Below are 461,373 nucleotides of genomic sequence, written 5' to 3'. Positions count from 1 at the left end.
GGTATACACATGAGTCAAAAAAACACACCAATCCCATTAAACTTTTCACTACGATTGGTATTTGATTTATTACATTCATATGTACATTTTAAAATGGTTTACATGTTATTTAAAAAAATTATCCGTTAGGATATTCTTCTCTATATCTGTTCAATAATTCATCAAACATGAACAGGCTATTGAATTTACTTTCATTATTCTTGGTGTCTTTCAGTTCAATAACCAGTTTGTAATTTTCCCTCTCAATAACGAGGTCAAAAACTGTTGAAGAATCTCCTGATACATATCTATAACTCCTATGAACAGCAAATTGAAGTGAGTGAAATAAATTCCCAACTTCTTCTTCCAGATGATTGAACTTATTCCCAACCATCCTTGATATCATCCTTTTTTTGTGTCCGTTATCATCCACCCAGTATGATCGAATAAATTTATATTCTTTCGTATCTCCACTAACTCTCTGATGTTTTTGTTCGACATATCTTGGTTCTGGATTTAACAAACAAGATCTTCTTTCTATCTTAATCATCAGGTCATTTATGTCATTATATATTTCCAACGGACTTTTTAGTTCCTCAACTTGGCCTGTATATTTTTTCAGTAACTCCACCTTATCTTTCCAGTACAGAATGAAATGTGAGTACCACATTTTATCGTAATAATTGTAATCTGGTTTATATCGCTTCAAATATTCTTTTTCAATTTGAAGTGTTTCCGGACCATATTGATCAATTAATTGAAGAGGAAGAATCCGCATACCAAAATCAGGTTTGTTTATTCCAACATGATCCTTTTCGATGAATTTAATTATCGGATCGTTGTACCTGATTTTATTTCTTAAATTCGTTATCAATGAATTTAGTGTTTGTTTTATTTCTTCGACTTCTTGATACATAATTCGAAATTTTTATTCAAATATACGTGAAATATTTTTAAATACCAAATAGTAATGGTATATATTTTACCGTATATATGTGTATAGTAAAAATTATTATTCTAAAAGGTCTGTAAACACAGGACTTTTGAGAGTTTGTTTTTTTAAAATTATTTTTTGATTCGGTATTAACTGCTACCATTTTAGCTCTGTTGTAGAGGTTCTAGCCTTGACTTTCCCCAAAAATTTTCGTACTATTTATAAATGAAGACCAATAATAGTGGTATTGGCGATAAAATAAAGAGATTAGTAAAGTCTCCTCGGAGTAACTGCCACTATCAGCGAAACTTGGGGAACTTTTTTTACAATGTTTAGTTATTTCAAAAATGGTATCACAGATACAGAATGTAAAAAGACAATCGACATAACCGAGCTGGTTAAGTTGATTGAGGATAATCCTCAAAAAAAGACAATAACGCGAATTCGAGCTCTGAGAGAAAAAGGTGATGACTATAAAGAAGTGAAGGAATCACTTTCATACATTACTCCTAATTGTATTCTTTCAAGAAGAAAACTTGAAGATGAATCATTCCAAGAGAATTTCAAATCATTTTCCGGCTACATTTACATCGACCTAGACGTGCCGATATCCAAAACCAGAGAGTATAAAGATTATTTCATAAAGAAATTTGGTCATATGGTTGCGCTGGTGTGTTTCTCCAGCAGCATGGGTGGTATTTCTGTGCTATTCAAAATTGAAAATGAAATTACCAGAGAAAATCATCAGCTATATTGGTATTATCTCAAAGAATATGTTTTAAAAGGAGAACCGGTTGATGATAAAAGCAAGGGGATCGGTAGGGCGATGTTTATTTCACAGGACTCTGATGTATTTTTTAATCCAACCAATTCCATTTATCTTGAGATTGATGAAAAGTGCGTAGAACAATATAAGTCATGGTGTAATACTAATACTAGTAATATTATATTGGATTACGCACATTCAATAATTGATATAAAAGAAGTACTTAAAAGCATAAAAACCAGCACTAGTATTAAAGTAAAAAATCCAGTACTAGATCTATATCCTGTTGATTTTGCTAGTTCATATTTTCCTAATAAAATAAAAGATGGAACAAAGCATAAATTATATCCGGTAATGATTCATATTCTGGTATATTTAAATCCCGTTTTACCTGTGGAATTTATCTACTCTTACCTTTATTTTATAAATCAACACTTTGCATGTCCCGGCATGGAATCCAAAGAATTTGACCGGCTTTTTAATTTCACCTACAATATTACTCAGAGAGAAGATTATTATTTTAGGTTAATCAGAACAAAGTACCTTCATTTCAACCCTGATAGTAACTTAACCGGTGATGAAAAAAGGAACATTGCCAATAAACTTAATGGAAAAAGAAAAGTGAATTCTTCAATTGAAAAAATTATTGAAGCAAAGAAACAACTTAAATCAGAAGGGAAGAAGATAACAAAAGCTGCGGTGGCAAGAATGACCGGCTTGAGTCGCAAGACAGTAATAGAACATTTTGAAAAAGATGAATTAACCGATATCCAAAAGGAAGTTCATGATATAAATGAAAGATTTGATTCTGATTCCTTTTCTGAGATTTATATGTCTCCCAGAATTGCTGGGATTGCACCAGATGGACGATCACAAAGCAAGTTGAATAGTACCCTTAAAAAACAATCCGATTCACCAGAAGGATTTAATATTGATTTGGATAAAATCAGGGAGAGACACTATCGAAAAACTGGTTAAGCAGATTTTATAAAGTTATTAGGTTTATATTTTAAAATTTATAAATCTAAAAACATTATACTTTATCGAAATTAGGATTAGAATTTCTGCTAAAATATAAAGTTTCAAGCTTTATAGTGGTGGTGTCTGTGAGAGTTGAAGTTTGGTGTTAATTTCCACCTTACTTTTACTTAGTCACATCAATATCATTTTATCATCTAATATAGAATTATTCGAGATAGAATTGATATGAGCCGCAATCAAATTGACTATCTCTAATTACTTTTTTAGTGCTCGATTAGACTCAAATATTATTGTATGAATATTATGGTCTTTGAAATTCTCACCGTTTGCTAATAAATAAAATCATTATTACATTTAAGCCACCTATAATAAAAGCCAAAAACCGAGTCTCAGTCTGTATTGATTCACTGAAAATAAGAGACTTAGTAGCTGCAATCAAGAATATAGGGGAAAAATGGACGAATATTGAATTATAAAGATTTCAATTAGATGTGGATTTAGATTCGAGGACAATTTAAAAATAGGCAACGTTGTACTAAAAGTGTAAATTAATGATATACCCTGCACATTTTCCATTAAATAACAATAATAAAGCAGAGCAAGCTACTTTTTTAGCATTAAACAAACTAAACAAGGATGATTACGATGTTTTTTTTAGTAGAAGCTTTTCTGCTCTGGAAAAAGGGGAGCGAGTAGAATATGAAGCTGACTTTATCATTGCAGATATAAGGAAACAGCGAATCAGGGGTATTCTAATTATTGAAGTAAAAGGTGGACAAATAAGTTATGATGGAATTACTTCCAGATGGGAACAAAATGGACGTGAATTGTTCCCTAGTCCAACTGATCAGGTAACATCAATATTGCATAGTTTAATTAAAAGATTTGATTTTTTAGTTAATGATGTGCCAATGGGCTGGGCGGTTTGGTTTCCGGATATGTTTAATCCGGGGAATGAATTCTTACCAACAGAATTACATGAAAGGCAGTATTTTGACTCTGTTGCTTTGACATATCCTGAAAAATTTATTCAATCAGCCTTTGAGTACATCTATGAACAGTGGTCTTTTAAAAAAGGGAATAAAATAGAAGTTTATAATCGTTTTAAGGAACCATTAATTAGAAATCTTGGATTTGCACTCCCATTGCACAAGAAGATTGAGGCCGCAGAAATAAAATTTATTGAATTGACCAAGAAGCAACTTGAATTGTTGCGTTTAATCAGTATTAATCCTAACATTTTAATAAGGGGGCCGGCAGGTTCAGGGAAAACAATAATGGCTACTACTATTGCTCGAGAACAAGCAGACCAAGGGAAAAAGGTATTGCTTTTAACATTTAATAGAGTATTAGCCAATAATATTAGATATGGATTGGGCAACGTTGAAAATCCACAGGTTGCCAATTATCATTCATTGGCAAGAGGTTATATTGATAGGATTGATGAGAATTGGTGGAATGGAGCTGATAAAGATCAAGAGTTTTGGGAGCTTGGAGTTCCAATAAAAATGATGGAAGCACTTAAAGGCTTTATCCCAGAATATGATACAATTATCATAGATGAAGCACAAGACTTGAAGACGGAATGGTTTGAAACCCTTGAACTCTTAATTAAGCCTAAAGGGAGTTTTTACATTTTTAAAGATAGTGATCAAGATATTTTCGGAGCCAACTCTGAGGTAAAGCTTAATCGGAATCTTTTTCAGTTTGATCTTACGGAAAATTGCAGAAATACAGTTCAAATAATTGATTTTCTAAAGCGGTATTCAAAACGCGATATTAAGTACCAAGAAGATGCTGTGCATGGTGAGCCTGTGAAGATTATTGAATACAGCAATGATACTGACCAAATGAACAAGATAAAAGCAGAGTGGCTTCATTTGGTTGAAGAAGAAAATATATCGCCTAACAAAATACTTCTGATGATGAATGCCGACAAGCGAAAGTCATGCTTGGCAAATACTAAAAAGTTTGATCGGTATAAAATTGAATCTCTTTCGGGGAGAACAGGTCAATTGAATAGAAACTGTGTCAATTATTCTTCTATCAATATTTTTAAGGGATTAGAGGTTGAGATAGTCTTCATTATTGATACTGATAAAGTGTTGAATCCCGATATGAAAATACTTTATGCTCAGGCTAGCAGAGCGAAATATCTATTGACAGTTTTTAAGAAGCTTAAGAAGAATGGATAAAGAAATATTTTACATTAATCAGATTTTAGTTGAAGCAGAAAAAGCTCTTACAACAGGAGAAATATCAAAGGAAATCTTTTCTAAATACGATTATAAAATATCAAAGAAAGTAGTCCAGAATTACTTGTGGAGCTATTTTAGAAATTTGATTAAATATAACCCGAGTGATTACACCTATACTATGAAAGACGATCGGTTTATGATCAATGATGTTGTAATAATTAGTGAAATGGGTATGCCTCGTGCAATAAATTCCTCATTTGAAGGGAGTAAAATTAAGGTGACTTTCGATAAGAATGTTCCAATAGAAGATTATATAAAAGCTATTTCATTAGTCAATTATAAAATAAAATCTCAAAAACAAAAAGTGGATTTGCTAAAGCAAGTTAATAGAATAATTGAACAAATCAATGATTGATATGATAAGTATTCACGAATTAGTTGAACACATCCCCGATGGTAAAAAAATTGAATATTTGGGTAAATCTTATGTTAGTGCGATAACCCTATATCATGATAATTATACGGATGAATTTATTGATATTAACGAACTCGTTGCAGATAACTTTAGCCAACTTATCCTAAAAGATAAAATAATAAAAGATTTACTTCTTTTTGAAAATGAAAAACTTGCAGTCATTTGTAAGCGTCCGGTAGAAAGATTGACGGAATTGTCAACTTTAATGATCAGGAAAAAAATAATATCTTATTATGGTTTTGAATATGAAATAGATGATATAGTAAAACAAGATCCAACAACAAAATCTATATGCCAAGCAACACTACATGATTTTCAGGAAAGAATTAGAAGGAAAGTTATTAATCTAATCTTTAATGGACAAAAAAGATTTTTAATACATATGCCTACTGGTTCTGGTAAGACAAGAACGGCAGCGGAGATTATAATCGACTTTGTGCGTTTGTCTTCGAGTAAAGCTTTGCTTAATGATAATATTAAAGTATTGTGGATTGCTCAATCGAGTGAACTTTGTATTCAGGCTTATGAGACAATTAATTGGTTATTTAACCAAAAAGGAACTAAGGATATTGAATTTGGTCATTTTTATGAAAATCATGAATTATCTGCTGATCTGCCAGATAAACCTGCCATAATTTTTTGCTCAATTCAAAAATTATTAATCCATTACAAAGAGCCTATTTGGAGTAAAATTAGAAACAATAATTATTTAGTCGTTGTTGATGAGGCACATCGATCGGTTGCCGAAAGATGGATCAAAGCATTAGACTATTTTGTTTCAAATTCCAGTGTTTATCTCTTAGGTTTAACTGCAACTCCCGGTCTCGGAGACGGGAGTGATAGTTCAAACTACAATTTATCTACTTACTATCAAAGCAATAAGATTTCATTAACGGACTCAAACTACACTGAATTGTCAAAACCAATACATTATCTCGTAGAAAGAGAATTTCTTGCTGATATTGAACGGATCGATATTGACTCATTTACTAAAGTATCAGATGAAATTGAGAAATCCTCCCGTGGTGAGTTCAAATTTACTAAAAAGACCTTAAAGGAGTTAAGTGTTAGCGCTTCTAGAAATTCTTCTATTTTAAACATTATCAGAACTAATTTTGAACAGGGAAAGAAAATATTAGTGTTTACATGTGGTTTAGAGCATAATAGGATTTTAAAAAGTTTATTAGAATTTCATAACATTAATTCAGAGACAGTTGATCAGTCCACTAAGAATAGACAGTCCATAATAAGTCGTTTTAAAAGTGGCGATTTGATGATTTTACTTAATTATGGAGTTTTAACTACAGGTTTTGATGCTCCAAAAACTGATGTATGTATAATTGCAAGACCGATAGAATCAATTGTAATGTATTCACAAATGGTAGGAAGAATTTTAAGAGGTCCTAATAATAAAGGCAATAAGAATAACATTTTATATACGATTAAGGATAATCTTGATCATGGAGATTATGATAGCATGTTTAATAGCTTTAATGAATTTTATAAATGACAAATATGACGAAAAGACCTTTAATGGGAACTGATAATATTCTCGAGTTACAAGAGAATGGATACAAAAGTACCGTATCCGCAATTTCAGAAATAATTGACAATAGTATTCAAGCGAATGCGAGTAATGTAGATGTAATTATTATTAAAAATACGACTCGTGACTATAATGAAATTGATGAAATTCTTATTGTTGACAACGGAGAAGGAATGAATGAAGAGGTATTCAACAAAGCATTACAAATGAGTAGTGGAACAAGATCCAAAGCAAAAAATGGATTAGGAAAGTACGGACAAGGATTGCCAAATTCTTCAATTTCTCAAACAAAGAGAGTTGAAGTATATACTACTCAAAAAAATAAAACTCTATATAACTATATTGATTTACAGGAAATACACCAAACCGGTGAAGCTTTTTTACCTGAAATCGAAAATGTCAATTCAATAGAAATTCCTATTATTCAAGCAAAGAAAGTTTCAATTCCCAAAAAAGGAACGATTGTAAGGTGGGTTAAACCAAATCGAGTTAAACCCAAGACTGCTAAAACATTATCTGAACATGTTGAAAAAGTAGCAGGACGAACTTTCAGATATTATTTACAAGGCTTTACAGATGGAGATGGATTTTATTACAAAACTAAAATCAATATTTTCGTATTTGATTATAATGGGAATAACTATGAACCCAATAAATTTCTTTCAAAAAAATCCATTAAGCCATTTGACCCCATGTTTTTAATGGAAGGTACTCAAACTGAAGAATTATTTCCTGAAAGTGTACATCCAACAAGTCAACGTTTTGAAGAAGAGTGTAAGGAGATTTTTAAAATTCGATATAATGGAGATACCATTGAAACAGAGGTTGAATTAAAGTTTTCATTTTGTAAAAAGGAAGAAAGGAATAGATATGGAAATCCTCCCGGCCAAAAACCTTTTGGAAAACTTTATTTAAAAAGGAATTTATTAGGAACTTCAGGTTATAATAATATTTCCGTAATAAGAGCAGGACGAGAAATTGATTCCGGGAATTTTGGTTTTATCGGAGATGTTTCTGATCCGACTCACAGATGGTGGTCTGCTGAGATAATCGTAAGTCCTGTTCTTGATTCTATAATCGGGGTTGATAACAAAAAACAACAAGCATCTCATATCAGATTTCTGGATAAAGATGAGGAGTATGATGAAGATACAAATGAAATAATAAGATGGATTTCAAAATACTTAGATGAGAATATTTCTACCATAAAGAAAGAGATTGACAAACAAAATGTAGGTAGGGATAGCACTCCTGAAACTAAAGGCCCGGGATTGCCACCGGGAAGTGAAACAGAACATGGCACTGATCCAGATCCAGATGGAGAAAGTACTGATGATGAAAAAGTCGAGATTAAAAAAGAATTTAGTAAATGGATTAAAGAGAGATATCCTCTGCTTGAAGATAAGGCTATTTCTAAGATTGTGGATTACTCTCTAAGTATTAGGGATTATCATATATTTATTAAATCAGATTTAGGAGATACACAATTATACAGTTATAACGTTTTTGGTAAAAAAGTACTTATTGAAATTAATTATACACATAGCTTTTACAAAAGATTTGTTCATCAATTTGAAGAGGATCCTACTCAAGAAAAGTCCTTAAGATCAATTAGACTTCTAATCGGTTCGCTTGTCAATGCAGAAATTGAGAATAAAACAAAAGATAAAGCTTTATTGAAAGATCGAAGAAAAATTAGAAACAGAATGGCAGAATCATTGGACGATTATATTGAAGATTTGTATGAGGGGAGATAAGACTATTTAATTGTAATATATGTTATTTTCAAGCGGCAACGGACTATTCAATTCGACAATAGAATATATATCAAAACATGACTCAATAATTATATATTCCCCATATATTAAATCGGATGTTTTAAAGCAACTTCCATTAAAAAATAGATCGGTTCAGATAGTTGTACGTTGGAACATAAAAGATATAGTTCAAGGTAGTTCAGATTTGGAACTGTTTAGATACTGTCGCCAAAACAGAATTACTCTTTATCGAAACACAAGGATTCATTTAAAAGCATTTTGGAACAATGAAGAATCTATTCTGTTTGGTTCTGCGAATGTTTCGGGGCGCGGTATTGCTGAAGAAGGTATCTTTAATTACGAGTTGAATGGCATTTATAACAACATGTCCTTCGAGGATAGGTTATATTTACAAAATATCATTTCGGAAAGTGAGATTGTAGATCAAAACTTGTTTGATAAAATTAGAAAACTAGTAGAGGATTCACCCAAACCAACCTCAGATTATCTTCAATTAAGCACGAATAAAAAGGAAGTTGATTATTTCTTATTATCTCAACTCCCAATGAGTGAGACTCCAAAACTTTTGTATCAGATCTATTCAAATCCCGTAGCCTTTTCGGCAGAGGATCAAAGATATGCACTCAGTGATTTGGCATTGTATAAAGTCCCCTTGGGAATGAATAAGAAAAAGTTCTTCAAATATATGAAGGAGACTTTTAATCAACACCCATTTATTGTTAGCCTGAAGGGGCATATTAAGTCTACACCTACTCAATCGCTTCATTATGGAGGAGTGGTCAGTTGGATCCAAAATAATACTACGACTGTACCTACGCCTCGTAGTTGGGAACTTAAACGAGATCTGATAGTAAATATTTTGTATGAATGGATCTGTTATTTCGACAACGAATTTTCGTGGAGAAGACCAAATTATTCACAAGTTATTTCTTATAAAAAAATAAAATAATGACACTACTCGAATTCCTTGAAAAACTAGGACCTACTTTAGTTGGTATTGTAGCACTTATTTTTTCGTTCTTAATAAATAGGAGATTAATCAAAGAAAATCGAGAGTTAAAAAAGGCTGAATACAATTACAATATGAGAGCTGCCGATAGACAGCTGATAGTGAGCCGGTTGAATGATCTGTATGCGCCATTACAACTTCTTCGAAGAATTAGTGATGAACTTCATCAAATATTTAAAAATGGGAAAAGCTTCAAGACTTTATCTGAATTAATTGATGGAACAGAATTTAACGGAAATGACGCAGTTTTACTTAATGAAATCATTTGTATTGGAGATCAATGTGTTGAAATTATAAAGAAGAATTCAGGTTTAATTGATGATGAAAATCTTAGAGACAAGTATTTACCTCAATTATTGACCCATTACTTTCTTATGAAAAACGCGTTTGAAGGTAAAATTAGAAATGAAATTGATAGGTTCAGTGATTTTACTTTCCCTAGCGATATAGATAAAATTTTAGATAGAAGGGTAAATGAATTAAACGAAGAAATGAAGAATCTAACCAGCGTAAATTGAAAATCGTTCTAAAAATTTAATTCCTTCCTCAAGATTGTTAAAAACGGCAGAACTGGAGTTCCGAACTATCTCAAAACGAATCTTAAAATCTGGATCAGTCTCGGATTTTTCATCAATTAAGATGATAGTTTTATTTAAAGCCTTTGCATAGCCTACCTCTAAAGTTAGACCGTATCCAGATGGGTTATCTTTTTCTAAATACGCAAATACAATATCCGACTTCTTAATGTGATGTAAGTCCCACAATGTATAAAGTTCGCTCACATTAAGTTCATGATCTTTCGGATTATAAAATAGAAATTTGTTCTGCAGCCGACTTGTAATTATCTCATGCCAATTTGATTGCATTCCACCAGCCAAGTATACTTTTTCTTTTGTATCCATTTTGTTTATCAAATAAAACAATTAGCACATAATTCTTCTCCATCATCTAATATATCAATAAGCTTATTCGATTTAGGGTGACCAAGCTTATTGCGTATCTTCTGCAAATGGTCACGCTTAATCTGGTTCATACGTTCCGGTTGAATGATATCATCCAGACTTTCACCATCCATCCATGTATATTTTTCAATGATTTCTCCTTTTTCATTTCGCACTTCCTTTTCGTAAGAACGTGCTAATTCAAATAAATCACGGTGTCTTTCATATAACCAGATCCATTCAATTTTTCGTTGATAGAAACAGAAATAGCACCCTGAACGAGACCTATGAAATGTACCTTTTTCGCCATCTACTTCAAACTCAACTTCGTTGTAATATGCCGGAAGATTCACTCCCCCAACCTTAAATAAATCAAATACGCCATTTATATCAATAGAATCTTCATTATTCAATAAGGTAAACTCATCAATTTGGGCTATTGGGTAATCTGTGCCTTTTAGAAACTCAAAAACTACATGATTGAAGGTTGCAATTCCAAGATCAAGCAAATCCCCCAGTTTTTGTGAAAATAGGTACTTCGGAGATTGACTTCGTCTAATAATTTCTTTATATCTGTCATGTTTATCTTCATCTCCAATTTTCAAATAGATTTTTTCGAGTTTTTCAATTGAAGAGTTATGTAATACTTTATGAAGAATTTCCATGCTCCACATATGTTTACGGAATGGAAATACGGTCTGAATATTCGATTTAGTGGAGACATAGCCTTCACGATCCTCATCTCCACGGATAGCAACATAGCTTATTGCTAAGTCATTACCTAACCATTCCTCAAAAGGGTCAAGCTTCAGTTTTTTAGTACACCACCGTGCCATAGAGGATGGTAAATAACCATTGTAGATATCTAAATAATGATCGAAAGGATCTTTATGACTATTGCTAGCATGTAGCCTCAAAACAGGTTTGCCTAAAAAACTTTCCAATTGTTCAATTAGTTCATACACTTCTTCCAATTCTTTCCCTGTATCGGAAAAGTAATACTCCATATCAATCTCAGGGTAGTTGATTTTCATATAAATAGCAAGAGCAGTGCTGTCCTTACCTCCTGAGATTCCCATTACATGTCTTACCCGTTTACTCATCCTCAATCTCTTTTTGTAATAACTTTAACAGTAAAGCAATGTTTGCTTGGCGGTCATCAGGATAAAGCATTTCTTGGATATTTTTAGCTTTATCTTCAATTTTTGTAATCTTTCTTTTCGGCAACCTAATTAATTGCTTTTGTACCCCTTTAACAAAAGATGTTAATTCAAGTTTTAAAACTTCTTCTTTTTCTTCATTTATGTCTGATTTGCTAATGTCTGATAAATTATCTAAATCACTTATGTGTTGGACAAAAAGGCTATTAAATGCTAATTCGTCTTGATCTGTAAATTTATCTGGCATCTTGTTAACAACAGCGGTTGCAATAGAATTAAGCCATGATTGTCTGTCATCAAGTGGAGTATTAATTCTTTGGAGAAGCACTTTGAGTCTTGTGTTTAATCGTTCGGTTTTAACCTTAGAAAAGCGTTCTTGAAGAGCAGTTTTATTGTCTGGGAATGTAATATTTTCATCCCCTAAAACAGTATTTATTCTTAGTTCTATTCGGTTTAATAAGTTAGCAAAGGCACTACTTAATTCACTTGTTGCAGTATGAAGAATTACAGTGAATTCTTCTATTCTTTTATTATTTAATAAATCGTCTGTTCCATATCCTAAAGCCCGTGGGATGTCCTCAAAGAATACTTTTTCGGGTTTTTCCGCATTTGTTAATGCTTCTTTTAAACGAAGTGCTTTGTCGCTGAGATGCTTTGTGTTTTGAGTATATGGCACTAACCGTTTATAAAAAGACAAGAATGGTTTTATTGTTTCAATAAATGTATCCCTCGTAGGTGCATCTTCCTGTACTTGATTTAAGAAATATCGGTATTTATTAAAAATATCAAGCTTTGTGCCATTGAGTTTAAAATAACTTATTAGGTATTTACGAGGTTGCTTCATTGCAACCTCAATCGTATCACTAGTTATTTGAGGAACAAATTCATCTTCCTCATACAAAGCAAAATGTTGTTGTTTTATTATAAGAAATAAGGGAACCCAAAAATCAATAAATCCTTGCTTTAACTTGAATGGTCTATTTCGTAGAAGTTTTATAAACTCATCTAACCGTTTGGGTGCCGTGGTACAACTTTCAAGGTATTCTTGTGAAAAGTTCCAAAGGTCAGAAAATGATTTGTCGACAGGTTCCTTGAAAATGAATTCCTGATCATTCTGTTTATGAATTCCTGTGTTATGAAGTAGCGATAAATAGATAGTTTTTTCAGGTGGAAACTTATCTTCTTCAAATCCTAATAATGGTTCATTTTCATGAGTTAACGCATGAGCTAGTAGTTTATTCTTAGCTGCCGATATAGTGCTTGTAGTTTTCTCTCTGTTCATTAACTCGTTTCGAAGTGTAGGAGTTTTAGAATATACTTCTAAACAGATTTCTGATATTTTTTGATTGAGCTCTTTTTCATTTTTCAAGAAAACTTGTTCTCCATTATAAAACCAATGAACCTTTGCATTTTCACCATAAAAAGAATCAACAAATAAGTGGTTTAATCTTTCTCTCGCGAATAGCAACTGATTATCAAGCTCATGAGTTGCAACGTCATCACCTTCACACTTAATTAAAACATGTAGAATTTTTTGAAGTTCTAATAATTGTTTTTTTAGCTGTTCCGTTTCTTGATAGAAACCAAATAAAACTGCTTCCTTATTCTCAGACGATAGCTTTTTTAGTTTAGATTCATCGCCAATTTGATTAAATACAATATTTATAAAACCATCAATTGCTCCTTCCGGTTGTTTGGTCGTTAGATCTTCGCTGAGTACGTAAACAAAATATCGAGGCGTGCCCTTTTCATAATATGCTTTTTTAGCCTGTAGAATCGGAAAATTAAAATGATTGTTTAATTGTTGAACTATCCCAATATCCGAAGAGACTGCCGTCTCGGCAAGCTCAAGTTCTAGGTTGATATCAAAATCGGTACCTTTAAATAAAATATAGCGTTGGTTGTATTTACGATATCGTATTATTTGTTTGCTTTCTAATAGATCAATAATTTCTTCTGCCTGATTAATCCCTAAAGCAATTTTTGCATAAGTGAGTAAAAAAGGTTTATTAATTTTTTGTCCAGCCCTTCCAAATATTGTTAGAAGTCCAATCACCTTAATAAGTTTAACGGCATCAGTTAATCCTTTATCCAACTCTGATTCCGCTCTTTCAATAGCTTCTTTTATTGAACGCCATTGTACAGCATGTGGATTATAATTGGAACTCAATAAACTATGGAAGTTATAAACTAGGTAGTCATAAACATTTGTAATACTGTAATATTGTTCACCATCTCGGAAATCGTTTAAGGCTAAAAAATCATTTGATTCTAAAAAAGAGAATAAAGATCTTTCATTTTGTCCATATACCTGAAATGCAAGAGTCACAACTGAAGCGGATAGAATATCAAACGGAAAAAGTTTTTCTGCAAATTCAAGGGAGAAATAATCTTTTAATGGAAATGCATTAGCCGTAGCAATCGCATTGAAAAGTTGCTTTTCTTTAGCAGGTGAGAAGTTGCTTTTAATATCTTTCTGAACTATCCTCTCAGATGCCAAGAATAAAAGTTGTTCAACAGGTTCATTGAAAGTTACCTCAACTAGTCTCCCTTTAACTTTGTCCCACTCCTTTTTTTGAGCTTTGGATAATGATAGAGCATAGTCTTCGAATGCTTGATGTAGAGTTGTTATAAAGAAAATATTACTCTCAGGCGAATTAACGAATTCTGCGATTTGTTGAATAAAGTATAATTCGTCTTCTGGATTCTCTTTGGCTGCATATTCTAAAAATTTTCCGAATTCATCAATAACCAACAGCAACCCTTCATTTTTCTTTATTCTGTTTTTAAGTTGTTTAAATATATCCTCGTTCGGATTAATTTCAAATGACTCACAAAAGCTTCTTTTGAATGAATTATACTCTCCCACAATAAAATGAGGTTGATAGCTCTTTATTTCCCCATTTAATGAATTGTTAAAATAGTTAGCTTTTTTATTTATTACTTTTTCAAATGCTAAGACAAAAGCAGACTTGCCAGAACCGTATGCACCAATTATATTAAAGGATTTTGTTCCCTGTTGGTAGGCATTGACTATTTTTTGGAAAGCTGTTTCTCCATTTCGTGTAGGGATATATGACAATTCATTGTCTATATCTCTTAAAATATTTATGGATGGTGAAAAATATTTAGTTTGCATAGTAATCCTTTAGTAGTTGCCACTTGTCAAGATTTTCTGGTAATATCAAATTTATATTACCTTGTGATTCATTTAATTGAGTCCCATCAACGTTTTGTTCAATCTCCTTTAATTGTTCATACAAACCATCCTTGTTTAAAAGAAAAACCATTCCGGGACTGTTTTCCTCAACTTCTAATCGTCTAAATGAAATTGATTTGGATTTTTCATGTTGATCTAAAATGGAAAATAAAGTAATAATATAAGGTAAGCTTTTTCGACTTTTAGCGGTTAAATGAAACCATTCAACTTTCTTTTTCCCTTTTTCTCCATCGGTGCTTTCAATAGTTGAATGAAGCAACGAAAGTTCAAGCATTAATCCAGAAACTTCATCTTCATAATCCTTTTTTATTTCACGGAAATTGGGAGTATTGTATAATCTGCAGAAGACGCTAATATCTTTGTCAATAGTGGATTCATTGAACCTATTGTCATTTGCTTCAGCATATAAACGTTTAATAAAAGCTTTTAGTTGACTTTTTTTAAAACTTGCTCTTTCTTTTCGAAAATGATTAAATACACTTTGGTATATTGTAGAAAAATCCGTTTTAACTAAATAATAGTGTAACAACCAAATAGAAGCGATATCTTCCAAATATGGATCAACTCCATTTTTACCAAAAAGAAAGTTTGCAATTTGGGTTGGTGTTCCATTTTTTTCATCTACTAATCCAAGTGCCTTCATCCAAAAATTTATGGAAGTTACCATGTTCCTACCAACCCCCAGTTCTACTACAGCTTCATCAGCATTAAAATTTCCACCATTAATAATAAAATCATATCCTTTTTTCGGCCAAAAGTTTCTTACAACAAAAGTTTCGTGACCGGAGAATTTAAGCTTATTCATAAAAGCAAAAATATACAAAGATTGAGGAAATACCGGATAGAAAAGTATCTATTTTTGAAAAATTATAAACGATGAATTTGAATGCTTGTTCAAATCATGGATTCACAATAATCTCTTAGACTTTTTAATACAATTGATTTGTGAGTATTCTGTAAAAACAACTGAAATTAAAAAAATATCAAAGTGTTTATTGTGCTGCGAACTAAATGAAAATCACTAAATTGTGCCTTATGCCAAAGAAAATAGCCAATGAATGAACTAATTAATAACCTCAGAAAATTTAATCGAAAGGAAAGGTTCTTTTTGGTAGGAACTGCATTAGGTAATGAAAAGTTTGAAATGGCAGACAGTTTTAAATCAGCTTTGCAAAAAACCTTGACAAGCATGAATCAAGAAATACCATCAACTGCTTTTGTTGCGATGGATTATCATTTGGATTGGATTTATGCCTCTCTGTATCTTTCTACCAATCCTATCAAAACAGTTAACGTACGAGATCCGAAATTAATAACTGCAAATCAAGAAGATGTCGATCTATTAGTCGCATTTCCTGATAACTATGATTCTGCTAAAACCCATTTGATTTTATGTGAATGTAAAGCAGAATCAAGCTGGACGAATAAGCAAGTTTTATCTAAGGCTGAAAGATTAAGAAACATTTTTGGTGAACATGGTGATGTATTTTCAGAAATTGCAATTCCACATTTTGTTTTAATATCTCCTAAAAAACCTAACAGGCTAAACTTAACAAAAGTTCCTCATTTAATGAAACCAGATGGAGATATCCCATGGATGAACTTAGAAATTCCAAAAGACCTTCAAAAAGTCACAAGATGTGACAGAAAAGGTAAAAACAGTAAAGATGGAACGTATTGGAAAGTTGATAAAACCTCAATAAGATGAATCAAATAAAAAGACAACCTATTTCTAAGTCATCATTCATTCGGGGGCTTCAGTGTTATAAATCCTTGTACCTAAAAAAACATCATCCTGAATTAGAAGACCAAATTTCAGAGTCGCAACAAGCAATATTCGATAAGGGAACCAATGTAGGTATTTTAGCACAACAACTTTTTCCCGGGGGTGTCGATTTAGGAGAATTTATACCTTCAGATTTTGGGAGAGTACTTTCAGAAACTTCAAAACTAATTGGCGATGGGCAGGATGTAATTTATGAAGCCGGATTTAGTGTGAATGGGACAATATGTTTTGTTGATATTCTGGTAAAGGAAGAAGGGAAGTGGTATGCGTATGAAGTAAAAGGTTCAACATCCATAAGTGATGTTTATATTTGGGATACTGCATTCCAATATCATGTTTTGACTTCAGTAGGATTAGAATTGGAAGATATTTTTGTAATCCATTTAAATAATCAGTATGTAAGAAAGGATGAGCTTGATGTTCACGAATTATTCACGATACAAAGTGTTCTGAATGAGGTGCAGTTAATACAGGGTGATGTCATAAAAAACATCAACCTTCTGAAACAAATGCTGGGTAATGATATTGCACCCGATATTGATATAGGAAAGCAATGCAAGGATCCATATTCTTGTTCATTTATAGGTCATTGTTGGAGTGGGATACCAGAGTACAGCGTTTTCGATATCTCTCGATTGTCGGCAGATAAGAAGTTTAATCTTTATCGGCAAGGGATACTTGAAGTTAAAGATGTTCCGAGCGATTACCCGCTAAGTGATAACCAGCAATTACAAGTTTATGCGGAGAAAAGTGGTGAGAGAACCATTGATTCAAAGCGAATTCAAAAGTTTATTAAAGAATTTACGTTCCCACTTTATTTTCTTGACTTTGAAACCTTTCAACCTGCAATACCACTCTTTAATGAATCACGCCCTTACCAACAGATTCCGTTTCAGTATTCACTGCATATTCTAAAGGAAAACAATGGAGACTTGATTCATAAAGAATTTTTAGCAGAAACAAATGGTGATCCACGTATTACATTTATTGAGCAACTTATTACAGATATTGAAGATACAGGTGATGTTGTGGTGTACAATAAGAGTTTTGAAATAACTCGCTTGAAAGAAATTGCAAGGGATTTTCCCCACTATAAAGATTCTATTGATAGAATTAATAGTCGTATTGTGGATTTAATGGAGCCATTTTCTAAGAAATGGTATTATACTCCTGATATGAAAGGATCTTATTCAATTAAATTGGTACTTCCTGCGCTTGTTCTGGGATTTAGTTATGAGAATCTTGAGATAAATAAAGGAGACATGGCCAGTCTTGCATTCGAATACTTATATACCGAAACTAATGAATCGGTAATCGCAAAAACTCGGACAGACTTACTTGAATACTGTAAACTGGATACTTTAGCCATGGTTGAGATTTTGAAGGTATTGCAGAAAGTATAAAGTTTTAAAGTTTATAGAAGAAAGGTGGAAATTACCACCGATCTAGTTTTCTTCTTGACTCAAAACATATATCAATAAAGGTTTTTATACATCTCTTTTGTCGTAATATCCACATCTAGATTTTTCGAATTTGTTAAAACAAGCCAGTCCAAAAATCCTTGCTGGTCCTGTCGGAATGTGAAAATATTTATCGGCAAAAATCAATAGTGAAATGAGTTTTGGATTGTCTTATTCGTGAAATCGATTCATTTTTTACGACAAAAAAGTTAGTGAACAGGAAAAGCACCAATATGGTGCCAATCCAAAACTGGTTAAGTCCAGTTATTCTCGCTCGTTTTCAGGTTTTTGTTATACCGGTGATCCTCAAAAGAACTGCAACAAAATTCATCCGGTGGCAAACATGATTTTTTTGACTTTTGCGATAGTTTTTGTAGAGCAGCCAACTAATTTTGCAACTTCATTGTATGACATTCCTCTTTCAAGGTATTTGATTATGTCTTGACTGCGTTTCTTTTTTAAAAAGGTTGAGTTACTTTCATTCGAATTGTAAGGCCTTCCAAGTTTTCCGCCACTTTGGACATAGACCATTCTACCAACTGAGGTTCTTTCTTTTATATTCTCAAGCTCCATCGAGTATAGACTGGACAGCGTTGCTGTAATTATTTCCCAAATCTTATTCTTTTTATTATTTGGTCTGGATTGAAGCCCCAGATTCCTTACTACCACATTTATCTTATAGGAGTCAAGCCATGCTAAGGTTGATATTACGTTACCTGTGTTCCGGCCTAATCTCGACAGTTCTTCCACATAAATTTCAGATACTTTCTTTTCTTCAACTAATTTGATAAGAACTTTTGCTTTTTCTCTTTCCGCAAATGGAACTGTTCCAGACACACGGTCAAGTAAGACTAAATCATATTTTGTTGAATCTGCTGAGAAACGATTTCCTGACTGATGCAAAGTTGACAAACGGTTATACTTTATTTTCATTTTTACTTTCCTTTAATTCTTACATTAAAAATAAAGCAAAAACCTCTGAATGCCCTTTATTTTAGCACAGTTTAAGGATTTTTAGCGCTTTCCTTTTTATCAAGATTAAAAAGAAAGTAGTTGGTGTTGGGGATATGAATTTCACTTGTATGTATTTTTCTTCAATATTAATTTTAATTCATAAAGAGATAAAACATTGTTCTTCTTCAAATGAATAACGCGATGACAATTAGAACAAATGCAAATTAAATCTGTTTTGGGATTAATTATAAGTTCTTCATCCATTTCAAATAAAGGTTTGATATGATGTACTTCAATGAATTCTCTTGCATACTCTCCGTAAACTTCTTCAAAATTAAATCCACACGCCATGCAATTTGTTCCATGAAACTTAATTGCTTCTTGTCGATTTTTCTTATTTCTTTCATATAAAGTTACGTACCGTGCTATTTTCTTTCCTTCTTTCTTATCAATAACCTCAATTTCATTTTCAAAACTAAGATTCACTTCATTAGTCTTGTTTTCATTAATAAATGAAATCGTGTAATTATTTGCTTTAATTTTCTCAAACCTTAAAGTTGGATATTCAGCCCGTTTTTTGTTATCGTATTTATTAAAAATATCCTTTAAGTCGCTGTGCCAAAAGATCCTTGTTCGTCCAGAGATGTCTGTTTCTTTAGCAATATAGGCATCATAGGTTACTTTGTTAAAGGTTAATTTTATCTCCACTTTAGCACCATTAGCTAAGTTTTCAACATTAAAGAACCATCTAACTTCAGTTGGAATGCCTGAGCTATTATATTCGAAGAATGATTTGTCGCAATTCTTTACTGCTATTCTTTTGTCATAAATAATCCAAGAGTAAAAAGTTCCAGTTTTATTTTTCATTATGTGTGGTTTTTTATTTAATAAGGATCATGGGTAACAAAAATTATAACCTAGATTGCTCAGTCTGATTGATCTAATTATCCACTTAGTCTGCTTTTCCAAATTAAACTTCTTTTGAAGTTAGAATTAGAAATCAAGTTTTCATTATAGATTTCTTCCGGATTGTTTAAAATTAATTTTGCCTGTAATCTTTTACTTGGGAGAGGTTCATGAACCATTATTCCCATTTGACCTCTGTGAATTAATTTGGGATAATCTTCTTTCTCAATTTTGTAACAGTAAATGACCCCATATTTATAAGAGTTAATTAGATTTGACAATTCAGAATAAATTTGTAAATATTTCTTTAGCTCGTAATTCAGATACTCCAAGTTAACATCGTATTTTTCACCGGTGAAGGGATAATCCCTTTCCATTTGTTTTCTATGTTTCTCACGAACTGCTTTGTCTTCAATGTAAGTAAATAGATCCCTTATACTGTGATATAGAGAACGGTTTAATTCACCTCCTGCGAAATCTTTAGTAGCATATAAACAGGATCTTTGATAAGTTTCCCCAAGAAATAAATATTTTCCTTTTCTATTTTGATCAGCAACAGAGAATGTGCTTAATACTGCATATCCTCCACCATGATCTCCAAACCATTTAATTCCTTTATACAGAGATAGAACATTAGAGATAAGCTCAATAGGTATCTCTTTGTTTCCTTTCGTATCTCCGGTATCTAATTTACTTTCATAGATATTACTGGTACCATGAAAAAGGTAGTTGTGGTCAATTAATATAGATGCTGGTAATTTACTTCTGAATATTTCCATATAAAATAAGCATTTAGAGATACTACTATTTAAAAGATTGGCTTTGCTATATTGAGTTCTGTGTCGTTTGTCATTTTAAATATAGCATCGTAAAGAGGAACAGCTTGGGGTATTAAATCTTCTACTGGATATAGAGGGAAAAGATCGTTTCTATTATCTAATCCAATCGGGAAGCTTGTTCTGTTTATCCATTCTTGTTCTTCAAGTTCTGGAATAACATCCAATTCCATCTTTTGGTCAAAACTAATTCTTGATTTTTGGATAATCTCTCGTTCAATAGCTTCTCCGTTTATTCTTATAACAGCTTTTTTAAAAAAATCAATACCCTTAGCTGGTATGTGTATAAGCAAAAATTGAATTTTATCAACTTTCTGATAAATGTCTAACACTTTAAAATAACTATTTGCATTGATTGTATGTAATTTCCACCTTTCTGTATCAGGATTAAATTGATATAATGGAGCAGCTTTATTTGTTGCAAAAATAAACCTACAATTTTTGGCTAATCTCCCTGCAAAACTTGAAACATCTACAAATGTTCGAGAACGTATAATTTGCCCAACTTGATATTTGGTAATTATTTCATTAGTCAATAGACTATCCCTGTAATACATTGTTAATCCGGGAAGTGTCCAATTAATTATTTCTTCAAATATTTCTTTTGAAAATCTAAAATCTTCCATGTTATTATTGCTTACTGGGAAAATATGCAGCTTAAAATTAGAACAAAATATTCTAAGGATAAAGTTGTAAGAATTAAAACTGATTTGCGCATTTTACTTGCTAAAAGTATCAATATCCACAAATGACTTTGAAATATTAAGATATAGACGTTCAAGATTAAACCGAGCAATTGGATTCTTCGTTGCTAATAAACCATACTCAATGGTTAGATGGTCAAATAAAATTTCAAGTGTTTCATCTGTATACTGACCAACGGTTGAAGCGAATCTTTCATTTGATTCTTTGATAAACTCCCAATTGACATCACCGAAATCAAAATAATGTGCTTCTTCGAGTGCTGAAATAAACATTCCTGTTCCCAGCCCACATAAATGATTATATAACATGAACTCTCTGGCATGACACCACATATAAATGTTATCCTCTTTTTCTGAGAGCAAATCCGAAAATGAGTCATCAATAACAAAAGATCTATCATCAAATTGTCCGACAGATAATAATCCCATCGGAGTTCCATGACCTAACATGATGACGCGGTGGTTACGCTTGATAAGTTCTCTTAAATCGGATTTTGAGACACCACCATTGATAACCGTTTTATTTTTAATTGGTGCATAAATTGGTTTGAGAAAATCGGTGGTGGTGTCAGCTGGATGAATTATTAATGTTTCATAGTGAGGCTAATGTAAGCGATCCTTTTTGATCGCACGCTAGATCGGATCAGCAATATTTCATCACAACTTAATTAGCAAAAATAACATTAGGAACTCTCTGGATACTCAACAATGAGAAGGATTAGGTGAAGTCAGGAGACTCTGAAGAAGGATCAAAAATTGAAATGTTAATCGGCAATTGAAATGCGTTGGAAAAATACCAATCATATTGGTATTAATCCTTGACTGATAAGAACAGTCACCCTCGTCCGTTTTCAGTTTTTTGTTCGACCAGTAATTCTCAAAAGGACTGCTTCAAAATTCATCTGGTGTATAGCTAATATAGTGATTTAATGCAGTGCTGCCAAGGATTAAACAAAATTAATCAACAGATTATGAGTGGATTAAAAGGTTTTTGCCAGTTAATATTAAACTGCGGAAGAAGGATGATGTGATCTGGTCTTCAGGATTCTCCTTGAGGATCTTTATTTCAAATGTTGATTGGCAATTCAGTTAAGAGTGTAGTTTGTTATTTCAGTGATGTCTTGTCGAGAGTAATCAAAATTTATGGAATGAAATATAAATCTATCAACATTATATAAGACAATAGAAATCAAAGAATATAAATTTAATAGGTTTATAAAATGAGTCGATTGGTTACCCCCCTTCACGGGTTTCCCAATTTCCGTCTTTCTGTATCCCCTATTGTAGAAAGGGTATTTTAAAGGTCGAAAGGGGCTAGAATCTCAAAAATCAAATCTGGATCCAGTTCGATGAAAATCTAAGATTTCTGAAATAAACTAATTAGTCAGAAATTTTTGGGAAATTTTTCTCCCAAAAGTTGTAAGTTTGAAAAGACACCACTTATAATTCATTTTCAATGACATCACTTGATGAATTGCAAGGACACATAGACCAGTTCATGAACGAACGGAATAACCGACCAGTACCTGAATTTGAAGGTTATTCTCCCTTTGAGATGCAGCACATCCTTTACGATACATTTGGGGAGAAAAGTCCTATTAAGCTTAGGAAAATGACCGGTGATAACTATAAACTGATTCCAATTCTCAACCAGATAAAATATCTAGGAGAAATAATATCCAGAACAGGTGAAGTCAAACTAACTAAATTGGGATTCCTTCCGACAAAGGTGGTGACAGAACTATACAATCAGGGTTTCATAAAAGAATACCAATTTGAATCAGGTATTTCAAAACTTTATAAAGAAATGGACTCCACCGGTGTTCATGTGGCTCGTGTTTTAATGGAAATTTCAGGATTGGCGAAAAAACGAAATAACAAAATCAGTTTAACAAAGCAAGGGGAGAAGATTCTCCGTGATGACTACCAATTGTGCCAATTAATATTGAAAACATATGGGGAGAAATTTAACTGGGCTCACTTGGATTATTATGGTGAAAATAATATCGGTCAACTTGGTTTCGGTTTTTCATTGATTCTGTTTCATAAGTATGGACACCTGAAACGAACCGACAAATTTTATAATGAAAAATACTTTAATGCTTTTCCAATGTTGCTGGAAAGTATTTCATATCCAACTTATACGACCAAAGAAAATTATGCAGGACATTGTTATACATTAAGGACTTTCGACCGTTTTTTGAATTTCTTTGGTGGTGTCGTTATTGAACAGGAAAGGGGAATGGATGCTGAAAAGTTTATTGTAAAAGGTGATGTCTTTGATAGGATGTTTGAGATTTTGCCACATTCATCGAACCAAGTTTAAAATCATTATCTGAAACAACTTTTAGTTTAACCGCTCTTTATTTATAGGAATTAAATATTTCTATCAATTTTTGTCTATCAGCGTCATTAAGTATATCATCTTTTGCTTGAATAAAAGGATCATACCAGTCGATTTTTTTCTTAGCCCAATCAATCCATTCTTGAAATTCAGCATTTCCGTTTAAGGTAGTTCTACCATTTTGGATCACTAACGTCAAATAGTCCCTCATAAATTTAGTTTGCTGCCAATGAACTGCTTGTTTAAAAAGGTTAGCAAAAGAGGTCAATTCTGTTTGTTTGCGAATAAATGGTTCATTTGCTTTTTGTTCCTCGGCTTCAATAATTTTTCTTTTTCGTTCATACTCCAATTTCCATGCCTTTACTTCGGAACTCTTTATCTCAAGATAGATCAATATGTCAAGAAGTTTATTTTCAATCAATTCAGAAGTATCTTTCCACTCCTTTTGAGGATTAGTATCAACAATGAAAGCCAATTTTCCTGAAGGATGAAACTCGTTTTTAATAAAGTTCTCCTTTGGCTTAACAATTTTCATCTTCTCTTTTAGACTAAATTCAAAATCAATACCATTAATTGCACATTTAATTTTACCATATTGCAAGTGAACATTATGATTCCGAGCTATCAATAACTTGATAAACGCATCCATAAATCGCAAAGAACGAGCAACATTTGAAGGTGCTACTCTTATGTATAATTCTCCGGGTTTGGTTTCCAAAACACCATCAAAATGAGGACTTTTTCGCTTTTCAATTAACAAAGTCTCCTTTGCCTGTAATACTAATGGGTCAGGATTTGACAATCTTTCGGGGACTTTCATAATTAATTTTGGGTCATTTAAGATTTCCTTTTTTATTAATGATCTTTGAGACGGTTCAGGTTCCACATAACTACCATCTTTATTCCTAAGAATCAATTTAATAGTGTTATTTCCTTCGAATTTGGCAGGAAGCTTAGTGACTTGGACTTTATATCCAGATTTGATTTTTTGCCAATGACCAGCAGTCGGTAATGGAATATTCATCCTTTTACAAATTTTCCTTAATCCATTATCAGATATCTTGAATTTTTTTGAGAGTCGAATTAAAGGTTCAGACCAAACTAAATCATATAATTCTTTTCGGGTAAATGTAATCTCTTTCATTTCTACTATTTGTTTTAATGGTTTTAAGCTATGGATAATTAATTGCTTAACAAATCACCGAATGATTATATGATTAAAAAAGAAGTTATTTATTGAATCAAAAAACTTGATATCTTGCACCAAACTTTTCCAAATTAGGTTGGAGACTTACACTTAACTGCCGGATTTCTAATTTTGGGGTATTCCAAAAAGAGTTAAGGATCAATGAAAATCAATAATTAGCTAATGACTTATTAAGAACATTTTTGATTCTATCAACAAAAGTCTTAGGAGATAAAACTTTGCAATCTTTTCCAAAAGATAAGACTAGCTGTTCAAGTTCATGATTAGGAATTACATCAATAGAAATTTCTAATCCAGATTCATCATTTCTAATTTTTCGCTGAGAGCCATGAAGCGGTTTCGTTAGAACATAAGGAGCTGTTTCCGGTGAAAACCACAATTTGATAATTTCGGACGTTTTGTCTTCTGGTACTGTCACACCAATAACATCTTCAAAATATTCTTCAAAATCGACAGAGGTATTTTCTATATATTTTTGAGATATCTCAGATATTGATTCTATTCGATCAAGTGCAAGGTTGTAAATTTTCTTTAATTCTGAATTTAGGCCATAAATAAACCACCTGTTATTATATTGTTTCAAATAATAAGGGTGAAATTGAAACAGAATAGAATCAGTAAATTTAAAAGGTTTGTAGGAAATGGATAAAACCTTCTTGTACAGAATTGCATTAAACAACAAACCAAGATTTTCTATACCCTTAATATAAACATTTGATTCAAAGCTCATTATTTTTTCTGCACCTGCTTCAAATTTTAAGACTGATTCCAACTTAGGTATTAATTCGTTTATCCAAGAAAATTGTGGCAGACCTTTAATCCTTGAAAGAACTAGAATAGCTGATTTTAAATGTTCTCCTTCTAATTGATTTAATGGTTGATTCTTTATTGAGAAATTTAAATCTGAATAGCGATAATAAATCCTTTTTCCAAATCTATGTCTTTCAAGTGGTATACTTCCACCTTGTTCGCTTTCTAAGAACCGTATATCATCAAATAATTGTCGTTTTTTTATTCCTTCAGCATCAGGGTCAACTTCTCTGATAGCACGATTGCATTCTTCTAATAAATCTTCGATGAAATAATTTCTACCGGGATTCCTGAAGCATCTATCTAATGTTTGATATCTTATGTATGGATTTTTCGTAATTGACATTTTGATGTGCAGTTAGAATGCATTGAACAAATTTAGGTTTGCAGAACCAAAATTCAAAACAATTTTGTTTGCAATGCACTAAGAATGCATTCAAAAATTTTAGATTTGTAATAGTTCTTTGAATTACCTGCCAAAAAGATATTGAAACAGCATGCTGGTTTATATTTAATAAACAATGATCGGCATGGTTTCCCGATTTATCGGGATGAAAGTTAGTGAGGAATTTGTCTGGAACTATTAGCAAATATCCTTTAACATATTTATAGCTTTATAGCTGTTAATCCAAAACCCCCACTAAACATAGTATTGTATTACTATAAACCGTAATTGGTAAATTATCCATACGTAAAGAGTATCGGCAGGTTTTTCAAAGAACTTATGCTAGACTGAGCACTATGAAAATCGAACCCGAAGATATCAAACGAGTAAAACAAGAATTTGCTTCAATTAGAACGAAGCAAGATTTATTGGAACTTATAAATCTTGCAAAAGACGTTTACTACGGGGAAAAAACAATCCCTATTGATATTAAGAGCATCAATTACTATTCGAATCCAGAAATTTGTAAAAAAAGATATACGTCTTTTAGTGTCAGAAAAAAGAATGGTGGGGAGCGATTAATAAATTCGCCAGTTAAAGGATTAAAATCAATTTTGAAAATCATGAATTTCATATTTCAATGTATTCATGAGCCTCATAAAGCTGCAACAGGATTCGTTAGAAATAAGTCCATTGTGGATAATGCTAAAATTCATATAAACAAAAGGTTTGTATATAATATTGATATAAAGGATTTCTTCCATTCTTTTGACAGGAATAGAGTAAAGCTTGCTTTTATGAATAAGCCTTTTAATTTGAGAGGTGAATTAGAACCATTAGCGTTTATAATATCAAGCATGTGTACCCATCCATTTTTAGTAAATGGTGAAATGAAAACTGTCTTACCTCAGGGAAGCCCAACTTCACCTACAATAACGAATATAATATGTCAAAACTTGGATAGAAGATTAAATGGATTGTCAAAAAGGTTCAATATGAATTATAGTCGTTATGCTGATGACATTACATTTTCTTCTAATGTTAATAATTTCAATGATGAGGATTTTCAGAAAGAGTTAAATAGAATAATTGAGGAAGACCAAAATTTAATTTTAAACAAAAATAAAACGCGGTTGCAAGGACATTTCTATCGTCAAGAGGTTACAGGTCTTGTGGTAAACGAGAAGGTTAATTTAAGGCGAAGATATATCAAACAAATCCGCATGTGGATCTATTATTGGGAGAAATATGGTTTTGAAAAAGCGGAAGAAATCTTTAAAAGAGATTATTTGGCAGACAAAGGATACGTTAAAAAAGGCATTCCAAATTTTATCAATGTTCTAGATGGTAAATTAGAATATTGTAAAATGGTAAAAGGAATGAATGATAGCACATATCAAAAATTAAAAAAACGTTTCGATAAATTACAATCCCAATCTAATGAAGTCAAGAGTATTCTTGATTTGTGGGATAAGGAAGGTATTGAAAAAGCAATTGAGACATATGGTAATTTAATAACACAATAAATGATTCTTGAGATTATTTTAAAAAAAACCTTTAAAGACAAATTCGGTAATGACATAAATAATTATAAGGTTTTCATTCAACGTAATGAAAATATCGAGGGGGTATGGATTAGTGAGACTGATTTCAAAAAATATTCCGATTTATTAAGAGTAGTAGGATTTGAAAAAATCTCGGATCTTTTGAGGTTGAGAGAGAATTTTGACGTGGCAAAGAAATTCTCAAAGAAATTCAAACAGGAGCTGGCGAATAAATCTGCTGAAATAATATCACTTTTTGAGCCTTTTGATCACTTTTACAAAATAGAACATAGACAAAACGAAAGGGGTTCTTTTAATGTTTTATTACCTAATATATCAGATGAGGAATACAAAGAACATCTAGATTTAAAAGCTTTATGTGAGAACTTTTCTGCTCTCATAGATGACTTACCCACAGAAACTAAGACAAAAAAAATCATTGACATATCATCAGATGAAGAACTTGTTGTGGAGCAGACTGAGAAGAAAGTTGACTTCCAAAGCAATAGCATTAAATCAGAAAATTCCGATCAAAGATCAAGTACAATTATTAATAATTTAAAATATGGGGTTGATAATAAAATAACATTTATCAAAAACCTACTTGATTATAGTTTTAAAAAGAAAATTGATGTTAAAACGGGACAGAAGCTGATAAGTTTAATAGGTCAAGAAATTGAAAAATCAAGTATTAGTAACAAGGAGATCTTGGAGCGACTAGAGATAATTGAGAATAAAATTGAGTTACCATCTGAAGTAAGTTCTATCGTTAAGCCTGAATTACAGGGAAACGCAACAACAGATAAGAATAAAATAGAATTTACGAAGAAAGATGTGGAGAAAAGAATAATTGAAAACAAAAAAAAGCACTCTCCTCAAAAAGTGGTTAATTGGTTAAAATTATTTACGAAAGACAACTGTCATATTAAATTCAGCACACACCTTTGGGATGAAGATAAATATTTGAAATATGAAGATTTCATTCAAGGTTTGGACTCAGACATTAAGGATTATAAATTAACAGATTTGCAGCATTATAGTTCTAATTTATATTGGGGGAAAGTTTATCCTTTTCTAATTCAAAAAGAGTTAACGAAATTAGAAAAGGATGGTAACAAAGTATTTGGTTGGGGGCAATATAAAATAAAAATTGGCTGGCAATATCCAGATATTATTAAACAATGGAGTAAAGAGAATTTTGATTTAAAAAACAATGGAATAAAACCAATGTCGATGGAATTGTCAAATGATTTAATTCCGAAAGTTCGAATCAAAGGTAAGACCATTAAATATTTTGAAGATGTAGTAAATGTATTCAAGGATGAAATAGAATTTAGGGATAACAAATTATTCATTGAAGTAAAATTATTAATAGAAACTGAACTCAATAACTTTAATGTTGATGATACGGGATTACAAAGCTTGAAAGGAAGGAGTTTTTACACAAATACTGAATATATCCTTACTGCGTTAAGGCGAATTTTTAAGATGATCAAGTCGAGAGCCGAGAAACATGATGTCATTATTAATTCATTAATAGTTAAAAAAGATAATCTGAATTATCTAAGCATCGAAATTCTGCATAAAGATTCATTTTCATTAAAAGAGTTAGATCATACAAAAATTTGCCTAAAAGAAGAATCTGGAGATTTGGCGATTTTGAGAACTGTATTAACAAGTTTGTGTGATTTTTCCATCGAATCAAAATTTCGGGATAGTCAGAATAACATAGTCTCAGCAAAAATTGATTACCTATATGAAGGAGTTGAAGCCAATGGTTGGGTACCAGAAGTAAATGCTTTAGATTCAGAATCACGAGGCTTTAAGTTTATATTACAATTCCCCTTATGAAAAATATATTACTAATTGAGGATAGAATAGGTCGTCAGAAGCATTTCCTGAGTACAGAAGAAATTGCTGAATTAAAAGAATTGGTAAGTAGCGACAATCTACCAATCCGGAGAATAATTGAAAAATTAAATTGTTCTGAGATTTCACAAGAATTGGAGTCCGCAAATTTAATTTCAATTCATAAATCTGCATTAAATTCTGAAGGGCTAAGACAATTATTAGATTATTGTAAAAGTCATCAAAAAGATCTTATTCTATTTACAGGTGGGATAAGTCAGATAAGTTATAGTAATGAAGGATTCCAGTTGTTGATATTAAATTCAAAAGACTTCTATTCCAATCTACTTCTTCCATTTTTGAGAGATTATAAAAAAGTTGCATCTACCAATCTATTGAAACTAGTATACGGGGATAGTTGGAAACTTTCATTTATGCTTCAATATAGAAATTATAAAAAGCTGTATGAAAATGAAGGTGACTTATATAAAAAGGAAGAACTTTTGATAAATCTACAAACAATTAAAAAGATAATTCCTGAGTCTATTGATAATTTGGACGAGAAAATTAATTCGATAATTTCCTCATTATGAATGCACTACTGATACATAACGATAACTTGCCTACTAAGTTAATTGATTCATTTGAGCACCAGTTTCTATTTAATATTCCTTTAACTACAATGTTAGACCCTGAATATTCTTTTGACAATGAGGCTCATAAGTTATTGTCGAAAGCTTTAAGTAATAAGAATTTCAATGTAATTTTTGTTCCTTATACTTTATCAAAGGATAACTATTTGGAGTTTTCTGGACTTAGAGTATCGTTACATATTCGTCTAACACCTGAATTAAATCATTCTGAATGCCCAATTGTTTTTATCGGACAAGAAACTAAAGAACAGATTGCTAAGCTTTCTGATTTTGGAAATATTTTGTTCACATCAGGTATTTTCACTACACAGAAGTTGGATGTTGAAACTATTCAAAAGCAATATAGCTGGATAACGGATAATTGGAAGTCAGGTTTAGATAGTAATAAAATAAGTCCTTCAGAATATCAGAAATTTCTTGAACGAATAAAAATCGAACCACCTGCGAATTATTTTTCTCATCATAGCATTACAAATGAATGGGGAATTCTCCGTTGGGCTGAAATGGCAAACATTGATGCTAACCTGTACGATGAAATAATAAGGAAAATTAAAGTAAAACACTTTTTATATTTCAAATATTTGGAAGTTATAAATGGTGCTAGACAAAGATTTAAAAAGAAAACGAAAAAAGATCTGAAAATTGAAAATTCACAGACATCTAAAATTTACTACATTGATGACGAAGCGAATAAAGGTTGGGCGGATATATTTGATAAAGTGATATTCAAAGACTATCATGATAGTTTTCAATTTTATGATGAATTTGAAAAAGGAGAAAGTCAAGAACAATTATTACAAAAGGTTTACCGAGAAATAGAAAAAAAGATTCAAGAAGGATTTAATTTATTTATCATTGATCTACGGTTATGCGATGATGATTTTGAGATTTCTGACAATGAAAAGTTCTCAGGGATTCAAATTATCAAAAAGATTAAGAAACAAAATCCGGGGATACAAATCCTAGTTTTTACTGCATCCCAGAGGCTTAAAAATTCAAAGTTGTGTTCAGATTTAGGCGTTACTGGGTATATTGAAAAGGAGAATCCTCTTGACGGTTTATCGAGGGAAGGGAGCTATTTGAAATTTGCTGAATTTGAAAGGAAATTTAAATTGGCAAGTTCAAGAGTATTCTTATCGTCTTTATTTGACAAAAAGGAAAAGTTAAAGAATAATAATTGGCTTATCTCGAAAAAAAATATAGACACTAAAGAGCAAGACTTTAGAGATTCAGTTTTTTCTGATGGTGGTCTGTTAGATGAAATTTTTGATTTATTATTTTTAGATTATAAAACGTTATCTAAAACCGCTTTACTTCTAAGTTATCAAATACTTGAAAACTATGCGAATTTATTTGGGATTTTTGAAGCTACTTGGAAAATATATAATAAACAAAATGATAATGTTCTAAACTATAATCATAGTGAGCCATTAACGAAATTTGAGTCTCGGAAAGGTCGTTATTCAGAAATGATGGCAGCAGATGAAAATGATATATTTGTCGGTATTGACTTTTATGAATCAAGGAGAGCCAGAAAAAAGAGTGACAAAACCTTTGATTACAATGTCAAATATGCTTCCCAAATAGTTCGAATAGTTTTAGTCCTCTACTACGTTGATCAGATTGATACGAAGATCTTAGACCAAATTTGTAAATACCGTTTTATTCGAAACCGAAAAATTGCTCATGCTAACATGGTAACTGAGAACATAGAAATAACAAAAAAGGATATCATCTTTTTCATAGATGATCTTTTTTCAAAGATATTTCTGGAACATAAATAATTAACCCTGATTTTTTAAATTATAGAATATAAACAACTGTTAGACTTTTTATCTGTTCCTAATCGCAAATTACTATTTAAAACTTATGGCATCAATATATCCGGATTTAGCAACGATTAAAAAACTTCATCAAAAACCGACAGAAGGGGAACTTGTTTTATTGACATTTTTGGATAGACATTTAAGTTCTGAGTTTGAGATCTTCTTCCAACCTTTCATCAATGGTGACAGGCCAGACATAGTAATTTTAAAAAGAAACGCTGGTATTGCTATTATAGAAGTTAAAGATTGGGATCTTGATAATTACTATATTGATGAAAATACTGATTGGTATTTGAAAAAAAATGATGCAAGGATTAAGTCTCCTTTATCCCAAGTTAAAAGCTACAAAGACAATCTACTTGATTTACATGTAAATAATCTTTTAGAGAAGAAAATCAATAATAGATATTATAATGCGATTATCAGTACCGTTGTATATTTTCATAATGAATATGAGCATAAATTAGATAATCTTCTTATTAAGAATTTTGAATCGGAACGATATACTAATTATAGAACTTTTGTAAAGTATATTCACAGATGGGGAAAAGATTCGTTAACGAATAAGAAGTTAATGGATTTTCTAAGTGTAACAAGGTTAAATAGACCATCGAGGTTATTCGATGATGAATTATACCACGAGATCAGAAGATACTTGCAACCGCCCTTTCATATGAAAGAAGAAGGAAAGTCGATAGTTTACACGAAACAACAAGAGGAATTAGTAAGAAGTGAGCAGAAACCGAGAAGAAAGATTAAGGGATTAGCGGGGAGTGGAAAAACGTTTGTACTTGCTAAGCGTGCAGTAAATGCATACCTTAGAACCAATTCAACGGTATTGATTTTAACTTATAATTTATCTCTTAAAAATTATATTCACGATAGAATTAATGAGGTGAGAGAGGATTTCCCATGGGATGACTTTTATATAACAAACTATCATCAATTTTTTAAGGCTGAAGCCAATAATTATGGTTTGGAAATTAGGTCTTTGCAGCCATTCAATGACACCACTTTTTTTGAACCAGTAAAGGATATTATAAAGAAATATTCGGTGATTTTAATAGATGAAATCCAAGATTATTCGACAAACTGGCTTGAAATAATAACTAAGTTTTTTTTAGAGGAAGGTGGTGAATTCGTTGTATTTGGAGATGAAAAGCAGAATATATACAATAGACCGCTGGATGAAAATAATGAGCCCGTAATAAAAACGATACCCGGGAATTGGAATAAATCATTAAATACTTCTAAACGCTTTGCTAATGAAATTGGTCGGCTGGCTATCCAGTTTCAAAATGAGTTACTATCCAGAAAATATTCAATTGATGAATTACAGATTTTAGAGAATCCAACATTTGAATTTGATCAAAAGATTTTGCAGTATTTTAATTTTGGTTTTGAAATTACAAGTAATGATTTATTTCTTAAATATTCTCAGTTAGTCAAAGGATTCAACATACATCCATCAGATGTATGTATCCTCTCTGCTACTGTTGATTATTTAAGAGAAATCGACTATCTCATTAGAACAAAATTACTGGAAAAGACCACAACAACTTTTGAAACAAAAGAATTATGGGAGAAATTAAAAAAGGAAATAACCGGTGAAGAAACATTTAAGAAAAGAATTGAAAATGTAAGGAGAAATAAAAAGAATCATTTTTGGATGAAAACGGGCACTACAAAGCTTTCTTCTATTCATAGTTTTAAAGGATGGGAATCCCATACAATTTTTGTTTTAATTGAACCAGAAATATTAGAAAATCAGTTTGAAACAGTAGAGTTAATATATACAGCTATTACAAGGGCTCAATTGAATTTATTTATATTCAACATGGGAAATAACTTTTATGATAGCTTCTTTAGAGCTAGGATGACAAAGGGAGTTTAACCATTACTAGTATAAAATAATCACGAGAAAATGACTCAGAAGAAAGTTGAAATAATACACCAAGAACACAATGAAGATTGTTTTGAGATTCTTAAAAGCACAATAGTCGAAGATAAGGTGTTGAAAAGATATCGAATTGACAAGGATACATTGCTTCATGAATTACCGGAGAAAATTGTAAATGAGTTTCTTGATTTTTTAGGTTCTGATGAGCAACATCGTAATTTAATGCTTCATATGATAAAGAGTGGAACATTGGTGATTAATTGTTGGGAAGATGAAGAAAACGAATATGGATTAAATGCTGGGTCAAAAAATATTAGTAGAAAACCCTATGAGAATAAAAGACAAGAACCATTTGATCCTTTCGATAGTCCGACAGATGATAGCTTACCATTTTAAAAATCAGAAAGGTTTATTACAATCTAAGCCTCGAACAGCCTATTTTCATTATCTCCCCAATAGTTCGTTAAATATGGTGTTGAACAAGAATTATTGAAAATCTTTTTTAAAGATTTAACAAGCATTTCATGAGTTGAAGGAATATCTTGGTTAGTATCTGTTTTTGTCCAAAGAAAATAACCAAGAATCCTAGTTTGTTGTTTCGCTCCTCTTTTGGTAAACAGATCGAATCCAATACCTGATTCGAGTATTAAATAATTGGTCAACAAAGTTCTATCGTGAAATTCACCATTCAATTTGTGAATTGTGATTTTGAAATTTATGGATGGCCTAAGCTTTGATAAATTCTTTTTGATTTTTTCAAGACGTTCGGTATTATTATGTTCGGATTTAGTAAAGATGGATATATGAAAAGGGATTTTAAGATTTACAGGGATTATCTTATCCAGAATATCAATTAAATTATTTTCAATATCATCAATGTTCTTTAATAAGTAATTGTCAACCAGAATCAAAGTATTGCAAGGATGTTTGAAGATAGAGAGAAAATCCCAATTTGAATGAGATTTGGTCCCTTTGTCAATTGTTTCAATATGTGTAGAAGATAGTAGGAGATTTTCATATAAAGATTCAATACTAAAAACTTTTACACCATAATTCTTTTCAATTTCATTACACAAACCTGAAGGTACAGTAGAAAGAAATATTGAAGAAAGGAAATTAGCGTTTGTTGCAATTGCATCCTCAAATTTTTCAAGATTAGGAAAGTCGCTGGAATTAAAATCAATATCACATTCTCCATTAGCTGATTTTTTCCATAGCCTGAGCATCCATGGTTGAGTTTTACATAGGTCATGAAAATTAGAAACTGATGTATCTATTTGAAGATTAGATTTACTGATGAAATTATTTATAGTAATCCATTTTGTTAATTGATGAATTTTATCCTCAGAAAGATCGTTTGTGTCGGGAATTGATTTAAGAAATTTTGTATAAAAATCTAACTCGCAATAGACCTTTGGCTTATCCATAACTAATTCAATGATTTAATGATTAATAAATCCATTGCAAGATTATCAGCTTCGTCAAAAAAACCGGTTCCAAATTGTTCACTTAGTCGGCCATCATCTTTTATTTGAATATTTTGTACTTGAGGTTTACCGTTAGGACGCTTAGTTTTGTCATAATTAAAAATGTAATTAAGAGAAATATTTTCTGGAGATAGTTCTTTCTTTGCAACTAGTGTTTGTAGCTTCCTTACAAAGTATTCACTATGCGTTTCAAGAATAAACTCTATGTTATAATCTTTGTTCGCATCTGCAATCATTTCTGCGAATAATGACTGATATCTTGGGTGAAGATTTGTTTCAGGTTCTTCTATTGCAATTGTTGATTTTTTATAACGAGATAACGGTTTAATTATTAATGGATGATTAATCTCTTTCATAATTGAGTCAATAATATTTAACTCAATTTGCATAATGACTGGAAGTAATTGCGTAATGCCGTACCCTTCATCAGCTAGTAAAGTTTTTCTATCTCCATTAATAATGTACACTTCGACTTCTGTTCCATCTTCGGTAACTTTAAAACTAATATCTTCTCCAATATCAAACTTATTCAACCATTTTCTTAAAAAGGTCCCTTCCTTGTATGAGTTATTGTTCTTAGTATCCAATTTACGATCACTTCTTGACCTTTCATCAATTATTGTCATATAGCGTCTTATTAATTCTGAAAAAAAGGACATTTTCCCCTTCAATGAATATTTCCTGTGCATGTCAGCTCTAATGGCTTCAATAAAAGTTAAGTTCGAAAGGAAAGAAGGTAATTCGATTAATGTTTCTTGTAGTACTGCAACATAAAAACTCCTTGCAGCGTTCAATTCTTTTGTAGTTACATATTCAATATATTCTTGTGTTGCTGGGTCGGTGAAGAAAACATCTCCTTTTATTCTGTCTTGACAAAATTGTTCGTCAAGATAGGTATTAAAAATGACCAAAAAGAGGTAAAAAGTTTCGAAATCAGCCGGGGGGACTAACATAATCTTTTTGTATTCTCGATATCCCATGCTTGGCTCCACAGTTAGGTTCACAGAATTCCAAGGTGGATTGTCCATGGTCATATAACATTGATGAACTAAACTTAAAAAGGTTGTATTTTGGTTATTTATTGCTTGGAGAATTCTTAATATTTTACTGTCACATTTTCCTTCCATAAGTAAATATTCATTCTCTTTACTTTGATAGTACTCTCTAAAATCTAATTTTCCGCTATTTTTAAAATCATTAGCAATAAGTATTAATCCTTCCCTCAATCTCTCAAAACCGTCTTGTCCTTTTTCATCTGTGATTTTCTTTTTTAATTCTTCAGTTTTTTCCATGAACCATACATCTATGTCATCTTCTTTTGCTTCATCAATTATATCAAGAAGTGTAAGCGGAAAAAGTAATCCTTCTTTCGTATTTATATCTTTAATGGAGTCAATAAATGTGCTGGCACCATCTCTATTCATAATATTATTCTTTGAATTAATGATGCTTTCAAATAATTCAAAAGTTTGATAATCCAAGCCATTTTTATAGGATGAAAAATCAGTAAAACCTCTCTTGCTGTCCCAATTTTGATATATACCAGCGTCTTTTACAAACCTGTTATAAGAATCATTTCTATCAATGAAATCAAAGAAGTCTTTTTTCATTTCTATTCCATTCACCTTCAAAGTGTAATTATTTTTTATATCTAGATGGAATAATTCAACATCTTCTTTGAATATCTTGATATAGTCCAAATCCACTTTTTGTAATAGATCTTCCTTTTTGAAATTAAAAGAAAATTCAACATTAATTTTAGAAGCTAGTAGATTTGAGTACTTGGAATATGAAAAAACAATATTATCACGATTTGAGTATCTGGACAATGTATCTTTGAAAGAGCCTAACTTGTGTTTCCCTTCAATAAAATTTAACGAAAAGTCTTCAATTCGATATTCCTGATTGTTTTGGTATTTAAATTTGAGATCTGAAAATGTGTCGTTTAATAAAATCAATGACTTTATTAGGGAACTTTTTCCCGAGCTATTACAGCCAGTTAGAACTGTAATTGGGGCAATCTCAAATTCAGCTCCCACATTATCAAAAACTCTAAAATTTTTTAAGGAGAAAGTGTTATTCATGTATGTGGAATATTAGTGAAACATAAAAATAAAACAATTCGTGTAATGTTCGTAAAGCTTCGTTGATGATTTATATTTTGGTTTGATTGAGTTGTAATCTTTCAATTAATAATTTGTGAACCAATTCCTTTTCCTCTAACGAATTTCTTGTTTCTCTGGCGTTCTTAAACCTGTGTTTTAACATAATCTTTCGTTTTAACAACAAATTTATTCCAATTACCTGATTTGATTCATTCAAGATTATTTGAAATCCAAATTCATCAAGTCTTTTTATATTGGTTGCGATTTTCATTATTCAATTTAATGTTATTATTCCTACTGACTCAGCCCATTCAAGGATAGCTTTTCGACTATTTGCGAAATAACATTCGTCTAAGATTTTATCGACATAATTTTTGGTATATTCTTTATCGATCTCAACATTGTTTTTATTACACGTTTCTAATAGAGTTTGGGTTAGGAATTGACGAACTAAATCCATCGTTTTGGCTCTAGTATATCTGATATTACGACCAACCTCAATCTCCTTTAAAAGCTCTTTGGTCTTTTTGTGGTATATCAGAATTCCACAAAGTAAGGTACATGCTGTTCCCTCTGCAATTTGTTCAACAATAACGATATCATGAATTTCCCGCATTCCAACCATATAATTAAATCCAGAACTAGCAGTATATGATTGATAAATATTCATCCCTGTGGATTCGCTATATCCAATAGGTTTAGATATTCTTTCTATCCCAGATTTATTATCCTCTTTCATATTTCATGAGTTTAAATATTTTCTAGATTGCTGAAGTAACATTTGTCTTTGGTCGGTTGAGAAAGCGGTATTAACCAATTTGTCAATTTGCTCACTAATTTCTGATTCATTAAGTAAAATCCCATCCTTTTGTGCAGCAGAAATCAATAGATCATTTAGCATTGTTCTAACCTCTAATTTTATGAAGTATTGGCTATAAAACTGGCAATGATAACTTTTTTCACATAGTAATTCTTTTGTCTTTAAATTGAAGATTCGAATCCCATTTATAAACGTACGTGCATATCCCTGACCAACATCTTCTTTAACCAATAGTCCTTCGATTAATCTGATCTCATTCAAATATGTATTACCAGCCAACGATGTGTATCCATTTCCAATGAAAGCATTAGTGCTTTCAGAATAATTGAAGTTATTTGTTTTTTCAAGTCCTATTTTTCTAAATAATGCAATTCCCATATTATCCATTTTCGTTTTATTGAGATTCTGATGCAAACATAAAATCCATCTATGCAGTCTATCTGCATTGATGAATTTTAATCAAAAGAGGGAAGCTAAATAGTTCGATTATATTGGATCGGTTAATCTGTAAAAGATAAGACCTAACAAACTAAATCCATTAAAATTTGAGAGTCGTGGATATTTAAACTAAAGGTTAAAGCAAGATCCCAGATTGGAATGTCAACCAGCAATCATAACCGATTTTTTTGTTTAAATATAAACAAGTCGTGTTCCCCTATGTATATAGAGCTACCACTTTCTTGAAGATGACCCCCTTCGCTATTTATATAAAGTCTGAAGGAAAGTTATGGAATTATTTCGCCTTTCACAGTTGTGTGAAAATCAAGTGTTTGTATGTAAATAAGAGAAAGCCAAATATCAATATATACCTTGAACGTAAATAAATTGTATCGGGGAAAGAGGTTTGTTCTTTAATTGAATTAATAATAATTTTAAAATCTATTTCACAATTATTGATTATGGGACAAGAATTTCTACCTAAGTGGCTTGAATCAATGAAGAACAGAACATTAAAACAAATTGAAAGTGCAGATTCTTGGTCATTAGTATTTTTCGATGAAAATAATTCATCAGTTATTTCAATTTCTAAAAACGATCTTGATTCATTAAAGAAAGGATTAATGGAAATTAATAATTTTGAAGCATTACAAGAACCTTATCTCATTGATGGGTTAAAATTCTTTAAAGTTGAATTTAAGTTTCCCTTCTAACTATCAATAAAACTGCTACTAATTATTCAATGCCTATTAATCTCAAAGTATTTTTGTGATTAAACTCTTTACAAGTTACTGTCTTCTATAGCAATATCTATAAACTACCGTATCTTATTTCCATTTCGCCATTGAATCTGTTGATTTCTAATTCTAAATACTCCTGATAATCCGAATAGTTAAAGAAATATGAATCTTCAGAATTACTTTCCCATGAATATGAAATGTTGTCATTTCTTTCATTATCGGTGATTTCAATAGAACTTTGTATTTGTTTGTAGAATTCTTGAACATTTAAGGTATCAAGCTGAACCTTATATTCCATTGAGAAATCTCCATTAAAAGCCGGACCGAAGGTTTTATGTCTTTTTTCAATTATGGTAAATTTCGGAAAATTCAATCCTGTTTTAGTTTCAATCTCAGACTTGGTACCTCTTTTTATATATGTATAATAGTACACATACCCTGATATTGACGTCAATGAAATGATTAATAAGGTCATTGGAGCGATAATAGTTAAAATGATGCGTGGAGCCAATCTCGGCATTTTCCACTTAATTGATAAAAAGAGGAAAAGTGGTGACAATAGTATCCACATTAGTATAAGCACGAAAACCTGTGTGTTTTTTTTAACAGTCATCAATCGATGATTTAGTCGTTGTATTCTTGAAAATTAGTTCGTTTAAAATTAAAATATTATCATTTAATAAAGGGTAGAATATCCAAAAATAGTTGGTATATCACACCAATCTTTCACATATTAGGTTGCAACTTCCGACTGTTAGGGGAGCAGACAGGATTTAGAGGTCAATTTTTGACCTCTTTTTTTTGTTATAATCTTTCAGAATTATTGATATGAAAGGGATAGGAAATTATTTCAATTTATTAAATGAAGGTTGCAACTAAGCGATTCAAATATATCGGATTAATTATGCAATTGACTTAAATGTTAGTAAATGAATGAGTTATAAAGGTTGCAAGTCTTGTCAGGGTAAAATGATTTTACTTGGTAGATATCTTAGACAAAGAATGGTGGTAATTCAAAATCCTATTCATCAACACCTTGAAAAATAAATGAAGCCCAAAAATATGGATTTCTGCTAGTTTCGTTAATAAATATTAATTGCATATCCCTGAAAGCTTCATAGAAACAGTTTTTATCATCATTCAAGTTATTGTAAAAACTAACCATCATTTGTTGCGTTTCTTCGTCGCTAACTTCCCACAAACTCATAACTAATCGATTGGCCCCAGCAAGCTTGAATGCCCTTCTTAAACCAAACACTCCTTCGCCGTTATCAATATCACCGAGAGCGGTCTCACATGCAGATAATACTACAATTTTAGTGTGGCTTAAATCCATCAGTGCAATATCCATAGCTGTTAACAGGCCATTTCCCATTTCCTTGGGGACCTCTTTGAAGCTAAGCCAGGCATTAAATCCCGCAAGCACAAGCCCAGAACGAAGCATTGGATTTTGAATTGTCGAAAGCTGCTGTTGGTGATAACTCTCAGAATCTACGAGTGCAACTTCTATGTTTTTCAATTCTGTCTCTTTCGGCATAAAAAACCCATGTGTGGCAAAATGCAAGTACTCTGGAGATGATAATTCAAGTACTCTTTTTCTGTTGGCATCCTGATGAGTAATTGGGCTGACCTTTAATATCTTACCTACGTCTTCAGCTTCTTGTTGCGTCCATTTAAGGTCTTTTGCATGCTTTAATCCCCCAATCCTTTCCGGTTTACGTCCTTTTGTTGCAGTATCAAGTTTTTCCCCAAGGTCAAAATCAGGGTTGGCAATAATCGCACTTTCCTTGTAGCCCCCTTCATCCTGGTGACTTTCCATCGGAACGAGATCTCGTCCAGAGTTTAAATAAAGTATTTTATACCTTTCAACAACAAATTTACCACCATCTAGTAGTAATGCTTCAAACGGGAGTCGGTGGAGTTCACCATCAGGTACAAGATATAACCTATTGCAGTTATCAATACTATTAATAATTGGCTTCAGCAGAATTGATGATAATCGGTTAAGAGACTTTGTTAAATCCTTATCTAAAGCTGCATACAAATCATTTTTCGATTGAATAATTGATAAAATATCCTTTATTAAATTATCAATAGTATCAGCACTTCCAAGACTGAAACATTTAATATTATCAATATTACCGCTAAACTGTAAAAAAGCAAGATACTCTGAAGCACCATATTTGTTATCTTCGAAATTGAAACGTTTGAACTTCAAGAATTCAATCAGTACATCATTGCTTTCGAGTTTTGACGATATATGCCCTCTTAGATCTTCATTGAAAATGTTATTGTATAGATCATCAGAAGAAGTTTTCTTCGAAATGATTTCTTCTAATTCAATTTTGCGTTTATTATACTCATTTAGCGCCTGCTGGTAGTCAGCCACTGGCAAGGATTCAAATCCCTCGAGTTGCAGGTGTATCAATTTTCTTTTTAATTCAGTTAGTTCTTTGAACGAACTGTCAAGTTCGGATGGTGTGTCAAGTTTTTGGAATTTATTTTGGCCAACTAATATATCTCCGACAAGTGCTTTTCGTTGTAAAATCAAATTCATCCCAAAAATGACCGCATCAGGATCATTTATAAGATACTGTGTAATTACGGAAAATATCTTATCGATATCAATAAATACTCTATCCAAGAACTTGAGCTTTTGCTGATCCCCTCCCAAAAAAAATGATTCCTTGATTAGTTTATCATCAATCTCCTTTGTCTGTTTATAAAACTTTAAGGCTTCCTTATAACTACCCTTTCTAACATTGAAACTTGCTATTTGATACCTGTCGTTTCTCAGAATTGGATGCTCATCACCCAGAATATTCTTAGTTTTTATAAAAACATCTTTAATGATTGCTTCTGCCTTCTCAATTTCACCCTTTTCATCATACAACCAACCTAAATTAAACATCGTATTTAAGTAAAGTGGATGGGATTGAGAAAATAGCTTTTCATAGATCTCAAGCGTCTTATTTATACATCTCTCTGCTTCAGCGAAATCACCTTTCTCTATTAAACAATGACCAAGTTCTGCCAAATTTCCAGCCGCCTCAGTACTGAACTCACCATAACTATTCTGATTTATCTTTAAAGAATTGCGGATTAGTTTTTCTTGTTCATCAAATTCCCCACGTATACCCATTAGGAAAGCAATATTCATGTCTACTTCGGTAATAGCTGGATGATCCTCACCCCAATATTCAATTCTGATATCCCTAGCCTCATTGAAATATTCTTCTGCCTTTTCATAATTATTGACTCTCATGTAGTATACTCCCTGGTTTTGAAGGAATTTAGCAAGCTGTTCACCTTTTAATTTGGCTCTTATTGATTTCTCCAGGTCTGCATCGTAAAAGTTTTCTGCACTTTCCACATTTCCTTCCTTAAGTTCTAGGAAATTCTTATAATATTGGAAGTGGACATATTCATCACTTTCTTGACCAAAACATTTGATAATTCGCTCTTCAATTTGATTATTGTACTCTCGAACACTCGGAATATCTTCTTGTATCAATTTTAATAAAGACAACTTTTTCAGGACTTCAATGGAAAATCTGTCATCGCCTTTTATGATATTTAATAATTCCAAGAAGTGATTTTCAGCTGCTCTAAATTTTGAGTTTGCAAAATAACTTTTAGCTAATTCAAACAAGCATTGGACATAATAAAACCCTGGGATATTGTCATATTTTGACCAAATTCCCAAAGCTCTTTTAAAGGATTGTTCTGCCAATCTATGATCATTTTGTAATGTATATATTCCTCCCAGATTATACTGACTAAGTGCATAATCAGCACTTTCACCTCCATAGGACCTCTTGGTCATGCGATCAACTTTCTTAGCCAAATGAACGACTTCGCCCAATTTATTATTCAGAGCATATTTTATTTGTTTGATAAAGAGATTGAATAATTTAGTTTTATTTAGTAACTGGTTAATAATAAGTAAAGTAGGTATGGACCAAATAAGATAATAGACCCACACAAATGATTTATTGGCCGTGAATATAATTACAAATAGAAGTATAAAAGTAATTAGATTCAATATAGTCCTAACAAGAAAATATTTAGCAAAAAACTTCGGTTGAAAAAGTAATTGTGTATTCTTAGTTTGTGTCACTTGATTGAATAGTTCGATTGCCAGAGGGTCCTTCAGAGAGATATAGTAACTCATAGGTTTTCTATCCCCCATTAACATAGCATCTTCGTTTTCCTTACTTAGAGATAGTATATTATGAATTACCCTGAGACATCTTTTATTGATAAAATGCAATATCGTTTCAAACAAGGCCAAAACCGAAAATGAAATTGCAACAGGAACAATATAAGACTTAAATTCTCCTTGGAAGAGACCAATTATCGGTACTAAGAGGAGTAATATCCAATAAATTACAACTGTTTTCTTCCTGGGATCAGATTGATTCATTTATATATTTCATTTGTTTCACGTTAATCCGCTGGTGTAATAAAGGGTACAAGAAAAGTATACGCCGGTAATAATAAAGCCCCATAAAGTTCTCTATACCAGTCAAATGTTTCTTTAAATGGACCGCCAAGAGCAAAAATCCAAACAATAAAAGCGCCCAAAGAAATTGAAATCTGCACCAATGATTTTACATTGTCTTTTTTAACAAGGACAAGTATGATAGCGAGAAAGCAAAAGAAAAATATTATCCAGTTGATGACGCCGATCGAATCAGGCTGTGTTTGTGCTGACCTAATAATTGTATCGAACGTAAGGTATAGAGCAATGATTTCCGCCGGAATATATTTCATTAACCGGTCAGAATAAGTGTCTTCTTTTTCCGTCGGTTTTGAACCTATTTCAGCAATGAGAGTATCCATTTTTGCCTCTGCTGCAATTTCTTCTTCGCTTTTTTTAATGCCGCCTCTTTTTGTGGTTATTTGTTCTGCTTCCGTTAGCAACGACGAGATTAATTCCTTCTTTTTCTTATCATATTCTTGGTTAATCTTATCAACTTGTCCCTTAGTAACAATTTTTCTAGCCATGATTAATATTTTTGGTTCATAAAAGTTTATTCCTGAATAAGTTCCAACTTCAATCTCTTTTTCACAATTAGTATGGTTTCAGTAACATATATGCAGTCACATCAGATTTAAGAGTCCATTATACAAGTTAGAAACTTTTAACGAATTAAACAACAGCTTGTTAGGGGGTGTAGGGTGTTTTGAGGCTTATTAATTCGATATAAACTTTACTTGCGAGAAGAGTGAAAATAGACGCACAATCAACTAGTAAAGGTACCTAATCATGCATTAAGATGGGTTCAATAAAAATAATGTTGTTGCCACAAATTATTCCAACAGTAAACTCAAACGACAGTTCAGTAATTGAAAAAAATTACAAAGAATCAGGATCTTAGCAAAAGTGATTTAACAGAATAAACCCAAAAGACGCTATAATATTTTAGGATTTAAAAACTTTACGGAATTAATGTCAGATTAATTTTGAAGCAATTTCAACCAAAACATTAACTCCACTACTGATCTTTTTTATCGCATCAGCCTTTTGTGTATTTGATTTTGTTGCACTTTTTACCTCTTTCAGCACTTCTGCTAGATTTTTTTCACTGATACCTGTTTCATTTACTAGTGTGATAATTTCATGATCGTTTAACCGGGTTAAACTTGAAATTCGATTGACAAAACTTTCAAAAGTTTCATTATCGGTATCTTTAGCGATTTTTTCCCAATCTATTGGCATAGCTTAATTATTTAAAATTGAGTTAATTGTACTGTCTAATTCGTTAATGTTATTACTTATCTCTCCTCCTTTTACAATAAATTTATCTATTTCATTCTCCAGTTGGTTTAAGTCAATTTTATTATTTGTAAGGTTTTTGATATCCTCAAATGCAGCAATCCGTTGCTGATTTACATTCACCCCCGACTCAATAAGACTTTTTAATTTAGATGAGGCATTTTCAAATTCTTTATAATCATTATTAAGTTTCGTGATTATCTTTATTCGTTGAGTTTCGAGTGCACTTTGCATCATGTTTCTTCGTTCTGTGATAACTGGAATAATACTTTGGACCATTACCATAAATTCTTCTTCGTAGTCAATTTCTTCGGGGACGTTGTCTTGAAAATTTTCCAAGTACTCGGGAATATATTTGAGTGTAATGAAATCATCTATTCGCTCTCTTTTCTCTTCAAACATTTTATTAATTAACAGCAGGTTTAATTCATGCATTCTGCTACTTTCTTCAATAAGAGTCTCTGTTAATGTAATTGTTTGGACAGGTAATCTTACGCAAGAAAAAAAAGTCAGGATAATAAACAAGAAAAATAGTTTGAATGGTTTCATGGAATAAGCATTATTATACGATGTTATCTATTAACTAATTTAAGGAGCTTTTTAACTAGAGGCAAGTATTTTAGAAAAAGATTTAACGAACTGATTCAAAGTTGCGTATTTAATTTTTGATATTGCTCTTCCTATTTAGAATTTCACTCTTCAAAACAAACTTCACATTTAAAGTGGATAAGCTTACAAGCTATCAGTCACTAATGATCCGAATAAATAAAAAAAGAAAGTTATAAAACTCATTGGCTCAATTAACCTATTATTGGTTAAAATTAGTTTAAGTTAGGTGGTAATTCACACCAACCTTTCACAACTTAGGTTGCAACTTCCGACTATCAGGGGAGCAGCAGTACAAAGAGGTCATTTTCGACCTCTTTTTTTTATCTAAATTTTTGAAAACCTTGCTGGTATTGAGAAGTACCTCCATCGGTTTTTTGAATTCATAGGTTGCAACTTTTGAAAATATTAGAGAATATTTAGTTCTCCTAATAATGATGACTGAATTTAATCGATTAGTTTTTAGTGTTTTATGATAGGTTCAAGTCTGATTAGGTTATTTGAAGGTTAATGCGAATTGAAATTATAGAAGTGAATGAATATAATTTGCAGAGTCTACCAGCCCAAGTTTCCTAAACCTATCTAAAATCTGAAATTCATCTAAATCAGGATTAGTTCGATTGAACACCAAATCTTTGAAAGCCTGAATTGCACGCTCTTGATTTAAATCGATTATGTCAGTAATAAAATCGTCAACACCTTTTACTTTTAGACCAAAAGTCGCCAGGTATTCTTTAGGAAAGTCTTTTAGGTTGTTTGTTACAATGACATTTGCATTTGTTTTTATTGCAGCAGCAAGAACATGTCTGTCTTTTGGGTCAGGTAGTTCAAGTCCATCAATTAATGGTTCATAGTTTTCTACCAATGCATCTGGAAATGCCAATTGTGCTTTGTTTATTCTCTTGTTTGCTTCTTCTTCAGGAACTCCTTTTCGAATCATTACATCTTTCCATTCATCAAAGATGTGATTACTCCATTTTGGGGTATAAAGTTCATAATAAGCAAACCAAAATAGTAAATCACGGATGTCAATTGGATAAATTACATTCGTATCCAATACACAAGTAAATCGAACGCTATGTATCATATAATCCTGATTCTTCGTCAGACTTCATTATATCAATCAGTAATTGCTTCTGTCTGGCTTTCATTTCCTTTTTATATTTGATGATATCCTCATATCTAATTCTTCTGTGTTTACCTACCTTAGTAAATTGAATTTCACCTTTTTCTAATAATTTAATCAAATGAGGTCTGGAGCATCCTAAAAGTTCTGCTGCAGCTTGGGTTGTCATCTCAGTTGCAATTGGTACAATGGAAACAGGTCTGCCCTTGCTTGTTTCTTCAAGAATTTTTGCTAAAAGTTTTAAAGCATTTAATGGTATCCTTATTTTCTCAGAAGTTTCTTCAATTTCAATCTCTGGATTTTCTGTATCTAATTCTTTCAACATTGAAACCAAAGCATCATAAGATTCCATAGCAGTTTTCTGCTCTTGTTTTGATGGTCTTTTTATATCTTCAATGAATTCCATAGCTATTAATTTTAAATTGATTGCACAAATATAAACGAAACAAACGAAAAAATGTTTCGAATATTTCGTTTATTTTAATTCTTAATTTGTGATTGAGAATTATTCTACGGTCTGAAATCCATTCTCATCATTTTAGAGATATAGCTAATGTAAGCTATTCCTTTTAATTAAACAGATTTGGGTTCTCAACAATTGACAATATAAATTGGTTAAGTCAGGTGGTAATTCACACCAAACTTTTACAAATTAGGTTGCAACTTCCAACTGTTAGGGGAGCTGAAATAAAAAGAGGTCAAAAATGACCTCTTTTTTTATTCAATTTTTGAGATGAAACTCATGTATCCGGGGTGAGTTCCTTGAAAATTTTTTATCTACTGATGGTCATTAACTTCAATCCAATAGCCGTCAGGATCCTGAAAATAGATTTGTCGGACTCCGTCAATTCTTGTTTGAAATTTCATGTTTTTCCCTGAGAACTCTCCGTATTCAATACCTTTTTCACGTAAGAATTCCAGGTAACCATCAAAATCATTTACGGTAAAAGCGAAGTGGATAAACTTATGTAGTTTTATTTCGGTATTGTATTCAGTGACGTGGAGTTCCATCTTATTGCCAAGATCAAAAAAAACTGCGGGCAGGGGGGGTATTCTCTCCCCAGGGTGTTGGTACTTCCCTGAGATGCAGAATGTTTTTATAAAATTCTTCACTTTTCTCAACATCCTGAACAACAATACTTATGTGGTCCATCTCCATGCTAAAGGATTGAGCGATAGAAAAGACCGGGCTAAGAAATAATGCTATGATGAACACCAGATTTTTCATACTTCTTAATTGAATGAGTTAATAACTCTGATCCCTTATTGTCATTAGCCTCCCATTTCAGCCATCTTTTTGCCAACATGATCCATCACTTCTTTAAATTCGTGCGCCGGATTAAAATCAACGAGTTTAATATCATCCTGCACAATGGCCGTATGTCCTGCAGGTAAATAATAAACGTCACCGGTACTGATTACCTCTTCATTTCCATCGTCGTAAATCACTTTCATAGCTCCTTCCAGAACATATCCCCAGTGCGGACAGTGACAGCTATCGTGATTTAGTCCCTCTAACAAAGGTGTAAAATCGGTTCCTTTCGGCATTACATTAAAACCAGCTGTCATCCCGCCAAGACCTTCCAGTGTGCACATTTTGGTATTTGGGCCTTCCATTACCACGTTCATTTTTTCTTTATTAAGTTTCATAATGTATTTGTTTTTAATTGATGAATTGTTTGTTGTGATTTTGAAATTAGCGATTGAATTATATCAATCGCTATTATACTACTACCGCGTTCCGGGGAACATTACTTATCCTTCTTTTATTGGTGAATGGTGCTCGTGAACCAATTTCCATTGACCATTGGTTTTTACAAATAATAAAGTAATTAGATTATTGATTGTAATTTCTCCATATTCCTTATGCTTCAGGACAAAATCTGAGACAAAGGTTAAATTTGCTACATTCCCATAATATACCGCAACTTTCAAAGTTCCCTCTTTAGCCGCAAATTGTATAACTCCATCTTCTTCTAAATCTTCCCCAAACAACTGACGTTCATTGTGTTCATTGCCCGCACTGTCAAAAGTTTCTCCTCCATTGAATTCAACAAACTTGGGACCGTAGGCATGAAATGAGATAAGTTGGTCCATATATTCACTATCATATCCTTTCCCTGCTCCGTCTGTTATACTTTGAGCAATGGCACTAAAAGTTTCTAACACCTCTTGCTGCGCTTGCTGATATTCATTGCTAATTACGGCTGAATTGGAGGATGAAGATGCACTCTTGGTTAATAGTGCTTCCTGAGAAGTCATTCCTGATTCCTGTACATTGTCATCATCTTCTGAACACCCGGAAAAAAGAATAGAAGATGCAAGAACTGCTGCTAATAATACATGTTTTGTTTTCATAATTATAATCTTTAATGTTTAACATTTGTATTCGAATTGCGATTTGATTGAATACCTTACCATTGCAAGATTACGACAATGGCTTTAGCACAACATGTACTATATTTTCAAAGCTTTGGAGTATGTCTTAAAAGTTAAAAAAGCTTGTAGTATTTTTGCATGACAAGCATGGGGGAGTGCTGTATTTGTCAGGTTGTCAGTTATTTGGACATTGCGCTCGGGGCAAATCCAAATTCCTCTTTAAATGCACGGCTAAACCAGGCCGGATCGTTAAAACCAACTTCGTACGCTATTTCGGAGATGGTATCATCAGTAGTTTGAATCAGCTCTTTTCCTTTTTGTAAACGAATGGACCGAATAAATACTGCCGTAGATTTCCCGGAAATTGCTTTTAACTTTCTATAAATTTGCGATTCGCTTAAACTCAATTCATGGGCAAGTTGCGCAGCTCCGAACGAATGATTACTGATGTTCGCGTGAACAATCTTAATCACTTTCTGAAGGAATTTTGTTTCCGGATTTTCCACCCGTTTATTTAAGATGTTGCCAAAACCCGTGTTTTCAAATTTGTGTCGCAATTTTTTTCGCGATAAAATCAATTGATCAAGACGGGTAAATAGCTCAACCGCAATAAATGGTTTTGCCAGGTAGGCGTCGGCACCATGCGATAGTCCGGCAAGGCGGTCTTTAATAGCAGCTTTGGCAGTAAGCAGAATAATAGGAATATGATCGGTTAGTTCATCCGATTTTAAGGTTGCACATACCTCGAAGCCATCTTTCCCAGGCATCATTACATCGCTGATAATAATATCCGGGATTTTACTGGTTGCCATCTCAATTCCCTCAATCCCGTTTTTAGCATGAATGGTTTCGTATTTCCCGATCAGACTTTTTTGTAAATAATAAGCAACATCTTCGTTGTCTTCAATAATAAGCACAAGGGGTAAATTCGTATCTGTTTTTGTTTGCTCTACAATTGCCGGTTCATAAGAAGAACTGATAATTTTATCTGCTAATTCTACCTTGTTTTCTTTTACTTTCTCAGCTTTATTGCTGACAGGAATTTCAATAATAAACGTACACCCCTTTTCTACGTCACTTTCAACACGAATGCTCCCACCCATCAACTCCACAAATTCTTTACTCAGCGCCAATCCAATACCGGTTCCCTGTTCGTCTCGAGCCGATGAATTACCGACCTGATAAAAGCGATTAAAAATATGGTCAATCTCTTCTTTTGGAATTCCAGGTCCATTGTCTTTAATTTTCAGACAGAAGAATTCGTTTTTACCTTTTGTAATTTGGTTAAGGTGAACAATTATTTTCCCTTCGGGTGGAGTAAATTTAATGGCATTCGACAGCAGGTTGGAAATGACAGCAGATAATTTCTTTGAATCGAAATCCATTATTAATTCGTCAACCTCGGAATAAACGGTTAGGTTAATCTGCTTCTTCTGTGCCAGCGAATGAAAACTCTCGCTCATGTATTTTACAAAGGGAACCACATCGGTTTGCACCAATGCCAATTTCATATTTCCGCTTTCTATTTTTGCCAAATCCAGCATTTCGTTTACCAGTTGCAACAGTCCTTTACTATTCCGTTTAATCATTTGCAATGATTTTTCGGTATCGGCAAACTGTTTGTTTTCCAGATCTGTTTTTATGGAATCTGTCATTCCGTTAATAACTGTAAGCGGAGTTCGAAACTCGTGTGTTATATTGGTATATAAAGTATTTTTTACCTGGTTAATTTCCTTTAATCGCTTACTCTCGGCAAAGGCTAATCTTCTCGAAAGTTGAAAACGGTAGAATCGATCGGCAAAAGCGATGGCAAGGACCAGATAAATAATGTATGCCAGCCAGGTTCTCCACCAGGCAGGCTTAATCGTGAATTGCACAGACTCTGTTTTATCGCTCCACACCCCATCGCTGTTGGCAGCTTTTACCTGGAAATTATAAGTGCCGGGCGATAAATTGGCGAACCGAACCATTCGTTCATTCCCGGCATTTATCCATTTGTCATCTATGGGATCGAGCTTGTATTGATAGCTGTTTTTCCCCGGATTGCTGTAATGTAGTGCTGTATATTTAAATGCAATGTCGTTCTGCTTATGCGTTAAGATTAATTCATCCGAATTTTTATTGTTGGTTAAATAATTCTCTTCCGAAATCAATAATTCACAAATATTTACCTGCGGAGGATAAGGATTTCCTGTAACCTGATCTGGATAAAACGAAACTAATCCATTATTGGCACTCAAATAAATTTGATGATCACTGGCCTTTAAAATTCCTCTGTTGTAACGGATTAATGGTAGTCCAATAGAAGATATTTTACCGGTTTCAGCATTAAATTTAGCAGGTCCCATGCGAGTTCCAATCCAATAATTGCTTTCACCATCTTCCACAATATCTACAACATCATTGCTTGGCAGTCCATCCTTTTTGGTGTATTGAACAATAGTACGATCGACAGGATTTAAATGTATCAGACCTTTTTCCCAGGTACTAATCAGTAACCAACCTTTTTTATCAATTAACAGGTTATACATTTTGAAGCCTTTAAGATAGGAGCTAAACTTTTCTTCCTCCCGGTTATATAAATATAGCGTTCCCTCTCTGGCAAAGTCCGATGCCCAGATTTCTCCATTTGAATCAATTCGAACTATATTTTGGAAAATATCCCTTGAAGAATTGTCTGTTTCACCCACTTTAACAGGAGTAAATTCTGTCTTATCCCGGTTCGACCGAAATATACCTCCCGGACCGGTGCCTAACCACAAATAGCCTTCCCTGTCTTCAACAATACTATAAGGTGTGTAACTAAAATCATCCACTCCATCATCGTTTCGGGTTAATTTAAAATGAGTAAATTTTCCTGTTGCCAAATTCATCCGGTCTACGCCACCATCTCCTGCCTGCTCTCCGTATGGACCACCATTGCCAAGACCTAACCAAAGTGTTTGTTTATTTTCCTGATAGGCTGAACGCACCCAGTTGTGTCCTAAACTTCTATTGTTTAACTTATCATGCAGATAGTTTTTGATTTCGCCGGTTTTTATATCCATTCTACTAAGTCCGGATTCTTGAGTCGAAACCCATAAAATTCCCGGATTTATAGATGATTCGTAGGCAACTTCCACATTCGTAAAACTGGTATTCAAATTATACTTGCGTTCAAAAAGATCGGTTTTGAAAAGACCACCACCCATAAATGCTCCAATCCATAGATTACCCTGCCGATCTTCATATATGGACGATAAAAGTTGAGGATTAACCAGGTTAAAGGTGTAGTTTTTAACTGTTCTGGTGGCAGCATCAAAATAATTGATTCCCTTTCCAGTACTACCGATCCAATAAGCTCCATTTTGGTCCTGATGTAGGAGTTGTACGTAAGGAGCACCACCAAATACCTTTTCTTCGGTATAGGGCGCATGCAACTGATCAGGTTTGTCAGGATCAAAGCTCATTCTGCGGATCGATTCATTTTTGGTATCGTAGATATGAAATCCGCATTTGTAGCTGCCAATTAATAACTGACCGTTCTGATCTTCATAAAGTGCACATATCCGGTTATCTAACAAACTATTTGGATTTGAGGGATTGTGTGAAAATCGTTTTACCTTCCCTGTGCGAATATTGTATCGAACTAATCCTGAGGCTTGGCCTGAAACAGTAGAGTTTGTGCCGATCCACAGATTATTATTTCGATCAACTAATAAATGCTCAATCCTGTTATTGATAACATTTATTGAATCAGAAGGGTTATTTAGAAATCCTGTAAAGCTGTCACTTTCTTTTTCATATCTATATAATCCACCGTTATATGTACCAATCCAAATGTTTTTGTTGTTATCTTCTGTAATCGACCGAATCTCAGTCAGATTAATATTATCAATTTTAGAAGGATATTGATATACACAATCACAATCCGGATTGTATTTTTTTAGGCCGGTATGGGTGCCAATCCATAAATCGCCCCAATGGTCAATATATAAACATTCAATGTAATCATTCCCGACTGAAGAAGAATCTTTCCTTCGAAGGTCATATTTTTTGCTTTCCAAACCATTGTACCTTATCAGTCCCAAATTTGTATTCATCCACATATACCCCTGGTGATCCTGTATAATTTCATATATATCAAAAACTTCTTCTCCATCAATTTCAATGATTACTTTTTCGAAATTATTTTGATTGGATTGGGCATTTGAGGAAAGAAAGATTAAGATGAAAAAGATTGAAAACAGAATTTTACCAATTGATTCTGGGGAATAGAATGACCCGCATGATTTACATTCGTTAATGATAGCGACAATGTATGAGTCAGATTGTGTCAATGTAGCATCTATAACAGTCAGATTATGAAATAGTTTGTTTTAATGTACTATCTTTGATTTAGTTGTGTGAAATATGTCTGTGATTAAGTTGCAAAACCTTTAGTTGGTACGTGTTATTCCCCTCTTTATTCCCTTTGATTGGCTTATCAAAGTCAAATAATTGATTCACTTTGGAAGTAATTCACACCAAACTTTCAAAAATTAGGTAGCAACTTCCGACTGTCAGGGGAGCACAAGAATAAAAGTATTAGCGTTATATGAGTTTTCATATAACGCTTTTCTTTTTTCATATCGCCACAAAATCAAAATTACGTATTAATTAGATTCGTATATTTGTTATCGAAATGACAAATAAGGAATACATATTATCTGCTTTAAAATCTAAAAAAGCTGACCTTTCGGCAAAAGGAATCAGCCAGCTTGGTTTGTTTGGTTCATATGTTCGAGATGAACAAACCGAACAAAGCGATATTGATATTCTTATTGATTTCGACCCTGATAAAGAAACCTTTGACAATTATATGGCAGTTTATGAGTTGTTAGAAAAACTTTTTAAAAACATTAGGGTTGAGGTTGTTACAAAAAATGGTTTAAGCCCGTACATCGGTCCTAAAATTCTAAATGAGGTTCAATATGTCTAAAGAACCATTGGAGTATCTCAAACATATCAGAGATGAAATAACTTTTATTTTGACTGTCATTCCTGAGAATTTATCAAAAGATGATTTTTTATCCGATGAAACTTTAAAACGTGCGGTTGTTAGAAGCCTTGAAATAATTGGTGAAGCAACTAAAAAGATTCCGGCAGATTTTAAATATAAATGGGATTCCATACAATGGAAAAATATGGCAGGGATGCGCGATCGATTGATTCATGATTACATGGGAATTAACTATTCCATTGTCTGGGATGTGGTGAAGAATAAGATACCTGAATTACATCCACAAATTCTCGAAATTATTAATAAAAACTAAAAATTAGGTTGCAACTTCCAACTGTAAGGGGAGCCACACAGGACAAGAGGTCATTTTCGACCTCTTTTTTTTGTATAAACTACCCCCAAATCCTTGCAGCATAATTAATTCTCATTGTCTTTTGTTGCAATATATTTGATATCAATACTTTTATGTTTCATCTACATGTAATGTAATTTAGATGTAATTATATCAACTGGTTTCATGGATTGTATGAAAAACCAGAATATAAGTAGTTTCTGAAATCTCTTATTATTAAGGAAGACAAGTTTGCTTGAATTAAAATTGCGTTTGTGCGTACTTCTATTCACACAAAAGCGATTTTCCCCTATTTATTTGTTTCATTTTTTGAAAAGGTTATGGATATCGTTATGTTGAGAATAAACTGTCTGTTGATGTGAATACTATGTTAGGGATTGGTTCTGAATACAATTCTTATACAAGTGCTGGTTTTGATGCAAAAGGTAAACCAAAGTTTATTATGGATGTAACTTTATTCTTCTCCACGCTTAATCCAATGCAATATTGTTCTTTTTTATTTCTATTGCGACATTAAGATTATGATTTACTTTTTCTGCGAGCTTTGGCTTTGAGGTGATTTCCATGTTTTTTAATAGTACAATTGCTTCGTTGTAATGTCCCGATTTGATAAGAGCATTTGTTTCCTTAAAATCCTTTCCGTCATAAAGTTTCTGCATTACATTTCTTTCGATAGAAGGATAAAACATACCAATGTATTCTTTAGCGGCTTCTTCTGCCATCTTTTCTATAATTTTTGTTGTCTTTGCAAGATTGGGATTAATGGAAATTAATCCGCTCAATGTGAGTCTTGAAGTGTAATAACTAGATTTTTCAATACTCGTTTGGTCCTTTATTGTGCCATCCAAACCATAAAGTGTAAGGTAGTAATTACAAATAAGATAAAACTCTTTTGTTTTCGACACCGCTCCATCATCATCTTCTTCTCTTATTACTTCCGAATCGAACTGAAATTTCAAATTATCAAGACTTAACAGGAAATCCGCATCGAAAGTCTCACAAAAAGAAATAATTTCATCCTTTGTTATTGATCTGCCATGCAAAGCTCCTGTATCATTAAAAACAAGTGTAGTATCGTATGTAAAAACCGCCATGGTATCGTCGGGTTGAGTAAAACTCATCAGGGTTTTGGCAAAATTGTCGATGCCCGTTTTATAGACTTCTTCGTGTTTTTCTTTAATTTCGGAGTTATTTTTATACTTAAAATTATTTCTGAAAACAACATTTGCCGGCTGCTTTTCAAGTATCAATTTTGGAGCAACTTTTCTATCCATAAAAACTACACTTGTACAACTACTTAGTAATAAGATTAGATTTAACAGGCAGATAATATTTCTCATACAAATCAAATTTTAAATTTCTATGCTTTCTTTCGCTTACCGCTTACACTTAATTCAGGAATAAACCTATTCCATCAATTTAATTATTTTTTCATGCCATAGACTTTTAATTCTCTGATCATTCTTGAAATAATTGTACGTTATCGCAATAAGTCAGGTTGCAACTTCCAACTGTCAGGGGAGCCACACAGGACAAGAGGTCATACGCGACCTCTTTTTTTGTGCCCGAATTTTTGAAAACCTTGCTGACATTGAGAAGTACCTGTATCGGTAAGGTGAATTCGTAGGTTGCAACTTTATATTCAAATTCACTATTTTTCTTACAATTTTATTTCTTTTTGTTTCTAATTGACTGTTGTATAAAGATTTGAATTAGTTGCATGTCCTGTTGGGGTGTTTATCCATGAATTTTGAAATTGAATAATGATTCTGTTACGGGCGATTTAATTATGACAGTTGCAAAAAGTATATTTGTAATATGTCGGTTGAAAGGCAATACATAGAACTTTTTAAAACTCACTTTCGAGGCAGAAATGATTTATATGCGGTTAGGTGGGAGAAAGATGGCAAAAGTGGTTATATGCCTGCTTACAAAGTTGATTGGTCAAACTACCAAAAACATAAAGCTCAAGGTGGCACATTTAAAGATTTTAAGGATAAAGAATATTTACCATTTGACGATTTAGCTATTGAAAATCATTTATCGGGAAAAGAAACGTGTGGTATTTATCCTCTATTGGAAGATAATACTTCGTTTTTTATTGCGGTGGATTTTGATAAAGCAAATTGGAAAGAAATCATTCTTCGACTTCACAAAACTTGTTCAGATCTCAATTTACCAAGTTATATTGAAAAATCACGTTCAGGAAATGGTGGACATCTCTGGATATTTTTTGAAGAGGCATTTCCAGCTGAACAAAGTAGGAAAATAATGTTTGAAATGCTTAGAAATGCGGGAATAATTTCACACTTTGAAAAAGAACCTAGTTTTGACCGGTTATTTCCGAATCAGGATTTTCATTCTGGTAAAGGAATTGGGAATCTCATTGCTCTGCCAATAAATGGAACGAGCATTAAACATGAGAATTCATGTTTTTTAGATCCAAATTCATTTGAACCATACAAAAATCAATGGGACTTTCTTTCAAGGGTTAAAAAGGCTACAAAAGTAAGATTGAAGGACCTTTATAAAGAATTATTTAATATGGCACCAGCCGATATTCTGGGGTCTTTTAATATTGACAGTATTCCTGAATTGGAGATAATAATTCAAAATCAGATTTATCTCAAAAGGGTTCAACTGAATCGGAAACTCATTCACTTTTTAAGAGAACAACTGAATTTCTATAACTCGGACTATTTGGCAAAAAAGAATCTGGGGAAAAGTACTTTCAATACTGAAAAATTCTTCAATCTGATTGAAGAATCAGAAATAGAAGTTATGATTCCTCGTGGTTTTACTGCATCGTTGATACATTTTTGTAAAACCGAAAATATTCCATTTAAAATTATCGATAAAAGGATTAAAAAGGAGTCTATCGAATTTAAATCCGATATCAGTTTGCAACCTTACCAAAAGATGGTTTTGGATAAAGTCAGGGATAAGGACTTTGGAGTTATTGTGTCTCCTCCCGGTACGGGAAAAACAGTTGTCGGATTAGAAATTATAGCTAATAAAAAGCAGCCTGCATTAATATTAGTCCATCGTAAACAGTTGTTTGATCAATGGATAGAACGAATTCAAAGTTTCTTGAAAATTCCCAAGAAAGAGATTGGTCAAATTGGTAATCAAAAAAATAAAATTGGGAAACAGATAACGGTAGCTATGATACAATCTCTGGCTCGAAGAGAAGATTATGAGGATATTTCAAACGAGTTCGGTACAATCATTATAGATGAATGTCATCACATTCCAGCTAAATCATTTCGGGAAGCAATAGTAAAATTTAATGCTTATTACTTGTATGGTCTTACTGCAACGCCTCAGAGGAAAAATAACGACCAGAAATTAATCTTTGTCTTTATCGGAAATATTATACACCGGCTAGATCAGCATGAATATCTTAAACAAAAAAACATTCAAACGGAAATTAATATAACTGAGACCGGACTTTATGCGCCTTTTGATTATAAAATAGATAATTATGAAACAATTTCGAATATATTAATTCACGATACTAACAGAAACTCCTTAATTCTAGGCGATATTGAGACAAATGCTGAACGTTTTAAATCAATACTAATCTTGTCAGAGAGGAAAGCTCATGTTGAGTTATTGCATCTGTATTTAAAAGATAAATTTGAAACAATAACTATTCATGGAGATGATCCTGCTGGTTCAAGAAAAAGTAAAATAGAACAAATAAAGCAAGGTCATTATAAGATTGTCATTTCAACAGGACAATATTTTGGCGAAGGAATAGACATCAACAATTTGGAGTGTTTGTTCATCGCATATCCGTTTGCATTTAAGGGAAAGCTGATTCAATACATTGGAAGAATTCAACGCTCGGAAAAACCACCTGTAATTTTTGATTACAGAGATTCGAAAATTGATTATTTTGAAAAAATGTTTAAATAACGTAACAGGTATTACAAAAAACTAATGAAATAAAATGTCCGAAAATCAAAATATCGAATGGAAAGAATCATGGCGGGATGAATACCTGAAGTGGATTTCTGGATTTGCCAATGCAAAGGGCGGTAAAATTTTTATTGGTAAAAACGACAAAGGTGAAATAACCGGTGTTGAAAATTACAAACGATTGATGGATGACATTCCTAATAAAATTCAAACACTGCTTGGAATCATCTGTGATGTTAATTTACATGATGAGGATGGAAAACGTCATATTGAAATTGATGTAAAGCCTTACGATGTTCCTATTTCTTATCAAGGTAAATATCATTACAGGAGTGGAAGTACAAAGCAGGAACTGAGAGGAAATGCATTGAATGAATTTCTTTTAAAGAAAGCCGGAAAAACATGGGATGATGTGATTGAACCTAGAGCAAGCCTTTCAGACATTGACCCAAATGCAATTGAAGTTTTTAAAAAGGGAGCAACCAAAAGTAAAAGGTTACCGTTTATTGAAAACGAAAATGACATTGAACCAATTCTGACGAACTTACTTTTATTTGAGAATGAAAATCTTAAACGTGCAGCTATTCTTCTATTTGGAAAAACTCCTGAAAGATTCTTTATTAATGCTTATGTGAAGATTGGGCGATTTGGTGAATCTGATTCTGACCTTAAATATCAGGAGATAGTTGAAAGTAATGCCTTTTCAACTGGCAGACAAAACACTTGAAGTTTTAGATAGAAAGTTTTTTGTTTCACCAATTTCGTATGAAGGTCTTCAAAGAATTGAAGGTTGGGAATATCCCTATGAAGCAATTCGAGAAACGATACTAAATGCAATTGTTCATCGTGACTATATGGGAGCTCCAATTCAAATTAGTGTCTACGATGATAAGTTAATTGTTTGGAATGAAGGACGGTTGCCAGATGATATGACAGTTGAAGATTTGAAAAAGAAACATTCATCAAGACCACATAACCCGATTTTAGCCAGTGCCTTCTTTAAAGGTGGATTGATAGAAGCATGGGGACGTGGTACTTTGAAAATTGTTGATGAATGCAAAAAGGCTGGTCTACCGGAACCTGATATTGAAGTAAATTCAGGTGGAATTAGTGTTACCATCTTTAAGAATATTTATTCTGAAAGACATTTGAAAGATAGGGGATTAAGTGAAAGACAAATTAAGGTTGTTTTATTTGTAAAGGGTAAAGGTTCAATTACAAATAGTGATTATCGCAAAATGTTTGAGGTTTCTGAAAAAACGGCTTTCAGGGACTTCGAAAAACTCGTTGAACTGAAAATATTGAAAAAAGAAGGAGAAAAGAAAGGAACCTTTTACACTCTGAATGTCTGATAAATGTCCGATATATGAACTCAATGTCCGATATATGTCTGAAAAATAAGTGTGAGTTATTTAATATTATTGACTTAAAAAGGTAGTAATTCACCCCAATATTTTACAAATTAGGTTGCAACTTCCGACTGTCAGGGGAGCACCCAAAAAAAGGTCGTCAATATTGACGACCTTTTTTCGTTTTCCGGGGTTACTTTGAGGAGATTCGTTTTAGTGACATTTAACATCAAGCTCAAGAAGTGTGGGCCAGGCAAGTGGATCTGTCCATTCCAGAATCATGGTTACATAGTATTTGCTCCCCTTATTGCCTTTAAATAATAGTTTACCTCTCCAAATACCTTTGGTTAGATCTCCACTATTAATCTCATGGGTTTCAAATAATTCCCCTGTAATTGCACTTACATATGTGTTGTGTCCTTGATTCTTTGACCATTTTATCCCCAGTATATTATCCATTTTCATATCAAAGTGCTCGACAATATGGTACTCATATTCGAATGCTTCTGAAGGAATAAGGTGGTCTATTGTTCCGTCACATTCTACGAAAATTTCTCCTAAAAGATCAGTAGGTATGATTTCACGCGACACTTCAGTTTGCGAATAGGAATGAAAAGCACATACCATTAAAAACAATACAATAAGATTTTTCATAATTCACGATTTAAGTTTGACAATTATTATAGAAACAATTTCGTGAATTATCGAATATGGGAATAATATAAAATGTTGCCATTTCTTTAATACATGTTGCCTAAAATAGTAAAATAGAGTTTTTGAGAAAATCACTATTGGTCATATTAAATTATTATTGGGGAGTTGTTTCTATTTCTTTGAAGAAGTTTTCTTACTTTTTTATGATCTTTTTGAAATTTGATTTCAATAGCTTCAACAGTATTTATAAATTTCTCATTCGAGTATAGTTTTTTAAAATGTGGCGCGTGCTTTATTTGGACAAGCCAGTATTTTAAATGACAATCTTGTTTGGCATAAACCTTTAAATGGTTTATTGCCATATCGTTGTCACCTCTTAAGGCATAGCATTCAGAAATGGTGATATAGCCAAATTTATTCTGGTGGAATGGATTTTTTGAAATATCCATATCCATTTTCAGCATTTCAATTATTTTATTGTATTCCCATTTAGCTTTTTCGGTATCACCAAATTTTTGGTAAAGATAGGCACTGATGACGTCAGGAAATTTCTGTTTAAAATATTGAAGTGATAACTCGTTGTATTTAGGAAACATTTGGTAGGCTTCATTTAATTTACCAAGAAATAGTTTACAAGTTCGAAGATTTTCATAAAAAGTGAATGAATTAAGATAGTTTTTGCAGAGTGAACTATATAGTTCCTCCGCTTCTCGAAAGTTACCATTACAATATTGGATATAAGCCATTGTCTTTGTTAGGTAAAGGGAGTCCAGACTAGTTTCCGCAATGATTTTTGCATATTCTGTTGCCTCCTCCGGAAATCCTGTCTGTATCAGGCAGTGCATTACCTTTGTTAATGTCGAAGGCTTAATCGTGTGATCAGTTGGTTTTTTGTCAAAATATGCAAAGTAGTTTTTGAGAGCTTTGTAATAACTGAACTGGAAATAATATAATTCGGCAAGTTGGAAATAATAAGTGTGGTTTTTTGTCTTGTTCTTCCATAACTGGTTGAATTGTGTTATTGCTGTTTCGTAATGCCCATAAAACTGATGATAGCGTATTTTTTGATAAAGTACTTCATCAATGTCTCTGATGTGATATTGTACTGCTTTATTCAGCATCAACATTCCACTGTCAAGGTAATTTTCATAATCAAAATATGACAAGGCTTTAAATGCTGCCGTGCCCGACAATTCATTTATGTAAATACTTCCTAATTTTGCATATGCGTCGGCAAAGGTTGTATCACTGCTCACAGCTAACTCGAAGAATCTTTTTGCTTCAAGATAATGTTCGGGATTATCTGTTGTTTGCCAATTAGCCATATGTTTTAATCCTAATTGGTAATAATAGTAGGCTAATCTATTTTCTGTGGGTTGTTTTATTATCTCTTTTTTCTCCCTACCTGACAAAGCAATATCAAGTTCCTCAATCAGATTGAGTGCTGCTTCTTGCTGAACCTGAAATAATGCCTTGTTTTCGTTTTTTATATTTATTGTCTTTGACCAAATGTCAGCGTCTTTTTTACTGTTTATCAGGTGGATTCTCAAGACTGTTGCATCTTTATTTGATTGACCAGATATTGTTACAAAAAAATCCGTATTTAATTCTTTACCAATTTCTGCAATTGATTTATCCGAATTTCTAAAAGCATTAGTGGATATCAATGGAACAATTCTTATTTCATCAACGGCAATCAATTTATTTTGAATCTCTTCTCTAAATCCTTCAAGGATAATGCATTCGTTTCCATCCTGACTGATATCATTAGGAGGCAAAACAGCAATAGATAGCTGTCTAGTAGTTGCTGATGAAATAATAATATAGCCAATAAATAATATAGCTATTATTATTGCTGGAACTAAAAACGTTGATTTTAAAAATGGCTTCTTGTCCGTATCTGTTATGTCTGCTTCTTCTTTCTTCAATAAGTTCTTCTGTACTTCTCCCGGCGAAACTCCAAAACGTTTTTTATAGCAGGTATTAAAATAAGAAGGACTGTTAAATCCAACATCATAAGCAACTTCTGAAACATTCTTTGACTGATCTTGAAGTAGTTCTTTTGCAATATTCAACCTAACTTCTATGATAAACTGGCTAACTGATTTTCCAGTATATTTCTTGATCTTTTTGTATAATAAGGTTCTGTTAAGTCCTGATATGTTGGCAAGCTCGGTTACGCCAAATTTTTCATCTTTAATATGGTCAACGATGATCTCATGGATAGTTCTTAAAAACTGATTGTTATCGTATTTCGAGCTCATCAATTTAAAATTTGATTTGGGATACTTATAAAGTTACAAAACAATTTTGTTATGAACTTTGAAGCTAATCTCAAATCAATAATTAATTTAAAACTTTCGACTGCCAGGGGAGCTTAAAAAAGGAGATCAATTTTGATCTCCTTTTTAATGCCTGAATTTTGTGAAAACCTTGTTATTCTGAAAAGTACCTTGAATAATTTACTCCCATTTAAGTTTCTATTTGGTCGCTTGCTGAATCAAAAAAAAGTACGAAAAACTATTCTCCAGCAAACGATACTTATCTAAAGGTTTCAGGCCCCAGCTGTTATTTCCGCCGACTCCCCGTTGTTTGTAATCTACCTGGATGGAATAAAACGGTTTTTTCTCCAACTGATAGTTGTGGGTAGCTGCTTCCAGTTCTTCCATGGTATAAGGCCAGGCAGAAATATCCACTTTAGGCAAGCCTGTTATTTTTATCCCTTCTCCTTTTTCGTTGCAGAAGGTCACCCAGCGAACATCGGTTTTGTTGCCATTTTCCTGTGGATAGATATAGGGAAATATCTGGTCATCCACATTGCCAGAATAAATACCAAAAGCTGCACCTGTTTTACGGTCCTGGTAGCTTTCCTGTGGCCCCCGGCCATACCATTCCATCTGCCGGAATTCATTCGGTATTTGAAATTGCATACCAAACCGGGGTAGTTCAGGAACTTTCATTCCAATGTTCATGCGGCTTTCGACCTTGATTGCTCCTGAATTATAAACGGTGTAAGTTGTATAATACGGAATTGCAAATACAGGTAATTTTGCACTTACATTAATCTGAACGCTGTCTCCTTCATATTCTTTAGTTTCAACTTTTTCAACAAACCTGTCATGTGAAGCAGTTCTCCATGCTCCGGAAGTGATTTGGAAATTATGTCCCATATCATTATCCGTCGGGACCCGCCAAAAATTCGGAACCAAAGGAGAATTCAGCATTTCCTTTTCATTGTACTTCAACTCTGAAAGTTCGCCTTTATCGCTTGAGAAGGAGGCTTGAAAATTAGTTCCTTTTATCGTAATTGTATTTCCATCATCGGAAAGCGTCATTTCTTCATTTTCAGAAATTATCTGGAGATTTGTTGGTCGGGGAGTTTGAAGACTGAACTGATCCCAGGCAACAACATAACCGCTTTCAGCCCACGATTTTTTTTCTTTCAGAGAAAATTCAACTTGTAAAAAATATTCCTTTATTGGATCAAAATCCGGTTTAAAAGGAATTGATACTTGCATTGTTTTTCCGGGGGCAATATCTAAATTGTCTAACTTGCCGGTTTCAATCACATTCCCGTCTTCCATGATTTCCCAAGCTGCATCAAATTCAGAAGCATTCAGGAAATTGTATTTGTTGTGAATTTCTAGTTGACCTTGTTGAGGATCGATCAGTTTTACAGAAATGTTCTGATATACTTTTTTAACCTGTGATAAAGATGGATTGGGTACACGGTCGGGTGAAACCAATCCGTTGATACAAAAATTATCGTCGTTTGGTTTGTCTCCAAAGTCTCCACCATAAGCAAAGAACTCAATCCCATTCTCGGTTTTATGCCTTAATCCCTGGTCTACCCAGTCCCAGATAAAACCACCGATAAGTGCAGGATATTTCTCTATGGCATCCCAGTATTCCTGTAAGTTCCCCATCGAATTTCCCATAGCGTGTGCATATTCGTTCATCAGGAATGGCCGGTTAGGCTTTTCCTGTGCCCTTTTAATTATCCAGTCGGGTGTGGGATAAGTCTGGCTGTCCATGTCAGCTGCCTCATTCATTTGCCGGTAATGGATGGGACGAGTCGGGTCCAGTTCTCGGATCCTGTCAGCCATTTTATAGAAATTATCGCCATGACCGGCTTCGTTGCCAAGCGACCATATAATGATAGAAGGATGGTTTTTGTCGCGTTCAACCATTCGTTCGGCCCGTGTAACCACTGCGGCTGTCCAGTTCGGATCACTGCCGGGGAGTATGTCTTTGCCATATGAAATCCCATGTGATTCTACATTCGCTTCATCAATCAAGTACAAGCCATATTCGTCGCAAAGCTGATACCAGACCGGCTGATTGGGATAATGTGAACAACGTACTGCATTGATATTATTTTGCTTCATCAATACGATGTCCTTTATCATGCTTTCGCGGGTAATTGCACGCCCCCGGTCGGGATCGTGTTCGTGTCTGTTAACTCCTTTTAAAAGAATGGATTTGCCATTGACAAAGAACTCTCCGCCGCGAATTTCTACTTCCCTGAATCCGAAGTTGGTTCCAATCCGGTGAATAATCGCTCCGGCTTCATCATGTAATTCCAAAACCAATGTATATAAGTTTGGTGTTTCGGCCGACCACAGTTTTGGAGCCTTCACTTTTTTCTCCAAATCAATTGTGACGTCCTCACCTTTTTTTACCTCAACAGAAGCATTCAAAATAATCTTTGCCTCCGATATCGACCCCCCTTTTTCGAAGACATATGCGTTCAATTCATATTTGGAAACTTCATTCGCTGAACTGTTTTTTATATCCGTCGCTATTTTCAATACAGCATTTCGATATTGGTCATCCAGATGGGCGGTAATGTAAAAATCACTGATGTAACTATTGGGTACAGCATACAAGTAAACATCCCTGAAGATGCCGCTGAAACGCCACATATCCTGATCTTCCAAATAACTTCCATCGCTCCAGCGATAAACCTCTACTGCCAATATATTTTCACCCGATTTTAAATATGAACCAATATTGAATTCTGCAGGAGTCATACTGCCCTGGCTGTATCCCACCTTTTGTCCGTTAATCCATAAATAAAAAGCACTTTTTATGCCTTCAAAATGAAGAAGAATTTCTTTTCCTTCCCAGGTTTCAGGAATAGTAAATGTGCGTCTGTAAGAGCCAACTGGATTATTGTCGTGCTGAATGTGCGGCGGATCAACTTTGAAGGGATAAACAATATTGGTATAAATTGGAATACCGTAGCCGTGTAACTGCCAGTTTGCCGGAACAGGAATTTCTTTCCAAGCCGATACATCATAATCCGGTTTATAAAAATCAACCGGACGATCGTCTGGTTTTGGAGCCCAGTTAAACTTCCAGTTGCCGTTCAGCATTTTCACAAACGGGCTTGACTCTTTATCAAAATTCAAAACTGCATCCCCTAATTCAAGCGGCACCATGGTAGTGTGTGCCTTTTCTTTATTTATTTCAAATACTGTTGAGTTTTCCCAATCGTTTTGTGCATTTGCAAAGGCAGCAAATGCCAAAAATCCCAGTGCACAAAAAATACTTTTAAAGGTTTTCATTATAAATTATAGGTTTCTTGGTTTAATTATCCGAATTTATTCTTTTCCTTCTTTAATTACAACAATTTAATTGTTGCAAATTGCAAAAGCGAATTCTGGGTTACGTGAATATTCAATAGTAACAAGATTTCATTTGAAAAGAAGTTAAAGTAGTAAAATGATCAAATGATCGTTTTTTTTAAAATGTGTATCTTAGTACCTAATAAACTTTAACCTCAACCGCAAGTTTATTTGAACTTGTGTCTAATTTTTATTACCGATTTTGGTAAAATAACCTTTAAATTAAAATTATTATGAAAAATTTTAGTATTAAGCTATTAATGCTTGCAGTAATTGTCTTTTTTACTAGTGTAAGTTTGAATGCAAATGCACAGAAAAAAGGTGAACCGATAAGAGCTCTGAAAGGCGATGTACTACAATTGAGAGATGGTAGTTGTTGCGATCTGACTCCTGAAGAAGCCGCTGATTTTCATTACGCGATGGATGTATTGCGTTTGGCCAAGCAATCTACTACTGATTTGCTTGAAAAAGTTATCATTAGGAATCAAATGGATTATTTAAAAGCACACCCCACAGAAGCATTGAAGTGGCTTGATGAATGGGGTTATATTGATAGTTAATAATGATGCGGCCACGAAGTGTGTAAGTCAAATAAGAGGGTTTAGCTATGCAGCTGGGCCTTTTTTTCGTCCATCCATCCGCAATCCCAAGGGAAAAGACAGAGGAATATTTTCCTTATCTTTAAAAGCATCAAACTAACCTTATACCACCTGTAATGACTGTTCTTCAAAAAAATCAAGTTGTACTATTCTTCGTGCTGGTATTTGTTATTTCCTGGACATTGATTTACGCCATATTCGGATCAGAAGGTATTCCTGCAACTAAAGAACAGCAGGAGCTTATTGGAATGACTATTTTAATGGGACCTAGTGTAGCAGGTTTGTTGCTGATATTACTTTATGACAACATGCAGGGATTAAAACTATTTGCATCAGGCTTAATCCGGATTAAAGTAAATGTAAAGTGGTATTTGGTGGCTCTTCTGACAGCTCCCGTTACCACATTTGCCGGATTATTTATCAATTCTCTTTTTTTTGAAAATGCACAAGCTAATTTTATTGTTACCGACGATTTAATTGGCTTAATTTCTCTTGGACTAATTGGCGGTTTGTTTGTTGGATTTTTTGAAGAAGTGGGCTGGACTGGTTTTGCGATACCAAAATTATTAAGGAATCACGGTATTCTCTATACCGGGTTACTCGTTGGAATAGTGTGGGGAGCCTGGCACTTTATATTGTTTTGGGAAGGTAATAGTTTTAAAGAATTAATCCCTTTTCTCTTGCTAGTAGCTCGTCTTTTCAGTTGGTTACCTGCCTACAGGATTTTAATGGTCTGGCTTTACAAAAATACAAATAGCCTTTTCCTTGTAATCGTAATGCATATGGTTTTGGTAGCCAGTCTGGCCATAATTGATCCAGTACTTGAGGGAAAGGAGTTGCTGGCCTTCATTGTGATTCGGGCACTAATTCTTTGGGTTCTCGTTGGAATAGTCAACCTAATAACACGAAAGGTGGTAGTCCCGAGGTTTGATCAAATTTAAAGCTGTAGGTCGGTCAATTAATATTCCCAGGAAGAAATAGTATTCATTTTCTGTTTGATAGAAGCATTCTTTATAATTTTGAAGGAGAGAATTTTAAGTGATTATGGGAATGCCGAATCAGAAGCTATCCGATTCTTTATTGAACACTCCACCATCCAGGAGTAAAAATGTATTTACGGATACATGGCATTTTCTTATTCATTCACCTACCAAAAAAACACTAGTAAAAACCGATTCGGAAGAAAAGCGCCAGGAATATAATAAACGTGTTTTGCAAAGAATAGGGGTGGATATCGATAAAAATAATATTCTTAATATTCATCAGATAGGCGTGAATGCGCCCGTAAGTTATGTTTTCAACGAACTCTTAAACTGGAATGGTGATTCAACCTGCTGGCCAAATCACGTGGCACAGGTGGAGCGTATTGATAATCAACTTGAACAAATTAGAATCCTGCCTTTTGGTTGGTCAAAATATCCTTTTCGTTTTATGAAAAGTATTTTTGGTTTGCATATTATTCCTTTGTTTTATCTTAAATCGATCCGTTTCAAGAAAGTTCCCGATCCTTTTGATTTTGATAATGCTCGTTATCTTTTATATCGCTGCAGTGGCGGATATCCGATTGGAATATTTGCAATGTATGTGCGTTCTTCCATTGAGGAAATGGGGGAGATTGCATCTTCGCAACTGGTTTTTGCAGTCAGTTTCAATTTTTATGGAAATGAAAAACAGAGAGGCAGGTTGGTCAATAAAGTATGGGAAGCATTACACAATAGAGTTACTTCAAATGTGTTAAACCGTATAAGACAGCTTAGTGAGTGGCGTATTGAAAAAATGAAAAGGCAGTTTGAGAAATTGTAATTCAAAATCACTATGGTTAAATCCAATTAATTGTAATTACTATAAAATTCATTAAGTCTGTAAACATTATATTTAATTTAAATAAAAGATGTCAACTCAAGCCAAAATTTTACAAATTAGGTTGCAACTTCTCCCGAGAGCTCGGGATCAGGGGAGCAAAAAAAAGAGTTCAAAGCTGGCACTTTTTTTTCTGCTATATTGAAACAAAATCCTAACTAACTGCGAAGAGTTCCAACGAATAGTATTAAAATAACCACCTTATTTTTCTGCGTTTGCATACTTAATAAAAGGAATGATGTCTTCATTCTTTATCGAACTTGTGCCGTCGTACTCGATAGTAACAATTGGAATTCCAGTTACTTTTTCCATTTTTGATGTCATGGCTTCAGTTACAAGAGACGGGCAGCAGTAGGATGGATTGGTTTGGACGAATACCGCAATATCCGGATAGTACTCTATTAAATGGATTATTTTAAGTGCGTTCTCAAATGATTCACCATTGTAAGAGTTGTTAAGGTTGAATGCTTTTAGTTTTGCTTTGTATGATTTAAGCGGTTTTGAAATCGGTTCGTGTAATATCTCATTAAAAAGTTTTAGGTATTTTTCTTCCAATTGTGTGGCTATTGTAAGTAGGAAATATCGTAATGAAGATTTCATGTAAAAACCTTCTTTTATCAAACGGTCATTCGAGGCATGAGCTATTATTTTTAAATACTCACTGTATGGAGTTGTGATGGCTTCTCCTCCATTTTTTTCAATGGTCAGAATAAGATTCTGATTAAACACATCGTTGTCGCGTGCATACAAGTCGCCGAAAATGGCCACTTTCGGACGCTGTTCTTTTTTTATTTCAACGGCTTTACTCCATTTAATAACTTGTTTCAGTGCCTCCAATTTCGAGGTCCCTTCCAGAAAAGTTTTATACAGAAGTTTCATCGATTTTCTCACCAGGTCATCAGTTTGGCCTTTTTGTATTTCGTATGGCCTTAATTTGCATTCAATTTTACGGATAAAACCCCCGAACAGAAAAGCCAGGTAGGCATTAATACTTGTATTTATTGAAAAATCGGCAAAGATAATTCGACCGCGGTACATTCGTATTTTTTGTATTTCATCCTTCCGCTCTTTTAGGACTTTCGACATATAATTGATAAACATTCCCAGGTTGCAGGAAACTGGAGATTCAATCATCCACAAAACTGTATTTGTAGGATCGAGTTTATATTTATCGATATAATCGATTGCATTTTGGATGATAATATTTAGCGGTAAACACTGACCAGTATTCGAGTTCAGGCTTTTTTTAATCGACTCTTCTGTGTCAAAAAGCGTATGGGCTTCAATTCCTGTTCGACGTAAATGGGCTTCAATCAGTTTTGAGGCATATTCGCCCAAAGATGGCATAAGTAAATTTTTTCCTTTTAATTCAGATGCATTGCTTATTGAATTGTAGGTCGAATTTAAGTTTATGTTGCCAGTCAATTTTTTCGTTGATTGAAAATGATTTTGAAAAGAACGGATCGCTGCTTCAATACGTGTTTCGTAACCTACATTCGAATCGTATTCATCCAGTTGTAAGACCAAATAAGGTTTCCCATAAAAATCCATTATTTGTTTGAAATATTCAATAATAAACGAATCGGGTGAACATTTAAAAGAAGAAATAAATACAGGGAACAAATCTTTGGTTTGAGCAACATAGTCGGCAGCAGTTAGAATTGCGGCTGCAAATTTCCATTTTGTAGAACTTAAAATTTCTTCGAGACTTTCGATACTGTTTTCATCTACATTCAGCATATTCTGGAAAAAGGTTTTTACTCCTTTTTTTGCAAAAATCTCAGGAATATTATTATTCATAACAGGCGAAAGTACCGTGTATGGCCTTCCCAGTAAAACCACTTTCAGTTTGTTGTCTGTTGCAGCAATAGGATGAAATTTATTTTTCCATTCTTTTAACCGATCCTGTTTTTCCTTTTTTGCTTTGCTAAAGGCGTTTGAAATATCAAGCAGGTTAAATCCATCTAATCCTGCATTTTTAAGCGACTGGTATAACTCATTTTTCAATAACAATTCGTTTTGAAGAGAGAAAAGCAGGGGATTGATCAATTTATTCTGTTTTGCAATTTCATCAATCGACGCAACAATAGGCGGTGCATATTGACTGTAGTAACAATATTGACGCCGCCGCGTTTTCGATTTTTGTCGTTCTTCAAGATAGGTTGGCAGAAAAATGTAATCGGCTTTATCGAGAAGGTATTTTACATGCCCTTGAATGGCAGTCATTGGGGCACAGAACTCAGCGCCGGAAATACGTTTTCCGGTTTTTACTGCATCCTTAAAATCGGAACTGGTTATAGTTTTAAAATGTAATAAATCGAAAAAACGCTGCCACATCAACAAGTCTTCAAAAAGATATAAGCCGGCCGGAATTCCGATGGTAATCTGCGACTTTTCTTTAGTGGATACCTTAAATTTGAAATTTTTGTTGTACTCTTTACAAAGGTTAAAATTGGATGTATTGTTATCGACGAATTTCTGGGAGTTATAATCTCTTCCACACAAAAAACCGTAAACTTCTTTCTCCCCTTCTACATCAGCAATTTTATATTTGCAGTGGTTGGTGCAGATGTTGCAGATTTCGGTTCGAACCGTTATATCGTTTTTGTAAAGAGTGATTCCTTTAAATTTTGTTTTATAGATCTTTTTATCGAACAGTTCAAGCGCAACTCCTAAAGCACCAGTTAAATGGCAATATTTCGACACCAAAATCGGTTTGTTTAATTTTTGCTCAAATGCGGCTACCAGTGCCTGGTTTTTAGCCGTTGCACCCTGAAAGAAAATCTTATTTCCGATATTTTTTACAACAGCAACTTTTGAAAGATAATTTTCGCGAACTGAATGCAAAACCGATGCTAATATTTCGTTGGTACTGTAATTTTCGTTGAGGTAATGATTTAGGTCGCGCTCCATAAAAACGGTACAACGGTCGCTTGCCATTGGCGAAGCTGTATGCATTGCTTTTCCTGAATATTCGCTTAAACTCACACCCAGTTTTTTCGCCTGCTCTTCAATAAAACTTCCGGTGCCGGCAGCACAAACATTATTCATTACCGAAAAAGTAACACTTCCCTTACTCAAAGTTGTAAATTTTGCATCCTGCCCCCCAATTTCAATAATAGTATCAACATCAGGATCCAGCTCAACAGCAGCCCTGGCATGTGCTGTAATTTCATCAGGAATAATATCGGCACCGATAATTTTACCGACAAACTTTCGGCCCGAACCGGTTGTTCCCGATCCTAAAATATTTAATTGAATGTTTTTTAGCTGAATTATGTTCTGAATTGCTTCGAAAATAATACGAACAGCAATTACCGGCTGCCCGGAAGTTCGGGTGTAAAAACCGGCCAGGACATTTTTGTTTTTATCTGTCAGAATGGCTTTGGTGCTTGTTGAACCGATATCAATACCCAAAAGAACATCATATACCTGATCTTTTAATTCAGTATAAATGTCAACTTCAACTTTCGGAGCATGTTTTACAATTTTCGGTTCATAGTTGTATGCTTCGAATGAGGTGAAATCAGGATAAGCGGATAACTCAAGTTTTAGCGGTTTGTGGAAATAGGTTTTTCCCTTTTTATCTTCTAGAAGAATATCGCCGGGCGCGTTAAAATTAAAACCAAGTGGTTTCTTTTTATCATCGATAAGATTTATTGCTGCTCCAATTGCACCATAAAGATGAGAATGTTGTCCAATTACCGGTTTAATTCCAATAAGCTTCTCAATATGGCCGGCAACAGCTTTATTCAATGATACTCCGCCGGCAAAAATCATTGGCTGGTTTATGCTTCCGGGGCTAAATAATGTGTCCACAATATTTTTTGCCAACCCGTAACACAACCCGTCACATATTTCAGGAAGAGAGTATCCTTCCTGCTGTGTATGAATAAGATCTGTTTTTGCAAAAACAGAGCATCTCGATGCAATTTTTGGAAAGTCCCCTTTATTAGAGTTGGCCAGGTCGCAAAAATTGGAAATACTATCGAGGTTTAAGCGTCGCGATTGCTGATCTAAAAAACTACCGGTCCCGGCCGCACACGATGAGTTCCCTTTAAATTTTCTGTATTGTTGCTTGTCATCAAACGTAACAAGGCCAAATTTTTCACCGCCCACTATTAAAATGGAACCAACGTTTTTGTGTAATGATTTTGCTGCTGTAATGTAGGTTATGCGATTGTCATAAACCGAAGTACTTCGAATATATGTTGGGGTTGACGATGTAGTTGCTATTCCATAAATATTTTCCAGGTTAATTCCCGAAAGCAATTCGATTAATTTATTGGCAATTTTACCGTCATGATAATCGTAGGCTGTATCAATTATTTTCTTTTTATGATTAAGAATAATGACAGATATAGCAACTGAACCCACATCAATCCCTAAATATTTTTTTTTAACGTCCATCGTTCATTTTTTTAAATATGGATCGTTTTTTATGCTTAGAACAAATTTACTGATATGTAATAACTAAAAGAAAATAACTGGATGCATTAATTATTAAAGATTTGATGCAATTTACACTAAACTTTCAAAAGTTAGGTTGCTTATTCTCCCGAGCACTCGAGATCAAGGGAGAAAAAAGTCATTCGTATATGTTCGCCTGATTTTAGACCAAATATTTAAGGAATCGCTCTTTTAGGGACATTAATCACTTTTATTAGCAAACGTAAAAGTACATTAGGAGGGCAGTGGACTACCAACAGGGATATCACAACGATGACCCGGCTGGCCATGTGGTGGATTTAACTTAACATTTGTACTTGCGGTAGCCGATAAAGGATCTCCAACCGGTATATCACAGCGATGCCCGGGTTGACCATGTGGTGGATTTTTGACAAGGGCTTTGTCAGACGCATAGTTTGTTGGTTGTGAGGTGTTTATTTTTTTAAGATTCTCGATAGTTGGACCAACGCGACCCGTTGACGGTAAAGTTGCATTGTTTCTTGTTGAAGTAACAGGTGTTTCCGAAGACTTTTTTGTGGTCTGATCGGTTGTATTAGGTTTCGAAGAATCTAATGGCGCACCTACCGCAATATCACATCTGTGACCAGGTTCACCGTGTGGCGGATTTAATTTAACCTGTGATTCTGTTGCTTCACTCAGTTCAGATTCCCTGATATCGGGGCTTTGAATAATTGTCTCAGTGGCCATATTTTCTTCACTGGCTGTTTTATTTATTTCCAAAAGAAGATCCGAAGTTGACTCAATAGCTGATGTTTCGCTTTGAGAGTCACTTTTGTTTGTGGGCGCGCATGCTGCTAAAGAATACAGAACAAGTATTAAAATAAAGAATCGGGAAGAAATTATTTTGAAAGGATTGTAATGTTGTTTCATGATAAAGCATTTATTTTTTTGTGGTCGTTTAAAGAACTTCTTTTGTAAAAGCATTATGATTGAAACACTTATTTTTTGTAATAAGTTCAATAAAACGATTGATTTCGGAGCTCAATTTTTCATTGAACTCATATTGTTTTGAAATGAATCAGCTTTGAGATTTGATAAAACTTGACCGGTGAGGATTGATTGCTACATAACTGTTTAAACTAACCCACTGGCAGTTGTTCCGCCAAGAATTGCATTTAATGCTGTTGCAAAACTCCTAAAGAAATATTGACTATTAATAATTTACCGCTAAATTTAAAAGCAATATTTCGATACATAAAAATCAGAACTAAAAACCTAACCAACTAATGATGAACATAAAAGACAAGATTTATAAAACTATTGGCTTTCCACCTTATTTTAATATTCCTCAAAAAACCATTAAACAAAGTGTCGAACTGTAGAATCCTGCAATACAATTATTTAACCGAATAAATTCTCATTTAAAAAATAGGAGAATAAACTTATGAAAAGAAAGAACTTAATATCGATTGTAATGATTTTGTCTCTGTTATTTCCTGCTTTGCTTATGGCACAGTCGGGAGATGAGGCAGCTTTGATTCCTCCCAGACCGGAAGGACCGTGCGATATATACACGGAAAATGATTGTCCTTGCGTAGCGGCACACAGTACAACGCGTGCATTGTATGCCTCATACAACGGTCCATTATACCAGATCATGCGCCAGTCGGATGGAAAAACCCTCGACATTGGAGTGGTGCAAGCCAGTGAAGGAGATCCGGGCGGTTATGCTGATGCAGCGGCTCAGGATGAATTTTGCAAAGATACCTATGCCTGGATAACCATACTTTACGACCAGTCGGGGAACGGGAATCACCTGATCCAGGCACCTCGTGGAGGTACAGGAAGACCTACTGCAATGGGTGGTTTTAACAGTCTGCCAATGGCAGATATGGCTCCGGTTACTGTAATGGGCCATAAGGTTTATGGTATTTTTATCGAACCTGGCATGGGACTTCGTCAGAATGACCCGAAAGGAACTGCCGTGGATGATCAGGCAGAAGGTCAGTACTGGGTAATCAACGGCCATCATTACAACAACGGTTGCTGTTACGATTACGGTAATGCCGAGATCGACAGCCGCGATGATGGTGACGGGACTATGGAAACAACCTATTATGGTAATGCTACTGCATGGTATCACGGGCAACCACCCGGTCCATGGATTATGACCGACCAGGAGAACAACCTTGTGGGTGGTGTTAATGAATCACCAAACGATAAATACTTACCCGACCTGCCCAGTATCTCCTGGCGTTTTGTGACGGCAACTGCCGACGGCGAACCTCACCACTGGCGATCAATGGGAGGTGATGCTCAGGGGGGCGACCTTGAGGTTATGTTTGATGGCCCGCGCATTATCAACGACAGAAGCAGCTATGATCCGATGCGTAAACAGGGAGCTATACTTTTAGGAAACGGAGGCGATAACAGCAATGCTTCGCAAGGAACTTTCTACGAAGCAGCAATGACAGCTCCCGGAACATTCCCTACAGATGAAACGAACCAAAAAATTCAGGATAATATTGTAGCCGCCGGTTATGATGTATCTCCGGTAAGTATTGCGCCTGCATCGGCTACCGACACTCCACCCGGACTGCAAACCTTCTCACCGGGTTCTACGCAAAACACCACGGTTACTTTTACCAACACCACAGGAGCTTCTGTAGCACAGGTGCAATTGAGTATTGCTGTTCCAAAAGGTTGGAAATCGGTGGTTCTGAATTCCGGTGAATCGATACAGGAATTCACTGAACCAATTGCCCCGGGGGAACAAGTGAGCACCACGTTCTCAGTGACTTCAGGAACAAACTCTTTTAATGGAGATATTGTGGGCATTGCATCGTGGACTTCTACCGAAAATGGTAAAATCCAAACTGAAACAATGGTAGAGAAAGTACGAAATGTAAGTCCGATAAAAATAAATGAATTCCGCATTAGTGATGGTTCAAATACCACCAATTCATTCATCGAACTTTATAATAACAGCGACAATACTGTCGATATTTCGGACTGGAGCCTGACCCAACATGCAACTCAGCTTCCTGTTTTTTCAAGCATTAAAGTTCCTGCAAAAACAACACTTGGCCCTCGAAGCTTTTACCTTTTGGGACTTTCGAACTCTGGACTAGCAGTTCCTGCCCTTAAGGGAGAATCAATCCTTTATGTGAGGAATGCAAAAGGCATGAATGCAGGTGATGAAATTACAATAGGTAGCGGAACTTCTGCCGAGACGCATAAAATTGCGGAAGTTACAGTGCCAACGGAGCCGGAAGATAATTCGCCTTTTGCCAGATTCAGAAGGGGAACTCCCGGTTTAACAACCATTTGGCAACCTCTTCCCGAGGGGCCGGTGATTACTTTCCCTGCCGGATCGAACAGTATTTCTGTTGCCAGTGTTGATGGATTTGAGGTGGGACAGAAAATGGCCATTGGTTATGGCGCCACCTATCCTGTGGCAACACAATCGATCGAGAAATACGAGGTAGTTACCATTACCGAAGTTGGCAAACCCGGAACGCAAGCATGGTTATCGATGGATGCAAAAGCCGGCGATACGAACATAAAAGTGTCATCAGTGGAAAACATTTCAGTTGGCGACAAAATCAGACTGGATATCGAGAGCGAAGGCCATGGTATTGAATGGGTAACAGTGAAAAGTGTGGGTACAAAATCATCGCGCAGTACCTTTATGGGGCCGTTGACCGATGAAGATGATCCGGGAACAGGACTTGATCTGGAAGAACCACTGAAGTTCGATCACTCGTCGAATCTACCCTTTAGTGTTTGGGGAACCGGAATCAGCTTCGAACCGGCATGCCAGTTCGACCATTCAAGCAATGAGCCAGTTCTTGCTCTTGGTAATGTAATTACTTTGGACAAATCATTGTCTAAGAATCACGAGATAGATGAGGTTGTTTACGATGCCAATGTGAAAACTGAGGGTTATCAGGATGCACAAGCTCCCGACCAATGGTTTGGAGGGCCTGCACTTTCATCGAATGCCGGGAATATTGTATTGCGCGATGCAGACGACAATGTGGTTGATGGCCTTAATTATGGTGCGATTGTCGATCCGTGGCTGGCTGAAGGGTACCAGGGACGATCGGGAACAAATGAGTTTGGGTGTTTTGCAGCCACACCGGCCGCAAGAAGCCGCTTTTGGTGGAGAATGGATCCCAATTCATCACCTAATATTAGCACGGGTCGTTTTCCGGATGGAACCGATCACGATAGCAATAGCAGCGATTTTGTGATGCAAAAAACAATGTCGCTGGCAACCGCTTCCGAAGCCGGATCAAACAACATTAAAATTTCAAGCGCTGATGATTTTAATATTGGACAAAAGGTTGTTGTGGGCTCCGGTGCAAACAGCGAGACTGCTGTTATAGCTTTAATAGGTTCAACCGGTGGAACAACCGTTAGTAAGGCCATTGAAAAAGGTGTTGATGTTATTCCGGTGGAAGATGTGAGTGGTTTTTCTGAAGGCCAGACGATAAACATAAAAGATGGTGAAAATGAAGAAATTGCGGTAATTGCTTCAATTACAGTTGCCCGCCGTCGGTTTGGGCGCCGAAATAACGACGATCCCGGAAATTCTATTACTGTAACTAAACCGTTGGCAAAATCCTACAACGAAGGAACAATAGTTGCAGGAAGTGGAATCACTTTTGCAGAGCCATTGGCGAAAGCACATGAAAATGGTACAACGGTAGCCAGCAACGTTCCAACACCTGGTCAGCCAAATCAGTTTTAAAATAATTTATTGAATGAATAGCAGGAGGTTTCTTATTTTAGAGACCTCCTTTTTTATGCTCATTTATTCTATTCTGAAATACGGGACTGGTGAAACAGTAATATAGATTGGTTTAAGAGAAAGATCCTATTGCCACATCGGATCATCCGGAATTTGCCCCGATCTAATCTCTTCCTTCCATTTTTCCAACATATCAATTTTTCGTTGATTTGCTGCCATCTTTCTGGTATCGCTAGGTTTAGTGGTTTCTGGATTTGCCCAAATATTGGCAACATTGTCCAAAAAAATTAAGATAATGTCTTTCTCCCCGTATTCAAGAAGTTCTTTGGCAAGAATAAATGATGGCCCGAAAAAGCTCAAATCAGAACCTTCGAGATCCTCAACAGATTTAAGTAAATATTCTTTTGCCCTGGGTATATCTTTTTCTCTCAAGGCTACACAACCCAGCAAAGTTTTAGCCTGATTTTCTGTAATGCCATAATTGAATAATTCAGAATCGGTATTGTTAGCGAGCATATCTTGTGCACTTTGTTTAGCCAAATCAAGATTTCCAGCACTTAAAGCAGCAAAGGCAATTTTCTCTTTCAGTGTAAGCAGGTATATTTTATGTACTTTATTTATACTGTCATTATCATTAGGTAAACTAACATTTTCAAACGTTTCCAGCGATTCCGAGAGATATTTGAGCGCATTTTCAAATAACAATCTCTTTTCATCTTCGTTCTCTAGTTGTCTCGCATTATATCGTTCAGATGCAAAGTGCATATTAATCATATCAATCCAGATAAAACTCTCTGGTCTCTTCTTTTGGGCCTTAATGAAAAATGAGATGTCGTTATCGCGTAAAAATGTAAAACGAAATGTTGGATCTTCACTTTCCAGTTTTTTCTCTAATTCAGCGAATTCATCATCACTTAAATTAATCGTTGTATCAATCGGAATTGATTCACTTCCGAATGTCTGTGTTTTCAGAGATAAAAAGAACAAAAGAAAAACAACGGAGATTATCATTCTCATAATTGTTGATTTTTGGTGTACTAATCAAGTTACGAAAAGTTCTTCGTCATATAACAGAAAAATGTTTCAATTCAGGATACAAGGTTTTGCGTTAAGGAGCAGGAGAGGAGCAACGAAAAAGAGGTCGTCAAAACTGACAACCTCTTTTTTTTGCAACCTTGGAAAAGCTGCAAACAATGATATACAAATTTTAATCACTAATTTATTTTTTGTCAAAAACCTGCGTTTCCTCCAAATCTCCATACGATGAGGAAGCTTTGGACTGGATGACCATGGCGCCGTCTTTCATCGAAAATATTTCGGTAACGGTCATGGTTTCTCCTTGCATCGGTATTTTTGACGTAACGGTCAGCGATTTTTTCTCTCCGTCCCAAACGGCTTTCGATTTTTTCTCGGTGTCCATAAATCCTTTATTCACACATTCTTTCCCGTCGAGGGTATACTTGTCGGTTGAAGTAAATTCGTTTCCCTGGAATTCCGAGTGTTTTTCAACACTTATGTCGTTGCCCTTCTGTGCAACAACAATAGTTTTCGGAGCCATACTAAATTGTTCTCCCAATTTACTTTTTGAATTGTTCAATTTCCAGGTTCCCGAGAAATCGGTTTGTGCGAAAAGTGAAATGCTGCAACATAATGCAACGGCTAAAAAGAATAATTTCTTCATGATGATAGTTTTTACGGTTAAGTTTATTGCTTTTTGACATTCGAATTATGCATTGGTTTAATGCAGTTTCTGAATATATTCTTATAATTTAATTACATCGAATGTCAGAATTCATAAATATATATAGAACTGTATAGTGTACATAATCAGAGATACAAAACTCTGTGGACAACTTTGAGAAGACGGTTTGCAAATTTTCCTGATTTCGAAATTACTTATCTATCACTTACAGAAGATTTGGATAGTTTTGTCTGGAGGCCGCATGCTAAAGCGGCTATGAAACAATTGGTATAGTTACATATACAGAAAAGAAATCGTTACACAAGGATATCCCTGTGGTACGATGTGACAAATGAACTACAGATTTAAGCCGTTTTAAGTTTGTGTTCTGATTTAGTATTGAGGTAGCTTAGTGCCTCACCAAACGACTTCAGGTCTCTAATTGTTTCAACAATTTTGATCTTTGGATTTGGCTTGTCGATGGTTTCAGCAAACACCGGTAACATTTTTTTTGCACGATCCCTCGAAAAGATCTTGTCATTCTCGTAATCGTACGAAAACTCGGTGTGTCGTGCAAAAATGAATTCCAATCCCGAACGATCGAAGGCCACGTTGTAGAATCTCGAAAAAATCAGGTAGATGTTTCCATCAGGCATCCCATAAAAATGTGCGGGAGACGCAGATGGTAAGTAGGTTGTGCACGTTTTGTGCAACAGCTTGGCTCGTGGTTTCATACAGCTACATTTTAAGTGTTACAACAGTTTGTATCCCTTACTTTTATCAACCTGAACCTAAAAATTGTTAGAATAAGCGTCCTATTACTATAATATTCCGAAAATCGGTAAAAGGTAACCTATAGTTATATAGATTGGAACAATATTTATGAATAGTCAGAAATTATAAATCTTTAATTCCGTGAGTTTATGCAGTTCTGAGAAGAAGTAGCTTACAAAAGAAATGCAGGAAGAAGTTCATCAGTGACCCGGATCGTGAAAAAATAGTGTTAACTTGTAAGTAAGATTTTGGTATTGGTGCAGAAAACTTCTCAAATGTGGAAAGCTGCGGAAACATGATTAATTCAACATTTAAATTCATTTATCATGAGTAAACTAGTCGATCCGGTTATTGTAGTACCTGGAATAACAGCAAGCAGTTTGAAGGATGAATACGATATTGACCACGATAAAGTGTGGGGAGTAATACGCAAAAATTATGAACGGGTAGTGTTGCACCCTGATAACTTTAAGTACGAAGCCACTGAACCGGCCAGAATAAGACCTTCCGAAATTTTTGAAATAGCTTACAAGGAATTAATCGAGGAGCTGAGGTATAATTTAAAAGAGAAGGAAGAGGAGGTGGTTCCGGTTTATCCTTTTGCTTACGACTGGAGAATGCCTTTGGAAATCATTGAAGAAGAGTTTGATAAGTTTATTGAGGAGGTAGTAGAAAGAACCAAGTTAATGCGGCATTACGCTGAAAACGGATATGCCAACGATCCGAAGGTTAATCTCGTTGGTCATTCGATGGGGGGACTTGTAATTACCGGCTACCTCATTCGAAAATCGGCGAAAACAAAAGACAAACAAGTGCCGGTAAATAAAGTGATTACATTGGCCACTCCGTTTCAGGGCTCTTTTGAGTCTGTTATGAAAATTACTACTGGAAATGCAGAACTGGGAGCGAAACAGGGAAATTCAAGGGAGCGGGAAACCGCGCGATTAACTCCGGCATTATATTACCTGCTTCCGATGTTTCAGAAAGGCATTAACGTTGAAGACGGGATACCCGATTCGCTGTTCAACCCTGCTTCATGGCAAACTTCAATCATTGATTCAATAAGCGAATTCATCCGACTAAAAGGCCTTCCAACTCCCAATCATAAAAATAAAGCGCAGAAGATTTTTAAGAGTTTACTCAAGAACGCCGAAAGTCACGGGAAAGCCATTACTAAGTTTAATCTTACCGATGTTGGACTTGACGAAAAAAAATGGATGGCAGTTGTAGGAGTAAACTCAAAAACGAGGGTTAAACTAAATATTGTGACCAGAAATGGGGAAGTAGATTTCGATATTCGTTCAGATGACAGGGACAACCAGTGGGAGAATGCCAATCCTGAGAAACGGAGATTAACCGGCGACGGAACTGTTCCCTACGAAGGTGCCATTCCACCGTTCCTTAAAGAAGAAAATCTGATCTGTGTAACTACCGACGATTACGGTTATTGGGAATTCAGCGATAAAGCATTTTCAAAAATTGCCGGTTTTCATGGCATATTGCCAAATATGAATTTGATCCATCGATTAATTGTCCGGTTTCTGAAAGAACAGGATGATACACGTGGAAATACCTGGGGAAAAAGAGCGCCCGGTGTTCAAGACTGGAATCCGCCGCTGGATTTAAAGGAAGGGTAGATTTGGCTGAAATGTTTTGACAACGTTACACTTAGAATAAGCCAGTAGCATGTGCGTGCTAAAAAATCCCAAAAATAACCAAAGCGTAAATCACAAAGCGCATATAACGAAACAGCGACCACAACAGATAACTTTTAAAATCGTATTTAATCAGGCCCGAAGCAAGGCTTACAATGGAGTGGGGTACGGGCGACACGGCACCCACAAAAACAAAAATTCCTCCCCATTTGCGGAGATTAATGATGTGTTTTTGTATTTTGTTTTCAATCTGGTTTTTTATTGAGGGGATCATAAACAGTCGGGTACCCATAAAGTAAGCAAGTATTCCCCCTATGTACGATAAAGTAGCCAGTACAAACAGGCTCACCCAGGGAGTTTCCAGTTTCGATGCCCAGGCAATAAATATCTCCGGAGGTACCAGACCTAAAAATGTTTCGGACAAAAGAAATGAAGAATAAATTATTTTGGGCGTGTAGTTTACAACCAGGTTATTGAGCAGCAAATTAAAATCCAGGAAGAAGATTTCCAGGCTAATTAAAATCAACACAAAAACACCGGTTCCCGCACCTCCTTTATAAGCCGTATTTTTCAGAAACGAATAAAACCGGGTCATACGGTAGTATCGGTTCAATATTGATAATCGTCTGGGTGATAGACTGTAAAGCAAATTTTTTATCATTGTTTATTTATACCTGGCTTTTTTCGCATTAAAATGAGTTTATATAACAAGGTTGGGATTTAAAATGTTGTTGTTCACCCAAAAAATATTTAGAAGTTTGAATGAGCACTGGAAATGAAAATGCCGGGAATTTATTCCCGGCATTTCACGATACACTGAATCAATCAGTGTTGTGATCGAGCCAATAGCTCATTATAGTAACCCGAATTGATGATTCTACTTTATATTTTTTTTATTCTGAGTTCTCACAATTTTATCCCTTATCTACCACTAACTTTTTATTCAGAGTCAAGTTGCGCATCTAAAGTAGTGGTTTCCTTTGCTTTTATTTCAACATCCTCAATTGTTGTGGCAGCGTATCCGTCTTTTGCAAATTCAACTTCATAAACTCCCGCATCGATTCCTAAAATGACATATTTCCCGTTCTCTTTTGTAAATGAAGAGGTATAAACCGTATCGGCAGCAATTATCGAAACCTGTGCTCCTTCAATTGCGTTGTCATTTGCATCGGTAACGGTTCCTTTTAATTTTCCTGCTGCATTAGCGATCGTAGCCTTTACAACCGGATTAAAATTAAATCCCTTTATTCCTGCCGGTGTATTGGGATTACCCTGAACGACGAAAGATTTACTTACGTCGAAATCGAGCAACAACTCAGCATTCAATGCACTGTCCACTTCAATCGACGGATTGATTTTTACTTTGAGGCCGGATTGAGCCCCGCTCGGAATTTTAAGATCGAAAAGCGTCGAGTCCTTTAGTTTTACATACGCGTCAACCACTTGTAGCCTGATCTCCTTATAAAAACCCGATTCAATGGCTGTATCTGCCAGAATAGCGGTAACTCCATTAGTCAGGTCCAGCAGATTGAACGATTGTTCTTCTTCTGAAAATACAATAAAAGGAGGGCCTTGTTCGTCATCCATTTTATGAATTTCAATCTTATTGATCGTCACACTCGCTTCGGCAACCAGATCGGTAGGAAACGGAGCATCAGTCAGGCGAATAAGCAAATTACCAGATTTCGTGGGCGCAATTTCTTCGATCACATATTCTTCCTGGCAAGCAGTAAAAGCTGCAATCGCAATTGCAACAACACTGATCATTAAAATTTTAAACGATGGCTTTCTCATACCTTTATCAACTAAAAATTGTTTTCAATAACTGTGCTTTCGCAAATAAAACAGATGGATTTCTAAATCTCCTACCTGAATTGTTTGATTTTTTTTATAATCTTGCGTAAGAAGGAAGCATAAATCAGTGTAATTGATTGACAATGAGCCGAGAGAAGAGTGTTGAAAATGTTTGTAATGAAAAGGTCTTCAAAGATTTGTTCATGACGTACTCGAAAGATTTGCATGACTTCCTGTATTATAAGTTCGGCGAAAATAATGCACCGCAAGACATTGTTCAGGTAGCTTTTGAAAAGCTTTGGCAGAATTGTGACAAGGTTACGCCCGAAAAAGCAAAATCATATTTGTTTACGGTTGCTAATAATGAAATGCTCAATTCAATTTCGCGAAAGAAGACCGTACTCAGTTATCGCCAGCAGAACACGAAAGATTATACCAATGAATCCCCGGAGTTTTTATTGGAGGAGAAGGAATACAACGATCGTTTACAGAAAGCAATTGAAGAATTAAGCGAAGATCAGCGAGTAACATTTTTGCTTAACCGGATTGAAGGGAAAAAACACCAGGAAATAGCCGATATGTTAGGAATATCGCGCAAAGCAGTAGAAAAACGTATTTATACGGCTCTAAAGGTTTTAAAGGAAAAAGTGGAGCTTAAAAAGATTTAAGCATAATTGAGGTAGGAACTTAATGTATGAATCTGTTTATTAATTGAAGGCATGGATCGAAATGACAAAATAAGGAAGTGGCTGAAAGGCGAACTTACGGATTCCGAACGAAAGGATTTTGAAAGTTCTGATGAGTTTGCCGAGATGCGCCGGCTGATGGATGCCGTGAATAAGTTTGCAGCACCGCCTTATAATGCAGAAAAAGAATACCGGAAGTTCGAAGGAAAACACCTGAAAACAAATCGTGAAATTTCGCTTTATCAGCGAATAAGTCCGGTATTAAAGGTAGCTGCAGTTCTGGTTTTTGTTGTATTACTGGGGTACTTTGTTTTCGATAGGGGTAGCAATACAGGTAACGGCAACGGTTGGATTGCGGACCAAACTGAAATTTTTCTACCCGATTCATCTTTTGTTTTGTTGAATGCCGATTCACGCATCCGTTACAACAAATCGGGTTGGGAAAATGATCGAAAAGTAGAATTGCAGGGTGATGCATTTTTTACGGTAAAAAAGGGATCGCAGTTCAAAGTTAAAACCGGGCAGGGCACCGTTACTGTTTTAGGCACTGAATTCGAAGTAGAAGACCGGAAGAAATATTACGAAGTTATTTGTTACAGTGGTTCCGTTCAGGTGGTTACCGGGCAGCATTCAGTTGTTTTGGAGCCACAGTCGGCATTTCGAATAATCGACAATAAAGAAGATAATTACACTATTTCAAGCCAATCGGAACCGGAATGGTTAAGCGGCGAGAGCAGTTTTAAGAGTGTTCCTTTGCAATATGTTTTAAAGGAATTGGAAAGACAATACCAGGTATCGGTTAAGGCTGAAGGTGTTGATTTAAATCAGCTCTTTACAGGCAGTTTTTCGCACGAAAATCTTAATATTGCTTTGGAGTCGATAACATTTCCTGTTAATTTGGACTACCAGATTAATGGGAATAAAATAGTATTATCTTTTGAGGGCAAATAATTTCCTTCTTATCATTTACCTCCTTGTTTTTGTTAGTATTAAGTCTGTTGCTCAGCCTGTAAAACAAGAACCTCTTGAGCTTGTTCTACAACGCCTTGAGCTGCAATTCGATGTTGTATTTACCTTTGCCGATGAAAATTTAGAAGGGATCGAAGTGCAACTTTCTAACAATGATCAAAGCCTGGATTCGATTCTCGGAGAGTTGGAGAAACAAACCAACCTTGTCTTTAATCGTCTTGATTCACGTTATATCGCTATTCGACGAAAACCTCAGGTATTCCGGATATTCGGTGTAGTTCGTGATAACGATACAAAGGAACCTCTTGAAGGGGCCTACATTTATACCAACAGCCATTACACTCTAAGCGATAAAAACGGCTATTTTTCAATACAGGTGAATTTCACCACCGATTCTGTCGTTATTGCCCGACATACTGGATACAAACATTTTTACCTCGATAAAGAACAGTGGTTTGCAGATACGGTTGCAATTAATTTGGTGATGGATTTTCAGCAGATTGGCGAAGTTGTGATCAATTATATTGCCAAAGGATTGGTTAAATTGCCCGATGGATCGATTCAGATGAATGTGAGAAATCTTGAGGTTTTACCGGGGCTTGCCGAGCCCGATGTACTGCATACTGTTCAGGTGCTTCCTGGAATTCAGAGCATCAATGAAACAGTAGCCGATATCAACACGCGTGGCGGAACAAACGACCAAAGTCTGGTTTTGTGGGATGGCATTAAAATGTATCAAACCGGGCATTTTTTTGGTTTGATTTCGGCTTTCAATTCGCACTTGATTCAACAAACCAGAATTATAAAAAACGGGGCCAACGCCTGTTATGATGAGGGCATTTCGGGAATAATTGATATGAAACAGCAGGATTACCTGCTAAACCGATTTGAAACCACGGTAGGAGTAAACATGATTAGCGGCGACTTTATTGTAAAAGCCCCGGTAACCCAAAAAATTTCATTGATTCTGGGTGCCCGACATTCAATAAATAACCTGGTTTTAACGCCAACTTATAAGAGCTATTACGAACGAGCTTTTGAAGATACTGAGGTGGTTTTGAATCAGCAAAAATCTGATAAGCCGGTAGATCGCTTTCAGGATTTTTCATTTTATGATTTGAGTGGAAAACTGCTGTATGACTTTACGAAGAAAGACAAATTACGGCTTAGCTTTTTACACATTAACAACAACATCGAATACGAAGAATCTGCCTCTGTTGATGAGTTATTGCAAATCAGAAAAAGTTACCTGAAGCAGTCAAGTTTATTGTCGAATCTGAGGTATTCCCACTCGTGGAATGCGAATAATACTACCGAATTTGCCGCCTACATTTCTCATTACCTGCTGGATGGCCGTAATATTGCTGATCTTGAAAACGAGCAACATCTTCAGGAAAACGAAGTAACCGATTGGGGACTTAAGTTGGAATCGAAGCATGAAATTGCTCAGCGAATGTTGCTTTCCGGTGGTTATGGATTTAAGGAGGTCGGTATCAGGAACCTGGATAATATTCGTAATCCGGGATATTTCAGAGACGCAAAGGACGTACTTCGGATACACTCGGTGTATGCTGAGACTGAAAGCAAAAAACGTTTGGGGAATTTATACCTGCGTGCAGGATTGCGTGCCAGCTACTTTACCAAATTTGAGAAGTTTTCTTTTGAACCGGGTCTGGTTTTGAATTATAAATGGGGAGCGAATTTTTCGATGGAACTTTCAGCACAAAGTAAAAACCAGCACACAACCCAGCAGATCGATTATCAGACCGATTTTCTGGGTGTTGAAAAACGAAGGTGGGTACTTTCCAACGAGAGTAGTGTTCCTTTATTAAAGAGTAAACAACTTTCATTTGGAGTGCAGTACAATCGCAATAATTTTCTGGTGTCGCTTGAAGGGTATACAAAAAATGTAACGGGAATTATTACCTCAAGCCAAGGTTTTCAAAATCAGTATCAATCGGTTCATGCCATTGGCGATTATAATACGCAAGGCTTAGAACTTTTGGTGAACAAGCGATTTGCGCGTACCAACTTCTGGACCAACTATACACTGGCCAAAAACGATTATGAATTTCCGGATTTCAGTCCGTCGGTTTTTCCAAATAATTTTGATATCAGGCATTTGTTAGCTCTGGGAGGAAGCTATGTGATCCGGCAATTCGAAGTATCGGGTGGCTTTAATTTTCGCACAGGAAAACCGTATACCCAACCAGCTCAGGATAACCTGGATGATTACCGTGAAATTGTTTATGAAAGTCCCAATGAATCTCGGATTGATGACTATATCAGGTTTGACGTTTCAGCCAAATACAGGTTCACCTTTAAAAAGATGAAAGGAGAATTCGCATTTTCGGTGTGGAATGTTTTTGATCGCGATAATATCATCAACATTTATTACAGGAGTAATGACGATAACGAAATCGAGCAAATTACACAGCATGCACTTGGCATAACTCCAAATTTCAATCTTAGGCTAAGCTTTTAAATTAGACCAAACTTAGTTCATTCTATAATTTTTTCATAGAATAGGACTTACCTCGCTAGTTTCTGGTTTGAGAATTGAAGGATAGAATTTCGTATCGGGTGGCAGATTAATCGCTTTCTGCTTCTTTTTTGTCTTCATGTTTTTTATCACCACGTATTAAGTGCAATACGAGTGATGTACCCCATTCAAATACCCAGTCTTTAACCGCATCAGTGACATTATCAACAATTTTCACCGATGAACCCAGTAATTTTTTTTCGGTTAGCAAGCGCTGGTATTCCATATTCTCCTGAATTAGCTCCAGTTCTCGCATGCTTTTAATCGATCTGATTTTATGTTTTTTTGAGTTCATTTTCTTCATACAATATCTCTGATATGTTTTTTAGGAAAATCCTGTTGAGTATGTTTTTTCTGAAAATGATTATCAGTAACGCGATAAAAAGAAAAAGTCCAATAACAATAAGAGCTCCGTCTAAATAATTATTGAATGTTTCTCCGTACCACAGTGTGAATGCCGTTCCGGCAAAAATCAGTATTACAGTCGCCATCAGGATTACGATGAGTATGCTAAAAAGGAAACTCATCGCCTGGGTGGTTTTTTTTAGAAGCAGGAGCTTATACAGATCCAGGCGGGCATTGATGTAATCCTTCGCTGAGTCGTTAAGTCCTGCTATGCTTTCTGAAATTCTATCTTTCATTCTTAAAGGTTATGATGAACTTCTTTTAGTTGCTATCGGCTGTTTTTGAGGTTTTTGCTTTGGCGTTCACCTTTTCTTTAATTTCTTCTTCAGCTTTATCCGCCTTGTGACGCATCTCGTCAACTACCTCGTTGACTTTGTCTTTCATCTCATCCACTTTTTCACCAATCACGTCAGCCATCTCTTTAGAGGTGCTTTTTATTTTTTTGGTGAGTTTTTTGCGGGTTTTCGTTCCTTTTTCAGGGGCTACCAAAATTCCGGTTAGTGCTCCTGCTGCTGCTCCTGCTACAAATCCAAATACTGCGTTTCTTGTTGCTTTATTCATGACATTTCTTTTTAAGGTTAATAATAAAATATAGTGTGTTAATTATTTCTATATTTGCCAATTCATTTGAAAATACTGTTCCAAAAATCGATAAAATACACCTCTTTGTGTTAATGTCTTGTTAACTAGGTGATTGTGAGAAAACTCAAAACTGAGGTGTGAAAAAAACTGTTGACTTTTTTCTACACTTAGGTGTGAATGTTGTAGAATTCATCTTCATGTTAAAATTTCTATTAAACCATAAAATTAAGATGGTAAGTGTATTTCAATGTTGCACTACTGCCAATATATACGGCATTTTACGAAGCAGGTTATCCTTAACGACGGAGTATTTTTTATAAATTCGGGGAGTTTTTTGTTAACGAGCTAAAACACATTTTAAAACAAGTAACAATGAAAACATTTGGATTTATATTAATTTTTTTGGGAATTGCTGGAGCGGTTTATTTTGGCATTCAAGCGTTTAATAATTCTGAAACTTTTAGTGCGCTTGGAGTTGATGTTGCAGTAAGTAAAGCCGATTGGACGCCTGTTATCGTGAGTGCCGCGCTTGGTGTTCTGGGATTAATCGTGGTGCTGATTAAAGCAAAGAAACGCTAAAGACTTCACCTACTTTTATGGGACTGCAGTTCGTCATTTTGTGAAAAACCAGATTTTAAGCACTTACTCAGTGGTCTATACTAAACTTTAAACAATGAAATTCAGCTTACAGGCATTATTAGCTGTTCTTGCACTTAGCATTTTAGCACACCCCGTTTTATCTCAACAAGTGGTTTTATCTCAATCGAATGCTTCGGGCATTTACAAGGCGGGTGAATCCATTAAAGTCAGTGTACAAGTGCGCGGAGCAGAAGCCGACTCGATTCAAATTAAGATGAATAGGAATTACTCGAATTCAGCAAGTTGGCAGACTATTCCTACCCCTGTTGGGAAAAAGGTTTTGTTTGAAGGCAGCTTTTCAAAACCGGCTTCCGGGGTTTTTCATGTTCGGATTGGCGATGAAATAAGTACAAGCGGTTTTATTGTAGAACCTGATCAAATTAAGCCGGTGACTCAACGACCTAAAGATTTTGATGCTTACTGGAAAGCACAAAAGAAAGCATTGCGCGACCTTCCCATGGAAATTGAATCGGAGTGGATAGATCATATAGAAGCGGGTTTTGTTTGTTCTGATGTTGAGCTCAATTGCATCGGCCCGAAGCCGGCTCGCGGTTATTTTGCCAAACCTGCCAATGCCGATCCCGCAACTTTACCCATCGTACTGTATGTTCATGCTGCAGGTGTAAATGGCGATTGGTGTTTGTCGAAAGCATCAACGGCCATTCAATATGCAAAAAAAGGTAAGGGTGCGCTTGCATTCGATTTAAATGCACACGGGATGCTGAACGGACAGGCACAGGAATATTACGATGATCTTCAGGAAGGGGAACTCAAAAACTACTGGGAAATTGGTGCCGAGAATCTTGAAAAGAATTACTTCAGAGGTATGTATTTGCGCTTGCAACGCACGCTCGATTTCCTTTGCGCCCAGCCCGAGTGGGATGGAAAAAGGATCATTATTATTGGTGAAAGTCAGGGTGGAGGACAAGCGCTTGCAGCCGCCGGGATGGATGATCGGGTGACCGCTGTAGTGGCTACTGTTCCGGCCATGTGCGATTTTGGCCGGACATTAATCGGAGAAACAGGAGGCTGGCCAAATCCGTACAGTTTTGAAAAGGATCGCGAAAAAATGCTTGACACCTATCCTTACTTCGACGTGGCACATTTATTAAAAGGGTGTAAAGCTACTTTAGTTACCGAAATTGGTTTGATCGATTATACCTGTCCGGCATTTGGGATTTATGCGGCTATTAATCAGGCTAAAGGCAAAAAGCTCACCCTCGTTACTCCATATCGGAGCCATCATCTCGATCAAAAAGAATTTCAGAAACAGTGGGAAGAGAAGATCTACAAACCTAAAATGGAGTTTATAAATGCTTTTTTACGCTGATTAAATTAATGCGGGACAAAGTTACATTAGCCAAAATAAGTTAAAGAAGAGCAGTATCAGGCTTAATACTATAACCAGAAGATTTATGCGGTTCCAAAAATTCCCACTTACTTTTCTTGAACTATAACCTAATATTACTGCCAGAATACAGAAGAAAATAGAGCTTACAGAGATTCTGCTGCTCTGTTGAAGAAACTCCGGAAACCATTGGAAAAAGATCGTTCTCTTTTCTTCCATGCTATCTCCCCGAGATGCTGCTATTCCCCAGGACACGAAAGCATAACCTGGAAACAAAAAGCACAGGAATCCAATTAAAGTGAACAATCTGTATCGGTGTTCTTTCTTAATTTTCATAGCTACAGGTTGCAATGATCAGTTAGACATGTTGCCATTTTAACTGTAAAATTACTATATTTAATTGGCTTAGAACCTGATTACTAACCTTATTCTGAACTTATGTCTGAAAATTTTAAAAATAAAGTCAGGCTGATCATCCAACACAGAATACAGGAAGAAAGTTTTGGTGTATCAGAACTGGCAGCTGAACTGGGATTAAGCAGATCACAGGCATTACGCAAAGTGAAGGCGGCAACCGGTAAATCGATTAACCGCTTAATTCGCGAAATCAGGTTGGCAGAAGCAAAAAAGCTACTTGGCAACCATGAACTCACCGCATCAGAAATAGCTTATCGTGTGGGATTTAGCAGTCCGTCCTATTTCAACAAATGTTTTCTTGACCAATATGGTGTAACTCCGGGTGAGTATAAAAAGGATTCGGACGATGGAACAGACGAAGAAGTTCAGACGAAACGTGGCTTTAGCAGGCAGAAATCGTTGTTTGTTGTATTTTTCTTTTTAATAATCCTGATCGCGTCAATTTATTCCACCATTTGGAAAAAGGATAAGGCACCCGCTGAACTGACCTCCATCGCTGTACTTCCATTACTTGATTTTTCAGAGTCAAAAGATAAAGACTATCTGACTGACGGTATTACCGAGGCCATCACTTTGGAACTGGCACGTAACGAATCGATCCGGGTAATCTCGCGCGGTTCGGCCATGAAATACAAGAACGAAAAGAAACTCTATTCTGAAATTGCAGAAGAACTTGGAGTCGACCTTTTACTCGAAGGATCAGTTTTGTCCGGAGATGACACGCTACGTGTGGTGGTTCAACTGATCAAGCCTTATCCTGAAGAAAGACACATCTGGCAAAACAGTTATGACCGCGATCACACTGATATTTTGGGATTAATCCGGAATGTATCCAATGAAATTGCCGGTGAAATTTCGGATGTTGTTGAACCGGATTCAAAACAAAAAACATATTCGGTAGATCCAAAAGCTTACGATCTTTACCTTCGGGGACGACATTTATGGAATACACAAAATATCAATAAAAACGCTTTGATGAACGCCGTTGAAAATCTGAACGAATCCCTGAAAATTGATCCTGATTTTGCACCGGCTTATATAACACTTGCGGAAACTTACCTTGCAATTAACACGCTAATTGGCGACAATGTGGAGAAAATGAATTATCGCGAAAATGCCCGCCTGGCCATCAATAAAGCATTGGAACTCGATCAGTCGCTAGCCGCAGCTTATGTTACAAAAGGCAACCTGGCAGGAAAACTCGACTGGGATTGGGAAACCATGAAAGAAATGGCAGACAAGGCGCTACAGCTTGAACCAAGTAATTCCGGTGCACACCTAACTTTGTCGAATTACTTCGTGATAACCGGCGATTATAAAAAGGCCATCAAAGAAGCTCTAATAGCAGAAAAACTCGATCCAATAAACCCCCAAGTGGGATGTTTGGTAGCCGAACGTTATTACATTGCGAGGGACTACGATAACGCCATAAAAAAATACAAAGAGGTCATTGATCTGTATCCGAATTATGGTTGGGCATATAATAATATTGGTTTTGTATACATACAGATAGGAGAAACAGAAAAAGGTGTTGAAGCCTGGCAACAATTACAAATTATAAGGGGGCATCAGGAGCTATACAATTGTTACGATGAGCACCCCTATCAATATTGTTTTGAATTTTACCTTGAAAATGCTAAAAATAACGAACCTCGCTTTTGCAGCAATCCGGTTCTTATCTCATCCGTTGAAATGTTGGTGGACGATGAGCAGGGAGCACTAGAGTATCTTGATATTGCCAGGCAGTATAAAAACGAGGATCTCCCGGTAATGATAACTTATCCCGATTTTTATGCACTTCACCACAAAGACGGATTTAAAAAAATAGCCCAAGAGGTGGGTGTTAAGCTTCCCCTTTGACAGGTCTTTTCTGTTGTATTACCCCAATGCTTCAAATTTTAAAGAAGTGCTTCAAATTTTAAAGTTTATGCGGCGTGACTACTAAGTTGCAAGCACCTACTTCCGCGAACTTTGTATTATAAACTTTAAAATCAATTTATCATGAAAACTTTAAGAGTATTTTTAACTGTATTTTTTTTCCTTGGGATAATTGGTGTGCAAGCTCAGGCACAAGAAAAATCGAACCGTGTGGAACAAGGTTGGTTTGAATCAGGATACTGGTCACCAATATTTTGTGACGGAGAAATGGTCGATCTTCTCGAAGGTGGGACTTTGAGAATACATTATGTGATGCGTTATGAACCCTTTGTAATTTATAAAGAAATCGACCAGCTTAAAGGAACGGTCACCAGCAGCGTTACCGGAGAAGTTTTCAAAGTACGTGAAACCGACAAGCATCTGGGTACACCCGATTTCTATATGTTAACGTGGCGCTTCAATCTGATCGGAAATCAAGGCACCCATTATAATGGATACATAACAGTGAATATGCGTACCGGTGAAATTGTAGATTTCGATACGGTGTGTCACTAAATCCTATAAAACTGATTAATCATGAAAAGAATATTCGTATTTACAATTGTTTTGGCAATGATTCTGGCTTTTGGTGCCTGCACCGAAACGTTAATCGAAAATCCTGAATTGAAATCTGGAAATAAAGGAAATGAAAAGCTGACCGGGATAGATGAGTGGGGGTTTAACTGGAATGCGCATCAATTCAATGGTTACTTAATTAATATGATGCTGGGCGATCACTATTTTGAAGGATGGCCTCATTATCAGCAACATGTTTACCATGGCGAAGGCATTGAATTTTGGAACATGTTACAAACGAGCTATGGTTATTTTAATTTACTGATGCCGATTGAACTGTTGGATACCCGTTTAAATGCGCATTGGAACGATGGTCTGATCAGCAAAGAGGGAGTATATCCTACAGGCTGGGTAAATTCCGATGCCTGGATTAGTTTTAAATATTCAGGAAAAAATGGAAATAAACGGTGGTCGCATTTTCGAAAATTAGTGGCTGCCCAAACCGGTGATCACCTCGATAAACAAGACACCAATGGCGACGGTGTTGTCGATATGTATGACGAGTTGGGAACCTGGTACAACGCCGATGGAGAAGAGATTGGTTTCGAGTCGGCATACTGGCCTGAATTAATCGTTGTTCAGGTAGTAAATACCGGCAATGTTCCCCCGTTTTTCTATGCTGAATACGTTAGCCCATGGGGACCTGGTTATGGTCATTATAAAGCAAAATAACCAAATCTGTTCAGTTTGCGTATTCATATGCATACTTAACTAAAAATCATTTACTATGAAATTATTGATTATTTCTGTTTTTATATTTTTCTTATTTGGTACAGTGTATTCACAGGAAAAATTTGAGGTTCCGCAATTGACTGAAGAACAAAAGACCGAAGTTCTTTACAGCCATATGATCGCGTATGGAGTTACAGGTGTCAGTTTTGCAAAATCGCATGGAGTGAGTGCTGAGGATTATGGCAGGTTCATCGGCAAAAAATTCATCGCATTCTGGAATCCTGAAGATGGTTTCGCCATGCTGGTTAATCGTATGATGTTTATCCTGGCCGGATTACACCCGGATAACGAGATGCAAATTGTTGAACAGGACGACTCCGGCATCACCTTCAAACTAAAAAATGTAGATATGTCTTTTAAGAATGGTCCTATGTTTGATGTTAGCTATCAGGATTTTCTGGATTTTTCGTACGGAATTATTTCAGTGGTTGCAAAGCATATGAATTCCACTTTTGCTCACGAAATGACAGAAGATGGCTGGTATGTAGTGCACTTAAAAAAATAATTCGCCCGAATTCGAATGCTTAAATGTTAATCTAAAATTCAACTGTTTAAAAAGGGAGACTAATGCTATCTCCCTTTTTCATTGGTTTTCAAATTGTGCATAAAATTTTATTCTGTTAAACTACATTCTCGGATTTTGATAATACGCGATTTATAGTAATTTCGTGGAAAACAATAATCTATACCTTTTTACCATGAAATTATCTAGTATCCTTTTAAGTTGTTTAGTATTGCTGGTATTGAGCTCATGTTCAAATGGCGATAAAAGCGCTGAAAAGCTTTCGGTTCCTTATGTACAATATGAATTGGGTAATGGCCTGGATGTTATTCTGCATCAGGACAAATCTGACCCTATTGTAGCCGTGGCCATTCAGTACCATGTCGGTTCTAACCGCGAGGTGCCCGGCCGCACCGGTTTTGCTCACCTGTTCGAACACATGATGTTTCAACAATCGGAAAACGTTGGTCAGGACGAATTTTTCCGTAAAATACAAGGTGCAGGTGGCACGCTTAATGGCGGAACCAGTAACGATGGAACCGTATATTACGAAGTAGTTCCGAAAAATGCTTTGGAAATGGTGTTGTGGCTCGAGTCCGACAGGATGGGTTACCTCACTAATACGGTTACCAAGTCGGCATTTGCCAATCAACAGAACGTGGTTCAGAACGAAAAACGCCAGTCGTACGACAATCGGCCTTACGGGCACAACAGCTGGGTAATAGCTAAAAATCTATACCCTGAAGGTCATCCTTACAACTGGACCGTTATTGGAGAAATGGAAGACCTTTTTAATGCTACCGTAGATGATGTTATTGAGTTTCACGATAAGTTTTATGTCCCCAATAATTCAACACTGGTAATTGCCGGTGATTTTGAATTGGAAGATGTTAAGCCATTGGTAGAAAAATACTTTGGGGAAATTCCTGCCGGAGAAGCGGTTGCTGATTCGGAACCAATCGAAGTTACTTTAACCGAAACCAAGAAACTCTATCACGAGGATAATTTTGCACGCACACCACAACTGACCATGGTTTGGCCGGTTCCGGAACAATACAGTAAAGAGTCGTATGCACTCGATTTTCTGGGGCAGGTGCTTGGAAGTGGAAAAACAGCGCCATTTTATCGTGTAATTGTTAAAGATAAAAAGCTGGCCCCAAGAGCAAGTGTTCGAAACCGTTCACTGGAACTTGGAGGACAGTTTACGATCTCCATTGGTGCCAATGCCGGTACAAGTCTTTCTGAAGTGGAAGATGCAGTTTTTGAAGCCTTTAAATTATTCGAAGAAGAAGGAATTACCGAGAAAGACCTGGAAAAACACAAGGCAGGAATTGAAACCAGTTTCTACAACGGAATCAGTTCAGTTTTAGGTAAATCGTTCCAGTTGGCACGATACAACGAGTACGCCGGATCGCCTGATTTTATTGAGCAGGATATTGCCAACATTCAGGCTGTTACCATCGACGACATTATGCAGGTTTATGAAAAGTACATCAAAGATAAACCTTATGTGGCCACCAGTTTTGTTCCTAAAGGCCAGGTTGATCTTATTGCTGAAAACTCAGTGAAAGCAAGTGTAGTAGAAGAAAGTATTACCGAGGCCACAGAGGTTGATCAATCTGCTGTTGTTGACGAAGAAGTGATTGAAAAAACAGCGACTTCTTTTGATCGCTCGGTAGAACCGGCAAAGGGACCTGACCCCGATCTCTCCATACCTGAAATTTGGACAGCTGAAGCAGCAAACGGCATGAGCGTTTTAGGCATTGAATACACAGAAGTACCTTTAATTCAGTATTCAATTGTAATGGACGGCGGTCATATTATGGAGTCGAAAGAAAAGGCGGGAGTTGCAAGTTTTCTGGCAAGTATGCTAACTGAAGGAACCGCCGGTAAAACGCCCGAGGAACTGGAAGAAGCGATTGATATGCTCGGGGCACGTATTTCAGTACGATCAGGATCCGAAAATATGATGGTAAGCGTGAATTGTCTTTCTCGGAACTTTAAAAATACCATGGATCTGGTACAGGAAATTTTACTGGAGCCACGTTGGGATGAAGAACAATTTAACCTGATAAAAGCACGGATGATCAACTCGATCAAAAGAAATCAGGCTAGTCCCGGATACCTGGCCAGCGTAGCCTTTAATAAACTTGTTTATGGCGACGATTGCATCCTGGCAGTACCCAGCGGTGGAACCATCGAATCCATCGAATCCATTACCATGGATGACCTGAAAGATTTTTATGAAAAGAGCTTTTCGCCTTCGGTTGCCAACATGCATGTTGTCGGCCAAATTAAAAAAGACCGGGTAATGTCGGCAGTTCAGTCTTTGGCAGAAAACTGGGAGGCAAAGGATGTTGAAATACCTGAAATTGCGATGCCTGAAGCTCCTGCAAAATCAAAAATTTACTTTGTTGATGTACCTGGCGCCAAACAATCGGTAATTAATATTGGCGGAGTAGGTCTGCCTGAATCGGATGAAGATTATTATCCGGCCTATGTGATGAATTATAAACTGGGTGGATCGTTTAACGGAATTGTTAACCTGATCTTGCGTGAGGAAAAAGGTTATACCTACGGAGCAAGAACGGTTTTTTCTGGTGGAAAGCAATATGGTACGTTTACCGCAAGTTCAAGCGTTCGTTCAAGTGCAACCGAAGAATCGGTTCAGATTTTTAAAGACGAAATGGAAAAATACGTACGGGGAATCGATGATGAAGGCCTGGCGTTTACAAAAGATGCATTAATTAAATCGAATGCCCGCGGTTTCGAAACCTTGTATGCTTTACACGGTATGCTCACCGATATCAGCGCTTATGAATTGCCTTTCGACTATGTTGAAAAAGAAGAAGACTTTGTAAAAGCTTTAACCGCAGAAAAACATAAGGAATTGGCTCAGAAATACATTAAACCCGACCACATGTACTACGTTGTAGTTGGCGATGCTGAAACACAATTATCAGCCTTAAAGAATGTTGGGCTCGGAGATCCGATTCTGCTAAAACTTTAAGCTAAAAAAACGATCCGGAATTCCGGATCGTTTTTTTGCACGTGATTTTAATTTTTACAATCCACTAAAATCAACACCTTCAAACACTATGGACGGGGTTCTCCACGACGAATTTTCCTTTACATCGTTTCCGATCTCACCAATGTTCGACCAAAGTGTAAGCATATTCCCCGTAATGTTCATTTCCGAAACAGGCTGAACAATTTTCCCGTTCTCGATCAGAAAACCATCAATTCCGTAGGAGAAATCACCGGTTGATCCGTTACTGTTTCCTCCATTAAAACCGGTAACAAGAATGCCTTTTTTTACTGAAGCAACCAAACCATCCAGGTTATTGCTCCCAGTTTCGAAAACGAGGTTGGTAGTGCTTCCGCTTGTGGGCTCTACTTCCAGTTTTTTACCGTAATAGGTATCGATGTAGTAATTTTTCAGAATGCCTTTATCAAATACCAAACGTTTTTTAGTAGCGAGTCCTTCGCCGTCAAAAAGGCGCGAACCCCGTCCACCAACAATAAACGGATCGTCGGTCAGTGTAAGTTTTTCCGAAACTACCTTTTTGCCCATTTTATCCATCAGGAATGAATTCTTTTGCTGTATCTGCGAACCATTCAATGCATTGATCAGTGGACCGAAAATGCGACCAACCTGGCGGTTTTCAACGATCATTGACATGGTACCCGACTTTATCTTTTGCTGACCGATTTTTTTCAGTGCCTTTTCCAGGGCAATTTTTCCAGTTCCTGATTTCTTGAGATCAGAATAATTGATGGAGCTTTCATTCCAGTTGGCTTCGGGGCGTGCATTGCCTCCTTTTACCGAAACATCGGTGTTAATCCCAAAAACTGAATTGGCGGTATCGCCTTTAAACCCGTTGCTGGTCACCATTACACGCTCGTGCATGCTGTCGTAATAACTCGAAGAAACTGAAATAATGCGATCGTCTTTTCCCAGGGCTTCCTTTTCAGCTTCCATTGCAAGGTCAATTTTTTGTTGTGGTTGAACCGCTTCGAAATTTTTATCCAGTAAATTCAGTTCAGGCCCACCGCCTTTGTAGTACAATTCCGGGTCGGGTAAAGTTCTAAACTCATCTTCGGCCAGGAAGCGTGTTGCTTCAATGGCTTCCTCAATAAAATGTGCCAGGTCTTCCTCTTTTAATCTGCTGGTTGAGTGTGTGGAATATTTTCCATCCACAAAAAGCCGTATTGAAAGGTTGCTTTGAATGGCCTGCTCCAGTTTATCGATTTTTTGTTCGCGCACTTCAACACTGCTGCTTTTGCTGTTGGCAATGCTGACGCTTACTTGTTGTGCACCATTCTCAAGTGCATGATTCATGGCCCAATCGGCCAGTGTATATTTTTCTTCTTTTGTCATTTTAGTACCACTTTAAGCATTTATTCCTCCAACAGTGAGTTTTTTTACCAGAACAGTTGGCAGGCCCAGCGTTACCGGAACCGATTGTCCGTCTTTTCCGCAGGTCCATGTACCGCTGTCGTTTTTGTAATCGTTGGCTGCCATGGTAATGTCAGCGAGTGCCTCCGGACCGTTACCAACAATGTTAATGTCTTTGATCGGTCGGGTGAGCTTGCCATTTTCAATAATGTAGCCCGATTTTACGAAAAAGGTAAAATCGCCGGCTCCAATTTTTACCTGGCCGTTGCTGAAATTATCCACATAGACGCCGTAATCTACCTGTGCCAAAATATCGTCAACCGAATGTGGCCCGTTTTCCATATAGGTGGAGCGCATGCGAGGAATCGGTATGTTACGGAATGATTCGCGACGTCCGTTTCCGGTCGGATCCACGCCGTAATAATCGGCGCTAATGCGGTCGTGAATGTAGCTGTTCAGCATACCATCTTTAACAAGATAAGTTTTCTGAACGTCGTTACCTTCATCATCGATGTTGATGGCACCGCGGTCGTTTGGCAGGGTTCCGTCGTCAATGATATTGATGAAATTCTCGGCTACTTTTTTACCCAGTTTGTCGCTGAAAATTGAGGTTCCTTTGCGGTTAAAGTCGGCTTCAAAAGTATGGCCAATTGCTTCGTGAAGCAGAATTCCTGAACCTCCGGCACCAAGTACTACCGGCATTTCTCCGGCTTTTGGTTTTCCTGCTTCAAAAAGAATATTGGTCTTTTGGATAGCTTCGTTGGCAATTTCATCAACAATGTCATCTGTCATCACTTCAAATCCTTTTCTGAAAGAACGTGCCGAATAGGCATTTTCTATCTGGTTGCCTTTCTGCATAACACAAACGGCACCAATTCGCATCATCGGACGGTAATCGTAGGTTAGTCTTCCTTCCGAATTGTAGAAAAGTAAGGTGGAAGTTGAATCCGAGTGAAAAGCGTTTACCTTGATTACTTTATCATCGAGGCTGAACACTTTATCGTTGATCTTTTGGACAAATGGAATTTTGTCTTTAATGCTCACATCGGTCCATTTTTGCGCGATCCTGTAATAATCTGCCGGTGCCTTTTCGCTTACTGATAGTGGCCCTGTTTCCGTTGGCTCATCCGCAATGTTAGCCGCCATTTTTGCTGCATTCAGCATTTCGTCGAGGCTAATATTTTCCGAATAGGCAAATCCGGTTTGGTCACCTTTTAATACACGAATTCCAACACCAAAGTCTACATTAGAATATGCACGGTTTACTTTACCATCTTCCAACGCCAGGCTGTTGGTAATTTTGTGTTCGAAGTATAAGTCGGCATAATTACCGCCTTTGCTCATAGCTGCTGAAATTACTTTTTGTAGCATCTCGGCCGAAACCTCAAAATGATCTAAGTAGCTTTTCACGTTTGCTGAAATTTGTACGTTGTGGCAAGATTGCATAAATGGTGGAAGAATCATACTTCCGGCTGCAAACATACCACTTGTTTTGATAAAATCTCTTCTGTCAAACTTCATTTTGGTTTTTTTATAAACGTTCCTTAATTGAATACGTATGATGAGTCTTAGAGCGAATGAAATTATTACACCTGATTTTTACACCGTACACATTTTGTTGTTGGCACCTGGTCTAGAATGTTTTTTTGAAAACAACCGGATAATTTTATGTGCTCCTTTTTTTTAAGGGTGTATGCTGGGAAAATGTATAAAACGATTTGAGTAATATTGAAAATTCTGAGGTGATGTTGTAAAGAAAGGGCAGTTTTGAGGTAGAGGTATTATTTTTGATTAGGGTGTCTGACAAAAATCTACTTTTAATGTAAATTTTTTATTAATTTATTACAATTTGTTATAAAAACCTATCGGTCGGTTTCATTTAAGCATATTTTTGTTGTGAACAGTTATAGATAATCCATTATTTTAAAATAATTTATTACATCATGAAATCAAAATTGGAATACATTTGGCTGGATGGTACGGAACCAACACAGCAGTTGAGAGGAAAAACTCGGGTAAAAGAAAACTTCAGCGGTAAACTAGAAGATTGCCCGATTTGGAACTTTGATGGTTCATCTACTAACCAGTCGGCCGGAGGTAAATCTGACCTCTTATTGAAACCTGTTTTTATTTGTCCTGATCCGGATAGGAAAAACTCGTATGTAGTTTTAACTGAGGTATTGAACCCGGATGGTAGTCCGCATGAAACCAGTGGTCGTGCTCACATTGAAGCTGAGGATGAAGATTTCTGGTTCGGTTTTGAGCAGGAGTATTTCCTTTACGATCCGCAAACACGTCTTCCATTAGGTTTCCCTGCAGGAGGTTTTCCTGAGCCACAGGGACCTTACTATTGTGGAATTGGTGGTTCTAAAGCTTTCGGTCGCCAGATCGTTGAAGAGCACTTTGATATTTGTCTCGAAGCAGGTTTGAACGTTGAAGGTATCAACGCTGAGGTAGCTGCCGGACAGTGGGAATTCCAGATTTTTGCAAAAGGTGCACACAATGCAGGTGATCAAATCTGGATGGCTCGTTACTTCCTGGAACGTACGGCTGAAAAATATGGTGTTGATGTTGAATGGCATCCAAAACCACTTGGAAAAGACCTTGACTGGAATGGTTCGGGTATGCACGCTAACTTCTCTAATGGTTTGATGAGAACTTGCGGTGACGAAAAAGTATTTACTGCTATTTGTGAAGAGTTTGGAAAACACATTCCTGAGCATATTGCAGTTTATGGTGCCGGTAACGACCAGCGATTGACCGGAAAGCACGAAACACAATCAATCGATCAGTTCAGCTACGGAGCTTATGACCGTGGAGCATCAATTCGTATTCCTACTAATACGATTGAGGATGGATGGAAAGGTCGTTTGGAAGACCGTCGTCCGGCTTCAAACGGTGATCCTTACAAAATTGCTGCACGAATCATCAAAACTGTTAAGGGTGCGAGTGTTTAAGCCCGCTTTCACAAGATTCTAAATAATTGCAAATTATAGAAAAGGCTGTTTCCTTTTGGGAAGCAGCTTTTTTTGTGACATCAATCGGGGTATTCGGAATTATTTGATTACCGCCGATTCACAAATATAAGTTGGAATGATCCCGGAACTGCCGATTTTAATTTTTGCCATCTCGGGAAGTGTATTACCCGATAGAACGAGCGCTGTGTCGAGCCCGAATTTGTTGCCCCCGATAATGTCGGTATAAAGTGTGTCGCCAACCATCAGAATTTCGCTGCGTTTAAGGCTCGGTACATCCACCATGGCGCGTTCGTAGGCGAGTAAAAACATTTGGGCATCGGGTTTTCCAAAGCGTATAAATTTTTTACCCAGAATTTGTTCTACCATGTCGGCCAAACCACCAATAGCCACCGAAATATCGTTTTTATTTACCGGATAATTAATGTCGGTGTTGGCAACAATTACCGTCATGTTTTTATGGCGAAGCAGGTTGATGGTTTTATCGATGTCCTTGTTCCAATCGAAACCTTCATCGTCGAGAAAAGCAAAAGATTTGATGTGATCCAGTTTTTCAAGGTCTACTTCGCTGATCGGAACGGTGTGTTGTCCGGCGGTTTCGAGGTAGTGTGCCGAGTCTTTTGTACCAAGATAAGCCACTGCTTTTCCGTTGGCCAGTTTTGTTTTGAAAAATTCCATCGCCAGCATCCCCGATGATAAGATCTTATCGGTGGTAATGCATTCGAGCCCTCTGTTTTGGTACCAGTTCGATAATTCATCGGGGCTGCGTGACGAATCGTTTGTTAATACGTAATAGGGGATCCCTTTTGAGTCCAGATATTCGAATGTGTTTCCAACTCCTTCAATCAAGCCTGAATGATTTTTCAATACACCAAAGGCATCGAAAAAAACAGCTCTGTACTTTTTTACTACACTTTTAAAACTCACTGTACGCATAATACCGGATTATAATTTTAATGTTTTCAAAATCTTCTCAACCCGGTAATTGGCATCCATTGCCGGGAAATAAGTTTCGTAAGCTTCCTGAATTAACTTGTTCGAATATGTTTTCCTGAAAAAATAGGGACCATCTTTTACCACATAATTTAAAATGAAAAAGCGGTAAACCTCTTTTATGAGCCTTACTTCAGGTTCGGTAAGCGGGAAGGTCCGGTGATATTCTTTCAGAAAGATCATAAAACGTTCTTCCATGAGGGTGTCGACAAGGTAACTAAAAACAGTTCGGTCGCCAACATCGGATACCACGCGGCTGAAAAAGTAAAAATCCATTACCCGCGACGACATTCTGAACCAGTCGTAGTCCCAACGCGAATAGAATTTAGCATCTCCGGAAACCGAGAAGTTGCCAATGTTCCAATCCACAAAAACCGGAATGGTTTCTATTTCGGTCATGTAGTCAACACGATCGGTATTTCTCAGAAAATAGTCGGCATGGCGCAAGATGGTGTCTTTGTGCACATCGCACATTTTTATTTCATTTTTGTATATCGATTGTTTAAGGCGCTGAATATCGATAATCACATTTTTCGATGATTGCGGCAGCTGGTTCGCAACATTGGTACAGGCTCTGTGAAATCGGGCCAGTTCGCGTCCCAGTTTTTTTATTTGTTTTGTTTCAAGACGGCGTGGTAATTTGTTTCGAATAAGAATGGGATTGTAGAAAACTACCCATGCACTACTGCCATCGAGCTCATGATATCGATAAATAAATAATTCGTTGCGTTTCACGAGCGACTGTGCTAAAAACATCTGATAAGGATACTCGAGGTTGTTGGCCAGGTTATTGATAATAATATGGTCTTCTCTGAAATCCTCAAAATTGCCGTATTCCGAGATCTTGGCATAAACGTGTTCGCGATTGTAAAACGAAAGTTTATAAACGTGGTTTGTAGAAACCTGGGCGCTTACGTCGAAAACACCTTTTATCTCGTGTCGGTCGCCATCGAATTCGCGCCAGGCCAGTTTTATAATTTGTGCATAATCTGATTTTTGCATTTTCCGGGCTCTTTTAAACTCAAAATTAACCTAAATAATTTCAAAATACCTTTTTAATTCCCAGTATTCATCATTAGGGTCAACCTGCCGGCATTCCCATTCCCGCGTTCTGGTAAAATGGTTTACAAATGCTTCACCAAAAAGTTCATTGGCGATCTCCGAGCCTGCCATTTTCCTGATCGCTTTCTCCAGCGAATCCGGCAAGCGATTGCCGGAATTTGAAAGGTAGGCATTGCCGGTAATGGCTTTCGTATCCAGCGGGAGCTTGTTTTTTATTCCGTATAATCCGGCTGCCAGCGATGCTGCCATAGCCAGGTAGGCATTTGTATCGGCGCCCGGTACACGCATTTCAATTCGTGTAGAACTTTGGCTCCCCGGAATAGCACGAATTGAAGCCGTTCGGTTGTCAATTCCCCAGGTCAGCGTTCGTGGTGCCCAATCGCCTCCGCTCAGCCGTTTGTATGAGTTAGGATTGGGTGCAAACATCGGTAATATTTCGGGAAGGCATTTTAATTGTCCGGCAATGTAGTGTTCCATTAAATTGCTCATTCCTGACGACGTATTCGCATCGTAAAAAAGATTCTTCTCGAGGTGATTATCCCACAAACTTTGATGGATATGACCGCCGCTTCCCGGAAGATCCTTGTTCCATTTGGCCATAAATGTGGCCACAAAATTGTGTCGGTAAGCAATTTCCTTGACTGCAGTTTTGAACAGGATGGCTTTGTCGGCAGCATTTAAAATCTCGTCGTAAATTACCGTGGCTTCCACCACACCGGGTCCCGTTTCGGTGTGCATGCCTTCAAGCGGTATTTTAAACTTCGAAAGCAGTTCAAAAAGATCATTGAAATATTCCTGATTCAGAGAAGTACGTAAAACTGAATAGCCAAACATCCCGGGAGTTATGGGCTTCAGGTTTTCGAACCCGCTTTCATTAATCTCGCTTGGTGTGCCCTGAAAATTAAACCATTCGAACTCTTGCGAAAACAAGGGTGTAAATCCAAGTTTCTTGCTTTCGGCATCAATTCGTTTTAATAAACTTCGGGAGCAGGTGGCTGCTGCATATTTCTCATCGTTGCTAAAATCGCCAATAAAGAAAGGAGTATCGTTTTCCCAGGGAATTTCGCGATATGAGTTAATGTCGATAGTTGCATGTGCATCAGGGTAACCGGTGTGCCAACCTGTAACTTCTGCATTATCGTAGCATTTATCGTTACAATCCCAACCAAAAATTACATCGCAGAATCCAAGTCCCTGTTCAATAGATTTTTCAAATTTGTCTTTGTGGATGTATTTTCCGCGCAGAATTCCGTCGATGTCGGAAAAAGCGATTTTTACTTTTTGGCTGGCGATATTTTTAATTCTGTATAGAATTTCTGCTTTATTCATTTATACTTTGAGTTTTACAAAAAACGATGGTTAGTTCTTACGTCGGTCGCTTTTGTGGCCTTCTTTTAGCCTGGTTCAATCATTGCTACGAAGACAGAAAAATACGGCATGTTTCACTAATAATCAAACGAAGTGTGCATAAAAACATTTCGGGAGCTTTAGGTACGAGGGGTGTTATGAAGGAAAACGTAAGTTCTTATACGTTTGTCCTGGTTGTTAAGGAGGTGGATATGAGAAATTAGTGTGATTATTTGATCATGTATGCCAAAAAAATGGCATACCAGCCGGATTAATGTTATTTTTATAGTTACAAAACAGACTTAATTTTTCACAAAGATGGCACAATTCAGATTTAAGGCACTTGAAGAAGTGCTGAACCGTAAACCTGACGAGATCGTCAGAGAGAATAACCTTGTATCCGATTACTTTGGAATGTTGGTTTTCGATACTCCAAAGATGAAAAAATACCTTTCGCGCGAAGCTTTTAAAGCAGTAACCGATGCGATTGAAAACGGAAAAGCTGTTGATCGGAAAATGGCTGACCAGGTAGCACAGGGAATGAAAGCCTGGGCGATTGAAAACGGGGCAACCCATTATACGCACTGGTTTCATCCGCTGACTGATTCTACCGCCGAAAAACACGATGCCTTTATCGAGCATGGTGCTGATGGGGGAGTGATTGAATCTTTCTCCGGCAGTCTGCTGTCGCAGCAGGAACCGGATGCTTCTTCTTTTCCTAGTGGTGGTATCCGACAAACTTTTGAGGCGCGCGGTTATACGGCCTGGGATCCAACTTCACCGGCATTCATCAACGAAACTACTTTAACCATACCCACCATTTTTATTTCGTATACAGGCGAAGCACTCGACCACAAAGTTCCACTTTTGAGGGCTTTGCAGGCAGTTAATAAAGCGGCCACTGAAGTTTGCCAGTATTTTGATAAAAATGTGACTTCAGTGCAGGCCAACCTGGGTTGGGAACAGGAATATTTCCTGATTGATGAGGCCTTGTTCATGGCGCGCCCCGACCTGGTTCTGACCGGCCGTACTTTAATGGGGCACAGTTCGTCGAAAGACCAGCAACTGGCTGACCATTATTTTTCTTCGATTCCAACACGTGCCAACCGCTTTATGCAAGATCTGGAAAACGAAGCTTACAAACTGGGAATCCCGGTAAAAACGCGGCATAATGAGGTGGCGCCAAATCAGTTCGAATTTGCTCCCATTTACGAAGAAGCAAATCTCGCCAACGATCATAACCAGCTGATGATGGACATTATGCAAAAAATTGCCAGGAAGCATAAGTTCCGGGTACTTTTTCATGAAAAGCCATTTGCAGGAGTAAACGGATCGGGCAAACACAACAACTGGTCGTTAATGACCAACACCGGAGTGAATGTTTATAAGCCTGGTAAAAATCCAAAATCAAATTTGCAATTTCTCACCTTTGTAATCAATACTTTGCAGGCGGTTTACGATGGTCAGGACTTATTGCGATCGAGTGTTTTAACTGAGTCGAATTCGCACCGTCTGGGGGCCAATGAAGCACCGCCTTCAATACTTTCGGTATTTTTAGGTTCCGAAGTATCCAAAATGCTCGACTTAATGGAAGATGCTGTGGTGGACCGAAAAATGACTCCGGACGAAAAGACAGCTTTAAAACTAAATATTGGCCGTATTCCTGAGATCATTTTAGACAGTACCGACAGAAACAGGACCTCGCCCTTCGCTTTTACGGGTAACCGTTTCGAATTCAGGGCCATCGGTTCGTCGGCAAATAATGCTTCGGCGTTAATTGTTTTGAACACCTTGGTGGCCAATCAGTTGGTGAAGTTCAAGACTGCTGTGGATAAACTGATCGAAAAAGATGTTAAAAAGGATGAAGCGATTTTTCAGGTATTGAAAGATCTTATTATTTCCTCGAAACCGATTCGTTTTAATGGCGACGGTTACAGCGCGGAATGGATAGAAGAAGCTGCAAAAAGAGGATTAACAAACGTTACGAATGTACCTGAATCGCTGGAAGCGTACCTCCGTCCTGCAAGCAAAAAGCTGTTTGAAAAAATGCAGGTGCTTAACGAATCAGAAATTATTGGTCGCGTGGAAGTAGAATACGAGAAATTTGTGATGAAGGTACAGATCGAATCTCGCGTACTGGCCGATCTGGCGATTAATCATATCGTACCCACGGCAGTGCAGTATCAAACCATTTTGCTGGAAAATGTAAAAAGCCAAAAAGAGATATTCTCGCCTCAGGAATTTGAAGAGCTTGCCAGTGGCCGGCTCGAACTGATCAGGGAAATCGGGGTACACATTTCGTCCATAAAAACCATGCGCAAAGAAATGACTGAAGCGCGTTCGAAAGCCAATAAAATAGAAGATGTTTACGATCGGGCAAGAGCCTACAATCAAAGCGTTCGTCCTTTCCTCGACGAGTTGCGCAAACACATCGATCGACTGGAATTAATCGTGGACAACGAAAAATGGCCACTTCCGAAATACCGTGAATTGCTGTTTGTAAGATAGAACAACAATAAATATAATTTTTGAAAAGGCTTCTCATTCCGTTGAGAAGCCTTTTTTATGGTCAGCAATCTTTTAATTAACCTGGTAGTTATTGGATCTGCATTGCTGCTGGCCTTGTTTCCTCAGGCATAACAAATACAATTTTTATTAACAATAATTGTTTTTTTAGGCTGCTCAATATTTCGTAAATTATAGGGAATAGTGAACTATAATCTAAAATAATAGTTGCATAAGATATATTTATAATGTTTATTTTATTTTTGGTTAAGTACTAAAACAGATAATTATGGAAAATAAGAATCATTCAGACGAACATGCTCACACTTCTAACGGCGAAGGCAAATGTCCGGTACACGGTCATGGAGCCAGTGGCGGTACATCCAATAAAGATTGGTGGCCAAATCAATTGAACTTAGGTGTTTTGCGGCAAAATTCGTCCTTATCCGACCCGATGGGCGAGAACTTTAACTATGCTGAAGAATTTAAAAGTCTCGATTTAGCCGCGGTTAAAAAAGACCTTGAAGCGGTAATGACAGACTCTAAGGATTGGTGGCCGGCCGATTTTGGTCATTACGGTCCGTTTTTTATACGGATGGCCTGGCACAGTGCCGGAACTTATCGAACAGGCGATGGTCGTGGTGGAGGCGGAACCGGACAGCAACGCTTCGCTCCGCTCAACAGTTGGCCCGATAATGTGAGTTTGGACAAGGCTCGACGTTTGATCTGGCCGGTCAAACAAAAATATGGAAGAAAAATATCGTGGGCCGACCTGATGATTCTTGCCGGAAATGTAGCTCTGGAATCTATGGGATTTAAAACCTTTGGTTTTGCCGGAGGACGTGCAGATGTTTGGGAGCCTGAGCACGATGTGTATTGGGGAAAAGAAACGACCTGGTTGGAAGATGAACGTTACTCGGGTGATCGCGACCTGGAAAATCCATTAGCCGCCGTGCAAATGGGATTGATCTATGTAAATCCTGAAGGGCCTAACGGAGAGCCTGATCCGGTAAAAGCTGCCATTGATATTCGTGAAACTTTTGCCCGCATGGCTATGAATGATGAAGAAACGGTGGCCTTGATTGCAGGTGGACACACATTTGGAAAAACACATGGAGCCGGTCCCGCCGATCACGTTGGTGCGGAACCTGAAGCTGCAGGTTTAGAAGAACAGGGACTGGGATGGAAAAGTACATTTGGAACCGGAAAAGGTGCCGATACAATTACGAGTGGTATTGAAGTGACGTGGACCAAAACACCGACAAAATGGAGCAATAACTTTTTCGAAAATCTTTTTGATTACGAATGGGAATTGACCAAAAGTCCCGCGGGAGCTTATCAATGGAAACCAAGAGGTCAGGCTGGAGCAGGAAGTGTACCTCATGCTCACGATCCTGAAAAACGTATTGCACCGGCTATGTTGACAACCGACCTGTCATTACGTTTCGATCCGGAATACGAAAAAATTTCGCGTCGATTTTATGAAAATCCGGATGAGTTTGCCGAGGTATTTGCGCGTGCCTGGTTTAAATTAACACACCGCGATATGGGACCTAAAGCGCGTTATTTGGGACCGGAAGTACCGGAAGAAGATTTGATCTGGCAGGATCCGATTCCTGCTGTTACGCATGAAGTTATTAACGATCAGGATATCGAAGAACTTAAAAGTAAGTTACTGAATTCAGGATTGTCAGTTTCCGATTTGGTTTCAACGGCCTGGGCATCGGCTTCTACCTTCCGCGGATCTGACATGCGGGGAGGAGCAAACGGTGCACGCATTCGTTTTGCCCCGCAAAAAGACTGGGAAGTTAATAATCCGGAAAAGCTGGCGAAAGTGCTTGAAACTATTGAGGGCATTCAGAAGGCATTTAATGAAGCTCAGTCAGGCAAACAAGTATCGAAGGCCGATCTGATTGTATTAGGCGGTTGTGCAGGTGTTGAACAGGCTGCAAAAGATGCAGGATATGACGCGAAAGTACCATTTACTCCGGGACGTGCCGATGCCTTATTGGAACAAACTGATGTTGATGCATTCAAAGTACTGGAGCCTTCAGCAGATGGATTCCGAAATTACCTAAAAGCAAAATACTCGATAAAATCTGAAGAGTTACTGATTGACAAAGCTCAGTTGCTTACTTTAACTCCACCCGAAATGACCGTTCTTATAGGCGGAATGCGGGTTTTAGGAACGAATTGGGATGGATCGAAACACGGAGTGTTTACGGATAAGCCGGGAACTTTAAGTAACGATTTTTTCCTGAATTTGCTGGATATGGGAACAGAGTGGAAGGCTACTTCAAAGGATGAGGAAATATTTGAAGGTCGTGACCGAAATACCGGTGATTTGAAATGGACCGGAACTCGAGTAGATCTTATTTTTGGTTCGCAATCTGAACTTCGCGCTTTATCAGAGGTTTATGGTTGTTCCGATTCAGGTGAAAAATTTGTGAAAGATTTTGTTGCTGCCTGGGATAAAGTGATGAACCTCGATCGTTATGATCTGGCTTAAGAAACAAAACAGGGATTACGATATAAAAAGAAACCGGTTCAATCTTGAACCGGTTTCTTTTTGGCATCAAACCAAGGTTTCTTTTGAAACCTTCAGTTCGGTATAAGCAGATGAATTTTACCTGCCTTATTTAGCGATGATCAGTTTCTTGGTAACTGATTGTTCTTCTGTGATTACCGCAACGAAATATAAGCCAGGAGAGAAAGGTGATAAATCTATCTCAAAGGATTTCTCTACCTGGTTCGTTGTTATTCTTAATTCCTTTCCGCTTGTATTGAAGATTTTAACTTCGGCTTCCCCGTTCATTTCTTCGGGCAATTGTATTGTACAAGTTGATTTTGCCGGGTTTGGAAACAGAAGAATTCTATCATCCGATTCCAGGTCAATAATACCTGTAGGTGAAGTTACTGTAATATAATCAGCTTTTGTCTTTATCACATCTCCATTTGTACCTTGCACGGTCAACGTAACAGTAAATGTTCCGGTGGTATCGTAGGCATGAACAGGATTTTTTTCTGTACTTGTGGTTCCATCACCAAAGTCCCAATGATAGCCTCGTACAACATTAGATGACCGGTCGCTAAATTCGACGTTTGAACCTTTATCGATACTTGTGGCATCGGCAATGAAATTGGCGGTTGTAGTGGGAAGCGGTGGGTTGTATATGTTATTATCCCATTGGTACCATTTCGCTTTCCAGCTTCCACGTTTTTCTATACCATCAACCAATTTCAGGCGATAATCGAAATGTGCTGTTCTTGTTTGTTCGCCTTCGTAGATGTAATCCGTATTACAGATTACAGCAATAACTACATCGTTGGCAGGTTGTTTATCCAGTGCCAGCTTGCATTCACCTCCAAGCACCGGTTCACCATAGACGATAGATCCGTCGGTGGCCCGGTAACACAACTGGCAACTCATATTTTTACCGATCGGCTGGAAATCAACAGTAACAGTATCTCCATTTGCAATTAGAGGAATCTGATTAGCTCCTGACCATCCCGGAGTTGTGCGGTATTCAGGTGTAAGTACACGGTTCTCATCTTCAGAAGTTATCACATACGGAGTTGCATACCAAGTCGGAGGATTTTTCCATGAAGGTTGCCATTCTGCTCGTATTCCTACGCCAAAGTTTGCGTCAATTAATTTACGACTTGCTTCCGACCACTTGCCAATATCCAGCATAGCCTGTTTGGCCCTGTACTCCATAATTACCCGACGCATCTGGTAATCACCCAATGTATCAGCAATGCCTTCCAAAACGCGGTTCTCGCAATAACGCCAAATCCATGCAACACTGTGGTCGCCGAAAATCTGGCTGAAAATAACGGGGAACATATTACCATACTGGTTTCCTCCCAACAGATTTTTCCAGGTACAAATTTGCTGATTTCCTTCAAACATATTAACGCCCTCGGCTGACGGGCCACCAAAGGTTTCGTCCTGAAGCCAGCCACTGTAACATTCGATAGGCATAAACGGGGCAATGAGGGCTCCCACATTCAGAAATCCCATAGATGAATAATCGCCTGATTTTCTTGACTCCATTTCCTGTTGCAACCAGGTATTTCCTCCTTCGTGAAACCATGCTGAGTTTCTTGCACCGGGTAAATCGGCCAGTAAGGCATGAATTCCTTCATGGATCATAGCTCCTGTCTGGTAATCATCTTTATATTTAGGATCGAAACTCCTGACGGGGAAATACGAAGCCAGCACCATTGGCCAGTTCTCGCCCTGGTAATTAATGCTTCCCTGCCAACCTCCTAAAGTTGTGGTATCAGTATCGGGGCCGTCTACGCACATGCCTGAGCCAAACAAATAGATGGCACTTCGGTATCCGTTTTTTGCTCTTTTGTCCGGTGGCCATCCCATGGTATCCCGGAAATAGGCGAAATCCTTGTTGAATCGCTCCAACATATTATCGATGGCTACATCCGTTACATCTTGGCGTCTGTTTGGCCCCCATACAAAGGTCCACCATTCTGAAGATTTACGTCCTGCAACGTTTGCGCAATCATCCAAATCTTTAGTGGGCATTTCCAGTGCAGGATACTCATCTCTGAAATCGTAATAAATAGTAGGTTCATAAGATGGCCAGGAATATGCCGAACCGTCGTTTGATAAACTTACTGTTATAGTAATGGCCGACTCAGAAATTTTACCACAATCATTGATTAACTTTATGTTGTAGGTTCCCGATTGATTGGCTTGCATATCGGTAAAGCTGACTTCATTTCCTGTTGTTGACAATTCATTGGGTCCACTCCAGAAATATTCTCCTGCTTCCTGTTCATCGGCAGAAAGAACCAGGTTATCACCTACCAGAATACTAATCGAATTACCTTTTAAGGCTTCGGCATCATTTACCTTTATATAAGTATCAAACACTGTTGCTTCGCAATCATCTCCACCGGTTTGGCCCATAACTTTCCACTCCAGTATTCCGGTAGCAGCCGGGCTCTTCATAGTGACTTTAATTTTCTGTGTCCACACATCACCCATTTCCAATTTGTTATACATGTCGAGATTGGTTCCAATGTCACCGGCATTAACCCACTCCAAACCGTTCCAGTATTCAATATAGGCTTCAGTGGGTTGTGCAATTCCTACATCACCCGGATTGTCATCCCACCAGTAAATTGATGTTGAAGATACTTGAACAGCATTTTCCCATTCATACTGCACCCAGTTGTAAATACCGTAGTCTCCATCACCATTCCAGTTTCCGTATGCTGTAGTTGTTTTTGTTGAACTTGTTGGATCAACTCCATCCTTTACCGCCTCCAATGATTCCCAGGGCGAAACAAATGAGGTGGTTACTGTTGCTTCCAACGCCAGATTGGTCGTTGTTTGCGCCGCCAGGTTATTCACCCAGGCGATGCAGGAAGCAATCATGATTAAAAAAGTAATTTTTGTAAATTTCATAATGGACTATTTAATTTTGTTATTCTGATAATTTTCTTTCATAAATATAAGCTATCTCAATATCATTTTTTCTGTTGCAATAATTTTAGAATCCACTTTTAGGACTGACAGGAATATGCCACTCGAAAGGTTGGCACGGTCGAGTACGACCGTATTTTCGGTAGATTTTACATGTTCATTGATAAGTTCCCTTACCACCTTACCCGTGATATCGTACAATGAAATATTTACAAGACCAGGTTTATCAATAGTATAAGAAACAATAGCTTCCGTCGAAACTGGATTGGGATAAATATGCATCGCTTTTTTAGAGTCGATCACTTGATCATCGATGCTGTTAATCAATCCCGGATCGTACAGGAATAATTCACTTACTTCCTTACTGTTTAGTACCCTGTTGTATATTCTGAATTCATCGATAATTCCGTTAAACGCATAGTTACCTCCTCGTTCGGCACAGCCTATCGTAAAAGTTGCATTACGGCCATTGCCGTATGCCATCGGGCCCTGACTTTCGATCTCACCATCATAATAGAAAGTAGCAAACTCTCCATCGAATGTAAGTACCACATGAGTCCAATCGTTTGTTGCCGGAGGTTGTGTGGTATTCATTGTTTTTTTTCCTTCAGCAGTGTTTACTTCAAACTGAAAGATTCCATTATTATCAATGGTGGCAATATCCCACATAAAAGGTACACCTGTCCAGCCATTTCGTTTTCCACACAGACCGTGCCATCCGCCACTTCCTGTACCACCCCACCGAATCCAGGCTGAAATTGACATGGCTTGTCCGCCTTGAGTAGGATCGAAAGTGCCAATGGTAACATGATTACTTGATGTAGAAGAAAAGTTAAGTGCTTTACCAAATTTCCCATCTACCCAGCCTGGGTTATTCTGAAGATCTCCGTCAGGAGCTACGTTGTCACCTTCAGCAATGTTCTCGGTGGTTGCACCTTCACCTTCATCGAAAGGAAAATAGCCAACCAGACCGGAATCGAGTGCCACACTATTGTCGACAACGAGCGTATCGATGGCATAAGCCATGGTATCTATTTCAGAGCTGTCGAGAATAGTTTTAATGACAAATCCTCCGTAAGGGTACAATTTTACATCAAAGGGTTCCGAGAAATCAACTCCCCTTTTAATAATGCGGTATGTTTTTATTGAATCCGTATAAATAATTCCTTTAGTCGTATCGTTTAAAAACGCTAAATCCAGATTAATTGTTTTTTCTTTCGGCTCACCATTGATTCCGGCAATGTACCACCTGTCGCCCGCTTTGCGTGCCATAACAACCAGTTTACCGGGATCGCCTTCAATAAATTTTACATCGTCCCAGGTGTCGGGAATGTTTCGCATGTATTCCTGCAGAAAATCCCTTTGTTGTGCCATACCATTAACCGATTCGGCAAAGTGTTGAATTCCTGATGTGAAAATTACGGAAAGCGCTGCTTCAAATCCTTTTGTGGTTTTACGAGAGATATTGGAAATGCCGGAAAAATTAACCGGTGTAAAATCCATCGGATCAAAAAGGTTGCGTGTAAATGGTATAGTGGTACAGTGCGCAGGTTGTGCATCGGCATCGGCCTGGTTAAAGGTGATGTATTCCTCGCCTTTAATCGACTCCATGGTCATCAGGTTAGGATAAGTTCGTGCCCAGCCTCGTGGAAAAGTACACCCGTGGAAGTTTACTGCTATTTCGTAATCAGCGGCATCTTTCAAAATATCGGTATAGTACTTCATGGACGACTGACCGTCTCCCGGGAAAAAGTCAACTTTAATTCCTGCAATTCCCATTTCCTGCAGTTTTGCAAATTCAGCTACGCGTGATTCGTGTGTGAGCATTTTATTTCGCGGAGTATAGAACGTAACGGTGTTCCAGTTACCTGCGGAATTGTACCACAAAATAAGTTTAACATTTTTAGTGGCTGCATAATTGGCCAGTTCCTCAATTCTGCTGTATCCAATATTTACATCCCAGTTTACATCCACCAAACAATACTGCCAGTTCATCGAAGCTGCAAAATCAATGTATTGTTTCTGCACATTGTAATTGATCGATCCATCGCCAAGCATAATCCAGCTCCATGATGCTTTGCCGGGCTCCAGCCACGATGAAACATCGTATTTCTCAGGGGTAGCCAGATCGGTCCCCAATGTTGATTCAACCAGAGTCCCCAGATTGTCGGACAATGCAATAATTCGCCAGGGCGTGTACCAGGATGAATTCGATTCGGGATAAACAGCTCCACCGTTTGCTCCCTCGGTTGACTGAGGAAATTGTATGCTGTATTCTCCTCCCGGCGAGTAACGGCTTAATCTCGATCCGCAATAATTGCCATCAACAGCGGTTTCAGTAAGGCTCACCCATATATTTCCTGATTTAAAGAGCGCAGGCATTACCCAACCTGCAGTAAACGGAGCTGCTGTTCCAACGTTAATATCCCGCCAGTACTGTTCTTCGTACGATGGCTGTGTTTGGTTCCAGCCCGATTTTGAATCCATAGCCGGCTGAATAAATGCTTTGGCCGTTGACAGGAAGTTAAAGGACGAAGTCTCTTTGGATATTTCAATCTTACTTTCTGATTCGTTGGGGAAATAATACCTGAAGGCAACACCATCGTTGGAGACCTGGAAAATGATATCCATTTTTGTATTGTTGGCTCCCGACAAATGAAACACTTTTTTGTTTCCCTGATACACACATTCATGACGTTTTCCATGTAACAAGGTATACTGGTCGTTAACTGCTGTGACGTCTGAAACTGAATCGAGAACCAGTTCTTTCGACAAATCAACATCTTTTCTAACGACTCCCAGTTTTGAAGGCTCAAGAACCAAAGTTCCTGAGTGAGAAACCGAATAAGTTATATGTTTATCTGTCGAAATGGTAACATCAACAGAAACAGCACCATCCGGACTGCTAATATTGTATTCATCTTGCGCATAAATCGTTGTTAATGTCACCAAGATGATCATAAGTGTTAATAATGTCTTTCTATTCATAGTTCTATTCATTTAGTCTTATCCAAATTAGTATACCTGTATTTCATTCTTGATTTTCTATTTAATCTCTGACTCACTATTTTTTTTATACTGCCTTCGTAATTAATTGTTCGATTTCGCAATTTAAGAACGTTTAAGACCGATCTCAGTTTTCATCCGATTATAAATACTTCGATATCAAAATCTTTTGCCTTTGTTTGCCAATCGATACGATATAAATTCCAGATGGCAGTTTTACTTTATATGACGTTGAATTGACATGCTCATTCACAAATTGCCGGCCTAATATATCATAAACCATGATATTTGCGTCAGATTTAATATTTTTTACGACCAATGCATTTCGATCAGTATAGATAATCGCCGATTGTTCCTCATTCAGCTTATCCTTTTCAATATCCGTTTTGTTGGTTACCGTAACATAAAACTTAAAAACAACCCGGCGCGATACATTATTGCTTGTGTATGTTAATGCCTGACTTAATATGTATTCATCGCCTTCATCACTCAAACCAGGAAACAACCCGATATTGAACGATAAATTGGACATATTCAATTCGGAGAACACTACAGAATTATCATTCCAGTTGGTTACGTATCCGTCAGCATTAAACCAGTGTCCGGGATTGTTTGCTGTGGAATTTGTATTCAATGTTCCTGCCGGGCTTACCGCTGCATATCTTATGGAAGTGCCAAAATTATTCTTAATCTCGACTGTGCTTATTCCAAATGCATCATTAAGTAGCTGAGCTTCGATTGACACGGTGGTAAAAGGATATTCCGAATTATCAGAGCCATATTTCGGTGCTACATTTACGTAATAAGTCAAAGTATCTGTTGCCGGACTTGCCTCTGCGATGTCACTGTATCGTGCCATCCATACCTCCATTTCCCCGGGTCCTCTGTTCGCCCATGCATAATATGGAATTGCTTTCAGTTGTTTTTCCTGCAAAATAATGGAATTTGTTTCACCATCAGCAATAGCTATGTTTCCATCAATATTAAGGCTAACCATTCCGTTTAACCAATCCGGTTCGCTATGGGCTGAGATTGAATCGTCGTCTTCAATAACACTGTTCAATACATGACCATTATTATCGGGCCATTCAAGTGTATACACGATCGGACCGCGCTCCAGGGATACTTTACCCTCATCTTCCGCAACCTTTTCATTGGCCAAAGTTCGATGAATGTCCATCGGAAATTCAATATTAATCACATCATCCGAAGTCCAGCTTTTGGTTAAAACAATATAACCGTCGGTATTAATTGTATATTCCACCGGTTCACCATTTAATGTTAAGATGATATCGTTTTCTTTTGCATCAAGATAAGAGTACAAATCGCCCGGTACAGGTTTGTTTTTTACCCAGCCGGGCACCCGGAGTAAAAGGCTGAATTCTTTTGTTGTTTCAGGATGGACATGAAGTCCGACTTTCCCTTCCCACGGATAATTTGTGATTTGAGAAATATGCACAACATCATTATTTAATTCTATTTCCGATTCGCCCTGAACATAGAGGTTCACATAAATGCTGTCACCTTTTTGAGCGTAAATATAGCCCGGCATTGAAGGAATAAACCGGCACAAATTACTCGGACAACAGGCGCAGCCAAACCATTTTTTTCGCGTATTGGCTCCCTGGTTAAAGAGGTATTCTCCGTCTGATTCCAAAGGATTGGGATAAAAGAAAAGATCGCCTGAAAGGCTGATTCCCGATATGACTCCGTTGTATAAAGTTCGTTCAATTACATCGTAATATTTCGATTCTCCGTGTAAAAGAAACATGCGATGATTCCAGTAAACATTACCGATAGCTGCACAGGTTTCACAGTACGCCTCTTTGTTCGGTAATACATAATTATGATCGAAAGCCTCGCCATCGTGTTTTGCTCCAATTCCACCGGTAATGTAGTACTTCTTCTCCACAACATTTTCCCAGATCGTGTCAATCGCATTCAGGTAGGAAGTATTCTTGGTTAAAGCAGCTACATCAGCCATTCCTGAATACATATAAACGGCCCGAACAGCATGACCCACAGCTTCGGTCTGTTTAATTACCGGTAAATTGCTCTGGCTGTATTCATTTCTCATAACTCCTTTGGTGCCGCGAATATCCAGGAAATATTTGGCCAACTCAAGGTATTCTTCTTTACCTGTAACCCGGTACATTTTCACCAAACCCATTTCAACGATTTGATGACCGGGCTCGTAAGTTAAACCGCCAACCAAAAAATCTTTAACCAAAAGGTCGGCACTTTTGATGGCAATATCGAGCAACGATCGTTTTCCTGTAGCATTGTAATGTGCGACAGCTGCTTCGTACAAATGTCCGCAGTTATATAATTCGTGGCTTAAATCAGGATCTTTTTCCCAACGTTCGGCTCCAACCCAGCTGTGCATATTACCCGGTTCGCCGGCAGTACGTGCTGTGTATAAATAGCCATCTTCTTCCTGTGCCTGTTCAATGTAATAGATCAGTGTATCCATTTGCTCTTCCAGTTCCGCATTGGGCAAGCTTTGGATAGAATACGACATACCCTCCAAAATTTTATAAATATCGGTATCGTCGAAGGTATATTCGGTTGAGAAATAGCCCGGAATTAATCCCCCGGCTTTCTTAAAATTATCCACACGCCCGGTAATGTAGCACTGATACAATGCAATTGGAATAGTTGTTTGCTGGTTTTGGATAATACGTGGCGACCAGAAATTATCACTCAGTTTCACATCTGTAAAAGATACAGGTTCAATCGGGTAATCGTGATAATCATGGTTGCCCGCAGTATCAATACTTACTGAATCGCTCGCATCGTAAACCTGCCAGTTATCCAAATATACACGGGTTGCTGTTTCATTATTCCCGTTATTAACCCAGGTACCTCCTGAAACAGAATTTGAAACTTTAAACTTATATTCAAAGTAATGCCATTCTTCTTTCGTATCAGGAATTAAAAAGTAAATATAGTCTCTTGTTTGTTGAACAGTAGCTTCATCAGAACTTGAAAACACACCGCCATTTCCATAAATTCCGGTTTCAAAGGTGCCGTTGGTTTTTATCCATCCGGAAATATTATACTCAGTGGCATCGAAATACATGTTTGGCGATTCAATGCCCGATGAGCCTTCGAGTTTTAAGCACGTTGCACCGCATTTAATATCTTCTCCGTCTGAAAGTGTTACAATAACCGGAGGAGTGCTCCATGTTGAGAATCGCTCCATGGAAAGAAATTGCGGATCAAATATCAGGTTCAGAATTTTTTCCTGAAAACAAGCATTGTCTTTCGAAGTATTTACAATTATATTTTTATTTGTTTCACCTGCAGCAAAAACCAGGGTATCAAAATCGCTGATACCATCTTCAGGATTAAAGGTCAAAGTCAGGTTGTATCCATTATCCGTGAGGGCTTCGGACTGAGTAATGTGGGTTGCTGATATTGCCACGCCATTTAATTCGTTTTTAAAAGCAAGGTCAATTCCTTCTTCCGGAATGTTTATTCCTTTAATATTCACGGTTGCTGTTGACTTTCCCCGAACATCAGACAATACAAGTTTTGAAGTATTGATCAGCACTGCAGGTTCTGCAAACTCGGAATAAACCTCCCATTCTGTTACGCCCACCGCAGCATACGACGTTCCATTGGTCGAGGCATTCAGGAATAAACGTATTTTTTTTGTATTAACAGGTTCAAATTCAACCTCATTTGGAGTAGCAATATGAGAAGGATAAGACTGACCATCTGTAAGTGTTACATCCTGCCATTCTGATGAACTGCCAGCCTGGTACTGAACTTTCCATGAAGAAGGTAGTGCAACTCCATCGCCCGCCGTTGAGCTGGCATTATCGCACCAGAAGTACACTGAAACTCTGTTTATCAGAACCGAATCGGACCATTCATAACTTAACCATTGCGATTCGGGACGATCACCACTCCATGTTCCCCAGGTTTCTGAATTGCCCAATTGAGGTGTTCCGCCACCCACCAAACCATAGCCGATAGTTTGATTATTAACAGCATTTAGATTATTCCATGGTGCTGTGTATGAGGCGGTAACAGATGATGCGTTAGGTGCAATATTTAGAAGTGTTTGTGCATTAGCCGATAATCCTGCTATGCAGATAACGGTTAAAAAGTTCATTAAAAATACAATAGATCTCATGCTAGTTATTTATTATACAACCATATGCCGTATGAAAATGCATTTGAATATTTGTCGGGCTTGGTTTGGCCTTCACGATACCATTGTCCGATATTGGCAAATGGCACCAAATTGACTTTAACTTTAGTGTCTCCTAAAGAAGCACTGGCGAGATATACCGGACCAAGCATATCCACTCCGGGTTTATCCACTTTCACCGGAACAATTCCTGTATCAATTTTAATCTCCTTATTGAGGTCAACATTATCCTTTTTCAGCTTTTCGTTCCAAACCATGTCCAGTGCATAAACAATCGGTCCGCGCACAAATGCATATGGAACGTGGTCGGTTGGAGTTTCTTTATACATATGCTCTCCACCCGGCAGATAATACATACTGTACTCGCTGTGGTGTGCGCGTTTCAGCCATTTCTCTTCCATTGGGAATTCAACTGCAATCACATCTCCTTTGTTCCAGGATGCCGGCAATTCAAGATAAGTTCCCGGTTGAACATCAGCTATTTCTTCACCATTAACTTTTATCTTTGGATTAGTACACCACGCAGGAATTCGCAGATTCAATGTTTTATCAACGGCTTTACCTGAAGTTACTTCAATTTCAAATTTTTCAGATTCGGGGTATTTCCCTTTAATATCAAGCGAAAGGTCATCTCCCAAATACTGAGAAGAAATGTATTGATTGATGAAGAAATCGCGGTCGTTTTCAGCATATAAAAATGTAGGCAGAAGCGATATGATACGATGTCCGCTTGCCGTGCAGCAATCGGGGCCATGGAAACAACCTTCAGGTTTAACTCCGTTTGGAGCGGTATGATACCGGCAAACGCCGCTTTCGCTTTCCTGGGCAGCAAAAACATGATTAATCATCAAACGCTCAATGGCATCGGCATACTTTACATCGCCTGTAATTTCCAGAAGCATTTGTGTCAGTTGCATCCACGACATGGTGGCACAGGTTTCAACAATGTTGCCTGAAATTGGCTTAACATAGTCGTGTTCGTAGTGTTCGGCCACGCTTACACCACCGGTAATGTACATTTGTCGTTCGTTAATATCGTCCCAGGCACCTTTTACTTTGCGCAATAAGGTGGCATCGCCGGTAATGCGGTAAAGCCTTAAAAAGCCCATAAAATTCATATGGAAAGTGTGAGAGTGTACATAGGGTTGTAGTTCGCCTACTCCCAAAGTTCCGTCGGCTACAGAATCTAATTTTGAGAAAGAATTCCAGCCGCTCCACTTATCGATATTACTGACCACCCACTGGCTCCAGTCGAGGTACTTTTCTTTTCCGGTTAATTCATATAGTCTGGCCACAGGATCGGCTAAAAGCGCGCCTTCCCACGAATAGTGTACGCTGTGGCCTGCAAAATTGGAAACTCCGGCTAACTTTTTATGTACGTTCTCGGGATATCTCAGGTCCGATGGCCAAAACTCCTGCTTCCCTTCGCCAAAATTATTTAAGAAATAATCGGCAAGCTTTTCAACGGCAACAAGTGCTTTTTCATCTCCGGTTTCTTCATAAACGGTAATAAAAGCATGAAAAACAAAATAGAGCTCATATGGATCCATTCCGCGAATCGGTCGTTCTGCCGACCTGAAGCTTTTTGCCGTTGCTCCCACATAGCCGCTCTCTTCTTGCGATTTGATTATTCTGTCCAGTACTTCCTGAACCTTTGCCAACAATTCTTTATCATCACTTTGGATTGCCGACAAATAAGCAGATTCAACCCATTTCCCGTGTTGTTCTGCCTGGGTCCAGTCCCAGTCTGTGTGCTCTCTTTTAACAATAAAATCAACATATTTATCAATCGGAAAATTTTTCAAATAAGTATCTCGATTCAGTTCCATTCGATCGCCAAAAAATCCGGAGATATTCTTAATGGATGAAATCCGCACCGGTTTCTCATTCAAATCAATCACAACATTGTCTTTTCCTTTTTCGGCAGAACATCCCGACAGAATCAGAACAACCAGAGAAAATACAAATATGATATTTAGGTATTTCATTTTTTAATGATTTAGAATTTATGCCATTGCTTTCTTTATTATACTTTTCTTTTAATTCCGGTTATGTGAAAGTTTCCGTTTTGGAAGAAATTTATTGCTGAAAAATTATCGGATAATCTTTGTTTTCAGATCCAAATATTTATTACAGAAACTTTATTCATCGAGTCCCGGATAGAACACGATTTTAGTCGTTCAGTTCCTGAATTAAATGTGGATTTGAGGCAGCCACACTTTCAGGATATATAAGAAAGATGCTGATCTGATCCGGCTGCATTTTATAGAAAGCTTTCATTTTCATAAGTATTTAAGTTAGTATACGCTTTTACTGAACATCAGGCAATTAATACGGCTTTGTAATTTTGCACAGAATTCAGTATGCGCAATTAAATCGGAAAAAGCAACAAGTCCTGTCACACATGTGCAAAAAAATAGCACATATGTCAATCGTGTTGATAGTCAGTTGTATGCAGCTTATGTTGGGTGGTGTTTGTGAGCTGAAGTTATAAAAAAAATTAAAATCTTGGGTAAAAATATGAGTCGAATTACCCTTGCAAGGTGCTGCTTTGGAAATATTTCAGTTTTCAGATGACGATCATTTTTGCATGATGGCTCTCAAAATTTTCCTGTTGAATTGAATTTGCACGGCTGTCGGGTGATCAGTATATCTCGAATGATATAAACTTTCAAATATTTTCACCTAACATGAAATAATGTATGTTCCCTACAACAAAGAAATACAATCTACGTTTTTTTATACATTTGGATCGATAATTGGAAAATGTGTCGATTATTGTTGTATAGCACATTTTAAAGTTGTTGATAATTAAATTAGTTTACGTTTACTTCCGGAAATAAAACTGGGCATGAAGCAAATAAGATTAGTAATTCTTTCTGTTTTGATCTTAATCTTAAGTGCATGTGGGGCGGCAAAGTATGGCCGTGAAGCCACACTTTCGAAAGACATTGGTGAATATTATAAAGCGATTGAACAATACAAGAAAGCACGCAAAAAAGAGAAGAGTAGGACCAAGCGTATCGATTATGCTTTTAAACTTGCTGAATGTTACCGTGCTATTGGAATGTACGAATATGCGGCGCAGAACTACAAATTTGCCATACGGTTGGGTTACCCCGATAATGAAGCGTTGTTGCGTTATGCCGACATGCTGAGAATAACTCAGGATTACGAAGAAGCTACCGAAACTTACCGCACTTACCTCGATTCGGTGCCCGGAGATCAGCGTGCTCTCGACGGAATTGAAGCGATGCGTAAAACCCAGGAGTGGGTGGCGAATCCTACGCGTCACATTATTAATCCGATACAGCAGATCAATTCACGTGAAAGCGATTATGCACCTGTTTTTGTGGGTGGGCGCGACAACGAGATCATATTTACTTCGACACGGAAAGCCGCAACCGGACGAAAAGAAAGTATGATTACCGGACAGAAATATGCCGACCTTTTTCGCGCGACTTTTAGTGTGCAGCGTCAGAAATGGCAGCAGCCGAAATTGCTCGACGAAAACCTGATCATCAATACCGGAGAAGAAGAGGGGGCAGCCACTTTATCATCAACCGGAGAACAGATGATTTTTACCCGCTGCCGCTACGATAAATCGCAAGCCATGGGAACCGAACTTTATTCTACCTCTCAGTCTCGCGGTTCGTGGTCCGATCCGATAAAGTTGGAAGTGACCGGCGACAGTATTGTTGCTGCGCACCCTGCAATGAGTGCCGACGAAACGGCGCTGTACTTTGTTTCCGATATGGCAGGCGGACAGGGCGGTAAAGACATATGGATGGTAGAAGCCGACGGAGGATCGTACGGCAAACCGGTGAATCTTGGTTCTGCCGTTAATACTGAAGGTGACGAAATGTTTCCTTTTATCCGCGATAACGGTGAACTTTATTTTGCTTCCAACGGCCACATGGGGATGGGGGGATTCGATCTATTTGTGGCTACAAAAAACGAAGATAATGTTTGGGTGGTCAAAAACATGGGATCGCCAATGAACTCACCTTCTGACGATTTCGGAATTGGTTTTGTTACCGGCGAGAATAAAGGAATGTTTTCATCCAATCGTAAAGGATCGAAGGGTGGGAGCGACGATATCTATGAGTTTATGGTGCCGCCTAAAGTGTACCAAATTGAAGTTGATGTGTTCAACAAAGAAACCAATGCCAAGCTCGACGGTGCAACAATGCGCGTAATTGCTACCGACGGAACCAACCTGAAAGTGCGAGCACGCAACGGTAATTTTAAGATGAACCTGAATCCCGAAACCGAATACGTGTTTGCAGCTTTTAAAGACGGATTTTTGCGCGATAAAGCTGCAGTAAGTACCATTGGTTTGGAAGAAAGCAGGGACTACCGTTTCAAAATGTACCTCACACCAACCGATGCCCCTATAAAAGTAGAAAATATCAGTTACGAATTTGGCAGCTGGGAGCTAATGGAAAGTTCAAAGGCTTCGCTTGATTCCTTGGTTCAGATACTAATTTTCAATCCAACCATTACCATAGAATTGATGGCACATACCGACCATGTGGGTAGCGACCAGTTCAACTTTGATTTGTCGCAGAAACGGGCACAGAGTGTTGTTGATTACCTGATTGAAAAAGGAATTAACCCGGCACGATTGGTGGCTAAAGGTTATGGCGAAACCTGGCCGAAAACCGTAACGCGCGAATTGGCTAAACAGTACGATTTCCTTAAACGCGGTGACGAACTGACAGAAGCTTTTATCAACGAACTGACGGAACAGCAACAGGAAATTGCACGCTCAATCAATCGTCGTACTGAATTCAGGGTATTATCAACCGATTTTATCGAGAAATTTGATGCCGAGCCGGAACGTTAATTTCCTTCCGTTTCTTCGACTTCCTTAGGAGGCGTTTTTACTTTCCGGGTAGAAGAATAATCGGTCAGGTGATCTTTGTTTCTGGCTTTAACAAATACTTTTCCGATTACGTCGGAAGGGGAAAACCGAACAAGACTTAATGAGGTTGCCTCGCTTCGTAAAAGGCTGTTGTGTTCGGTGACAATGGATGTTACCGGATCTTGCTGATCGGAAGAGATCTTCGAGAATTCCGGAACCTTGTATTCGTTGATGAATTCCATATTTTTATTTGCCCGGTCTAGATCGCTGATCTGTTCCGGACTGATACGTATTTCGGGTACATTTACATGCTCGGATATGAGCGTAATGAGCGGATTCACCAAAATGGAATGCACGCTGGCCACACGCCGCGTATAAGCAATGTGTGAGAGGACCAGGGAATCGGAAGGAACCACCCAAATTGTGAAAACACCATTATCTCGACTAATGTCTCTGTCGTGGTTCCGCAAGTTAACAACATAAACATCAGGAATGGCTATTCCATTCTCATCGACCACCCGGCCTTCAATTAAAAAAGCGTCGTGCTGAGCCTGTGATGCAAGTCCAGAAAATAGAAATGCGAACGTCAAAAAAACAGTTGCTATCTTAAATTTTATTTTCATAATTAATTGTTTTTGGGCCATTTTATATGGGTGCTACACTTTCCTTAACGAAAAACTCCCTGATCAGGTTTTATACATACTCCACTTTAACTTTTTTAAAAAATTTATGCACCAGTAATTTAACAATTCGTTTTATCACAAACTTGCGAAGTTCCAGTTCCAGTGGCTGGTCGGGATCCTGATGTGCCCAGTTGATGCGTGTTCCAACAATAATGTCGATGCTGTCGTGTTGCAAAAGCAACTTTACCACTTCTTCAGGCGGCGAGTCGGCAAGCCGTGTGTCGCTATCGTAATTTTCCAGTATTTCTTCCACTTTACCAAGTGTTAGAATTCCTTCGGTAACCATCTCGAAACCACCCATAGTTGCACTTGGCGGCAGCTTATCGAGATGTTTATTTCCGTGCTGAATTTCAACATCAAGGTTCAGTTCGCGGGCAATGATTTCAGCAGTAGTTCCGCCACAAATGATCTTTTTCCCTTCAAAATCTTTTATGCGTCCCACAAAATCGTAATCCTTTATCTTGTAAAAAGGGGGGCCGGTAATGAGCATGAATTTTCGTGGTTCGCGGAAATAAATGACTCCGGAAGTTACATCGTCTTTTACCGAAAAGTTGTCATTCATCATTGCCTGGTTGATGATTTTACGCGATAGTTTTGTGGCCGAAATATCGGGCTGGCGTTTTATCTGGTTCAACACAAAGGTTTCAATCTGTTCCACTCCCCAGCCCATGGGAAAACGTTTGTCCCCCAGCCCCGACTGCGGTATTCCGTCCGACATAAACAGGATCCGGTCTTCCTTTCGTGCAATAAATTCTTTACACATCATAACTTTTCCCCGGTTACCTTCACCTTTAATTGTTAGCCGGTATTCTATGGGCTGTATGGAAACACCGTTTCTCATGATCAGTACGCATGGATTGTCGTAGTTAACGATGCGTACATGACCATCGTCTTCCAGTTCAATAATCGTAAAAGTGGCGTAGCTTTCCTTATCTGCACTTCTGGGAAGAGCTTCGATAATAAATTTAGCCGCAATTTCGGGTTTTGTATGCAACTGCGTGTATTTCAATGCCATAGTCGATGTAAGGGTAGCCAGAACACTGGCTTTTATTCCATGACCAATTCCATCGCTTAACACCAGGATCGTTCTGCCTTCTTCTCTGAAAATGCTGGATTGAAACACATCGCCGCAGGCCGTTTCTCCTTTCGGCCGTTGTTGCTGAACATCAATTTCAACGTGAAAGTCAGGAATTGTCTTCGTCTCCATAGCGGTAGGTTTCAATAATTGAGTTGAGCAACTCCTCGGTTTCGGCGGCATTTTCGCCCAGCAGGAAAGCTACTTTTTGAACGGTTTCAATATTTTGTTTGTTGATGCGGCGGGCACGGTTGATGATTTCGTCCTGAACCAGCATGGGAGCCGACATATCGCGAAAAACAGCCCCAACCACCCTGTTTTTATAAAGGGTTACCACCGATACGTGCAGGAGTTTGTTGGCAAACCGCAGGTCGCGCTCGGTTTTTTCTTCACCCGAATTCAACACACCCTGCATCATTTTAAAAACGGCGTCGGGCACCAGGCCGCTCACATCGGCACCTTTTAACCCGGGAATGGTTTCGTACAATTCTACGGTCTCTTCTCCCATCAGACGCGCAAAACTTTCGTTCGAGTCCACCACCTTAAAATTACGGTCCATCATTACAATTCCGGCGGCAATTTTATGAATCATCTGCGAAGAAACTTCCATCGATTCCTGAGCTTTTTCAAGACGTTGTTCAGTCTTTTTTAAATCGGTAATGTCGTTTATCGATCCTACAATTCCAACTATTTTACCCTCGTTGTCGCGAATTACCGCTTTGTTCAGTATTACATGGTGCGATGTTCCGTCGCCATGCCGAACCTGGGTGTTGTAAACCTGTACATCAGGATTATTGATCAATTCTGCATCCTGATGGGCATATTTCTCAGCCATTTCTTTGGTATGCACCTCAAAAACCGATTTGCCAATAATCTGCTGTTTCGTTTTGCCGGTAAACCTTTCGTGCGCTGCATTGCACATTTGGTAAACACTGTTCACATCGCGGTAAAAAATCGGCACCGGAAGGGTATCAATGATCTTTTGGTGGATTTCCGGATCATCGATATTACCGGTGAGAAATGAGTCTTGATCGTATATCATTATAAGTAATTATTAGGTTGTGAATTTAAAAATACGGATTTTATCAGGCATAAAAAATAACTCTTGTTTTTAATGATTTTAAATTCTGCTTCCGCTGATTTAAAATAGTGGTTATCAACTTGGCTAGCACTATATTTGTACCCTGAACGATTTTATAAACCAGAAATTGAAAGGTGAAACTAGCTGATATAATCCGAATTACGGAGGCAAAGCTTATTGTCGGAAATGAAGTGCATAAACACGATCTGAAACGAGCCTTTAGTTCCGACCTGATGAGCGATGTGCTGACCCTGGAAACTGATAACATTTTATTAATAACGGGATTAACCAATCCGCAGTTGATCCGGACTGCAGAAATGGCCGATATTGAAGTTGTTTTATTGGCCCGTAACAAAAAAGCAAGTCCCGAAATGATTGAACTGGCCCGCGAAGTTGGCCTTGTTCTTCTCGAAACGCCGTACTCCATTTACAGGGCGAGTGGCGTGTTGTTCACTAACGGTTTGGAAGCAGTGTATTAACATGAGGTTGGAATTTGACATAGCGAGTGGTGATTTCTCACAGGCGGGACAAGCTTCAAGCCAAATAAAACGGGTGCTGAAGCAATTGCAAGTCAATCCGAAAGTAATTAAACGTATTGTGGTTGCCGTGTACGAAGCTGAAGTAAATGTAGTGGCGCATTCACACGGTGGGCAAATTGTTGCTGAAATTAGTGACAATCACATCGAAATTACCGTAAAAGATACCGGCCCCGGAATCAAAGACATTGAACAGGCGATGCAGGCAGGGTTTTCAACAGCATCGAAAAAGGTAAGGGACATGGGATTTGGCGCCGGAATGGGCCTGCCGAACATTAAGAAAAATGCCGACGACTTACACATCGAGAGCGAATTGGGTAAAGGAACCTGCCTGAAATTTAAGAACGATTTAAACGGATGACAGTACAAACGACATATCATGCCATAAAAGTAAATCCCGATAAATGCATTGGTTGCACTCATTGTATGAAAACCTGCCCAACCGAGGCCATTCGGATAAAGAACGGGCTGGCCAATATAAATGCCGATCGCTGTGTGGATTGTGGCAACTGTTTGCGGTCCTGCCCGGTTAATGCATTTTATGTGGAGCACGACAGTTTAAGCCAGATTGAAGCGTATAAATACCGCGTTGCACTTTTCCCGTCGGTCATGATCGGTCAATTCAACGAAAAATACAGCGAGGATCAGATTTATCAGGCAATCCAGAAACTGGGTTTTACGCACATTTTCGAGGTGGAGCAACCCATAAGTTTGCTGGTCGACGAAATAAAGGAACGGGTAAAGAAAACGGAAAGCAAACCGCTGATCTCTTCTTTTTGTCCGGCAATTGTTCGTCTGATTCGTTCGAAATATCCTTCGCTGGTCGATAACATTATTCACCTGAAGGTTCCGCACGATCTGGCTGCAGCTTTTGCTATCGAAACACTGAAAAAGCAGGGCATTGGCAGGGAAGAGATAGGATTGTTTTACATTTCTCCCTGTTCGGCAAAAATGGCGGCTGTAAAACGTCCGCTCGGAGAGAAAGAATCAGTGGTGGATGGGCTCATCAACATGAAAGATTTCTATAACCGCACCATGCAGGTGATCTCAAAAGATAAGGTGAATGATTTCAGTGGACTGAGGAAATACCTGCGCCGTGACGGGATCATCTGGAGTTTGCCCCGGGGCGAGGCACGTCATTTGAAGCAGAAATCAATGGCGGTGGATGGCATTCATAATGTTGTAAAGATACTGGAACGCATGGAGAATGAAGATGTCCCCGATTTGGATTTCCTGGAATTGAAGTCGTGCCACCAGGGATGTGCCGGCGGAATATTGCTCACCGGCAACCGATTTCTTACTGTTGAACGTTTGCAGAAGCGTTCGAAACGATATCCGGAAGCAGGAGAAGAAGACCTGGCTTGTGTGAATTGCGAGGAAATAAAACGGTCGCTCGAAGGTGATCCGATATCACCGAATTATGTTTTTGCACTCGATACTGACCGAACAAAAGCATTGGATAAACTTCGAAAGATGGACCGAATACTTTGCCAGTTACCGGGCATTGATTGTGGAGCCTGCGGAGCACCAAATTGCCATGCGCTGGCCGAAGATATGGTACAGGGAAAGGCAAAGATGACCGATTGCGTATTTCTGCAAAACCGCTATTTGAACGAAAACAAAATCGATATAAAAAAGGCGACGCGAAACCTGGAAAGCACCTGGGGTGAAAATCGTTTCGACGCCGACTGTAATAAAAAAGGAGGTAGAAATGAAGGTTTCTGATCTTGTAAATCAATTGAACTTAACTGTTTATTGTGGCGAAGCCGGACTCACAAATGAAATCAGCGGTGGTTATGTTTCCGACCTGTTGAGCGATGTGATGGGAAATGCATCCGAAGGACAAGTTTGGGTCACTTTGCAATCGCACCAAAATGTAATGGCTATTGCTTCCTTAAAAGAACTGGCTGCTGTAATTCTTGTAAAAGGTTTCGAGCCCGAAGAAGACTCAGTGAAGTACAGTAATGAGGAAGGAATCCCTGTTCTGGGAACGTCGCTGAGTACCTTCGAAATAAGCGGGAAGTTGTATGATCTGTTAAAATAAACGCATGCCAACATTCAGGGCCGATTTACATATTCACACTGTGCTGTCGCCCTGTGCCGATCTGGAAATGTCGCCGCGAAATATTGTGGCAAAAGCCAAAGAGGCAGGGCTGCAGATGATTGGAATTACCGACCATAATTCAACAAAAAATGCGGTCGTCATAAAAGATCTGGCTCAAACTGACGGTATATATGTGTTAACAGGGGCAGAGATAACCACAAAGGAAGAGGTGCACTGCCTGACGTTCTTTGAAGAGCCTGAACAACTGGAGGCTTTTCAGGAGTATTTGGATGACAACATTACAAAAATCCCGAATACTGACGGGCACTTTGGGTACCAGCCGGTGGTTGATGCCGATGAAAACGTGCTGGAAATGGTGCCTTACTATTTAACCACGGCACTTAAAGAAGGAATCAACGAAATTCAGCAAAAAGTTTACGCGCTTAATGGAATATTCATCCCTGCCCATGTTACCCGCCCGATGGGTGGAATTTTTACCCAGCTTGGATTTATTCCTCCCGGTTTGAAATTTGATGCGCTTGGAATAACTTCCAAAACAGCGGCGAAGGATGTTTGTGAAAAATATGGATTAGGAAAGGAGATTACATTTGTTTACAATTCCGATGCTCATTTTGCGGAACAGATTGGAAGGAATTATTCAGTATTTCATATTCAGGAACTCAGTTTTGAAGAAGTTCGCATGGCACTGAATCGTCAAAATGAAAGGTGGGTGGAAGAACGATGAGAACACTCTCGGAACACATATTGGATATTGTGCAGAATTCGGTGCGCGCCAGGGCGAAAATGATTGAAATCATAGTTGAAGAAAGCAAAAGTAATGACCTTTGTAGTCTGACTATTAACGATAACGGTTGCGGCATGGATGAAGAAACTTTAATGCAGGCAACCAACCCGTTCTTTACTTCCAGAACCACCCGAAAAGTGGGATTGGGACTTCCTCTTCTGAACCAAAATGCTGAGGCTTCAGGCGGAAAATTTCTGTTGGAATCGGTGCCCGACAAAGGTACTTTCTTGAAAGCCGAATTTCAACTTTCAAACATCGACCGGCCACCTATGGGCGATATCTGGGATACGCTGTATCTGTTGTTCCTGAGCTACCGCGATCGGCAACTCATTTATCGTCACAAAACGGAGAAAGGCGAATTCAGTATCAGCACCTCGGAATTGAAAGAGGCACTTGGCGATGCATCGTGGCAGGAAAAGGAAATTAGGATGGGAATTATTGAACTGATAAAAGTAAACCTCGAAGAGATCGGGGCTACTGCATAATGCAATTATATAACTCAAAAAATCGATATGACTAAAATTAAATCACTGGCTGATCTTCGGAAAATGAAAGATGAGGTCCAGTCGAAAATCAAGCTTCGCGAGAACAGCGACAATTCCGGCCAGCTTGTTCAGATTAAAGTAGGTATGGCCACCTGTGGAATTGCTTCGGGTGCCAAGGACACCATGAAATACTTTATTGAAGAACTGGAACAGGAAGCCATCGATGCGGTGGTAACTCAAACCGGTTGCATGGGGTTTTGTTACGCCGAACCAACCGTTGAAGTAATCCTGCCCAACAAAGAACCTGTGGTTTTTGGCCATGTTGGCAAAGAAAAGGTTCACGAAATTATCGACGCTTACATCAAGCGCGGCGAACTGGTGGACGGCATTATCCCTGTAAATTTTAAAACCATTGACGATTAAACTGAAAACCTTAAACTATGACCGATTACAAAATGCATCTGCTAATTTGCGGCGGTACCGGCTGCAAAGCTTCCCAGGCGGATGAGATAAAAACAGAACTGATCCGGCTGATTGAAGAGTTCGATCTCCAGGATGAGGTCCAGGTGGTGTCGACCGGGTGTTTTGGCTTCTGCGAAAAAGGCCCGATCATTAAAGTACTTCCCGACAATACCTTCTATGTTCAGGTTACGCCGCACGATGCGGTTGAAATTATTGAAGAGCACGTTGTAAAGGGTAGGCCCGTTGAACATTTATTGTATACCGATCCAAAAACTGCCAAGCACATTCCCGATGCCAAAGGAATGGATTTCTACAAAAAACAGATTCGAATTGCTTTAAAGAACTGTGGTTTTATTAATCCTGAAAACATTGATGAATACATTGCCCGCGACGGCTATCAGGCACTGGGGAAATGCTTGTCTGAACACACACCCGATGAAGTAATAAAAGAGATAAAAGACTCCGGGCTTCGTGGCCGGGGAGGAGGTGGTTTTCCTACAGGCTTAAAGTGGGAGATTACAAAAAATGTGGAGAACGACCAGAAATATGTGGTTTGTAATGCTGATGAGGGCGATCCGGGGGCTTTTATGGATCGCTCGATCCTTGAAGGCGATCCGCACGCCGTGCTTGAAGCCATGGCGATTTGCGGGTATTGTATCGGTGCCGATACCGGATTGATCTATATCAGGGCTGAATATCCGCTGGCCATTCAACGACTGAAGGTGGCTATTAAGCAAGCCGAAGAATATGGTTTGATCGGCGAAGGTATTTTGGGAACAGGATTTAATTTCAAAATTGAATTGCGTTATGGTGCCGGAGCATTTGTTTGCGGCGAGGAAACAGCGCTTATCCACTCGATGGAAGGATTGCGCGGTGAACCTACTTTTAAACCGCCATTTCCTTCGGTTTCGGGATACATGGGGAAACCGACCAACGTAAACAATGTAGAAACTTTTGCCAATGTTCCGGTGATCATCAACAAAGGAGCGAAGTGGTTCTGTAGTATCGGCAGCGAAAAGTCGAAAGGAACAAAAGTGTTTGCCCTGGCCGGTAAGATCAACAATGTAGGATTGATTGAAGTACCAATGGGAACGACCTTAAGAGAAGTGATTTTTGACATTGGCGGTGGCATTAAAAACGGTAAGAAATTTAAGGCGGTTCAAACCGGTGGTCCTTCAGGGGGCTGCCTCACCAACGAACACCTCGATATTCCGATCGATTACGATAATTTGCTTTCTGCCGGTTCAATGATGGGATCGGGCGGAATGATCGTAATGGACGAAGACGATTGCATGGTTTCCATTGCTAAATTCTACCTCGATTTTACCTTGGAAGAATCGTGCGGAAAATGTACACCGTGCCGGGTAGGTAACAAAAGGCTGTACGAAATTCTGGATAAAATTACCCGTGGTAAAGGCGAGGAGGATGACATCGAGAAATTAAAGGAATTGAGTGTTGTTATAAAAGACACCGCGCTTTGCGGATTGGGTCAGACATCTCCCAATCCGGTTCTCTCTACAATCAGTAATTTCGAGAATGAATACCTGGCACATGTTCAGGATGAGAAATGTCCGGCGGGGCAGTGTAAATCACTGGTGCGCTACGATATTATTGAGGATGCCTGTACAGGATGTACACTCTGTTTCAGAAATTGCCCGGTTGGAGCCATCTCGGGCGAACGTCGTCAGCCTCATTACATCGATCACAGTCTGTGTATAAAATGCGGTGTTTGTCTCGAAAAATGCAAGTTCAACGCCATTACAATTAGCTAACCCGGAAACTCTGAATTATTATGAATACAATAAATCTAACAATAGATAACAAGCCACTGGTGGTGAAAAAAGGCACCACAATTTTGGAAGCGGCCTCGGATGTTGGAATCGATATTCCTACCCTGTGCCACATGAAGCTGGATGACCTGAACATCGAAAACAAACCCGGAGGTTGCCGCATTTGCGTGGTGGAAGTGAACGGGCGCCGAAACCTGGCTCCTGCCTGTTGCACCGAAGTTAACGAAGGAATGGAAATCAACACGCACTCGATGCGTGTGATCAATGCCCGCCGTACGGTGATGGAATTGATTCTTTCCGATCATCCTTTCGACTGTTTGATCTGTGCCAAATCGGGCAACTGTGATTTGCAGGATATGGCACATAACCTCGGTATTCGCGAAATTCGTTATAAAGGCGAACAATCGACATATCGCGAAGATACCTCGCCGGCTATTATCCGTGAGGTGGATAAATGTATCATGTGTCGTCGTTGCGAGACGATGTGTAACGAAGTACAAACTGTTGGTGTGCTTTCGGCCATAAACCGTGGTTTCGAGTCGGTGGTTTCTCCTGCATTCGAAATGAATCTCGACCACTCTGTTTGTACTTATTGCGGACAGTGTGTTGCAGTTTGTCCGACCGGAGCACTGACTGAAGTTGACGAAACCGGTAAAGTGGTTCGTGCCTTATCGGATCCAACAAAAACTGTGATCGTTCAAACTGCACCTGCAGTGCGTGCTGCTTTGGGCGAAGAGTTTGGCATGGAAGCCGGTACGCTGGTTACCGGAAAACTGGTGGCTGCCTTGCGTCGACTCGGATTCGATCATGTTTTTGATACCGACTTCGCTGCCGACCTTACCATTATGGAAGAAGGTACAGAGTTGCTTAATCGACTCGGAAAACATTTGAACGGCGACAAGGATGTAAAACTTCCAATACTTACTTCCTGCTGCCCGGCCTGGGTGAAATTTTTCGAACACCAGTTCCCGGAAATGAAGGATATTCCATCAACAGCGCGTTCGCCCCAGCAGATGTTTGGTGCCATTGCCAAAACCTTTTTTGCTGATCAGCTGGAAGTAAAACGCGAAGATCTGGTGGTGGTTTCGATTATGCCGTGCGTGGCTAAAAAATACGAGTGTGGTCGCGAAGAATTCAGTGTGAATGACAATCCGGATGTGGATTATGCCATAACAACACGCGAGTTAGCAGCTTTGATCAAGCTTTCGAATATCGATTTTAAATCCTTACCCAACGAAGAGTTTGATAATCCTCTTGGAGAGTCAACCGGAGCGGGCGTTATTTTTGGAACAACTGGTGGTGTAATCGAGGCAGCTGTTCGCACAGCCTACGAAGTACACACCAAAAAGGAATTGCCACGTCTCGATTTTGAGGAGTTACGAGGTATGGAAGGCATCCGCGAAGCTACCATTGATTTTGATGGCTTGCCGATAAAAATTGGTATTGCCCATGGCCTTGGAAATGCCCGGAAACTGCTGGAAGATATTCAGGCCGGCAAGAGTGAGTTCCACGCCATTGAAATTATGAGTTGCCCGGGTGGATGCATCGGTGGAGGTGGTCAACCTTATCATCACGGAAATGTAAACGTTCTAAAGCAAAGGCAAAAAGCTTTGTATACGGAGGATAAGAACAAAACTATTCGTAAGTCACACGAAAATCCTCATATTATTGAGTTGTATGAAAAGTTTCTGGGAGAACCGATGAGCGAAAAAGCACATCTTTTACTGCATACAGAGTATTTCGACAGGACTTAGGAGTCATTGGCCATTCGTCAAAAGTCATTAGGATTTAAAAGATGGTTATCATGAGCTTAGAAGATTTAGTTGTTTATCAGCTGGCAATGGAAATAGGAGAGGAAGTATTTTCTATTGTCGATAAATGGGAAAGCTTTCATAAATGGACAACAGGAAAACAGTTAGTGGAAGCTGCTGACTCTATGGCTTCAAATATCTCAGAAGGATACGGGAGATACTTTTATAAAGAAAATAAGCAGTTTCAGTATTATTCCCGAGGATCTCAAAGTGAGACACGAACCTGGTTACAAAAAGCCAGAAATCGAAATTTGATCGATGATGAGGTACATCTTCATTTAGTATCAAAATTGGATGAACTTGGTAAGAGACACAATAATTATATAAAATCTATTGGCTCTTCCTCCCAATGACTAATGACAGTTGACCAGTGACTGTTAATAAAAGAATTGAAGGTTTTTAATTTAGATTAAACAAGTTAAACAAACAATCATGCCAAAAATAAAACTTGCAGAAAATACAGTTGGACTCATTAAATCAATTTGTGTTGAATTTGAGAATAAAGAAAGTGAGCTGATAAATGTGTTGCATCGTGTACAACAGAAACTCGGCTATTTGCCGGCCGAAGTGCAGGAAGTCATTGCCCATGAACTGAACATGTCGGTAGCAAAAGTGTACGGTGTTGTAACCTTCTACAGCTTCTTTACCATGATACCGCAAGGTGAATTTCCCATTTCGATTTGTATGGGAACAGCCTGTTATGTGCGTGGTGCCGAGCAGGTGCTCAACGAGTTTAAGCGCCAGTTAAAGGTTGAAGTTGGTGAATCTACTGACGATGGAAAATTCTCGATCAACTGCCTTCGTTGCGTGGGTGCCTGCGGACTGGCTCCTGTAGTAACGGTAGGCGAAAAAACCTTTGGTCGGGTGGCTCCTTCCGATGTAAAGAAAATTATTGCTGAATACCGCGAAGGTTGTGCCGATGATGCAAAGTCGGCCTGATTGAAAACATAAAAGTCATGCTCTCACTAGCAGTGAGGGTATGACTAAATTGTTTTATCCCGAAATACTTTTGATAAACTCGATGCTGCGTCGGTTAAAAATCTCCGGCTGATCGATGTTGCAAACATGACCACTGTTATCGATGACTTCGAGGCGCGAGTTGAAGTGCTTTTGTACCAGGTTCGAAACCATGGGTAAAAACATATGATCGCGGTCGCCCATCAGGTAAAGCACGGGTGCCGAAGCTTCTTTTTTAAGGAATTCCTGTAGGTTATCTTTGATCTCGGTCGACATTTTTAACCATTTCCTGAATTCTTTATCACCCAGGCGAATAGCTTCTTTGATAAATAACTTCCTCGATTCAATGTCTTTTTTGTACGGAATCAGTATCCAGGCATTGATCTTGTAAAGCCACATATACGGCACAATCGAATTTAGCAATTTGGCCACATTCAACAGCGCTTTTATACGCGAATTAAACTGAATGACTGCACCACCCAGAATAATGGATTCGGCACGACCGGGCGCTAATTTATCGATGGCACGGATAACGATACATCCTAATGAAATACCAACCATGTGCGCTTTTTCGATCTGCAGGTGATCCATGGTGTTGATCACATCCAAAGCGATTTCGTCGAATTTATACTGCTCTTCCCTGGTGTATTCTTTTTTCGATTTTCCGTGGCCACGCAGATCCACCAGCAGAACATTAAAATGTTTTTTGAATTCACGCAGCTGTCTGAACCATACAATATTACTTCCACCGGCACCGTGTATAAACACGACCCAGGTATTCGAAGTTTTATGTCGGAATGTTTTGTGGTACAGCATGGCGCAAAAGTAGGTTTATTTTGAAAAATACCAAATACTCCAATCTTCCATAAATTGGTTGTTGCTAATGAATTGTCTATAAATACAGATTTCTAACGCTGAATACAAAATGATTAAATATCGGAATATGCAGTTGGGTGACACAACCATTTATCAATATGCGAAACCGTATTGGCATATTCGGATTTATCCGTTAGTGTTTTCCAGTCAGGGTGATTACGGAAAGCTTCCCAGTGTTCATCGTTTGATTTTTTGTCTGGAAAAGAGGTCATGTACATCAGGTTAGGCATATCAGAACCCGATATTACCTCGCCGTAAAAAACGGCATTGAACTGTAGTTTTTTAAATAAGGCACATTCGCCGCCTTCATTGAACATGTGCACTTTCCTGCGCCAAAGTTTCTCGGTTGGGCCCTGGTAACTTCTAAGTTCAAAAATCTGATCGCTTTTTGGAGTTTTATAAGCTGGAACAAAAAAATCCGGATGCTTTTCAAAAGCCCTTAAAAGAACTGATTCAATGCGAACGAACGGCGGATTATCATGTTTGGCATCCAAATAAGCCTCACCGTTTTTTAGGTATTCCTTGTCTTCGAAGATCTTGTCATCAACCGATTCAATCTGGCCAAGATTTTTTAGTGGAATGAAAACAAAGATTTTTGTTCCGGCAGCAGGATCCTCTTCAATGGGCTTAAAAACGCCAACAGTTTTAATTCCGGCCCGGTGGAGAGCCGGTAAATAGGCATCTCTTAAATAATCATCAACGACACTTTCTTGGGCTTTGCTTGCCAGAGTATAAATTTTTATTTGGTAGTAATCGCGTGCTATCGAGCTAACAGAACTAAAGAGAATAGTCAGAACGATAATTCCGAAGAGCGTTTTCTTTGATTTCATAGGATTAGTTACAGTGGTTTATTTTTCCTGAAAGTAACTAATTTTTTACCAATTTGAATTCCGGAATAAATAATTCTTTATGTGTTTCAGCAAGTAGCTTTTTTAGCGGGATATTTGGCGGGATATTCGAAGTGTCGATTTGTGCAATTTTATCGGATGTAGGCAGAACACCGGGAAACCAGTGGCTTTTTTGCTCAAATATCTTATAGCGGTATTTCGCGTATTCTTTCATGTCGTAACATTTCCACAATTTGCGCAAACGCAGTACCTGCGGAATGTTTATTCCTGAGGCATCGTGTTGGAGGTCGTAACCATCATAAGTGGCGTAAGGATCATCGTTGACGTAACTGTCCAATAATAATTTTGTGTTCTGTTCTGCTTTGCTCCAGGGAGTTGAAAAAGGAACAATACCCTTCATTTCCTCGAAATGTTGGGCTTGATGCATACCAAACGAAAGTGTTTGGACAGCTGGGTTTTGCAAACAAAACCGGGCATTCCACTGGATAGGAGTTAGTGGGGCAGTAGCATTTCTTACTTTCGCGGGAGCTTTAAAAAGCTGGCCTCCCTTATCGTTGGGCGAAATAATAAAAACACCCATATCGGTTACCTGGGCCATGTTTACAGCAGCCAGGTTGCGCTGGTCGAAATAGTAGTAATGCAGGTTAACAAATTCGAAAAGTCCCGATTCAATGGCCCGGATGATTACTTCAAGCGGTGCGTGTGTGCTAAAGCCTACATGTCGGATCACGCCTTCCTCTTTTAGTTTCAGCAGTTCTTCAACAGCTCCGCCGGATTTGCAACTCTGGGTTAAGAGTTCCTGGTTATTGATTCCATGCCAGCCATAAAAGTCAAGATAATCGGTCTGCAGGTCGTTTAACTGTTTTTCTACCAATTCCCGGGTTTCTTCAGCTGTCATCGGATTTCCCTTGGTCATCAGGTAGTAGGAATCGCGTGGAATCTTCAGTTCGTCATTCAATACTTTACCATAAACAGTTTCGCTTTTTTTGTAGCCCCAGGCTGTTTCAATGTGGTTGATGCCGGCATCGAAAGCCAATTGCACAGAAGTGCGACACTCTTCCATCGTCTCTTTCGGAATTTCATTTCGGGGATCGTCCCAGCCTTTTTTAAAACGCATTCCACCCAGTGTAATCACACTCAGGTGTTCTTCGGTTTTACCAAAGCGGCGGTATTGCATTCCCGGATTGTTGTTTAATATTTTGAGCATTCTATCTCTAATGAGGCTGTAAAATTCATCAAATTGTTACAAAGCAAACAACAAGCAAGTGGGGCAGAAGTTGAATTGATATTCATTTAATGTATTATTGTGAAGAGAAGAAATAAAATGGCATAAAAAAACTAAGGGTTGAATTGTCCCTTAGTTCTTTGTTTATGGAAGTTCATTTTAATAATCAGTGAAATCCCACTTACCCCGATACGGACGAGATAACATTAAACTGGCAGAAGGATCGCCGATAAACTTTTCATCATCCGGATCCCACTGCAATGAGCGTTGCAGCGTGTAGGCAATATTGGTAATGTTACAAACCGAACTGGTACGATGTCCTGTCTCAACATCCGAAATAGGCCGGGTACGATTTCTCATGGCATCTAGGAAATCCTGGTAATGGTTGTCGCTAAAATAAAGTTTTCGATCTTCCGGTTTAATTTCAATTTGAGCCAGCTTTTCATTGGGGTAGGTTTTTATGAAGCCGCGTGTCACTTCTATTCGTCCTTCGGTTCCGATAAATTCCACACCATTGCCAATGGGCAGGTCAACATGATTCATCACCACGCCGTTGTCGTAAATCATTTTAAGTCCATGCGTGTTTCCCGGTTTGGGTGGAATAAAAACAGTTGGTCCGCTGTTGTCCATTTGCAAAGCCCACTGACCAATGTCGAACATATGCGCTCCCCAATCGGTGATCATTCCACCTCCAAAATCACGGTAAAGCCGCCAGTTGGGGTAAATATCTTCTTCCACCGGTGGCGAAAGCACGGGATTAAACTCCCTGTAAGGCGACGGTCCAACCCATAGATTCCAGTCGAGATATGCCGGTGCCTCCATCGAGGGCAGATCGCAGGCAACAACAGGGCCACCAACGCAGGCATTTATCGTTTTTACTTCACCAATATAACCACCTGCCACCAGTTCGCAGGCCTGGCGAAAATTAAAACTTGAGCGCTGCATATTCCCGGTTTGAAACACCCTATCGTACTTGCGTGTAGCATTTATCATGGCCCTGCCTTCAGCCACGGTGTACGCCATTGGTTTTTCGCAATACACATCCTTGCCGGCTTTGCAGGCATCGATGGCCACCTGGGCATGCCAGTGGTCCGGTGTGGCAACTACTATTGCATCTATATCGTTGCGATCAAGAATTTCGCGGTAATGGTTTGTAGTGAAAATGTCAACATTGCTTCCGCGTTTTTTATTGGCATCTTTTGCGATTCCAACAAATTTATCCAGTTTCCGACTGTCTACATCGCTGGCGGCAATGGTCACAGTTTCTTCGGTTTGGTCTTTAAAAAAATTCTGAAGGATACAACCTTGTTTCCCCGTTCCGATAAAAGCGAGATTAATTCTGTCGTTGGCGGCAATCCCTCCATTTTTGCCTAATACGGTAGCAGGAATAATGGAAAACGCAGCAGCAGAGGCAGCAGTGCTTTTAATAAAATTTCTTCTTTTCATCAGGTTTTATGGTTTTAGTTAGAATACGTCCTTGAAAATACAAAAAATCCCTAAGACTAATTTTAATCTTAGGGATTTAAACCTGAAAACTGATCTTAGGTCAGCTTCAAGGTACTATTCTTTGTTTTTAAGATATTTTTCGAGCCACTGATCCTGCTCCCACAACATATGCAGAATGGATTCTTTTGCGGCATATCCGTGACTTTCTTTTGGCAACATTACAAGACGAACCGGGGCACCCAGTCCTTTCAGCGCATTAAAATAACGCTCGCTTTGCAGCGGATAGGTACCCGAGTTATTATCGGCTTCACCATGAATCAGCAGCAGAGGAGTCTTCATTTTGTCGGCATGCATGAATGGCGACATGGTATAGTATACTTCAGGCGCTTCCCAGTAAGAACGCTCTTCGCTTTGGAATCCAAAAGGTGTTAAAGTACGGTTGTAAGCTCCGCTTCGTGCAATTCCGGCTGCAAAAAGATCGGAGTGCGAAAGCAGGTTGGCCGTCATAAAAGCACCGTAAGAGTGTCCGCCAACGGCAACCCGGTCACTGTCTATATAGCCCAGTTCATCTACCGCATCGATGGCTGCCTTCGCGTTAGCAACCAATTGTTCACGGAAACTATCGTTGGGTTCTTCGTCGCCTTCTCCTACAATGGGAAATGCTGCACCGTCGAGGATGGCATAACCGCGTGTTACCCAGTAAACCATCGATCCGTAATATGGGCGGGTGAATGAATGCGGCGAACTGGTTACCTGTCCGGCAGTTGATGCATCTTTGTATTCGCGTGGGTACGCCCACAAGATCATTGGAAGTTTTTCCTTTTTCTCCATGTCGTAACCGGCCGGCAAATAAAGCGTTCCGGATAATTCCAGTCCGTCATCGCGTTTATAGGTGATCAATTCTTTATGAACATTCTGGATACTTTCAAATGGATTTTTGAAATTGGTGATCTGCTGTGGAGCGATGCGTTTTTTGATGTTTCGGATGTAATAGTTAGGATACTGCGTACTGGTTTCCACGCGGGTAAGCAGAATTCCTTTTTTTGCATCGATCACCCTTGAAATTCTCTCCAGTGTTTCTTTGCCATCAGCACGCCACAAGCTAGTAGTTTCTTTTGTTTTCAGATCGAACTCGTTAAAAAACGGGCGAATTCCTTCGGGTGAATACCCGGTGCCGTCAAGGTACAATTTGTTTTTGTCGATCAGCAAGGTGTATTTACCAAGGTCGTTGCGTTCGGTTACAAACGAACCCGGATCGGCGTAGCGGTCCTGGTAGTTTAAATCGTACAATATCTCCGGTTCTGCTTCAGCATCGGACGGATTAAAAAGATACGTTTTTGAGTTACGGGTATTCCACCAGCGGTCGCGGGCAATTGCAATTTCGTCATTCCCCCAGGTAATTCCGACATAGCGTTGTTGCGTTTTCAATATCGATTTCGGTTCGCCGTCAAACGGAGCGTCCCACGAGAAAATCTCATCACGGAATTCCACTTCGTTTGCAGGATCACCTTCGTCGAGCGCTTTGGCATAATATAATGTTGCCGGTTTGTCGGCACGCCACCTCATACTCCTGATCTCTTTGGTGGTTGCCATAAAACCTTTTGGCTGAACTTCTTCCAGCGGAACATCGCGAACTACTTTTACCAGGTTCCCGTCTTTGTCGTAAATAGTTGTTTTCTGAGGAAATCGGTTAAGTGTTACCAGGTAAGAAAAAGGCCGGTGCAAAGTTTCCACCATCACATATTCTCCGTTAGGCGAAAACTCAAGTCCTGCATACATGGCAGTTTCTTTCCAAAGTTGTTTATTACCATCAAGATCAACGGTGTAAATTATAGCACGAAGTAACTGCTCGAAATTAAATTCGTCGGCTTGATCTTTTAGCAGGTCCTGGTATGTGCGGTTTTGTGCTTTGCTGCCATCGCTGACTGAAATCCTTGGACCTGTAGGCACTGCTGTTGTTTTGTCGATCAGCGGTTTTCTGTCGTCGGGAAGGAAACGTACAAGTAACTGATCTCCGGTTTCGTACCATTCAAAAGGACTTCCGATGTTGGCATTCAAGCTTGCATCCGTCAGTTTTTTACAACTAGCTGAGGCAATATCAAGCACCCAAAGTTCAACACCGGTTTCAATGGTGTTGGTAAAGGCCATTTTACTTTGGTCGGGCGACCATGAAAAGTTGGTCATTCTTGGATTTTCGGGTAAACCGTTTACCTGAGTTTCTTCCGGATTGCCAACTTTCATCAGCGTGATGTTGTAATAGTACCCATTCCGGCTGCCGATGTTAGTTACCGGGTTAATGCGAAGTCCGGCAAGACGCAATTCAGTTTCCGATAGTTCAGCAATGCTCTTGTACTGATCGCGATACAATAAAACGATATTCTCGTTTTTGTAATCAAAAACCGTTGAAGGAGCCAATGGGGCATCCACAAGTTCCAGTATTTCTTTCGGAGGTTTTTGGTAGGTCAGATCAACCTGGGCCATAACAACGCCGGTCATTATGACCAGTAAGAAGGTAAGTGCAGTTAATTTTTTCATGATTTTAATAAATGAAATGTAGAATTATAGAATTACTAAATTATAAAAAATGGTAATAAGTAGGGTAACGAATTATCCGTGCTTTTGTTGAACTGATTTTTATAGTGCGATTGGCTGTTGCGCAATCGGAAAGTGGAGTGATTTCAATATAGGTGGCCCGATGTGAAACGTATTTTCCCAATATGGGAAGGGTTGAAAATTTGGCAAGATCTCTAAGTTGTTGAAAATGAGTTTGTATTTGTTTTTGGTCTGAATGTTGCTTTAATGCCACCAGAAGTTCATTAGTATTTTGGTAGGGCGATTTCTACAACTTGATTGGTTTTATATTTGGGTTTGTAATGTCAATCATCTAAAAAAGCGTCATTTTAGTTCTACCAAATATTAAGATAAAAAAAACCGTTCAGTTCTGAACGGTTTTTTTATTGGGTTCTACTTCAAAAAGCGTCAAAAAATATTGGTTGTTTACCAAATTCAATTTTATTAAAATGTTGAGTTTTGCGTCCACTCATATATATATTCCGTCTGAAGAAAAAAAGTAACCTCAGAAAAGTGTGTTTTCAACACATAACCCGTATTTTAAAATGATTCAAGATAAGTAGCGAAAGCTTAATAGCCTTTAACATTCAAATATTCAGGATGATCCAGCTCCAGGTCGCTGTTTGGTGTTTGTTTCAGTAAAATGTTTTTTCCTAACACATCATCCGACAATTCATTTCCTTCGATCTTTACATTTTTGCAGTATTCGAAACTAAAGGTATACTCCCGGTTGTGATAAGGTTTGAAATTATAACTGCGTGTGAGCTGGTTGTTCTGAAAGCTGATGCCGTCAACCGATCGTGCAAAAAGCACCGGATAGTCAAACGGATGAAATTGATTATTGATAATGCGAATATTTTTGTGAAAGGCCGGAGTACTTTCATCCAGTTGTGGTATGATGGGATAAACGGATATAATGGCCTCGCAAAACTGGTAAGGACTGGTATTACATAAGTCCGAGAAGGTATTGTTTTGGATCAGCACGTCATTTACGGCTCCCGACTCGAACCAGCCGTTGGCATCGCCTGAAATAAGGATAGCGCTTCCACTTGATTCAAAAACATTGTTTTCGATGACAACCTTTCCGGGAGTTGAAACCAGCAGCCCTCTTGCCCGGCAATTTCTAAAATGGTTGTATGTTACGGTAAGGTCGGGCGACCAGGTGAGATTTTCCAGTGCATCGCCGACTTCCAGTTCCGTTGGAATCGGTGTAGAAAAGGTCAGTATAAAGTTTTTGGTATCGATGGTCTCGAACTCCAGAACTTCTCCGGTTCCGAGTGAGTTCATTTTCTCATTTTCAATAAAACTGACTTTATCGCCTTTGTGTCCCCAGGTCATGCCAACACTTTGGTGATGCATAAAGCTGCATTGCACTTGGGTAGGTGACACAATTTTCTGTACCTGAACGCTGGTTCCGTGAACGTTCACCGGATCGTCCATTAAGCCTGCAAATTCGCAGTTTTCAATGGTCACCTGACCTTTGCAATTCGATACCTGAATCCCGTCATCGCCGCCTCCGAAATAGTGGTTCTTTCGGAGGTTGGGAATCGCCCTGTAAGCCTTAAACGTCAGATTCTCGCTGAATTGTGCCAGAATACCGAGGCCGGTCGCATGATACAGGTTGAGGTTTTTAACGGTTACATTTTTCGATTCGGTGATAAAAATCCCGGCATGGGCGCGTGTAGCATGACGGAAAACGAGGAAGTTGCCCTGTTTGGGAAGTCGTTTAAAATCATTGTACAAACGTACGATCCCGGGCATAGTAGTTGCCGCGGTGTAGTTTCCCCAGCCTTCGCCCAAGCATCCGTTGTCGCCGGTTTGCGGAACAATGTAGCGACCTTCGCCATCAAATTCCATGGTACTTCGCCAGATGTTTCGCTTGTGGCGGTTCACATCGAACCAAAGTTTATCGTCTTCAATCCGGTAAGGCGTGTCGCGAAAATCGATGGCCACATCGATATAATGTTTGGTCGTTTTTAAAACTTCTCCCTGCGCGATCAGTGGATATTCCCAGTCGATGCTCAGATCTTTCAACACGATGTTGGTGCAGTTATCAAAGGTAAATGGCTGCATTTGTTCGTGGAAGATCAGTGTGCTGCCGCGTCCGTCGATCGTCAGGTTATGCACATCTTCGAAAAGAAAGGCACATACCTTCGGATTTACATCGGTGGTGTTCGATTCGTAATATACTTTTGTTTTGGCGCCATCAGGATAAAAGTGATACATACCGGGTCTGAAAACAAGGACTTTCGGGCCCTCATTTTTAAGTAAGTCGTCATCCAGTGCTTTATTGATGTACTTGATGCAGTTTTTGTCCTTTGTTCGCTCTAGCCCGTATTCCTTCAAAAAAATGTAAGTGGTATCGTTTGCTGCCGGATTCTCAGCGGCCACGTTTACAGATATGAAAAAGCTTAATACGATCAAAACAATGAGGCTGAACTTCATGGCGATATCTTTCCCGAAAGATAACTATTTTGTAGTTTTTCCTTCGTACAATCCCCTGAAAACCTCATCCACAGGTTCCCAAAGTTCAATCTTGTTGTTCTCGGGATCGAGGATGTGGACAAACTTGCCGTATTCGTAGGTTTCAATTTCATCGCAAATGGTAACACCGGCTTGCCGCAATTCGTCAACCAGCTTTTCGATGTTTTCCACCCGGTAATTGATCATGAATTCCTTTTCGGACGGTTCAAAATAATCGGTGTCTTTTTTGAAAGGGCTCCAAACCGAATAAGCCGTATTTTCAGGCTTATCCAATTCGCGAAACTCGAAAACCGAGCCATATTCATTGGTGACCAGCCCAAGATTTTTCCGGTACCAGTCTTTCATTTTCTCCGGATCATCTGTTTTGAAAAAGATGCCACCGATTCCAGTCACTTTTTTCATGATCACATTTTTAGTTTGGAGTAAATTTTACCACTGTATTTTTCACGGGGTCCAGTGAATGCAAATAAGCATAAATCGCCTTCAGGTCGTATTCATCCATGCGGGCGTACATAGTCCATGGCATCATGGTATTGAATCCATCACCGACATCGTTGGGAATATACAGTGAATCGGCATAGATTTTAAAACGGTTTACAAACATTTCTTCGGTCCAGTTTCCAATTCCCGTTTCGGGGTCGGGTGTGATATTCGACGTACGCACGATCCCAACAGGCATGGGAAATTCGCGTCCGCCGGCATAGGCTTTTTCCATCACATACTGCCCCTTTTCCATTGGCGTGTGGCAATCGATACAGGCGGCACTCGTAGTTACATATTCACCGTAAGCCACCAGATCCGATTTATCAGGTATTTCGCGCGCTTCGCCTTTTTTCGGAATCGTATTCATAATCAAACTAAAAGGGAACTTAGCCTCAGGTGCGGGCACTGTGTTTTCAACCGGATCGAGTGTGCGTAAATACGCTATCACAGAATAAATGTCCTCTTTCGAGCTTTTGCCATAAAGATGCGAAGGCATAGCCGGGAACAAGGCTCTTCCATCTTTTGATACACCGGCAGTAATGGCACGGTATAGCTCACCGTCGGTCCAGTCGCTTAAATGAAAAGGAGTTAGGTTGGGCGCATAAAAGTTTCCGGGAGCACCCAGCTCTTCCACAAATTCTTCTCCTCCTCCGGCAAACGGCGTACCTGTTATGGGCGCTGAATATTTTGAGAAATCACGCAAACTGTGGCAGTCCACACAGCCCATGACATCGTTGGCCAAATAGGCTCCACGCTCCAGACGCTCTGGCGTTGCCGCTATCGAAATGTCGGGAGCAGCGCCAACATTAGGGAGTGCATATTTTAAATACAATACAAAAGAAATGGCCACAAGAACAAGGATAACAGGAATAATAATTAACAGTCGTTTCATAAAAATGGTGTTTTAGTTAGGGGAATTTACGAAAAAAAGATAAAACTATCCTAATTTCGAAAATGTTAAACAGGAATTATTTTGGTCAACGATAGAATGGGGCAGAGTGATTGTTATAATGCCAGGTTGACAACCGTGATCCCGGCGCCGCCAAAATCAACGTGTTCGTCTTTGTAGCTTCGAACCATGGGTTCCGAACGAAGGTAATCGCGGATGCTTTGTTTCAGGATGCCGTGCCCTTTGCCGTGCAAAATACGCAGTTGGCCAACCTCGAACATAATGGCTTCGTCAATGAATTCGGTGATTTTGCCTATGGCCTCCTCCACACGCTGACCACGAATATCGATTTCAGGTTTAAAAGTGAGGCGACGTTCTGAGAAACCTTCGGTGATTCGGCTGGCACGATGGCCCTGCGATTTGTCCAGCCTTTTGGCCTCGTTTTTACTAATACGCTCGATATTCTTTCGCGGGATGGTGGTCATCAATTGTCCAAAAGCCACCACCGCATTTTTTTCGTTTACCTCAACGAGATCTCCAATGGTATCCTGGCCTTTTAAGCGCACTTTATCTCCCGGACGCAGTTCGATCCGCTCTTCCAGTTTTTCTTTTGAGATTGGTTTTTTAGATTCTTCTGGCCGTCGTTTGTTGCGGTTTTGTTCGCGCTGGCGTAGTTTATCCATTTTACCGGCGATCTTTTTATCATAGGAAGTGGATCTTTTTCCTACCTCATTTTTCAGCTGCTCGAGGTTTTCGCGTGCTTCGCGCGTTTTTTCTTTATCGGCCTGCGCCTGCTTAATTTCCCGAATGGTATTCTCGATTCGTTTGTTTACATCTTTCAACAAAGTATCGGCTTCCTCTTTTGCTTTCTTAAGGATCTCTTTGCGTTGCTTCTGAATTTCTTCCAGTTCACTCTGGTAGTCCTCAGCCGTATTATCCAGGATCTTTTCCACCTTTCGGATCTTCATGCGCTTGGTTTCCCAGTAACGTTTATCGCGGTTGATCTGTCGCAGGTTGCGGTCGAAATCAATGTGATCTTTTCCGATCTTTTCGGTGGCTTGTTCCAGGATATCTTCCGGCAGACCGATTTTCCGCGCGATCTCAAAAGCAAAGGAACTTCCCGGTTTTCCGATCTCCAGTTTGAAGAGCGGATTCATGTGCTGGGCATCATACAACATGGCGCCGTTAACAATGCCTTCGGCCGACGATGCAAAATGCTTCAGGTTGGTATAATGAGTGGTAATCACACCAAAAGCGTGCAACTTATTCAGTTTATCGAGGATGGCTTCCGCGATCGATCCTCCGAGCATGGGTTCGGTACCTGTTCCAAATTCATCGATCAGTACCAGTGTTTTTTCATCCGCATTCCGAACAAAATGTTTCATGTTCATCAGATGCGAACTGTAGGTACTCAGGTCGTTGTCCATCGATTGTTCATCGCCGATATCGATAAACAGCTGTTCGAAAATGCCTGTTTTACTGCCTTCGCTGATGGGGATTAGCAGACCGCACTGCAGCATGTACTGCAACAGACCTGTAGTTTTCAGACACACGGATTTTCCTCCGGCGTTTGGACCCGAGATCAGCAAAATGTGTTCTTCATCCGACAGTTTGATATTCAGCGGAACGATCTTCCGTTTTTCTTTCCGAAGTGTTTGCAACAGCAGCGGATGAATAGCATGATACCATTCAATCAATGGATCGGGATGAAGCTCCGGTTTTATGGCATCGAACTCCACTGCAAGCAGGGCTTTGGCACGCAAAAAATCGATCTCGCCCAGAAAGTCGTAAGAGTAAAACAATTCGTCAAGGTAAGGACGAATATCGTTTGAAAAATTGGTCAGTATTTTGATTACTTCGCGGCGTTCGGCATATTCCAGTTCGCGGATCTCGTTATTCAGTTCCACAATCTCGTTGGGCTCGATGTACGAGGTTTTTCCGGTAGCCGATTCGTCGTAAACAATCCCTTTCAGCTTTCGTTTGTGCGAGGCAGGAACGGGAATTACAGCGCGTCCGTCGCGGATAGACACCGAAGCATCTTCCTCCACCCAGCCTTCTTTTTGGGCCTGTTTCAGGATGCTGTGCAGGCGTTTCGACATGCTCGATTGCATATTAAAAATGCTGCGTCGTACCTGTGCCAACTCGGGCGATGCATTATCGCGTATCTTCCCAAATTTATTGATGATCGTATCGATGCGGTCATAAATGTAGGGGAACACCTGCACTTTGGCGGTTTTTTCTTTAAGCAGCGGAAAGATTTCTTCTTCCTGTTTGCCGAAAAACATGACGATGGCGCGCACAGCCTCGAGCGAACGCTTCAGGTCGAACAGTTCAGCAGGCTCGAGGAAACGGCCTTCAATTTTTATTTTCTGGAGCGCCTCGCGAAGGTCGTAAAAATGCCCCGACGGGAAATTATCGAACTCACGGATGATACGACAAAATTCTTCAGTGAATCCCAGTTGCAGCGAAATCGCTTCAAAGGAACCTTGAAAATGCATGTCATCTACCCATTCTTTTCCCATTGTGCTAATGCATTTGTTGCTTAGCATTTCCCGGATGCGGTCGAAACCGATCTTTACTTCAAAATTATTTGGATAGACGTTTTGCATTGAGCTGCAAAAGTAATGTTCAAAGTTCAGAGTTCAAAGTGTAAAGTGATTTGCTATGAGCTTTGAACTTCTGACTTCGATCTTCCGGACTCTTTAACATAGTTTAATTTTTTTTGAGGGCTGTTAATGGCTTTATTCCTGAACTTTGGAGAAACAAAGCCAGGCAAATGAAACCAATTTTACTAGCGACCTTTATACTATCCAGTCTTTGTTCAATTGCACAAGAAGAACGTATGACTATCCAGGGGAAAATCGTGGACTCAAATGGGGATCCCGTTTCGGATCTGTATATTATAAATCTGGTGAGCAACGAAAAGGATATTACGCTTGAAAACGGTATTTTTACTATTAGGATTTTTCCCACCGATTCACTGGTTTTATCGCACATTTCGTATTTCAGAAAAATTGTTACTGCCCATTCTTTACTGGTAAACCCGGTGGTTATGCTAGAATCGGAGCATGTAAATATTAAGGAGGTAACTATTTCGCCGGTACAAAAAACGGATGCCGATAAAGCCCGGGAAAATATTGAGGAAATTGACTGGGATATGCGGCCCCAGCTTGGTGATGGTTTTACGGAGTCGGAAAGAGTCAATGAAACGATGAAAGAACACAATAAAGTAATGCGGGCGGAAGCTACGTCGGTAACCTTTCTTAAATTTTCGATTGGAGATTTGCTGGGCAAGTGGAAAAAAAAGCGAAAGAAAAGAAAAGACCGACGCTAATTTAGTGATTAAAAATCTTTCTTTTATTGATAGAGTAGAACGAGAACGGTTCTCTTGGGGTAAGCTACAAGCTGCGAGCCTTCGTTCGTAAATCTCAGCTTATTCGGAATGGAAATTGAAACGTTATCAAAAAGATGGGTCGAACTGCCATACATCACGCAGGTTGCCAAAATGCTCGCAGGTTCGTCCTCCAATAATGTATCCATAGTTGCCGATTGCAAAACTGCCGGCCGAACTTCTATGCATACCTTCAAATGTAATTGATGTCCAGGCATTGCTCTGCGGATCAAATGAAAGCCAGGTGGAAGTTCCGCCGCAATAGGAGAACATGCCGGTGCCCATGTATAATTTACCCATTAGTTCGAAGCCTGTTGTTTCACGGTTTGGAGCAGGCACCGTGCCCGCCTTGTTCCATGAATTCTCTTCAAAATCATACTCCCACATATCGCGGCCGTTTAGCCAGTAATCACCCAAAATAAAAGCTCTGTCGGCTACTGTATAGGCTTCAATATCGTCGTGGCTGCTAATATCGGCAATGTTGGCTTTTTGTGTCCAGCTGTCGCCCGCAGGATCATACTCCCAGAAATCGGTTTTTGCCTGGTAATTGCCGTATGCACCTCCCCCCAGGTATCCTTTCCCGGCACGTGAGAATCCGAATGCACCATAGCGTGCCCCACCCGGGAAATCGGCTTTTTGGGTCCACAAATTGTTAGTAATATCATATTCCCATACTTCACTCAGGTTGTCCTCATCGGTAAACTTGTTTTCGGTATAACCACAGCAAACGTATAATTTATCGTCCACGACAAACCAGCCGGTTTGTCCTCGTTTCATTGCCGGAAGCGGTTCGAGTTCCTGCCAGCTGTCGGTTTCCGGATCGTATTCCCACAAATCGGAGTAATGATTTCGGAAGGTTTCATACGATCCCAGCCCAATGTATCCTTTTTCCTTGTATGAGAAAGATACCGGCTTGAGGCGCATGTCACCTGGGAAGTCTTTTAGCTGTTGCCATCGCGATTTGTAATTGATAAAGAGCGAATCAGAAGAACCTGTTTGCTGATCGAGCGTCTGCACAACTACCGGTAAGGTTTTTATTGCTGACACATATTCGTTCGGGATGATCTGATTATTGATCCGGCATGTGATTTCTCCGGGCGAACACGCAATGATCGGTACTTCTTTTCCTCCAATGAATACAATGTTTTTATCGGCATCGGGATGAAAATTTTGCCCGTAAATGGTAAAATTTTCATTATAAGTAGTTAGTTCCTTCGGTGAAATCTCGCTTATCTGCGGAGGCTTTATTTGTAATTTATTGCTGAAGGATTTGGTCGCCCCTTCCAGTTCAACTTTTATCTCCAGCTGCGAGCTGTTGATCTCTTTTGGGACCACGGCTTTGAGCGTAGTTGGTGTGATTTCGGAAATAAAAACTTTGTGGGAATTAAAATATACCTTTCCTAAATCGGGATCGGTTGGGAAATCTGTACCGATAAATGTAATAGTGTCGTTAATTGCTGCAATAGACGGAGAATATTCAAGGATTACCGGATTTATATATGTAAACAAATCCTTGGCTACTGTTCGTTTGCCATAAACCAAAACAGAAACATTCACCGGAGTAGTGCTGGCTACATCCGGAATAGTTACACGAATTAACGTGTCGTTGCAGCTAAGAACTTTTGCGTTTCCATTGTTTCTGAAGATCACGTGAATCTGATCGGAAAAGAAGCTGAAGTTCTTACCGTATATTTTCAGTTCATTTCCCCATTTGGCCCGCAAAGGGCTGATTGAATCTATTTCAGGAGCCGGAGAAGTGAATTCGTTAGCAAAACTGATTCGATCGCTGTAAACCAAAAAATCGGCTGTTCGTGCCCAGGCGTGCACATAGTAAGTTTTACCGGGAATAAAATCAACCGTTCCGGTAGCGCCAAAAGTCACATTCCCATTGGTATCATCATGACTAATTATTTTTGCATTAAGGCCATCAGCCGAACTAACGGTTGACCACATAAATCCCTTTTCGATGATTGGCATGTTACCCTGTGTACGAATTTCGGCATTAAAATACACACCGTCATCATTCTGTACAATCCTGTCAGAAATACCCAAACGAGGGAAATCCCGGTCGACATAATCCTCCTTTTGACACTTGGTGAACAATGTAGAAAGCGCTATGATGAAAGCTATAGCTAATATGGTATTTTGTCTGGTGTGTTTCATTTTTCGTTTCCAGTTAAATAAATCCCCAGGTTTATTCCCACTTTATTTAAAGAAATATTGTGATAGGTATTTTTTGCTTTTGATTGGGAATAACTGGCATAAACAAAAAACGGGATCTTATTTTTACTTAGATTGAAATCGCAGCCCATACGCACATACCAACCAAAAGAGGATGTTGTAAAGGGTGAATTATTTGATTCCTGAGTATCTACTTTGTCACTTTTTTCGGTTTCGACGATTAACTGCGTGTCGGTTGCAAGATTAATATCGAGCAATGTACCGGTTGCTATTGTTGGCCGTAATTTGCCTTTTGGATAGGTATACCTTAATCCAAACGAAGGTTCGAAAATGGTCTGAGATAAAAAGCTTTCAGAATAAGTTGGCCAAATGCCTGCAATGAATTCATTTGTGCCATGGTAATTTACCTTAGTAAATGCAAGCCCGAAATCGAGGGATAATTTTTCGTTTAGTGCGGGAAAATTAAGGTTAAGCATTATTCCTCCCTCTATTGCCGCAGATCCGGGGTATTCCGTTACAGGATAATCACCGGGAGAGAGGTTTAGCTTCCAAACGCTAAAACCGGTAACTGGACTGAGTTTTGCCCGTAACGGCGGAAGCGGCTTTTCGTAAACTATACATTCCTGGTCGGTGCAAACATATTTGTGGTAGTCTTTTGTAATTTTTAATAGCGATTTATGGCTGAGCCTGGCTTTGTCAATTTCGGGCTGAATTTCCATACAGTCAGCCATCGAGGTTTTTAATAATCCAATATAGCGATTCGTGTTCCGAATAATCTTTCCTCTTCCCGGTACCACTTCTTCTATTTCCTCTTGCTGTAATTTTAGCATTCGCATGTCTTTATCTTCCACAAAATACATATAGGTAAATGGAGTGGCGTAAAAATACAGGTTTGTGATTCCATCAAGTATAAATTCAAGAAACACCTGTTCTGTACCTTCTTCTGTCTCAATTGATTTTGAAACATAATATTTACTGTCAATAAATCTGTAAGCTTTAATTTCTTTGGGCTCAAACCTGGTTACTTCTGCTTGCTCGTTGGTTTTAAAAGAACAAAAATTACAGTTCCGCACATATCCTCTGTAATCTACAAGTCCGTATACCGTGTCATTCTCCCAGCTAATATAATATCCCGGACGAAAATCGGTTTGTCCCTTTGCCGAGATCGCAATAAAACACAAAACAATGAAAATAAACCGGTGAAATTTTAGACTGCAGGAACCAGAAATAATTCTGAGCAGGGGAGATTCATTAGCAAACATATTCATAAAAGTCCATAGATTTGGGCGATGAATATATGCAAATTTTCACAACCATCAATTTGAAATATGTTTAGAATGAATCCATTTAAAAGTTATAATTAGTCTAAACTAAGTGAGCTTAAGTTTATTATTTGTTGATCATGTAGTTACGGGATATTTTTTGTAACGACCAAGGTCCAAAGATTCTCCATCACGGTTTCCCAACGTGTTAAAATAGCTGTGATGAAGTGCAGTTTATTTAAAACAAAGAACCGTTCATTCCGATTATTAATAGAATGAACGGTTCTCAGTTTGCCGAAAATTGCAACTGTATACTGAAATTTAATTATCCTTTCGGTACTTTTTCGTTGGGATAGCGTTGGGCATATTCTTTCCAGAAAGATTTAACTTCCCGTTTCATTTCTTTTGAAAGCGCCAGTATTCCGAACAGGTTGGGGATGGTCATCAACGCGATGGTGATCCCTGAAAGTGTCCAAATGATGGTGGTGTCAGTGAAAGATGCTAGAAAAAATCCGATCACATAAATGATGTGATAATATATTACTTTTCCCGATCCGAAAAGGTAAGTAATTGCTCTGTCGCCATAGTACGACCAACTGATGGCAGTTGAGAATGCAAACATTAGCAGCCCGATAGAAACAATGTATTTTCCGTAGTCACCAAACCAACTGCGGGTAAAGGCGATGGTGGTCAGTGGTGCACTGTGCATCAGCGATTTCCCGGTGAGTTTCAGTCCGTCGGTATTTACCAGTTTACCGTTGTTGAACTCAATTTCACCTGAATAAGGTTGACTGTCAATAAACACTTTTACGTCCTCGGCAACGGAGCGTGCATGAAGAATGGTGGGCTGATCGTCAATAACACCGTTTTCCACCTGCAGACTTCCTGTGAACAGAGGAAGGTCTTCTTTCCCCACCAGGTAGTCGTGCAAATGTGCTACATCGCTTTCGCTGGATTCGGAATATGTCCCGTCGAGAACAACGAGGTCGGCTTCCTGGAACTGGTTTTCGTGTTTTTCGGTCCACACACCCGACGATAACAAAACTAGACCTGTTAAGGTACAGATGATGATGGTATCGATAAAAGGTTCGAGCAGTGCTACCAGACCTTCGGAAACAGGTTCATGTGCACGTGCTGCCGCGTGGGCGATCGGTGCCGATCCCTGGCCGGCTTCATTCGAGAACAAGCCGCGGTTCACTCCACGGTTAAATGCAAAGGCAATACTTCCACCCAGGAAACCACCCATTGCAGCTGTTCCCGTAAATACATCGCCAACAATGGCTGTTATGGATGGAATTATGTTTTCGGCATTATAAAGAATAACGGCAATGGCACCAATAAAGTAAACGATGGCCATTATGGGCACCAGCCTCGAGGTTACTTTTGCAATACGTTTGATTCCGCCAATAATCACAAAACCCAGTAAGAGTGCGAGGATTCCCCCGGTAAGCATGTGGCTGATCCCAAAAGTCTCGAAAAGTGAGTTGGAAATGCTGTTGATCTGTGGTAAATTTCCTGTTCCAAATGAAGACAATACCGTGGCAACTGCAAAAATTACTGCCAACCACTTCAGGTTTAGCCTGTTTTTCATATAATACATCGGTCCACCGGCTATGGAACCGTCTTCGGCTACTTCCCTGTATTTGTGCGACAGCGTTACCTCCACAAATTTGGTGGTCATACCCACAGCAGCGGTGATCAGCATCCAGAACAAGGCAGCGGGGCCGCCCAGGTGAATTGCCAGTGCCACACCGGCAATATTACCTGTACCTACGGTGCCCGAAAGTGCTGTGGTTAGTGCCTGGAAGTGAGAGGTGTCACCCTGGTCGTCTTCTTTATCAAATTTACCGCGAACAATTCGAAACGAATGTTTCAGGTAACGGAATTGCGGAAATTTCAGGTAAATGGTGAAAAAGACACCTGTACCCAGCAAGAGGAAAACAAACCATTGAGAACCGCCAATGTAGCCATCGATTAGCGAGAGAATTTCGTTTAGTTTATGCATGAATTATGTTTTTCTTTCGGATGAAGCGCTAAAATAGTAAACCTGTCCAAAATGTTAAAAAAAGCGCGCTTAAAATTCCAATTTATTATGAACAGATTCAAAATCCGGTTAAAAAGATTTTTGAAATTTGAGCTAAAAGTTGAATTGACGGTGTAAATGTAAAGGAGAATGAATTGTTTATGGAACTTATGTTTTCTTCCCTGAAAAATGAGCATTAAAAATAAATTATGTTGTAACTTAGCTTTACAATTAAAAAACAATTAAGCATGCTACCCAAGTTTTTATTAGCCGACAACTCACTAGAAACACCTGACACTATTTTTGTGGTGCACACCGAAACTCCACGTTTTATTGTTGAAGCCGATATCGAAGATTTCTGGAGCAACCAGGAGATACACTGGATTGATGGTGAACCGGGCGACGAAGATCTGATCTCGGACCTGATTGAGGCAGCCGAAGAATTCCTGGAGAAAGAGTTTGAGAACGAAGAGCTGCTTTCGGAAGACGACGAGGATTAAGCCGTGGCTTCAAAAAAGTTATACCGATCGCGTAACAGGGTGTTGGGTGGTGTCCTTGCAGGTATTGCGGTGCATCTTGATGTGGATGTGGTACTGGTTCGCCTGATCTATATATTGCTGTCGTTGTTTTCTGCCGGATTTCCCGGACTAATCGTGTACATTATTCTTTGGGCTGTAATTCCCGACGAACCCAACGAAAATATTCCGTATGAGTAATGCTTTAGGATTCCGATCTGTTTTGGTAGAGAAAGTTCCTTATTGCGCCACTCCTTTCATCGAAAGCTGAATACGTTTTCGTGGAATATCCACTTCCTTCACTCGCACTTTAACATGCTGATGCAGTTTTACGATCTCATTTGGATCGGAAATAAAGCGATCAGCCAGTTCGGAAATATGTACCAACCCCGATTCTTTAATGCCCACATCGACAAATGCCCCGAATTTGGTAATGTTGTTGACAATACCTGGCAGTTCCATCCCCTCCTGCAAATCGTTGATGGAGAAAATACCATCGGCAAACTCAAAGACTTTAATCGGTTTTCGCGGATCGCGGCCGGGTTTTAACAACTCGCTTTTGATGTCGTTTAAAGTTGGCATCCCCACTTCACTGCTTACATAATTTTGCCAGTTAATTTTGGCCACCAATTCTTCATTTCTGATAAGGTCTTGTAATTCGCATTTCAAATCTTTTGCAATCTGTTTAACGATCTTGTATGATTCCGGGTGAACTCCGGAGTTATCGAGCGGATTTTCTGCATCTGGAATGCGGAGAAATCCTGCCGCTTGCTCAAAAGCTTTTGGCCCCATTCGCGGTACTTTTTTCAACTCGTCGCGTGAAGCAAACATGCCGTTCTCTTTTCGGAAATTGGTAATGTTCTCGGCCAGTTGAGGTCCCAGACCGGAAATGTATGTCAACAGATGCTTGCTCGCCGTATTCAGGTTTACACCTACTGAGTTTACGCTCAATTCGACCACAGCATCAAGGCTGTCTTTTAGTTTTTTCTGATCCACATCGTGCTGGTATTGCCCAACTCCTATACTTTTAGGGTCGATTTTAACCAATTCGGCAAGAGGGTCCATCAGGCGGCGGCCGATGGAAACGGCACCACGAACAGTGACATCGTATTGCGGAAATTCCTGGCGGGCAACTGATGAGGCTGAATATACCGAGGCTCCGTCTTCGCTGACCACATAAACGCGTACCTCGCGGTTATAGCGTAGTTTTTTTATAAAGGCTTCGGTTTCACGGCTGGCAGTTCCGTTGCCAATGGCAATGGCATCAATTTTATAAATCTCGACCATGGATGTGACCTTTTTGGCGGCCATCTTTCTTTCTTCCTGTGGTTTGTGCGGGTATATGGTTTCATTGTGCAGGAGGTTGCCCTGTTCGTCGAGGCAAACAACTTTGCAGCCGGTACGGTAGCCAGGATCGATGGCCAGTGTTCTTTTTTGACCAAGCGGCGGTGCCAGTAACAACTGTTTCAGGTTTTCGGCAAATACTTTTATGGCTTCTTCATCGGCTTTTTCTTTCGATAGCTTGGCAAATTCAGTTTCAATCGATGGTTCGATCAGTCGTTTGTAGCTGTCTTTAACAGCCAGAGCTACCTGTTCCGAACTTTCGTTGTTACCTTTTACAAAAAAGCGCTCGAGGTTCTCGAGCACCCGGTCGTCGTCAGGTGAAATGCTAACTCGTAAAAATCCTTCGTTCTCGCCACGCCGCATAGCGAGCAGTCGGTGCGATGGACATCTTTTCAAGGACTCTTTCCAATCAAAATAATCGCGGAATTTGGCGGCATCCTCTTCTTTGCCTTTGATCACCTTCGAACTCACTTCGGCCCCCAGTTCAAAGCCACGGCGTACAATGTTTCTTGCCCGTTCGTTTTCACTTGTCCATTCGGCAATAATATCGCGGGCTCCGGCCAGTGCATCTTCAACGGAGTTTACCTCATCGTTTAAAAATTGATTGGCACGAAATTCCGGATCGCGTTCCAACTGTTTCATAACTATTTTAGCCAGCGGCTCAAGGCCTTTTTCACGGGCCATCGTCGCTTTTGTCCTTCGCTTAGGTTTGTAAGGCAGATATATGTCTTCCAACTCCACCGGATCGTAACAATTTTCGATGCGTGACTGAAGTTCCGGAGTAAGTTTTTCCTGCTCGCCGATGGTTTTCAGAATGGTTTCTTTTCTCTTCTCCAGTTCTTTGAATTTTTCATTCTGCTCTTTAATGTCGAGCACTTGCACTTCGTCGAGACTTCCGGTTCGTTCTTTCCTGTAACGTGAAATAAACGGAACAGTAGCTCCTTCTTCAAGTAATGCGATGGTGTTATTGACCTGATTGTATTTCAAGCCCAGGTTGTGGGCAACTATTTCGATGATTGTTGGTTGCATGTTTTTATTTGTTGAATTGCAAAGGTAGTTGATTATTTCGGTTTGATTGTGCATAAAAAAAGGCCCGGTAAAAGGCCTTCTGAAATATTTTTATCCGATGATTCAGAACAGAAAAAGTTGGATCCATCCCTGGATGATCTCGCCGGTTTCAGGGTCGAGTTCGGAACCATACATACTGTGTGGAATGGAATACACCAGGAGCATAACCACGGCAGCAACTACCGTGTATATTGGGCGTCTCTTGTTTCTGTTCATGGCAAATGCAAGCAGCCAAAAAAGAAATGCGATCAGTGTTTTGTTGTCGGTAAGGTCCCATGCAAAAGGGATTCCGGCCCAGGCTTCGCCAAAAGCATAGAGCTGAACGATGGGGCCCAAAATCATACCGCCGATAAAAAAGGCGATAATGGTTAAAGTAGTGTAAAATTTAAAGCGGTTGTGGTTGAATACAGCCATTATTCCCGCCAGGTTTCCCAGTAACATGGCAAAGAACATAAAGAAAATGTGTGGTGTGAGCACAGCAGGCGGAACAGCTCCTTTGTATCTGACTATGATAGGTTCATCTTTGAAGTAGGCTTTTATCCCGTTGTTATCTTTAACCTCAAAATAATACTGAATTTTACCTGCAGCAGGCAGGTCCGGAATATCGGCAAACCATCCTTCTTCTTCCGTAATTCCAAAAATTTTGTTCATGATAAACGAATCAACCGGTTTTTTTGCATACGCAAAATCAACTTCGGTATACTCATCATGACTTAAATACTGTCGGTAATAAAGTTTTGCTTCAATGGAGTTGTCATCGATGGCCAGCTTGAACGGATCTTCGCTTCCAATTTCGACGCTTCTTATCAATCTTAATTCATGGATGTTTCCGTTTACTTCAATGTCGAACTTCTTAGGATAAGTTGGTCCGGTTGTTCGCTGATAGATGGCGGCAGCAAGCGTAATAACAATGGCAAGTAGCCAGTAAAATACAGTTTTCATAAATAAGATTTAGAATAGCTGTGATTATTTTAATTTCAAATACAGTACACAAAAATATGATTTCAATCTTTTCAGCAAGAATAAATTATGGAAATAAACGAATTATTTTTAAATCGCTGCAAGTGAGCAGCAAAATGAATTATGTTGAAAAATCAACGGTACTTTGTGGAGAAAGATTGGTGTGAGATTCAGACGGATGTTGTGAAATGAAGTTCAGATTTATACTTTTACGAAAATTTGAGCAATATATTTCCTAAATGAGAAAGCTTCGACATTTTTAGAGAAGTCAGAATTCGAAAAATATGGCACTGAATTACATCTTTATTTTCTTTTTCCTGATTGCTTTTATCATTGGTTTGGCGCGCCTGATTTTTTTAGGTGATGCCGAGGTTTTCCCTGAAATGGTGCAAGCCACTTTTGACATGGCGAAAACCGGTTTTGAAATTTCTTTGGGATTAACCGGTGTTTTAACGCTTTGGATGGGAATTATGAAAGTGGGGGAGAAAGGCGGGATCGTTCATGTGTTTTCGAAGTTACTCGGTCCTTTTTTTAGCAAACTTTTCCCGGAATTGGGGAAGGAGCATCCCGCTCATGGATCGATTATTATGAACATTGCCGCGAACATGCTCAATCTCGATAATGCTGCAACACCAATGGGATTGCAGGCGATGAAAGAAATGCAAGCCACTAATCCCAATAAGAAAGTGGCTTCCAATGCACAGATCATGTTCCTGGTATTAAATACCTCGGGGTTAACGCTGTTACCCATCAGTATTATGGTTTACCGGGCACAGCTTGGAGCGGTGAATCCTTCCGATATTTTTATTCCCATTTTGCTGGCTACCTATTTTTCCACCATTGCCGGGCTCATCTCGGTGGCCATTTATCAGAAAATAAACCTGCTGGATAAAGTGGTGCTGGCATATTTGGGTGGATTAACCGCCATTATCATCGGAATTATCTGGTATTTCTCTACACTTGAAAAGGAGGCAATAACGCAGGTTTCGAACATTGCCAGCAATTTCATCCTTTTTACGGTAATTGTGGTTTTTATTCTTATGGCCGTTTTCAAAAGAGTGAACGTTTACGAGGCTTTTATCGAAGGAGCTAAAGACGGTTTTAAAGTGGCTGTAAAGATCATACCGTACCTTGTTGCCATCCTTGTTGCCATTGGCGTATTTCGGGCATCGGGTGCCATGGACTGGTTTGTAGCCAGTGTTACGTGGGCGTTTGAAAAAATGGGAATTAACACAGACTTTACGGCAGCACTCCCCACGGCCTTGATGAAACCGCTTAGTGGAAGTGGAGCGCGTGGAATGATGGTAGATGCAATGAATACTTATGGCGCCGATTCCTTTGTTGGACGCGTAGCCAGTACGGTTCAGGGAGCAACAGATACCACCTTCTACATTTTGGCTGTTTATTTTGGTGCAGTTGGAATTAAAAATACCCGTTACGCCGTGGTGTGCGGTTTAATTGCCGACTTTGCCGGTATCATCGCGGCAATTTTTATGGCTTACCTCTTCTTTTATTAAGAACGAAATTTTTAATCTGTGGAATCATAAACGATCACCTTATTCCAAAGGTGCTGATTATCTTCAACAAATTTAAGGTGGATCGGATCAACCTGGTAAGCATCCTGGTCGGCCTGACTGTCGAACATTACCATGTAAGAAACGGAATACGAATGATCCACAACATCACGATTTTCAGTTCCTGCAGGCAATCCGATGTGACTCAGTTTGATGGTTTTAATTTCCAGCAATTTGTTTAGTGCGTCGAGCAGTTGCTTTTTATGTGCTTCGTTGTCCGGTTCTTTTAGCCAGAAAAATACGTGGTGAATCAAGGCGTCAGTGAGTTTTATTTCGCCCGCACTGGCATTTTTTGAAAATGGGAACAAGCCTGCAAGGGCCAATCCTGCCGCAGTTTTCTTTAGAAACGATCTTCTGTTTTTCATAACGTAATATTTATAAGTTGGTTTATTTCTGACAGATGTAACTGAAAGTGGCGTGGAAAATCGAGTACCATTTCTTCGAGTGTTACCGACACATTTTTGTCTGCTATCCACTGCTTCTTTAACTTTTGGGGATCGATTACACTGATCACATGTAAAAAATGCAGATGTGTGAATTTCCATAACTGCACCAATTCCTGCCAGTCTTCATCTTGGTAATTCTGAATAGCGATCCAGCGATCATTATTTCCGTATGTCGCATAATTCGGAAATTCAAGCGGCGACTTCCTGTATTGCAAATGAACCGCCCGGTGTGTGTTGTTTGACGCTGAATCCACCATGTGACCGACGATCTGACGAATGGAACGATTCTGACTGTTCCTTCTGGTTGAGATAAGCTCATCATCCAGACTGATCAGCTTTTGTGCCCAATCGTAAATAGCCGGTTTTAATTCGTTGATGACTTCTGCGAACATCATTTTAAAAACGGTTGATTGTTTGTCGGATACGAACCAGTTTTTCCAGTAATTCTTCCAGCAGATCGAGATTTAACATGTTGGCGCCATCCGATTTTGCCACCGACGGATCGGGGTGTGTTTCAATAAAAATCCCATCGGCACCAACTGCAATTCCTGCCCGCGCAACGGTTTCAATCAGCGCCGGTTTTCCGCCTGTAACTCCGCTGGTTTGATTAGGTTGCTGCAGGGAGTGAGTGATGTCCAGAACAACCGGCACATTCATGGCTTTCATTTCGGGAATCCCACGATAATCCACAACCAGATCCTGGTAGCCAAAGGTAGTTCCCCGTTCCGTTAAAACGATGTTGTTGTTGCCGCTATCGATTACTTTTTGTACGGCAAACTGCATGGCTCCGGCCGAAAGAAATTGTCCTTTTTTAATGTTCACCACTTTCCCGGTTTCAGCTGCTGCAACGAGGATGTCGGTTTGCCGGCACAGAAATGCGGGGATTTGGAGTACATCGACATATTCCGCGGCCATAGCAGCTTCTTGTGCCGAATGAATATCGGTGACTGTTGGAACATCAAAAGTCTCGGAAACCTTTTTAAGGATTTTCAATGCCTTTTCATCGCCAATGCCCGAAAAAGAATCGATTCTCGAACGGTTTGCTTTTCGGTATGATCCTTTAAAAATGTAGGGTATTTTTAATTTTTCGGTAATGCTGACTACTTTTTCTGCAATTTCAAGCGCCATCTGTTCTCCTTCGATGGCACAAGGTCCGGCCATCAGAAAGAAGTTTTCTGAGTCAGTATTTTTAAGTTGTTTAATGTTCGGAATCATGAATCGAATTTTAAGCTTTAAAAGTAGCAAGAAAATCAAAATAGCAGGCGATAACGGAATTTTAACAAAACATATCAGGATAAATTTGAGAATTGGTGTGGTTAACTTGCCTGATCTACTTTGCCGATGGATCGGTATAGTCCTTGTATGAGTGAATACATCAGAGCGGTCGACCAACCAATAAGCATAATTCCGTTAATGGCTTCAAATCCTGAAAGCATTCTCCATTCAGAACTGATGGTCATATCGCCATATCCGAGGGTGGTAAAAGTTACAATCGAATAGTAAAAGGTATCGCCAAAAGTGTTAAAATCCACACTGGTCTTTGGCAACAGATCGATGCTAAATGCCCAGACAAACGCGTGAATGATGTGTAAAAAAGTGAGGTATAAAAAGGAAAGAATAAGAATCCGGAACATTCTCAAATGTGTAACGTTGTTTTGCCATTTGTTGAGAACAGACTTGGTTTTGTCTAACCAGTACATACTGGCAGCTGCCTGAAGCACAACATTGAATGCTACAATAAGAAAGCCGATGATTAAGATCTTGAACATTTGCTGTCTGGTTTAATAGAATAACGAATATCGATTTGATCTCTTAAAGCTAAGCATTTTCAGTAAATACCAACAAAAGGCATGAAAGAATTCGTATAGGGATTTTTGATAACTCAGGGGGGTATAAAAACACAAATGGGAACCATTCTTTGACAAATAGTTCCCATCCACTTCCAAACAACCGAAGTTGTTTTTCGTGCCAGGCTACGGTTATTACGACCGGCCTCTGATCGCTTTTGCAAGCTTTCATTGGCCCCCTGCTTTCCGGTCGGGCTTTTTACAGTCTAACTTTCCGGCAGTTCATTTGGTAATCGCGTCTTACCTTCCTGAACGAAGCGCCTCTCAGCGTACTTTTCAATTTCCTTGCGGTCCTTGTCAGTTTTCACCCACATTTCAGGTTGCCCCGATTTGTGGTGCAGTGCTGTTGCGAAGGCCGAAACCTTTTTAACATTCTGCATGGAGACTTCACCTTGAAAGAACTTCTGGATTTTCTTTCAGATGATTAATTGAACTTTCGATCTTCCAGATGATCTTGGTTCAAACTTCGGCTTTTCCATCGTACCTTCCCGAAGGTTGGCTGAGAAATGGTTCCGGTTTCAACTAAGTAACTTTTCCCGTTTCATCGATTTCGAAGCAGCCCTTTATGGCTCACCTGATGAATCAAATGTAATATGAAATTCCGAAATGTCAAGTGATTTTCAGGTGTTTATATTCACCACGAATCAACCGGAGTTATTAACAATTGTTAATAAGAGTTGCAGGTCTTTTAAATAAGTCATTGTATCCAAATCCATTGAAATTTGACAGGTTCGTTATTATCAGGTTCAATTCTCAGTTCAATATCATACAGTCCCGGCTCCAGGAAATTGATCGCCCCGATTCGCCCGGCTGCAAAACGCTCAATGTGCCAGTTTTCGTTGGGCTCGCCAACCGTTAAACCCGTTCCCGTGATTCGATTGCTCAGTTCTGTTTTATAAGTCAGAATTGTGAATTTTCCGGAATCAGATTTTCCCTGGAAACTGCATGATACATCCACAGTTTTAGTTCCGGGTTCATCGATATATACCTTCCATTTAAATGATTGTGCAGTCTCAACAGTCACATGTTCCGGAATAGTCCCGTATTTTGAAGCCGGAGTTGTTTCTGTTTTATTCAGCCGATTTATCTGATTCCCGGGCTGAAGCGAGTAGCCTCCATCGGTAGTTTTGGCAACGATATCGTTAATGGATGTCGGGCGTTGTTTATATTCCAATACGATCACCGAAACATACGGATCGGGTTGATCGTTTGGCAGGTCGATTGATGTAAAAGGACTTACATTCTTAAACGAAAGCGATGATTTCTCCTTGTCGGCAAGCAGGTAGACCTTTTCGGGAATGCCGTTAACACCTGTGAGATAAAGTTTTTTATTGAGCGGCCAGTTGTAAACATGCAGGTACAATTTAAATCGGTCTCCATCCTGCTTACATGTGATCTTACCCCAGTCGTGTTGATCTGCATCCAGATCAAATGCCTCACTGCCATAAACTGATTCGCCATTTACTTTTAACCAGTCTCCCATTTCGAGCAGACGCTGCGAGATTTCGAAAGGCACATCACCATTGGATCTCGGTCCGATGTTGAGCATAAAATTCCCATTGAGACTGACATTTCCGATCAGTGATTTTAGCAGGGTAGAGGTCGATTTCCATTGGGTGTCGGACGAATGAAATCCCCAGGAATGTGCAACGGTTGCCGGCGATTGCCACGGAAAATCTTCCTTTTGACTCCCCAGTTGATTATCGCCTAAAGTCTTAAAATCGATATCGGGATCTTCTTCGATTGAAAGTCCAAGGCGGGAGTTCACCAAGCAGTTGGGTTGCAATTCGCGAATCATACTTTTTAGTTGAAGGAGTTGTCTCTTGGTAACAACTGCTTTCGAATGATTGATCCACATATCAAACCACATCAGCGAAATGTCGCCATAATTGGTTAGCAGTTCGCGGACCTGTAGTATTACTTTTTCCTGCCAGTACCGGTCGTATTCTGCGGGTGCGATGCCATAGATTTCACGTTCATGACTCCAACCGTAAGGATGTTCCCAGTCTACCCAGTGCGAATAATACAAACCAAGTTTTAATTCGTGTTTTTTGCAGGCCGCAGCCATTTCTTTAATAATATCTCGATCGGTATAATTTCCGAGATCGTAATCGCTGACTTTGCTGTTCCAAAGTGCAAAACCGTCGTGGTGTTTGGCTGTGATGGTTACGTATTTCATACCGGCTTTTTTGGCCAGAACCACCCACTCTTCAGGATCGATGTCGTCCCAATCAAAACGATCGAGCAAACTCACGTACTCATCCCGGTTGATTTGGTTACGGTAATAGATCCACTCTGCATAATCGTTGTTGTGCCTCAACTTTTCGCCTTTCCAGAAGCCTTCAGCAGCGCTGTATAAACCCCAGTGAATAAACATACCAAAACGTGCATCGGTGAACCACCGGGCCCGCTCGTTCGTATTTCTTTGAGCAAAAATGTGTAAGGAGAGAAGCAGCAATAAAAAAGCAAGCAGCGTTTTCTTCATTACAAAAAATTAGGAAAGTCGGTTTTTGAAATCCTCATAAGCGAATTCTCGCACGATTTTTAATTGATCATCTTTAGTCCATATGGCAATAGCCGGATGGTTGACCCCGTTGAACATGGTGGTTTTTACCATGGTGTAATGGATCATATCGAGGAAAACGATCTGTTCGCCAATTTGCAATTCACGGCCAAAATCGTATGCAGCCATAAAATCTCCGGCCAGGCAACTTCCTCCACCTAATCGATAGAGGTGCTTACTTTCGTTTGTTGGTTCGCTTGCGCCAATGATTTTGGGACGATAGGGCATTTCCAGCGTATCGGGCATATGAGCCGTAAACGAAACATCCAGAATCGCAGTTTTTACACCACGGTGTTCAACAATGTCCTGAATGGTGGATACCAAAACACCGGTTTCCCATGCAATAGCACTTCCAGGTTCTAGTATGACTTTTACATCGTATTTTTCCCTGAATTTTTTGAGCAGTTGGATGAGGTGACCATGATCGTATCCTTTGCGGGTCATAAGATGGCCGCCACCCATGTTCACCCATTTCACCTGACTCAGGTAATTACCAAAGTTGGCTTCAAATTTCTCAATTACTTTTTCCAAACTGTAAGAGTCGGATTCGCATAAAACGTGAAAATGAATTCCGTCAATTCCTTGAGGGAGTGTGCCCGGCATTTCATCAATTCCAACTCCCAGTCGCGAGCCTGCAGCACTTGGGTTGTACAGATCAGTCTCCACATCCGAGAATTCAGGGTTTACACGAATACCGCACGAAATAGGGTGGTCTGCCGTTTGTGTTCGCTGGTAGTATTTACTGAACTGATTGAAGGAATTAAAAACAATGTGACTACTGTAATCCATCAATTCATCAAATTCATTTTCGCGGTAAACCGGCGAATAGGTGTGTGCCCGTGTTTGCATTTCTTCGAAACACAAACGTGCTTCATAAAGCGAGCTGGCTGTTGCACCTTTCAGGTATTCGCGAACCAATGGAAACGCACTCCACATGGCAAAACCTTTAAAAGCCAGAATGATCTCAATCCCAGCATCGCGCTGAACACGATCGATCAGTTCCAGGTTTTTTCGTAGCAGCTTTTCATCCAAAACAAAAGCCGGAGACGGAATTTCTTTATAATTCATTTTGCAAAGGGCTAAGCGCAAAGAGCAGAGGACAAAAATGCAATGCTCTTTGCCCTCTTCGCCTGGCTTGTTAAACTTCTAAGTTGCCATTAATTTCTTCCTGCCATGGCAGGCCAAATTCTCCGATGCGTTCCATAAACGGATCAGGATCGAATTCTTCAACGTTGAAAACGCCTTGGCCTTTCCATTCTCCGGTAAGCACCATCATGGCACCCAGCATGGCCGGAACACCGGTTGTATATGAAACGCCCTGTGTGCCGGTTTCTTCGTAAGCCTGCTGGTGTTTGCAGTTGTTCCAAACATAGTATGTTTTTTCTTGACCGTCTTTAACACCTTTTATACGACAGCCGATTGAAGTTTCGCCCGTATAGTTTTCGCCAAGATCGCCGGGATTGGGTAATACAGCTTTCAGGAATTCGAGGGGGATAATGTCTACTCCCTTATATTTTACCGGATCGATGCGCGACATACCAATATTTTGGATCACGCGTAAATGTGTCAAATATTCATCGCCAAAGGTCATCCAGAAACGAGCTTGTTTTATTGACGGGAAATTTTTCACCAGCGACTCCAGTTCCTCGTGGTATAAAACGTAGGAGTTTCGTGCACCGATATTGGGGTAATTCAACGTCTTTTTAATTTCGAAAGGTTGGGTTTCAACCCATTTTCCATCTTTCCAGTAACGTCCGTTTTGCGTGATTTCGCGGATATTAATTTCAGGATTGAAATTGGTTGCAAACGCTTTCCCATGATCGCCGCCATTACAATCAACAATATCGAGGTACTGAATTTCATCGAAATGATGTTTGGCTGCATGTGCGGTGTAAATGCTGGTCACACCGGGATCGAAACCGCACCCGAGAACGGCCATAATTCCTTTCTCCTTAAAACGATCATGATAAGCCCACTGCCAGCTGTATTCAAATTTGGCTTCGTCTTTGGGTTCGTAGTTCGCAGTATCGAGGTAGTTCACTCCGGTTTCCAGGCAGGCATCCATAATGGGCAGGTCCTGGTAAGGGAGCGCAACATTGATCACCAATTCGGGTTGAAAGGATTTGATCAGAGCTACCGTTTCCGCCACATTGTCGGCATCGAGCTGAGCGGTTTTTATGCGGCCTTTACCAACTTCTGTTGCGATAACATCGCATTTCGATTTTGTACGACTTGCCAGCATAATTTCAGAAAAGACGTCCGGATTGTCAGCGCATTTGCTGGCAACAACGCGGCCAACTCCTCCGGCTCCGATTATTAATACTTTACTCATTTGTTTTGTAATTTAATTGTTGTTCAAACTTATGAATCTTTCAGCGATTCTGTGTAATTAATTGTGTGATCTCTTCAATAAAAATAGAAAAATATCGTATTTTTTAACTCCTGTTTTTTGAAAATTGGAAAACATTAAGGTTCTAAAATTCCGAAATCAACTTTAATTTTTGACGATGAGTCTGTAAGTTGCTTTACCCTAGTATTTCGATGAATAATTTGTATCTTTTGTTTTTTATAAAATGCAGAAAACATTTTGAGAAAATTTGATTTTATTTGCGATGAAATTATCGTGATAACACCACATTCTAATTCTACATGAAGAACAGTTATTTTGATTTGATCGAGCAAAGCTATTATTTCCCGCAGGAAGGATTTGATTTGCGGGATAATTACCTCACTTTTCACGGAATATCTCTAATGTACCTCATTAAGAAGTACGGAACTCCTTTCCGTTTTATATACCTTCCCAAGATTGGAGATCAGATTAAAAAATCGCGAAACCTTTTCAACAAAGCCATTAAAAAAAACAATTACCAGGGTAAATACTACTACTGTTACTGTACCAAGTGCAACCACTTTTCGCACGTGATCAACGAAGCTCTTAAACAAAATGTGAACCTGGAAACCTCGTCGTCGTACGATATCGATCTGATCCTGCATTTGTACAAGGATAAAAAACTGGATAAAAATCGCATCATTGTTCATAACGGATATAAAACGGAAGAATACCTCAGTAAGATTATTTCGATGCAGCGACTGGGATTCAAGAATAACATTATTGTACTGGATAGTGTGAATGAACTCGATCGTCTGGAGAAACTGGCTAACGGCGATAAACTGAAACTTGGTATCCGCATGGCGATCAACGAAGAGTCGCAATCGGCATATTATACTTCCAGGTTGGGCATCCGGAACACTCAAATACTCGATTTCTTTGAAAAGAAAATTAAAGGAAAGGAAAACCTCGAGTTGAAAATGCTGCATTTTTTTGTGGATTCGGGGATTAAAGACAGCCTTTATTACTGGGGGGAGTTTCAGAAGGCAATGAAACTGTACATCGATCTGAAAAAGCAATGCACCACACTCGATTCATTTAACCTTGGCGGTGGATTCCCGATCCGAAACCACCTGGGTTTTGAGTACGATTACGAGTACATGATCAAAGAAATTGTGTCGAACATTAAAACGGCCTGCGAGAACGAAAACCTTCGGGAGCCCGATATTTTTACGGAGTTTGGAAAGTATACAGTGGGCGAGAGCGGTGCCATAATTTTTGAGGTACTTGAGCAGAAACAACAAAACGATACTGAAAGCTGGTACATCATAAATAACAGTTTGATGAACACGATTCCGGATTCATGGTCGATCTTTGAGAAATTTATTCTATTGCCTATCAATAAATGGAATAACGAGTACAAACGTGTAAACATTGGTGGAATCAGTTGCGATCATTCGGATTATTACAATTCGGAGGACTTTAACCAGGAAGTTTTGTTGCCCAATTACACTGACAACGATAAAGAACCGCTTTACCTTGGATTCTTTCATACCGGGGCATATCAGGATGCGATCAGCGGATACGGTGGTATTAAACACTGCCTGATCCCGTCGCCCAAACACGTGATCATCGACCGCGATGAAAAAGGTAATTTTATCGACTATGTGTACCGCAATGAACAGTCGGCCGACGAAATGTTCAAGATTCTGGGTTACAACAAAGACGAGGAATAAGGTTCTGGACTAAAAAATTGGATTTAATTTCCGTTGATTTCTTTCAACTTTTTGATGCCAATCGTGTTTTTCTTACGCAACTGACTTTTAAAAAAGATAACATGTCAATTTCAGAAATCATAAAAAACAGGCGAGCTACGCCACCACGGATGTTGATGAAAAGTCCGGTATCAAAAGAAGTGATCAAGCAACTTTTAGAGAATGCCAACTGGGCACCCAACCATAAAAAAACTGAACCCTGGCGATTTAAAGTCTTCACTGGTGAAGCTAAAGCGGAACTAGCCCAAAAATGTGGTGAATTGCTTCGCGAACAGCAGGCTGCCGGTTACGAGGTAGCCAAAGAAAAAATTATAAAGTTTGAAAACACCCTACAGAATGTGCCGGTGGCTATTGCCATTATTTTGCAGCTCGATCCTGCCAAACGACTGCCCGAATGGGAAGAAGTGGCAGCCGTATCGATGGCAGTGCAGAATATGTGGCTGACGGCTACTGAAATGGGACTGGGTGCATTTTGGGCTACTCCCGGTTTTATGGAACTGTTTACCGACCTACTCGAAATCAAAGAGGGACAAAGGGCACTCGGATTCTTCTATGTGGGCGAAGTAATGATGGATTATCCTTCGCCGGGCAGAGGCGACGTGGCTCAAAAAGTGGAATGGAAATAAAAAACAATATACTATCTAAAGCAATTCTGCTGATTTTTGCGTTGACATTGGTTACGGAAATTCAGGCGCAGGATACAACGGCAATCGACAAAGATAATTTTCCGAATCCGGTGTTTGTTCAGCCCGATCCGCCCAAGCCTGTAAAAGGCTGGGAAATGATCAACCAGGTCGGTAATAAAGTGCTGGAAGGTAAATATCCCGGAAAGATCCTGAAGTTTCAGTTTGAAGGCGATGCCGTGGGAATTGCTGTACTTAGTGGACCTGAATCAGGTATTATTGAATACAGCGTCGACAATTATCCCTGGCAGAAGAAAGATCTTTATGTCAATACCAGAAAGGTTAGCGATCAGGGCTACTTTTTTACGCTCGAAACGGGATTAAAGGCACAAAAGCATACCTTGCAAATTCGTTTAAGCAATGAGAAAAATGATAAAAGTGCCGGTAAAAAATGTGCACTTACTCACTTTTATTTTAATAACCCCGAGTAGCCTGGTGTAATGAAAAAGCGGGCAGTTGCATTTTCACCAAAATGTTACTGCCCGCCTTTTATCGTTATTCGATCAGGAGCTAATCAATATAAAGTACAAATTCATCGTGGTAGCTTTTCCCGTCGGCTTCCACTTTTAGCTCAATCTTATTTTCACCTTTTTCAAGTTTGATTTCCGGACTAACAAATTTTACCGAGTTGATTCCGGCACTCATTTTTCCCTGGCTTTTTCCGTTGATAAAAAGCTCGGGAATACCACGGTTACTGTATGCACCAAAACTTAAGGTGTCGGTTTCAGGGTGATTATTCCGGCGGCCGGTCAGATAAACCACTGCTTCTTCCGACCAGTTGGCTTTGTACCAGAAAAACACGTCCTTTTTTGTTTGGCGGTCGTAGGTTACCAAACCTTTGTGATTGCGGCCTTTTATTCCTCCGCGGTCCCATTCAGGAGTAGAAAAATCAAACATATTCCACACGTATGATCCCCAGATAAACGGGTATTTCTCGATTGCCGAGTAAGTAACCTCGTGGTAGTGGGTCATATAACTTTCAGGAAAGAAAGCATCGTTTGGCCCGGGAGCCGGGAAAATATCGGTTCTTTGCTGAGCAATGTTTCCTCCGGCACCATATTCCGAAATCGAAAAGCGAACATCGGGTTTTTCGCTGTGGTATTTTTTGATCCAGTTTTCCAATCCTTCCGGTTTTCCTCCGTACCAGCCGGTGTACTGGTTAAAACCCTGCAGATTGGCCAGTTCGTGGATCGGGTAATCATACAACCACCAGATGTTGCTTACCGAAACAGTATACCTCGACGGATCGAGTGTTTTTGCCAGGCTGTGCAAGCGTTTGGTAAGGTTGGCCGGTGGTGTTACCCACAGGTTTTTTACCACCTCGTTGTGCAGTCCCCAAACAAAAATCGACGGGTGATTATAGCGTTGCTTGATCAGTTCGGTGAGCTGCTGTATCGCATTGTCGTCGGCTCCTTCGTTATAGCCGTTAACAAACGGGATTTCAGCCCAAATCAGAATCCCCATCGAATCGGCCAGCGAATACATGTAATCGGCTTGCTCGTAATGTGCCAAACGAATTGAAGTTGCCCCGATCTCGTAAATCATTTCCATATCCTGTTTGTGGTGCTTAGGCAATAAAGCATTTCCCAGATCTTCCCATTCCTGGTGGCGGCAAACTCCGTAAAGGCGATAAGGTTCGCCGTTCAGGATGAAACCTTTCTCAGGATCGATGGAGTAGAAACGAAGACCGACTGCTTGTTTCAGTTTATCAACTGTTGTTCCGTTTTGTACGATTTCTGTTTCGAGCGTATACAGGTAAGGATCTTTTCTGCCATTCCACAAATGTGGATTTTTAACTTCAAGCAAGGATGAAACCGGCTCGAATCCACCGGGGTAGATCAATTGCTCGGTTGAACCTTCAGCCACAACTTTACCATCTTTCGATACCAGCTGGTTCTTAACCGTAACAAGCATCGCTGTTGAAGTTTCGTTTTTTATATTACTAACAATACGCAAGGCAGCTTTCTTTTTTGATACTTGATCCTGGTTTACAAAAATACCCGACGAGGCATTGTCGGTGAGGGCAAAATGCAGGTCTTCGGTAGTGATCAGTTTTACTTCGCGGTAAATTCCTCCGAACACACCAAACAAATAATTGTCTTTGGGATAGGATTTTGTAAGTTCGTTGTTCACCCGCACAAGTAAAGTGTTGATTCCTTCGTCGGATAAAAAGCGGGTAATATTAAAAACAAAGGCAGAATAACTTCCCAGGTGTTCGCCCACATATTCGTTGTTAATGTACACTTTCGCATCCTGTCCTACACCTTCGAATTTCAGGAAATATTGTTTGTTTTCCAGCTTTTGAACGTTCAGTTCACGTTTGTACCAGCCGGTACCGTATTTAATGTTTTCGCCCGACTGGATGTCTTTGCTGTTCCAGGTATGTGGAACGCTGACATCGAGCCACGAATCATCGGTAAGGTTGATATAATCGAGCTCTTTATCGGCCAGAACAAATTTCCATTCGTTTGTCAGCAGCTGTTGTTCTCGTTGTTGGCTGTTTCCGGCCAGCGAACCCAGAATTAAGGCAAAAAGCAGTACTAAACTTTTTGATTTAAAAAGTCTTCTTCTCATTGTTGTTTTACTTGTTATTACTAATAGAATTTATTTGTTGCATTTATTGTAGAGATTCCAGCACATCAACCAGATGTTTCCAGAATTTATCGGTGGTTGCAATATCAAGACGCTCATCGGGTGAATGTGCTCCTTTGATCGTTGGACCGAAGGAAACCATATCGAGATGAGGATATTTTTCGAGGAAAAGGCCGCACTCCAACCCGGCGTGTATCGAACGCACGATCGGCTCATTCCCAAACAGTTTTTTATAGGACTCGACGGTGGTTTTCACCACATCCGAATCCGGATTTGGTGCCCAGCCGGGATAACCGTCGGAGTGAGTTACATGAGCACCTGCCAAACTGAAAACAGCTTTCACACTTTCGGCGGCATAATATTTCCGGCTTTCCAGTTCACTGCGCTGGCTGGTGGTTACCAGAATTTTCTGATCGCCGATAAACTTTACAGAAGCCAGGTTGGTTGATGTTTCCACCATGCCTTCCATTCGGGTACTCATCTCTAAAACGCCATGCGGACATCCATAAATGGCGTCGAGTAATTTATCCTGAGTTTCCTTGTCCATTATTGTTTGTGGTAACTCAGTCTCCTTGCAAGCTATCTGCAGTTTAGGTTCCGAAAACTCGAATTCATGTTTAATCTCTGCAGCCAGTTTATTAAAGGCTTTCAATACCTCGTCTTTCTGATTTTTCGAAATGGTAAAAACGCCAAACGCTTCCCGAGCAATGGCATTTCGCAGGTTGCCGCCATTAAATTCAGATAATCGCAGGGCAAATTGTTTGCTGAAATTCCATAGAAAGCGGTTTAGAATTTTATTGGCATTTCCGCGGTTTTTATGAATGTCGTCGCCGGAGTGTCCGCCAAGTAACCCCGAGACTGAAATTTTCAATGCAATGGCATCATTCGGAACGGTTTCTTGCTGGTAGTTAAAATGGGCCAAAGTATCCACTCCTCCGGCGCAGCCAATAAAAATCTCTCCTTCATCTTCCGAGTCGAGGTTCAGTAAAATGTCACCACTTAAAAATCCTTTTTCAAGCGCAAAAGCACCCGTTAGCCCGGTTTCTTCATCCACAGTGATCAAACATTCGATAGGGCCGTGTTTTATTTCTTTGGAAGTTAATACAGCCATCTGGGCTGCAATTCCAATTCCGCAATCGGCACCCAGAGTTGTGCCATTTGCTTTTACCCAACCATCCGCGATAAGCGGTTCGATTGGATCCGTATCAAAGTCAAAAATCTTATCCGAATTCTTTTCGCAAACCATGTCCATGTGCGTTTGCAGGATCACAGTCGGTGCCTTTTCCATCCCGGAAGTTGCCGGTTTCAGAATTAATACATTTCCGGCTTTATCGGTTTTACTTTGCAGTCCGTTCTTGTTGGCAAAATCAAGCAAAAACGCTCTGATCTGTTCTTCCTTTTTCGACGGTCGCGGGACCTGGCAAATGTCTTCGAAATAATCAAAAAGTGGCTGAGGTTGAAGTGTGGATAATGTTCTTGCTTTCATGCTATTAGAATTGTTTGCTTTCAAAGGTATATTATGTAACTCGCACTTATTTAAATATTAAATTGGATATAAAATTTACATGCTCGTTTCATGCACGCGAAGTTGTTAAAAAGCTTTTAGGTTTGAAACGATTATTGTCAGCTTTAGTACGCATGTTTACCTACTATCCATCCTTTTTTGCTGAGGAATTTTTCGCCCGACTCTATGGCCCCGTATTCCATTTCGGTGCCCATCGAGTCGTTCCATCGATTCAGGTAACCAAACAAGCCTACAACACCGGTAATCTCCACAATTTCTCCTTCATCCCAAAACTGGCGTAGGTTTTCGGCAATGGTATCATCCACTGAATTCGGAATAATGGACGCCGCAAAAGCAAAATCAAGCGCGGCACGTTCTGCTTTAGAAAATGCAGGATGTGTTTTATATTCCCAAATATTATCCAGTTTTTCCTGTTCGGCACCGTAGCGTTCTGCAGCTCTAATAGCATGCGCCTGGCAATAACGGCAGCCTGCTGCATTGCTGCTGATGTAAGCAATCATTCTTTTTAAGGCACTGCTTACCCGTCCGTGATTGGCCATCACCGCTTTATTCATTTCAATAAAAGCATAGGCAATGTGCGGCCGGTGATGCATGGTTTTTACGCTGTTGGGACAAAAGCCCAGCGTTTCTTCGTAAAATTCGATGAGTCTTTGCAATTCAGGATCTGAATCTCCTGATTTTGGTAAAACCAGTGGTTGTATCATTTGTAGTTTATTTGAAGTATGGGTATGATCAGTCTTTTTGTTCCGTATTAATATTTCCTCGTTGACTCAATAGAATTGCGATAGGTTGTGTTCCCGGGAATTCAGACATAATGAGGATCAGAATAACGGTGATTGGAACACTGAGCAGCATCCCCGATATTCCCCAAATTGCTCCCCAGGCAGCAAGCGTGAGGAAAACGACGAGCGGACTGATGTTTAAAGAATTTCCCATTAAGCGCGGTTCTACTGCATTTCCAATGATCATTTGAATGACTCCAACAATAGCCAATACTAATATTCCGGGAGTAAGATCGCCAAACTGAAGGACGGCAAAAAGGGTCGGAAACAGGGTAGCAATCAGCGAGCCGATAGTGGGAATAAAGTTCAGCACAAAGATCAGGAATGCCCAAAAAATGGGAGCGTCGATACCAATAAAATACAAGGCAAAATAACTCAGGAATCCTGTCATTAGACTAGTAAGTGTTTTTAAAGCCACATAATTTCCGATGCTGTGGTCGATCTTATTCACCAGATCGGTGACATGTTTGTATCTTTTTTGATCGGGATACATGGCACGCAGTTTTTTTGGAAAAATCGGTTCTTCGAGCAATAAAAAAACCAGGTATAACAAAACGGTAAAAGCATTACCAAACAGCCCTGTCAGAGTCGAAAAGATGGAACTCAGAATACTGCCAAAATTAATGTCTTCACTATAATCGCCTAGCAGGTTCTTTAAATCAATATCAAAACGTTCGTTGATCGAATTGGTGACTTGTTTCACATTGGCTTCGTATTTAGGCAAGGCTTTGGAAAGTTCGGATATATTGTTCGAGATCATGCTTACCGCCAGCACCAGAAATCCAATAAGCAATAAGGTTGAAAAAACAGTGAGTAACCATTGCGGAGCACGGCCAACGAATTTTACTTTTGCCAGAATCTTTTTCATTACCCGGATCAGAAACCAAAATAAAATGGCCAGAATAAAGGGCAGAATGATTGATTGTGCATAAATACATACCACAACGGTGGTTACCACAATCAGGAAAACATAGATTTTTTTGTTTGTCTCCATTTCATAAGCGTTTAGACTGCAAAATACAAATGATTTTTGGGTGAAACCAATACTACTTCAAATGGGAGCGTTTTTAATGTACTGATAAATTTCATCCCACTCTTCCTGAAAACTGTTAGAGGGCATCGTTTTCTCTGCTCGATGGTACCAGTAAGAAGCATTCGCCCGATCGGGTTCTTTACGATGCAAATAGGCATGAATCCAGGCTGCCAGCTTATGATCAATATCCTGCACCATCATGTGGGCTGCATCCCAGTTCCCTTGTTTATCTGTGTATAATGCCTGTAGCAATATATCTTGTAGATTTTGAATCATACTATCCCAATTTATCAGAAACGGGTAGTCCCCACTCTTCTTTCATCGCAATTCCCAGGGTTTCGAGTTCGTTTAAAATGGGTTCATAAATGTTTTTGGTAATGGGAATATGAACACCGGTCTCGCTTATTTTCCCTTCAAGAATCATTTTAACGGCGATGGCAGCAGGTAAAGCTACTGTCCGGGCAATAGAAGTATTTTCAGCCGTGGCAAAATCGAGCAGACGCGATTTGATGACCTGTTCAGCGCCATCGGCATTTTCAACAAGAAAAGAGTGCAGCATAATTACCATATCGCGGGCACTTTCGGGCAACATCATTTTACGGAGCATCAGGTCGGTGGTCAGATCGAAAGTTGAACCTTCCGGCAAGCGTACGAGGTAATCACTGAAAAGGCCTAACCATTCCATGGCAATTATCGCCGGACTATCGATAGCAAGCGCCAAACGTTCTGCAGCCTTTTCTTTGATGTTGGCCGGGTAAACACCCAGTTGCCGTGCCATTATTTTTTTGTAGGTTTTACCCTCAAAGCTTGTCGGCTCGTAACTTAACATGTCAAGTCGCTTAAGGGCATCCATTATCTCGCACCAGTTTTTATAGCGGAATGTTCCGCGGTACATGGTCTCAATTTCTTTCAACTTGTACAGGTCGATGTATTTCAGTGAGTCGCGGTTGGGATAGACTTCCATTTCGCCAACCTCAGGGAAATCGATTTGTGAGGGATTTTTGAAAAGATCTTCTGTTGGAATTTTTACAACCTCTCCGTTCTTCAGATAAGTGGCACTGTTGTTCCCGGCCATAATAACCCCGCGGGGCGACCACGAGAATTTATATTTGAAGGGATTATCGGCCTCTTCGGGAGCTGCCAGAGCGCCGCACAACGAATAAAATTCTTTTACCTTACCACCCTGCTCCTGAACTTTATCAATAATTCGCATGGCTGTCATGTGGTCAAAACCCGGATCAACACCAATTTCGTTCAGAATGAGTATACCGGCTTTTTGCGCGTCTTTATTCAGTGCCTTCATTTCGTCGGAAACATACGACGTAGTGACCATATTTTTCCCATGTTTGATACACAGTTTGGCCACTTCAACATGATAGGTATAAGGCAATAAACTCACTACAAGATCGTGTTCCGTTATCATTTGCTCCAATGTATCCAGGTTGTCTATGGTCCAGGAGACCGCTTTGCCATTCGGATTATTTTGTATCAGTTTTTCAGCTTTCTCGAGGGTGCGGCTGGCAATTGTAAGTTCAGTATGGTGGCTTAACAGATATTCTGCAATGGGTTTGGCTACCATCCCGGCGCCAAGTAAAAGTACCTTTTTCATCTTATTAAAGTTGTTTGTTTTTTAAGGTATAAGATGGAACTCGCATGATATAATAATTGGCCTAAGTGTGAATATTTCTGATGCTCGTTTCATTTTATAAAACCTTAATGACTTCCTTGTTAAAATTGAGCTAAAATCATGGAAGTTAGTTAATTCTGTTTTCTTTTAATTGTAGTGTAAAGGTGGTGATTTTTTATCAGCTTGCCGTTCAGATGTTGTAAAAAATATATTATTTAAACTATCTGTCCCAAAGTTTCCTTAACTTGACTGCATGATTCAATCCTACCAGTGTCCGGTTTTCTTTTACATCGGGATGCCCGAATGTCTCGATGATGATTCGGTTTCTCATTAGCGCTGCGTCCGCAGTGCTGTACCTATAACCATTCTGCCCGCATCAGAATTGTGAATTCAGGTGCTCATTTTATTTAAAATCTATTAATATCAGCTTTGCCTGAATAGCTTCTGACGGGAGTCGGTTCGGATTTTTTATGTGTAATACAACGCTTTATTGGCGTTGTTCGTAAAACAATAAAAAACTGGTCATGAATCCTTATAAATCCATCAAAAGCATTGAACCTTCTGATCTGCTTCGTATGTTCGAACGCTATCAGTTGAGTTCTGAAAGTATAAAAACCATTGAAGACGAAAATTTACTTCCTCCCGGGCTGATTAAACGTTTGCACAATGCTTATCCGCAGCATTCAGGATTTTTTCTTGAAGGTGAAGCTTTGTTTCGCGACAAATCCCATTATTCGGGAATTAAAGGCTTTCGCGAGATTATTCAAAGATTGAGTGAAAATAGTATTGAAATTGGTCACTTAACAGATCGTGAATTTTTTATTGACGTTTACCGGTTTCTGGCCACCAAATACGTGCTGAATACCATCGACTGGAACAACTTTGAAAACGACTCGAACTACCAGCTGGTATTTCCGCAGCCCGGGATGATGCCCCGGGATGAAGTGCAAAAGTATGCGGTTGCTAAAACCGATAAGGAACGAAGAAAAGTGGTGGATGCATACATGCAGAAAACCAATCCGCATGATGGCAAACAGAAGTTGAATAAACCCTGGTACATCAACAACGAAGGGCAATTGGAAATTCTTGAAGGCAGTCAACACAAATATCCGCCCATTAAACTGATACTGGATAAGACCACCCAAACCTGTTTCTCGTTTTGTACTTACTGTTTCCGGCATGCGCAGGTTCGTGGCGACGAGGATATGTTTGTGCAATGCGAAGTTTCGCAGGTGCACGAATACCTGAAGCGCCACAAAGAAATCAGCGATATACTAATTACCGGCGGCGATGGTGGTTATATCACTTTCCAACGACTGGAGGAATATATATTACCGTTGATTGAAGATCCGGAGCTGTTGCACATTCGTACTGTTCGGATCGGATCACGAGCCATTAATTTTCAGCCTGAACTTTTACTGAGCGACCAGTTTAAACCGATTCTCGGATTACTTCAGAAATTGATCGATCATGGCATTCAGGCGGTTTGGGTGGCCCATATTTCAACTGCTCACGAAATCCTGAATCCGGGTTCTGTAGCGGCTATTAGAAGACTGAAAAAGTACGGAGTTACAGTTAAAAGCCAAAGTCCGATCATGAACCACATCAGCTTGTTTTATGATGAAAACGGGAAGGTGGATATTGATCGATCGGCTCAAAACTGGATCGATCTTGGAAACGTTCTTGGTATGCTGGGTATTGGTTTCCATTCGATGTATTGCGCACGTCCAACGGGCGAGCATCATTATTTTACAGCTCCTTTAGCTGATATCTCAAAGATCTTCACCAAAGTATACCGTAGTCTTTCTTCAGTGAATCGTCCATCGCGTTACATCACCATGACTTCTTCGGCAGGGAAAACATCCTTGTTGGGCACTGCTGAAATAAATGGAGCAAAAGTGTTTGTGCTGAAATTTAACGAAGCCCGAAATATGGAATGGATGGACACCACCTTCTTTGCGAAATACGATGAAAAGGAAAATACCATCGAGAAACTGATCCCGTTCAACAGCGATAAATATTTCTACGAAGACGAGCTGGAAGAAATAGAAACGCAGCTTTCGAAAGCTTTGGAAAAGGAAATGAAACTGGCCGAAAGCCATGATCAATAAAATTGTCAAAACAGCGGCAGATGCGGTGGCCGATATTTTTGACGGCGCCACGGTTTTAATCAGCGGTTTTGGCGAAGCCGGCAGCCCGGTGGAACTGATTCATGCTCTGGTTGACCGGGGGACTAAAAACCTTACGGTAGTAAGTAATAATGCCGGTAGTGGTCATGTAGGACTGGCAGCACTTATCGAAAACCGACAGGTTGATAAGATTATCTGTTCATTCCCGCGTACGATGATTTCGGTGGTTTTTCCGGAACTTTACAGGAAAGGTGAAATAGAACTCGAACTGGTTCCCCAGGGAACGCTGGCGGAACGAATTCGCGCTGGCGGATCAGGTATTCCGGCTTTTTTCACACCAACAACGGTCGGTACGCCTTTAGCCGAAGGGAAAGAAATCAGAACCTTCAAAGGCCGAAAGTTCTTACTGGAGGAAGCGATCACAGCCGATTTTGCTTTGGTGAAATGCCATGCTGCTGACCGATACGGAAATCTAATTTACAACAAAACTGCACGAAACTTTGGACCGATCATGTGCATGGCGGCCAAAACCACCATTGTACAAACCCGGAAGATTGTGGAGCCGGGAGAGCTTGATCCGGAATCGATCATTACTCCTGGAATTTTTGTGCATCGGGTGGTTGAAATTGCCAGCCCTATGGACGAATCGAAACTGGTAGCCGAGGAAAGGAGGTATCCATGGAAATGACAGCAAAAAAAGTGGGTTGGAGTGTCAATGAAATGGCTCAGCATGTTGCCCGTGATATTCCCGATGGCGCTTACGTGAACCTGGGAATTGGCATGCCCGAACTGGTGGCTGGTTTTATTCCCGAAGGCCGCGAAGTTATTTATCATACCGAGAATGGTTTGTTGGGAATGGGCGAAGTAGCGACTCCCGGAACCGAAGATCCTGAATTGGTAAATGCCGGTAAAAAATATATTACTGCTATTCCCGGAGCAGCGTTTTTTCATCATGCCGATAGTTTTGCCATGATCCGTGGCGGACATATCGATGTGTGTGTGCTCGGTGCGTACCAGGTTTCCGAAGCCGGTGATCTTGCCAACTGGTCTACAGGCAATAAGGATGATATCCCGGCTGTTGGTGGCGCTATGGATCTGGTGGCCGGAGTGCAAACCATTTATGTAATTACCAGGCACTGCACAAAATCGGGTGCCCCGAAAATTGTAAAAGAATGCACTTATCCGCTGACGGGGAAAAACGTGGTCAGTAGGATTTATACTGATCTGGCGATTATCGAGATTCGTGAGAAAAAATTGCATGTGCTGGAAATGGCTCCAGGAGTGAGTTTTGGAGCTTTGCAAGCCCAAACAGCAGCGACTTTACACCTGAAAGATTTGGCAAATGACAAAAAAGAGTAACAGCGAAAAATTATACAAAAAGGCGGAAAAAGTGCTGGCCGGAGGAGTGAGCCGGAACACCGTTTTTCGTCAGCCTTATCCGAATTATGCCAATACAGCCTCAGGCTGTTACATTACAGACATCGAAGGTGCCCGAAGGATTGATTTTGCCAACAACATGGCAGCGCTCATTCATGGCCATTCTTTTCCGCCTGTGATTGATGCAGTTATCGAGCAACTAAAAAAAGGTACAGCTTACACACTGGCTTCCGAAATTGAGTTGGAATTTGCCAGGCACCTTATTAAGCGTGTCGACAGTTTTGAGCGTATTCGTTTTGTAAATTCAGGCACCGAGGCGGTGATGGCCATGATCAAAGCGTCGCGGGCATTTACCGGCCGGCCAAAAATAGCAAAAGCTGAAGGTTCATATCACGGTACGTATGATTTTGCTGAAGTGAGCCAAACGGCCAATCCATCCAATTGGGGGAGGATCGATCGTCCGGCCAGTGTTCCGTTGGCGCATGGAACGCCTCCGAACGTTCGGAAAGATGTGATTATTTATCCTTACAATGACATTGAACGAACACTAAATATTCTCGATCGCTATGCCGATACGATCGCCTGTGTTATCATCGATCCGGTTCCGCATCGGGTTGGATTAATGCCCGGGACCGACGAATTTATCGAGGCCATTTACTCCTGGACAAGAAAAAATGACGCCTTAATGGTTTTTGATGAGGTAATAACTTTCAGGGTGAATTATGGCGGAGCACAGGCGAATTACGGTGTTCAGCCCGATCTTACTTCACTTGGAAAAATAATTGGTGGAGGATTTCCCGTGGGTGCAGTGGCAGGGCGAGCTGATGTTATGAAAGTTTTCGATCCGCACGAAAAAAACTTGTTGCTGCCTCATTCGGGCACTTTTTCAGCCAATCCCATCACCATGACTGCCGGTTTCAAAGCCATGGAATATTTTGACAGAAAAGCGGTGAAGGATTTAAACGCACTTACAAATAAAGCTATCGCCCAAATCCGCGAAGCAATAAAACTCGCGGATGTTCCGATTTCCATTACCGGTTCAGGTTCGATGTTCCGAATGCATTTACGGTCGACCCCGCCAAAAAGCTATCGAGAAGTGTGGCAAAATCCGGAGGAGAGTGCATTAATAAAAGAGCTTTTGGATTATATGTACAGCAGCGAAAATATTCTCATGATCAACACTTTTTCGTGTATGCTTTCAACCGTGATGACTCAAACTGAGATCAATATACTGACTGAAGGTTTACACCGTGCCTTTAAAGCCTTCAAACCAAAAATTGAACAAGTAAGTGAACAATAAAAAGAACAAGATATGAAGGATGTATTTATTTGCGATGCCATCAGAACACCCGTTGGAAAATACGGCGGAGCACTTTCAACTGTTCGCCCCGATGACCTGGCCGCCATTCCCATGCGTGAACTGTTAAAAAGAAATGCAGACATAGATGCTTCAGCTGTCGACGATGTAATTTTTGGCTGCGCTAACCAGGCAGGCGAAGATAACCGAAACGTGGCCCGGATGGGACTACTTTTGGCCGGATACCCGTATTCTGTGCCTGGCGTAACAGTGAATCGCTTATGCGGATCAGGAATGGAAGCAGTGGCCATGGCCGCTCGTACCATTCGCATCGGAGAAGCTGAGCTGATCATTGCCGGTGGAGTGGAGAGCATGTCGCGATCGCCTTTTGTGATGCCAAAACATACGGTACCTTTTTCGCGGCAGGCAGAAATTTACGATACAACCATTGGCTGGCGTTTTGTAAATGCTGAATTGAAAAAGCGATTCGGTACTGAACCGCTGATCGGGACTGCTGAAAATTTGGCGATTGAATATGGAATCAGTCGCGAGGCACAGGACGAGTTTGCGCATCACAGTCAGTTAAAAACGGCCGAAGCACAGAAAAACGGAGCCTTGGCAAGAGAGATTGTTCCGGTTGTTATTCCACAAAAAAAAGGTGACCCAAAAACAGTCGATACTGATGAACATCCGAGACTTACTTCTCTGGAAAAATTGGCCAGTCTTAAACCTGTTTATCTCGAGAACGGGACGGTCACGGCCGGTAATGCCTCCGGAATAAATGATGGTGCAGCCGGAATTGTTGTGGCATCAGAAGAAGCCGTAAAACGTTTTAACCTGGTTCCCCGGGTAAGAATACTCGGTGCCCAGAGCGCAGGAGTTCCGCCACGAATAATGGGGATTGGTCCTGTTCCGGCCACTAATAAACTTTTAAAGTTGCTGGATATGAAGCTGGATCAAATGGATATTATCGAACTCAATGAAGCTTTTGCCTCGCAGTCGTTGGCGGTACTTCACGATCTGAAACTGGATCCCACCGATGCGCGACTTAATCCACTGGGCGGAGCTATTGCATTGGGACATCCGCTGGGCATGTCGGGAGCACGGTTGATAACAACTGCGTATCATCAGATGTGTAACTCCAGCTCGAAATACGCGCTTTGCACCATGTGCATTGGAGTGGGGCAGGGAATTTCAATGATTCTTGAAAAAATATAAAATCAAATAAATCATAATAAGTTAAAAATGAAGGAAATAAATTTCAAATCTGTTTTAAAAGATTTACATCTTGAGGAAGTTAATCCTGGTGTTTGTACCGGTACGGAATGGAAAAAAACATCAGGTAAATTTATTGAATCTTACTCTCCTTCCGATGGCAAATTGATTGCCCGTGTGCAGCAATGCGGAGTTGAGGATTATCATGCAGTAATTAATACCGCGAAAAATGCATTTAAAAGCTGGCGAATGGTTCCTGCACCAAAGCGGGGAGAGATTGTCAGGCAAATTGGTCTTGAGCTGCGTAAGTACAAAGAGCCGCTTGGAAAATTGGTTTCCTACGAAATGGGGAAGATTTACCAGGAAAGTTTGGGCGAAGTTCAGGAAATGATCGATATCTGCGATTTTGCTGTCGGACAATCGCGTCAGTTGTATGGTTTTACCATGCATTCAGAGCGCGCCAAACACCGCATGTACGATCAATATCACCCACTTGGAATTGTTGGGGTGGTTTCGGCCTTTAATTTTCCGGTAGCGGTTTGGGCATGGAATGCCATGATCGCACTGGTAGCCGGTGATGTGGTCGTTTGGAAACCTTCTTCGAAAGTGTATCTGTGCGCTGTTGCTGTTCACAAAATAGTAGGTAAAGTACTCAAAGAAAATAAGGTTCCCGAAGGGGTGCTGAATCTTGTAGCTGCCGATTCGAAAATGTTGGGTGATACGATGTTTTCAGATAAAAACATTCCACTGGTATCGTTTACCGGGTCGACAAACATTGGGAAAAAGGTGGGTCGATTGGTTGGCGAACGACTCGGACGGTCGATACTCGAACTGGGCGGCAACAATGCCATAATCGTTACTCCGAATGCCGATATGGAAATGACCCTTCGCGCTGCAGTTTTTGGTGCTGTAGGAACCTGCGGACAGCGCTGCACTTCGACGCGACGAATCATTTTGCATGAATCGGTTTACGACGAGTTCAAACAAAAATTGGTAGCTATTTACCGGAAACTACCGATTGGTCATGCGCTAGACGAAAATACCTTGCTTGGGCCGCTGGTGGATAAACGTGCAGTGCAGGATTTTCAGAATGCAATTGAACGTGTAAAACAGCAAGGTGGAAAAATTATTACCGGTGGAGACGTTCTTGAAGGTGCAGGTTTCGAAGCGGGAACTTTTGTAAAACCCTGTATTGCTGAAGTGGAAAATAACTACGAAATCGTGCAGGAAGAAACTTTTGCGCCATTGCTTTATCTGATCAAATACAATACGCTCGAGGAAGCAATCCAAATTCATAACGATGTTCCGCAGGGATTGTCATCAGCCTTGTTTTCGACCAATATGCTGGAAACCGAAACTTTCCTGTCGCACGAAGGATCGGATTGCGGAATTGCCAATATCAACATTGGTACGTCGGGGGCAGAAATCGGCGGTGCATTTGGTGGCGAAAAAGATACGGGCGGTGGGCGCGAATCGGGTTCCGATGCATGGAAAGCCTACATGCGTCGGCAAACAAATACTATCAACTTTAGTACCGACCTTCCTTTAGCTCAGGGAATAGAGTTTACCCTGTGAAATAAATCGAAGATTTAATGCTGTGCATTATTTCACAGGGTAAATGTTTAGAGTTCAAAGCCCGCATGAATAAATCCATTTAAACAGTTCAAACTTTAGGATTTTGAGTTTATAGTAGAAGAACCGAAACGAGTTGATTAGTGCATGAAAAATCCTGAAAGGGTTTGATTATAATAGCCCCGGGCAACGCCCGGGGTAAAAAGCCACAAAATACCATTATGAAAAACATTTTAATATTCGGAGCCGGTCGTTCCAGCAGATACTTGATCGATTATCTGACCGAAAATGCCCGCAAGAACAAGTGGAAATTGCGGGTGGCAGATTTACAACTGAATGGACAAAGCTCTTCGGTGGAGGTGGAGTATTCAGTTTTGAATGTAAGGGATGAATTTGCCCGCGATGATGAAGTAAGGCATGCCGACCTGGTCATTTCAATACTGCCGGCCCGATTCCATAAGTTGGTGGCGCAGTCGTGCGTGAAATATTCAAAGAACCTGCTTACTGCGTCCTATGAAACAGCCGAACTAAAAGCATACGAACCCGAAGTTTCCGAAAAAGGACTTTTCTTTTTAAATGAGTGCGGTCTCGATCCCGGTCTCGATCATATGTCGGCCATGAAAATAATCGACCAGATTAAAGCCGATGGTAATGAATTGCTGAGTTTTGAATCGTTTACAGGTGGATTAGTTGCACCTGAATCGGATGATAATCCGTGGAATTATAAATTCAGCTGGAATCCACGAAACGTGGTGCTGGCAGGGCAGGGCGGACCGGCACGGTTTATTCAGAATGGAAAGATCAAGTATATCCCTTACAATCGACTGTTTCGCCGCACCGAGTTGATCGATCTGGGTAAGTTCGGTCGCTTCGAAGGATATGCCAATCGCGATTCGCTGAATTACATCGAAAAGTACAGTTTACAGGGTATTCCTACTATTTTTAGGGGAACTCTGCGTCGGCCCGGATTTGGAAAAGCCTGGAATGTTTTTGTGCAGCTTGGGGCTACCGACGATTCTTATTTTTTGGAAGGAATTGAGAACATGACTTATCGCGAATTCATCAATTCGTATCTGCCCTATCATCCTACTGATTCAGTTGAGTTAAAATTGTTTCACTATCTGAATATACCGCAGGACTCCGAAATTGTTCATAAACTAAAATGGCTGGGGATTTTTGAAGATCAAGCAATCAGTTTAAAAAAGGCTACTCCGGCACAGGTTCTCGAACATTTACTAAAACAGAAATGGCAATTGCAAGCCGCTGATAAGGATATGATTGTAATGTGGCACAAACTGGAGTATCGTAATCCGACTACCGAAAAACGCTATCGTAAAACATCTTCGTTGGTGGTTAGCGGACAAAATCGGGAAATGACAGCGATGGCTAAAACCGTTGGTCTGCCGTTGGCCGTTGCTGCAAAACTTATGCTTACCGATCAGCTCAGTTTAAAAGGGATGTACATTCCTACCTCGAAAGAAATTTATGAACCAGTTCTGGAAGAGCTCGAGAATTACGGGATTAGATTTTATGAAACCGAGGAGGTGGAGAAAGAATCGACAGTGTGTTATTGATTAAGTTTCAGCACGCTCAGTACGGCACAATGATCTGAAGCAATTGTATCGCAAATTACCTGCGTTTCAATGACTTCCCATCGGTTTGCAGGACGATAAAGAATATAATCGATTTTCTTTTCCGGCTTTTCCGATGAATAGGTCGGAGCCGGATTGGCTTCGGCACTGTCGGTCCAGAATTCTTTCAAAATTCGAATAGCTTGACTCTCCGGAGTGGCATTTAAATCGCCGGCTAAAATGCTCGGATAGCTGCTATCTGCAAATACTGCATTAATTTTTTTCACCTGATCAATTCTGTCAGTACTTGCTTTTTGATGCTCCAGATGAGTACCAATAAAACGAATAGTGTCACCTGATTTCAGCTGAACCAAAACGGATAAAGCCGCACGCGGTTCGTTCCCCGGAGAATGGGGGAGTGCAACATTTTCACTTTTCAGAATCGGCATTTTTGTGAGAATTCCTTCTCCGTATGAACCGCCATCATAAGGCATTGCAATTCCAAAAAGCGGTGCCATTTTTGTACGCCAACCCAGTTCTGTCACCAGATCATAATTTTTTGCCCGCCGGGTTTTAAAATCGACTTCCTGCATTGCAACAAGATCAGGATTTGTTGCTTCGATAACCGATGCAATCTTATCCAAATCGAAACTGCCGTTTGTGGTGGCACCATGCAAAATATTAAAGGTCAAAACCCGGAGTGTATCGTTTTGTTGTCCATATTCCTGCAAATACGATGACAAACTGAATAAAACAAAAAAGCAAATAAAAATGCTTGATGAAAGTGCCTTCAAAACGTCTGTTGTTTTAGTGAGCACCAAATGTAGTGAATTAAGCTTCAAATTCCTTTTTTCGATTAACTTTGGTACAAATCAAAATAAACCAACTAAAATGAGAATCGCGGTTAAACTTTCTATCCTTTCGCTTTTTATATTTCTTTTCTCCTGTAAACCGGATAACGGCAACTGGACGCATTTTAGAGGTTCCAACATGGATGGCCATGCTGAAGTTGAGAAGGCTCCTTTAACATGGAGCGAAACCGAAAATGTGGTATGGAAAGTACCTGTTAAAGGATTGGGGTGGTCGTCGCCGGTGGCTTTTAATGACCAGGTGTGGTTAACTTCTGCAGAAGAAGACGGCACTAAATTTTACACCTTTTGTTTTGACCTGGAAACAGGCAGGTTGCTCGACGAAAAGACCGTTTTTGTTAGCGAAGAACCGCAGCGCATTCACAGTACCAATTCATATGCAACACCAACTCCGTGTATCGAAAACGGACGGGTTTATGTACACTTTGGAACTTTCGGAACAGCTTGTATCGATACCAAGTCTTTTGATGTGCTCTGGAAGCGTAAGGATTTGAAATGTGATCATATGCAGGGACCGGCTTCATCGCCGATTCTTTACCAGAATATGCTTATTGTGCACCTCGAAGGCACCAAAGATCCGTATGTTATTGCATTGAATAAAAGCACCGGCGAAACCATATGGAAGAGCGTTCGGCCCGCTGAAATTTACGATCCTCTGGAGCCGGTCTACCGGAAATCGTATCAAACGCCAATTGTCGTAAATGTAGATGGTAAAGATTTGCTGATCAGTAATTCGGCGTATATGTGTTTTGCTCACGATGTAAACACCGGCGAAGTAATCTGGACTTTTACCTATGGTTTTGATTCTACGGTGAGTCAGCCACTTTACTGGAATGGATTGGTGTTTGTGAATTCGGGCTGGATATTTGAGGATAACAAACCTTATTTTACGCGACAGTTCGCTATTGATCCGACGGGCAGAGGGGATGTTACCGAAACGCACCAGGTGTGGATGTATGAAGATGAGGTTCCGCAAATTCCAACTCCTGTAATTGTAGACGGCCGAATGTACATGGTCCACGACCGTGGAATGGTGACTTGTCTTGATGCCATGAGTGGAGAACCTGTTTGGAAAGAAAAGCTGAAAGGTAATTTTAATGCGTCGCCCATTTATGCAGCAGGAAATATTTATTTTTTTAATGTGAAAGGCGAATGTACCATTATTAAACCGGGCGATACTTTTCAGAAAGTGGCGGAGAATAGTATTGATGGAATAGTAAAAGCCATACCTGCTTTTGTGGGCGATAAAATGCTTGTTCGGTCGGATAAATATTTATATTTGATAGATTAATATCCAAACATGAAAATAAACTTACTAACCGTTCTCATTTTTCTTATTTTTCTTTCGTGCTCTGTGAGTGATAGCACATTACAAATCGATCAGGAAATATCGCCCACTTATAGCATAGAATTACTTAAGAAGATAAACCAAAAAATAGCACGAAAATATCTTGAATATACTGAAGAAAAGAAGATTTCCATACCTGTTGGGTATTATGGCTGGAAAGATATTCGAAGTACCTGGAAGAATGTTCCTGAGATTGGGCAATACAGAACGGAATTTGAAAAGGCCGACAAAGAATTCTTAGACTTCTTGTGTTTACGGGATGAACGTATGAAAGATGCCATCGAAAAATGGAAAAACGGCACTTTGGAAAAGGGAGAATGGAGTAAAACAAAATCAATTGTTTATCCTAGTGTTCGCTCTAAATACCCCGAGGATTATAAGAGATATATGTCAACTCGCGAAGAAAAACTTAGAATATGTAATTATAAAACCATTGAATTCTTACTCGATCAGTCATTAGAAGAGGATTGGTTGTTTCCAATAGATTGGATTCCACAAAATCAAATGAGTTCTGTTTTATCTGATGACTTTATTCAATCTCTAAATGACGAGTTAGAAGGTTTTAGTGTGGAGATGATTGAAAGTATGCCTGATTAATTTTATTCTAATCCAAAATATTGGATTGAACAGCCTTAAAAAAATCTCATAAGAATTTCTTGACATTAACATCACGGATTCACGTTCTGATGTTTAAAATCCTTACACCTGTTGAAAATATCAACATGCAATTAACTTGTTGAATTACAGGTAGTAATATGAGTGTATCTAAAAACTGTAAACAAATTCAACAATACGTCCTGTTGAAATTTAAAACATAAAAACTCATAATAGTCAATAAATCAGTATTTTATGAGCTAAAAATCGCTTTGGTATCATAGTTGAAACAAGGAAAAACGAAAGTTTCCAATAAGCTAAAAACTGATGGGAAAATACCACAGAATAAAAACGTTAAAATCAATTCAACTATGAAAACCAGGATTATATTTATTATGGTGCTGCTCTTACTCGGATTCGGAGGATGGAGCAACAAAAATGCCGTTCCGCCGGCAAAGGAAAAAGAGACTGTAAAAGTATGCGTGACTCCAGCAATGGGAGATCTTGCTGAATCTTGGATCAGCAGCTACAATCAAACTAATCCGGATCAGAAACTGGAACTTAAAAGGATTAGTCCGGCTGATGTGAAAACAGAAATTACCGGAGATCATGCTGTCGGTTTTGTTATGCAGCGACCCGATGCTGAAATGGCATCCAAATCGATGTGGCACCTCACACTCGGGCGCGAAGTGGTTGTAGCTGTTACCAACTCAGCTAATCCATTTATTGAAATGCTGAAGACCGATGGCATTTCATCGGAAGAGCTGGCACGAATCATCAAGAAGAATGGCAATACCTGGAACGATGTATTAGCCAATGGGAGTAAGAATACTGCACGAATTGTTGTTCAGGATGGTCCTGAACTTGGAATGGCGGTTTCAAAATTTCTCAAAGTCGATCCTGCTATTGTTGACGCTCATGTAACAACGAATGAAAAGTTTTTTAAAACGATTCGGAAAGATGCTTATGCGATTGGATTTTGCCGGCTGGCAACAATTACCGATTCTGAAAATCACGAATTCATTGCCAATATTCAACCTCTGTCATTCGATCGCAACCGCAATGAACACATCGATTATGTGGAAAGTGTACATGGAAAATTAGACCAGTTGGTACGGACAGTCTGGATTGGAAAATATCCGAGGGAGTTGGTTTATAACCTGTATGCGATTGCTCCGGAAGCACCAACAAATGGAGCTGTACTAAGTTTTTTGAGTTGGGTTGTAACTTCGGGGCAAACCGCTGTGGTTGAGAATGGATATACCGATCTGGCCTATTACGAAAAACAATCACACCTCGAAAAGCTTAATCCTCCGGTGTTGCTGGCGGCAGAAACAAGCACTAAAAAATCGAATCTGGCAACCATTCTACTGATTGCTGTTGTTTTGCTGGTTGTTACAGCAGTATTGTTATGGGCATGGAACAGTAAACGGAAAACGAAACAACTTCTGTACGACGATAACGAGATGCATAAGGTTTTGAGGCCCGAAACCATTGACATTCCGAATGGACTATATTTCGACAAGTCGCATACCTGGGCTTTTATGGAAAAAGATGGCACGGTGAAGATAGGTGTCGATGATTTCTTGCAACACGTTACCGGAAATTATACCGGATTGGTTACCAAAAATCCATACGAGGAAGTTCGAAGGAATGAGGTGGTGGCCACTCTTGTTCACGAAGGGAAGAAAATCAATATTTATGCCCCGGTTTCAGGAAAGATCATTCAAACAAACGAAGACCTGACCGATTATCCGTCGCTGGTGAACAACTCGCCCTATTCGTGGGGATGGATTTACCAGATACAGCCGACCAACTGGATGCGCGAGATTCGTTTCTTGCAAATGGCCGATAAATATCGCGGATGGATCAAAAAAGAATTTGTCCGGCTAAAAGATTTTATCACCGGTGTTTGTCAGCAAAAAGAACTGGTTGGCCAACTGGTACTCCAGGAAGGCGGCGAACTTCCCGATAATGTATTGCACGATTTTGATCCGTCGGTTTGGGAAGAATTCCAGATCCGCTTCATCGACAATTCCGATATCAACTAACTTTTTAAACCAATAAACAACTCGTCATGGGTATAGATAGAAGAAATTTCTTCCGTGCCGTTGGCCTTACCGGCGTAACGCTAATGGGCGGTAAAAAACTGTTCGCAAAACCTTCGAAAAAGGATCCGGTGGAATTTAAGGCTATTTTATACGATTCAACCCGATGTGTGGGATGTCAGTCGTGTGAGTATGCTTGTGCCGAAGAGCACGATTTGCCAATGCCTGAAGATTTTCCTGAAGTGGGCATTTTGCGCAAGACCAATGAAAATCGCCGAACAGTAGTAAATGCTTACGAAACATCGGTAGGTGAAGTGTATGCAAAAAGGCAGTGCATGCACTGCAATCAGCCTGCTTGTGCATCGGCCTGTCTCACGCAGGCCATGCATAAAACCGAAAAAGGTCCGGTGATCTGGCGGGGCGATAAATGCATGGGATGCCGGTACTGCATGGTTTCCTGTCCGTTTGATGTGCCAAAATTTGAATACCACAGTGCCAATCCAAAGATCAACAAATGTACCATGTGTTTCGAACGTCAGGAAGAAGGGAAGTTGCCTGCCTGTGTAGAGAACTGTCCGGCGGAAGCATTGGTTTTTGGTACGCGTAGGGAACTGTTGGCTGAAGCACGGCGCCGGATCGCTCAGAATCCGGATCAGTATTATGATCATATTTATGGTGAAAACGAAGCCGGCGGAACTGCATTTTTGTACCTGTCGCCGGTACCTTTCGATGAACTGGGATTTAATACGAAGGTTCAGAACGGATCGTATCCTGAACTCACCAAGGGATTTTTGTACAGTGTGCCATCCGTTTTTGTGCTTTGGCCAATGATACTACTTGGCATTCAGGATGCCACTAAAAAACTTAACCGCAAAAAATCTGATGACCATGAATAATACCGTTAGCATACCAATTAAGAAAGAGCGAAAAAGCCGAATGAAATTTTTGTTGGGCGAATTAAAACCCAAGGGTAAAATGTTTACCTGGTTCAATGTCATTTCCATTCCTATTATGCTCCTTGGTTTGGGGCTTATTGTTATCCGGTTCTGGAAAGGGATCGGTTCCGTTACTAACCTGACGCAGGAAGTGCCCTGGGGATTGTGGATCGGTTTTGATGTTGTTACCGGAGTTGCCTTTGCCGGCGGTGCTTATGTAGTAACGTTCATGGTTTATATTCTGAACATGCGCGACTACCATTCCATTGTTCGTGTTACGGTGCTCAACGGATTTTTAGCCTATGTTTTTTATGCCGGTGCACTGTTGCTCGATCTTGGTCGCCCCTGGAATGTCATCAATCCCATCATCGGAAACGGATTTGGAACCAGTTCGGTACTGTTCCTGGTAGCCTGGCATTTTTTGTTGTACATGGTGGCCGAACTCATCGAATTCTCACCTGCCATTGCCGAGTGGCTGGGCGCTAAACGAGCTGTTAAAATTCTTTCGGGGATGACACTGGCAGCGGTGATCTTTGGCATTACCTTGTCAACACTTCATCAGTCGGGACTGGGTGCGCTTTACCTCATGGCCAAAGAAAAAATTCATCCTTTGTGGTATTCCGAATTTATCCCGATACTGTTCTTCGTGTCCAGTATTTTTGCCGGATTGTCCATGGTTATCTTCGAAGGATCGATCACCAATAAAGTATTTAGCGATCAGATTTCGGACGAGCACCACAAAGATCATCGCAAGATCATTCGTGGCCTCTCGAAAATTTGTGCAGGCGCCATGTTCGCCTACTTCTTTTTGCAAATACTCGTTTTTGTACATAGCAAAAACTGGGAATACCTGAACACAAAAATGGGGTACTGGTACCTTACCGAAATGCTCGGTTTTGTTCTGCTTCCCATGTTGCTCTTTTACTATAGTTACCGCAGAAACAACACACTGCTCATTAAAATTGCAGCCGTGATCACCATGCTTGGGATCATCATCAACCGGCTCAACGTTACTGTTATCGGTTTCCGCTGGGATGCAGCTGTTCATTATGTGCCATCATGGATGGAAATTGTAGTTACAATGGCTGTCATTTTTACCGAGATTTGGATATTCCGCTGGGTGATCAATCGTTTGCCGGTTTTGCGCGAGTCGCCGCTGTGGGCCCGAAAGGCAGAATAAGACTGTTTTATTCAATTTAAAAACTTAAAAAATGGAAGCATATACGTATTCAAACATATTCGATACCAAGGGAATCGAATACATTGTCATCATATTTTTCCTCTTGTTGCTTATTCCGTTCTGGATTATTGTGAATCGGAAAAGCGAAACCGTTCAACAGATGAAGCAAGCAATAAAAACACTTACGGCCACTGTTTTGAATATTCCGAGAGGATTGTTTTACAGCCCAAATCATGCCTGGCTTTACCTCGAGAAAAACGGACAGGTAAGAATCGGTATCGATGATTTCCTTGTAAAAGTATTGGGAGAGATTGAGGTGAAACTTTTAAAAAATGAGGGTGAAAAAATCAAAAAAGGAGATGTGATTGCAGTGGTTGAGCAGAACGGTAAACAGTTGAAATTGCATTCGCCGGTTTCCGGACAGATTGCAGGAATTAATGCCGATATTTTAGAAGATGCAGCCACTTTATTGGCCGATCCGTATGGGAAAGGCTGGATGTTTACTGTTGAACCGGATAACTGGAAGGCAGAAACTGTGGGATTTTTAATGGGGAATGAGGTGAAACCCTGGGTGGACCGTGAACTGCGACGTCTTAAAGATTTTCTGAACGTTTCATTCTCGCGACACACCGATCCGTCGATGGCGGTGGTTTTCCAGGAAGGTGGAGAACTACAGATGAATCCGCTAACAGAACTTGACGCTGAGGTGTGGGATGATTTTCAAAATGAATTCATGGAATAAATCGGGTGAATATGACCAATGTTCATTATGACCTGCGTTCTTTTTTTGTATATTTCAAGCTTTAACTACTAAAGATCGACCGACCTGAAATGAGAACCACCGGTTCAAATAATGAGGATAGAATACCTTTGAATAAGCGGGAATCAGTCCGACGCTTTTTTGCCCGTTATTTTAGTTTTCGTTCTTCAATTTATGCCCGCGTGGTGTACATCATTGCAATTTTGTCGGTCTTTCTTTTTATTGCATATAGCGTCATATTCAGGTCGGTTTACGAAGGTTACCTGAATACCGTTATCCGCCAGCGCGGCGATAATGTGGGATCGGTGATCGAAGGCTCCCTGTACTATTCAATGCTGAAAAACGATAAGAGTTCTTTGCAAAGTACGCTCGATATCATCAACGCCATGCCCGGTATCGATGAAGTGAACATGTACGACAACAGGGATAGTGTGGTGTACTCGTCGTTTGTTCCGGATTCGGCACTACACAGTAATCCGAACTGTGTGTGTTGCCACGATAATTTCGCCGAGATGTTTCCGGCGCAGCAAAAGACTTACCGGATCATCGATTACAAAAGTGCCTGCATCATGAATCAGAGCGACAAGGGGCATCGTCAGTTGCTGGTACGCACACCTATTCTTAACGAGCAGTCGTGCTATTTAAGTTCGTGCCATGCGCACAGTCCCAACGAGGAAGTGCTTGGATCGCTCATCATAAAAGTACCGTTGCAGGAGCTCGATGTAGCAGTAAGTAAATCATCTACCGAGTTTTTCATTCTTTCGATACTGATTACCGTCGTTATCTTTTTCCTGCTGATATTTTTTACAAGGAATAAAATTCGGAAACCACTCAGCGAGATCATAACTGCAAGCGAGGCCGTATCGAAAGGCGATCGTAGCCGGCGATTGGAAATCAGTCCTTTTTTGCTCGACGACATGCGATCGGTGGCCTTGGCTTTCAACAACATGCTCGACAACCTCGATTCAGCAAATCGTGAACTTGAAAACTGGTCACACCAGCTGGAATATAAAGTACAAAAGAAATCGGAAGAACTGGCCGAAATACAAAATGAACTGATTCATATTGAACGTATTACTTCGCTTGGTAAACTATCGTCATCAGTAGCTCACGAGATCAATAATCCCTTGTCGGGAATTCTTACCTACAGTAAATTGGTGGCCAAACAGTTGGGGAAAGTTGAATTGCCGGGAGAATTGAAAGATAAGATGCTTCGTTACTTGAAAGTGATTGAAACTGAATCGAAGCGATGTGGCGATATTGTTAAAGGTTTGCTCGATTTCTCCAGAAAGGACCAGGAAAACTTTGTGCCTTGTCAACTGCACCAAATTCTGAAAGAAACGTATAACCTGATGGCGCATCAAATGCGCATTGCCGGCATACATTTTTACACTGAATTCAATGCTGAGTCCAGTAAAATATTCTGCAACGACAACCAGGTAAAACAAGTTTGTGTGGCCTTGCTGGTAAATGCTATGGAAGCGATTTCCGAGAACGGCGAAATTATTATACGAACTTCAAATCCGGATGAAGAACACATCAGAGTTGATATTTGCGATAATGGTGTTGGTATTGCGGCCGAGGATATTTCACGGATCTTCCAACCTTTTTATTCGGCCAAACAACGGGCCAGTGGAATTGGGTTGGGGCTGGCAATTGTGCACGGAATTGTGCAAAGCCACAAAGGAAAGATCGAAGTGGTTTCGGAACCGGGCAAAGGAACTACAATGTCGGTGCTGTTCAAACTTATGAATAATGAAAACTCAGAGCTATGAAAACAACAATTTCAATGCTGATCGTTGATGACGAAGAATCGGTACGCGATTCGCTCTGCAACTGGTTTATCGAAGATGGTTACGAGGTAGATTGTGCAGCCAATGCCAAGGAGGCGCTCTCGAAAATTGAGGCGGGAAACTTCGACATTATTTTGGCTGATATAAAAATGCCGGGGATGGACGGTTTGGAAATGCACAGGCGGATAAAAGCAATGAACAGTTCGGCCATTGTGATTGTGATGACCGCTTTTGCGTCGGTGGAGACAGCGGTTCAGGCTCTTAAGGACGGAGCTTTTGATTACATCACCAAGCCATTCGATCCGGATGATCTTTCGCATTTGATTCGAAATGCTGCCAGGCAAATTTCGCTGAAAAACGAAAACGAAGCGCTAAAAAATAAAATCGTTACCCTTGAAAATATTGAAGATATTGTGGGTAACAGCGAAAAAATGATCCGTGTTTTGAAGGAGGTGGAAAATGTGGCACCCACTAATTCATCGGTGATTATTACCGGGGAGAGTGGAACCGGCAAAGAATTGATTGCCCGGGCAATTCATTCCAATTCGCCACGCAAATTTTTCCCGCTGGTAACGGTTCATTGTGGGGCCTTGTCGGAAGACCTGCTCGAAAGTGAATTATTTGGCCACGAAAAAGGGGCTTTTACTGGTGCACTTTTCAACCGGAAGGGACGCTTCGAAATGGCCGATGGTGGTACGATTTTTTTTGATGAGATTGCCACTATTTCGGGGAAAATGCAGATTGAATTGTTGCGCGTTCTCGAAACAAAAACCTTTACACGGGTGGGAGGAAACAAAGAAATAAAATCGGATTTTAGAATTATTTGTGCCACTAACAAAGACCTCAAAAAATTAGTGGCCGAGGGAAGTTTTCGCGAAGACCTGTATTACCGCCTCAATGTTGTTGATATAGAAATACCTCCTCTCCGAGATCGAAAAGAGGACATCCCGATGCTGGTAAATTACTTCATTAAAAAATACTGTACCTCCATGAGCCGCGACTTGATAACTATCGATCCGGCTGCATTGAAGCGGATGGAAGAATATCACTTTCCGGGCAATGTGAGGGAACTGGAAAATATGATCGAACGAGCGATTGTGGTCGGAAACGGGAAAGAGATCCGACTAAAAGATTTGCCACTCCAAAAAGACGTGATCAGCGATTCGAACGACAGCCTCACCGAACTGGAGAAAAAGTACATTTTGCAAACGCTGAATAAATGCGACTGGAACATCAGCCGTTCGGCCAGAGTTTTGCAGATCGACCGGGTGACGCTTTACAACAAAATCAAAAAATACGGACTTTCACAGCCCAAATAAAAACGCGTGGAAGCACTGTGTTTCGGCATGATATTGATTCATCAATAATACAATTCGATTGCAGACGAAAGGAATTACATTGGTTTCGCATGGCCGGTTTGAAAAGGAGTTTTTAGACGAGTTGGCAAACGATTTACGGGTGGTTTTTGGAAAATCCGTATCGGTGGAACAATTCCGTCACGACATTGCTTCGTATTTTGAACCGGCCCGCAAACAATACGATGCTAACCGTTTGCTCCAGCTGGTACATTCGGAGTACGCCAGGGACGGCATAAAAACATTGGGTTTATTTCGTGTCGATCTTTTTATTCCCATCCTGACCTACATTTTTGGGCAGGCCGAGTTTGGTGGAAATGCCGGAGTTGCCTCGGTATTTCGCCTGCGAAGCGAGCAATATGGAATGAGAGGTTCGGACCGGCAATTGTACGAGCGTTTTCGAAAAGTGGTGATCCACGAGCTGGGGCATACTTTTGGATTAATCCACTGCCACGTACCGGTTTGTGTTATGCGCCCCGGAACCTATGTGGAAGATATTGACCAGAAAAAGCACATGTTTTGCAAGAAATGCCGGGGGGAATTGGAAACCGCGTTAAACGCGTAATTTTTTCCGATATTAAATCATCCAACAATCTGCGCCATTTAACTTCCACTTAATTTTTTGTCATCAAAACTTTCGTACATTTGCGCGCCGATTTCGGAGCAAGAATTGTTTCTGTAATTTATTGACGCAGAAAACAATTCGTACATTTCGATGTTAGCTAAATGGATTAGTAAAAAAGAAAATGACAGAAATTAGAAATATTGCCATTATTGCGCATGTCGACCATGGAAAAACAACATTGGTTGACCGCATTCTGCACCAGGTAAAATTGTTCCGCGAAAACCAGGAAGTGCAGGAGCTTTTGCTCGACAACAATGAACTGGAACGTGAACGCGGGATTACTATCCTTTCGAAAAACGTTTCGGTGCGCTATAAGGACACCAAAATCAACATCATCGATACACCCGGGCACAGCGATTTCGGAGGTGAAGTTGAACGTGTTTTGAACATGGCCGATGGTGTTTTGCTCATTGTTGATGCCTTTGAAGGACCAATGCCACAAACCCGTTTTGTGTTGCAGAAAGCCCTCGAGCTGGGATTGAAACCTATTGTGGTGGTTAACAAAGTCGATAAGGAAAACTGTACTCCCGACATAGCTCAGGAAAAGGTTTTCGACCTTATGTTTAGCCTCGATGCCACCGAAGAACAGCTGGATTTTCCGACTGTTTATGGATCGGCAAAAGCTGGTTGGATGGGGCCCGACTGGCAAACACCCACCGAAGACGTAATTTACTTACTGGATACAATTGTGGATCATATTCCGGCAGCTACACATAAAGAAGGAACCCTTCAAATGCGGATCACTTCGTTGGATTATTCTTCCTACACCGGAAGGATTGCTGTTGGTAAAGTCTCGCGTGGACAACTGGTCCCGGGATCGCCTGTTTCGCTGGTTAAACGTGATGGTACTATTGTAAAAGCAGTGGCTAAAGAATGTTACCTTTTCGAAGGTCTTGGAAAAGAAAAGACAAAAGAGCCGGTTCCGTCGGGAGAGATTTGTGCAGTTCTCGGACTGGAAGGTTTTGATATAGGCGATACGATCGCTGATGCTGAAGAGCCTGAAGGACTTAAACCGGTACAGGTGGATGAGCCAACAATGAGCATGACTTTTGTGTCTAATAATTCTCCGTTTTTCGGGAAAGATGGAAAGTTTGTTACTTCCCGTCAGTTGCGTGATCGTCTGTTCAAAGAAACCGAAAAGAACCTTGCTTTGCGTGTGGAAGAAACCAATTCGGCTGATGCATTTATGGTGTATGGTCGCGGTATTCTTCATCTTTCTATTCTAATTGAAACCATGCGTCGCGAGGGATTCGAACTTCAGGTTGGTCAGCCTAAAGTTTTGATTAAAGAAATTGATGGGGTTAAACACGAGCCCATTGAGGCCTTGACCGTGCATGTTCCCGAAATTTTTTCCGGAAAAGTAATAGAACTGGTAACGCAGCGAAAAGGCGATATTGCCAATATTGAAGTTAAAGAAGATCGTGCACATCTCGATTTTCTGATACCTGCACGAGGTCTGATAGGTTTGAGAAATCAAATGCTTACAGCCACAGAGGGAGAAGCCATTATGGCCCACCGGTTTTATGGGTACGAACCCTGGAAAGGTGAGCTGGGAGTTCGCAGAAACGGAGCGTTGATTTCTTTGGAAACCGGAACTGCCATTGCTTACTCGATTGATAAGATGCAAGATCGCGGTAAATTCTTTGTTGACCCGGGGGAGGATGTATACGCCGGCCAGGTAATTGGCGAATACACACGACAGGACGATCTTACTATCAATATTATACGTACCAAGAAACTGTCGAATATGCGTGCTTCGGGTTCTGATGAAAAAACAAGCATTGCACCGGCCATTAAGTTCTCGCTGGAAGAAGCGATGGAATACATCCGAAATGACGAGTACATCGAAATAACGCCAAATCATATGCGTATCCGTAAAATCTATCTGAATGAACACGACCGGAAACGCATGGCAAAAACAATTGCAGAGTAAACTTTGAAACAGGCTAATTTGTAAAAGTTAGCCTGTTTTTATACCCAATCATTCAGCCACTTTTACACACAACATCCGGGTTTGATCTCGGATTAATAACTTACCATCAGACCGTGCTATCGGAGCCCAATTTTGTTTGAGGTCACCTACTCTGCTTGCAACAGATTCTTAGTCGCTGGTGTTTTTACTTCCAGGTAATTAAGCTTTGTCCGGCGTTTTAAATTCCTCAAAACCGGGTTCAATCAACCGACAATATCACTGTCGAAAAGCATTGTAAAAATCATCACCAATGCTACCGCGATCGATTTCTCAAAGAATCCCTTAATTCTTGTGTGTAATAAATTAAAGAATCAAACGACTAATCAGCTTTAATAAGCTATATTCACTGCTGAAAAACCAGACTGTGCATGAAACTAACTATCCTTGTTCTTTGTACTTTTATTTCCATTCATTCTTTTGCTGCCAAACAGGAAGTTAACATTGTAGAAACTACTCAGGCACCGGTTATCGATGGAAAGCTTGATGATTTAGCCTGGACGAATGCCAATACATTTACAGGCTTTGTAACTTTCATTCCCGATTTTGAAAAACCGATGCCGGAAAAAACCGAAGCCTGGTTAAGTTACGACCAGGAGAACCTGTATTTTGCCTTTAAATGTTACGATAGCGAACCCGATAAAATAAAAGCTACTGTTTCGGCACGCGACCAGATTTTTGATGACGATTTTGTTTGTGTGAACCTTGACTCCCACAATGATCAGCAATCGCTTTATGCCTTTTATGTAAATCCGCTGGGGATTCAGGGTGACTCGCGTTTTGCAGCAGGAACGGAAGATCCGAGTATCGACCTGGTGTGGTACAGTGCCGGGAAGATCGACGATGACGGTTACAGTGTTGAAATCAGTATCCCGCTGAAAAGTATCCGTTTTTCGAAAAACGACACCGTACAAATGGGACTTTTCCTTGAACGATCTATTGCGCGCACAAAAACACATGGTTCAGTACCCGAACTCGATCCCGAAAAGGGGTATGCCTTTTTAACCCAGTTTATGGGAGTTAACTACGCCGGAATTAATTACCACCGACTTTGGGAAATACTTCCTGCGCTTACCTACAAATACACCGATATTAATCAGGATGGAGAAATGGTAAAAGACCAGCGAAAACCTGAAGCAAGCCTGACGGTCAAATACGGAATTACATCGGACCTTGTTTTCGACGGGACTCTGAATCCCGACTTTAGCCAGGTGGAAGCCGATGCCGGTCAGATTGATGTGAACCTGCGCTACCAGTTATTGTATCCCGAAAAGCGCCCTTTCTTTTTAGAGGGATTGGAGCGGTTCAATGTGGCTGCGACACAAACTTCGGTGATCGATCCCATTCAAATGATGGTGCACACCCGAACCATTGTTAATCCGCTTACCGGGGTAAAACTAACCGGGAAAATCGGGAAAAAAGATGAGGTAAACATTTTGTATTCGGCCGATGAACTGGACACCGAAAGTGAAGACGGGAAAAACGAATATGCGCATTTCCCACTGTTTCGTTACAAACGAAACCTGAAAGACGAAAGCTTTCTGGGTTTCTTATATACTGGCCGTGAAGCACCGGAATTCGATAATCGAGTATTCGGAATCGACGGGCAACTCCGCGTAAATAAATCGATGATGTTCGAGTTCAATGGATTTCACAGTCAAACTGCAGATGCTGAAGAAAAGAATCCTGGTAACAGTTTTGGACTCGTGTTAACTCGCGATACCCGGGACCTGACATATAAACTATCGGCTAAAGGTGTTGACGAAGATTTTCATGTGGAAACCGGATATTTGACCCGGACCGGAATCTATCAACTGGCCGCTTTGCTAATGCCCAAACTTTATCCTGGTAACAAAGTGTTTAATCGCCTCGATTTTGAACTGTTTACCACCTACACTCGCGACCGTATCTACAACATGAACGAAACCTACAATTTTGTTTCGGCACAGGTGCGCACCCACGGTCGTGGAATTTTTAAGATCAAATACCTTTTGAGTAACGAAGTATTTATGGGCGAACGCTTTAATACTGGCGGTGTAAATGTGCTGCTAGGCGGTGCAGCCGGTAACTGGTTCGAAGGTCATATCGTTTACCGTCGTATGAACGGGATTTACTATTCAGCCGATCCGGAGCAAGGTAAGTACAACAAAATTACCTCGATGTTTAGCTTTCAGCCCCTGCCGAAGTTAAATGCCGAGGCAAGTGTTTCGTGGTACGATTTTGTGGCCGATGGCAGCGATGAAAAAATATACAACTACCCGATTGAACGTCTGAAAGTGACCTACCAGTTTAACAAGTACCTGTTTTTGCGCGGCGTGGGCGAATATAACGGATACAACAAAGAATTTGTTGGAGATGTTCTGCTTTCTTTCACTTATATTCCGGGAACGGTGGGGCATATTGGTTACGGAGCTTTGTTCGAACAAACCGACAAGGAACTGAATTTTTTTGACGAGAATTACAGACCAACTCAGCAGCAACGTGGATTTTTTATCAAGTTGTCTTATTTAATCCGGTCATAAAATTGAATGATTTGGGCATGGCCGCTACAGAACTGATCGAAGTAATAGCCCGGTAAAATTTCACAGACCGTAATTCTTCACGTTAAAACCTTATTTATATCCATTATTTTTAGTTTGGCCAGAATTTCATTTATTTCGCTATCCTATGAAGAAGAATTGTGTAATCTATTGTAATTGTGGAGCGAATATTATTTCAAAGGAGAAGCAAGCTCAAATATCCTCAACCATGACAGAGTTAAATACTGATGTGATTGAATTGCACGATTTATGCGCCTATTCGATAAACGAAAAGGAAGTCCTGAGCGAGATCAATTCGAAATACAACAAGAAATGGGTGGTGGCGTGCTATCCTCGAGCTATCGATAATATGTTTCGTCAGAACAAGATTGACATGGATAAATACGATGTGCTCAATTTTCGACTGATGTCGTCCGACCAGATCAAAGAGGAATTGGACGAAAAGCAGGAGCCAAACTCAGAAGAGGCGGTTTACGAAGTGAAAAAAAACAGCCTCAAAGTTCCGGCCTGGTATCCGGTCATCGATGAGGAGCGCTGTATTTATTGTGGCAAGTGTGCACGTTTTTGTGTTTTTGGAGTCTACAAATTCAGCAAGAAAAGTCTGGAGGTGGTGGAGCCGCTGAACTGCAAAAATAATTGTCCGGCCTGCGGGCGTACCTGTCCTACCTCAGCAATAATTTTTCCGCGTTTGCCCGAGAATTCAACTTTGTCGGGTGCCAAACCCGGAAAAGATGAACCGGGCGTTTCTGCAGCACCAAAAGATGGTTTGTTTGTGATGTTGAATGAACGGAACAAGACCCGCAGAAACATTTTCAAAAACGATGTGATGCAGCTGGCCGAGGATGAGAAACGCAAGGCTATTGAAGAACTGAAAAAAAGAGCCAAAGAATAAGCATGATAAAACAGGTACTCAATACCGACAAAAAATGCCTTTATAAGTTTGCTTACAACATGGGAGTCAAGGGAGCAATCGCCTTAACCCGGTTTAAACGACGAATGAAAAAAGGCGAATTTTTCCCTGCCTTTCATTTTATTTCGGTAACCGACGACTGCAACCTGAATTGCCAGGGCTGCTGGGTGACCGGGAAAAAGAGAAATGCCCGAATGTCGCCTGGTATGCTCGATAAGATCATTACCGAATCAAAAGCAAAAGGCTCATACTTTTTTGGTATTCTTGGTGGCGAACCGCTAATGTACAAACCTTTATTTGAGGTTTTCAGAAAACATTCTGATTGCTATTTCCAGCTTTTCACCAACGGAACTTTACTTACTGAATCGGTGGCCGAAGACCTGCGAAAGCTGGCAAATGTTACTCCGCTTATAAGTTTCGAAGGTGATGAAGACGTGGCTGATGTGCGCCGTGGGGGTACAAATGTATATGAGAAGGCACAGGCTGCAATCGATCATTCCACAAATGCCGGACTGATCACCGGCGTGGCCATGAGTGTTTGTAAATCGAACCTCGAGCTGGCATTTTCCAAAGAGTTTATTAACTCGCTGATAAAACGTGGAGTGCTGTATTTATGGTATTACATTTACCGCCCCGTAGGAAAAGATGCTACGGTTGAACTGTCATTGTCGAAGGATGAAATTCAGCAACTTCGTAATTTTCTGGTGGAGGCGCGTACTAAATATAAGATCGCGATAATTGATGCCTACTGGGATCAAAACGGCGATGGACTTTGCCCGGCTGCTACGGGTTTGAGCCATCATATAAACGCTTCCGGAGATATTGAGCCTTGTCCGGTGATTCAGTTTGCGGCAAACAATGTTGCCGACGGATCGCTCGAAAACATATATCGAAATTCGGAGTTTTTGGCAGAATTTAAGTCCGAAATTCCAAATCTGACCAAAGGATGCGTGGTGATGGATAATCCGCAGTGGCTTGTAAATAAAGTGGAAAGGCATGCGGTAAAAGATTCATCAGGTCGCGGAAACGAACTGGAACGTTTAAAAGAAATGGAACCGGTCCCCAGCCACGGAAGTGCTGAACCAATTCGCGAAAAAAAGTGGATTTACCGATTTGCCAAGAAACACGCTTTCTTTGGATTGGGAGCTTATGGATAATAAATGAACAAGACGAAACGCATATTAAAAGTTCCAAAGGAGTCGTTCCTGCGAAACAAACTTCGTAAAGAAACACGCCAGCTCATTAATGAAATCGGCCTGCGACCTCCCGCGCCTTTCTCGATTATGGAACAACTTGCGATCGACTTGTTAAAACAACTTGAAATCTCAAATGAATATATCGATTTTACCGTTGTTCTGATTGGCAACGAAACTTGGCGCAAGACTGTGGAGGCCACGCCATTTAATCGCCGCTTGTTGTTATTGCCGCAGTGTTTGAAAGACATTAATAGCTGCCAGGGCGTTTTCGATGAACTTGGACTAAATTGTGCCGGATGTAAAAGCTGCCCAATCGATGATATACTAATTGAAGCTGAGAATCTGGGTTATTCAACGCTGGTTGCTGAAGGTACAACGGTTGCCATCGGTTTGGTGGAAGAAGGCGCGATCGATGCGGTTATCGGTGTAAGTTGTATGCCGGTATTGCAGCGTTCGTTTGAGGCGGTTACAAAAGCAGCTGTTCCCGTAATCGGTTTGCCGCTGATGTACGACGGTTGTGTAAACACCAAGATCGATCTGAAGTGGCTAAACGATGAGATCCGTACTGAAAAAGAAGATCGAAAATCAAAACCTATTTCAATTAGCGGACTGAATCTGCAACTCAACGAGTTTTTTGCGAATGGCGCACTCGATAGATATTTCGGTAGTAAAAGTGAAACGGAAAAATTAGCACGCGAGTTTCTCCAGGTTGGCGGACAACGTATGCGGCCTCTGATAACTGCTTTAAGTTATAAGGCTTATGCCGAAGATGAGAACGAAGAAGTACTTTATCCGTTGTCGCTCATAATAGAGTGTTTTCATAAGGCCTCGCTGATTCATGACGACATTGAAGACGATACTGATGTTCGCTACGATACCGATACCGTTCATAAAAAACACGGTATCCCGCATGCCATTAATGCCGGCGATTTCCTGATCGGGAAAGGTTACGAATTATTGGCGCAACTTCCGGTTGACGGGGCGTTAATAGCAAGGGCGCTGCAAAAAGTTTCGCAGTCGCACACGCAACTTACCCGAGGACAGGGAGCCGATATTCAGTTTAATTCAGGCAAATATCTTCCCGGACTGGAAGAGACTCTGGAAATTTTTCAGCATAAAACAGGCGAAGCCATTAAAGTTGCGCTGGTTATGGGAGCGATCATTGGAGGTGCTTCCAACAATGAAATAAATATTCTGGAACGTTTTGCCGACTATTTTGGAATAGCTTACCAGGTTCGCGACGATTTGAATGAGTTTGATGAGGAAAGGAGTGATGAGAAAATTGCTGATTTTCCATTGCTGGTGGCATTGCTCAGAGAGCATTCGGCGGAACATCAGTTGACTGAAGTAACGGAATTTAAACGACAAATAAAAGAACTGGAGTTAGACAAAAAGGCACATGCAATATTGAATCAGTATGTGGCGAATTGTTATACTCAACTCGACAAACTCGAAAACAATCGTTTGAGGCTGAGTTTATACGGAGTATTGGGTAAGATCTTTAAACCACTCGTCGTCAATGAATAAATCGAAAGCTGTTCCGGTTTATAAGTTATTGGTCGAATATCTGAAAAAAGGATTCAGTGTACTTGATACCAATATTCAGCAGGAAATAATCAACTTCATTCGCACCCAGCAAAATCAAAACGGTGGATTTAACGATCGGGCAGGGAATCCTGAATTGTACTATTCATTGTTCGGACTTTGGCTGAATTTGGCTGCTGAGCAAATGGATTCGCTTTCAAAACTAAAAGAATTTATTTTGAAGGTTGAGACAAAAGGACAGGGGCCGGTAGAACAGATGGCACTCATTTTAATAAAAGCCGAACTGCTGCCTAAAGCCAAAAAGCGATCAGTGTTTTCTTTACTGAAAATGTTGAATCAACAAGGTAAAAATATCAGTTTGTCGTATCGCTTTTTTTTGTTTGCCTTACTGGTCGATGCCGTTGGAAAGAGCAAGGCCTACTATTATCTCCTGGCCAGGATTTACCTCTTATTTTATTACCCAAAACCGGACTTCCCGTGTAGTTTGGTGGCAGCTTTTGCTTATGCCCGGAGAATGCTTGGATTATCTATGCAAAAATCGAAAAAACTATTGATGAATTATTACGTACAAAGCGGAGGATTCAGAGCTTTTGATAACACTTCGAACAGCGATATGTTATCAACTGCTGTTGCACTTTTTGTATTGAAGGAAACAGGAATCGATCTCAGGTTGATTCGTCCAACAACGCTTGAATTTGTTCAGAATAATTACTTTGAAGGTGCATTTTTATCGGGCGATGGAGATCGGACCAAAGATCTGGAATATACTTTTTACGGCTTGCTGGCACTGGGAAGCCTTATAAATTGAAGGGTGAAAGATGAATAAGGAACAGCTTGAAATACGTTTTAATGAGCTCAGCGAAATCCTTCTTTCAGAAATGAATGAAGATGGTTTCTGGTCCGGACGTTTATCATCAAGTGCTCTGGGAGTTGCAGTGGCTGTTGCTGCCCTTCATTTTTACGATGCTGATGAGAATGATTCTGAAATTCAGGCCGGATTGAACTGGTTATCCAGTAATTTTAATTCCGATGGAAGTTATGGCGACACACCCGAAAGTCCGGGGAATATTTCAACCACATTATTAGTTTATGCAGTTTTGAATCTTTATACAGAGAAAAATGAAAAGATAGCAGCAGTTCAGCAAAAGTCGTCAGATTGGTTGTTTGCTCAAAATATTGATCTCAGGACCGGAGATGTAGCAAAATCTATACTTGCTCACTACAAAATCGATTACACTTTTTCGGTGCCGATTCTTACCATGGCGGCCCTTTGTGGAATCCCGCAGAAAGATGCCTTTAAAAAAATACCGCAATTGCCTTTTGAACTGGCTTTGTTGCCACGAAAATTCTATCGTTTGTTGAATTTAAGTGTGGTAAGTTACGCCATCCCGGCGCTGATTGCTGTGGGAATTGTCATTTTCAAAAAGAAAAAATCAGCTAAAGTTGGTAAATGGATTAGAGGAAGTGCAGAAAAGAGAGCTTTGAAAATATTGCAAAAATCGATGCCCGAAAGTGGCGGTTTTCTCGAAGCGATTCCTTTAACGGCTTTTGTGGCTTTGAGTTTGATCAACGCCGGTTATCGCGACCTCGATGTGGTGGGAAAAGGCATTGCTTTTCTGAAAAAAACACAACTAGAAGATGGTGGCTGGCCAATCGATGTCGATCTTTCAACCTGGGTAACGACCCTGAGCATAAAAGCGCTGGGCAACAGAAAAGATGAGGTACTGACCAGTGAGCAGCAAAACCGGTTGAGCAAACATCTCATTGAGATTCAGAACAGAAATATTCATCCGTTTAACGGAACGTCACCCGGAGGTTGGGGCTGGACGAATTTTTCCGGTTCAGTGCCTGACGGAGACGACACTCCAGGTGCAATTTTAGCTTTATTAAACTTGAATAATCCCGATCAGGTAAAAGATGAAGTATTCGCCGGTGTTCAGTGGTTGCTCGAACTTCAAAATTCCGATGGCGGATTTCCGACCTTTTCAAAAGGATGGGGAAAACTGCCTTTCGACCAGAGTTGTGCCGATTTAACGGGGCATTGTCTTTTGGCGCTGGCGACTGCCAAATTAGTCTACAAAAAAGAAATGCAGGCAGATTTTTCAAATGAAGTCCAAGGTGCTCTTCAGAAGGCTTTTGAATACCTGCAAAAACATCAGTTAGAAAATGGATGCTGGTTGCCGTTATGGTTCGGAAATCAGCGGGAAAAAGATCATCATAATCCGGTGTACGGAACTGCCCGTGTATTGGCTTATTTAAAGGACGCGCTGTTTGCCGTTGAAGATGATCTGGCGTTTCAGGAAGAACTTGCAACTTTAATTCCTTCGGCCGAGAATTATCTTGTAAACGTTCAGAATGAGGACGGAAGTTGGGGAGGTGCTAAAAACATTGCAGGTACAATTGAGGAAACAGCGCTGAGTATTACCGCGCTTACCGGCAGCAGCCATCAGCAAGTCTGCGAAAACGGTTTGAAATGGCTGGATAAAAGATTCAGTAAAGAAGGCCTGAAATCGGCTCCAATCGGCTTGTATTTTGCCTCGCTTTGGTACGACGAAAAAATGTATCCGCTCACTGCTTATCTCGAAGCGCTGGTTAAGCAAATCCAGACTCAAAAATAAGAGTAATTTATCTGCTTTTAATCCACTGTAATCCCTGTAATTTAGAGTGATAATAAATTACGATGTAATATTGGCAACATGCTGAATTGATTTTATTTTTAGGAGCTTAATCAACTAAAAGTCATGAGAAAGAAAACTTTGTTATTCCTGCTTTTGAGTATATTTTTTATATCAAACATTGATGCTCAAAATCCTACGGTTTGGCGTGGTGGAAACAACGGTATTTACAACGAAACCGGTTTGTTGAAAAGCTGGCCTGAAAGCGGACCTGAAATACTTTGGTCGTATGAAGGCTTGGGTGAAGGACATTCGTCACCAGTATTTGCCAACGGAAAGATTTACATCACCGGCATGGTAGATGGAGAAGGCTTTGTATTTGTTTTGTCGGAGGACGGAAAACTCTGGTGGAAGAAATCCTACGGGAAGGAGTATACAGATAGCTATCCGGGATCGCGTTCTTCGGTTGTAGTTGACGGCGATCTGATGTATGTTTACAGTGGCTATGGTGTTTTAACCTGCATGGACTCAGGTAACGGCGATGTAAAATGGACAAAGAATTCATTTGAAGATTTTGACGGAGAAAACATTACCTGGGGAGTAACCGAAACGGTACTTATTGACGGCGATGTTGTCTATCTGACACCGGGAGGAAAGAAGAACAATGTAGTGGCACTGAACCGTTTAAACGGTGATCTCATATGGACTTCAGCCGGGAAGGGCGAACTGTCAGCCTACTGTACTCCTTTGCTTGTAGAACTTCCTGCACGTAAACTTCTGGTTACTCATACTGCCGATCATATCATTGGCCTCGACGCAAAAACAGGACAATTACTTTGGGATTATCCGCACACTAATCGATGGAATGTACACCCGAATACTCCGATATTTTATGATGGCGATCTGTTTTGCTTTAGCGGATATGGTCAGGGTGGTGTAAAATTGAATTTAAGTGATGATGGAAGCAGCGTAACAAAGGCATGGACAAAAACTGAGCTCGACAGCCGTATGGGAGGAATGGTGGTTGTTGACGGTTACCTCTACGGATCGGGTGATAATGCCCGTGAGTGGCGCTGCGTGAATTGGGAAACCGGTGAAGAAACTTATGCTGCCAAAGACATTGCCAAGGGTGTCACCATTTATGCCGACGGAATGCTGTATTGCTACAGTGAACGCGGTGATCTGGCCTTGGTAAAAGCCGATCCTTCTGCATTTGAAGTAGTTAGTAAAACCAAGGTTGAGCTTGGAAGTGCTCAGCACTGGGCACATCCGGTTATCAATAATGGTCGGTTGTTTGTCCACCATGGCGACGCACTCATTGCTTACAAAATAAAGTAGCTCTGTTTGTTCAGGTAGAAATTCAAGAACCAAAAGCCAGCTAAAAATGAATCGAATTAAAATATTGATCACTTCTGTTTTACTATGTTATGTAATTGGGACTACTGCCCAACCCATACAATGGCGCGGTCCTGATCGCGACGGACATTTCCCTGAAACCGGGTTGTTAAAAGAATGGCCTGCAGATGGTCCGGAGGAGGTACTTGAGGTTGAGGAGATTGGAAAGGGATTTTCATCTCCCGTTTTTGATAATGGAATGATCTACACTTCCGGAATGATTGATACGCTGGATTACCTTACAGCAATAAATCCTGATGGTAGTTTTAAGTGGCAGGTAGCTTACGGACGGTCGTGGAACAAATCGTTTCCCGATACCCGCAGTACTCCTGTCATAGAAGAAAACCGGATTTACGTGCAGAGCGGAACCGGTCAGGTTTCTTGTATCGACAAAGAAACAGGAAAGGCCATCTGGGAAGTTGATGTTGATAAAGATTTTAATGGAGAGTATCATATCTGGGGAAATTCGGAAACGGTTTTATTGTGTGATGACAAGCTGATTGTTTCTCCCGGAGGTCAGGAAACCAGCATTGTTGCTCTGGATAAAATGACAGGCGAAGAAATCTGGCAAACCAAATCGCTGGGTGGACCACGGGCATACGCTTCCGCCACAATTTTCGAATGGAACGGATTGCGTTACATACTGGCAATAATTGGAACAGATTTAATGGCGATCATTCCTGAAACAGGTGAGATTGCCTGGAGTTACAGGTACTGGGATCCTGAAAAATGGGATCAAAACGGATTGATCTGGACCAATACACCTGTTTTTAAAGACAATACAATTTTTCTTACCATGGGTTACGATTATCCGGCCGTGATGCTCGAAATGGATTCAACAGGAACATCAGTTACTGAAAAATTTGTTGATCACACTTTCGACAATCACCATCACGGTATCATTTTGCACAACGGGTATTTGTACGGATCGAATTGGTTCGACAATAAAAGAGGTCGCTGGATAAGTATGAATTGGGACACTGGTGAAATAAAATATGTTGCCGACTGGGATACCAAAGGTTCAATAGTAATGGCCGATGGGCTGCTTTACTGTTATAACGAACGGGGAAATGTTGGCCTGGTTGAACCCGACCCGGATGGTTTTAAGGTGATCAGCCAGTTCAAAATAAGAAAAGGAGCAGGTCCGCACTGGGCACATCCTTTTATTGCAGATGGAAAACTTTTTATCAGGCACGGCGATGTGCTGATGGTGTATAATATAAAGGCATAATTCGTCATTCCGAACTTGTTTTGGAATCCATTTGAGAAGATGCTGAATCCGTCAGCTGACGGACAGCACGACGGTTCTTGAGATTAACATTAATGACTAAAAAAAGCATAAATATCATCCTGATTGTAGTAAGTGTCCTTTCTTTAGTTGCACTTTTTTGGTGGCTTAGTGCCGACCCAACCAAAGATTTTTCTGTAAATCTTGAAGGAGCCGATAATCGTGGTGAAGGAAATGCCTTTGTGCAAAATGTAACCATTGGTGAATATTTCGAAGAATACAGTTCAGACTACAAACCGTTGAACGAAACCTGGCCAAATTTTCGAGGACCTGATCTGGATAATATCTCGAAATCGCCGGTAAAACTTATCGACAAGTTTGGCCCGGAAGGACCAAAAATTCTTTGGTCGGTGGAATTGGGCGAAGGACATTCGGGAGCGGCCATCTATAAGGGACTGGCCTATGTTTTGGATTACAACGAAGAGGAGCGTGCCGATCGCCTGCGTTGTTTTTCACTAATTGATGGTACAGAGCAGTGGAGCCGCGGCTACGATGTGGCCATTAAACGAAATCACGGCATGTCGCGGACTATTCCGGCCGTGACCGAAGATTACGTGGTAACCATCGGGCCCAAATGCCATGTAATGTGTGTTGATCGCGAAACCGGAAATTTCCGCTGGGGCCTCGATATTGTCAAGGAATACGAAAACGAAATTCCTTTTTGGTACACCGGGCAGTGTCCGCTCATCGATAATGGTGTTGCAATTCTGGCTACCGGGGGAACAAAAATGATGGTGGCTGTAGATTGCGAGACGGGTGAGAAATTGTGGGAGACGCCAAATCCTATGGGTTGGAAAATGTCGCATTCTAGTATTATGCCTTTTACTTTTGGAGGAAGAAAAATGTATGTGTATAGTGCCGTTGGCGGTTTGCTGGGAGTAGCAGCCGACGGACCTAATGCCGGAAAAATTTTGTGGGAAACCAATGCCTGGAACCACTCGGTTGTAGCACCTTCGCCCGTTTGTATGCCCTACGGGAAAATATTCCTTACGGCTGGTTATGGCGCGGGAAGTATGATGGTTCAACTGGTTGAAACCAACGGTGAATTCACGGTTAAAGAGCTTGATGAATACAGCCCAAAAGACGGACTGGCATGCGAACAGCAGACACCAATTTACTGGAACGGGCATTTGTTTGGGATTCTGCCCAAAGACGGAGGTGCTTTGCGGAACCAGATGGTGTGCGTTGCTCCGTCCGATGCTAAAAAGATTGTGTGGTCGAGTGGCAAGGAAACCCGATTTGGTTTAGGACCGTACTTTATAGCTGATAATAAAATGTTTATTCTGAATGATGACGGTACGCTCACCATAGCGCGTCCGAGTACAGAACGTTACATTCAGCTCGATCAGGTTAAAGTACTAGAAAACGCGCACGATGCCTGGGCCCCGTTTGCCCTTGCCGATGGTTACCTGATTATGCGCGATTCGAAAACAATGGTATGCATTGACTTAAACGTTTGAGATGAAAAATAAAGGCATTGTCATATTTCTGATTGTACTTGCAGTGGTGATTGTTGCAGTGATGCTGATCGATTGGTCGTCGAAAAGACCCGATCGGATGGAAGCCAATAAATTTGAATACAGTGTTGATGAGTTCAGGCATGTTGACGAAGAACTGATTCATTATAAAGAAACCCGGAATTTTAAACCCGGATTTGAGAAACCGGCCGGAATCACTATCGAAAAAGATACTATTTACCTGGTTGGGGATAAAAAGTTAATAGTAATTGATCCTGCAGGACAATTACTGATGGAAACTGCTTTTGAAGAAGAACCCACAACGGTTGAAGTAAGCGGAAACAGGATATACGTTGCTTTTAGAAAGGGAGTACAAGTACTGAACAACTCCGGGGTTAAAGTGCTTGGCTGGAACCTGCAAAACGAAAACGCTTACATCACTTCAGTAGCAGTAAACGACGAAAATATTTTTGTCGCCGATGCGGGAACCCGAAGAATCTATCGCTTTAACACAAGCGGCGAACTCATGAATGAATTTGAAGGAAAAGCCAATATTGACGATTCACATGGTTTTATCATTCCCAGCCCGTACTTCGATATGGATATTACGGGATATGGCGATTTGTGGGTGGTGAACCCCGGAATTCACACATTGGAACAATATACTGCCGAAGGTAATCTCAGGGAGCACTGGCAAGCGAGTGGTGCGCGAACAGAAGGATTTAGCGGATGTTGTAATCCAGCGCATTTTTGCTCTCTACCTGACGGAAGTTTTGTTACCAGCGAAAAAGGACTTGTACGAATAAAAGTGTATAAACCGTCGGGAGAGTTTTCAGGAGTCGTGGCTCCACCCGATAAGTTTGAAAATAAGATTGAAGGCGAGGCACCCGATGTGTCAGTCGATAGCGAAGGAAATATTTACGCACTGGATTTTGACCGAAAAGTACTGAGGGTATTTGAGAAAAAATAGCGTCAGAGACGAATTAAAAATGGAGAAAATGGATCGAAAAAAATTCATACAAACCGGAGGAAGATTATTGCTGCTTGGAGGATTTGCCGCTGCATCGGGTTACCTGGTGATGAATAAAAAGGTTAGCGCCACATGCTCGGTTTCTCCAACATGCGAGAATTGTGGAAAATTCAGCAAATGTGAACTTCCACAGGCGAAGGAGGTAAAAGATGGAAAAGAAAAATAAAGCACAAAGCCGGAGAAAGTTTATCGAGAACGGAGCACGTCTTTCGTTGTTGCTCTCGCTTGGGACAGTTAGTTTTGCGGCGCTGCGAAAGGTAACTACCGACGATTATGTCTGGCAGATCGATCCTTTTAAATGCACGCAGTGTGGTCGCTGTGCCACCGAGTGTGTTATGACACCATCGGCTGTAAAATGCATCCATGCTTTTGATTTGTGTGGTTATTGTGATTTGTGCGGTGGATACCTGAAACCCGATGCCAATGCACGAAGTACAGCGGCCGAAAACCAGTTATGTCCAACGGCAGCCATTGAGCGTCGCTTTATCGAAGAGCCATATTTTGAATACCACATTGATGAAGATTTGTGTATCGGTTGTGCCAAATGCGTGGCCGGTTGCACATCGTTTGGAAACGGCTCGCTCCATTTGCAGATCATGCACCACATTTGTGTCAATTGCAATGAATGTTCCATTGCCCGTGTTTGCCCAAATGACGCCATTAGCAGGGTACCGGCAAGCGAGGCTTATAAAGTTAAAGGCGACTGGACAAATCCGGCTTAGACTGATTAAAACTGAATGAACAAAATCGATCAAATAGAAAATAGCAATAAACTACAAGCTGCAACCTGCAAGTCATTTGAAAAAAGGACTGAATACTGTGATTGCGACTGGAAACTATATTTCTTGAAATATGCAAAGGTTGTAGTTTTTGCTGTTGCCTTTTTCGTTTCAACTTTTACTTTAAGTGCGCAGCAACAACGCTTTCCAAAACCCGAATTCGATACCGGCTACGAACAGCCCTCACCGGTAACACCCGAGCCAAGGGCTTTAGCCATGGAATACATCGATGTACTGGTGTTGCTTTTGGTACTCTCTGCCGTCACCTGGATGGTAATTAAAAAGCGTTCGCGGCGAGGAGTTCTATGGCTGTCGGTTTTTACCCTGGCGTATTTTGGATTTTATCGTCTTGGTTGTATCTGCAGCATCGGTGCCATTCAGAATGTAACCTTAACGTTTTTTGATGCCACTTATGCAATTTCGCTGACTGCACTTCTGTTTTTTTTAATTCCACTGGTTTTCACCCTTTTTTTCGGGAGAACATTTTGTGCAGGTGCCTGTCCGCTTGGGGCCATTCAGGATTTGGTGATTATAAAACCGATTAGCCTACCCAAATGGCTGAATAAAACGTTGGGATTGATCCCGTACATTTATCTCTCTCTGGCTGTTTTGTATGCAGCAACCGGAACCGATTTCATCATTTGCCGATACGATCCGTTTATTGGCATTTTCCGGATGGATGCGAAATTTTTAATGGTAGTTTTTGGCGTGGCCTTCCTGTTGATGGGAATGTTTGTTGCCCGCCCTTACTGCCGTTTCCTTTGTCCGTATAGTGTTCCGCTGAATTGGATGTCGCGGTTTTCTCGGCGGCACGTCACCATAACTCCTTCATCATGTATTCAGTGTAAACTGTGCACCAATTCCTGTCCTTTCGATGCCATCGATTTTCCTGCCAACGAAAAAGAGGTTGTAAAGTCTGGTTTAGGACCGAAACGCTTTCTGACTTATGCGCTGGTTATTCCATTATGGGTGGCGCTTGGCGTTTTTGTGGGAAATAGATCGTATGTGTTTCTTTCGAAGGCCAATCCAACGGTTTATCTAGCTGAGCTCCTGATTTCCAATCCTGAAATCCGGAATGATCCTGATAATATTGATGTGCAAACTTTTATGTCGATGGGAAAAACGATGGATGAGTTGGTGGTGGAAGCTGAAACCATTCAGGACAAGTTTTATACAGGAAGTATGATTGCCGGAGGATTTCTGGGACTGATAATAGGAATGACATTATTGAATACGGTGGTTTTCCGTAAACGACAGGATTACGAACCGCATAAAGGAAACTGTTTCAGTTGTGCCCGTTGTGTGGATTATTGTCCGGTGGAAAAGTGATGAACAGTAAATTGAAATATTGAAACTAAAAAAGCAGGAGGAGGAGTTGAAAATTGAAAAAATTTTCAGACTTCATGCTTCCATCTTCAAACCAAAAATATATGACCAACAACGATAAATTAATAATAGCACAGAACATCGCCCTGATTGCCGGTATCTTTTGCACGGCTGTGGCCATTTTGTTGCTATTGAATTTCTGGCAGATCACAAAGAGCGATCCTATTGAAAGCAAGGCGCTTGAAGCTCTGGTCGAACGCCTGAAAGATGAGCCTAATAACGAAGAATTAAAGGCCGAGATCCGTAATTTCGATTTGCTGGCGCGCAAAGCTTATTTTAACAGTCAGTGGCAGGTAAAAACCGGCGCTTACCTTATGTTGTTCGGAGCCATTGTGCTGGCATTTGCACTACGTGTTTATTATTCTTTGAAAAGCAAAATTGAAGAACCGGATGCTAAATTGGAGAATGAGATCACCAGCCGGATTTTGGCACAAAAAGGAGTTATAATTGTCGGAGCAGTTGTTATGGTTCTGGCTGTGGTTGCATCGTTCGCAACTGTTAATCACCTGAATTATTACAGTGCCGAAAGCCTGACAGCACAGAATGAAACAACTCCAGAAGATGAGGGTATTGAGGTGATTGAAATAAAACAGTCATCAGGTTCTGAAAAGCAGGATGGAGCAGTGGAAATTGCTAATCAGGAAGCCGGTGATGTGAGTGAGGTGACGGAATCGACTGATGAGCAGTCTGTTGAGCCGACGACCTCAGAATCAAAGGAAAATACAGCAGAAAAGGTTGTTGAGGAGAAACCTGTGAGCACAAGTTCCGGATTGACTTTAGCCGATGTAAAAGCAAATCATAATTCATTCCGTGGACCGCTGGCGCAGGGTGTGATCTTTCATAAAAATATACCGACAGAATGGGAAGGGGCTTCAGGAACAAACGTTTTGTGGAAATCTCCGGTACCGAAACATGGCTATAATTCGCCAATAATTTGGGGCGATAAAATATTTATTGCCGGTGCCGATGCAGCCAGCCGCGAGGTGTACTGCTACGATCGGAATACCGGTAAACTCTTATGGACCGGCGTGGCCAATAACATACAGGGATCGCCGGCAACAATGCCACGGGTTACTCCCGATACCGGTCTTTCGGCACCTTCGCTTACTACTGACGGTAAAGCGGTATTTGCCATATTTGCTACCGGCGATGTAATTGCTTTTGATATGGAAGGCAAGCGACTTTGGGCCCGAAATCTTGGCGTTCCAAATAACCATTACGGACATTCGTCGTCGCTGATTACCTGGGGAGGGAAACTGTTGGTTCAGTACGATACAAACTCCGGAGGTAAAGTACTGGCACTTGATAATAAAAGCGGTGAAACAGTTTGGGAAACGGTAAGAGATGCAAAAATTTCATGGGCCAGCCCGGTACTTGCCGAGATCGATGGAAAATATGAGGTGATATTGACTGCCGATCCGATAGTGGCCGGTTACGATGTGGAGACAGGCGAAGAGCTTTGGAAAGTAGAATGCATGATGGGAGAGGTTGGGCCTTCTGTGGCTTACGATAACGGATTGGTTTTCGCAGCCAACGAATATGCGCGGCTGGTGGCCATCGACGTGAAAACGAATTCGATTGTTTGGGAAGATGATTATTACCTGCCCGAGGCATCGAGCCCGGTTGCACATGATGGTTTGCTGATCGTTTGTACCAGTTACGGCGTTATTGCCTGTTACGATGCTAAAAGCGGCGAAATGTACTGGGAAGAAGATGTTGGTACCACGCTCTATTCTTCTCCGGTAGTGGCCGACGGGAAATTATTTATAATGGATAACGACGGAGAGATGCGAATCTACGAATTTGGAAAAGAGTTGAAACAAGTGGCTGAAAATGAGCTGGGCGAGACAGCCGGAACAACTCCTGCATTTTCGGATGGACGGATTTATATCCGCGGAGATAATAATTTGTATTGCATCGGAGAATAAACTTGTAGTCTTCGCGAATTTGCGAGAAAAATATGACTGAATACAACCAATATATCGACCAACTAATACAGGAAAAAGGCACAACAAAAAAAAGCCTGATTCCTATTTTGCAAGCCATCCAAAAGGAATACAATTACCTTCCGGAAGAAGCCTTGCGCTTACTGGCCGACAAATCAGAAATAACAGCTGCAGAAATTATTGGGGTGGCCAGTTTCTACTCACAATTTCGTTTGCAGCCTGTTGGCGAACACATGATTAAGGTTTGTGTGGGAACTGCCTGCCATGTAAAAGGAGCCGTTCAGGTGTACGATGCTTTTCGTCGGGAAATGAAACTTGCCGAGGGTGTTGATACCGATGAGTCGGGAAAATACACTTTAGAGAAAGTGGCTTGTTTGGGATGTTGTACATTGGCTCCGGTAGTTCAAATCGATGGAACTACTTATGGCCATGTGGCTTCCGATCAGGTTGGACAGGTCATAGAAGATTTTGAAAGCATAAAGGGCAAAAAAGATACCGGAAAGGCACGAAAGGCTGACGGTTCCGAAATTCAGGGAGAAATACGGATAGGACTGGGATCGTGTTGTGTGGCAAGCGGAAGCGAGGAGATCAGGGAAGAAGTGGAGCAGGTGGTCAACGAAAGTGGTATGCGTGTAAATCTGAAACACGTGGGTTGCGTGGGAATGTGTCACCAGGTTCCGCTGGTTGAAGTTGTTCCCAACGAAGGAGATGCCACATTATATGCCAAAGTAAAACCCGAAGATGTAAAAGACATAGTTGAGTCTCATTTTCAGGCTCCGGGATTATTTAACAAGCTAAAAAATAAATTGCTGCACACGGTAGAAACCATTCAAACTGATCGCAACTGGGACGGTGTTCAGCGCTATGAAATCAGTATGCGCGAGAAACCGGTGGCTTCTTTCCTTGGAAATCAGTTGCCCATAGCCACCGAATACCGCGGGATGATCAATCCGCTTGATATTGAAGAGTACAAAAAGAGAGGTGGATTCTCGGCATTGCAGAAGGTGATGAAATCGATGTCACCCGACGAGGTGGTGGAGCAGGTCAAACAAAGTGGAATTCGGGGACGGGGAGGAGCCGGCTTCCCAACCGGATTAAAGTGGGAGTTTGTCAAAAAGGAAAAAAGCGATTTAAAATACCTGATCTGCAATGGCGATGAGGGCGACCCCGGGGCTTTTATGGATAGGATGTTGCTCGAATCGTATCCCTACCGGATCATCGAAGGAATGACAATTGCTGCATTTGCCACTGGAATTCATAAGGGTTATTTCTACATCAGAGCAGAGTATCCGCTGGCGGTGAAACGTATTCGCGAAGCCTTGGAAATATGCAGGAAGAATAAACTGCTTGGAGAAAGTATTCTGGGAAGCGATTTCGATTTCGATTTACAGATTTATGAAGGTGCTGGTGCATTTGTCTGCGGCGAAGAAACTGCACTGATCGCTTCCATTGAAGGTAATCGTGGATTTCCGAGGATTCGTCCGCCGTTTCCGGCACAGAGTGGTTTATTCGGAAAGCCAACCCTGGTTAACAACACAGAAACCTTTGCTCAGATCGCCTATATTTTACGCGAAGGCTGGCAGAAGTTTGCCGAAATAGGAACAGGCAGAAGCACCGGAACAAAAGTATTTGCACTGGCCGGTAAAGTTGCCCGTGGCGGATTGATTGAAGTACCGATGGGAATTACAATCCGCGAAGTGATTGAAGAGATTGGTGGCGGTATTGCCAATGGACGGAAGTTTAAGGCAGTGCAAATTGGTGGTCCGTCAGGCGGTTGTATCCCCGCTGAATATGCGGATACTCCGATTAATTTCGAGTCACTTCAGGAAAAAGGCGCCATGATGGGATCGGGCGGATTGGTGGTGCTCGATGATACCGATTGTATGGTAGATATTGCCCGCTATTTTCTGTCATTCACTCAGGAAGAATCCTGCGGAAAATGTACGTTCTGTCGTGTGGGTACGCGGCGGATGCTTGACATTCTGGAAAAAATAACATCGGGAAAAGGAAAACCCGGAGACATTGAGGAATTGGAAAAACTGGCTGAGTGGACTAATAAAGGAAGCTTGTGTGGACTCGGAAGAACGGCACCAAATCCGGTGTTAAGTACATTGAAGTATTTCAGGGAAGAATATGAAGCGCATATTAACGGAACATGCCCGACCGGTAAATGCCCGGACTTGATCACCTATTCGGTAAATGATGAGTGTATCGGATGTACCAAGTGCGTACAAAAGTGCCCGGTTGATGCCATCCCGTTTACACCACACGAAAAACACAGCATCGATACCGAATTATGCATTAAATGCGATGCCTGCCGGGCTGCCTGTCCGGTGGATGCGATTGATGTGAAATAGTATAAAATCAAAGTGATCAAGCAGCAGGAACCGAGTATCTAGTATTATGAAAAAATGATCAAACTAAAAATAAATAACAAAGAAATTCAGATTGAAGAAGGCACGTCGGTGATGAAAGCTGCACAGTCTTTGGGCATCGACATCCCGAATCTATGCTGGCACGACGAACTGGAGCATGTTACTTCCTGCATGTTGTGTATGGTAAAAGATCACGCAACAGGTAAGTTGCTGCCGTCGTGCTCGATAAATGTGGTTGACGGAATGGATATCGATACCGGAAATGCGGAGGTGACAGAATCGAGGAAAACAGCCCTTGAATTGTTGTTGAGCGAACATGTTGGCGATTGCGAAGCACCTTGTCAGGTGGCTTGTCCGGCGCACATGGACATTCCAAAGATGAACCGCTTGATTGCTGCCGATAAATTGGATGAGGCTCTGAAAGTTGTAAAAAAAGATATTGTCCTGCCCGCTGTTTTGGGCCGTATTTGCCCGGCACCCTGCGAAGGAGCATGCCACCGTAAAACAGTGGATGAACCGGTTTCAATTTGTCTTTTGAAACGCATTGTCGGAGACGATGGTATTGAACCGGATTTATTTGGAATAGAAAAATCAGGTAAAAAAGTTGCGGTTGTTGGAGCAGGTCCTGCCGGATTAGCAGCGGCTTATTACCTTCAATTAAAAGGAATTCAGGTAGCACTGTTTGATCAAAACGAAAAAGCTGGTGGATTGCTTCGAACTGAGATCGATGACGAAATTCTGCCTAAAAAGGTACTCGATAAAGAAATCGATGCCATCCTGAAAACAGGTGTTGAATTTCATGGAGGAAAAGCTATTGCAGTGCAGGAATTCGAACAGTTTAAAAAAGAATACGATGCGATTGTGGTGGCTACCGGCGCAATTTCAGAAAACGCAGAAATTTTTGGACTCAAATCAAATCCCAAAGGAATTGCTGTCGATCGCTCAAACTATCAAACTTCCGATGAGAAGTTGTTTGCGGTTGGAAATGTTTTGCGTTCGTCGCGTTTGGCGGTGCGCTCGGTAGGGCAGGGAAAAGAAGTGGCTTTTTCGGTGTTGCAGTTCCTCGATAATCAGGAAATCAAAGGTGAACCACGCCTGTTCAATTCACGGTTTGGCAGATTAGTAGCGGAAGAATTTGCAGAATATTTAAAAGAATCCGTTCCCGGGAAAAGAACATTCCCTAAAGATGGTGGGCATACAGGCTTTACAAAAGAAGAAGCAATTGCCGAAGCCAAACGTTGCCTGCATTGCGATTGCCGCGCCATCGATGATTGTAAATTGCGTCAGTATTCCGATCAGTATCAGGTCGATCAGAAACGTTTTAAAACCAGCGACAGACGAAGTATTACCAAACAAATCAATCACGTATCGGTGATTTACGAACCGCAAAAATGCATTAAATGCGGTATTTGTGTGCGCTTAACGGAAAAGTATTCCGAGCGATTTGGTTTTTCGTATGTTGGAAGAGGTTTTGATGTGGAAATTGGTGTACCTTTTCAGGAAGCTTTGGATAAAGGCTTGACTGAAACCGCCGAGAAAGTGGCTAAGAGTTGCCCTACCGGTGCTATAAGTTTGAAAGAAATGAATGATGATTAACGATTTTCATATTTTTGATTTTCATTCTACAATCTTTATAAAAAAGGTGTTATGAAGTATTGGATAGTAGTTGTTTTAATAATCCTGAGTTTTGGGGCGAATGCTCAACCCACTTCTTCATGGCCTATTTTTCGTGGCGACCAGAAACTGAACGGCGTCTCTAAAAGCACTATTCCCGATTCACCTGAATTGCTATGGACTTTCCAAACTGATGACAATATAAAATCGGCACCGGTTGTTGCTGGGGATAAAGTGGTGATCGGTTCCACCGATGGATTTGTTTACTGCCTGGATACAGAGGGGAAGTTGCTTTGGAAATTCGAAACCAATAATTCCATTGAAGCTCCGGCTTTGATTTTGGATAAAACCGTCTACATCGGCAACCTGGACGGAATGTTGTATGCCATTGAACTGGAAACCGGAAAGAAACTGTGGGAATACGAATGCGAAAACCAGATCATTGGTTCGGCCAACTGGTGGAAGTCGGGTGATAAGGTTCGTATTGTGGTAGGAAGTTACGATTATTACCTGCACTGTGTAGATGCGAAAACGGGTGAAGGTCTCTGGAAATATGAATCTGATAATTTTATAAACGGTGCTGCTGCCTGCGAGGATGGAATGGCCATGTTTGGTGGTTGCGATGGCTATTTACACATGGTTGATATTGCAACTGGAAAGCTGGTGAAAAAGATAGATGTGGCCACTTATGTTGCTAACTCGGTAGCAGTGGAAAAAGATAAAGCTTACATAGGCGATTACGATGGCCGTTTTTTTCAGGTCGATTTAAAAGACGATCGTACGACATGGGTGTGGGAACACGAAAAAACCAAACTACAGTTTATTGCTTCTCCCGCTATAATCGGAGATAAAGTCGTAACGGCCAACTATAATAAATTCCTGTACTGTTTTAATAAGAATACGGGAGAAATGTACTGGGAGTACAATACCGGTCGGCATGTGGAAGCGTCGCCGCTGATTGTTCAGGATAAAGTGATCGTAGCCAATATGCGTGGCGATCTGGCGATTGTGAACCTATCGGATGGTAAACTTGTCTGGAAATATGAGATTGGCGGCCAGATCATTAGCAATCCTGCTGTGGCTGACGGGAAGATTTATGTGGGGGCGTACGACGGGAATGTGTATTGTTTTGGAAAATAGTTAGAGAAAGAAGTGAGAAATAAATGAATTTTCCTTCTGCTTCTTTCTTCGTACTTCTAACCTAAAGAATATGAATATTATTCAGATCATACCCGGTTCGGGCGGTAGTTTTTATTGCGGAAACTGCCTGCGCGACAGCAAATATTTTAATGCGCTTCGGGCAGAAGGACATCAGGTGACCAAAATTCCGATGTATTTGCCCCTGTTTGCCGACGAGCACGACATTTCAGATATCCCGATTTTTTACGGTGCAATAAGTACTTACCTGAAACAACTGTATCCCGTTTTCCGGAAAGCACCGGCCTGGTTCGATCGTCTGCTGAATTCAAGGCCTATGATGAAGCTGGCAGCCTCGATGGCCGGCTCCACAAATGCTAAAGGGCTGGAAGATATGACCCTTTCGATGCTTCTGGGGGAAGAAGGAGAACAAAAAGACGAACTCTACCATATGGTCAACTGGATTGCGGAGCATTGCAAGCCCGATATTATTCATATCTCGAATGCCCTGTTATTGGGATTGGCCCGCAGGTTAAAAGAGAAAATAGGCGTTCCTGTCGTTTGTACCTTGCAGGATGAAGATGTGTGGATCGATCCGATGCAGCAGCAGTTTCAGAAAAAAATTTGGAAGCTGATGCATGAGCGGTCGAATGACGTTGATATGCTGGTATCGGTGAGTGATTTTTTTGCCGGGGTGATGAAAGAACGCATGGAGCTTTCGGATGATCAGTTGAAAACCATACATCTTGGAGTGGATGTGGAAGATTATGAATATTTATCGGTAAAGGAAAAGCCACGTAATGTCGGGTACATTTCAAGGATGTGCCATAAGGATGGTTTTGACATTGTGGTGGATGCCTTTATCAAACTAAAGCAGAAACCGGGTTTTGAAGATGTGAAGCTGATTGCAACCGGCGGTTCAACCGGCGATGACACAAAATTCAACAAAGAACAAAAACGTAAATTAAAGGAGAACAACCTTTGGGAAGCTTTTGAAATTGTGCCGGATTTTGAAGGCAAAGAAGTCAATGATTTTTTCAAAAAGGTACAGATGATCACAGTGCCAGTTCGTATTGGCGAGGCTTTCGGAATGTACATGATTGAAGCTATGGCCTCAGGAGTCCCGGTGGTGCAGCCCGCGCTTGGAGCCTTTCCCGAGATCATAAAACTGTCAGGTGGCGGTGTGACCTACATGCCCAATACTCCTATAAAACTGAGCGAAGCCTGGAGCGAACTGTTAACTGATCCGGAAAAACTGGAAAAGCTTAGCAGAGATGGTTACGAAGGCACAACAAAGAAGTTCAATATTCACAACCACGCCAAAGAAATTATAACTTTATACGAAAGTTTGCGTCAGTAATCATTGCGAGCGTTGCGCTACTTTGCGCCCTTTGCGGTTAACTTAAACAGATGTTACTACAACTAAAAAATATATCAAAAGGATACGGAGAGCCCGGCACACATAGTTTTCGACCAGTGCTTGATAAACTAAATCTGGAAATCAAAAAGGGAGAAAGATTGTCGATTGTCGGACCAAGCGGATCGGGGAAAACAACTTTATTAAACCTGATAGGGGCACTCGATTTACCCGATGCTGGAGAGGTGATTTTTAATGGAAGTGACCTGACTTCTTATTCAAAAGATCGGCTGGCGACATTTCGAAATCAGAACCTGGGATTTGTGTTTCAACTCCATCATTTAATGCCGCAACTCACTCTGATGGAAAATATTCTATTGCCGGTTCTGGCGCATGGAAAGACATCGAAAGACGATAAAAACTGGGCAGAGCATCTGGTTAGAAAAGTGGGAGTTTGGGAGCAGCGCAATCAAAAACCTGCGGAAATGTCGGGAGGCGAATGCCAGCGGACAGCAGTAGTAAGGGCATTGATCAATAAGCCCGAACTTATTCTGGCAGATGAGCCAACGGGTGCATTGGATGAAGAGAATGCCACAGCCCTCACTGATTTGTTGCTTGAACTGAGCGCCGAGGAAGGGGTGACTCTCGTTACTGTTACGCATTCTGCTGAAATGGCAAATAAGATGGAGCGAAAACTGACTTTAAAAAACGGGCAATTACATTGAACCCATTCACGCATTCGTGGGAATGACTAAAGATGATTATGACCAGACTACAATTTGTAATAAAATCATTTATTCATTATTTAAGGGCAAACCTGCTGGTGGCGCTGGGTGTGGTGATCAGTACCATGGTACTGACAGGCTCACTGGTTATTGGCGATTCGGTCCGATACAGTCTAACTCAGGCAACTTTTTACCGATTGGGTGAAACAACACACCAGGTGGCAGCAACAGATCGGTATTTCAGGCAGGAAATGGCTGCGGAAATGGAAGCGAATCAACCCGGACTCATAGCTTCACCGATTTTGCAGCTGGAAGGATTGGCAGTGGCCGATGGTGGCCAGTGGCGTGCAAACAAGGTGCAGGTAGTTGGCGTTGATAGAGATTTTCAGGAGATATCAAATTCTCCTGTTTTGACAGAACTGAATGATAACCAGATTGCTGTTAGCAGGAATTTAGCGGAGAAGCTTCAGGTCAGGGAAGGAGACAACATTCTTGTTCGAATAAAAAAGGCCAGTTTGATTCCGATGAATGCGCCTTTTGTCTCGGACGAAGAGACAACAGTTTCTTTGCGTGCCGAAGTGAAGGTAGTATTGGGTAAAACTCAGCTAGGACGTTTCAGCCTGAAGAATTCGCAGACAGCACCTTACAATATTTTTCTGTCGATTGAACGGTTGAATAAGCTAATGGAATTCGAAGGTAAGGCCAATCGGATTCTGGTAGTGAGCGATCTGAATAACTCAGAAGTATTAAAATCGGTCAACCAATCTCTGACTCCTTCTGATGCCGGATTGCAACTAAAAACACTTACTAAATCCGGTGAAAAAGAAATAGCTACCGAGCGGGTATTTATGGAGGAAAAGGTGGCAGAAACACTCCAAAAATTGCCGGGAGCACAATCCGTTCTGACTTATTTTGTAAATGAAATTTCGAAACTTGAATCCGGAACTCCGGAAACTAAAGTCGGAATTCCTTACTCCTTTGCATCTAACATTCAGTATGGTCTTGGATTCAATGATATTGTGCTTAACCGATGGGCCGCTGATGATTTGGGAGCCGTTGTTGGAGACTCAATTAAACTCAAATATTTCGAGATCGGACCGTTGCGAAAACTGATTGAAAAAGAATCGGTTTTTATGTTGCAACACGTCATTGGAATGAATTCGGAACTTTGTGATCCGGAGCGTGTCCCGCATCTGCCTGGACTTTCGGATGCCGGTCATTGCCGCGAATGGGAAGCTGGAGTTCCCATTGATCTGGATGCGATTCGTGACAAAGATGAGGTCTATTGGAACGAGTACAAGGGAACACCAAAAGCTTTTGTATCGACGGAAAAAGCCGTAAAAATGTGGTCGAATCGATTTGGGAGTTATACCGCGATGCGTTATCCTGAGGCTACATTTAGTAAGGAACAGTATTTTCAGGTGTTCAAACAAAATATTACAGCCACCGACCTCGGGATGTTAATTGAGCCGGTTAGAAAGGAAGGAGTAGAAGCTGCACAGAACGGCACCGATTTTAGCGGATTGTTTATTGGCCTCAGTTTCTTTATCCTGATTGCTGCAGTAATCTTAACAGCCTTGTTGTTCCGGCTGAATCTTGAAAACCGTTCGACACAAGTGGGTTTGCTTGCCGCTGTTGGTTTCAGGCAAAAACATATCAGGCGTTTTTATATCTCCGAAGGATTGGTAACAGCTATTGCTGGAGCCATTGTTGGAGTTCTCGTTTCGGTTGTTTATACAAAGTTGGTTTTTCGTGTGTTGAATACTTTATGGTTCGATATTGTTCGGACAAATGTTTTGGAAATTAAGATATTACCATCGACGCTGGTTGTTGGGATGTTGCTTAGTGTGCTGGTGTCGCTGCTTGCTATTTTTATATCCCTTCGCCAGTTTCAAAAAAAGAAAATTGTCGAACTTCAAAAGTCGGTAACAAAAAGAAGAGGTAAAAAGTCAGGCCTCATCTACGATGTTTTCATGTGGATTTCATTTGTGGCTGTTGCAGTTATTTTGGCCCTGCAGTTCACTGCCGACCAACTTGAATCTACCATGTTTTTCATCCTGGGAGCTCTTCTGCTGAGTGGATTTTTGTTTTTGTTTCGTAAAATTCTTGTGCGAATTGAGAACAGCAAAAGAACAGATCTCAGCATGAATACGTTGACACAAGCTAATCTGAGTCGTAATCTGAGTCGTTCATTAACCGTTGTGATCTTATTTGCACTGGGCACTTTTATTGTGGTTTCCACCGGATCGAATAAACTCGATCTTTTTGCCAATGCCGATGATCAGTCGAGTGGAACCGGTGGTTTCCTCTACTTTGCAGAGACAACCGTTCCTGTTCTTTTTGATGTAAATAATGAGCAGAAAAAGGAAGAAGAAGGGATTTATGAAGACTTTAGTCTTTTGCAATTTCGTAAAGTGGAAGGCGACGATGCCAGCTGCCTGAATTTGAATCGCATTGCACAGCCCGCCATTTTAGGAGTTGATCCGGCTGATCTCGCCGGCAGATTTTCATTCGCTGTAAAACAAAAGGAGTTGGATGGCGATCCGTGGCTGAATCTGGATCAGGATTTCGGGGATGGAACAATTCCTGCCATTGCCGACCAAACCGTTATTCAGTGGGGGTTACAGAAAAAAGTGGGTGATGTGTTGGAATACCAGAATGAGTTGGGCGACACCATCCGTTTAAAACTGGTTGCCGGAACTACCCCTTCCATTTTTCAGGGCTATGTTCTGATCTCAAATCAACAATTTCTGAGAAATTACCCAAGCAGTAGCGGCTCAAATGTGTTTTTGGTAGACGGTGACCGGGAAAATGAACAGGCCATTGGAGACGAGCTGCAATCAGTATTTCGCGATTATGGCTGGGAGATGGAACTGGCCGCAAAACGATTGGTTGAATTTTATTCGGTAACCAATACTTACCTGTCGATATTTTTGGCTTTAGGTACGCTCGGATTGATACTGGGAACAATTGGTCTAGCCGTTATTCTCGCACGAACCATTCTTGAACGACGCCGCGAATTGGCGATGCTGCAGGCGATCGGATTTCGGATCAATACCATTTTTAGAATGCTGGTGGACGAATACCTGACGCTGCTTTTAACAGGCGTGATAATCGGTTTTGCAACAGCGGTAATTGCTACCTTGCCATCGTTTTTATCTACAAATACCGATGTTTCTATTTCAACCGTTGTGCTGGTTGTAGTATTAATTCTCATAAATGGGATCGTTTGGATTACCGGCCTGAGTTGGTTTTCGCTTCAAAAGAAACAGTTGGTTACAGGTTTAAGAGTGGATTAGTATCTTAGAATATCATTCAATCCTAGTTTAATTTCAGCCAGTTGTTTTTCGGTAATTCCCCCGATTTTTTTCACGAGTCTTTCTTTCGATACCGAACGAATATGAAAAGTGAGCAATTCCGATGGCTTTGAAAGTTGATTGATGCTGTCCGGTTCCAAAATCAAATTTCCTTTGTAACCTTTTATTTTTGAAGTAAACAGGCAAACAATTACAATTGGCATGTATTCATTCAATACATTTCCGCTTACAATTACCACCGGACGCATACCCTTTTGCTCACTGCCTTTAACCGGATTTAAATCAGCAAGCCAGATTTCATTTTGTTTCATCGCCAAGTTGCTTAAAGTAATCTTCCATGCCTTCTTCTGCAATCTCAAGTATGCTCTCGTCAGCTGCAGCTTGTTTATACGATTTTATATACTCAGCCCTTGTTAGCTGGTCGAGGTAGATTTGCAGGGCTGTTTCAATGATCTTATTTTTTGGCATGGCAAGTTTTTGAGCCATTTGATTGAGTCGGTCCAAAATTTCGTCGGGTAAAGTACTTGTAAATGTTGTTATATTTATTGAAGTTGTATTTGTACTATTCAAATATAAATCATATTTATAAATAATAAAAGTCAATTAAAAGATGGTAATTATTGAGAAGATTACCGAGAAGAAAAATATCTAAGATTATAAAAGAGTTGAATCGAACGTTTGGAATATAGTGTTTTGATGCCAAAATGTTTCTGAATTCCGGTCAATGTAAACAAATCGTTGCCTTCCGCTTTAACTAAGAACTTTCCATCTAAGCATTTGTTTCACTAGAAAATTACAGATTATGCCTGTTAACATTCCTAAAACGGATCAGCCTCGTGTTGTGATTATTGGAGCCGGTTTTGCCGGCCTAAAGCTGGCCCGTAAATTATACAAACACAATTTTCAGGTTGCGTTGATCGACCGGAATAATTACCATCAGTTTCAGCCGCTTTTTTATCAGGTTGCTACTTCCGGCCTCGAACCAAGCTCCATATCTTTTCCTTTAAGAAAAGTTTTTCAAAACATTAAAAATGTGTTTATCCGGATTGCCGATGTAAAAAAAATAATGCCCGACGAGAAAATGATCGATACCACACTGGGAACGGTTTGGTACGATTACTTGGTGATTGCTACGGGTGCAACCACTAACTTTTTTGGAATGGAAAGTTTCATGAAAAACGGTATTCCGATGAAATCGGTATCGGAGGCACTTTTTTTAAGAAACACGCTACTCGAGAATTTTGAACGTGCAGTAACAAGGCTCGATAAAGAAGAGAAACGCCGCTTGTTGAATGTGGTGGTGGTTGGCGGCGGACCAACTGGAGTTGAAGTTTGTGGTGCGCTGGCCGAAATGCGCAAGTTTGTTCTTCCCAAAGATTATCCCGAAATGGATTTTAACAACATGACCATTACCCTCGTGGAAGCTAATACACATCTTTTGCACGGTATGAGCCCGGAAGCAGGTGACAAAGCAGTTAGTTATTTAAAGGGGTTGGATGTAGAAGTAAAACTCAATCACAAGGTGTTGAATTACGATGGGGAGGAAGTTGAGTTGGAGGATAAAGAAAACTTTCAGACCAATACGCTGATCTGGGCTGCCGGCGTTAAAGGACAGATGCCTGACGGAGTAGATCCTGACTTTGTGGTGCGGGGAAATCGGATAAAAGTAAATAGCTTTCATCAGTTGGAAGGACATGATGATATTTTTGCCATCGGCGACATTGCATACATGGAGACTGAAAAGTATCCGCAGGGGCATCCGCAGGTAGCACAGGTAGCCTTGCAGCAGGCCAAAAATCTAGCAAAAAACCTGCTGAATATACAAAGCGAAAAAGCGCAGGCTCCTTTTGAATACAAGGACAAAGGTTCGATGGCTACGGTTGGCCGGAATCGTGCGGTGGTTGATTTGCCGAATCTGAGATTTGCAGGTTTCCCGGCATGGATGGTTTGGATGTTTGTACACCTGATGTCGATCGTTGGAGTGAAAAATCGCCTGGTAATTTTTATCAATTGGTTGTGGAATTACATGACATATGACCAATCGTTGCGTTTGATTCTCCGGCCGTCATCAAGGAGTGTGGAGAAACAAAAGCGTAATGAATAAGTACCTGTTTCTTGTTTTTTCTGCGCCGTGGTGCTAACTTTAATCACCTACAAACATTCAGAAATGTTATGACAGCATCGGACAGAAAATTTATGCGTGCAGCCATACAATTGGCCGAAAAAGGTATGAAGATGAATGCAGGAGGACCTTTTGGAGCTGTGGTTGTAAAAAATGGCGAAATCATTGCCGAAGGATTTAACCGTGTTACGTCGTATAACGACCCGACAGCACATGCCGAAATTATTGCCATTCGTGAGGCTTGCAGAAAGCTGGGAACTTTTCAGCTCGACGATTGTGAGATCTATACTTCCTGTGAACCTTGTCCGATGTGTTTGGGCGCCATTTACTGGGCCCGACCTAAGAAGATCTATTACGCTTGTACCCGCGAAGATGCCGCTTCAGCGAATTTCGACGATCAGTTTATTTACGACGAACTCGAACTAAAAATTGACGAACGCCGGGTAGATTTCGAAAACATCATACGGGAAGAAGGGCTTTATTTATTTTCGAACTGGATCAATAAGAACGATAAAAAAGAATATTGATGGAAAGTTCCGGTGATCTAACTTCCATTTGGAAGAATGCCGGTGGTCCAGTCGTCAGGAATCTCACGAACGGCCTCCGTAAGTTTATTTCCCCACAAATGCGAAATCTCAGCAAGATCTTTTTCGTCGAGACGTTTTACTATCAATTCGTTGCTGTCTTTTGGGTAAATAATTACATCGATCGGATATCCTACGTCGTTGGCAGAAACACGTGTTGAATCAAAAGATAAAAATCCTGTTTTCAGAGCGAATCTAAGGCTCGACTCGTAATAGTTAATTGTGCGGCGCAGTACCGGAGTGCCGTAGCCAGAGTTACCAATAATGGTAAAAGGATATCCTTTTCCAATCTCAATCCAGTTTCCCTGTGGGTATATCAGGTAGAGCTTTTGCTCATCGTCACCATCAAGTTTTCCACCCATTATAGTGTTGATATTGAATTCGATACCACTTTCATCGAGCGTTTTTTTATCCTCGGCAGCCACTCGCTTTATTTGATCGCCCAGTGCATTAACAACCTGGTACATGTGATTCATGCCTTCGAGTTTCTCCTTCATTTCTTCAGAGAAATAGGTCAGTGTTTTATCGCGAACCGAGCGTAATCCCGAGGTCATCAGGAAAATATGATGATCGCCTTTACTATATATTTTGTATTTTTTTGCTGTAATGGTCTGGTTGCCTGAAGTGATCAGGGTGTCGCTAAGCGCCACCAGTCCGTCTTTGAGTCTGATTCCTAAACAATAAGTCATTGGTTACATTCTATGTTTTGTTCCTGCACTAATACTTCGTAGCTGGTTTGGTTGTATCCGGCTCCTTTTATAATTCCTTTAAGTGTTGTACAATCGCCTATATTTTGTCCATGCGCAATTTTTATGTAGTGATGATCCTCCAACAAATTGTTTGTCGGATCAAATCCAATCCATCCCACGCCTGGTATCAAAGCTTCAATCCAGGCGTGTACGGCTCCGGCACCGATCACATCGCTACCCTGATTGAGATAACCGCTCACATAGCGGGTAGGTATTTTGTTTCTACGCAGAATGGCTGCCATCATGTGGGCAAGATCCTGACACACTCCCCGCTTCTCGGCTAATGTTTCTGTCAGCAAACGGTGAGGATCTATTACCCGGTTGTCGTATTCAATTTCTTCGTGAATAAAACGGTTAACCCGCTGCACAAAATTAAAGGTCGTTTCTTCAGCTTCCCTTCGTGGAAACTGATAGCCTTCCGGCAAGCGGGTGGCATCACTTTCACTAAGGAACAGGTAATTGTCAATCAGGTATTCATCCGATTGCAGGATCGTGGATTCTTCCTTCCACGGAATGGGGTGAAAGTCAAATGGATTGGTTTCAGTTTTGTGCACATTTGCCCGGAGATTAAAAGAGAAACTGTCACCAATATCTTTCAGTCTGAATCTCAGAAAATCAAATCCAAAGAAATTTTGTCCGGTATAGTAGGACGAGTTGGGTTCGAATGTAAACTCAAGATTCTCGACCCTCTGATTCTCAAGGTTGGCCGGGAAAACCATGAATTCCAGTAAAGCATCGCGCACTTTCGAGGAATATTGGTTCCTGGTATTGTACGTAATTTGATAAACTGGCATTCCTAATTAAAATATTCATTAGCTATCATGTCGCTAATTAAGTAAATTTTTGATAATAAGTCTTCCAGGAACTCCGGCAAGTTTTCATCTATTTCATTAACATCGAGGTAAAAAAACGGCGTTGAAATTTTCGCCACTTTAAAACTGATGCTGTCTTTGGTGCCTAATCGTTCCGGACTAATTTTTTCCAACGTTTCCATGGTTTGCTTTAGTTTGTTGATTACCGAGCGTGGAAAAAATGGATTGAAAAGGAGAAAATCGAGGGTGTTTTCGCGATTTGGCAAACTGGTATAATATTTATTGCACATGTCTTTTGCTTCCACACTGTCGAGTAAAACATCCCATTCCTGTTCCAAAATGGCATTACCAAGTTTAAGATTACTTATTTCGTTGATATCGTTTATTTTGCTGATAAGAATGCGCACGATCTGGGCAGCACTTTCCAGGTGAATCCCAAGTTGAATAAACAGCCAACTGGTATCGTAAAGCAGTGTGTACTGAACTTTTCCCCGCACCGTAGAACAGTTCTTAAATACGTTTTGGGTGAAATCGGCCAGCCCTCTTGTTTTGTAAATGTCGACCGGGTAATTCGACACAAAGTGGTAAAAGTTATTCATGGCTTCCCACAGTTCTCCTGAAATGCTGTCGCGCACAGCACGTGCATTTTCGCGGGCCATAAAAACTGCCGAAAGTATTGATACGGGGTTTGATTCGGAAAGTGCAGCACTAACCAATACTTTTTCCTCCTGAATGTTCTTTCTCATGTCATCCAGTTCAAAGCCAATCATATCGGCAATTGATAGTAGGGCCAGATCGCGTTGTTTGGGGTGTGGCGTATCCAGCGAAAAGAAATACTGGACATTGATGTAACGTGCCAGGTGTTCGGTACGTTCGAGGTACCTGCCCATCCAAAATAAATTTTCTGCTGTTCTTGATAACATATATTCGTGCTGATTTTATTTGAAGAACATGATCTTTAATCCACTACCCATGTGTCTTTTGAACCTCCGCCCTGAGAAGAGTTTACAATTAAACTTCCTTCCTTTAAAGCTACACGCGAAAGCCCTCCTTTTAATACGTACTCGTAATTATTTCCAATGAGGCTAAAAGTCCGGAGGTCGACATGGCGCGGTTCAAACAGTTTTTTATTCTCAATATATGTCGAGTGCAACGAAAGATTCATAATGGGTTGAGCAATGTAACCACGTGGATTCTGTTTGATCAATGCCTTCTGTTCTTCTATTTTTTCTTTTTTTTCGTGTGCCCCAATAAAAATGCCATAACCACCCGATTGATCGACCGGTTTAACTACCAGTTTATCAATATTGGCCAGTACATAGTCCATTTCTTTTTCTACATTACATCGATAGGTGGGTACATTATTCAGAATTGGATCTTCGCCCAGGTAATATTTTATGACGTCGGGCATAAAGGCATATACTGCTTTGTCGTCAGCAACACCTGTTCCCGGGGCATTTACCAGGGTAACGTTTCCTTTTCGATAGGCGCTCATTAATCCCGGGACTCCGAGTACCGATTGCGGATTAAAAACAAGCGGATCGAGAAAAGCATCGTCAATGCGACGGTAAATAACATCTACCTTTACCGGTCCTTCAATGGTATTCATGTACACGAAATTCTGGTCGACGTATAGATCGCGGCCTTCAACCAGTTCAACGCCCATTTTTTGTGCCAGTGCCGAATGCTCGTAGTATGCTGAATTGTACATGCCCGGCGTGAGTACAACGCAAACCGGTTCATCAACCCCGGCAGGCCTTACCGAATGCAAGATCTTTAACAATGCCGAAGGATAATCGATAACTGTAGCAACATTAAATTGCTTAAATAATTGCGATATCGTTCGTTTTAGGGCATCGCGGTTGGCAAGCACGTAACTTACACCTGACGGACAACGAATATTATCTTCCAGAATGTAATATTCACCATCAGAGTGGCGGATCAGATCTGTTCCGGAAATGTGACAATAACTTCCTCCGGGAGGTGTAAAATCATTCATCTCCTTTAACATGTTCGACGATGAAAATACCAGCTCAGAGGGAATGATCTTGTCTTTTAATATTTTTTTGTCGTGGTAAAGATCGTGAAGGAACAGATTTATTGCATGACCACGCTGGAGGAGTCCACTTTCAATCTTTTCCCAGTCGTGTGAATCGATCATTCGCGGAAACAAATCAAAGGGGAAGATTCGTTCAACTCCTTTAGGATTTTCATTGTAGGTGGCGAAAGTTATTCCCTGGTTCATAAAGGAATTTTTTGCCGATTCGTTAATGATCTGAAATTCCGATTCGGTAATGGAATCAATGGCAGATATTAATTCATTGTAATATTCCTGCACCTTTCCTTTTGCCGAATAAACTTCATCGAACATACCCTCCGTTTCCCGGTAATCTTTAAACATACCGCCTGCATTTTTCATCTTCTCCATCACTTTAAATTAAAACATTTCAAAAGATTCAATGCTATGTAAGTAAGTAAAAAAAAAGATTTGCGTATCATATTGATGCGGAAAAGTGTTAATTGTGAATTTATTGTAATTATACAACAAGATAAGATTGCAAAATGTTTTAGGGGGCTCCCTAAAAGGATAGGAGTTTATAGATAATCGAATGGTATGTAACGTCATCGAAGAGTTGTCGATGATGTTGCGCTAATTAAATCGAATTTCTACCTCCTCGTTTTTTTGCTCAAGAATAAACGAACCTTTATTTTCAAGGGTAATCGAATCTTTTAATGCCACTTTCGATAGTTGCTGATAAATAACTTGCTTGTCATTCGGGTTGCAATCCTCGTGAAAATAGCAAAACAGGTTTTTGTCATTCTTGTCGTTAAACTGAATTAAAAAAGCCATATGTTCCGGAAATACCAGGTCTTCGTAGGCGTAAGTCAAATCCAGCCCGGTTGCTTCTTTAATGATGTATCGTACCGCTTCTAAATTTCTGAATTTCATAATATTTAATTTATAACATTGAAAACCACATTCTTAATTGTTGAAAATGTTCAGCCTGTTCGTAGGACTGACATTTTACTAGTTGCATGTTGATCGCGTCATCAAATTCCACTTCATCGAATCCGAGTTGCTCAAGTAGCTCAGCTTTTGAGTTGCTGCGATAACACGACGATCGCAGGTCATTATCGAATCCCACTTTTTTTATAAACTTTATTGCTTTTCCGAGTGCCATATTTTTTATTTTTTAAGCGCATGAAGAGGAACAGCTCGAACAGGAATTACCGTTGCAAGCCTGAAGTGACCGGGATTCCTGTGTTGAATACGATGGCAATTCGCTTTCTTCAAAAAGTCGTATGTTTTCGTTAATGTCGCTGCTGAGGGCTTTTAACACTTCAATGCTGCTGCGTTTAAATAGGTTCAGTACCATGGGTGTCAAATTTAAGCTGATGATGGTACTTACGCCACGCTGTAGCAACTCACTGTTCAATCCGCCGGGAGTTTTACTCAAGCTTTTCGCTTCCAGCCACTCGCAATTTTTCGAATCGTTGTCGTAAATGCAAACGAATTCAATGTTGTGAAATCCTTCGGCCATTTGCCTGAGTTCAGCACTTTCCTGTTTTACCGGTAACATTACTTTCATTCCGCTGATTACTTTTTTATTTGTTGCGAATGAAGTCAAAGCCGGTGCCAAAATAAATGGAGGGCTGGATATCAGTTGCTTAGTGAATTTGTATTGTAGTTTACCTTCAAAAATGTATGAAACAAGAAACAGAATCCTACATAAATGTAGAGTTATTGTTGGCCATATTTACAGCCTGTCGGGGATTTTGATCTGGTTTGTTTTTCCTGTTTACACGTAGTACTTTTAGTACCTGTTTTAAGTTTAATCGATGGATCATAAAAACAAAAAGGAACACAGTGCGCTTTTGGAAGATTTGCGGAACCAAGTTTCGGAAATGAAAATTCAGCTTGAGGATTCTTCTGCTCTTTATCAGAGTGAGCTGGAAAGAAGGCAGTATTACCAGTTGATTGCTGATTTTACTTTTGCGTGGGAACTGTGGTTCGAACCCAATGGGAGTATAAAATATTGTTCGCCATCGTGTTACGACATTACTGGTTACACATCGAATGAAATTATTCATGCCAGCGGAATTGATGTTTTGCTGGTTTATGAAGCCGATAAAATAAGCTTTAATACTTTTCTGAAACAATCGTTGGGTCAGTCGCAGATTAACCAAACGCTTGAATTCAGAATTTTAACCCGAACAAAACAATTACGTTGGTGCATGATGAATGTTCGTGGCGTGTACGACAAATTGGGGAAATACCTTGGAATCCGTGCATCGGTTCAGGATATTACACGTTTGAAGCGAGCCATGGGACACATTTCTGATCTTGAAAAAGGTAAGGAGTTTGAACAACGCAACAAGCAACATTTGCAACATCAACTGGAATTAAAAGATCGTGAGTTGGTTTCTTTTTTATTGCTGCTTTCTCAGAAAAATGAGTTGATCCAGAAAACAAATAACCTCATTGAGCAATACAAAAAGGCTGATTCCAAAAAGCAAAAACAAATTATCAGTCAACTTTCGGAAGCTTTCGGACAGCACGATTCAGTAACCATAGACTGGAGCATGATTGAAAACCAGGTGGAAAAAATACATCCCGGATTTTTAGATCGTCTTCAAAAAAAGCATCCTGTTATTACTGCGAAAGACAAGAAACTGTGTTCCTACATCCGTCTGGGGCTTTCGAGTAAAGATATTGCCGGATTGATGAACATTACATCCAAGAGTGTTGAAATTTCGCGGGTCCGGATACGTAAAAAACTCCATCTTGATTCAGGCGTTCGCTTAGCTTCCTATCTTTTCCAGTTGTGATTAGGTTTTTATTTCACTGTTAAATATTTTGTGTAAGGATTAATGTGTTCGTAATATGCATTAAAACATTGTTTTATAATGTATATGTTAGGTTGTGATGGGCCATGATTTATTTATTGTTAGGTTTTGTGTTTGAGTGGTAGTTAGAAAGCCGTACATTTGAATTTCTAATGTTTGAAACTAGTTATGGCTCAAAATACATCAGCACATTTTCGCGATTTACTCGATGAAGAAATAGGACAGCTTGTTCATCAAGGATGTTCTTCAAGCGACTGGAGTTTAATAAAAGTATCTCACGATTTTATTCCCGACAGTATTCATAATACCAAGTTAACCGGTAGAATTCGGCTGAATAGTTTTTCCGGAACCGTTAATTTGATTGGGGGAATAACTTTTAATACTGGAATTTACAACGCATGGCTTCACAATTGCGAAGTGGGCCGAAATGCACTTATACATAATGTAAGGAGTTACATTGCCAATTACGATATTGGCGAAAACGTAGTCATTCATAACATCACCACGCTGGCAGTCGACGGAAAATCTTCTTTTGGGAATGGAGTTTTGGTAGAGGCAATTAACGAAGGTGGTGGTCGTGAAATACCGATATACGATTTCCTGTCAACACATGTGGCTTACATCATGGCTTTGTATCGGCACCGGCCAAAACTGGTGAGTTCGCTTAAGAATATGGTTCAGGATTATACCGAATTCGTTAGCAGTGAAAAGGGAACGATCGGTGCGGATTCAAAAATACTAAACTGCAATACCATTTTAAATGTAAAAACCGGACCGGCTGCGCTGATCGACGGCGCCAAGAAGTTAAAAAACGGCAGCATTAACAGTAATTACGAAGCGCCGGTTATGATTGGTGAAGGTGTAATAATGGAAGATTTTATCCTTAGTTCCGGCTCGCAGGTTACCGATTCCACACTTGTATCCAAGTGTTTTATTGGGCAGGGCTGTGTGCTCGACAAACACTATTCGGCAGAAAATTCGGTATTTTTTGCCAATTGCCAGGGATTTCATGGTGAAGCCTGTTCCATTTTTGCAGGCCCTTATACCGTAACCCACCACAAATCTACCTTGCTTATTGCCGGTATGTTTTCGTTTTTGAATGCCGGTAGTGGATCAAATCAAAGTAATCACCTGTATAAACTTGGACCGATTCATCAGGGAATTATGGAACGCGGGGCAAAAACTACCAGCGATTCCTATTTGTTGTGGCCTTCGCATATCGGGGCATTTTCGCTGGTTATGGGGCGGCATTACAAACACTGCGATACAACGAGTTTTCCATTTTCATACCTGATCGAGAGCAAAGATGAAAGTATACTGGTTCCGGGTATAAATCTTAAAAGTATCGGGACGATTCGCGACACCCAGAAGTGGCCACGACGCGATAAACGAAAAGATTCCAACCTGCTCGACTTAATCAATTTTAATTTATTGAGTCCTTACACGGTACATAAAATGATTTCGGGGCGAAAGAAACTTCAATCGATTAAGGAGGCTGCCGGAGAAGATGTCAAGGCTTATGATTTCGATCGGATGAAAATTGAAGAACATGCGCTTGATCGGGGGATCAAACTCTATGAAATGGCCATCTGGAAATTTCTTGGAAACTCACTGATTACCCGACTTGGTGATCGGAATTTTACAGATCTGGATGAAATCAGAAAAGTACTTCAGCCCGACACATCGTTGGGCAAAGGATATTGGGTGGATTTATCCGGGATGTTATGTCCATATGAAGCACTCGATCAGCTTTTGATTTCAGTGGAAAATGGTGCTTTACAATCTTTGGAGGAAGTGAATGCCGGGTTGGCCATGTTGCATAAAAATTACTACAATTACGAATGGACCTGGGCTGCCAATGCCTTGGAGGAATTCTATGGAAGACCACTGGCTAATTTCCATTCTGAAGACGTGATCATCATAGTGGAAAACTGGAAAAAGAGTGTGCTCGGCATCGATGAGTATTTGTACGAGGATGCTAAAAAAGAATTCTCGATGGCGAAAATGACGGGATTTGGTGTTGATGGTCGTAATGGTGCGCGCGAGCTCGATTTTGCAGAAGTGCGTGGCGAATTTGAAAAGAACGAAACCGTAACAGCCATTCAGCAACACATGGAGAAAAAAGAAACGCTCGGAAATAAAGTAATTGAAACCATGAAGTTGCTTGCGACATTAACTTCAAATATTGAACACTAAACTTTAATTACACACGTGTATGTGCGGAATAGTTGGATACATAGGCGGGAAGGAAGCTTTCCCGATTTTGATAAACGGTTTGAAGCGATTGGAATACCGGGGTTACGATTCGGCCGGGGTAGCGCTTTTAAATGGTTCGCTTGGTAATTTCAAAAGAAAGGGAAAAGTCGCTGAACTGGAAGATTTTGTAAATAGCGAGAATTGCTCAGGTACAGTCGGAATTGGCCACACACGGTGGGCTACACACGGCGAGCCGAGTGATAAAAATGCGCATCCGCATAACTCGATGGGTGACCTTTTTTCGGTGGTTCATAACGGTATCATAGAAAATTACGCCAGGTTGAAGGATGACCTGGTAAAACATGGATATTCGTTTAAAAGCGAAACTGATACAGAAGTTCTGGCTAACCTGATTGAATATTTCTACCTGCAAAGTGAAGAAATGACCAGCGAAGCCGCGGTTCAACTGGCTTTGTCAAAGGTGGTGGGAGCATATGGAATTGCTGTGTTATGCAGCCGCGAGAAAGAAAAAATTGTAGTGGCGCGCAAGGGTAGTCCTTTGGTTGTTGGCCTGGGAGACGGGGAGTATTTTATTGCCAGCGATGCCTCGCCGATTGCTGAATATACCAGCCAGGTGGTTTACCTTAACGACGAAGATATTGCCATTATCCAACGCGATGGATTTACCCTGAAGAATGTACAGAACAATCCTGTTTCACTAAAAATATCGAACCTCGATTTGGAGATCGGTGCACTGGATAAAGGGGAATTTGAATATTTTATGCTGAAAGAAATTTACGAACAGCCCCTGACCATTGAAGAAACTTTTCGCGGTCGTTTGCGCGAAGATTATTCCGAGATCGTTCTGGGAGGTTTGCTTAATGTTTTTCCGAAGCTTGAAGAGGCCGAACGGATCATTATTATAGGGTGCGGAACTTCGTGGCACGCAGCACTTATTGCCGAATATCTGTTCGAGGAATATGCCCGTGTTCCGGTGGAAGTGGAATATGCTTCCGAATTTCGTTACCGCAAACCCATCATCAATTCAAGAGACGTGGTTATTCTGATCAGTCAGAGCGGGGAAACCGCCGATACGATGGCGGCACTTCATTTGGCAAAATCGAAAGGAGCCACAGTACTCGGCATTTGTAATGTGGTTGGCTCGTCGCTGGCTCGCGAAACCGACGCCGGTGTTTATACACATGCCGGAGTTGAGATTGGGGTAGCTTCAACCAAAGCCTTTACTGCACAGGTGACGGTACTTACCATGATCGCATTAAAACTCGCCAAACGAAAAGGCTCCATCGATATCCAGGAATATAAAAAGCTCGTGAATGAACTGTCCGAGATTCCCGAAAAAGGACGGATCATTCTGGAAAGCGATCAGAAGATTCAGAAGATTGCGGAGAAATACCATGAAGCAGTTAACGCACTGTATTTGGGACGAGGCTACCTGTTCCCGGTAGCACTTGAAGGAGCCCTGAAATTAAAGGAGATCTCCTATGTTCATGCCGAAGGTTATGCTGCAGGTGAAATGAAACATGGCCCAATTGCATTGGTCGACGATAATTTGCCGGTGGTTGTTGTTGCTCCTGAAGATGCCTACTACGAAAAAGTGGTGAGCAATATTCAGGAAGTGAAAGCACGCAAGGGAAACGTTATTGCCATTGTTACTGAGGGAGATTCAGGTTTAAAGGAACTGGCCAATGATGTTATCGAGATTCCAAAGTCCCACCCGGCAGTGGCGCCCTTGCTGGCGGTAATTCCGCTTCAGCTGTTGGCTTATCATATTGCCTTGCTGAAAGGATGCAATGTGGACCAACCAAGGAATTTGGCAAAGAGTGTTACAGTAGAGTAGATCTTTCATAAAATCGAACGGATCAACATAAATTTCGAATCCTGAATCTTAATTCTGTCCAAATTCAGTGGAAAGAATCATTTTAGAAGGTTCTTTTCTCGATTTCGTTTAATTTTGCGTCGAATTTCAAAAACTCAAAAAATATGAAGGCATTTGTATTTCCCGGACAGGGAGCACAATACCCCGGAATGGGAAAGGATCTTTACGAAAATTCAGCAGAAGCAAAAGCTTTATTCGAAAAAGCAAATGATATTCTTGGCTTCGATATCACCAAAATTATGTTTGAAGGTGAAGTGGAAGATCTGAAGCAAACCAAAGTTACGCAACCTGCTATTTTTCTGCATTCAGTGTTGCTGGCAAAAACCTTAAAGGATTTTGCATCCGACATGGTTGCAGGTCACTCTTTGGGTGAATTCTCTGCGCTTGTTGCCAACGGAACGTTGACATTCGAAGACGGACTGAAACTGGTTTCGCAACGTGCTATGGCCATGCAAAAAGCCTGTGAAATGGAGCCATCGACCATGGCCGCAATTGTAGGGCTCGAGGATGCAGTGGTAGAAGAAGTTTGCGCTTCGATTGACGATGTTGTGGTTCCGGCTAATTACAATTGCCCGGGACAGCTCGTGATCTCGGGATCGGAAGCCGGAATTGATAGGGCCTGCGAATTGTTGACAGAAAAAGGAGCCAAACGTGCTTTGAAACTCGTAGTAGGTGGAGCTTTTCACTCGCCGTTTATGGAGCCTGCACGCGAAGAACTGGCAGCGGCTATTGAGGCCACAACTTTCAGTAATCCAACTTGTCCGGTTTATCAGAACGTTGATGCTAATCCGGTGTCGGATCCCGCTGTGATAAAAGAAAATCTGATCGCTCAGCTGACTGCTCCGGTAAAATGGACACAAATCGTTCAGAATATGATTGCCGACGGAGCCACTTCATTCACTGAAGTTGGTCCGGGAAAAGTACTTCAGGGACTGGTAAAAAAAGTGGATCGATCGATGGAAACCATCGGTGTGAATTCGTTCGAAGGATAAGCATCTATCATATACAAAATAAAAGTCCCGGTCAGACTCTGGCCGGGATTTTTATTTTTATAAGGTTCTGATCCTAATTCATATCTTTTTGAAGCATCCGGTAGATCGTTGATTTTCCGATCCCCAGTTTTGAGGCTACCAATCTTACGTTTTGGTTATATTTGTTCAGGAAGAATTTTACGATCTCGTTGTTATACTCTTCCAGTGTTTTCTCCGATGCCAGCAGGTTTTGAACGTTTTCGTCGACATTCATATTCAGGTGATTGGGTTTTATGGTATCGCGGCTGCACATCACACAGGCCAGTTCCATAATGGCTTTCAACTCACGTATATTACCCGGATAATGATAAGTCAACAGCATTTGCTTGGCTTCGTCAGAAACTGTTTTAGGCTCCAGTTCGTTGTCTTTACAAAACTCGTCGACAAAGAATTTGGCCAGCAGAATTTTGTCGTTCCCGCGCTGACGCAGCGGAGGTATTTCAATGGGCAAACCAAGTAATCGGTAGTACAGGTCTTGCCTGAATTTATCTTCGGCCGAAAGTTTTGCCAGATTCTTATGTGTCGCCGTAATGATTCTCACATCCAGCGGAATTGTATCGTGGCCTCCAAGACGAACCAGTTCGCGTTCCTGGATGACACGAAGCAATTTTGCCTGAAGATTCAAATCCAGGTCGGCAATCTCATCCAAAAACAAGGTACCTCCATTAGCCGCCTCAAATTTCCCGATCTTTTGAAAATCGGCACCTGTGAATGCGCCCTTTTCATGACCAAATAGTTCACTTTCGATCAATCCTTCCGGAATGGCTGAGACATTCACGGCAACAAAGGGCTTGTTGCTTCTTTTTGAATTGTAATGAATTCCTTTGGCTACCAGTTCTTTACCGGTTCCGGTCTCTCCCGAAATAGAAACAGAAATGTTGGTTTGGATGGCTTTGTTCATCAAATCAAAAACATGGTCGATTTCGCGACTGTTTCCTTTTATCAGGTTTTTAAAAGTATATCTTTCTTTTACAGCGTCTTTCAGCAGGATATTTTCTTTAACAATTTGGTCGGTCTTATAAATATTCTTAATGATGTTACTTAGCTTTTCCCGTGTATCGGGCGCTTTCATAATGTAATCGTAAGCACCGTTCTTCATCAGTTCGATGGCTGTACTTATGCTTTCCTGTGCCGAAATAACAATAACGTGCGCCTCAGAATGCACTTTCTGAATTTTAGTCAGCACTTCTTTTCCAGTCATGTCGGGAAGTGTGTAATCGAGTGTTATTACATCGGGTTTTTCGTCGAGTGCGTTTATGAAATCGGTACCGTTGTAAAATACTTTTACCTGAAGCTTGTCGTCGGTTAGTTGCTTCTTGAGTACCCGGGCGTACAGTTCATTATCTTCAACGATAAATACTTTGTACTGACTTAATTGGTTTTGTTTGGACATCTGTTAGTTCTTAATTAGGGTGTCTAAAATAAGTAAAAGTACAATGCGCACCAAGTGAAGTGTCCATATTTTGGAAAATATTCGGGTTCTGTTCCCATATTCAAACAAAGTTTCTGAAATATGGACTAAATGTTATATAACCTGAAAGCAGCTTTTGCATTTAGATTCATCTTAAAAAAGGAGTTCTCTGACTTGTCCAATTGAATATTTAGATGTCTGATTTTTACCTGATTCAATACATGAACAAATTCTCAAAATGAAGGGATGGACAAGCTTAAAGCACCACGAATTTGCCGGTGAGAATTTCTATCTTAAAATCAATTTTTAAATTTAGGATCTTATTAATGAATTCAAAAAGTAGAAAAAAATGAATTATCGTGCCTTTCATAAATTGTCGTATGGCTTGTATGTAATTGCAACTGAGCATGAAGGTGAAAAAGTTGGTTACATCGGAAATACGGCTTTTCAGGTAACGTCGGAACCCTCGAAGATTGCAATCAGCAGCAACAAGAACAATTACTCCACTCAAAAAATAATCGATAGTAAAAAGTTTTCCCTCTCGGTTTTAAAAAAAGATGTTGAGACTTCGTTGATTGGCAAGTTTGGATTTATGTCGAGTATCGACATTGATAAGTTCGACGGAGTATTGACAAAACGATCGGAAACAGGTGCCCCGATTGTGCTAAACTCGTGTGTGGCCTGGTTCGATTGCAAAGTGGTGGATACCGTTGATGTAGGGACACATATCCTGATCATTGCCGAAGTGGTGGATGGTGATATCATTTCGAACGAGGAGGCGCTGACTTACGATTATTACCACAAAAAATACAAGATGTATGCTCCTAAAAATGCACCTACTTATATCGATAAAGACAAGCTGGGTGACGAACCGGAGCCCAAAATTGAATCTGAACCAGACCCACAGCCGGAAGATAAAAAGGGAAAGGCAAAAAGCGTTGACGAGAATGGTGTTTTTACCTGTAGCATTTGCGGATTCAGGTACGATCCCGAAGAAGGCGATCCTTCAGCAGGAATCCCTCCCGGCACTCCGTTCGAAGACCTGCCCGACGATTACAAATGTCCGATCTGTAACGCCAGCAAAGAATATTTTAAGAAAGATTTATAGTCCGGAATAGAGGGGCAAATCAGAGTGTACGGTGTGTGCCATCGCAAAACGGTTTGTTTTTCGAGTACTTGCACTGACAGAGCCAAACATCTTTCTTTTCATCAATTGTAAAAGCCATTGGAGTGATGCTTGTTACTTTATGCGAGTCATCGCAAAAAGGCTGGTTTTGACTTCTTCCGCAAGCACACCAGAAATATGTGCCGGGTTCAAGTGTTAGCATTTTCGGTGCTTTTTGAGCGATAACAGGTTTATCCATATTGTATAATTTCTTTGTAAATTGTACCACTAAACTTAACAATAAATCATGAAATATTTTGTGCTTATCATTGGTTTTTTAACCTTTTCATTTATGACTTTCTCACAAAATTCTCAACGCCAGTATTTTTATGTGGGGACCTATACATCTGAAGGGGCTGAAGGAATTTATTACTGCAAGTTGAATAAAAAAACAGGTACACTTACGCTGGAAAATACCATTCGGGGAATCGATAATCCTTCTTTCCTGCGTTTGTCGCCCGACAGGAAATATTTGTTTGCCGTATCGGAAACGGCAAAGGGAGATGGAGAGACCGGATTTGTGCACGCTTATACAGTGAAAAAGAATGGGCACCTCGAGCACATCAACTCGCAGGAATCGGTGGGCGATAATCCTTGTCATGTGGATGTTTCTAAGGATGGCGAACATGTTTTGGTATCGAACTACAGCAGCGGAACTTACTCCGTTTTTTCAGTTGGAGATGACGGTGCTCTGTCGCCTGCGGTAAAAACAATTTACAATATGGGTAGCGGCCTAAACAAGCAGCGCCAGGAAGCGCCACATGCTCACTCGGCAAAATTCTCGCCATTTACCAATGAAGTTTTTAATGCGGATTTGGGAACCGACCGCTTAAACATTACGCACCTCGAAGACCGAACCTTAATTGAAAGCGGACAAGCTTTTGTAAAACTTGAACCGGGCGCAGGACCGCGGCATTTCGATTTTCATCCGAATGGCAAAGTCATTTATGTTATTAATGAGTTGAATTCGACCGTTTCAGCGCTACGAAAAGAAGGAAATAATTGGACCGTGTTTCAAAACCTTTCAACACTGCCCGATGATTTTCACGGGGAGAGCTATTGTGCCGATATACACATTTCCAAAGACGGCAAGTTTCTCTACGGTTCAAACCGGGGGCACAATTCCATTGTTATTTTCAGTGTAAATGAAAAAGATCAAACCTTGTCGCTAAAAGAAACAGTTTCGGTTGAGGGCAACTGGCCACGCAATTTCGGAATAACACCGGATGGTTACTGGATGCTGGTGGCTAATCAACGAAGCAATAATATCACGGTATTCAGAATCGACCATGAAACCGGTTCTATAAAGTATACGGGCAAAGAAATAAAATTGCCGGCGCCGGTTTGTATCGAATTTTTATAAGCCGGTACTACGGGACATGGTTGAATTGTAAAATTGTAAAAACTGAAGAAGAAATCTAAATGCTTTAGTGCGGAAATGCTAAAATCATTGATCCACGCGTGATTTACAATCTAAATAAATCAAGAATATTCACAACCAGTGCTGAACACTGAGCACTTCTTTTAGCTAAGTTTCGAACTGATAAGTTTGATAAATTCCTCGCGGGTAGCAACTTTCTGGAAAGCCCCTGTGAAATCGGAAGTAGTGGTGATCGAATGCTGTTTTTGAATTCCGCGCATTTGCATGCACAGGTGCTGGGCTTCAATTACAACGGCTACACCCAGTGGTTGCAGGGTTTCCTGGATACACTCTTTAATTTGTAAAGTGAGTCGTTCCTGCACTTGCAGTCTTCGGGCAAACACATCAACTACACGCGCTATTTTACTGAGTCCTGTGATTGTACCATTAGGGATATAAGCCACATGTGCTTTCCCGAAAAACGGCAATAAATGGTGTTCACACATCGAATAAATCTCAATGTCCTTGACAATTACCATTTGGCGGTAATCTTCTTTGAACATCGCCGACTTTAAAATTTCAACCGGATCAATGGTATATCCCTGTAGCAGAAATTGCATGGCTTTTGCCACTCTGTCTGGTGTTTTATTCAATCCCTCACGGTCCGGATTTTCGCCAATTATTTTTAATATTTCCCCGTAATGCCCGGCCAGTTTCCGGGTCGATTCGTCGTCGAATGAGTCAATTCGTTCGTATCCGATGGTATTATCAGAATTATATGAACACATTTTTTTTGATTAAAGTTAGCACAAAGATTAACTTTTTTTCAGAAAATCAGTATTAAAGCATAAACACGGTAATCGAATCAAAAAAATTCAGGAGCCTTAGAATTATGAAGATATTGTTAGTTGCAGCCACGTGGATGGAAGTGAACCTTTTGGTTGACGAACTGGAGAAAGTAGAAGAAAAAAGTCATTTATTAAAAACCTATCGCCTCGGAGATACCCAAATAGATATCCTGATTTCGGGAATCGGGTTAACCTTTACTACTTTTCATTTAACCAGTACTTTGCACCACGATAAGTACGATATGGTTATTAACTTTGGAATTGCCGGCACCCTGACTCACCAGTTGGCGATTGGAGAGGTTGTGAATGTGGTTTATGAAGAGTTTGCCGATCTGGGTACCGAAACTCCCACCGAATTTTTAACCTTATTTGAATCGGGTTTTATCGATATTAATGAGTTCCCTTTCGAAAACGGAATTTTAAAAGCCAGTGGAGTATTGGAATGGGATGAAATGAAAAAAGTACGAGGAATTACGGTGAATAAGAGCTACCGAAATTCGGAATGCATTTCAAAAATACTGGCAAAATTTTCCGGTCATATCGAAACGATGGAAGGAGCTGCCGTGTTTTATGTATGCAACTGGCTGGGAATTGAATGTTACCAAATACGTGCCATTTCGCACTATATCGAGCCTAACGATTCTTCGAAGTGGAATATACCACTTGCACTCGACAATTTAAAGCACAGTTTAATTCAGCACTTGAAACATTTAAATGTGGCAGTGGAGCAAAATAATCATTGAATTTGCGGCAATTTGTTGTGCTGTTCACATTTTATTTCATTGACCGGAAGCATTTAGTACTGCAATTTGTTCAGGGTGAAAACACAGCGGAATAAAAAATTAATGTGAAGAAGCAACCTTTTGTGCCTGTTTTTCATCTATTTTACAGCTTATTTTTGTCTATTAAAAAAAGTTAAATTTATTTTGCGGGTCGTACAATAAAAATCTTCTGGGCATGTTTTAATAAAAAGCCAAGATTCAGAAACAGAGTTTTACTGTACTAAAAAAAAATCGCTGATTCAATGATTGTAGTAACAGGCGCAGCCGGATTTATCGGAAGTTATTTAGTTGGAAAACTCAACAGAGCAGGATATGAAGATCTGATTCTTGTTGACAAATTCGATGACCCCTGGAAAGATTTAAATCTATTACACAAGAAGTATAAGAAATTTATCGATCGCGATAATTTCTTTAAGTGGTTGATCAAACATTCGAGCGATGTTGATTTTATCTTTCATTTGGGGGCGCGAACTGATACGGTTGGGCAGGAACCCGAGCTCTATCAACAGCTGAACCTGATTTATTCGCAGCGTTTGTGGAATATTTGTTCCGAAATCGGGGTACCTTTGTTGTACGCATCTTCAGCAGCAACATACGGAAATGGAGAAGAAGGATTCTCCGATTCTCATGGCAGAATTCAAGATTTACGACCTTTAAATCTGTATGGATGGTCGAAGCACGATTTTGATGTTTGGGCACTAAAACAATTTCGTACACCACCATTTTGGGCAGGTATGAAATTTTTCAATGTTTATGGTCCAAACGAATACCACAAAGGACGAATGGCATCGGTAGTTTTGCATGCCTACAAAACCATTCACGAAACAGGAAAAATGCAGTTGTTCCGCTCGCATCATAAAGCCTATAAGGACGGACAGCAAAGTCGAGATTTTATTTTTGTGGAAGACATTGCCGATGTGATGATGTTTTTCATGGAGAACCAAGACAATTCGGGCATCTATAACGTTGGAACAGGTAAAGCACGATCGTATCTCGATCTGACTACAAGTGTTTTTAAAAGCTTGAATATAGAACCGAACATTTCATTTATCGATACACCGGTCGACCTTCGGGGACGATACCAGTATTTTACCGAAGCCGAAATTAAAAAATTACGAGATGCTGGTTATAAGAAATCGTTCGTAGAACTGGAGGATGGTGTAGGTCAGTATGTTAAAGATTACCTGCTGGCAGAAACCTGTTATTAAAATATTGGGCGATTGTTTTTCGTTTCTTAAAAGTCATCAATTTTTTCTTTTTTCTAAAAAAGCTATTTTTACGCTAAGCGTAATTATTGGATGAAAAAAATTCTACTGCATTTTTTGTTTGCGGTTATCGTAATTGGCGACCTGATTGGTGAATACCTTCACAGTACTCAGCTCGATTATATTTTTAAGCCTTTGATCCTGGTTTGGATCGGTATGTATTTTTTGTTGCATGCCCGGCATATCGAAAGGAAAGTATTGCGCCTGGCACTTTTGGCATTGCTGGCTTCGTGGTGCGGCGACCTGTTTATGATGTTCGCAACCGATTCTATCTATTTTATTTTAGGAATTGCCAGTTTTATGGTGGCCCAGGCATTGTATGCCTTTTTGTTTTTACACACCATTAACCTATCGGGCAAAAAGCCCTTTTTAAAGAAAAAACCATTTTGGATGATTCCGTATATCTCTTACGGTATCATTATTTACATAGTATTGTTTCCGCACCTGGGTGCAGTGCTCCGAATTTCGGTATTTGTTTATTTCGTAGCCATTTTAACCATGTCGGTGATGGCTCTAAACCGATATGGGAATGGACATCCGGTGAGTTTTGTAATGGTATTTACGGGCTCGTTGCTGTTTATTGTATCCGATAGTTTAATTGCCGTAAACCGCTTTTTGGTCGCCATCCCTTTCGAAGGGCTGTTGGTGATGAGCACGTACATTGCTGCTCAATATTTAATTATGCGTGGTTTGCTGATGCAGTATGAATAAAAAATCCCGATCTGTAAAAACAAACCGGGAACTTCCATTCATTTCTGTTATTTTATGATGCAAATACTCTTGAGTTCGAACTGATTATCCGGTCGATAAACAGTAAAATGGATGAGGCAATCAGAATTCCTGCGATGCTTAATGGCACAGAACCTATTTTTCCAAAAAATGAGTTAACAGAATTAACCACTGATTCATTTATCTGCGGCAACAATTCCGAAGTTTCGCTTTGGGGCTGAATACCGGTGCTTGTCATTAAGAACATGACAGCTGCAAGGATGGCAAATACTACCAGAATAATCCAGAATCCTTTTCCCAGAACGCGTTCGGCTTTTATTTTTTCAATTACAGCGTCTTCCTCAAAAATGCTGTTCATCACCTTTAGCGAGAATTTGTCGCTCGGCGATTCCAGTTTCATGCTTTGCAATAAAGCCTGCAGTTTTATGTCTTCTAATTCGTTCATAATATGCTGTGTAATTCGTCTTTCATTATGTCACTAATAATGGTGTAGAGCTTTTTTCGAGCCCTGTATAGCTTCACTTTTGTGTTGCTTTCCGACAGGCCGGTTACTTTACTGATTTCTTCAATCGATTGTTCTTCGAAGTAATACAAAAGTACCAGCGTGTACTCATCTTCCGGAAGTTGATCCATGGCCTGTTTTATTACCCTCGCCCTGATTTCTTCAGGAATTCCGTCAAGATTTAATTCCTGTTCTTCATCCCTTATTTCAATGTCGTCGGTGGAGGTAAAATTCATTTTACGTTTTCTCACTTCCGAAATACAGGTGTTATACGTAATACGGTATATCCAGGTTGAAAATTTTGCTGTTCCTTTAAAGGTGTGTAACGATTTGTACACTTTTATAAAACTTTCCTGGGCCATTTCTTCCGCGTCGTCACTATTTCTAAGAACTTTCAGAGCAATGGAAAATACAATATCCTGGTATTTCTCAACGATATATGAAAAAGCATTGGTTTGTCCAGCCTTTACTTTTTCGATGTAATAGATATCGTCTTTTTGCTCCATCTGTTCCTTTGACGCAATTTTCTTATGGTGGTTACAAGTTATCGCGAATTTTCTGAATATAAAATACAGGCCATTAAAAGCTATTCAAACACAAATTTATAATAGCCGGGAAAAATGAACTAAAAAATAAATAAAGAAATCTGTAACCGGAATAAAACCTTCGCGTCATAATGGCGAAAACAAAACAAAAACAAATTAAAATTTAATATCATGGAAGGATTATTTATACCAATCGGATTTTTTCTGGCAGTGTTCGCAATATTGTATGTATACTGGACTACCAGAACAAAAGAGCGCCTGGCATTGGTTGAAAAAGGCCTGGATGCCGGAATCTTTAAAGGAGAATGTTCGCAGTTGGCACTGGTAAAATGGGGCATTTTTTTAATTGCCATCGGAATTGGAGTAGTTGCCGGTTTTGCCCTCTCGAGAGCAATCAATGAAGTTGTAGCTTTCTTTACCGCTATTTTGGTGTGCGGCGGATTAGGACTGATTGTAGCTTATTTGGTGACCAATAAATTATTAAACAAAGAATAGCCATATTTCTAGAAGCCAAAAAACAATAAACAGTGGAAAACGGATGTAGATTTTACATTCGTTTTTTTTTAGTCCTAAATGATTATTTGGTTTGTGCCCGAATTACTTTTCTGATAGCTTCCTGGCAAACGGGGCAAAATCCTTCGGCTTCATTCGTATTCATGCGGCAGTCGATATAAGGGCTGTAAATTCCTTCCGCCATATAGCCACCTCCTTCGTACACACCAATCGTATTTTTGTATTTGGCTTTTCGAGGAGTTGGGACAGGAGTGTCCGTGTCGATCATGTTTTTCCATTTCTTGTCAAAATCAACCAAAGTTGTAATGTTGGGTTCCCATGGTTCTATTTCCAGGTTATAAAAGTCTTCGTAGGCTACACTCGAGTTATAATATTCATCGCCCAAACCTGCAAATCCATGTCCAAATTCGTGAACGATAATTTTTGGAGTAAGTTCATTGTCGGCCGTGCAAACGGTAACAAAATTATAGAATCCACCACCACCGTAGCGCTCGGTATTTACTAGCACATAAATCTGATCGTAAGGAACGCTGGCCGCAGCATCGTATACCTTCTTCATGTCGCTGGTTGTCAGGTAGCGCGGCAAATCGAAGGTGTAATAACTGGTATTAAAATAAGTGTTCTTATAAATGTGTTCACCAGGCACATCGGTACCCGATTCTTCCGAAGGAGCAAAAACTGCACGCACATTAAAGTTCGATTTCTCCGATTTGAAAGGTTCTGTATCGAATAAATATCCCGAAACTTTTGCTGCATCAGCATAAAAATCTTCCATTTCGGCGGCCGTGTAACCTTCTGCCAGAATCACATTGTCGACTTTATGTTCGGGCTTACCATTGTCGAGGATGGTTCTTACCGGAAATTTATCCACTTTTTCATCCAGGATAAAATAATTCTTCGGATCAATGTTGGTAGTGTAAATCGTTTTAAAAGTTCCGTCCCATTGTCGGGCTTCGATAGTTAATTTCACATCCTTTTTTGGAAATGGAAAAATGGCTGACTGATAAAACGTTTTTTTTGTCGTTTTGGCTTCTGCTGTAGTCTGCCATTCCTGGAAAAGCGTGCTAAATCCTTTTGAAAAAATGAGGCTGTCGGATTTTAAATCAAACACCTGGAAACGATAACTGCCGTAGTTAAAAGGATCTACAAGATTAGATTTATTTCCTCCCCAATATGGCTCTTCTTTTGTTTCGGCCGGGTAAACAACAACTTCCTCGTTATTTCCGCCTAAAAGAAAATCGAAACGAAGAGAATGATTTTTAAAATAGGTATTGTAGCTATTTTGTGCAGAAAGCAAAGTCGGAACCAAAAGAAAAATCCAGAAAACAAATGTTCTCATAGCAGCATTTTATAAATTTGTGGACTAAATTATCAAATGAATTCTAATAAACATGCATTATTTATATCGATTTCTATTACAGGAGTTCAGATTAATTGAGGGGTTTGATATGTTTGCAAAACCTCTTGCAGCACTTTTAACTTTTCTGACTATAGCGCTTGTTTCATACATATCCTATTTGCTAGCAAGAAGGTTCATGTTGATTGTAGTGCATCGCATTGCAGATAAAACAGAAACAACCTGGGATGATATACTGGTTGAGAACCATGTTTTTAAAGGATTGGCCAACCTGGTGCCGGCACTAATTTTCTTTTATACAGCAAATTTTGCCGGCCCCGAGCCTGTTGGTGGTTTTGGCCCTGCAGAACAACTCGCTTCGGCAGATTTAGCAAAAGATTTTTACATCAATCTCGACAATTTTCTGATCCTGATGTCGAAAGTATATTTGATTGGGATTGCTGTTCATCTTTTTAATGCTTTGTTGAATTCTATTCTTGGCATTTATAATACAACGCAATATGCGGCTACTCGTCCGATAAAGGGTTACATACAGTTGGTAAAGATTTTTATATACAGCATGGCAATTATTTTGGTAATAGCCTCGCTGTTTAAAAAGGATCCCTGGGATCTGATTATCGGATTGGGAACCATGGCAGCGGTATTATTGTTGATTTTTCGTGATACCATTCTTGGTTTTGTGGCTTCTATACAGCTTTCGGCCAATAAAATGGTTAATCTTGGCGACTGGGTTACCGTTCCGAAACACAATGCCGATGGAACTGTAATCGATATTACACTGAACACGGTAAAAGTACAGAACTGGGATAAAACCATTTCTACCATACCTACTTATGCCATGGTTTCAGAGTCGTTTAGCAACTGGACCGGGATGGAAGAATCGGGTGGTAGACGGATAAAACGCTCTATTCTGATCGATGTTAATACTATAAAGTTTTGCGATGTAGAAATGTTGTCGCGTTTCGAAAAATTCGATTTGATCCGCGATTATGTGATCGAAAAGGAAAAGGAATTGCGTGAGTACAATAAGCAACGTAAAGTTTCTGATGATGACTACATTAGTGGGCGCCATCAAACCAATGTGGGCATTTTCAGAAGGTATTTGGAAGTGTATCTGCATCAACACCCAAAAGTGCATCAGAACATGACTTTTCTGATTCGGCAACTTCAGCCCGGAGGAAAAGGATTGCCCATTGAAGTTTATGTGTTCTCGAAAGAGCAGGAATGGGCAAAGTACGAAGCTTTACAGGCTGATATTTTTGATCATATTTTTGCTGTTATACCTGAATTTGAGTTGCGCATTTTCCAGGAACTTTCAGGCGTTGATTTGGTAAGATCGGGTCTTGTAAAGAACACACAGAAAACAACATAATCAAACTTAAATTCCACGGTTAACTTACAGTTTGTAAATTTATTTATGTTTTAGAGCAGTTTGAATTAGTATTTGTGATTTTTACCTACTTTTGTGTTATAATTTGAAACTCATGTGAAAAACAAGAGGGCAGAGGGAGGATGTTGATTTGTTAAAAATCAGAATTAAAACCGGAGTATCTCGCTCATAATGAATTTCAGTTGAGTTTCTGCAACCTGCACGACAGAAATTTACAAAGAGTTTGAATTAGAAAGCAAAAGGCCAATATAGTTAACAATTTTAATCGTATGAAATCAACTGATTTTTTTGAAGAAAAACCGGCAGAAATAGATGAGCTGGACGAAAAAATTCTAAAGCTGATCACCAAAAATGCACGTATTCCTTTTCTGGAAGTAGCCCGCGAGTGCGGAGTTTCAGGAGCAGCCATTCATCAGCGGGTGCAACGGCTCTTGAATATTGGAGTTGTTCACGGTAGCGAATTTATCGTAAGTCCTCAAAAGCTTGGTTACAATACCTGTGCTTACATGGGAGTTATTCTCGAAAAGCAAAAGTATCATACCGTGGTTGTTGAAGCACTTAGGAATATCCCTGAGATCGTGGAGTGTCATTACACCACTGGAGCGTATTCTATTTTTATAAAAATTCAGACTAAAACCAACACGCATCTGAAGCGGCTCATCGATCAGGAACTTCAGAATATTGAAGGGATAGCGAGAACGGAAACATTTATTTCCCTCGAAATGGATTTTAAACGACAAGTACCCATTAAATAGAAAAAGCCGGTTTTAAGCCGGCTTTTTTATTGAATTCTATTCTGATTTTTATTCTTCACTATAAACAAAATTGTATGATTCATCGTGTTGACTCAAGTCAAGTCCTATTTTCTCTCCATGTGGCGAAATGCGCAATGGCACGATCATGTCTGTGATTTTATACATCAATAACGATCCTCCAAAGGTAAAGATTCCAACAATCACAAGGGCAAGAAGATGATATAAAAACGTAGTAGTCTCGCCATGGATTAATCCCACTTCGTTAGCAAATACCGCAGTAAGGATCATTCCGGTAATACCACCCATTCCGTGAGCCGGAAATACATCCAGTGTGTCATCCAGTTTCGATTTGGTGCGAAGCGAAATGGCATAGTTACTTATGATTGCTGCAATAACTCCAATAAAAATACTCGAACCTACATTCACAAATCCGGCAGCAGGTGTAATGGCAACTAAACCAACAACCAGGCCAATGGAGGCGCCAACAGCCGATGGTTTTTTGCCTTGTGCGGCATCGTAGAAAATCCAGGTTAACATGGCTGCAGCTGAAGCCGTATTGGTATTTACTAGGGCAGAAGCAGCAACTGCATCGGCGGCCAGTGCTGAACCGGCATTAAAACCAAACCACCCGAACCAAAGCATGCCGGCACCCAATAATATGTATGGAATGTTGGCCGGCTTGAATTCTTTGTTGGCATCTTTACGACGTCCTAAAAACATGGCACCTGCAAGTGCAGCGAATCCCGCCGACATGTGAACTACCGTTCCACCGGCAAAATCGAGAACTCCCCAGTTTCGCAGAAATCCGTTGGGGTGCCAGGTCCAATGGGCCAGTGGGGCATATATAAAAATGATAAAGAGAACCATAAATAACATGTATGCCCGGAAGCGCACACGCCCGGCAAAAGAGCCGGTAATAAGAGCCGGAGTAATTATGGCAAACTTAAGCTGGAACATGGCAAAAACCGCAAGCGGAAAGGTAGGGGCAAGGTCCGGATTTGTTCCGCCCCCAACGCCTTTAAACATGAAATAGGTTGCAGGGTTCCCAAATAAGCCAAATCCATCGGGACCGATACTGTCGCCAAATGCGATGCTAAAACCAACAATCACCCACAATACACTTACAATTCCCATAGCAATAAAACTCTGAAGCATGGTTGAAATGATATTTCTTGATTGAATCATTCCCCCATAAAACAGGGAGAGACCGGGTGTCATTAAGAGTACCAGGCCTGTTGCGGTCAGCATCCATGCTGTGTCACCCGTGTCCAGATTCGAGTAATCCTGCTCGGCAGCTCCGCCGGGAATAAAAACTCCTAAAATTGCGATGATGATCAGTAAGGCCAACAATAGCCACCAATTTGTTCTATTTTTCATAGTTTGAAAATTTTGACAACCCAAAAATGTTTGGCATTAAAAATCAATAAATAATACCACCACACATTTTTTGTGGTCGTTTGTTCGTAATAGTTTTGTTTTTGCTGTCTGTTTTGATAAAAATACGGAATGAATATATTAAATCATTACAATTAGAGTATTAAAAGTAGAAAAATGAAAGAAAAGAATTGCAAGTTTTAATAAAGTGATAATATTGATACCTGATTTTGGAGAGTGTGGAGGTTTTGTTTCCATTTTGTTACTTTTTTGTATATAGTTTTTATATACGTCGTGATAATGTTAATTTTTTAATATTTTTGATGGAAAATTGTTAAATATGACCTTAAGGAATACCTTAGACGACTGGGACCTAAAGATTTTAGATATCATAACTAAAAATGCCCGAATCCCTTTTAAAGATGTCGCCAAAGAAGTTGGCATTTCAAGAGCAGCTGTGCATCAGCGTGTTAACCGTATGGTCGATTTGGAAGTTATCGTAGGTTCCGGGTATCATATCAACCCCAAGAAAGTTGATTTTAAAACCTGTACTTATATTGGCATCTTTCTCGAAAAAGGTGGCATGTTTTCCGAAGTGGTGAAGAAACTGGAACAGATTCCTGAAATCGTTGAATGCCATTATACCACTGGGGCTTACGCCATTTTTATTAAGGTATATGCGAAAGATAACGAGCATTTAAAATCGATACTCAGCGGGCAGATCCAGAAAATCCCGGGAGTGGCCAGTACCGAAACGTTTATCTCGCTCGAAGAGTCATTCAAACGTACGATCCCGGTAAATATCTAATTTCGCTGGCGGACGGCTTCATAAATCATCAGCGCAGCAGAAACAGAAACATTCAGTGAATCGATTTTTCCGATGATTGGGATTTTTAGTTCCTCGTCGGCAATTTTCAGAATATTGGCTGAAATGCCTGTATCTTCCGATCCCATTACAATAGCCAGCGGCACCGTAAAATCAGCCGAGGTGTATAATTTGTCGGCTTTTTCGGTAGCGGCAACAATGTAAATGCCCGAATCTTTTAAAAACTGAATAGTATCATCCAGGTTTTTTACTTTGCAGATGGGCAGATGGTGGATAGCGCCAGCAGAGGTTTTAACAGCATCAGCACCAATTCGCGCCATCCCTTTTTCAGGAATAATAATCGCCTGAACACCGGCACATTCAGCCGATCGAGCTATAGCCCCAAAGTTTCTGACGTCGGTAATCTGGTCGAGTACCAGAAGTATCGGATTTTGTCCGGCTTCAAAAATCCCGGGCAGCACGGTCTCAATGTTATCAAACTCAATGGGTGAAACAAAAGCAATGACTCCCTGGTGATTTTTTCGGGTGATGCGGTTGATTTTTTCAATGGGAACATATTGAAATACAATTCCATTTTCCCTGATCAGTTGGTGCAATTCTGAAATCAATTCATTTTTCAGTCCTTTTTTGATCAGTACTTTATCGATTGTTTTTCCGGTTTTAATGGCTTCAATAACCGCACGTGTGCCAAATACAAAATCTTCTTTATTTATCATTTTCCGAAACTTATTATTTGAATCCGAAAACCGGTAACTTCAATTTTTCAGTTCTATGATTTGCCCTCCGGTTTTTCTGTTATTTAAAGGTAATGGTTTTAATAGGAAGTTGAAACCATGACTACCAAGTCTTTCTCGAACTCCAATCTTCGAGTTCTTCATGCAGCAGTTCCCATTCGTACATTACCTGTTCCAGTTTGTGCTTGAGTTGTTCGTATTGATCAAAAACCGAGTGATCTTCAATGTTTTCAGGCGAAGCTAACAGCTTGTCCATCGCTTTTAATTTTTCTTCGATTTCCGCAATTTGCGTTTCTGTGTTTTCAACTTTTTTCTCTAATCGCGAAATGTTCCGGTTGATTTCCTTGCGATGTTCAAAGCTTAGCTCCTGGTTATTCTTTTCCTTTTTGGCAGTAAAAGTCTTTGCGGAACCTCTCTGAGCTTCCAATTCTTTTAACGACTCCATCTTTTTGCGGTACAGAAAATCGAAAATTCCGCCCAGGTATTGTTTGGCTTTCTTATTTCTGAATTCGTAAACACAATTAACGAGTCCGTTCAGAAAATCGCGGTCGTGTGATACAACCAGTACTGTTCCGGTAAAATTATTCAGCGCATTTTTAAGGATCTCTTTCGAGCGCATATCCAGGTGGTTGGTCGGCTCATCGAGGATCAGAAAGTTTACCGGCTCGAGCATCAAACGGATCATTGCCAAACGCGATTTTTCGCCTCCACTCAGCACTTTTACTTTCTTGTCGATATCCTCGCCCCGAAACAGAAAGGCTGCCAGTATATCGCGGATCTTTGTGCGAATATCACCAACAGCAATTTCATCGATTGTTTCAAAAACAGTCAAATCCTCGTTGAGCAGTTGCGCTTGGTTCTGAGCGAAATATCCAATTTTAACGTTGTGCCCGAGTGTCAAGTTTCCCTCGTGTTCCAGTTCATTCATAATCACCCGGGCAAGTGTAGTTTTTCCTTCGCCGTTTCTCCCAACAAATGCAACTTTTTCGCCGTTTTCGATCTTAAGATCAATGTCCTTTAAAACAAGAAGATCTCCGTACGATTTGCTGATGTGTTTTCCCTCAACAACCACTCTGCCAGAGCGTGGTGCCGGTGGAAAATTCAGTTTTAACACCGCATTATCCTCTTCTTCAATTTCAATCCGATCAATTTTTTCCAACTGTTTTACACGCGACTGAACCTGAACTGCTTTACTCGCTTTGTACCTGAAACGCTCAATAAACCTCTCCGTATCTTCAATCATTTTTTGTTGATTGCGGTAGGCTGCCAGCGTTATTTCTTTTTGCTCCTGCTTCCATTCCACAAAAGCCGAGTAATTCATTTTCTGATCCAGAATCTTTCCAAGGGAGATTTCAATGGTTCGGTTGCATACGGCATTCAAAAAGGTTTTATCGTGCGAAACAAGAATGACTGCCCCTTTATAGTTTTTCAGAAAATCTTCCAACCACTGGATCGATTCAATGTCGAGGTGGTTGGTTGGCTCGTCAAGTAGAAAAACATCAGGTTTTTTAAGCAGAAGTTTGGCCAACTCAACACGCATTCGCCAACCTCCGCTAAAATCAGAAGTGGGACGGTCAAAGTCACTGCGCTCAAATCCCAGCCCAAGCAAAGTACGTTCAAGTTCTGCCTCGTAATTATCGCCGCCAAGTAACTGGTAACGTTCGTTCAACTCGCTTACCTTATCCAGATTGTTCAGGTATTCAGCCGTATGGTAATCTTCGTTTTCGGCAATAGCCGTATTTAGTTGTGCAATTTGTTTTTCTAGTTTCAGTAGTTCTTCAAAGGCCAGAACAGTTTCTTCCTTTAGGTTTCGGCTATCCTTTATTTTCATCTGCTGTGGCAGGTAACCAATGGTAACATCTCTGGGAATACCAACAGTTCCGCCGCTGGGGTGTTCCTTGCCGCTGATGATTTTTAGCAATGTGGTTTTCCCGGCTCCGTTCTTTCCGATCAATCCAATGCGATCTCTGGGATTGATCAGAAAGCTGATTTCCTTGAACAATTCAAAGCCACCAAAACTCAAATTTATTTTATCTAACGATATCATGCGTGCTAATGAAAAGCCGCAAATATAAATAATAATGAATGAAGTATGCAGGAAAAGTCAGGGCAAAAAAATTACCCTTTCGGGTAAAAAGGAAGGGGAAAGCACTATGGACGCTTTTTGAAGATGATTGATAATTTACAAACCCCTAAACACAAAACCAATCATAAATACAGAAGTCGCTTTCCCCTATTAAGTTTTACTTATTGAAAATAAAACCAACCATTAAATCAGTAACAAATATAGATAAATGTTTAAGATAGCTCTACCATATCGAACATAAAAATGGTTTTGTATGTGCAAAACACCATAGTTTTCCCATTTTGGGAACTTAAAAATTTATTTGGGAACCTTGGACCATAGCAATGATAATGCCGTCTACATTAATAAATTATATTTGCACAAAATTATTTGAACGTGGGCAGAAAAAGGAAAAAACCATTTTACGAAAGTGTAAAAATTGAAGATATTGGTGCTGAAGGAAAGGCAATTGCCAAAGTTGACGACATGGTCGTTTTTACCAAACTCGCCATTCCCGGTGACGTTGTCGACTTGCAGGTAACCAAAAAACGTAAGCGTTATCAGGAGGCTTTTGTTAAGGATTTTAAGGAATACAGTAAAGACCGCATTGAAGCATTTTGCGAACATTTTGGAACATGCGGTGGCTGCAAATGGCAAATGTTACCTTACGAAAAGCAGCTGTATTATAAAGAAAAGCAGGTAAAAGACCAGTTGACCAGGATCGGTAGAATTGAGTTGCCCAAAGTTTCGCCGATATTAGGTTCTGCCAGGAATACATTCTACAGGAATAAGCTTGAGTTTACTTTTTCTAATAAACGCTGGTTGACTTTCGGTGAGGTGGAAGCCGGCGATGATATTAAAGATCCCAATGCTCTGGGATTTCATGTTCCGGGTTTATTTGATAAAGTGATCAACATCGATAAATGTTGGTTACAGCCCGAGCCTTCCAACAAGATCAGGAATTTTATCTTCGAATACGCCGAATGCAACAATCTCGATTTTTTTGATATTCGCGAGCAAAAGGGATTATTGCGAACTTTGATCATACGTACATCCGGCACCGGAGAATTAATGGTGATTCTTACTTTTTTCAAAGAGGTGGAAGATAAAAGAGTTGCGCTTTTAGAGGCTGTGAAAAATGCTTTTCCTGAAATTACATCTCTGTTATATGTTATTAACGGTAAAGGAAATGATACCATAACCGATCAGGCCATTCATGTTTTTAGTGGTCGCGACTACATTCTTGAAGAAATGGAAGGTTTGAAGTTTAAGATCGGTCCGAAAAGCTTTTATCAAACCAATTCTGAACAGGCCTACGAATTATACAAAGTTGCCCGCGAGTTCGCCGGTCTGAAAGGCGATGAAACTGTATATGATCTGTATACAGGAACAGGAACAATTGCCAATTTTGTATCAAGGCTCGCCAAAAAGGTGGTTGGAATTGAATATGTTCCCGAGGCCATTGAAGATGCCAAAGTAAATGCTTCGATTAACAATATAAATAATACATCATTTTGGGCAGGTGATATTAAAAATATTCTGAACGAAGATTTTGTTCAACAAAATGGAAAGCCGGATGTCGTAATTACCGATCCGCCGCGCGCCGGAATGCACGCGGATGTTATCAAAAGTGTTATGAGCATGAATCCGGATAAAATAGTTTATGTTAGCTGTAATCCTGCTACACAGGCCAGGGACCTTGCTTTACTGGACGAAAATTACCAAATTGAGAAAATTCAACCTGTTGACATGTTTCCACACACACATCACGTTGAAAATGTGGTATTGCTGACTCGCAGGTCTTGATTTATTTAGTAAGATACCCTAACTTAGTGTAATCAAATGCAATCAATATGTTATTTGATTTTAAAATAAGGGTCGTATTAAAAAGCTGAAATCAGTTTTTTAATATTTGTTTTTTGTAATTCTAAAATCCTAAATTCAGAATACGATGAAAAAAATCTTACTTTTTTTATTCGGTGTTATACCTATTATGTTAACTGCTCAGCAAAAATGCGTTTTCTTTGAGAAAATGGTCAAGCTTGATACTGAAAAAACAAATCTGAATACCTCCCAAAGTGATTTCGGGCCGGCATTAGTGGATAATGAACTCTGGTTCTCAGCTTTCACCGACGAAGAAATTGAGAAGCTCAACAGTGGATCCGATAAGAAGATTTACTATAACTTATTTACTGTTCCGGTTGACGCGAAAGGAAATGTCAAAGGAACCAAATCGATGAAATTTGCAGAATTAAGTCAGGGGTATCATGCAGGACCGGCTTCGTATTGTGCTGCAACCGGCGAATTGTTTTTAACTTTGAGTAATTTTGAAAATCCTGAAATACGCAACAAAGTATATCAAAAAGCAAATATCAGGTTAAAAGTAATAATCGCGAAAAAAATAAACGGCGAATGGCAAAAGGTTGGCGACTTGCCATTCAATAATCCAGAATATTCGGTCGGCCATCCTTCGGTTACTTCAAGCGGCGATACCTTGTTTTTTGCTTCCGACATTCCGGATAAAGGTTTAGGTGGAACCGATATTTACATGGCAGTACGTTCGAACGGGGAGTGGGGCGAAATGCAAAATCTTGGCGACAAGCTAAATACTCCTGAAGATGATATGTTCCCGTTCATTTATAAAGGTCGTTTGTTGATTTATGCTTCGAGCGGGATGAAGGATGGAGATGACCTCGATCTTTATGCAGCAGGCTTAATGGGCGATAAAATAATGTTACCCAACGCTATAACAGAGCTGAATTCTGACGGCGATGATTTTGCTTTCGTTATTCATCCCAAAGGAGAAGTAGGTTACTATTCTTCAAATAAAACAGGAGGCATAGGAAGTGATGATATTTACAAAGTAATATTAACGCCACAAGGGAAACATGAGCTGGAACTGGTTGTAATGGACAAGAAAACAAAACAACCGATACCGGATGCAAAAATCACTTTTGCCGGAGTTTTAAAATTGATCGCCGGACTTTTGTTTAAACAAGAGCTGGAAAAAGATCAGAGTTATGCTGTATCAACAAATATCGATGGATACATGAATGATTCAAAAGTCATTTCAACGTTTGGAAAACCATTTGGTGTAATCCACGATACACTCTGGGTGGAAAAAGTAGAAATAGGCCAGAAATTTGTTATGGAAAACATATACTACGATTTCGACAAATCAAATATTTTACCCGCCTCGGCAGTTGAACTCGACAAACTTGTTAAGGTAATGAACGACAATCCGGGATGGAAAGTTGAACTGGGATCGCATACCGACAGCAGAGGTAGCGATGTGTATAATATGGCGCTCAGTCAAAGACGTTCTGATTCGGCAGTTGCCTACATTGTTAGCAAAGGCATTTCAAAAGACCGGATTATCGCTAAGGGCTATGGCGAAACTCAACTCGTAAATAAATGTGATGATGGCGTTCCGTGTTCGGCTGCCGAGCACCGTAAAAACCGTCGTACCGAATTTAAAATTCTTGAGATGAATTAGCATAATCGAATATGCTACTAAGAAGAAAGCTGTTCAGTGTGAGCAGCTTTCTTTGTTTTTATATTTTTATGGCGATGACGGCACAAACAGAAATCCGAAAAATTATCCACATTGATATGGATGCATTTTTTGCATCAGTGGAGCAACTGGATAATCCGGAGTTACGTGGAAAGCCTCTTGCTGTTGGTGGCTCGAGCGAACGCGGGGTAGTAGCTGCAGCCAGTTACGAAGCGCGAAAATTTGGTGTTCGGTCCGCAATGGCTTCAAAGGTTGCCAAAAGGAAATGCCCGGAACTGATTTTTGTGAAGCATCGTTTTGAAAGGTATCGTCAGATCTCGCACCAGATCAGAGAAATATTTTTTGAGTATACCGACCTGGTAGAACCACTTTCTTTGGATGAGGCTTATCTCGATGTTACATTCGCAAAAAAGGGTAAGCCTTCAGCAACACTGATTGCTCAGGAAATCAGGAAACGTATCTTCGATGAAACCGGACTTACTGCATCGGCCGGGGTTTCGTACAATAAGTTTCTGGCAAAGGTGGCTTCCGATGTAAACAAGCCAAATGGAATTTTTGTTGTGACCCCAAAAGAAGCCCAGGATTTTATCGATGAACTGGAAGTGAAACGATTTTTTGGAATTGGAAAAGTTACCGCTTCAAAGCTCAATAAAATGGGTGTGTGGTTTGGTTGCGATCTGCGTAAAATCGATCGTTTAGAGTTGGTTCATTTGTTTGGGAAAGCTGGAAATTACTATTTCGATATTTGTCGCGGAGTGGATAACCGGCCGGTACAACCCTCGCGCGAGCGAAAATCGGTAGGTGCAGAAAATACGTTTTCATACGATTTGTACGAATCCGAAGAGCTGGAAACAAAATTGCTGAAAATAGCGGATAAAGTATGGGAACGTTCGACTAAATCGCAGGTAAAAGCCAAAACCCTGACGCTCAAGTTTAAGTATTCTGATTTTGAGCAACACACCCGCAGTAAAACCATTGAGGCCGGATTCGTTGCAAAAGAACAATTTGTTCAGGAGAGCATGAAACTCCTAAAAACTGACTATGGATTTACAAAAGGAATTCGATTGTTGGGGCTAACATTATCAAATTTTATTCACGACGAACCTGCGAAAAAAGCAGTGCAGTTGGTGATTGAATTTTAATAAAAATTGTTTTTGATTCGATCTCTTGCATATTTTCAACAATCTCATGTATCTTTCAGCAAAACTTAGTTTTACACTATGAAACGCATCAAGAATTTTTTGGCGATACTGATTTTACTGATCATTGTAACTTATTTGCTGGGGCCAAAGCCAGACGAGCCTGAGCTGAATAAAGATCTGCCGTCGATTTCAGCAAGTATTGCAACCATGGATTCTTACATTGAAAAGAAGGAGGCAGCATTTAATATTAAACCCGACAATGAATCACGTATTTTCTGGGCCAACGATTCGATACACGAACGCACGGAATACTGTGTGCTTTACCTGCATGGGTTTTCAGCATCGTGGTACGAAGGTTATCCGGCACATGTTGAGTTTGCAAAACATTTTGGCTTCAATTTATACACGCCCCGTTTGCACGCCCATGGTTTGGTCACTGAAGATCCGCTTATGGACATGACACCGGATAAATTGTGGAATTCGGCAAAGGAAGCTTTAATGGTGGCCCGAAGCTTAGGGAAAAAGGTGATTATAATGAGTACCTCAACCGGAGGAACGCTTGGCTTAAAACTGGCGGCCGATTTCCCGGAATATGTAGATGGTTTGATTCTTTATTCGCCGAATGTACGCATCAACAATAACAGTGCTTTTTTACTATCGAAACCCTGGGGATTACAGATCGGTCGCAAATCGATTGGCGGGAAATACCGGGTAACAAACGAGGATTTCGACTCGAAAGATTGCCAGTACTGGAACTGCAAATACCGGGTAGAGGCCATCGTTTATCTGCAGCAGTTGGTTGAGTCAACCATGAAGAAAAGCACCTTTACGCATGTAACTGCACCGGTTTTTCTGGGCTATTATTACAAAGATGAAAATCACCAGGATGAAACGGTTCGGGTAGATGCCATGTTAAAGATGTTTGATCTTCTGGGAACTATTCCTTCGCAAAAAGTAAAGAAAGCATTTCCCGAAGCCGGAGAACATGTAATTGCCTGCGAGCTTACATCAGGTTGTGTTGACGAAGTAATTGCAGAAAGCATCAAGTTTGGCGAGGAAATTTTGGGTTTGGAGCCAAATAATTAGAGAACCTCGGATGAGATGCTGAAACAATTTCAGCATGACGTGATTTGAATTGAAGTACAAACTTGCCACAAACGTCTCCCTGAACTTGATTCAAGGTCCTTATAGTTGAAGCTAGGAAATCAGTGACGCAGCTTCGTCATCCAAAAACCAGATTAAATCACCGTTTTTAGGCGCAATATAGTATGCCGGTAAAAGTTTGGCAGCTTCGCTGTCGTTCATAATTTCTGAGATACGCATGGCTTTATTTGCACCGGTAACCAAAAAGTAGATGCGGTTGGCATTGTTCAATACATTTCCGGTAAGCGTTATTCGCTTTTGCCCGGTTAGCGGGTGTTCGGCCACTGCACAGTTCTCGGGATATTCAAATAGTTCAATCTGGTCTGGAAAAATCGAGGCGGTATGCCCGTCATCGCCAAGCCCAAGAATGATCAGATCAAAAACCGGATCCTTCCCACGGGAGTTAAGCGTTTCTTCCAGCTCTTTGGAATAACGTAATGCTTCTTTCTCCGGATCTTCCTCACCCCGGATTCGATGAATGTTTCCCTCCGGAATATCGATGTTGGACAGCAAATAATCAACCGTCATTTTGTAATTGCTCTCGTCACTGTCGGGCCCAACGCAACGTTCGTCGCCCCACCATAAATGAATGCGTTCCCACGGGATCTCGTCCTTGTATTTTTTGCTGATCTTTTTAAAAAGCCCTTTTGGCGAATTACCTCCTGAAAGTGCAATGTCGAAAACCTTTTGGTTCGATTCGCGGGCGAGTTTAATAATGCTTTTGGCAATACCTTTATAAACTTTCTTGGGTGTCTTGTATATTTTTACCTCAGTGCTATGTTCCATTGGTTTTAAAATTCTTATTCCCAAATATATGCAGATTATTTCTACAAAACGATAAAAGCCATCTATTAAAAATAAAATACCTTGCCAGACAATTTATGCCCTTAAAATTTGTGCATTGTCCTTCGGCTAAAGTTCACAATACAAACCATCGTTAGTGAGGTTCTTGCAGGGATAACGCCAGTTACCATGAGTGACCAGATTCTCCGCTTCTTCCGGTCCCCAGGTTCCTGCAGGGTAACCGTAAATAGGAATCTCAGGATTACTCTGCCAGGCATTCAAAATGGGTTGAACAAATTCCCAGGCTCGTTCAACGGCATCGCCACGGGCGTAAAGCGTTGCATCGCCAATCATGCAATCGTGCAACAATCGTTCGTAGGCTGCCGGAACTTTAGCATCGGCAAGATCGGAGTAGTGAAAATCCATGTTTACGTTTTGCACCTTAAAACCGGCACCCGGAGTTTTCATGCCAAATTTAAAAAGAATGCCCTCGTCGGGTTGGATTCGGATGATCAGCTGGTTATGCGTTTGCACCTGTCCGTGACTATCGAATAAATGGTGCGGAACTTTTTTAAAAGTGATTACTATTTCAGTAACCCGGGTAGGCAGTTTTTTCCCTGTTCGAATAAGGAAGGGAACACCGGCCCAGCGCCAGTTATCGATAAAAAACTTCAGTGCAACAAATGTTTCGGTGCGCGAAAGGCGGTCCACTCCCGATTCGTCGCGATAACCTTTTACGTCTTCCCCTTTTATTTTTGAAGCCATATATTGTCCCCTGATCACATGCCGTTGAACTTCATTTTCTTGAATTGGTTTTAGCGACTGAAATACCTTCAGAATTTCGTTTCTGATAGCATTGGCTTCTACCACAACCGGCGGCTCCATGGCTACAAAACCGGTTACCTGGAGCAAATGGTTTTGAATCATGTCGCGAAGTGCTCCGGAATGATCGTAATAACCGCCGCGGTCCTCCACTCCCAGGCTTTCTGCAGAAGTTATTTCTACCCGTTCAATGTAACGCCGGTTCCACAAAGGCTCAAAAATTCCATTTGAAAAACGGGTGACCAACATGTTCTGAACCGTTTCTTTTCCGAGGTAATGATCTATACGATAAATCTGATCCTCAGCAAAATAATTCAATAATTGTATGTTGAGCTCTTTTGCTGTTTCCAGATTATTTCCAAACGGTTTTTCCACAATCAGACGCCTGAAGAATTTTTCTGACTTTGAAAGACCAACTTCATCGAGCAATTTCGGGATCACTGAGTAAAGCGAGGGTGGAGTGGACAGGTAGAAAATAAAATTTTCATCAATGTCCAATTCAGAAGTCAACTTTTCCAATCGCGTTTTTAATGGTTTAAAATCTTCGGATGAGTTGTTTTGTACCGACTGGTAGTAAAGCTTTTGTTTGAATGCTTCCACTTCATCACTTTCGGGTAAAAACTCATCGGCCCGTTTTCTGAAATCTTCATCAGATAAGCCTGAACGTGAGGCGCCCAGTACAGCAAACTTTTCGGGTAAAAGTTTTTGTTTGTACAATTCGAAAAGTGCCGGAAGTAGCTTTCGTTTTGTAAGATCGCCCGAGGCACCAAAAATAATGAGTATTTGACTTTTTGCCTGTTTCATTGCTTTTTTATTAAACGGTTTACTGAACCACAGATTTAGAAACGGAATGTGACGTTTTCCAAAAGCAGAAGTCCAGCATTACATAGGTTACATTGAACTTATAGTTCAACACCATAAACCAATACATTGTTTTCAAGATAATGAAAATACAGATTGTAATAAACGGTTTGGTCCTTTAGCTGTAGTTGCCCTTTAAAACGATGTCCATCGCTTGCTTCAAATCCTTCGATCCTAATGTGGTTGTTAAACTGGATTCCATGTTCGTCGGAACATTTAAATATGGCCTCTTTAGCCGACCAGTACCCAATTTTTGCGGGTTGCAGGTGGTTTAATTTTGATATAAATCGCCGTTCTTCGTCGTGAAGAAAACGTGTGGCTACCCGATCAATATTACGTTCGGTCTGTTCAATATCGATTCCATTTTTTTGATCTGAAATAAACACGCTTGCGAAATCAGCCGAATGGGAGATACTGAGGTGTTTGCTGTTGTTTGTCAAAAATGGTTTCCCGAACTCATTGTATATGAGCAAAGGATCTTTGCCGAGTGCCATTTTTACAAGAATACGCGCTGCAAGAAATTCTGTTTTTCGTTTTTCAGACTGCATGTTCTCAAAACGCTTTTGATCTTCCGGCTGCAATTGAACCAACTGAATCAATTCTTCTGGTTTTTCGGTCAGTTTCCAGGTCCCTATCCAGCCGAATTCATTTGGTATTTGTTTGTAGAAAGGCATTACTTCCAATGTGTGGTTTCAATCATTCTGATGACGTCCGGTTCAATAAAATCGATCACCGGGCGAAGCGAATCAATGTCCGGAACCTCGCGAATATAAAAGGCACCGCGTAAAAAGTGTTTTGTGCTGTCGGTAAGGAAAAACTGCATTGGAGAAGCGGCATTTCCATGTATCTGGTAAATGGTGCCATAAACCTCATCGGGTTTGTTAATGAACAGTTTTTCATCGATAGCGGTGGCCTTTATCGAATGCTTGTATGCCAGTTCCCGTGTTTCTTCCATCAGTTTGAAAAGCAACTGGCGTGTCGGTTCTTTATGGTTCTGAAGATCGTAATACGAAAAGTGTATTTCCGCTTTATTTTCAGGTATTTCAACATTTATCCAGTACTTTTCATCCGGATTATTCCGGTTGTTTTGAATGGTTGAATAATCAGGAACTTCGAACTCGTATGGAAAATCTCCTTGCAGCTTGCTGTAACTCTTTTCCGGAAATTCAATCCTGAAAAAGCCTCGCGGTTTTGGTGTGTGACTCTGGCTACACCCACTTAATAATACTATAACAACAAGAATTTTAAGGAATCGCATAACGATTGTTTTTGTCTTCGAATGACCGTTTCCGCAATACTTTATTTGATATTGACCTTTATCTCTTTGATCCGTCGGTTATCCACCTGTTTAATAATAAACACAAACTGCTTGCATTTTATTTCTTCATTGAGCTTCGGAATTTCACCTTTTAACTCCAGGATCAAGCCGGCCAGGGTATCAGCATCGCCTTTTACCTCATCAAAGATTGTGTCGTCGGAATTGGTGATGCGGTAGAAATCGCCCAGCAAAACTTTAGCATCAAACACAAAGTTTTTGTCATCTATTTTAGTGAAGAATTTTTCCTCTTCATCAAATTCATCAGTGATGTCGCCAACAATCTCTTCCAAGATATCTTCCAACGTTACTATGCCCGATGTACCACCATATTCATCAACAACAATGGCCAGATGCACTTTTGTTTTTTGAAACTCTTCGAGCAACGAACTGATTTTTTTGGTATCGGGCACATAAAACGGTGGGCGGATGAGGGTTTGCCATTTAAACGACATGTTTTTATGGTAATGCGGCAAAATGTCTTTAATGTAAAGGATCCCGCTCACATTATCAAAACTATCGATATACACAGGTATTCGCGAAAATCCAGAAGAATTGATGGTATTTATCACCTCATCAAAATTTGTTTTGATATCGAGAGCCACCACATCAACCCGGGGCTTCATGATTTCACTAACGCTTTTATTTCCGAATTTTACAATGCCTTCCAGAATATCTTTTTCGTCCGACAATTCATGGTCGGAGGTGAGTTCCAAGGCCTGCGAAATCTCATCTATCGAAATATTCTTTCGGTGTTTTTGCATCCGCCTGTTTACAAAACCGGTCGAACGGATAAGTACAGAATTGATTGGTCGGCATATTTTTTCGAGCGTTTGTAGTGGCAAGGCCATGGTTTTTGCAAAACGCAGCGCCGAATGCGATGCATAAACTTTTGGAATGATTTCGCCAAACAACAACAGGAAAAAAGTGATCAGCACCACCTGGAAAATAAACTCGAGAATCGGAGCATTTACAATCGAAACCAGGTTATTGGTAACAAATGCGGTTAAGATGATGATACCTATATTCACAAAATTGTTAGCCACTAGAATGGTCGCTAAAAGCCCTTCCGGCGAGTCCAGGTTTTCCAAAACACGCTTGTTATTCCTTCCCGGCTTTTTCAATTTTTGTTTCTCGGAGGCCTTCAAGGAAAAATAGGCGACCTCTGATCCGCTGATCATAGCCGAACTAAATAAAAGCAGCAGCACGATAAGCAGAGCTATTACAATTCCGATTGTCAAGGGGTGAAATTCAATGTTCCAGCCTTCAAGAGAAAGGGCTCCGGGTAACGGGTCGGTTTCCAAATTCGAAATTTTTGATTAGAATGGTAAGTCATCGTCGCCCTCCGGAGTGTCGATGTCGGGTTCTTTTACGTCCGGGGTCGATTCTTGTGACGATGATGAACTTGTGCCTGAATCCGGACCCTGGTTGGAGTCTTTCGATCCCAGCATCTGCATCACATCTCCATAGATCTCTGTTATGTATCGTTTGTTTCCGTCTTTGTCGTCGTAAGAACGGGATCTGATTCGTCCTTCGATATACAGCTGACGACCTTTGGTTACATATTTCTCTGCTACATCGGCAAGTCCACGCCATAGAACAATGTTGTGCCACTCGGTGGTGGTTACACGATCGCCGTTTTTGGCGGTATACGATTCTGAAGTGGCCAATGGAAAATTAGCTACAGCAACTCCTGAATCCAAGTGTCGTACTTCGGGATCTTTTCCTACGTTTCCTACTAAAATAACTTTGTTTACTGACATAATCTTTAATTATTTAGGTTAACATTATTGGTTATTATTTCCTTTTTATTTCTCAAAATTCAATTCTTCTAAAAACAATTCCAGTAATCTGGGTACAGCAAATTTAGAAATATCTTTTTTATTTACCTTAAAGTATGGAGCTTGAATCTTAACATCTTTCGAAACTTCAATGCGTATAACTCTCGCCCAAATTATCCGATGACTTAAAATGTGCTTTCTTGTGGCTGACACTGAAAGAAAATTACAGGAGCTGTTTTCAGGCAAAAAAGGTATTTTTTGTAGGATTATTGTTCTGTCGTTCAGTGCTTTTGGCGTTTCGAGGAGCGGAAACTGATACAGATTTTTCCAGATGTCGTTATCCTCGCGTTTTTCGAGGTAACAATCATCCCCCTGTTCAATCAGGTAATAGTAGAAGTAACGGTGACTTTGTTTTGTTTTTTTTGCCTTTACCGGCAACGATTCAATTTGTTTCATCTTATAGGCAAAACAACCACTAATTAGCGGGCAATTTTCGCAATCGGGCGACTTGGGCGTGCATTGCAGCGCTCCAAATTCCATGAGTGCCTCGTTGTGCATTCCCGGATCGCTGCCGGAAATTAATTCTTCGGCCAGTTCCTGGAATTCTTTTTTCCCTTTTGTAGAATCGATTGGAGTGTCGATGCCAAAATAACGCGAAAGCACCCGATACACATTCCCGTCGATGGCCGGGTAGGCAAGCCCATATGCAATTGAAGCTATTGCTGCAGCCGTGTAGGGGCCAATTCCGGGTAACAGTCTGATTTCGGCATAAGTATCGGGAAAAATCCCACGATGTTGCTCCGTTATCATTTTGGCCGCCCGGTGCAGGTTTCGGGCCCGTGAATAGTAACCCAGCCCCTGCCAGAGTTTCAGCACCTTATCTTCCGATGCTGTTGCCAGGTCGACTACGGTTGGAAATTCCTCCGTAAACTTATGGTAGTAGCCGGTACCTTGTTCAATTCGTGTTTGTTGAAGAATAATTTCAGATATCCAGATCTTATACGGATCGTTGGTTTGCCGCCACGGTAAATCGCGTTTATTCTTCTTGTACCATTTATATAAAGTTCCTTTTAAATCGTGCATTTTCTTGTAACCCACTAAAAATCTTGAGAAAAACAAAAATAAATTATTTGAAAAAGCTTTCCGGTTTTTAAATTATTTTTATTTTTGCACACTCGAATAAAAACGATTAATATATTGAAAATTAAATATTTTAAGAGATGACTAAGGCAGATATTGTAAACGAAATTTCGAAAGAAACTGGAATTGAAAAAGTGACTGTGCAAAAAACAGTTGAAGCTTTTATGGAAACCGTAAAAGATTCTTTAGTAGATGGAAAAAATGTATACCTAAGAGGTTTCGGTAGTTTTGTTGTTAAGAAAAGAGCAGAAAAAACCGCAAGAAATATTTCGAAGAATACAACTATTATCATTCCAGCTCACAATATTCCTTCGTTTAAGCCAGCAAAAACATTTGTATCGGAAGTAAAGAACCAAGTAAAATAATAGAGTTATGCCAAGCGGAAAGAAGAGAAAGAGACATAAGATGGCCACTCATAAGCGCAAAAAAAGATTGCGTAAAAACAGGCACAAAAAGAAAAAATAGAGTTTTATTAAGATAGAACTCTTTAGAGAAGATGGTTAAACCTAAAGCATTTATGCTTTAGGTTTAATCTGTTATAAATAGTAGTATTAACCATAAAATTTAAAGTTAAAATTTAGGTTGTGAGTAGCGATTTAATAATTGATGTAACTCCATCCGAAATTGTAATTGCTTTACAGGAAAATAAAAAGCTTGTAGAATTATCAAGAGAAAAGAGCGGGGCAAAATTTGCCGTCGGGGATATCTACCTCGGAAAAGTAAAAAAGATTATGCCTAGCTTGAATGCCGCGTTTATCGACGTGGGTTACAGTAAAGATGCTTTTTTGCATTACCTCGATATGGGGCCCCAATTTGCCACATTGAACAAATTCCTGCGAATTGTTTCATCACGTAAGAACAAAGTTTCTTCCATCGCAAGAATAAAGTCGGAACCCGACATTAACAAAGAAGGTAAGGTAAATGAGCTTTTAAAAGTAGGTCAGAAAATACTGGTTCAGGTTGCCAAGGAACCCATATCAACAAAAGGGCCGCGACTAACATCAGAGATTTCAATAGCAGGCCGAAACCTGGTCTTAATGCCTTTTAGCGATAAAATATCAGTATCGCAAAAAATTAGGACCAACGAAGAAAAAAGCCGGTTAAAAAAACTGGTACAAAGCATTAAGCCCCGGAAGTACGGGGTGATTATCCGAACTGTAGCCGAAGGAAAAAAAGTGGCAGAACTCGATCAGGAGCTGCGACGACTAGTCGATAAATGGTCGACAACTTTTCACAAGCTAAGCAGGGCACAGGTACCCTCACTCGTCATCGGCGAGATAGATCGTACAACTGCTCTTTTGCGCGACATTTATCATCCTGATTTTAACAGCATTATTGTAAACGACCAATCGGCCTACGAAGAAATTGCCGATTACATAGGTAGCATTGCACCTGACAGAAAAAAAATTGTCAAGTACTACAAAGGACGACGTCCTGTTTTCGAGCACTACGGTGTAGAAAAACAAATCAAGGCGTCATTCGGTAAAACCGTTTCTTTTAAAGATGGTGCCTATTTAATCGTAGAACATACCGAGGCGTTTCATGTAATTGATGTTAACAGCGGTAATCGCGCCAGGGCCGGCAACGACCAGGAATCAAATGCACTGGAAGTAAACCTGGCCGCCTGTAATGAAATAGCAAGACAGTTACGGTTGAGAGACATGGGTGGAATCATAGTTATTGATTTCATTGACATGCACGTCGCCGCCAACCGCCAGAAAGTGAATGAGCACATGCGGGAGGTTATGGCGAAAGATCGGACAAAGCACAACATTTTACCACTGAGTAAATTCTGCTTAATGCAGATTACGCGCCAACGGGTGCGACCCGAAGAAAATATCGAAACGGCAGAGAGCTGCCCAACTTGTAAAGGAACTGGTAAAATAGTGCCCTCTATTCTTTTTGCCGACGATTTAAACGGCAAAGTGAAATACGCTCTAAAAGAGCTGAATAAGAAAAAATTACATCTTAAAGTTCATCCATACGTGGCTGCATACCTTACCAAGGGATGGAAAAGCGCACGAACCAAATGGTTTTTAAAATACTTGAGGTGGGTGAACGTTGAAGAAAACAGTGCTTATTCGTACCTCGAATATCACTTTTACGATGAAAATATGGAAGAAATTATCTTATAAAAGAAAAGCCGTTCAGTTATGAGCGGCTTTTCTTTTGACATAAAATGATTAAACTTATTTTTGTCACCCAGGTTACAGTTTAATTTGTCTTATTGTTGAATATTTGCCACAAAACCTATTGGAATAGTTTTTGTTTATGAAAGCATCTAGATTTTTACATATGATATAAAATCATTTTACTTTTACAATGGTATGAAGAAAATAACTTTTGCAATTATTTTTATTGTTGCCTCGATACTTGTTCAGGCACAGATAGTTAATCCAACAAAGTGGTCCTTCGATTCAAAACAGGATGGACAGAACGTGGACTTGATCTTTGAGGCTAATATTGATGAAGGTTGGCATTTATACGATACTTACCTACCTGATGGTGGCCCCATTGCAACTACTTTTGTTTATGAGGATTCCACCTTGTTCGATTTTATGGGTGATATTCAGAAAGATCCGGTACCGGAGATACATTTCGACGAGACTTTTCAGTTGAATGTTGGTTATTTTGGCGGAAAAGCCATTCTTACACAGAAGATTAAACTTAAGTCTTCCGATCCGGTCGAGATTAAAGGCTACATACTTTTTATGAGTTGTAACGACGAGACTTGTACACCACCCGAGGAAGTGGAGTTTTCTTTTAAATTCAACCAGGATGGTGCAGGTGCAACAAACACAAAGGCAGAATCAGTTGTGTCTCAAAATTCTACAAGTTCTGGTTCGTCAAGTGGGCAAACACTCTGGTTGTTCATTCTTATATCAGCTTTGGCAGGATTTGCTGCCATTTTGACGCCATGCGTGTTTCCGATGATACCTATGACTGTTTCCTTTTTTATGCGGGGAAGTGATAACCGCGGAAAATCGATTCGTACAGGGGTGTTTTTTGGATTATCGATTGTTGGAATTTTTACCCTGCTGGGAGCACTGTTTTCGGTAGGTATTTTCGGACCCAATGTCGGGAGTATTCTTAGCACACACTGGATTCCAAATGTGTTGTTTTTTGCATTGTTTTTGGTATTTGCCATTTCTTTCTTCGGAGCCTTTGAAATTGTGTTGCCAAGCAGTTTGGTAAATAAAACCGATTCAAAAGCCGACAAAGGAGGAATGATCGGGGCATTTTTTATGGCTCTGACTACTGTAATTGTTTCTTTTTCTTGTACCGGTCCGTTTATCGGAGCATTGATTATTCAAGCTGTTCAGGACGGCGGAATGCGTCCTTTGCTTGGAATGTTTTTCTTTGGACTGGCTTTTGCAACACCATTTACTTTGCTTGCCATCTTCCCATCGGCGTTGAACAAATTGCCAAAATCAGGTGGTTGGTTAAACGCAATCAAAGTAGTGTTTGCGTTTATTTTGCTGGCGTTCGGACTCAAATTCCTGAGCAACATCGATCAGGTTTACGGTTTTGGTATTCTCAGTCGTGAAATTTACCTGGCTATCTGGGTGGTTATTTTCTTCCTTTTGGGAATGTATTTTCTTGGAAAAATCAAATTTTCGCACGATAGCGAATTACCGTATTTAGGCGTAGGACGTTTGTTCCTATCCATAATTACTTTCTCCTTCGTGATTTATCTCTCAACTGGTTTTTTGGGAGCTCCACTGGAAACGGTATCTGGATTGTTACCACCCGAATCTGAAGAAACCTACCATTCACCCAATAATATTGGTTCGGAAAGCATAAATAACGCTGATGAATTGTGCGGTACCCCAAAGTATGCTGATAAATTTCATTTACCGGAAGGTCTGGCAGGTTATTTCGATTTTGAGCAGGGACTAGCCTGTGCAAAACAACAGGAGAAACCGCTATTGGTGATATTTAAAGGGCACGCCTGCGCAAATTGTAAAAAAATGGAAGATACGGTTTGGGAAGATCCTGATGCGCTGAAGATCTTATCGGAAAAATATATTATTGTTGGTCTGTATACTGATGATCGAACAAAACTGGATAAAAGTGAATGGTACGTTTCTGATCTGGATGGCAAAGAAAAAACGACCATTGGAAAAAAGAACCTTGATTTGCTTATTTCAAAATACCACACAAACAGTATTCCTTACCACGTAATAATAGAACCTGACGGAACTGAACATACCATGGGGACAACATTTGAAGACAATGAGTTTAAAGCTTTTCTTAATTTAGGATTATAGCTATTAAGATATTGAAGTAATTATCCCGGAGCAATGTTCCGGGTTTTTTTGTGCCTTTTTTGCGGAGCTTTCGAAAACTCATAACTTTATGGAAAGAAGAACAGCCTTGATGATGCGAAAAGGATTATTGTTTTGGAATGTAGATACCCAGATTGATTTTATGGAGCCTGATGGAAAGCTTTACGCACCGGGAGCCGAAAAGATCAAGCCGGTTTTAAAGAAACTCACTGATTTAGCCACAGAAAATAAGATTCAGGTGGTGAATACGGCCGACTTTCATTACTCGAACTCAGCAGAACTTTCAGCTGATCCGGATTTTGTAAACACCTTTCCTGAGCATTGCATGGCTAATTCAAAAGGCGCCGGATATGTGGAAGAAACAGATCCTTCTGATCCGTTAATTTTCGACTGGGACAAAGAATACCTCGTCCTCGACGAAGTAAACTCGAAAAGAAATATTGTGATACGGAAAGATGCTTTTGATGTTTTTGCCGGAAGCCCGCATGCTGATAAAATCGTAGATTTGATATCACCGGAAAGAGTAGTGGTTTACGGTGTAACCACAAATGTTTGCGTCAATGATGCAGTAATTGGATTGGCTAAACGAGTGGATAAAGTTTATGTAGTTAAAGATGCGATAAAAGAACTTCCAAATATTCCCCTGCCTTTTGAGAGCTGGGAAAAGCTGGGAGTGAAGATGATCAAATTTAAGAATGTCAAAGAAATTATTTGATGTGCTATTTATTTAGTAACAGATTACTCACTTAGCTCGAAACGAGAATAAAAAAGAGCCGCTTTAGAACGAAGCGGCTCTTTCTCTGTCAACTGCGATTGAACGTTGTGACTATTTCTTACATTCTTTACAGGCATTGTAAATACCTTCGAACATTTCTTTAACATCGGCGGCAGCAACTGCTGAAAAGGCAATACGCAAAACGTTGCCGAGACTGATCAGTCCAATGCTGTATTTGTCGATCAGCACCTGACGTACTTCGTCGCCATTTAATCCTTCAGCCAGTTTTACACACATAAAATAACCCGAGTTATAAGGAAGTGCTTCAAAATATTCTTTGTATTTCTCATCTTGAAGCGTCTCTTTTACTGCATCGTAGCGTCTTTGCATGATGTTGTATTTTGTTACTTTCTGCTCGGCATATTCCTGGCTTTCGAAAGCTGCCAGCAACAGCGATTGCGAGATATTTGCGGCGTTCGAAATATTTCCGCGAATGGCTCCTGCCGTTTTCGATTCGAGCGCGCTATACAACTCGGCATCACCATTTTTAATGCCGTAGGTTACAAAACCAACACGGAATCCCCAGACATAATCTTCTTTGGTTGCACCGTCGACTTTAACTGCCAGTACATTTTCGTGCAGCTGACACAGTGAAGCAAAAATACTTTCTTTGGCAATTCCTGCTTCGTAAACCAATCCAAAGTAGGCATCATCGATAATGGTCACAATCTTATTTCCTTTTTCGGCAGCAGCTTTTATAATTTCAACAATCGAATTCTGTTCAGCTTCAGTTGGCGTGTAACCCGATGGGTTATTCGGGAAATTCAGGATAACCACTTTTTTGCCTATTCCGCCATCGTTTAACTTCGCTTCGAAAGCTTCAAGGTCGAATCCACCGTTTTTAAACAGGTTGAATTTGGTAATGGCAGCACCGTAAGCATTGGTGAGTGTAAGGTTATAATTTCCCCAGAACAGGTCCGGAACGATCACTTCGTCTTCCGGATTAAGGAACATGTAGCCGGCCATGCTGATCCCGTGGGTGAGCGCGTTGGTAACCACCGGCAAGCTCAGTACAACGTCTTTCAACGATGGATTTTTATCGTAGATCATATTTTTCCACTTGGCACGAATGTCCGGGCGACCAAAACTGGGCGCGTACGGAAAAACCAACGATGGATCGAGAGCAATTTTCGAAGCAATGGTTTCCAGGCGCATTGGGGTACCATCATCTTCAACTGCTGCACCGATGGTGGCATTGATCTTTGTTCCTTTCGCTTCGGCTGTCTGGCCTAAAATTCCTTTTTTGGGGAAGAAGATCTTTTTTCCCCTTTCTGAAAGTAATTCAAAAACAACCTGGCTTTTTTCTTCGATAATGCTGTTTAATTCAACGGCCTGTGGATTCATAATTTTTTTTGCTTTTTAGTCTGTTTTTAATCTAGTTCAAATTTAATGCAAGATAGAAAATAGAAAAATAGGAAGGCGGTTAGTGTTCACAAGTTGATTTTATTTTTGATAAAATGCTAACATATTAATTGAATTCAAACAGGATTAGTTTGAATTCTATAGATTCGCGGGCTTTGCATTGGCTGATGCAGAACTTTACTACACCATTCGCAAAGCTCCCACGACAACAAAGAAGCCTAGCAGTGCAACTAAGGCTGTAATAATTACCAGCGCATTGGTTCGTTTATGGTTTTTCCATTCGAGTAGAAATGTCGGAACAGCCAGTATTCCTGCAGCAAGAAAACCCCAGTAAGCAGGTAACAGACGAGCTTCAATCGGGGCCTCGTTAAGAATTTCGTCGTTAAGTTCTTCAGCAGCCACTTCTTCTGGAGTGAGAAAATTACCTGCCGCAAGGTAATCGCCCAACAAAACCACAAGGGCAAAAATACCCAGCAAAATAAAAATGGCTTCTCCACTCAGGCGAAAGACTTTTTTATGTTCTACCCAACCGTAAATTATCATACATAATGCGGCAAATACAATCCATTGCGGAAAGGTGTATAAAAATACCTGGCTCATTGAATTTTAATTTAGTAAGAACAAAGTTTAAAATTTTTGTGAAATTAAAAAGCATATTCCAATTCGGTTCAGGAAAAGTTTAATTTCGGTCTTTCTAAGAATAAAATGATGGAGAAACATTTGGAAATAGATAGCCGGGCAAAAGGATTGATTTTCGATTTGGATGGAACACTGGCGGATACCATGTCGGTGCACTTTCTCGCTTACAAAACGATTCTGGGCAAACACGGCGTTGATTATTCAGCTGATATATTTATGTCGCTGGCGGGAATACCTGCGGTTGGTTCGATTAAAAAAATCAATGAGATTTATGGAAAATCGCTTAATGCAGAAGAATTAGGTCATGCCAAGGAAGCCGAATACGAAAGAATAATGCATAAAATGAAGCCCATTGAACCGGTTGTTGAGTTGGTGAAAAAATATCACGGAAAACTACCCATGTCGGTGGGAACAGGAGGATATCGTCGTTTAGCCTGGAAAACCCTCGAGATTCTGGGGCTCGACAAATATTTCGACATACTTGTTGCGGCGGAAGATGTTGTGAACCACAAACCACACCCCGACACTTTTTTGCGCTGTGCCGAATTAATGGGCGTTGCACCCGGACATTGCCAGGTTTTTGAAGATGGCCAACCCGGCATGGAAGCCGCCAAAACAGCCGGTATGATGGCAACGTTGGTTACTGACTATTTCGACAATACCATCCGTATTTAATTACCAATTCAAATCGTCGCAAACGTCCTGTTCAAAAATGTGCTCAATCAGGATTTTTATTCTGCCGTCGTCGATGTATTCCGAAGTGATTTTAGAACTCGATGAATTAAGGTAATTGCCATTGGCATCAAATTCGGTACTAAATTCGTCATGTTCCCAATTGTCTTTCCACAAAAAGCGAATTTCGTAATCCTCGTTTTCTTTGGCCAAAACGTCTACAACACCGCCTTCCATATCAATGCCCTGCCACGGATCATTGCTGTTTTTGATCCGCATTTCGGCACTGTAAGTCGGTGCCAGTGCAATTGTTGGTTCATTCGAGCAATAAGCTTTCAGTACGATCAGGTATTCAATATAACCGTGTTCAGCTTCCACATCAACATCATAGTTTCCGCTGCAAAGGTTGTCGACAGAAAGCGAGCTGATTTCTTTGAAAGCCGGATTGTTGTTTCTGAAAACAATGGTTGCTGCCGAATTAGGAACATTTTCCATGGTAATGCTTTCGGGGAAAGTTCCTTTAAAGTTGGTGGTTTTTATTAACTGACCACCGGCATTGTAAATGTCCGCATCGATCGAGAAACTGGTTTTTGAATTCGAATTAAAATTAAGCGTACAACCTATTCCGCAAAGATCATCGACCGAAGCGCTTGCAAGTACATATGAAATGTCGAGGTTATAATGCTCCACCGGATCGGCTGAAATGTTCCAGGCTTCGTTAATTATTGAAGCAAAGCCAAACAGATCTGGAGTTGATGCTCCGGTGTAGGTACAGGTTTGTGTTATTTCCCCACCGTTTAAATCTTTTACGGTCCGGCCATCGATCGTTAGCCTTTCCAGGTTACCGATTTCCAACTTTTGAAAAAGTGCCACTTTTGATGTGCCATTTTGCAAGACTTTCTCGGTGGTTGCAGGAAATCCTGTTTTGAGGTCTAAAGTCAACTGAAGAAAACCGGATGGATTGCTCTGATAAGCTGTCATCATTTCATCGACACTGGAGAACAAGGTTTGTCCGCCGGCATCTTTAAAGTTGATCAAATCTTCCTTTAAAATGGAATAATTCACTTTGTAATCCTTTTCAACACCGGCTGACTTGGTCGTGCCAAATACCGAGAAAACAAAAGAATCGCCATCATCCTCACCATTAAGTACTTCTTCATCGCCACCGGAAACAGGAGCCAGATAAAGTTCAAATGTCTTTTTCCCATCAGTATTGATTTGAATGTTTTGTGCAAAGGCCTGGTAGTTTTCAACTTCAACATGAACGGTAAAATCAAGCGGAGAGCTTTCCGAGAATTCAACATACGGATCGGCGGTAAGCTCCAGCTGTCCATGCGATGTCTGGTGTTCCGGCTCTTTTTCTCCCGCAAATGTTAAAATGTCGTCGGCATTTGTACCGGTAAACCAAACGCGGGCTTCATCGGTAATTTGCTCATCGTTTGTTACATCGATAAGTTTGTAGGTCATTCGGGTAGTAAAGATGTTAAAGTCAACGATCAGAAGGTTAATATCTTCACCCGTTTCTTTATCTTTTAGCGGGTTATCAAACATATCGCCGCAGCCCGAAAACATAAAGATCAACACTAAGCTGTAAAGTACGTTTTTGTATTTATGAATTGTATTTTTCATGATTTGTGAAGTTAAAGGTTAGAAGATACGGTAGCCAAGATTAAGTTTTATAACGGGGTAAATTTTGTAAGCACTAAACTGATCGGAGAGGTACTCGGCCTGCCCCAGTGCAGGATCAGAGCTTGGTGATAATAACCCATCCGATTCTATTCTCATTTCGGGTGCTCCCATGTAATACAGGCCGGTTTCGAAGTTGAACGTTAGTCGTTTTTCTCTTCCCATAAAAGCCTGGTAACCCGCTCCGATGTATGGCGAGACTTTTAGTCCCGGTTCCATTTTCATATTGAATTCTCCGATATCTTCAGCCGGAATTGTAATATCGCCCAATTGGTAATCTTCAACAGCAACTCCCTGAAGCGTTGGATTAAATGAACTAAATATTATTCCGGTTGAGATGTAAAGGTTTTTGGTGTAACTAAAATCTCCCAGCAACAGAATCCCTCCGGTTTGATAATCGAGGCCGGCATTGTAATCAATACCGTTTTCGTCAAAATCGAAATTATAACTTAAATTCAACTTTTCGAATCCGGTTTTTAACGCAAACCAATTGTTAAATGCGTAGCGGGCATTAAAACCCCAACCGTTGGTGGAAGCATTTCCTCCGAGATAAAATCCGGTATAATCAGTAGGAGTGTACATGTTTTCGTACTGCTCGTCCTGTGCAAAGCTGTGTAAATGAACAGTTGTGAGCAGCAACAAAAAGATGAGGGTAGAAAAATTTTTCATTTCAATGTTGGTTGTAGTGAATTTAGTCGATTAAAATCACTTGTTATTTAATGGTTCATAACAAAAGTAGGAAAAAAAAGACATTCCGGTATTTGAATTGAATTAAATTTGCCCGCAAGAATCCCTATATTCGTGTGATGGATTTTAACGTAGTATCAGATTATCAACCAACCGGAGACCAACCTGAAGCGATTAAGCAACTGGTTGAGGGAATTACAAGCGGAGAGCGTTTTCAGACTTTACTTGGGGTGACCGGATCGGGAAAAACTTTTACCGTGGCCAATGTAATTAAAGAGGTTCAGCGTCCAACTTTGGTACTGAGTCACAACAAAACTCTGGCTGCCCAGCTTTATAGCGAGATGAAACAATTCTTCCCCAATAATGCAGTGGAATACTTTGTCTCGTATTACGATTATTATCAGCCCGAAGCCTATTTGCCAACCACTGATACTTACATTGAAAAAGATTTATCGATTAATGATGATATCGAAAAGTTGCGATTGAGTGCTACTTCGGCCTTGCTTTCCGGACGGCGAGATGTGGTAGTGGTCTCTTCTGTTTCTTGTTTATATGGTATCGGAAATCCCGAGGATTTTCACGCTAATGTAACTCACATAAAAGTAGGAGAGGAAGTGTCGCGCAATGCCATGCTGCATCAATTGGTCGATGCTTTATACTCGAGAAGCGAAGTGGATTTTCAGCGCGGAAATTTCCGGGTAAAAGGCGATACGGTTGATATTTACCCGGCTTATGCCGATGTGGCTTACCGGATTACATTTTGGGGCGATGAAATTGAGGAGATCAGTAGTTTTGATCCAATAGACGGGTTTACGATCGAAAGCATGGGTCAGATTACCATTTATCCCGCCAATATTTTTGTTACCACCAAATCGAGAATGAAATCGGCCATTCATACCATTCAGGATGACTTGGTAAAACAGGTGGAATTCTTTAAAGAAATTGGCAAGCCGCTTGAAGCCAAACGAATTTTGGAACGCACCGAATACGATATGGAAATGATGCGCGAACTTGGTTATTGTCCGGGGATCGAGAATTACTCGCGCTATTTCGACGGGAGGGCAGCAGGTACGCGTCCATTCTGTTTACTGGATTATTTTCCCGACGATTTTATAACCGTTATTGACGAGAGCCACGTTACCATTCCACAGATCCGTGCTATGTATGGAGGCGATAATTCTCGAAAAGTCAACCTGGTTGAATACGGATTCCGGCTACCGGCTGCAATTGACAACCGGCCGTTGAAATTTGAGGAATTTGAAAACCTGGTGAAACAGACGATTTATGTGAGTGCAACTCCGGCCGATTACGAACTGGCAAAATGCGAAGGTGTTGTAGTTGAGCAGATTATCCGACCGACCGGGTTGCTGGATCCGATCATCGATGTTCGACCCAGTATGAATCAGATCGATGATTTGATGCACGAAATCAACCTGAGAACCGAAAAAAATGAGCGGGTGCTGGTTACAACGCTTACCAAACGTATGGCAGAAGAGTTGTCGAAATACCTGCTGAATATGGGCGTGAAAACCCGTTATATTCATTCGGATGTGGATACCATGGAACGTATTGAAATTATGGAGCAACTTCGGAAAGGAGAATTCGATGTGCTGGTCGGAATCAACCTGCTTCGCGAGGGGCTCGACTTACCAGAAGTTTCACTGGTAGCCATTTTAGATGCCGATAAAGAGGGTTTTCTGCGTTCGGAACGATCGTTAACACAAACGGCAGGACGTGCTGCCCGTAACCTTAACGGGATGGTGATTATGTATGCTGATAAAATTACGGCTTCGATGCAAAAGACTATTGATTCGACCAATTACAGGCGTGAAAAGCAGCTAAAATATAACGAAGAAAACAACATCACTCCAAAGGCCATTGTAAAACCAACGCGCGAAATTATTGGTTACGAATACCGCAGCGACAAGCAGCCGGAGTACGAAGGTGGTTTGGGGCAACCTGATATAGCAGCTGACCCGGTCGTTCAGTACATGAGCATCGACGGATTGGAAAAAGCCATCGATAAAACTGAAAAACAGATGAAAGCTGCTGCCAAGGAGCTCGATTTTATTGAAGCCGCCCGACTGCGCGACGAAATGTTTGCCCTGCAAAATATACTTCAGGAACGAAAACGCGAAGCAGAAGCAAAGTCAAAACAGAACTAGAAACACAACTCCTTATTGGTCAAGGTTGATGAATTGCTTCGTTCAACCCGATGACACTGCACAATGAAAATTTTCCTAAATTTGATTTAAAGTGTAATTTTGCCGCAAAATAAGAGGGAATGGAATTTTCATTTTCGAACATTATTACGCAGGTTAAGGATTTGCTTTTCACACCGGGCGATTTTTGGAAAGCACAAAAAGAAAAAACCAAAAGCAGTAAATCTTTGTGGGTGGGTTACTTATTACCTATTCTTTTGGTTGTGGCTGTGGCGGTTTTTATTGGCGAGTTTTTTAAACGCACCGATTTTTTTATCGAATACCCTTTACTAAAAGCCGTTAGGGAGATCTTTCTTTTTGTGTTGCAATACTTCATCAGTGTGTTTTTTACGGCAGAACTAATGAAAACTTTTGGCGCCGAAAAACGGGTAGATATCGCACTGAAACTGGTAGTGTACTCCATGACGCCTTTATTACTGGTATCGATTGTTACCGGGCTTTTCCCGTTTTTATATGTACTCGATATTTTGGGTATGTACAGCTTTTACCTTTTTTGGGTCGGGGCAAAAGAATTGCTCACTTTTCCCAAGAATAAAGAAAACAGCTACATCCTGATCACCATAGTTGTAAACTTTTTTGTTTTCAGTTTTTTAAGCGTTCTTCTCTCAAAACTATTGAATGCTTACTATTAAAAAGAAATGATTATCAGCTTATTGGTGTAAGAATCTCAACAACTGCTCAATAGTGTTACACACTACTTAAATCAGAAAAAATGGCACATAATAATCAGCAAAATATCAACATTAAAAACCGCAAAGCAACTTTTGAATACGAGCTTGTTGAGCGTTTCGTGGCGGGTATTATGTTGGTGGGTACTGAAATAAAATCCATCAGAAATGGAAAAGTGAACCTCTCCGACTCGTATTGCCAGGTATACAACAGTCAGGTGTATGTAAAGAATCTTCATATTGCCGAATACGAAATGGGGAACCTCAACAACCACATCGCCAAACGCGACAGGAAATTACTTTTGAATAAGAAGGAAATCCAGAAGCTGGAAAAGAAAACAAAGGAGTCGGGATTGACCATTGTTCCGGTGCGTTTGTTTGTAAATGATCGCGGGCTGGCTAAACTCGAAATCGCACTGGCTAAAGGTAAAAAGCAGTACGATAAGCGTCAGAGCCTAAAAGCGAAAGAAGCCAAACGTGATATCGACAGGATGATGAAACATTAGTAGCTTGAAAATGTTATGGTCTAGTAAATTTCGAAAAACAATGAAGAAATATCAGAAAATTAAAGGATTATTGCTGGCATTCATTATTGCAGCTACTTTCAATTTTGAAGCTTTGGCATGGGGGAACACCGGACATCGTGCTGTTGCAGAAATTGCCAATCAACACATCAGCAAGTCGACCCAAAAGAAAATAGCAGCACTGCTTGGCGATGCTTATTTGCCGCTTTACGCCAATTATGCCGATAATGTGCGTTCTGAACATGACAATCCTCTGGCTCATGTTCCTCACTATGTAAATATGCCGCTCGATCAGACTTACGAGCAAGCCGAAAAAAATGAAGATGGTGATCTTGTCACGGTTTTCAACGATATGGTAAACACCTTAAAAGATGAGAATTCATCGAAAGAAGATAAAGCGGTTGCACTTAAATTTATCATTCATTTTGTAGCTGATGCCCATCAGCCTATGCATGTTGGTCTGGCAGAAGATTTAGGGGGGAACAGGGTAGATGTAAAATGGTTCTACGAAGATACCAACCTGCACCGTTTGTGGGACAGCGATATCATTAACAGTATCAACCTGAGTTATACCGAACTGGCTCGTTTTGCCGACACTCCAGCAACTGCGGAGGATGTAAAAGGTTTTGAAACCATTTCGGTTGTTGATTGGATCAATGAGACCCATACTTACACGAAGTTAATTTACGATAATCTTGGTGACAGAAATTACAGTTACGAATATTTGTACCAGTTTAGTCCGCTAGTATTGCAGCAAATTCAAAAGGCGGGATATCGTTTAGCCAATTTTCTCGACGATGTAATGAAAGATCTGAAAATTAAAGATCTGCAGTAAGTTCCTTAGAACATTAAACGCTTTCCAGGTTCTCGAAAGGAATAATTTTATCTCCTTTATATTTTAAAAGTAGGTTGGCTACCGCCAGCGTATCTTTTTCGCAGTACATAATTATGCGGTCGATGTCTTTATCTTCCCAGTAAACTTTTGCTACCTGGCTGCCGTCAATGTCGTCTTTCGGCGTTGGAATATTAAACAGTTCACACAACAGCGACAGCGAAGTATAGTGTTTGTAGTCGCCAAATTTCCAGAGTTGCAGCGTGTCGATCAGAACATCTTTTACTTCCCAGGGTTTTGCACCGGCAATGTCCAGCACTTTTGGCAAATTCAGATTATTAACCAGTGCACGGCGCGAAATGTATGGGAAGTCGAATTCCTGTCCGTTATGGGCACAAAGCCTGCGTTTACCCGCCTTGGCAAATTGTCCCAGTGCATTAAAAAAGTTTTGGATCAGTTCCTTCTCATCCTTATCGTAAAACGATTTTACCCGAAACCACGGCTCGCCATCTTTTTGTGTAACATAACCGGCCGAAATGCAGATTATTCTTCCAAATTCGGCGTAAATGCCGGCCCGGTCGTACAATTCTTCGGCAGGCTCACCATTATCGATCTGGAATTGCATTTTGCGCGCCCAAAGTTTTTGCCACTTTTCAGTGAGCTCGGTGTATTCGGGTGCCAGAGGAACGGTTTCTATATCCAGGAATAAGATCTCTTCGATGTTCAAATTGTGTAACATTACCGGTTAATTAAGGTTTGAAGAATATGATTTGTCAGAATTTGAATGGCAATTTTGTTCTTGCCTCCCTGCGGAACAATAATATCGGCGTACCTTTTTGTGGGTTCAATAAATTGCAGATGGCTCGGGCGAACGGTTTTTTCGTAACGATTAAGCACCTGACCCACATCACGGCCCCGCTCCTGAATGTCGCGCTGAATGACCCTCGAAAGCCGGATGTCGGAATCGCAGTCAACATAAACTTTTATGTCCATCAGATCGCGCAATGCTTTATTCGTCAGGCATAAAATTCCTTCGATGATCAAAACCTGTCGTGGCTCAACAGGGTGTGTTTCTTCCGAACGGGTACAGGTAATAAAAGAATACACGGGTTCATTGATGGCTTCTCCGCGCTGGAGTTTTTTTACATGATCGATCATCAGGTCGAACTCGATTGAATCGGGATGGTCGAAGTTCTTTTTACGTCGCTCTTCCAACGATAAATTACTGTTGTCGTAATAATACGAATCGTGCGAAAGAACAGCTACTTCTTCTCTCGAAAACTGCTCGCAGATTTTATTTACTACCGTGGTCTTTCCCGAACCGGTTCCGCCTGCTATGCCAATAATCAGCATGATCTTCTAATTAATTGTTATCTTTATTTTTCACGATTGGATAAGCCAAACAGAATGCTAAGAAAACACTAATTTCGTAGCTTTAAAAGTACAATTTACAAAAAATAGACAGCAATGATCAACCACGTGGTTCTTTTTAAGTTGAAGAAATACCAGAATTCGGAGAAAGAACAAATTTTGGCCGAACTGAAGCGAATGTTACTGGTTTTAAAAAATAAGATCCCGGAATTACAACATATCGAAGTGGGCGAAAACTATGAACTGGACGCCAAAAGTTTTGATCTGGCATTGATCACTCATTTTGATAGCGTTGAGGCGCTGGATGTCTATCGTGTCCATCCCGAACATCAGAAGGTGGTGGCCTATGTTGGCGAAGTTACAGAGGCCCGTGCAGCAGTAGATTTTGAATTTTAATTAAACCCTTCTGCTTTATTACTGTTCATTTTCTGAATAGCGTAAACAAAGAAATTAAGTAAAATACAATGAGCGAACTTTATCCCATCAAATTTAAACCCATATTTCACGAGAAGATCTGGGGAGGCAATCGCATGCGCAGCATACTGAATAAAGATTACGGCGATTTGCCAAACTGTGGCGAAAGCTGGGAATTGTCGGGTGTTGAAGGTAATATATCGGTGGTCGCCAACGGTTTCCTGACCGGAAACGACTTGAATGAATTGATCGAGATTTACATGGGCGACCTGGTTGGCGACAAAGTCTATGAAAAGTTTGGAAACGAATTCCCTCTGCTCATTAAATTTATCGATGCCCAGGACGATCTTTCCATTCAGGTGCATCCCAACGATAAGTTATCGAAAGAACGCCACAATGCCTACGGTAAAACCGAAATGTGGTACGTGGCCGGTGCCGAAAAAGGAGCGCTTATAAACTCGGGCTTTAACCAGGTGATGAACCGCGAAAAGTACCTCGAATATTTCAGTGCGGGCAAACTGACCGATCTTTTACATTACGATGAGGCAGAGGTGGGCGATGTGTTCTTTATTCCTGCGGGGCGCGTTCATGCCATTGGGAAAGGCTGTTTGGTAGCCGAAATTCAGCAAACATCAGATGTTACTTACCGGATTTTCGATTACAACCGAAAAGATGATCAGGGAAATGAGCGTGAACTTCATACTGACCTGGCACTCGATGCCATTGATTTTACATATGCCAGTGAATACAAAACTCCCTACGAAACCCAGGCCAATGTACCCACCGAATTGGTGAGTTGTCCGTATTTTACCACGAACATTATTGAGTTTAATAAAGAACTGGACAAAGAATACAACGAGTTGGATTCATTTGTGATTTACATGACGCTGGAAGGAAGTTTCGAAATAAAAACGGAGAATGGAGCGGAAACAGCCGAAATGGGTGAAACTGTTCTGGTTCCGGCCAGCATTGAATCAGTGCAGCTTAAACCACGCAGCGAAAAAGTAAAAATCCTGGAAGTTTACATCAAGTAGGAGATAATTCCTTAACTTCAGAAATCATACAAAATCAATTTTTTGATGGAGATAAAAGAAGCTCAGTTCTTAATGAGTAATACTGAAGTAGAAAAGTGTCCGGCGCCCAACAAACCGGAATATGCATTTATTGGCCGCTCGAATGTTGGAAAGTCGTCGCTGATAAATATGCTCACCAATAAAAAGTCATTGGCAAAAATTTCGGGCAAACCGGGAAAAACACGTCTGCTAAATCATTTCCTTATTAACAAGGATTGGTACCTGGTTGATTTGCCCGGATATGGTTACGCCAAAGTGCCCAAGGCCGAACGCCTGAAATGGGAGAAAATGCTTCAAAATTACATCCTGAAACGCGAGAACCTTTACTGTTTGTTTGTGCTTATCGATGCACGACATCCGGCACAGCAAGTTGATCTGGAGTTTATGGAATGGCTGGGCACTAGCGAAATTCCATTCACTATTGTATTTACAAAAGCCGACAAACTAAATCCCAGGGAACTGGAAGCAAACCTGAAAGCTTACGAAAAAAAAATGTTTGAAACCTGGGAAACCATGCCCGGCTATTTTGTTTCATCAGCTGAAACAGGTGCCGGCAAGGAAGAAATACTTGCATTTATCGACGACGTGAATAAAAATCCGTAACACGTTTGTTTTTATTCGTTCTATTGGATATTTTGGAGACGATATCACTCAAAGTTTTAACTTTGCAGCATAAACCTACATCGTAATCTTAAGGAAAATTTGAATGAAGACTCACCCGCTTAAAATTTTTACAGGAAGAAATTCAAGGTATTTGACAGAAAAAATTTGCGACAGCCTGGATGTCGATCTTGGTCATTCGTCGTGTCCGGTTTTTGCCGATGGCGAATTTGAACCTTGCTACGAAGAAACCATCCGCGGATCGCATGTTTTTATTGTCCAGTCGACGCCGCCACCTGCCGACAACCTCCTTGAATTGCTGCTTATGATCGATGCGGCCAAGCGTGCCAGCGCCTATAAAGTAATTGCAGTTATTCCGTATTTTGGCTATGCGCGCCAAGACCGCAAGGACAAACCGCGTGTTTCGATTGGTGCCAAACTGGTGGCCGATTTGTTATCAGTAGCCGGAATCGATCGTTTAATTACGATGGATCTGCATGCCGATCAGATTCAGGGATTCTTTGATGTTCCGGTGGATCATTTGTATGCTTCCACTTTATTTGTTCCTTTCATCGAAAAAATGGGACTGAAAGATGTGGTAATTGCTTCACCTGATGTAGGTGGTACGAAACGAGCCAATACTTACGCTAAAATGTTAGATACAGGCATCGTTATCTGCCATAAAACAAGGGCGCGTCCCAACGAGGTTGGAAACATGACTGTAATTGGTGATGTGGAAGGACGAGATGTGATAATTGTTGACGATATGATCGATACGGCGGGTACGATCACAAAAGCAGCCAACCTGATGAAGAAAAAGGGAGCCCGCAGTGTTCGTGCATTTGCTGCTCACGGTGTACTGTCAGGACCGGCGGTTGAACGCATTGAAAAATCGGAGTTGGAAGCTGTTTATTTTACCGACTCGATCAAGTCGAAAATCGAGAGTTCGAAAATCAATTATATCTCAACTGCCGATGCATTCGCAGAGGCCATAAAACGGGTGTATAAAAATCAGTCAATAAGTTCGTTATATTATAAATAATTTATATTTTTGCACCGCTTTTTCCATAAGCAGAGGCATTAATAATGTGCATGCTGTTTGCCCTGTCAGCCGATGGGGAGGACTGAGTACCATATTTATTAACAAAAATTATTTGAAATGAAGTCAGTTACGATTAAAGGGGAACCACGTACTTCCCTCGGCAAAAAAGAAGCTAAAAAACTTCGTGCAGCCGAAAAAGCTCCGGCCGTTTTATACGGAGGCGGCGAAACCACCCACTTTTCAGTAGATTTTTCAGAACTCAGACAATTGATTTATACGCCAAGTGTATACCTCATTAATATTGAGCTGGACGGAAAAACACACACCGCCATCATGCAGGATATGCAATGGCATCCGGTTGATGAAGTTGTGATGCATGTCGATTTCCTGGAAATCAGCGATGATAAAACTGTAAAAATCGAACTTCCGATTAAAATTATTGGACAGGCAGAAGGTACTAAATCAGGTGGTAAACTGAGTATGAACCAACGTCGTTTAAAAGTTAAAGCCTTACCGGGCGACCTGCCTGATGTAATCGAAATTGATGTTACCAAACTGATTTTGGGACAAAGCATCAAGGTAGCTGATTTGAATGTGGAGAATGTTGAATTCCTGGACCCACAATCGAATGTTATTGTAAGCGTAATTACTACAAGGGCCGCTCGTTCGGCTGCAGGTATGGAATTGCCTGAAGATATGGAGGAAGAAGGAACTGAAGAAGGAGCTGAAGAAGGAGCTGAAGAAACCAGCGAAGAATAATCTAAAAATACATTTGTGTGAAGTACTTAATTGCCGGTCTCGGTAATATAGGATCAGAATACAAAAATACTCGCCATAATATTGGCTTTCAAATATTGGACGCACTCGCTGAGGCGTCCAATATTAGTTTTAACGATAAGCGTTATGGATTTGTAGCCGAATACAAATTTAAGGCGCGTAGTTTTATTTTGCTTAAGCCAAGCACTTACATGAACCTCAGCGGAAGGGCTGTGAATTACTGGTTGCAAAAGGAAAAGATCGATATCAAAAATCTTTTGGTGTTGGTTGATGATATCGCGCTTCCTTTCGGAACCCTAAGGGTGCGGGCTAAAGGTGGTGCCGGTGGTCATAACGGACTGGAAAACATCAACCAAGTGCTGGGCCGTAATGATTATGCCCGTCTCCGCTTCGGTATTGGCGACGATTTTCATAAAGGTTACCAGGTGAACTATGTGCTGGGTGAATGGAGCAGGGAAGAAGAAAAAGAATTACCTTTTAAAATCGACGATAGCATCGAAATCATAAAAAGCTTCGGAACGATAGGTGTTGAGCGCACCATGAACTTTCATAACAAAAGATAGTTGTTGTATTTATGGCTGATGGAGTTCGCATTGATAAATGGTTATGGGCGGTTCGTATATTTAAGACGCGCAGTCAGGCGACCGAAGCCTGCAAAAAAGGACACGTAACGATCGGCGATATTGCAGTGAAAGCATCGCGTGATGTTCATGTAGGGGAAGTGGTTAAAGTGCGAAAATTGCAAATAACACGCAGCTTTAAAGTGCGGGCTTTGTCGGGAAAAAGAATGGGAGCCAAATTGGTAACTGCCTATTTGGAGGACATTACGCCTACTGAGGAACTGAAAGTGCTGGAAATGCAAAAACACATGCGCTGGAGCCAGCGCGCCAAAGGAACTGGCCGGCCAACAAAAAAAGACCGTCGCGACCTGGACGAATTTTTTGATTGGTAAAAGCACGGCGGCCTGCTGCTGAAATGTGACAATTAATCGAACTTTAAACTTGTACAGTAAACTTTAAACTCATTTGTATGCTGATAGCGAAACAAAAAAGAAAAGAGAATTTAGCTGAATACATTTTATACCTCTACCAGATTGAAGACCTGATCAGGGCGTTCAAACTCGATATGGAACTGATTGAACAACGCCTGGTGAACAGTTACGATGCCGATGACAAAACAAAGGCAGAAATCACGGATTGGTACGCCAACCTGGTGCTCATGATGGAGAGAGAACAGATCAGGGAAAAAGGACACTTACAGTTCATTGATAACCTGAAAAATGATTTGAATGATTTCCATATGAAGCTGATGGAAACGAAACAGGACGGAGTGTATGTGCAAACATTTCAGGCGGTAGCGGGTTTGTTAACCGAATTAAGGCAGAAAAATCCGCAGGCCAAAAACGATGTCGATTTGGGAATTACTTCCATCTATGGTTTTCTGCTTTTGAAAATGCAAAAAAAGACGGTGACCGATGCCACCACCGATGCCATCAGGCGCATCAGTCAATGGCTGAGTGCACTTTCGAAAATATACCGCGACTTCGAAACCGGTGAGTTTAGTTTTGAATAATTCGGCAGGTTTCACGTTTCCCAAACCATCGGTAACGGTTTCTTGCAATCCATCGGTAAATCCCATTTCTTATCTTTTTCGGAATAATCCTCAAAACAGGTGACCATTTCAATGGCCAGGGTAACAATTGGCCGATTTCAATGGCTGCGTCCGATTCAATAAAAACCTTTTCGTTTTTAATTAGTATCACCGAATCAGTTTCTTTGGGAATTTGATGATGTTCAACGAGTAGTTTCCCCTCGTCCGATTGCAGGGAAACGTAACGAAACAATTTATCCTTATCCCGCTTAAGAATGAAATTGATGGAAGCATTGCATAGGTTGCAAATACCATCAAATAATATCACCGGTTTTTTTTGTTCCACACTAGCATAACAAACCGCATTGCCAGGTGTTGACGAAAATCCGATTTTTTAGCTGGAGTCGTGCTTAAAAGTAATCGGGGAAATAAACGTGCAGATTCAGTGTATCATCCATCGCTTTCTGCTGCGCCTTTAATCTCGATATTAGTTCAAGTTTTGTTTCCTTCATTGCTGGATCATCAAACAAATCGTGCATTTCCTGCGGATCGTTCTTCAGATCGAATAATAACATTTTTCTTGCCCTCGGGTAAACAATCAATTTGTATTTATCGGTTCTTACCATGCGCTGGAAATTAATATACGCACCATAAATTTCAGTATAAAAGCTTTCAGATTTCTTCTTATTGATCAGGGGCAATAAGCTGTTAAATTCAACATACTCCGGTTTATCAACTCCGGCCAAATCAAATGTGGTTGCCATAATATCCTGAAGATAGACCTGCATTTCGCGTTGTTCATTTTCAGGAATATCGGGTCCGACTACAATCAGGGGAACCCGCATACTATGATCGTACATGCTTTGCTTACCAACAAGTCCGTGGTGCCCAACCGAAAGCCCGTGATCGGCACTAAACAGAATGTAGGTGTTTTTGTCCTGGCCGCTTTCCCTTAAATAGGCCAGTATTCGCCCGATCTGTTCATCCAAATGGGTAATTATAGCGTAGTATTCCTGCCGGTGTGTTTGAATCGAATATTTCGTTCGTGGAAATGGTGCCAGTCGTTCATCGCGTAAATCTTCACCACATCCCATGTCGTCTTTATAAGGATAAAGTTCAAGAAAATTATTGGGTACCTTTATTTGTTCAACCGGATACATGTCCACAAATTTTTTGGGCGATTGTCGCGGATCGTGCGGAGCGTTAAAAGCCAGGTACATAAAAAAAGGATGCTCGCTCGATTTTGCCAGATCCAGAAAATCAATGGCATTGTCGCCAACCACTTCTGTCCAGTGTTTTCCTCCCTGCCAGTATCCACCGTATTTGGTATGCCACGGAAGCCAGGTTGTATCGCTCCTCGATTGAGGCCTGTTGTAGGCTTCCGGAACCGAAGACGGCATTCCGGGGCGGATATCACGCACATGGTTAAAAAGACTGTCAGCAGGTATCGAAATGTGCCACTTTCCGGTCATATAAGTTTCGTATCCTGCATTACCGAGTTCTAAACTCCAAAACTGGTTCCGGTTTTTCATTTCGTTGTAGTTCGTTTGTGCTGATTTTGCCCGCCACAGAAACCTTCCGGTATTCAACATGGCACGGCTGGCCACACAAACTGCACCGTTCCATCCTCCCATATTGTAGGTATGGGTGAAGGTCACACCTTCTTCAGCAAGCTGATCAAGGTTGGGCGTATTAACTTCAATGTTTCCGTTAAAATGCACGGCTTCGTAACTCAAATCGTCGGCAAAAATAAACAGGATGTTGGGGCGTTCAATTTCTTTTTTCTGGCAACTAATTAGTAGAAATAGAATAGCCAGAGCAGAATAAAAGTATCTCATTTTATTGGGTCAGGTTTATTTGTACCAAGGTTACCATTTTTTCATTAAATAAAAAATGATGGTTCCTACAATGGGGAAAACAATCACGAATATGATCCAAAATACTTTCTCATTCGCTTCAGGTTTATCAGATTTTACAATTCTGATGATCGTGAGCACCCAAAGTACAATAATTCCCAAAATGAATAAAACCAGGGAAAACGGGAGGAATGTCACAAAAAAGTTTGCAGCTAGATTATTTGTACGCCAATATTCGGGTTGAAGGTTTTTGTTTTTAGTTTGTTGTGTGAGCTTTTCAAGATTACTGTCTAATTCCTTTAAGTTTTGAACAGGAATAACATAATCTGCGATTCGTCTTTTGTTCTTATACGGCCCCGGATGAACGGATGTAAAAATCAGGACTTCCTTATCGTTTAGAATCAGAACTTTTTTTACCTCTTCATTTGGAACAATTTCATTTTCGAAAGTTTCGAACGTAATTCTCTGCGGTGTGTCAGAACAAGCTGAAAGACTGATAATGAAAATAAGTAAGAGGATTCTTTTCATCATTAGGTGAAGTTTTTATGAATACAAAATAATGATCGAAGAGGACTTCTGCTGAGTGCTGTGAAAGAATGATTATTTATTCGTTTTGAAATCTTCAATTAGCCCTTCAGCAAGCCATTTAGCCACAGCCTGTCGGTTGTTTGGTATGATTAGACGTTGTATATCGCGTTCGTGATTCATATTACCCAATTCGATGTAAACGGCAGGCGGCCAGGTATTTCGTACCACGTATAAACTACGATCGGAGACCGTGCCACCATAACCGCGTCCTGGCTGATGTTCCTGGTATTTTTTCTGAAAAGTGTCTTTCAAGATAGTGGCGGCTTTTTTACCCGTTTCGCTGCGTTTATCGTGGTAAAAAAACACGTCGATGTTTTCGCCACGTCCACGCGAATCGACATGGATAGCTATCATTCGCTGAAAGGCACCGCGATGCTTTTTATACAGTTCGTTAACTGCATCCGATCGTTGTCGAAGACGTTTAGTTTGGTTTAGCGGTATTTTACGTTTAGGATAACAATATTCGTCGTGATCGATTTTAAGAAAGCTTTCGTCACGAATCCCGTCGTTTGGATCGCGGGTGATCAGGTAAACTGTGGCCCCCTCCTCAATCAAGTTGCGGGCAAGTCGCAGTGTAACGTCGTATGCATATTCGTCTTCACAAACGGTGTGGCTATTGTATTTTCCTACGGCACCCGGATCGGGGCCTCCATGCCCGGCCACCAGGTAATATATTGCACCGTCCAGATTGTTGCTTTTAATTTCTATATCCGCATATTCATCTCCAAAAATGTCGTAGTGTACCATCCTTCCCTTTGCTTCAGCGGGCTTTGAAGTTGTTTCCGCTGCTGTTCCGTCAGCCGGAAGTTTATATTTTACACCGGCAATTAAGGTGTTGTTTTTTCCCAGCTGATTCTTATTCAGCGCGATGAAGTTTTCCATGTTTGCCGAAACAGAATATCCATGGCGTTTAAGTAAACGATAAATTCCATCGCCTTTCTCCGCGACAACTTCTTTGGGTTGTGCGAAAGAGATCTGTGGAAACACCACCGCGATTAATATTATGCTCAAAAAAATCCGCATCAGTGATTTTATATGTAAGTTTGAAACGAACATCTATTTTTAGTTTCTGTTACTATAACGACTTATTTGCTAAAATAAAGGTAACTTTTAAAAGTTTTTTTTGTTCATGCGACAATCTATCCGCTGTACATTGTTGATAACTTCGATTCTGTTGCTGGTATCTTGCCGGTCGAATGTGGTAAAAACAGGTTTTAAGGCTGTAAATATTGATGTTTCGGTGAGAAAAATCTGCGGTATTATACAGTAAGAGAACGACCTGGTTTTCGGGAAAATTGATTTTGTGTTTGATGGGCGAGCAGAAAGTAAACAGCCATTTACAGTAAAAATCAGGATAATTATTGAATATGAAACGAATACATCGTCTGGCATTATCAATTGGAACCGGGCTACTTTTAAGTCTGGCTTGGTTGGGATTCCCCGGCTGGATAGTTTTTGTGGCTTTGTTACCGCTTTTTTTGGTCGAAAATTATTTTGTGGAAAACAAAGAAGAGTTTCGGAGTGTCTCGTTTTTCGGACACGCTTTTTTAGCCATGTTTGTTTGGAACATAACAACCACCTGGTGGATTGTACACGCAACCGCTGTTGGAGCAGCAATGGCTATTATTACTAATTCGTTCCTGATGTCGCTGGTGTGGTGGCTTGGCCACCTGGCAAGACGAAGCTTCAAATCGAATCTCGGGTACATTGCTTTTGCGGTTTTCTGGATTTCGTTTGAGTTTTTTCACTTCCGATGGGACATTGAGTGGCCCTGGCTGCAATTAGGAAATGGTTTTGCCAATAATGTGAAAATGATTCAGTGGTACGAGTTTACCGGTGCTTTTGGCGGAACACTGTGGGTTTTGTTCATGAATATTTTGTTGTTCTCCCTTTTGGTTCAGTACTCAAAGGGTATTCGAACCCGCGTTACACTCTTCTCAACTTTATTTTATCTATTGCTTTTTATTGTACCTGTGCTCGTCTCAAAACGCATGTACAAATCATATGTCGAGAAAGTAGATCCCAAACAGATTACAATTGTTCAGCCCAATGTTGATCCTTATTCTGAGAGTTTCGATATCCGTGCAGAAGACACCAAAAAACAGAACTTCCTGCGCCTGGCTGCTTCCGCTTCCGATCGGAATACTGATTTTATTGTGGGCCCTGAAACGGTTTTTGAGAATCCTTCTTACTGGGACGAATCGAAATTAGAGACCAATCGTTTTTTGAATGATATGAAACAGTTTATCCATCAGTATAAACACGCTGAAATGTTGTTTGGTGTTTCGTCGTATAAAATTTATAGCAACCCCGATGAGGTGACTACCACCGCGCGTACCAATAACGATATGACCTACGATCGCTTTAACACGGCACTGTTTGTCGATCGTCAAAACGAAGTTCAGATCTATCACAAATCGAAGCTTGTTGTAGGCGTCGAAAAAATGCCATTTATGAAGTACCTAGGTTTTATCAGCGATGTTGTTCTTGACATAGGCGGAACCACGGGTAGCCTTGGAAGGCAAAAAGATGCCTCATTATTTACATCTTCCGACGGGACAAAACTTGCCCCGGTTATTTGCTACGAATCGGTGTTTGGTGAATACCTCACTCACTATGTACAACAGGGAGCCGAACTGATATTTATAATCACCAACGACGGCTGGTGGAAAAATACCCCCGGCTATAAACAACACATGTCGTTCGCGCGTTTACGTGCTATCGAAACCCGTCGCAGTATTGCACGCTCAGCCAACACCGGGATCTCTTGTTTTATCAATCAGCGTGGCGATGTGGAACAGGCAACCGGCTGGTGGGTAGAAGCTGCGATTTCAGGAAAACTCAATAAAAACAGCAGCATGACATTTTATGCCAAACATGGCGATTACATTGCACGTGTAGCACTTTTTATGAGTGTTCTGTTTATTTTACTGATGATTGTAAGACGTTTCACTGAAGAACAAAAAAAATCCGCACCAATTCGATTTGTGTAAAACCCCTGTATAACAGGATTTGAGCGCCCGACTGATCAAACTTCCACCGGTCCGAAGACTCATCCCGAATACTCGGGACTACAAGGCCTGCTTTTACAGTCAAAAAGAGCTAACTCGGTTTAATTTTTTCTGTTGAGTTTACCAATCTTGAATTAATGCGGAAAATATCTTTTTTCTATTTAAATGAACGCTTATTTGTTATTTCAAATGTAGCTGTAAGCTTTGGTATATGCAAATTTTACGTGTTAATTCGTACCTCCCAAAATGTAACAGATTGTTGTTTAGAATATTAAATCACCGAATTTTTAGTGTCTCACATAAAGTATAATTATTTAAATGAACATTATGATCCTTATTCGTTTGTAAGTTATTGTTTTAGTGTGATTTATGGCGGTGTTCTGCTTGCATCGTATCTCTCTGATAATTTTCGAATACGGATTTAATAAATGTGGAATAAAATAATTGGTTTCAATATTGTTTAAACTGACTGATATTGGATGATTTAGGCCCGTATTCGTTTAAATTTGTACCTTTAATAGATCAACCCAAAAAAATAATAATGAGAAAGCTGAATACGAAGTGGATGCATCCACGAGACCAAATTACCATGATCATTGATAAGATTTACCGGAGTGGACTGACAACAACATCAGGAGGAAACATTTCGGTGATCGACGACAATGGAGACGTATGGGTAACACCGTCGGCTATCGATAAAGGTACCTTGCGACCTACTGATATTGTTTGTGTAAAAAGTGATGGAACAATTGAAGGGCGTCATAAACCTTCCTCAGAATATCCGTTTCACATTGCCATTTATAAAAGTCGTCCCGATATAAAGGCGGTTATTCACGCACATCCGCCGGCACTGGTTTCCTTTAGTATCGTGCGCGAAATTCCCAATACCAATGTTATTCCGCAGGCCAAGCACGTTTGCGGACCGATTGGTTATGCACCGTACGAATTACCGGGAAGTGATGAACTCGGAGATGTTATTGCCAGGGAATTTTCGAATAAGTACAATGCGGTTATCATGGAAAACCACGGAACCGTTGTGGGAGGTAAAAATTTGAACGATGCTTATCAGCGTTTCGAAACCATGGAGTTTTGTGCCCGCACTTTGATAAACGGAAGCACGATTGGTGAGCCGAATTACCTGTCGGATGATGAGATTCAAAAATTTGAAAATCAAATACCGAGGTTGCTTCCCGAAATGAAGAAGGTAAACTATCCTTCCGATGAACGTGCCATTCGAGAGCAGATTCAGCGTATCGTTTTGCGTGCCTGCGAACAGGGACTGATGATCAGTTCGTACGGTACTGTTTCGGTGCGCTGGCGGGACAATGATTTTCTGATTACGCCAACCAATGTAGCACGCTGGGATATTCAGTTAAAGGATATTGTTCAAATTAAAGATGGAAAGCGAGAGCCGGGAAAAATACCAAGCCGTTCAACCTGGCTGCACCAGGAAATTTATAAGCGAAATCCGCATGTAAACTCGATCATCCTTACACAAAGTCCATATTTGATGGCTTACAGTGTAACGGGTGAAAAAATGGATGTACGTACCATTCCAGAAAGCTGGATCTTTTTGCAGGATATTCCAAACATGCCTTTTGGATCTCACTTTGCCGGAGAGGAAGACATACTCAACACCATTTCTGAGAATACGCCGGCCGTTATTATCAATAACGATTCGATATTGGTTACAGGTGATAAATTGCTGGGAACATTCGACCGGCTTGAAGTTGCAGAGTTTAGTGCCAAATCGCTAACCATGGGAGCTTCACTCGGAAAACTTGTACCGATCAATGATCAGCAGGTAGAAGCGTTGAGAAAAAAGTTTCTGTCGTAAGAAGACAGTATAAAAAGTTACGGGCCAACATTAAATTCGACCGGGTAACTTTGGCAATATAAAATGCATTAAAAAACGGGAACAGGAGCAAAATCCTGAATTCCCGTTTTTGTGCTAACTAACTATCTACTAACTAACTCAAAAATAAAGATCAACCTTATTTCCGGTATATTTTATGCTTTTAACCATTCCCTTGTCCGAAAGGAAAGGAACAGCTTGTTCTCTTGATACTTTATGAATACGGAATTCGCGGTTTTCGATCATGCCGTCAAACTCCCCTTCGCGATCCTGAATAGTAAGTTTTTGCTCGTCCTCTGAATATTCAAACTTTATGATGCTGAATTTTCCGTCTTCATAATTGTAGTTGGTCGATTCGTCTTCGTACAATTCAAAACTGCCGTCTTTACCGGTATACACATAAATGTCAATCGGGGCCCCCGGTTTTTGATCAGTATATTCAATTTCGGGTCCTGCAGGAAGGATCGAACCTTCGCGGACAAAAAGTGGCATACGCTCGTAAGGAGCTTCAACTGTAAGATTCTGACCGCCGGCTACAAATTCTCCCGAATACAAGTTGTACCAACCATTGTTATTTGGGAAGTATACATCGCGTTGTATTGCTTTGTATTCGTAAACCGGACAAATCAGTAGCGAAGGCCCAAACATAAACTGATCGCCAATATTCAGTACTTGTTTGTCATCGGCAAAATCCATGGCCAAACCACGCATTATCGTATAATCGTCGTGATAAACGGCTCCTGTCAAACTGTAAATGTATGGCATCAATCGGTATCGTAACTTATTGTAGTACAGCATCGATTTGTACGCCGGATGACTTTCAGGCGCGATGTTGTAAATCTCGCGGTAAGGGAATTGTCCGTGTACCCTGAAAAGCGGGGCAAAAGTTCCGAACTGGTACCAGCGTGTATTCAATTCACGCCACTCTTTCATGGCTTCGCTGCCTTCGGTGGCTCTTTCAAATTTTTTCTGAACACAGAATCCTCCAATGTCCATGGTCCAGTAGGGCAGACCCGACATTGAAAAGTTAATACCGGCCGAAATCTGTGCTTTCATGTCTTCCCAGGTGGTACCGATGTCGCCACTCCAGGTTGTTGTTCCGTAGCGCTGCATTCCTGCAAAACCTGATCGGGTAAGAATAAATACACGGTCAACTGGATTTTCCTTGCGCTGCCCCTTGTAAATACCTTTTGCATTCATCAGTGCATAGGCATTAAAATATTGTGTTGAAGGTCCCAGTGCAGTAGGATTCATCAATTCTTTGCGGTATTCTATGCTTGCATTCGACAAGATATCGGGTTCGGTAGCATCGAGCCACCAGGCGTCGATTCCTTTCGAGTAGAGTTTTTCGTTGATCTGATCCCAGAAAAGTTGACGGGCATCTGCGCTGTAGGCGTCGTAGAACGATCCGATGTAACCCGGATAGATCCAGTCGCGGATGCTGTCTTTGATGGCTTGTTTGTACATCCAGCCATTTTCGTCAAATTCCTTGTAGTGTTCGGTTCCGAGGTAAAATTTCGGCCAAACCGAGATCAGTATTTTTGCATGGTTATCGTGAACGGTTTGGATCATTCTTTCTGGATCGGGGAAACGGGCGGCATCAAACTCATGGCTTCCCCATTTTTCAACCGGCCAGTACGACCAGTCCTGTACGATGTTATCAATAGGAATGTGCCTTTTTCTGAATTCGGCAAGTGTTTTCAACAACTCGTCCTGTGTTTTATAGCGCTCACGACTTTGCCAGAAACCCATGGCCCACTTGGGCATTACTTGTGCTTTTCCGGTAAGGTGACGGTAGCTCGAAATCACATCGTCCATCGATTCACCTTTCATAAAGTAATAGTTGATCTGATCGCCCATTTCCGAGAAAAATGAAATGTCATCTTGTTGATCGGCCGGAACAGGTGAGAGCGCTTTTAATCCAATGTACGAAACGCCTCCATCTGGAAACCATTCCAGTTTAATATCGTGTTTCCGTCCGGGTTCCATATCGACCTGGAATTTAGCTACTGACGGATTCCAGGCGGTACGCCATTTGTCGGCCATTAATTCCCCGTCGATCCAAATTTTCGTGTAGCCGGCGTAGTAGAGTAAAAACTGGTAAGTTCCATTTTCTGTGGCTTCAAGTTTACCTTCCCAGGTAATTTTTGCGCGTTCGAAACTAAATCCTTCAGGGAAGTTCTCGATGGTTTCCAGATTTTCGTAATCGATTGTCGATTCATCTCTAACCGTAAACACATGATTATTTTCGGTATTATCAATATAAGTGGCCGTCAAATTTCCTTCTTCTCCGTCCTGGTTATAGAGTTTGAACTGATCTATCTGGCCATAAGGACGTGGATCGCCAAACCTTGAAAAAGAGTAATTGTCCCACAACAATCCGTAGTTTTTTGTTGAAACGATAAATGGAATCGAAACTTTTGTATTGTATTGAAACAATTCCTCGTTTTTCCCTTTGTAGTTGATTTCGTCGGCCTGATGTTGCCCCAGCCCGTAAAGTGCTTCGTCTTCCGACGATTCGAATACCTGTTGAAAACTGTAGGCTTGAACTCCGTCCACTTCAATCGGCTGAAATTGTTTTCCACCCTTTGCTTTTTCCTGAAGATACAGGTTCCCGTCTTTATCGAAAAACTGAATCTCACCGGTAATTTTCGAAACTTTTACCTGGGTTTTCGCAGTAGAAACTACCAGAAAGTCGCCGTCTTCTTCCAAATCAAATGCAATAGGTTTGATTTCGGGTAACACCACCAGGCTTTCGTCATCACTAAAAGTTTTGTTGGCACTGGCCCAAACTTTAATGATCTCATCGTCAACCGGGGCGATTAACACCGCTTTGGCAGCATTTTCCGCCGTTTTTGAGGGGTAAACAATCACTCCGTCTTCATTTTGTTTCCAGTTATTTTGTGTGCACGAAAAGCTCAGGACTGCAAGGCTGAGTAGTATTAATAGTTGTTTCATTTTGATAATCTATTAGCTGTAGTTAGTTATAAGTCAATTCGAAATTTATATTGTAAAAATAACAATAACATGCTAAAAATAGAAAGAAAATTATAATTAGCATCTCTATTTATGAATTATGAAGCAATTTTGAATCATTCTTTCTAAAACATCCGATCTAAATATATCAATCAAACCGACAGGTTTTCTGCGGTTCGTTTTTGAGGAATTGTTTTGGTGAAGAAGCAGAAGGAACTTATCTTTAAAATGAAATTGTAATAAAGACAATAATAAAGCTATATCAAACAAAAATGAAACATACTTTAGTAACCGCCCTGGTCCTTGTGGTGCAACTTTCGTTGGCACAAAAATCGATACCTGCCGATCCAAATGCTACAGAAGAAACCGTTAATCTCTGCAAAAACCTGATGAAATTGCAGCACGAAAGATTGATGTTCGGTCACCAGGATGACCTGGCTTACGGGAATGGCTGGGTGTACGAAGAAGGTCGTTCGGACGTAAAAGACGTTTGTGGTGATTACCCGGCGGTTTATGGCTGGGAACTAGGTCACCTTGAGCTGGGAGATACATACAGTCTTGATTCCGTTCATTTTCATAAAATTCAGGGATGGATCAAACAAACTTATGCGAGGGGAGGAGTGAATACCATAAGCTGGCATTTACGCAATCCATTAACCGGTGGCAGTTCCTGGGACACATCTTCGAAAAAAGTAGTTCGATCGGTTTTGCCCGGAGGGGAGAAGCACGAGTTGTTTGTTACCTATCTAGACAGGCTTGCTGAATTTCTTCAGGGCTTACAAACCGAAGACGGTACTTACATCCCGGTTCTATTTCGCCCCTTTCACGAACACACGGGAAGTTGGTTCTGGTGGGGCAAAAATTTATGCACCCCGGAAGACTACAAGGCGCTCTGGCGCTTTACTGTGAACTATCTTCAAAATGAGAAGAACATTCATCATGTGTTGTACTCATATTCAACCGATCGGTTTAAAACTACAAATGAATACCTGGAAAGATACCCCGGCGACGATATTGTTGATGTGCTGGCTTTTGATTTGTATGATCGTGGACCTGACTATGCAAAAGCCGTGAAGACATGTGCCGAAGTTGTATGCGAGCAGGCCGGGCAAAGAAACAAACTTGCCACGATGAGCGAAACAGGTGGCCCAATTGCTACGAATACCAAATGGTGGACGGAAACGCTGCTGGGAACGCTAAAACCTTTCGATCTTTCGTACGTGCTGGTTTGGCGGAATCCTTGGAAGCCTGCCGGACACGGTGCATTTGCTCCTTATAAAAACAGTCCTGATTCGGAGGATTTTATCAGGTTTTACAAGGATCCAAAGACTTTATTTCAAAAGGAAGTTACTCAACTGAAATTGTATCAGTAAAAGAAAAGCTGCGGATAAAGTTGGTAACGGGTTTTATTCCGAATAGTAATTTTCTTCAATCAGGCGAATGGCTTGAACAGCATCATCGTTGGTTCGAAAACTGTTTTTATTCTGTCGAAGTAGTTTTCTGATCTCTTTCTTTTTTTCAGGGAAAAGCGTCAATAACGAGCGGCGCCTGAGTTTTACTTTTTCAAAATCACCATCGGGGAAACAAACGTAATGGTGGCGACGAAGAACAAAATCTGACACTTGCAAATAGCCGTTTCGGTCCTTGTATGCCGATGTTTTTTCCTCCAGAGTGCGGTTATGAATTACCAGTTGCAGCCGGCCTTCGTAAAGCATTTCAAAATAACGATCACCTTTTGGGAGCCTGTCGAAAAACATCTTTTTGAACCGAGGCGAAGATTTGATGGTTTTGTCGAAAACAAACTCCGAAACTGCATCCTTATCAATACTGATTATTGTGTTTGTATTCTGGTTCAGGTAAATCAATTCATCATGTAAAGTATTGTACTTCAGATAAAGGTTTTTGTAAACATCGCCGTTTTCGAGTATTACCGATCCGGTTGTCCATTCATCATTGTAAAATTCCGATCCGCGGGGAACATAAGTCGGGTAAAACTGCTTTCCCGGAAGTTTGTAATTGGTGGTATTCGAAGCGGTTGTCAGTTCAATTTCCGGAACAAATTCTTTTTCCTGGGCCAAGGCAACCAACGAAAGTACAAGTACCGCACCAAGGGTCATAACAACCTTCTGTATCGATTGTCGGGTTGAGTTCCTGTATTTATTCGAATATTCCATCATCGTTTGTTGCGCTTGTTCACTTAATTATTCTGAAAAATTTCATGATGTTGCAAAATCTCCTGTTTGCGGTTCACTACAATCAATTCAAGTACAAGATCTCCTTTAATATTTGAAGTGTTAAAACTTATTGTTTCCGAGCTGCTTACATTTTTCCATTTTTTTCGGAAGAATACTTTTTTGAAGTCGGGAGTATTTTCCGCTTTGTTTGATGAGTTGCTAAAATCCCACTTAAGTTCAGGTTGTAAGCACTGGTAGCGAGTTACATTAACACCTTCCAGGTTCTCGACCCAGGTAAGTGTGGGATGATGTGTGTAAACCGCCAAAACACCGTCGAAACTAATGTCTCCAAAATAATGTTTGTAAAATACAGCATCTACTTTTTTAATGTCGGTAGTTCCCATATCCGTGAAAATATCGGGATCGAATACCGGAACACCATCCAAAAGTTTGAAAGGCTCATTGTTAAAAATATTCTGTGTGCCATGATCGAACAGTCGAATTGAAACCTCTTCCTTCCGGTTCCGGTATTGAACACCACGAAGGATCTCACGTGATATTTCCTGGAAATCGGGCAGGTCAATGAAAAGTTCCGGGTAGAAGGTATTGGTGGGTTTCCCGTAAAACGGGTATTCAAAATCGCTCGACAGCGAAAATGTATCGGTTGAAAGCGATGTGTAACTTTTAAAGAACTTGTCGAAATAAGCCGATTTAACCACGGCATCGGAATATGATCTTTCCTCGTTGTTCAATATTTTCGATGAAGCGTTTATGCCGGGAGTTTCAATGAAATTATCGTCAAATACAATCCTGTTTTCACCAGGATTATTACTCAATTCCTGTACAATCAGGTTTGCAGTTCCGTAGGCATTTCGAAGGTAAAAAGAAAAACGTCCGTGGCTGTCGGTAATGCAAAAATCAAAATAGGGGAGTGTATCTGAAATACTGAGCAGGATGGTGGCTCCTTCAACTTCGCTTTCGTCAGAATTCGCGATGACTTTCCCTTTTATCAGCAATCCGTTTTTTTCAGGAACGGCCATAAACGGAAGCGCTTTTTGCTTGATCGGCGTAGCAATGAATCCCGAACTAAATGAGTCCGACATTGGATCTTTTAATCGTGCAATAACAATCATTTCTTCCAAATCTTCACGGATTTCTTCAGGAAGATTTATCGTGAATTCAACTGAATTATTTTCTCGCTCGTGGTTATTCTGATGAATTTCTACACCTTCCAAAGCTTCAAAATATTTTGTTTCAACTTCCGGATAATTGATCGTGCTAATGTCGGTGTCGAAGCGATTGTAAACGGTTACAAGGCGCTGATTTATTATGGCGTTGGAATCATCGGTCTGCACATTGGTAAAGGCCTTTAACACGTATATTCCTGTTGAGAGAGAATCAGGCACGGGCAAATAACCATCGCCGGTAACACCCTGGGAAACAATATTTACGCGGGTGACATGCTTCCCGTTTAGTTTATCGAGCTGAACATGAACAACATTGCCGGCAGGAACTTCTTCCGACCGATTAAAAACCATGGTCGTAAACCAAATGGTATCGCCGCTGGCACACGAAGTACGGTCGGGAACCAGGTAAACCTTTTCCTGTGCATTGGTTTTAAGCACCAAAGCGAATACAAGCATCAGTAATATGGCTGAAAATCTTTTATTCATCAGGATAGGTTTTTGAAATGGTTTCCCAAAATTCAGGTTCGTCGTCTTTTACGTAGCCTCGTGATGGAATATCGTAGAAATATCGTATTTTTTTCAGGAAAAAATCATCGCGCCCTCTCGCATGATACAAAAAGTAACGGTATTCCGAATAAGTCGTGATCTCGAAATTTCCCAAAACGATCTTATCCGGATCATTTTCGCAATAGACGTTACCTTGCAGTTGGACATAAACCGGGTCGAAAATACGGCCTTCGGCACCTAACTGTTGATTGAGGTCTTTGTAATAACTATATGAATTCTCGTTAATGCCAAACTCATTAATAATATAAATCCAGCCTGAAAACGACAGGGTATCTGGCATGTATTTAAAATAGTCATTCTCGAAAAATTCGAGTGGATGTTTGATGATATTGCGCGAGGTACTGTACGACGGTGGTCCGGCAACGTTAAATATTCCTTTGGGATTAACTGAACGCCAGATATAAATTGGTCGTGTTTCGGGGAAACCCATAATAACAGTATCGTAAGTATCCATATACTGAATCACTTTTCGACCATAGAAGCGATAATGATTTAAATCTACCTGATCGTTGATGTTGGCATACAGCTGAATTCCATATTCCTTTATAATATCGTCAGAGGAGCCCGCGGTGCCATGAATTGAAACTCTGTTTTCGTGCTCCCCATAAACCGTATCAATCACAGGTTCAATTGGAACCTCCTGGAAGTCCGATATGTAATGATCACCATCCAGTTCAATATGAAGCTGATAAACACGCTCCGCATCGAGAAACTCATTAATTTGATAAACTCCCGGATTGTAGAGTGAGAATTCCAATCTCCCGCCCTGATCGTCAGTGAGGTAAACCAGGGCGCTGCTTTCTTTCGGATATCCTTCATCAACGCTGTTAAATCCTCTTGATCGGTACAGACTAACCGTGTTAACCTGCTGATCAACTCGTAGTACAGCCTCCACTACCAGCATATTATCTACTTCATCGATTTTAGGATTGTAGATTTCTTCGCAGGCTACAAAAGTCAGGATAAGAATCAATATGTAAATACCGTATTTCATATCAGAACTTGAAATTGTAGGTTAATGACGGAACAGGTACGCCTATGATCGACATTTTATATAAGCCTCGTCCCTGTGAGCCGGAGCCGGGCGATGGTTTGCGGTAATATACTGAGTACGGATTGTTTCGACCGTAGACGTTGTAAATCGATAATGTCCAGCTTCCTTTCCACATCCGTCTTCTTCTCAGGTTTTCGTCAAACGTTATTGAAAGATCGAGTCGGTGATAGGGTGGCATCCGGTATTTATTCCGATCGGAATAATAAACAAGCGTTTCACCCGAATACCGGTAAGTCATCTCAGGCAATGTTACCGGTCTTCCTGAAATAAAAACAAAGTTTCCGGAAATCCGCCATCTGCGGCTGATGTTATAGGTTGCAACTACTGAAAGATCGTGCGGTTTGTCGTAAATCGACGGATAATATTCACCGTGATTAATTTGTTCTTCATCGAATTCGCCCATGGTTTTACGCATGGTTCTCGAGAAGGTGTAATTCAGCCAACCGGTTAATCGTCCTTCTTTTTTGTTGAAGGACAATTCGAGCCCGTAGGAATATCCATCAGCCGGAATCAGGTCGGTTTCCAGGTGCTCGTTCATAATTATCTGAGCACCGTTTTTATATTCGATCAGGTTTTGCAATTGTTTGTAATAGGCCTCAACCGTAAAATCTATACCTGTAAACAGCATGTTATTAGTAACTCCCGCCGTAATCTGATCATTGATCAGTGGTTCGAGGTGATAATCGCTCGTTTTCCAGATTTCGGCCGGAGATATTACGGCACTGTTGCTGATCTGGTTGATGTACTGGCGGGTACGCTGATAACTAAGTTTTAGTGAATATCCGGTTTGAGTTTCGTAATTCATTGAAATCCGGGGTTCCAGACCGGCGTAGGATTTCACAGTTTCATTTTCACCAAATCTTTTGGTGTCAATTACCGTCTCCGGGCTTTTGGGCAGCGATTCATCGTACAGCAGAACCGTGGTTGGTCCCTGCAAAGCAAAGAGACTAAAACGTAAACCTGCGTTTAGAGTCAGTCCGGGAAGGATGTTAAACTCATCGCCTGCATAGAGCGCTCCTTCGAATGCTTTTTCCTGATCTATTTTCTGCGGAACAACCACTGTGGTGTCAGCATATGGCGAAATCTCCCCGGGATCATTCACGTATCGGATCAAATTAAATCCGGATTGAAAGTTGTGCTGCGGATGCGGATGCCAGATCAGGTTGTATTTTAAAGCGTTGTACTGAATGTTGTTGTTGAGGTAATACGCCTCGTAATCTTTTCCATTTGCCAGGTCGGTCAGTCTGAAATGATATGCACTGTGTGAAAAATTAAACTCTCCAAAAAGTTTTTCACTGAATTTATTCCGCGATTGCAGGCTCATCAGCGTGTTCCCGTATTCGTTGATCGATTGCGCACTGGTACTAAATTCGTCGTTACTTACATACGCCATAAAACGCAGGTAATTGTGATTATCGAATTTGTACATCAGTTTTCCACTCACATCGTAAAAATTGGTTGTACTTTCCGAAACCACTGGATCAGGAACGAGGTCGAGCAGCCAGTCGGTGTATGACAGTCGTCCACCTGCAGCCATGGTCAGTTTCTTGTCTTTTGTTAACGGGCCATCCAGTGCAACACGCGAATTAATGGTTCCAATTCCGCCGTAAACACGCAGGATATCAGAATCGCCATTTTTCATGTCTACTTCCATTACCGACGAAACACGTTCGCCGTATCGTGCAGGTAAGCCTCCCTTGAATACTCTCAAATCTTCCACCAGATCGGGGTTGATCATCGAAAGAAAACCAAAAAGGTGGGTGCTGTTGAAAACCGGAGAACCGTCCATCAATATCAGGTTTTGATCCGAATTTCCGCCGCGTACGTTAAAGCCCGAAGACAGTTCGCCAACAGTGGTGATACCGGGCATCATGGTAATACTTTTTATGATGTCGCGTTCACCCATCAGCAGGGGGAGGTTTTTAATTTCTTTGGCCGTCATTTGTACCAGACTTGTTTGTGTACGCGAGGAATTGAACTCATCGGCCACTACAGTAACTTCTTCCAGATTGTGCGATTCTTCAAAGAGATCGAACTCAGCCTCACCCGATTCAATGATCCTTATTTTTTGTTCATACTCCTGAAATCCCATGTATGATATCTGCAGAATGTGTTCGCCGGCGGGCAGTTCCAAAGTAAATTTACCTGATGAATTGGTTGAGGCTCCTTTTTCAAGTTTCGGTTCGTAGATCACAGCACCGGGAAGCGGATCGCCGGTTTTACCATCGAGAACCACGCCGGAAACGATACCACTTTTATATTTCCCCAGTTTGATAGGATCTCCAATTACCAGTATTCCCCCCGCTTCATCCAATGTGGTTCGCGTGTCCATGCGACGCGGAAAAATAAGAACTGAATTATTTTGAAAGATTTCGTAATTGAGGTCATGAGCATTAAAAATACTGTTCAATGCACGGGGGAGTGGATTCTCGTTAAACGTAGTGTTGATTGTGTAAGGCTCGACCCAGGATTTTTTGTAGAATACTTTTATGCCGTAATCGTTTTGAAGGCTTTGCAGAAAATTCTCCAGTGGCACATTCCTGTAGTTGCCCGAAATTTTAAGCTCTTCAAGGTTTTGGGCCTGAACAGGGAAAACAGTTGCGAAGATCAGAATCAAGCACAGGAATAAAATAGGTCGGCTTAATGTTGTTTTCTGCATTGCTTATTTAGCACTTAAATCCAGTTGGTCGTAAAATGTGGTTTAAAGCTACGTAAATTTTTACGTGTAATTGTAGTTTTAACAAACATACCATTGTGCTTGAAAACACATAATTATTTTTTAGCCAATTTGTAGGATTTTAACCGGCTTTATTACAGTTCTTTTGGGCAGAATTCATTTTTATTTTCTTTTCACCTCAAAAACAAGCTGCTTAATGTTTACATAACATATATACATTTTCGTATCGGATGGGATTTAGTCTTTCTCTAGAGGAATAACTTGTTTTATAATTTTTTACAGCAACCGTGTTGGAGTAGAAGAAACAATTGGGCCAGTGAAACGGGGGGGAGATTTGATTCGCATTTTCTTTCCCGGAATCGTTAAGGAAACCGGGAAAGAAAATGCAATCAATATATCTGTTATTGTCTATTTCATTTTAACAGGAACGATCTTAAAGTTGAATTCGTAATCCTGATAAGGCACGCGATACTCTTCAAGCGGAAGATATCCCCAGCTGTTGATGCATCCAAGTCCCATTTGAACTTTGTCGATGCACAGCGTTACAAAATCGCTTTTGGGAACCTCAGGAGCATGACGCTGATCTTTGTCGATGCCGTCATCCAAGGCTTCAATGGTGTAATTTAAAGCCGAGGCTGAGAAGGCATCATCGGATACGAACTGTAATCCACGACCGCTAATTGAAGTTTGTTTCCACCAGCGGATATCGGATTTAGTTCCGGTCTCCTGAGGGCGAATGTACGGATAGAACTGGTCGCAAACATCTTGCTCATACAAGCCAATAAATTCCGAATATTTTCGGTCGGAATAATTTTCAATCGGACCGCGGCCATAATATTCAATGTTATTGAACTCTTTTGGCATTTCCAGTTTCATACCAAAACGGAACATGCCCGAAACATCATCGTTTTCACCTGCGATAAGTTTTTCGGTCACTCTAATTTCACCAACATTGTTGATGAGGTAGGTCAATTCGAGTTGTCCTGAAACTGCCGGCATTTCGTAAGTCGCCGCTACTTTAATCAGTTCGTCTTCTTCGGTGGCATTCAGCGAATTCAGTTTCATTTCAGGATCGTTCCAAACACGGTAACGACGTTGCAAACGTGCTCCGAAATCATTATCGGTAGGTGCGCGCCAGAAATTAGGAACCAACTGGCTGCCTTCCTCCAACATGGCTTCACCGTTTACATCAAAACGAGTCAGGAATCCACTGCGTTTATTAAAATCGAGCTTGAAATTCTCTCCGATGATCTGTAAGAAATGATAGTCGTTTTCTTTTATAACCGGTACCGAAACCGCTTCGTTCGCAGTCGTTTCATTTGAAACTTCCAGTGTTCCGAACTCCCAGCTTTGAACCTCGAGTTGATCTTTTGACAGCGTAAAACCTGCAGGAACCACGCCTTCGGCCGATTTCAGTTTATAGGCCACATTGACAAAAACTTCGTTGGCTACACAATTTTCAGGAAGTGTGAAACCAAGCTTAACATTTTGTTTTTGTTGCGGAGCGATATTAAGATCTGAAACAATACCTGTTTTAACCACTTTACCGTCTGCTACCAATTCCCATTCAAGCATGAAATTCGAAAGGTTGCGGAAAAAATATTCATTGTAAACTTCAACTGTACCGTTTTTCAGATCAACCGGAGTTGTCCAGATGGATTGATAGAAATACCCAACTTCATAATAATGTGGATTTGGAATACGGTCGGGACTGATCAAACCATTGTCGAGGAAGTTATTATCGGAAGCATCGTAGGGATTAAAATCGCCACCATATGCATAAATTTGCTGTCCGTCTTTGTTTTTCCAGTGGATGCTCTGATCAACAAAATCCCAGATGAAACCTCCCTGGTAATTATCGTACTTTCTGGTGAGGTCCCAGTATTCTTTAAAACCACCCATCGAATTTCCCATAGCATGTGCATATTCGCACTGAATCAACGGCTTATCTGTGTCTTTCTGTCCGTACTGTTCGCAGCGATCGTTCGGATAATACATCGGGCAGAAAATATCGGTGTATTCGTTTCCGTGGGCCTGTTCGTACTGAACCGGGCGAGAAGTGTCGAAATCTTTGATCCAGTTGTAACAAGCTTCGAAGTTCGGCCCAAAACCGGCTTCGTTACCCATCGACCAAACAATAACAGCTGGGTGGTTGAAGTTTCGTAAAACATTACGCTGATTGCGTTGGAGGTGCGCCAGTGCAAAATCTTCATTTTTGGCCAGTGTACGTGGTCCGTAACCCATTCCGTGTGATTCGATGTTGGCTTCGGCCACCATGTAAATACCATATTCATCGCACAAGTCGTACCAGGTGCTGTTATCCGGGTAGTGACAAGTACGCACTGCATTAACATTGAATTTTTTCATCATTTCAATGTCCTGGATCATACGTTCGCGCGAAACCACGTAACCTCCATCGGGATCCAGTTCGTGGCGGTTCACACCCTTAACCAGAATGGCTTTACCGTTTACACACAACTGCCCGTTGAGCATTTCCACTTTTCGGAATCCAACTTTTAAAGGAATCACTTCGAGTACTTCACTGCTATTTTTAAGTGTGGCAGTAAGTTGATATAAAACAGGAGTTTCTGCTGTCCATTTGCTCGGATTCATTACGGAAATATCCGTACGTAATTTGCCGGATGCGTCTACGGTTTCTTCAGCAACTACATTTCCTTCGGCGTCGCTAAGCGCCAGTTCAACGGTTCCTTTTCCTTCGAGCGTTAAATCAACAGCCAGACTGCCGTTTGTATAGTTCGCATCAAGATCGGGAGTTATTTTTATATCCTGAATGTAAGTTTTGTTGCGAGCATAGAGGTAGCAGTCGCGACCCACGCCTGAAAAACGCCAAAAATCCTGGTCTTCAAGATAAGTGCCGTCGCTCCAGCGAAACACCTGAAATGCAATCAGGTTTTTACCGGGTTGCAGGTATTTGCTGAGGTCGAATTCAGCTTCAAGTTTGCTGTCTTCGCTGTAACCAACAAATTTTCCATTTACATATAGCGTAATGTTTGATGTTACCGATCCAAAGTGAGCAAAGATCTTTTTGCCATCCCACGATGCCGGTACTTCAATTTCCTTTCGGTAAGTTCCAACATGGTTGTTCTCTTCGGGAACTATGGGCGGATTGTTTCTGTACTGATTTCGCCAGGCGTAACCTACGTTCACATAAATAGGATCGCCAAAACCGTTCAGTTCCCACATTCCGGGTACCGGCATTTTATCCCAGCCCTTGTCGTTGTATTCCGGGCCAAAGCAATCGGTTGGACGTTGCCAGGCGTTCTCCACCCATTTAAAATTCCAGGTGCCGTTTAGGCTCAGAAAGTTCGCCGAGTTCTCTTTACACCCGGTTTGAGCAGCATCTGCCGATTCAAAAGCAAAATAACTGCTGTGCATCGGCGCACGATTAATCTCATTTACTTTTGGATCCTGCCAGGCGTTTTCCTGTGCTACAATGGCTTGAGCAGCAAGAAGCATCAAGGCGATTAAAGTTTTAAATTTCATGTTGACTTTGTTTATTAATTATTATTAGTTGGTTACTTCGAGTGGTTGTATTCCTTTCAAAGTAGGTTTTACTTCCAAAATATTTCCCTGGTCATCAAACTGTAACTTATCGATACAAACTTCGCGGTGGAAACCTCCCCGGCCACGCGGCATATCAACTCCTTTCGGATAGGTAAAACGGTGATACACCAAATACCACTCATCTTTTCCCGGTACCTGAATGGCCGAATTATGTCCGGTTGCAAAGATATTGGTTTTCGGGTCACGTTGAATAACAATATTGTTTTCAGGAATTGTAAGCTTGCCGATCGGAGTTTTCGAAGTTGCATAACGCACTTTGTAATTCGGGCTGCGGGTATCGTCTTCCGACCACATAAAATAATAGGTACCATTGCGGTAAATCACATACGTACCTTCGCGATAAGTCCCATCCACATTAAAGGTTTTTAAAGTCTTCATGTTTAACGAGATCATATCATCATTTAACTCAGCACCGGCCATGTAACCATTTCCCCAGTAAAGGTAGCTTTTCCCTGTTTTAGGATCGGTAAAGACATCCGGATCGATTTCCTGGCCACGGTTAATTCCTTTTGGTTTGAAATCGATGAGCGCTTTTCCGCTGTCAACAAAAGGCCCTGTTGGATCATCAGCCACTGCCACACCAATTTTCTGGGCGGCCGTGAAATAATAAAAATACTTGTTCTGTCCGTCTATTTTCTTTTCGATAATGCAGGGTGCCCAGGCATTTCGGTTGGCCCAGTCTACATCTTTATGGAGATCGAGAATAACACCTTCGTCGGTCCAGTCGACTAGGTTTTCTGATGAAAATGTTTTAAAGTAATATCCACCCCAGCCGTCAAAACCATCGCTTGTGGGGTAAATGTAGTATTTACCTGTCTTTTCGGAATACAAAATATCCGGATCGGCGTAATAACCTTCAATAACAGGATTGTTGTCTTGCGAAACGGTTACCCGGTAAACAACATCGCCTTTACCCTCGATTGTGAAGGTATAATCAATCGGTCCGTTGGAAAAATCCTGTGCTCGGGCAGGTGAGTAGGTGATGCCCGGAAAGGTTCTGAATTGTGGATCGAAAGCAGACAGATCGGTGCCTGATTTTACCGGCAAATAAATGGTTTTTGCGTCTTCGTTCAGGTTTACATTTAGCTTTTTCAATCCGGGGGCTTGAGCTTCAACTAAACCTGCTACCGTTCCCCACTTTGTGATCAATCGTTTCAATTCATTTTGGGTGATCGGCATAACGGTTCCGTGCCGCGGGTGAAAGTTCATCGTAACATCTTCGTCGATCACTTCAAAATGTTCCAGGTCAGAACTTTTGGTAAACTGGTAACGACCGTTGGTGTAAACATCGTACATCAGTATGTATTCATCTGAGTTGTTGAGTTTGAAAACTCCGCTGCCTTCAACACGGTTTCTTTCGCGGTCAACACGTTTATCGCTTACCAATTCATAGCCTTCTGTCAGCTTATCCGAAACGGCAAGCTTTATGCCCGGATCGCCGTCTTCGGCTTTGTGGAACAAATAAAATTTACCGTTAAAGGGTATGATATCACCATCGATACAAGCTTTTGTATTGCTGTCTTCAGGTGGAAAATACAATTGTTTTGGTGCTGCTTCAAGTGCCGTAAAATCTTTGTTGGCGTAAGCGTAGTAAATGATATCCGGAGTACGGTCGCCACTTCGCATCGAGAAATAAACCATGTATTTACCGTTGCTTTCGTCGTAAATGGTTTGAGGCGCCCACACCCGGTCGACTTTCCCAAATTCATCAGGATAAGTTTCAGGGATGTTTACCACGGAAGTTTCCCAATTGATTAAATCAGTTGATTTCATCAGAACCATGGCGTAGTTGTTCCAGCCCATTTCAGGTACATAAAGATCGGTAACTACCATGTAAAATGTTTTTCCATCGGCACCGCGCAGAATATGCGGATCACGAACACCGCCCGATGTGCTGATCGCTTTCGAATCAATAATGGGTTCGTTGCCGTTCAGGGCATAGTAATTATACCCGTCGGTACTAACGGCGTATCGAATGGCTTCGGCACCCGGTCCGTTTCCCGAAAAATAGGTAAAGAGGTAAGCGCTCATTTCATCATTTTTCGATTGGCATGATGAAAAAGTTAAAGCACTTCCCAGAATAATTAGAATAAGGAGCATCGATTTAATTTTGCTTTTTGCGGTCATGAGTGTATTTATTTATTGCTTAATTGTTATTCGACATACGTAAAATGCATTTCCTTCAACTTTGAGTTGAAAGCTGTCCTGATCAGTTTTTATTGAAGAACGAACAGGAACTACCTGATTCGGATCATCGATGGAATTAACAGCCCGTGGCCGGTTTGAATGCAGGCAGGTAATTTCAACATCGGAACCTTCAAACGAAGTTCTCGGGCCATTCAGAGTAACGTTAATATCCTGCAATTCTTCTGATGCGTTTACGATTTTGATTATTATATCAGAGGAATTCTCATCGAAACAAGCCGAGGCATAAAGCTGGTCCTGTCCGGTAATTATTTCGTTGTTCCGGGTAATCGGGTGAACCACGGTTCCGGAGTTGTTGGCATACATTTGCTGAACATAGTAGTTTGGAGTGCGCACAACCGATAAGTTATCGAACCAGATCATATCGGGTTTCCACTGCCACGCATCAACATGCGCAAAAAGTGGTGCGTAAGTGGCCAGTTGAACCACATCGGCATTTCTTTCAAGCCCGGTCATAAAGGCGGCTTCAGCAATGGCTGAGCGCACATTATTATCGCGGCTTCGGTGATGTGCCGCATATTCGCCGGCAAAAACTTTTGGCCCGTTCCTGTCGTAGCTGTCGTAACGCCCGGCATTTTCGAGAAACCATTCAGGGCTGCGGTAGTAATGTTCATCCACAAGATCTACATTCAGTTCGGTCATTTTCGGCCACAGGTAATCAAAATGTTCGCCGTCAGGAGCCGGGCCAGCAGTACCAATAATTTTTATTTCAGGATATTTTTCACGGATGGCCTCCATAAAAGGGATCAGTCGTTCCACGTAGCCCTCGCCCCATTGTTCGTTACCAATGGCAATGTATTTAAGTTGAAATGACTCAGGATGTCCCATGTCATTGCGCACTTTTCCCCATTTTGTATCGACGGTACCGTTGGCGAATTCAATCAGATCTAATGCATCCTGAATATAAGGTTCCAGATCACCCACCGGAACACACTCTGTACTTTCGTATTGACAAGCCAGTCCGCAACTTACAACGGGAAGAGGTTCGGCGCCCAAATCTTCACTTAAGAGGAAAAACTCATAAAAACCAAGGCCGTAGCTTTGGTAGTAATCCGGAAAGAATCGATGTTTGAAGGTGTAGTTCCAGCGGTTTTCGTTTATCGGGCGGTTCTCGACGGGACCAACACTGTTTTTCCATTGGTAGCGGGTTTCCAGTGTATTCCCCTCGATAATGCAACCACCTGGGAAACGAAAAACTCCGGGATTCAAATCGTACAACGCTTCCACCAGGTCTTTCCTGAGACCATTTTGGCGGTGCTTCCAGGTTTCGTTTGGAAAAAGTGAAATGTGATCAAGATCGACCACTCCGCTGGTTTCGAGTACCAAGCGTATTTTCCCTTTAGCCGATGTTTGACCCGCAGTAATAATACATTCGTATTTGTTCCAGTCGGCACCGGAAACCATGAGTTCACCTCTGCCGATCATGTTATTTTCTTCACTCACCAACTCTATTCTGAACTTCTTTTCTGCGCCATCGAGTGATCGCGCAAAAAACGAGAAGCGGTAAGTATCGTTTTGTTTAAATCCGATTCCGGTAAAACCAACGTTTTCCAGCCCGGTACCACGTCGCAGACCTTTTTCTTCTAATCGTGCATAATGCGGATTGCGGTCGAAACAAGGTTCTTCGGTTTGAATGCTAACTTCTCCAAACGGGATCCAACCTACGAAAGGCTGGTCAAATTCAAATGAGCGGTTTTTGATAAGTTCGGCATACAATCCACCGTCGGCACCAAAATTGATGTCTTCAAAAAATACCCCGTACATGTCGGGCTGAATTTTGGCTCCGGATTTCGTCAAATCAACAGTAAATGTTTTTTGCCCCCATGTAAAGGGATGGAGGATTAAGATCAAAAATAGGATTACGAAGTATTTCATCATTCAAAGGATTATTTCACAATTCAATTAATTCTGGTCGATCCAAACTTTCATTTTGTTAGCTCCGCGGTTGTTCCAAACGAAGTAAGGAATCGCTTTAAATTGCTCATTTTTACCGCCTCCTGAAGCTTCTATGATTTCAACACCATGAAGCAAATTTTTATCAAAATTGGTACTGAATTCTGAATCAGCAGAGATGGCTACTTTGTCGATTTGCGGGTTATCCGCTTCTTCCAGACAATACACTATCGGGCCGCGTTCAAGAGCCACTTTACCCCGGTCGTCTTCAACTTTCTCGTTGGCAATCACTTTTTTTACTTCCATTGGTAGCGTCAACTCCACTTTGTCACCTTCCTGCCAGTTACGATCCAGAACTGCAAATCCTTTTTCCATTTCAAAGTCAGTTGCCTCTCCGTTAATTTTTATCGTTGGACGGGCAGAGGAAACATTTTTATACGCGTACAAATCGCTGGGTACAGGTTGATTTACCGACCAGCCGGGGATACGCAGTTTTAGGGTGAAATTGCTTTTAACGTTTGGTGAAATAATAAGTTTAACTGTATTATCCCAGGGATAGTTGGTTTCCTGACTAATGGCCACAGTCGTTTGATCCAATTCGACATTTGTTGAACTTTGAACAAAAAGGTTAACATACAGGTCCTGTCCGTAATGCGCATAAATATATCCGGCAATCGAAGGCATGAATCGCGCCAAGTTGGTGGGGCAACACGAGCAATCGAACCAGGGCTGACGAGTGAGTGTCTGGCCGCTGTTAAAATGATAATGCATGTCGCATTCGAGTGGATTCGGGTAAAAGAAATCCGTACCATTGAGTGCAACACCCGAAATAACATTGTTGTATAAACTTCGTTCCAACACATCGATATATTTGGCATCTCCTTTTAGTAAAAACATGCGGTAATTCCAGTAAACATTTGCAATGGCAGCACAGGTTTCGTTGTAGGCTGTCAGGTTTGGTAATTCGTAATTATCGCCAAATGCTTCACCCTCATGACGGGAGCCGATTCCTCCGGTGAGGTACATCTTTTTTGAGACAACGTTGTCCCAGATTTTATCGATAGCTGATGTGTAAGCCGAGTCGTTGTAGAACGCTGCAATATCGGTCATTCCGGCATACATGTAGGCTGCACGAACAGCGTGTCCAACCGCTTCGTCCTGCTGAGTTACCGGTTTGTGATCCTGGGTATATTCTCCATTGAGAGCATGCTTTGTGCTGTCGCCCCGAATATCGAGGAAATGCTTCGCCAGTTTCAGGTAATCTTCATTTTGTGTGATCAGATACAGTTTTATTAATCCGGTTTCAACAATCTGGTGGCCGGGAACTAAATTCGGATGTTCCTCATTAAAAACCTTAACCAATAAATCGGCATTCTTTAATGCGATATTCAGAAAGTTTGTTTTTCCGGTGGCTGTGTAATGTGCCGCAGCCGCTTCAAACATGTGTCCGCTGTTATACAACTCATGACTACACTCCAGGTTCTGCCATCTTCCTCCGGCAGGACACCAGCTTGCCGGTGCGTTAGTTGTATCGATTGTTTTGTAGGTAGTCAAATAACCATCATCTTCCTGACCAATCGCAATAATTTCTATCAGCGAATCAACGTAGGCATCCAGTTCCGGATCGGGAAAAGTAGTTAAAGTATAAGCTGCACCTTCAATGGTTTTGTATACATCGGTGTCATCAAAAGGCATTTCTCCCTTAACGGGACCTTTCATTTTTCCGCCTGCGATCAGGAAATTATCCAATCGTCCCAATTCTTCACACTTTTTAAAGGCGGCCGGGATGGTTGCTTCACGATTAACCAGGATCTTGGGCAACCAGAAATTGTCGTTGAGTTGTACTTTGTTGAATGCAACTCCCGAAATCGGGTAAGCCGATTGTACATCTTTACCTTCTTCGGAGTTTTGGCAGGCTATAAAAGTTACCAGCAAAATTAGGCTCAGAATGCTCTTGATAAATTGTAATTTATCCGGTTTAGGCTTCATTATTCGTTTAATTAAAAAATTGGTACTACAATCTTGAGCTTGCAAAATTGTAAAATTCTTACCGTTTTAATGATCTGAATTTAATCGGATAAGCGACAGAGAATAAGCAGGTAATTTGTACTCAAATTCGGACGACACAGAAATTGAGCTTGTTTTTGGTGTCGCTTTTTCGTCAGTAACTTCTCCCTGCAAGATTATTAACGCTGCTTCTTCAGTTGCAACAGGCAATTCTGTAAAATTGATTTTAGCATCAATTTGAACAGGTAAAAGATTGACAAGTTTAAGAATAAAATCGCCGGTTTTACTGTCTCGAACCAGAGAGGAACCCACCCGCTTTGTCACTTGTTCGTTCCCGTCTGAAAGTTTGATCGAAGAAGCAATGTATTCGTCGCCCGAATTCTGCCCAAAGAGTTTTTGAACGTAATAATCGGTGGTTAAGAATACGTTGGTATTGTTAAAATAGATCAGATCAGGATTCCATTGCGTATGGCCAAATTTAGCCAGTAACGGGGCATACGATGTCATGTTCACCACATCGGCGTTGCGTTCAACATTAATCAGGTGAAGCGCATCGCACAAGGCAGTCTCCATGTTCAGTCGTCGTCGGGGGATGTGTGTTGCATACTCGCCCAGATAAACCTTCGATTTTGAGCGGTCGTACCGGTCGTAATAATCCTGGTTGTTGATGTACCAGCCGGGAGGCTGGTAGTAATGTTCGTCGACCATCGGAAGCTGAAGTTCGGTGGCAAATTCCCATCCGGCCCTGTAATCCGATCCTTCCGAAAATGGCCCAACCGTCCCGATGACTACAATCTCAGGATATTTCTCCCGGATCGCGTCGTAAATCAATTTAAAACGTTCTTCAAAAATATCGGTTATAAGGTCTTCATTTCCAATTCCCACGTATTTCAGGTTGAAAGGTTCCGGGTGACCAGCTTCGGCCCTCAATTTCCCCCATTTTGAGTTTATATCGCCATTGGCCCATTCAATCAGATCGAGGATGTCCTGCACGTATTGGTCCATATCGCACAAAGCGACCCCACCTTGCTGTCCGTGCCCGCCGGTTGATGAATTCTGGCAAGGCACTCCGGCAGCGATAACCGGCAATGGTTCCGCACCAATATCTTCGCAGAACTGGAAATATTCAAAGTAGCCCAATCCCATCGACTGGTGGTAATTCCAAATATTGCGGTCGGGTTTGCGACTTTCCAGCGGGCCAATTGTATTTTTCCAGCGGTAAATATTATCGAGGCCGTCGCCATGCGTAACACAGCCTCCGGGGAAGCGCACAAAACGCGGATGCAGATCGGCAATGGCCTGTGCCAAATCCGGGCGCAATCCGTTTTTACGGTTTTTAAAAGTCTGCTGCGGGAAAAGCGAAACCATATCGAGCGCTAATTTTCCCGCAAATTGTGGAATAATCTGTAATGATGCTTTATCGGTACTTTCGCTTGCCGTTAAAGTCAATTCCAGTTTTTTCCAGTCGTTGTTTAACTTTTTTGTGGTGCCTTCTGCAATTACATTTCCACTTTCATCGAACAGGCGAATAAGCAGTGTCCCATTTGATCCTTCCAAACCTTTTGCAAAAACAGAAAAGTCATATTTTTCATTGGCTTTCAGTGCAATCCCGTCAAAGCCTTCGTTCTGAATTGCCTCACCGGTTTCGGAAATATTCAACACTGCATAATGCTTTTGGTTGGTATGAATGGGACCTACAGTATCAATAAAGAAATCTTCTTCGTTTCCCGTAAAACTCCAGGCTTTTTTACTGTTCCAGCTTCTGTCGCGGAACTTCCGGTCGGCCGGTGTGTATTCGAAGCCCCGGTTTTGGATGAGTTCGGCATACAGACCTCCATCAGCCGCATAATTAATGTCTTCGAAGAAAATACCGATCAGCATATCACTAATGGCCTTACTTTGGTTTGGATCAGCCGAAATCTCGGCACTTAGGGTCTTTAAATCGGCATAACGGTCCGCATCGTCGGTAAGACGTTCAGCACGTTGCATTTCACGGTATTTCGATTGTTCGTTGAACTGTATCAGCCCATCAATAAGCGACCACGGTACTTTGAAAATGGTTCCCAATTGTTTTTCGCCATCGATCACCACTTCCTTTCGTGCATTTAATCGCTCACTTTCCAATCCCTCAACGGTCGGCGTATAGTTCTTAAAATCAGTGGTAGTGGTTTTGTATACCTTTTGAGTTTCGTTGACTTCACTCAACCAGGTGATCAGGTAGTCTTTCTCTTCAGCCCGGTACGACACTTCCGGCAGCATTACATTTCCTTCGTCCATAACTTCCGGATACGACTGTGGTTGCCAGATGTACAAATCGTTTGTTTCTGCATGAGCAAATTGTCCCACCTGTTCGTTCAAGCTCCAGATGGCATGCCAGGTGCCTTCAATGTCCTGAAACAAAAACGGAGTAAGCATACGTTTCTGGCTTCCCCAGGCTCCGAAATCGCAAAACAAAAAGCGAAACTCGGGACCTATTCCGTGCCAGTTCTTCTGATCGACACTCCACGCATAATGCAATCCATTATGACCGTTGTTTTTTACGGTAGCGTAAGACATTAAAAAAGCCGAATCGGGCTCGTTGGCCGCTACATTTTTCGCCAGAAAAGCGATAATTAGAGTGCAAACTACGATGATATTCTTCATTTAATTTTGATTTTATTGCTATTAACGCCAGAGTTTTAATTTCCGAATTCTTCCGATTTTTTCCTGTAATACTCCTGCAGTACAAAAAAAGCTTTCTTTTTTCTTCCTTTTTCCGAAATGAGTCCTTTTCTATTCCAGCCATCCTGAACATCGGGTAATTGGCGGAGTGGCGACATAAAATCAGCCAGGATCCAGGGGGTCATTCCTGCCAGTCCGTCAATTTTATCAAACATGGCAATGCTTTCTTTGTAAAGATATTCCTGGAAATCTTCGCTCCAACGTGTCAAACTATCGGCATAAAATCCCTGTAAAGCGCCGCCTCCAAATTCGCTCACGATGATCGGCTTATTTTCATCGGAAGTAATGACTTTTTCACGGCATTCGTCGGGCAATCCGCCATACCATCCGAGATATTCGTTAAAGCTAACCACATCGAGATATTTCATAAGCGGGTCGTTAATGGTGTAATATTTTGCCGTATTTCCGTCGCCGGGCTGGTCTTTTTTACAAGCGGCCGACAAAAGCCGTGTACTGTCGATTGAGCGAACATGATCGGCAACGGCGCCCAAGAAGGCGTTACGTGCATCGGTAGGTGCTGTTTCGTTGGCAATCGACCAGATAATTGAACTTGCACGGTTGTAATCGCGGTTAATGACTTCGGAATACTGTTTTTTTGCTTTTTGAAGCACTTCCGGACTGTTCCAGTCGATGCCCCAGTACAAAGGCAATTCTTCCCAAAGCAGTATCCCCATTTTATCAGCTTCGCGAAGGATGTTTTCCTGATGCGGATAATGTGCCAAACGAATAAAATTACAACCCAGTTCTTTTGCCCAACCCAATACCAGTTTGGCATCGTCAGCAGAATTTGCCCGGTCGGCACGAAGCGGATTTTCATCGTGCAACGAAATTCCTCTCAGGAAAATTTGTTTGCCGTTCAACAAGATTTTTTTACCCTCCGTTTCAATCGTTCTGAATCCGATTTGATCTGTTACGATATCGTCCCCGGCTTTAATTATAACCTTGTATAATTTTGGATTTTTGGGAGACCAGAGTTCCAGGTTTTTTACGTCGATGGTAAAATTGCTGGTGCCGTCAGATCCAATAGTAACTTCTTCGCTCAATTTTAACTCAGGAATTTCGATGAGTGCTTTTTCAGGAAAAGATTCTCCCTCTAGCTCCAATTTTCCGTTGATCTGCCGGTTTTTTGAATGCAATGAATTTTTATCTAACGACAAAAAATAATTGCTAATAAAAGTATGGGGTACTTCAATCAATTTTACATCGCGGGTAATGCCGCCATGGTTAAACCAATCGGTAACCTGTGCCGGGATACCGTCTTTTATACGAGAGTTGTTTACTCCGATAATCAGGAAATTGTCTGTGGCTTTTATTAAATTGGTTATTTCGAAAGCAAAAGGGGTAAAACCACCTTCGTGTTTTCCCAGTACTTTCCCGTTAAAAGTTACAGTGCTGATGTAATTTGCAGCACCCACATACACAAAATAGCGTTTGTGGCTCGAAATATCAGTTTTATCAAAGGTTTTACGATACCAGATGCTGCCTTCGTAATACGAAAGCTCAGGTTTTTGAGCATCCCAGGCACCCGGAACCCACAGGGTTTGTGCATCATCAAAATTGTATTCTACACGATCTGTTTTGTCTTTTTGTTTGACATTTCGATAAACAGGCATAAAACCAATCTGTCCTTGTTCGTATGGGTCAAGTACATACTTCCATTTACCGTTCAGGCTTGTATGCTGTCTTCCATTTGTATTCTGGATAAAAACTTCCTGCGCAGAATTTAAAAAAGGAAAGAGTATTAAAGCAAATAAAACTATCTTCTTCATTTGTATTTTTCTTAATCAATTATTCATCAAAAATACTTAGGTCCCACTTGTCCTTCCATTCCAGCACAGGCAGGTTGTTCTTAAATTGAATGGGTAACCAAACATAGGTGGCATCAATTGGTCTCCTTGGATTCCATCGGTCGGCCATAAAAATGAAAGCATCTTTTTTCCCTTCAACTGGCAAAATGTAAGTGCTTTGTGAATGAAAAGTGAGATCTGCGTCCGGTCCTGTACAGGGATTTGGATGTTGGGTCCATGGTCCCCAGATGGATGGTGCCGTGTGCAAGCGTGCTGCATTCGGATCCCAGCCGGTACATCCCGAAGTGATCATAAAATAGGTGCCGTCTTTCTTAAATATAGCAGGAGCTTCGTTATGCCCGCCGGGAGCGACCCGGATGTATTTCCCGGTGTAGCTCAAATAATCATCACTCAACTCGGCAATGTTTAATGTCAGGTTTTCTTCCGAGGCATAAATGTGATAAGCTGTTCCGTCATCATCCACATACAAGGTCATATCGCGCGACATTTGTCCGCCTTCAAAATCGCGCCGTGTAAACAAACCGTCATCAACCGCTTTTCGCCATTCTTTGGTCCACCACTCAGGAAAGTCGCTTAATGTTGCTTTTGCATTTTTTTGTTCGTCGGTCATGTTCATCGGCCAGACACCGGCATTTGGTCGTAAAGACCGTAAATAGGTGTATGGCCCCGTTACATTATCAGCAACTGCAATTCCAACACGAGCTGCACTGTATCCTTTTCCTTTTAGTTCAAGATGGAAATACATCACAAACTTTTGAGTATTCTTATTGAAGATCACTTTCGGGCGCTCCATCACGCTGCCTTTTTCTATATCGCTGCCGGCGCTGTCCTGAACGGGCAAAGCTACCTGTTTAAATTTCCAGTTGTATAAATCTTTTGAGGAATAGCAGTTGATACCGACCTGCGCCGAACTGGTGCGTTCACTTTTATGTTCGCCAAACCAGTAATAAGTATCATTGAAAAATAATATGCCACCTCCGTGAGCATTAATGTGTACTCCATTGACATCGGGCCACATTTTGCCGGGAGTAAATTGCTTCAGAAAAGGAGCTGATTTATTTGTTTGAGCACATCCGTTTTGTAGGAAAAAGGAGCCTAACAAGGCAAAACTGAACAATAAATTTCTGATTCTTCTTAGATTTGGTTTCATCGATTTAGTTGTATAATTTTTAAACAATGTAAAATACTTTTCAGGCTGCACCAATTTGTATTAATGCAATAAATTAAGCCCTTCTTTGAATGATTTCCATAAATTTGAAAGAAATATTCAAAATGCAAAGTTAAGAACAAAAACTATGATCGCCTTGCTGTTGCTGAAAATCAAACTGAATATTAAGGTTGTCGGGTTTCTTTTAACAATGTAAATGCAAAAAACTTCGCTTAACTAAATCAATCGGTATGAATACAAATACATTTTTTAAGTTGCTGTTTATCTTCTTCCTAATAGCTCCGGCTTGTACAAATCAAAAACAGAACGGCCAGGGCGAAGAAAAAATGGAAGCCTATTTGATGGTTTATTTCAAAGACAATACGCACAGCCTTCATTTCGCTCTGAGCACAGATGGTTACACATTTACCAGTGTAAATGATGGAAAACCGGTGGTTGGAGGGGATACGATTGCAAGTCAGAAAGGAATCCGCGATCCGCACATTTCAAGAGGACCGGATGGTGCATTTTATATTGCCATGACGGATCTTCATCTTTTTGCAAAGCAATTGGGATATCGCGAAACTACCTGGGAGCGGTCGGGCGAAAAATACGACTGGGGAAATAACCGAGGTTTTGTATTGATGAAATCAATGGACCTGGTTAATTGGACCCACAGTAATTTTCTCTTCGATGAAGCTTTTGATGAACTAAAGGAAATCGGTTGTGCCTGGGCTCCTGAAACGATCTATGACCCGATTGAAGAAAAAATGATGATCTATTTCACCATGCGGATTGGACATGGATTAACGCATCTTTACTATGCTTATACCGACGATGATTTTACAAAACTGATCACCTTTCCGGAACGACTTTTTGATCATCCTGATTCGACCATCCAGATACTTGATGCTGATATCACGCCATTACCTGATGGGCGCTATTGTATGATGTATGCATCGCAGGAAAATCCGGTGGGAATTAAAATGGCTTTTTCCGAATTCATTAACAAAGGATACGAATACGATTCGACATGGATTGATCAGGAACCGCGATCGTGTGAGGCTCCTAATGTTTGGAAACGAATTGGCGAGGGGAAATGGGTACTTATGTATGACATTTTTAGCATCAGGCCACACAATTTTGGATTCCTTGAAACCTCTGATTTTGTTCACTTTGAAAACCTGGGACATTTTAACGAAGGCGTAATGAAAACTACAAATTTCACTTCTCCAAAACATGGATCAGTGATTCAATTAACCGGTAAAGAAGCGAAAACACTGGCCGATCACTGGGGAATGGAATTGAAATTTGATCAGTAAGGGAACAGAAATGTAAAACGAATTTGAGTTACCTAAATTAGAAGTTAAATGACTAATCAAAAGATGTTTACTGGTGTTGCGTACTCCTGCTTGTTGTTGATGATAATTATGATATTTTTGGGTGTACAGTCTTTATCTGCACAGGATCAGACTGAAAAGTCTTACTTTCAGAAAAACGTAAATAATAAGAAAGTTCAATTGGTTTGGCACGATGAATTTGATATTGATGGTAAACCCGATCCGAAGAACTGGAATTATGAATATGGTTTTGTGCGCAACCGCGAATTGCAATGGTACCAGCCGCAAAACGCCTTTTGTAAAGACGGTTTGTTAATTATTGAAGGCCGGCGCGAAGAAGTAAAAAATCCTGATTATGATCGCTCAAGCAATGATTGGCGTACCAATCGTGAACGTGCTGCGTATACTTCTTCGTGTGTAATTACCCGTGAATTACAGGAATGGCCTGTATTTGGCTACTACGAGGTAAGAGCAAGGATTAGTACAGACAAAGGTGCCTGGCCGGCGATCTGGTTGTTGGGAACAGAAGGTCGATGGCCCGGTAACGGTGAAATTGATATGATGGAGTTTTACAGGATTAATGATGTCCCGCATATTTTGGCGAATGTTGCCTGGGCATCTTCCCAGCGATACAAGGCCTCCTGGGACGATTCAAAGCATCCCTTTTCCAAATTTACAGAACAGGATCCTGATTGGGATGAGAAATTTCATACCTGGTCGATGACCTGGGATGAATCGAATATTCGGCTTTATCTCGATGATGAGCTCTTGAATGAGGTCGATCTCTCAAAAACGGTCAATCCCGATCAGAGAAATCCATTTACAAGCGAACAAAAATTTTACCTGTTGCTGAATATGGCTATCGGATCGAACGGCGGAGATCCTTCGGAAACCGATTTTCCGATTCAATTTGAAATTGATTATGCGAGAGTTTACAGATTCATAGACAACTAACAGCTGTCAGCATCGATAGATCCTGTTCTATTTAATTAGAATATCTGTATTTTGAGGGCTGGGATTTTTATAAAACATGAATTGGGTTCATGGGTTTACCGGTAGGAACGTGCAATAATATTTAATCAGTCATATCTGAATGGAAAACAAAATTAAAGTAGGACTCTTTGGAATCGGCCTTGACACTTATTGGCCGCAATTTGAAGGTTTGCTGGAGAAACTTAAGGCTTATCAGGAGCAAATTAAAGACAGAATAAGCGGCTTTGGAGTGGAAGTCATTGATGCCGGAATGGTTGATAATCCGAAGAAAGCGCGTGAAGCTGCCGATCTGCTGAAATCGCACGATGTGGAAATTGTATTTCTTTATGTTTCTACTTATGCATTGTCGTCGACGGTTTTGCCAGTGGCACAAAAGCTAAAAGTACCGGTTGTTATTTTAAATCTTCAGCCTGTTCCTCAACTCGATTATAACGGTTTTAATGACTTAGGCGACCGCGGAAAGATGACAGGTGTTTGGCTGGAACATTGCCAGGCCTGCTCGGTGCCTGAGATTGCCAGTGTGTTTAATCGGTCGGGTCTTCAATATGATTTTGTATCCGGTTACCTTGAGGAGGATGAGGCCTGGACGGAAATAAATGACTGGACAGAGGCAGCTCGTGTTGCTGTTGTAATGCGAAATAACAGGCTCGGTATTTTGGGGCATTATTACGGCGGTATGCTTGATGTATATACCGACCTGACCAAACAAAGTGCAACATTCGGTACTCACATTGAAATGATGGAAATGTGTGAATTAAAGAAACTTCGTGATGAGGTGACAGCCCATGAAGTGGAAAACAAGATTCGGGAATTTAATAATGTTTTTGACGTGGTTCCCGAATGTGATGCTTCCGAATTGGAACGTGCAGCTCGTACCTCGGTTGCGCTCGATAAACTGGTTCAAAGCCACAATCTTGGCGCTTTGGCGTATTATTACGAAGGTGAGCCGGGAAATGAATACGAAAACATTGTTACTTCAGTAATTGCCGGGAATACACTGCTCACCGGGAAAAATATTCCGGTGGCAGGCGAGTGTGAAGTAAAAAATGCCCAGGCCATGAAAATTATGGATGAATTTGGAGCAGGCGGTTCGTTTTCGGAGTTTTACCTCATGGATTTTAAAGATGATGTGGTTTATCTCGGGCATGACGGTCCGGCCCATTTTGCCATTGCCGAAGGAAAAGTAAAATTGGTACCGCTTCCGGTTTATCACGGAAAACCCGGGAAGGGGCTTTCCATTCAAATGACTGTAAAACATGGTCCTGTTACTTTATTGTCGGTGGTAGAAGGGAAAGACGAAGTTTTCCTGCTTGTTGCCGAAGGCGAATCGGTTGAGGGACCGGTACTTCAAATTGGAAACACAAACAGTCGTTATAAATTTACCATCAAAGTGAAAGATTTTATGAATCAGTGGTCGAAACAAGGTCCTGCCCATCATTGCGCTATCGGAGTTGGACACATTGCCGGTAAACTTGAAAAATTAGGACAAATTTTACAGGTGAATGTGGTTAAAATATGTTGATCTTTACTTGTTTATGATCAAATAATGAAAGTGTAGAATTTTATAAATAGCATATAAACACAGTAGTATGATACGTTTCTCAAAATATTATTTCATTCAGTTTGTTCTTATTCTACTTGTTTTTGGGTGTAAAAATGAGAATACAACTCAAAAGGATTCGAGCCAAATATTCGAAAGCATAAAAACCAATTTTCAGGAACCTCAGCGATCAAGCGGAGTGAACTGCTGGTGGTGGTGGTTAAATGGCAATGTCAACAAGGCAGCGATTACAAAAGATCTGGAGGCCATGAAATCTAAAAACTTTCAGGGCGCGATGATCTTTGATGCCGGAGGGCACAATCAACGAGGTAACGATGATATCCCAAAAGGACCTTTATTTGGATCGGACGAGTGGAATGAGCTGTTTGTTTTTGCCCTCGACGAAGCCCAAAGACTCGGACTGGAAATGGGATTTAATATCCAGAGTGGCTGGAACCTCGGAGGACCACGGGTAACACCTCAATATGCGGCAAAGCAACTTACTTATTCAGAAAAAAAATTGACGGGAGGGAAGAATGTCGAAATAGAATTGGAACAACCTCATACCCGTTTCGATTTTTACGGCGACATAGAAGTTCTTGCATTCCCGCTTAATTCATCTGCTGAAACTGAGGCAGGTATTTCTGATCTCGATTTGAAACTGGGATTTCACGAACTGGGTGGTTCTGCTCCCGATTGCCGTTTCCTTCTCGAAAATGAACCACGTTCTCGGAGGCAGGAAGTAAAAGGGGCTTATCACATTTCTTTATCGGAAATACTGGACCTGACGGACAAAATGGATGAACGGGGAAAACTGATCTGGGATGCACCGGCCGGTGAATGGGTAGTTTTGCGTATAGGATATACCTGCACCGATGCACGTGTTTCTACATCTAGTGGCGACTGGCAGGGTAAAGTGCTGGATTACATGAGTAAGGAAGCTTTCGATTTTTACTGGAACGATGTGGTGGAGCCGATTTTTGAAGCTGCCGGCGACCATGTGGGAACTACGCTAAATTACATGGAAACCGATAGCTGGGAATGCGGTGGCATGAACTGGACGGATAAATTTGCGGAAGAATTCATAGAATACCGCGGTTACGATTTGAAGAAATATTTACCTATTGTTGCCGGATACGTTATAGACGACATTGAAACGTCTAATGCTTTTCTGGCCGACTTTAGAAAAACCCTGGGTGACCTGGTAGCCTACAATCATTATGCACGGTTTCAGGAGTATGCACACAAATACAACATGGGCATTCAGCCCGAATCGGCAGGGCCACATGCCGGACCCATGGATGGAATTAAGAATTATGGATTTAACGATATTGTAATGAGCGAATTCTGGTCGCCATCGCCTCACCGGCCAAGGCCGGAAAACCGTTTCTTTTTAAAGCAGGCTTCGTCGGCTGCACATATTTACGGAAAAAAAATTGTTGGAGCCGAATCGTTTACAACGATAGGACCGCACTGGAACGACGAGCTCTGGCACGATCAAAAATCGGCTTTCGATCATGAAATATGCGCCGGATTAAATCGCATGTATTTTCATACTTTTACTAGTTCTCCTCCGGAAATGGGCCTGCCCGGACAGGAGTATTTTGCCGGGACACACGTAAATTCGCAGGTAACCTGGTGGAATCAATCAGGGCCGTTTATCGATTACATGCACCGCACACAATCGCTTGTTCAGGAAGGGAAATTTGTGGCTGATGTGCTCTATTATTACGGCGATCATGTGCCCAATGTGTTCCCTTATAAACATTCCGATCCGGCCGGAGTAATGCCCGGATTTGATTACGATGTGACCGATGAAAACATTTTCCTGCAACTGAAGGTTGAGGATGGGAAAATTGTTGTTCCGGGTGGTGTGGAATACCTTGTTTTGGCATTACCCGATCATAAAGTTTTATCGATGGCTGTGCTGAAGAAGGTTGAAGATCTGTTGCAACAGGGAGCGACGATTCTTGGATACAAACCGGAAAATTTAATCAGTTTGGTGGGTGGCTCGGAAGCTCAAACTAAGTTTAGTGAATTGGTCGATAAAATATGGGGACCCGGTTCCTCGGAAATGGGAGAAAGGAAGTACAAAAAGGGAACAGTTGCCTGGGGAGTGACGGCAAGAGATTATCTCCTTTCGAAAGGAATACAGGCCGACTTTGATGTATTGGAGAACGACAGTAAAACCGACTTTGATTACATTCACTATACAATAGGGGAGAGCGATATATATTTTATGACCAACCAAACTACACAGAAACAAAAAATAAACACACGGTTTCGTGTTACGGGCAAACAACCCGAGCTTTGGGATGCTTTAACCGGAGAGGTTCGTGAAGCCGATGCCTTTACGCAAAAGGATGGTCAAACAACTGTTCCGCTCACCCTTGAACCGTATGGAGCTATTTTCGTGGTATTCACCAATAAGATTTCTGAAAATGAAGCCGGTTCGACTCAACGAAATTATTCAGATTACAGAACGCTGGCTGAAATCACCGGAGAGTGGACTGTAAATTTCGATCCTCAATGGGGTGGACCCGAATCAGTAATTTTTCCTGAACTTTTGGATTGGTCGAAGCATCCGGATGAGGGAATTAAATATTATTCTGGAACAGCGGTTTATACTAAATCGTTGGATATTGATTTTGAGCCGCAAAAGGACAGTCAGTATTTCCTGCAACTTGGAAGTGTAAAAGATGTGGGTATCGCGGAGGTAAAAATCAATGGAAAAGATAAAGGAATTTTTTGGACGGCGCCGTTCAGAATTGATATCAGCGATGAATTGGAACAAGGGGAGAATCAGCTGGAAATAAAGGTGGTAAATTCGTGGTATAACCGTGTGGCCGGCGACCAAACGTTTCCCGATAAAAAACAATACACTTCTACCAACATCAATCTAAATCACGATTTTAGGGGCTGGCGTCTTGATGAGATTAAATTGGAACCTTCAGGATTGTTGGGACCTGTTACAATTGAAGAAGCAGTGCATTAAACGGGAATGGTTAAAGATTAGGACATTGTCTGAATTTGTCGACTAGATAGTGGTATACGAATGCTACTGATTTAATTAACTTTGACAAACTGGCTTATCAAGCAAATAGAACGAACAAACAAAACATTATGAAACATTTATTTAGTCTGCTGATTCTTGGATTGATTGTAACCTCAATTTACGCTCAACGGTGGAAGCCGGAATTAAAAACAGACATTCCCTTGGATTCAATTCGCTTAAGCGATCCGTGCATTTTGGCCGATCAGGCTACTCAAACTTACTATATGACCGGAACAGGTGGTTTGTTATGGAAAAGCAAAGACCTCAGCAAATGGACCGGTCCTTATATCGTGGCTAAAACTGACCCTGACTCGTGGATGGGGCCGCGACCGATGATTTGGGCGGCTGAACTGCATAAATATAAAGACAAGTACTACTACTTCGCCACCTTTACCAACAGGGCAGTTTACATCGATACGGTGCGGGGAAACGAGATCAACCGGAGAGCCAGTCATGTTCTGGTGAGTGACACCCCCGACGGACCCTATGTGCCCATGAAAGACAGTATTTATCTGCCACCCGACATGCCAACACTCGATGGTACTTTTTGGGTGGATAAAGACGGAAAACCCTACATGGTATATTGTTACGAATGGTTGCAAAACTGGAACGGAACCATAGAAAAGATTGAATTGAAACCTGATTTGTCCGGTACAATCGGTGAAGGAAAAGTGCTGTTCCGTGCTCATGATTCACCTTGGAGCAAAGAGCGTGATGATGAGGGAAATGTTGGTCCGAATAAAGTGACCGACGGTCCGTGGTTGTTCGAAACTGAGACCGGAAGACTGGGAATGATTTGGACGAGTTGGGTATTCAATGTATATGTTCAAGGTGTGGCGTATTCCGAAAGCGGAACACTTGACGGTCCGTGGATTCAGGAAAAAGAGCCCATCACTCCCCCAAATTTTGGACATGGAATGTTGTTCCAAGACTTGAACGGGCAATGGCTGATGTCAGTTCATAGCCATAAAAGTGTGAATGGGCGTTACGTCAGAATTCCACATTTGTTTAAAGTCGATTTATCCGGCGAAAAATTGGTTTTGGAAGGCCCTTATCAACCATAACAGGAAATTTATCCCTAAGACCTCCCTTTGCAATTTCTGGTGTTCATGTTAAGTTAATGGATTATCGGGAGACAATTTTGCATTTGAACTCTTTGTTTATTGCTAAAGACTCAATCTTTGAATAATTTAGCCATCCGAAAATAAGATCAGGCTCATTATGAATATAAAACCATTAGGTACTACCGAAATTAAATGCCCTTCCATTATTTACGGAACCAGTTATTTAGGAAATCTTTATCGCGAACTTTCGTGGGAGGAAAAAATTTCACTGATGCGTGAATGGTTCAGGGTTTCCGACGGAACGGTTATGATCGACAGTGCCGGTAAATACGGTGCCGGACTGGCACTTGAAGTTATTGGTAAAGGTTTGGCCGAACTCGGTGTTAAACCCGAAGAAATATCGATAAGTAATAAACTGGGTTGGTACCGTGTGCCTTTGGAAAACGACGAGCCCACATTTGAGCCGGGAGCCTGGGCAAATCTTGAAAATGACGCTGTCCAAAAGATCAGTTACGAAGGTATTCTGGAATGCTGGCAACAGGGTTGCGAATTGTTGGGGGGAACATTCAGGCCGGAAGTGGTTTCTGTTCACGATCCTGATGAATACCTGGATGCAGCTACCGATGCAACTGACCGTAAAAAGCGTTTGGATGATATTCTTGGTGCCTACAAAGCTTTATTTGAATTAAAAGAAAAAGGCGAAGTTAAAGCCGTTGGAATTGGATCGAAAGACTGGCTGGTCATTAAAGAATTGTACGGGCAGGTGAAATTCGATTGGGTGATGTTTGCCAATAAATTCACCATTTATCACCATCCAAAAGCTATTGTTGATTTTGTGAAGCAACTCGGAGAAGACGGGGTTGGAGTAATCAACTCAGCCATTTTTAATGCCGGATTTTTAACCGGTGGCGAGTATTTCGATTATCGTGTTGTCAGCCCTGAAAATCAGGAAGACAAACACCTGTTTGAATGGCGCGAAAAGTTTTTTTCGGTCTGCGGAAAGTTTGGTGTTTCACCCGGCGACGCTTGTTTGAAGTTTGCTTTGTCGGCACCCCAAATTCAGGCGGTGGCACTAAATCCGAGCAAGCCGAAACGAATGGCAAATAACAAAGCGTTGCTTGAAAAAGACTTTCCAAAAGAATTTTGGACCGAATTGAAAGCCGAAGGTATTATTGAACAAGATTATCCGTACTTATAAATTTCTGACTATGATTATTGACACACACCATCATTACTGGAATTACAACCCGGAAGATTTCGACTGGATCGACGATGATATGGCAAAGATCCGTCGCAGTTTTTTACCGGCCGATCTTAAAGAAACCTTGAAAGGAACCGGTGTTGAAGGAGTGGTTACAGTTCAGGCGCGTCAGAGTTTGGAGGAAACCGACTGGTTGTTGAAGCTGGCTGCCGAAAATGAATTTATGCGCGGCGTTGTTGGCTGGGTTCCGCTGGCTTCCGAAAATATTGGTGAGCTGCTGGATCAATACAGTCAAAACAATGAATTGAAAGCAGTTCGTCATGTGGTTCAGGGCGAACCGGATCCTGCCTTTATTCTTGGAAAAGATTTTAACCGTGGGATTTCGCTGCTTAAAAACCATAATCTGGTTTACGATATTCTGATCTTCGAACACCAGTTGGCCAATACGATCAGTTTTGTTGATGAACATCCCGATCAGCAGTTTGTACTCGACCACATTGCCAAGCCACGCATTAAGGCAAATGAGCTGGAGCCCTGGGCGAAATATCTATGGGAGCTGGCTGAACGTGAAAATGTAAGCTGTAAAATCAGTGGTATGGTCACTGAGGCCGATTTTAATTCCTGGACGGAAGAGCAGTTAAAACCTTATTTCGATGTGGTAATCCGGGCTTTTGGTCCCGAACGCATACTATTTGGGTCAGACTGGCCGGTGTGCCTGGTGGCCACTGAATATTCAGAATGGCTTAAGCTCGTAAAAAAGCAGTTGTCAAAATTCTCAAAGGAAGAACAAAAAATGATATTTCATAAAAATGCCGAAAAGGTATATCAACTTTAATAGGATGAAACGAGCAGGGTACTATTTTACCGCACTGGAGGATGAGTATCATGCGAGTTTCATGAGTCGCCATTAAAATAAACAATTATAGACGAATGAAAGCAATAGAGATAACAAAAGCAGGGGAGATGCAGGTGGTTGAACGCGATATGCCTCAACCGGCCGCAGGCGAAGTTTTGTTGAAATTAAAATACGTGGGCTTTTGTGGCTCCGATCTGAGTACCTACCTGGGAAAGAATCCGCTGGTACAGTATCCGCGAATTCCGGGACACGAGATATCTGCAGTAATTGAGGGAATTGGAACGGATGTGCCGGATAGTTTTGCCGTTGGTCAATCGGTAACGGTAGTTCCTTACACCAACTGCGGACGGTGTACTTCGTGCAAAAAGAAACGCTTTAATGCCTGTCGTGACAATCAGACTTTGGGCGTTCAGCGTGAGGGTGCTATGGCGGAATATATTGTTGTGCCGTGGCAAAAGGTACTAAAAGATGAATCCCTGAGTGATCTTCAACTGGCTTTGGTTGAACCGTTGACCGTTGGATTTCACGCGATTGATAATGGTCAGGTAACCGATATTGACACGGTAATGGTTTTTGGATGCGGAATGATCGGAAGTGGTGCCATTGTTCGGGCTAAACTTCGCGGAGCCACTGTTATTGCGGTTGATATTGATGACTCAAAACTGGAGGTTGCCAAAGAATTGGGAGCTATGTACATCATTAATTCAAAAGATCAGAACCTGCACGAAGAACTCGAAAAAATTACCAATGGTGATGGACCAACGGTAGTTATCGAAGCTGCCGGTAATCCGATAACCTACAAAGCGGCCATCGAAGAAGTAGCTTTTGCCGGACGTGTGGTTTGCATCGGTTACGCCGGTTCCGAAATTGAATTCTCAACCAAATTGTGGGTGCAAAAAGAATTGGAAATTATGGGCTCAAGAAATGCCAATCCAAGTGATTTTGAGGCCGTGATGAAATACCTGAGAGAAAGAGATCTGGATGAGAGTTTGCTGGTTTCAAGGATTGTTGATCCTGAAGATGCTCCCGAAACGATGAAAGAGTGGTCGGAAGCTCCGGGTAAGATCCTAAAGATTCTGGTGAAGTTTTAAAAGCTTATAAATATTAATCAGGCTATTCGTCATTCCGAATTTATTTCTGAATCTTTTTAAGCTAGAGATGCTGAAACAAGTTCAGCAGGACGATACATAGTGATAGGATTGTGTTTATAATTCACCCGGTAACTTTGAGTTATAACGAACAGTCACCCGGTGAAATACTTATTTAATCCTTTGCGCCTTAGCGCCTTCGCGAGAATTTTATTTTTTCGAATACTCAGCTAACAATTCCTGATAATCTTCCTGGCTATCCATATCCCTAAGAATTTTTCCTCCATCCATAAATTTAACCTGATCCCGATGTTTTGAGAGGATACTTTTAGCACCGTGTTTCCCTTTCAGTTCGAGGAGTTCTTCAAAATAAAGTCGATCGAAAATTGCAGGAACTCCTTCCCAACCTTCATCCGATTTTGAGGCGATGATCGAGTGTGTTTTATTGGAAAAAGAATCGATCAGTTTTTGAAGGTAAGTTGCGTTCATTAACGGTTGATCGACTAAGGTGAACAACACAGCTTTTGATTCAGGAAAATCACTCAGCATTTTTTGCAAACCTGAAGCAACCGAACTTCCCATTCCGCTTTCCCAATTTTTATTAATGACGACGTTTACCGGATATTTATTGATTACCGGGATGATCTTTTCGGTGTCAGAGCCCAGAACAACAAAGATTGGATTGCCGGTTTTTTGCAAGGTGAGAATCTGATGTTCGATCAGTGTAATTTCGCCCCACGAAAGAAGTTGTTTTGGCCGTCCCATTCTTACAGAACCGCCCGCTGCCAAAAGAATTATTGGAATGTTATCCATGAATCGAACCTTCCTTTTCGCGCAGGGAAACAGGTTTTTGTTGTCGAATCACACTTAATATTTCGGCCAGAATAGAAACCGAAATTTCTGATGCACTTTCAGCCCCGATATTTATTCCGGCCGGGCCGTGAATCTGATCCAGGAAATCGGTCGGAATATCGGGCATATAATCGAGTATCATGGAGAGCACACGTTCCCGGCGGCTAACCGAACCAAGCAACGCCAGATATGCCGGCTGCTTGTCTTTTAATGCCATCAGGTATTGCACATCTTTGTTAAAGCTGTGAGTCATAAGTACCACTGCCGTTTGTTCGTCGATGTTTAAAGCATCGATCTCAGCAAATGCAGGTGTTATCAGTTGATCCGCTCCGGGGAAATAATCACAGGATTTTTCTTCGTCGGGTGAGGCCACCACTGTAACCTGCCAGCCCAGTAAATTTGCAGCGTTGCTGAGTTCAATTGCATCATGTTCTGCGCCAAAAATAAATAGCCGGAACAACGGATCAAAGGTCTGTTTATATACCTGCGGAACACTTTTAGGTGCGAAACCTGGACGAAGCATATGTTTTTTTCCGTTCAGATGGATGATGGAACCCAGGTCTTCGAATACGCCAACTTCAGAATGAAAATAACTTTCTATTTCAAACGAAATTCTGCTTTCCAGTTGCTCCTCAAAATCCTGAAGTAATTCCTGTGAAAGTATAACTGGTTCGATCAGAATGGTGATGATGCCTTCACAACCGATCCGCAACCGACCATCATAGGTCATTATTTTTGCTTTGCCATTTAGAAATACACTTTCAGCCTGCCTGATGATCTCATTTTCCACGCATCCTCCACTAACAGCTCCTTCCGTTTTTCCATCTTCAGCAATAATCATTCGAACGCCGGGTCTGCGGTATGAAGTTCCATCGAGGGCAACTACCGAAACAAAAACAGCTTTTTTACCCTGCTTTTGCCAGGTGTCCAACGTTTCGAAGAGTAGTTTAAGTTCGTGCGTCATTTTGGTTTCTGTTTAAACTTCAAACGTGTTTTTTATAAAAGGCTGATGATAATAGCGCGTTCCGGTGGCTTTGTACAAAGCATTTGCCAGTGCAGCCATCACCGGAGGATAAGGCGGCTCACCCAATCCTGTTGGATGAATATCATTTTCAACAAAGTGAACATCTATTTTTTTCGGTGCCTCGGCATGTCGGATCAAACGGTAGCCATCGAAATTGTTTTGTTCGGGCTCGCCGTTGTTAAATGTAATTTCGCCGTACATGGCCGTGCCTATTCCGTCCACCACCGAACCTTCCGTCATATTTACGGCTGCATCGGGGTTGATAACAATACCACAATCAACGGCATTGTACACCCGATCGACTCTGGGTTCTCCGTTCTCCATTACAATGTCGAGTACCTGTGCCACATAACTGCGGTGACAAAAATACGCCGAAACACCGCGGTTTTTGCCTGCTGAATCCGTATCCCAGCCTGATTTCTCGCGGACGAGTTCAAGTACGCCGGCGTAGCGTGCGGCATCGTAATCATTGTTTTCACCTACCGGATTTTCCTGTGCCTTTTTCAACAAATCGAGACGGAATTGAATGGGATCGACCTGCATTTCTTCGGCAAGCTCATCGAGGAACGACTGTTCGGCAGCGGCATTAAAATTGCTGCCCGGTGCTCGGAATGCACCTACACTGATGTTTGATTCGATGGACCAGCTTTCTGCCAGGTAATTGTCGATAGCTCCGGCCGGGAAACGGTTGGCATGCAAAGCATTTTCAGGAATCCCGCCCATTTTTACGTGGAAGCCGATGAGTTGATTATTGGCATCCAGTGCAGCACGATAGATGGCGTGGTACATGGGGCGATAAATTCCAAATGTCATTTCGTCCTCGCGTGTGTATACTAATTTTACCGGCGCTTTCATTTTTTGTGAAATCACGGCCACCTCTGGCATAAAATGACCGTATAAACGGCGGCCAAATCCACCGCCCATGCGTGTCATTTGTACTTCCACCTTTTCGAGTGGCAAACCAAGGCGTTCAGCCACGGTTTTTTGCATGGGTTCAGGAGATTGAATGGGACCTACCAACTTAGCACTATCGTCTTTGACAACAGCAAAAAAGTTCATTGGTTCCATGGGACTATGTGCCAGAAACGGGGCAGTATAAGTTCGTTCAATAATTTTAGCTGCCTTCTTAAATGCTCCTTCCGGATCGCCGTCTTTACGCACCACACGGGCATTTTTTGCAGCCTCAGCAATTATTTTCTTTTTGTGTCCGCTTGTACTTTCCAGTCCGCCAGGAACAGTTACATCGCGGTTGTTTCCTCCCCAGCCTGCGGCTTTATATGTCTGTTCCTCAAAAGGTTCCCATTCCACATTCAGCATGAGTTTGGCGGTCCAAACTTCCCAGGTGGTATTGCCCACCAGTGCCACTAGCTCGGAAAAAGAAGTAGTATCCGACCATTGCCGGGCATAATCATCCTTGTAAACTTTAATTGTGAAAACATCTTTGATTCCGGGCATCGATTTAACCTCATCCGCATTAAATGATTTTAGTTTCATGCCAAATGCCGGTGGGTGAACGAGCATTGCGGTCAGCATCCCGTCCACTTTATAATCGAGGCCGAATAGCGGCTTCCCGGTAACTATGTCAAGCCCGTCAACATTTTTTTGAGAATGACCGACGATCTTAAATTCATTCAGGTCTTTCAAATCCACTTCCTCAGGAACCGGAATTTCTGAAGCAGCTGAAGCAAATTCGCCATAACCGGCTTCTTTTCCACTGGTTCCATGGTAGATGGTTCCGCCTTTGGTTGTTAATTCATTTACCGGAACTTCCCAGGCCTGTGCAGCTGCTGTAAGCAGCATGAAACGAGCCGAAGCACCGGCCATCCTTAAAGCGGTGAAGGTGGTGCGGATGGAATCGCTTCCACCTGCAAGTTGCCGGGTATATTTTTTTGTATTTAGTGGTGCCTGTTCAACCAATACATTTTTCCAGTTAATATCCAGTTCTTCCGCCACGATCATTGGCATCGAAGTTTTAACGTTCTGTCCGATTTCCGGGTTAGGCGATAAAATAGTAGTCACACCGTTTTCGCCAATTTTCAGGTAAGCGTTTATCTCGAACCATTCGTCAGGAATGACCAAGCCTTTGGGTGCGTCGGTGCTACAACCCGATGCCAGCCAGTTAAATCCGATGAGTAATCCACCACCTGCAGCCAGCGAGCTTTTTAAAAATGAACGTCTGTTGTATGTTGTTTTAATACGTGTCATGTTTTACGATTTTAATTCAATGATGGATTTTATGATTTCGCAGCTGTTTTAATAGCGGATTTTATACGGGTGTAAGTTCCGCAGCGGCAAATGTTGCCGTTCATGGCAGTTTCAATTTCCTCATCGCTCGGATTCGGGTTTTCATTCAGTAGCCCTGCAGCCGACATAATCTGTCCCGACTGACAATAACCACATTGCGCTACATCGTGTTCGAGCCAGGCTTGTTGAACGGGATGATCACCATCTTCTGATAAACCTTCGATTGTAGTAATTTCTTTATCGCCCACCGAATCGACAAAAGTGATGCACGAACGTACTGCTTTACCGTCGAGATGAATGGTGCAGGCGCCGCACTGTGCAATACCGCAACCGTATTTGGTCCCCAACAGGTTTAAATGATCGCGAAGCACCCAAAGCATCGGGGTTGAGGGATCGACATCAACCTGGTATTCCTTTTTGTTGATTTTTAAGTTGTAAACTGCCATGTTTATTGTAGTTTTTAAATGTTATCCGATAAAATGCAATTGGTGTTGAAGCTTGAATATACAAAAAACAAAGTACTGTTAAAAAGGTTGGCTTAATTGATTGATAAATGCGGTTTTGAAAAAAGATGAAAATATAAACGGTGTTCTGCAGAAAAGAATCATTGACAATAAAATAAGAGTGAAACTGAGAAAGCACCTGAGCAGACTTTTAGATTATATCCGGTCAGAAGCTAACACGAAGCGTTATCCCGGGTTGGTAGTTTCGAAGTTGTCCGCAATAAAAAACATTTGGAGTTAACTCCAATCGCAGCAATTCAGCATTTCGAATTTCATTTATTCGGTTAATACGAGAAGCCCCGGTCATATACATCGAAAATCCTACAACTGTGGCGACGGATCCACCTACCAGCATTGTTGCAGCGGTTATGCCCCACACGTTTGAATTTCCGTTTGATGAATTGTTGTCAGTAATTGCTGCCCCTGCAAGAATTCCCAGAAGACCAACAATACCTCCTGTAAGAGCTGTAATTTCTCCATTCCGTTGGAGATTCAGGGATTTCTGATAATGCACGTGCAACTCTTCACGTGAAGCTTGCTTTAGGTTTTGTAATGAGTAAGTGCTTTGTGCTTTGCCTGAATAGGCTAACAGCAATAAAATCGAACCGATGATTAAATGTGTTTTTATAGTCGTTAATTTTTGGTTGACTATACAAGTTACAAAATAACAAGCTGATATTCGATGATTAATTGCCATCGATAGGATATAAAAACAGGACTTTGAAATATTCTTATTGAAATAATATTCTTATTGTTTAGTTTTCAAGTATTCTAAATTGATGATTAAACGGGTTTGACATGGTTACTTTTTAATGATTTGGAGTATTTAATTACAAGGAGTGCCTTTTTAACGGTTAAACCAAATAATTACCCTTGGTTGGTAGTACACATTCATATCGGAGGACGGGTTCCTCCTTTTTTTATGTCCAATCAGAAACTACCAATTTAGATCATACTTCCGGAAGAAGTCAGGTTTTACTTTTTGACTGATTTTAACTTTTGAAGATAGAAACTTACGGAAAACAACAAATATAGCAGCGTATTGGCGGCGATAAAAAAGTAACCTGATAATTTAAGAAACTCAATGTTTATATTTAAGGACAAATTAAACAATAGATGAAAAAACACACTGCTGGAAAAATAAAGCAGGACGGCTGTGTTAATCCATACGACAGGTTCTGTTGTTAACTTCTCTATTTTACCTTCTATCATGATTCGATGAAAAGTTATTATTGACAATATCACAATAAATATACTTTCGACTGCACGTGTTATGGGATATTCGTTCAAATTCTGGATGAAAATCGTATTCAGGATGCAATAAAATTCAAATAGCAGTGCTACTGTCCAAAACAATTTTTTTTTGATATAGGATTTCATCAGAAACCAATAAAACAATGCCCAAAGGAAGAATTCAATCATCACATAAAAATGAGAAATCCATATGGTTGTGCCTTTTAAAATGTAAATTATTATCTGAGAAGAAAATTCTGTAATAACTGCAAGACAGACCAATCCAAATATCACCTTCAAAGTATTATTTAAATGCTTATAAAAAAGCACTCCAACAAGGAAAGCCTGAGTTACGATAACAAGAGTAAGAATTTGGTGAAAACGCATTTCAAACTGATGAAAAATTAAACTTTAATAAATATCAAACTTAGTTCAAAAGGTAAGAATATTTTGTTATCTCCATCATCTTTTCTTGCCGTTATAAATAAAGCTTGCATTACAAGGTATCCTCCTGGTCAGAAAAAGTATGTCCGGTTTATTCCTGTCGAAGTGCCGGCATTGGAACAGGAATATTAAATTCGGTAGAACCTGCTCCAACTCCATCGGTGCAATTTGTTGCACAAACCTTTCTGGTCGATGGACACTCCGCAGCCCAAAACATGAATCCTAACATTCCGGTAGTTGTGCCTGCTCCGTTTGGCATTATTTTCGTAACATATTCACTTGTTGCAAGCTGTAACGAAGAACTAAAGTTTATACATTCAGGAATGTCTTTCCGATCATTTAAATAAAGTGCCCCCGTAAATTTGCAGGGTGCCAAAGGGGAAATGGGAGGATCATATTGTGGTTTCCCGTCTATGTGTTCATCCCAGTTTTCAATAGCACCGGAAGCCGAAGGTTGTCTGGCAGGAACCATGGCATTTGCATAATCCAAAACAGGATCTGAAGTGGTAAGCCACTCAGAAGTTGCCCGCTGGCAAATATCAATCAGCCACCTGTCGCCCGCGGCCAGGTCAATGGTCAACCGGGCAGCATGATTAGTACCTGTAGCATCGTAACCATGAACACTTCTGTATGCATCAATAAACGCCTGAAGTCCTTCCAGGTTTGGACTCCTTGCCTCTTCGTAATCAATTTCAATTCCAACACCAAGTTCTCGTGCAACAGCCGCTGCATTTAATCCCAGTTGCCAGGCATCCTCTTCAAGAGCAGCATTCCAGTCATCGGTGTAAGTGATGCCTCCTATAGACAGCATCACTCTGATCCCTTCGGCCTTGAAGTACTGAACAATAGCCGATGTCATTCCAACCGGAATTCCACCAATTGGATTGCCGGTGGTATTGTGTAACAATTCCATTGGATTGACAAAACTGAGTACGACAAGATTTACCGATGGAATACCGTCTCCTCTGTTAATGATCCAGTTGTTCTTGGCATCGAATTCATCAATATTACGAATGGTGCTCCAGGAGCAATAATCATTACCGGCGTGCCACACTCCGTAAACCTGAATCGGAGTAGGCTCTTGGTCCAAAATATAATCGGGTTCTGTTGTCTTGTCGGGTTTGCCTTTTTTTAGGTAAACTTCCGGTGTTAGCTCGCTTTTTTGGCAACCAATTGTTGACAGTATGATCCCGGAAAGTATCAATGCTGCTATTCTTAATATTTTCATGGCAGAAAGTATTGATTTGATAATTTAAGTTACGAAATAACATGTTGCAAGTCAATATTTAATGCAATGCTTTAACCAGTCAGGCAGGTCTTTTTTTAATATCTTGTTTTGAATACCGATTCTTCCATCCAATGCATTCTTAGGCAAATATTTTTTATTCATTGGGCTACATCAGAAAATGAAGCTTTGAAAGTCAACATTAAATGTAAAAGTCCGTATAAACTAGAGTAAACCAAAGGGGATTGAAGTCATGAAAGCAATAATATTGTGCATACTGTGCACATTTGCCGTAACCCTGGCACAAGGACAAATTTTTGGTAAATACATCATCGAGGAAGTCAATGTATCCCCACCTCAGTTTGTTGGAATAGTGACAGATGCCAATACATCCGGTAATGCCAGCATGGTTGCCTTTAATCAATACATGTCAGGTGAGATAAGGTATCCCCAACCAGCAATCGACAAGAGGATGCAGGGCACCGAAGTCATTCAATTTGTGGTAAATGAAAATGGCGAATTAATGGATTTTAACGTTGTCAGCAGCGTTTCTGAACTCATGGATGAAGTCGTAATTGAGGCCTTGAGATCTACCAACGGAAAATGGAATCCGGGCACCAACAACGATGAAAATGTGGCTATGGTTAAGCAAGTTACAGTGATATTTGCTCTGAGCCACAGACAGGATAACATGGTAGTAAATGAATTTAAAGAAACTGCAAGGATTCTTTTTAATAAAGGGAACCGGAAGTTTCTGGTAAAAGGACACCCAAAGAGAGCCTTAAGGTTTTACGATGCTGCCCTGAATTATTTGCCAAATGATCAGAGCCTTTTATTGATGAGAGGTTTATGTCAATTTCAATTGGGTAATATTGAAAGAGCAGAAGAAGATTGGTCGAGGTTGAAAGAGTTGGACGGTGTTGATGAATCGATCTATCAGTTGGTGGATATTTAGACAAAAGGATTGGATGCACCGGAAAAAGGTAGTTGTACTTCAATGTTTATTTAAATTAGTATTTAGCCAGTGGAATTAGATAGAACCTATTTTTTGTGATCGGTTTTATTCCTTGACGTAAAAAGAAAAGAGCCATTCAACAATAGCTCTTTTCGTCGTTAATTCCCAAAAACACAGATGGTAAGAACTACCATCTTCTTTAAAGGTAGTGATTCTACATCTTCATACACAGTTATATTTATCAATAATATCTATTCATTTTTGCATTTTGATTTATTTATCGGAAAAGTCCGGCAACATGGTGGGCAGCAAAAGATTCAAATAATTAAAAATTGACAGTGGTGTAAAATTGACAGAAATACTTTAAAATTATAATTGTACGCTTCATCATTAATAAGTTGACATTTGCATTAATCCGGAACTTGCAGTAGTTAAACTTTAAAATCAATTACCATGAAAAATCTAAAAATTTTAGCTGTATTTGTTTTTGTTTTTACTATTGTTAGTGCAAGTTATGCTCAAGGCAATAAGTTTACTGTTCCTGTACCTTATCCTTGGGATGAAAATTTAGTTCCGATCGATTGCATTGGACAATATACCGGTGAGGTTGTTATGAACATGACATTTTTTGCCACAGGTAAAGTCCTCAATAAAGCAAGCGGAGTAATCACAGATTTGGAAGGAAATGAATATACTGTAAAGAGTTTATTTAACTGTCATCTTTTTGTTCGTAATATTTCAGCTTCCGGTAACAGTAATCAGGTAATGACATTTCGGATTCGTGCCAAAGACACAGAGAAATTAGTTGCAACTGTTCATTTTACGTGGCACTATGAAGAATTTAATGGAGAAGGAGATGCTTCGTTTGTGAACGTTAAATCTGTTTGCCATTAGATTAATTTGATCAGTTATTAAAATAACAGTTATCTCTCATCCATTTGAGATTTTAAAGTTGGAAGAAGGTTTTCCATTTTTGGAATTCCTTCTTTCTTCTTTTATTGTTATCAGAAGTTCCTGCACTTGATTGCATGGATAATCAAAAGTAGAACAATGGCCACGATAAAGTAGCTTTCATAGGTTTGATTTTTAGGTTTTTATTTATGTTAAGAAGAATTGGGTAAGAATCAACTTTTTGTATTCAAGTTGGAACAATAAAATCACCTCTCTCAATTTTCTAATTCCAGAGATCTTAAAAACCTGATGAATCCAGTTTAAAACATCTTTAGGTCCCATTGATAAGAGTAGGGTAGTGTATAAGCAGAAAATGTAAAAACTTTGAGAAATTATATCCGTAAATGTTTACTGAAAACAATGCTACATCTTGAAAAGCAATTTAGTAATGAAAAAACTCGCTTATATATTGCTGGCTTTCTCGATGTTAAACGTACTTCAATCCTGCAAAACAACTAAGGAGGTATATGTGCCTTTAGCTGACTATTATTCTAAAGATTTTGATTACTTAATAGTACATACCCCAAATAATGTTTTTGAGCTTCATGATTATAAATTTCATTACCGGACATTGGAAGGTGTTTGTCAAGAACTCGGAAAGAGTAAGTCGGAGTCATACCATATTTACCTGAATACTGATATAGAATCTGATCCTTCAGAAAATGTTATAATTGAAAGAAAGGACATTCAAAGAGTTACTTACACTGCTGTAAATGAGCCTAATGTTTTGCCTGTTATAATTACATTTCTTCCTGTTGCGGGTTTGATAATTTTTGGATTAGTACAGGCAATTTTGGCTATATGAAATGGTAGTAAATCTCAAAGTTTGAGCACACAATTACGTAAAGAATAATTTCAAATAAAAAGTTTGGTTGAAGTCCTAAGTCAATGCATCCAATCCTTCATGGAAAATAGATACAACTGGAATTTGTGGAGAAATACTACGACCATCCATCCATTTCCGGGAGGAACAGTGGATGGATGGATAAGTAAGTATTCTAAATATTAAAAATACGATTCTTTAATTTTCAGGATTATGGCTTAATTCGTCCATCATTTTGAACATATATGCCCAAATGTCTGATACGGATTCCCGGAACTTAACCCGCATCTTTTCAGTTGCATCCTCACCTTTTGAATTTTCAACCATCTTCCATACACCATCACGATCGACATCCAGTGCAGCAAAATTTTTAAAAGGTGTTGTAACAAAATAATCAGGACTGTCAGGACCGCCACCGTTAACGCTATACCAGTATCCTCTTTCGTCACCCTCTGCTTTAGCTATTATGCCAGATATTTCATTAATTGTTTCTCTGAAAACAGTATTATTTTCCACCTGGAAAAATGTAACCCAAATTACACCCATTTCTGATGGTGCCGATCTACTTATATCCGGAATGTTTCTGGAAAACATGTCCACCGTACTTTCTATGTGAGGAATAATTTGATCAACCACGATTTGACGACATTCTTTTCCGGATTCATCACTTTTATCTAATTCAGCCCAATTGTCCATTCGTGATGAAAGTACATAAACAGAACCTTCTCCGTTATATCTTTTCCACATTGTCCAGGTCCATTCTCCTCCGTTTTCGAGGTAGCAAGTCTTCCAGGCTTTTATTCCATTTTCAAACTGTCTTTCATGTCCTGTTTTTATTGAAAATTCAATTGTTGAAAGAATAAATCTTTCCTGAGCCAGAACAACATTTGCAGTGATTAATCCTGCTGTTAGGAATACCAGCGACATAGTAACCCGAATCACTTTTTGTTTTAATAATTTCATTTTGTTCATTTTTTGATTAGTAAATTAAATAGTGAGAATTCTTTTGACTAATGATTTGCGGATATGTCTTTAAATCATCAATTAAAAACAAGATATAAACATCTTATTAACTACTAATGTTCATCTAATTGAAATCTTACAATAGTAAAAAGTGAATATCAGTGGAATTTTGCCTGGCATCATCGACTAAAATTCTTAGGAAAAATGTTGAATATATTCCAATATTTTCATGAAGTGTTAATTCATTCTCCAATGGATTTTATTGATATTTCTATATTTATAATGATTCTAAATCAGGCAGTTGGAATATAAGAATGAAACAATTATTATTTCACTGCGTAATTTATTCCACAATATATTACTCCTAGATCCAATCATTAAATCATGTTAAGACAACGTGTTGTATCTCTATACAGTTTTGTTGGATTAAGCCAGATTAGTATTAACCTAAAACTTTGATTATGAAAACTATTAAGAAATTATTTATTCTGGCTTTTTGTTTTGCTCTGTGCCTTGCGTGCTCTGATCTTGGTGATGAACTTACCGGTGACCTAAAAAGCGGTGAATTAGGATCTCATAAAGATGGTGACCTTAAGATGGTTACCGTACCATTTATAGTGAATTATTTAGGCACCTACATGCCACCTGGTGATAAATGTGGACCTGATGTTTTTAATGTAATTGTCGACGGAGTTGGTGATGGTACACATGTTGGGTGTTCAACCATTCACTTTGATTTTTGCATCCTTGGAGCTTCAGCTGACGGTGATTCTACCTACTATGGTGATACGTACGCATATATAGTCGCTGACAATGGGGATTCCCTATTTGTTTCCATTGAAGGCGCTGTAGTTGAGCCTCCATTAGAAGATCATCCTGATTATGTTGTTAATTATTGGAGAGATCCCTTTGAGATACTTGGTGGAACCGGTCGGTTTGAAGGAGCAACCGGAGGTGGATGGTCTGATGATTACAACAGTACTGAAGATAATTATTCGCATCATCACTGGGAAGGAACCATAACTATGGTAAAAGGTAAAAGATAATTCCCTATTCCTTAAAAGACGTTTATAAAATAAGAACTTAAAAATTTTTCCTCTTGAGTTCTGATATGCCAGGGATATTATTAATCAAAATCATTTATCATGAAATCTTTAATGTTGTTTATCGCAAGTTTTCTTGTGGTCATTGCTTTTTCAACAAATGTTGAAGGACAAGAAAAATCACAAAGAGCCTTTCAAGGTTGGTCGGTATCTACTTATTGGTCACCTATTTATTGTGATGGTGAAATGGTTGACTTCCTGGAAGGTGGAACGCTTAGGATTCACTATCTGTATCACTATGTACATGGTAAGTTTATGAAACAAATTGTTCAAATAAAAGGTGAAGTAACGAGTGATACGGGTGAAGTTTTTAAAATATCTGAACGAGATCTCTATTATCCTGATGATGAAACCATAACTGTATATTGGAAATATAATCTTAGAGGAAATTGGGGAACACATTACATAGGAGAATTGGCAGCCGATTATTTTACCGGTGAAATAGTGTGGATTGGAAAGTCTGTATGTCCGAATTACGACATGGATGAGTAAAAATCATTACTCTCTTAGATTCAAAAAACTTATTAAAGGATTCAGCTTAGTGTTGAGTCCTTTTTTATTGTTCTGGATTATTCAGCCAATATTAAGGTTGGTTTGATTGCTGCATGTATATTTTAAGATTATCTATCCGAAATCCTTAGTGGTAAGATGAATTTTTATTTATACACAAGGCCATGAAACAGTAACAGCTACTTTCATATTCATATCCTAAATGGGGGGAGATGTCTAGTGCAATTTTTAAATCAGATTTTAATTAGTAATATGAAGATCAGCATGTTGATTGAAATTATCTATTGAAAATTATTATCCAAACACATTGAAATATAAATAATTGTCACTATGTTTAGTACCGATTTTTTTAAAAGATTTTCAAACCCTAATTTTCAAACCATGACTGTAGTACTATGTATGGTGTGCTTTCTGGCAACTTGTTGGATCTTGTCAGGAGTTACCGGTAAAAAACAAGTGAAAAAATAGATTATTTCTGATTTTGTAGTTGTAAGGAATGCATTTTGTAACTTTTGCATAATGGAGTTGCTATGTTTCAGAGGTTTCTTAACTAAAATTAGGAACCGTGGAAAAACCTAGCAAGAAGAAAACTTCGTTTAGGGGAGTAGAAGAAAATAATACGAGTATTTAATTCTATACCTAAAGCCTTGATATGAATATATTGTAGGAGGTTCTTACTTTGGTTTTATTGGGTCTAGGAATCAGTTGAAATAGATGATAGTGCACTCAAGATGTTTCGCTTGATAATATAAAAAAGAACTAAACTCTCGCTTAATGCCTTGATATGCAGATCTCTATGCCGATACTCGAGCCTTGGGCCACCTACTTAGTACTTAGGTGACATATTCAACATCCTTCCTGGTATAAAGTTAATCATTACCTTTTATATATTCATTGGGGTATGTTCGATCGTTATTTAATTATTCGGAATAAATTCTTCCAATATCAAAGAATTATTGTGCGATCAGAATCCTCCTCAACTGGTTTAAAGCACATTACTATATTTTGATAATGAACTGTAGTATATTACAGCATAAACGCTACCAGCTTTGTTGAGTAACGTTTTATTTCTTACTCAGCCATCAAACAATTCTACGACCTTACTAGATTTCACACGAAATATTTGAAATTGAAAATATATTATCTGTAATCACAAACATGACAGATAGCTTAATATTACTTTTATGCTGAACTAAAACCAATGAATATGAAGAAGCTAAAATTTATAATAATACCTCTACTACTACTTTTTAATTCAATTATTCTATTAAGCAGATAAGTAACAAAGACGATGTTGCTGTCAAAAGTTATCCGTTAAAATAACAAACGAAATAGATAAAAAAAGAAATGAAGAAAAGAATTTTAAGACTTGATTTAGAACTCAGTATAACTGTGTTGGCCATCCTGTTTTCAATAAAAGGATACAGTAACCAGCCGGCTACGAAGTCCAAATCTTCAAATAGTCCTGTGTTCTCTGAATTTATTTATCAGGGATTGGATGATGTTTATAATAATTACCCGCTGAAAGCTGATGAGTTTTACAATCCCATTTTGCAAGGTTGCTACCCCGACCCGGCGATTACCCGAAAAGGCGACGACTATTATATGGTATGTTCGTCTTTTGCTATGTTTCCTGGAGTGCCCATATTTCATTCAAAAGACCTCGTTAACTGGACCGATCTAGGCGGTGTGCTCAATCGCCCGTCGCAGCTCGATGTTCACAATTGTGGAATTAGCTCCGGCGTATATGCTCCCGGTATTACCTATAATCCGCACAACGATACTTTCTACATGATTACCACTGCATTTACCGGTGGTTTGGGAAACATCATCGTAAAAACCAAAGACCCTTTGAAGAAAGAATGGAGTGATCCGATAAAGTTACAGTTTGATGGTATCGACCCGTCGATTTTCTTTGATGATGACGGAAAAGCCTATGTGGTACACAACGATGCTCCCGACAAAGGAAAAGCACTTTACAACGGTCATCGGGTGATAAAAGTTTGGGAGTACGATGTGGAAAACGATCAGGTGATTCACGGAACCGACAAGATCATTGTGAATGGAGGAGTCGACCTTTCTAAAAAACCTATTTGGATTGAAGCGCCACATCTGTATAAAAAAGACGGTAAGTATTATTTGATGTGCGCCGAAGGAGGTACAGGAGGCTGGCACAGTGAGGTGATCTTTATTGGCGATAATCCCAAAGGACCTTTTACACCGGCACCGAGCAATCCCATTCTTACGCAGCGGTATTTCCCACAAGAAAGGGCTAATAAAGTAGATTGGGCTGGACATGCCGATGTGGTCGAAGGACCTGATGGCAAATATTACGGTGTTTTTCTGGCTGTTCGGCCTAACGAAGAACAGCGTGTAAATACAGGGCGTGAGACTTTTATTTTACCTGTCGACTGGTCTGGTACCTTTCCTGTGTTCGAGAATGGTCTCGTTCCGATGGAAACCAAGCTTAAAATGCCACAAGGGGTAGAAAATAAAACCGGGAAAGACGGTTTCTTCCCGAATGGTAATTTTACTTACGAGGAGGATTTTTCTTCAAAACAACTGGATTACCGGTGGATTGGATTGAGAGGACCGCGTGAAGCCTTTATCGAAAAAGCTAAGAACGGCATCCAGATTCAACCATTCGATACCAACATTAAAGAGATGAAACCCACATCTACTTTATTTTACCGTCAGATGCACAAAAACTTTTCATTTGGGGCAAGCATTGACTATGTGCCTAAATCGGAGAAAGATCTGGCGGGTCTGACCTGTTTGCAAAATGAATATTCCAATTATGTTTTTGGTATCACAAAAAAAGGAGATGAATACTTTGTTGTTTTAGAAAGAAATGCGGGCTCAAGAGTAAGAAGGCAATACAATTCAGAAATTTTGGCAAGTACAAAAATAACGCTTGACAATCCGCTGAGATTAAAGGTGGAAGCGAAAGGAGACGCCTACCAGTTTTCATATTCAACCAACGATACCGACTTTGTGAATTTGGGCGGTACGGTTTCAGGAGATATTCTTTCAACCGATGTAGCCGGTGGTTTTACCGGGTGTTTGCTTGGTTTGTACGCCACTTCGGCAAACGATGTTGTTCCGCAGTAACGAACGGAAATTTATTTATTGAATAAACTTTTAATAGGGCAGGAAATTGATGAAATATCGGGTACTGCCATCGACTATCTAATTTATGAAACACGACTATCAATCATTTGGCAAAATCCGGTTTTACGGAAAGCTTATACTATTATTTTTATTCCTGATCGCCTTTCAGATTTCGTTAGAAGCGCAATCAAGTAATCCGTTAAGGCGTCCTGTATCGTCCGATCAGCCAATGTGGCTGGTGCATATTGATACATGGAATTATGCAGATCCTCAAAAAATCATCGACCTGATTCCGGAAGACATTCGCCCGTTTGTAGTAATGAATATCGCGTTGTCGATCAGTCATGATGACAACGACCGTTTCAAAGTGGCGGAGTATGGCTTCGAAATTGCCAAATCGTGGCTGCGGACTTGTGCCCAAAATCAAATGTGGGCAGTGGTTCAAATTGCCAGTGGTGGTTATGCACAATTCACCGACTTTGATTTGACGGTTTATGAAGAATTATACCAGGAGTTTCCTAATCTCATCGGCTTTAGTTATGCCGAGCAGTTTTGGGGATTTGGCGACTCTGAATCTCAATTTTCACCTACCTGGCCCGAACGTATTACGCACTTCGCCAACCTGTTGGAACTGAGCAATAAGTACGGAGGTTATTTGGTGGTAAGTTGGTGCGGAAATCAGTGGAGTGCGAATATCAATCCGATTGCCATGCTGAAGCGTATTCCGAAATTTGCAGAAGCTTCAAGCAAGTACACCGAAAACTATATTTTGTGCGAGAAATATACCCAGCAATCCTATATTTCAGACATGGAAAGTATCTGTTTGGGTACCTATCTTTCAGGATTCTGCGGACAATACGGGATACGCTACGACGATACCGGCTGGACGGATCAGAACGGGGAACATGAAAACTTTACTTTGGCAACCGGTGGGGCTGCTCACCTTGAGCATATCATGCTAACCGGTCAAACCGTTATTGATGCACCTGAATTAATCTGGACACAGTGTTTTCGCGAACTCAATCCGGCCGGAACTACCGATGGCTACACCGAACGACGATGGGATACTTTCCGGCAATTTGACAATTTTAGCATCGATCTATTCCGAAAAGTTTTAGACGGAACAGTACGGATTCCAAGTCGTCAGGAAGTGATTGACCGCACAAAAGTAGTCGTAGTGAATGATCAAAACTCCGGTAATTCTGATGAGGTTTACAGTTCGCCCGAAACGCTGTTTGAAGGACTTTACCGCATGCCGGGCGACGGTAACTTAAGAGACAACAAAACCTTTTTTAAGAAGACGGGGCGCTATCCAACAATTCCAACGGTTTACCAACTGGAAGATGCCGCAGCCAACTCTTTTGAGGTAGAAGTAAATACAACAGATTATTCAAGTCGTTGGCCGAATATCTCCAGCAAGGTAAATGAATTGAATAACCTTTTTCCTGAAGAATACACAGGCGATATTTATGCAGGCCGACATGAAAACGGTTGGGTTACCTACAATCCTTATAAAACAGGGCAGACTGCCAGCGGAAGCATTCCGTTCAAATACAACACCTGCGAACGTGTTGAACTGACTTACGAACAATACACTTCCGGGGTGATGAAAGAATATGCCGATCACCTGACTTTTTACCTGACCAATTACGATGAGCGCAGCCCTTCAACGCTTAAAACCGATGTAATTAAAATTTACGGAAGTTCATCTAAACCCACTTTTAGTTATACCGACAGAGCCAACCATGCGCCGAGCTCGGTAAACGAAAACTGGGCCGATGGAGTTTATACACTTACCGTTCAGCATAATGGGCCGCTCGATATTACGGTTAACTGTTCTGGTTCTGCCACCGAACGCTTAACATCATTTACTACGGCCGCAATTGCAACGCCTAAAAAACCGGCACTTTATACCGGACCACGGCAATACGAAGCAGAGTGCTTCGACTACAAAAACATTAACAGAATTATTAAAGGAGGATACAATTATAGTATCCGAAACTACACCGGACAAGGATATTTGCAGCTTGGAACAAGATCATCTGCAGGAGTACGAGATACGGTAACAACTTTGCGTGCAGGAAAGTATAAGCTGATAACTAAATATTCGGTATCAGGTGGCGATGTTAATACATTGGACCTGTATGTCAACGGCACGAAAATAAGTACGCCAACTTTTACAAAAACCGCAACAGAAAGCGATTGGGCATATTTAGAACAAACAGTTGAATTATCGGCCGGAAAAAATGCAATTGAATTTAGAGCCAATGCCGGCAGTTCGTACAGTTTGAATTTCGATAACTTCGTTATTACCCAGGGAGAAAACAATGGCGTTTATCATTTTGAAAACGACCAATCATCTTCAGCGGCTGCTACTCCGCCAGCCGAACTTGTTACAATTCAGAGTGGAAGTGCAGGAGTTGTTGCCTACACCAACAGTACCGACGAAACGACAAACGCTTTCAAAGCCTATTCTTCAGGAGAAACAAATGGCACTGGAGTAGTTGATTTGGATATGTTTCCGGAAACGGCTGATAATTATTCGGTTACCTGGAAAGAATATTACGACACGGCAGGAGGTCAAAAAGGTGTATTATTAAGGGGAAACAATGAATGGAGCGCCTATGCAGACGGAATGAAACAGGGGTACTTATTTACAGTACTAAATAATGAGGATAATACTGTAACATTAGAATCGAATGTTGCGAATGCCGGAGGTTTGCTTGCAAAAACTTCCTATACATCCGGTTTCGCTGTACTACCCGGAGAGCCTTGCTGGTACCGGGCTACAGTTGTTGACAATCAGATGGTTTTTGAATGCTCAAAAGATAGTCTGAACTGGGAAGGCGGCGATGTAACAGCTTTCACAGATGATAATTATTCATTAGGCTCAACTCAATTGGTTTGGGGCTTTAATACCGATAATTTCTCGTGGGTGATGGATAACATTCGATACTCGACAGGAAATTTATCCGTCTCAAAAGTAGAGCTTGTAGCTTTCAGATACGAGGAGGGAAAAGGACCATCGAGCAGCCAGTCATTCAGTGTTTCTGGTAGTTCACTTACTGGTGATATTTTGATTACTTCCCCGGCGGGTTTTGAGATTTCTTTATCAGAAACCACAGGTTATGAGTCATCATTAACACTAACTCCGGCGAACGGTGAAGTGGCTATGCAAACAGTATACGCAAGAATGAAGTCCGGATTGTCTGTGGGAACAAGAAGTGGAGATATCCGGATAAGCTCTGAAGCCGTTTCGGTCCGCTTATTAAGCATTAATGGAGAAGTGTCACCGCCGCCAACTTCTGTATTATATGATTTCTCAAATGATATGGCGACAACAATTGCCCAAACACCGCCCGCAGAAAATACGGCTATCCCGTTAAGTAACGGTGCTACTGCGGGGGTAGTTTCATACACCGATGCCAATGGTTTAACAAGTAATGCCTTAAAACCGTATAGTGGGGGTAACCGAAATGCAACCGGGGCTATTGATTTGAATTTATTCTCGCAAACGGGAACTGACTATTCCGTAACCTGGAAACAGAGTGTTGGTTCTTCGGGCACTGACTACAAAGTCGGAATGCTGATGAGAGGTGATGTCGACAATCGAGGCAGCGCATCAACCGGTTACGTTCAGGGATTAATGGAAGGTTATGTTTTGCTGGTGTATACTGCAGGCGGTTCCAGTCATTCCGAGTTCCGGATTTATAAGTCTACGTCGGGCTTTAATACCTTGAATGTACTTGTTAATCAAAGAGCCAATGCTTTGGTACCGGCAGCCGGACAACCGATTTGGTACCGGGCATCTGTTGCGGGAACTTCACCGGTTTCGTTGAAAATAGAGTATTCAAAAGACAGTATTACGTGGGAAACCGGCGCCGCTGTAACTGATGCATCATCAGTATTTACTTCCGGCGCTACCCAATTGCTTTGGGGACTGGGGGTTGGAAATGTGGATTTCTATGTCGATAATATTGAATTTTATGGGCTTGACGAAGATTCAGGTAACCTGAAGGATTTAATTGTTGTGTCTCCTTCTGACTTGAGTGGATTTAGTTACGAGAGGGGAGCGGGACCTTCTTCAGCTCAATTCTTTTCGATATCAGCAAGCGATTTAAGCGACGATATTGAGTTGAGTGTGTCGGAGAACTATGAGATTTCACTAAATATTGACGGCACGTATTCATCGTCTTTATCACTCTCACCTGAGGGCAATCTTCTCAATGAAACAACGGTATATATTCGTCTGAAATCCGGATTGGATGCCGGTTATTATAATGGTGAAATAGCTATTTCATCACCTGGTTTGTCAAATAAATATATTGCTCTTTCCGGAACAGTGGAAATGTCGACTGGAATCGGGGATATGCACGGTGGTTCTTCTACCACAGTTGTGTCAACAGGGTACTATACCTTGATGGGACAGCGCTTACGTAATAAACCTCGGACAAGCGGAATCTATATTATACGTAAACTCTTGTCTGACAATTCAATTGTTGTATCGAAAGAATGGATAGACGTTTACAGGAAATAATTTAGGACAGAATAAAGAAATGCACTGATCCTTTCAATTGATGAGAACGAAGCATTATGCATAGATAATTTTTAACTATTACTACAATGACCAATATTCGAATCACCTTAATGTGTCTTCTTTTGAGTCTTGTTTCTTACCAGACTCCGGCACAACAAAAACTGGCTACGAATCCTCTTATTTACGCCGATGTGCCCGACATGTCGATGATCCGTGTGGGAGACACTTATTATATGAGTAGCACTACCATGCACATGAATCCCGGTGTGCCTATTATGAAATCGACAGATCTGGTGAATTGGGAACTGGTGAATTATTGTTACGACATTTTGGAGGATACCGACCTTCAGAATCTGGAAAATGGCAAGAGCGACTATGGCCGCGGATCGTGGGCAAGCTGTATCCGATACCACAACGATACCTACTATGTGTCGACCTTTTCCGGAACTACCGGAACCACTTATATTTATTCTACAAAAGACATTGAGAATGGCCCGTGGGAGCTTAAAAAGTTTAAACCTTCTTATCACGATCACACCATTTTCTTCGACGATGATGGCCGGATATACATGATTTGGGGAGTTAGAAAGCTGGCAATTGTAGAGTTGAAAACGGATCTTTCCGGAATTAAAGAAGGAACAGAAAGGGTATTGATTGAAGATGCGAGTGCACCGGCCGGCGATAATATTATGCTGGGTGCCGAAGGTTCGCAGTTATTCAAAGTAAACGGAAAATATTACTTGTTTAATATTACCTGGCCTCGCGGTGGCATGCGAACTGTGGTAATTCACCGTGCCGATAACATTAATGGTCCGTGGGAGGGAAAATTAGCGCTGCAGGACAAAGGTGTTGCTCAGGGCGGTTTAATCGATACGCCCGACGGACGCTGGTTTAGCTATTTGTTCCGCGACAATGGCGCCGTTGGCCGCATTCCGTATCTCGTGCCGGTAAAATGGGAAAATGACTGGCCGGTGTTAGGTGTTGATGGAAAAGTGCCGGAAACACTTGATCTTCCCGCAAGCAAAGGATTGATTCCGGGTATTGTCGCTTCCGACGATTTTAAACGTAAGAAAAAAGATGCCGATCTTCCACTGGTTTGGCAATGGAACCACAATCCGGATCATTCGCTTTGGTCGGTTCGCGAGCGCAAAGGCTACCTTCGCCTAAAAAACGGACGGATTGACAATAGTATCTTTCTGGCAAAAAATACATTGACGCAACGTACTATCGGCCCTGAGTGCTCAGGCTCAACTTCCATTGATGTTTCAAACATGAAAGAAGGTGATTTTGCCGGGCTGGTACTCTTGCAGAAAAATTTCGGTCAGGTTGGGGTGAAGTTTGAAAACGGCAAGAAAAAGATCGTCATGGTAAGTGGCCAGACCGACACGCCTGAAGAGGTTGAAAGTTTACCGCTTACACAAAAAACGGTTTATCTAAAAGCTGAATGTGATTTTAAGGATCGTAAGGATGTTGCAAATTTCTTTTATAGCCTCGACGGTAAAAACTGGAATCCAATTGGTTCACAACTGAAAATGTTGTACACCCTCGATCATTTTATGGGCTATCGATTTGGCTTGTTTAATTATGCAACAAAGGTAGCTGGCGGATATGTCGATTTCGACTATTTCCATATCCGCAATGAGATTTCACAAACATCCAAACCATAATCTGATCTGATTCAAACCTAGAAGCTATAACCGATGAAGAATAAATTAAACCTGATAGCCCTGTTTTTGTGTATTTTTTCGCTGTTCAGCATTAATGGCACTTTTGCACAGAATCCATTTATCCGCGACCAATTTACGGCCGATCCGTCGGCGAGGGTTTTCAATGGTAAAGTATATGTTTTTCCATCGCACGATATTCCTACACCACCAGAGAAACCCGGACGAAAGGACTGGTTCTGCATGGAAGATTATCATGTATTTTCTTCTGAAAACTTAAGCGATTGGACTGATCTTGGTATGATTGTAAGCCAGTATGATGCTGCCTGGGTGGATTCTACATCTTACAGCATGTGGGCACCCGATTGTGTGGAACGAAGCGGCAAATACTATTTCTATTTTCCGGCAAATACAAAGGCTGACGGCCCAAGTGGAGAGAAAGGTTTTGGAATTGGTGTTGCCGTTGCCGACAAGCCTGAAGGACCGTATGTTCTGCAGGAAAAAAATATTGAAGGGGTCCATGGAATCGATCCTAATGTTTTGATTGATAAGGACGGACAGGCTTATTTGTACTGGTCGCAACAGCACATTTTTGTTGCCAAACTGAAAGACAATATGTTGGAGCTGGATTCGGAGCCGATAATCATTCCAAATCTGCCGGAACAGGGATTAAAAGAAGGACCGTGGGTATTTGAACGAATTAACAAATATTACCTCACTTTTCCGCATGTTGAAAACAAAACCGAACGGCTGGAATATGCTATGAGCGATAATCCAATGGGGCCTTTTGAAATGACAGGAGTGATCATGGACGAGTCACCAGTAGGTTGCTGGACAAACCACCACTCCATAATTGAGTACAAAGATCAGTGGAACCTGTTTTATCATCACAATGATTATTCGCCACAGTTTGATAAAAACCGTTCGATAAGAATCGACAGCCTGTTTTTTAATGCAGATGGTACCATTCAGAAAGTAACTCCAACTCTGCGTGGAGTAGGAGTGACACCCTCTAACTCAAAAATTGAAATAGATCGTTACAGCGCTAAAAGTGAAAATGCAAGTATTAAGTTTCTGAATCCTGAAAACACTTTTGAAGGCTGGAAAACAATTCTAAGTAAAAAAGGTGACTGGATAAGTTATAACTCGGTTGATTTTAAGAAGAAACCGAAAACGGTTCAGGTGCGTGTTAAAGCCGAAAATGGAGGAGAAATTCAGGTGATTTCTGATAATAAAAATGTAGTCGCAAAAATTGAGGTGCCGGCAACTGATGAATGGAAAACAATAGAAGCCAAAACTTTAAAAGCACTAAAAGGAGTGCATGATTTAAAAGTGAAACTGATTAGTAATGCCCCGATTGAGATAGATTGGGTTCAGTTTGATCGCTAACACATATGAATTGAAAATCACAAATCATTTAAAGACTTTACCAATGAACTTAAGACTTAATACCATAAAATATAAAGCTGTTTACAAGTTGTACTTGTTATTTCTGCTTTTAAGTATTTCCTCAGTTTTATTCGCACAATCGAATTACGAAAAAGGAGCCTACTACACCGGCGAATACCCGAACCTGCTATTAGAAGCCGGTTATTCACAAGCCGAAATTGATGCAAAACTAAATAAAGCATACACGGATCTGTTTGAAGGACCGAACCGCATCTATTTTGAAGTGGAAGATTCGTTGGCCTACGTTTCCGATTTGAAAAACAACGACGCACGTTCAGAAGGAATGTCGTACGGAATGATGGTGGCCGTTCAGTTCGATAAACAGGAAGTGTTTGACAAGCTCTGGCGCTGGAGTAAAAAATACATGCAGCACCAGTCGGGACCGCGCGAAGCCTATTTTGCGTGGAGTATTAACCCAAAAACCAATGCGAAAAATTCGGTTGGTTCGGCTTCCGATGGTGAGTTGTATTTTGTAACCTCACTGTTGTTTGCCTCCAATCGTTGGGGAAACGACACCGGTATTGATTACTATGCCGAGGCGCGTCGCATTTTGGATGCCATGTGGGCCAAAGACGGAACCGGCGGCATTCATCATGTGATAAATGTAGAGCACAAACAAATTAGTTTTGTTCCCGAAGGCGATGGTTACAACTGGACCGATCCGTCGTATCACTTGCCGGCATTTATGGAAGTGTGGGCCGATTATGCCAACGATGGCCACGAACAGTTTTACCGCGATTGTGCCGATACGTCACGTGCATTTCTGCATCGCACTTGTCATCCGGTGACGGGATTAAATTACGATTATGCCAATTTTGATGGCTCAAAACACGATGCGCGCTGGATGCCACAGGCTTTCAGGTACGATTCGTGGCGCGTGCCCATGAATATTGCCATGGACTACGTTTGGTTTGGAAAGGACAAAGCGTGGCAGGAAGATTACGCCCGTCGATTCCAGGGATTTTTGCGAAAAGAGGGAATAAAAACATTTAACGATCAGTTCAATCCGGATGGAACAGAACCGGAATGGATTCTGGCAGCGGGAGGATACAGAAAACTACGTCATTCACTAGGATTGGTGGCCACTTCGGCTGCTGCTTCGTTGATTGACGATGTTGATCCCGATTATGATTTTGTGCGTGAGCTGTGGAATGCCAAGCTGGAACCTTACGAAGATGGTTACTTCGATCCGTATTTCGATGGCTTAATGTACCTTTTTAGTTTAATGCATTTAAGCGGTAATTACCAGGCAATATTACCTGCGACAACGAAATAATCAAAACGTTTGGGTTAGTATTACATTAGTATAATTCAGAATTTTCATAGTTATTAGTATTATTAGTTTAGGATGATTAGAGGATCCGGAAGAGTTGAAAAACGAAATCCGGATCTTTTTTTAATTGTCAGATTTGCAGGCATTTGAGCTAAAAATTGATCAAAGTCTTTTTTAGGAGTGTATTTAAGTTTTATTAAAGTGTTTTTAATTTCAAAAAACAAAATACTTTAAAACGGTTAGAACTTAGAAGAATTCTTTTTAGATTCGAAAATTCTGTTTCGTTAACGTTGCAGGTTAGTAGAGGAGGATATGGAATTTATGAGGAGAATATTATTTTTTACAATACTGGCCCTTGTAACTGTTTTGGTGCGCTCTTCGACACTGTTTGCGCAAAGCGAGAATAACATACATTTTTATAATCTCAACGAAGAATTCGCAATTTCCTTACGGGAAACCAACCAGCTTTGTGAAGACGATAACGGATTTATATGGATCTCGTCGAAAATGGGAATTATTCGTTATACACAGGATGATATTCGTATTTATCAGCTTCCTTTTGAAACTACTGCGATTGTTACTGTGAAGCTGACGTTTTCTGAAAACGGGCTCTATGCCTATACCAATAATAGTCAGATTTATAAATACAATGAACTAAAAGACCGGTTTGAGTTTCTTGTGTATCTCTCGAGAAATCTCAGAAATCCTTACCTGACAATTTCAAAATTATTGGTCGATAAAGAAGGTCGCTTATGGATTTCGACGACTTCCGGAATATTCTATTATACTGGGAAGGAAGGGCAGAAAGCCACATCGGTAACAAATGCTGTTCGAGCCATGGTCTGGCTGGATGATAAGACAATAGTTTATTCGGGTACCGACAGAATTGGTATATATGATACGAAGGAATTAAGTGACGAGACCTATTACGAATATCCTGAGAACGAAGTGATCAATGTTTCTTTTTTATCCTGTAATGTTTTACCAAACGAATTTTGGATAGGAACGCTTGGAAACGGAGTTTACGTTTTGCGCGATGGGGAAGAAAAGCAATTAATGCATTTACCCGATATTGCCAATCAACCCGTTCTGGCAATCGAAAATTATACCGATTCAACCGTATTGCTTGGTATTGACGGACAGGGAGTCTGGGAAATTAATAAGTTCAATCACCAGGTATTAGATGTTATGAAGGAAGATGCCGATAATCCTGAATCGCTAAAAGGGAACGGCGTTTATGATATCTATCGCGATAAGAATAACCGAATATGGGTGTGTACATACAGTGGCGGAGCGTCTTATTTTGATATGGCAAATCCTGTGTATTCACAGATCAGGCATATCACAAACAATACAAATTCGCTGATTAACGATGATGTAAACGATGTATTGGAAGATTCAAATGGAAACCTTTGGTTTGCCACTAATAATGGTATCAGTTTTCAGGATGTATCTGCCCGAAAGTGGAATTCGTTTTACTACAATAATGAAGACGACGCACAAGTATTTTTAACCCTAGAGGAAGACAACCAGGGAAGAATTTGGGCAGGTACTTATTCTTCAGGAGTGTACGTTTTGGATGAGAAAACGGGCCGAGAATTAAAGCATCTGAGCCAAAAGACCACCAATGGCCAATTTGCCGGAGATTATGTATTTGATTTTATGTTAGACCGGGATGGATATTTGTGGATTGGTGGCATTCGGGGCGACTTAATTCACTACGATTTAAGACAAGATGAATACACCTCTTTTCCAATCGTAACGGCAGGAAAATTAGTAGACTATGAAGAGTATAAGTTGCTGATTGGCAACACAAACGGACTTGTTTTATTTGATAAAAATACGGGTGAGTATGAAAACATTGTTGAAGGTTACATCGTAAACGATGTCTTGTTGAAAGACAAAGAGGCCTGGCTGTGTACTGTAGGAAGTGGAGTACTTCACTACGATTTTGTAAGCGGAGAAACGGAAAGCTACACAGTGGATGCAGGCTTGCCATCGAACTTCGTATCAAGTATTCTGTATTTCGATGGTTATCTGTGGATTGGAACAGAACAAGGACTTTGCAGGTTGAGTGAAAGGGATAAATCGGTTTTAACCTTTAATTCATTTCCCGGTATTAGCAATGTGTCGTATAATCTTCGTGCCGCCCAAATTATGGATGATGGGCGGTTGATGTGGGGAACAAATAACGGCGTAGTAATTGTCGATCCAAAAGCCATAGAACCGGTAGAGGGGAGGGGGAGCATATTTTTGCAGGATCTTTCCATATCGGGCAGATCCATTCGTGACCTTGAATCACCGGCTCTTGATCTCCCGTTGAACGAACTTAAACAGTTATCGTTGCGCTACACGCAGAATACCATCACGCTTGAAATGTTACCCATCGAAGTTATTTCTCCCGGAGCGAAATTTTCATGGAAGATTGAAGGACTTGATGACGAGTGGACAAAACCTTCCGATAACAGAATTCTGTATTATTCGAACATACCAAGCGGAGACTATACCTTACAAATTAAAATGTTCGATAGTTCAAATACGCGGCTTCTGGCTGAGCGTTCTATCGATGTACATGTCATTCCACCTTTCTGGGCTGCCTGGTGGTTTCGCGCTCTTGTATTAACATTCATCATTGGGCTCGTTTTCTTTTTGCTCCTCTATTATATCGACAACCTCAAGAAAATTCATTCGGAAGAGAAGATTCGGTTTTTTGCCAATACTGCACACGACATACGTACTTCATTAACCCTGATTAAAGGTCCTGTAGAAGAACTGAACAAGGAATCGGGTTTGTCAGGAAAAGGTCATCATTATTTACACCTGGCAACCGAACAAACACAACGTTTGCTCAATGTGGTAACTCAACTCATGGATTTCCAGAAATCGGATATCGGGAAGGAACGTATCTCACTTCATATGGTGGATGTGGTTAATGTCATCAAGAACCAGGTAATGATATTTGAATCCTATGCCGGCAATAAAGATATCACGCTGAAGTTTTCGGCAAATACGTCTGAATTTATTACTGCAATCGACGAGTCGTTGATCGAAAAGGTGGTTGACAATTTGATCTCAAACGCCATAAAATATTCGAATCCGAATACCGAAGTATTAATTCGTTTGAACTGTTCGGAAAGCAAATGGATTCTTGAAGTACAGGATCACGGAATAGGAATTAGTAAAAAGGCACAACGTCAATTGTTTAAAGAATATTACCGGGCAGAAAATGTGGTGAACTCGAAAATAGTCGGGTCCGGTATTGGTTTACTTCTTGTAAAAAATTATGTGAGTTTACATGAAGGAAAGATCAACTGTGTAAGTCAGCTTAATGAAGGTTCAATGTTTCAGGTAGTCATACCTGTGAAGACTATTGAAGCTTCGTCGGTTGAAAAGAATGAGCCTGCGGTGAAAAGTCCGGTTCCGGTTGAATCTGTCCAGGAATTGAGTCCGGCTGTTATTAATGATGAAGAGGAAGAGCCGAATTCGCTTAAAATGAAAGTGATTATTGTGGAGGATAACGAATATTTACGCGAATTTCTGAAAACTGCCATGGAACCACAATTTCAGGTTTATCTGGCGGAAGACGGGGTACAAGCCTGGGACATGATACAGAAGCAAACACCCGACCTGGTAGTTTCCGACATTGTGATGCCGAACATGGACGGTTTTGAGTTGTGCCGGAAAATTAAATCGACCTATGAAACATCGCATTTACCAATTATCTTATTAACCTCACTGGCCGGAAAAGCTGAACAGCTTCAGGGACTGGGGCTGGGAGCCGATGATTACCTCACAAAACCTTTTGATGTTTCCATTCTTCAGCAACGTATTCGCTCACTAATTAACAATCGCGAGATCATTAGGGAGAAAGCGTTAAAGTTGATTCGCAGGGGAGAGGAGACAGCTATAGTTGAAAACGAGCTCAACGATAAATTTCTTAAAAGTATGATTGAGGTGGTGCATGAGAATATGGCGAATGCACAATTCTCGAAAAACGATTTTGCTGCTGCAATGAATGTTAGTCCATCACTCTTATATAAAAAGATCAAGTCGCTGACGGATCAGTCGCCTACCGACTTTATTAAAAACGTTCGTTTAAATCATGCTTTGGAGTTATTAAAAGCAAAAGAACTTTCAATAACCGAAGTAAGTGAGGAGTGTGGTTTTGCAAGTGTAGGGTATTTTAGTACCGTATTTCGTAAACACTTTGGAAAATCGCCTACTCAAATGATGAATTAGAGAATTCAGGCATGCTTTCAGATAAATTTTATGTTTCAAATTACAGATAAACAGCCTCCTATTTTTCTGATATTCACGATCTTTTGTCAAAAGTGGGTTTTTTAAATGCCACTGTTCCAGTCTGTTCTGTCCCGAATTTATAATTGTATCTCAATTTAAACATTAAATATCCAAAATTAAAAATCATCGGATGTAGCTCATTTTATTTTTGATAGTGGTAAGGAGTGAATAAGGCATTGCGATACCGCTTATTACTCTTCGCCTAAATTGAATGAGCAAATGAAACTAACGAACTTAAATCAGACTTTGATCTTATTAATTTTTGCATTATCAGGAATTGTTTTTTCTAATTCCTGTAAGCTGATTGCCAATTCCGATCAGCCAAAATTTGTATCTGATAGTTTGGTTGCACATTTCGATTATTTCACCTACAAAGGAGATGATGATTTCTACAAGGAGAATCCACTGCCAGGCGACGACTATTATTATAACCCGATAATTCCGGGTTGGTATTCCGATCCGAGTATTTGCACCAATGGAAAAGATTATTTTCTGGTGACTTCTACGTTCAGCTATTTTCCGGGTGTGCCAATTTTTCAAAGTACTGATTTAATGAACTGGAAGCAAATTGGCCATGTTTTAAACCGACCGGAACAATTACCGCTGGAAGGCCAGGGTGTTTCCCGGGGAATTTTTGCTCCCGCAATTAGTTACAATCCTTATAACAATACCTATTATATGATTACCACGAATATGCAAGGTGGTAATTTTCTGGTAAAAACCAGTGATCCGTTTGGCGATTGGTCCGATCCGATTTGGTTACGCGACGTTCATGGCATCGATCCTTCGCTGTTTTTTGATGATGACGGCAAAGCGTACATTGTAAATAATGACGAACCTGACGGAGGATCAACTTACCAGGGGCATCGTGCAATTCGTGGAATTGAATACGATGTAGAGACAGATAAAACTGTTGGCGAAAGTATCATGTTGGTGAATGGTGGAGTTGATCTATCGGAAAAACCGATTTGGATTGAAGGACCACACATGTACAAAATTAATGGAAACTACTACCTGATGTGTGCTGAAGGAGGTACCTCTGTAAATCATCGTGAGGTAATCTTTAAAGGTACTGCACCATTCGGGGAATATAAGCCGTGGGATGAAAATCCGATGCTTACCCAAAAACATCTTAATCCGGAAAGAGATTTGCCAATTACCTGCGCAGGACATGCTGATATTATTCAAAAAGATAACGGACAATGGTGGTCGGTATTTTTAGCTTGCCGGCCCATCGACAACAAATTCGAAAACCTGGGGCGCGAAACGTTTATGATGCCGGTTCGATGGAGCAAGGACGCTTATCCTTATATAACCAAGGGAGATGAACTTATTCCCCGCATTATACGCATGGAAGGCGTAAAGAGAGATTTGTCAATTACTTTCGGAAATTTCGAAAAGAAAGATGAATTTAATGCACCAACCTTAGGAATGGACTGGTTGACTCTGCGTGGAAATGCAGCGGGCTTGTACTCTCTTACCAATGATCCGGGTTACCTGAACTTAAAATGCACCGATGTAGCAGCTAATGAGCTTAAAGTTCCTGCCTTTATTGGTCGTCGCTTACAACACCATAAGTTCGAAAGTACTACTGCCATGTATTACTCGCCAAATTCCGATACTGAATCGGCCGGCATGCTGCTGATGAAAAATGAGCAACATCAGTATTTGATGGTGGTTGAGAAAGTTGATAATCAGGCAGCGATCTCGGTAAAAAAAGTTGGTGCTACAAATGTCGATGTACTAGGCTCCGAACCCATCATTCCCCGCGAAGAAAAAATACGACTAAAAATAGCCTCCAACGGGGATGAGTTTTCATTCTATTACGCGCTTGGAGACAAGGATTGGAAACTATTAACGGATAAAGTTGACGCTTCTTACTTGTCGACTGCCAGAGCCGGTGGATTCACTGGAACAACCATTGGTATGTATGCGTCGGCGAAGGAGTTTAGTTTTGACTAAAAAAGAAATTAAATCAATAACAATTATGAACACTAAAACTTTAATCTTATGAGTAAAAACACCTACAAAAGACATGCTGTCTTTCATTATTTTCTACTGCCTGTACACTCCTCGCCATAATGGTGGAGTCAATTCAATTCAGAGTAAGTAAAAATAGCTTCTAATGCAACGCATCCCGATCCGTCGGTCGACGCAGGGATGAGTTCCATCTTATTCCTTAAAGATTAAACATTTAAGAAGATGAAATTTAGGACTCTTTTATCAATTTAATTAGAGAATATAATGAAACACAGAATTAATTTATCATCTCAAAAAGTTACTTTATCGGCGCTGATAAAGAACCACTTGATAAAAACATTGGTATTAGTACTTGGGATTTTAATCAATTTATCGCTGTTTGCACAAGATACCAGAACGATTAAAGGGAGGGTAGTTGATGCACAGGATATGCCTGTTATCGGTGCAACCGTGATAGTTAAAGGTACTAACATCGGTATTCCCACTGATGTTGATGGGAATTTTGAGCTGAATGTTCCAACTGATAAAGAGATAATAGTGATCTCCTTCATTGGAATGGAAACACAGGAAATTAATATTTCCAACCAGAGCCAGATCAATGTTACACTCGAATCATCGAGTGTGCAGCTGGAAGAAACAGTTGTTGTTGGTTACGGTCAACAGAAAAAAGAAAGTGTAGTTGGAGCAATTACACAAACCACCGGAGATGTTCTTCAAAAATCGGGTGGTGTTACAAACATAGGTACTGCGCTTACCGGAAAATTACCCGGTGTTATTACCTATTCTTCTACAGGGCAGCCTGGTTCCGAAGATCCAAGGATTATTATTCGTACACAATCATCGTGGAACAACAGTGATCCGCTGATTCTGGTTGATGGAATTGAACGTTCGATGAGCGATGTCGATATTTCATCGGTAGAAAGTGTGTCTGTACTTAAAGATGCTTCGGCCACTGCAGTATATGGTGTGCGCGGTGCGAATGGTGTAATTCTTATTACTACAAAACGTGGTAAGCAGGGCAAAGCAAATATCCAGGTTCGTGCCAATGCAACGATGAAAATCCCTTCAAAACTTCCTGAAAAATATGATTCGTATGATGCCTTAATGTTACGTAATCAGGCTATTGAACGGGAAGGGGGAGTTTCTCCGGTAAGTTGGGAAGATTATACGCCAATGTCAGTAATCGATAAATACCGTAATCCGGCTGACCTGACCGAATTTGAACGATACCCGAACGTCAACTGGGAAGACGTATTGTTTGAGAATTTTGCAATGGCCTACAATGCAAGTATTAACGTTTCTGGAGGAACAAAATTTGCTAAATATTTTGCCGCGGCCGATTTTATTAACGAAGGAGACTTGTTTAAAACAGTTGATAATGGGCAGGGTTACCAACCCGGTTTTAATTACAACCGTATTAACGTTCGTAGTAACCTCGATTTCCAGTTAACCAAAACTACAAGCTTTAGTTCTAATTTATTTGGTTCGAATGGTGTACAACAAACACCGTGGAATTTCAATGGTAACGGGCCTTGGCAAGCGGCTTATTTTACTGCACCTGATGCAATGCAACCAGTTTACGAATCAACCGGAATATGGGGCTTTTATTTTCCACACGATGCCAATCAGCCAAATTCGGTGTTCCACCTGGCGCGCAACGGAATTGAAAAACAAACACAAACAAAAATTACTACCGACTTTATTTTAAAGCAAGAGCTTGATTTTATTACCAAAGGTTTAAAATTTGAAGCTTCTTATTCTATCGATAATACTTTCAGAGAAGTTGACAGGGGAGTGGAAGACAACTCCTTCAAAACAGTTCAACGCATGTGGGTTGATCCGAGTACCGGTGAAATTATTTATGATTTGCCAATCGATGCATCAACGCAATTCGATTATACCGATCAGATTATATGGAGTACACGAGCGGGTTCTGTTAGTACCGGTTCTACTTTTAGAAGACAATATTATTCGATTCGTATGAATTATGCCCGCGACTTTGGAAAGCACAATGTTACGGCTCTCGGACTGTTTAGCCGCGAAAAATATGCGGGTGGTAGCGAATTTGCCCATTTCCGCGAAGACTGGGTATTCCGTAGCACTTATAACTATGCAGGAAAATATTTCTTCGAAGTGAATGGTGCATACAACGGATCGGAGAAATTCGGACCTCAGAACCGCTTTGCTTTCTTTCCTTCATTCTCGGGTGGATGGATGCTGTCGGAAGAAAACTTTATGGAACCTGTTTGGTTTCTGGATATGTTCAAGATTCGTGGTTCGTGGGGTAGAATTGGTGATGATGCCGTTGGTGGCCGTTGGTTGTATGCCGATCAATGGAGTTATGGCGGGAATTCTTTGCTAGGTGCAATTGCATCGAATCAATCGCCTTATGAATATTTCAGAAATACTTCGATTGGTAACCCTGCGATTTCGTGGGAAACCGTTGAGAAGAGAAATATTGGAGCAGACTATTCATTCTTTGATGGTTTAATTGCCGGTTCGTTTGATTATTTTAACGACGACAGAACTGATATTCTTATTAGCGGTTCATCACGTGCAATACCTTCATACTTCGGAGGATCTGCCCCAACAGGTAACCTCGGAGAGGTTAAAAGTTCGGGATTCGAACTTGAAGTAAGATTAAGTAAAGTAATTAATAATAGCCTGAGGCTATGGGCCAATACAAACTTTACACATGCTACCAATGAAGTAGTCTTTGCAGACGACCCGGAATTGTATCCCGATTATCAAAAAACTGCGGGATATGCAATTGGGCAAACAACCTCGTACATCGATGCCGGATATCTGGCCAGTTGGGATGACGTGCTCGGAAGTACAAATCGTCAGATCAACAATGGAGTTAAGTTAGCCGGAGACTACAACATTATAGACTTTAACGGCGACGGACTTATTGATAATTATGACAGAGCACCTTACGGATATACAGGAGTACCACAAAACACTTTTAGTACAACGGTGGGACTTGACTGGAAAGGTTTAAACTTTTCGATGCAGTTCTATGGTGTTTCTAATGTTACCAGGGAAGTTCTTTTTCCCACTTTCTACCAGGCTAAAAACAGTGCGTACATCGAAGGAACGTATTGGACAGTCGATGGTGGAGGCGATGTTCCTTTACCAAGATGGATTGCGGCCAAGGGTGACGAATCCCGTGGCACAAGGTACTGGTACGATGGTTCGTACATGCGCTTGAAAACAGCCGAACTCGGATACACATTTACCGGTGGCTGGATACAACAGGCAGGGATGAAATCATGTAAGTTATACTTAAGTGGTAATAACCTGCTCTTATGGACAGATATGCCCGATGACCGCGAAAGTAACTTTGGCGGTGGCTCAAGGACTGGAGCATATCCAACTATGCGTCGTGTTAATTTAGGTGTTGATATAACTTTCTAAAACTAATGCAATGAATTTGAGAATAAAACATATAAAAACGCTTGTTGCGGCATTGCTTTTAACAAGCGTGTTAGGGCTTGTTTCCTGCGAAGATTATTTGGATAAAGCGCCTAATAGTGATATTAGCCCGACTGAACCTTTTGAAAACTTCAGAAACTTCCAGGGATATACTGAAGAATTATACAATTGTATTCCGGTTTACACAGCTTATGCATGGCACAATACCTGGAATATGGGAGATGAAGAACACTGGGATCAATCGGCAACCGAAGTTTTGGCATTTGATATCGACCGGGGTAACTACTGGGACTGGAACGGTTATGGTTCACCATTCGGTACCGGAACTTCCGGAACTACTTCAACCGATTCAAAACAAAAAGGAAATGTATGGGGATTTTCCTGGTACGGCATAAGAAAAGCAAATATCGGATTGGAAAATCTGGACCTGCTTATAGATGCAACACAGGAAGAAAAAGATTTGATTGAAGGACAACTGTATTTCTTCAGAGGCTGGTTTCACTTCCAGTTGATGAAATTTTGGGGTGGATTGCCATACGTTGATCAGGTAATCCCCGCGAATGAACCTATTCGTATCCCTCGCCTGAACTACCAGGAAACTGCGGAAAAAGTAGCTGCAGACTTTCAACGCGCTGCTGATCTGCTACCAATTGATTGGGATGATACAAATGCCGGTAAAGCAACCCTGGGGAATAATATGCAACGGGCAAATAAAATTATGGCTCTTGCATACCTTGGAAAGAACTTGTTATACGCCGGTAGTCCTTTAATGAATGAAGCTTCCGGAGGTTCTGCTACTTACAGTGACGATTATTGTAAACGGGCAGCTGAAGTTTTCGGCGAAGTTTTGGCACTGTCTGAATCTACAGGAAGATACGAATTAGCTGATTTCAGCGAGTACACCGAGTTGTTTTATACACAGAACAGCGGTGGTAGAATTCCCGGATTAAAAGAAACTATCTTCTGGGAAAATACAGTTGGGGCCGCCTCAAGGTTTAGATGGAATCAAATTAACGACTATATACCTAAAGACATGAGTCAGGGTGGATACTACATCAGCCCTACTGCAAACTATGCATTTTTCAATTACGGAATGGCGAATGGTTTGCCAATAAACGAAAGCAGGGATATAACTGAAGCTGATACAGAATCAGGATACGACCCGGAATATCCATGGCAAGGCAGAGATCCACGTTTTTATAAGGATTATATTTTGGACGGCGAAAGGTGCAGTGCAACCGAGTCGCTACAGGAGGACATTCAGTTTGCCAGCCTCTATTCAGGGGGTAGATTTAGAACCGTTAATGGTGGACGATCGAACCTTACCGGCCTGATGCTTACAAAGTGGAAGCCCCGGTTGGCAGAACGAAACACCGAAAGTACAACAATGAATAACAATTGTACAGTGTTGAGCATGATGCGTTTAGCCGATGTTTACTTAATGTATGCCGAAGCTACTGCAGTCGCTTATGGTGTAACTTCAAGTGCAAATTCTTATTCCATGACCGCTTTAGATGCGATTAATGTAATAAGAGACAGAGCAGGAGTTGGGCATGTAGCCAATAAATATGCGTCATCTTTAGACGGTTTTATGAGTGAGCTACAGAGAGAACGCGCAGTTGAACTATCTTTCGAGGGACATCGTTTTTGTGATTTACGCAGATGGAAACTCCTGGATAAACAACCATATACCTTAAAACAGGCACTTGAATTTGAAAGAGATCCGGAAGGTTTATCAGGTGCAGCACTGGCAGAGGACTATCAAAATGCAAAAGTATTGAATTTGAGTCTGAACACGATTTTTGAAAGACATCTTACTTCAAAGCATTACTGGTTTCCATTTTTACTTGATGATATTAATCTGTATCCTGAGTTTCAACAGAATCCGGGATGGTAAATTGATTAATAATGGTAAAGTTTCAATTGATTTATCAAACTTTAATTTGTAATGAAATGAAGAAAATATTTATATATACCTGCTCAGCTTTATTTACCATACTATGTATAGGTGTGGAAGGAGTTCAGGCGCAGGAAAATCCGGATAGCGTTGTTTATGTTTCATCGGAGTCCCGGTCTGACTATGGACTTCCGATGACAGATTCAATTGTTAATGTTGCATTTGGCACCCAGGCCAAAGAAGATGTTCTTGGCGCGGTTTCAACAGTAAATGTGGCTTCGCTGCTGGATATGAATTATCAAACTTATTCGCTCGACGGAATTCGTAGCCTGGTTGGTGGTTATACCGGCAATATCTGGGGACAATCGCCTTTGGTTCTTGTTGATGGTATTCCACGAAGTGCTTCTGATCTTCACGCTACTGAAGTGGAGTCGGTTACCATTTTAAAAGCAGCAAGTGCTGTTGTACTTTACGGTAGTAAGGCTGCCAAGGGAGCGATACTTATTACCACCAAACGTGGTAAAGAGCAACCACTGACCATTCAAGCACGCGCAAATACCGGAATGTATGTTCCAAAAAGTTATCCAAAGTATCTCGATGCTGCCGGTTATATGTCTTTGTATAACGAAGCATCAGATAATGATGGTATTGCCCGTATTTACGACGATGCTACAATTTATAATACTGCAGCCGGAGTTAATCCATATAAATATCCGGATATCAGCTTTTTCTCTTCCGAGTATTTAAAAGAAGCATATAACAGGACAGATGCTACGGTTGAGATTTCCGGAGGAGACAAAAAAACGCAGTTTTACACCAACTTCGGGATGACTTATAACGACGACATCATTAAGTATGGGGAGCAAGCCGAAAACCAGGACCTTAACTTTAGAGTACGTGGTAATGTTGATATGCAACTTACCGATTGGCTTTCTGCTACAACTGATGCAGCCGTAATTTTTAACAACAACTACATCGGACGTGGTGATTTTTGGGGAAGCAGTGCTTCTATGCGTCCAAACTGGTTTACCCCTTTTGTCCCGATAAGTATGATGGATGCTAATAATGCCGATTTACAAAGCATTGTTGAAAACAGCAACCACATTATCGATGGTCAGTATTTGTTGGGAGGTAACAATGCCGTTCAAACAAATACTTTTGCCGACATGCTGGTAGCCGGTTATATCCGCTATAAAAGCCGTGTATTCCAATTCAAGGTGAGTGCAAATGCCGACCTGAGCGGAATTACAAAAGGCCTTTCTTTTAAAAATACTTTTGGTATTGATTATAACAACTACTATTCGGAAGCTTTCCGGGTTGGATATGCTACTTATCAGCCGGCCTGGTCGAACATGAATGGTGAGGATATGATTATTGGCCTTACCAAGTATGGCGACGATACCAACTCAACAAATGAGTACATCGGTGATTCGAGCTACAAGCAAACCATTACATTTTATTCCCAATTAAACTACATTAGAACTTTTAATTCCGTTCATAATGTCACCGGGAACATAATAGGATGGGGATTTCAATCACGAAATTCGGTAGACTCAGGACACGATGGTAGTGACTATCACAGCCTTAGCAATGCCAACCTGGGATTGCAGGCAGCCTATAATTTTGCACATAAGTATTATGTCGATTTTTCAGGGGCAATTATTAATTCGGCAAAATTGCCAAAGGACAACAGAACGGCTTTCTCACCCACTCTTACATTGGGATGGAGAATAAGCGACGAGAGTTTCATGGAAGACATGTCGTTTATTAATAATCTTAAATTAACCGGATCGTATGCAAAGCTACATCAGGATATTGATATCGAAAACTACTACATGTATCAGGGTTATTACGACGATTCAGCCTGGTATCAATGGAGAGATAATGCAATGGGGGGCTGGGCTGTAGTTTCAGTAAGAGGCTCTAATCCTGATTTGGATTTTGTAACGCGTGAAGAATACAGAGTTGGTTTGGAAGGAGCACTTTTTAATAACAAAGTTGCTTTCGATGTAAATTACTTTAATCAGAAAACCGATGGTTTACTGGTTCAGGGCGCCAACACAATCTACCCTTCGTATTATACAAGGAATGATTATTCGTATTTGCCTTACATCAATTACAACCAGGATGAGAGAACCGGTTTTGATTTCGCCGTTTCGCACAACAATAAATTCGGTGATTTCGAATATAACATTGGTTTTGTCGGTATGATTTATAATTCTGAAGCAACGATCAGAGATGAAGTATACCAGGATGATTACCAATACAGAGCCGGCAAACCTATCGATGCATCATTTGGTTATGTTTCCGAAGGATTTTTTGCTGACCAGGCTGATATCGATAATCATGCTATTCAAACTTTCGGAGATGTTTTACCTGGCGATTTGAAGTACAAGGACATGAACAACGATGGAATTGTTGACACTCGTGACCAGGTCGAACTTGGTAAATATGCTTCGCCGTTCACCTACGGTTTAAATTTAACACTGAAGTACAAGAACTGGACATTATATGCAATGGGACAAGGGCAGACCGGAGCTATCGGGTACAAAAACTCATCCTATTACTGGGTATACGGAAATCGTAAATACTCGGAAGAGGTGCTGGGGCGTTGGACACCCGAAACTGCTTCTACTGCAACTTATCCGCGCTTAACTACTACATCCAATACCAACAACTTCAGAAATTCAACCTTCTGGAGGTACAATAACGATCGTTTCGATTTAACCAAGGTGCAATTATCCTACGATTTCCCTGAAACGATGTTCAGTGGTAATTCGTTGATCAGCCGCTTAGGTGTATATGTCAGCGGACAAAATCTTTTGACCATTTCAAAAGAAAAAGAAATGATGGAAATGAATATTGGAAGTGCTCCTCAGTATCGTTTTTATAACGTAGGTATAAAAGCTACTTTCTAATCTAAATTTTAAAAAGTAAGACAATGAAAAGATATATTTTATTCCTTTTGGTCAGTTTATTCATTCTGTCAAGCTGCGACGACTTGTTCGAGCCTGCTATTGAGAACTTTAAAGATCTAGATTTGATGTATACTGACCCTGTGTATGCACAAGGTGTATTAACCACTACATACCGATATCTTCCGAATACGTACAATAACATTGAATATGCAACCGATGATGCCGTTACAAACGACAGATCGAATTCATATTTGGTTATGGCTACAGGATCATGGACAGCTTCGAGTAACCCTGTTAATATGTGGGTTGACGGCTATGGTGCTATTCAATATTTAAATACATTTTTAGAAAGATGTGATGATGTTGAATGGGCTGATGACCCTGAAGCTGCTGAACTTTTTAATATAAGAATGAAAGGTGAAGCCTACGGTTTAAGAGGCCTGTTTCTATACTATCTTTTAAGAAACCATGGCGGTTATTCCACAGGTGGTGAATTGCTGGGCGTTCCTATTATTAAGGAGTTTCAAGATGCAAATGCCGATTTTAATGTGCCACGTTCCAGCTTTCAGGCCTGTGTCGATCAAATAATAAACGACCTGGATAGTGCTATTTTATTACTCCCTGTTAAATACCAAAGTGTATCATCTTTAGATCAGGTGCCTGATAAATACAATGGTATGGTTTCTCTGTCGAGTACCTACAACAGGGTAATGGGCGATTTATTTAAGCAACTTATGGATGGACAAATTGCTATGGCATATCGTTCAAAGGTTGCTTTATTAGCCGCAAGTCCTGCTTTTGAGGATGCTTCGAACAACACCAACTGGGAAGATGCAGCCATTTATGCTGCCGATGTGTTGGAGCAAATTGGTGGAGTGTCAGGATTGGCTCCAAATGGAGTAACCTACTTTGCAAATAATACTGAATTAGATGCTTTGGCAGAAGGAGTTAATCCGGCCGAGATACTTTGGCGGAATAACATCGCAAGTTTGACCTCTTCACAGGAATCAGCCAACTTTCCACCATCATTGTTTGGTGATGGAAGAATGAACCCGACTCAAAACCTGGTTGATGCATTTCCCGACAGCAATGGTTATCCAATTGCTCACGCATCGAGTACATACGATCCTGCTGATCCATATGCAGGGCGTGATCCTCGTTTAGCGCATTATATTGTATACAATGGTAGCACGGTTGGTGTAAACAATACGGCCATACTAACCGGTAGCGCATCCGGAACCGATGATGGCATCAATATTCGTGAAACATCGACCCGTACCGGGTATTACATGAAGAAACGTATGAGAATGGATGTGAACTACGATAATGCCAGCGGTTCGTGGCAAGGTAAAAATAATTACACACCGCGTATCCGATATACCGAAATCTTCCTCAACTATGCTGAAGCTGCCAACGAGGCTTATGGCCCGAACGGCATGGCTCCAAATGCCAGTTATTCGGCAGTTGATGTGATTAGAGCAATTAGAGAAAGAGCGCTTGGAATAACAGAAGATCCTTATCTTGATGAAGTTTCAGGAGATAAAGATTTAATGCGTGAATTAATTCGTAATGAAAGAAGACTTGAGCTTTGTTTCGAAGGATTCCGTTTCTGGGATTTACGCCGATGGAAAGTTGATTTAACCGAAACAGCCAAAGGTTACGATGCAAGTACCGGAGAGGTGTTTGATGTTGAGCCTCGTTCTTTTACCGACTATGAGAATTATGGACCAATTCCATACAGTGAAATACTTAAGTACAACAATCTTGTACAAAACAGAGGTTGGGAATAACAATTAATAATTTAGATCATGAAAGTATATAAAATATTATTAGCAGTTCTTGTTGCAGGATTAATGTTTTCCTGTGGAAATCAAGACGTCTCATTTCCTGATTTCGATTATACTACCGTATATTTCGCCAATCAGTATCCATTGAGAACCCTGGAGTTGGGAGACGATCCTCAGGTAGACAATTCGCTTGACAATGAACATAAAGTGAAGATTATGGCTACCATGGGAGGTGTTTATACAAACAACGAAGCCAGAATTATCGATATAAGTGTTGATGAGTCATTGTGTAACGGAGTATCGTTTGTTGGCGGCTCAGAATTACTTCCTATGCCGGCCAGCTATTATAACCTGGAAGCTAACCATATTGAAATTAAAACAGGTGATATTCTTGGAGGAGTTGTGGTACAGTTAACAGACGCTTTCTTTAACGACCCGCTTAGCATTACCAATAAGTATGCAATACCGCTGGTGATGACAAGTGTAACGAATGCCGACAGCATTTTGTCGGGTAAGGCAATAGTTGATAATCCAAATCGGGTGGTAAGTTCCGGCTGGGAGATTACTCCGAAAGACTATGTGCTGTATGCCGTTAAATACGTAAATAAATGGGATGCCAATTACCTCAGAAGAGGCGTCGATGAAATCTCGGATGGTACGGGTACAGTAACGGATGTTCGCCGTAGCGAGCATGTTGAGTATGATGAAGTTGTTAGTATATCTACAAATTCGCTTACAGAGTGTACACTTCCTATTACTATTTACGAAGATGATAACTTAACCACGCGTGCTACAGTTGATTTAATACTAACATTTGATAGTGATAACAACTGTACAGTGTCAGGAAGTACTTCTGCATATTCGATTGCGGGTACAGGAAAATTTGTTACCGATGGCGAAAAAAACAGTATGGGAGGCCAGGATCGCGATGGATTGTATTTAGACTATACAGTTGAGCTAATCGATTTGGGCTATACCTACACTACTAAAGATACATTGGTTAGCAGAGACAGAGGGATAGTTCCGGAGTACTATAACATTACGGTCGAGTAACATATGTAAAAATCATTCAGATCAATAATTGGTGATAAAAAGCTAATAGACGGGTCTGATAAAAACATTGAATTATGAAAAGATTTAATAAAAAACATATAGTCTTGTTGACTATCCTGGCGATTTTTTCTTCTTGTGCCGAACTCGATTATCAGGTCGATTCGGGCATCGAGGTGGAGAAACCAACCAGTGTAATTGACGAGGAAGCAATTAATGCTTACGATGTTCTAAAATCGTACACAGGAGACCTTGTTTTAGGAGCAAATGCAAGTTCAGGCAATATCTCCGGTACAAGTGCATTGTCTACTTTACTGGAGACAAATTTTGTGGAAGTAACTCCTTCAAGTGAACTAAATCAAAATGCGATCCTGTCAAATGACGGAATTTACAGTTTCACGTCGATTGAAAACTATATAAGCAGAGCAGAAGAAAGGGGCTTGTCGGTTTATGGCGATGCAATTGTTTCGAGTACAAACCAAAGTTCATCTTACCTGAATTCACTTATTGCACCTTACACTTTCTACACGCCACTGTTTCCAAATTTTGTAATTCCCGGTCCTTTAAACGATGGTTCGTTTACAGGTTGGGGTGTTGAAGGGAACTTAACCGTTGAAAATTACCTGGGGCAACCCTGTGTAAAAATGGTGAACGGTGCATCAGAAGGTGAAGGTAGTGCCACATCATTAAAGTCGCCCGAATACAGAGTAGATGAAGGCGCCAAATTCGAAATAACCTTCTATGTGCTTTCGAATGTAATTGGCGAAGGCCGGGTTGTTTTTACCGGCTTGAATGAAAACGAACCTGAATTGGATTGGACGGGGGCAGGAGTTGAGACTCCAACATTCAAAACAAAAGTTGGATGGAATAAGATCCAGTTTCAGGTGAATGACTTTGATGGAAGCGGTGCTTTGTCGTTTAAAATTGAGATGGGATATACGTCAAATGCTACTTACTTTATGAATATTCAAGGCATATCACTTATTAACGTAAACGGTTCGGTTGATAATCCCGATGAGATCTTCCTCGAATGTGAAGATGCACAGCAAATAGGCCAATTCTTTATATTGGAAACAGGCGATGAATCCAGTATTTCCGGAGGAGAATATTTGGAAGGTATAATTGATGGTGACAGAGAGACGTACGATACAAGTACCGGTTTCCCAACTGATGCGGCTAACACCGACATGCAGTTTATTTATACTTTCAATGTGCTCACTACCGGAAGTTACCATATATGGTTAAGACACCGTTGTCATCAACCTTATGGTGGTGATGATTCCTGGTTCTTCAGTGTCGATAACAATGAATATTTTTATCCGAATGGCATTGAAAACCAAAACAGTGATTCCTGGGCATGGTCGAAACATTTTGATGGAAATGGAGATTCTTTTGACCTGGAAGCAGGTGAACATACCATTGCCTTCAAAATTAGAGAAAGTGGTCATTATTTCGATAAAATCTATATCACAATGACGACAAATGAACCTACCGGACTTGGTACTGCGGCAATTGCGCAGGAAGAAGTTAATCTTGATCTTACCAGTCAAGAAAAGGCAAAGATTGTTCGTGGAAGTTTGGAAACATGGATTTCGGGTGTTTTAAATGCCTGTAAAGTTGGTGTTGATGCATGGACCGTGGTAAAAGATCCTATGGACGATGGCAACCCACAGGAACTCAAAACAGGAAAAAATAAGGAGCTGGCAGATGGTGAATTTTACTGGCAGGATTACCTGGGACCACAATACGCAGCCGAAGCCTTTATTATGGCAAGAGACAGCAGTAAACCAGGTGACCTGTTATTTATAAGCGATTATGGCCTGGAAAAAAATCTTGTGAAATGCCGGGGTTTATTGGCCTATATCGATTACGTCGAAGGTCAGGGAGCAATCATTGATGGAATTTCAACTCAGCTGCACCTTACACTTTCATCTGACAAGGATAAAGTAGCTTCCATGCTGGAGTTGCTGGCTGCAACAGGAAAATTAGTGAAAATATCAGACTTGAAAGTTTCACTGGATGCATCAGATCCAACGGCAGAAATGCTGCAGGAACAGGCAGAAATGTATAAGTCGGTTGTGGAGATGTATAATGAATATGTACCTGCATCGCAACAATATGGAATTTCTCTCGCGGGAGCCGATGACGCTAACGATGAGAAATATGGATTATGGAATGCGAATTACAACCGCAAACCTGCATATGCTGGTTTTGCTGATGGATTCGCTCGTGATTAAATCAATAAAAGGGGAAGGGACAGGCACTCAAAAACCTTTCCTTCCCTTTTCATTCAACGGATATTTTGATTGTTTAGATGAATTAAATTCCTAAAATTATGAGAAAGATATTTACACTAATAGCAACACTTTTGTTGTCGGTACTGGCAGGGTACGCTCAACCCAACCTGCCCGAAGGTTATGTCTCTGTATATTCGATTAACTCAGAAGCCGAACAGGCTCCTGTATCGATAGACGGTGGTGCAAGCTACCAGCTTCTGGGGCCAGCCCAGGGATGGGGAGACTCTACAAATTACGATTTTTCGAATTATGAAAAATTAGCCTTTAAGATTACCTACGATCCCGCCGATGCCGGTAGCCAGGTGGCTGTTCGTTTTTCAGTAAATCAAACCGGAGCTAAATTACACATGTTTACGCTGCCAACTGAAGGAACATCTGCGGTTTTAGAAATCGATCTGGCAGAATATGCCGATGAAAACGGGAACGTCTTGTTTGGTGGAATTGTATTTTACAATGGCGCTACTCACTGGAGCTTTTCTTACGATGGTACTGCCGCTACCCAGGCATGTACAATAGATTACATTGCACTGAAAGAGGCTCCGGGTGCGATTGAACTTCCCGAAGGATATGTTTCCGTTTATTCGATCAACTCGGAAGAGGAACAGGCTCCTGTAGCGATTGATGGTGGTGCAAGCTACCAGCTTTTAGGAGCTGCCGCCGGATGGGGAGACTCCACGAATTATGATTTTTCCGAGTATGAGAAATTAGCCTTTAAGATTACCTACGATCCTGCCGATGCCGGTAGCCAGGTGGCTGTTCGTTTTTCAGTAAATCAAACGGGAGCGAAACTGCACATGTTTACCCTGCCAACTGAAGGAACATCTACGGTTTTAGAAATCGATCTGGCAGAATATGCCGATGAAAACGGGAACGTCTTGTTTGGTGGAATTGTATTTTACAATGGCGCTACTCACTGGAGCTTTTCTTACGATGGTACTGCCGCTACCCAGGCATGTACAATAGATTACATTGCACTGAAAGAGGCTCCGGGTGCGATTGAACTTCCCGAAGGATATGTTTCTGTTTATTCGATCAACTCGGAAGAGGAACAGGCTCCTGTAGCGATTGATGGTGGTGCAAGCTACCAGCTTTTAGGAGCTGCCGCCGGATGGGGAGACTCCACGAATTATGATTTTTCAGATTATGAGAAATTAGCCTTTAAGATTACCTACGATCCTGCCGATGCCGGTAGCCAGGTGGCTGTTCGTTTTTCAGTAAATCAAACGGGAGCGAAACTGCATATGTTTACCCTGCCAACCGAAGGAACATCAACGGTTTTAGAAATCGATCTGGCAGAATATGCCGATGAAAACGGTAACGTCTTGTTTGGTGGAATTGTATTTTACAATGGCGCTACTCACTGGAGCTTTTCTTACGATGGTACTGCCGCTACCCAGGCATGTACAATAGATTACATTGCATTGAAAGAGGCTCCGGGTGCGATTGAGATTCCCGAAGGATATGTTTCTGTTTATTCGATCAACTCGGAAGAGGAACAGGCTCCAGTAACAATCGACGGTGGTGCGACCTACCAGCTATTAGGAGCTGCCGCCGGATGGGGAGATTCTACAAACTATGATTTTTCAGATTATGAGAAATTAGCCTTCAATATAACTTTTGATCCTGCCGATGCCGGTAGTCAGATGGCTGTTCGCTTTTCAGTAAATCAAACGGGAGCGAAATTACACATGTTTACGCTACCAACCGAAGGAACAAACGCGGTAGTAGAAATCGACCTTGCAGATTACGCCGATGAAAACGGTAACGTGCTCTTTGGTGGAATTGTATTTTACAATGGCGCTACTCACTGGAGCTTCTCCTACGATGGTAATGCCGCTACCCAGGCATGTACCGTTAATTATGCAGCTTTAAAAGAGAAAGAGGCTCCAGGCCTTCCACTTCCCGACGGATATGTTTCGATTTATTCGATCAAGCCGGAAGATGAGCGGGCACCCCTAGCTATTGACGGAGGAGCAAGTGTACAGGTATTAGGGCCTGCCCAGGGTTGGGGCGAATCAAGGGAATACGATTTTTCGAACTATAAGAAATTAGCTTTCAAAATAAATTATGCCCCGGAGGATGCCGGCCACCAAATGGCTATCCGGTTCTCCGTGAACGGTACCGGTGCTACACTGCATCTGGTAACGCTTCCAACGGAAGGGACAAGCGTGGTTGAGGAACTATACCTGGAGGAGTATGCCGATGAGGAAGGGAAAGTTGATTTTGGAGGAATTGTTATTTATAACGGTGCAAGTCATTGGAGCTTTTCGTATGATTCTTTAGCTGCTACCCAGCCATGTACAATCGACTATATTGCCCTGGAAGAGAAAATCAACCTTCCGATGGGGTGGACATCTTTTTATTCGATCAAACCGGAAGATGAAAAAGCTCCGATAGCGATAGATGGTGGTGCAGCTGTACAGCTTGCCGGACCTTCCGATTGGGGGCCAGCAACGGATTACGATTTATCGGATTACGCTAAAATGGCGTTCAAAATTACTTATGATCCTGCTGATGCCGGCCATCAGGTAGCGATTCGTTTCAATATTAATGGCAGTGTAAAATTACACCCGGTAACACTTCCGGAAGAGGGAACAAGTGTAGTTGAGGAGATTGATCTTACGCAATATGCCGACGAAAACGGGGCTGCCATTAATGGAGGAATCGTTTTCTACAACGGAGCTTCACACTGGAGTTTTTCTTACGACGGTACACCGGCTACCGAGGCATGTACTATAAACTACATTGCGCTTAAAAAGAAACTACAATTCCCGGAGGGATATGTCTCTTTTTATACCACCAATATTAACATGGATGAAGATGAAAAAGCTCCGATAGCGATAGAAGCCGGTGCAGCTGTTCAGCTTGCCGGACCTTCGGATTGGGGGCCAGCAAGGGATTACGATTTATCGGGCTATGATACATTAGCTTTCAAAATAAATTATGTCCCGGAAGATGCCGGTCACCAGGTAGCGATTCGTTTTAATATTAATGGCAGTGTACAATTACACCAGGTAACACTTCCTGAAGAGGGGACAAGCGTAGTTGTAGGTATTAACATTCCTCAATATGCTGACCAAGACAGGAATGCCATCCTTGGAGGGATCGTTTTTTACAACGGTGCTACTCACTGGAGTTTTTCTTATGACGGTGAACCTGCAACCCAGGCGTGTGTCATTAGTTTTATAGCAGTTAAAGAGAAAACTGGAATAGATATACATGAAATACCGGAAGGTTATGTTTCTCTTTATTCTGTAACTGAGGAAATGGAATTGGCGCCACTGGAAATGGCTGGCGGGGAAAGTTACCAGTTATTGGGTTCGCCCGCTAATTGGGGATCAAATATGGATTATGATTTAACTAATTATGACACATTGCTTGTACAGATTGTATTTGACTCACTTGATATTGGAAAAGAAGTTGCAATTCGGTTTTCTGTTGATGGATGGACGAATTTATATATAATTCCCCTTGATACAATGCCTGACGGACAAACAGTCGTTAGGGAGAAAATCTATCTTCCTGATTATGCTAATTTTGATGGAGAGGTTTTAATGGGAGGCATTGTTTTTTATAATGGAGCAAGTCACTGGAGCTTTTCATATGACGATCCGGCAACTCATTCTGCTAAAATAGATTTCGTTGCAATAAACGAGCTAATGGTTACTGGCATTGATAGAAGAGTAGTTAGGATGCAAGATGATCCGGATCCAAATGATTTGGTAAATGTTTATAGCATTACAGGTGCTGTTCTGCGCCAAAGTGTTAAATATTCTGAAGCAACAATTGGATTAAAGCAGGGATTGTATATCGTTGGTCGCAAAAAAGTTTTTGTAGCTGGTCCAAGGTATTAACCCGGATCAAAATTGAGGATACAACCAATAACAAAACTGTAAAACGGTTTATGGAAAAGGAGTTGTAGCATTACAACTCCTTTTTTCTCCCAAAAGCATCGTAAAATGGTAAGAGTCTTCATTAACGACGATCAAGCGTGTTGAATATGAAAAATGCCTACGAAGTAAAAGATCCGGATTTTGAGCTTAGTCCATTCACAGGGATGACTAAAAAGCATTATGTAGAACTGGCTAAATATTTATTGGAGCGTGCATTCAAACATGTAAATTCCATGGAAACTCATATATCTTTTCCAATCGTTTCCGGCAAAACTTATCCCCAGCCCAATTCTCCGGACTGGCGGTATAAATCAGCCGATTTCGAGGCGCTAGAACGGACATTTACTTTGGCCGGTCCTCTGATTCATCTCGATCCGGAAACAACCATTAATGGCATCAAGCTAAGGGATTATTATAGTTTGCACATTTACAACGCTTTCACTCCGGGGCATGCTAATTCCTTGCCGATGCCGGAAGAGCTTCCGGACTCCAATTACCAGTTTACCTGCGAGTTTGGTGGATTGTTCAAGACTTTGCTCCTGATGCCGGATACCATTTGGTCGCAATATACAAAAGAACAAAAGGACGAAATGGTGATTACCATATCAAAATGGGCGCATCACAGGACAACTCAAAACAACTGGCGGATATTTAATATCTGTGCACTTTCATTTCTGAAAAAGTACGGTTATGAAATTGACGACAACTTACTTAAAAGTCATTTACTCTGGATTACCTCCTACCACTCCGGCGATGGATGGTACCTGGAACAAACGTACAATTATTACTCGATCAGCCTGTTCATCGTTTACACAACAATCTGGAACAGAGCTTTTGGCGATGAGTACTACCCTGAAATTTCGGCGATGATCGAAAAATCGGCGCAGGAATTAATGGAATCACTTCCCTGGTTCTTTGGGCGCGATGGTTACATCAATATGTGGTCGCGCAGCATTTGCTACCGTACATGGGTTTCAGGGGCATTCCCTGTTGCTTTTATGCTAAAGGAAAAGCCAGGTCTGGATGCCGGTTGGGCAAGACGTCTCTGTTCGGGATCCTTGTTGCAGTTTGTGTCGAAACCTGAATTTTATTACAACGATATTCCCAGTCTCGGATTTTACGTCCAGAAAGAATACATGGTGCAGAATTACAGCTGTGCCGATAGCCCGTTTCTTATGTTCCTGCCATTTATTTGCCTGGCTTTGCCCGATGATTCACCCTTCTGGACTGCTAAAGAAAACGAAGGAATGTGGGAGGAAATAGGGGACAATTCAAATAAAACGGTTCTTGAAAGCCCCGGACTTGTCCTGGTCAATCATGGAAAAACCGGAACTTCTGAAATCGTTCCCGGTAAAGTTTATTACGATGATCCGAATTATTCCAAACTACTCTACAATACGCATTTTCCGTGGGAAGATCACAATCCTCAGGGAGGCACTTCCATGGAATACAGTTACCGGAGCCAGGATCCAAGAGATGTTCGGGGAGATGATGTAAACTTCTACCTGACCGGATTAACCGTGGATAACGACTCGGATAAAAACCGAGAGTTTACCATTTCGCAAAGTATGCTTTTCAATGGTGTGCGGGAAAATGTTCTGTATCGCCAGGCTATTATGCGAAAGCCACCAAACAACGGGGTGGGGTATATTATCGATTTAGCCGAAATTACCATTCCCGGAGGTGTTATCCGCGTTGACCGTTCCCGTCTGGCTTTTGAACATGAACTGACACTGGGACATTTTGGCCTGCCACACTTTAACGGACAAAAGGCAGTAATCAATCAATTTGAAAAGGATAACAAAAAGGTGATCACGGCTTCAATTTCGGGGCGCCGTGTGGCCTTGATAACTTACAGCGGCTGGGATAAACTGGAAAGTTTGATGCACTCCAACCGGAATGCTGAAGCCGAAGAAAGCACGGTGATTTATGCCCGCAAAAAACGCATGGATAAAAATCCTGCGATGGAACTAATGGTGACTCTGTTGTTGCACCGAATGGACAATGAAGAATGGATGGAGGAAGAACTGTCGCCTATCAAAGAGCTTGAAATCATCGATATTATGCCAAGCGGCTCTGCTTTGGGAGCCAATATTACCTTAAACAGTGGCGAAAAGTATGTGGTAGATTTTAAGGATATCGACGGAAAAAGAACCAGTTAGAGAACTAAGTCGCAATATAATGCTTGAACAGAATTATAGCAATTGAATTAAACCAACTTAAAATGAAATCAAAACTATTACTACTTTTAATTATAACCTGTCTGCTTACAAGCAGTTTTGCACAGGAAATTCCATTAGTCTATTCCGTTGAAAACACGGGCAAAGATTTTCCGGTTCCGAATTTACCTGATTTTGAAAATCTTCCGGCTATCGAACCTTTGCCCGATCCTTTCCTGTGGGCCGATGGATGTGGTCGTGATACAACGTTCACAAACTGGGAACGTCATCGCAACGAGTTTAAGGCGATGATCGAAAAATATGAAATTGGTACTAAACCGGATCGTCCGGAGGACATTACAGCCAATTACTCGAATGGCACACTTACAGTGAACATAACCGTGAATGGAAACACGCTTACACTCACTTCACAAGTTGTTCTTCCTACGGGGGAAGGTCCCTTCCCGGCAGTGATTGGAATGACAGGAGGTTCGGGCAGTTTGCCTTCCAATATCTTCAGCAGCCGGAACATTGCACAAATTTCCTTCAACTTCGGACAGGTGATGGCTCATCAGCAGGTTCGAGGCAGTGAACCAATAAATGAAATTTATCCTGAGTTGACCTATATGGGCGCCTACAGTGCGTGGCCGTGGGGTGTAAGTCGCTTGATCGACGGTTTGGAGCTGGTGCAGGATGAGCTGCCAATTGATTTGAGCCACCTGGCAGTTACCGGATGTTCTTTTGCAGGTAAAATGGCACTTTTTGCCGGTGCATTTGACGAGCGGATTGCGCTTACTATTGCCCAGGAATCAGGAGGTGGAGGCTACCCCGCATGGCGCGTTTCTGAAACGCTTGGCAGTGTTGAAAAATTAGGTTCAACCGATCGCCATTGGTTCATAGAAGATATGTTCCGTTTTGCAGGTTCCAATGTTTCCAAACTTCCGCACGATCATCATCAGCTAATGGCAATGGTAGCGCCACGTGCACTACTGGTGACCGGAAACCCTGGCTTTGAATGGCTGGCAGATCCGGCAGGTTATGTCTCAAGCAGGGCAACTCAAAGAGTTTACGAAACACTTGGCATCCCGGATCGTTTCGGCTTTTCGATTATTGGAGGACATGGGCACTGCGCGGTTCCGGGAAGTCAAATACCGGAGATTGAAGCTTTTGTTGAAAAATTTATGCTGGGAAATGAAAGTGCGAATACAAATATCACTACCCACCCTTACGATTACATTAACTATTCTCGTTGGACTGAATGGTGGGGAACCGGAAATCCTGTTTTGCCAACCCCGGAACTGGGAGATGCCGAGTCGGTTTATTTGGAAGCTGAATGTGCTACGGTAGGAGAAAACTGGAGCATTAAATCAAATGAATCACAAGCTTCAGGAGAAAGTTATGTTGCAAGTCCGGAGATTGAGTTTCTTTCAGCAGCTTCTTCCAGTGTTAAGGATCATATGGTTTTCAATTTTACGGTGAAAAATGACACCACGTATTACTTGTATACGCGTTTAAATTGTCCCAGTGCCGATGATGATTCGTATTGGATGAAGATGGATAACGGGGCTTATGTAATGCAAAACGGATTAGGTACCAGTGGATGGCAATGGAAACGGATAACCAACTATAAGCTGTCAGCCGGCGAACATACTTTTACCATTGCTAATCGTGAGAATGGTGCGAGTATGGATAAAATTTGTATTTCAGATAGTCCATACGTTCCTGATGGAATGGGGGGAGAGGCTGTAAATTGTCTGGGGACCGGGATGAATTCAAAGGATGTAAAAAAAGGTTATTCTTTGGATCAGAACTATCCAAATCCCTTTGATGAAAAAACCAATATTTCATTTGAAGTCCCGGACGAAGCTTTTGTCTCACTAAAAGTCTTCAATATCGTTGGTGCTGAAATAGTAGAGTTAGCCGGGAAAAATTACCCGCCCGGGAAGCATTCTTTAGAGTTTAACTGTGAGAATTTATCGGACGGAATCTATGTATATAAAATGAAAACTGATCAATTTACTGCGAGTCAGAAAATGACGATCAACGGTCTGTAAAATAGAGGTGCAGTTTTCTGTAACTACGCTTGTTGAAACGATTTTAAACTTAGAACAACTCATAATAAAGCTATAATGAAGTCTGAATTAATTTCTTTATACAATATTTTTTGCAGGATGCTGAGCTCATTCCGACATAGATCAACAGCGGCAATCATTGCCGGGGTGATAATTGGTATGACCAGCTTTGCAGCTTGCACAAATTCTAATGCCCAGAAAAAATGGGTAGGAACCTGGAGCACCGCTCCTCAATTGGTAGAGCCCCGTAATATGCCTCCTGAACCGGGATTAACGAATAATACACTACGCCAGGTAGTTTGCGTTTCAATTGGCGGCGACAAGCTGCGTTTGAGGTTCTCCAATGAATTCAGCAAAAGCCCGGTTACCATGAAGACAGTTCAAATTGCTGTTTCAAACGGAGGTAGTACGATTGATAAATCTTCGGTTAAAGAATTGAAATTTGACGGAAAGCCGGTTGTTACCATGCAGCCTGGCGAAGCGATCGTTTCGGATCCTTTTTCATTCGATTTGGAACCGAGGATGGAAGTGGCTATTACCATAGCCTTTGGCGAAACATCGCCCGATGTAACCGGTCACCCCGGATCGCGAACCACATCTTATCTGCTTACCGGAAACCAGATTTCAGAAGGTGCGGATTTTTCAAATGCTGTTAAAACAGATCATTGGTATGTGATAAACGGGATTGATGTGAAAGCACCTAAATCAGCTGCCGCGGTTGCCATTATTGGTAACTCGATAACCGATGGACGTGGCTCGGGCACAAACAAACAAAACCGTTGGCCCGATATTCTGGCGCAACGTCTGCTAAAAAATGATGCAACCAAAAATGTGGCAGTTCTGAACATGGGAATTGGCGGTAATGCTGTGCTTCGTGGCGGACTGGGGCCCACAGCTCTAAACCGGTTCGAACGCGACATCCTGAATCAACACGGTGTGCATTGGCTGATCATTATGGAAGGAGTGAATGATCTGGGGGGTACCCGCAGTAAAGAAGCTGCCGAACAGGTCGCGCAAGGATTGATTGATGCGTACGGGAAAATGATTGATGAAGCTCATGCCCAGGGAATAAAAGTGTATGGTGGAACCATCACTCCAATTATGAAATCGTTTTATTATACCGATTTCCGTGAAGTTGCTCGAAATACGGTCAACGAGTGGATTCGCACCAGTGGCCGTTTTGATGCCGTGATTGATTTTGATAAAGCGATCAGGAATTCGGAGGATATTTATAGCATTTTGCCCGAAGCCCAATCAGGTGATTACCTCCACCCGAACGAAAACGGATATGTGATGATGGGGGAAGCCATCGATCTTTCCTTATTCGAATAGTAGAGGTCTGTGCAGTTGGTTGAAATGACCGGAAGATGTAGCTTCTAAAGCATGAAGTACATTAAAAGTTTCAAGACTCATAAAATACGAAGGATGTGTGTGAAAGTAGAAATCAAATATTCAAAATTAAAAAGCAAACAAGGGGCGCAGGTATATTTTTGGAAACAAAAGACCCTTTTTACTTCATACAAAGGGAACTGATAATAAAAAATTTAAAGGTTAAAGGGTATTGATTTTCGAAACCAATAAAATGTAACTAAAGAAATAACTAAAATAAACCAATAAGATGAATAAAAAATTGTTTAAGCTACTTCGAAGAGCAACTGTCTTTTCTGTCATTGTGCAGTTTGCCCTTTCCATTCCGCTGTATAGCGCGGCTCAAAACGGAACAGATTATATTTCATTCACAAAAGAAGAAGGAAGTTTTGTTCTTGCTGAAAACGGACAGCCGGCTCCGGTTGTTTATGGGCAGGATGAATTTCCGGGTGTTAAAACTGTGGTCGAATGGTTTTGCAACGATATAAAACTGGTTAGCGGACAGTCGCCACAAATTTTTGAGACAGACGTGCCTCAGTCGAAACAATTGATTTTGGTAGGTACCGTGGGTAAAAGCGCTTTGATCGACCAACTGGTTTCTGAGAGCAAACTGGATGTGTCGGATTTTAAAGGTGATTGGGAACGAAGCCTCACACAAGTAGTCGATAATCCTTTCCCGGGAGTAGATAAAGCCTTGGTGTTAGCAGGAAGCGACAAACGCGGAACCATTTACGCGATGCTCAATTTATCGCGTAAGATGGGAGTTTCGCCCTGGTATTGGTGGGCCGATGTTCCAGTTGTTAAACGTGAGGCTGTTTACGTAAAAACGGGACGTTTTGTAACCGATAGTCCGAAAGTAAAATACCGCGGAATATTTCTAAATGATGAAGAACCGGCGCTTGGTAACTGGGTGCGCGAAAAATTTGGAGGATTCAACCATGAATTTTACGAGAAGGTGTTTGAATTGACGCTTCGCCAACGGGGAAATTTCCATTGGTCGGCTATGTGGGGCAAAGCATTTTTCGACGATGATCCGGAGAATGGCCCCATGGCAGATAGACTGGGAATTGTAATGGGAACCACGCATCACGAACCGATGGGACGGGCTCAGGCCGAATGGCATCGTTATGGCTCAGGTTCCTGGGATTACAACAAAAATGCTGAGGTATTGAAAGATTTTTGGAGAAAAGGGATTGAGCGAAATAAAGATTGGGAAACTTTGGTGACCATTGCGATGCGAGGAGACGGTGACGAAGCAATGGAAGAAGGAACAAACATTGCCCTTTTGGAAAAAATTGTAAAAGACCAGCGTGAAATTATTAGTGAAGTTACCGGTAAAAAGCCCGAAGAAATGCCGCAGGTTTGGGCACTCTATAAAGAAGTTCAGGACTATTACGACGACGGAATGCGCGTTCCGGATGATGTTACTTTATTGCTATGCGATGATAACTGGGGAAATGTGCGCAAATTGCCCGCAATCGATGCTCCGGAACGAAAAGGTGGTTACGGTATGTATTACCACGTTGATTATGTTGGCGGCCCTCGCTGTTACAAGTGGATCAATGTGAGTCAGATTCAGCGAATTTGGGAGCAGATGAACCTTACCTACACGCATGGTGTGGATAGAATTTGGGTGTTAAACGTTGGCGATTTAAAGCCCATGGAATATCCGATCAGTTTCTTCATGGATATGGCCTGGGATCCTACGGAATTCAACGCAAATAACATATACCAATATATTGTTGACTGGTCTGCCGAACAGTTTGGCGAGAAATATGCCGAAGAAGCAGCACGCATTCTTAATCTGTATACAAAATATAATCATCGGGTAACTCCGGAATTGCTGGATGCGAGGACTTTCAGCCTGGAAAACTACAACGAATTTGAACGGGTTCGGAACGATTACCGCGATCTTACTCTGGATGCTTTGCGTTTGTATAATTTTATTCCAAACGAATATAAAGATGCATTTGACCAACTGGTGCTTTTCCCAGCTAATGCCAGCTCGAATTTGTACGAGATGTATTATGCGGTTGCAAAAAACCACCAACTTGCCGAAGCTAATGATCCTGAAGCCAATTACTGGGCCGATGTGGCAAAGCAGTGTTTTGATCGCGATTCGCTTTTTACGGTGCATTACAATCAGCAAATTGGCGATGGTAAATGGAATCACCAAATGGATCAGATTCGCATTGGCTACAGATCGTGGGCCGAGCCACGCCGAAGAATTATGCCACGTGTTGTACGGGTTGAAGTGCCGGAGATTGATCGTTCGGAATTAGCCTTTCAGGAAGCCGACGGTTATGTTTCAATTGAGGCGGCAAATTATCAGCTGGCAAAAGGCACAGACAAAATACACTGGGAAGTAATTCCGCATCTTGGAAAAACTGATTCAGGCATTACTACTTTCCCTCAAAATGAATATCCGGAGAGCGATGATGCGATTTACCTCGAATATGCGGTTAATTTGGAGTCAACGGGAGAGTTTGATGTGAATATAATGTTATCCACAACATTAAATTACAATGCCAACAAAGGATTACGCTATGCCATTTCGGTTGATGGCGGCGAGGAGAAAGTTGTAAATACCAACGGAGCTTATCGCGGCGAACTAGGAAAATGGCAGGCTGTTCGCATCAACGAAACGATAACACAGCACAACTTTCAGAAAGCCGGATTACATCGACTGCGGATTCGCGTACTGGAGCCGGGAATAGTGATACAGAAAATTTTAATCGATACAGGAGGTTTGAAACCCAGTTATTTAGGGCCACCTCAGAGTGAACAAGTTAGATTGTAACCGAAAGTTGTGCATAGTTAAGCGGGGGATTTGAATCATTGCAATAATGATGACCTGGTTATTCCGCATATTACAGCTGAAGAATAAGAATCAAAATAAACCCAATTAAATGAATACGACTTCACATAAAGTTTCTGTACTGGAAAAAATAGGTTACAGTCTGGGTGACCTGGCAGCTAACCTGGTGTTTCAAACCCTGGTTACTTTCCTTGCCTTTTTCTATACCGATATTTATGGCTTGCAGAACGAACACGCATCGGTTATTATGCTGGTAGTTGGATTGGTGGCCGCATTTGCTTTTAATCCTATAGTGGGAGTATTAGCCGATCGCACACATTCACGCTGGGGAAAATTCCGTCCGTGGATTTTGTTTACCGCCATTCCGTTGGGCGTAATTGCCTTGCTGGCTTTTACAACTCCCGATTTTTCGTACAAAGGAAAACTGATTTATGCTGCCGGAACCTACACCTTATTACTGCTGGCTTATGCGGCAAGTAACCTGCCATATTCGGCATTAAGCGGCGTAATAACCGGCGATATGTCGGAGCGCAACAGTCTTTCGTCGTATCGCTTTGCAGCCGTTATGTTTGCACAGTTTTTTGTGCAGGTATTTATGTTGCCCATCATTCTGCACGTAGGAGATGGTGATAAAGCAGCGGGTATCGAATCGGTAATGACCTGGATGGCCATTATCGGAACCGTTCTTTTGCTGATTACATTTCTTACCACCAAAGAGCGCGTTATTCCAAAGCCCGAGCAGGCTTCGACTCTGAAGGAAGATTTAGGCGACCTGTTCAAAAACAAGCCGTGGATCATCATGTTAACGCTTACTGTTTTGGTGTTTGTTACGCTGGCTATGAAAGGCGGGTCGTATGTTTACTATTTCAATAATTACGTTGATGAAGTGGCGTTGCAAAGTTTTATTCAACCGATCCTTGATTTTCTCGGCCGTATAGGATTGAACTTTTTTGAGTCGGATATTGCATCAGCTGGCTTTGGTTTATTTAATGCCGGTGGAATTATTTTCTCAATGATTGGGATAGCGGTTTCTAGAAAACTGGCCGATAAATTTGGGAAACGCGATGTGTTTGGGACAGCACTTTTTATCGCCACCCTGTTTATCATCTCTTTCTTTTTTTACAATCCAAAAGATGTTGGTTTGATGTTTTTGGCGCAGGCGCTGCACATGTTTTTTTACGGGGTTACAACACCTATTCTGTGGGCGATGATCGCCGATGTGGCCGATTACTCCGAATGGATCAATAACCGCCGGGCTACCGCCATTATATTCTCAGCCATGATGGTCGGTCTGAAAGCCGGATTAGCCATTGGAGGTGCTATTGTTACCGGGATTCTCGGGTTATACGGATACGTTTCGAAAGATGCTGTATCAGCCGGTCAGGAACTGGTTCAGCCCGAAAGTGTGGCTCAAGGTGCAAAAATGCTGGTGAGTATTTACCCGTCCATCCCGTTTTTAATTGGTGTTACACTGCTGTTTTTCTACGAGATCAATAAGAACAAAGAAATTCAGATACAACAGGATTTGTTATCGAAAAGAGTTTAAAAAAACCGGTATTACCTGAATAATAAAAAAGAAATCAATCTAAAACTAAATACAATGAAACGGATCAAAATGTATCAATTGCTTTTGCTGATGTCAATCTTGCTTGCGTCATGCAGTATTTCATCCATGCGAACGCCCGAAACGTTAAAAGAAGCTTTTAAGGGTAAGTTTTACATTGGAACAGCTATGAATGCCTGGCAGATAATGGGAAAGGATACTGCCGGCGCCGAAGTAATAACTACTCAGTTTGATGCAATAGTGGCAGAGAACTGTATGAAAAGCGGGCCAATTCACCCTACAGAAGACAAATATAACTTTGAACTCCCTGACCAGTTCGTTGAGTTTGGAGTTACAAACAACAAATTTATTACCGGTCACTGTTTGATCTGGCATTCGCAGGCGCCTAAGTGGTTTTTTACTGATAGCGAAGGAAATGACGTTTCTCGGGAAGTGATGATCGAGCGTATGAAAAGCCACATTTACACTGTGGTTGGACGTTACAAAGGACGTGTGAAAGGATGGGATGTGGTGAATGAAGCTTTTATGGAAGACGGAAGTTGGAGGAAAAGCAAATTTTACCAAATTGTTGGCGAAGATTTTATTAAACTGGCTTTTCAGTTTGCCCACGAAGCCGATCCGGAAGCAGAACTCTATTACAACGATTATAACGAGTGGTATCCGGGGCGACGAGATGCCGTTGTTAAAATGATCCGCGAATTTAAAGCTGAAGGCATACAGATTGACGGAATTGGTATGCAGGGACACATTGGCATGGACAGTCCTTCGCTCGATGAATATGAAGCAGCCATTGAAGCCTATGGCAACGAGGGAATGAAAGTGATGATTACTGAACTGGATATGTCGATTTTACCTCATCCCCGTCGTGATGTTGGTGCCGACATTGCCACAAGTTTCGAGTATCAGCAACAACTAAATCCATACACCGAAGGAGTTCCGCACAACGAAATGGAGAAATGGGACAACAGGATGCTTTCGTTTTTTGGTTTGTTTCTTAAACACTCCGATATTATTTCGCGGGTAACGCTTTGGGGCGTATCAGACGGAACCTCATGGAAAAATAATTTTCCGGTTCCGGGGCGCACGGATTATCCGCTGTTGTTCGACCGTGATTATCAACCCAAAAGTATTGTAGATAAATTAATAAAAGAAGCAGAGAAACCAGAGTATCAATAGTAAGTAGTTTAGTTATGATTTTCCGGGAGCTAAGGTGCGCTTTGGCTCCCGGATTTTAAATGTGTTAGAATGAAGAAACCAAGATATTTAGTTGATAACCTGTATACTGCCGATCCGGCAGCACATGTTTTTAACGGAAAGATCTATATTTATCCTTCCCACGATATTGAATCGGGTATACCGGAGAACGATCTCGGTGATCATTTCGACATGCGCGATTACCATGTATTTTCGATGGATGACGTGGAAGGAGAAGTGACCGATCATGGTGTAGCACTCGATGTAAAAGACATTCCGTGGTCAGGCCGTCAGTTGTGGGACAGCGACTGCGCGTTTAAGCACGGTAAGTATTATTTATATTTCCCGCTTAAAGATAAAACCGATATCTTCAGAATTGGTGTGGCAATCAGCGACAAACCGGAAGGTCCGTTTGTTCCGCAGGATGCACCCATAAAAGGAAGTTATTCCATCGATCCCTGTGTTTTTGAAGATGAGGATGGCAGCCATTACATGTATTTTGGCGGATTGTGGGGAGGACAATTGCAGCGCTACCGCGATAACAAAGCCATTGAGTGCGGTCAGGAACCTGAAGATAATGAACCGGCACTTCCGGCGCGTGTTACCAAATTAAGCGACGACATGCTCGAATTCGGCGAAGAGCCAAAAGCGGTTGTTATACTCGATGAAAACGGCGAGCCGATAAAAGCAGGCGATCACGACCGTCGGTTCTTTGAAGCCTCGTGGATGCATAAATACAAGGGCAAATATTATTTCTCTTACTCCACCGGAAATACACATAAACTATGCTATGCCATTGGCGATAATCCATACGGACCATTTACATATCACGGGGTAATTTTAACACCGGTTGTAGGGTGGACAACACACCATTCAATTGTTGAATTCAAAAGCAAGTGGTACTTGTTTCATCACGACAGCGTTCCATCGGGAGGCCTTACCTGGCTGCGCAGTATGAAAGTGGTGGAGTTAAATTATGATGAAAGCGGAACAATAGAAACCGTTAAAGGAACAGCATAATTTTATGAAATAGTATCATTGAGTAACAAGTTAACAGATCTGCAGATAAAACTGAGAATTACATTGAATAAGCATTCTCCGCTCATGTTTGAACTACTCATTTATATGATGGTATTTTTTTTAGTGGGTATTTTTATCTGGACACTGTAGATAAGATATCAGCTACTTTATTCATCTGGTAATATTTCAGTGTCAAAAGTTGTATCGAAGGATCAACAATGACATACAAAAAAGAGCTACAAGAAATAAATCTTGTAAATCTATGATTATTAGATTTTTATGGCAGAATTCGAACCTGCCTTCTCCTAATTGTAAGGAAAAATAACTGTTATTAGGCATTTAAAAGTTATATATTCTAATAAAGTCGTTCGAAATTTTTTTTAAGCGTTTTATTGTGATTTTAAATTCTAGTTATGGCGAAGGAATGTGTTCAATCCTGTAGCGATACTCTCAGAATATTGTCAATCAAACTTTCATCATGTTCCAGATTCAATTTTTTGCGCAATCGATAGCGGTGATTTTCTACACCACGGACAGAAATACCAAGTAATGGCGCAATTTCTTTTGATGACAAATTCATTCTCAGGTAAGCGCACAACTGCAGGTCACTTGACGTAAGTTCAGGATATTTTGTTTTCATTTTCTGAAAAAATTGCTCATAAGCCCGTTCAAAATTGTTTTCGAATATTTTACGATCATCCCGGCTCGAAATGTTGTCATCAATCTTGCTGTTCAAATAATTAAAATATTTATCCGGATAACGCGATCCAAGCTCATTTTTATGCTTTTTTATGATTGTTTTCAGGTCAATAAGGAATTCGTTTTTCCGAATAATAGCCATTGTAGAGTTGGCTAGTTCTTTACTTTTGAAACGTACTTCGTTTCTGAGTTTCTCATTTCGCAACCTAATCAGTTCCTGTTCGCGCTTTTCGTGCTGCATTTGTTCTTTTTTAAGGGTTTGCCGTATTCCCCATCTTCTAAAGAAGAGTAATGCTGCAATCATGAAAATAGTGTAAAAGAGGATGGCCCATTTTGATGTATACAGCGGGTGGAGTACTTCAAACTTAAAATTGTAGATTTGACTTTCATTGCCCCACTGGTTAACGGCTTTGACCTTAAAATTGTAAGTTCCGGCTGGCAAGCGTTCAAAACGGAATTCAGGATTTGGGCTGGTCTCGGACCATTCATTATCAAGTCCTTCAAGTAAATATCTGTATGAAACTGGAATGCCGCTAATAAACGGGAAGGAAAACCTTAGTATTACTGTGTTATAACTGAATCTTATTTCGGTGTCACTGGTATTTAGTGGTAACAGTATGTTTTTGTCTTTGGGATTTCTTAACTCAATTTTGCGTACTACAGGCTTAAAGTGCTCAATGAGATTGACCTTATTATTTGACACAGATGCATCAAGCAAAGCAATCCCATTTTGAAGGCATAAAATAGCAGAATATTCATCAATAGGGAGAAGATTCTCGAATCCCTGAACAAGTAATGGATTGTGAAATATGGAAGTGGGATATTCTTTAATAAGCTTTACACTGTCTTGCAAAATGGAAAAGAGGCCAATGTAGTCTTTTCCAAGCATCCAGTAATGATGATTTGGTGCCGGGACAATACGATTTGATGAGGAATATTTGCCAATGCCTTTGTTCAACATTTCATAAGGCATTATCGAATCCTGAAGATCGTCAAATGTATAAAGTTTATCGCCTGTTGTAAAGACAACACGATTTTCAATTTTAAAAACATGTATGGAGTGGTCTTGCCCAAAAACTTCTTGTCCGTAATATTTGCTATCCAATACATTTTTTCGCGCATCATCAACTTGTATTTTGTATATTCCACGATGCATGTGGCTTGCCCAAATGTTCCCTAAGTGGTCAAATTCAATATAGCGGATCAGGTTGGCAAATCCGTTTATCGAGTTCCTTCGTATGATCCCATATTCTGTTTTTTCGTACACCACGAGGTTGTTATAAGTGGATTGAATAATGAGATTGGGATTAAACGGATCCTGAACAAAATTGAATGCTCCGGCTTCATCCGATATTTGATTGAACTTGCCGTTTTTTACTACAAACGATCCTTGATTATGTCCGACCAATAGTTCATCACCAAATACTTTCAAATTCCAGATCTGGTCTTGTGTTTCTGGTACGATCGATACCTGACTATCCTTAGGATCAAGGCTTTTAACAAAAAGTCCTTGATTTGTCCCCAGGTAAAGTTTATCCTCGAATATGGCACTGGTATAAATGGCACCAGTACCCGGAAGACGTTGTATGTCAAAACTTCTGTTTTGGTTGCCTGAAATAAATCCGATACCAATATCAAGGGCGAGCCAAGTGTTCTTCCATCTATCACAGGCAATGCCTAAAACGGTATTATTTAAAAGCCCGTTTGTGGTATTAATCTTGTTCACGACTTCGCCGTCTTTGTTAAAAACTACGAGTCCGTCAGCCAGAGTCCCGATTAAAACTTTCTTATCGCTGGTATAATAGCCACGGTTAAGTTCATTATCAATAAAATATTGACTCCACGACTCGTTCCATGCTGAAATTCCTACACCATTCCACAGTAAGATACCTTTTTCTGCTGTTCCAATTAAAATAGTTGAATGCTCAAAGGGGAGGATAAATTTAACCGTTGTTCCAGTAAGTTCATTACTTGTAGTTACTGGTTTAACATCTTCGCCATCAATCTCCCATATTCCATTATTCCTTACCGAAACCAAGACTTTATCATTTACCTGATTCATAACCGAAATACTGCCATCGAGGTTGATTGGGATAATGCTGTCATTATGGTAGGCAAGAATTTTTTGAAATGATTGAAAATAAACATAATCGTTTTTTACTGCTATATTCCAAAATTCCATATTGGGCATAGAATCGATATATGACGAGGCTTTCGAATTTAGTGAAATATAATTCAGATTGCCCTTTTCGTCTGGTTCCCAATAGCCCAATTCCATATAACCGCCGGTGTATATTACTGAATCCTTATGTGCTTTTACAGATCGTACAATCGTGCGATTAGGAAGATTGTTCAATTTCCAGGTCGTCCCGTCAAAAACCAGAAGACCGGTGTGGTTTGCAAAATAAATCATTCCTTTTTCCGAAGTGCTAACACTCCAGTTTTGACGTGCACCTTCGTATGTGGTTTGATCGAACTGAATGATGCCTGATTCCTGTTCACTGGCATCGACAAGCACCGCCAAATAACTAAACAGAATGGTAACTAAAACGATTCTTAAGCCGGTCATTAAGTCGTGATTACTGTTTTACATGCATCAAGATACCACAATTTATGGTCTTTTTCAGTGATGTACCCCTCAAATCGGTTGTGTATTAGGTAATAGATGTAAAAAAAAATAATAAAAAAAGCAATAAATATATTTATTTAATATACTATATACCAATGTTATATACGTATTGTTGTTTATACAAGATGAGGTAATAGTGAGGTTTTTATTTCCTTCACTTTTGAAACGAGAATGAATGGTGTATGTATTCTGTTGTTCGTGCCCAAACGACTGCCTTAACTTTGCATCAAACTAATTCAAATCATAAAGTTATGCGAAAACCTATCTTTATTTTATTTCTCCTATTTTCGTTTACAACCCTCTTTGCTCAGGATAGAATTACTATCTCTGGAACGGTTGTTGACGATACCGGGGTTACATTACCGGGAGTGTCGGTTATTGAAAAAGGCACAACCAATGGTACAGTGACTGATATTGACGGAAATTATTCTGTAACAGTACGTCAGGGATCTAAAGTTGTTTTTAGTTATATCGGCTTCTTAACAGAGGAAATGACTGCCAACCAATCAGGAACATTCAATGTTCAGTTAAAGCAGGACATTGTTGGTCTCGAAGAGGTAGTTGTGGTTGGATATGGTGAATTAAAAGTAAAAGATCTCACCTCATCTATAACCACAGTTAAATCTGAAGAACTTGTAAAAACACCGACTGGTCAGGCTATGCAGGCTTTACAAGGTAAAGTTGCAGGAGTTCAAATTGTCAATTCCGGTGCTCCGGGTAGCGAACCGACTGTTAGAATCAGGGGAATTGGATCATTTCCAAGCAGTAGTAATTCTGCACCCTTATACGTAGTAGATGGGATGTATTTTGATAATATCGACTTCCTTAATCCATCTGATATTGAGACCCTGTCGGTCTTAAAGGATGCTTCCGCTTCAGCAATTTACGGTGTTCGTGCCGCAAATGGAGTTGTGCTTATTACGACCAAAAAGGGAGCAAAAAATACCAAAACGACCATAACCTACGATGGTTATTATGGTATTCAGGTTCCGCAAAACGTGATGCAGATGTCAAATGCAGCTCAATTTGTTGATTACATTTACCAAACTGGATCTGAAGCAGACATCAGTTTTATTGAAAATGCGATGCAACGTTATGGAAGGAGCCGGGTGAATCCTAATGTCCCTAATGTGAACACTGACTGGTACGCTGAAATTATGAAATCGCATGCCGCCCAGCAAAATCATTCTTTATCTGTTCTTGGAGGAAACGATAAAACATCTTATTCACTAGGAATAAGTTATTTCGACCAGGATGGACTTTTAGAAGCTGAAAACTCGTACAAGAGAATGAATATTCGAACTTCTATTGATCACCAGGCAAATGATTGGCTGAAAACCGGCGTTAATTTTAATGTTAGCAATGGAACACGATACATTGCCGATGACGGTGCCTGGTTTAGCGCTTATCATGCGGTTCCGATTTTACCGGTATATGATGATGAACATTACGAATACCTTTTATCGCAGGGGCATACGACAGCAAGCAATTACGCAAATGCGCAAGTTCTGGATTATCGTGGTGCTCAGAACCCGTTCTTCCAGCTTGCCTACAGGGATAACAGGCAGGATATACGAAAAGTACTCGCTGGGATTTATGCAGAGGTTGAACTCATTCCTAACACCTTGCGGTTGAAAACATCTTACAATACATCAATGATGTTCCTGAAAGCCAGAAATGTTGGTTTACCGTATTTTATTAGCGAAACACAAAACAGTAACAGAATTCATTCGACGATCAGTTCTTCGAGAACTACGGATGTTAATCAGTTTTGGGATAATACTTTGACTTATAGTGATAGCTTTGGAGACCATAATCTAAGTGTGATGGCAGGATCATCTTACCGTGATGAATGGTACGATTATCTTGTGGCTTCAGCCGAAGACATTCCTTTAAATGAAAATGCATGGTACATTGGTCAAACCTTATCCGAGACATCGAAAGATGCCAATGATGGCGCAGAACGTCTTCATGGATTGTCTTATTTTGGAAGAGTATCATATAATTATAAAAATAAATACATTGCCTACGCAACCGTGCGTAGAGAAGGTACTCAAAAGTACCAGGAGACCTGGGGAACATTCCCGGCGTTTGGACTCGGCTGGGTGGTAACTGAAGAAGACTTCATGGAAGAAGGTACTATTCTCAATTACCTGAAATTAAGAGCCGGATGGGGTAAACTGGGTAACGATAAAATTGCCCGTCAGGATGGGGCAAACACTACCAATCCAGTGTTTTTAGCGATTGATGAAATGCAGGTTGACGGAACAACAACTACCAGTACTTTTGGTTATTTAGGTTGGGAAACCGTTACCGGCACAAATTTTGGTTTGAATGCCGAATTGTTTAGTAATCGATTAAGTATCGAGGCAGATTATTACATCCGCGATACGGAAGATGCCGCAATTCCTGTAAGTCTGAAACTTCAATCCGGAAGTGTACTTCGAAATGTAGGGACTATTAGAAACCAGGGATTGGAGTTGGCCGTTACCTGGAGAAATGATATAACAAATGACCTGAGTTATACCATTGGAGGTAACATCTCAACACTCAAAAACGAGGTACGCGACTTATATGGTCAGGCCTATTTGGATGGGGGTCAAGCCGAGTTTCGCCAGCGTTCGCAAGTGGGAGAACCACTACTCTCATTTTTTGGTTACGAAGTAGACGGTGTTTATCAGAATCAATCTGAAATTGATTCAGATCCAATTGCAACAGCAAACGGTCTTGTTCCAGGGGATTTAAGATTTCGTGACCAGAACAATGACGATATTCTTGATGACAACGACAAGTTGTTTATTGGTTCATATATTCCAACATTTAATTACGGGGGATTTTTGGCTTTGAATTATAAAAACCTGGAATTCTCGATGAATATCATGGGGCAGAGTGGAAACAAAATCCTCAACAGAAAAAGAGGAGAAATTATCTGGACTAATGATACAAATATAGATGCTGATCTTGCCACGGGATTATGGAATGGAGAAGGAACTTCCAATAAGTATCCTTCTGCAGCAGGATTAAGAAAAGGATGGAACCAAAATTTTAGTGACTATTTTCTTGAGGATGGCGCTTACTTCCGAATCCAGAACATACAGGTTGCCTATAATATTAAAGGAGATGAGTTGCTGGGGCCGGGGATGCCCGATGCCCGAATCTATGTTACGGCAGAAAAACCATTAACTGTATTCAAATACAATGGCTTTTCTCCTGAGGTGCCCAACGGTATCGACCGTCAGTTTTATCCGGTACCGGCAATATATACAATTGGTGTAAATCTTAAATTCTAAACACGTAGAATCATGAAAATAAAACATTTAATAAAATATTTTGCACCCGTATTTTTAAGCGGGTTGCTATTGATTTCGGTAATCGGATGTACCGATAAACTAGATGAACCTTTTGAAGATGAGGCTTTTACCAGTGATGTGGATTACAGCATTGGTGAAGATATAAAATTACCCTTGTTAGGGGCGTATTGGGGCTTATACACGCGTGGTTGGGAAGGACCGATTACACTTGGTATTCGTGGTGATGACGTGAATGCGGCAGGTGACCAGGCTCCCATGCAGGAACAAGACAACTTCACGTATTTGCCCAGTCACTGGAATTTGAATGCCGTTTGGCAAAATCATTACAACGATATTATCAATGTTTTCACCGAAATGGATGAAATCGAAAAATATCGTGAAGCTGCCAACAATGATGCTTTGGTTGATCAGTATATTGCTGAATGCAGAACCATCAGGGCTTACCTTTATTTGAACCTGGCAAAAGCATTCGGAAAGATTATTGTAATCGACCAACTTGATAATATACAGAATACTCCTGCCAGTAGCATGGAACAAGTAATGCAGTACATTGTCGATGAAATGAACGAGGTGATTCCGCTTCTGCCGGATATGCATCCAAACAAGCGAAGCGACGTACGTGGAGGAATTACCCGTTATACTGCTTATGCTATTCAGGCTTTAGCCTACCAGGAGATGAAGGATTACCAGGGCGCAGCAAATGCGTCAGCTGCCATTATAAGTTCGGGTGAATACGAATTATCGGACGACTATTATCACCTGTTCAAGCAAGCGGGAAAACTGGATGATGAGATCATTCTGGAATTTCAGTATTCTGATTTTGGCTCAGCGACCGGTGACAGATTTGGTCACTTATTCAATCCGTTTGGTCTTGCCTGGAATCCGGCAAGAGCTGGAGCCGGTGGTGGCTGGGGATTTTACGAGCCTACCAAAAAATACATCAAGTTTATGCTCGACCGGGGTGAAACCGTAAGACTTGAAACATCTGTTAACTGGACACCTGCAGGTATGACTGAAATTGCAAGCGAGTGGGGAACACTACCCGATTGGATTGACAATACGAATAGAGAAGGAGATGTATTTATTGATAATGCCCGAAAAAAATGGGGGGCCGGAAAATGGATCCAACCATCAACAGAGTTGACAGAAGGAAGAAATGGACCAGGAAGCGGTAAAAATATGATTGTAATACGCTACGCCGAAATGCTCCTGGTATATGCAGAAGCCCTGACGAGGGGTGCAAACAGCAATATTTCAATGACCGCTGATCAGGCAGTAAACATGGTGAGGTCAAGAGCAGGGATGGATCCTCTTAGTGGAGTATCCACACAAGACGTTCTGAATGAAAAATTAGCAGAATTGGGAACGGAATGGGATATCCGGTTTCACGACATGGTGCGTACTGAAAACGTATCAGAGTTGACGCATGAAGGTAAAACCTTCACTATGGATAAAGCCTATTTTGTTTTGCCTGCACCACAGGTTTCTGAATTACCACAATTGGAAGAAGAAGTAACTCCAACGAACTAAAAACGAAAATGATATGAAAACATATTTTAAAATAATATTTCTGGCGATGATGATAATCTTTATCAACGCCTGTGACCAAAATTATATCGATTCGATTTCGAAGGTAGATCCTGGAGATGATGAGTCGGCGCCGGTTGTGACGCTAATATATCCAACCGAAGGTACTGAGATTTCATTGCCCGAAGTTGTGTCTTCTGTAAATATTCAGTTCGAAGTAAGTGATGATATCGAAATCGGAACAGTAAAAGTACTTTATGACGGGGCTGAAATTGCTAGTTATTCGGAATTTAACGATTACCGCAGACTGGTTATTGATACCTTGATGTATGACAATGTGGTGGATGGCGAACATACCATTTCGGTAGTGGCCACCGACCTCGATAACAAATCCACAACTGTTGAAGCAGATTTCCAGAAAGTTCCGCCTTACGTTCCTAAATACCCTGGCGAGGTATTGTATATGCCTTTCGAGGGTGATTTCATGAATATGGTAAGTTTTGATTTACCAACTGTTGTTGGAAGTCCTGGATTTTCCAATGAAGCTCTGGGTGGATTGAAATCCTACATGGGAGCTCATGATTCATACCTTACCTTCCCAACAGAAGGTTTGCAGAGTGATGAGATATCAGCCATTTTCTGGTTAAAATTAAGACTTACTGAACCCGTGCCTTCTTATGGTCAACGTGCGGGAATTCTTGTTATGGGTCCAGAGGATACAGAAAATGCAGAATACCCAGTAAAACAGAACAATAGAAAAAGCGGTTTTCGATTCTTTCGCGATAATTTTCAATATAAATTAAATGTGGGAAATGGTGAGGCCGATACCTGGGTAGATGGCGGTGCAGATGCTACATTGGATCCGGCTATTGATGAATGGCGCCATTTTGCCTTTACCGTTTCGGGAAGCGAAGCTAAAGTGTACATTGATGGTAAATTGGTGAAAGAGGCAACAATTACCGGCATCGATTGGACAGGATGTGATGTACTATCCATTATGTCGGGAGCCCCTCGTTTTACCGGCTGGAATCACTGGTCTGATGAAAGTTTGATGGATGAATTACGTATGTTCGACCGTGCCCTTACTCAGGATGAGATTCAAAGTATTATCACTGAAGAGTCGGGTAAAGATTTTACCTATACACCAAAATACGAAGGCGAGATCTTCTATATGCCATTCGAAGAAACCTTCCTCGAATATGTTTCGCAAACTGAACCAACAGTTTCCGGAACGCCAGGTTATGCCGATGGTAAAGTGGGTAAAGCCTATGCAGGAGCTCCTGAATCGTATTTGACTTTCCCGGCCGAGGGATTACAAAATACCTTATTGAGTGCTGCGTTCTGGATGAAATTGAAACTTACCGATCCTGAACCTGAATATGGACAACGGGCCGGAATCCTGATTATGGGACCGGAGGATACCGAGAATGAAAACTATCCCGATGTACAGAATAAGCGCTCCAGCGGATTCCGTTTTTTCCGCGATAATTTTCAATATAAATTAAATGCGGGTAATGGTACTGCGGATACCTGGGTAGATGGGGGCGCAGATGCTACATTGGATCCGGCTGTAGACGAATGGCACCACTTTGCCATTTCTATTTCGGGTACAGAATGTGTAGTCTACATTGATGGAGAAGTGGTTAAACAAGCTGACTTTGGAGGTATCGATTGGACCGGTTGCGATATTCTGACCATTATGTCAGGTGATCCTCGCTTTACCGGATGGAATCACTGGTCAGACGAAAGTTTATTGGACGAATTAAGATTTTTCAACAAAGTTTTAACTCAGGAAGATGTACAGCAGATAATTGCTGACGAGAGTTAAGCAATATTTCATAGATTAGTTTGGTTAGGTTTTTCTAACAGTAGAGGCTGCCTGGGAAACCGGGTGGCCTCTATCATTTTTAACCATCCATAAGTGATTTTTAATGCGCAATTTATTGTTCATACTGTTGCCGGTTACTCTTATGCTTTCGTGTAGTAAGGATAGCAACGACTCCGAACCTTCACCGGAAGAACTCAATGTTTCTTATGTGTACATCGGGGAGTCGGAATTGAAACCAACTGGTATTACTGAGGATATCGAATTAAACGAACCTGTTGAAATTCGTTTTGATGGGGCTGTGAATACGGTTTCTGCAAAAGCAAACATTGCAATTCTTAATGCTGCCAATCAGGAAATAGATATTGATTTTTCATTTTTCAGTGAAAATAAACTGGTAAAGATCGACCATCCCGATTTGGATGAAAACACCACGTATAAACTGCGAATTTCGAATGGACTGAAAGGAGAGAATGATGAAACGTTTGGAGGTGCAGAATATGCTTTTACAACATTGACGCCTCCACTGGTGCTTGAAGCGGTATTTATCGACGGCGAAGAAGTTAACACTGCTACCCGAATCTTGAATACGGCCAGAAAACCGCAAATAGAACTTCATTTTAACTCTGCGGTCGTTGCAAGTGATATCTTTAATTCCTCTACCCTAAAATCGAATGGTGCTTCCGTCAGCTTTAACATAAACCAGATCGATGATAAAAAAGTATCGTGCGTTGTTCTTGAAACGCTGGAAGGATTTGCAAAAAGTCAATTCACCATTTCATCGACTATTGAAAATCACATTGGAAAACCCTTCGATGGTCTTGATCTGAATTTTTACACAGAGGCAGATACTTCCCTAAAATTTCCTATGATCCCGGACGAGGAGCTGTTAACGCTGGTGCAAAAACAAACTTTTAAATATTTCTGGGATTTTGGTCACCCTGTTAGTGGAATGGCTCGCGAAAGAAATTCTTCAGCAAATACGGTTACCATTGGTGGATCAGGTTTTGGATTGATGTCGATAATCGTTGGAATTGAACGTGGGTTTATCACCCGGCAGCAAGGAATTGATCGTTTACGTACCATCGTAGATTTTCTGTCTCAGGCCGATCGTTTTCATGGGGTGTGGCCTCACTGGATGAATGGTGAAACTGGTAAAACCATTCCTTTCAGCTCGAACGATGACGGAGGGGATCTGGTAGAAACTGCTTTTATGATCCAGGGATTACTGACGGTCAGACAATATTTGAATGCCGGCGTTCCGCAGGAAGCTGATATCATTGACAAAATCAACGCACTCTGGCAAACCGTTGAATGGGATTGGTACACCCAGGGAGGACAGGATGTTCTATACTGGCACTGGTCGCCCAATTACGGCTGGGAAAAAAACCATCAGATCACCGGCTGGAATGAAGCACTGATCATTTATGTGCTGGCTGCATCGTCAACTACCCACACGATTGATGCTGATGTTTATACAAAAGGCTGGTCGCGAAAGGGGAATATGGTCAACTCAGGAGGCAATTCGTATTACGGCTACACGCTGCCACTCCGAAACGATATGGGTGGTCCGTTGTTTTTTGCCCATTATTCCTTCCTGGGACTCGATCCGCGAAACCTGTCCGATCAGTTTGCCAATTACTGGGAGCAAAATGTAACACATTCAAAAATAAACCATGCCTACTGTGCAGATAATCCGCTTAAATATGTTTCGTATTCCGATGCATGTTGGGGGCTAACTGCCAGCGATGGCTTCTCCGGCTATTCAGCACATTCACCAAACAACGATCGCGGAGTTATTACACCTACAGCTGCTCTTTCGTCGATGCCATACACACCTGACGAATCGATGGAAGCATTACGCTACTTTTACTATGTCCTCGGAGATAAACTCTGGGGCGAATACGGATTTTACGATGCGTTTGATTTTACAAACAGATGGGTTGCTTCATCATACCTGGCCATAGACCAGGGACCGATAGTAGTAATGATTGAAAACTACCGTACCAGACTTCTTTGGGAACTGTTTATGTCGTGTCCCGAAGTCCAGACCGGTTTAACGAAATTAGGTTTTGCTTATTAGAATTATCATGAAGAAAATTATTTTACCGACAATATTGATCGCTTTTATTCTTAGTCTTGGTTTTTCAGGATGCAACACTGGGAATAAAAAATCAGTAGAGAATATTCAAGACGAGAAAAAGCATCTCGAGGACTCATTGTTAAATCTCGTTCAGAATCAAACTTTCGAATATTTCTGGAACGGTGCCGAGCCCACTTCGGGCATGGCACGTGAGCGCATCCACATGGATAATGTCTATCCGCATCACGACCAGAACATTGTTACTATTGGAGGATCAGGTTTTGGATTGATGGCAATCCTGGTAGGGATTGAACGTGGTTTCATTACACGTCAGCAGGCACTCGAGCGTTATCAGAAAATTGTAGCCTACCTGGAAAAAGCCGATCGCTTTCATGGAGCATGGCCACACTGGCTGGATGGCTCCACCGGGAAAGTCAGCCCTTTCAGTAAAAAAGATGATGGCGGCGATTTGGTTGAAACGGCTTTTCTGGTTCAAGGGCTTCTGACTGTTGCCGAATATTTTAAAGACGGGAATGCCGAAGAAAAGCAGTTGGTTGACGATATTCAAAAACTTTGGGAAGGAGTAGAATGGGACTGGTACACGCAGGGTAAGGATGTGCTTTACTGGCACTGGTCGCCCAATTACAGTTGGGAAATGAATTTCCCAGTTGGCGGTTACAACGAGTGCCTGATTATGTATGTACTGGCAGCTTCGTCTCCAACACATCCGATCGATGCCGAAGTATATGAAAAAGGCTGGGCACGAAACGGTGCCATTGCAGAAGATACGGTTTATTATGGTCTGAATACCGTCCTCGATTTTTACGAACATAATGATGATCCGATTGGCCCGCTCTTTTGGGCACATTATTCCTACCTGGGTTTAAATCCCAAAGGACTAAAAGACAAATATGCCGACTATTGGAAAATGAATGTGAACCATGCACAAATTCATTACCGTTACGCGCTTGATAATCCAAAAAATTACAAAGGTTACGGTGAAAAACAGTGGGGATTCACTTCAAGTTATTCCATGCGGGGTTACGCAGGCCATCGGCCAGGGAAAATGGATTTGGGAGTCATTTCGCCAACTGCCGCTCTTTCTTCCTTTCCTTATACACCCGAAGAATCAATGCGCTTTCTGAAATACCTTTACCTTGAAGCTGATTCGCTCGTTGGGGAATACGGGCCTTACGATGCATACAGCCAGACAAATAACTGGTATCTGCCGCGTTATCTTGCCATCGATCAGGGACCTATTCCTGTGATGATTGAAAACTACCGGACCGGACTTTTGTGGAATCTCTTTATGAAGAACGAGGATGTTCAGGCCGGACTAAAAAAACTCCGATTTACTACTGATAAAAATTGACTTAACGGAAACCAAACTGTATTGAAAATCTAAATCAATTCCAAAAAGAACTAAATGGACAAATTGAAATCCAATAAAACTATTGCAAACTACTGTATGAGTTTGATTGTGCTGCTTTTCTTTTTATTCACCTCTTCAGCACATGCACAGGAGTGGTATAACATGCCCGAAAAAGTTGAAACAAAATGGTCGAGTTTTGAAAACCTTAACGGTGTTAAAGGGGAAGGAGCCCGGGAAAACAATGGAGCAAAAGGATATCCGAGCGATCAGATAAAAGCAGGAGAAACCGTTACACTATTGCATGTTGAAGGCGCCGGGATCGTTCAGCGGATCTGGCTGACGATTAACGATCGCAGCCCTGAGATGTTACGTTCGCTTAAATTGGATATGTACTGGGACGGTGCCGATAAGCCGGCGGTTTCTGCTCCTCTGGGCGATTTCTTTGGTGTTGGTTTGGGTCGGAGAATTGCCTTTGAAAATGAACTTTTTGCCGATCCAGAAGGTCGTTCGTTCAACTGCTTTATTCCGATGCCTTTTAGAACAGGGGCAAAAATAACCCTGACAAACGAATCAGGGAAAAATCTGAATTCCCTGTTCTTTGATGTAAACTTTACACAACAAACAGAGCAAGATGATAATGTGTTCTATTTTCATACCTATTGGAATCGTCAGAATCCAACAACTTTAGGAAAGGACTTTGAGATTCTTCCAAAACTATCGGGCAGAGGTCGCTTCCTCGGCGTGAATATGGGCGTTAAAACCGATCCGGTATATGAAGAAAGTTGGTTTGGTGAAGGTGAGGTAAAGATTTACCTCGACGGAGATACCGATTTCCCTACCCTGGCCGGTACCGGCACGGAAGATTATATTGGAACGGCCTGGGGACAGGGGACATTTTGCAACCGTTACCAGGGATCTTTGATCGCGGACACTGAAAAAGGCGAATTTGTTTTTTACCGTTATCATATTCCCGATCCGGTTTATTTCCATGAAGACATTAAAGTTACCATCCAGCAGATTGGTGGCTGGCCGAAAAAGCAGGTGCTGGAACTGATGGAAAACGGTGCCAAACTTAAGCCGGTTACCATTTCAGCTGGTCCCGAGAATTTTGTGAAGCTGCTCGAGATGCCCGGTGTAAACCTTGATGATGAATCACTTCCTGACGGATGGACGAATTTTTACCGCGAGGATGATGTATCGTCTACGGCCTATTTCTATCTCGATAAACCGGTTAGCGAACTTCCCGATCTTGCTCCGGTTGAACAGCGAACAGAAGATATGGAAAACAACTAAACTGAAAGAAATGAAAGGAATTTGGTTCATATTGATTTTAGCAATAATTGCCGCCTGTACCCAAAAAAGCAACGAAGTAAAATATGCTGACCTGGTGGATCGCATGGTTGACTTGAAACGACTGGCAGTTATCCCCGAAGAAGGTGAAACCAGCGGTATGTTTTCGAGTTACGACCGGCGGAGTAAGTACGATGAGGCCACTGATACCTATGTGGAATGGTCGGCAAATAACGATGGTTTTTCCCCTCAATATATTCGAAAAGAAGGCGAAAACATGGTACTGGCTGAGATGGACGGCCCGGGTGCAATCGTTCGTATCTGGTCGGCAAGCCCGAGAGAGGGACATGTAAAAGTGTACATCGACGGGAATGAAGTTCCGATAATCGACATGCCTTTTATCGACTACTTTAATACCGAAAAACTTCCAGCCTTTGCTTATCCCGAACTGGTATACGAAACCAACGCACGAGGATTCAACAATTACATTCCGATTACTTTTCAGAAATCGATAAAAATTGTAGGCGAACCGGAATGGGGACAGTATTATCATTTTAACTACATCACATTTCCTTCGGGTACTACAGTGGAAAAATTTGAAACGATACCAACGGAATCGGCCAAAGAAGCACTTGAAAATATCAATACCTATTTTGAAAATGGGCTGGGTGAAACATCCCGATATACAGCAGGTTCAACCGAAGAATCAGAAAAAATTACACTGGCTCCCGGAGAGGAAAAGACGGTTTTTCAACTGAAAGGGAAGCAGGCAATTACCGCAATAAAAGTTCGTTTGCCGGAGACTATGCAAACACCGGAATTGATGCGCAAAACCACGCTTTCTATTTACTGGAACAATGAAAAAAATCCGTCGGTGTGGTCGCCGCTGGGCGATTTCTTTGGCTCTGCACCCGGGTTTAATACTTATCATACCTTACCAATGGGAATGCTGGAAAACGGAGAAATGTATTCAAACTGGTACATGCCTTTCGAAGAAGCCGCTGAGATACGTATCACAAACAACAACGAGGTTCCTGTTGAAATTGAGCTGAAAGTGAATCGAGAAAGGAATCGTATGAAAACCGATGAATTTGCATACTTCCACGCCAAGTGGCACCGCGATCTTGCACCTTTGGATTCAACACGCTGGCCTGACTGGACAGTCTTGCAAACAACAGGTAAAGGGAGGTTTGTCGGAATGTTTTTGCAAGTCTGGAATCCGAAGGGAGGACACTGCGTTCAGTATGCCGGAGAAGGCCAGCACTGGTGGGGAGAAGGCGATGAGAAATTTTTTGTTGACGGAGAAAAATTCCCTTCTACTTTTGGAACAGGTACCGAAGACTACTTTGGCTATGCCTGGTGTATCCCCAATTATTTCGAACGCGCTTTCCATTCGCAGAATTACACTGACCAAAACATGGGCTACCAGTCTTTAACACGCTGGCAGATTATCGATAATGTTCCTTTTCAACAATCGTTTGAAGCCTATCTCGAAAAATATTTTCCCAACCACTGGCCTACCCAATACGCCACCGTTGCCTACTGGTATCTCCATAAAAATGGCGAAGATCTGAACCAACCAGTCTCCCCTGATGAATTGTTCGGCTACGAGAATGAATATGAGGTGTACGATGCCGGCGATGTCATTGAAGGAGAGGAGTTTGATATTGTTGAAAATACAGGAGGCTGGGCCGGCACCGATGTATTTGCACATGAAAGCCTTTACCCGGAAATTAGTAGGCACAAAGTGCTGAGTTGGTCAGCAGCAGAGGGAAAAGAGAATGAATTGACTGTAAATATTGATCCGGGCAAAAGCAGGAATTACAGGTTGGTTGTTAATGCCATCTGCCTAAAAGGGGGTGGAACGTTTCGGATCAGCATTAACGGGAAGAAACTAAAAGAATTCAATACTTTTTACGACAGTGACAATCAGAAAGCCCAAAAGTTTGACCTTGGAACGATTAATTTAAAAGAGGGTCAAGAGAAAATGATAATCGAATGGACAGGTAAAAATGATGAAGGACGCAGACTCTTCCTCGATTATGTTGGATTTGAACCCTTAAAATAGAACAGGATGAAGTGGATATCAAATATAATGGTGTTTCTGTTGCTTTTTGGATTTTCCCGGGAGCAGGGTTTTGCTCAGGAATCGCCGAATGTAGTCCTGATAAATGTAGATGATCTGGGATACGGAGATGTGGGATGTTACGGTGCAACTATGGTGAAAACGCCCAACATGGATAAATTGGCAGAGCAAGGAATCAGGTTCACTGATTTTCATTCAGCATCAGCTGTGTGTTCACCATCTCGATATGCTTTAATCACAGGAACTTATCCTGCACGGGTTGATTTATTTGGGGCCATGTTTCTTCGTGAACCTTTGGTGGTGGACACGGATCAAATGACCATTGCAAAAGTTATGAAGGAGGCTGGCTACGAGACGGCAGCTATTGGGAAATGGCACCTGGGATTTGGTGAGGAACGTCCCGTCGACTGGAACAAACCTCTAAAACCCGGCCCATTGGAATTGGGATTCGATTACTATTTTGGGGTGCCTGTACTTAATAGTCATCCACCCTTTGTTTTTGTTGAAAATCATAGTGTGGTTGGATACAACCCGGATGATCCTTTTGTGTATGGAGAACAATCAGAAACACGTTGGTTTCCCGAAAAATTCGGGTTGAGTGAAATCGGAGGAGCCCGTGAAGCCCATTTCAATTTTGATGACCGTAAAGTGGGCACAACTTTAATTAATAAAGCCATTGATTTTGTGAAGTCTCCCCATGAGAAACCATTTTTTCTTTACCTGGCAACAACAAATATCCATCATCCTTTTACGCCCGCTCCCCGGTTTATCGGAACCAGTAAAGCCGGGCGATACGGCGATTTTATTCATGAGTTAGACTGGATGCTTGGGGAGGTGCTAAAAGCACTTGATGAAGAGGGATTGACTGAAAATACGCTGGTAATTCTAACAAGCGATAATGGCGGAATGCTTAACCAGGGCGGGCAGGATGCCTATGCAGCCGGCCATCACATGAATGGTAAATTGCTGGGATTTAAGTTCGACGCCTGGGAAGGCGGCCACCGGGTACCGTTTATTGCACGCTGGCCCGGAAAAGTTCCTGCAGGAAGGGTCTCCGATGTTTTGGCAAGTAACGTGGATTTACTCGCCACCATGGCAAATCTTATTGGGCAGGATCAATTGGTAAAAGAAGCACAAGATAGCCACAACCTTTTGCCTGCAATTAAAGGTGAAACAAATGAACCCATTAGAGATCATCTGATCATTGCAGCAAACAGCAGGAATCATTTATCGGTAAGAAAAGGTAAATGGATGTATATCCCGGCGCAGGGAGGTGGTGGATTTGGCGATAAAAACGTAGGCGACCATACCTTTGGCGGTCCGGCAGCGTTCCCGTTTACCGGTCAGGTGAACAGCGATATTCAGAATGGTGAGATCAAAAAGGATGCACCTCCGGCACAACTGTATAATCTGGAATCAGATCCGTACGAAGCTAAAAACTTGTACAACAAAAATCCTGAAATTGTTAAGGAATTGCAGCGATTGTTGGAAAAAACCATTACCGGGCATTAAGTATACACAAGAATGGATTGAAACAAATGTGATTAGAGAATGAAGGAATATAGACAAATGAAACTCTGCGATTACTCAGTGTTCTCTGCGGTAAAAAAAGGTGTAGTTGAACTGCAACTGAAATTAAAGTATATGATGCTGCTGGCAATTTTATTATGTATGTCTGCAACATTAATGGCTGAAGAAAGACCCAACATTTTATTGCTAATCGCAGAAGATATCAATCCATATTTGGGCTGTTATGGCGATAAGGTGGCAAAGAGTCCTGCCATTGATAAATTATCTTCGCAGGGAATTCAATTTACACGTATGTATTCACCAGTTGGGGTTTGTGCTCCATCGCGAGCTGCTCTAATGACAGGGATGTTCCCCACCTCTATTGGGGCAAATCATATGCGTACTGGTGGAGGTCTGATTGCCCGGCCTTACCGGATGCCATCGTACCAGGTGATGTTACCCGCAGGGATGAAAGCCTTTACCGAATACCTGAGAGCGGATGGCTACTTTTGCACCAATAACCGTAAAAAAGATTATCAGTTTGAAAACCAACCTACGTTTTGGGACGAGTGCCATGGCGAGGCTACCTGGGAACACCGGCCGGAAGGGAAACCTTTTTTTGCCGTATTTACTTATCTCGAATCGCATGAACAGAAAATTTGGGAAAGCAAAAATGATACGCTTTGGGTGAAACCCGATGAAGTTATGCCTCCTCCCTATTTGTTGAATGATTCAGTTGGTAAAACCGACTTTGCTATTATGTACAGCAATATTTACCGTATGGATCAACGGGTGGCGAACGAAATTTACAAACTGGAACAAGCCGGACTTAGGGATAATACGATTATTATTTTCATGTCTGATAATGGTGGTCCTATGCCAAGGCAAAAGCGGTCAGTTTATGAGCGTGGAAATCATATCCCTTTTATTGTAGTATTTCCCGATGATAAAATGGTTGGAACAAAGGACAACCGAATGCTCAATATGGCTGATATACCGCCCACTATTCTTTCTCTGGCCGGTATTAAACCTCCTGAATACATGGACGGGAAAGCCTTTCTTGGAAAATATGCAGATAACCCGGGAAGGGATTACATCTTTTCTATCCGTGAACGTATGGATGCCGACTACGACAAACAAATTGCCGTTCGCGATGATCAATTCCGCTATGTTAGAAATTACCTGCCGCAGCGACCGGAATATCTGAATATTGGTTTTCGTATGAACATTCCCTCTATGGTAAAGATGCTGGAAACTAAAAATTCCCTTACTCCTGAACAGGCTTCCTGGTTTATTTATCCACGCCCGAAAGAAGAACTGTATTTTACCAATAAGGATGTACACGAGATGAATAACCTAATTGAATCATTGGAATACAACAGCGAACTCAATAAATTAAGAAAACTGGCAGATGAGGTTGAAGAAAAATACTGGCCTTATAAAGATTTGACAGAGTATGAATTAATCGATAAAATAGGGAACACGGGTACAGTAAAGGTGGAAGCGCCAGACATTAAAATTCAGGGGGAGCAAGCGATCCTTTCCACTTCGACAAAAGGAGCATCCATCGTTTACCAAATCAATGGTGATGGAGACATTCGTTCGCATTGGACGTATTATACTAAACCAATAGAACTTAAAAAGGGCGATAATTTGAAGGTAATAGCTGCACGTGCCGGTTATGAGAGAAGTGAATTAACAGAATATATTCAACTATAAAGCAATATGACATATCCACATTTCATCAGGCGAAAAAATGTACCCAAAGGAATGCTCTGCATAACCTTACTGGTTTATTCATTTGTATTCATGACCGGACTGAACACTTATGCCGTTACGGTCAACCACGACGAAGACCTCCCAAACATCATCATCATTTTTACCGATGATTTGGGTTACGGCGATCTGGCTTGTTACGGCAATCCAGTGATTCGAACCCCGGAACTCGATAAAATGGCGGATGAAGGAATGCGTTTCACCCAGTTTTATGTAGCTGCGTCGGTTTGTACACCAAGCCGGGCGGGATTGCTCACGGGGCGCTACCCTATCCGTACAGGTTTGGTTGAAGGCATTATTCCCGGCAGGGTTCTGTTCCCGAACAGCAAAACCGGTCTTCAGTCCCACGAGGTTACGATTGCCGAAGTTCTTAAACAGAAAAATTATGCGACTAAAGCCATTGGAAAATGGCATTTAGGACATTTGCCTGAATACCTGCCAACCACGCAGGGTTTCGATTCTTATTACGGGATTCCGTATTCTAACGACATGGATTATATTGGCCCTAAAGATGGAAATCCGGGCTACTGGAATGTTCCGATCATGCGCGACACAGCCATTGTTGAACGCCCGGCAGAACAAACCACACTTACCAAAAGATACACCGAAGAAGCCGTTCGTTTTATTCAGCAAAATAAAAATCAACCTTTCTTTTTGTACCTGGCCCATTCCATGCCTCATATCCCGATTTTTGCATCCGAAGATTTTCTTGGAAGAAGCATTCGCGGATTGTATGGCGATGTAATTGAAGAAATTGACTGGAGTGTTGGAGAAATACTGAAGACACTTCGGGATGAAGGAATTGACAAAAATACATTAGTAGTTTTCACCAGCGACAATGGTCCGTGGCTTGTTCAGAAACTTGATGGCGGTTCGGCAGGACCCTTAAAAGAAGGGAAAGGTACCACTTGGGAAGGTGGTATGCGCGAGCCCATGATTGCCTGGTGGCCCGGAACCGTACCTGCCGGGAAAACAAGCAATGAACTGGCTTCAACACTTGATCTTTTACCAACGGCAGCAGCCATTTCAGGGGCTAAATTGCCGGATAACGAACTGGATGGTTACAACATGCTGCCCGTAATCAAAGGAGAAGCAAAATCTGCCCGAGAGATTTTTTACTATTACAGAGGCGATGAAGTTTATGCTGTTCGCATGGGGCCCTGGAAGGCACATTTTATCACGCAGACCGCTTATCCCGATGGGCCACAGGAAAAACACGCGATTCCCTTGCTTTATCAGTTGGAAAACGATCCGGGAGAACGATTTGACGTGGCTGAACAAAATCCTGAGATTGTAGAAAAGATGCAGCAACTGTACCTCGAACAGAGCAAAAAGCTAGGCAGGTCGGTACTCCCTGAAATTGAAGGCGAAGATTATATGAATGAAGCGACAGTTACAGGCGGACGGCTTCGCATTCAGGATTTAAAAACAGCGAAGAGTACCTGGGGAAACAACCAGCAGCTATGGTGGGTGGAAGCTTCTCCCGGCGATGAATTGATCTTTCCGATAGACGTTGGAAAAGCCGGCCTGTATGAATTAACCGGATTTTTTACAAGAGCAAAGGATTACGGAATAATCAGTGTTTCGGTGAACGGCAAGAAAACCGGTGATTTGATTGATGGTTATTCAAACGGATTGGTAACTACCGGTCCGCTTAATTTGGGAAATGTGCAATTGGAATCCGGGACAAACAATATCAAAATAAATCTTATCGGAAAAGATACACGTTCGGCAGGTTATTCTGATGGATACTTAGTTGGTGTTGATGGATTTAGCTTGAGGCGATTAAGTAAGTGAAAATTATTTATGACAAAATTTAGACAATGAAAACATTTAAAAATCTAAACCGACGTAAATTTATCTCTCGAACTGCGACTACCGGGGTAGGACTAACAATACTCCCTTCGTATGTCATGGGAAGAAGTGGCCAAACTTCTCCCAGTGATAAAATAAATGTTGCACTTATTGGTTCGGGAACACAAGCCTTAAAACAACTTCCGGGCTGGTTGAAACGAGATGAGTTGCAATTTGTTTCGGTTTGCGATCCCAACAAAGAAAGTTTTGATTATCCACTTTGGGGAAAATCCCAAGGTGAAAAGAAAGGTGCTCCCGGCGGAAGAGAAATTGGTCGAAAACGAATCGAGGAGTTTTATGCTGAAAAATCAGGTACCAGTTCATTCAATGGAGTAAGTGCCTATGCCGACTTTAGAGAACAGTTGGAAAAAGAGCAGGATTTGGATGCCATCTTTATCATGACACCTGACCATTTACATGGGGCAATTGCTTTGGCAGGTATGAAGAAAAATCTGGCTGTTGCCACCCACAAACCTATTGCAAATTTCATGAACGAAACCAGGTTAATTTGTAATGCTGCAAAAGAAGCTCAGGTACCTACCCAGTGTTTTGCTTTTCAGGATCCGTCCGAACTTTTTACCCTAAAAACCTGGATTGACAGCGGAATAATTGGTGAGGTAAAAGAATTACATCGCTGGACTAATCGCCCAATGTGGCCGCAAGGTTCACCCTATTTGCCTGAGCCGGCACCAATCCCGGAAGGTTTCGATTGGCAACTTTGGCTGGGGCCTTCAACCGACAGGCCTTATTCTCCAGACTATACACACACTGTATTTCGTGGCTGGTATGAATTTGGTGCCGGTTGCCTGGCCGACATGGGTTACTACGGTTTCTGGAAAGATTGGAGGATTTTAAATCTTGGAATGCCTGAGTTGGCTGAAGCCTCGTCAAGTTTCACCTGTGAAATTCGGGATTTCAGAAGTACATGGGTGAAAAACAATTTAAGTTACCCGCATGCTGCAACACTTTACTGGGAGGTTCCGGTTAACAATAAAAATTCAACAATGGATGTATTTTGGTATGAAGGCGGGATAAAGCCTGCAACACCAAAGTCATTAATTAAAAAGGGCAAATCAATGCCCCAGGACGGTGTAATGTTTATCGGCGAAAATGGAATCATTTTGGCTGACTACGGTTATGGAAATGCAGTTTTACTCGATGTAAAAAATGAAGTACAACTGGTTAGTTCGATTAAAGTTCCGGAGGTTGAATTAATCGATCAGACAACTGAAATGATACGGGCATTTAAAGGAGGAAAAGCATCGCGGGGAGATTTTATTCATGTGCAAACCGTTGCTGAAGCGATTTGTTTGGGAAACCTTGCGATCAGAATGGACGACCGTCTGGAATGGGACAATAAAAACTTAAGAGTCACGAACCTGGAAGAAGCTAACGAATTTGTTTCCCGTAAATACCGTAAAGGCTGGGAATTATAAATGAATTAAGCCAACTTAAAATAATTATCATGAAAAGGATTAAAATACTTTTGACTTCTGTGTGCTTTCTGTGTATCAATCTTGGAGCGGTTTTAGCTCAGGATAAATGTATTTATGAAAAAGAAGGATACACAAAACTGTTTAATGGCAAAGATCTCTCAGGATGGGTAATACCTACAGGTGATAACGGACATTGGTCGGTTATCGACGGGGTGATTGATTACGATGCTCGTTCAGAAGCAGATGGCAATAAAAGTCTGATGTCTGAAAATGAATACATGGATTTTCAATTGCACGTTGAATGGCGCTTCAAAGGCTACGGTGACCATCTGTTTAAACTCCCTACCATTTTACCAAATGGTGAATATCTGCGCGACGAAGAAGGGAATATTATCGAACCACTTGGTCCAAATTCCGATTCAGGAATTCTTTTAAAAGGAGTTGGCCAAACCAATCTTTGGTGCTGGTCGGTTGGTTCAGGAGAGTTGTGGTCGGTAAGAAACAATAAAGATTTGCCGCCAGAAGTAAGAGCAGGAGCTGTGCCGAGTTCCAACCAGGATAATCCGGTTGGACTTTGGAATGCATTCGACATAACTGTTGTAGGTGAGCGGATTACCATTAAAAACAACGGAATTGTCGTAATAAACAATGCGCTTTATCCGGGGCTAAATGTAAAAGGTCCGATCGGTTTTCAGCATCATGGAGGGATAAATCCTGAGACCGGCAAATTACAAGGAGCTTCAAGCTTGGTTCAGTTCCGGAATATTTGGATCAAAGAATTATAACAAGATTTTACCAATTGTAACATGCAACGAAAGTTCAAACTGTCAAGTTGTTTTATATTATTTTTTCTGTTCTCTTTTTCGATATCTGGTCAGGAAGTAGTGCCACAAACCTACTGCAATCCTCTGGACATCGACTACACATATATGGTCTATAATTCAAGCCGGAATATTTCGTATCGGTCAGGTGCCGATCCGGCGGTGATCGAATTCCGTGGCGAATATTACATGTTCGTAACCCGTTCGTTCGGTTACTGGCATTCGTTCGATCTGGTTCACTGGGATTTTATCAAACCAGAGCAGTGGTTCTTTGAAGGTTGCAACGCACCAACCGCTTTCAATTATAAAGATTCGCTGGTTTACTTTGCCGGCGATCCGGCTGGCTACGGAAGCATTCTATATACCGATGATCCGAAAAGTGGCAAATGGACACCAACGGCTTCCATCTCAAACAATATACAGGATTCGGAACTGTTTATTGATGACGACGGAAAAACTTACCTCTACTGGGGCTCGTCGAATGTTCATCCAATACGTGTTAAAATGCTGAACAAGGATGATCGTTTTCTGGAAACCGGGGTGAAAAAAGACCTGATAAATCTGGTGGAAGAAGAGCACGGCTGGGAACGTTTTGGCGAAAACAATTTCCACCCGACCCTGAAGGAAGGATATATGGAAGGCGCCTCGATGACCAAGCACGACGGAAAATATTACCTGCAATACGCAGCGCCGGGCACCCAGTTTAATGTTTATGCTGATGGTGTTTACATTGGCGAAAATCCCTTAGGGCCATTTGAATACATGAAAAGTAACCCCATGAGTTTCAACCCAGGCGGATTTACTAACGGAGCCGGTCATGGAATTACGGTAAAGCAAACCAACGGACAATACTGGCATTTTGCTACCATGGCGCTGGCTTCGAACGCTCAATGGGAACGCCGCTTGTGCATGTTTCCAACTTATTTCGACAAAGATGGCCTGATGTATTCGAATTCAGATTACGGTGATTACCCGCGCTTTGGTCCGGATAATCCTACAAAAGCGGGCGAGCATTGTGGCTGGATGTTATTGTCGTATAAAGGAGCAGTTACCGTGTCATCGTCGTTAAAACAGATCATGAAATTTACTTCAAATAACGATGAGGTTGAGGTCCACGAATTACCCGTTGAAAAAAACGAAAAAGGAGAAATTACTGCCAGTGTACTGACCGATGAAAACCCGAAAACATTTTGGGTGGGAGAAGCCAACAATGATCAGCAGTGGATACAAATCGAAATGCTGCACCCCGGAATGGTTTATGCTTTCCAATTGAACTTTCACGATTATGAATCAGGGATCTATACAAGAGTGGAGGGATTACGACATCGCTTTGTACTCGAGGTTTCCGAAGATGGTAGAAACTGGCGTACCGCGGTTGACAGAAGCAAGAGTTACAAAGATGCGCCAAACGCTTACATTGTGCTGAATCAGCCGGTAAAAGCAAAATTTGTTCGATATAAAAACATTAAAGTTCCCGGGAATAACTTTGCTATGTCGGAGCTAAGGGTTTTTGGACTGGGACTGGGAAATAAGCCCAACATTGTCGAAGGTTTTCAGGTAAAACGTGAAGCCGACCGAAGGGATGCATCGCTCTCGTGGAATGCGGTGGAAGGTGCACAGGGATACAACATTCGCTGGGGAATTGCGCCCGATAAAATGTACCACTCGTGGCAGGTTTACGAAGCAGACGAACTCTTTATGCGTTGTCTTGATCGCGATACTCGGTATTATTTTTCCATTGAAGCTTTTAACGAGAATGGAATTTCGGGAAAAACCGAAGCGATGGAAATAGATTAAAAATCTTATAAAACTTAAAGAATATGAAAGGCTTTCTTTTAATTATTGCAGCCATACTTTTATTGGCAGGTTGTCAGCATCCGGGCACCGAACCGGGCGATCCAGAAATGGATAAGTATATTTCGGATTTGATGTCGAAAATGACAACCCAGGAAAAGATCGGACAGTTGAACCTGGTAACACCAGGAGGTGGAATTTTAACCGGGTCAGTTGTTAGTACTGATGTAGAAGAAAAAATTAAAACCGGCCAGGTTGGAGGTATCTTTGGAGTGTACGGACCCGAGAAAACCCGGCAGGCACAACAACTGGCAGTAGAAGAAAGTCGTCTGGGTATTCCTATGATTTTCGGATCCGATGTCATTCACGGTTACAAAACTACTTTCCCATTACCGATTGGCTTGTCGTGTACCTGGGACATGGAACTAATAAAACAAACAGCTAGAGTCGCTGCCAAAGAAGCTACTGCAGATGGTATTTTCTGGAACTTTTCGCCAATGGTAGACGTTTCGCGTGATCCACGCTGGGGACGAGTTTCAGAAGGTGCAGGAGAAGATCCTTTTTTGGGATCGGAAATAGCAAAAGCTATGGTTGAAGGCTATCAACAGGAAGATTTAAGAGATCCAACGACAATGCTGGCAACTGTAAAACACTTTGCACTTTATGGCGCATCCGAAGCAGGTCGCGATTATAATACTGTTGACATGTCACATTTAAGGATGTTCAACGATTATTTTCCACCATATAAAGCTGCCATTGAGGCGGGGGTTGGAAGTGTAATGTCGTCGTTCAACGATGTGGATGGGGTACCGGCAAGTGGAAATAAGTGGTTGCTCTCCACTGTCTTACGCAATATGTGGGGATTTGATGGTTTTGTGGTTTCGGATTATACTTCCGTAAATGAAATGATAGCACATGGTTTGGGAGACCTGCAGGAAGTTTCAGCTCTTGCCCTAAAAGCCGGCCTCGATATGGATATGGTCGGTGAAGGATTTCTTACTACGCTGACACAATCGCTTGAAGAAGGGATGGTGACTGAAGAAGACATAAATAAAGCTTGTCGGCGAATTTTGGAGGCGAAATATAAGCTGGGATTGTTCCAGGATCCGTATCGTTATTTCGACGCAAATCGTCCGGCAACAGATATATTAACACCAGTTAATCGTCAACTGGCGCGCCAGGCTGCTGCACGTTCTATGGTGCTGTTAAAAAATGATAAGCAACTATTACCCCTTAAAAAATCAGGTACTGTTGCGTTGGTCGGCCCCCTGGTCGACAGCCGTAACAATATGCTCGGAACCTGGGCTCCAACGGGAGAAACGCGTTATGCCGTTACCGTTCTGGAAGGATTTAGAAATGTTCTTAGTGATCAGGTGAAGATTCTTCACGCAAAAGGTGCAAATATTTGTAATGATCCTGATTTTGCAAAAAAAATCAACGTTTTTGGCCCTAAAATATTTATTGATGAACGCTCGCCTGAAGTTATGCTAAAGGAAGCCGTTTCTATATCACGAAGGGCAGATGTGATCGTTGCAGTTGTTGGAGAAGCCACTGAAATGTCGGGCGAATCATCCAGTAGAACGGACATAAGTTTACCCATGAGCCAGAAGAAATTACTACGCGAACTGGAAAAAACAGGAAAACCATTGGTTGTAGTAAATATGAGCGGACGCCCTATGGCAATAGGTGATGAAGTTGAATTGTCGGATGCCTTATTGCAAATGTGGCATGCTGGCATTGAGGGAGGCAATGCATTGGCTGATGTACTTTTTGGCGATTATAATCCTGCCGGTAAACTTACGGCCACGTTCCCTGTAAATGTAGGTCAGGTACCCATATATTACAGCGTCCGCAACACAGGGCGTCCTCAGGGAAGTGATGAGTTTCAAAAATTTAAATCAAATTACCTTGATGCGCCCAACTCACCATTATTCCCGTTTGGTTATGGTTTAAGTTACACCTCGTTTGAATACAAGGAGCTGGTATTGGATAAATCAAAATTGACCAATCTTAATGAAATAAAAGTGTCCGTATCAGTAACCAATAGCGGCGATTTTGATGGCGAGGAAGTGGTACAGTTGTATGTACGTGATATGGTGGCCAGCATCACCCCGCCAATACGTTTACTAAAAGGGTTCAATAAGGTATTCATTCCAAAAGGGGATACAAAGGAGGTTACCTTCACAATCCGTGCACAGGACCTGGCTTTTTACCATCCCAATCTGTCATTTTATGCCGAACCCGGCGAATTTGAAGTGTTTGTGGGTGGAGATTCTAATGCAACGCTTTCTGCAGATTTCACTCTGGAATAATTTAAAAATACAATATCATGTTAAATAGTAATAAATATCCGATCTTTCTTATATCCGTTTTCGCACTGGTCGTTCTTTTGAGTTCATGCAATTCAAAACCCGAAGTGCCCGAACGTCCGAACATCATTTTTATCATGAGCGATGACCACGCATACCAGGCCATTAGTGCTTATACCGACAAGCTCATAAAAACACCAAACATCGATAGGATTGCAGAGGAAGGAATGTTATTCACCAACGCCTGCGTTACCAATTCGATTTGTGCTCCTTCGCGGGCCACTATCCTAACAGGAAAACATACTCACATCAATGGAAAGATCGATAATAATTTTCCATTTGATACAACCAATGTTACTTTCCCTCAGTTAATTCACGGTGCGGGTTACCAAACAGCCATGTTTGGAAAATTACATTTCGGGAATAATCCAAAAGGTTTCGATGAATTCAAGATTCTTCCGGGGCAGGGCGATTATTATAATCCTCAGTTTATTACCAACAAGGGCGATACAACTATTATGGGCTATGTTACCGACATTATCACCGATCTGACGATCGATTGGCTCGATCACCGAAGAAAAGACGATCAGCCCTTCTTTTTAATGTACCTGCACAAAGCACCGCACCGCGAATGGATTCCTGCTGAGCGCCATTATCGCGAGTTTACAAAGAAAACTTTTCCGGAGCCTGTAACGCTTTTCGATGATTACCAGGGAAGGGGTACCGCTGCCAGAGAAGCCGAAATGAACCTGCTAAAACATATGACGGTTTCGGCCGATAACAAGATTTATCCGGAAGTTGCTGATAAACTTGGGATAAAGGAACCCAGTGATTGGGGGAAACGGGTTTTCAATCAGAAATACAATAGACTGACACCCGAGCAGAAAGAAAGCTGGGATGAGGTGTATGGACCCATTAATGAGGAATTTGCACAAATGTACCCGAGCATGGATGATTCGACGTTTATGCGTTGGAAATACCAGCGATACATGCAGGATTACCTGGGATGTATTGCTGCTGTAGATGAAAATGTTGGTCGCCTACTTGATCACCTGGAAGAAACCGGACTGGATGAAAACACAATTATTGTTTATACTTCCGATCAGGGTTTTTATTTGGGTGAACACGGCTGGTTCGATAAGCGCTTTATTTACAACGAATCGTTTAAAACTCCGCTTTTGGTAAAGTGGCCCGGGAAAATTGCTTCGGAATCGGTTTCCGATGAAATGGTACAAAACCTGGATTTTGCACAAACTTTTCTGGATGCGGCCGGTGTTGAGCAGCCCGATGATATGCAGGGGGAAAGCCTGATGCCGTTATTGTTGGGCGATACAGCTGCCTGGACTCGAGACGCAGTATACTACCAGTATTACGAATATCCGGGATTTCATATGGTGAAACGACACTATGGAATCGTAACAAAAGAGTACAAACTGGTACATTTTTATTACGATATCGACGAGTGGGAGTTGTATGACCGCAAAAAAGATCCGTTGGAATTAAACAGCGTATATGACGATCCGACCTATGCCGACGTGGTTGCCACCATGAAACAGAAGCTGAAAGATATTCGAGTGAAATACCAAGATTCCGATGAACTTGATCAGCATTTTATAGAGTTGTACAAAGAAAAAGGATTGATTAAATAATATGCGTCTTTATCAAATAAGATTGTTTAAAGAATATCAATCAAATTATTTAACGAAAATATTCGATCTATTTTGATAATCAGATATTTAGATATGGATTATTTCCATTAACATACTTCAATTTTATTCGTTTTTTAGGACTTTTTTTGACGCGCTTTTTGTGCAAATTTTGTGCAAACAAAAAAGAGTTACAAGAAATAAATCTTGTAACTCTTTAATTTTCAAGTCGGGATACCAGGATTCGAACCTGGGACCCCCTGCTCCCAAAACATGACATGGCGGTTTATTGCTGTTTGTTAGAATTTATTGTAAGTTACATAAAATACATAAAATCAAATACATAGATGTTTGTGGTGCAATTTATTTTCATGATAAATTATTGCAATTTATAGAAAATGTTTGCAAATTTGTTTGCAAATTATTTTTCATGGAAAATATTGCCATAGCTTCAACAGGAATTTATCTGGATACTCGTAGAGTAAGAAACGATGGGACTTATCCTGTTAAGATACGAATTACTTGTGAAAGAAATTCCAAATTTTATGCGACTAAGATTTCAATGACGAAATTGGAATTTGAAAAGGTAACTAGTAAAAATCCCAGAGGAGAATATAAACAAACTCAAACTGATTTATATGGTATTGAGAAGAAGGCTATTAGTATAATTCGAAAAATGGATGAGTTTTCTTTTGAAGAATTCGAGCGTCAGTTTTTAAACCGAAAAGGGCACAATAAAGATTTGTTTGCAGCTTTAAAAGAGAGAGAGGATGACTTAAGGCGTGATAATAAGTTCAGTACGGCCGATACTTATAAAAATACTCTGGAATCATTTAAAAAAATGTACACACGAGAAACGATGAAGTTTCGTGTTTGTAATCCTGCATTTTTGAAGAAATACGAAGATTGGATGCTGAAATATGGTAAGTCCGAAACAACAATCAGCATGTATTTAAGAAATGTACGGTATGTTTTTAACCGCGCAATTAAAAGAGGTGATATTTCAGATAACCTTTACCCTTTTGGAAAGAGTGTTGATAATAAATATGAAATTCCACAACCAAAAAATATTAAAAAGGCCCTCAATACTGATGAAATAAAGAAAATATTTGAATATGAACCGGAAGAAGGGAGTAAAGAACAATTGTACAGGGATTTATGGATTTTTTCATATCTGTGTAATGGAATAAATACAAAAGATATTTGCTTGCTTAAAAATTCCGATATTGAAGGAGACTCCATTTATTTCAGACGTGAAAAAACAAGAACAACCAACCGTAAATCAAAACTTATTGAAGTTTTTGTGAATGATACAGTGATGAAAATTATAATGAGGTGGCGAAGGGAATCAGATGATCAGGATAGCTATATCTTTCCTTTCCTGACAACAGAAATGACTGAAGAGCAAATTCATAAAAAATCAAAATCGATTAACAGAATGATGAATACCAAATTGAAAACTATTGCAAAAGAAGTGGGTATTCAAAATAGACTAACAACCGGCACTGCAAGACATTCCTTTGCTACTATGTTAAAACGAAAGGGTGCTCCTAATTCCTTTATTGGAGATTCACTCGGCCATTCGAATATAGGAACTACAGAAAACTATTTAGGTAGTTTTGAAAATAATGAAAGAAAGAATTGGTCAAATAAACTTACAGAGTTTTAAATGTTTCAAGTGATATTCTTTTTTTGTTATGAAAAAGGTAATTGAGAGACACCCTTGATTCTAACATACAGTCGAACTATATTTGTCAGTTATTTATTGTAATATGAGTTAAAAGGATTCTCAGGAAACGATCCTTTTAACTTTATCATTTTTTGAAAAATTGCGCAAGTGGAATATGCAAACAATTTATAATGCTGATTCTATCTCGAATATAGGTAATTCGTGGTTGTTGTTTAATTTAAACCTCCTGACTATATGTCATAATATTTATAGAATGGTGATTTTTTGGGATCCACAGAATACTAGGGCCCTTTTAATTTTTATAAGTTCAAAATAGACGTGAAAAGATGTTTTTTGTAAGAGTATCTTTTCAGATTTCCCTTCATTTGACCTATCTTGAGCTGAATTTGCAAAAGATAAGAGCAATTAATGGGTAAAAATATATCTTTTGAATTATTACTTGGTGAATTATCATCTGAGTTGGTGAAGCTACCATTGGATTCCGTTGATGCTGCCATTTTATCCGGTTTGAAAAGAATATTAGAATTCTTTGATGTATACCTCCGTCATTTGGGTAAATTTACTAAAGATCAATCCAAAATTATTGTTCCTTACTTTTATTCACGACCTGAAATAGAAATTCCGCAGATTACAGATCTTGTCGTAGGCTATTTGTCGTTTGTTTTTGAAAGCATAAAAAATGATGAAAAAATTGCCGTGCAGCATCTTTCCGAATTGCCGGAACACACCAAACACGATAGGGAAGTATTGGCGAAAATGGGTATTAAATCAATGCTTGTGCTTCTTTTAAAAATTGAGAAATTTGTTCAATACGGTCTTTCATTATCAACGGTTCGAAAACATCATGAATGGGATAAGCAAACCATCAATCGAATACAGATCCACCGAAATATTCTGACCAATGTAATTCAAAGAAAACTCGCACTTAAACAGATCCCTGAAGAAAAGGAGTGGTCAGAAGTAGTTATGGAGGGAATGCTCCAGATTACTTATGTTTTAGATGAACTTAGGAAAGGGTGTGTTATAAAAACATTGAGGATTTAGCAGTAGCTATGAAATATTTTGAAATTTGAAAAGAATTACCTACTTGTTCTTAATTCTGGTGCTTTATGCAAACGTAATTTCAGGCCAGATTTACAACGCTTTAAATGTTACCAAGGAGGATGGATTGTCTGACAGTAATGTGAAAACCATTTGCGTTGACCACATGGGGTATGTTTGGTTTGGGACGCAGCATGGTCTGAACAGGTATGATGGATTTGAAATGCAAACATTTTATCACGATGCCAATGATAATTCGTCTATAAATGATAACAGAATCCGGGAAATTTATGAAGATAAAGGTAATCGGCTTTGGGTGGTTACACAATCCGGTGTTAATTATTTCAATCCCGAACTCCAATCATTTAGCAGTTTAGAAATAAAAAATACCTCATCGTATGTAAGGATTCTGCATGAAAGCGATTCTACACTTTGGTTTTATAATTCCAATACTTTTTATATTCACAATAAGAAAACAAAAGCGTTGGAGGTATACCCAGTTTTGTTTCAGCGGGATGCTTTGGCCAATACCAATTGGGAAATCCAACAGGCATGTGATTTTGATAGTACTTACCTTTTGGTATCTGTTACGGCGCAAGGTTTATTTTTGGTAGATAAAAATTCAAAGGTTCTAAAACCATTTTATTCATTACCTTATAACTTTTATTGCGGCCTGGAAAAACAAGGAGATGATATTTGGGTTGCCAGTAGTTTCTCAGGATTAACAAAAATTAATAAGAAAAATGGTACCATAAAACATTACAATGGGAATAATTCGGAGCTTAGTCACGAAATTCTTATTCAATTTAAATCACATCCGTTAACAAACAATCTTTGGATGGCAACGGATGGAGGAGGAGTTCAGGAGTTTGATACTGCGTTTAATTTGGTAAACTCTTTCCAATCCGGGCCCTATGTAGATCAAATACTTCCGGGGAATGAGGTGCAATCGTTAAATTTTACTAAAAATGGTGAGGTTTGGCTCGGCACTGTTCGTGATGGTGCTACTCTGATTTTCGAGAGTAATTTCGAACATTTCGCATCGGTTAAAGAATCCGATGCCGGTCCATCGGGCAATTCCATTACCAAAATTATTGAGGACGAGGATAAAAATATATGGTTGGCTACCGACGGAGGCGGATTGAACAAGTTTGATAAAACAACTAATAGTTTTAAGAGCTTTAAACAAAACGGAATAAAAAAAATTACAGGGGTTGTACCTTTTACAAAAGATGTTTTATTGGTAGCTGCATTTTTAGATAAGTTGTATTTTTTTAACAAAAACACAGAAACATTTACTGATGCACATAAACATCCGCTTTTAAAAGAAATAGGACAAAGAAGCCATTACAGGCTAACTGCTGATTCCAGCGGGAAAATATGGATATTTGCCAATGAATTATACTGCATAAATTTAAAAGAGAATAAATCCGTTCAGCTTTCAAACAAAAACAGCGATACTTTTTCCCTGGGAATTTCTCCCGCATTCTACACTTCATTCGAAGATAAAAAAAATAAAAAAATATGGTTTGGTTCGCAGGGTGGCTTTTACGCCTACAATTACTCTAAAAATAGATTTGAAGATGTAGTATCATTGAATAATTCCCGGAATAGTTATGGTAACGAAGTACGTTCGATTATTGTTGACAGAAACGGGCTGGTTTTATTTGGAACGACGAAAGGGCTGTTCAAATATAATACAGATACTCAACTTGTTTCGCCTTACTTTAAAACCAGCAAGTTTGCCAATACCAAATTTCAGTTATTATGGGAAACTGGAAAAACGCTATGGGCAGCTACAAGCAATGGAATTCTGAAAATTAATTCTGAGCTGGAAGGAAACAACATTACCGTTTATGAAAAAGATGAACACGATTTTCGATTTGGTTCTTTCCTGAAAAATGAAAAGGGGGAAGTATTCCTGGGAACCAACAATGGGATTCTGAGGTTTACTCCTAAAGAAGTATTTACCGATACGATTTCAAGCAATGTCTGGGTAACAAAGTTCGAATTAGTAGGGACTAAAGAAGGTTCGGAAATTTCAACTGTTTTTTCACGCAACACACAATCTTTAGCTCTAGCAAAAATACCCTATTCTAGTTCAACCTATAAATTTTCTTTTAATTCATTCGACCTGCCCCAGCACGAAAAAATATTGTATTCCTATTTGCTCGATGGTTTTGAAGAAATTTGGAATATCGGAAAAGAGAGGTCGGCTAATTACACAAATTTAACACCCGGTAAATATACTTTCAAGGTAAAAGCATCAACTCCTAACGGAATTTGGAATGAAAAAACAACAAACATCAGTTTTGAAGTTTTACCTCCCTGGTGGCAGACAACCTGGTTCAGGATTTTGATTGTATTTGTTGTACTTACAATTGCTTCATTAATTTGGATGGAGTCGCTAAAAAGGGCAAAACTTAAACACCTGCTTGCCGTTGAGAAAAACGAACAAAAGCGTTTGAATGAAATCAACCAGATGAAATTGCGATTTTTTACAAATATTTCGCATGAATTACGAACGCCATTGACTTTGATTTACTCTCCGTTGAAAAAAGTAGTTGGAAAAAATGTTTCAATTGAAGAAATAAAAAATGAACTACCCGGAATTTATCGTAATTCTCACCGAATGAAAGTATTAGTTGATCAGATCCTGGAATTCAGGAAAGCTGAAATGGATGAATTAAAGCTGAATCTTTCGAGTTCAAATTTGATTGAATTGTGCCGCGAAGTGTTGGATACATTTCATTTTATGGCCAGAACCGAAGGAATCGATATAAAACTGATATATGCGGATAAGTCAATATTCTTCTATTTTGATAAGGATAAGCTTACTAAAATTTTGTACAACCTTTTTTCAAACGCATTAAAATGCACGTCTCCAGGAGGTATTATTGAGTTGATTGTAGATACAGAACCTGAATGGGTTAATATCCGGGTAAAGGATAATGGTAAAGGAATTCCGGATTCGAAACTTGATTCAATTTTTGACCGCTATTTTCAAGGTGATACTTTAACAGAAGGCACTGGAATTGGCCTGGCTCTGTCTAAAAAACTGGTTGAATTGCATGGCGGTAAAATCTGGGCAGAAAGTGAAATAGGTGAGGGGGCCACATTTGTTGTGAAACTTCCTTTCAAAAAACAATTTGAAATTGTACATACAAACGATGCTATCATTGGGGAAGTTGAACTGGAAAATGAACCTGATGTTGTTCGGACATTTGATAAAGAACTGTCAGAGAAAAATATATCCATGCTAATAATTGAAGATGACTTGGAACTCAGGTATTATCTTGAAAAAGAATTTAGTAAGGATTATGAGGTTTTTACAGCTGATAACGGTAGAACCGGGTTACTTCAAGCAGTGGAACATCTGCCCGATATAATAATAACAGATGTTATGATGCCTGAACTGGACGGTTATGGATTTTGTAAATCACTGCGGGATGATTTGCGGATTAGCCATATTCCTGTTGTAATGCTTACTGCCAAAACAATGGCCGAACATGAAATTGAGGGCTATAAATCAGGTGCAGATCTGTATGTTTCAAAGCCATTCGACACTTTTGTTCTACACGCTCAAGTTAATGCTTTGTTAAAAAACAGGGAGGTACTTAAAGGGCGCTTCAATATGGATCTTGTTATTAAAGTAGAAGAAGTTACTAATAGTAAAATGGATGAAAAATTTCTTCAAAAAGCAATCTCCACAGTAGAATTGAACCTTCAAAATACGCAATTCAATGTAGATTCATTAATTGCAGAACTAGGCATTAGCAGAACGCTTGCTTACAAAAAAATAAAAGCCATTAGCGGAAAATCAATAAACGAATTTATCCTGTCAATTCGCCTACAAAAGGCGTGCATGATTTTAAAACAAACCAGCAAGACCATTTCAGAAATTGCGACAGAAACGGGCTTTTCAGATCACTCTTATTTTAGTGCTGTATTTAAAAAGAATTTTAAAGTATCCCCATCAGATTATCGACACGTTGAATAACAGCTGTTTTGGCTAAGATTGTTGAACAATTACCATTCAGGTTGTACTATAAATCATTTTTTCGCACAGCTTCTAATTTAAGGGATAATAGCTCTTTAAAATGGTTTAGTACTTCTTTGTATTCAGGTTTTTGAGCTAGATTATTAATTTGGTAGGGATCTTTTCGCATATCATAAAGTTCGTAGCCCAGGCTACCATCTTCGTTGTACGACATAAAAGCCCAGTCGCGATTTCTTAATAAGAATGAATTTCCTCCTTGCGTGACAGTAAATATATAATCCCTGACTTCTGTTTGCGGATTGTTAATTGTTTCAACCAAACTCTTTCCCTGTAAATGTTCTGACGGTTTTAATCCTGCTAATTCAGCGATAGTTGGGTATAAATCGATTAATTCTACAAAAGAGTTGCAAACAGCAGGCTCTTTCCCCGGCACTTTTATAATCAACGGAACACGAACCGATTCCTCTTTAAGGCTTACCTTCATCCAAAATCGGTGTTCAGCTAAATGAAAACCATGGTCGGAAGTAAAAATAACAATTGTATTATCTTCCAATCCTTCTTCTTTTAAGGCATTCAATACTTTCCCAACTTGAGCATCCATATATGCTACGCTTGCATAATATGCAGCAATTGCTTTTTTCTCCTGCGTTGGATTCATTTTTGCTTTAACACTGTTAACGTAATTAATGGCTCGTTTGGGCATATCTGCCCAATCGTCGTTATATGCAACGGGAAAAGCCATTCTTTGCCATGGATAAGGTTGGAAATATTCTTTTGGGGCTACAAACGGAACATGAGGGCGTACAAATCCAACTGCCAAAAAGAATGGTTTGTTTTTATTCGCTTTTATTAACTGAATAGCTTTTTCAGCAGCTTTTCCATCTGGTTGAGCCTGATCACCTCCCTCAGATTTCACTATTGTCATAACATTTCCATCTTTTACAGGCTTGGTGCCATCAGGATTATTTTGCACCAATTCTCCTTCACCAGGAGACAGGTATTCAAGGCCTTTAACGTTGTATCTCTCGTGCCATGAAAGGGAATCGTCGCTACCGTTTGAGCCCATCGTAATGTCTTTGGGAACACCCATGTGGAAAATTTTGCTTACCCGCATCGACTTGTAACCATTTTCCATAAAAAATTGACTCCAACTTTTATGCTCGCCAACATTTTCGCGTCCGCTTGTATAGCCAAACGTTCCGGTGGCATGAGGATAATATCCAAACATTAATGAAGCGCGCGATGGTCCGCAAACCGGAAACTGGCAGTAGGCACTGGTATATAAGACGCCTTCAGATGCCAGCTTGTCTATATTAGGAGTAAAACTCGCTTTGTTTTCATAAGCCGAAACTGCTGTGGTGGTCAGGTCGTCTGTTATAATAAATAAGACGTTCAGTTTTTTTTCAGAGAAAGCCTGAGTGATATTAAAAAATAATACAATTGATATTAGTAAGTTTTTAAAGTTCATTTTAATCCTCTTAATATGGAATAAATTTTATCTGTACAAATTTGAGAAAAAGTAAGAATTCAATGTATTGAATTTGTACTTTTAGTTGTTCAGATAGTTTATTTACAGTAATTTTTCCTTCATCCCGATCTGGAAAGTTAGCCGCAACTTACCTCAGATATACAATTTCAATAATATTATACAATTTCAACAATTTGCTTTGCAATTCCATTTTCAATAGTGATTTGTACAATTTTCATATATCCCAATATAGACTACTCGTAATTTTATCTCCAAACTAAATCATTTAATTATGGGGAAAATACATGTAAGATTAATTTACCTGCTAATTCTGGTAATAGGAATAAGCAGTGTTGCATTCGCGCAACAAAAAACGGTAACAGGTCGTGTTACCGACAGCTCTAATAAACCTCTTCCTGGGGTTTCAATTGTGGTAAAAGGTACCGCTGTCGGAACAGTTACAAACACCGAAGGGACTTTTAACCTGAGTATATCAGAAAATGCAGCAACACTTGTTTTTTCATATATAGGTATGAAAACACAAGAAATTAAAATTGGTGCACAAACTACTTTTAATATTGTAATGGAAGAGGATATTGCAGGATTGGAAGAAGTAGTAGTTGTTGGTTATGGTACACAAAAGAAAGTTAACTTAACAGGTGCGGTTGCTAAAATTGACTCGGAGGAAATGCAAAACCGGGCAGTGAATAGTACTTCACAGGTCCTTCAAGGTTTGGCTCCGGGTTTGAATGCTTCGGTTAACAATGGAGGAGGTGCCAGTGATGCTACCATGTCTCTCAATATTCGTGGGATTGGTTCCTTATCTTCAAGTAATCCATACGTTTTAGTTGACGGGGTTCGTGCAAACATTAATGGTGTGAATCCGGAAGATATTGAAAGTGTTTCTGTTTTAAAAGACGCAGCAGCCGCTGCAATTTACGGTGCAGAAGCGGCATACGGCGTAATTCTTATCACAACTAAAAAAGGACAAAAAAATAGTTCCTTCAAACTCAATTACTCCAATAGTTTCAATATGAAACAATTGATTTATTTACCTGAAACAGTAAGCTCGGTAGAATTCGCCCAAATTGCCAACGATGCCGGTATAAATTTTAGGGGATCGCCCATCTTTTCTGAAGAAGCTATTCAGGAAATGCAGGACCATATTGATGGTAATTACCCATACGGAACAGGCCCAATGCCTAACAATGGAAGCCGATGGCTGGGTATAGGCGGCGGTGGTTCCGGCGACTGGTATTCCGGCCGTGCAAATACCGATTGGTTTGATGTAATGTATAAGGATTATGCCGTTACTCAACAACACAACCTTTCTGTAAGTGGTGGTTCAGAAAAACTAACCTATTATGTTTCAACTGGTTTTTTGACGGATCCCGGGATGTTAAATTTTGGAGAAGAGAGTTTTTCGAAAAATACATTTAGCAGTAATATAAATGCTGAGGTAACAAATTGGCTGAATTTAGGTGTTGTGTCGAGAATGACAAGACGAAGAAATTCTTTTCCTACTTCAGCAGCAGGCGCAAACCGACAAAGGCTGTATCACGATATTATGCGCTACATTCCAACCGCCCCTGCAAAAACTCCTGCTATTTACGATGACGAAGGCAATGAGATCGTTCCGGAACAAGATGCCCAGGTAGCTTTTTTTACCGAAAATTATGGTTTTGAGGAATATACTAATGATGAATTCATTAACACCTTTAAAGCGGAAATTAAACTTTTGCCCGGATGGAATGTAAAAGGCGATTATACGTTTAAAAGGGTTATTCATGAGCAAACATTAAACTACAAAAAGGCTACCTTCTACGGTCCTGATGGTTCTGCAACTGTTTATAACGGTGCTACTAACCGGATTCAAAAAGATTACCGTCATACTGACTACCACTCGTTTAATATTTATACAAATTATAGCAAAACATTTGACGAGAAGCATAACCTGAAAGTGTTACTGGGTGTTCAGCAACAAGAAAGTTACTTTACCCGGTTAATTGCACAACGTTATAATGTTATAAATGACGATTTAAATTCGTTAAATGTTGCAGTTGGTGAATCAACAGATCCTAATAATCCGGAGTCAGACTGGGCTACATTAGGTGCTTTTGGACGTCTGTCATACGACTATATGGAAAAGTATTTGTTTGAATTTAATGGCAGATACGATGGAGCTTCCAAATTTCCGGAAGATCATAGATTTGGTTTTTTCCCATCTTTCGCGTTGGGGTATAATATGCATAAAGAAAATTACTGGGAACCGCTTAGTAACATATTTAATACGTTCAAGTTAAGAGCTTCGTACGGAACATTAGGTAACCAAAATGTAGACAGCTACCTGCACTTACCGAATTTGCCAATTAAAACCGAGTTAGCATGGATTATGGGCAGTTCGAGGCCGAACTATTCAAATATGCCCGGAATTGTTAGCCCAAATATTACCTGGGAGACTTCGAAAACCAAAAACTTTGGATTTAATTTTACCTCCCTAAATAACAGGCTATCGGCAGAGTTTGATGTGTTTGAACGTATTACTGAAAATATGTTTGGTCCCGTATCTGCACTTCCTGCAGTATTAGGAACCAATCCTCCGAAAACCAATAGTGCAACATTAAAAACTACAGGGTTTGAACTTACCTTAGGTTGGAGAGACCAGATAAAAGATTTTAAATACAACGTTGAATTTATGTTGTCTGACAGTAAGTCCGTTATTACTGAATACCATAATCCTGAGAAATTGATTTCGAGTCACTATGTGGGGGAAGTATTAGGTGAAATATGGGGCTATGAGGCAGAATCACTTTTTCAAACTCAAGAAGAAGTTGACGAATATTTAGCTGAAGTTGATATGTCATATCTTGGTTCAAGGTGGTCTCCGGGTAATGTGAAGTACTTAGACTTAAATGGCGATGGCAAAATTAACATTGGAGATAATACTTTAGAGCCTGAAATTGACCCTGAAACTGGTGAGGTTGTTCCTGGAACAGGACCTGGCGACAGGCGTGTTATTGGTAATAGCAGGCCCCGTTACTTATATACTGTAAAGGCTGGTGCATCGTGGAAAAGTTTCGATTTTAATATGTTGTGGCAAGGTGTAGGTAAACGCGATGTTTGGCTAAATGATTATACCTCATTGTTCTGGGGATGGAACAGAAAAGCGCATTCGCACATTACGGAGGAAGTTATGGATTATTGGTCAGAAGATAATCCGGATGCTTATTTACCAAAACCTTTGGATGCTAGTGGTAAAACAGGATTTACTAAGGATAGGCAAGTATCAACAAGATATTTGCAAGATGGCTCTTATGTACGATTGAAAAACATTCAGTTGGGTTATACTGTACCAATGAATACAGGAGATAAAAGTGTAATTAAAAGATTGAGGTTATTCGTTAGCGGCGAAAACCTGCTTACTATTACAAATTTCTGGTCGACACTTGATCCGGAAGTTGGAGCAATAAGTGGAAGTTACAGCAGTGGTAGAACTTATCCTCTTTCAAAAGTTTATTCTGCCGGGCTAAATGTTACATTTTAATTTTAAAAGTTAGAAAAAATGAAAAAAATATTTATATACCTATTTATAGGTTTCATGGCATTTGGGTGTACTGATGTACTTGATAAGTATCCCTTAGATGAAATTACAGAGGATTCGTATTGGAAAACTTCAACGGATATGGAGTTGTATCTAAACCAGTTTTATACAAAATTCAGAAAATTAACAGCGGGTTGGTCGTTAGGAGTATATGAGTCTGAAACGAACAGCGATAACATGCAGCCGGCAACACCCAATTCAACCTTAAACGGACAGCGTTCTGTTCCTGCTTCTGGCGGTGGATGGTCATGGGGCGACATACGTAAGATTAACTATTTTATTGAGAATGCTGAAAATGTAACAGATGGTTTGGAAGCTGATATAAAACACTATAAAGGAGAAGGTCGATTCTTTAGGGCAATGTTTTATTTTAGTAAAGTTAGTTCATTTGGAGCAGTTCCCTGGTACGACAAAGTTCTGAACATCGAGTCGGAAGAATTGTATGCGCCAAGAATACCGAGGGATCAGATTGTTGATAAAATCATTGAGGATCTGGATGTCGCAATTGATCTAATGAAAGAAAAGAGTGAGGTGCCGGAACACAGGTTGCACAGAGGAATTGCTTTATTGTTGAAAGCCAGGGTCTGTTTATTTGAAGGTACCTGGGAAAAATATCATGAAGGTACCGAATTTGGTGTTCAAGGCTCAGATGGAACAAAATATTTGCAATTAGCTGTTGCAGCAACAGAAGAATTGATGCAGGGACCATATGGCATCTATTCAACAGGAGATACGGAAAATGACTATTGGAAACTTTTTAACAGAATTGATCACAGTAGTACTGCCGAAGTTATGATGTGGCAAGAGTGTAATCCAGAATTAGGAACTGGTCACGGTGCTCAGCAATATCTTAATGGAATGGGGGGAAATCAATCAGGTATTACCAAACAGTTAGTTGATCAATATTTGTGTGCAGATGGTCTTCCTATAAGCCTAAGCCCTATGTATAAAGGGGACAGCACTTTGCTGCAAACGGTTGAAGGACGCGATCCTCGTTTAACACAATCAGTTTGGGTTCCCGGACAATTACAATCTGATGCAGGAATTTATTTCCAATACCCAACAATTGCTGAGTCTGCTGCTCAAAATAGTACAACTGGCTATATGGTAAGAAAAGGTTCTACTACCGATGCAAGTCAACAACAGAGTGGTGGTACTTCTGACTATGCAAAAACTGCCGGGATTGTATATCGATATGCAGAAGCACTTTTAATTTTCGCAGAAGCCAAGGCTGAACTTGGTACATTATCTCAAACTGATTTGGATAATTCAATCAACTTACTTCGTGCCAGGGCAGGAATGCCAGCATTAGATTTGAATGTTGGTTTTACAGATCCTAACTGGGAATTCCCAAACCTGAGTCCTATTATTAACGAAATAAGACGCGAACGTAGAGTTGAATTAGCATTGGAAGGATTCCGCCTTGAAGACCTGAGGCGTTGGAGGGCACATGATATTTTTAAAGGAAAGAGGTTAAAAGGTGCACGTTTTATTCAGGGAGTTTCATTCCCGGAGATTGAAAATTTGTTAGGTGGAGTTTTGGTAGATGATGATAGATATATAGACAGGGATAAGGTTACGATGCCAAATGGATATGGATTTGTTGTAAACAGAGATTATCTGTCTCCTATTCCTACCAACGAGCTGACTTTAAATCCAAACCTGGTTCAAAATCCGGGGTGGGAATAAAAATATACAGTCTTTAGATAGTCTAGTTTGCATAGATTAATTGGGGGGGAAATTCTCCTCCCCTTTTATATTTTTTGAGCAGAAAAATAAATTAGAAACTCAATTTTTATGAAAAAGAATACATTAAAGATAGTAGGAATACTACTGCTTCAGTTTCTTTTTTTCGCCTGCCAGGTAAAAGAAAAGCCAATTGAACATCCAAACATTCTGTTTATAATGACTGATGATCATTCCTACCAGACGATCAGCGCTTATAGTGATAAATTGATTCAGACACCCAACCTCGATAGAATAGCCGAAGAAGGAGTAATCTTTCACAACAGTTTTGTGGGAAACAGCATTTGTGCACCAAGCCGTGCAACTATGCTCACCGGTAAACACACCCATAAAAACGGACAAATAAACAATGCCGTAACTTTTGATGGGAGCCAAGTAACCTTTCCAAAGCTTTTAAAAACAGCTGGTTACCAAACTGCGTTGATTGGTAAATGGCATTTAAAAAGTGATCCGACAGGTTTCGACTATTGGAATATTTTACCGGGACAAGGACAATACTATAATCCCGATTTTATTGAAATGGGAGAGAAGAAACAATACGAAGGTTATTGTACAAACCTTACTACCGATTTTGCCATCAATTGGCTCAAAAATCGTGATAAGAATAAACCTTTTTGTTTGCTTTTACACCACAAAGCACCTCACCGAACATGGGAACCCGATACAGCTAATTTTGATGAATTTAAAGATAAAGTTTACCCGGTTCCTGAAAATTTCTTTGATAATTATGACGGAAGAAGGGCCGCCAAAGAACAACACTTAAGCATTCGATCCACAGATATGGATCTTCGCTACGACCTGAAAATGCAAGATAAACATATCGTATCCAGATTCCCGAATAGAGACCATACCAAACGGATGAACGAACAACAGAAAAAAGCATGGAATGCGTATTATAATCCTATAAAGGAAGATTTTCTGGAGCAAAAACTCAACGGAAATGATTTATATCTCTGGAAATACCAGAGGTATATGCGAGACTACCTGGCTTGCATTAGATCGGTAGATGAAAATGTGGGACGTGTACTTGACTACCTCAAAGAGAATGGACTGGACAAAAATACATTGATAGTCTACACCTCCGATCAGGGATTTTACATGGGAGAGCATGGCTGGTTTGATAAGCGGTTTATGTATGAGGAATCTTTGCGAACTCCGCTTTTGATGCACCTTCCTGAGGGATACTCTACCAGGGGTGATATAACACAACTAGTGCAAAACATCGACTATGCACCTACCTTTCTCGATTTTGCAGGTGTAGATATTCCTTCCTCTATTCAGGGACGCTCACTGAAACCGCTCTTAATTGACAACGTTGATCCTGAATGGCGCGACGCCATCTATTATCACTATTATGAATTCCCCAATGAACATATGGTGAAACGGCATTACGGAATCCGGACGAATCGGTATAAACTTATACATTTTTACAACGATATAGATGAGTGGGAACTGTATGATTTGGAAAACGACCCACAAGAGATGAATAACCTGATCGATTCTGATGATCATATGGAACTGATTGACAGCCTCAAAACGGAACTCATTCGTTTGCAAGAAAAATACGATGATACTGACCGCTCTACATACTGAAAAGAGTAAAAATCAGAAAACAACAAGTTACGTGGATTAACAAATAACTTGATATGAGGGGAAAAGTACTTTTTGTAATTTTTATTTTTCAGGTATTGCTGGCAAATGGTCAATCAATACAGATTATTCCGTCACCTGCTAATTGTGAATTGAAAAATGGATCTTTTCTTCATGTAAAGTCCTGGGTTGTTCAGTGTGAAAATGGCAGCGAAAAAGTATTCAATCAATTTGCCGATCAGATAAAAAATATTGGGATCGATCTTCCTTTTCAGAAGGGGACAGGTAAGTTTGTCAATCTTTATCTTAGATGTGCCCAAGAAGACCTGGAGGGTGAAGAATACAGGATTAGTGTGGATTCTGATAAAACCATAATTGAATCTTCTGATGAGGTTGGCATGTTCTATGCTCTTCAAACTTTGGTACAACTGGCAGGGATAAAGACAGCAGAGAACAACAAAATTAAAATACCTGAAAGCACGATTATTGATAAGCCACGGTTTGGATGGAGAGGTTTTATGCTTGACGAATCGCGTCACTTCTTTGGAAAAGAAAAAGTGAAGCAGCTTTTGGATTGGATGGCATTTTATAAGCTAAACGTGTTTCACTGGCACCTTACAGATGTACAGGGATGGCGAATTGAGATAAAAAAATTTCCATTATTGACAGAAGTTGGTGGAGTTGGAAATTATTCAAATCCTGATGGTCCTGCACAATACTACACGCAGGAGGACATTAAAGAAATCGTTCAGTATGCAAGTGAGCGTTTCATTGAAGTAATCCCGGAGATTGACATGCCAGGACATGCGACGGCAGCTAACAAAGCCTATCCTGAATATTCCGGTGGAGGATCGGAGCGATGGCCAGAGTTTACTTTTAATCCGGGTAACGAAAACACCTATAAATTTCTGACTGACATACTGCGTGAAGTAACGGAGTTGTTCCCTTCCCAATATATTCATCTGGGTGGCGATGAAGTGCATTTCGGGAATGAGCAATGGAAGACTGATTCGCTTGTTCAGGTATTGATGAAGAAGCATGAGTTTGAAAATCTCACACAGGTCGAGTTCTATTTTATTACAAGGATGGCTGATAGCGTTTCCTCTTTAAATAAAACACTGATTGGGTGGGATGAAATAATCAGTGCCGGAGTATCACCTGAGCAATGCAGAGTGATGTGGTGGAGGCACAATAAGCCGGAACAATTGATGCAGGGTTTAAAGAGTGGTTATAAAACCATAATGTGCCCTCGAATTCCATTTTACTTTGATTTTGTTCAGGATTCAACCCATACATCAGGACGTAGGTGGAAAGGAGATTTTGTGACATTAGCCAGTATACTTGATTTTAGCAAGACGTATCGGAACCCTTTGAATCAATATCCATCCTTGATCGCTGGAGTACAGGCTAATTTATGGTCCGAAAGGATTCATAGCGACGAACGACTCGATTTTATGACTTTTCCTCGGATTGCTGCATTGGCAGAGATTGCATGGACAGATAAACCTAAGGTGGATTACAAGGAGTTTGTTTTCAGACTACAACCTTTTCTTCAACTCTATAAAAAGCAAGGTATATCTTACTTTAATCCTGAAAACAGAGACGAGACACCTGAAGTTAAAGGTATTGTACCATAAATTTTATCAAATATGAAGTGTGATTAGTAGGACATTTACTTACTGAGATTATTGAATTTTCAATGATGATTAGCTTGAGAAAACATCTGTATTTTTTATTGATAATTAAGTCTTGTTGCTGTATCCGTGTCGACGGTTCAGAACCACTTTGTGAAACAGTGTCTCTTTTTATCAGGAACTGATTTCTATCCTAATTTCTCCGATTTTTAAATGATCAGTAAAAAGTTATTTTGTAACACTTCCTTTCACCGTGAGCTTAATCACGCTGGCGATTTTATCAGGCGCTTCCTTTGGCAAACTAATGCTAACTCCATCTTTGGTAGTTTTCGCCTTTAATTTTTTCCCGTTTGCCAATAATGTAACAGATACCACTTTATTCTTCATATCCGGTAATGCCAGTTGTCCGTTTTCAGGCCAGTCAAATACCGAAAGATACAGAATTGTTTTGCCTTTTTCTTCTTTTTTCGTGCAGCGACCCCATGGCAACAATCCAAACGGACTGGCTTGTGTTCCATAAATCGCTTCCCCATTCACTTCCATCCAGTCTCCAATTTCTTTCAATCGTTCAATGCTGGCCTCCGGGAATGTACCGTCCGGTTTCGGGCCAATATTCAACAGGTAATTGCCACCTTTCGATACGATATCAACCAGGTTGCGGATCAATGTTTCAGTCGATTTCCAGTCGTGGTCGGATGTCCGGTATCCCCAGGTGTGGTTCATGGTCATACAGGTTTCCCAGTTTTGGCCCTTCAAATCATCCTGGTCCGGAATCCGCTGTTCCGGTGTTTTTGTGTCGCCGGGAAAATCTGGCTTTTTTAAACGGTCGTTCGTAATAATATTGGGTTGAAGTGCCAGTTGTGCCTGTAGTTTTGTGGCTGCTTCTTTCGTCATATTTGTCGGGGTATCCCACCACAGTACAGAAACGGGGCCGTAATTCGACAACAACTCATGCACCTGCGGAACAGCTACACGATCGATGTATTCTTCGAACGTAGCTGTCTCCTGGGCCGGGTCCCAGTGCCCCTTATGTTCTTTGGTATAAGCATCGATGGTTACCGCATTGGGGTTATCCCAACCATCTTTCATTGGTCTGCGGGCAACTGCCCCACCCGGGTTGTTCCAGTCCTGTGCCTGCGAATAGTAAAATCCCAGACGGACGTCGTATTTTTTGCAGGCTGCAACCAAGGATTTCAGCAGATCTTTCCCCCATTTTGTGGCATCGACTACATTCCATTTGCTAGCCTTGCTGTCAAACAAAGCAAATCCGTCGTGATGCTTGGCAGTAATCACAATGTATTTCATCCCGGCATCTTTGGCCATTTTCACCCAGGCATCCGGATCATAATTCACCGGATTGAAATCTTTGGCCCGTTCCTGGTATTCTGCAACCGGGATTTTACACCGGTTCATAATCCATTCGGCACCACCTTTCGCCTGTTCATGCCCGTGATAATTACCGGCCCACATGGAATAAACACCCCAGTGAATGAACATCCCGAATTTGGCCTCGTGCCACCATTTCAGGCGCTCTTTATCAGAAAGTTTTTTAACATTCGCGTTTCCCTGCGAAAAGCCGGCTCCTGCAGTAAAAACAAGGAGCATTAGAAAAAGAAATATTTTTTTCATATCATCTTAAATTTATTTTTTGTCAAAATTTTATTCCCATCCGCCATCAAAGTCATCCTGGTATTCCCTGCACCAATTCTGTAGAATATCTCGTAGTTCTGCTATTCTTTTTGAACAGTCTTTCTTTCCCGAAAGATCATTCATTTCCCCCGGATCATTTTTCAGGTTAAAATATTGTTCCTTCTTCTTACCTCTATTGTACAGAATATATTTGTCATCTGCAGTAACCACAGCTCGTCCGGCCACGCCCGATGATTGAACTCCGGAAGCAAATAAGGTTTCAACAACCAGGTAATCGCGCCAGTCAGCTTTTTTGTCATTTATTAACTGAAGCACACTCCTGCCTTTTAATCCGGACTGTGCCACCTGTTCTTCGGCGCCGGCGTAATCGAGTATGGTAGGGATCAGGTCCTGGCCGGTCGAGACCAGGTGGATGCTGTCGGTTTCGTTTTTATATTTTCCAAACCACGAAACAATGAAAGGGACATTCACCACTTCTTCATACAAGATCTGTTTTTGGTTCCACCGATGGCTGGCATCGCCATCGCCATGATCGCTGGCAAAAATGATAACTGTATTTTCCAGCTTATGGAACTTGCGCAAGCTTGCAATTATCCGCGTGATATAGGAATCAACCGTTTCGGTAAGCCTGTCATATGCCCATCGGTATTGCCTCCATCGGTCTGGCCCCCAGTCTCCGGTTGGATATGCCTTCCATGATTCACTTTGAACTTTTCTTAAAATATCCGGTTCATTCTCAGGAATCTCAAAATTCGCAGGCAACTGTGGGCAGTCTTCAGGAGCCGGAGGCGTTGCCAGGTAATCCTGCCTCAACTGATCACCTCTTGCCCATTCGCAAATATCGTGTGGGTTGGTAAACGAGGCCACAAGAAGAAAAGGCTGCTTTCCCGGTTTTTTTAAAAACTCATAACAATCGTAAGGAATGGAAGCATCGGCATAATCGTTATAAACCTTTTCAACCATGTAATCAAATCCGTGAACATTCTTTTCTTTGCTCGAAACCGGGAGATGCCATTTCCCCACATATCCTGTCCGGTACCCGACCTTTTTCATCATTTTTCCCATCATGGGCAAATCTTCCGACCAGTAATCCGGGATTGTCTTTAAATTATACATTGCCTTTACCTCATGAGGCATTCTACCGGTAAACATCGATGAACGGGAAGGCACACATAAAGGCTGGGCACAATAAGCCCGTGTAAAACGAATTCCATGAGTCGCTAAAGAATCCATAGCAGGTGTTTTCAAACCGGAATTTCCTGCACAACTCATCTCTTTTGCCGTTTGCTGGTCGGTCAGAATGATTAGAATATTCGGGTGGCTGCCTGCTTTCGACACAGCCTGTGCCGGCAATATTCCCCCTATTATTAATGTTATTCCCAATAACAAAACTGTTCGTACAGAATTGAAATGTTCCACGGTGTTAATTATTTTGATTAAAATATCGTCTTTCTATTTCAAGAATGCGTCCTGTGGCACCCGGTCATTTATGTAAATAAACAGAATTTTATATTCCTACCGGGCTTTCAATTGTAAAGTAAAACGAATTGAAATAAAGGCAATAGGACAGCTGATTTTTTATTTTCACAGCGTTTGATTTTAAGAGTCCAAACTATATCACAGTCTTCGGCTGAGATTGTATTTTTCGTTCGAAGAAAGCCCCAAAATGTTCTTTGTTCAATTCAGGTTAGCTACCCACTGCCCAGGTTAAAAAAATTCAATACGGGAGTAATGAAAAAGGCGAATAAATGGATGAATTTTAAGACTCTAAATCTTATATTTACTACGCTTTTTACCTGTTTAGCAGGTATTGCTTGCAGTTATCGAATAGCCAACGGGAAATTAAATCTAAGATTCGTCAAAACCAGTTTGTTTAATCCCGAATTGGGATAAAATGTCCACAGGACATGAACAATTTGACAGCCGGGAGGCAAGGTAGCAAGGGGCAAAACGTCACAATGTGCTATCTGAAAAGATTTAATTGCTTCAAGAGTAAATAAACAATATAAACACATGAAAAATAAACAATCTATAATACGTTTGACACACGTATGCTCAATGATTCTTTTGTCTTTTTTTAGCATGGTATCTGCTATTCCTGCAGCCGCACAACAACCCAACGTAATTATTGTCCTGACCGACGACCAGGGATACGGAGATTTAGGCTGTTTAGGAAATCCCCATATTAAAACACCCGGTATCGATAATTTTTACAAGCAGTCGGTACGGTTTACAAATTATCATGTTTCCCCAACATGTGCCCCCACTCGTTCTGCACTGATGACAGGCCGTTATACCGACCGGTTAAACTGTTTTCACACCATTGTCGGACGTTCGCAGTTGTTTAAAGACGAAACTGTTATTGCACAGGTTTTTGCCCAAAACGGATACAAAACAGCCATGTTTGGCAAGTGGCATCTTGGAGACAATTACCCATTCCGGCCCGAAGACCGTGGGTTCCAGGAAGTAGTACGCTTAGGAGGTGGCGGAATTACACAAGGACCCGATTACTGGGGAAACGATTATTTCGACGACACCTACTGGCACAACAGTGTACCCGAGAAATACAAAGGATATTGCACCGATGTATTCTTTGAGAATGCCATCAATTTTATTGAAAACCATAAAGAAGCGCCCTTTTTTGTATATCTCGCTACTAATGCTCCCCACGGGCCGCTTTTTGTTCCTGAAAAATATTATAACATCTACAAAAACGAAGATTCGATTACCGACAACCAGAAGCGATTCTACGGGATGATAAGCAACATCGATGATAATTTTCAACGATTGGATTATGAACTTGAAAAGCTGAACCTGAAAGACAATACCATTGTAATTTTTATGACTGATAACGGTACAGCCACCGGCATTCATTATCAAAACGGGAAAGCTTACGGTTACGATGGAAATATGCGCGGCAAAAAAGGCAGCGAATATGAAGGCGGTCACAGGGTACCGTTTTTTATCCGGTGGCCCGGAGCTTCGATTGAAGGTGGCCGGGATATTAACCAGCTGACAGCTCATATCGATGTTTTTCCTACGCTCATCGACTTGTGCGGTCTTAAATTTGTTCCGCTAAAATCCCTCGACGGTACAAGTTTGAAACCTTTACTGGAAGGCAAAAGCGACTATTGGCCAGAGCGAAGTATTATTACCGATTCGCAACGTGAACAAAACCTGGTTGAATGGCGAAAATCTTCGGTTATGGATGATACCTGGCGACTGGTAGATGGAAAAGAACTTTATAACATCCAAACAGATCCGAAGCAAACCGACAACCTGTCTGCCCAATACCCTGACAAAGTAAAACTATTTCGCATGAGTTACGAGAAGTGGTGGCAGTCGATTGTAGATGAAGGTGTGAACGAAAAATATACATATATACAAGTGGGAACGCCATATGAAAATCCGACAAGGATAAGCGCACACGATATGCATACCGGTTTTTGGGGTCGTATATGGCATCAGTATGCTGCCCTCGAGGCGGCTCCGGGATCAGGGGTTTTTAAAATTGAATTTGCTACCGCCGGAACTTATAAAATCAGTTTATGCCGTTACCCCCGGGAAAGCGGGCTGGCATTTAACGAGATATTTCCAGGCATAAAACCCACTCTCGAAGTGAATTACCCGATGCCTCCAAGCAAAAATGTAAATATGCAAAAAGCGGTGTTGTATGTAGGCGACCACGAAGGATTAACAAAGAAAATAAACCCCGGTGATAAAGAAGAAACCTTTACGGTTTACATGCAGAAAGGCAAATATGATTTGGAAGCAAGACTTTATGACGCTGAAAATCATATTTATCCGGCTTATTATATTTATATCGAAAAAAGCGAAAATCCCTGATCGGTTTCCGCTTACTCCGGCAATCAGAGACAGGCGATTTCCAATCGCCTGATATATTAAGCCCCTTAGAAGTTCTAACTTCTTAGGGGATGGAGCTATTAGCATAACTTTACTCTTTATATATTCATATTTTACCTGTCAAAAACAGCTAACCTGATTGGATAAACGAAGGTTCGTATATATAAATACGCCTCTAAACAGATTAAAGGCGCATTCATTTTATTATCTATTTTCAATCTAGCTATAAACGGAAAATCTCTTTTATTTTTCTTCCAGTTTATTTTTTCTTAGAAGCGCTTCCAGAAAATAATAATCGGCATACACCAAAGGTACATCCACTTCCGAATTTTTAGGGTTATTGCCTGTTGAATGCAGTAACAGAAATCCGCCGTTTGTTTTAGTTTCTGCCAGATACGATTTGGAAGACAGGGATTTCATAATCCGATCTGCAAAAGTTGTGAATTGCTTACCATCCGGCACATATCCCGATAACTCGTAAAGTGCGCTGGCTATAATAGCCGCGGCAGAAGCGTCTCTCGGTGCATCCGGTATTCCGGGATCATTAAAATCCCAGTACGGAACCAAATCTTCCGGCATGTGCGGATGGTTCATAATAAATGACGCAATTCCCTGTGCCTGGCTCAAAAACTCAGTCATGCCTGTTTCGCGGTAAGCCATGGTGTAACCATACAATCCCCATGCCTGCCCCCTTGCCCAGGCCGATTCATTTGCAAAGCCCTGGTGGGTTACTTTTCCCAGCACTCTCCCTGAAAGGGTATCGTAGTCAACCACATGATAACTACTGTAATCTTTTCGGAAATGATTCTTCAGGGTTGTTTGTGCATGCCGGATGGCAACATGGCTAAAAAGTGTATCGCCGGTTTCTTTGGCAGCCCGGAATAACAGTTCCAGGTTCATCATATTATCGATAATGACCGGATAGGTCCACTTTTTATTATCCCACGATTTTATACATCCGACTTTCTCGTTAAAACGTGAACACAGTGTTCTGGCCGACTGGATTAATACATTCCGGTATGTGCTGTCGTTGGTAATCCTGTAACCGTTGCCATAACTGCAATACATCCGAAAACCAATATCGTGGTCGTGCCCGTTAAATTGCTCCTGTTCCAAAAGACCGGTATATTCTTTCGCTTTTGACAACCAGTATGAGTCACCGGTTAACTGGTACATATACCATAATTCTCCGGGGAAAAATCCACTGGTCCAATCACTGCTGGCTACTAATTTGGGATCACCGGATTTCGCTACGGTCCTGGGAGAGGTCAGGTTTGGATGATTCTCGCTCAACTGATCTGCCCCTGAAACTAAAAATTTCAACTGTTTGCCACATGTGTCGATCAGTTTGGTCTGTTGCTCCTTTTGTACCGAAGTACAGCCCATTACAAGAGCCAGTATGAATAACAGGTTAATATAGTTTTGCTTCATTAGTTTGATTTTAAATGGTACAGTTTTCTGCAGACACTATTTATCTTTTTCGCCGAAATGAACGACTTTCACGAATTGCTCACCAAACCTTTTTCCCAACTCCAATTGTCCCTCGGTGTTATAATGAACATTGTCATTCCCTTTGCTCAATCCATTGGTCTCGATTAACCAGGCATTTGGAACTTCCTGCGCAATTTGTTTTTGTGCAGCATTTACTTTCTCCAAATATTTAAACTTCGGCTGTTGCGGATTTACTTTGGCAAAAAGCACCGGTAAATCAGGTTGATCAAAATCTTTTCTGACTCTTTCGATCAGCTTTTTGAAATTATCGAAGTATTCATTAGACGTCTGTTCATATTTTGAGTCTGACTCTCCCTGCATCCAGAGAAAAGCGACTACTTCGATATTGTTTTTACTAGCAATACTGTCGTTGAATATGGATTTAAATTTTTTGTACACACTCCCAAATTGCGGATTCCCGGTAATTTTTGCTTTTTCAGGATCATAGTCAGGAGCCCAGTCGTACATAGATGCACCACCTATCGCATATTTGTAAATAATGAAATCCTTTTTCGGGTAATGTTCTGCCAATACTTTGGTAAGTCCTTTTTCAGGGCCAAAAGATTTTGGTGCTTTTCTCAGAGAATGTGAATACCCGAAATTTATATATTTTATGTTATCATATTTCACAGGGCCGACCAGCTCACTCAGTTTACCATGCCCTAGCATATTCGATTGCCCCCCCATTAATACTACATAACATTTCTTATTGTGTTTTGATTTTTCTGACTTTTCGACTTTAGGATTGGACGAAAAACTATTTCCGGCTCCTATCAAAACGAGAAATAATACAACTGTTAAAATTTCTATTTTCTTCATAATTCACGCTAATATTACTTATAATAACTTGATATCATTTCGCCTTTCACCACCAGTTTCGGGTGTTTCACAATGGCTTTAAACTGATAACTTGCTCCTTTAGCCAGGCCTGGAACTTTAATTTCGAAATTACCTTCCTTATTGACCGGGATAAAATCAGTCCTGCCCCATTCGGTATGATAAAGATCTTCGACAAATCCTGCATCTTCTTTGTATTCTACACCTGCCATCAGGTTATTTGAACCTCCATTGTCAACCAGTTTACCGGTAACGATCATCTCTCCGTTCACCTCTTTCACATCAACCGTTTTCACCACCGGAGGCACACATGATGGTTTTACATTTTCGAGTTTAACCACGATCGGGTTCGGCCATTTGGCATTGTTGTACATACGCTGCGCCCTTTCAACTGAAATTTTCAATCCGTTCTCTGTTTGTTCAAAACGTGGAGTAGGATCGTTATCGGGTTGATATTCCGATACCCTGCCATTATGTCCCAACACTGATATTTTTGTATCCCGGGTTGCTTCCACCGAACCGATTACAAAACTTTTACGAGAACCTCTTTTCCAGTTGGGCATATCGGTAATGTAGGCATACACCGTATTTTTATCTTTCTTTTTCGAGAACCAGATGTTGTCTTCGTTGGTAACAATCCATGGACGAACGCTGTCTACCGCTTCGTGGTTTACAAAGTACCAGGCGGCAATATTACGCAGGTAATCTTCTTCGGTAATACTCATCGAGCCGTCCGGGCGGGGACCAAGGTTCATTAATAACGAACCTCCTTTTGACCTTACTTCAATCAGCATTTTAATCACCTGTCCCGGCGTTTTCAATTCATCGTCGTAAGGTTTGTATTGCCATTGTGTGCCCAGTGTTACACACGACTCCCAGGGTTTATCGGAAGCTACAGAACTTAATTTCTGTTCCGGCGTTGATATAGCTCCACGGGTAATTAACAAGTCGGGTTGTAAGTCCCAAAATACTTTTTTGGCTACATCTTTCGGCTTTCCGTCGATAAACATCACGTCAATCGGTCCGTAGTTGGTCATCAACTCTGTGCACTGGCGGGTTACATAATCGTCAAAAGCTGCTTTTTGTTCATCCGTAAATACCTGTTTTTTTCTTCTGATTTCCATCCCATGTTTTTCCATAAAAAGAAAATCCTCGGGCGAATAATAAAGACCGACTTTTAAACCAGCTTTTCTTACCCCTTCTACATATTCTTTGAGCAGGTCCTTCCCGTATGGGGTATTCATTATATTGAAATCAGTGGTTTTTGTATTCCACATGCAAAATCCCGAATGGTGTTTGGTTGTGAACACAATGTATTTCATCCCGGCCAGTTTGGCAAGGGTGGCAATTTTGTACGCGTCAAATTCCGAAGGATTAAACGTTTTGGGCAATTCATTGAAAAAACGATTTTTGTAATCGTCGGAAGCCCCGACCAGGGAATGGCTGATTACAACTCCCAACTGGCTGTCCATGCCAAAATGAATAAACATCCCGAACCCGGCATCTTTCAGCCACTCCAGCTTTTCAGGTTTATTCCTGTTACCAGAACTGGCTTCTGCATCCTCGGCAATTTGTGCGAAAGAATTTGCTGAAAATAAAACCAATAGTAAAATGATGATAAAATTGTACGATTTTTTCATGTGATTTAAATTAAATGTTTTTTCAATGTTCTTTGTGCTGTTTGCCCCAAACAAAAGGTATTTCATACGATTAAAGTTGTTTATTTATAGGTATCGTATGGAACCCGCACTTGTTTTAATTATCCTTTTGGATGTAATTATTTTACATGCTCGTTTCATATAAATTATTTTATTCGTAATTAGCAATCCAATTACAATCCGAAAATAACGGAATCATTTCATAGTGAAATATCTTTTTTGTTCAAAGGATGCCGGGAAACGTTCATAAGGATTATTCTGACTATTTCAAAAATCACTGCGAAATATCAATCATCTATTCCAGTTCAATTTTAACCACATCAACCAGATTGGTGCGAAGTTGAGCTGGCAGCAAAACGGTAATGGTATTCCCGGTTTGCCGGTAAGACAATTTTTTGCCTGACTCCAGGATGGTAACTGATTTCGGATTTCGGGTTGTTTTTAGTGTCAGAGTAGTATTTTGGGCAGGAAGCCTGTCTTCCTCGAACTTGCCACCATCCCTGAAGCGTGGAATGGTAAACAGATACCGCAGGTTTTCGCATGCTGTTGCCGGCACCGAAGCTTCTTCGTTAGCAGGTAACTGCCCTGCTTCTTTAAGCGAAGCATCATTGGCTTTCATCCATTTTTTGAGCACCTTCATGTTATCATACACTCCTTTCGAGAATTCTCCTTTGAAATTCGGGCCAACGCCCAATAGAAAATTTACTTTCCACGCCCGTGCCGAAACCAATTCGCCCAGCACAAAAGCATTCGAGCGAAAAGGTATGTTGGTGCTTCTGGTCCAGTCACCTGTCCAGGGATCGCAAAACTCGGCCCATATATTTCCGGGGTCTTTTTCCGGTGGAGTGCGCTCGAAGGTTTTAAAATCACCTTTCTTGTGCATCCTGGGATTTATGACAATGCCCGGCTGAATTTTCCGTATTTCCTCCTGAGTTACTAAATTATTTCCATTGGGCACCTTTGCCGAACCATCGAACCACAGCAGGTCGATTTTTCCCCATCGGGTCAGAATCTCGTGAATCTGGCCTTTTACAAATTGAGCATATTCCTGTTGGTGTCGTTCAATTTCTTCCTGTGTTTTTTTATCTTTCCGGGGGTTCAGATTGGCATCGAGACTGGGTAGTCCCGGATTTTTCCAGGGGGCACGGTAGTAAAGAAAATTCATGTAATCACGGTTGAAATACCAGTCGGGTGGAGAATAATACAAACCAACCTTCAGCCCGTATTTCCGGCAGGCATCGATAAATGGTTTAATAAGGTCTCTTCCCCCCATGTAATTTATAGTGCTGAAATTACCGTACTTACTCGGCCACATGGCAAACCCTTCGTGATGTTTTGTTGTTAACACAGCGTATGTAAAACCAGCTTCTTTGGCTGCTTTTATCCATTTATCAGGGTCATAATCAACCGGGTTGAATTCCTTCGCCATTGCCCAGTAATCGTTGGGAGTAATGGCCGGCGGCTCACCAGACAGATTATAGTCTCTTTCTGCAACGATCCTTTTAATCTCTGCAGAGTCGAGTGTTACTTTTGCCAAAGCTCTTCCGGGAATCATAGGCCACGAAATCCCGAGGTCTTTTACCGAAGAAATTCCCCAGTGAATAAACAAGCCCAGTGTTGCATCGGGGAACCACTGCGCACCGGGGTCTTGTGTATGTGCATAAGCCGATGATTTTGCATTGGTATTGCCAATCATACCGTGTTCGGTCTGTACAACGTCCTTGTCTTCTGTTTGTGCATTCAATGTTATTCCAGCTAGAATAAATCCGGACATCATGCAATACTGTAATATTGTTTTGAAATGTTTTATCATATAATTAGAATAATTTGCTCTTATATAAAAGAATTCATGTCAGTTGCAATATTTATCCCTTGTATCAGGGGCTGCAACACCACCGGTTACCTGTCTTGGATGATCTTTATACAACAAAGACTGTAATTTCTGTATCTGTTCTGCATACTCGGGATCATCGGCCAGATTATTTAACTCACCCGGATCGTTTATTTCATCGTATAATTCTTTCCCGTCTTTTCCCTTGTCCCCCCATTCATTATACCTGAACCGGTCTGTCCGGATACTGTGCCCCAGTCTTTTCCCGCGCTGAACCTGGGTGAATGCCGGACGTTCCCATGTTGCATCAGGATCTTTTAGAAGTGTAGAAATACTAAATCCCTGCAGCTCCTTGGGGGGCGTCAGTCCGGTCAGGTCAGCTAATGTGGGATAAATATCCACAAGTTCGACAATTCTGCTACATTGCTGACCTCGATTTTCAGCGCCAGGCACCGAAATGATCAGCGGGCATTTAGCAGATTCTTCAAACAAACTTCGTTTAAACCAAAGACCATGTTCTCCGAGATGATAACCATGGTCGCTCCAGAAAACAATGATCGTATTTTTGTCAAGGCCCAGCGAATCGACCGCATTAAGCAAACGCCCGATTTGTGCATCGACAAAAGAAATTGCAGCGAAATAGGCCAACTTGCATTCCCTGGCATGATCGGCGGTAATCCCAAAATAGGGCCACGGTTTGGTGGAGGCAAGCGCCAGCGGGGGATAACTGTCTCGTGTCTTCGGGCTGATTTCTGGAAGTTTTATTTGGTTAATGTTGTACTCGTCAAAATATTTCGAGGGTGTTATCCACGGACAATGCGGCTTATAAAATCCGGCAGCTATAAAGAAAGGCTTGTCACCGTGTTTTTTAAGTAACTCAATCGCATTATCTGCCACCTTACCGTCGGTATGTTGAATGTCTGTTCCCTCTTCGTCAGAATAATAAGCCATTGACGAGCCCAGACCTCTTTTGGGAGTATAGTCGATCACGTCAAGTTCGAGCGCCGTTTTATCCCTTCCTGCAGGGTTAAACCTTTCCGTCCATGAAACTTTATCATCCAGCCCGTTTGTACCGATATCACCCGGATTACCGTAATGAAACATTTTCCCGACACGAGCCACATAATATCCATTATTCATGAACATTTGAGGAAGGGTAACGACGTTGGGAAGCCCCTGCCTGAAATGATATTGCAAGTCAAA

Annotated in this window: 337 protein-coding genes (1 of these 337 cut by a window edge); 192 read left to right on the top strand and 145 right to left on the bottom strand. The window is 40.5% G+C overall.

From position 1 onward, the window contains the following. Positions 1 to 118: 118 nt before the first annotated feature. On the bottom strand, positions 119 to 895 hold the full coding sequence (locus WFY05_RS01885) for a hypothetical protein (protein ID WP_340111024.1): 777 nt from the start codon (positions 893 to 895) through the stop codon (positions 119 to 121). 346 nt (positions 896 to 1,241) lie between these two features. Here WFY05_RS01885 and WFY05_RS01880 point away from each other — a divergent pair, with 346 nt between their 5' ends. The 7 genes from WFY05_RS01880 to WFY05_RS01850 all read left to right on the top strand — a co-directional run bounded on the left by WFY05_RS01880 (position 1,242) and on the right by WFY05_RS01850 (position 10,184). After that, entirely contained in the window at positions 1,242 to 2,657 is a 1,416-nt protein-coding gene (locus WFY05_RS01880) for a hypothetical protein (protein WP_340111023.1), read from the top strand. 554 nt (positions 2,658 to 3,211) lie between these two features. Then, a complete protein-coding gene (locus tag WFY05_RS01875) occupies positions 3,212 to 4,855 on the top strand; it encodes a nuclease-related domain-containing DEAD/DEAH box helicase (protein WP_340111022.1) in 1,644 nt (547 codons plus the stop codon). After that, on the top strand, positions 4,848 to 5,273 hold the full coding sequence (locus tag WFY05_RS01870; RefSeq protein ID WP_340111021.1) for a hypothetical protein: 426 nt from the start codon (positions 4,848 to 4,850) through the stop codon (positions 5,271 to 5,273). The genes WFY05_RS01875 and WFY05_RS01870 overlap by 8 nt, the downstream gene beginning before the upstream one ends. Next, a complete protein-coding gene (locus WFY05_RS01865) occupies positions 5,266 to 6,843 on the top strand; it encodes a DEAD/DEAH box helicase (RefSeq protein ID WP_340111020.1) in 1,578 nt (525 codons plus the stop codon). Before WFY05_RS01870 ends, WFY05_RS01865 begins: the two co-directional genes overlap by 8 nt. 5 nt (positions 6,844 to 6,848) lie before the next feature. Continuing rightward, positions 6,849 to 8,636 carry an ATP-binding protein gene (locus WFY05_RS01860; RefSeq protein WP_340111019.1) on the top strand — a complete coding sequence of 596 codons (1,788 nt, stop codon included), beginning with the start codon at positions 6,849 to 6,851 and terminating at the stop codon, positions 8,634 to 8,636. 19 nt (positions 8,637 to 8,655) lie between these two features. Beyond that, positions 8,656 to 9,606, top strand: a complete 951-nt coding sequence (locus WFY05_RS01855) for a phospholipase D-like domain-containing protein (protein ID WP_340111018.1) — start codon at positions 8,656 to 8,658, stop codon at positions 9,604 to 9,606. After that, positions 9,606 to 10,184: a hypothetical protein gene (locus WFY05_RS01850; RefSeq protein WP_340111017.1), complete on the top strand. Its 579-nt coding sequence runs from the start codon at positions 9,606 to 9,608 to the stop codon at positions 10,182 to 10,184. Before WFY05_RS01855 ends, WFY05_RS01850 begins: the two co-directional genes overlap by 1 nt. Here the strand turns inward: WFY05_RS01850 and WFY05_RS01845 are convergent. From WFY05_RS01845 to WFY05_RS01830, 4 genes are read right to left on the bottom strand one after another with little or no spacing between them, the layout of a single operon-like run. Further along, positions 10,167 to 10,568, bottom strand: a complete 402-nt coding sequence (locus tag WFY05_RS01845; RefSeq protein ID WP_340111016.1) for a nucleoside 2-deoxyribosyltransferase domain-containing protein — start codon at positions 10,566 to 10,568, stop codon at positions 10,167 to 10,169. The two genes, WFY05_RS01850 and WFY05_RS01845, sit on opposite strands and share 18 nt — an antisense overlap. 8 nt (positions 10,569 to 10,576) lie before the next feature. Then, positions 10,577 to 11,710, bottom strand: a complete 1,134-nt coding sequence (locus tag WFY05_RS01840) for a phosphoadenosine phosphosulfate reductase domain-containing protein (RefSeq protein WP_340111015.1) — start codon at positions 11,708 to 11,710, stop codon at positions 10,577 to 10,579. Further along, on the bottom strand, positions 11,703 to 14,906 hold the full coding sequence (locus tag WFY05_RS01835; protein ID WP_340111014.1) for a hypothetical protein: 3,204 nt from the start codon (positions 14,904 to 14,906) through the stop codon (positions 11,703 to 11,705). Before WFY05_RS01835 ends, WFY05_RS01840 begins: the two co-directional genes overlap by 8 nt. Beyond that, on the bottom strand, positions 14,896 to 15,792 hold the full coding sequence (locus WFY05_RS01830; protein ID WP_340111013.1) for a DUF4007 family protein: 897 nt from the start codon (positions 15,790 to 15,792) through the stop codon (positions 14,896 to 14,898). Before WFY05_RS01830 ends, WFY05_RS01835 begins: the two co-directional genes overlap by 11 nt. 249 nt (positions 15,793 to 16,041) lie before the next feature. Between WFY05_RS01830 and WFY05_RS01825 the strand changes: the two genes are divergently transcribed. Together WFY05_RS01825 and WFY05_RS01820 are read left to right on the top strand one after the other, a co-directional pair. Beyond that, positions 16,042 to 16,695 carry a hypothetical protein gene (locus tag WFY05_RS01825; RefSeq protein ID WP_340111012.1) on the top strand — a complete coding sequence of 218 codons (654 nt, stop codon included), beginning with the start codon at positions 16,042 to 16,044 and terminating at the stop codon, positions 16,693 to 16,695. After that, complete coding sequence (locus WFY05_RS01820; protein WP_340111011.1) at positions 16,692 to 18,176, top strand: DUF2779 domain-containing protein; 1,485 nt, start codon at positions 16,692 to 16,694, stop codon at positions 18,174 to 18,176. Before WFY05_RS01825 ends, WFY05_RS01820 begins: the two co-directional genes overlap by 4 nt. A gap of 384 nt (positions 18,177 to 18,560) precedes the next feature. On the opposite strand, the gene WFY05_RS01815 is transcribed toward WFY05_RS01820, so the two are convergent. From WFY05_RS01815 to WFY05_RS01795, 5 genes are all read right to left on the bottom strand, one after another. Next, a complete protein-coding gene (locus WFY05_RS01815; RefSeq protein WP_340111010.1) occupies positions 18,561 to 19,166 on the bottom strand; it encodes a recombinase family protein in 606 nt (201 codons plus the stop codon). Positions 19,167 to 19,307: 141 nt separating this feature from the next. Then, positions 19,308 to 20,054, bottom strand: a complete 747-nt coding sequence (locus tag WFY05_RS01810) for an HNH endonuclease (RefSeq protein WP_340111009.1) — start codon at positions 20,052 to 20,054, stop codon at positions 19,308 to 19,310. Between the two features lie 77 nt (positions 20,055 to 20,131). Then, positions 20,132 to 20,872, bottom strand: a complete 741-nt coding sequence (locus WFY05_RS01805) for a hypothetical protein (protein WP_340111008.1) — start codon at positions 20,870 to 20,872, stop codon at positions 20,132 to 20,134. A 29-nt stretch (positions 20,873 to 20,901) separates the two neighbouring features. Then, positions 20,902 to 21,555, bottom strand: a complete 654-nt coding sequence (locus WFY05_RS01800; RefSeq protein WP_340111007.1) for a hypothetical protein — start codon at positions 21,553 to 21,555, stop codon at positions 20,902 to 20,904. A gap of 93 nt (positions 21,556 to 21,648) precedes the next feature. Beyond that, positions 21,649 to 22,083, bottom strand: a complete 435-nt coding sequence (locus WFY05_RS01795) for a hypothetical protein (RefSeq protein WP_340111006.1) — start codon at positions 22,081 to 22,083, stop codon at positions 21,649 to 21,651. Between the two features lie 1,006 nt (positions 22,084 to 23,089). Between WFY05_RS01795 and WFY05_RS01790 the strand changes: the two genes are divergently transcribed. Further along, on the top strand, positions 23,090 to 23,959 hold the full coding sequence (locus tag WFY05_RS01790) for a hypothetical protein (protein WP_340111005.1): 870 nt from the start codon (positions 23,090 to 23,092) through the stop codon (positions 23,957 to 23,959). 37 nt (positions 23,960 to 23,996) lie between these two features. Here the strand turns inward: WFY05_RS01790 and WFY05_RS01785 are convergent, their stop codons facing one another. Beyond that, positions 23,997 to 25,121, bottom strand: coding sequence for a hypothetical protein (locus WFY05_RS01785; RefSeq protein ID WP_340111004.1), 1,125 nt, complete (start codon positions 25,119 to 25,121; stop codon positions 23,997 to 23,999). Between the two features lie 211 nt (positions 25,122 to 25,332). Continuing rightward, the gene (locus tag WFY05_RS01780) at positions 25,333 to 26,340 is read right to left on the bottom strand and encodes a helix-turn-helix transcriptional regulator (RefSeq protein ID WP_340111003.1); all 1,008 of its coding nucleotides are present in this window, start codon (positions 26,338 to 26,340) and stop codon (positions 25,333 to 25,335) included. A gap of 395 nt (positions 26,341 to 26,735) precedes the next feature. On the opposite strand from WFY05_RS01780, the gene WFY05_RS01775 reads away from it, so the two are divergent. From WFY05_RS01775 to WFY05_RS01750, 6 genes are all read left to right on the top strand, one after another. Beyond that, a complete protein-coding gene (locus WFY05_RS01775; protein ID WP_340111002.1) occupies positions 26,736 to 27,905 on the top strand; it encodes a reverse transcriptase family protein in 1,170 nt (389 codons plus the stop codon). Beyond that, positions 27,906 to 29,774, top strand: a complete 1,869-nt coding sequence (locus WFY05_RS01770; RefSeq protein ID WP_340111001.1) for a hypothetical protein — start codon at positions 27,906 to 27,908, stop codon at positions 29,772 to 29,774. Continuing rightward, complete coding sequence (locus WFY05_RS01765) at positions 29,771 to 30,364, top strand: hypothetical protein (RefSeq protein ID WP_340111000.1); 594 nt, start codon at positions 29,771 to 29,773, stop codon at positions 30,362 to 30,364. The genes WFY05_RS01770 and WFY05_RS01765 overlap by 4 nt, the downstream gene beginning before the upstream one ends. Beyond that, positions 30,361 to 32,208 (top strand): hypothetical protein, encoded by a 1,848-nt coding sequence (locus WFY05_RS01760; RefSeq protein ID WP_340110999.1) that lies wholly within the window; start codon positions 30,361 to 30,363, stop codon positions 32,206 to 32,208. Before WFY05_RS01765 ends, WFY05_RS01760 begins: the two co-directional genes overlap by 4 nt. 85 nt (positions 32,209 to 32,293) lie before the next feature. Then, positions 32,294 to 34,144, top strand: a complete 1,851-nt coding sequence (locus tag WFY05_RS01755) for a UvrD-helicase domain-containing protein (RefSeq protein ID WP_340110998.1) — start codon at positions 32,294 to 32,296, stop codon at positions 34,142 to 34,144. A 30-nt stretch (positions 34,145 to 34,174) separates the two neighbouring features. Beyond that, a complete protein-coding gene (locus tag WFY05_RS01750) occupies positions 34,175 to 34,546 on the top strand; it encodes a hypothetical protein (RefSeq protein ID WP_340110997.1) in 372 nt (123 codons plus the stop codon). Between the two features lie 23 nt (positions 34,547 to 34,569). On the opposite strand, the gene WFY05_RS01745 is transcribed toward WFY05_RS01750, so the two are convergent. The 4 genes from WFY05_RS01745 to WFY05_RS01730 all read right to left on the bottom strand — a co-directional run bounded on the left by WFY05_RS01745 (position 34,570) and on the right by WFY05_RS01730 (position 38,949). Next, positions 34,570 to 35,577, bottom strand: coding sequence for a hypothetical protein (locus tag WFY05_RS01745; RefSeq protein ID WP_340110996.1), 1,008 nt, complete (start codon positions 35,575 to 35,577; stop codon positions 34,570 to 34,572). Between the two features lie 2 nt (positions 35,578 to 35,579). Then, entirely contained in the window at positions 35,580 to 37,721 is a 2,142-nt protein-coding gene (locus WFY05_RS01740; protein WP_340110995.1) for an AAA family ATPase, read from the bottom strand. A gap of 295 nt (positions 37,722 to 38,016) precedes the next feature. Next, the gene (locus WFY05_RS01735) at positions 38,017 to 38,481 is read right to left on the bottom strand and encodes a hypothetical protein (RefSeq protein WP_340110994.1); all 465 of its coding nucleotides are present in this window, start codon (positions 38,479 to 38,481) and stop codon (positions 38,017 to 38,019) included. Positions 38,482 to 38,484: 3 nt separating this feature from the next. After that, the gene (locus WFY05_RS01730; protein ID WP_340110993.1) at positions 38,485 to 38,949 is read right to left on the bottom strand and encodes a hypothetical protein; all 465 of its coding nucleotides are present in this window, start codon (positions 38,947 to 38,949) and stop codon (positions 38,485 to 38,487) included. A gap of 512 nt (positions 38,950 to 39,461) precedes the next feature. Between WFY05_RS01730 and WFY05_RS01725 the strand changes: the two genes are divergently transcribed. Further along, positions 39,462 to 39,713: a hypothetical protein gene (locus WFY05_RS01725; protein ID WP_340110992.1), complete on the top strand. Its 252-nt coding sequence runs from the start codon at positions 39,462 to 39,464 to the stop codon at positions 39,711 to 39,713. A gap of 97 nt (positions 39,714 to 39,810) precedes the next feature. Here the strand turns inward: WFY05_RS01725 and WFY05_RS01720 are convergent, their stop codons facing one another. The 11 genes from WFY05_RS01720 to WFY05_RS01670 all read right to left on the bottom strand — a co-directional run bounded on the left by WFY05_RS01720 (position 39,811) and on the right by WFY05_RS01670 (position 53,715). Next, positions 39,811 to 40,353, bottom strand: a complete 543-nt coding sequence (locus tag WFY05_RS01720; protein WP_340110991.1) for a hypothetical protein — start codon at positions 40,351 to 40,353, stop codon at positions 39,811 to 39,813. A 408-nt stretch (positions 40,354 to 40,761) separates the two neighbouring features. Then, positions 40,762 to 44,166 carry a CHAT domain-containing protein gene (locus WFY05_RS01715; protein ID WP_340110990.1) on the bottom strand — a complete coding sequence of 1,135 codons (3,405 nt, stop codon included), beginning with the start codon at positions 44,164 to 44,166 and terminating at the stop codon, positions 40,762 to 40,764. A gap of 23 nt (positions 44,167 to 44,189) precedes the next feature. After that, positions 44,190 to 44,750, bottom strand: a complete 561-nt coding sequence (locus WFY05_RS01710) for a hypothetical protein (RefSeq protein ID WP_340110989.1) — start codon at positions 44,748 to 44,750, stop codon at positions 44,190 to 44,192. A gap of 448 nt (positions 44,751 to 45,198) precedes the next feature. After that, entirely contained in the window at positions 45,199 to 45,465 is a 267-nt protein-coding gene (locus WFY05_RS01705) for a hypothetical protein (RefSeq protein ID WP_340110988.1), read from the bottom strand. Positions 45,466 to 45,468: 3 nt separating this feature from the next. After that, complete coding sequence (locus tag WFY05_RS01700; protein ID WP_340110987.1) at positions 45,469 to 46,071, bottom strand: hypothetical protein; 603 nt, start codon at positions 46,069 to 46,071, stop codon at positions 45,469 to 45,471. 580 nt (positions 46,072 to 46,651) lie between these two features. Continuing rightward, entirely contained in the window at positions 46,652 to 47,215 is a 564-nt protein-coding gene (locus WFY05_RS01695) for a PIN domain-containing protein (RefSeq protein WP_340110986.1), read from the bottom strand. Further along, positions 47,205 to 47,660 (bottom strand): helix-turn-helix domain-containing protein, encoded by a 456-nt coding sequence (locus WFY05_RS01690; protein ID WP_340110985.1) that lies wholly within the window; start codon positions 47,658 to 47,660, stop codon positions 47,205 to 47,207. Before WFY05_RS01690 ends, WFY05_RS01695 begins: the two co-directional genes overlap by 11 nt. A gap of 371 nt (positions 47,661 to 48,031) precedes the next feature. After that, the gene (locus WFY05_RS01685) at positions 48,032 to 48,265 is read right to left on the bottom strand and encodes a VOC family protein (protein WP_340110984.1); all 234 of its coding nucleotides are present in this window, start codon (positions 48,263 to 48,265) and stop codon (positions 48,032 to 48,034) included. A gap of 261 nt (positions 48,266 to 48,526) precedes the next feature. Beyond that, a complete protein-coding gene (locus WFY05_RS01680) occupies positions 48,527 to 48,904 on the bottom strand; it encodes a cupin domain-containing protein (protein ID WP_340110983.1) in 378 nt (125 codons plus the stop codon). Between the two features lie 105 nt (positions 48,905 to 49,009). After that, a complete protein-coding gene (locus WFY05_RS01675) occupies positions 49,010 to 49,612 on the bottom strand; it encodes a nuclear transport factor 2 family protein (RefSeq protein WP_340110982.1) in 603 nt (200 codons plus the stop codon). 200 nt (positions 49,613 to 49,812) lie between these two features. Continuing rightward, positions 49,813 to 53,715: a hybrid sensor histidine kinase/response regulator gene (locus WFY05_RS01670; RefSeq protein ID WP_340110981.1), complete on the bottom strand. Its 3,903-nt coding sequence runs from the start codon at positions 53,713 to 53,715 to the stop codon at positions 49,813 to 49,815. Between the two features lie 581 nt (positions 53,716 to 54,296). Here WFY05_RS01670 and WFY05_RS01665 point away from each other — a divergent pair. Then, positions 54,297 to 54,593 carry a nucleotidyltransferase family protein gene (locus tag WFY05_RS01665; protein ID WP_340110980.1) on the top strand — a complete coding sequence of 99 codons (297 nt, stop codon included), beginning with the start codon at positions 54,297 to 54,299 and terminating at the stop codon, positions 54,591 to 54,593. Continuing rightward, the gene (locus WFY05_RS01660; protein WP_340110979.1) at positions 54,586 to 54,927 is read left to right on the top strand and encodes a HepT-like ribonuclease domain-containing protein; all 342 of its coding nucleotides are present in this window, start codon (positions 54,586 to 54,588) and stop codon (positions 54,925 to 54,927) included. The genes WFY05_RS01665 and WFY05_RS01660 overlap by 8 nt, the downstream gene beginning before the upstream one ends. A 509-nt stretch (positions 54,928 to 55,436) precedes the next feature. Here WFY05_RS01660 and WFY05_RS01655 read toward each other — a convergent pair. After that, a complete protein-coding gene (locus WFY05_RS01655) occupies positions 55,437 to 56,240 on the bottom strand; it encodes a DUF6340 family protein (RefSeq protein ID WP_340110978.1) in 804 nt (267 codons plus the stop codon). Positions 56,241 to 56,784: 544 nt separating this feature from the next. Here WFY05_RS01655 and WFY05_RS01650 point away from each other — a divergent pair. Genes WFY05_RS01650 through WFY05_RS01640 form a run of 3 tightly spaced genes read left to right on the top strand, consistent with a single transcriptional unit; the run spans position 56,785 to position 60,242 of the window. Continuing rightward, positions 56,785 to 58,887, top strand: a complete 2,103-nt coding sequence (locus WFY05_RS01650; protein WP_340110977.1) for a TOTE conflict system archaeo-eukaryotic primase domain-containing protein — start codon at positions 56,785 to 56,787, stop codon at positions 58,885 to 58,887. A 34-nt stretch (positions 58,888 to 58,921) separates the two neighbouring features. Continuing rightward, a complete protein-coding gene (locus WFY05_RS01645) occupies positions 58,922 to 59,617 on the top strand; it encodes an AlbA family DNA-binding domain-containing protein (RefSeq protein ID WP_340110976.1) in 696 nt (231 codons plus the stop codon). After that, the gene (locus WFY05_RS01640) at positions 59,586 to 60,242 is read left to right on the top strand and encodes an ATP-binding protein (RefSeq protein ID WP_340110975.1); all 657 of its coding nucleotides are present in this window, start codon (positions 59,586 to 59,588) and stop codon (positions 60,240 to 60,242) included. Before WFY05_RS01645 ends, WFY05_RS01640 begins: the two co-directional genes overlap by 32 nt. Before the next feature lie 210 nt (positions 60,243 to 60,452). Here the strand turns inward: WFY05_RS01640 and WFY05_RS01635 are convergent, their stop codons facing one another. The 3 genes from WFY05_RS01635 to lacZ all read right to left on the bottom strand — a co-directional run bounded on the left by WFY05_RS01635 (position 60,453) and on the right by lacZ (position 66,463). Beyond that, positions 60,453 to 60,893: a hypothetical protein gene (locus tag WFY05_RS01635; RefSeq protein WP_340110974.1), complete on the bottom strand. Its 441-nt coding sequence runs from the start codon at positions 60,891 to 60,893 to the stop codon at positions 60,453 to 60,455. 146 nt (positions 60,894 to 61,039) lie between these two features. Continuing rightward, on the bottom strand, positions 61,040 to 63,157 hold the full coding sequence (locus WFY05_RS01630; protein ID WP_340110973.1) for a helix-turn-helix domain-containing protein: 2,118 nt from the start codon (positions 63,155 to 63,157) through the stop codon (positions 61,040 to 61,042). A gap of 216 nt (positions 63,158 to 63,373) precedes the next feature. Beyond that, entirely contained in the window at positions 63,374 to 66,463 is a 3,090-nt protein-coding gene (gene lacZ, locus WFY05_RS01625; RefSeq protein WP_340110972.1) for a beta-galactosidase, LacZ type, read from the bottom strand. A 293-nt stretch (positions 66,464 to 66,756) separates the two neighbouring features. Here lacZ and WFY05_RS01620 point away from each other — a divergent pair, with 293 nt between their 5' ends. The 3 genes from WFY05_RS01620 (at position 66,757) to WFY05_RS01610 (ending at position 68,925) form a co-directional block, all read left to right on the top strand. Beyond that, a complete protein-coding gene (locus WFY05_RS01620; protein ID WP_340110971.1) occupies positions 66,757 to 67,083 on the top strand; it encodes a hypothetical protein in 327 nt (108 codons plus the stop codon). A 155-nt stretch (positions 67,084 to 67,238) separates the two neighbouring features. Further along, entirely contained in the window at positions 67,239 to 68,063 is an 825-nt protein-coding gene (locus WFY05_RS01615; protein WP_340110970.1) for a CPBP family intramembrane glutamic endopeptidase, read from the top strand. 109 nt (positions 68,064 to 68,172) lie between these two features. Continuing rightward, positions 68,173 to 68,925: a hypothetical protein gene (locus WFY05_RS01610; RefSeq protein ID WP_340110969.1), complete on the top strand. Its 753-nt coding sequence runs from the start codon at positions 68,173 to 68,175 to the stop codon at positions 68,923 to 68,925. A 258-nt stretch (positions 68,926 to 69,183) separates the two neighbouring features. Here WFY05_RS01610 and WFY05_RS01605 read toward each other — a convergent pair whose 3' ends face one another. Next, the gene (locus WFY05_RS01605) at positions 69,184 to 73,392 is read right to left on the bottom strand and encodes an acyl-CoA dehydratase activase (protein WP_340110968.1); all 4,209 of its coding nucleotides are present in this window, start codon (positions 73,390 to 73,392) and stop codon (positions 69,184 to 69,186) included. 273 nt (positions 73,393 to 73,665) lie between these two features. Beyond that, a complete protein-coding gene (locus tag WFY05_RS01600; protein WP_340110967.1) occupies positions 73,666 to 74,322 on the bottom strand; it encodes a hypothetical protein in 657 nt (218 codons plus the stop codon). A gap of 514 nt (positions 74,323 to 74,836) precedes the next feature. Between WFY05_RS01600 and WFY05_RS01595 the strand changes: the two genes are divergently transcribed. Next, complete coding sequence (locus WFY05_RS01595; protein WP_340110966.1) at positions 74,837 to 78,148, top strand: arabinofuranosidase catalytic domain-containing protein; 3,312 nt, start codon at positions 74,837 to 74,839, stop codon at positions 78,146 to 78,148. Positions 78,149 to 78,274: 126 nt separating this feature from the next. Here the strand turns inward: WFY05_RS01595 and WFY05_RS01590 are convergent, their stop codons facing one another. The 3 genes from WFY05_RS01590 to WFY05_RS01580 all read right to left on the bottom strand — a co-directional run bounded on the left by WFY05_RS01590 (position 78,275) and on the right by WFY05_RS01580 (position 80,563). Beyond that, positions 78,275 to 79,165 (bottom strand): hypothetical protein, encoded by an 891-nt coding sequence (locus tag WFY05_RS01590; protein WP_340110965.1) that lies wholly within the window; start codon positions 79,163 to 79,165, stop codon positions 78,275 to 78,277. 202 nt (positions 79,166 to 79,367) lie between these two features. After that, positions 79,368 to 79,829 (bottom strand): lipocalin/fatty acid-binding family protein, encoded by a 462-nt coding sequence (locus tag WFY05_RS01585; RefSeq protein ID WP_340110964.1) that lies wholly within the window; start codon positions 79,827 to 79,829, stop codon positions 79,368 to 79,370. Between the two features lie 365 nt (positions 79,830 to 80,194). Beyond that, a complete protein-coding gene (locus WFY05_RS01580; RefSeq protein ID WP_340110963.1) occupies positions 80,195 to 80,563 on the bottom strand; it encodes a hypothetical protein in 369 nt (122 codons plus the stop codon). A 366-nt stretch (positions 80,564 to 80,929) separates the two neighbouring features. Here WFY05_RS01580 and WFY05_RS01575 point away from each other — a divergent pair, with 366 nt between their 5' ends. Next, entirely contained in the window at positions 80,930 to 82,240 is a 1,311-nt protein-coding gene (locus WFY05_RS01575) for a lipase/acyltransferase domain-containing protein (protein WP_340110962.1), read from the top strand. A 58-nt stretch (positions 82,241 to 82,298) separates the two neighbouring features. Here WFY05_RS01575 and WFY05_RS01570 read toward each other — a convergent pair whose 3' ends face one another. Together WFY05_RS01570 and WFY05_RS01565 are read right to left on the bottom strand one after the other, a co-directional pair. Further along, a complete protein-coding gene (locus WFY05_RS01570) occupies positions 82,299 to 82,853 on the bottom strand; it encodes a YqaA family protein (protein ID WP_340110961.1) in 555 nt (184 codons plus the stop codon). A gap of 344 nt (positions 82,854 to 83,197) precedes the next feature. Then, positions 83,198 to 84,052, bottom strand: coding sequence for a DUF4382 domain-containing protein (locus WFY05_RS01565; RefSeq protein ID WP_340110960.1), 855 nt, complete (start codon positions 84,050 to 84,052; stop codon positions 83,198 to 83,200). A 143-nt stretch (positions 84,053 to 84,195) separates the two neighbouring features. On the opposite strand from WFY05_RS01565, the gene WFY05_RS01560 reads away from it, so the two are divergent. The 3 genes from WFY05_RS01560 to WFY05_RS01550 are packed head-to-tail and all read left to right on the top strand — an operon-like array spanning position 84,196 to position 88,192. Continuing rightward, complete coding sequence (locus WFY05_RS01560; RefSeq protein ID WP_340110959.1) at positions 84,196 to 84,720, top strand: RNA polymerase sigma factor; 525 nt, start codon at positions 84,196 to 84,198, stop codon at positions 84,718 to 84,720. 51 nt (positions 84,721 to 84,771) lie between these two features. Further along, complete coding sequence (locus WFY05_RS01555; RefSeq protein ID WP_340110958.1) at positions 84,772 to 85,689, top strand: FecR family protein; 918 nt, start codon at positions 84,772 to 84,774, stop codon at positions 85,687 to 85,689. Beyond that, positions 85,676 to 88,192, top strand: a complete 2,517-nt coding sequence (locus WFY05_RS01550; RefSeq protein ID WP_340110957.1) for a TonB-dependent receptor — start codon at positions 85,676 to 85,678, stop codon at positions 88,190 to 88,192. Before WFY05_RS01555 ends, WFY05_RS01550 begins: the two co-directional genes overlap by 14 nt. 106 nt (positions 88,193 to 88,298) lie before the next feature. Here the strand turns inward: WFY05_RS01550 and WFY05_RS01545 are convergent, their stop codons facing one another. The 3 genes from WFY05_RS01545 to WFY05_RS01535 are packed head-to-tail and all read right to left on the bottom strand — an operon-like array spanning position 88,299 to position 89,215. After that, complete coding sequence (locus WFY05_RS01545; RefSeq protein ID WP_340110956.1) at positions 88,299 to 88,505, bottom strand: hypothetical protein; 207 nt, start codon at positions 88,503 to 88,505, stop codon at positions 88,299 to 88,301. Positions 88,506 to 88,524: 19 nt separating this feature from the next. Next, positions 88,525 to 88,890 carry a hypothetical protein gene (locus WFY05_RS01540; RefSeq protein WP_340110955.1) on the bottom strand — a complete coding sequence of 122 codons (366 nt, stop codon included), beginning with the start codon at positions 88,888 to 88,890 and terminating at the stop codon, positions 88,525 to 88,527. A 25-nt stretch (positions 88,891 to 88,915) separates the two neighbouring features. Then, positions 88,916 to 89,215 carry a YtxH domain-containing protein gene (locus WFY05_RS01535; protein ID WP_340110954.1) on the bottom strand — a complete coding sequence of 100 codons (300 nt, stop codon included), beginning with the start codon at positions 89,213 to 89,215 and terminating at the stop codon, positions 88,916 to 88,918. Between the two features lie 393 nt (positions 89,216 to 89,608). On the opposite strand from WFY05_RS01535, the gene WFY05_RS01530 reads away from it, so the two are divergent. The 7 genes from WFY05_RS01530 (at position 89,609) to WFY05_RS01500 (ending at position 98,377) form a co-directional block, all read left to right on the top strand. Then, complete coding sequence (locus WFY05_RS01530) at positions 89,609 to 89,815, top strand: transglycosylase (protein WP_340110953.1); 207 nt, start codon at positions 89,609 to 89,611, stop codon at positions 89,813 to 89,815. A gap of 94 nt (positions 89,816 to 89,909) precedes the next feature. Next, positions 89,910 to 91,205: an acetylxylan esterase gene (locus tag WFY05_RS01525; RefSeq protein ID WP_340110952.1), complete on the top strand. Its 1,296-nt coding sequence runs from the start codon at positions 89,910 to 89,912 to the stop codon at positions 91,203 to 91,205. A gap of 456 nt (positions 91,206 to 91,661) precedes the next feature. Further along, on the top strand, positions 91,662 to 93,500 hold the full coding sequence (locus WFY05_RS01520; protein WP_340110951.1) for a helix-turn-helix domain-containing protein: 1,839 nt from the start codon (positions 91,662 to 91,664) through the stop codon (positions 93,498 to 93,500). A gap of 141 nt (positions 93,501 to 93,641) precedes the next feature. Beyond that, positions 93,642 to 94,073, top strand: coding sequence for a hypothetical protein (locus WFY05_RS01515; protein ID WP_340110950.1), 432 nt, complete (start codon positions 93,642 to 93,644; stop codon positions 94,071 to 94,073). A gap of 21 nt (positions 94,074 to 94,094) precedes the next feature. Next, positions 94,095 to 94,805 carry a hypothetical protein gene (locus tag WFY05_RS01510; RefSeq protein WP_340110949.1) on the top strand — a complete coding sequence of 237 codons (711 nt, stop codon included), beginning with the start codon at positions 94,095 to 94,097 and terminating at the stop codon, positions 94,803 to 94,805. Positions 94,806 to 94,860: 55 nt separating this feature from the next. Further along, positions 94,861 to 95,370 (top strand): hypothetical protein, encoded by a 510-nt coding sequence (locus WFY05_RS01505; RefSeq protein WP_340110948.1) that lies wholly within the window; start codon positions 94,861 to 94,863, stop codon positions 95,368 to 95,370. A 193-nt stretch (positions 95,371 to 95,563) separates the two neighbouring features. Further along, positions 95,564 to 98,377, top strand: coding sequence for a M16 family metallopeptidase (locus WFY05_RS01500; RefSeq protein WP_340110947.1), 2,814 nt, complete (start codon positions 95,564 to 95,566; stop codon positions 98,375 to 98,377). A 54-nt stretch (positions 98,378 to 98,431) separates the two neighbouring features. Here the strand turns inward: WFY05_RS01500 and WFY05_RS01495 are convergent, their stop codons facing one another. Both WFY05_RS01495 and WFY05_RS01490 read right to left on the bottom strand, forming a co-directional pair. Next, positions 98,432 to 99,748, bottom strand: coding sequence for a TldD/PmbA family protein (locus tag WFY05_RS01495; RefSeq protein ID WP_340110946.1), 1,317 nt, complete (start codon positions 99,746 to 99,748; stop codon positions 98,432 to 98,434). A gap of 12 nt (positions 99,749 to 99,760) precedes the next feature. Continuing rightward, positions 99,761 to 101,287, bottom strand: a complete 1,527-nt coding sequence (locus WFY05_RS01490) for a TldD/PmbA family protein (protein WP_340110945.1) — start codon at positions 101,285 to 101,287, stop codon at positions 99,761 to 99,763. 422 nt (positions 101,288 to 101,709) lie between these two features. Here WFY05_RS01490 and WFY05_RS01485 point away from each other — a divergent pair, with 422 nt between their 5' ends. Beyond that, complete coding sequence (locus WFY05_RS01485) at positions 101,710 to 102,723, top strand: glutamine synthetase beta-grasp domain-containing protein (RefSeq protein ID WP_340110944.1); 1,014 nt, start codon at positions 101,710 to 101,712, stop codon at positions 102,721 to 102,723. Between the two features lie 99 nt (positions 102,724 to 102,822). Here WFY05_RS01485 and WFY05_RS01480 read toward each other — a convergent pair whose 3' ends face one another. The 3 genes from WFY05_RS01480 to WFY05_RS01470 are packed head-to-tail and all read right to left on the bottom strand — an operon-like array spanning position 102,823 to position 106,125. Continuing rightward, on the bottom strand, positions 102,823 to 103,677 hold the full coding sequence (locus WFY05_RS01480) for an HAD-IIA family hydrolase (RefSeq protein ID WP_340110943.1): 855 nt from the start codon (positions 103,675 to 103,677) through the stop codon (positions 102,823 to 102,825). Between the two features lie 9 nt (positions 103,678 to 103,686). After that, entirely contained in the window at positions 103,687 to 104,736 is a 1,050-nt protein-coding gene (locus tag WFY05_RS01475) for a hypothetical protein (protein ID WP_340110942.1), read from the bottom strand. A 30-nt stretch (positions 104,737 to 104,766) separates the two neighbouring features. After that, a complete protein-coding gene (locus WFY05_RS01470; RefSeq protein WP_340110941.1) occupies positions 104,767 to 106,125 on the bottom strand; it encodes a glutamine synthetase family protein in 1,359 nt (452 codons plus the stop codon). Positions 106,126 to 106,461: 336 nt separating this feature from the next. On the opposite strand from WFY05_RS01470, the gene WFY05_RS01465 reads away from it, so the two are divergent. After that, entirely contained in the window at positions 106,462 to 108,651 is a 2,190-nt protein-coding gene (locus WFY05_RS01465) for a glutamine synthetase III family protein (protein WP_340110940.1), read from the top strand. 286 nt (positions 108,652 to 108,937) lie between these two features. Further along, positions 108,938 to 111,157, top strand: coding sequence for a catalase/peroxidase HPI (gene katG / locus WFY05_RS01460; RefSeq protein ID WP_340110939.1), 2,220 nt, complete (start codon positions 108,938 to 108,940; stop codon positions 111,155 to 111,157). Between the two features lie 126 nt (positions 111,158 to 111,283). On the opposite strand, the gene WFY05_RS01455 is transcribed toward katG, so the two are convergent. The 4 genes from WFY05_RS01455 to WFY05_RS01440 form a co-directional block, all read right to left on the bottom strand. Continuing rightward, positions 111,284 to 114,082: a T9SS type A sorting domain-containing protein gene (locus tag WFY05_RS01455; RefSeq protein ID WP_340110938.1), complete on the bottom strand. Its 2,799-nt coding sequence runs from the start codon at positions 114,080 to 114,082 to the stop codon at positions 111,284 to 111,286. A gap of 51 nt (positions 114,083 to 114,133) precedes the next feature. Beyond that, positions 114,134 to 117,088, bottom strand: a complete 2,955-nt coding sequence (locus WFY05_RS01450) for a glycoside hydrolase family 97 N-terminal domain-containing protein (RefSeq protein ID WP_340110937.1) — start codon at positions 117,086 to 117,088, stop codon at positions 114,134 to 114,136. Positions 117,089 to 117,248: 160 nt separating this feature from the next. Continuing rightward, on the bottom strand, positions 117,249 to 121,250 hold the full coding sequence (locus WFY05_RS01445; protein ID WP_340110936.1) for a beta-L-arabinofuranosidase domain-containing protein: 4,002 nt from the start codon (positions 121,248 to 121,250) through the stop codon (positions 117,249 to 117,251). Positions 121,251 to 121,255: 5 nt separating this feature from the next. Continuing rightward, positions 121,256 to 123,256, bottom strand: coding sequence for a beta-L-arabinofuranosidase domain-containing protein (locus WFY05_RS01440; RefSeq protein ID WP_340110935.1), 2,001 nt, complete (start codon positions 123,254 to 123,256; stop codon positions 121,256 to 121,258). An 863-nt stretch (positions 123,257 to 124,119) separates the two neighbouring features. Between WFY05_RS01440 and porE the strand changes: the two genes are divergently transcribed. Continuing rightward, positions 124,120 to 126,117: a PorE family type IX secretion system protein gene (gene porE, locus WFY05_RS01435; RefSeq protein WP_340110934.1), complete on the top strand. Its 1,998-nt coding sequence runs from the start codon at positions 124,120 to 124,122 to the stop codon at positions 126,115 to 126,117. Here porE and WFY05_RS01430 read toward each other — a convergent pair. From WFY05_RS01430 to WFY05_RS01420, 3 genes are all read right to left on the bottom strand, one after another. Beyond that, the gene (locus WFY05_RS01430) at positions 126,114 to 126,758 is read right to left on the bottom strand and encodes a hypothetical protein (RefSeq protein ID WP_340110933.1); all 645 of its coding nucleotides are present in this window, start codon (positions 126,756 to 126,758) and stop codon (positions 126,114 to 126,116) included. The genes porE and WFY05_RS01430 overlap by 4 nt on opposite strands. Positions 126,759 to 126,828: 70 nt before the next feature. Next, the gene (locus WFY05_RS01425) at positions 126,829 to 128,025 is read right to left on the bottom strand and encodes a SpoIIE family protein phosphatase (RefSeq protein WP_340110932.1); all 1,197 of its coding nucleotides are present in this window, start codon (positions 128,023 to 128,025) and stop codon (positions 126,829 to 126,831) included. Beyond that, positions 128,003 to 128,935, bottom strand: a complete 933-nt coding sequence (locus tag WFY05_RS01420; RefSeq protein WP_340110931.1) for a PAS domain-containing protein — start codon at positions 128,933 to 128,935, stop codon at positions 128,003 to 128,005. The genes WFY05_RS01425 and WFY05_RS01420 overlap by 23 nt, the downstream gene beginning before the upstream one ends. 173 nt (positions 128,936 to 129,108) lie before the next feature. Between WFY05_RS01420 and WFY05_RS01415 the strand changes: the two genes are divergently transcribed. From WFY05_RS01415 to WFY05_RS01365, 11 genes are all read left to right on the top strand, one after another. Beyond that, positions 129,109 to 129,453, top strand: a complete 345-nt coding sequence (locus tag WFY05_RS01415) for a DRTGG domain-containing protein (RefSeq protein WP_340110930.1) — start codon at positions 129,109 to 129,111, stop codon at positions 129,451 to 129,453. A gap of 1 nt (position 129,454) precedes the next feature. Further along, a complete protein-coding gene (locus WFY05_RS01410) occupies positions 129,455 to 129,871 on the top strand; it encodes an ATP-binding protein (RefSeq protein WP_340110929.1) in 417 nt (138 codons plus the stop codon). Next, positions 129,868 to 131,235 (top strand): [Fe-Fe] hydrogenase large subunit C-terminal domain-containing protein, encoded by a 1,368-nt coding sequence (locus WFY05_RS01405; RefSeq protein WP_340110928.1) that lies wholly within the window; start codon positions 129,868 to 129,870, stop codon positions 131,233 to 131,235. Before WFY05_RS01410 ends, WFY05_RS01405 begins: the two co-directional genes overlap by 4 nt. After that, positions 131,222 to 131,554, top strand: a complete 333-nt coding sequence (locus WFY05_RS01400; RefSeq protein WP_340110927.1) for a DRTGG domain-containing protein — start codon at positions 131,222 to 131,224, stop codon at positions 131,552 to 131,554. The genes WFY05_RS01405 and WFY05_RS01400 overlap by 14 nt, the downstream gene beginning before the upstream one ends. A 4-nt stretch (positions 131,555 to 131,558) precedes the next feature. Continuing rightward, entirely contained in the window at positions 131,559 to 132,299 is a 741-nt protein-coding gene (locus tag WFY05_RS01395; RefSeq protein WP_340110926.1) for a PHP domain-containing protein, read from the top strand. Next, positions 132,296 to 132,844 carry an ATP-binding protein gene (locus WFY05_RS01390; protein WP_340110925.1) on the top strand — a complete coding sequence of 183 codons (549 nt, stop codon included), beginning with the start codon at positions 132,296 to 132,298 and terminating at the stop codon, positions 132,842 to 132,844. Before WFY05_RS01395 ends, WFY05_RS01390 begins: the two co-directional genes overlap by 4 nt. 27 nt (positions 132,845 to 132,871) lie before the next feature. After that, the gene (locus WFY05_RS01385; RefSeq protein WP_340110924.1) at positions 132,872 to 133,267 is read left to right on the top strand and encodes a (2Fe-2S) ferredoxin domain-containing protein; all 396 of its coding nucleotides are present in this window, start codon (positions 132,872 to 132,874) and stop codon (positions 133,265 to 133,267) included. 17 nt (positions 133,268 to 133,284) lie between these two features. After that, positions 133,285 to 135,078 carry an NADH-ubiquinone oxidoreductase-F iron-sulfur binding region domain-containing protein gene (locus WFY05_RS01380; RefSeq protein ID WP_340110923.1) on the top strand — a complete coding sequence of 598 codons (1,794 nt, stop codon included), beginning with the start codon at positions 133,285 to 133,287 and terminating at the stop codon, positions 135,076 to 135,078. A gap of 20 nt (positions 135,079 to 135,098) precedes the next feature. After that, a complete protein-coding gene (locus WFY05_RS01375; protein WP_340110922.1) occupies positions 135,099 to 136,850 on the top strand; it encodes an NADH-dependent [FeFe] hydrogenase, group A6 in 1,752 nt (583 codons plus the stop codon). A gap of 50 nt (positions 136,851 to 136,900) precedes the next feature. Then, complete coding sequence (locus WFY05_RS01370; protein ID WP_340110921.1) at positions 136,901 to 137,260, top strand: four helix bundle protein; 360 nt, start codon at positions 136,901 to 136,903, stop codon at positions 137,258 to 137,260. A gap of 79 nt (positions 137,261 to 137,339) precedes the next feature. Beyond that, positions 137,340 to 137,846: an NADH-quinone oxidoreductase subunit NuoE family protein gene (locus WFY05_RS01365; protein ID WP_340110920.1), complete on the top strand. Its 507-nt coding sequence runs from the start codon at positions 137,340 to 137,342 to the stop codon at positions 137,844 to 137,846. A 54-nt stretch (positions 137,847 to 137,900) separates the two neighbouring features. On the opposite strand, the gene WFY05_RS01360 is transcribed toward WFY05_RS01365, so the two are convergent. The 9 genes from WFY05_RS01360 to WFY05_RS01320 all read right to left on the bottom strand — a co-directional run bounded on the left by WFY05_RS01360 (position 137,901) and on the right by WFY05_RS01320 (position 151,295). Then, on the bottom strand, positions 137,901 to 138,680 hold the full coding sequence (locus WFY05_RS01360) for an alpha/beta fold hydrolase (protein ID WP_340110919.1): 780 nt from the start codon (positions 138,678 to 138,680) through the stop codon (positions 137,901 to 137,903). 113 nt (positions 138,681 to 138,793) lie between these two features. Then, positions 138,794 to 139,570, bottom strand: a complete 777-nt coding sequence (locus tag WFY05_RS01355) for an NIPSNAP family protein (RefSeq protein WP_340110918.1) — start codon at positions 139,568 to 139,570, stop codon at positions 138,794 to 138,796. 37 nt (positions 139,571 to 139,607) lie between these two features. After that, positions 139,608 to 140,795, bottom strand: coding sequence for an aldo/keto reductase (locus WFY05_RS01350; RefSeq protein ID WP_340110917.1), 1,188 nt, complete (start codon positions 140,793 to 140,795; stop codon positions 139,608 to 139,610). Between the two features lie 177 nt (positions 140,796 to 140,972). Beyond that, entirely contained in the window at positions 140,973 to 142,259 is a 1,287-nt protein-coding gene (locus WFY05_RS01345; RefSeq protein WP_340110916.1) for a Gfo/Idh/MocA family protein, read from the bottom strand. Between the two features lie 114 nt (positions 142,260 to 142,373). After that, a complete protein-coding gene (locus WFY05_RS01340) occupies positions 142,374 to 144,794 on the bottom strand; it encodes an alpha/beta hydrolase family protein (protein WP_340110915.1) in 2,421 nt (806 codons plus the stop codon). 606 nt (positions 144,795 to 145,400) lie between these two features. Beyond that, a complete protein-coding gene (locus WFY05_RS01335; RefSeq protein ID WP_340110914.1) occupies positions 145,401 to 147,275 on the bottom strand; it encodes an alpha-1,3-galactosidase-related protein in 1,875 nt (624 codons plus the stop codon). 24 nt (positions 147,276 to 147,299) lie between these two features. Then, positions 147,300 to 147,716 (bottom strand): VOC family protein, encoded by a 417-nt coding sequence (locus tag WFY05_RS01330; protein ID WP_340110913.1) that lies wholly within the window; start codon positions 147,714 to 147,716, stop codon positions 147,300 to 147,302. A 10-nt stretch (positions 147,717 to 147,726) separates the two neighbouring features. Beyond that, on the bottom strand, positions 147,727 to 148,689 hold the full coding sequence (locus WFY05_RS01325; protein ID WP_340110912.1) for a c-type cytochrome: 963 nt from the start codon (positions 148,687 to 148,689) through the stop codon (positions 147,727 to 147,729). 113 nt (positions 148,690 to 148,802) lie between these two features. Further along, positions 148,803 to 151,295 (bottom strand): endonuclease MutS2, encoded by a 2,493-nt coding sequence (locus WFY05_RS01320; RefSeq protein ID WP_340110911.1) that lies wholly within the window; start codon positions 151,293 to 151,295, stop codon positions 148,803 to 148,805. 167 nt (positions 151,296 to 151,462) lie between these two features. Here WFY05_RS01320 and WFY05_RS01315 point away from each other — a divergent pair, with 167 nt between their 5' ends. Further along, a complete protein-coding gene (locus tag WFY05_RS01315) occupies positions 151,463 to 152,020 on the top strand; it encodes a hypothetical protein (RefSeq protein WP_340110910.1) in 558 nt (185 codons plus the stop codon). A gap of 126 nt (positions 152,021 to 152,146) precedes the next feature. Here WFY05_RS01315 and WFY05_RS01310 read toward each other — a convergent pair whose 3' ends face one another. The 3 genes from WFY05_RS01310 to WFY05_RS01300 all read right to left on the bottom strand — a co-directional run bounded on the left by WFY05_RS01310 (position 152,147) and on the right by WFY05_RS01300 (position 157,525). After that, on the bottom strand, positions 152,147 to 154,240 hold the full coding sequence (locus WFY05_RS01310) for an IPT/TIG domain-containing protein (protein ID WP_340110909.1): 2,094 nt from the start codon (positions 154,238 to 154,240) through the stop codon (positions 152,147 to 152,149). Further along, positions 154,237 to 155,439: a hypothetical protein gene (locus WFY05_RS01305; RefSeq protein WP_340110908.1), complete on the bottom strand. Its 1,203-nt coding sequence runs from the start codon at positions 155,437 to 155,439 to the stop codon at positions 154,237 to 154,239. Before WFY05_RS01305 ends, WFY05_RS01310 begins: the two co-directional genes overlap by 4 nt. A 406-nt stretch (positions 155,440 to 155,845) precedes the next feature. Further along, complete coding sequence (locus WFY05_RS01300; RefSeq protein WP_340110907.1) at positions 155,846 to 157,525, bottom strand: alanine/glycine:cation symporter family protein; 1,680 nt, start codon at positions 157,523 to 157,525, stop codon at positions 155,846 to 155,848. 266 nt (positions 157,526 to 157,791) lie between these two features. Here WFY05_RS01300 and WFY05_RS01295 point away from each other — a divergent pair, with 266 nt between their 5' ends. Together WFY05_RS01295 and WFY05_RS01290 are read left to right on the top strand one after the other, a co-directional pair. Beyond that, entirely contained in the window at positions 157,792 to 158,043 is a 252-nt protein-coding gene (locus WFY05_RS01295) for a DUF8828 family protein (protein WP_340110906.1), read from the top strand. Between the two features lie 3 nt (positions 158,044 to 158,046). Then, on the top strand, positions 158,047 to 158,259 hold the full coding sequence (locus WFY05_RS01290) for a PspC domain-containing protein (protein WP_340110905.1): 213 nt from the start codon (positions 158,047 to 158,049) through the stop codon (positions 158,257 to 158,259). 39 nt (positions 158,260 to 158,298) lie between these two features. On the opposite strand, the gene WFY05_RS01285 is transcribed toward WFY05_RS01290, so the two are convergent. Beyond that, entirely contained in the window at positions 158,299 to 160,431 is a 2,133-nt protein-coding gene (locus WFY05_RS01285) for a Tex family protein (RefSeq protein WP_340110904.1), read from the bottom strand. 102 nt (positions 160,432 to 160,533) lie between these two features. Next, the gene (locus WFY05_RS01280) at positions 160,534 to 161,412 is read right to left on the bottom strand and encodes a hypothetical protein (RefSeq protein ID WP_340110903.1); all 879 of its coding nucleotides are present in this window, start codon (positions 161,410 to 161,412) and stop codon (positions 160,534 to 160,536) included. A gap of 302 nt (positions 161,413 to 161,714) precedes the next feature. On the opposite strand from WFY05_RS01280, the gene WFY05_RS01275 reads away from it, so the two are divergent. Further along, positions 161,715 to 162,947, top strand: a complete 1,233-nt coding sequence (locus tag WFY05_RS01275) for a nucleoside recognition domain-containing protein (protein ID WP_340110902.1) — start codon at positions 161,715 to 161,717, stop codon at positions 162,945 to 162,947. A gap of 11 nt (positions 162,948 to 162,958) precedes the next feature. Here WFY05_RS01275 and WFY05_RS01270 read toward each other — a convergent pair whose 3' ends face one another. The 8 genes from WFY05_RS01270 to WFY05_RS01235 all read right to left on the bottom strand — a co-directional run bounded on the left by WFY05_RS01270 (position 162,959) and on the right by WFY05_RS01235 (position 170,192). Next, on the bottom strand, positions 162,959 to 163,369 hold the full coding sequence (locus WFY05_RS01270; RefSeq protein ID WP_340110901.1) for a Dabb family protein: 411 nt from the start codon (positions 163,367 to 163,369) through the stop codon (positions 162,959 to 162,961). Next, complete coding sequence (locus WFY05_RS01265; protein WP_340110900.1) at positions 163,366 to 163,845, bottom strand: DinB family protein; 480 nt, start codon at positions 163,843 to 163,845, stop codon at positions 163,366 to 163,368. The genes WFY05_RS01270 and WFY05_RS01265 overlap by 4 nt, the downstream gene beginning before the upstream one ends. 1 nt (position 163,846) lies before the next feature. Then, positions 163,847 to 164,665 carry a 3-deoxy-8-phosphooctulonate synthase gene (gene kdsA, locus WFY05_RS01260; protein ID WP_340110899.1) on the bottom strand — a complete coding sequence of 273 codons (819 nt, stop codon included), beginning with the start codon at positions 164,663 to 164,665 and terminating at the stop codon, positions 163,847 to 163,849. A 101-nt stretch (positions 164,666 to 164,766) separates the two neighbouring features. Beyond that, positions 164,767 to 165,219: an ion channel gene (locus tag WFY05_RS01255; RefSeq protein WP_340110898.1), complete on the bottom strand. Its 453-nt coding sequence runs from the start codon at positions 165,217 to 165,219 to the stop codon at positions 164,767 to 164,769. 284 nt (positions 165,220 to 165,503) lie between these two features. Further along, a complete protein-coding gene (locus tag WFY05_RS01250) occupies positions 165,504 to 165,677 on the bottom strand; it encodes a hypothetical protein (protein WP_340110897.1) in 174 nt (57 codons plus the stop codon). A 317-nt stretch (positions 165,678 to 165,994) separates the two neighbouring features. After that, on the bottom strand, positions 165,995 to 167,782 hold the full coding sequence (locus WFY05_RS01245) for an alpha-L-fucosidase (RefSeq protein ID WP_340110896.1): 1,788 nt from the start codon (positions 167,780 to 167,782) through the stop codon (positions 165,995 to 165,997). Between the two features lie 9 nt (positions 167,783 to 167,791). Then, a complete protein-coding gene (nspC, locus tag WFY05_RS01240) occupies positions 167,792 to 168,928 on the bottom strand; it encodes a carboxynorspermidine decarboxylase (RefSeq protein WP_340110895.1) in 1,137 nt (378 codons plus the stop codon). 70 nt (positions 168,929 to 168,998) lie between these two features. Then, entirely contained in the window at positions 168,999 to 170,192 is a 1,194-nt protein-coding gene (locus WFY05_RS01235; RefSeq protein WP_340110894.1) for a saccharopine dehydrogenase family protein, read from the bottom strand. Positions 170,193 to 170,509: 317 nt separating this feature from the next. On the opposite strand from WFY05_RS01235, the gene WFY05_RS01230 reads away from it, so the two are divergent. The 3 genes from WFY05_RS01230 to WFY05_RS01220 all read left to right on the top strand — a co-directional run bounded on the left by WFY05_RS01230 (position 170,510) and on the right by WFY05_RS01220 (position 173,078). Further along, on the top strand, positions 170,510 to 171,925 hold the full coding sequence (locus WFY05_RS01230; RefSeq protein ID WP_340110893.1) for a type III PLP-dependent enzyme domain-containing protein: 1,416 nt from the start codon (positions 170,510 to 170,512) through the stop codon (positions 171,923 to 171,925). 101 nt (positions 171,926 to 172,026) lie between these two features. Beyond that, positions 172,027 to 172,590 carry a nitroreductase family protein gene (locus tag WFY05_RS01225; protein WP_340110892.1) on the top strand — a complete coding sequence of 188 codons (564 nt, stop codon included), beginning with the start codon at positions 172,027 to 172,029 and terminating at the stop codon, positions 172,588 to 172,590. Then, positions 172,581 to 173,078 (top strand): hypothetical protein, encoded by a 498-nt coding sequence (locus tag WFY05_RS01220; protein WP_340110891.1) that lies wholly within the window; start codon positions 172,581 to 172,583, stop codon positions 173,076 to 173,078. The genes WFY05_RS01225 and WFY05_RS01220 overlap by 10 nt, the downstream gene beginning before the upstream one ends. A gap of 79 nt (positions 173,079 to 173,157) precedes the next feature. Here WFY05_RS01220 and WFY05_RS01215 read toward each other — a convergent pair whose 3' ends face one another. The 6 genes from WFY05_RS01215 to WFY05_RS01190 form a co-directional block, all read right to left on the bottom strand. Beyond that, on the bottom strand, positions 173,158 to 175,221 hold the full coding sequence (locus tag WFY05_RS01215; protein WP_340110890.1) for a glycoside hydrolase family 2 protein: 2,064 nt from the start codon (positions 175,219 to 175,221) through the stop codon (positions 173,158 to 173,160). Between the two features lie 43 nt (positions 175,222 to 175,264). After that, positions 175,265 to 176,725 carry an aminoacyl-histidine dipeptidase gene (locus WFY05_RS01210; protein ID WP_340110889.1) on the bottom strand — a complete coding sequence of 487 codons (1,461 nt, stop codon included), beginning with the start codon at positions 176,723 to 176,725 and terminating at the stop codon, positions 175,265 to 175,267. A gap of 143 nt (positions 176,726 to 176,868) precedes the next feature. Beyond that, positions 176,869 to 177,468, bottom strand: a complete 600-nt coding sequence (locus WFY05_RS01205; protein WP_340110888.1) for a carboxymuconolactone decarboxylase family protein — start codon at positions 177,466 to 177,468, stop codon at positions 176,869 to 176,871. Between the two features lie 28 nt (positions 177,469 to 177,496). Next, positions 177,497 to 178,540: an AI-2E family transporter gene (locus tag WFY05_RS01200; RefSeq protein WP_340110887.1), complete on the bottom strand. Its 1,044-nt coding sequence runs from the start codon at positions 178,538 to 178,540 to the stop codon at positions 177,497 to 177,499. A gap of 57 nt (positions 178,541 to 178,597) precedes the next feature. Next, entirely contained in the window at positions 178,598 to 178,855 is a 258-nt protein-coding gene (locus tag WFY05_RS01195; RefSeq protein WP_340110886.1) for a hypothetical protein, read from the bottom strand. A 1-nt stretch (position 178,856) separates the two neighbouring features. Continuing rightward, complete coding sequence (locus WFY05_RS01190; RefSeq protein WP_340110885.1) at positions 178,857 to 180,188, bottom strand: saccharopine dehydrogenase C-terminal domain-containing protein; 1,332 nt, start codon at positions 180,186 to 180,188, stop codon at positions 178,857 to 178,859. Between the two features lie 542 nt (positions 180,189 to 180,730). Here WFY05_RS01190 and WFY05_RS01185 point away from each other — a divergent pair. The 7 genes from WFY05_RS01185 (at position 180,731) to WFY05_RS01155 (ending at position 189,370) form a co-directional block, all read left to right on the top strand. After that, positions 180,731 to 182,317: a hypothetical protein gene (locus WFY05_RS01185; protein WP_340110884.1), complete on the top strand. Its 1,587-nt coding sequence runs from the start codon at positions 180,731 to 180,733 to the stop codon at positions 182,315 to 182,317. Then, positions 182,307 to 183,023 (top strand): 3-oxoacid CoA-transferase subunit A, encoded by a 717-nt coding sequence (locus tag WFY05_RS01180; protein ID WP_340110883.1) that lies wholly within the window; start codon positions 182,307 to 182,309, stop codon positions 183,021 to 183,023. Before WFY05_RS01185 ends, WFY05_RS01180 begins: the two co-directional genes overlap by 11 nt. Further along, positions 183,014 to 183,694, top strand: coding sequence for a 3-oxoacid CoA-transferase subunit B (locus WFY05_RS01175; RefSeq protein ID WP_340110882.1), 681 nt, complete (start codon positions 183,014 to 183,016; stop codon positions 183,692 to 183,694). The genes WFY05_RS01180 and WFY05_RS01175 overlap by 10 nt, the downstream gene beginning before the upstream one ends. Then, the gene (locus WFY05_RS01170) at positions 183,678 to 185,012 is read left to right on the top strand and encodes an aspartate aminotransferase family protein (protein ID WP_340110881.1); all 1,335 of its coding nucleotides are present in this window, start codon (positions 183,678 to 183,680) and stop codon (positions 185,010 to 185,012) included. The genes WFY05_RS01175 and WFY05_RS01170 overlap by 17 nt, the downstream gene beginning before the upstream one ends. A 12-nt stretch (positions 185,013 to 185,024) precedes the next feature. Continuing rightward, complete coding sequence (pcaF, locus tag WFY05_RS01165; protein WP_340110880.1) at positions 185,025 to 186,227, top strand: 3-oxoadipyl-CoA thiolase; 1,203 nt, start codon at positions 185,025 to 185,027, stop codon at positions 186,225 to 186,227. A gap of 27 nt (positions 186,228 to 186,254) precedes the next feature. Beyond that, positions 186,255 to 187,799, top strand: a complete 1,545-nt coding sequence (gene amaB / locus WFY05_RS01160; protein WP_340110879.1) for an L-piperidine-6-carboxylate dehydrogenase — start codon at positions 186,255 to 186,257, stop codon at positions 187,797 to 187,799. A gap of 218 nt (positions 187,800 to 188,017) precedes the next feature. Then, positions 188,018 to 189,370 (top strand): saccharopine dehydrogenase C-terminal domain-containing protein, encoded by a 1,353-nt coding sequence (locus WFY05_RS01155; RefSeq protein ID WP_340110878.1) that lies wholly within the window; start codon positions 188,018 to 188,020, stop codon positions 189,368 to 189,370. On the opposite strand, the gene WFY05_RS01150 is transcribed toward WFY05_RS01155, so the two are convergent. Beyond that, positions 189,364 to 190,161, bottom strand: a complete 798-nt coding sequence (locus WFY05_RS01150; protein ID WP_340110877.1) for an endonuclease/exonuclease/phosphatase family protein — start codon at positions 190,159 to 190,161, stop codon at positions 189,364 to 189,366. The genes WFY05_RS01155 and WFY05_RS01150 overlap by 7 nt on opposite strands. Positions 190,162 to 190,258: 97 nt before the next feature. Here WFY05_RS01150 and WFY05_RS01145 point away from each other — a divergent pair, with 97 nt between their 5' ends. From WFY05_RS01145 to WFY05_RS01000, 30 genes are all read left to right on the top strand, one after another. Then, a complete protein-coding gene (locus tag WFY05_RS01145) occupies positions 190,259 to 191,527 on the top strand; it encodes an outer membrane protein assembly factor BamB family protein (RefSeq protein WP_340110876.1) in 1,269 nt (422 codons plus the stop codon). A gap of 9 nt (positions 191,528 to 191,536) precedes the next feature. Continuing rightward, on the top strand, positions 191,537 to 192,181 hold the full coding sequence (locus WFY05_RS01140; protein WP_340110875.1) for a hypothetical protein: 645 nt from the start codon (positions 191,537 to 191,539) through the stop codon (positions 192,179 to 192,181). 368 nt (positions 192,182 to 192,549) lie between these two features. Next, on the top strand, positions 192,550 to 194,229 hold the full coding sequence (locus WFY05_RS01135; protein WP_340110874.1) for a substrate-binding domain-containing protein: 1,680 nt from the start codon (positions 192,550 to 192,552) through the stop codon (positions 194,227 to 194,229). A gap of 26 nt (positions 194,230 to 194,255) precedes the next feature. Beyond that, positions 194,256 to 195,122 (top strand): 4Fe-4S dicluster domain-containing protein, encoded by an 867-nt coding sequence (locus WFY05_RS01130; protein WP_340110873.1) that lies wholly within the window; start codon positions 194,256 to 194,258, stop codon positions 195,120 to 195,122. Then, the gene (gene nrfD / locus WFY05_RS01125) at positions 195,115 to 196,341 is read left to right on the top strand and encodes an NrfD/PsrC family molybdoenzyme membrane anchor subunit (RefSeq protein ID WP_340110872.1); all 1,227 of its coding nucleotides are present in this window, start codon (positions 195,115 to 195,117) and stop codon (positions 196,339 to 196,341) included. The genes WFY05_RS01130 and nrfD overlap by 8 nt, the downstream gene beginning before the upstream one ends. Before the next feature lie 31 nt (positions 196,342 to 196,372). After that, positions 196,373 to 197,083: a glycine cleavage system protein H gene (locus tag WFY05_RS01120; RefSeq protein WP_340110871.1), complete on the top strand. Its 711-nt coding sequence runs from the start codon at positions 196,373 to 196,375 to the stop codon at positions 197,081 to 197,083. 89 nt (positions 197,084 to 197,172) lie between these two features. Beyond that, complete coding sequence (locus WFY05_RS01115) at positions 197,173 to 198,876, top strand: sensor histidine kinase (protein WP_340110870.1); 1,704 nt, start codon at positions 197,173 to 197,175, stop codon at positions 198,874 to 198,876. Next, positions 198,873 to 200,213, top strand: coding sequence for a sigma-54-dependent transcriptional regulator (locus WFY05_RS01110; protein WP_340110869.1), 1,341 nt, complete (start codon positions 198,873 to 198,875; stop codon positions 200,211 to 200,213). Before WFY05_RS01115 ends, WFY05_RS01110 begins: the two co-directional genes overlap by 4 nt. Positions 200,214 to 200,271: 58 nt before the next feature. Further along, positions 200,272 to 200,814 (top strand): archaemetzincin family Zn-dependent metalloprotease, encoded by a 543-nt coding sequence (locus WFY05_RS01105; protein ID WP_340110868.1) that lies wholly within the window; start codon positions 200,272 to 200,274, stop codon positions 200,812 to 200,814. Positions 200,815 to 200,995: 181 nt separating this feature from the next. Further along, on the top strand, positions 200,996 to 202,807 hold the full coding sequence (typA, locus tag WFY05_RS01100) for a translational GTPase TypA (RefSeq protein WP_340110867.1): 1,812 nt from the start codon (positions 200,996 to 200,998) through the stop codon (positions 202,805 to 202,807). Between the two features lie 407 nt (positions 202,808 to 203,214). After that, entirely contained in the window at positions 203,215 to 205,365 is a 2,151-nt protein-coding gene (locus WFY05_RS01095) for a carbohydrate binding family 9 domain-containing protein (RefSeq protein ID WP_340110866.1), read from the top strand. 226 nt (positions 205,366 to 205,591) lie between these two features. After that, entirely contained in the window at positions 205,592 to 206,275 is a 684-nt protein-coding gene (locus WFY05_RS01090; RefSeq protein ID WP_340110865.1) for an ATP-binding protein, read from the top strand. Positions 206,276 to 206,277: 2 nt separating this feature from the next. Next, the gene (locus tag WFY05_RS01085; RefSeq protein ID WP_340110864.1) at positions 206,278 to 207,450 is read left to right on the top strand and encodes a radical SAM protein; all 1,173 of its coding nucleotides are present in this window, start codon (positions 206,278 to 206,280) and stop codon (positions 207,448 to 207,450) included. Between the two features lie 3 nt (positions 207,451 to 207,453). Further along, the gene (locus tag WFY05_RS01080; RefSeq protein ID WP_340110863.1) at positions 207,454 to 209,016 is read left to right on the top strand and encodes a polyprenyl synthetase family protein; all 1,563 of its coding nucleotides are present in this window, start codon (positions 207,454 to 207,456) and stop codon (positions 209,014 to 209,016) included. Then, the gene (locus tag WFY05_RS01075) at positions 209,009 to 209,842 is read left to right on the top strand and encodes a prenyltransferase/squalene oxidase repeat-containing protein (RefSeq protein ID WP_340110862.1); all 834 of its coding nucleotides are present in this window, start codon (positions 209,009 to 209,011) and stop codon (positions 209,840 to 209,842) included. The genes WFY05_RS01080 and WFY05_RS01075 overlap by 8 nt, the downstream gene beginning before the upstream one ends. Before the next feature lie 10 nt (positions 209,843 to 209,852). Next, positions 209,853 to 211,652, top strand: coding sequence for a prenyltransferase/squalene oxidase repeat-containing protein (locus WFY05_RS01070; protein WP_340110861.1), 1,800 nt, complete (start codon positions 209,853 to 209,855; stop codon positions 211,650 to 211,652). A 123-nt stretch (positions 211,653 to 211,775) separates the two neighbouring features. Then, positions 211,776 to 212,987, top strand: a complete 1,212-nt coding sequence (locus WFY05_RS01065; protein WP_340110860.1) for an outer membrane protein assembly factor BamB family protein — start codon at positions 211,776 to 211,778, stop codon at positions 212,985 to 212,987. 46 nt (positions 212,988 to 213,033) lie between these two features. Beyond that, positions 213,034 to 214,275: an outer membrane protein assembly factor BamB family protein gene (locus tag WFY05_RS01060; protein ID WP_340110859.1), complete on the top strand. Its 1,242-nt coding sequence runs from the start codon at positions 213,034 to 213,036 to the stop codon at positions 214,273 to 214,275. Positions 214,276 to 214,367: 92 nt separating this feature from the next. Next, positions 214,368 to 215,792, top strand: a complete 1,425-nt coding sequence (locus WFY05_RS01055) for an outer membrane protein assembly factor BamB family protein (protein ID WP_340110858.1) — start codon at positions 214,368 to 214,370, stop codon at positions 215,790 to 215,792. A 1-nt stretch (position 215,793) separates the two neighbouring features. Beyond that, entirely contained in the window at positions 215,794 to 216,759 is a 966-nt protein-coding gene (locus WFY05_RS01050; protein WP_340110857.1) for an NHL repeat-containing protein, read from the top strand. 28 nt (positions 216,760 to 216,787) lie between these two features. Continuing rightward, positions 216,788 to 216,985 (top strand): hypothetical protein, encoded by a 198-nt coding sequence (locus tag WFY05_RS01045; RefSeq protein ID WP_340110856.1) that lies wholly within the window; start codon positions 216,788 to 216,790, stop codon positions 216,983 to 216,985. Next, the gene (locus tag WFY05_RS01040; protein ID WP_340110855.1) at positions 216,969 to 217,541 is read left to right on the top strand and encodes a 4Fe-4S dicluster domain-containing protein; all 573 of its coding nucleotides are present in this window, start codon (positions 216,969 to 216,971) and stop codon (positions 217,539 to 217,541) included. The genes WFY05_RS01045 and WFY05_RS01040 overlap by 17 nt, the downstream gene beginning before the upstream one ends. Positions 217,542 to 217,556: 15 nt before the next feature. Next, positions 217,557 to 218,927 carry a 4Fe-4S binding protein gene (locus tag WFY05_RS01035; protein ID WP_340110854.1) on the top strand — a complete coding sequence of 457 codons (1,371 nt, stop codon included), beginning with the start codon at positions 217,557 to 217,559 and terminating at the stop codon, positions 218,925 to 218,927. Between the two features lie 101 nt (positions 218,928 to 219,028). Next, positions 219,029 to 220,912, top strand: coding sequence for a PQQ-binding-like beta-propeller repeat protein (locus WFY05_RS01030; RefSeq protein WP_340110853.1), 1,884 nt, complete (start codon positions 219,029 to 219,031; stop codon positions 220,910 to 220,912). Positions 220,913 to 220,944: 32 nt separating this feature from the next. Further along, complete coding sequence (locus tag WFY05_RS01025; protein WP_340110852.1) at positions 220,945 to 223,287, top strand: NAD(P)H-dependent oxidoreductase subunit E; 2,343 nt, start codon at positions 220,945 to 220,947, stop codon at positions 223,285 to 223,287. Positions 223,288 to 223,341: 54 nt separating this feature from the next. Next, the gene (locus WFY05_RS01020; protein WP_340110851.1) at positions 223,342 to 224,901 is read left to right on the top strand and encodes an FAD-dependent oxidoreductase; all 1,560 of its coding nucleotides are present in this window, start codon (positions 223,342 to 223,344) and stop codon (positions 224,899 to 224,901) included. A gap of 51 nt (positions 224,902 to 224,952) precedes the next feature. Next, a complete protein-coding gene (locus WFY05_RS01015) occupies positions 224,953 to 226,059 on the top strand; it encodes an outer membrane protein assembly factor BamB family protein (protein WP_340110850.1) in 1,107 nt (368 codons plus the stop codon). Positions 226,060 to 226,129: 70 nt separating this feature from the next. Then, positions 226,130 to 227,416 carry a glycosyltransferase family 4 protein gene (locus tag WFY05_RS01010; protein ID WP_340110849.1) on the top strand — a complete coding sequence of 429 codons (1,287 nt, stop codon included), beginning with the start codon at positions 226,130 to 226,132 and terminating at the stop codon, positions 227,414 to 227,416. A gap of 50 nt (positions 227,417 to 227,466) precedes the next feature. Next, positions 227,467 to 228,138 carry an ABC transporter ATP-binding protein gene (locus WFY05_RS01005; protein ID WP_340110848.1) on the top strand — a complete coding sequence of 224 codons (672 nt, stop codon included), beginning with the start codon at positions 227,467 to 227,469 and terminating at the stop codon, positions 228,136 to 228,138. A 38-nt stretch (positions 228,139 to 228,176) separates the two neighbouring features. Then, positions 228,177 to 231,437, top strand: coding sequence for an FtsX-like permease family protein (locus WFY05_RS01000; RefSeq protein WP_340110847.1), 3,261 nt, complete (start codon positions 228,177 to 228,179; stop codon positions 231,435 to 231,437). On the opposite strand, the gene WFY05_RS00995 is transcribed toward WFY05_RS01000, so the two are convergent. Next, positions 231,434 to 231,766: a type II toxin-antitoxin system PemK/MazF family toxin gene (locus WFY05_RS00995; RefSeq protein WP_340110846.1), complete on the bottom strand. Its 333-nt coding sequence runs from the start codon at positions 231,764 to 231,766 to the stop codon at positions 231,434 to 231,436. The two genes, WFY05_RS01000 and WFY05_RS00995, sit on opposite strands and share 4 nt — an antisense overlap. Next, positions 231,753 to 232,025, bottom strand: coding sequence for a CopG family transcriptional regulator (locus tag WFY05_RS00990; RefSeq protein WP_340110845.1), 273 nt, complete (start codon positions 232,023 to 232,025; stop codon positions 231,753 to 231,755). Before WFY05_RS00990 ends, WFY05_RS00995 begins: the two co-directional genes overlap by 14 nt. A gap of 232 nt (positions 232,026 to 232,257) precedes the next feature. On the opposite strand from WFY05_RS00990, the gene WFY05_RS00985 reads away from it, so the two are divergent. Both WFY05_RS00985 and WFY05_RS00980 read left to right on the top strand, forming a co-directional pair. Then, the gene (locus WFY05_RS00985) at positions 232,258 to 233,559 is read left to right on the top strand and encodes an NAD(P)/FAD-dependent oxidoreductase (RefSeq protein ID WP_340110844.1); all 1,302 of its coding nucleotides are present in this window, start codon (positions 232,258 to 232,260) and stop codon (positions 233,557 to 233,559) included. A 68-nt stretch (positions 233,560 to 233,627) separates the two neighbouring features. Beyond that, a complete protein-coding gene (locus tag WFY05_RS00980) occupies positions 233,628 to 234,104 on the top strand; it encodes a nucleoside deaminase (protein ID WP_340110843.1) in 477 nt (158 codons plus the stop codon). A gap of 17 nt (positions 234,105 to 234,121) precedes the next feature. Here WFY05_RS00980 and WFY05_RS00975 read toward each other — a convergent pair whose 3' ends face one another. From WFY05_RS00975 to WFY05_RS00945, 7 genes are all read right to left on the bottom strand, one after another. Then, entirely contained in the window at positions 234,122 to 234,850 is a 729-nt protein-coding gene (locus WFY05_RS00975) for a proteasome-type protease (RefSeq protein WP_340110842.1), read from the bottom strand. Continuing rightward, on the bottom strand, positions 234,847 to 235,704 hold the full coding sequence (locus WFY05_RS00970) for a transglutaminase domain-containing protein (protein ID WP_340110841.1): 858 nt from the start codon (positions 235,702 to 235,704) through the stop codon (positions 234,847 to 234,849). The genes WFY05_RS00975 and WFY05_RS00970 overlap by 4 nt, the downstream gene beginning before the upstream one ends. Positions 235,705 to 235,706: 2 nt before the next feature. Next, complete coding sequence (locus WFY05_RS00965) at positions 235,707 to 236,645, bottom strand: alpha-E domain-containing protein (protein WP_340110840.1); 939 nt, start codon at positions 236,643 to 236,645, stop codon at positions 235,707 to 235,709. 35 nt (positions 236,646 to 236,680) lie between these two features. Next, entirely contained in the window at positions 236,681 to 238,150 is a 1,470-nt protein-coding gene (locus WFY05_RS00960; RefSeq protein WP_340110839.1) for a circularly permuted type 2 ATP-grasp protein, read from the bottom strand. A gap of 222 nt (positions 238,151 to 238,372) precedes the next feature. Beyond that, the gene (locus tag WFY05_RS00955; RefSeq protein ID WP_340110838.1) at positions 238,373 to 238,672 is read right to left on the bottom strand and encodes a hypothetical protein; all 300 of its coding nucleotides are present in this window, start codon (positions 238,670 to 238,672) and stop codon (positions 238,373 to 238,375) included. A gap of 10 nt (positions 238,673 to 238,682) precedes the next feature. Then, the gene (locus WFY05_RS00950; RefSeq protein WP_340110837.1) at positions 238,683 to 238,904 is read right to left on the bottom strand and encodes a hypothetical protein; all 222 of its coding nucleotides are present in this window, start codon (positions 238,902 to 238,904) and stop codon (positions 238,683 to 238,685) included. A gap of 12 nt (positions 238,905 to 238,916) precedes the next feature. Then, positions 238,917 to 239,312 carry a NifB/NifX family molybdenum-iron cluster-binding protein gene (locus tag WFY05_RS00945; RefSeq protein WP_340110836.1) on the bottom strand — a complete coding sequence of 132 codons (396 nt, stop codon included), beginning with the start codon at positions 239,310 to 239,312 and terminating at the stop codon, positions 238,917 to 238,919. 250 nt (positions 239,313 to 239,562) lie between these two features. On the opposite strand from WFY05_RS00945, the gene WFY05_RS00940 reads away from it, so the two are divergent. The 4 genes from WFY05_RS00940 to fabD all read left to right on the top strand — a co-directional run bounded on the left by WFY05_RS00940 (position 239,563) and on the right by fabD (position 245,655). Beyond that, a complete protein-coding gene (locus WFY05_RS00940) occupies positions 239,563 to 240,552 on the top strand; it encodes a PAS domain-containing protein (RefSeq protein ID WP_340110835.1) in 990 nt (329 codons plus the stop codon). A gap of 174 nt (positions 240,553 to 240,726) precedes the next feature. Beyond that, positions 240,727 to 242,766 carry a DUF4954 family protein gene (locus tag WFY05_RS00935; RefSeq protein WP_340110834.1) on the top strand — a complete coding sequence of 680 codons (2,040 nt, stop codon included), beginning with the start codon at positions 240,727 to 240,729 and terminating at the stop codon, positions 242,764 to 242,766. Positions 242,767 to 242,785: 19 nt separating this feature from the next. Further along, the gene (glmS, locus tag WFY05_RS00930) at positions 242,786 to 244,624 is read left to right on the top strand and encodes a glutamine--fructose-6-phosphate transaminase (isomerizing) (RefSeq protein ID WP_340110833.1); all 1,839 of its coding nucleotides are present in this window, start codon (positions 242,786 to 242,788) and stop codon (positions 244,622 to 244,624) included. A gap of 143 nt (positions 244,625 to 244,767) precedes the next feature. Further along, positions 244,768 to 245,655: an ACP S-malonyltransferase gene (fabD, locus tag WFY05_RS00925; RefSeq protein WP_340110832.1), complete on the top strand. Its 888-nt coding sequence runs from the start codon at positions 244,768 to 244,770 to the stop codon at positions 245,653 to 245,655. 73 nt (positions 245,656 to 245,728) lie between these two features. Here the strand turns inward: fabD and WFY05_RS00920 are convergent, their stop codons facing one another. Further along, positions 245,729 to 247,087: a sigma-54-dependent transcriptional regulator gene (locus WFY05_RS00920; protein ID WP_340110831.1), complete on the bottom strand. Its 1,359-nt coding sequence runs from the start codon at positions 247,085 to 247,087 to the stop codon at positions 245,729 to 245,731. 367 nt (positions 247,088 to 247,454) lie between these two features. Between WFY05_RS00920 and WFY05_RS00915 the strand changes: the two genes are divergently transcribed. After that, entirely contained in the window at positions 247,455 to 248,213 is a 759-nt protein-coding gene (locus tag WFY05_RS00915) for a flavin reductase (RefSeq protein WP_340110830.1), read from the top strand. A 19-nt stretch (positions 248,214 to 248,232) separates the two neighbouring features. On the opposite strand, the gene WFY05_RS00910 is transcribed toward WFY05_RS00915, so the two are convergent. Further along, on the bottom strand, positions 248,233 to 248,469 hold the full coding sequence (locus WFY05_RS00910) for a CDGSH iron-sulfur domain-containing protein (protein ID WP_340110829.1): 237 nt from the start codon (positions 248,467 to 248,469) through the stop codon (positions 248,233 to 248,235). 93 nt (positions 248,470 to 248,562) lie between these two features. On the opposite strand from WFY05_RS00910, the gene WFY05_RS00905 reads away from it, so the two are divergent. Continuing rightward, positions 248,563 to 249,633, top strand: coding sequence for a lactonase family protein (locus WFY05_RS00905; RefSeq protein WP_340110828.1), 1,071 nt, complete (start codon positions 248,563 to 248,565; stop codon positions 249,631 to 249,633). A gap of 161 nt (positions 249,634 to 249,794) precedes the next feature. Here WFY05_RS00905 and folE read toward each other — a convergent pair whose 3' ends face one another. Beyond that, positions 249,795 to 250,418, bottom strand: coding sequence for a GTP cyclohydrolase I FolE (gene folE, locus WFY05_RS00900; protein ID WP_340110827.1), 624 nt, complete (start codon positions 250,416 to 250,418; stop codon positions 249,795 to 249,797). A gap of 104 nt (positions 250,419 to 250,522) precedes the next feature. Between folE and mqnB the strand changes: the two genes are divergently transcribed. From mqnB to WFY05_RS00885, 3 genes are all read left to right on the top strand, one after another. Then, on the top strand, positions 250,523 to 251,221 hold the full coding sequence (gene mqnB / locus WFY05_RS00895; RefSeq protein ID WP_340110826.1) for a futalosine hydrolase: 699 nt from the start codon (positions 250,523 to 250,525) through the stop codon (positions 251,219 to 251,221). Between the two features lie 281 nt (positions 251,222 to 251,502). Further along, positions 251,503 to 252,468 carry an ADP-glyceromanno-heptose 6-epimerase gene (gene rfaD / locus WFY05_RS00890; RefSeq protein ID WP_340110825.1) on the top strand — a complete coding sequence of 322 codons (966 nt, stop codon included), beginning with the start codon at positions 251,503 to 251,505 and terminating at the stop codon, positions 252,466 to 252,468. A gap of 90 nt (positions 252,469 to 252,558) precedes the next feature. Further along, positions 252,559 to 253,236, top strand: coding sequence for a lysoplasmalogenase (locus WFY05_RS00885; protein WP_340110824.1), 678 nt, complete (start codon positions 252,559 to 252,561; stop codon positions 253,234 to 253,236). Positions 253,237 to 253,288: 52 nt separating this feature from the next. Here the strand turns inward: WFY05_RS00885 and WFY05_RS00880 are convergent, their stop codons facing one another. Together WFY05_RS00880 and WFY05_RS00875 are read right to left on the bottom strand one after the other, a co-directional pair. Beyond that, positions 253,289 to 253,699: a hypothetical protein gene (locus WFY05_RS00880; RefSeq protein WP_340110823.1), complete on the bottom strand. Its 411-nt coding sequence runs from the start codon at positions 253,697 to 253,699 to the stop codon at positions 253,289 to 253,291. Then, complete coding sequence (locus WFY05_RS00875) at positions 253,696 to 254,262, bottom strand: RNA polymerase sigma factor (RefSeq protein ID WP_340110822.1); 567 nt, start codon at positions 254,260 to 254,262, stop codon at positions 253,696 to 253,698. Before WFY05_RS00875 ends, WFY05_RS00880 begins: the two co-directional genes overlap by 4 nt. Before the next feature lie 210 nt (positions 254,263 to 254,472). On the opposite strand from WFY05_RS00875, the gene WFY05_RS00870 reads away from it, so the two are divergent. After that, the gene (locus WFY05_RS00870; RefSeq protein ID WP_340110821.1) at positions 254,473 to 254,796 is read left to right on the top strand and encodes a DUF6249 domain-containing protein; all 324 of its coding nucleotides are present in this window, start codon (positions 254,473 to 254,475) and stop codon (positions 254,794 to 254,796) included. Between the two features lie 82 nt (positions 254,797 to 254,878). On the opposite strand, the gene WFY05_RS00865 is transcribed toward WFY05_RS00870, so the two are convergent. Beyond that, positions 254,879 to 256,153, bottom strand: a complete 1,275-nt coding sequence (locus tag WFY05_RS00865; protein ID WP_340110820.1) for a M64 family metallopeptidase — start codon at positions 256,151 to 256,153, stop codon at positions 254,879 to 254,881. A gap of 196 nt (positions 256,154 to 256,349) precedes the next feature. Here WFY05_RS00865 and WFY05_RS00860 point away from each other — a divergent pair, with 196 nt between their 5' ends. Then, positions 256,350 to 257,543, top strand: coding sequence for a mechanosensitive ion channel family protein (locus WFY05_RS00860; RefSeq protein ID WP_340110819.1), 1,194 nt, complete (start codon positions 256,350 to 256,352; stop codon positions 257,541 to 257,543). 287 nt (positions 257,544 to 257,830) lie between these two features. Next, positions 257,831 to 258,316: an Lrp/AsnC family transcriptional regulator gene (locus WFY05_RS00855; RefSeq protein WP_340110818.1), complete on the top strand. Its 486-nt coding sequence runs from the start codon at positions 257,831 to 257,833 to the stop codon at positions 258,314 to 258,316. A gap of 48 nt (positions 258,317 to 258,364) precedes the next feature. Here WFY05_RS00855 and WFY05_RS00850 read toward each other — a convergent pair whose 3' ends face one another. Further along, positions 258,365 to 259,693, bottom strand: a complete 1,329-nt coding sequence (locus tag WFY05_RS00850; protein ID WP_340110817.1) for an ammonium transporter — start codon at positions 259,691 to 259,693, stop codon at positions 258,365 to 258,367. Between the two features lie 337 nt (positions 259,694 to 260,030). Here WFY05_RS00850 and WFY05_RS00845 point away from each other — a divergent pair, with 337 nt between their 5' ends. Then, positions 260,031 to 260,498 carry an Lrp/AsnC family transcriptional regulator gene (locus tag WFY05_RS00845; protein ID WP_340110816.1) on the top strand — a complete coding sequence of 156 codons (468 nt, stop codon included), beginning with the start codon at positions 260,031 to 260,033 and terminating at the stop codon, positions 260,496 to 260,498. Here the strand turns inward: WFY05_RS00845 and rlmB are convergent. Together rlmB and WFY05_RS00835 are read right to left on the bottom strand one after the other, a co-directional pair. Then, entirely contained in the window at positions 260,495 to 261,232 is a 738-nt protein-coding gene (gene rlmB / locus WFY05_RS00840; RefSeq protein ID WP_340110815.1) for a 23S rRNA (guanosine(2251)-2'-O)-methyltransferase RlmB, read from the bottom strand. The genes WFY05_RS00845 and rlmB overlap by 4 nt on opposite strands. Before the next feature lie 121 nt (positions 261,233 to 261,353). Next, the gene (locus tag WFY05_RS00835; RefSeq protein WP_340110814.1) at positions 261,354 to 263,297 is read right to left on the bottom strand and encodes an ABC-F family ATP-binding cassette domain-containing protein; all 1,944 of its coding nucleotides are present in this window, start codon (positions 263,295 to 263,297) and stop codon (positions 261,354 to 261,356) included. Between the two features lie 414 nt (positions 263,298 to 263,711). Here WFY05_RS00835 and rlmD point away from each other — a divergent pair, with 414 nt between their 5' ends. The 4 genes from rlmD (at position 263,712) to WFY05_RS00815 (ending at position 269,057) form a co-directional block, all read left to right on the top strand. Beyond that, positions 263,712 to 265,121 (top strand): 23S rRNA (uracil(1939)-C(5))-methyltransferase RlmD, encoded by a 1,410-nt coding sequence (gene rlmD, locus WFY05_RS00830; protein WP_340110813.1) that lies wholly within the window; start codon positions 263,712 to 263,714, stop codon positions 265,119 to 265,121. 145 nt (positions 265,122 to 265,266) lie between these two features. Beyond that, on the top strand, positions 265,267 to 266,811 hold the full coding sequence (locus tag WFY05_RS00825) for an OmpA family protein (protein ID WP_340110812.1): 1,545 nt from the start codon (positions 265,267 to 265,269) through the stop codon (positions 266,809 to 266,811). A gap of 11 nt (positions 266,812 to 266,822) precedes the next feature. Beyond that, entirely contained in the window at positions 266,823 to 267,971 is a 1,149-nt protein-coding gene (gene dinB / locus WFY05_RS00820) for a DNA polymerase IV (RefSeq protein ID WP_340110811.1), read from the top strand. Between the two features lie 78 nt (positions 267,972 to 268,049). Beyond that, positions 268,050 to 269,057, top strand: a complete 1,008-nt coding sequence (locus WFY05_RS00815; RefSeq protein WP_340110810.1) for an alpha/beta hydrolase — start codon at positions 268,050 to 268,052, stop codon at positions 269,055 to 269,057. 111 nt (positions 269,058 to 269,168) lie between these two features. Here the strand turns inward: WFY05_RS00815 and pgl are convergent, their stop codons facing one another. The 7 genes from pgl to mutY form a co-directional block, all read right to left on the bottom strand. After that, entirely contained in the window at positions 269,169 to 269,900 is a 732-nt protein-coding gene (pgl, locus tag WFY05_RS00810) for a 6-phosphogluconolactonase (protein ID WP_340110809.1), read from the bottom strand. Between the two features lie 126 nt (positions 269,901 to 270,026). Next, positions 270,027 to 271,523 carry a glucose-6-phosphate dehydrogenase gene (gene zwf, locus WFY05_RS00805; protein ID WP_340110808.1) on the bottom strand — a complete coding sequence of 499 codons (1,497 nt, stop codon included), beginning with the start codon at positions 271,521 to 271,523 and terminating at the stop codon, positions 270,027 to 270,029. A gap of 98 nt (positions 271,524 to 271,621) precedes the next feature. After that, positions 271,622 to 272,254 carry a 4'-phosphopantetheinyl transferase superfamily protein gene (locus WFY05_RS00800; RefSeq protein ID WP_340110807.1) on the bottom strand — a complete coding sequence of 211 codons (633 nt, stop codon included), beginning with the start codon at positions 272,252 to 272,254 and terminating at the stop codon, positions 271,622 to 271,624. Next, positions 272,254 to 272,838 (bottom strand): gliding motility lipoprotein GldD, encoded by a 585-nt coding sequence (gene gldD, locus WFY05_RS00795; RefSeq protein ID WP_340110806.1) that lies wholly within the window; start codon positions 272,836 to 272,838, stop codon positions 272,254 to 272,256. The genes WFY05_RS00800 and gldD overlap by 1 nt, the downstream gene beginning before the upstream one ends. Before the next feature lie 41 nt (positions 272,839 to 272,879). After that, on the bottom strand, positions 272,880 to 274,199 hold the full coding sequence (gene gldE, locus WFY05_RS00790) for a gliding motility-associated protein GldE (protein ID WP_340110805.1): 1,320 nt from the start codon (positions 274,197 to 274,199) through the stop codon (positions 272,880 to 272,882). Between the two features lie 15 nt (positions 274,200 to 274,214). Beyond that, entirely contained in the window at positions 274,215 to 274,658 is a 444-nt protein-coding gene (locus WFY05_RS00785) for a single-stranded DNA-binding protein (protein WP_340110804.1), read from the bottom strand. Between the two features lie 45 nt (positions 274,659 to 274,703). Continuing rightward, positions 274,704 to 275,759 (bottom strand): A/G-specific adenine glycosylase, encoded by a 1,056-nt coding sequence (gene mutY / locus WFY05_RS00780; protein WP_340110803.1) that lies wholly within the window; start codon positions 275,757 to 275,759, stop codon positions 274,704 to 274,706. 137 nt (positions 275,760 to 275,896) lie between these two features. Here mutY and WFY05_RS00775 point away from each other — a divergent pair, with 137 nt between their 5' ends. From WFY05_RS00775 to WFY05_RS00760, 4 genes are all read left to right on the top strand, one after another. After that, positions 275,897 to 276,181, top strand: coding sequence for an HU family DNA-binding protein (locus WFY05_RS00775; RefSeq protein WP_038559683.1), 285 nt, complete (start codon positions 275,897 to 275,899; stop codon positions 276,179 to 276,181). A gap of 219 nt (positions 276,182 to 276,400) precedes the next feature. After that, on the top strand, positions 276,401 to 277,951 hold the full coding sequence (locus WFY05_RS00770) for an Rne/Rng family ribonuclease (protein WP_340110802.1): 1,551 nt from the start codon (positions 276,401 to 276,403) through the stop codon (positions 277,949 to 277,951). A gap of 192 nt (positions 277,952 to 278,143) precedes the next feature. Then, positions 278,144 to 280,087 carry a protein-disulfide reductase DsbD family protein gene (locus tag WFY05_RS00765; protein WP_340110801.1) on the top strand — a complete coding sequence of 648 codons (1,944 nt, stop codon included), beginning with the start codon at positions 278,144 to 278,146 and terminating at the stop codon, positions 280,085 to 280,087. A gap of 88 nt (positions 280,088 to 280,175) precedes the next feature. Then, positions 280,176 to 280,820, top strand: a complete 645-nt coding sequence (locus tag WFY05_RS00760) for a cysteine hydrolase family protein (RefSeq protein WP_340110800.1) — start codon at positions 280,176 to 280,178, stop codon at positions 280,818 to 280,820. Positions 280,821 to 280,931: 111 nt separating this feature from the next. Here the strand turns inward: WFY05_RS00760 and WFY05_RS00755 are convergent, their stop codons facing one another. Together WFY05_RS00755 and WFY05_RS00750 are read right to left on the bottom strand one after the other, a co-directional pair. Next, positions 280,932 to 282,224, bottom strand: coding sequence for an aminotransferase class I/II-fold pyridoxal phosphate-dependent enzyme (locus WFY05_RS00755; RefSeq protein WP_340110799.1), 1,293 nt, complete (start codon positions 282,222 to 282,224; stop codon positions 280,932 to 280,934). Positions 282,225 to 282,422: 198 nt separating this feature from the next. Next, positions 282,423 to 282,842 carry a hypothetical protein gene (locus WFY05_RS00750; protein ID WP_340110798.1) on the bottom strand — a complete coding sequence of 140 codons (420 nt, stop codon included), beginning with the start codon at positions 282,840 to 282,842 and terminating at the stop codon, positions 282,423 to 282,425. A gap of 108 nt (positions 282,843 to 282,950) precedes the next feature. Between WFY05_RS00750 and WFY05_RS00745 the strand changes: the two genes are divergently transcribed. Beyond that, complete coding sequence (locus WFY05_RS00745) at positions 282,951 to 283,556, top strand: HAD family hydrolase (RefSeq protein WP_340110797.1); 606 nt, start codon at positions 282,951 to 282,953, stop codon at positions 283,554 to 283,556. Here the strand turns inward: WFY05_RS00745 and WFY05_RS00740 are convergent, their stop codons facing one another. Continuing rightward, positions 283,557 to 285,182 carry a hypothetical protein gene (locus WFY05_RS00740; RefSeq protein WP_340110796.1) on the bottom strand — a complete coding sequence of 542 codons (1,626 nt, stop codon included), beginning with the start codon at positions 285,180 to 285,182 and terminating at the stop codon, positions 283,557 to 283,559. 18 nt (positions 285,183 to 285,200) lie between these two features. Further along, complete coding sequence (locus tag WFY05_RS00735; RefSeq protein ID WP_340110795.1) at positions 285,201 to 285,908, bottom strand: hypothetical protein; 708 nt, start codon at positions 285,906 to 285,908, stop codon at positions 285,201 to 285,203. 137 nt (positions 285,909 to 286,045) lie between these two features. Between WFY05_RS00735 and uvrB the strand changes: the two genes are divergently transcribed. The 4 genes from uvrB to WFY05_RS00715 all read left to right on the top strand — a co-directional run bounded on the left by uvrB (position 286,046) and on the right by WFY05_RS00715 (position 290,175). Continuing rightward, entirely contained in the window at positions 286,046 to 288,091 is a 2,046-nt protein-coding gene (uvrB, locus tag WFY05_RS00730; RefSeq protein ID WP_340110794.1) for an excinuclease ABC subunit UvrB, read from the top strand. Between the two features lie 119 nt (positions 288,092 to 288,210). Beyond that, on the top strand, positions 288,211 to 288,780 hold the full coding sequence (locus WFY05_RS00725) for a Yip1 family protein (protein ID WP_340110793.1): 570 nt from the start codon (positions 288,211 to 288,213) through the stop codon (positions 288,778 to 288,780). A gap of 80 nt (positions 288,781 to 288,860) precedes the next feature. Next, entirely contained in the window at positions 288,861 to 289,322 is a 462-nt protein-coding gene (gene smpB, locus WFY05_RS00720; RefSeq protein ID WP_340110792.1) for an SsrA-binding protein SmpB, read from the top strand. A gap of 40 nt (positions 289,323 to 289,362) precedes the next feature. Further along, positions 289,363 to 290,175: a S1/P1 nuclease gene (locus tag WFY05_RS00715; RefSeq protein WP_340110791.1), complete on the top strand. Its 813-nt coding sequence runs from the start codon at positions 289,363 to 289,365 to the stop codon at positions 290,173 to 290,175. Between the two features lie 13 nt (positions 290,176 to 290,188). Here the strand turns inward: WFY05_RS00715 and WFY05_RS00710 are convergent, their stop codons facing one another. Continuing rightward, entirely contained in the window at positions 290,189 to 290,911 is a 723-nt protein-coding gene (locus WFY05_RS00710; RefSeq protein WP_340110790.1) for a 3'-5' exonuclease, read from the bottom strand. Further along, the gene (udk, locus tag WFY05_RS00705) at positions 290,911 to 291,525 is read right to left on the bottom strand and encodes a uridine kinase (RefSeq protein ID WP_340110789.1); all 615 of its coding nucleotides are present in this window, start codon (positions 291,523 to 291,525) and stop codon (positions 290,911 to 290,913) included. The genes WFY05_RS00710 and udk overlap by 1 nt, the downstream gene beginning before the upstream one ends. 114 nt (positions 291,526 to 291,639) lie before the next feature. On the opposite strand from udk, the gene WFY05_RS00700 reads away from it, so the two are divergent. The 8 genes from WFY05_RS00700 (at position 291,640) to WFY05_RS00665 (ending at position 297,021) form a co-directional block, all read left to right on the top strand. Next, the gene (locus WFY05_RS00700) at positions 291,640 to 291,939 is read left to right on the top strand and encodes a Dabb family protein (protein ID WP_340110788.1); all 300 of its coding nucleotides are present in this window, start codon (positions 291,640 to 291,642) and stop codon (positions 291,937 to 291,939) included. 68 nt (positions 291,940 to 292,007) lie between these two features. Then, positions 292,008 to 292,991, top strand: a complete 984-nt coding sequence (locus WFY05_RS00695; RefSeq protein WP_340110787.1) for a type I phosphomannose isomerase catalytic subunit — start codon at positions 292,008 to 292,010, stop codon at positions 292,989 to 292,991. Between the two features lie 45 nt (positions 292,992 to 293,036). Next, positions 293,037 to 293,633: a ribosome biogenesis GTP-binding protein YihA/YsxC gene (gene yihA / locus WFY05_RS00690; RefSeq protein ID WP_340110786.1), complete on the top strand. Its 597-nt coding sequence runs from the start codon at positions 293,037 to 293,039 to the stop codon at positions 293,631 to 293,633. Positions 293,634 to 293,736: 103 nt separating this feature from the next. Further along, positions 293,737 to 294,672: a ribose-phosphate pyrophosphokinase gene (locus WFY05_RS00685; RefSeq protein WP_340110785.1), complete on the top strand. Its 936-nt coding sequence runs from the start codon at positions 293,737 to 293,739 to the stop codon at positions 294,670 to 294,672. Positions 294,673 to 294,789: 117 nt separating this feature from the next. Further along, positions 294,790 to 295,431 carry a 50S ribosomal protein L25/general stress protein Ctc gene (locus WFY05_RS00680; RefSeq protein WP_340110784.1) on the top strand — a complete coding sequence of 214 codons (642 nt, stop codon included), beginning with the start codon at positions 294,790 to 294,792 and terminating at the stop codon, positions 295,429 to 295,431. Between the two features lie 17 nt (positions 295,432 to 295,448). Beyond that, positions 295,449 to 296,012, top strand: a complete 564-nt coding sequence (pth, locus tag WFY05_RS00675) for an aminoacyl-tRNA hydrolase (protein ID WP_340110783.1) — start codon at positions 295,449 to 295,451, stop codon at positions 296,010 to 296,012. 11 nt (positions 296,013 to 296,023) lie between these two features. Continuing rightward, positions 296,024 to 296,401, top strand: coding sequence for an RNA-binding S4 domain-containing protein (locus WFY05_RS00670; RefSeq protein ID WP_340110782.1), 378 nt, complete (start codon positions 296,024 to 296,026; stop codon positions 296,399 to 296,401). A gap of 77 nt (positions 296,402 to 296,478) precedes the next feature. Next, positions 296,479 to 297,021 (top strand): DUF4924 family protein, encoded by a 543-nt coding sequence (locus WFY05_RS00665; RefSeq protein WP_340110781.1) that lies wholly within the window; start codon positions 296,479 to 296,481, stop codon positions 297,019 to 297,021. On the opposite strand, the gene WFY05_RS00660 is transcribed toward WFY05_RS00665, so the two are convergent. The 4 genes from WFY05_RS00660 to WFY05_RS00645 form a co-directional block, all read right to left on the bottom strand. Continuing rightward, complete coding sequence (locus WFY05_RS00660) at positions 297,008 to 297,385, bottom strand: thiol-disulfide oxidoreductase DCC family protein (RefSeq protein WP_340110780.1); 378 nt, start codon at positions 297,383 to 297,385, stop codon at positions 297,008 to 297,010. The two genes, WFY05_RS00665 and WFY05_RS00660, sit on opposite strands and share 14 nt — an antisense overlap. Before the next feature lie 64 nt (positions 297,386 to 297,449). After that, positions 297,450 to 298,877, bottom strand: a complete 1,428-nt coding sequence (locus tag WFY05_RS00655) for a sulfatase family protein (protein WP_340110779.1) — start codon at positions 298,875 to 298,877, stop codon at positions 297,450 to 297,452. 30 nt (positions 298,878 to 298,907) lie between these two features. Further along, on the bottom strand, positions 298,908 to 299,426 hold the full coding sequence (locus WFY05_RS00650; protein ID WP_340110778.1) for a PLDc N-terminal domain-containing protein: 519 nt from the start codon (positions 299,424 to 299,426) through the stop codon (positions 298,908 to 298,910). A 69-nt stretch (positions 299,427 to 299,495) separates the two neighbouring features. Then, a complete protein-coding gene (locus WFY05_RS00645) occupies positions 299,496 to 300,494 on the bottom strand; it encodes an N-acetylmuramoyl-L-alanine amidase family protein (RefSeq protein WP_340110777.1) in 999 nt (332 codons plus the stop codon). Positions 300,495 to 300,850: 356 nt separating this feature from the next. Between WFY05_RS00645 and lnt the strand changes: the two genes are divergently transcribed. Both lnt and WFY05_RS00635 read left to right on the top strand, forming a co-directional pair. Then, positions 300,851 to 302,476, top strand: a complete 1,626-nt coding sequence (gene lnt, locus WFY05_RS00640; RefSeq protein WP_340110776.1) for an apolipoprotein N-acyltransferase — start codon at positions 300,851 to 300,853, stop codon at positions 302,474 to 302,476. Between the two features lie 559 nt (positions 302,477 to 303,035). Further along, positions 303,036 to 304,331, top strand: a complete 1,296-nt coding sequence (locus WFY05_RS00635; protein WP_340110775.1) for a class II aldolase/adducin family protein — start codon at positions 303,036 to 303,038, stop codon at positions 304,329 to 304,331. A gap of 138 nt (positions 304,332 to 304,469) precedes the next feature. Here WFY05_RS00635 and WFY05_RS00630 read toward each other — a convergent pair whose 3' ends face one another. Then, the gene (locus WFY05_RS00630) at positions 304,470 to 307,307 is read right to left on the bottom strand and encodes a TIM-barrel domain-containing protein (RefSeq protein WP_340110774.1); all 2,838 of its coding nucleotides are present in this window, start codon (positions 307,305 to 307,307) and stop codon (positions 304,470 to 304,472) included. A 290-nt stretch (positions 307,308 to 307,597) separates the two neighbouring features. Between WFY05_RS00630 and WFY05_RS00625 the strand changes: the two genes are divergently transcribed. Next, on the top strand, positions 307,598 to 308,698 hold the full coding sequence (locus WFY05_RS00625) for a glycoside hydrolase family 26 protein (protein WP_340110773.1): 1,101 nt from the start codon (positions 307,598 to 307,600) through the stop codon (positions 308,696 to 308,698). A gap of 33 nt (positions 308,699 to 308,731) precedes the next feature. On the opposite strand, the gene WFY05_RS00620 is transcribed toward WFY05_RS00625, so the two are convergent. The 11 genes from WFY05_RS00620 to WFY05_RS00570 all read right to left on the bottom strand — a co-directional run bounded on the left by WFY05_RS00620 (position 308,732) and on the right by WFY05_RS00570 (position 330,353). Next, positions 308,732 to 309,502, bottom strand: a complete 771-nt coding sequence (locus WFY05_RS00620; RefSeq protein ID WP_340110772.1) for a hypothetical protein — start codon at positions 309,500 to 309,502, stop codon at positions 308,732 to 308,734. Positions 309,503 to 309,522: 20 nt separating this feature from the next. Next, the gene (locus WFY05_RS00615) at positions 309,523 to 311,172 is read right to left on the bottom strand and encodes a hypothetical protein (RefSeq protein WP_340110770.1); all 1,650 of its coding nucleotides are present in this window, start codon (positions 311,170 to 311,172) and stop codon (positions 309,523 to 309,525) included. Further along, the gene (locus WFY05_RS00610) at positions 311,165 to 312,247 is read right to left on the bottom strand and encodes a DUF4249 family protein (RefSeq protein WP_340110768.1); all 1,083 of its coding nucleotides are present in this window, start codon (positions 312,245 to 312,247) and stop codon (positions 311,165 to 311,167) included. Before WFY05_RS00610 ends, WFY05_RS00615 begins: the two co-directional genes overlap by 8 nt. Before the next feature lies 1 nt (position 312,248). Then, positions 312,249 to 314,966 carry a carboxypeptidase-like regulatory domain-containing protein gene (locus WFY05_RS00605; RefSeq protein WP_340110766.1) on the bottom strand — a complete coding sequence of 906 codons (2,718 nt, stop codon included), beginning with the start codon at positions 314,964 to 314,966 and terminating at the stop codon, positions 312,249 to 312,251. A gap of 426 nt (positions 314,967 to 315,392) precedes the next feature. Next, a complete protein-coding gene (locus tag WFY05_RS00600) occupies positions 315,393 to 318,488 on the bottom strand; it encodes a glycoside hydrolase family 2 TIM barrel-domain containing protein (protein ID WP_340110765.1) in 3,096 nt (1,031 codons plus the stop codon). A 24-nt stretch (positions 318,489 to 318,512) separates the two neighbouring features. Then, positions 318,513 to 320,669, bottom strand: coding sequence for a glycoside hydrolase family 43 protein (locus tag WFY05_RS00595; RefSeq protein WP_340110764.1), 2,157 nt, complete (start codon positions 320,667 to 320,669; stop codon positions 318,513 to 318,515). 39 nt (positions 320,670 to 320,708) lie between these two features. Then, a complete protein-coding gene (locus WFY05_RS00590) occupies positions 320,709 to 322,652 on the bottom strand; it encodes an alpha-L-arabinofuranosidase family protein (RefSeq protein ID WP_340110762.1) in 1,944 nt (647 codons plus the stop codon). Between the two features lie 24 nt (positions 322,653 to 322,676). After that, positions 322,677 to 324,656: a glycoside hydrolase family 127 protein gene (locus WFY05_RS00585; RefSeq protein ID WP_340110760.1), complete on the bottom strand. Its 1,980-nt coding sequence runs from the start codon at positions 324,654 to 324,656 to the stop codon at positions 322,677 to 322,679. 66 nt (positions 324,657 to 324,722) lie between these two features. Further along, a complete protein-coding gene (locus WFY05_RS00580; protein ID WP_340110759.1) occupies positions 324,723 to 327,317 on the bottom strand; it encodes an alpha-L-arabinofuranosidase family protein in 2,595 nt (864 codons plus the stop codon). Between the two features lie 35 nt (positions 327,318 to 327,352). After that, a complete protein-coding gene (locus WFY05_RS00575) occupies positions 327,353 to 329,164 on the bottom strand; it encodes a glycoside hydrolase family 2 protein (RefSeq protein ID WP_340110758.1) in 1,812 nt (603 codons plus the stop codon). Positions 329,165 to 329,183: 19 nt separating this feature from the next. Then, on the bottom strand, positions 329,184 to 330,353 hold the full coding sequence (locus WFY05_RS00570; protein ID WP_340110757.1) for a glycoside hydrolase family 43 protein: 1,170 nt from the start codon (positions 330,351 to 330,353) through the stop codon (positions 329,184 to 329,186). A 248-nt stretch (positions 330,354 to 330,601) separates the two neighbouring features. On the opposite strand from WFY05_RS00570, the gene WFY05_RS00565 reads away from it, so the two are divergent. The 8 genes from WFY05_RS00565 (at position 330,602) to WFY05_RS00530 (ending at position 341,490) form a co-directional block, all read left to right on the top strand. Further along, positions 330,602 to 331,672, top strand: a complete 1,071-nt coding sequence (locus WFY05_RS00565) for a glycoside hydrolase family 43 protein (RefSeq protein WP_340110756.1) — start codon at positions 330,602 to 330,604, stop codon at positions 331,670 to 331,672. Positions 331,673 to 331,720: 48 nt separating this feature from the next. Beyond that, positions 331,721 to 332,644 (top strand): glycoside hydrolase family 16 protein, encoded by a 924-nt coding sequence (locus tag WFY05_RS00560; RefSeq protein WP_340110754.1) that lies wholly within the window; start codon positions 331,721 to 331,723, stop codon positions 332,642 to 332,644. 139 nt (positions 332,645 to 332,783) lie between these two features. Beyond that, entirely contained in the window at positions 332,784 to 334,205 is a 1,422-nt protein-coding gene (locus WFY05_RS00555; RefSeq protein ID WP_340110752.1) for an L-fucose/L-arabinose isomerase family protein, read from the top strand. A gap of 67 nt (positions 334,206 to 334,272) precedes the next feature. Then, complete coding sequence (locus tag WFY05_RS00550) at positions 334,273 to 337,218, top strand: glycosyl hydrolase (protein WP_340110750.1); 2,946 nt, start codon at positions 334,273 to 334,275, stop codon at positions 337,216 to 337,218. Between the two features lie 128 nt (positions 337,219 to 337,346). Further along, positions 337,347 to 338,342: a glycoside hydrolase family 43 protein gene (locus WFY05_RS00545; protein WP_340110749.1), complete on the top strand. Its 996-nt coding sequence runs from the start codon at positions 337,347 to 337,349 to the stop codon at positions 338,340 to 338,342. 157 nt (positions 338,343 to 338,499) lie between these two features. Continuing rightward, entirely contained in the window at positions 338,500 to 339,540 is a 1,041-nt protein-coding gene (locus WFY05_RS00540) for an aldo/keto reductase (protein WP_340110748.1), read from the top strand. Between the two features lie 10 nt (positions 339,541 to 339,550). Continuing rightward, complete coding sequence (locus WFY05_RS00535) at positions 339,551 to 340,378, top strand: amidohydrolase family protein (protein WP_340110747.1); 828 nt, start codon at positions 339,551 to 339,553, stop codon at positions 340,376 to 340,378. A gap of 95 nt (positions 340,379 to 340,473) precedes the next feature. Next, positions 340,474 to 341,490, top strand: a complete 1,017-nt coding sequence (locus WFY05_RS00530) for a zinc-binding alcohol dehydrogenase family protein (protein WP_340110746.1) — start codon at positions 340,474 to 340,476, stop codon at positions 341,488 to 341,490. A 207-nt stretch (positions 341,491 to 341,697) separates the two neighbouring features. Here the strand turns inward: WFY05_RS00530 and WFY05_RS00525 are convergent, their stop codons facing one another. From WFY05_RS00525 to WFY05_RS00500, 6 genes are all read right to left on the bottom strand, one after another. Next, the gene (locus WFY05_RS00525; RefSeq protein WP_340110745.1) at positions 341,698 to 342,300 is read right to left on the bottom strand and encodes a nucleotidyltransferase family protein; all 603 of its coding nucleotides are present in this window, start codon (positions 342,298 to 342,300) and stop codon (positions 341,698 to 341,700) included. Continuing rightward, positions 342,293 to 343,303 carry an XdhC family protein gene (locus tag WFY05_RS00520; RefSeq protein WP_340110744.1) on the bottom strand — a complete coding sequence of 337 codons (1,011 nt, stop codon included), beginning with the start codon at positions 343,301 to 343,303 and terminating at the stop codon, positions 342,293 to 342,295. Before WFY05_RS00520 ends, WFY05_RS00525 begins: the two co-directional genes overlap by 8 nt. Positions 343,304 to 343,315: 12 nt before the next feature. Beyond that, on the bottom strand, positions 343,316 to 345,568 hold the full coding sequence (locus WFY05_RS00515) for a xanthine dehydrogenase family protein molybdopterin-binding subunit (protein ID WP_340110743.1): 2,253 nt from the start codon (positions 345,566 to 345,568) through the stop codon (positions 343,316 to 343,318). Positions 345,569 to 345,597: 29 nt separating this feature from the next. Beyond that, the gene (locus WFY05_RS00510) at positions 345,598 to 346,053 is read right to left on the bottom strand and encodes a (2Fe-2S)-binding protein (RefSeq protein ID WP_340110742.1); all 456 of its coding nucleotides are present in this window, start codon (positions 346,051 to 346,053) and stop codon (positions 345,598 to 345,600) included. A 223-nt stretch (positions 346,054 to 346,276) separates the two neighbouring features. Continuing rightward, the gene (locus tag WFY05_RS00505; RefSeq protein ID WP_340110741.1) at positions 346,277 to 346,807 is read right to left on the bottom strand and encodes a hypothetical protein; all 531 of its coding nucleotides are present in this window, start codon (positions 346,805 to 346,807) and stop codon (positions 346,277 to 346,279) included. 1,071 nt (positions 346,808 to 347,878) lie between these two features. After that, positions 347,879 to 349,015 carry a glycoside hydrolase family 18 protein gene (locus WFY05_RS00500; RefSeq protein ID WP_340110740.1) on the bottom strand — a complete coding sequence of 379 codons (1,137 nt, stop codon included), beginning with the start codon at positions 349,013 to 349,015 and terminating at the stop codon, positions 347,879 to 347,881. A gap of 250 nt (positions 349,016 to 349,265) precedes the next feature. On the opposite strand from WFY05_RS00500, the gene WFY05_RS00495 reads away from it, so the two are divergent. The 3 genes from WFY05_RS00495 to WFY05_RS00485 all read left to right on the top strand — a co-directional run bounded on the left by WFY05_RS00495 (position 349,266) and on the right by WFY05_RS00485 (position 351,723). Further along, positions 349,266 to 349,967: a TonB family protein gene (locus WFY05_RS00495; protein WP_340110739.1), complete on the top strand. Its 702-nt coding sequence runs from the start codon at positions 349,266 to 349,268 to the stop codon at positions 349,965 to 349,967. 453 nt (positions 349,968 to 350,420) lie between these two features. Then, entirely contained in the window at positions 350,421 to 350,861 is a 441-nt protein-coding gene (locus tag WFY05_RS00490; RefSeq protein ID WP_340110738.1) for a hypothetical protein, read from the top strand. A 445-nt stretch (positions 350,862 to 351,306) separates the two neighbouring features. Next, positions 351,307 to 351,723: a hypothetical protein gene (locus WFY05_RS00485; RefSeq protein WP_340110737.1), complete on the top strand. Its 417-nt coding sequence runs from the start codon at positions 351,307 to 351,309 to the stop codon at positions 351,721 to 351,723. Between the two features lie 216 nt (positions 351,724 to 351,939). Here WFY05_RS00485 and WFY05_RS00480 read toward each other — a convergent pair whose 3' ends face one another. Continuing rightward, entirely contained in the window at positions 351,940 to 352,704 is a 765-nt protein-coding gene (locus WFY05_RS00480; RefSeq protein WP_340110736.1) for a hypothetical protein, read from the bottom strand. A 461-nt stretch (positions 352,705 to 353,165) separates the two neighbouring features. On the opposite strand from WFY05_RS00480, the gene WFY05_RS00475 reads away from it, so the two are divergent. The 23 genes from WFY05_RS00475 (at position 353,166) to WFY05_RS00365 (ending at position 402,102) form a co-directional block, all read left to right on the top strand. Beyond that, complete coding sequence (locus WFY05_RS00475; protein WP_340110735.1) at positions 353,166 to 353,750, top strand: hypothetical protein; 585 nt, start codon at positions 353,166 to 353,168, stop codon at positions 353,748 to 353,750. A 99-nt stretch (positions 353,751 to 353,849) separates the two neighbouring features. After that, complete coding sequence (locus tag WFY05_RS00470) at positions 353,850 to 354,299, top strand: hypothetical protein (RefSeq protein ID WP_340110734.1); 450 nt, start codon at positions 353,850 to 353,852, stop codon at positions 354,297 to 354,299. Between the two features lie 1,365 nt (positions 354,300 to 355,664). Further along, complete coding sequence (locus tag WFY05_RS00465) at positions 355,665 to 357,428, top strand: glycoside hydrolase family 43 protein (protein WP_340110733.1); 1,764 nt, start codon at positions 355,665 to 355,667, stop codon at positions 357,426 to 357,428. A gap of 85 nt (positions 357,429 to 357,513) precedes the next feature. After that, complete coding sequence (locus WFY05_RS00460) at positions 357,514 to 361,965, top strand: glycosyl hydrolase family 98 C-terminal domain-containing protein (RefSeq protein WP_340110732.1); 4,452 nt, start codon at positions 357,514 to 357,516, stop codon at positions 361,963 to 361,965. 86 nt (positions 361,966 to 362,051) lie between these two features. Then, on the top strand, positions 362,052 to 363,632 hold the full coding sequence (locus WFY05_RS00455) for a glycoside hydrolase family 43 protein (RefSeq protein ID WP_340110730.1): 1,581 nt from the start codon (positions 362,052 to 362,054) through the stop codon (positions 363,630 to 363,632). Positions 363,633 to 363,665: 33 nt separating this feature from the next. Next, positions 363,666 to 365,018: a family 43 glycosylhydrolase gene (locus WFY05_RS00450; protein ID WP_340110729.1), complete on the top strand. Its 1,353-nt coding sequence runs from the start codon at positions 363,666 to 363,668 to the stop codon at positions 365,016 to 365,018. A gap of 43 nt (positions 365,019 to 365,061) precedes the next feature. Continuing rightward, positions 365,062 to 366,354: a family 8 glycosyl hydrolase gene (locus tag WFY05_RS00445; RefSeq protein ID WP_340110728.1), complete on the top strand. Its 1,293-nt coding sequence runs from the start codon at positions 365,062 to 365,064 to the stop codon at positions 366,352 to 366,354. A gap of 318 nt (positions 366,355 to 366,672) precedes the next feature. Beyond that, on the top strand, positions 366,673 to 370,590 hold the full coding sequence (locus tag WFY05_RS00440) for a hybrid sensor histidine kinase/response regulator transcription factor (protein WP_340110727.1): 3,918 nt from the start codon (positions 366,673 to 366,675) through the stop codon (positions 370,588 to 370,590). A gap of 279 nt (positions 370,591 to 370,869) precedes the next feature. Next, a complete protein-coding gene (locus WFY05_RS00435) occupies positions 370,870 to 372,612 on the top strand; it encodes a glycoside hydrolase family 43 protein (RefSeq protein ID WP_340110726.1) in 1,743 nt (580 codons plus the stop codon). Positions 372,613 to 372,894: 282 nt separating this feature from the next. Next, entirely contained in the window at positions 372,895 to 376,047 is a 3,153-nt protein-coding gene (locus WFY05_RS00430) for a SusC/RagA family TonB-linked outer membrane protein (protein ID WP_340110725.1), read from the top strand. 10 nt (positions 376,048 to 376,057) lie between these two features. Then, on the top strand, positions 376,058 to 377,962 hold the full coding sequence (locus WFY05_RS00425) for a RagB/SusD family nutrient uptake outer membrane protein (protein ID WP_340110724.1): 1,905 nt from the start codon (positions 376,058 to 376,060) through the stop codon (positions 377,960 to 377,962). Between the two features lie 56 nt (positions 377,963 to 378,018). Continuing rightward, complete coding sequence (locus tag WFY05_RS00420; protein WP_340110723.1) at positions 378,019 to 380,880, top strand: SusC/RagA family TonB-linked outer membrane protein; 2,862 nt, start codon at positions 378,019 to 378,021, stop codon at positions 380,878 to 380,880. Positions 380,881 to 380,903: 23 nt separating this feature from the next. After that, on the top strand, positions 380,904 to 382,670 hold the full coding sequence (locus WFY05_RS00415; protein ID WP_340110722.1) for a RagB/SusD family nutrient uptake outer membrane protein: 1,767 nt from the start codon (positions 380,904 to 380,906) through the stop codon (positions 382,668 to 382,670). Between the two features lie 18 nt (positions 382,671 to 382,688). Further along, entirely contained in the window at positions 382,689 to 383,720 is a 1,032-nt protein-coding gene (locus tag WFY05_RS00410; protein ID WP_340110721.1) for a DUF5627 domain-containing protein, read from the top strand. A gap of 74 nt (positions 383,721 to 383,794) precedes the next feature. Beyond that, on the top strand, positions 383,795 to 385,954 hold the full coding sequence (locus WFY05_RS00405; protein ID WP_340110720.1) for an endo-1,4-beta-xylanase: 2,160 nt from the start codon (positions 383,795 to 383,797) through the stop codon (positions 385,952 to 385,954). 98 nt (positions 385,955 to 386,052) lie between these two features. Beyond that, positions 386,053 to 389,868: a hypothetical protein gene (locus WFY05_RS00400; RefSeq protein WP_340110719.1), complete on the top strand. Its 3,816-nt coding sequence runs from the start codon at positions 386,053 to 386,055 to the stop codon at positions 389,866 to 389,868. Between the two features lie 146 nt (positions 389,869 to 390,014). Further along, a complete protein-coding gene (locus WFY05_RS00395; protein WP_340110718.1) occupies positions 390,015 to 392,069 on the top strand; it encodes a DUF2264 domain-containing protein in 2,055 nt (684 codons plus the stop codon). 62 nt (positions 392,070 to 392,131) lie between these two features. Continuing rightward, a complete protein-coding gene (locus WFY05_RS00390) occupies positions 392,132 to 394,120 on the top strand; it encodes a glucuronyl esterase domain-containing protein (RefSeq protein WP_340110717.1) in 1,989 nt (662 codons plus the stop codon). A 75-nt stretch (positions 394,121 to 394,195) separates the two neighbouring features. After that, complete coding sequence (locus WFY05_RS00385) at positions 394,196 to 395,470, top strand: SGNH/GDSL hydrolase family protein (protein WP_340110716.1); 1,275 nt, start codon at positions 394,196 to 394,198, stop codon at positions 395,468 to 395,470. A gap of 286 nt (positions 395,471 to 395,756) precedes the next feature. Further along, complete coding sequence (locus tag WFY05_RS00380; RefSeq protein ID WP_340110715.1) at positions 395,757 to 398,306, top strand: glycosyl hydrolase 115 family protein; 2,550 nt, start codon at positions 395,757 to 395,759, stop codon at positions 398,304 to 398,306. Positions 398,307 to 398,415: 109 nt separating this feature from the next. Beyond that, positions 398,416 to 399,870, top strand: coding sequence for an MFS transporter (locus WFY05_RS00375; RefSeq protein ID WP_340110714.1), 1,455 nt, complete (start codon positions 398,416 to 398,418; stop codon positions 399,868 to 399,870). Positions 399,871 to 399,924: 54 nt separating this feature from the next. After that, positions 399,925 to 401,064: an endo-1,4-beta-xylanase gene (locus WFY05_RS00370; RefSeq protein WP_340110713.1), complete on the top strand. Its 1,140-nt coding sequence runs from the start codon at positions 399,925 to 399,927 to the stop codon at positions 401,062 to 401,064. Positions 401,065 to 401,133: 69 nt separating this feature from the next. Next, entirely contained in the window at positions 401,134 to 402,102 is a 969-nt protein-coding gene (locus tag WFY05_RS00365; RefSeq protein ID WP_340110712.1) for a glycoside hydrolase family 43 protein, read from the top strand. 430 nt (positions 402,103 to 402,532) lie between these two features. On the opposite strand, the gene WFY05_RS00360 is transcribed toward WFY05_RS00365, so the two are convergent. After that, entirely contained in the window at positions 402,533 to 405,370 is a 2,838-nt protein-coding gene (locus tag WFY05_RS00360; RefSeq protein WP_340110711.1) for a helix-turn-helix and ligand-binding sensor domain-containing protein, read from the bottom strand. A gap of 311 nt (positions 405,371 to 405,681) precedes the next feature. On the opposite strand from WFY05_RS00360, the gene WFY05_RS00355 reads away from it, so the two are divergent. The 18 genes from WFY05_RS00355 (at position 405,682) to WFY05_RS00270 (ending at position 438,800) form a co-directional block, all read left to right on the top strand. Continuing rightward, the gene (locus WFY05_RS00355; RefSeq protein ID WP_340110710.1) at positions 405,682 to 408,720 is read left to right on the top strand and encodes a SusC/RagA family TonB-linked outer membrane protein; all 3,039 of its coding nucleotides are present in this window, start codon (positions 405,682 to 405,684) and stop codon (positions 408,718 to 408,720) included. A 12-nt stretch (positions 408,721 to 408,732) separates the two neighbouring features. Further along, a complete protein-coding gene (locus WFY05_RS00350; protein ID WP_340110709.1) occupies positions 408,733 to 410,271 on the top strand; it encodes a RagB/SusD family nutrient uptake outer membrane protein in 1,539 nt (512 codons plus the stop codon). A 13-nt stretch (positions 410,272 to 410,284) separates the two neighbouring features. After that, complete coding sequence (locus tag WFY05_RS00345) at positions 410,285 to 412,096, top strand: LamG-like jellyroll fold domain-containing protein (protein ID WP_340110708.1); 1,812 nt, start codon at positions 410,285 to 410,287, stop codon at positions 412,094 to 412,096. Between the two features lie 103 nt (positions 412,097 to 412,199). Next, the gene (locus WFY05_RS00340; protein ID WP_340110707.1) at positions 412,200 to 414,176 is read left to right on the top strand and encodes a glucoamylase family protein; all 1,977 of its coding nucleotides are present in this window, start codon (positions 412,200 to 412,202) and stop codon (positions 414,174 to 414,176) included. Between the two features lie 7 nt (positions 414,177 to 414,183). Continuing rightward, positions 414,184 to 415,548, top strand: a complete 1,365-nt coding sequence (locus WFY05_RS00335) for a glucoamylase family protein (RefSeq protein ID WP_340110706.1) — start codon at positions 414,184 to 414,186, stop codon at positions 415,546 to 415,548. Between the two features lie 54 nt (positions 415,549 to 415,602). Next, on the top strand, positions 415,603 to 416,841 hold the full coding sequence (locus tag WFY05_RS00330) for a glycoside hydrolase family 172 protein (RefSeq protein WP_340110705.1): 1,239 nt from the start codon (positions 415,603 to 415,605) through the stop codon (positions 416,839 to 416,841). A gap of 10 nt (positions 416,842 to 416,851) precedes the next feature. Next, on the top strand, positions 416,852 to 418,906 hold the full coding sequence (locus tag WFY05_RS00325) for a glycoside hydrolase family 172 protein (protein ID WP_340110704.1): 2,055 nt from the start codon (positions 416,852 to 416,854) through the stop codon (positions 418,904 to 418,906). Positions 418,907 to 418,912: 6 nt separating this feature from the next. Next, positions 418,913 to 420,436 carry a sulfatase family protein gene (locus tag WFY05_RS00320; protein ID WP_340110703.1) on the top strand — a complete coding sequence of 508 codons (1,524 nt, stop codon included), beginning with the start codon at positions 418,913 to 418,915 and terminating at the stop codon, positions 420,434 to 420,436. A gap of 39 nt (positions 420,437 to 420,475) precedes the next feature. Further along, positions 420,476 to 422,152 (top strand): sulfatase family protein, encoded by a 1,677-nt coding sequence (locus WFY05_RS00315; RefSeq protein WP_340110702.1) that lies wholly within the window; start codon positions 420,476 to 420,478, stop codon positions 422,150 to 422,152. A gap of 6 nt (positions 422,153 to 422,158) precedes the next feature. Further along, positions 422,159 to 424,006, top strand: a complete 1,848-nt coding sequence (locus WFY05_RS00310) for a sulfatase-like hydrolase/transferase (RefSeq protein ID WP_340110701.1) — start codon at positions 422,159 to 422,161, stop codon at positions 424,004 to 424,006. A 26-nt stretch (positions 424,007 to 424,032) separates the two neighbouring features. Beyond that, on the top strand, positions 424,033 to 425,499 hold the full coding sequence (locus WFY05_RS00305; protein ID WP_340110700.1) for a Gfo/Idh/MocA family oxidoreductase: 1,467 nt from the start codon (positions 424,033 to 424,035) through the stop codon (positions 425,497 to 425,499). A gap of 29 nt (positions 425,500 to 425,528) precedes the next feature. After that, complete coding sequence (locus WFY05_RS00300) at positions 425,529 to 426,284, top strand: 3-keto-disaccharide hydrolase (protein WP_340110699.1); 756 nt, start codon at positions 425,529 to 425,531, stop codon at positions 426,282 to 426,284. Between the two features lie 21 nt (positions 426,285 to 426,305). Then, positions 426,306 to 428,117: a family 43 glycosylhydrolase gene (locus tag WFY05_RS00295; RefSeq protein ID WP_340110698.1), complete on the top strand. Its 1,812-nt coding sequence runs from the start codon at positions 426,306 to 426,308 to the stop codon at positions 428,115 to 428,117. 23 nt (positions 428,118 to 428,140) lie between these two features. Continuing rightward, positions 428,141 to 430,426 (top strand): beta-glucosidase BglX, encoded by a 2,286-nt coding sequence (gene bglX, locus WFY05_RS00290; protein ID WP_340110697.1) that lies wholly within the window; start codon positions 428,141 to 428,143, stop codon positions 430,424 to 430,426. A gap of 17 nt (positions 430,427 to 430,443) precedes the next feature. Next, complete coding sequence (locus tag WFY05_RS00285; protein WP_340110695.1) at positions 430,444 to 432,072, top strand: sulfatase family protein; 1,629 nt, start codon at positions 430,444 to 430,446, stop codon at positions 432,070 to 432,072. A 427-nt stretch (positions 432,073 to 432,499) separates the two neighbouring features. Next, positions 432,500 to 433,738, top strand: a complete 1,239-nt coding sequence (locus WFY05_RS00280) for a tyrosine-type recombinase/integrase (protein WP_340110694.1) — start codon at positions 432,500 to 432,502, stop codon at positions 433,736 to 433,738. A gap of 429 nt (positions 433,739 to 434,167) precedes the next feature. Next, positions 434,168 to 434,803, top strand: a complete 636-nt coding sequence (locus WFY05_RS00275; protein WP_340110693.1) for a hypothetical protein — start codon at positions 434,168 to 434,170, stop codon at positions 434,801 to 434,803. Positions 434,804 to 434,828: 25 nt separating this feature from the next. Continuing rightward, complete coding sequence (locus tag WFY05_RS00270) at positions 434,829 to 438,800, top strand: hybrid sensor histidine kinase/response regulator transcription factor (protein ID WP_340110691.1); 3,972 nt, start codon at positions 434,829 to 434,831, stop codon at positions 438,798 to 438,800. A gap of 46 nt (positions 438,801 to 438,846) precedes the next feature. On the opposite strand, the gene WFY05_RS00265 is transcribed toward WFY05_RS00270, so the two are convergent. Beyond that, entirely contained in the window at positions 438,847 to 440,268 is a 1,422-nt protein-coding gene (locus tag WFY05_RS00265) for a sulfatase (protein WP_340110690.1), read from the bottom strand. A gap of 292 nt (positions 440,269 to 440,560) precedes the next feature. Here WFY05_RS00265 and WFY05_RS00260 point away from each other — a divergent pair, with 292 nt between their 5' ends. The 4 genes from WFY05_RS00260 (at position 440,561) to WFY05_RS00245 (ending at position 448,842) form a co-directional block, all read left to right on the top strand. Beyond that, the gene (locus WFY05_RS00260) at positions 440,561 to 443,812 is read left to right on the top strand and encodes a SusC/RagA family TonB-linked outer membrane protein (RefSeq protein WP_340110689.1); all 3,252 of its coding nucleotides are present in this window, start codon (positions 440,561 to 440,563) and stop codon (positions 443,810 to 443,812) included. Between the two features lie 18 nt (positions 443,813 to 443,830). Next, positions 443,831 to 445,558 (top strand): RagB/SusD family nutrient uptake outer membrane protein, encoded by a 1,728-nt coding sequence (locus tag WFY05_RS00255; RefSeq protein ID WP_340110687.1) that lies wholly within the window; start codon positions 443,831 to 443,833, stop codon positions 445,556 to 445,558. Positions 445,559 to 445,666: 108 nt separating this feature from the next. After that, positions 445,667 to 447,208, top strand: coding sequence for a sulfatase family protein (locus tag WFY05_RS00250; RefSeq protein ID WP_340110686.1), 1,542 nt, complete (start codon positions 445,667 to 445,669; stop codon positions 447,206 to 447,208). 53 nt (positions 447,209 to 447,261) lie between these two features. After that, positions 447,262 to 448,842 (top strand): beta-N-acetylhexosaminidase, encoded by a 1,581-nt coding sequence (locus tag WFY05_RS00245; RefSeq protein ID WP_340110685.1) that lies wholly within the window; start codon positions 447,262 to 447,264, stop codon positions 448,840 to 448,842. A 225-nt stretch (positions 448,843 to 449,067) separates the two neighbouring features. On the opposite strand, the gene WFY05_RS00240 is transcribed toward WFY05_RS00245, so the two are convergent. Together WFY05_RS00240 and WFY05_RS00235 are read right to left on the bottom strand one after the other, a co-directional pair. After that, positions 449,068 to 450,468, bottom strand: a complete 1,401-nt coding sequence (locus tag WFY05_RS00240) for an alpha-L-fucosidase (protein ID WP_340110684.1) — start codon at positions 450,466 to 450,468, stop codon at positions 449,068 to 449,070. A gap of 30 nt (positions 450,469 to 450,498) precedes the next feature. Then, the gene (locus WFY05_RS00235) at positions 450,499 to 451,908 is read right to left on the bottom strand and encodes a sulfatase family protein (RefSeq protein ID WP_340110683.1); all 1,410 of its coding nucleotides are present in this window, start codon (positions 451,906 to 451,908) and stop codon (positions 450,499 to 450,501) included. A 594-nt stretch (positions 451,909 to 452,502) separates the two neighbouring features. Between WFY05_RS00235 and WFY05_RS00230 the strand changes: the two genes are divergently transcribed. Next, entirely contained in the window at positions 452,503 to 454,335 is a 1,833-nt protein-coding gene (locus WFY05_RS00230) for an arylsulfatase (protein WP_340110682.1), read from the top strand. A gap of 261 nt (positions 454,336 to 454,596) precedes the next feature. Here WFY05_RS00230 and WFY05_RS00225 read toward each other — a convergent pair whose 3' ends face one another. The 5 genes from WFY05_RS00225 to WFY05_RS00205 form a co-directional block, all read right to left on the bottom strand. After that, positions 454,597 to 455,784 carry a glycoside hydrolase family 88 protein gene (locus WFY05_RS00225; RefSeq protein WP_340110681.1) on the bottom strand — a complete coding sequence of 396 codons (1,188 nt, stop codon included), beginning with the start codon at positions 455,782 to 455,784 and terminating at the stop codon, positions 454,597 to 454,599. A gap of 36 nt (positions 455,785 to 455,820) precedes the next feature. After that, the gene (locus WFY05_RS00220; protein ID WP_340110680.1) at positions 455,821 to 456,663 is read right to left on the bottom strand and encodes a sialate O-acetylesterase; all 843 of its coding nucleotides are present in this window, start codon (positions 456,661 to 456,663) and stop codon (positions 455,821 to 455,823) included. A gap of 14 nt (positions 456,664 to 456,677) precedes the next feature. Then, entirely contained in the window at positions 456,678 to 458,321 is a 1,644-nt protein-coding gene (locus WFY05_RS00215) for an alpha-L-fucosidase (RefSeq protein ID WP_340110679.1), read from the bottom strand. A 313-nt stretch (positions 458,322 to 458,634) separates the two neighbouring features. Then, positions 458,635 to 460,152 (bottom strand): alpha-L-fucosidase, encoded by a 1,518-nt coding sequence (locus tag WFY05_RS00210; protein WP_340110678.1) that lies wholly within the window; start codon positions 460,150 to 460,152, stop codon positions 458,635 to 458,637. A gap of 39 nt (positions 460,153 to 460,191) precedes the next feature. Then, on the bottom strand, positions 460,192 to 461,373 hold the 3' portion of the coding sequence (locus WFY05_RS00205; RefSeq protein WP_340110677.1) for a sulfatase. It continues 294 nt past the right edge of the window; only the last 1,182 of its 1,476 coding nucleotides appear in the window; the start codon falls outside the window, past its right edge; it ends in the stop codon at positions 460,192 to 460,194.

Source organism: Maribellus mangrovi (genome assembly GCF_037646455.1).
Taxonomy (GTDB): Bacteria; Bacteroidota; Bacteroidia; order Bacteroidales; family Prolixibacteraceae; genus Draconibacterium; species Draconibacterium mangrovi_A.
The sequence above is the reverse complement of the archived record's forward strand: the minus strand, read 5'-3'. Positions and strand labels throughout refer to the sequence as shown.

Excerpts from the sequence above, each read along its gene's own strand:
- WFY05_RS01885 (WP_340111024.1), bottom strand. The coding sequence starts at position 895 with ATGTATCAAGAAGTCGAAGAAATAAAACAAACACTAAATTCATTGATA.
- WFY05_RS01880 (WP_340111023.1), top strand. The coding sequence starts at position 1,242 with ATGTTTAGTTATTTCAAAAATGGTATCACAGATACAGAATGTAAAAAG.
- WFY05_RS01875 (WP_340111022.1), top strand. The coding sequence starts at position 3,212 with ATGATATACCCTGCACATTTTCCATTAAATAACAATAATAAAGCAGAG.
- WFY05_RS01870 (WP_340111021.1), top strand. The coding sequence starts at position 4,848 with ATGGATAAAGAAATATTTTACATTAATCAGATTTTAGTTGAAGCAGAA.
- WFY05_RS01865 (WP_340111020.1), top strand. The coding sequence starts at position 5,266 with ATGATTGATATGATAAGTATTCACGAATTAGTTGAACACATCCCCGAT.
- WFY05_RS01860 (WP_340111019.1), top strand. The coding sequence starts at position 6,849 with ATGACGAAAAGACCTTTAATGGGAACTGATAATATTCTCGAGTTACAA.
- WFY05_RS01855 (WP_340111018.1), top strand. The coding sequence starts at position 8,656 with ATGTTATTTTCAAGCGGCAACGGACTATTCAATTCGACAATAGAATAT.
- WFY05_RS01850 (WP_340111017.1), top strand. The coding sequence starts at position 9,606 with ATGACACTACTCGAATTCCTTGAAAAACTAGGACCTACTTTAGTTGGT.
- WFY05_RS01845 (WP_340111016.1), bottom strand. The coding sequence starts at position 10,568 with ATGGATACAAAAGAAAAAGTATACTTGGCTGGTGGAATGCAATCAAAT.
- WFY05_RS01840 (WP_340111015.1), bottom strand. The coding sequence starts at position 11,710 with ATGAGTAAACGGGTAAGACATGTAATGGGAATCTCAGGAGGTAAGGAC.
- WFY05_RS01835 (WP_340111014.1), bottom strand. The coding sequence starts at position 14,906 with ATGCAAACTAAATATTTTTCACCATCCATAAATATTTTAAGAGATATA.
- WFY05_RS01830 (WP_340111013.1), bottom strand. The coding sequence starts at position 15,792 with ATGAATAAGCTTAAATTCTCCGGTCACGAAACTTTTGTTGTAAGAAAC.
- WFY05_RS01825 (WP_340111012.1), top strand. The coding sequence starts at position 16,042 with ATGAATGAACTAATTAATAACCTCAGAAAATTTAATCGAAAGGAAAGG.
- WFY05_RS01820 (WP_340111011.1), top strand. The coding sequence starts at position 16,692 with ATGAATCAAATAAAAAGACAACCTATTTCTAAGTCATCATTCATTCGG.
- WFY05_RS01815 (WP_340111010.1), bottom strand. The coding sequence starts at position 19,166 with ATGAAAATAAAGTATAACCGTTTGTCAACTTTGCATCAGTCAGGAAAT.
- WFY05_RS01810 (WP_340111009.1), bottom strand. The coding sequence starts at position 20,054 with ATGAAAAATAAAACTGGAACTTTTTACTCTTGGATTATTTATGACAAA.
- WFY05_RS01805 (WP_340111008.1), bottom strand. The coding sequence starts at position 20,872 with ATGGAAATATTCAGAAGTAAATTACCAGCATCTATATTAATTGACCAC.
- WFY05_RS01800 (WP_340111007.1), bottom strand. The coding sequence starts at position 21,555 with ATGGAAGATTTTAGATTTTCAAAAGAAATATTTGAAGAAATAATTAAT.
- WFY05_RS01795 (WP_340111006.1), bottom strand. The coding sequence starts at position 22,083 with ATGTTAGGTCATGGAACTCCGATGGGATTATTATCTGTCGGACAATTT.
- WFY05_RS01790 (WP_340111005.1), top strand. The coding sequence starts at position 23,090 with ATGACATCACTTGATGAATTGCAAGGACACATAGACCAGTTCATGAAC.
- WFY05_RS01785 (WP_340111004.1), bottom strand. The coding sequence starts at position 25,121 with ATGAAAGAGATTACATTTACCCGAAAAGAATTATATGATTTAGTTTGG.
- WFY05_RS01780 (WP_340111003.1), bottom strand. The coding sequence starts at position 26,340 with ATGTCAATTACGAAAAATCCATACATAAGATATCAAACATTAGATAGA.
- WFY05_RS01775 (WP_340111002.1), top strand. The coding sequence starts at position 26,736 with ATGAAAATCGAACCCGAAGATATCAAACGAGTAAAACAAGAATTTGCT.
- WFY05_RS01770 (WP_340111001.1), top strand. The coding sequence starts at position 27,906 with ATGATTCTTGAGATTATTTTAAAAAAAACCTTTAAAGACAAATTCGGT.
- WFY05_RS01765 (WP_340111000.1), top strand. The coding sequence starts at position 29,771 with ATGAAAAATATATTACTAATTGAGGATAGAATAGGTCGTCAGAAGCAT.
- WFY05_RS01760 (WP_340110999.1), top strand. The coding sequence starts at position 30,361 with ATGAATGCACTACTGATACATAACGATAACTTGCCTACTAAGTTAATT.
- WFY05_RS01755 (WP_340110998.1), top strand. The coding sequence starts at position 32,294 with ATGGCATCAATATATCCGGATTTAGCAACGATTAAAAAACTTCATCAA.
- WFY05_RS01750 (WP_340110997.1), top strand. The coding sequence starts at position 34,175 with ATGACTCAGAAGAAAGTTGAAATAATACACCAAGAACACAATGAAGAT.
- WFY05_RS01745 (WP_340110996.1), bottom strand. The coding sequence starts at position 35,577 with ATGGATAAGCCAAAGGTCTATTGCGAGTTAGATTTTTATACAAAATTT.
- WFY05_RS01740 (WP_340110995.1), bottom strand. The coding sequence starts at position 37,721 with ATGAATAACACTTTCTCCTTAAAAAATTTTAGAGTTTTTGATAATGTG.
- WFY05_RS01735 (WP_340110994.1), bottom strand. The coding sequence starts at position 38,481 with ATGAAAGAGGATAATAAATCTGGGATAGAAAGAATATCTAAACCTATT.
- WFY05_RS01730 (WP_340110993.1), bottom strand. The coding sequence starts at position 38,949 with ATGGATAATATGGGAATTGCATTATTTAGAAAAATAGGACTTGAAAAA.
- WFY05_RS01725 (WP_340110992.1), top strand. The coding sequence starts at position 39,462 with ATGGGACAAGAATTTCTACCTAAGTGGCTTGAATCAATGAAGAACAGA.
- WFY05_RS01720 (WP_340110991.1), bottom strand. The coding sequence starts at position 40,353 with ATGACTGTTAAAAAAAACACACAGGTTTTCGTGCTTATACTAATGTGG.
- WFY05_RS01715 (WP_340110990.1), bottom strand. The coding sequence starts at position 44,166 with ATGAATCAATCTGATCCCAGGAAGAAAACAGTTGTAATTTATTGGATA.
- WFY05_RS01710 (WP_340110989.1), bottom strand. The coding sequence starts at position 44,750 with ATGGCTAGAAAAATTGTTACTAAGGGACAAGTTGATAAGATTAACCAA.
- WFY05_RS01705 (WP_340110988.1), bottom strand. The coding sequence starts at position 45,465 with ATGCCAATAGATTGGGAAAAAATCGCTAAAGATACCGATAATGAAACT.
- WFY05_RS01700 (WP_340110987.1), bottom strand. The coding sequence starts at position 46,071 with ATGAAACCATTCAAACTATTTTTCTTGTTTATTATCCTGACTTTTTTT.
- WFY05_RS01695 (WP_340110986.1), bottom strand. The coding sequence starts at position 47,215 with ATGATACATAGCGTTCGATTTACTTGTGTATTGGATACGAATGTAATT.
- WFY05_RS01690 (WP_340110985.1), bottom strand. The coding sequence starts at position 47,660 with ATGGAATTCATTGAAGATATAAAAAGACCATCAAAACAAGAGCAGAAA.
- WFY05_RS01685 (WP_340110984.1), bottom strand. The coding sequence starts at position 48,265 with ATGGAACTCCACGTCACTGAATACAATACCGAAATAAAACTACATAAG.
- WFY05_RS01680 (WP_340110983.1), bottom strand. The coding sequence starts at position 48,904 with ATGAAACTTAATAAAGAAAAAATGAACGTGGTAATGGAAGGCCCAAAT.
- WFY05_RS01675 (WP_340110982.1), bottom strand. The coding sequence starts at position 49,612 with ATGAAAACAAAACATGTATTATTAGCAGCAGTTCTTGCATCTTCTATT.
- WFY05_RS01670 (WP_340110981.1), bottom strand. The coding sequence starts at position 53,715 with ATGAATACAAATTTGGGACTGATAAGGTACAATGGTTTGGAAAGCAAA.
- WFY05_RS01665 (WP_340110980.1), top strand. The coding sequence starts at position 54,297 with ATGACAAATAAGGAATACATATTATCTGCTTTAAAATCTAAAAAAGCT.
- WFY05_RS01660 (WP_340110979.1), top strand. The coding sequence starts at position 54,586 with ATGTCTAAAGAACCATTGGAGTATCTCAAACATATCAGAGATGAAATA.
- WFY05_RS01655 (WP_340110978.1), bottom strand. The coding sequence starts at position 56,240 with ATGGATAGAAAAGTTGCTCCAAAATTGATACTTGAAAAGCAGCCGGCA.
- WFY05_RS01650 (WP_340110977.1), top strand. The coding sequence starts at position 56,785 with ATGTCGGTTGAAAGGCAATACATAGAACTTTTTAAAACTCACTTTCGA.
- WFY05_RS01645 (WP_340110976.1), top strand. The coding sequence starts at position 58,922 with ATGTCCGAAAATCAAAATATCGAATGGAAAGAATCATGGCGGGATGAA.
- WFY05_RS01640 (WP_340110975.1), top strand. The coding sequence starts at position 59,586 with ATGCCTTTTCAACTGGCAGACAAAACACTTGAAGTTTTAGATAGAAAG.
- WFY05_RS01635 (WP_340110974.1), bottom strand. The coding sequence starts at position 60,893 with ATGAAAAATCTTATTGTATTGTTTTTAATGGTATGTGCTTTTCATTCC.
- WFY05_RS01630 (WP_340110973.1), bottom strand. The coding sequence starts at position 63,157 with ATGAGCTCGAAATACGATAACAATCAGTTTTTAAGAACTATCCATGAG.
- lacZ (WP_340110972.1), bottom strand. The coding sequence starts at position 66,463 with ATGAAAACCTTTAAAAGTATTTTTTGTGCACTGGGATTTTTGGCATTT.
- WFY05_RS01620 (WP_340110971.1), top strand. The coding sequence starts at position 66,757 with ATGAAAAATTTTAGTATTAAGCTATTAATGCTTGCAGTAATTGTCTTT.
- WFY05_RS01615 (WP_340110970.1), top strand. The coding sequence starts at position 67,239 with ATGACTGTTCTTCAAAAAAATCAAGTTGTACTATTCTTCGTGCTGGTA.
- WFY05_RS01610 (WP_340110969.1), top strand. The coding sequence starts at position 68,173 with ATGCCGAATCAGAAGCTATCCGATTCTTTATTGAACACTCCACCATCC.
- WFY05_RS01605 (WP_340110968.1), bottom strand. The coding sequence starts at position 73,392 with ATGGACGTTAAAAAAAAATATTTAGGGATTGATGTGGGTTCAGTTGCT.
- WFY05_RS01600 (WP_340110967.1), bottom strand. The coding sequence starts at position 74,322 with ATGAAACAACATTACAATCCTTTCAAAATAATTTCTTCCCGATTCTTT.
- WFY05_RS01595 (WP_340110966.1), top strand. The coding sequence starts at position 74,837 with ATGAAAAGAAAGAACTTAATATCGATTGTAATGATTTTGTCTCTGTTA.
- WFY05_RS01590 (WP_340110965.1), bottom strand. The coding sequence starts at position 79,165 with ATGAGAATGATAATCTCCGTTGTTTTTCTTTTGTTCTTTTTATCTCTG.
- WFY05_RS01585 (WP_340110964.1), bottom strand. The coding sequence starts at position 79,829 with ATGAAGAAATTATTCTTTTTAGCCGTTGCATTATGTTGCAGCATTTCA.
- WFY05_RS01580 (WP_340110963.1), bottom strand. The coding sequence starts at position 80,563 with ATGAAACCACGAGCCAAGCTGTTGCACAAAACGTGCACAACCTACTTA.
- WFY05_RS01575 (WP_340110962.1), top strand. The coding sequence starts at position 80,930 with ATGAGTAAACTAGTCGATCCGGTTATTGTAGTACCTGGAATAACAGCA.
- WFY05_RS01570 (WP_340110961.1), bottom strand. The coding sequence starts at position 82,853 with ATGACCCGGTTTTATTCGTTTCTGAAAAATACGGCTTATAAAGGAGGT.
- WFY05_RS01565 (WP_340110960.1), bottom strand. The coding sequence starts at position 84,052 with ATGAGAAAGCCATCGTTTAAAATTTTAATGATCAGTGTTGTTGCAATT.
- WFY05_RS01560 (WP_340110959.1), top strand. The coding sequence starts at position 84,196 with ATGAGCCGAGAGAAGAGTGTTGAAAATGTTTGTAATGAAAAGGTCTTC.
- WFY05_RS01555 (WP_340110958.1), top strand. The coding sequence starts at position 84,772 with ATGGATCGAAATGACAAAATAAGGAAGTGGCTGAAAGGCGAACTTACG.
- WFY05_RS01545 (WP_340110956.1), bottom strand. The coding sequence starts at position 88,505 with ATGCGAGAACTGGAGCTAATTCAGGAGAATATGGAATACCAGCGCTTG.
- WFY05_RS01540 (WP_340110955.1), bottom strand. The coding sequence starts at position 88,890 with ATGAAAGATAGAATTTCAGAAAGCATAGCAGGACTTAACGACTCAGCG.
- WFY05_RS01535 (WP_340110954.1), bottom strand. The coding sequence starts at position 89,215 with ATGAATAAAGCAACAAGAAACGCAGTATTTGGATTTGTAGCAGGAGCA.
- WFY05_RS01530 (WP_340110953.1), top strand. The coding sequence starts at position 89,609 with ATGAAAACATTTGGATTTATATTAATTTTTTTGGGAATTGCTGGAGCG.
- WFY05_RS01525 (WP_340110952.1), top strand. The coding sequence starts at position 89,910 with ATGAAATTCAGCTTACAGGCATTATTAGCTGTTCTTGCACTTAGCATT.
- WFY05_RS01520 (WP_340110951.1), top strand. The coding sequence starts at position 91,662 with ATGTCTGAAAATTTTAAAAATAAAGTCAGGCTGATCATCCAACACAGA.
- WFY05_RS01515 (WP_340110950.1), top strand. The coding sequence starts at position 93,642 with ATGAAAACTTTAAGAGTATTTTTAACTGTATTTTTTTTCCTTGGGATA.
- WFY05_RS01510 (WP_340110949.1), top strand. The coding sequence starts at position 94,095 with ATGAAAAGAATATTCGTATTTACAATTGTTTTGGCAATGATTCTGGCT.
- WFY05_RS01505 (WP_340110948.1), top strand. The coding sequence starts at position 94,861 with ATGAAATTATTGATTATTTCTGTTTTTATATTTTTCTTATTTGGTACA.
- WFY05_RS01500 (WP_340110947.1), top strand. The coding sequence starts at position 95,564 with ATGAAATTATCTAGTATCCTTTTAAGTTGTTTAGTATTGCTGGTATTG.
- WFY05_RS01495 (WP_340110946.1), bottom strand. The coding sequence starts at position 99,748 with ATGACAAAAGAAGAAAAATATACACTGGCCGATTGGGCCATGAATCAT.
- WFY05_RS01490 (WP_340110945.1), bottom strand. The coding sequence starts at position 101,287 with ATGAAGTTTGACAGAAGAGATTTTATCAAAACAAGTGGTATGTTTGCA.
- WFY05_RS01485 (WP_340110944.1), top strand. The coding sequence starts at position 101,710 with ATGAAATCAAAATTGGAATACATTTGGCTGGATGGTACGGAACCAACA.
- WFY05_RS01480 (WP_340110943.1), bottom strand. The coding sequence starts at position 103,677 with ATGCGTACAGTGAGTTTTAAAAGTGTAGTAAAAAAGTACAGAGCTGTT.
- WFY05_RS01475 (WP_340110942.1), bottom strand. The coding sequence starts at position 104,736 with ATGCAAAAATCAGATTATGCACAAATTATAAAACTGGCCTGGCGCGAA.
- WFY05_RS01470 (WP_340110941.1), bottom strand. The coding sequence starts at position 106,125 with ATGAATAAAGCAGAAATTCTATACAGAATTAAAAATATCGCCAGCCAA.
- WFY05_RS01465 (WP_340110940.1), top strand. The coding sequence starts at position 106,462 with ATGGCACAATTCAGATTTAAGGCACTTGAAGAAGTGCTGAACCGTAAA.
- katG (WP_340110939.1), top strand. The coding sequence starts at position 108,938 with ATGGAAAATAAGAATCATTCAGACGAACATGCTCACACTTCTAACGGC.
- WFY05_RS01455 (WP_340110938.1), bottom strand. The coding sequence starts at position 114,082 with ATGAAATTTACAAAAATTACTTTTTTAATCATGATTGCTTCCTGCATC.
- WFY05_RS01450 (WP_340110937.1), bottom strand. The coding sequence starts at position 117,088 with ATGAATAGAAAGACATTATTAACACTTATGATCATCTTGGTGACATTA.
- WFY05_RS01445 (WP_340110936.1), bottom strand. The coding sequence starts at position 121,250 with ATGAGATCTATTGTATTTTTAATGAACTTTTTAACCGTTATCTGCATA.
- WFY05_RS01440 (WP_340110935.1), bottom strand. The coding sequence starts at position 123,256 with ATGAAATACCTAAATATCATATTTGTATTTTCTCTGGTTGTTCTGATT.
- porE (WP_340110934.1), top strand. The coding sequence starts at position 124,120 with ATGAAGCAAATAAGATTAGTAATTCTTTCTGTTTTGATCTTAATCTTA.
- WFY05_RS01430 (WP_340110933.1), bottom strand. The coding sequence starts at position 126,758 with ATGAAAATAAAATTTAAGATAGCAACTGTTTTTTTGACGTTCGCATTT.
- WFY05_RS01425 (WP_340110932.1), bottom strand. The coding sequence starts at position 128,025 with ATGGAGACGAAGACAATTCCTGACTTTCACGTTGAAATTGATGTTCAG.
- WFY05_RS01420 (WP_340110931.1), bottom strand. The coding sequence starts at position 128,935 with ATGATATACGATCAAGACTCATTTCTCACCGGTAATATCGATGATCCG.
- WFY05_RS01410 (WP_340110929.1), top strand. The coding sequence starts at position 129,455 with ATGAGGTTGGAATTTGACATAGCGAGTGGTGATTTCTCACAGGCGGGA.
- WFY05_RS01405 (WP_340110928.1), top strand. The coding sequence starts at position 129,868 with ATGACAGTACAAACGACATATCATGCCATAAAAGTAAATCCCGATAAA.
- WFY05_RS01400 (WP_340110927.1), top strand. The coding sequence starts at position 131,222 with ATGAAGGTTTCTGATCTTGTAAATCAATTGAACTTAACTGTTTATTGT.
- WFY05_RS01395 (WP_340110926.1), top strand. The coding sequence starts at position 131,559 with ATGCCAACATTCAGGGCCGATTTACATATTCACACTGTGCTGTCGCCC.
- WFY05_RS01390 (WP_340110925.1), top strand. The coding sequence starts at position 132,296 with ATGAGAACACTCTCGGAACACATATTGGATATTGTGCAGAATTCGGTG.
- WFY05_RS01385 (WP_340110924.1), top strand. The coding sequence starts at position 132,872 with ATGACTAAAATTAAATCACTGGCTGATCTTCGGAAAATGAAAGATGAG.
- WFY05_RS01380 (WP_340110923.1), top strand. The coding sequence starts at position 133,285 with ATGACCGATTACAAAATGCATCTGCTAATTTGCGGCGGTACCGGCTGC.
- WFY05_RS01375 (WP_340110922.1), top strand. The coding sequence starts at position 135,099 with ATGAATACAATAAATCTAACAATAGATAACAAGCCACTGGTGGTGAAA.
- WFY05_RS01370 (WP_340110921.1), top strand. The coding sequence starts at position 136,901 with ATGAGCTTAGAAGATTTAGTTGTTTATCAGCTGGCAATGGAAATAGGA.
- WFY05_RS01365 (WP_340110920.1), top strand. The coding sequence starts at position 137,340 with ATGCCAAAAATAAAACTTGCAGAAAATACAGTTGGACTCATTAAATCA.
- WFY05_RS01360 (WP_340110919.1), bottom strand. The coding sequence starts at position 138,680 with ATGCTGTACCACAAAACATTCCGACATAAAACTTCGAATACCTGGGTC.
- WFY05_RS01355 (WP_340110918.1), bottom strand. The coding sequence starts at position 139,570 with ATGAAATCAAAGAAAACGCTCTTCGGAATTATCGTTCTGACTATTCTC.
- WFY05_RS01350 (WP_340110917.1), bottom strand. The coding sequence starts at position 140,795 with ATGCTCAAAATATTAAACAACAATCCGGGAATGCAATACCGCCGCTTT.
- WFY05_RS01345 (WP_340110916.1), bottom strand. The coding sequence starts at position 142,259 with ATGAAAAGAAGAAATTTTATTAAAAGCACTGCTGCCTCTGCTGCTGCG.
- WFY05_RS01340 (WP_340110915.1), bottom strand. The coding sequence starts at position 144,794 with ATGAAAAAATTAACTGCACTTACCTTCTTACTGGTCATAATGACCGGC.
- WFY05_RS01335 (WP_340110914.1), bottom strand. The coding sequence starts at position 147,275 with ATGAAGTTCAGCCTCATTGTTTTGATCGTATTAAGCTTTTTCATATCT.
- WFY05_RS01330 (WP_340110913.1), bottom strand. The coding sequence starts at position 147,716 with ATGAAAAAAGTGACTGGAATCGGTGGCATCTTTTTCAAAACAGATGAT.
- WFY05_RS01325 (WP_340110912.1), bottom strand. The coding sequence starts at position 148,689 with ATGAAACGACTGTTAATTATTATTCCTGTTATCCTTGTTCTTGTGGCC.
- WFY05_RS01320 (WP_340110911.1), bottom strand. The coding sequence starts at position 151,295 with ATGCAAAACGTCTATCCAAATAATTTTGAAGTAAAGATCGGTTTCGAC.
- WFY05_RS01315 (WP_340110910.1), top strand. The coding sequence starts at position 151,463 with ATGAAACCAATTTTACTAGCGACCTTTATACTATCCAGTCTTTGTTCA.
- WFY05_RS01310 (WP_340110909.1), bottom strand. The coding sequence starts at position 154,240 with ATGAAACACACCAGACAAAATACCATATTAGCTATAGCTTTCATCATA.
- WFY05_RS01300 (WP_340110907.1), bottom strand. The coding sequence starts at position 157,525 with ATGCATAAACTAAACGAAATTCTCTCGCTAATCGATGGCTACATTGGC.
- WFY05_RS01295 (WP_340110906.1), top strand. The coding sequence starts at position 157,792 with ATGCTACCCAAGTTTTTATTAGCCGACAACTCACTAGAAACACCTGAC.
- WFY05_RS01285 (WP_340110904.1), bottom strand. The coding sequence starts at position 160,431 with ATGCAACCAACAATCATCGAAATAGTTGCCCACAACCTGGGCTTGAAA.
- WFY05_RS01280 (WP_340110903.1), bottom strand. The coding sequence starts at position 161,412 with ATGAAAACTGTATTTTACTGGCTACTTGCCATTGTTATTACGCTTGCT.
- WFY05_RS01275 (WP_340110902.1), top strand. The coding sequence starts at position 161,715 with ATGGCACTGAATTACATCTTTATTTTCTTTTTCCTGATTGCTTTTATC.
- WFY05_RS01270 (WP_340110901.1), bottom strand. The coding sequence starts at position 163,369 with ATGAAAAACAGAAGATCGTTTCTAAAGAAAACTGCGGCAGGATTGGCC.
- WFY05_RS01265 (WP_340110900.1), bottom strand. The coding sequence starts at position 163,845 with ATGATGTTCGCAGAAGTCATCAACGAATTAAAACCGGCTATTTACGAT.
- kdsA (WP_340110899.1), bottom strand. The coding sequence starts at position 164,665 with ATGATTCCGAACATTAAACAACTTAAAAATACTGACTCAGAAAACTTC.
- WFY05_RS01255 (WP_340110898.1), bottom strand. The coding sequence starts at position 165,219 with ATGTTCAAGATCTTAATCATCGGCTTTCTTATTGTAGCATTCAATGTT.
- WFY05_RS01250 (WP_340110897.1), bottom strand. The coding sequence starts at position 165,677 with ATGCAGAATGTTAAAAAGGTTTCGGCCTTCGCAACAGCACTGCACCAC.
- WFY05_RS01245 (WP_340110896.1), bottom strand. The coding sequence starts at position 167,782 with ATGAAGAAAACGCTGCTTGCTTTTTTATTGCTGCTTCTCTCCTTACAC.
- nspC (WP_340110895.1), bottom strand. The coding sequence starts at position 168,928 with ATGAATTATAAAGAAATTCCGTCTCCGGCTTTTGTTTTGGATGAAAAG.
- WFY05_RS01235 (WP_340110894.1), bottom strand. The coding sequence starts at position 170,192 with ATGAGTAAAGTATTAATAATCGGAGCCGGAGGAGTTGGCCGCGTTGTT.
- WFY05_RS01230 (WP_340110893.1), top strand. The coding sequence starts at position 170,510 with ATGAAGAACAGTTATTTTGATTTGATCGAGCAAAGCTATTATTTCCCG.
- WFY05_RS01225 (WP_340110892.1), top strand. The coding sequence starts at position 172,027 with ATGTCAATTTCAGAAATCATAAAAAACAGGCGAGCTACGCCACCACGG.
- WFY05_RS01220 (WP_340110891.1), top strand. The coding sequence starts at position 172,581 with ATGGAAATAAAAAACAATATACTATCTAAAGCAATTCTGCTGATTTTT.
- WFY05_RS01215 (WP_340110890.1), bottom strand. The coding sequence starts at position 175,221 with ATGAGAAGAAGACTTTTTAAATCAAAAAGTTTAGTACTGCTTTTTGCC.
- WFY05_RS01210 (WP_340110889.1), bottom strand. The coding sequence starts at position 176,725 with ATGAAAGCAAGAACATTATCCACACTTCAACCTCAGCCACTTTTTGAT.
- WFY05_RS01205 (WP_340110888.1), bottom strand. The coding sequence starts at position 177,468 with ATGATACAACCACTGGTTTTACCAAAATCAGGAGATTCAGATCCTGAA.
- WFY05_RS01200 (WP_340110887.1), bottom strand. The coding sequence starts at position 178,540 with ATGGAGACAAACAAAAAAATCTATGTTTTCCTGATTGTGGTAACCACC.
- WFY05_RS01195 (WP_340110886.1), bottom strand. The coding sequence starts at position 178,855 with ATGATTCAAAATCTACAAGATATATTGCTACAGGCATTATACACAGAT.
- WFY05_RS01190 (WP_340110885.1), bottom strand. The coding sequence starts at position 180,188 with ATGAAAAAGGTACTTTTACTTGGCGCCGGGATGGTAGCCAAACCCATT.
- WFY05_RS01185 (WP_340110884.1), top strand. The coding sequence starts at position 180,731 with ATGAATCCTTATAAATCCATCAAAAGCATTGAACCTTCTGATCTGCTT.
- WFY05_RS01180 (WP_340110883.1), top strand. The coding sequence starts at position 182,307 with ATGATCAATAAAATTGTCAAAACAGCGGCAGATGCGGTGGCCGATATT.
- WFY05_RS01175 (WP_340110882.1), top strand. The coding sequence starts at position 183,014 with ATGGAAATGACAGCAAAAAAAGTGGGTTGGAGTGTCAATGAAATGGCT.
- WFY05_RS01170 (WP_340110881.1), top strand. The coding sequence starts at position 183,678 with ATGACAAAAAAGAGTAACAGCGAAAAATTATACAAAAAGGCGGAAAAA.
- pcaF (WP_340110880.1), top strand. The coding sequence starts at position 185,025 with ATGAAGGATGTATTTATTTGCGATGCCATCAGAACACCCGTTGGAAAA.
- amaB (WP_340110879.1), top strand. The coding sequence starts at position 186,255 with ATGAAGGAAATAAATTTCAAATCTGTTTTAAAAGATTTACATCTTGAG.
- WFY05_RS01155 (WP_340110878.1), top strand. The coding sequence starts at position 188,018 with ATGAAAAACATTTTAATATTCGGAGCCGGTCGTTCCAGCAGATACTTG.
- WFY05_RS01145 (WP_340110876.1), top strand. The coding sequence starts at position 190,259 with ATGAGAATCGCGGTTAAACTTTCTATCCTTTCGCTTTTTATATTTCTT.
- WFY05_RS01140 (WP_340110875.1), top strand. The coding sequence starts at position 191,537 with ATGAAAATAAACTTACTAACCGTTCTCATTTTTCTTATTTTTCTTTCG.
- WFY05_RS01135 (WP_340110874.1), top strand. The coding sequence starts at position 192,550 with ATGAAAACCAGGATTATATTTATTATGGTGCTGCTCTTACTCGGATTC.
- WFY05_RS01130 (WP_340110873.1), top strand. The coding sequence starts at position 194,256 with ATGGGTATAGATAGAAGAAATTTCTTCCGTGCCGTTGGCCTTACCGGC.
- nrfD (WP_340110872.1), top strand. The coding sequence starts at position 195,115 with ATGAATAATACCGTTAGCATACCAATTAAGAAAGAGCGAAAAAGCCGA.
- WFY05_RS01120 (WP_340110871.1), top strand. The coding sequence starts at position 196,373 with ATGGAAGCATATACGTATTCAAACATATTCGATACCAAGGGAATCGAA.
- WFY05_RS01115 (WP_340110870.1), top strand. The coding sequence starts at position 197,173 with ATGAGAACCACCGGTTCAAATAATGAGGATAGAATACCTTTGAATAAG.
- WFY05_RS01110 (WP_340110869.1), top strand. The coding sequence starts at position 198,873 with ATGAAAACAACAATTTCAATGCTGATCGTTGATGACGAAGAATCGGTA.
- typA (WP_340110867.1), top strand. The coding sequence starts at position 200,996 with ATGACAGAAATTAGAAATATTGCCATTATTGCGCATGTCGACCATGGA.
- WFY05_RS01095 (WP_340110866.1), top strand. The coding sequence starts at position 203,215 with ATGAAACTAACTATCCTTGTTCTTTGTACTTTTATTTCCATTCATTCT.
- WFY05_RS01090 (WP_340110865.1), top strand. The coding sequence starts at position 205,592 with ATGACAGAGTTAAATACTGATGTGATTGAATTGCACGATTTATGCGCC.
- WFY05_RS01085 (WP_340110864.1), top strand. The coding sequence starts at position 206,278 with ATGATAAAACAGGTACTCAATACCGACAAAAAATGCCTTTATAAGTTT.
- WFY05_RS01080 (WP_340110863.1), top strand. The coding sequence starts at position 207,454 with ATGAACAAGACGAAACGCATATTAAAAGTTCCAAAGGAGTCGTTCCTG.
- WFY05_RS01075 (WP_340110862.1), top strand. The coding sequence starts at position 209,009 with ATGAATAAATCGAAAGCTGTTCCGGTTTATAAGTTATTGGTCGAATAT.
- WFY05_RS01070 (WP_340110861.1), top strand. The coding sequence starts at position 209,853 with ATGAATAAGGAACAGCTTGAAATACGTTTTAATGAGCTCAGCGAAATC.
- WFY05_RS01065 (WP_340110860.1), top strand. The coding sequence starts at position 211,776 with ATGAGAAAGAAAACTTTGTTATTCCTGCTTTTGAGTATATTTTTTATA.
- WFY05_RS01060 (WP_340110859.1), top strand. The coding sequence starts at position 213,034 with ATGAATCGAATTAAAATATTGATCACTTCTGTTTTACTATGTTATGTA.
- WFY05_RS01055 (WP_340110858.1), top strand. The coding sequence starts at position 214,368 with ATGACTAAAAAAAGCATAAATATCATCCTGATTGTAGTAAGTGTCCTT.
- WFY05_RS01050 (WP_340110857.1), top strand. The coding sequence starts at position 215,794 with ATGAAAAATAAAGGCATTGTCATATTTCTGATTGTACTTGCAGTGGTG.
- WFY05_RS01045 (WP_340110856.1), top strand. The coding sequence starts at position 216,788 with ATGGATCGAAAAAAATTCATACAAACCGGAGGAAGATTATTGCTGCTT.
- WFY05_RS01040 (WP_340110855.1), top strand. The coding sequence starts at position 216,969 with ATGGAAAAGAAAAATAAAGCACAAAGCCGGAGAAAGTTTATCGAGAAC.
- WFY05_RS01035 (WP_340110854.1), top strand. The coding sequence starts at position 217,557 with ATGAACAAAATCGATCAAATAGAAAATAGCAATAAACTACAAGCTGCA.
- WFY05_RS01030 (WP_340110853.1), top strand. The coding sequence starts at position 219,029 with ATGACCAACAACGATAAATTAATAATAGCACAGAACATCGCCCTGATT.
- WFY05_RS01025 (WP_340110852.1), top strand. The coding sequence starts at position 220,945 with ATGACTGAATACAACCAATATATCGACCAACTAATACAGGAAAAAGGC.
- WFY05_RS01020 (WP_340110851.1), top strand. The coding sequence starts at position 223,342 with ATGATCAAACTAAAAATAAATAACAAAGAAATTCAGATTGAAGAAGGC.
- WFY05_RS01015 (WP_340110850.1), top strand. The coding sequence starts at position 224,953 with ATGAAGTATTGGATAGTAGTTGTTTTAATAATCCTGAGTTTTGGGGCG.
- WFY05_RS01010 (WP_340110849.1), top strand. The coding sequence starts at position 226,130 with ATGAATATTATTCAGATCATACCCGGTTCGGGCGGTAGTTTTTATTGC.
- WFY05_RS01005 (WP_340110848.1), top strand. The coding sequence starts at position 227,467 with ATGTTACTACAACTAAAAAATATATCAAAAGGATACGGAGAGCCCGGC.
- WFY05_RS01000 (WP_340110847.1), top strand. The coding sequence starts at position 228,177 with ATGACCAGACTACAATTTGTAATAAAATCATTTATTCATTATTTAAGG.
- WFY05_RS00995 (WP_340110846.1), bottom strand. The coding sequence starts at position 231,766 with ATGAAACAAAATGAAATCTGGCTTGCTGATTTAAATCCGGTTAAAGGC.
- WFY05_RS00985 (WP_340110844.1), top strand. The coding sequence starts at position 232,258 with ATGCCTGTTAACATTCCTAAAACGGATCAGCCTCGTGTTGTGATTATT.
- WFY05_RS00980 (WP_340110843.1), top strand. The coding sequence starts at position 233,628 with ATGACAGCATCGGACAGAAAATTTATGCGTGCAGCCATACAATTGGCC.
- WFY05_RS00975 (WP_340110842.1), bottom strand. The coding sequence starts at position 234,850 with ATGACTTATTGTTTAGGAATCAGACTCAAAGACGGACTGGTGGCGCTT.
- WFY05_RS00970 (WP_340110841.1), bottom strand. The coding sequence starts at position 235,704 with ATGCCAGTTTATCAAATTACGTACAATACCAGGAACCAATATTCCTCG.
- WFY05_RS00965 (WP_340110840.1), bottom strand. The coding sequence starts at position 236,645 with ATGTTATCAAGAACAGCAGAAAATTTATTTTGGATGGGCAGGTACCTC.
- WFY05_RS00960 (WP_340110839.1), bottom strand. The coding sequence starts at position 238,150 with ATGGAGAAGATGAAAAATGCAGGCGGTATGTTTAAAGATTACCGGGAA.
- WFY05_RS00955 (WP_340110838.1), bottom strand. The coding sequence starts at position 238,672 with ATGAAATTCAGAAATTTAGAAGCGGTACGATACATCATTAAAGAAGCA.
- WFY05_RS00950 (WP_340110837.1), bottom strand. The coding sequence starts at position 238,904 with ATGGCACTCGGAAAAGCAATAAAGTTTATAAAAAAAGTGGGATTCGAT.
- WFY05_RS00945 (WP_340110836.1), bottom strand. The coding sequence starts at position 239,312 with ATGAAAGTAATGTTACCGGTAAAACAGGAAAGTGCTGAACTCAGGCAA.
- WFY05_RS00940 (WP_340110835.1), top strand. The coding sequence starts at position 239,563 with ATGGATCATAAAAACAAAAAGGAACACAGTGCGCTTTTGGAAGATTTG.
- glmS (WP_340110833.1), top strand. The coding sequence starts at position 242,786 with ATGTGCGGAATAGTTGGATACATAGGCGGGAAGGAAGCTTTCCCGATT.
- fabD (WP_340110832.1), top strand. The coding sequence starts at position 244,768 with ATGAAGGCATTTGTATTTCCCGGACAGGGAGCACAATACCCCGGAATG.
- WFY05_RS00920 (WP_340110831.1), bottom strand. The coding sequence starts at position 247,087 with ATGTCCAAACAAAACCAATTAAGTCAGTACAAAGTATTTATCGTTGAA.
- WFY05_RS00915 (WP_340110830.1), top strand. The coding sequence starts at position 247,455 with ATGAATTATCGTGCCTTTCATAAATTGTCGTATGGCTTGTATGTAATT.
- WFY05_RS00910 (WP_340110829.1), bottom strand. The coding sequence starts at position 248,469 with ATGGATAAACCTGTTATCGCTCAAAAAGCACCGAAAATGCTAACACTT.
- WFY05_RS00905 (WP_340110828.1), top strand. The coding sequence starts at position 248,563 with ATGACTTTCTCACAAAATTCTCAACGCCAGTATTTTTATGTGGGGACC.
- folE (WP_340110827.1), bottom strand. The coding sequence starts at position 250,418 with ATGTGTTCATATAATTCTGATAATACCATCGGATACGAACGAATTGAC.
- mqnB (WP_340110826.1), top strand. The coding sequence starts at position 250,523 with ATGAAGATATTGTTAGTTGCAGCCACGTGGATGGAAGTGAACCTTTTG.
- rfaD (WP_340110825.1), top strand. The coding sequence starts at position 251,503 with ATGATTGTAGTAACAGGCGCAGCCGGATTTATCGGAAGTTATTTAGTT.
- WFY05_RS00885 (WP_340110824.1), top strand. The coding sequence starts at position 252,559 with ATGAAAAAAATTCTACTGCATTTTTTGTTTGCGGTTATCGTAATTGGC.
- WFY05_RS00880 (WP_340110823.1), bottom strand. The coding sequence starts at position 253,699 with ATGAACGAATTAGAAGACATAAAACTGCAGGCTTTATTGCAAAGCATG.
- WFY05_RS00875 (WP_340110822.1), bottom strand. The coding sequence starts at position 254,262 with ATGGAGCAAAAAGACGATATCTATTACATCGAAAAAGTAAAGGCTGGA.
- WFY05_RS00870 (WP_340110821.1), top strand. The coding sequence starts at position 254,473 with ATGGAAGGATTATTTATACCAATCGGATTTTTTCTGGCAGTGTTCGCA.
- WFY05_RS00865 (WP_340110820.1), bottom strand. The coding sequence starts at position 256,153 with ATGAGAACATTTGTTTTCTGGATTTTTCTTTTGGTTCCGACTTTGCTT.
- WFY05_RS00860 (WP_340110819.1), top strand. The coding sequence starts at position 256,350 with ATGTTGATTGTAGTGCATCGCATTGCAGATAAAACAGAAACAACCTGG.
- WFY05_RS00855 (WP_340110818.1), top strand. The coding sequence starts at position 257,831 with ATGAAATCAACTGATTTTTTTGAAGAAAAACCGGCAGAAATAGATGAG.
- WFY05_RS00850 (WP_340110817.1), bottom strand. The coding sequence starts at position 259,693 with ATGAAAAATAGAACAAATTGGTGGCTATTGTTGGCCTTACTGATCATC.
- WFY05_RS00845 (WP_340110816.1), top strand. The coding sequence starts at position 260,031 with ATGACCTTAAGGAATACCTTAGACGACTGGGACCTAAAGATTTTAGAT.
- rlmB (WP_340110815.1), bottom strand. The coding sequence starts at position 261,232 with ATGATAAATAAAGAAGATTTTGTATTTGGCACACGTGCGGTTATTGAA.
- WFY05_RS00835 (WP_340110814.1), bottom strand. The coding sequence starts at position 263,297 with ATGATATCGTTAGATAAAATAAATTTGAGTTTTGGTGGCTTTGAATTG.
- WFY05_RS00825 (WP_340110812.1), top strand. The coding sequence starts at position 265,267 with ATGAAAAAAATCTTACTTTTTTTATTCGGTGTTATACCTATTATGTTA.
- dinB (WP_340110811.1), top strand. The coding sequence starts at position 266,823 with ATGCTACTAAGAAGAAAGCTGTTCAGTGTGAGCAGCTTTCTTTGTTTT.
- WFY05_RS00815 (WP_340110810.1), top strand. The coding sequence starts at position 268,050 with ATGAAACGCATCAAGAATTTTTTGGCGATACTGATTTTACTGATCATT.
- pgl (WP_340110809.1), bottom strand. The coding sequence starts at position 269,900 with ATGGAACATAGCACTGAGGTAAAAATATACAAGACACCCAAGAAAGTT.
- zwf (WP_340110808.1), bottom strand. The coding sequence starts at position 271,523 with ATGAAACAGGCAAAAAGTCAAATACTCATTATTTTTGGTGCCTCGGGC.
- WFY05_RS00800 (WP_340110807.1), bottom strand. The coding sequence starts at position 272,254 with ATGCCTTTCTACAAACAAATACCAAATGAATTCGGCTGGATAGGGACC.
- gldD (WP_340110806.1), bottom strand. The coding sequence starts at position 272,838 with ATGCGATTCCTTAAAATTCTTGTTGTTATAGTATTATTAAGTGGGTGT.
- WFY05_RS00785 (WP_340110804.1), bottom strand. The coding sequence starts at position 274,658 with ATGTCAGTAAACAAAGTTATTTTAGTAGGAAACGTAGGAAAAGATCCC.
- mutY (WP_340110803.1), bottom strand. The coding sequence starts at position 275,759 with ATGCACGATTTAAAAGGAACTTTATATAAATGGTACAAGAAGAATAAA.
- WFY05_RS00775 (WP_038559683.1), top strand. The coding sequence starts at position 275,897 with ATGACTAAGGCAGATATTGTAAACGAAATTTCGAAAGAAACTGGAATT.
- WFY05_RS00765 (WP_340110801.1), top strand. The coding sequence starts at position 278,144 with ATGAAGAAAATAACTTTTGCAATTATTTTTATTGTTGCCTCGATACTT.
- WFY05_RS00760 (WP_340110800.1), top strand. The coding sequence starts at position 280,176 with ATGGAAAGAAGAACAGCCTTGATGATGCGAAAAGGATTATTGTTTTGG.
- WFY05_RS00755 (WP_340110799.1), bottom strand. The coding sequence starts at position 282,224 with ATGAATCCACAGGCCGTTGAATTAAACAGCATTATCGAAGAAAAAAGC.
- WFY05_RS00750 (WP_340110798.1), bottom strand. The coding sequence starts at position 282,842 with ATGAGCCAGGTATTTTTATACACCTTTCCGCAATGGATTGTATTTGCC.
- WFY05_RS00745 (WP_340110797.1), top strand. The coding sequence starts at position 282,951 with ATGGAGAAACATTTGGAAATAGATAGCCGGGCAAAAGGATTGATTTTC.
- WFY05_RS00740 (WP_340110796.1), bottom strand. The coding sequence starts at position 285,182 with ATGAAAAATACAATTCATAAATACAAAAACGTACTTTACAGCTTAGTG.
- WFY05_RS00735 (WP_340110795.1), bottom strand. The coding sequence starts at position 285,908 with ATGAAAAATTTTTCTACCCTCATCTTTTTGTTGCTGCTCACAACTGTT.
- uvrB (WP_340110794.1), top strand. The coding sequence starts at position 286,046 with ATGGATTTTAACGTAGTATCAGATTATCAACCAACCGGAGACCAACCT.
- WFY05_RS00725 (WP_340110793.1), top strand. The coding sequence starts at position 288,211 with ATGGAATTTTCATTTTCGAACATTATTACGCAGGTTAAGGATTTGCTT.
- smpB (WP_340110792.1), top strand. The coding sequence starts at position 288,861 with ATGGCACATAATAATCAGCAAAATATCAACATTAAAAACCGCAAAGCA.
- WFY05_RS00715 (WP_340110791.1), top strand. The coding sequence starts at position 289,363 with ATGAAGAAATATCAGAAAATTAAAGGATTATTGCTGGCATTCATTATT.
- WFY05_RS00710 (WP_340110790.1), bottom strand. The coding sequence starts at position 290,911 with ATGTTACACAATTTGAACATCGAAGAGATCTTATTCCTGGATATAGAA.
- udk (WP_340110789.1), bottom strand. The coding sequence starts at position 291,525 with ATGCTGATTATTGGCATAGCAGGCGGAACCGGTTCGGGAAAGACCACG.
- WFY05_RS00700 (WP_340110788.1), top strand. The coding sequence starts at position 291,640 with ATGATCAACCACGTGGTTCTTTTTAAGTTGAAGAAATACCAGAATTCG.
- WFY05_RS00695 (WP_340110787.1), top strand. The coding sequence starts at position 292,008 with ATGAGCGAACTTTATCCCATCAAATTTAAACCCATATTTCACGAGAAG.
- yihA (WP_340110786.1), top strand. The coding sequence starts at position 293,037 with ATGGAGATAAAAGAAGCTCAGTTCTTAATGAGTAATACTGAAGTAGAA.
- WFY05_RS00685 (WP_340110785.1), top strand. The coding sequence starts at position 293,737 with ATGAAGACTCACCCGCTTAAAATTTTTACAGGAAGAAATTCAAGGTAT.
- WFY05_RS00680 (WP_340110784.1), top strand. The coding sequence starts at position 294,790 with ATGAAGTCAGTTACGATTAAAGGGGAACCACGTACTTCCCTCGGCAAA.
- WFY05_RS00670 (WP_340110782.1), top strand. The coding sequence starts at position 296,024 with ATGGCTGATGGAGTTCGCATTGATAAATGGTTATGGGCGGTTCGTATA.
- WFY05_RS00665 (WP_340110781.1), top strand. The coding sequence starts at position 296,479 with ATGCTGATAGCGAAACAAAAAAGAAAAGAGAATTTAGCTGAATACATT.
- WFY05_RS00655 (WP_340110779.1), bottom strand. The coding sequence starts at position 298,877 with ATGAGATACTTTTATTCTGCTCTGGCTATTCTATTTCTACTAATTAGT.
- WFY05_RS00650 (WP_340110778.1), bottom strand. The coding sequence starts at position 299,426 with ATGATGAAAAGAATCCTCTTACTTATTTTCATTATCAGTCTTTCAGCT.
- lnt (WP_340110776.1), top strand. The coding sequence starts at position 300,851 with ATGAAACGAATACATCGTCTGGCATTATCAATTGGAACCGGGCTACTT.
- WFY05_RS00635 (WP_340110775.1), top strand. The coding sequence starts at position 303,036 with ATGAGAAAGCTGAATACGAAGTGGATGCATCCACGAGACCAAATTACC.
- WFY05_RS00630 (WP_340110774.1), bottom strand. The coding sequence starts at position 307,307 with ATGAAACAACTATTAATACTACTCAGCCTTGCAGTCCTGAGCTTTTCG.
- WFY05_RS00625 (WP_340110773.1), top strand. The coding sequence starts at position 307,598 with ATGAAACATACTTTAGTAACCGCCCTGGTCCTTGTGGTGCAACTTTCG.
- WFY05_RS00620 (WP_340110772.1), bottom strand. The coding sequence starts at position 309,502 with ATGATGGAATATTCGAATAAATACAGGAACTCAACCCGACAATCGATA.
- WFY05_RS00615 (WP_340110770.1), bottom strand. The coding sequence starts at position 311,172 with ATGAATAAAAGATTTTCAGCCATATTACTGATGCTTGTATTCGCTTTG.
- WFY05_RS00610 (WP_340110768.1), bottom strand. The coding sequence starts at position 312,247 with ATGAAATACGGTATTTACATATTGATTCTTATCCTGACTTTTGTAGCC.
- WFY05_RS00605 (WP_340110766.1), bottom strand. The coding sequence starts at position 314,966 with ATGCAGAAAACAACATTAAGCCGACCTATTTTATTCCTGTGCTTGATT.
- WFY05_RS00600 (WP_340110765.1), bottom strand. The coding sequence starts at position 318,488 with ATGAAATTTAAAACTTTAATCGCCTTGATGCTTCTTGCTGCTCAAGCC.
- WFY05_RS00595 (WP_340110764.1), bottom strand. The coding sequence starts at position 320,669 with ATGCTCCTTATTCTAATTATTCTGGGAAGTGCTTTAACTTTTTCATCA.
- WFY05_RS00590 (WP_340110762.1), bottom strand. The coding sequence starts at position 322,652 with ATGATGAAATACTTCGTAATCCTATTTTTGATCTTAATCCTCCATCCC.
- WFY05_RS00585 (WP_340110760.1), bottom strand. The coding sequence starts at position 324,656 with ATGAAGCCTAAACCGGATAAATTACAATTTATCAAGAGCATTCTGAGC.
- WFY05_RS00580 (WP_340110759.1), bottom strand. The coding sequence starts at position 327,317 with ATGAAGAATATCATCGTAGTTTGCACTCTAATTATCGCTTTTCTGGCG.
- WFY05_RS00575 (WP_340110758.1), bottom strand. The coding sequence starts at position 329,164 with ATGAAGAAGATAGTTTTATTTGCTTTAATACTCTTTCCTTTTTTAAAT.
- WFY05_RS00570 (WP_340110757.1), bottom strand. The coding sequence starts at position 330,353 with ATGAAACCAAATCTAAGAAGAATCAGAAATTTATTGTTCAGTTTTGCC.
- WFY05_RS00565 (WP_340110756.1), top strand. The coding sequence starts at position 330,602 with ATGAATACAAATACATTTTTTAAGTTGCTGTTTATCTTCTTCCTAATA.
- WFY05_RS00560 (WP_340110754.1), top strand. The coding sequence starts at position 331,721 with ATGACTAATCAAAAGATGTTTACTGGTGTTGCGTACTCCTGCTTGTTG.
- WFY05_RS00555 (WP_340110752.1), top strand. The coding sequence starts at position 332,784 with ATGGAAAACAAAATTAAAGTAGGACTCTTTGGAATCGGCCTTGACACT.
- WFY05_RS00550 (WP_340110750.1), top strand. The coding sequence starts at position 334,273 with ATGATACGTTTCTCAAAATATTATTTCATTCAGTTTGTTCTTATTCTA.
- WFY05_RS00545 (WP_340110749.1), top strand. The coding sequence starts at position 337,347 with ATGAAACATTTATTTAGTCTGCTGATTCTTGGATTGATTGTAACCTCA.
- WFY05_RS00540 (WP_340110748.1), top strand. The coding sequence starts at position 338,500 with ATGAATATAAAACCATTAGGTACTACCGAAATTAAATGCCCTTCCATT.
- WFY05_RS00535 (WP_340110747.1), top strand. The coding sequence starts at position 339,551 with ATGATTATTGACACACACCATCATTACTGGAATTACAACCCGGAAGAT.
- WFY05_RS00530 (WP_340110746.1), top strand. The coding sequence starts at position 340,474 with ATGAAAGCAATAGAGATAACAAAAGCAGGGGAGATGCAGGTGGTTGAA.
- WFY05_RS00525 (WP_340110745.1), bottom strand. The coding sequence starts at position 342,300 with ATGGATAACATTCCAATAATTCTTTTGGCAGCGGGCGGTTCTGTAAGA.
- WFY05_RS00520 (WP_340110744.1), bottom strand. The coding sequence starts at position 343,303 with ATGACGCACGAACTTAAACTACTCTTCGAAACGTTGGACACCTGGCAA.
- WFY05_RS00515 (WP_340110743.1), bottom strand. The coding sequence starts at position 345,568 with ATGACACGTATTAAAACAACATACAACAGACGTTCATTTTTAAAAAGC.
- WFY05_RS00510 (WP_340110742.1), bottom strand. The coding sequence starts at position 346,053 with ATGGCAGTTTACAACTTAAAAATCAACAAAAAGGAATACCAGGTTGAT.
- WFY05_RS00505 (WP_340110741.1), bottom strand. The coding sequence starts at position 346,807 with ATGGCAATTAATCATCGAATATCAGCTTGTTATTTTGTAACTTGTATA.
- WFY05_RS00500 (WP_340110740.1), bottom strand. The coding sequence starts at position 349,015 with ATGAAAATATTAAGAATAGCAGCATTGATACTTTCCGGGATCATACTG.
- WFY05_RS00495 (WP_340110739.1), top strand. The coding sequence starts at position 349,266 with ATGAAAGCAATAATATTGTGCATACTGTGCACATTTGCCGTAACCCTG.
- WFY05_RS00490 (WP_340110738.1), top strand. The coding sequence starts at position 350,421 with ATGAAAAATCTAAAAATTTTAGCTGTATTTGTTTTTGTTTTTACTATT.
- WFY05_RS00485 (WP_340110737.1), top strand. The coding sequence starts at position 351,307 with ATGAAAAAACTCGCTTATATATTGCTGGCTTTCTCGATGTTAAACGTA.
- WFY05_RS00480 (WP_340110736.1), bottom strand. The coding sequence starts at position 352,704 with ATGAAATTATTAAAACAAAAAGTGATTCGGGTTACTATGTCGCTGGTA.
- WFY05_RS00475 (WP_340110735.1), top strand. The coding sequence starts at position 353,166 with ATGAAAACTATTAAGAAATTATTTATTCTGGCTTTTTGTTTTGCTCTG.
- WFY05_RS00470 (WP_340110734.1), top strand. The coding sequence starts at position 353,850 with ATGAAATCTTTAATGTTGTTTATCGCAAGTTTTCTTGTGGTCATTGCT.
- WFY05_RS00465 (WP_340110733.1), top strand. The coding sequence starts at position 355,665 with ATGAAGAAAAGAATTTTAAGACTTGATTTAGAACTCAGTATAACTGTG.
- WFY05_RS00460 (WP_340110732.1), top strand. The coding sequence starts at position 357,514 with ATGAAACACGACTATCAATCATTTGGCAAAATCCGGTTTTACGGAAAG.
- WFY05_RS00455 (WP_340110730.1), top strand. The coding sequence starts at position 362,052 with ATGACCAATATTCGAATCACCTTAATGTGTCTTCTTTTGAGTCTTGTT.
- WFY05_RS00450 (WP_340110729.1), top strand. The coding sequence starts at position 363,666 with ATGAAGAATAAATTAAACCTGATAGCCCTGTTTTTGTGTATTTTTTCG.
- WFY05_RS00445 (WP_340110728.1), top strand. The coding sequence starts at position 365,062 with ATGAACTTAAGACTTAATACCATAAAATATAAAGCTGTTTACAAGTTG.
- WFY05_RS00440 (WP_340110727.1), top strand. The coding sequence starts at position 366,673 with ATGAGGAGAATATTATTTTTTACAATACTGGCCCTTGTAACTGTTTTG.
- WFY05_RS00435 (WP_340110726.1), top strand. The coding sequence starts at position 370,870 with ATGAAACTAACGAACTTAAATCAGACTTTGATCTTATTAATTTTTGCA.
- WFY05_RS00430 (WP_340110725.1), top strand. The coding sequence starts at position 372,895 with ATGAAACACAGAATTAATTTATCATCTCAAAAAGTTACTTTATCGGCG.
- WFY05_RS00425 (WP_340110724.1), top strand. The coding sequence starts at position 376,058 with ATGAATTTGAGAATAAAACATATAAAAACGCTTGTTGCGGCATTGCTT.
- WFY05_RS00420 (WP_340110723.1), top strand. The coding sequence starts at position 378,019 with ATGAAGAAAATATTTATATATACCTGCTCAGCTTTATTTACCATACTA.
- WFY05_RS00415 (WP_340110722.1), top strand. The coding sequence starts at position 380,904 with ATGAAAAGATATATTTTATTCCTTTTGGTCAGTTTATTCATTCTGTCA.
- WFY05_RS00410 (WP_340110721.1), top strand. The coding sequence starts at position 382,689 with ATGAAAGTATATAAAATATTATTAGCAGTTCTTGTTGCAGGATTAATG.
- WFY05_RS00405 (WP_340110720.1), top strand. The coding sequence starts at position 383,795 with ATGAAAAGATTTAATAAAAAACATATAGTCTTGTTGACTATCCTGGCG.
- WFY05_RS00400 (WP_340110719.1), top strand. The coding sequence starts at position 386,053 with ATGAGAAAGATATTTACACTAATAGCAACACTTTTGTTGTCGGTACTG.
- WFY05_RS00395 (WP_340110718.1), top strand. The coding sequence starts at position 390,015 with ATGAAAAATGCCTACGAAGTAAAAGATCCGGATTTTGAGCTTAGTCCA.
- WFY05_RS00390 (WP_340110717.1), top strand. The coding sequence starts at position 392,132 with ATGAAATCAAAACTATTACTACTTTTAATTATAACCTGTCTGCTTACA.
- WFY05_RS00385 (WP_340110716.1), top strand. The coding sequence starts at position 394,196 with ATGAAGTCTGAATTAATTTCTTTATACAATATTTTTTGCAGGATGCTG.
- WFY05_RS00380 (WP_340110715.1), top strand. The coding sequence starts at position 395,757 with ATGAATAAAAAATTGTTTAAGCTACTTCGAAGAGCAACTGTCTTTTCT.
- WFY05_RS00375 (WP_340110714.1), top strand. The coding sequence starts at position 398,416 with ATGAATACGACTTCACATAAAGTTTCTGTACTGGAAAAAATAGGTTAC.
- WFY05_RS00370 (WP_340110713.1), top strand. The coding sequence starts at position 399,925 with ATGAAACGGATCAAAATGTATCAATTGCTTTTGCTGATGTCAATCTTG.
- WFY05_RS00365 (WP_340110712.1), top strand. The coding sequence starts at position 401,134 with ATGAAGAAACCAAGATATTTAGTTGATAACCTGTATACTGCCGATCCG.
- WFY05_RS00360 (WP_340110711.1), bottom strand. The coding sequence starts at position 405,370 with ATGACCGGCTTAAGAATCGTTTTAGTTACCATTCTGTTTAGTTATTTG.
- WFY05_RS00355 (WP_340110710.1), top strand. The coding sequence starts at position 405,682 with ATGCGAAAACCTATCTTTATTTTATTTCTCCTATTTTCGTTTACAACC.
- WFY05_RS00350 (WP_340110709.1), top strand. The coding sequence starts at position 408,733 with ATGAAAATAAAACATTTAATAAAATATTTTGCACCCGTATTTTTAAGC.
- WFY05_RS00345 (WP_340110708.1), top strand. The coding sequence starts at position 410,285 with ATGAAAACATATTTTAAAATAATATTTCTGGCGATGATGATAATCTTT.
- WFY05_RS00340 (WP_340110707.1), top strand. The coding sequence starts at position 412,200 with ATGCGCAATTTATTGTTCATACTGTTGCCGGTTACTCTTATGCTTTCG.
- WFY05_RS00335 (WP_340110706.1), top strand. The coding sequence starts at position 414,184 with ATGAAGAAAATTATTTTACCGACAATATTGATCGCTTTTATTCTTAGT.
- WFY05_RS00330 (WP_340110705.1), top strand. The coding sequence starts at position 415,603 with ATGGACAAATTGAAATCCAATAAAACTATTGCAAACTACTGTATGAGT.
- WFY05_RS00325 (WP_340110704.1), top strand. The coding sequence starts at position 416,852 with ATGAAAGGAATTTGGTTCATATTGATTTTAGCAATAATTGCCGCCTGT.
- WFY05_RS00320 (WP_340110703.1), top strand. The coding sequence starts at position 418,913 with ATGAAGTGGATATCAAATATAATGGTGTTTCTGTTGCTTTTTGGATTT.
- WFY05_RS00315 (WP_340110702.1), top strand. The coding sequence starts at position 420,476 with ATGAAGGAATATAGACAAATGAAACTCTGCGATTACTCAGTGTTCTCT.
- WFY05_RS00310 (WP_340110701.1), top strand. The coding sequence starts at position 422,159 with ATGACATATCCACATTTCATCAGGCGAAAAAATGTACCCAAAGGAATG.
- WFY05_RS00305 (WP_340110700.1), top strand. The coding sequence starts at position 424,033 with ATGAAAACATTTAAAAATCTAAACCGACGTAAATTTATCTCTCGAACT.
- WFY05_RS00300 (WP_340110699.1), top strand. The coding sequence starts at position 425,529 with ATGAAAAGGATTAAAATACTTTTGACTTCTGTGTGCTTTCTGTGTATC.
- WFY05_RS00295 (WP_340110698.1), top strand. The coding sequence starts at position 426,306 with ATGCAACGAAAGTTCAAACTGTCAAGTTGTTTTATATTATTTTTTCTG.
- bglX (WP_340110697.1), top strand. The coding sequence starts at position 428,141 with ATGAAAGGCTTTCTTTTAATTATTGCAGCCATACTTTTATTGGCAGGT.
- WFY05_RS00285 (WP_340110695.1), top strand. The coding sequence starts at position 430,444 with ATGTTAAATAGTAATAAATATCCGATCTTTCTTATATCCGTTTTCGCA.
- WFY05_RS00280 (WP_340110694.1), top strand. The coding sequence starts at position 432,500 with ATGGAAAATATTGCCATAGCTTCAACAGGAATTTATCTGGATACTCGT.
- WFY05_RS00275 (WP_340110693.1), top strand. The coding sequence starts at position 434,168 with ATGGGTAAAAATATATCTTTTGAATTATTACTTGGTGAATTATCATCT.
- WFY05_RS00265 (WP_340110690.1), bottom strand. The coding sequence starts at position 440,268 with ATGAACTTTAAAAACTTACTAATATCAATTGTATTATTTTTTAATATC.
- WFY05_RS00260 (WP_340110689.1), top strand. The coding sequence starts at position 440,561 with ATGGGGAAAATACATGTAAGATTAATTTACCTGCTAATTCTGGTAATA.
- WFY05_RS00255 (WP_340110687.1), top strand. The coding sequence starts at position 443,831 with ATGAAAAAAATATTTATATACCTATTTATAGGTTTCATGGCATTTGGG.
- WFY05_RS00250 (WP_340110686.1), top strand. The coding sequence starts at position 445,667 with ATGAAAAAGAATACATTAAAGATAGTAGGAATACTACTGCTTCAGTTT.
- WFY05_RS00245 (WP_340110685.1), top strand. The coding sequence starts at position 447,262 with ATGAGGGGAAAAGTACTTTTTGTAATTTTTATTTTTCAGGTATTGCTG.
- WFY05_RS00240 (WP_340110684.1), bottom strand. The coding sequence starts at position 450,468 with ATGAAAAAAATATTTCTTTTTCTAATGCTCCTTGTTTTTACTGCAGGA.
- WFY05_RS00230 (WP_340110682.1), top strand. The coding sequence starts at position 452,503 with ATGAAAAATAAACAATCTATAATACGTTTGACACACGTATGCTCAATG.
- WFY05_RS00225 (WP_340110681.1), bottom strand. The coding sequence starts at position 455,784 with ATGAAGCAAAACTATATTAACCTGTTATTCATACTGGCTCTTGTAATG.
- WFY05_RS00220 (WP_340110680.1), bottom strand. The coding sequence starts at position 456,663 with ATGAAGAAAATAGAAATTTTAACAGTTGTATTATTTCTCGTTTTGATA.
- WFY05_RS00215 (WP_340110679.1), bottom strand. The coding sequence starts at position 458,321 with ATGAAAAAATCGTACAATTTTATCATCATTTTACTATTGGTTTTATTT.
- WFY05_RS00210 (WP_340110678.1), bottom strand. The coding sequence starts at position 460,152 with ATGATAAAACATTTCAAAACAATATTACAGTATTGCATGATGTCCGGA.